Origin of the sequence: Brevibacillus sp. HB1.3, from assembly GCF_013186635.1 — a bacterium.
Lineage (GTDB): Bacteria > Bacillota > Bacilli > Brevibacillales > Brevibacillaceae > Brevibacillus > Brevibacillus brevis_D.
Genome location: NZ_JABMIT010000001.1, coordinates 288358 through 749730 on the forward strand (window position 1 = coordinate 288358; position 461373 = coordinate 749730).

Below are 461373 nucleotides of genomic sequence, written 5' to 3' on the forward strand. Positions count from 1 at the left end.
GTTTTTTTGATAAAAGAATCACCAAAAAAATTTTCCAAATGGATCATTTCGTATGTAACTTTTTCCGAGTCATCTTCGTCTTAACAATTGGAGCCAGGAAGTCTCATAAATGACATAGAAATGATTCCCACCTGATAGCATTTGTGGTAGACTGGTAGCGTCATGCTAGAGGGTTTTCCAGATTAACGGTAATTATGGGAGGAAAAACATGGAGAAAAGTAAAAAAGCACTACCAATAGTGCTGGCATCAGCGCTGGCAGCTACACCTTTTGTTGCAGTACCGCAAGCATATGCTATTGAAAAATTGGATGTATCAGCTGACAACGATGGTGCTGGTAAAGAAAGTGAGTATGATATTAAATTCACGCTTGAAGAAGACCTGGATAGCGGAGATACTATCACGGTTGAGTTCGACGATGATTTCGATGTGGATAAAAAAATCAGTAAGAAAGATATTTCCGGTATAGATGTCAAGAGGGTAGAAGTGGATGGCAATGAAGTGATCATCACGGTGGATGAGGATTTTGATGAAGGAGATAAAATCTCATTTACCATTAAAAACGGGATCACAAATCCTGATGACAAGGGTACATATGATGTAAGCGTAGAAACCGAAAATGAGAGCTCTGACAAAGACAAAGTTGAGATCAAAAAAAGCGGCTCAAGCAGCAACAATAGCAAGTCCAAAAACGATTACAGCGTAACGCTGAGCAGCAAAGCAGCAGGCGATAAAGTAAGCCTCAAGCTCGGCAAAATTTCTCTGAAGGGTAGCGATGAGCTGGAGACGAACTCCACCATTACTGTCACTTTCCCAGAGAAAGGCATGCTGCCTTCGAGCATTGATGAAGACGATGTAAAGGTAAACGGTACGAAAGCAAAATCCGTCAGTGTTAGCGGTAGCTCGGTAGATATAAAGATTCCGAGTGGAGCAGACTCAGATGATTACATTACGTTGGAATTTGACAAAGCTGCTGGCATTGAGAATCCAAGTTCCGGTGACAAATATGTTATCAAAGTGAAATACGATGGTACGACATATGAGTCAGATACATTCGAAATCACGAAAAACGGTTCCAGCTCAAACGCTTCCGACAGCTTTACGGTGAATCTGTCTGATCCAGGAGTAGGTGCTCGCACTAGCTACACGTTTGATGCTGACTTCGGCAGCAAAGAGTTGAAAGAAGATGGCGAACTGATTCTTGAGTTCCCGTCGTCTGATATGGTACCGGGCATTTTGACAGCATCCGACTTCTTGATCAACGGGAAAGCAGCGAGGAAAGCAACTGCAATCGGGAACAGAGTCGCCTTGGTTGCACCAACTGGCTTCAAAGCGACTAGCAAAGTGAAGGTTGAAGTTACTTACGGAGCGTGGATTTCGAATCCAAAAACGGCTGGCAGCTACACGTTGAAGGCTACTGTTTCCGGAAGAACTTTGGAATCCAAATCCTTCAGCATAGGTGGCTCTTCGGTGACCCCGACGCCAACTAACCCTACTAACCCAACAACTCCAGTACCTGTACCAAATACTGGTATTAACAACAGCACCGCAACTATCGCATTGACACAAAATGCACTTGGCAAGCAGACAGGTGTGAATGTAGCAATCAAAGGATTGGGTGTTGGTCTGCAAAAGCAGCGTGATTTCATCGAGATCGTATTCCCAGTGGGCTACAAGGTACCGGCTTATATCGCGCCGGCTAACATCTCTGTGAATGGTGTAGGTGCGAATTTCGTCGCAGTTCGTGGACAAAACGTTCTGATTTATCCGTCTCAGGATATTCCTGCGGCAACTGTCGCTAATATTGCGATCAATCCGGCAGCGAACATCGTAAACCCTGCTGTGAAAAACACATATAGCATCAGCGTATTTACTTCCGAAGAAAGAGGTTTGTTGTTTGCGCGTGCTGTCGGCGTAGGGATGCCTTCCCCGGCTCAACCAAAGCCTGCAACGCCAACACCACAACAACCATCGACTGCTATTCCAGCGAACTCGGCTTCCTTTAAAGTAAATACAGCAAGCTTCACCCTGCACGGCAAAACGTATCCTCTCGCTGTAGCTCCTTACATTGAAGGAAATACGACCATGGTTCCAGCCCAATTCTTTAAAGAAGCTTTGGCACTGACTACGCAATGGAACAATACAAGTGTTGCGGTTATCAGTGGAACCAAAGTCGTGAAGTTTACAGTTGGGTCGAAAACAGCAAAAGTAGGGAAAACAGACATTCAACTGCCAACACCTGTTGTCCTCAAAAACGGTATGCCAATGATTCCAATCCGTACCGTTACGGATAATCTTGGTTACAAAGTCGGCTGGGCTGCTCCAAGCGTATACGTATACAAATAAAAACACGCTGGGATAAACGAAAAACCCCTTTCCGCTTTTCGGTCGGAAAGGGGTTTTTCATTGTTTTATCACTCGTTTATTGAAAATAAAAAAACGTGGGAACGATGAGTGAGAGTATTAGAATGCCGATCAGGATTTTGGCAAAGAGCGATTGGTGTCTCATTCTAATCAAACCTCCTTTCAAGGTAGAGGAAATTATCAGGTGATTCTGTAAGTGGCTGTGCTAGAATGAAGAAAAGGATATCATTGGCTTTCTTTTTTTGCCCATGCTGAAATTGTACCGAATTGCAGCCAATGAGACAACCACTTACAAAAGGATGATGATTCATGAGCGCACCGAAAAAAATTGCCCATATTGGCATTGCGGTAAAAAGCTTGGATAAGACGCTTCCCTTTTATACCGAGCAATTGGGATTGGAGTTGGTTGGAACCGAAATTGTAGAGAGTGAACAAGTCCGAGTGGCATTTTTAAAGATCGGCGAAAGTCATATTGAATTACTAGAGCCGTTGAGTGATGAGAGTCCGATAGCAAAATTTATGGAAAAGCGCGGAGAAGGCATCCACCACATTGCTTTTGATGTAGATGACGTTACGGCTCGTTTAGCCACATTAAAAGAGCAAGGTGTACCCCTTATTCACGAGATCCCCAAAACCGGGGCACATGATGCGTTGATTGGATTTTTGCATCCAAAGGCAGCCAACGGCGTTTTGTATGAGCTGTGCCAATATCCGAAAGAATCATAGGCGTTTACGTAGTAGAAAAAAATTTTTTGCGGTATACTGGAACTTGTGAATATGTACCAAAATCGGGCAGTACAATCAGGAGGTAACGAGTGTGAGTACGATCAACCAAGAGCGTTTGTTAAATGAATTTTTGGAGCTCGTCCAGATTGACAGTGAAACGAAGAATGAAGCAGAGATCAACAAGGTGCTCAAAGAAAAACTGATTGAGATGGGTTTTACCGTAGAAGAGGATGACGCAGCAGCGAAAACGGGACATGGTGCAAACAATCTGATCGCAACGTTGGAGGGAACTGGAAAAGGCCCAACTATCCTGTTTAGCAGCCATATGGATACGGTCGTACCAGGAAACGGAATCAAGCCTCAAATTCGCGATGGCTACATTTATTCTGATGGAACGACGATCCTCGGTGCAGATGACAAAGCAGGAATCGCGGCGATCTTTGAAGGCATTCGCAGCATGAAAGAGCAAAACCTGCCACATCCAACGATCCAAGTCGTATTGACTGTGGGAGAAGAGTCCGGACTTGTAGGCTCCCGTGCAATGGATTCCAGCCTGCTGAAGGCAGAAATGGGCTTCATTCTCGATTCGGAAGGTCCAGTTGGAAAAATTACAGTAGCTGGTGCTGGTCAATACCGCATCGTAACCAAAATCCACGGCAAAGCAGCGCACGCAGGTGTGAATCCAGAGGATGGCATCAGTGCTATAACGGTCGCTAGTAAAGCAATTTCCCGTATGCCTCTGGGCCGAATCGATGCAGACACAACAGCAAACATCGGTCGCTTTGAAGGTGGAAAAGCGTACAATATCGTAACGGATTATGTGGAAATTTGGTCCGAGGCTCGCAGCTTGGTAATGGACAAGTTGGAAGCGCAAGTGAAGAAAATGACGACAGCATTTGAAGAAGTGGCTGCTGAGATGGGTGCGACTTGCGAAAATGAGGTTATTTTTATGTACCATGGCTACAAATTCAACGAAGAAACGCCAGTTGTACAAAAAGCGATTGCAGCAGTTAAACGTGTAGACCGCAATCCTGAGCTGGTTGCAAGCGGTGGCGGAAGCGACGGTAACGTATTTAACGGTTACAACGTGCCAAGCGTAAACTTCGCCATTGGCTATGAAGAAATCCATACCAAAAACGAGCGCATGCCAATCGCTGAATTGAACAAAGCGGCTGAGCTGGTGCTTGCTGTTATTGCAGAAGTACAAGAGTAACCAAAAGAGGTCGGAATCTCCTTGTGAGGGGTTCCGGCCTTTTTGTTCGTTCGTTTACTTGTTTGCATGATTGAGACAACCACTGTTCATCATAGACTGAATAGAAAGCTCGGGGACGAGGCAGGAATGAAAGGGGGAGGCTGAGTGCTCCGTTTGGTGGTAGGGACGGTCCAAGAAGTTCTGGAAAAGAAAAAAGGGATGCAGATACTCGAAGTCCAGACAGAATCGGTTGCCGGATTCAAAATGGAGAGAGTGTTGTCTTTTTTGCAGGAGGATTATAAAAGTGGCGATTTACTTTTGATCAATACAACCGCTGTTCGCCTTGAATTGGGGACAGGCGGGTATCACTTTGTCGTAGGAAAGGTCACACAATCAGAGGAAACGGATGTCCTGCCGAATGAGTGGGGACATGTCATGAAAATGCGCTATTCGCCATGGCAGCTAGCGGTTGATTCGGTAGAAGAACAGGCTAGTCCGTACCACCATTTGTTTGTGCAAGAAGACTTATCCCTGGAAGGTACCCCTGTTTTGATCAGTGAGCTGCACAGTCTTCTACCTGTTGCTGTCCTTGCCTTGCGTAAAAAAAGTCCAAATGCCCGTATCGTATATGTGATGCCGGACGGCGCATCTTTGCCGATTGCCTTGAGCCAGCACGTCCATCGATTAAAAGCAATCGGGGGCTTGGATGCGACAGTGACGACAGGTCATGCGTGGGGCGGAGATCGCGAGTCATTGACGATTCATAGTGGCTTATTGGCAGCATGCCAAGTAGAGCATGCCGATATCATTATTTGTATGCTGGGACCTGGGGTAGCAGGTACGGGTACATCTTATGGCTTCTCGGGAATTCAGTTAGCTGAGGTCATTCATGCCGTATCTACTCTTGGAGGAACACCCTTTTTTATTCCCAGAATCAGCTTTGAGGACCAACGTCCCAGACATTACGGTGTCAGTCACCATACCATATCGATTTTAAACAGATTTGCTCTCTGCCCTGCTCTGGTTACAATCCCGATTTTCGGGGATGAAAGAGATGAAATCCTTTCGCTGCAAATGAAAACAATAGAAGCTGGGGGGAAGCACATTTTCATAAAGGGAAAAGTCCCAGACCTGTCAGAACTGGCATCGCTGGAAAAGGGGTATGGCTTGTCCTTTTCTACAATGGGGCGAAATTGGCAAGAGGACCCTGCGCCTTTTCAAACGGCATGGATTGCAGCCGATTTTGTAGGAAACAGTCTGGGCTATACCGTCCAAATCGTTAACGACGTCCCGCATTTGCCCGTCTCAGCAAATACTCTTGAAGGGTTGCGTCTTTATTTGACCAGGAACGAAGCGCAGCCTTGATCTCCCAAGCCTTCCCTACCATACGCAATTGCTTTTCGCTAACATATCTTTTCATTCATGATCTCCTCCGATACAATAAGGTGGACAAGCTCTATGCTCCCAACTTATGGAGGGAATCGACGATTTAGAACGACTTCACGAAAAAGGATGATGACGACCGTGAGTAAATATGATCACTTATATGAAAAAACCATTTCAAGTCAACCGATTTATGACGGCAGAATTATCAAGGTGAAGGTAGATGAGGTGCTTCTGCCAAACGGCAACACAGCCAAGCGAGAAATCGTGAATCATCAAGGAGCGGTTGCCGTATTGCCGATAACAGATGATAACAAAATGGTTGTGGTTCGACAGTTCCGCAAGCCATTGGAGCGTACGATTATAGAAATCCCAGCGGGAAAACTGGAGCCAGGGGAAGAGCCGCTCGCATGTGCAATGCGCGAGCTGGAGGAAGAGACAGGCTACGTTGCGAGTGAGTACACACCGCTTAGCTCTTTTTACACATCGCCAGGCTTCGCAGATGAAATATTACATGTTTTTGTGGCTACAGGTTTGAAAAAAGGAGAAAGCAAGCCGGACGAGGATGAGTTCGTTGATGTGCTGGAAGTAACACTGGAAGAAGCGCATGCTCTGCATCAAAGTGGGGAAATTCGCGATGCCAAGACAGTAGTGGCATTGTTTGCATGGGAAAACAAAATGCTGCGTGAGCGTGGCTAATACCATGCTTACTTCGTATTTTTGTGACATGCATATTCACATTGGTGGTACGTGGACGGGTAAACCTGTGAAAATAACGGCTTCTCGCCAAATGACTCTCACCAAAATTTTAGAGGAGGCCTCAGAAAAAAAGGGAATGGATGTAATCGGGATTATCGATGCACATTCGCCGGAGGTTCAGGATGAGCTGGTAGATCTGTTGGAAAAGGGGTCAGCAACTGAACAGGATGATGGAGGAATTTCCTACAAAGATACGTTGTTAATCTTGGGGTGCGAAGTAGAAATCAAAGAGCCAGGACGAGGTGCAGCTCATTTTCTTGTTTATTTGCCGAAGCTGCAAGAAATGAAGCAATTTACCGCGTGGTTGTCTGAACGCTGCAAAAATGTGCAATTAAGCTCTCAGCGTATTTACACATCACTGAAGGAATTGCAAGCCTGTGTCCACCAATTGCAGGGCCTTATGATCCCGGCCCATATTTTTACGCCGCATAAAGGGATGTACGGGAGCTGTACAGATTCGATGGCCGAAGTGCTTGATCCTTCGCTCGTTTATGCGGTTGAGCTGGGATTGAGCGCGAATACCACTATGGCGGACCGCATATCCGAGCTCCATGACAAAACCTTTCTCACAAACTCAGATGCCCATTCTCTGGCAAAGATAGGCCGGGAATATCAAGCGATGTATATGCAAGAGCGTTCCTTCGCAGAGTGGGTGAAAGCGATTAAGCGCATCGGTGGAAGAGGGGTTCATGTGAATTATGGTCTGCATCCCGAGCTTGGAAAGTATCATCAAACGGCTTGCCAAGGGTGCCAGTCCTTACTCGCGGCGGATGCCTCAGGCAAATGTCCGGAATGCGGCTTCCAACGAATTGTGCGAGGGGTTGCAGCGCGCATTGATCAGCTGGCGGATGTAGAGGCTTGCCAGCATCCGACGTTCCGTCCTCCTTATATCGAGCAAATCCCGTTGGAATTCATTCCGGGGGTTGGTCCGAAATTATTGGATAAGCTGTATCGGTCGTTTGGTACACAGATGAACGTGCTGCATCGTGCGACCGAAGAAGAGCTCACCCATGTGGTCGGAGAGAAAATCGCTTCACTTATCGTACAAGCACGAGAGGGAAAGCTCTCCATTCAAAAGGGCGGCGCTGGTACTTACGGAAAGATCGTCCCGATGTAGGTTGTCATAGGGTGGAACTCGTCCGCATAAGCTGTACAGTAATCAGCCAAGCGGGAGGCGACGAAGTGTGCGTTCACGAGTCGGACAAACTATCCAATCCTATGCGAGAGAGCATCAGTCACTCTACTGGTTCACGATCGTCCTGTTTACAATGGGCATTATTTTCGGAGCCGTCCTCGTCAATTCATTGCCATTATCACAGAAGCAGGAGCTGTACGGTTTTCTGCAATATTTTTTCAACAGTCTTGGCAGTGATGGCATCCCTGAGACGAGTGCCCATTTTCAGCAGGCGTTTGGTCATTATGCCAAAACCATAGCGATCATGTGGGTGCTGGGATTATCTATTATTGGGTTGCCAATGATTTTGCTGATGCTCTTCTTAAAAGGAGTCGTAGTTGGTTTCACTGTTGGTTTTTTGGTGAGTCAGCTCCAATGGCAAGGTGTAACATTTGCCATGGTGGGTGTTCTCCCGCAAAATTTATTAGTCGTCCCTGCCCTTTTTATTGTAGGCGTCAGCGGAATTTCGTTCTCGCTTCGACTCATAAGGACGAGAGTGCTAAGTAAAAGGGATGTCATCATGCCGCATTTTATGGGCTATACTGTTCTTGTTCTTAGCATGCTGGCGGTATTGACGATTGCAGCCTTGTTTGAAACCTTCATTTCGCCTAGGTTGATGCAGCTCGTACTTAATTAAGAATAATTCTCAGGTAAGAACTTATGCATTTGACTTATTCGATGCCCCTCTACTATAATAGGAACAGGTTTCATGCGAGCGGGGAGGGGCATTAATGTTGGAAGAAAAATTAGAGAAAATTAAGCAGCAGTTGCATTCACAGAACTACAAGCTGACACCACAGCGTGAAGCCACTGTTCGCGTGTTGTTGGAGAATGAAGAAGATCATTTGAGTGCGGAAGATGTTTACTTGCTGGTGAAGGATAAAGCACCGGAAATCGGGCTTGCAACCGTATACAGGACATTAGAGCTGTTGAGCGAACTGAAGATCCTTCATAAAATGAATTTTGGCGATGGCGTAGCTCGTTACGATCTTCGTGATGATAATGCTGCCTATCACCATCATCACCTTATTTGCCTTAATTGCGGTACGGTGGATGAAATTTTTGAAGATCTGCTTGTCACAGCAGAAGAAAAAGTCAAGAATGTTTACAACTTTTATATTACCGACCACCGATTGACCTTCTACGGGATCTGCAATCGTTGTGTAGATAAAGTGAACGTGGAGGACTTCAAATAAGTCGACTTCTCTGGGAACGGAGAAGTTTTTCTTTTTTCCTTGGGAGCTTTTGTAATGGCAGACCTATTCCTGTGGAATCCTAAGAGAGGATCGATTCGAATGCAGCAGGGGACAAGTGCATATAAATGAAAGAAAGTCTGTAAGGAGGCTTACGGATGAAGGTCTCTTATCGCCGCGTGATGGAGGGGCTTCGTTTCTTGCTTCTATTCATTACCTGTACCTTGCTCTCTTATGGCATCATAACGTTGCTGGCGGACAAATTTCTCCCGGCAAACCCTTATCATGAACCGCATGGTAACGCGGTGAAGGTAGTAAAAGTGATCAATACCTCTCAGACACAGGATTTTGACGGATATGTCGCACGACTACAGCTCTTTTTTTTAACGGGAGAGTAATGCAGGTTTGATAGAGTTTTTTATCTGGAGAAGCAGGAGTTTCTTTTTCTTTGTGGAAAGCAATACAAGATACTTATCAGCTAGAAGGGGACAGCTTCATGGACAGTCTGATTGATCAGTTTATTCATTTCCTGACTGTGGAGAAAGGGTTATCGAGAAATACCCTGGAATCCTATCAACGGGATATGGTGGCCTTTACCTCGTATTTACAAGAGCAAGGTGTCACGCGCGTAGAGGATTCTACTCGGACGCACATCGTTGGGTACTTACTTGTTTTACGGGAAAAAGGACGTGCTACAGCAACGCTTTCTCGCAACATGGCATCGATACGGGCGTTTTATCAGTTTCTCGTTCGGGATAAATACATAGATAAAGATCCATCCATCCATCTGGAAACACCGAAAATCGAGAAACGCTTGCCGAAAGTGCTCTCTGTTGAGGAAGTGGAACGTCTTTTGGAAAGTCCTCCTGTCAATCATCCTGCCGGGCTGCGGGACAAGGCGATGCTTGAGCTCCTATATGCGACAGGCATTCGTGTCTCGGAGTTAGTCAATCTGGATAGTGCTGATGTGAATCTGGATATGGGCTTTGTCAAATGCTTGGGAAAAGGATCAAAAGAACGAATCATTCCGTTAGGCTCAGTTGCCATTCAAATGGTTCGCCACTATTTACAGGCAGGGCGACCCAAGCTGGTAAAAGGAACTGGCGATAATGCATTATTTCTGAATCACTTGGGCAAACAAATTACACGGCAAGGTTTTTGGAAAATTATTAAGCGATATGCCCAAAAATCAAACATCCGTGCTGAGATTACACCCCATACGCTTCGCCACTCTTTTGCCACTCATTTATTGGAAAATGGAGCCGATTTGCGCTCTGTTCAAGAGATGCTTGGGCATGCTGATATTTCAACCACCCAGATTTACACACATGTAACCAGAACGCGGATTAAGGACATCTATGCCAAGACACATCCGCGAGCATGAGTATGAAAAAACGATCGACTCCGCCTGATTGTCGGGCGGAGAAAAATTTTCTGAATCAGGTCAGACGTCTGACGACTTGATGATAGAAAATGAATGACTGGTAAACAGGAGGCGTTAAGATGCAGTATTCTCGAGTTTTTCTGATCGTCATGGACAGCGTAGGGATTGGCGAACAACCTGATGCGCCTAAGTTCAATGATGCAGGAGCGAATACCTTAGGTCATATTGCGGAACGAGTTGCAGGATTTTCATTGCCCAACCTGCAAAAATTGGGATTGGGAAATATAGCACCACTCCAAAACGTTGAACCAGTAGCAGCTCCTATGGCCCATTATGGGAAAATGCAGGAAATCTCCATGGGGAAAGATACGACGACGGGTCATTGGGAAATCATGGGTCTGCATGTGTCTACTCCGTTTAACACGTATCCAGATGGATTTCCCCAAGAGTTGATCTCAGAATTTGAGCAGCGTATCGGTCGTAAGGTGCTCGGGAACAAAGTCGCTTCTGGAACAGACATTCTCGACGAGCTTGGCGAAGAGCATATGAATACCGGTGCAGTGATTGTCTATACATCTGCGGATAGTGTATTCCAGGTGGCAGCACACGAAGAGATCGTCCCGCTTGAAGAGCTGTACCATATTTGCGAGGTAGCCCGTGAGTTGACGCTTCGTGATGAATTCGCCGTTACTCGTGTCATCGCGCGTCCATTTGTTGGGCAGCCAGGCAATTTTAGCCGTACAGCAAATCGTCATGATTATTCCGTGAAGCCATTTGCTCCGACAGTCATGAATCGTCTGCAAGATGCTGGTCTTGCTTCTATTGCCATTGGCAAAATCAGCGACATCTACGCAGAAGAGGGTGTTACCCAATCTATCCGTACCAAAGATAATATGGATGGTGTAGATCAAATTCTGGGCACGATGAAACAATCGTTTACGGGCCTTTCCTTTGTCAATCTCGTGGACTTCGATGCGAAGTTCGGTCATCGCCGTGATCCAGAAGGGTATGGTCAGGCATTAATGGAGTTCGACGCTCGTATTCCAGAGCTTTTGGAAGCGCTACAAGAAAATGATTTGCTGGTAATCACGGCAGACCATGGTAACGATCCTGTACATCATGGCAGCGACCATACCAGAGAATACGTTCCGTTGCTTGCTTATCACAAGGGGATTCAAGCTGGACAACATTTGGGTATCCGCGAGACATTTGCGGACTTGGGTGCGACCATCGCAGACAATTTTGGAGTAACAGCTCCCGTGATTGGGAAGAGCTTCCTGAATCGTTTATAAAGGTAAAGTAAAAATAAATATTTATATAATAGAAGAAACACAAAAAAGGAGAGAGTTAAATTGGCAAATTTCCATGACGCAGTAGCATATATCGAACCGAAATTGACAGAAAAACCAACCATTGGTCTCGTACTCGGATCAGGTCTTGGTGTATTGGCAGATGAAATCGAAAATCCGGTGATCATTCCTTATCATGAAATCCCTGGCTTCACTGTGTCCACGGTTGTCGGTCACAAAGGACAACTCGTGATTGGTAAGCTGCAAGGCAAACAAGTTGTTGCAATGCAAGGTCGTTTCCACTTTTATGAGGGGCATGGACTGGACGCCGTTGTTTTCCCAATCCGTGTCATGAAGCTGCTCGGTGTAGAAACCATTATGGTGACCAATGCGGCTGGCGGAATTAACGAAGGCTACAATCCAGGCGACCTCATGCTGATTTCCGATCACATCAACATGACGTTCCGCAATCCGTTGATCGGTGCAAATGATGAACAACTGGGAGCGCGTTTCCCGGATATGTCTGAGGCTTATTCCAAACAGCTCCGCAAGCTCGCTCATGAAGTTGCGTCTGAGCAAGGCATCCAGCTTCGTGAAGGTGTATACGCAGGTCTGCTAGGTCCTTCCTACGAAACTCCTGCGGAAATCCGTATGCTTCGTATGTTGGGCGGGGATGCTGTTGGGATGTCAACTGTACCAGAAGTAATCGTGGCACGACACATGGGTGTGAAGGTGCTCGGTATTTCGTGCATTAGCAACATGGCAGCAGGTATTTTGGAACAGCCTCTATCCCATGATGAAGTTATGGAAACAACAGAGAAGGTAAAATCTCAATTCCTGGCTCTGGTCAACGGTATCGTAGCCAAAATGTAAGTAACGGATTCGGAGGGATTAACAATGCGTATGGTCGATATGATCGCCAAAAAACGTGATGGCGGAGAACTGACAACAGAAGAGATTCAGTTTCTGGTGACAGGCTATACCGATGGAAGTATTCCTGACTACCAAATGTCCGCATGGGCAATGGCAGTCTTTTTCCGTGGCATGACGGCGAGAGAAACGGGAGATCTAACCTTGGCAATGGCAGGGTCAGGCGAACAGCTTGACCTGTCTTCTCTGCAAGGAATTAAGGTGGACAAGCATAGTACTGGCGGAGTAGGGGACAAAACTACTCTTGTTGTTGCGCCACTGGTAGCGGCAGCGGGTATTCCTGTGGCAAAAATGTCTGGAAGAGGCCTTGGATACTCAGGAGGCACCATCGACAAGCTGGAGTCCTTCGCAGGTTTTGAAGTAGAACGCACACGCGAGCAATTTTTGCAGCAGGTGCGTGATATTGGCGTGTCCGTAATCGGACAGTCTGGCAATCTGACACCTGCGGATAAGAAGCTGTATGCTCTACGTGACGTGACAGCTACTGTGGAGGCTGTGCCGTTGATTGCAAGCTCCATTATGTCCAAGAAGATTGCGGCTGGAGCAGATGCCATCCTGCTTGATGTAAAAGTAGGGAAGGGCGCTTTCATGAAAAGCATTGAAGAGGCAGAAACGTTAGCAAATGCGATGGTTGCGATCGGCAGCCAAGTAGGACGTAAAACCGTGGCGGTTATCAGCGATATGAACCAGCCGCTTGGCTTTGCTGTGGGCAACGCACTAGAAGTGAAAGAAGCGGTGGAGACCCTTGCAGGTAGAGGTCCACGCGATTTGACTGAGCTGGTGTTGTCTATTGGTTCCCGCATGCTTGTAATGGGGGGCCTTGTTGGTGATGTGGAAGAAGGACGCAAGAAGCTCGAAGACCTGATGGCTTCCGGAAAGGCAGTAGATAAACTGGCGGAAATGGTAGAAGCTCAAGGCGGCAATAAGCAGGACGTCTATGATTTGTCTCGTCTGCCGCAAGCAAAGATCATTCATACCGTTACAGCCGAACAGGACGGCTTTGTAAGTGCGATTGATGCGGAAGCGATCGGTCATGCTTCTGTTGTCCTGGGTGCTGGCAGATTGACAAAAGAAATGCCAATTGACTTGGCAGTAGGTCTTGTTCTGCACAAAAAACGTGGGGATCAAGTGAAGGCTGGAGAAGTTTTGGTCACTATCCATGCCAACGAAGACCAGCTTCTGCAAAATGCGTTGAAAGAAATGGAAGGTGCCTTCCAGATTTCGACGGCAATCGACGGAGAGCAACCGTTGATCTATAAAATTATCGAAGCATAGATTGTAGGATATTAGTTGATCGATCAAATAAAACAAGGCGTGCACAGCACATGAGCACGCCTTGTTTTATGAGTAAAAATACAGTTTCTCGAAAAAATATTGTTGATTAAATCTAGTTTTTCATATTCAATAGTAAGATGTAAGTCGTTTTTTTATTATATAAAAAATATTTTACTGTTCGGATTGACTTTATAAAGTTTTATTATTCTACTTGTCAAATTTCGTTGACACCGCTATCATTTCCGATTACTTTTATTGTATTAGACTGTTTGTAAAAGATTGTTGCGAAATTCGTAAAAAAATGATGGAGGTTCCCAGAAAATCGTATTTATGAAAAAGCTGGACCATGTCGACAGACAGATTCTGCAAATCCTCCATGAAGATGGGCGTATCCCATATACAGAAATCGCCCATCAACTAGGCGTGAGTGAAGGAACGATTCGATCACGTATCACTCGCCTTTTACAAGACGGAGTCTTCCAATTCGTAATACAACCCGATCCAGAGAAATTAGGATTACATGTGCAGGCTATCATCGGGTTAACCACCAAGCTAGGTTTGCAGAAAGAAGTGGCAGAAAAATTAAGCAAATTTTCTGCAGTACGCTTTGTAGGCGCTTATAGCGGTAAGCACGACTTGATTATCCAAGCGTGTTTCCATAGTAATGATGAGCTGATCACCTTTGTCAATGAACGACTCTCTCAAATTGAAGGAATTGCAGCTGCGGACGTTTCACTGGAACTGAAGCAGTACAAAGACACCTTCTCTTTCGTTCAAGACGACGAGGTGACCCTGCAATGAAAGGGGTTGATGCCTTCCAGCCGAAGTCAAGCAGCTTCGCATAGTTTTCGTTTTTTTTTCGTCCTTTATTTTCAGAAAAAAGACAAAAAAGAAAAACGTACTGGGGGTTATTGCGTTGAAAAAGAATGTGTTTGCACTTGTGAGCTCAATTGCTGTATTAGGAACCGCCCTGGCAGGGTGCGGAGGAGGACAACAAACTGCCACTCCACCGGCAGGAGGTACACCAGCACCTTCACAGCCTGCAACACCAGCTGCTGAGAAGAAGCCACAAGTTTTAAAGATGAACCTGCACTCGGAGCCACCTACAACTGATCCAGGGCTCGCAGAGGACACGACTTCAGGCGCGATTATCTTGGCAACCTTTGATGGCTTGACCCGCATTGGAACCGATGACAAGCCGCATGAAGCTGCTGCTGAGAGCTATACCGTCTCTGATGATAAGCTCACTTACACATTTAAAATCAGAGAAGCGAAATGGAGCAATGGTGATCCTGTAACAGCACATGACTTTGAGTATGCTTGGAAGCGTGCTCTCGATCCAAAAACAGCTTCCAACTACGCATATCAGCTGTACTACGTGAAGAATGGCGAAAAAGCAAATAAGGGCGAAGCAAAGCTTGATGAAGTAGGCGTGAAGGCACTTGACGATAAGACGCTGGAAGTTAAGCTGGAGAATCCGACTCCATACTTCCTGGAATTACTCGCATTCCGTACCTACTTCCCAGTTAACAAAAAAGTACTTGATGCAAATCCGAAGTGGGCAGGCGAAGCAAGCTCGCACGTCGGGAACGGTCCTTTCAAAATCGAATCTTGGGAGCACAAGAGCAAGATGGTGCTCGTGAAGAACGAAAATTACTGGGATAAAGACAATGTAAAGCTCGAAAAAATCGAATTCTCTATGGTAGAAGACGAAAATACAGAGCTCTCCATGTTCGAAAATGGCGAAATCGATTGGGCTGGCGCACCGATGAGTGCTTTGCCAACAGATGCGATTTCAGCATTGAAAGAGCAAGGCAAGATTCAAACCAATCCAATCGCGGGTACGTATTGGTACAAGTTCAATACCGAAAAGCCGCCATTTAATAATATTAAAGTAAGAAAAGCATTTGCCTACTCGATCGATCGACAAGCCTTGATCGACAACATTCTCCAAACGGGCCAAATCCCGGCAACAGGCGCTGTACCTCCATCCATGGTACTGAATCCAAATGGCTATTTCAAAGATAAGGATCTAGAAAATGCGAAAAAGCTATTGGAAGAGGGACTGAAAGAGGTTGGCATGAGCAAGTTGCCAGCGATTACCTTATCCTACAATACATCTGAGGCTCACAAGAAGATTGCTGAGGCCATCCAAGACCAATGGAAGAAAAATCTCGGCGTAGATGTGAAACTCGAGAATAAAGAATGGAAAGTTTACCTGGAAGATATGCATGAGGGTAACTTCCAGATTGGACGGATGGGCTGGCTGGGTGACTTCAATGACCCAATCAACTTCCTGGAACTCTTCAAGGATAAAATGGGTGGAAACAACGATACACGTTGGGAAAATGCAAAATATAAAGAGTTGTTGAACCAATCCGCTAAGGAATCCGACCTCGAGAAACGTAAGAAAATTTTGGCAGATGCGGAGCAAATCCTGATGGATGAAATGCCAATCATGCCAATTTACTGGTACACACAATCTTGGGTACAGAAACCAGAGGTCAAAGGTGTTCACCAAACGGGCCTGGGTGACGTGGATTGGAAAGGCGCGTACATCGAGTAATTTCATAATGAAGGAAACGGGATTTGCAGCAGAGGGTATATGGTTGCACATATGCTCTCTGCTATGCAAGCCCTTCCCATAAATACCAGCTGGCATGATTGCCAGCAAAGAGAAAATAGAGAGAGAAGCTTTACTGCAAGAGATCTAAGGGTTATTTACACAGCCGATTTTTACACTGTGTCGGCAGCGTTCCGCAGTGTAAAGATGGGACGTGAAAGCAATCAAAAATCTACCAAGGGGGTAAGTTAGTTGATCCGTTATCTCGGTAAGCGCATCATTTTTATGCTCATCTCGCTCTTCTTAATTGTAACGGCCACCTTCTTCATCATGAAAGCAGTACCAGGTGGTCCATTTACATCCGAGAAGCAGGTCCCGCCGGAAATTAAGGCAGCACTAGAGGCAAAGTACAAGCTGAACCTGCCGTTGCATGAACAATACTTTGAATATTTGAAAGGTGTAGTAACTTGGGATCTCGGTCCGTCGTTTACGGAGAAATCTTCGAATGTTAACGACATGATTAATCGTGGTTTCCCTGTTTCTGCTCACTTGGGAGCACAAGCTTTATTGCTCGCTATCTTTGGTGGTATTACGTTAGGGGTTATCGCAGCACTAAACCATAATAGATGGCAAGACTATTCTGCAATGGTTATCGCTGTTTTGGGATTATCGGTACCAAGCTTTATTTTGGCGTCCTTTTACCAATACATTTTCGCTATTCAATTGGGCTGGTTTCCAATCGCGAAATGGGAAGGATTTGAGTACACCATCCTTCCTTCATTGGCACTCGCCGCATCACCGATGGCATTTATCGCGCGTTTGACGCGTTCCAATATGATTGAAGTTATGGGTCAAGATTACATCAAAACTGCAAAAGCAAAAGGATTGCACACTGTTGCTATTACAGTAAAACACGCAATTCGTAATGCGCTCTTGCCAGTTGTTACTTACCTGGGTCCACTGATTGCTGGTATTTTGACAGGTGCATTCGTTATTGAACGTATTTTCGGTGTTCCTGGTCTTGGTCGCGAATTCGTATTGTCCATTACAAACCGCGACTATACGGTAATCATGGGTACGACCGTGTTCTACTCTATTATCCTGGTTGTGATGATTCTGATTGTTGACATCGCATACACCTTGGTAGACCCACGGATCAAACTTTCGGACGCAGGAAAGGAGTAATGACACGTGCAAAACTTGACAAAAGAACATTTTGAGCCAATTTCCGTTGACCTCCGTCAAGCAGAATCAATCAAGCGCCCTAGTCTCTCTTTCTGGTCTGACGTTTGGCGCCGTATGAGAATGAATAAAGTTGCAATGGCTTCCATGATCTTCATTATTGCCTTGATCGTATGTGCCATTGTGGTTCCATGGCTTACTCCACAAGATTATTTTACGACCGATTTGGCTGGGAAGAACAAAAAGCCATCTGCTGAACACTGGTTTGGTTCAGATGACTTGGGTCGTGACGTATTTGAGCGAATCTGGTACGGTGCACGTATCTCTCTGCAAGTAGGTCTTGCCGCAGCGTTTATCGATCTGATCATTGGTGTGATCTGGGGCGGTATCGCAGGTTTCTATGGTGGCAGAGTAGATGAAATGATGATGCGTATCGCGGATATCCTGTTTGCGATTCCTTACCTGCTGGTTGTTATCTTATTGATGGTTGTGTTAGAGCCTGGTGTCGGAACGATTATTATTGCCTTAACGATAACGGGATGGATCGGAATGGCCCGGATTGTGCGTGGTCAGATCCTTCAATTGAAAAACCAAGAGTTTGTACTGGCAGCGCGCTCCCTTGGTGCTGACGCTAACCGTCTGATCTTCAAACACTTGATTCCTAATGCTTTGGGTCCAATCATCGTAACATTGAGCTTGACTGTACCTTCCGCGATTTTCGCAGAATCCTTCTTGTCCTTTATCGGGTTAGGGGTTTCGGCTCCGATTGCATCGTGGGGAACGATGTCCAATGAGGGCTTGCCGGCCATGAAGTACTATCCATGGCGTTTGACATTCCCGGCGATCTTTATTTCATTGACCATCTTGGCATTTAACTTGTTCGGTGACGGTCTGCGTGATGCAGTAGACCCACGCCTGCGTAAATAGGAGGGATAGTCGTTATGGAACGCATTCTTGATGTAAAAGACCTGCACGTATCCTTCCATACGTATGCAGGTGAAGTAAAAGCAGTCCGCGGTGTGAATTTTCACGTCAACCGCGGAGAGGCTGTAGCGATTGTAGGGGAGTCCGGTTGCGGTAAATCCGTAACCGCTCAAACCCTCATGAAGCTGATTCCTATGCCTCCAGGTGAAATTAAAAAGGGACAAATTCTCTTCAATGGCGAGGATATCGTCAAGAAGTCGAAAAAAGAGATGGAATCGATCCGCGGTAAAGACATCGGGATGATTTTCCAAGATCCAATGACTTCCTTGAACCCAACGATGACCATCGGTAGCCAAATTACCGAGGGTTTGATCAAGCACCAAAACATGTCGAAAGCTGCAGCACGTGACCGTGCCATTGAGCTGTTGACCATGGTTGGTATTCCGCAACCTGAGAAACGTGTGGAGCAATATCCACACGAGTTCTCTGGCGGTATGCGTCAACGTGCGATGATCGCGATTGCTCTCGCTTGTTCACCGAAGCTGTTGATCGCCGATGAACCGACGACAGCTTTGGACGTAACGATTCAGGCGCAAATTTTGGACCTGATGAAAGAATTGCAAAAGAAAACAGGCACTTCCATTATCTTGATCACGCATGACCTTGGTGTTGTTGCCGAGATGTGTGACCGCGTAATCGTTATGTACGCAGGAAAAGTGATCGAGACTGGAACTGTTGACGATATTTTCTACAATCCGCAACACCCTTACACCAAAGGCTTGCTTCGCTCGGTACCACGGCTTGACTTGAACCGTGACGAGCCACTGACACCGATCTTTGGTACGCCGCCAGACCTTCTGCGTCCGCCAGTTGGCTGTGGATTCACTGCGCGTTGCGAATCAGCGATGCGTGTGTGCCAAGAGATCGATCCTGAGCTGAACGACATCAGCACTACTCAGCGAGCAGCTTGTTGGCTTCAACATCCGCTTGCTCAGAACCGTGCGTAGAAGGAGGGATATCAGTGGATAAACGTGAAAATTTGATTGAAGTACGCAATCTAAAAAAGTTCTTTTCCATTGGCGATAATACGCTGAAAGCTGTGAATGATATCTCGTTTGAGATCAAACGTGGAGAAACACTGGGCGTAGTAGGAGAGTCAGGCTGTGGAAAGTCCACTGCTGGTCGTACCATCTTGAGACTGTATGATGCGACTGAAGGGGACGTCCTGTTTGAAGGCAAGAGCATCATGAATTTGAACCAGCAGGAAATGAAGGCGATGCGCCGCAATATGCAAATGATTTTCCAAGACCCTTACGCTTCGTTGAATCCGCGTATGACAGTCGGGGATATCATTGGCGAGGCGCTGGATATTCATGGCTTGGCATCTGGTCAAAAGCGCAAAGAGCGCATTCAGGAGCTCCTTTCCTTGGTGAGCTTGAATCCTGAGCATATGAACCGCTTCCCACACGAATTTTCAGGTGGTCAGCGCCAACGTATCGGAATTGCCCGTGCATTGGCAGTAGAGCCAAAATTCATCGTGTGTGACGAGCCAATCTCTGCTTTGGACGTATCCGTACAAGCACAGGTTGTAAACCTGCTCGAACAGCTGCAAGAAAAAATGGGCTTGACCTACATGTTTATTGCTCATGACTTGTCCATGGTAAAATACATTTCCGACCGTGTAGCGGTTATGTACCTGGGGAAAATGGTTGAGTTGGCAGAAAGTGATGCTTTGTATGAAAAACCGCTCCATCCGTATACGCAAGCGCTGTTGTCTGCGATTCCGATCCCGGATCCAGAAGTTGAGCGTAACCGTGAGCGCATTGTATTGCAAGGCGATGTACCTAGCCCAATGAACCCACCAAGCGGTTGCCATTTCCGTACTCGTTGCCCGAAAGCAATGCCGGAATGCGCTGCATCCGTACCAGTGTGGAAAGAAGTAGAGCCAGGACATTTCGCGGCCTGTCACTTGTATAACTAAATCAATTACAAATAGCGAGTTCCGAGGCTACTCGTGCAGCCCGGAACTCGTTTCCCTTCATAAAGGGAGGTTTTACCTCTGAAAAAAATGGGTATTGTACCCAGAGGCAGTTTTTTCAGGGGTATTTTTTCGGAGTTCTTGCACTGGAAAATCGTAGCAGTGATAAAGGGGGCAAGTAGCATGAGCAAATTTTTGTCGCCACGATGGAAAAAGAAGGAGGGAATATCGAATCTCTTAAAAAAAGTGAACCTGACTAGCCAAGTAGCAACGGAAAAGCTAAAAGGCTCACTTGCCACAAAGATGATTGTGTTTGGTCTAATTCTTGTACTTATTATTATCGGTTCTTTGCAATACATAGCCCTTTCCTTCTCGAAATCAACATTGTTTAGCATAACCTCTAACCAAGCGAAAATGCTGGCTGATCAGCATGCAAATAGCATGGAAGATGACTTAAAAGCGATTGTGAACTCCACCAAATCGGCAGCATCCAAACGTGTGATGATGACAGAGCTGCAACCGCTTATCATGGAGCAATTTACTCTATTGCGTCAGGCGCATAAAGAAGTATCCCGAATCTATTTGATCGACACAACTACAGGGAAATCCCTATATTCCTTGACCGGAACAAATGAGATTGACTTTAAGCAAAAGCAATACTTCCAAAGAGCGCTAACTACGAAATCCTTGGTCGTTTCTGATGAAGAAATCGTTGAAGGTAGCAACAAGAGTTTTCTTTATATTGCGACACCCATTGGGGAAAAGTCCGATGATACAAGCCGGTTGTTCGTTGTTGGCTTTACGATTGACCAAATGATTCAAAAGATTCCTGAGATCTCTTTCATGGAGAATGGCTACGCATTTGTCGTTCGCCAAGATGGTTTGGTTGTGGCCCATCAAAATCCGAACAACAACAACAAGCTCGTGCTGGCTGGGGACAAAGACTATGAAGAGATGCTGGCCCTGATGAAGCAGGAGACAAGTAACAGCTTATTATACTCGGACCATGGAATTGATTCATTTGCAGCTTTTGCACCGATTCCCATGTTGAAATGGAATGTCGTTTTGTCTACGGGAACTGACGAGGTGTATGGTGAAGTAGACGGAATGTGGCTGTACTTCGTACTCTTCAGCTTGCCGATCATCGGACTCTCGGTTTGGGCGATCTGGTGGTTTGCAAAACGGATTCGACTGTCTCTGTTCGCAATCGCGCAGGATATGGATCAAATCGGCGCGGGACATTTTAATATCAACGTAAAAGTAAACGGCAATGACGAGCTGGCTATGGTTGGCCGCAAAATGAATGACATGGCGGCTGAACTTCGTAAGCTGATTGCCCTTGTACAAGGACAAGCCACTCAACTGAACGTAGCGACAGATGAGCTGACTCTATTTGCGCAAGAAAACAAGGGTGCCATTAACGTCATCACGGATAATATTTCAACGATTGCCCAACGCGTCTCTACACAGACGAATGAAGTGCAAGCAACGGCGAATACCGTCTCAGAAATATCGGAAGGCGTTGAACAGGTGGCTGTGGCTGCTGAATCTACATCGGTTGCCACGACTCGTACGTTTGAGAGAGCGCAAGGCGGTATGGAGTTAGTCGAGAACGTAATCAATACGGTAAGACGTGCCACTAGTGAGGTAGAACGTACTGCTGGGCAAATGCACAGTCTTCGAGAGCGAGCTCGTGAAATTACAAGCATCGTTGAAATGATTACGAGTATTGCATCGCAGACGAATTTGTTGGCGCTGAATGCAGCCATTGAGGCTGCACGTGCTGGAGATGCTGGACGAGGCTTCTCAGTTGTAGCCAGTGAGGTTCGCAAGCTCGCAGAGGATAGTAGCTCCTTCTCTGAGCGTATCGCTGCCATTGCCCATTCGATCAATGATGAGGCAATGGATATGAGCAAGCATATGGACGAGATCGTCACCATGGTGAGTGGAGGCTTGCAATCTGTAGAGTCTGTGGGTACCGCTTTCCATAATATCGTGGCAGAGATTCAATCGGCTGCCGAGCAAAGCGAATCGATGACGGCGACCTCGGAAGAGATGGCGGCTGGTAATCAGGTAGTGACGAACTCCATGCAACGTCTTGCCACCATGTCGGATGAAATTAGTGAATCCATTTCAGGTGTGGTAGAGACAGTGGATGAACAATTGAATTCGATTGCACGCATTAATGAAAACGTAGAGCAATTGAAAAAAATGGCGGATGAGTTAACCCAAAATGTGAGCCGATTCGTCATTTAAGAAAGTGTCCCTTCTGCTAGTAGCGGAAGGGATTTTTTCGCTTTCAAGAAGATAATCTTGCCGTTTTTGTGTGAATATTTTCCTTTCATGATGGTGAGAATAAAACCATGAATGGAGGGAAGAGACTGCTATGAAACGGAATGGATACCTCGCTCTATGCTTCGTTATGTGCTTAACCATCTTTTCTCCGATGGCGATTGCCAAAGAAAAGGCTGGACAGCAAAAGAGTGACAATCATTTTGCCCCACAAGCTTCATCCGCAGTGATGATCGAAGCGGACACGGGAACAGTCTTATATGAAAAGAACGCCAATGAAAAAATGCCACCCGCCAGTATCACCAAAGTAATGACCATGCTTTTGATCATGGAAGCGGTGGAGCGGGGAGAGCTTAAGCTTACCGATAAGGTTCGAACAAGTGAAAGAGCAGCATCGATGGGCGGGTCGCAAATCTTTCTACAGCCCGGTGAAGAAATGACGGTAGAGGACATGTTGAAAGGGATTGCGATTGCCTCAGGGAATGATGCCTCTGTAGCGATGGCTGAGCACTTGGCTGGAACAGAAGAGAGTTTTGTCACGCGAATGAATGAACGGGCACAGCAGCTCGGCATGAAAAATACGCATTTTGTCAACTCGAATGGACTTCCTGCCACGAATCACTACTCATCGGCAGCAGACATTGCGATTATGTCACGCGAGCTCTTGAAGCACGAAGGAATCACGAAGTTTACTGGTACGTACCAAGACTACTTGCGAAAAGATTCAGAAAGCCCCTTCTGGCTTGTGAATACAAACAAGCTGGTGCGCTTTTATGAAGGGGTGGACGGTTTGAAAACAGGGTACACAGGCGAAGCGAAATACTGTTTAACAGCGACAGCCAAACGTAACAACATGCGTGTCATTGCAGTCGTTTTGGGTGAGCCTGATGTAAAAACACGCAACAATGAAGTATCGACCATGTTCAATTACGCATTTACGCACTTTCAGGTGACGCCGATGTACAAAAAGGGAGAACCTGTGCGCACACTCGTAGTTGATAAGGGTCAGAAATCACAAATCAATGCGGTGACACCCCATGCAGTTAGTTTGTTGATGAAAAAAGGAGAATCGGCTGATACCTTCCAGAAGGAAATTGTCATTAAGGAAGCGGTTCACGCACCGATAGCAAAGAACCAAGTAATCGGCCACATTTTCATCCGTACGAAAGATGGAAAGGAAGTAAATCGAATCGATCTGTTCCCGGAAGATCAGGTAGATAAAGCCAACATGTGGGAGATTCTCAAGCGAACCACCAAGAGCATTTTGATTAGCTACTAGCAGACAGCATGAGCGCGAAAAGAATCGAGTTGCCCCGAATGGAATGGCGCGGCTGCTCGATTTTTTTGTTCTTTTGTCGGCTGGCAGGAATTGGTTTCGCCGAGGAAGAAAGAGAGTTTCTATCAAGGGAGAAGGAGTGTGGCAGCTATGAGTTTACGAGTTGCGATGGAGACACGGCAGGACGTGCTCGTGATCCGTTTGCAGGGTGAGCTTGATCATCATACGGCAGAGGAGTTGCGCAAGAAGGCGGATGATCTTTTGCGTACCTCTACTATCCGTCATATTGTGCTGAGTTTGGCTGACTTGACGTTTATGGACAGCTCGGGTATCGGGGTTATTTTGGGAAGATACAAGCAGATTTCTGCCCGATCTGGAGAAATGTATGTCTGCTCGATCAATCCTACAATCTATCGAATATTTGAGATGTCCGGGTTATTCAAGGTGATCAAGTTTCGCGAAAATGAAGCGGATGCTTTGCATGTTCTGGGGGTGGCGTAATGATGGTACAGCGTAACTTTATGTCAGTGTCGTTTGCAGCATTGAGCCAAAATGAAGCATTCGCACGTGTAGCAGTTGCAGCCTTCATTTCGCAACTCGATATTACGATGGACGAGCTGGAAGAAATCAAAACCGTTATATCCGAGGCTGTTACGAATGCCATTATCCATGGTTATGACGAAAATCCAGAGGGTGTGGTACAGATCTCTGTGCGAATTCAAGAGGATAGCATTGATCTGATTGTGGAAGACAATGGACGTGGAATTGAGGATGTGGAGCAGGCCATGCAGCCACTCTATACGACGAAACCGGAGCTAGAGCGCTCTGGAATGGGCTTTACGATTATGGAGAATTTCATGGATTCTTTGGAAGTGGCAACGGTTGTGGGTAAGGGAACAACTGTCCGCCTCACCAAACGCCTGGCGTTTGCCAAAGCCTTGCAAAATTAGGGGTAGTGCCAATGGGTGCCGATATCAAAAACGCGAGTCAACCATTTCTGACCAATGACCAAGTAAAAGAGCTAATCGCCAAGAGCCAAGCTGGCGACACTGAGGCACGCGAGCTTCTCGTCAACAGCAATATTCGGCTGGTCTGGTCCGTCGTCCAGCGCTTTATCAACCGTGGATACGAAGCGGATGATTTGTTTCAGATCGGTTGTATTGGCCTATTGAAGGCCGTAGACAAGTTTGATCTCTCCTATGATGTTCGATTCTCAACCTATGCTGTGCCGATGATTATCGGGGAAATTCAACGCTTCTTACGCGATGACGGTACAGTCAAGGTCAGTCGATCACTCAAAGAAACAGCCAATAAGGTACGACGAACAAAGGATGAGCTGTACAAGCAATTCGGTCGCGCACCCACGATTGCTGAGGTTGCGGACGCGGTGGGGATTACACCAGAAGAAGTCGTGTTTGCGCAAGAAGCAAATCGGGCACCTTCTTCCATCCATGAAACGGTTTTTGAAAATGATGGGGACCCCATTACACTGATCGATCAGATTGCAGATGAAGGCGTCAACAAATGGTTTGAAAAGATTGCGCTCAAGGATGCGATCAGTAGATTGAGCGAGCGGGAACAACTCATTGTCTACCTGCGCTACTACAAAGATCAGACGCAGTCGGAAGTAGCGGAGAGGCTGGGAATCTCGCAAGTGCAGGTATCGCGCCTCGAGAAGCGCATTTTGCAAACGATCAAAGACCAAATTGAGCACTAACAGATCCAAACACTCCGGTCACTACGTGGCTGGGGTGTTTTGTTTTCATTAAACAGAAGGTGACCGCTTGCAGTCAGCAAATAAACGGTCATTTCCGTTTATCTGCATGGGTTTTGTGGCTCGGCACATACTAGCGAGTAATCAGGTATGTGATGGAAGGGGAAGGTACCATGAAAGACGCGTTGTTTCTGCGCCTGAGAAAGCGATTGGCGGTAAAGCCACAAGCCATGATTACGCTTGGGGACATTTGCCAGCTTTACTGGGATGGAGAGCGCGAGGAAGCGTTAAAGCGGATGCCCATTTACCAGGCAAAGCCAACAGATGGCAATTTGATCATCATCGATATCATGCAGGTGATTAAAAGGCTGCGTTCAGTCTATCCCGACGTGGAACTGGACGTCCAGGGTGCTCCCCAAATCATTGTGGAGGTGCTTAGTCCACGAAAGAAAGCGAACCCGATTTTGGTGGGGATGGTGTGGCTTCTGCTGTTCATTGGTTCAGGATTGGCGATCATGAATTTCCATACTGATGTCAGCATGATGCAGGTTCACGAACGAATCTACTATTTGATCACAGGTGAAAAAAGCCATCAGCCCTTGTGGATGCAAATTCCATACTCCATCGGAATCGGCTTGGGGATGATTCTGTTTTTCAATCATATCTTCCAGAAAAAAATCAATGAAGAACCTAGTCCGCTAGAAGTGGAATTGTTTATGTATCAGCAAAGCCTGGATCAATACTACATACAAAATGAAAACAAGGAAAACCAACGGACGAAAAAATGAGCGTCATCAAGTGTTTGTTGCTTATTTTGATCGGGCTGGGTGGAGGGCTTGCAGTAGGGAGCGGGCTGGTTGCGTTTATTACCGTTCTGGATATCATTCCAAGGTTGACACAATTAACGAATGCTCAACGATATATCCGCTCGCTGGAATGGGCCTTGGTGGCAGGAGCGCTTTTTTTTACGTTTATTGATTTTTTTCATTGGGGAGCTCATTTGCCAGTGATTGTTTCTTCGATTTACGGGATATTTGCAGGGATATTTGTGGGGACACTCGCCGCAGGACTAACGGAGGTACTGAATGTCTTCCCGATATTAGCGAAGCGAATCCACATGGATGGCAGTCTTCTTTTTCTGTTGATGGCCGTTGTTTTGGGAAAAGTGACGGGTTCCTTACTACAATGGCTGCTCCATCTGTGAAATGGTAAATACCACTATTCATAGGCATCTTTAGAAAAAGGAAGGATATAGGAAGAAAGCTTACAAAGGGAGTGAAAGGGCATGGCAACCAAAACAAAATCCAAAAATCCCGGATCGATGCAGATGACCAAGCAACTGTATCAACAACAGGCTTCGAAGTTCCAGCCCAAACGAAACGTTCTGCTGAACTCGTTTCGTGCTTTCTGGGTAGGAGGGACCATATGTTTGTTGGGTCAGGCCATTCAAAATATGTATATTACCTTCTTCGGATTTACGGAGAAAACGGCAAGCAATCCGACCGTTGCGACGCTCATCTTTCTATCTGTTTTGCTGACAGGATTAGGTGTGTATGACAATATCGGGCAGTATGCTGGAGCAGGATCAGCCGTGCCTGTTACAGGCTTTGCCAACTCGATCGCTTCTGCTGCCATCGAACATCGGAGCGAAGGATTGGTGCTCGGCGTTGGCGGAAATATGTTTAAGCTCGCTGGTTCGGTCATTGTCTTTGGGGTTGTTGCTGCTTTCATTGCGGGAATCATAAAGAGCCTGATCAACATGCTTTTCTAAGGGAGGGCTGTCGGTGTCCAATAATCGACCAGTGAAACGAGTCAATCGGCAAACCTGGCACTTCGATCAAAATGTTCGTCTGCAAAGCTCGGCAGTTGCTGTAGGACCAAAGGAAGGCGAAGGACCGCTGGCGCACTTGTTTGATAAAATTCACGACGATATGTATGCAGGCCAACAGACGTGGGAAGACGCCGAACGCCAGATGATGGAGGATGCAGTCAATACCTTGTTGCAAAAGGCGGGCATCACAGGCAAGGATGTGGATATCATTCTCGCTGGCGACCTGTTGAATCAAAACATCACGACCAACTTTACAGCAGAGAAGTTGGCGATGCCTCTACTCGGCATGTACGGAGCGTGCTCAACCTCGATGCTCACACTGGCAAATGCGGCGGCTCTGGTAAACGCAGGCTATGCAAATAAGGCGATCGCTGCTTGCAGTAGCCACAATGCCACAGCGGAGAGGCAGTATCGTTATCCCACGGAATACGGTGGACAGAAGCCCCCGAGTGCCCAGTGGACGGTGACAGGAGCAGGTGCAGGATTGGTAGGAATCGGGGGAAATGGTCCACGCATTACATATGCGACGATGGGAAAAGTAGTGGACATGGGGATTAAAGATCCGTTCGATATGGGGACGGCCATGGCTCCAGCTGCAGCATCGACGATCCAGACTCATTTTGAAGATACGGGGCGCTCCCCACAATCCTATGACTTAATTGTGACTGGCGACTTGGCTGCTGTCGGGTACCCGATTCTAAAGGAGCTCATGTTAACCGAAGGATATGATATGGATCAAGTCTACAATGATTGTGGGTTGATGATTTACTCCCCTGATCAGGATGTATTTTCAGGTGGGAGCGGTTGCGCAAGCAGTGCCGTGGTCACGTATAGCTACATTATTGATCAGCTAAACCGTGGCTTACTGAAAAATGTATTGGTATGCGCCACGGGAGCACTTTTAAGCCCGGTAAGCACTCAGCAGGGAAATTCGATACCGTGCATCGCACATGCGGTTGCGCTTGAAGGAGGCAGCTAATGGAATACCTGATTGCTTTTGTCGTAGGGGGATTGGTTTGTGTAGTGGGTCAACTCCTTCTTGATGTTGGCAAGTTAACGCCTGCTCATGTCATGAGTACGCTGGTCGTGGCAGGAGTCTTTCTTGATTTTATCGGCGTGTATGACAAATTTATCGATTTCGCAGGCGCAGGTGCGACTGTACCGATCACGAGCTTTGGTCACTCTTTGTATCATGGAGCCATAAGCGAGGCCGAACAACATGGATTGATCGGTGTAGCAACGGGGATTTTTGAGGTCACGAGTGCGGGTATATCGGCTGCGATCGCATTCGGATTTTTTGCTTCTCTCATTTTTAAACCCAAAGGGTAAGTCTAGGCAGTAAAAGGCGGTGACCCAGCATGGACACAGTACGCCGGAAAGTCATATTGGTGACAGACGGAGATCATATTGCCCAAAAGGTTATCGAGAATGTCGCCAAACAATTTGGTGGTCGATGTATTTCACTGTCCGCCGGGAATCCGACTCCACTGCGAGGGAATCAGATGGTCGAACTGATTAAGATGACACCTTATGATCCTGTTATCGTCATGTTCGATGACAATGGAGATTACGGCAAGGGGAGAGGGGAACAAGCACTCGAATACGTGGTGAAGCATCCTGATATCGAAGTAATTGGTGCGATTGCAGTAGCCTCGAACACACAATGGGTCAAAGGTGCGACGGTTGCTTATTCCGTAAATAACCAAGGACAAATTGTAGATGAAGCGGTGGACAAGGACGGGTACGCAGACGAGCAGCTTCAGCATCATATTTATGGAGATACCGTAGACATTTTGAATTCGCTGCATGTACCCAATGTTATCGGGATTGGAGATATAGGCAAAATGGAGGGGAGGGACAGTTTGCAAAACGGTTGTCCCATCACAAAGAGAGCGGTGCAATGGATAATGGAAAGGAGCGGCGCTCATGGCACAGGTCACTGAAAAACGTCATCCCATCTCGCCTTATCTGGAAGAGAATCAGAAGTATTTGAACGACAGACTTGGTGTCGGCAAGAGTTTTGATATTGGGGTCCATGATTTTTATGTGGGCCGTACACGCATGTTGTTGTATTACATAAACGGCTTCGCGGAAAGCCTATTGATTTCGCAGATCATGCGTGAGCTGAATGATGTACGTGAGCGGGATATGGCTGACAACGCTTTCGACCATTTGTTTCACAAATTCATCCCTTTCTACCAACTGAGTAAGGTAGATACGACAGACGAGTTTATGGATAAATTGCTCGTCGGTCAAGTAGGACTGATCATTGACCGATCCTCCCATGCCATTATCATCGATGCCAAAATCCTGCCGAATCGCACACCACAGGAGCCAGATACGGAGAGGATCGTACGGGGAGCGCATGACGGTTTTACAGAAGTACTCGTAACTAATACGTCTCTTACCCGCCGAAGAATACGTGACGAACGGCTTCGATTCGAAATCATGCAGATTGGGGAGCGTACCAAGACAGATGTTGCGGTTGCCTACTTGCATGATGTAGCGAATGAAGAGCTGGTCCATACGTTGAAGGAGCGTCTACAAAACATCCAGATTGACGGGATTCCGATGGCAGAAAAAACCGTCGAAGAATTTATCATCGGAAAAACGTTGAATCCTTTCCCGTTAGTACGATATACAGAACGTCCCGATGTGGCGGCAGTACATCTACTGGAAGGTCACGTACTGATTTATGTGGATACTTCGCCAAGTGTCATGATCACACCCGCCACCTATTTTCATCATGTCCAGCATGCGGAGGAATATCGGCAAACACCGGTAATCGGTGCTTACCTGCGCTGGGTTCGTTTTCTGGGAATCTTTGCATCGGTTTTTATATTACCGATCTGGTTGCTTTTGGTCATGCACCCTTCCATGATTCCGGAGCAGCTTCATTTCTTAGGGATCAAAAAGATGGGCAGCATTCCTATTTTGGCACAATTCGTGATCGCTGAGCTCGGTCTGGACTTGATGCGGATGGCCGCCATTCATACGCCTGCGCCGCTCTCGATTGCCGTAGGTTTATTGGCCGCGATTCTGGTCGGGGACGTGGCGATCAAGGTAGGACTACTTGCACCCGAGGTTATTTTGTATTTGGCAGTGGCGGCAATCGGGATGTACTCGACTCCCAGCTATGAGATGAGCTTGGCAAATCGACTTATTCGCTTGTTTTTGATACTTATGGTGGGCTTTTTCTCTACGCCTGGACTGATGATCGGGATTACGCTCATCCTGATTTTCTTGGCTTCCACTCGTTCGCTCAATACACCTTACTTGTGGCCATTCATTCCATTCAACTACAAAGGGATGAAAGATATTGTGGTACGGCTGGCTGTGCCAAGCAAAAACAACAGGCCGAGTATCGTTCGCTCGCAAAATTCCTCTCGGCAATAATATTCTGAAAACGGATGGCATCACCCATTGTCAAACGCACAACCTTGTAGTAAATTGTAGGGAAGCCTTACGAACAATAGTTTCTGTATGGCAACTGACGCTCCTTGTTGGTTGCCTTTCTTTATAAAAAGTTGTCTATATACATCATCGGTGCGAACGAATTGGGGAGGAAACGGAACATGTACTTACACGGGACAAGTCGAGTGAATGAACAAGGAAACCTGGAAATCGGTGGCTGTGATTCGACACAGCTAGCTGCTACTTATGGAACACCTTTATATGTGTATGACGAACAACAAATTCGCACCAAGTGCCGGGAGTTTGTCGATGCGTTTCACAATACGGGTTTTTCGTTCCAGGTTGCTTACGCGAGCAAAGCATTTTGCACGATGGCGATGTGCAAGCTGGTTGAAGAGGAAGGTTTGTCACTCGATGTAGTATCTGGCGGCGAATTGTATACAGCCCTGCAAGCTGGATTCCCCGTAGAGCGCATCCATTTTCATGGCAACAACAAATCTTATGATGAGTTAATCATGGCGCTTGATGCCAAAATTGGCTGTTTCGTTGTGGACAACTTTTATGAGCTGCACATGTTGGCACAATTGGCCGAGGAGCGAAACGAAAAAGTCGCCATTCTCTTGCGTGTCACGCCGGGTGTAGAAGCTCATACCCATGAGTACATTTCTACAGGGCAGATTGACTCCAAGTTTGGCTTTGATGTGCAAAACGGCCAGGCTCTTGAGGCGATTCAATTCTCTCACGAAAGCAATCATCTTCATTTATTGGGAGTTCATAGCCATATTGGTTCACAAATATTTGAAACAGAAGGCTTCCTCGTCGCTGTCAAACGGTTGACAGAGCTGTTGGGCGAAGCAAAAGAAAAGCTTGGATTCCTCCCAGAAGTACTGAATGTAGGAGGCGGCTTCGGTATTCGGTATGTAGAAGGCGATACACCGCAGCCAGCGGAAACGTATATCAAAGCCATTACAGATATCGTTCGCGAGGAACTCACGGCGCTTGCGATTCCTCTACCTGAGATTTGGATCGAGCCAGGTCGCAGTATTATAGGCGATGCAGGGACAACCTTGTACCGAATTGGGTCACATAAGAACATTCCCAATGTCCGGAAGTATATTGCGGTCGATGGTGGGATGACAGACAATCTGCGACCAGCTTTGTACGATGCAGAATACGAAGCAGCGATTGCGAACAAAATGAATGCACCTGCCACTGAAGTTGTATCCATTGCAGGGAAGTGCTGTGAGTCAGGTGATATGCTCATCTGGGATGTGAAGCTCCCAGAAGCGCAAGCAGGCGATATTCTCGCCGTCCCAAGTACAGGTGCATACGGTTATTCGATGGCGAATAACTACAACCGGATCGCTCGTCCGGCAGTTATATTTGTAAAGGACGGAGAAGCAGAAGTAGTCGTAAGACGCGAAACGTACGCAGAAGTAGTCGGTCATGATGTTTTGCCAAAACGCGCACAGCTTCTGCGCTGAATTTCATAAAAAATGCACAAACCTTCCTGATTGTTTGGGAAGGTTTTGTATTTCCTTCATCTCCTATTCATGATTGCTTAATGTTTTCTCGGCATAATGGAAGGGTGAGGGGGAGCGATTCATCATGTTGTCGACTCTTATGAAGCGGTTTCGACGAATACCCTATATTTCATTGGACAAACGCCAATGGATGAAGGCGATGATTCGGCAAGAAGTGGAGAGAGAGAAAAAAGTCGTCATGTTTTATATAGATATCGTCAAGCTGACAGAGGTAGAGAATCGCTACGGAGATACGAGTGCCAAGAGAGTTCTCCATATATTCGAAAGCATTTTGCCAGCTGTAGCTCGCCAAGCATTTGAAATCAAAGGGAGAATCATCGCGATTCAAAAGCTGTGGGGAGACGATTTTGCCATCTACACTTCCTTTTCGAAAATGATGACTGAGGAAGACTGTCAAATGCTATCGATTCATTTTCAGGAGCTGGCTGAACGACAGTTAAATCGACAAGTGAGCTTCGTCAATCGCGAGGAGCTTCGTGTCCATATCGGCTATTCGGAAATCATCGGAGAAGATATCGTGAAAGAGATGTATACCTCTGTCAAACATGCCGTACATATGGCCAAGTATGGGATTACCTCCGAAAAATATGCGCACATTAGACAATTTCACAAGCTGCTTGCAGAAGAAAACGTTCAGATGCACTTCATGCCGATCATTCATTTGCCAAATGGCGAAGCTTTGGGATGGGAAGCACTGGCGCGAGGCCCAGTCAACAGTCTCTTTGCAACTCCTGCTGCCTTGTTCAATTATGCACAAGAGACGGATACTGTGTTTCGTTTGGAGCATATATGTCGCAAACGGGCATTGGAGCATATCCGCTACCTGAAGCCTCATGAAAAACTGTTCATCAATTTGGACCCACGTGCGATTGACGATCCATTTTTGTTACGTGGCAAAGTGCAGTTGCTTTTGGCTGAATATGAGCTGACACCACAAAACATTGTGTTTGAAATTACAGAGCGCCACGCAATTACGAATTACGCTGCCTTTCGGAAAATCATCGAGGAATATCGCAAGCAGGGCTATATGATTGCCGTAGATGATGCGGGAGCAGGGTACTCCAGCTTGGAATCAATTACAGAAATCTACCCAGACTTTATTAAGCTCGACATGTCCTTGATCCGCAATATCGATGTCGATCCGATTAAGCAGGCGTTGTTGGAAACGTTTGTATCCTTTGCTGACAAGGTGAACTGCAAAATCATAGCAGAAGGGATCGAGACAGAACGTGAGCTGGAAACGCTCATGGACGTCGGTGTCATCTACGGACAGGGTTACTATTTAGGCAAGCCGGATAAAGGGATGGCGCAGCTATGTGGAAAGGCAATGAACTTTCTGCGGTTTACGATGGAAAAGCGGATTGAGCAGGAGGCAGCGTCAATACTGCCCACTCCGGCTATGACGGAAATTTCGACGAAGACAATCAGTGTTGAAAAGCATGTGAAAGTAAGACGCATCCATGAGATTTTCGAACAAAATCAGCGAATTGAAAGCGTGGTTGTACTGGAGAACGGCATACCGGTTGGGCTTGTGATGCGGTTTTCTCTGTATAAAATTCTGGGTGGTCAATACGGAATTGCACTGTATTATGAAAGACCCGTTTCTCAAATTATGAATACCAATCCGCTAAAGGCTACGAAAGATGACAAGTTGGATGAGGTAGCGAAGCGGGCGATGGCCAGAGATGCGTATCATTTGTATGATGTGGTCATTATTATTGATGAAAATGGAGAGTACATCGGTATCGTTACCGTGCAAAAGCTGTTGGACAAAATGGCTTCCATCAAACTCGAGATGGCGAGCTCAGCCAATCCGCTGACAGGATTGCCGGGGAACGTACAGATTGAAAGGGAATTGAACCACCGGCTAAAACGGAATGATCATCAGGTGGTCATCTACTGTGATCTCGACCGTTTCAAATGGTTTAATGACCGCTACGGGTTTGAAGTGGGAGATCAAATCATTGTTCGAACCGCGAACTTGTTGCGGGAAGCCTCGAAATGGTACGGAAGTGGGTCTGACTTCATCGGTCATATTGGCGGAGATGATTTTATCTTGATTACGACAGCGCAATGTGCCAATGATGTTGCTTTGTTTATCATGGATGCTTTTACGCCATACTTTTCGGACATTTATGAAAAGCGCAGAATGGGGGATGGTCAGGAGCTCTCGATGTCGATGGCAGGTGTCGTCCTTTACGTGGGGAAGTACACCAGTGCAGAACAAATTGCAGAGAAGGCAGCATATGTGAAAATGGTGGCAAAAGCGAAGACGGGGACTGTATTTATTACCGACTGTGAGTTGCCTGGCGAAGAGCAGATCCGCATCGAGGGATAAATTGGACGTCAATCGTTCTGCATGGTAGAATGGGTACGTTAACTTTACAAGGTATGGAGGTCAACATATGAAAAAGGCGCTCATCACCATGGAAAATGGTAACCAAATCGAGCTGGAGCTGTTCGATCAAGAAGCTCCGGGTACAGTTGCAAACTTTGAGAAATTGGCTAACGAAGGCTTCTACAACGGTCTGTCCTTCCACCGCGTTATCCCTGGCTTCGTAGCACAAGGCGGATGCCCTTACGGAACAGGTACAGGTGGTCCTGGCTACACCATCAAATGTGAAACAAAAGGAAACCCACATAAGCATCTGCGCGGTTACCTGTCCATGGCACACGCAGGAAAAGACACAGGCGGAAGCCAATTCTTCATCTGCTACGATTCTTTCCCTCATCTCGATGGCGTACATACCGTATTTGGTCGCGTCGCTTCCGGTTTGGAACACGTTGATGCAATCAAACAAGGCGATAAAATGGGTACAGTTAAAGTAGGCGAATAAAAGTTTCGCGAAATGAACACCGATGAGGGAAACCTTGTCGGTGTTTTTTCGTCAGGATGCATGGTAGGGCAGTTTTGAATGGGGTTGTAAGCCTATCTATCTGCTGGTATGCTAGAAGATAGACGATTTTTATCTGGGGTTGTTCAAAAAGATGACTTTTTGAACGCGCATGATTGGAGGAAGCAATGGATCTTTTTCACTTTGATTGGAAAACGGTACCGTTTCGCTTAATTGCGTTCGTTATCGCTTTCACTTTGCATGAATGGGCGCATGCCTTTGTTGCTTGGAAGCTGGGTGACAATACGGCGAAATCGGAGGGCCGCTTAACATTAAATCCAATCCCGCATATTGATCCATTTGGTTTGATTCTCATACTGTTTGGTCCATTTGGTTGGGCGAAGCCAGTGCCGATCAATCCACTTCATTTTCGTGGGAACAAGCGATTAGGGATTGTTTACGTTTCGGTGGCAGGTCCGATTATCAACTTGATACTATCGATCTTATTCTGTGTCGGGTACATTCTTGTACGCTATTCTGGAATGTTGGTAGGAATGAATGAAAAAGCAGCCTTCGCCATTCAGGTAACGCTTGAATTTAGTATCATTATCAATGCAGCACTTTTCGTCTTTAACCTTTTGCCGATCCCACCATTGGATGGCTACAAAATTTTACGCTTCTTGTCTCCTCGCAGTTGGGATTCGAAGTACTATAATTATGAGGTATACGGACCGTGGATCTTGCTCTTACTGATTTTCATTCCAGGTGTCAGCTCGACTATTTTTGGGATTCCGCTTGCTATTGTTAGCACCTGGATTCAACAGATTGCAGTGAACATCCTAAGCGTGTTCATCTAACGGAAACGAGGGACGACTTTTGGCTTACAGCATCAAACTTGATTCCTTTGAGGGACCACTCGATCTGTTGCTCCATCTGATCGACAAGGCTGAGGTGGACATCTACGACATACCAGTAGCGGAAATTACGGAGCAATACCTCGCGACGATTGACAAGATGCAAGAGCTCCAACTGGATGTGGCCAGTGAGTTCGTAGTCATGGCGGCTACGCTCCTCTCTATTAAAAGCAAGATGCTGTTACCGAAAAAGGAGGAGCATGTCTTTCAGCAGTTCCTCGATATGGATGTAGACGAGATAGACCCGCGTGAAGAACTGGTAGCGCGTCTGTTGGAGTACAAGCGCTATAAGATGCTTGCCGAGAACCTGAGAGAAATGGAAATCGGTCGTAATCAAGTCTTTACGCGTCCCGCAGAGAATTTATCACCTTATGTACGTGAAGAGGATCATACCGTAACGAATGTGACCCTCTATGATTTGATCAACGCGCTGGAAAAGCTGGTAAAGAAAACGAAAGAAAAAGAACCGATGACCACGGTGTCGCGCGACGAAATCTCCATCAAGGATCGGATGACGGAGATACGACAAGCGGTACGCAACGGTGGGATGGTTCGTTTTTCTGAGTTGTTTACGCAAGGGGCGACGCGTACAGAGATTGTGACGACCTTTCTCGCCTTGCTTGAGCTCATGAAGGCCAAGCACATTACCTGTGTACAAAATCAATTGTTTCAAGACATCATCATATGTGAAAACGGAACGGAAGGAGCCCATACTGATGGACTATGACAAGCTGAAAGGCGTAATCGAGGGCTTGCTGTTCATCTCGGGTGATGAAGGAATCGATGCCAAAGAAATCAGTGAAATCACTGAGGTGTCGGAAGAAGAGGTCGTCGATTTGATCGAAGACATGAAAGCTGACTTCCGCCGGGCAGGACGCGGTATTCAAATCGTGGAAGTGGCAAAAGCGTATCAGCTGACCACGCTGCCCGAGCACGTACCCTATTTTGAACGGCTAGCAACATCGCCAGGTCAGTCTACGCTATCCCAAGCAGCATTGGAGACTCTCGCCATTGTTGCGTACAAGCAGCCACTGACCCGTTCGGAGATTGAAGAAATCCGTGGCGTTAAATGCGAAAAAGCATTGAACACCCTCTTATCCAAACAACTCATTCGCGAAGCGGGGAGAGCAGAGGGGATCGGACGCCCCATTTTGTACGCGACCACCAAAGAATTTTTGGAGCATTTTGGTCTACGGGAACTGGGGGATTTGCCAGAACCGCCTGTCAATCTTGATATTGAAGAAGCGCGTCTAGAAGCATCAGCGTTATTCGGAAAAGCAGAAGAAGCGACAAACGACTAGTTACAGCCCGGACAGTTTTTCGTACTATCATACGACTCGTCCCCATATACTATGGTACAAACCTGTGTATCGTGGTATAACGACGGCTTTTCTCTTGCCTTATAGGCAAGGTTGAGCCCAAGTTTTCAAATGGGGAGGACGTTTATGAACATACGAAAATATCTGTCCGGCGTACTCGTCGTTTTTCTTTTTATACAGATGGCTCTTACGCCGGCAGCAGTGGTAAAGGCTGCTGCAGCTCCACCTGGCTTGTCAGCAGAAGGGGCAGCACTAATCGATGTCGAGAGTGGACGGATTCTTTATTCCAAAAACGGTACGAAAAAAATGAGGATTGCGAGTCTGACCAAAACGATGACAGCAATCGTAGCAATCGAGATGGGCAAATTGGATGCACAGGTAACGGTACCACCACAAGCAGTAGGGGTGGAAGGCTCATCGATCTACTTGAAAAATGGGGAGAAGCTCACGCTGGAAGAACTGCTATACGGTTTGATGCTGCGATCCGGCAATGACGCGGCCGTCACCATCGCAACGCACATCGGAGGGTCAGTCCCCGGATTCACTTACTTGATGAATGAAAAGGCGGCCATGATTGGGATGGAGCATACGAATTTCACCAATCCGCATGGTTTAGATGACAGTAACCAGCATTACTCTACTCCGGAAGACATGGCAAAGCTGTCCGCCTACGCCTTACATAATCCAGTATTTCGTCAAATCGTCTCCACGAAAGTCAAGGATATTTCATGGGAAGGTGAACAGTGGGACCGGCGCCTACTGAACAAAAACAAGATGCTTCACCTCTACAGCGGTGCTGATGGTGTGAAAACGGGATACACAAAACTCGCAAAGCGCTGTCTGGCTTCCTCTGCCACACGCAATGGAAGGCAGTTGGCGACGATTACGCTAAATGCTTCTGATGACTGGAACGACTCGGCCAAGCTGATGGACTGGGGTTTTGCGAATTATCCGCTACAAGAACTGGTCAAAAATGGGCAGGAGGTAAAGCCTGACACGCCAGTCACACTTGAAGCAGGAACTCATCTTGTCACAACAAACGCTTTTCAGTATCCACTACAAACGGCAGAGATAGAGGCGATTCACAAGCGTGTCGTTATGGGAGAATCAACGGTAACATCAAAAATGAATGGTCAACTGGCAGGATTTCTTCAACTTTATTTAAAGGAAAAGAGGATTGGGCAGGTTCCGTTGCTAGTTCGTGTGGATACGCCGACGTTAGCAGCTCCGCAAGCTTCACTCTCAATGTGGGAGCAGTTTTGGGGAATAGTGTCAGGGGGGCTGTGGAGTGCTTAATGTCATCTGGCTCGGGCTCATTGTCATTAGCATTGTCGTTGCGGCCGTGACAGGGCGGATGGAAGCGATCAACGCAGCAGCGTTTGAGGGAGCCAAGACGGGCGTAACGGTTTGTCTCGGACTTCTCAGTGTTCTCGCCTTTTGGATGGGAATGATGCGGATTGCTGAAAAGTCAGGACTGCTTGAGCTATTGGCGCGGGTGTTGTCCCCGATCATCCAAGTCCTTTTTCCCGATGTACCAAAAGGGCATCCTGCCATGGGCTATATCCTCTCAAATATGAGCGCAAACCTGCTCGGGCTTGGTAATGCAGCAACTCCAATGGGCCTAAAAGCAATGGAAGAGCTCCAAAAGCTGAATCCAGATAAGCAAAACGCTTCGCCTGCCATGTGTACGCTGCTGGCGATTAATACGGCAAGTATTACGATTATTCCTACGACGATGATCGCGATCCGCATGCAGTATGGCTCCGTGAACCCCGTAGAAATCGTAGGTACTACGCTGTTATCTTCCTTTGCTGCCACCATTGTCGCTCTGTTGATTGATCGGATGTATCGTTATCGGCATATACGAAGACACAGATAGGGGGAGTCCTTATGTACCAATGGGTATCCCTGCTCTCTCTTTGGGCCATTCCCGTTACGATTGCTTTTATCTTGTTGTATGGGTGGCAAAAACAAGTCCCCGTCTACGAGACGTTCGTAGATGGAGCAAAAGGAGGCTTAACCACTACGATTCGCATACTTCCCCACCTGATCGCCATGATGGTCGCGGTGAGTATGTTTCGGGAGTCAGGTGCATTGGATCTACTGCTTCGCGCCCTTAAGCCGCTTCTTGACCTGCTGCATTTTCCAGAAGAACTGGTCCCGTTGGCGCTGCTCCGTCCGTTGACGGGAACAGGCTCACTTGCGATTGCAACAGATCTGATCGCGCAGTACGGTCCCGATTCTTTTTTGGGTAGACTGGCCGCTACTATGCAAGGGAGTACAGATACGACACTGTACGTCTTAACCGTTTATTTTGGCGCAGTTGGTATTCGAAATTCTGCGTATGCACTAAAGGTTGGCTTGTGGTCGGACCTGGCAGGTGTCATATTTTCACTGCTCATTGTCTCCTACATTTTCGCTTAAAAGAGCTCAAATAGAGTAGGTATGGAAAACTTCCTCATGGTTATGGGGAAGTTTTTCCCTTTTTCTTGTCCACACTAGTAAGAATGGGTATGATGTTGTAGAGGTGAACCAACGATGGAACGTTTACAGAAAGTATTGGCGCATGCTGGAGTCGCCTCTCGTCGCCATTGTGAAGAATTGATTGCGCAAGGCAAGGTGCAGGTAAATGGCCAAGTCGTACGAGAGCAGGGAATAAAAGTCGATCCGCTTAAGGACAAAATTGTGGTGAACGGACAGCAGGTTAAGCTGGAGCAACATGTCTATCTCTTGCTGTACAAGCCAACTGGTGTCATTACGAGCGTCACAGACCCGCAAGGCAGAAGGGTAGTGATCGATCTGTTGAAGGGAATTCAAGAACGGGTTTATCCAGTAGGTCGCTTAGATTACGATACTTCCGGCTTGTTGCTCTTGACGAACGACGGGGAGCTTGCCAATAGGCTGGCCCATCCAAGCTATGAAATCGATAAAGTGTATCGGGCATGGGTAAAGGGAATCCCCAGTCCGGAAAAAGTGCGCAAGCTAGCAACCGGCATTCGTTTGGAGGACGGCATGACTTCTCCCGGTCAGTCAAAATTGCTAAAGGCAGAGTCTAGCAGCCAGAGGGCATTGGTAGAACTGACCATACATGAAGGACGAAACCGCCAAGTTCGCAGAATGTGTGAGGCGATCGGTCATCCGGTGTTGACATTGGAGCGAATCCGTTTAGGGTTTCTCACATTAGATGGACTGAAGCCGGGCGAATTTCGCAAGCTCACTCATGAGGAAGTGGAGAGCTTGAAGCGGGGATTGGTTCAAAAGAAACGCAGCCCGCGTTCGAAACATTGATTCGTTCAAAATCTGTTCATAAGTTGTGCGCTGTCGGAAAAACTAGGAACGCTATAATAGAATGGGAAAAGGTTGCAATTTATTAGCAGTAGATGGGAGTAGGCGTCATGAACAAAAGCAATCGTACATATGTCAGGATCGCGGTATTGGGTGTTTTGCTTGTAGCGCTGGTCTTTGCACTTTATTCCAGCTTTGTGAAGGACCCCGGTGCTGTGAAAGTAGGAAGCGATGCTCCGAATTTTAGTTTGGAACAATTGAATGGGCCAGAGCTGACTCTGGAAAGTTTGAAAGGAAAGGGCGTTATCCTGAATTTCTGGGGCACATGGTGTGAACCCTGTAAGAAAGAAATGCCAGCATTGCAAAAACAATACACGAAATTCAAAGACAAGGGATTGGTTGTACTTGGCGTCAATATCGGAGAATCGCCAGTTGCCGTAGACCCATTTGTAAAGCAGTTCGAGATTGACTTCCCTATTTTGCTCGATCGCCAATCGGAAATTACAAAGCTGTATCGAATCGGTCCGATTCCGACGACCTTTTTCATCGATCCAGATGGAGAAGTGAAGGAAGTTTTCATCGGGCAGTTAGATGAAGCGATGATTGAGTCGAAAATAACAAAAATCTTGCCGTAAGTGAGGAGCAATGATGGATCAGCGAAAATGCGAATGCGGTCATACCAACCCGGTTGGGACGCTGCTCTGTGAGTCTTGCGGGAAGCCTTTGAATGTGGAAGTCCACGAGCAGACATCGTTTCCTGACATGCGTTATGAAGGAATGGCAAGACGTTCTCAAACGAATAACACGAAGGTAATCGATCGAGTCTGGAACTTTTTTTCTTCGGTCAAAATTGCAATCGGTATCATTATTGTCCTTTTGGTGGCGTCCGCAGTCGGAACCATCTTTCCGCAGCAAATGTACATACCGGTACCCGTACCGACAGAAGCAGATGTTGCCCGCTTTTATACAGAAACATATGGAACGATCGGAACGATTTTTTACGGCCTTGGATTTCACAATATGTACTCGTCCTGGTGGTTTGTGACGCTTCTGGTTATGCTCGGTACCTCTTTAGTTATCTGTAGTCTGGACCGCGTAGTACCGCTGTATAAGGCGTTAAACAAGCCGAGATTGAACCAGCACAAGTCCTTTTTGAAAGGGCAAAAGCTGTTTGCAGAGGGTGAGCTTGCTCCAGAAGCTAATCAGGAAGCGATACTGGACGCCTCTGCTCTGGCATTGAAAGAAAAAGGATACCGCATTTTCCGCACAGAACGAGCGATTATGGCTGAAAAAGGCCGTTTTAGCCGTTGGGGTCCTTACATTAATCACATTGGATTGATTTTGTTTTTGGTCGGTACCTTAATGCGAAGCCTGCCTGGCTTTTACTTGGACGAGTACGTCTGGGTGCGTGAGGGACAAACAATGGCGATTCCGAATACCCCTTATTACATAAAAAACGAGAACTACACGACAGAGTATTGGTCGGAAGAAGAAATGCCGGAGCAACTGGAGCTTAAGGGCGGAGCCATCGTGAAGAGCTACCAGACAGATGCCATTTTGTATAAAAATAAAAGCGCTGACGTTCCAGGGAAAAAGCCGGATTTGGTAGAAGTGCAGAAGGGGCCGATCGTCGTGAATCATCCGATGGAACAGGACAGCCTCTACATTTATCAGAGCGGCGTGCAAGAGATGCAGCTTGGAGCGCTCAATTTTACCGTGGTCGATTTGAAAAACAATAAAAAAGAGGTCGGCCTTATCAAAATTGATCTGTACAATCCGCAGCCCGAGCAAACCATTGCAGATGGGTTCACGGTACGGATTTTGGATTACTTCCCTGATTTTATAATGGGGAAAGATGGGAAGCCCGCGACGAAAACCAATTTGCCAAAAAATCCGATGGTCGCATTGGAACTCATTGGAGACAATGGAAATTATAATGAAAAATTGGTTTATCTAGAAGGAACCATTCTTACGCAGAAAAATGATCCTCGTTACGGACTCGACATCAAAATGCCTGATTTGGTCGATATTGCAGGGCTGAATGTTCGGGTGGACAAAGCATTGCCACTGATTTATTTCGGTTCGTTCATTTTCCTTGTGGGTGTTGCAATCGGTGTGTTCTGGCAACATCGCCGGGTTTGGGTACAAACGCAAGAGGGAAGTATCTTGGTAGCGGCTCATACGAATAAAAACTGGTTCGGTCTTCGTAGGGAAGTAGACGGGCTGGTTAAACAAGCGGAGCTCCCTGTCACGATAGAAGATAAAACGAAGGCCAAGGCCTAATGCTTCAAAGGGGGTACTAACAACGTGCAGCTCATTCAACTGAGTGACTGGTTATTGGATATCGCGTTTCTGCTCTACGTGATCTCGTCTATCTTCTTCGCTGTAGCCGTGACGGGTAAAAACTGGGCAGGACGTGATCCTAAACAACATGAAGGGCGCTATGGACGGATTGCGTATTGGTTAGCCGTTATCGGTTTTGTGGCGCAAACAGGGTATGTGGCTGCTCGCTGGATTGCCGGCGGCCATAGCCCGACAAGTAACATGTTTGAGTTTATGGCATTCTTGGATTACTGTATCATCTTGGCCTACTTAATTATTTACCGGATTTACAAGCTGACCTCGATTGGTGCGTTTGTTCTTCCGCTTGGGGTGATCATGCTCGCGTACTCGTACGTGTTCCCGAAGCAAATCACCCCATTGATTCCGTCTTTGCAGAGCTACTGGCTGCATATTCACGTGACTACTGCTGCACTGGGTGAAGGTATTTTGGCGGTTGGTTTTGCAGCGGGTCTCATGTATTTGATCCGTACCGTTCCGCAGCATATTTCCACCAAAAGCACGAAATGGCTGGAGATCGTGCTGGCTGTGGTTCTGATGCTCGTTGGATTCATTTTGATGGATTCTACGTTTGCGCGGATGGATCAAAAGACGGTATTTGAGATGAAGAAAGAAGAAATGAATGCAGTGGGACAGAAGGTAAAACCAAAAGTGGAGTACATCCTGCCTGCAATTGTTGCGCCTGCTGATTCAACCATCATCAAGGAAGGTCCAATATCACCACTCTTTGAGGCACCTACCTGGATGGAAGGAAAAGACGCCGCACGCAAATTGAACACGATGCTGTGGTCAGTCCTGACAGGGGCAATTCTGTATGGCGGCTTGCGTTTGATTTTCCGAAAACGATTAGGGGCTGCTATCAAGCCCTCAGTTGAGGGCGTCGATCCTGAGCTTCTGGACGAAATCAGTTATCGAGCAATCAGTATCGGATATCCGGTGTTTACTCTCGGGGCCCTTATCTTTGCGATGATTTGGGCAGAAGAGGCATGGGGCCGATTCTGGGGGTGGGACCCGAAGGAAGTATGGGCATTAGTTGTCTGGCTCTTCTACAGTGCCTACTTGCACTTGCGTCTATCCAGAGGATGGATCGGAGCAAAATCAGCATGGATGTCCGTCATCGGCTTTGTCATTATTTTGATTACACTGGTCGTGGTCAATTTGGTCATTGCTGGTCTGCACTCTTACGCTGGGGTGTAGACATTCCTCGAAAAGCTGGTTTTACCACCAGCTTTTTGGACTATCTTCTAACAGTTTTACGATATTATGAGAGCAAGAGGTGTTCCAGATGGAAAAAATGGCACGTATTCTCGTTGTAGATGATGAAGAGCGCATTCGCAGACTACTGAAAATGTACTTGGAAAGAGAAAACTTCCTGATTGATGAAGCAGATAATGGAGAGCAAGCAGTCGAAATGGCTGTGGGAAGTGACTATGATATCATTTTGCTCGACTTAATGCTGCCAGGTATGGACGGGATCGAGGTATGCCAGCGTGTTCGTGAATTCAAGGCAACCCCTATTATTATGTTGACGGCAAAAGGAGAAGAAACGAACCGCGTTCACGGGTTTGAGGCAGGGGTAGACGATTATGTTGTGAAACCGTTCAGCCCACGTGAGGTCATGTACCGGGTAAAAGCGATTCTTCGTCGTTCTTCGGCAACAGCTTATTTGAAGACAGAGACTTTCAACAGTCATTCTGTTCTTGTTTTCCCGGAATTGACCATTGACCACGATGCGCACAAAGTCATCGCAAGTGGCCAAGAGGTGAGCCTGACTCCAAAAGAGTATGAGCTGCTGCACTACCTGGCATTGTCACCGGATAAAGTGTTTACGCGTGAAGAACTGTTGAAAGATGTGTGGCACTATGAATTCTTTGGCGATTTGCGTACGGTGGACACGCATATCAAGCGTCTCCGCGAAAAATTGAACCGTGTTTCTCCACAAGCAGCCAATATGATCGCCACGGTTTGGGGCGTCGGATACAAGCTAGAGGTGCCTAAGTAAAGTGGACGTTATTTTTCGTAGTGTAGTCGGAAAGCTATGGATGACGATTATTGCTTTATTTGCTCTCGTCTTGACGATCTTCAGTTTGTTGCTCGTTCAATCCTTTGACAGCTTTTATAGCAATCGGCAGTCCAAGAATTTGCATGATCTGGCAGACGGTATCGCAGTCGGTTTGGCGCAAAGTCCAGATATGACAGCCGCTATGGAGATGGCTTCCAGGTTTGGCTTGGTCCATCATACGGGCATGATCATTCTAGATGAAAAAGGAAAGCAAGTCGGTATGAGCGAAGGGGCTGGGCTTCCTCGTATTCCAGTAGATCTTTTGCTCCAAAATCCTGCATTGGGTTTGACTGATGCGCTGGCAGGCAAGCATCCTGCAACCAAAACCATATATATTGATATGAATAAATCCGTTGACCGCACAAGTAACAAGCATGAACTTCTTGCAGTTGCTGTTCCTTTAGAAATGGCAGCAGGGAAAACGGGCGCAGTGGTCATGTATCAGGCGATTGAAGATTTTGATGATACGGTTAGGGAAGTCAGATTTTTAATCTTTGTGGTTGGCGTCATCGGATTTGTCTCTACCACAGTATTCGCCTTTTTCCTCTCATCGCGTATCGCGACTCCATTACGACAGATGAAAGAAACGGCGCATCGCATTGCGGAAGGGGACTTTCATGCTGAAATCCCAATCAGGACCCAAGACGAGACTGGTGAACTGGCGGCTTCGTTTAACACGATGGCAAGCAAGCTTAATCAGTTAGTCGATGCACTGTCCAAAGAGAAGGAGCAGCTGGCGAGCGTTCTTAGAAGCATGGTAGATGGTGTTGTGATGATAGATGCGAACGGTAAGCTGGCCGTAACGAATCCGCCAGCGGAACGATTTTTGCGAGATTGGGATTTCGAGCATTCGGATGAGCCTGTGCCGCTGTTCCCGTTCTATCAGCAGGTTTTGCAAACCGGACAGGAAGTGACAGAGGATATCCCTGTTCAAGGGCGGATATGGTCTGTTGTCATGGTACCTTTGAACGATAAGGATCAAATCCGTGGAGCGGTTGCAGTTCTTCGAGACATCACGCAGGAGCGTAAGCTGGATAAGATGCGTAATGATTTCGTGGCGAACGTATCCCATGAGTTACGAACACCTCTGTCCATGCTGCAAGGGTACAGTGAAGCGATTGTGGATGATATCGTAGCGACACCGGAAGAGCATAAGGAATTGGCTAAGATTATCTATGACGAGTCAGCGCGCATGACCAAGCTGGTGAATGAATTGCTTAGCCTGGCACGGATGGAAGCAGGGCATGTTGAATTGTTCCAGGAGACGATGGAACTGCGCCCGTATTTGGAGCGTATTCAACGTAAATTCACCAATCTGGCGAGAGAACGCGAAATCCATCTCTTCCTTGAAATATCGACGACGCATACCCATGTGCTCATTGATCCTGATCGCATGGAGCAAGTGCTAACGAACTTGATCGATAATGCGCTGCGACATACGCCAAGTGGGGGAAGCGTCACCATTCGGGCTCGCGGGGATAAAACATTGCTGGTTGAGATCAGCGATACAGGCAGTGGCATTCCGCAAGAAGATTTGCCGTTTGTTTTTGAGCGATTCTATAAAGCTGACAAGGCTCGTACACGTGGACGACTTGGAGGGACTGGTCTTGGACTAGCCATTGCAAAAAACCTAGTCGAGGCACATGGGGGCACCATAAGTGTGCAAAGTAAACTGGGTGAGGGAACGACTTTTACAATCGCCTTGATGCTGCATAAAAACAAATAGGAGTGTAGAGAGAAATGATCAAAACGATCTTATTTGATGTTGACGGGGTTATGTTGAGTGAAGAGCGATACTTTGATGCTTCTGCATTGACAGTGTGGGAATTTTTGTACAGTCCGCAGTATGTAGGGCTTGCAGGCGAGGAATTCACACCTTCTCCAGAAGAAGCGCAAATCAGACGAGTGCGCGAGCAAGTTTTTGCTCATGATGAAGTGCTAAACTTTATCAAGTCACGTGGAATCAACTCTAACTGGGACATGGTTTTCCTCGCGTTTTCCTATCAGTTGATTCGTTTGATTGAAGTGGTTAAAACGCAAGTTCCAGAAGCAACGAGCCTTCTTGTCGAACAAATTGATCGACCGCAACTGGCAAAAGTGAAAGAGTGGGCTGCCACGTATGCGCCTGATTTCCAAGTAGACTACGCAGCGTTCACCGCTGATTTTGCCAAAGGTTCTGCACAAAAAGCAGAAATGCTGCTCTACTTGAATCAGATTGCAAAAGAGCGTTGCAGTATTGCAACAGAAATGTTCTCTCGCAATAGTGATCTATGGCAGTTGATTCAAAAGACGTTTCAAGAATGGTATCTCGGTGACGAACGTGTGGCGGCATCGATTGGGCGTGAGACCATGCAGCCAGGCAAGAAGGGCTTCTTGGCAGACGAGATTCCGATTGTACCACCTGCAGAAATGGTCGAGTTGTTCCGCACGTTAAAAGAAAAAGGATACACACTGGGAATTGGAACAGGGCGTCCTACCATTGAGACGCATGTTCCCCTCAGTGAGATGAACATACTGGAATGGTTTGACCCGAACCGTGTCGTAACTGCCTCTCACGTACTCGATGCGGAAGAAGCATTTCCTAGCTTTGCGCCGATGTCCAAGCCACACCCTTATTGCTATGTAAAAGGGTTGCTCGGACTCGATGCACCGATTAGCGATGCTGTCCATTTTTCACTACCAATCGAAAATGGAGAAGAGGTGCTGATCGTAGGCGATTCACTCGCTGATTATCTAGCGGCTCGCTCAATCGGTTGCAAGTTTGCAGCGACATTGACTGGATTGTCTGGTCAAGATGCGCGCAGCAAGTTTGAAGAGGAAAAAGCAGATTTTATTCTCGATGATGTGCGCGATATCCTTTCCATTCTGTAGATAAAAAAACTCCGCCGTATGTAGAAACGGCGGAGTTTTTTTTATTCCCAACTAATCGATTGCAAGCATTTGAAGCGAAAGGCATGAATCAAAAAGGATTCAATCATGTTAAGACGGACGATTACTTCGAAGGAACCATCCTCTCGTGAATAAAACAGGACATCTGTATAGTCTTTGTTCCCTTCAAAATAACGACGAACCTCTTTGACACGAGCTCGCATGGACTCAGATTTTACGACAATATGGTAGGTAGCATCTTGCTGTGAAATTTGTTCCTTGATCTCGATTTCCTCTTGATTATAGGTGTAATGGAACAAGAGTGATTCCTCCTCACCAAATAAAATAGCGTAGATAAACGTAGACATGAGCAATCAAGATAGACAGGATCATTAACGGGAAGGCGATCTTCATAAAGCTGAAAAAGCCGATGTGATGTCCTTCCTTTGCAGCCAAGCCAGCCACAATCACGTTGGCACTAGCCCCAATCAAAGTACCGTTACCACCTAAACACGCCCCGAGTGCAAGGCTCCACCAAAGCGGCTCCAAATTGGTGATCCCGAGGGAGCCCATTTCCTTGATCATCGGAATCATGGTGGCAACGAATGGGATGTTGTCAACGAAGGCAGAGGCGATTGCGCTCAACCAGAGAATTAACAGGGAGGTTTTCATTGAATCTCCACCTGTCAGTTTCATCGCTTCATTGGCGAGTTTTGCAATCACACCAGTTTCAACTAAACCGGAGACAAGAACAAATAGACCAATGAAGAAAAAGATCGTATTCCATTCCACTTTGCTTATCGCATCTTCTAGATAGTGTTCTCCTGTTAGCAGAAGTAAGAGAAAAGCACCTGTCAGAGCGATCGTGGCCGATTCTAAATGAAGCGCTCCGTGCAGCATGAAGCCTAGAATCGTCAGCGCCATGACGGTTAAGGATTTTTTCAGTAAACGGCTGTCGGTAATCTCATCACGCTCATTTAACTGCATGATTTTTGCACTCAACTCAGGGGATGTTACTAACTGCTTACGGTATATCAGGACCAAGCAAACGACGGTGACAGCCAAAATCACGACGATAATTGGGCTCAAATTTACGAGAAACTTCATAAAATCAAGCTCCGGTACAGAACTGCCAATCATGATATTCGGCGGATCACCGATCAACGTAGCGGTTCCTCCGGCATTGGAGGCGATAATTTCACTGATTAAAAAAGGAATCGGATTAAGCTGGAGCTGGCGAGCGATGCTAAACGTCACAGGTACGATGAGAAGTACAGTAGTAACGTTGTCCAAAAAGGCGGAAGCAACGGCCGTGATCAAGCTTAGGTAGACGAGGATACGAATCGGTTTGCCCTTTGCGACCTTTGCTGCACGGATGGCTACATACTTGAAAACACCGGTCTGCGCGGTAATGGCTACCAAGATCATCATCCCAATCAGTAGGCCGAGCGTGTTGAAGTCGATATGGTGAATTGCTTGTTCCTGTGTAACGATACCGAACAAGACCATGAGAATTCCGCCGGACATGGCGACAATGGTTCGATGTAACTTTTCGCTAATAATAAATGCATAGGTAACTAAAAAGATACCAATAGCGAATAATGCCTGGTTCGTCATAAGAAGCTCCTTCCTTGGTGTACAGAATTATCTTGTCCCATTATAGCTCTAACCAAAATCAGGGTAAAGAAAAAGACCCGGCAGAAGGCCAGGTCTATTCTCTATGGAAGGAACCTACAGCTCGATTTGTGTAACGCTTTTCACTTCTGCCAGCTCGCCCATCGTATCGAGAAGCTCTGGCGTCAATGGTTTGTCGACAGAGAGCATCATGATCGCGTCTCCACCGATATCACGGCGTCCTACCTGCATCGTTGCGATGTTCACGCTGTTTTCACCCAAGATAGAACCGACACGTCCGATCACACCTGGACGGTCATTATGGTGAATGTAGAGCAGATAGCCCTCAGGCGCTACGTCAATCGCAAAGTCGTCAATTTTCACAATACGTGCACCGTAACCATTGAGTCGCGTTCCAGCCACTGTGCGTGTCTCTTGCGTCGTTTTTAAGCTAACAGTCAGTAAGTTCGTAAAGCCCTTGTTCTGTGCTGTCTTCTGCTCCGTTACGGTGATGTCACGCACCTTTGCTAGAATCGGGGCGTTCACATAGTTGACTTCCTCGCCTAGACGGAAGGACAGTACACCTTTGAGGACTGTGCGCGTCAGAGGGGACGTGTCTACATCCGTCAATTCACCACTATATTTAATGGAAATTTCCGAAATGGAACCTACTGTCACTTGGGCAAGGAAATGGCCCAGCTTTTCACCCAACGTAAAGTACGGTTGGACTTTTTCCATCACGTGCGCAGGAATTGAAGGCAAATTCACGGCGTTTTTGAATGGCTCGTTACGAAGAACCTTCAGGATTTCTTCCGATACGTCTACGGCCACGTTTTCCTGTGCTTCAATGGTCGAAGCTCCCAGATGTGGTGTCGTTACCACTTGAGGCAGACCGACGAGAGGGTTGTCTACAGGTGGTTCTTCTTCGAAAACGTCCAGAGCTGCCCCCGCGACTTTTCCAGCGGTAATCGCCTCATAGAGAGCCTTCTCGTCAATGATTCCCCCGCGAGCGCAGTTGATCAAGCGAACGCCATCCTTCATTTTCGCGAATTCACGCGTGCTGATGATATGACGGGTTTCTTTTGTCAGCGGAGTATGGACGGTAATGAAATCTGCTTGTCGGCAAATTTCATCCACAGTTGCGTTCGTTACACCCATTTTTTGCGCACGTTCCTCGGTCATGAAAGGATCGAAGCCCATGACGGTCATGCCAAATGCTTTCGCACGCTTCGCAACCTCAGAACCGATACGACCCATACCAATGACTCCGAGTACTTTGTTGTTCAACTCAACCCCTTGGAAGCTTTTGCGATCCCATGTACCGTCTACTAGCTTCTTGTGAGCTTGAGGGATGTTACGAGCGACAGCCATCAGCATGGCAAACGAATGCTCTGCGGTAGAGATGGTGTTGCCGTCCGGAGCGTTGATGACCGGAATACCTGCTTGGGTGGCAGCGTTGATATCAATGTTATCGACCCCAACACCTGCGCGACCGACAGCCTTTAGCCTTTTTCCGGCAGAAAGGACTTCTGCTGTTACTTGGGTTTGGCTGCGTACGAGGAGTGCATCGTAGTCGCCAATCACATCGAACAGTTCGGCAGGGGAGAGGTTTGTTTGACGAACAACTTCTACATCAGAAGCGTCCAAGAGCTGTTGAATTCCAAATTCGCTAAGTGGGTCAGTAATGAGTACTTTATACATGTGCGATGAGCACCTCCTGAGCAGCTTTTACACCAGCACCCAGTTCAACTGGAGCACCGATTTGGTGAAGCGACAATTCAATCGCAGAAATGACTTGCAGGACATCCAATGGCTCACAATAGCCCATGTGCCCGATGCGGAAGATCTTGCCTTTCAGGTGCTGCTGGCCTCCAGCAATCGTGATATTGAATTGCTGCGTTAACATTTTGCGGAGAGCTTCTGCATGAAAGACACCCTCAGGATCGCAAGAAGTAACGGTCGTCGATGCGTACTGATCTTCTGCCATCAGTTTTATGTTTAATGCCCTCATCGCTGCGCGAGTCATGTCTCTCATTAGTTCATGGCGCTTTACGATAGCTGGTAAGCCTTCTTCCTCCATGATATCCAATACCTCGGCGAGACCGAAAATGAGGGATACAGCAGGCGTATACGGTGTTGTTTGCTCGGCCAAGCTCTTGCGGTATGCTTTCAAGTCCAAATAGAAGGCGAGCGATTTGTTTTGCTCAATCACTTGCCATGCGCGTTCACTCGCAGCGAGGAAGGCAAGGCCTGTTGGCAGCATGAAAGCTTTTTGCGAGCCAGTTACTACGATATCGACACCCCAAGCGTCCATTTCGCATGGAACCGCACCAAGGTTACTTACCGCATCCACAATGAAGAGGGCGTCCGAATGCGTGCGGATTGCTTTCGCCAAGTCGGCAATCGGATTTTCTACCCCAGTGGATGTTTCACAGTACGTAGCGAATACGGCTTTTATTTGTGGCTTTTTTTGCAGGAATGTTTCAATCAGCTCAGGTGTAACCGCCTTGCCCCAAGGCACTTCCACGCGATGGGCGATGATACCGTAACGCTCGCAAATTTTTGCAAAGCGCTCACCAAATGCACCGCTGACGAGGACGGCAGCTTCATCGCCTGGTTGAAGCGTGTTTACGACGCCCATCTCCAGTGCACTCGTTCCGCTACCTGCCAAGATGTATACGTCCTGCTTGGTGCCAAAGTAAGGCTTCAGTCTTTCAGCAGTACGGGCGAAAAGAGCGGAAAATTTGCCGCTGCGGTGTCCAATCATCGGTTGGTTCATCGCCGTTTGGACACGTGGTGGAATAGGGGTAGGGCCAGGGATTCTCAAAATCATTTTGTCTGCAAACATGGTTCTCTCCTCCTAAATAAGTGCATATCAAAAAAACCTCCCGTTCTCACACTGCTCCTATTACAGAACAGTGAGGGACGAGAGGCTTTGCTTCGCGGTGCCACCCTCATTCGCTCCTTTTTTCTCAAAAAAGAGCCTTGGTAGGTACATGACCTAAAAGAGATAACGGTTCTACCGTTTGCGTCTACTTGGATGGTGAATCCATTTTCAACGCAGCAGCTCTGAAGTGCTTAACCGTGGGAGAAATCGCCGATTCGCAGCAACCATCGGCTCTCTGGGGATTTCTCGATCACAGCGTTTCTTCGTCATCGCTGTTGTTTTATAAGGTGTTTCGTAAGATTTGTACTTACGATATCACGTCAAAATAACACCGTCAAGAAGAAAAACGAGAAAAAATGAACATTAATTATTTTATATCGGTTATCGTTCGTGAATAATACTCTATTTCATCCTTTAAACACTATGAAAACGACCAAAACACGAACGTTAAGATGTTGACATCACAAAAAATGGAAAAAACACATTTTAATGTTCGGATTTTGCTGTTGCTATTATCTTATCGAAAAATGACAAAAGAAAGAACGGGAAGTTGTCGATCATTCGTTCAGTGGAGGAGAGGGAGGCATAAGTGAGGCATAATGAAAAACCTCTTACATACCGAAGTACGTAAGAGGTTTCTTCCATTAGTAGATGGAATACTATTCCACTTTAATAGAGTCGGTCGGGCATCCTTCAGCAGCATCACGAACATCGTCATGCAGGATATCCGGGATTTCAACGCTGTTAGCATTGTCATCCAACTTGTTGAACGCAAGGCCCTCATCGTCGTAATCAAAGACGTCAGGAGCCGTGGCGCCACAAGCACCGCAAGCAATACAAGTATCTTTATCTACCCATGTAGTCATCGTGGTTTCACCTCCCATACCGAAGTGGTACGTCCACTATCATAGATCATTGTATGCTCTTGGTGACAAGATTTCAAGATTGAATCAGTCTAAAAATGTACGACTACTTATAAAGAGGGATTTCAGGTGCCCTTAGCACGGAGTAGAGCTGTGTATTCAAGCGTTTAAAATCTCCCGCAGATACTGCATCTGTTGCGTTCAAAATCTTCACGGCAGCGGCTAGATCCTTGATTCCGAGTGCCTGAACTTCGTTGGATGCAATGAGCAAATCAAGTCTTGCAGTCAAGTCTTCAGGACTATAGCTGCTCCATTGATTGCTTTTTGACATGGCAACAGCTGCGAGATAGGTGCGGTAATGGAACGGATACTGCTTCCACTGTGCGGTGTTAACGGTTCCAGGTAATTGCTTCGGCATGGCTTGCTTCACTACATAAGCTGATTCCCAAGAAGCAATGGAGTGATACACCATTTCCTGTGCGGTTAGCCAGTTATTTTGGAAAAGCGTCAGGCTAGCTCCAATGGAAGCAGGCGTAGCTTTATTTTGATCGGAACGAATCTGCTCCATACTATCCAAATACGCCCGTACACTGTTCGTAAAGGTGGCGTGAGCTTGTCTCAGCATGGGGGACGTCGGCAAGGGAACGTTTTTCTCCAGCTCTTTCCTTGTCTGGTCAGCTAAATTGCTGAGCTGCTTCAAGCCTTCGGTCCGTTCACTTTCGTTCATTTGATTCCATTTATCCATCGTATCAAAATGTGCTTGCTTCAGATCAAGCAGCGGTGCATAAACGGCATAGTAAAATCGGATAAAGTCCTGTTCGTTGTACAGCTTTTGCTCACGCAGCAGTTTTTCTTTTTCGGCTTCCTTTTTCTCAGCTTCGAGTACGGCGGCTTGTTCCGACTCCAATTGTGTCTTCATATAATGGGCCCCGAAAAAAAATCCACCAACTGTGCAAGCAAGTGTTATGATGATCATGTACGCCATCATAAATTCAGTTCTTTTCAATCGTTTTGTCATACTATCCTCCAAATACAATGATGCAGTTTACTTCGCTTCTTTAGAGCTTTGAAAAATATAGAATGATGTAAGGAGTACCAATGAACAGTCGGAACAGTGCGGCAGAGGAGCAGGACCTCTTATGTGCGGTCGCCTTGAATGCCATGTTGCCTCTGGCCAATGAACGAACGCTGCAATCAGCCTACTACATACTGCGTGGCAGAAAAGCCAATCAGACACTGCAAGATGTGCATTTGTATACCCTTTATCCGTATTATCGGATGTTTTCCCGTTTTCCAAGAGAGGATTGGGAGAAAATAGTTTCAACTTTATTTCAGGCGGGCTGGATTTTACCTGTTGATGCAGTTGGAACGAACGCAAAGCCGACCTTTACCTTTTCTGATACAGGATTGCAGCATGCCAAACATATGTACCAAAAATATCGGTTTGATGTATGGTTCGCACCTTTTACCCAGTCTGATTTAGCGGAGCGAATCGAACCATTTTGGAATAGACTTCATCTTATGGTGCAGACGATCTCACAAATGCATTATGGTGATCTCGGTTTCATTCCTGTCGTTTCGGACAAGCCAGCACAGCGTTGGGTAAAAAACCAATTATCTGATGGGACATTGCGAAATGCTTGGAAACAGCAATTGTCTGACGAGCTATATCGATTATGGGAGCCCTTGGATGAAGGTGTGCAGGAGCTTTTGTTTTGTCAACTGTCAGGAGTAGGACAAGTTGGCAAGACCATGGGGCAAGTAGCAGAGATTCGCCAAACGAGTCGTAGCTATCTCATTCTGCAATTTCGATACGGGCTAGCCGCGTCGATTCAGACGTTGCTTGCAGAGAGCAATCATTATCCTCTTTTATCAAAACTGGTTACAGAATCCCACAAGCTTGATCCACGTCTCACCGAAAGTGCTGCCCGAACGTACGCAATGCTTCAGACTGGCTGTGACAAAAAGGAAATAGCGAAGAGACGACAAATGAAAGAAAGTACAATAGAAGATCATTTGGTAGAGATTGCCTTGCGCTGTCCGGAATGGGATATGACAACGTATTTACCGAATGAGCTGGCAAAAGAGATCATGGAAACGAGTCAGCGACTCGATACAAGCAGACTCCGGCTCATCAAGGATCAATTGGAAGCAACAGTAACGTATTTGCAGATCCGATTGGCATTGGCACGAGCGACGAGGGGGGCAAAATGAATAAACAGCTCATGTACGACAGATTAAAGCTGCATTTTGGATATGACTCGTTCCGCCCCGGTCAGGAGCCGATTATTGAACGTTTGCTACATGGACGAAGTGTTCTCGGGCTATTAGCAACAGGTGGTGGGAAATCAGTGACGTATCAGCTGCCAGCAATGCTTTTGCCGGGTCTGACCGTCGTGGTTTCCCCATTGATCTCCTTGATGGTCGATCAGGTGCAGCAGCTTCGAGCCCGAAAAAAAATTCCGGCTACCTATTTGAACAGCATGCAAGATCCGACAGAGTCCCGCGAAATTTTGAAAGGGATCTCGGAAGGTGCGTATAAGCTGTTGTATATTTCTCCAGAAAAGCTTCAACAGACCTATGTCCAACAAGTGTTAAAGCGAGCGAGGGTGTCCCTGATCGCAATTGATGAAGCGCATTGCATCTCGCAATGGGGACATGACTTTCGCACAGATTACTTGCGATTGCCTGAAGTCGTGAAACAATTGGGAGCACCTCCTGTTCTGGCTGTGACGGCGACTGCGACGGCGTCTGTTCGCGAGGAAATTTGCAACTTATTTTCCATTAAAAAGGAAGATGTTGTGTTGCAGTCCCTCAATCGGGCAAATATCGCCTATGATCTGGTTGAAGTTGGGGAGGAAACAGACAGGCGTTCGTATGTATTTGATCAGATCGATCGTTTACAGGGACCAGGGATCGTTTACTGCAGCACGCGACAAGCAGTCGATGTGTTAGCAGCCTCTTATCAACTCGACGGGAAAAAACGTGTTCACGGTTACCACGGGGGCATGAACAGCATGGAACGAATGCTGATCCAATCCCAATTTCTCGCAGGAGAGCTGGATGTTATTATTGCAACCAATGCATTTGGTATGGGAATCGACAAGCCAGATATTCGCTACGTTATCCATTATCAAATGCCAGCCAGTTTGGAGGCATACGCACAAGAAATCGGGCGGATCGGCCGTGACGGCAAGCCCGGGTATGCGCTGCTTTTATTTTCATGGGACGATTTGCAGATTCATCAGCACATGCTGGAGAAGGAGTACCCGACACAAGCGCAAGTTCAAAAATACGAGCAGTTGTGCAATACAGGAGTACCTTTGACGAACGAAGCCTTGGCGATGATGGATATATCCGAAGAGATGGGCGCACTCCTTGCCTTTTATACGGAAAGAGTGCTGGGCTTATACGAAGCTGCTGCTGCGGGAGAGTCGTATCCAAAGGCTCCTATCATTTGGCAGGAAACGGAAAAGAGAAAAAGCTTTAAGCAAAAAAAGCTGGCAGAAATGGTATCTTACGTAAGAGGGGACAACTGTTTGCGTGCGAGCATCAATACGTATTTCAAAGAGATGGATCATCAATTCGATCTGTACTGCTGTAAGAATTGCGGCCTAACTATGGATGCGTATTTCCAAACGAATGACCATGCAATCGCAAAGAATGAACAAATCAAATGGAATTTGCGGCAGGCGTTAGACACTCTTTTGCCGAACAAATAAAGGAGAGAAACATCGAGTGAGGGAAGATCGGCTAGAGGTGGATGAAGCCACTCTTCGGCTGAATCTATGGTTGACACAAGGAATCGTGATGGGAGTGGCTGCTGCCGGTAGCTTTTTAGTGCTGGGCTGGGATGCTACTCTGTCCTTGTTTACTTTGCCAGGCTGGAATGCCCTACTGTGGGCCGTGTTTGTAGCCGCAGGTATTATCATCGCGAGTATAGTGATGGATCGTTACTTGCCAAAGCGATGGCAGGATGATGACCGTATCAATGAAAAAGTTTTTGGCTCTATGTTACCATCCACCACGATTCTCGTCTGTATGGTAGTAGGGGTGGGAGAGGAATGGCTATTCCGTGGAGTCATTCAATCCCTTACCGGGAACTTTTGGAGCAGTCTTATTTTTACACTGATCCACGTCCGTTATTTGAAAAAACCGCTCATGATCATAAGTGTATTTGGTACAAGCTTGGTCTTGGGGCTCTTGTTTTCCCATTATCAGTCCCTTTGGCCCTCGATTGTGGCTCATATCCTTATTGACGTCATGTTAGCATTTTATCTACAAAAAACAATCAAGAAAAAGGGGGAGGAAGAGTGAATCTTGAGCATAATCCATTACCACCCCGACGCTCCCGTCATACTCGCCCTAAAGCGTCGTTCTCGTTTAAAAAGTGGATTCAACCGGGATTGTACTTGTTTGGATTCGTCTTTTTCGGGTTGATTGGTTTTGAGTTGTACAGGGCCAATATCCCACATGAGTCAGCAGCTTCTGGTAGTGTTGAAGTGAAACATGTTGAAGGGAAGGGAGTTAGCAAAAGCATTACCACCTCGCATGGGAGCAAGGCAGGAGAAAAGGAGCCTGCATCCGTCGTTCTTACTCCTACGCTTGATTCCAATGCAAGTGTGACCACCCCTCCTGACAAAGCGAAAACGATCGAATCAAAGCCGGTTGAACCGATGGTGAAGCCGACAACAAGCGTACAGACAGCTGTTGTAAGCCCAGTTCCAGCCAAAACTTCGACTGGTACAACTGTAAGCAGGACAAACCAGATCACGAGTACTTCTCCTAGCACAGTAGCTGCACCGGGAAAACCAGCTTCAACACCACCTGTAACAAAATCAAAGATCGTCAAGCATGTGGTGAAGAAGGGCGAAACGTTGTTTATGCTGTCCCGAAAGTACTATGGAAATAACTCGAACGTAAGACGAATCGCAAAATACAACGGGCTTCATTCAGAAGCAGGGCTCGTCGAAGGAAGAGTTGTTTTGGTTCCACTCGTTCAGTAATGAGATCGTGCTCCACTGGTCATGCTATCGGGAAAAGGATAAGTAGGTGGATGCAAGTGGAGTATGATACAGTCATTGTCGGCGGCGGGATTGCAGGGCTTCAAACTGCCATTCAACTTGCAAGATGCCTTCGACGCGTTGCAGTCATTGACATGCCAGGTGGTCGATCAACAATCGCCAAAGCCTACCGAAATATCCTCGGATTTTCGGAAGGGGTTAGTGGCGATTTTTTGCGTCATGCGGGCAAGGAGCAAGCACAAAAATACGGAGCAATCTTGATAACAGATGAGGTAACCAAGCTTTCAACCGACCCAAGCGGCTTATTTTCGATAGGTACAAAAAGTGGCATACATACGCTTACTTCGCGAACGCTGGTTTTGGCAACCGGCATACGTGATCCGTTCCCAGCCATCCCTGGCTTCTCCGATTGTGTAGGGATATCGATTTTCTTGTGTCCCGACTGTGACGGCTATGAAACAGTTGACAAAGCCACGGCAATCATTGGATCGGGCCCACACGCTGTTTCGATGGCAGACGAACTTATTTATTATACAAACAGGTTAACAGTTATTAACCATGCAGAAGTGCAGGTGGATAGGCAGGTTGTCTCTGAACTGAGCAAGCGAGGGATTATGTATCGGGGGGAAAAAGTATGTGCTCTTCATCATACGACGGGGCAATTGCAAGAAATCGAGCTCTCTTCAGGTGAACAGTTGTCTGTAGAAAGAGCATTTCTTGCTTTTCCTGGTGCTCATGCATTGACAGAGCTTTTACGTGGTTTTTCCGTGCAAATTCATGAAAAAGGCCACATCCAAACGAACCCGCGAACAAAAGAAACGGATCATCCCAACATCTGGGCTGTTGGCGATATCAATGAGCATTCTCAGCAAGTGTCGATTGCCATGGGAGATGGGACACAGGCGGCCATTTGGATTCAAAAGCGGCTGCGTGAATGGGAGATGTAGAAAAACGCCTGATTCTGGGCGTTTTTTCATGTACAAACCTCTATGAACGAGAAGGAACCCGAACTAGCAGAACCAAATATAAATACAGAAGAAGAACAATAAAGGGAACTTTTCCTGGGAAAGCGCAGGAAGTGAGTGGATTCGACATCGGCAGGCGTATGCTGCGTAGGTGTCATGGTAGCTTTGTTCCAGTAACTAAATGTGATATGATAGGACTACCCCGTATTTTCCAGTCCATCAAAAAATGGATGAATGCCAACAGGTATTCGCCGGAGAATGTGGAGAACTCTTACAGGCTTACCATCATATTTTGTAGTACGACTGGATGGCGAGGAGGGACAGTCATGCGTGTTGAACGCCTTGGTCAAGATAAAATACGAATCTTTTTAACTTTTGACGACCTCTCAGAGCGCGGGATAGAAAAAGAAGACATGTGGCGTGACATTCCTAAAGTTCATGAACTGTTCAACGACATGATGGAACAGGCTTATCACGAATTAGGGTTTGAGGTATCTGGGCCTGTTGCAGTTGAAGTGTTCGCCTTGCCAGCTCAGGGAATGGTCGTAATCGTAACGCGTGGCAAGACGGGCTCAAAGGACGGAAAAGAGGAAGAATTCGAAGACGAGGATGTATACGAGCTAGAGGTAACATTGGAAGAAAGCGATTTGATCATGTATGCCTTCCGGGACTTTGAGCATATGGTTGAAGCCGCCCACCGCATTAACGCCCTTTTGACCAATGGCGGAGCTGCCTACTTCTACCAGGGGAAATATCATCTGGTGCTGGAGGAAGTCGACTTGGATCAGGAGCGTTATCACAAGCTAATTGCGATCCTCTCTGAGTACGGAGAAGCGACGCCGATAACGATTTATGTGTTGGAAGAATACGGGAAAGTGATCGTTGCCGACGATGCTGTAAAAGAAATATGCAGGCATTTCACGTAATCAAAAAGAAATGTCTGGGAATATAAAACAGCACCTAGTCAACCAACTAGGTGCTGTTGCTGTCTGTATCGATTATGCTAGGCCGTCAAAAAAATCAGCCTCTTTACCTTGAAGGGTATAGTTCGGAAGGCTGTGCCAAGCCAAGATGTAATGATTGTTTGGCGGAACAGAATCGTGCTCGCCTTTTGTTACACCTGGAAACACGCGCTCGACTGATAAGTGCTGTGTTTTGTGTGCCCGCAAGGCATCAGCTACTTTCGGCATATATTCAGGTGCGTGAATGATCGTCGTAATGCTCTCGATTGGATCTGTAAAGGGTGGCTTCATCGTACCAAATCCTTCGTCGGATGAGCGAGTCGCATAATAAAGCTTTCGCACACCCGTTTCTGGGCCTAAAGAAAGGACAGCCTGGGTGGTAGCATGACTAATCGCCAAATGGTCAGGATGTCCGGAGATGCCATGCGGTGCAAACGTGACGACGATTTCCGGTTGGATCCGGTGAATAGCCTGGTGGATACGAGTAACGAGCTCATCTACGGGCACTGTGTTTAGGAACTTATCCTGATATTCCCAGACGTCTACCTGATCGAATCCAAGTATGGCACAAGCGTCGCGAAGCTCCTGCTCGCGAAATCGGGGGAGTTCTTCCGGTGTGCACAACGGTGGTTCGCCAGCTTTTCCTGCTTGCCCTTTTGTTGCACATAATAGATGTGTGCTGGCCATTTTGGTCTCACTATATTTGGAAATGGAAATCCCACAAGCAAACGTTTCGTCATCGGGATGGGCAAAGATAAACAAAATAGACTTTTTTTTCATAAAAACACCTCCATGAATAAACTTCCACATTACCTTTTCCATTATGGCATAAATTCACTAATCCTGTAATGAAAGAAACAAGTTTGGGGACAATAGAAGCATGGCTGGACGTGCATTTGAAGCTACTGCTACAAAACGGCGTCTGTAAAAGCGATTTCAAAATGGATGGTAAATAATTGAATGATTATGCAAAACAAGGCACGAAAACGTTTTCGAAATGGAAAAAAAACATTTTTAAGCTTCTCATAAATGATACAAGCGTGTATACTAAAGGCGGCATTGACCGAAAACATTTTTGAGGTGGTAAGTAATGGGTAATCAAGACGTGGTAACCGAAAGCACCGAAGGGAAAGAAAAGCAAGAATCATTGAACTTGCTCCATTCAACTCAAACGGTGATCAAGGAAGCACTGGAGAAACTAGGTTACCAAGAATCGATGTTTGAACTCTTGAAGGAACCGCTACGCGTTTTGACTGTACGTATTCCGGTTCGCATGGATAATGGCGAAGTAAAGGTATTTACGGGCTATCGTGCACAGCACAACGATGCAGTAGGTCCGACCAAGGGGGGCATTCGTTTCCACCCGGAAGTTACTGAGGATGAAGTTAAAGCACTTTCTATCTGGATGAGCCTCAAAGCAGGTATCGTCGATCTGCCATATGGCGGTGGTAAAGGCGGTATCATTTGCGACCCGCGTGAAATGTCCTTCCGCGAACTGGAAAGACTGAGCCGCGGTTACGTTCGCGCAATCAGCCAGCTTGTGGGCCCTACTAAAGATATTCCGGCTCCGGATGTCTTTACGAACTCACAGATCATGGCGTGGATGATGGACGAATATAGCCGTATCCGTGAATTTGACTCGCCTGGTTTCATTACGGGTAAACCAATTGCGCTGGGTGGTTCCCATGGCCGCGAAACAGCTACTGCAAAAGGTGTAACCATTTGCATCCGTGAAGCAGCGAAGCGTCGTAACATCGATGTAAAAGGTGCTCGCGTAGTTGTACAAGGCTTTGGTAACGCTGGTAGTTACTTGGCAAAATTCATGCATGATGCAGGCGCTAAAGTCGTAGGTATCTCTGATGCATACGGTGCGCTGCATGATCCAAACGGTTTGGATATCGACTACTTGTTGGATCGTCGTGATTCCTTTGGTACAGTGACAAAACTGTTCAACAACACGATTACCAACAAAGAGCTTCTTGAACTGGAATGCGACATTTTGGTTCCGGCAGCGATCGAAAACCAAATCACAGCTGCAAACGCTCACAACATCAAGGCGTCAATCGTAGTAGAAGCGGCAAATGGCCCAACTACTTTGGAAGCAACTAAGATTTTGACTGAGCGTGGAATTCTTCTGGTTCCAGACGTACTTGCTAGTGCTGGTGGTGTGACTGTTTCCTACTTCGAGTGGGTACAAAACAACCAAGGCTACTACTGGTCTGAGGAAGAAGTAGAAGAGAAGTTGGAAAAAGTAATGGTTCGTTCGTTTGAAAATGTATACTCCATGTCTCAAACTCGTCGCATTGACATGCGTCTGTCTGCTTACATGGTTGGTGCCCGCAAGATGGCTGAGGCTTCTCGCTTCCGCGGTTGGGTATAATTTTTCAAACAACCCTCCATATATTGAGAAAACATGGCTCCGCCGTTTTGGCGGGGCCTTTTTTATTGGTTGCTTGAGATGTGACTGTAGTGGAGAGAAGAATATTTCCAGGCTAGGCTCCAGGCTCCGTCCTGCTGAGGGTTGAGACTGTCCGCTCCGAAGGGATTCGCGGGGAAACGCAAAAGTGGTAGCCGCTACGTCGCGAAGGCACGGTTGCGTTTCTTTTGCCCGCGAATCCCTTCGGAGCTCGGTAGGACTCCACAAGTCGCTACGCCTGGAAATATTCTTCTCTATCGTAACTGATCACATTCTTCAATCTTTTAAGTCATTTAAAACTCGTTAAACATGGAAAGCTCGTAGAGGAAACAGGAGAAAACAGCGAAGATCTTTGGTACACCGACCCAGACGTAATGCAAAAAGCGAAACATGCTCTTAAGCGTCCACCTCTGAAACACATCCCGAAGGGACTACTTTGGACGCGGTTTCGCTTTTTGCATGGAGGCGGGCAGTCAATCTCACAGCGGGTGGCCCTAGAATCTGAGCGTTTTCTCCTGTTTCCTCTCCACCACAACAGCACCGTTCAAGTTATATTTTTAAGAAAAAAAAGCCTCCTGAAAAACTAGGAGGCTTACGTCATATGATTTACTGGTCGAACAACAGCTGCAGCTCTTTGAAAGTCCGTGTTTTTTGCAGCGTTACAATTAACTTGAGACGAGCCTTTTGCCCATTTAAGCCATTGGAGAAGATAATGCCCATCTCTTTTAGCTTACGGCCTCCACCTTCATAGTCATAGATATCCTGCACCTGACCATTGTAGCAGCGGGAGACGAGGACAATCGGTACGCCTTTGTCCAGTAACTGCTGCAGGGTAGGGATGATTGCGGGTGGAAGATTTCCCAATCCAAACGCCTCTACGACGAGTCCATCAATTTGCTGCTCCAATAAAAACTGTAGCCAAGAAGGCTCCATGCCAGCAACTGCCTTGATCAACGGGACATTCGCATCAGCATGAGTAATGGCATAATGCTCGCGATCCAATGGGGCGTGGTGGTATTGCACGCTTTTTTTCGCAATGGTTCCAATCGGTCCGTATTGTGGCGACTGGAAGGTAGCGACATTGCTCGTGTGTGTTTTCGTTACGTGACGTGCCGCGTGAATTTCGTCATTAAAAACAACGATAACCCCTTTGTTCAAACTGTCGGAATCTGCGGCTGCACGAACGGAAGAAATGAGATTGACTGGACCGTCAGCTCCGAGCTCATTACTGCTGCGCATGGCTCCGGTTACGACAATCGGGACGTTGACCGACAAAGTCAGATCCAGGAAGTATGCGGTCTCCTCCAATGTATCAGTCCCATGGGTAATGACAATGCCATCATAATGATCTTGTTCAAAGGCTTCCTCAATATCGAGACGCAGCTGATTCATGATCGCAGGAGTCATATGAGGGCTAGGTAGGTTGAGTACATTTTTCATGGTGACATCCGCGTGTTTTTCTAAAAAAGGAAGGATTTTGTTGACTGCTTGATCATCCAATGGCTTTACGCCTTCTGAGTCATCGACAGACATGGCAATTGTACCGCCTGTGTTCACTACCAAAATTTTTTTTGTCATGATCTCTCTCCTGTAGCGGGTTTTCATCAACCATTATTCATGGTACGATGAATGATAGTCTTGTGTAAAGGAGTAATAAAAGATGATTGCTTTGATCGGCGCGGCAGTTGCCCCCGGTATCGCCATCTTAAGTTACTTTTACCTGCGTGACAGTCTCGAACCGGAGCCGATTTCAATGGTCATCCGGTCGTTTATCTTTGGTATGCTGCTGGTTGTACCGATTATGGTACTACAGTACATCATGCAGAATGAATGGAACTGGCGGGATGGCATTGTCGCGGAAGTTTTCCAATCCGCTGTCGTGGAAGAATTTTTTAAATGGATGGTCATCTATTTTACGGTTTATAAACATTTCGAATTTGATGAGCCATACGATGGAATTGTTTATGCGGTTGCGGTGTCACTTGGTTTTGCTACGTTGGAGAATTTGTTTTACCTCATTATCAATGGAACAGATATCGCCATCTGGCGTGCCTTTCTACCCGTATCCAGCCATGCGCTGTTTGCGGTGTGGATGGGCTATTATCTCGGACGGGCTAAGTTTTCCAAGGACGCCAAACATGAACGGCTTTTTTTATGGATGTCGATTACCTTGCCGATCGGCTTGCATGCTTTGTACAACTTGATTTTTTTGGCGGTCCAAAACTGGTTGGTAGTGATTGTGCCATTCATGCTTGTGTTGTGGTGGCAGGGCTTAAAAAAGGTACAAAGAGCACACGATTTCGGTTCTAAAAATCTCTCTTCACGTCCACAATAGACGGTAAGGAGGAGACGTGCGTGCTAAAAACCGATCGAGCAAAAGTGACAATTCAATGCAATGTATGTGGAGAAAAGTTTACACTGCGTGGTCATCGAGAACCTGGAGGGCAAATAGAAACAGGGTTCAAGCAGTGCCTGTGTGATAACGACAAGCATTTTCGGATTGATGAGTCCTGATCTTTTCCATCCCAACTAAAAAAGCGTGACGAATCCAAGTGGGCCGATGCAAATAGCATCGGTCTTTTTCTATATCCAGATTTACATGCATAATCCACTCTTCCTCCACCAACACTATGCAAAGATTTCAATACATGCCAAGGAGGATTCAGCCGTGCGTACAATCTGGATCGCAGGTGTGTTGGTGATGTTGGTGGCAGCGGGCTTGAGTGGATACAAGGCTGTCTGGAAGGAAAAGAATGTAGCTGCCGTACAAGAGGAGCAGTTGGCTGCACCTGCAGCAAAGGATAAGACGGTTAAAACCAAGGCCAGCTTCCATCCTTCACGAGTCTCTGACAATGATTTAAAAATCATGGCGAATGCTGTTTACGGGGAGTCAAGAGGAGAGCCGTTTGAAGGGCAAGTTGCTGTCGCTGCCGTTATATTGAACCGAGTCAAGAGCCCTACGTTTCCTGATACGCCCTCGGCTGTGATTTTCGAACCACGTGCTTTTACAGCAGTTGCTGATGGTCAAATATGGCTTACACCGAATGAAAGTGCGACGAAAGCAGTGAAGAATGCACTAAACGGCTGGGATCCGACGGGAGGCTGCACGTACTACTTTAATCCGGATACAGCAACATCCGGTTGGATTTGGACCAGGCCGCAGGTGAAAAAGATCGGGAAGCATATCTTTTGCAGATAAAGGATGCATAATCAAAGGAGGAGTGGCAAGGGATGGTATATGGAGCAACAGCACGCGTGTTATTTCCCGTTGCCCTAGTTGCCTTAATAGGCGCTGGCGTGTGGGGATATCAGGAGCATAATGAGAAGAACTCAGTCTTGATTAAAGCGGAAAACTCATACCAACGGGCTTTCCATGATCTCACTTATCATGTGGACAAGCTGCACGATGAGCTTGGCAAATCGCTGGTGGTCAACTCGCGTAGACAAATGACTCCTATCTTGACGAGTGTTTGGCGCCTTTCCTATGCGGCACAAGCGGATGTCGGACAACTGCCATTGACCTTGATGGCATTTAACAAAACAGAAGAAATGCTGTCGAGGGTTGCGGATTTTTCCTATCGTGTCGCTGTGCGTGACCTCGACAAGCAGCCATTGAGTCAGAATGAATACAAGACATTGAAGAGCCTTCACACCCAGGCAAAGGAAATCCAGGATGAGCTGCGCAAGGTACAAACCGTCGCGATGGACAAACAATTGAGATGGATGGATGTCGAGACGGCTTTGGCCTCCAATAAAAACAAAGAGGACAATTCCATCATTGACGGATTCCAAACCATTGAGAAAAAAGTGCAGGAATACCCTGATTTAGACTGGGGCGTCGGAATACAGAGTCTCGATAAGAAAAAGCAGCAGCGAATCAAAGGGATCGATGGCAAACCAGCTACAAAAGAGGAAGCAGAGAAGAGTGCACTATCGTTTCTCGGGTTGAAGCCAGGAGATGCGAAAGTAGAAGTAAACGATAATGGCAAGGGGCAGGAATATTCGGCGTATAGCGTACATGTCACGCCAAATGGGCACAAGACTGGCATTAACCTCGATGTTACCAAACGCGGTGGAAAAGTCGTTTGGATGATGAACGAGCGTGGAATTGGCGAGGAAAAGCTGGACATGAAGCAGGCGGAAGAAAAAGGTAGAGTGTTCTTGCAGAACCATGGATTTGACAATATGCAGGTCTCTGAGATTGACAGCTACGACCGCAACGCACTCTTTACGTTCGTGCCAGTTCAGGATGGCGTCAGAATTTATCCGGACGGGGTGGTCGTTGAGATTGCGTTGGACAACGGAGAGGTTACTGCCTATAATTCGACGGAGTATCTGTTTAATCACAAAAAGAGAATTCTCTCCAAGCCCCGCCTCTCGAAAGAAGAAGCAAGGAAAAAAGTCAATCCGAGTGTAAAAGTGACGGATCAGCGACTTGCCCTAATCGAAGGGAAAAACGATGGAAAAGAAGTGCTGGCGTGGGAAATGACAGGCAGCTTTGAAGGGAATTCGTACATGGTCTACATCAATGCCTTGAATGGAGAAGAAGAAGAAGTTGTGAAAATGGAAACGGGATCGGGACAGAACGAAGGACAATAGTGTTAAAAAAATAGGGGGAAAGCTAGTTTTTTAGCGGCTTTCCCTATTTGCTGATTCGAAACAAAAGGGTATATAATGGAAAGGGTGATAGGAAGGGGAGGAACAATTACTTTATGATGCTTCCACGAATAGGACAAATAATAAGACTAAACTTCACGAGTTCCTCAGAAGAAACGGAGCTGCAAACCTTCAAAAGCCGTGTGGCTGATTTGAAGGAGGATGTAGCTTCTATCGAGTTGCCGACCAGCGAAAACACTGGACGAACTGGGGTGTTTCAACCAGGGACAGAATGCTTGGTTTGGTATGTTGGTGAGGATGGCTCACGCTATGAATTCCGCTCTACGATTGTCGGCAGACAAAACAATCACATTCCTGTTCTGCTTCTGCAACTGCCGGCTAAAGAGGAGATTGTGCGCACACAGCGACGAAACTACTTGAGAATTGACACCACAGTAGACATCGCAGTCAAACTGGATGATCCGATTCGCCGTTATCATTTTCTAGCACGAACGTTAGATATCAGTGGTGGTGGGCTGTCTTTTAGCTGTGAGGAAAGCTATCATTTAAAGGAAAAAGATAACTTGCACGTCTGGATTTCCCTTCCAAGTAAAAATGGACAGGTTCAACATGCTTTTGTTGTGATGGAAATTGTCAGACAAAAACCGGCGGAAGAAAAAGGTTTGCACCAATGGATTTCGGGTAAGTTCACCCAGATCAGTGAGCAAGATCGTGCAAAAGTGGTTAGAGCGTGTTACGAGAGACAGCTAGAGCTTCGCAAAAAAGGCGTTGTGGATTGACGCTTCATCAGAGGAAGTGACCCTATTGACCAGTCAGTACAACGATCGTTTTCGCAGCTTTTCCAAACGGGTAGAAAAAGGCATCATGATTGGAATTGTCGTATGTGCGATTATACTGACAATAGGTGAAGTCCTCATTCAGTACGTACCCGCAAGATTAGTATTAATCGAAACAGAACGCTTGGAAGGCGTGTCCAGAGAGCCCTAAAGGTTTGCGCATGCTTCCATACTATGGTACTATTATAGATAACATAGAAAACGGTCTTGTATCGTTTTTCATCACACAAAGAATGGGAAAGGGCTTCGACAGAAGCTTTTCTTGTTTTATTCCCATCCGAACTAACGTACATAGCAGGTGAGAAGTAATGAACATTGCCATTGATGGACCAGCGGGAGCAGGCAAAAGCACTGTCGCCCAAAAAGTAGCGGGTCAACTGGAATACGTGTACATTGACACGGGTGCCATGTATCGTGCCCTGGCTTGGGCAGTCCACCATCATCAGCTCCCTATCAGCGATGAGTCTACAGTTTCCGAACTTTTGCAAAAAAACAAGGTTCAACTAGTTCGGGAAAACGGACAGCAACATGTATACTGGAATGAAATCGATGTCACGAGCTGGATACGTTCCACAGAAGTGAGCCAGTACGCTTCCATTGTAGCGAGCTACGGTTCTGTACGTGAACAATTGCTTGTGCTCCAGCGACGATTGGCGACGCAAGGCAATGTCGTCATGGACGGCAGAGATATCGGTACTCATGTTTTGCCAGACGCTGACGTGAAGATATTTCTGACGGCCTCCATTCAAGAGCGTGCAGAACGCCGCTGGAAGGAACTACTCGCAAAAGGTACCCAGACAGACTTGGCTGAGCTGGAAAAAGAAATCGAAGAGCGAGATCGACGGGACATGCAGAGAGAAGTCGCGCCGTTGCGTCAGGCGGAAGATGCCGTTTTGGTAGACACAACAGGAATGACCATTGATCAGGTGGTCGATCGCATCTTGCAAATCTGCGAGCGAACGGGAGAGTCAACCCATTGAGTTACTATCGTTTATTCAGAGGTTTTTTTCGCATCATTTTTTCGCTTGTCTTTCGTTGGCAAGTGATCGGGCGTGAACATATACCTAAGGAAGGCCCAGTGATCCTTTGTGCCAACCACATTTCTTTATGGGATCCACCTCTTCTCGGGAGTGGCATCGAACGTCAGGTTCTTTTCATGGCCAAAGAAGAGCTGTTCAAAATTCCGGTCTTATCCTTTCTCATTACCAAATTCGGTGCATTTCCGGTTAAACGGGGTGCAGGAGATCGTGCGGCCATTCGCACGACTCTCAAATTGCTGGAAGATGGAAAAATCTTTGGAATCTTTCCTGAGGGAACCCGCAGCAAAACAGGGGAACCAGGGGAAGCGATGCCAGGTGTGGCGATGTTTGCTCTCAAGTCAGAAGCTGCGGTCATTCCGGTAGCCATTATTGGGCCATATCGACCGTTTCGTTCCATCAAGATCGTTTACGGTAAACCGATCGATCTGACTCAACTGCGCGAGGCCAAATCAAGCGCTGATACGTTGAAGGAAACAAGCGATCTGATTATGGAGCACATCAAGCAATTACGAAACCAGCATCTCTCTTAGCAAACGGTATAGAATTGCTAAAGGGACGAATACTAAAACTGCTGGAACTTACTGGCTTCATCAGTACTAACTGCCAGCCATCAGGCGACAGTTAAAAATATACATGCTCCCGCTTCGTGTAGTGAGGTTGTACACAACCTGTACATAGACGTTTGGGACTGGATGGTATTAAGGAGGTCTTTTGAATGATGGAAGAAACGAACGTAAGCTTGACGGATGCAACGACCATTTCCGTAGGAGATGTGGTAAAGGCAACCGTAACAAAAGTTGAGGACAAACAAGCGCTTGTAGATCTAGGTTACAAGTACGATGGTCTGATTCCTATCAGCGAACTGTCTCCACTGCATGTTGAAAAGGTATCTGATGTAGTTGCGGTTGGTGATACTTTCGAAGTGAAAGTCATCAAGCTAAACGATGAGAAAGAAGAGCTCGTTGTTTCCAAGAAAGCAGTAGCAATGGAATCCTCTTGGTCTGATCTTGAGCAAAAAATGCAAGCGGGTGAAATCATTGAAGCGACTGTGAAAGAAGTAGTGAAGGGCGGCCTTGTTGTTGATGTAGGCGTTCGCGGCTTCATTCCAGCTTCCATGGTAGAGCGTCATTTTGTTGAAGATTTCTCCGACTACAAAGGCAAAACATTGGCTTTGAAAGTAGTAGAAATGGATAAGGAAAAGAACAAAGTCATCCTGTCCCACAAAGCGGTATTGGAAGACGAAGTAAAAGTGCAAAAGCAATCCATTATGGATAAAATCCAAGTGGGTCAAGTATTGGAAGGAACGGTTCAGCGCATGACCGATTTCGGCGTATTCGTGGATATCGGTGGTGTAGATGGATTGGTTCACGTATCTGAGCTTGCTTGGAACCGTGTAGATAAGCCGTCCGATGTCGTGAAAGAAGGCGACAAGGTAAAAGTGAAGGTCCTCAAAATTGACCGTGAAAACGAGCGCATTGGCCTTAGCATCAAGGAAACGCAAGCAGGTCCATGGGCGAGTGTTGCAGAAGATTTCAAAGCGGGCTCTATTTTGAATGGAACGGTAAAACGTCTGGTGTCCTTCGGTGCATTTATTGAGCTGGCACCTGGAATCGAAGGCCTCGTACACATCTCTCAGATTGCAAATCGTCGGGTGAATACACCTAGTGAGGTGTTGAAAGAGGGTCAAGAGGTACAGGTGAAGGTTTTGGATGTTGTTCCACAAGAACAACGCATTAGCCTCAGTATCCGTGCAGTAGAAGAAGACCGTGTGGAGCAGGCAGAACGTGCAAGCAAGCGTGAACAGCAACAATTCACGCAAGAAAACAACCAACCAATGGGCGTGACATTGGGTGAGTTGTTCGGTGATCTGAAAGACAAGTTCAAGTAAGATAAAAAGGAAGATTCATGGGGATACGCTCTGGCGTATCCCTTTTTTCTGAGAGCGAAAGTCTAGGAGGGGTACAATGGATCGTCGTTCGATTAGAAAATTGGACCATATTCGAAATGCTCTTATCACCGGGGAAAATGGTGCAAATAGTTTTGATGATGTCAGCTTCGTTCCGAACAGCTTGCCGAACGCAGCGCTTGCAGAAACCTCACTGGACACCAAGATCGCATCCTTGAGACTCCCCTCACCGATCATGATTAATGCGATGACGGGTGGAGCTAGTGGGACTACCCAGATCAATCAAAAACTGGCGATCATTGCGAGGGAACGAAATCTGGCGATGGCTGTTGGCTCACAAATGGCCGCTTTGCGTGATCCAGATGTTACGGATAGCTATCGGATTGTCAGGAGGGAACATCCACAGGGAATCTTATTTGCAAATGTGGGGGCAGAGGCGACTGTGGAGCAGGCAATAGCAGCGGTGGAGATGATGGAAGCGAACGGACTACAAATCCATCTGAATGTCATGCAAGAGCTGTTAATGCCAGAGGGGGATCGGGATTTTCGCGGCTATCTCGAGCGGATTCAGGCGATCAGGGAGAGTCTGGATGTGCCGGTTATCGTCAAAGAAGTCGGCTTTGGAATGGCAAAGGAATCAATCGAGAAGCTCATAGAAATCGGGATCAGAACAATCGATGTGGGTGGAAGAGGCGGAACAAATTTTGCTGAAGTCGAAAATATGCGAAACGATCAGCCAAATGCCATGTTCGAGGATTGGGGATTCACGACAGTGGAGAGCTTGCTGGAAGCGAATGCTGTCGGTCATCCTGGAATGTCATACATAGCAACAGGTGGAATTCGTCATGGACTTGATGTAGTCAAAGCCGCTACTTTAGGTGCGTCCGCTGTCGGGATGGCAGGGGCAATGCTACGTCTGGTTCAACGCGAATCCCTGGAAGATTGCTTGTCTACCGTCGACAGATGGCATCATCAAATTCGTGTAGCGATGACGGCACTAGGACTAAAGGGTCTGGCTGACGCTGTTTGTACTCCTGTTATGATCACGGGAAAAACAGCAGAGAGAGCGAGACTTCGTCATGTGCAATTAGAGAGACTGGCGCAACGTTAGGTAGTGGACGAGCATTCGATTCATGAAATTTCCTTGGTTGAGGCATACTTTTGGGGAGACGACCATCATTTTGAGGAGATGAACATGAACGAGGGAACCGTTGCGATCCTTATCCAGTGGTCTTTGCTGTGTCTTGTCTGGATGGGAAGCTTTGACTTGCAGCTGCGAAACATGAAGATGGAACGCAGACGAGTGCTCACAGTGATCAGCGCATTTTTAATTTGTACGTTTGTTAGCTGGAAAATCTATTTTGCCCCTATTCAAGTTAGTCTAAGTGGGACTGTATTGCCACTGATCGCAAGCATTGTCCTTTACACCAAGCTCATGTCTAAAATACGCAGATTGTACTTGCTGAGTGCGCTGGCAACGGCCCTTTTGCTATTTTGGTTGCGCTGGCTGTTTTTTACCGATCCGATCTTGCTGTTCTGGGATGAGCGGATCATCGTACCTGCTGTTGGAGTCAGTACCATTTTTTTGATGAGCAGAACACATCTGGGACAGTTGTTTCAGCTGATGCTCTCCTTGCCTCTCGCAGATGCGATACATTCGCTATATTTTTGGAAATTGTCGGGTTCTTGCCAGTGGGGATCCGAGTATGCGCAAGATTTGCTGTGGAGTAGCCTATCTCTATGGGTTCTCGTCAGCATAGTCTGGTCTGCGATTCGTCGTATCCTTGGTAGAACAGAAACAGAGTCTTCCCATTCCGATACGGGTAGGTGACGCTAGGGTGTTGAAGGGATTGCTAGCATATGATTATGTGTTTCCGTTAGTTCTGGGTTTCCTATTCGGCATTTTGTGCCGGATTCATCTTTTGCGAACAGATTATCGACAATATCCAACCTATCCCCACGGAAAAATTATTCACGTTTCACTTGGGGTGATCGCATCCGCGCTCGGAGCGTTAGCGATTCCTGCTCTGCTCAAGGAGAATTACACGGCAGTCACATTTTTGACGTTGGCTGCTCAACAATTCCGTGATGTCAGGAACATGGAACGCAATACGCTTAATGAGATCGATAAACTGGAGCTGGTGCCCCGTGGTGGCCCCTATATCGAAGGAATTGCAATGGTGTTTGAAGGGCGCAATTACATGGTCATGTTTACCTCTTTGGTGACAACGACGGCTACCATTCTCTTTCATTGGTGGGGAGGTGTCATTGCAGGTGTCATCGCCTTGTTGATTTCTCGCAAGCTGCGCTCTGGGAAAACTCTATCGCTGATTGCAGAGATCGAGCCGGGGGAAGTGAGAATGGAAGGAAGAGACTTGTATGTGAACGACATTTACATCATGAACGTCGGGTTGGCAGATGCTCAAGAGATCATACGTGAGCATGGCGTTGGTTTTATTCTGACACCGCGGGATGCCAATGCCAAGGTCACGCTTGCCCACCCTGGACAGCGACAAGCGATTTTGCACGATGCCGCAACGCAACTCGGCGTATATACCGATACGGGAGAGCCTTCGCTGACACCCTTGGTAAAACGTGATATAAAGTCGGGGAGAATGGGTGTATTTTTATTGCCGCAAGAAAAAGATGTGGAACGTGCAACGTCCGTCATTCGTGCAGTCCCGATTCTCGAAAGCGTCTTCCGAATGCCAACGAAGACTAGAATGGTGAAAAAGGAGCTGTAGGCCATGACAGGAGTCATCTTGGCGGTGATTACGACGAACAAAGACAGGGTAGCGGGTGGTGTGCCGATTTTTATCGAGTCTACTACGGAGCTTATGCAACAAACAGCTTTCACGCTGGAAAAGATACTAGACGGGATGGTGCATGAAGTGAGCGCCGATACCCTAATCATTGTTCGGCATAAGTAGTGTATGGTATGATTAGCTAGTCAAAACGTAAATGAGAGAGAGTGTTGTTGATTATGGGATTACCAGTGGTAGCCATTGTGGGGAGACCCAACGTGGGGAAATCCACGATTTTTAACAGATTGATTGGCGAACGAGTCGCGATCGTGGAGGATATGCCGGGAGTAACCCGTGACCGCCTGTACGGGAAAGGTGAATGGTTAACTCATACTTTCCATGTGATTGATACCGGTGGAATTGAGTTTGGCGAGACCGACGAGATTCTTACACAAATGCGTTACCAGGCAGAGCTTGCGATTGACGAAGCAGATGTCATCATTATGATTGCAGATAGCCGTACAGGTGTGACAGATGCGGACGTTGAACTGTCACGGATGCTAAATCGGACGGGAAAACCTGTCGTACTCGCAGTGAACAAAGCGGATAATCCGGAAATGCGCGCGGATATTTACGATTTTTATTCCCTGGGCTTAGGCGAACCATTCCCTGTCTCGGGTAGCCATGGTCTTGGTTTGGGCGATATGCTGGAAGACGTGGTTCAGCATTTCCCAGCAGAGGATGACGAAGAGAAGAGAGACGATGTTATTCGTGTATCCATCATCGGTCGTCCAAACGTCGGGAAGTCTTCCTTGACGAATGCGATTCTCGGTGAAGAGCGAGTCATTGTCAGTGAGGTTGCTGGAACGACCCGTGATGCGATCGACACGCCATTTGAGCGTGATGACCAAAGCTACATTCTTGTAGACACGGCAGGTATGCGCAAGCGTGGAAAAGTGTATGAAACAACGGAAAAATACAGTGTAATGCGTGCGATGCGTTCCATCGAGGATTCCGATGTCGTTCTTGTTGTCATTAACGGGGAAGAGGGCATTATCGAGCAAGACAAGAAAATCGCAGGTTATGCACATGAGGCTGGCCGTGGTGTCATTATTATCGTGAACAAATGGGACGCGATTGAAAAAGACGACAAAACGATGCAACGCTTCACAGAATTGATTCGCGAAGAGTTTAAATACCTGGATTATGCTCCGATCCTGTATGTGTCTGCAAAATCGAAGCAACGTGTCCATACGATTCTACCGAAGGTCAATGAAGTAGCTCAAGCACATGCGATGCGCATTCCTACCGCGGTTCTCAATGATTTGGTAACAGATGCGACGATCCGTACGCCTCCACCATCTGATCGCGGCAAACGCTTGAAGATCAACTATGCGACACAAGCAACGGTGAAACCGCCGACGTTCATTCTGTTTGTGAACGATCCGGAACTCATGCACTTCTCCTATGAACGTTACATAGAGAATAAGATCCGTGAAGCATTTGTGTTTGAAGGCACACCAGTTAGAATCTGGACACGGAAAAAAACGTAGGGAGAGAAAAACGCCATGGTGTTATTATCCTGGGTGCTTAGCTATTTAATCGGTTCTATTAGCTTTAGCTATCTTATCGCCAAAAAAGTCGCAGGAATTGACATTCGTTCTCATGGCAGCGGAAATGCCGGTGCAACCAATACCCTCAGGGTGTTAGGAAAAGGGCCCGGCATTGCCGTTCTCCTTCTTGATGCATTAAAAGGAATAGCTGCAATGGGACTGACTCACCTGATGACGGGGGATCCGGCAGCATACGCAGTGGCAGGATTGTTTGTTATCGCGGGTCACAATTGGCCAATCTTTTTTGGATTTCGCGGAGGGAAAGGCATTGCGACCACGCTAGGTGTCGTATTAGGGTTTTCTCCCTTGGCATTTTTGATTGCTGCCGTGATGGCTGTCGCAGTCATTGCGATCACTCGCTTTGTTTCATTAGGGTCATTGGTTATCGTAACGGTTATTCCATTTACCCTTTACTTGTTGGACAAACCTATTTCCTTTATTTGGGCGAGCTTGGCGATCGCAATCTTTGCTTACATTCGTCATTATAATAATATCCGCAATCTTCTTTCAGGTAACGAGCGAAAACTAGGAGACAAGTCCAACCGGAAGCTGGGATAATGTACGAACGGACATGAGAAAAGTGGAGGGGGACGTATTGATTCAAAATGTTACGGTGATTGGTGCCGGAAGCTGGGGAACGGCACTTGCTACAGTCTTGGCGGACAACGGTCATCAGGTCACGCTTTGGGTACGGGATACCAGGCTGGCAGAGGAAATAAACAGCAAGCATGTGAATGAGAAATACCTGCCGGGAGAAAAGCTTTCAGCTAACATAGTGGCGACGACCAACATTCAAGAGGCTGTAGAAGGGAAGCGCATTGTTCTTCTCGTTGTTCCTTCCCATGCCATGCGCCAAATTTGTCAGCAAGTGGCTCCGCACCTGGAACCGGATGTCCTTTTGATTCATGCGACAAAAGGCTTTGAATTGCAAAGCTTGAAGCGAATGTCAGAAGTCATTACGGAAGAGGTGCCGAAAGAGATTGCGTCCAGATTGGCAGTGTTGTCAGGACCAAGCCATGCCGAGGAAGTAGTCAAACGGCAACCAACGACAGTTGTGATGGCGTCTGAATCGGAAGAAAGCATGCTGCGTTCTCAGGATTTGCTAATGAATACGAATTTTCGTGTGTATACCAACCCGGACCTGATTGGCGCTGAGATCGCTGGAGCGTTGAAGAACATCATTGCACTTGGTGCAGGGATGTCGGATGGTTTAGGGTATGGAGATAACGCGAAGGCAGCCCTGTTAACCCGTGGTTTGGCGGAAATTAGCCGTCTGGGCATCAAGCTCGGTGCTAAACCGCTTACGTTTTCAGGTTTGGCTGGTGTTGGCGATTTGATTGCCACATGTACGAGTAAACACAGCCGAAACTGGCGTGCAGGCTATATGCTCGGACAAGGAAAAAAACTCGATGACGTACTGACACAGATGGGGATGGTTGTCGAAGGCGTTCGCACGACAAATGCAGCCTTTTCCTTATCGCAACGCGAGCAGGTTGAAATGCCAATCACCACGGTTCTGTATGGCATGCTGTTTGAAGGAAAAGAAGCTCGTCAAGGTGTGGAAGAACTGATGGGGCGCGGAAAAACCTTTGAAATGGCGTACCTCAATCCCGATGCCGAATAAGTCATGAATGAAGTATCACCGATTTAGGCTTCTGCACATACCATAGGGTGAAAGCCCATGTGCAGGAGGAGATTTCACATGAATAATATATCGAAACGACTTTTTGAGCGCTTGCAAGGGAAAGCAACGGAAAATGTCGATGAAGAAAAGCTTCGCTCACTAGCCGGTCAGGTCAAGCGCAGTGATTTTGAAGACGAGACCAAGCTGCGTCAAATCATTCGCACGCTCGCTACCCTTAGTGGCAAGCAATTAACTCCTGAAAAGGAAGATAAGGTCATTGAGATGTTTCGCAATCAGGAAATCAATCTGGGTGACATGTCGACCTTGACCAAGCTGCTCAAATAAGAGAAATGGGCGATTATGCCCGTTACCTGCAACAAAAACCGTCATACAGTAAGACTAGGAACAATCATGGCTCTACAGGGACATGGCTGACCTACAGATTGCAAGAAAAAAAGAGGGATCTTATCCCTCTTTTTTTCGTTCCTTGGTGTTGCCGCTTACCTGTGTAATCAGGTTCTGGACCAAAGGGGATTGCAGGAGCCCCAGTAATTGCCCGATATCTATATTGGCCAAAAGGTTGCCTAAGCCTGATTCCTGCGGGGGTGTTGTTTCTGCAGCCTTTTGTGGCTCTGGAGCAGCTTTGCGTTTGCCAGCAGTAGCAGGCTTTTCGGCAACAACTTCAGGCTCAGGTGTGCGTTTTCCGAGGTTCTCAATCATCTCCATCGCCCCGTACAACGAATCCATCGTGTCTTCTACCTGCCGAATCGTGCTACCGATCCCTTTGATATTATGGCGCATTTTCGAAACAGAGGTGCGCAAATCAACCGCGGGCAGAATTTTTTTCGGTGAAATAGAAAGGGAGACATTTTCGACTTGGTCGCTTAATTTTTTGCTGGGTATCGGCGCGTATGGATTCCGCCATTTTCGATTACTTACTTTATTACTCAACGTTTCATCCCTCCAATGGGCGAATTCATCAGGATAGTCTATGCGAATGTCTAGTATTAGGTTCGCAAGCGTCAGACGATGAGGGGGAAATATGGTATAATAAAGCAAAAAATGCAAAGGATGCTGCAGTCCCGATGTATATTGATCCTATGACAAAGATGAACATTTCCTTAATCGCCATTGGGCTCATGTTCGTCTGCAATTTACTTATGATCTTTGCCAGGAAAATAACCAATGGGTTCTTGCGGTTCCTTGTAAAGACAATCGCATTCTTACTATTACTCGTCGTGCTTGTCATGATTTTGATTGTGATTTTTGTCTAGGGAGGATAAACGATGTCAACAATCACACTACTTACTCGTGCAGGCAGTCACGAAGTCTCAATCGAGTTGAATCAATCCATTGTTGATCTTGCGAAAAAGAACAACATTGTGTGGGGCCATGCATGCCAAAGAGGGGTATGTGCACAATGCCGTACACATGTTTTGGAAGGGGCAGAGTACTTAAACGAAGTGACACCAGAAGAAAAACTGCGATTGCGAAAGGCTGAACGAGCAGACGGCTACAGATTAGGCTGCCAGACGAAGGTTGTTTCATCAGGAACAGTCAAGGTAGCTCATCGGCCGTACTAGTAAAGGAAGTGACGGAATGGGGAAAGTAACCTTTCTCCCGAGCAAGAAGAGTGTGAAGGCGCGGACAGGGCAAACCTTGGTTGGTGTAGCTTCGTCAGCTCGCGTCGTCATCCCGCAGAGATGCGGAGGACACGCATCTTGTCTGATGTGCCGCGTGGTCGTTGAGAATGGCCTGCTGTGCCCGCCAACGGCATTGGAAAAGCGAAAGCTGCCTGAGAAGGATCTGGCGAATGGGATTCGTTTGGCCTGTCAGGCAAAAACGACAGAAAAGGATTGTACGGTCAGAATTCCAGAAAGCAAGCTGAAATCAGTGGTAGCAGCTGCACTCGAGCGACAACGCAAAGAAAATGAAGATGGAATGTAAGAGGTGTATACATAAGATGTGGCAATCGTGGCGAAAATCGTTCAAGCTTGTGATCAGTTTGACGATTCTGACTACCCTTTTATCTGGATGCTTGTATCCGGATGAGCGCAGAGCAGAGAATCAAATTCCTAGTACCTTTTTTGTAGATGCAACGCAAAAAGCGGTTGAGCAATTCCAGAAAGATACAGCAGTGTTGCCAATCGAAACGAAATCCCTTGATACTCCTATTTTTGAAAAATACGAGATTGATTTCCGCAAGATGATTCCGAAATACATGCCAGATGTACCAGGGAATGCATTTGAAAAAGGCGGCGTATACAAGTATGTACTGATTGATGTGGAAACAAAACCCACAGTGAAGCTCATTCATTTGACCGCTGTTAGCACAGTGGGGGATGTACAAAGCGAAGTAGACCGTTACAAGAATCATTTCGAAAAGCTGCCTATACTCGCTGACTTGGGGAATGGATACTATTCCATTGATCATGACCGGCTAGGTTTAAAAGCGTGGCAAGTACCGTCAACAATGGGGACTTACTTATTGCCACTGATCATGAACGCTGAAGGACAAGTTGGAATTGATTACGCTGCGGATATCGCGCAATTGCTTCGGGATACAAAAGTAACCGTGCCGGAAAAAACAGACCCGAGGTACGTTCTGGCGCGCAATTCCATGTTCGTACCCGCGAAATCATTTCCATATGAAATGGTCGATGGTGATCCGAAGCTTCTCAAATTAAATTAACTTCCTGAAAAACGACTCGCATCAGGGTCGTTTTTTTTTGTTCTAGTTAACGCAAAAATACATATATTTGTACTGTCCACAAAACTAGTACGAGATTCCCTACGAAAATACTGGCGGTCAGGGATAATTCGGAAAATCGGTCATAGTGTAAAAATAGACAAATAGAAGGAGGTCATCGATGGTGGAACGAGTCGACATCTTTAAAGACATTGCCGAGCGGACGGGCGGAGACATCTACCTCGGAGTGGTAGGCCCTGTTCGTACGGGAAAGTCGACCTTTATCAAGCGGTTTATGGAGCAAGTTGTCATCCCGAATATCAACTCTGAAGCGGAGCGGATACGAGCGACAGATGAGTTGCCGCAGAGCGCTTCAGGACGAACAATCATGACAACAGAACCCAAATTTGTTCCGAATCAGGCCGTTAACGTACATGTGACAGAAGGACTCAGCATCAATGTCCGCCTCGTTGACTGCGTTGGCTATACGGTAGAAGGGGCAAAGGGCTTTGAAGACGATAATGGCCCAAGAATGGTAAATACACCTTGGTATGAAGAGCCTGTACCATTTGAGGAAGCGGCCGAGGTCGGAACACGCAAGGTTATCCAGGAACACTCGACCATCGGGATTGTAGTGACAACGGATGGCAGCATCGCGGAAATACCGCGTGTAGGATACATCGATGCAGAGGAGCGGGTTGTAAACGAGCTGAAGGAAGTCGGAAAACCGTTTGTGATCGTTGTGAACTCGACGCGTCCGCGCTCTGATGAAGCACAAAACCTTCGGGTACAACTCCAAGAAAAATACGATGTACCAGTCGTTGCCTTGTCGGTTGATCATATGACCGAGCAGGAAATCTTGCTCCTCATGAGAGAAGTCTTGTTCGAATTCCCAGTTCATGAAGTAAATGTCAATCTGCCGAGCTGGGTAATGGTACTGGAAAACGGGCACTGGCTGCGTCAGAACTACGAGGAAGCTGTACGTGAGACCGTGCAGGACATCCGCCGGTTACGCGATGTGGACCGTGTCGTCGGCTTCTTCAATGACTATGACTTCGTAGAGAGAGCCTCTCTTGCTGGAATGCACATGGGGCAAGGGATCGCAGAGATTGACCTCTACGCGCCAGATGAACTGTATGACCGCATCTTGATGGAAATTGTCGGAGTAGAGATAAATGGCAAAGATCATTTGCTGAAAATTATGCAGGAGTTCGCACATGCCAAGCGCGAGTTTGATCAGGTAGCAGAAGCATTGCACATGGTCCGAAGTACGGGCTACGGTATAGCAGCCCCGTCGTTGCATGAAATGACCTTGGACGAACCTGAACTAATCCGCCAGGGACCGCGCTTTGGTGTCAGACTTAAAGCAACAGCGCCATCTATTCACATGATTCGGGTGGATGTCGAGTCTGAATTTGCTCCAATTATCGGTACAGAGAAGCAGAGTGAAGAGCTTGTCCGCTATCTGATGCAAGACTTTGACAAAGACCCGCTTTCCATCTGGAACTCCGATATTTTTGGACGCTCTCTCCATTCCATCGTAAGAGAGGGTATTCAGGCGAAAATTACCATGATGCCAGACAACGCCAGATACAAATTACAGGAGACATTGGGTCGAATCATCAACGAGGGATCGGGTGGCCTGATAGCGATCATACTCTAATAAATAGTTCCAAAGTCCTATAAACAACAAATAGAGGGAAGGCATCTGACATGACGAGATGCCTTTTTTTCTTGTATTTCGTTCAATTTCGACAGGAGGGGCTTGAATTTAAGAAATCGGTGTATTACTATAAGCTTGTCAGATCGGTAAAAACAACCATTCGTGTATAAAACGCTTCGTTTCGGTTAAGAAAAATAATAGCTAGGACTTGGTGTTCTTTGAGGGGAGGTGAATATAATGAACAAAACAGAACTGATTGCAAAAGTGGCTGAAACCACAGAACTCACCAAGAAAGATGCAACAAAAGCAGTTGATGCAGTTCTTGACGCAATTGCAGATGCATTGAAAACTGGTGATAAAGTCCAACTGATCGGCTTTGGTAACTTCGAAGTTCGTGAACGTGCGGCTCGTAAAGGTCGTAACCCACAAACTGGTGAAGAGATCGAAATCGCTTCCAGCAAAGTACCTGCGTTTAAACCAGGTAAACAACTCAAAGACTCCATCAAGTAGTTGTTTCTTTTGAGAACGAAGCACTTACATAAAAAAATCCACATTGAAAAATGTGGATTTTTTTCTATCTACATACAGTTTGCCTATGAGAATTCTGGGATATCTTTTTGTCTTTTTTTAAACGATATGGTAAGATTGGCTTTGATCGCGAGCAGGCACTAAGTCTGGCACTGATTTGGAGCAGGCAGACCTTAGTGATGAGAAACAAGGCGTATGCCGTTACGTAGGAGGTACAATGATGAACGTCGACTTAGATAAAATACAGCAAGCTGTTCGCATGATCCTAGAGGCAGTGGGGGATGATCCTGATCGTGAGGGAGTGCTGGATACCCCTAAGCGAGTTGCGAAAATGTACGCCGAAGTATTTGAGGGCATGCATATAGACGAAGAGCAGTATTTCGAGACTGTCTTTAGCGAAGATCATGAGGAAATGGTGTTAGTAAAGGACATTCCGTTTTACTCTATGTGTGAGCATCACTTGGTTCCCTTCTTCGGAAAAGCGCATGTCGCTTACGTACCACGTGGAGGCCGAGTAGTAGGACTGAGCAAGCTCGCGCGTGCCGTCGATACCGTGGCGAAACGTCCGCAGTTGCAGGAAAGAATTACAGCGACAGTGGCTGATTCGATTATGCGCAAGCTGGATCCGCACGGCGTAGTTGTGGTAGTAGAGGCAGAGCATATGTGCATGACAATGCGTGGCGTGAAAAAGCCAGGCTCAAAAACGATCACCTCTGCTGTTCGCGGTATGTTTGAGAAAGATGCGGCTGCGCGTGCAGAAGTCATTAGTTTGATGCGCTAATCAGAATGCAAAAATAAGGAAATTATATTGACTTTATAGGTAAAATATTGTATAGTACGGATGTACAGTCGGGATGTGGCGCAGCCCGGTAGCGCGCACCCTTGGGGTGGGTGAGGTCCAGGGTTCGAATCCCTGCATTCCGACCATCTGCATATAACAATCAGAAGCCTTGAACAGAGGCTTCTTTTTTTGTGTGAAATTGCTACTCTCCCAAGTAGTACCAATTTGCTATTGGCTTCCTGATCTTTCTTTTTTATAATGATAGGTAGACAAGCTAGGGAAGGGTTGTTCAATGCTATGAAGGTGCCTGTATCACTTCAACCATATTTGCAAACATTACCGCAAAACTATGATGCCTCTTCGCTTTCGTATGGAGACGAGGGGCTCTTCTCGGACATCTTACAGTCCCAGTTAGCAACAACCGGCCAGCGGGTAATCAGTTCGCAGGAGATTTTGGCCAAGCTAGATGGATCCAGAAGCTGGAAGATTCCTACACAAATTCAAAATGAGCAGTCCTTGTCTTTTGCCAAAGGGCCATCTGTTCCTACTCCGGAAATCTTAGACAAGATTGATCAGACAGCGAAAGCGATCGGAGTGAACGTTGATCTGGTGAGAGAGGTCGTCAGGGCTGAATCCAATTTCAATCCGAATGTAGAATCTCACGCAGGGGCAAAGGGCTTGATGCAGCTGATGGACAATACGGCAAAAGCCATGCAAGTCCGCAATGTATACGACCCTGATGAAAACCTTGAAGGTGGAACAAAATATTTAAAATCGCTTTTGGATCGTTATGATGGAGATGTGAAAGTAGCACTTGCTGCTTACAACGCTGGCCCAGGTCGGATGAGTCGTCTGGGAATCAGCAGTGATGACGAGCTAGAAGCGAAGTTTGACCAATTGCCGCAAGAGACACAGCGCTATGTAGACAAGATCATGAGCCGTCTGGAGTCAGAAGGGGCATCATACTAGACGTACGCGCATACCGTATTGGTCAGGAGGAAACACATTGGCACAATCATCGGGATTTAATCAGGATTATTTCGTAGTCAAAGCGAAGGAAAATGGCGTTCATGTGATTGGATTAACAAGAGGCACTGATACGCGTTTTCATCATACAGAGAAGCTCGATAAAGGCGAAGTCATGATTTTTCAATTTACGGAGCACACCTCTGCAATTAAAGTGCGAGGAAAAGCAGTCATTTACTCGCAGCATGGCGTCGTGGATACGACCGAATAAAGAACAAGTCGTTTTGCTAAGAAGCAGGCATAGCCTGCTTTTTTTGTTTGTACAATGGAGGAGAGGAGGGATGTCTATGCCGCGCCAATTGTTGATGGCGATTGCTGTTTCCACTTTCTTGGCTCTGATGCTGTCGCTCGTTCCCACAAATCAGTGGATGCAAGCGGATATACCGACATTTCAGTCAGCACGTGCCATTCACTTAAGCGAGCAAAATGCCCTTGATTTGTTTACAAGGATGTCGACACATTATAATATTAAGCGTATAAAATGGGAAAACCCATCGATCTATGTCGATTTTGTGGTGAAACCTGACGAAAAAGTAGAGTTAAACACCGTCTATCAAGATTTTTACCGTTTGACATACGACTTGTATACCTATGCAGACAATGTCGGGCCCGTGTACTATCGCTTGTTGGAGGAGACGGATCCACCAAAAGAATCGAGATTATTGATTGCCATACAATCGACAACTGGAAATCTTGCAGGACAAGACAAACCTTTGACCGATCCTTCAGATATCCAGACCTTTGTAAGCAGTACATTTCCTATTCGAATCGAGCCGTATTTTTATGAGCGAATTAGTCCCTGATGGAAGAAGTATGGTATGATAGTAGAGACGGCCTTTTGACCGGACGGCAGAGGAAGACCGAAGAGTAAGGAACAGTACGGAACAGGCAGACATCTTTAGGTTGTGCAGCTTGTGGAGGAGGACGCATGAGCAAAGAACTTTCCCCGAATGTAGAAGAGGTTCGGTCCATTATCGAACAAATCTACAAGAGAATCACCCATTCCTATGTAGAACATTATGTTGACGTTCCTTCCATGGCGGAAAATCGTCTAGAGCTGTTGTACCTTTTTTTGCTGGAACAAGGCATGCCGAAGGAAAAGGCTTCGGTTTTATGTACAGCAACTGGGCTAGTCCAATTGGGATTGGACACCCATGAGCTCGTGAAAAATGAGTACGACTCCTCACAGAGCGCGGAGCGAAACCGACAGCTGACTGTACTTGCAGGTGATTATTACAGCAGTCGTTATTACCACCTTCTGGCTTCTACGGGTGAAATCCAAGCCATTCAAGTGTTGTCGGCAGCTATTCAGCGAGTGAACGAAGCGAAAATGAGACTCTACATCGCTGGGCGGGATAGCAAGACTTTATCAGATGAAGAGTACTGGGAACTGCGAAATACGATTGATACAGGCTTATACGTGGCTGTTGTAGAGGAGTATGCCGATTCAGCTGATCGTCGTCGTTTCTGGAGTGATCTGATGAAGCAAACAGCCAAGGTAGAGAGTGTGATCGGTGAGTGGGAGCAGCTCAAATGGCAAGAACAAGTCCCTTTTGGTTTTGCCCGTTTTTTGCTGCAAAAACCCGGGGCTACACTCGCGCAAGTTTTGTCAGGCGTTGAGGGGAAAGCCCTCGAATTAATCGGTTTATGTGAGCAAATGGTGCGTACGTTGCATCCTGCAGAGACGCGGAACATGCTTGCATCCATTACGGCACGGTACTCCCATCGGATCAGTCGCTTGAAGAAGGTAATTGAGGAGATGTAGCCAAGTGAACCAGACACAGATGAATGAGAAAGCAGAGTACGTTCACTCCGTTTTCGAGAGCATTGCAAACGATTACGACAAAATGAATCATGTAATCAGCTTTGGCAGTCATATTGCTTGGCGTAATTACACGATGAAGCAGATGAATATCCAGTCAGGGCATACGGCTTTGGATGTTGCTTGTGGTACAGCAGACTGGACGATTGCATTGGCTAAGGCTGTTGGAAAAGAAGGCAGTGTTGTTGGCCTTGATTTTAGCCAGAATATGCTGGATGTAGGAGCATATAAAGTGGCGAACGCAGGTGTTGGCAACAATGTAAAGCTAGTGAACGCAGATGCAATGAATCTGCCTTACGAGGATGATACATTCGACTTCGTGACAATCGGATTTGCCCTGCGCAATGTGCCGGATGTCCAGCAGGTTTTGAATGAAATGGCGCGTGTAGTGAAGCCAGGCGGCAAAGTCGTTTCTCTGGAAGTGTCCAAGCCACCATTCATTCCGTACCGGAAGCTATTTTACTTATATTTCTACAAAATCTTGCCATTGATCGCGAAGCTGACAGTCAACAAATACGAAGAGTATGCATGGCTGCCACAATCCCTGACCAATTTCCCGGACAGTCGCGAGCTGGCAAGCATGTTTCAGAAAGCAGGCTTGGACCCGGTTCAGGTCAAATTGTTTATGGGCGGCGTATCAGCCTTGCATATTGGCACAAAGCCATAATATGAGGAGTAAACCGGTATTTCTTCACTAGATAGGAAGTGTCATAGATGGGTCTACGTAAATTAAAAATCATCTTGGAAATGATTAAATTCGAGCACTCCCTTTTTGCCCTGCCTTTTGCTTTTATGGGAGCTGTTTTGGGAAGCATTGTGGTAGAGCATGCATGGCCTACTTGGTCGGAAATTTTTTGGGTGACGGTAGCGATGGTGGGCGCTCGCAGTGCTGCGATGTCATTAAATCGTGTCATCGACCGGGTAATTGATGCGAAAAATCCTCGGACCGTCACACGAGCGATTCCTGCTGGCCTCATTTCGATTTTGGAAGTCATTTTGTTTATCGTGGTGTCCTTTGCGGTGTTGTTCATTGCTGCATTCCAGTTAAATGATTTGGCTGTGAAATTGTTGCCGCTCGCTGTGTTCGTTCTGGTGCTTTATTCTTATACCAAACGCTTTACTTGGCTTTGCCACTTTGTTCTCGGGGTTGCCATCGGCTTTGGTCCGCTAGGGGGCTGGGTAGCAACAACGGGTCAAGTAGATGGCATCGGCCTTCTATTGTTTGCATCCGTTATGTTCTGGACAGCAGGATTTGATATCATTTATGCATGTCAGGACGCTGATTTTGACCGGAAAGAAGGACTTTTTTCCATGCCGAGCCGCTTCGGAATTGCCAATGCACTTCTGATCGCCCGCATATGCCACGTTCTTACTTTCGTTGGTCTGATGTCGTTGTATGTAGTTGCAGACTTGTCGATTTGGTTCCTGGTAGGTGTGCTCATTTCTGGTGCGATTTTGATCTATGAACACACGCTGGTGAAGCCAACCGACCTGTCCAAGCTGGATATGGCATTCTTTAATATGAACGGCATCTTGAGTGTCGTGATGTTTACCTTTACGATGATCGATTTGGTGATTGCATGAACAACCAAAAGTGGGCTGTCGGGATAACAGGTGCAAGTGGTGCTATCTATGGTGTTCGAGTCGTCCAGGAGCTTTTGCGTGCTGGACATATCGTTCATTTGATGATTACAGAAGCAGGCTGGCAAGTATTTCGTGATGAACTGGATTGGCACACGGATGACAGAGAAGCTCTTTTGCAGGAGAAGCTGCAACAAGACTTTTCGGGTGAGCTACATTATTGGGGACTGCGAGATTTTAATTGTCCCGCAGCCAGTGGTTCCTATCGCTGTGACGGTATGATCGTAGTACCGTGCTCGATGGGGACTGTTTCTGGCATCGCACATGGCGCATCCGGCAATTTGCTGGAGCGCGTTGCTGATGTCATGATCAAGGAAGGTCGGCGATTGGTCATTGTTCCGAGAGAGACGCCGCTCAATGCGATTCAGCTCGAGAACATGCTCAAATTAAGCCGTCTGGGAGTCAAGATTCTGCCTGCCATGCCAGGCTACTATCAGAAACCGCAAACCATGGATGATCTGATCAATTTTGTGGTAGGGAAAACTTTGGATGCAATTGATGTACCACATTCGCTATTCCGGCGTTGGGGGGAATAAACGCGTGCAAAAGTCTTTGCGTGTTGGACAAATTTTGTATACCAATGTATTGCCGGTTTACTTCTATTTTGATCAGGCTAAATTCGAAGACCGAATCGAATTCATCCGCCAAGTTCCTGCCCAGTTAAACATGGCAATGGCAAAAGGCGAGATTGATTTGGGACCGATTTCTTCGTTTAGCTATGCAGAGCATGCCTCCGAATACGTGGCATTGGCAGATCTGTCTGTCAGTGCCAAAGGGAGAGTAGGCTCCCTTTTCTTGTTCAGCAAAAAGCCGATTGAACAGGTAAACGGTGCCAAAATAGCCTTGACCAACACATCGGCTACCACAGTGAATCTCTTAAAGATCATTCTCCATAAGTTTTACGAATATGAGATTTCCTACGTTACACAGGAACCTATTTTGCATGAAATGCTGGAGGATGCTGATGCAGCGCTCTTGATCGGGGATGACGCCATTTCCGCTGAGCGAACGGCAAAAGATCTTCATGTTTACGACTTAGGAGAGCTGTGGCATCAATTTACGGGCTATTCTATGACCTTTGCCATTTGGGCTCTTCGTCGAGCAGTTATTGCTGAACATCATGACTTGATCGCGGACGTCCATGCCTCTTTTTTAGAGAGCAAAAGGAAAACAAGGGCAAATACAGCCCCATTGATTGACTACGTTCACACGCATTTCGGTGGAGAAAAAGAGCAATGGATCCACTATTTCCAAGGATTACAGCACGATTTCGGTGACGTTCAGCGGATTGGACTGGAGTACTATTACCGATGCGCAGCGGAGCTGGGACTTCTATCGGCACCTGCAACCGTCGATCTGTGGCAAGCTGGCGGCCGACAGACCAATACTACGTTGACGAGATAGGTGGAACGGATGAATCTAGTCGATATTTACTTCAAGATGAAAAAAGATGTCCAATACATAGAAGATGAACTGGAGAAAGCAATTGATACGCCGGTTCGAGAGCTGTATCTATCCTCGACTCACTTGCTCAAGGCAGGAGGAAAGCGGATTCGACCCGTTTTTGTTTTGCTTGGCGGTAAGTGGGGCAATTACGACGTCAAAAAATTAAAGCATGTAGCCGTTCCTCTCGAACTGATCCACATGGCTTCCCTAGTGCATGATGATGTAATTGATGATGCGGATAAGCGCCGCGGGAAAGATACGGTTCGAATGAAGTGGGATAACAAAGTAGCCATGTACGCCGGCGACTATATTTTTGCACGGGCATTGGCCATTGCCTCCCAGCTCCCGATCCCGCAATTGCACCAAATTCTTTCGAATGCAATCGTAGAGGTTTGTAAGGGAGAGATCCAGCAAGTAAAGGATTTGAATAACTGGGACCAAAACTTCCGTACCTATTTGCGTAGAATTAAACGAAAAACGGCGCTTTTAATTGCGATTAGCTGTCAATTAGGAGCAGTGGCAAGCGGCGCGTCAGCTGATATGATCCGCAAAATGTACTGGTATGGCTACAATGTGGGGATGGCTTTTCAAATTACCGACGACATTCTGGACTTTACAGGGACGGAGAAGCAATTAGGGAAGCCGGCTGGAAGCGACTTGGTGCATGGAAACATTACGTTGCCTGCGCTTTATTCGGCTCATCATGGAAAAGCACGTGCGCAATTCCAGGAATGGATCGCGAAAAATACGTTTTGGGATCATACGGATGAAGCTGTTCGTATGGTGCGAGAAGATGAGGGGATTGCCTTTTCGCAGCGCCTCGCCGAACGCTATATCGCCCGTGCACATGCCATTCTCGCCGATTTGCCGAATAACCAAGCTAAAACATCTTTGACAGGTATCGCCAATTATATCATCGATCGCAAATTTTAATGATATTTTGACCGTCTTCCTGTTGCTTGACCACGCTAGTTTTGATAAAATTTTCAATGGTGTCTTATGCACCAATACATAGCTCTAATGGAGGCTTACTTACAATGGAAAAAACATTCCTTATGGTAAAACCAGATGGCGTACAACGCAACCTGATCGGGGAAATCGTATCCCGTTTTGAGAAAAAAGGCTACCAACTCGTAGGTGCTAAGCTGATGACAGTAAGCCGCGAATTGGCTGAAGAGCATTATGCAGAGCACAAAGAGCGTCCTTTCTTCGGTGAACTGGTTGACTTCATCACTTCCGGTCCAGTATTCGCAATGGTATGGCAAGGTAACAACGTAATCACAACTGCTCGCGCTATGATGGGCAAAACAAACCCAGTTGATGCTGCTTCCGGTACGATCCGTGGCGATTTCGCTACTTCCGTTGGCATGAACATCATCCACGGTTCTGACTCTCCTGAGAGCGCTGAGCGTGAAATCGGCCTGTGGTTCTCCGCTGAAGAAGTTCTCTCCTTCGAGAAAACCATCCAACGCTGGATCTAAGACTGTTCGAGAAAGCCCCATTATTGGGGTTTTCTTTTTTTTGTCAAAATCTTTGTCAAAACAGATAGGATTATGACGAAATATAGCGAATGAAAATAGGGAGTTTGCAAAGGGGGTACGATTCAGCATGGAAGATAAGGACTTTCTCCAATTTATAGCTAGTGTGAAAAAAATGACTGGAATTGATCTTGCCCTCTACAAGGAAGCACAGATGAAGCGCCGTCTAACCTCGTTGAGACAAAAGCGGGGGTACACCACATTTGCCCAGTATTTCGATGCCATCGCGAAAGACAAGGAGCTTTTCTACGAGTTCCTTGATCGGATGACCATCAACGTATCGGAATTTTTCCGTAATCCAGGCAGGTGGGAAGTTCTCGAGAATAAAATTTTGCCACGCTTGGCAAAGCAATCCCCGCGGGTGAAATGCTGGAGTGCGGCATGCTCGACAGGGGAGGAGCCGTACACACTTTCACTCATTTTGTTACGTCAGAAGTTGGATGCGACTGTGCTCGCTTCCGATATTGACGAGGGAGCCCTGGCAAAAGCGAAGCAAGGGGTATACACGGACCGTTCCCTGCAAGATTGTCCGAAAGACCTCGTAACAAAGTATTTTGAAAAAGATACACTCAGCTATCGCATCACGGACGAAGTGAAGAGAAAAGTGACGTTCAAAAAACATAATTTATTGGCGGACTCATTTGATTCTCAATTTGATTTAATTATTTGCCGGAACGTGATGATTTACTTTACCGAAGAAGCAAAGCATGAGCTGTATCATAAGTTTAGCCGGGCCCTAAAACCTGGTGGGGTACTCTTTGTAGGTAGCACAGAACAAATTTTTCAGCCGCAACAATACCAACTGGAGACAGAGGATACGTTCTTCTATCGAAAAATGGGTTGATTCAGGTTGGCCTTGGTATATCTCTGCTGTTTTTTCCCTAGACTAGGAATACCTACTTTGCAAGAGGAGGCAGCAGATGGACAAACACAAGGTCATCGAGGCATACCGTCGAGGACTGATCACGTTGCAAGAGTGTGGTCAGATATTAGGGGCGGAGAGGACACAGCTAGATGATTTGATACGCGTGGATCACACTCGCAAACCGCTGAGCCCCAATCCTTTTTTCAACGTGTAGGAAAATATAAACGCTTCACTTATATTTTCCGGAACGCATGGAAACTTTCCGCTAAAACGCGGTCGCTCCTCCATGAGCTATCAACGATAGAGGTTTCCTTAACGTGTAGGAAAATATAAACGCTTCGTTCATTCGCGATAGCGTAAAGAGAGCGCTTCTCCTTATTCGGAGGGGCGTTTTCCTGTAAGACCAAAAGGTTTTTCGTAAACGTTTGTCACTTTTGTATTTCCACGGCGTACTAGGTATGATATTATAGCGCTTAAAAGTGATAAAGGACAGCACCCCGAAAAGAGTGCCTTTAGGGGATACAGGCTGCCAGGAGGATGGAGGAAGGATAGAGATGCGTTACTTGACAGCAGGGGAATCCCACGGGCCGCAATTAACAGCTATCATTGAGGGCGTACCTAGCAACCTGCCGATTTCCATTGAGGAAATTAATGAGCAGTTGGCACGTCGTCAGAAAGGCCATGGCCGCGGCAGAAGAATGCAGATTGAAAAGGATCAGGTGAAAATTCTTTCTGGTGTCCGTCATGGATATACAACCGGAGCTCCTATCACACTGGTCGTTGAAAATAAGGATTGGACGCATTGGCAAGGCATCATGAGTGCTGAGCCTGTAGAGGAAGGCTCTGAAGAAAAGCGTCGTGTATCCCGTCCACGTCCTGGACATGCTGATTTAAACGGGGCGATTAAGTATCATCAACGCGATATGCGCAATATTCTGGAACGTTCCAGCGCTCGTGAGACTACTGTCCGCGTAGCTGTTGGTGCAGTCGCTCGCCAATTGCTGGCTCAATTTGGTATCCGCATTGGCGGACAGGTACTCCAGATTAATGAGATCGTGGCGCAGCGACAAGAAGTAAGTCTGGATGAGCTGATTGCTCGCACCGAAGAATCGCCAGTGCGCTGCTTGGATAAAGAAGCAGAGCCGTTGATGATGGCAGCGATTGACAAAGCAAAAGAAGACGGGGATTCCCTCGGTGGTACCGTAGAAGTGATCGTTGAAGGCGTGCCGATTGGCTTGGGTAGCCATGTGCAATGGGACCGCAAGCTGGATGGGCGTCTTGCACAAGCGATAATGAGCATTCAGGCTTTCAAAGGTGTCGAAATCGGAATCGGATTCGAGGCAGCCGGTCTGAAAGGCTCGCAAGTTCATGACGAGATTGTTTGGAACGAAGAAACTGGCTACAGCCGTAAAACGAATCGTGCAGGAGGACTCGAAGGCGGAATGACGACAGGAATGCCTGTAGTTGTTCGCGGTGTCATGAAGCCGATCCCTACCTTGTACAAGCCACTGATGAGTGTGGATATTGATTCGAGAGAGCCATTCTCAGCGAGCATTGAGCGTTCTGACAGCTGTGCTGTTCCAGCGGCAAGTGTGGTTGCGGAGGCAGTGGTAGCATGGGAAATCGCGAGTGCCATGTGCGAAAAATTCCCTTCTGACTCTCTCGACGACATGGAAGAAAACGTACGTCAATACCGTGCGTACACGGAGAAATTCTAATGAGCGTGGAGAAGCTGACTGTTGAGCTGGGCGAGCGCTCCTACGAAATAGTGATTGGCGAGGGTCTTTTGGATCAGGCAGCAGCGTTGCTAGTAGAGGCAGGGATTGTTTCTACTAGTAAGCTGATGATTGTCACAGATGAGAATGTAGCCGTTCATTATTTAGAGCCTTTGCTGGGTGTCTTGCAGCAGCATGGGTATCAGGCCCACTCAGCTGTCATTGCTGCTGGAGAACAATCGAAGAGCCTGACTGTCTACGAGCGTTTGATGACAGAGGCAATTGATGCAGGACTGGACAGGAAGTCTGCTGTATTGGCTCTCGGTGGTGGAGTCGTCGGTGACTTGGCTGGATTTGTGGCTGCTACGTACATGCGCGGCATTGATTTCGTTCAAATGCCGACTACCTTGCTTGCACATGATAGCTCGGTTGGCGGAAAAGTAGCGATCAATCATCCACTCGGAAAAAATCTCATCGGGGCTTTCCATCAGCCAAAAGTTGTTATTTATGACACGAAAGCCTTGCATAGCTTGCCGAAGCGGGAAGTCGCAGCAGGCTTTGCAGAAGTTGTGAAGCATGGACTAATTGCCGACGCTGCCTTTGTCGATTGGCTGGAAGACAACGCTGATAAGCTATGGCAGCTCGATTCAGAATTATTAGGGAAAGCCATTGAAAAAGGTTGCGCTGTCAAAGCGGCGATTGTTTCTCAAGACGAGACAGAGCAAGGGCAGCGTGCATTGCTTAATTTGGGTCATACGTTTGGACATGCGTTTGAAGCACTGTCTGCTTACTCCAGCCTGAATCATGGGGAGGCTATCTCCATTGGGATGTGTTTGGCTGCAAAGGTAGCCGAACGGATTGGTTTTGCCGAGACAGGTGTATACCATCGCACAAAACGGATGCTGGAATTGTTCCACCTGCCAACGGCGTGGCCGGGCAATCTCTCGCCAGAAGCTGTGCTGGAAGCCATGAAACGAGACAAAAAGACAGTAGGCGGAAAGCTGGCCTTGGTGTTGCCTAGGGCAATCGGGCAGGTTGACGTCGTCAAAAATATAGAAGAAGAACTCATACTGGGAGTTATGAGAGAAGAAGTGGAGGGATAAGGATGGGAATGAGAGGAATCAGAGGCGCGATCACGGTGGAAGCCGATACACGCGAAGAGATTGTCTCCTCTACCAAATGGTTGCTGGAGGAAATGGTAAGCCGCAACGGAGTAAACCCCGAAGACATTGGCAGCATTATTATTACGACGACAGAGGACCTCTGTGCGACCTTCCCCGCTCAAGCGGCCCGCCTGCTTGAAGGAGAAGCTTGGCAATACGTCCCACTCATGTGTGCAAGAGAAATCCCGGTGCCAGGTGGCTTGCCGCTTTGTATTCGAGTCATGATGCATGTGAATACGGACAAGACAGCAAAAGACATTCATCACGTCTTTTTGCGTGATGCAGTCAAGCTACGCCCGGATTTGACAAATCGCGGTTGACAATCAGAGCGCTCTCTTTTACCATAAGTGAAACGAGAGCGCCTCGTTTTTCCGGTAATAAGCAAAAGCCGGCTGAGAGCAGAGAATGAGTTGAGCAGAGTTGAGATGAGTTAGGTTGAGGAGAGAAGAGAAGGCTGGGTACATAGTGACACCCAATCCAGGTCTCTTTGTCTGGATTTTTTTGTATACAAAATTTTCTCCCCCTACCTCTCGCTCTAGAAGCGGGTGTAGAAAAGGTGGATGTCTTATTCCCTTTTCTCCCCACTAATTGAGGAGATGAGAGTCCATGTATTTCCCTTCCCTTGCCGAGGTCAAGACCCTTTCGGCGTCGTATTCCCTTATCCCTGTAAGCATGAAGCTGTTGGCAGATCAAGAGACTCCGATTCGTTTGTATCAGAAGATTCGCAAAAGTGATTCCTTTTTGCTTGAGAGCGTAGAGGGTGGTGCTCGCTGGGCGCGTTTTTCGTTCATTGGCATGAATCCTTTTCAAATCGTGGAAGCAAAAGGTGAAGAAATCACGGTTTCCTATCGCACTGGTGAAAAGCATGTCCACACAGGAAATCCCGTCTCCTTTTTACGCGAAGAAACCGATCGCTACAAAAGCCCAAAGCTGCCCGGGTTGCCTCGTCTCAGTGGTGGTGCGGTAGGCTTTTTTGGCTACAATACGCTGCGCTACTTCGAAAATTTGCCAGCACATCGCAAGGAAGCTGTACGCGTACCGGATATGCGCTTTCTGTTTGTCGATGAGATGATCGCCTTTGATCATTTGAAGCAGGAAATTCAACTGATTGTGAATCTCCATGTTGAGCCAGGAGACACTGCGGATACAATTGGCGAAAAATACAAGCAAGTCTGCGAACGAATCGAGGAGCTGGCTACTAAGGTTATGGCTCCGCTTGAAATGGATCAACGCATTCAAGTAGCAGCAGACACACCAGCGCCATTGACAGTACAGCCAAATATGACGCGGGAGCAATACGAACAGCTAGTCGTGCAGGCGAAAGAATACATCGCAGCCGGCGACATTTTTCAAGTCGTGCTATCCCAACGTTTTTCCGTAAAGACGGATGTCGATCCTTTTGCGGTGTATCGATTACTGCGTACATTGAATCCTTCCCCGTACATGTACTATCTCGAATACGAGGGCGAGACAGTCGTCGGGACATCACCAGAACTACTCGTGCGTGTAGAAGATGAAAAAGTAGAGATGCGTCCGATTGCAGGAACGCGGAAAAGAGGGGCAACCCCACAAGAAGATGCTGCGTTGGCGGCTGATCTTTTGGCAGATAAAAAGGAGAGAGCCGAGCACTACATGCTGCTGGACCTGGGGCGCAACGATGTAGGAAAAGTCTCTACTTACGGAAGCGTGAAAGTGGAAGAAGCGTTGGTTATTGAAAACTACTCCCATGTGATGCATATGGTTTCGCATGTGACCGGAAAGCTTCGTGAGGGACTGCACGCTTTCGATGCATTGCTGAGTGCTTTTCCGGCTGGTACGGTATCCGGCTCTCCCAAGCTGCGGGCGATGGAAATTATTGCAGAGCTCGAGCCTGACGCACGTCATCTGTATGCGGGAGCAATTGGCTACATTTCATTTGACGGTTCACTCGATAGCTGCATCACGATTCGAACGTTGTTCTTTCAGGACGGTTACGCACATGTGCAGGCAGGTGCAGGAATCGTAGCGGACTCGGTCCCCGCGAGTGAGTACCAAGAGACAGTGAACAAAGCAGCAGCGATGCTCTCTGCGTTGGAAAAAGCGGAACAGCTGTTTGTCAGAAAGGTGGAGTTGTCATGCTAACATACGCGCTGGAACAAATTCTGCTTGGAAAGCACTTAACACGGACGGTTGCAGAAGAGGCAATGGGCGAGATTATGGATGGAAAGGCAACTCCAGCTCAGATTGGTGCATTTTTAGCAAGCATTCGCTTGAAGGGAGAGCAGGTGGAAGAGATTATTGGTTTTGCCAAAGCCATGAGAGCGCGCGCGATGAATTTTCCCATCGAGCTGCCAGGTCTGGTAGACACCTGCGGAACAGGCGGGGACGGAAGTCATACCTTTAACATTTCGACGGCGAGTGCAGTAGTCGCAGCAGCTGACGGTGTACGCATCGCCAAGCACGGAAATCGTGCGGTTTCCAGCAAAAGCGGAAGTGCTGATGTGTTGGAAGCGTTGGGCGTCCCCGTTAATTTATCTCCCAAGGACGCCGCAGATTGCCTGCGTGCGACCAATCTCTGCTTTCTGTTCGCTCCTTTGTACCACCAAGCGATGAAGCATGCGGCTGGCCCGCGAAAAGAATTGGCGATTCGCACGGTGTTTAATTTACTTGGACCATTGACGAATCCCGCAGGAGCCAGCCATCAGCTGATGGGCGTCTATGATGCCAAGCTGCTTCCGAATGTAGCCGCAGTCTTACACGAGCTCGATGTGAAAAGAGCGCTCGTTGTAGCAGGCTCGGATGGACTGGATGAATTGACTGTCACGGGAACGAGTCATATTGCCGAGTTGCGGGATGGGCGTATTTTGACATATGAAATCGAGCCAGAGCAGTTCGGTCTGCGCAGACATGAGAAGGATGCTTTGCGCGGCGGTGATGCCAATGAGAATGCCAAGATCATTCACGACGTGTTTTCCGGAGCACGTGGGGCAGCACGCGACATCGTTTTGCTGAACGCGGGTGCGATCCTCTACCTCGCAGATCGGGTTAGCTCGATTGAAACTGGGGTAATACGCGCAGCAGAACTGATCGACGGCGGACTGGTCATGCGCAAGCTGGAGCACGTTCGTCACATCGCAGGAGGTATGATTCATGCTTCGTAAAATCGTGGAAAAGAAACGCGAGGAGATCGCACGTCTTTATACAGAAACAACGGTTTCAGCATTGCTTTTGGCAACGAAGGAAGTACAACGTCCACGCGGATTTCGTCAAGCATTGGAGACAAGTGCACGGCCTGTAAGCGTGATTGCCGAAGTGAAAAAAGCATCCCCGTCCAAGGGGTTAATCCGACCTGATTTCCAAGCTGTGACGATCGCGAAGGCTTATCAGGCCGCCCAAGCAGAATGTTTGTCTGTTTTGACAGACGAGTCCTTTTTTCAAGGGAGTTTAAGCTATCTACGGCAAATTCACGAGGTAGTTGATCGCCCGTTACTCAGAAAAGACTTTCTTCTGGATGAAATTCAAGTCGTGGAAGCAAGAGCGGCTGGCGCTGATTGTGTGTTGCTCATTGCTGCGATTCTCGATCGGGAAACGCTTCGCCACCTGAACCAAACTGCCGAGGAGCTAGGCATGGATGTACTGGTTGAGGTGCATGACAAACGCGAATGCGAGCTTGTTTTTCAAGCAATGGAACCGAAATTGCTCGGGATCAACAATCGAAACTTAAATACGTTTCAAACGGACCTAGCCGTTACACATGAGTTGATTGCAGAACTGCCTACGTCACTAACGATCGTGAGCGAAAGTGGGATTTCGACACCGGCGGATATTGAAAATGTACAAAGTGCAGGTGCCCGGGCTGTGCTGGTTGGAGAGCATTTCATGCGCCAAGCAGACGTAGAGCGCGCAGTTATTGATCTCGTGGGAGAAGCGGTACCGGGGGTGAGTGTATGACTCGCTTGAAAATATGTGGGATCAAGCGGACGGAAACACTTGCACTGTTAAAAGAGCTGGAAGTCGATTACGTAGGCCTTGTTTTTGCCCCAAGTAAGCGACAAGTTGATGCCCAGACTGCTGGGCAATTGCTCGCAGCCGTTCCAGGCCATCCTCCTGCTGTTGGCGTGTTCGTTAATCCGACGATGGAAGAGCTGGAGGAAGTACTAAGCGAGGCACGGTTATCCGTGATCCAGTTGCACGGACAGGAGTCGCCCCAATTTTGCCAGCAAGTTCGGGAACGGTTCGCTCTTCCGGTGTGGAAGGCGTTGGTCGTGGGCGGAGAAGCGGATGCTGCTTCAGCAATTCAATCCTATCAAGGTATTGTCAGTGCCTTTTTATTTGATACGTATGACCCTGGTCAAGCAGGTGGTACAGGCAAAAAGTTTTCGTGGGAGCAAATTCCTGCATTGCAAGAAGCGTGTGAGGCAGCAGATTGCATAATCGCTGGCGGGATTCATGCGGAGAATGTCGGAGAATTAATGGGACAGTATCAAGCAGGGGTAGTCGATGTGTCCAGTGGAGTAGAGACGGATGGCGTAAAAGACGCTCAAAAAATAAAAACATTGGTAGAGAGGGTGAAGGCGCATGAACAACATTCAAACAACTACGCGAGTCGTGCCTGACGAAAACGGACGATTTGGTGCCTTCGGAGGCAAGTTTATTCCGGAAACCTTGATGAATGCGGTGACAGAGCTCGAGATTGCTTTTGAAGAAGCGCGTCGTGACCCTGCATTTGTTCAGGAATTGAATGGATTGCTCAGCGAGTATGCTGGACGCCCAACCCCGCTCACCTATGCAGAGCGTTTGACGAAAGCGGTCGGCGGTGCCCAGATCTATTTGAAAAGAGAAGATCTCAACCATACGGGCGCACATAAATTGAACAATGCTTTGGGCCAAGCATTGCTTGCCAAACGGATGGGCAAAAAATCAATTATTGCCGAAACGGGTGCTGGTCAGCACGGAGTGGCAAGTGCAACCGTGGCAGCAAAGCTTGGACTCTCGTGCAAGGTGTTCATGGGGGAAGAAGATATTCGTCGCCAGTCCTTGAATGTTTTTCGGATGAAGCTACTTGGTGCCGAAGTCATCCCAGCGGTATCTGGCTCTCGTACACTGAAGGATGCGACAAATGAAGCGATTCGCCATTGGGTTTCTCATGTTGAAGAAACGTTTTATGTCATCGGATCTGTTGTTGGCCCACATCCGTACCCGTACATCGTACGCGAATTCCAAAAAATTATCGGAGAAGAGACACGCAGTCAAGTCCTGCAAATGCTCAAACGGCTTCCAGACGAGGTCGTTGCTTGCGTAGGTGGCGGCAGTAATGCGATTGGTATGTTTTATCCGTTCATTCAGGATGAGTCTGTCGCGCTCAGAGGGGTAGAGGCCGCCGGAAAAGGAATCGATACGGAAAAGCATGCGGCAACACTAACACTCGGACGCCCGGGAGTCATCCATGGTTCCTTAACTTACTTATTGCAAGATGAAAGCGGTCAGGTGCAAGAAGCGCATTCGATTTCGGCTGGCTTGGATTATCCAGGAGTAGGACCTGAGCACGCCTATCTCAAAGACAGTGGAAGAGTGACCTATACATCGGTAACAGATGCGGAAGCACTCGAGGCGGTACAAGTACTTTGCCAAACGGAAGGCATCATTCCAGCGTTGGAGAGCGCACATGCGATAGCAGAAGCGATAAAACGTGCGAAAGAGATGTCTTCAGACAAAATATTAGTAATCTGTTTGTCTGGTCGAGGCGATAAGGACGTACTGACTATTCAAGAAGCGCTGACTGCAGAAGGGGGAGAGTAATCATGGCGACAGCTCTTAACAGAATCGATCAATTATTCGCGGATCGTGATCGCAAACGATTCATCCCATTTCTAACCGTAGGCGATCCAACGATAGAAGCAACCTTTCATCTCGTAAAAGCGATGGTCGAAGCAGGAGCAGATCTCATCGAGCTCGGCGTCCCTTACTCCGATCCATTGGCAGACGGCCCAACGATTCAACGGGCTTCAGAGCGCGCCCTGAAAAATGGCGTGACGATCGGGGATGCTTTGCAATTGGTGAAAAAGCTACGCGAATCAGGTATGGAGGCTTCCATCGTCCTGTTCACGTACTTCAATCCGGTTTTGCAATATGGCATTGAGCGCTTTTTTGCCGATCTTGCTGCTTATGGGGCGGACGGTGTTGTCATTCCTGATTTGCCGATTGAGGAAAGCGGTCCTGCAGTAACCGCAGCAAAACAGAATGGCGTTCATGTCATTTCACTCGTGGCACCAACTTCCAGTTCCAGAATCAATACGATTGGCGCGCAAGCAACCGGATTTCTTTATTGTGTATCGTCGCTCGGTGTGACGGGTGCCCGGGTGGACCTGCGAGAGGATTTGGCTGATTTTCTGGAACGAGTAAAGGCCAGCACATCGGTTCCTACTGCGGTAGGCTTCGGAATATCCACGCCGGATCAAGTACGCGCAGTAGCACCCCATGCGGATGGTGTCATTGTGGGAAGCGCCATTGTACAGCAAATCGAGGAGCATGCTGAACAGCTGAAAGACCTCAAACAAATGCCAGTAGCTGTAGAAAAAATAAAAACCTTTGTACATCAGTTAGCCAGTGCGCTACAATAGTGGGAAAAATGTGACTGGAGTGAACGTGGATGCAACCGAAACAACGCATACTCAATGCCCCGGTATATCAACCTGGCAAGCCCATTGATGACGTGAAACGTGAATTTGGTTTAACCGAAGTCATCAAACTGGCGTCCAACGAAAATCCTTTTGGTTCCTCACCAAAGGCGAAAGCTGCCATTTCGGAACAGTTGGACAATTTGGCCCTTTATCCTGACGGTGCAAGCCTGAATCTACGCTGGGATCTTGCTGACTTCCTCGGGGTCAAACCAAGCCAATTGTTTTTCGGCAACGGGTCTGATGAAATTCTGTTGATGATCTCTCGTGCTTTTTTGAGCGAAGGAACAAATGCAGTCATGGCGACGCAAACGTTCTCGCAATACCGCTCAAATGGGATTATTGAAGGTGCAGACTTGATTGAGGTGCCGTTGAAAGATGGCGTTCACGATCTCGAAGCGATGGCGGCTGCCATCAACGAACAAACGAAGGTCGTATGGGTATGTAACCCGAACAATCCGTCAGGCACGATTGTAACAACATCCGAGTTGGAAGCTTTCATGAAAAAGACTCCAAAAGATGTGCTCGTCGTTTTGGATGAGGCTTACTACGAGTATGTGGTTGATCCAGAATATCCACAAACAGTACCGATGCTCGCTGAGTATCCAAACCTGATTATTTTGCGTACGTTCTCCAAAATTTACGGTCTGGCTGCTCTTCGTATCGGCTACGGGATCGCGTCAGAAGAGCTCATTTCCTCTCTGGAACATGTGCGCGAGCCGTTCAATACAGGCACACTTGGCCAAGTAGCAGCACGTGCGGCGTTACAAGACCAGGAATTTGTGAAAGCATGCCGCGATCGTAACCGTGAAGGCATGAAGCAGTTTACCGATTCCTTTGACGAGTGGGGGCTTTCCTACTATCCATCTCAGACCAACTTTATCTTGGTTGATTTGAAAATGGATTCCGATGAGGTATTCAAAAAGCTGCTCTCGCAAGGCATCATCGTTCGCTCTGGTAATGCGCTAGGCTTCCCGGGTTTTCAACGTATTACCATCGGGACCAAAGAGCAAAATGATAAGATTCTTTCCGTCTTAAAAGAAATCGTGACTGGAGCATTGAAATAAAAGGACAAAGATGCCGGGCATGCCTCGGCATCTTTGTCTAAGAGAGATAAAGGAAGGATAGAGAGTGGAGATGAAAAAAACCACTATTACTGTAATCGGCGTCGGGCTAATTGGCGGTTCCATTGCGCTGTCGATGCGACGCGATCCAAATATTCGGGTAGTCGGCTACGATTTACGTCAGGATTGTTTGGATAAAGCACTGACTCTAGGTGTCATTCATGCTGGCACAACTGATTTGCAGACCGCAGTTCGAGAAGCGAATGTCATTTTCCTCGCATCACCTGTAGAGCAAATCGTTGCAACCATTCGCTCGTTAGTGGAAATGGAGCTGCAGCTCGGTGTGATCATTACGGATGTTGGTAGTACAAAAGCAGGCATTGTTAGACAAGCGGTGGATCTCATTCCCGATCATGTTACGTTTATTGGTGGACATCCGATGGCGGGCTCGCACAAATCCGGCGTGGAAGCTGCTTCTGACCGTCTGATGGAAAACGCCTACTATGTTTTGACACCAGCGCCGGGAACATCTATAGAAAAAGTAAAGCAATTGTCTGAACTACTTACACTCACTCGAGCAAAAGTCGTGCAAATGGACGCGGCTTCACATGATCAGGTCGTAGGTGCGGTTAGTCATTTCCCGCACATCCTCGCTTCTGCTCTGGTCAATCTGGTGGCAGGGTACGACGAGGAAAATGCTTGGCATACCACGCTTGCTGCTGGTGGCTTCCGTGACATTACACGCATTGCTTCGAGCAACCCCCAGATGTGGCGTGATATTTTGTTGCAAAACCGTGACCCGATCCTCAAAATCGCAAAAGATTGGGCAAACGCATTGGAAGATGTCGTTCACCTCGTAGAACAGGGCGATCCAGAAGGAATCGAGCACTTCTTCAAAACGGCACGAGAATTCCGCGACAGCTTGCCTGAGCGCAAAACGGGTGCATTACCTCCTTTGAACGATTTGTATATCGATATCCCGGACCACCCTGGCGAAATCGGACGGATTACGACGTTATTGGGAGCAAGAAATATTAACATCACGAACCTTCAAATCAGAGAGACACGAGAAGACATTTTTGGGGTGCTACGCATTACGTTCCATTCGCAACAAGAGTTGGAAAAGGGAGAGGAAGTTCTTCGCTTTTTCGATTACAATGTATACAAGCGCACATAAGTTTTTTATGCAAAGGCACTTTACAACGAAGACGCTTCACAGTGCGACTGGTGATCTGGGAGAGCGTGAGAGAGAAAAGGAGTGGAAGTAATGCTTCGCGTACAACAAGCCAAACAAATCAAAGGTACCGTTCGCGTGCCAGGAGATAAGTCCATTTCCCATCGTGCAGTTATGTTTGGAGCTCTAGCAGAAGGAACGACAACCATTGAAGGCTTTTTGCCGGGTGCCGACTGCTTGAGCACGATTAGCTGCTTTCGCCGGATGGGGATCGAGATTGAGCAACAAGGAGATGCCGTAACCGTACAAGGAAAAGGCTGGTACGGCTTGCAGGAGCCATCTCAACATTTGGATGTAGGGAACTCCGGTACGACCATTCGCTTAATGGCAGGGATCATGGCGACACAGCCTTTCCATGTGGTGATGGAAGGCGATGAGTCTATTGCCAAAAGACCTATGCGTCGTGTAATCGGACCGCTCCGTCAAATGGGCGCCAAAATCGATGGAAGAAAAGACGGTGAATACACACCGTTATCCATTCGAGGTGGGGAGCTTCAAGGGATCGCGTATCAGTCGCCAGTTGCAAGTGCTCAAGTGAAGTCAGCGATTATGCTGGCAGGGTTGCAGGCAAAAGGCGTGACGAGTGTAACAGAGCCGCATTTATCCCGCGATCATACGGAGCGTATGCTGCAAGCGTTTGGTGTACAAGTCGTGCGTGATGGCTTGACTGTTTCAGTAGAGGGCGGACAAAAACTAAAAGGCCGTGCCATTTCTGTTCCGGGTGACATTTCTTCCGCTGCCTTTTTGATTGCAGCAGTAATGGTCGTACCAGGCAGCTCTCTTCTCATTGAAAATGTCGGAATCAACCCAAGCCGCACGGGCATCATTGATGTTGTCAAGGCGATGGGGGGAAGCCTAGAGCTTTTGAATGAGCGAATCGTAAATGAAGAGCCGGTTGCAGACCTCCTCGTGACGCATTCGGAGCTGCACGGGATTGAAATTGCCGGAGATATTATTCCACGTCTGATTGACGAAATTCCGGTAATTGCGGTCATGGCAACGCAAGCCAAAGGACAAACCGTGATCCGTGATGCCGAAGAGCTGAAAGTAAAGGAGACAGACCGTATTGCCACGGTGGTTAGTCAACTGTCCAAATTCGGTGCTAAGGTGACACCTACCGATGACGGAATGATCATCGAAGGAAAGACAGATTTGACTGCGGCTGTCATCGATAGCATGGGGGATCACCGAATTGGCATGGCGATGGCGATCGCAGGTCTCGTTGCCGAGGGTGAGACGAAAATCGAAAACGATGAGGCAATTGATGTATCGTTCCCTGGCTTCCATGACTTGCTTGTGAAAATCAGCCAATAACGAAAGGATGAAAGAGAAGTCTGTTCCTTTAAAGGGTAGCAGGCTTCTTTTTGGTGCAAAGACAAAGCGTTCCGAATTTTAGCAAAAATGATTTGACAAGCGCTTACATTCCGTTTATTATAAAACTACAGTATGGTTTCTCTCCACTCCTATCCAATATAAGAAAGCACGTGTGTGCTACCGTCGTTTGAATGCGCTTACATCAACGACGGTCTTTTTTTGTTTAAAAAGCGGATTGGCTCGAATGAGTACTTTTTCCCCTTTTTTGTGCATATGCTCGTACAAGGGTAGTGTGTGCAAGATAGGTGGGAGGGGGACGGGCTATGCTGGAGCAAGGGATGGTCATACGCGGGGGAACGATTGTCACAGCACGAGGAATGAAAGAAGCAGATATTTGGATCCGTGATGGGAAAATTGTACGAATAGCTAAAGATACCTTGACGAAAAACCCCTTCAACGATTTATATGAAGAAATAGATGCTACTGGTATGTATCTTTTGCCCGGTTTTGTCGCACTCCTGACACATTCGTTGTATAAAATCAAAGATGTTGATGTCTATATAGAAGCCATGCGAAATCTCATCAGCATGGGATGTACAAGCCTGGTGGACGTCTTCCGGCCAGAGCGTTGGATGAGCAGATCGCAGATTCACTATCAACAAACCCAGCATTTCAACAGTTTGCTGGATTATGTTTGGCATGTGGAAATCGATGTCGCCGATCTTTACGGTGATCGCTTAGCCGAGTGGATGAACCACGGCTATTCTTCGTTTCATGTCACGATTCGAAATCCAGAAGAAATTTCCACAATAAAATGGGAAACGCTTTTGCAACTTCAAACGTCTAAACAAACGATCCTGCACATGCAGGTACAAAATGACCCGTTTCTAAAAAAAGAACAACGGGAACTTATTCGGCAGATTTGGATGGAGGCCACTCGTTATTGGCGGTTACGTACTGTCATGACAGATTCTCAAGCGGCCTTTCATTTTGAAGAAAATGACCCATACCTGCATATTTTTCGTTTGCCGGCTGAAGTGACAGATCAAGGTCTACGTCTCTTACATCGTCAATGGTTTGGGAGTTGCCAAGTAGCCTCTCCGATACACGATGTACGGATTGATACACGAAAGAGCTGGTGTACGTCAGAAGAATTGCTTTGCTTGCTAGTCAGGCTCGCTTCGACAAATGTTGCAAAAGCAATTGGACTGTATCCGCGAAAAGGAAGCTTGACAACTGGCGCAGACGCTGATATCGTTTTCCTGAAAAAGGAAAACTGGTTGACAAAGAATGATCTTTCCACTATTCTCAATTTTAGTGAAATGCATCTTCCAACATCTGTTATGTCGAACGGTAAATGGATGTATCGAAATATGCGATTTATCCCTTTGATTGGTATGGGTAAGTGCTTACTCGACACGAAGCCCTACTCTTATGTCATATAACCCCGGTTTGGGGGTTTTTTCGTGAATGGTTTTCAGTAGACAAACGTGAAAAAGAATCGTAAGGTCGCGCAACTTTTTACATCCCCAGCAGTCTAATTATGCAAAAGGCCGCTGAGGGATCGGAATCGCAAGGAGGTAATCTCTGATCATGACCGATTCCCAGCTTATCCGAGAGATTAAAGAAGGTAATCTGGAATGCTATGCTGAACTGATTCGTCGATATGAAAAAAAGATCCTCTCATTTGTTACTCATCTTTTGCGTCAGGCACATTTAGAGCATATAGCGGAGGATATATGTCAGGAGACGTTTTACAAGGCGTATAAGAGCATTCATTCTTTCCGAGATGTAGAAGCTACATTCTCCACCTGGCTCTATACGATTGCACGCAACTCCGTACTAAGTGAATTGCGCAAAAGCCGCAATTCTGACGTGTATCTGGATGATACGTTGCAAGTGCCTATGGCATCTCCCAAGACACTGCCTGAGCAAGTTTTGCTCCGGAATGAACGGGAGAGCATGGTAAGACTGGCGATCAACAGCTTGCCAGAGAAGCAGCGCTCAGCACTGATATTACGCGAGTACGAACAAATGGATTACACAGAAATCGCTACGATTCTGGATTTAACCGTGAGCTCTGTGAAGTCGCTACTGTTTCGAGCGCGGCAAAGTATTCGTGGACAGTTGGAAAACTACATCCTGGACCCTCATTTGGATGAAGCTGAAGGGATGAATCGATGATGAGATGTGAAGAAGTTCAGGAAATTCTGCCTGAATACGCCGAAAATCTGTTGCCTGAGGTGACCCAACGCCGGGTTGATCACCATATGGCGGCATGCTATGCCTGTCGTTCCGACTATGAGCTTTGGTCGGACAGTGGTGAGTGGATGGAAATGGATAAAGAAGAATACCATTCCGTAACTCCATCCCGTTCCATTGTAGACGCTGTGATGGCCCGTATTTTATCGGAAGAGCGATGGGCGATCCCGATTGGCAGAAAAATTTTCAGCGTGACAGCGAGAATGCGACGCATGGCTGCGAGTGTAGCTGTCTTGTTGCTGATGGTCTTTTCGTTCACTTTATATGTGAATTCAAGTACCACGGAGCAAGCGAATTCGCTCGTGATTAACGGAGAAGTTATGGAAATTAACACGCCAAAGGCTCAAGTCATTTCTTCTTCTATGCAAACAGATGACGGTACGTATGTGGTAGAAGCCCAGCCATATACAGCGCAAGGAGATACACTGGAACATGCTACTGCTTCGATCGTACCACTCGATGGGAAGCCGACTTCTACTGATCTAGCCAAACCGAATTACAGCATTGTACTTAGTATTTTTGGAATCCTTATTACTGTTCTTACAATGAGCTGGCTAACACGAGCATAATGGTATATGATCAAGAGTAAAAGAAAAGACCGTCTTCGGACGGTCTTTTGTGGCTATTTTATTAGAGTGGTTGTTCAGCAAGCGCGTAGAGCAACAAGGCCACGCAAAATACATATGAGGTGAAAGAAATGCCGAAAAAGTGGCTGTATGTCATAGACGAAGCGATCAAGCGGATCGAAAACGACGAAGTAGAGCTGGGCTTGACCGCTCTGCAAAAGGTTCAGGAGCATGGAAAAGATTTGCCGGATGTCATGATGTATTTGGCAAAGGTCTGGTATCGACTTGGTCATTTGGAAGAGGCGAGTCAATTGCTGACAGATGTCATGGCCAAAAATCCGCAAATGGATACCTCTTTGCGCAGAGAATGTCAGATGCTGCTAGCGGAGATTGCATTGGATTCCAGTGATTTTGAGACGGCGCAACATCTTCTTTATGAATGCAAAGAATCTGGGTTCGAAAGTATCCAGCTTGACTTGTTGTTAGCGGATCTGTACTCACTCCAAGACTTAGATGAAGTAGCGGTCAAGTACTTGGAGCAAGCGAGACTGAAGGAGCCAGACAACCAGGATATTATGGCAGCACTGGGTAACTTGTATTTCCGTATTGGAGAAGATGAGAAAGCAATGAAGCTCCTGGAACAAGCAGGGGATGAAAGTCTGTCTATGCTTTTGACGAAGGGGCGTTCGTACGCACAAAGCGGTCAATTCGAACAGGCTTACCAAGTATTCCGTCAGGCGCTGGTCATGGATCGTTCGCCAGAGGTACTCTACGGCTGTGCACTGATGGCGTTCCACGTAGGACGACTGGATGAAGCAGCAGAATTGGTCAATAGTTTGCAAGCCGTTGATGAGGAGTATGTGGCTGCATATCCATTAGCTGCAGACGTGAATCTTTCGATGGGGAAAACAGAAGCAGCGATTGAGGCGTTGAAGCAATATGTATCGTTGTCAGGTTTCGATCTGGACCAGATCCGCAGGCTAATTGCCCTTTTGAGTCAAGCCGGACGCTATGAGGAAGCGAAGGAATACCAACAACTTCACGACCTGTGGGACAATGAATCCGACGAGGAGCAATAAAAAATCGACAAACAGGAAGTCACTTCGGTGGCTTCCTGTTTATTTTTCCGCATTTTGGCAAGAATGAGAGACAAGTAAGCCATCGTAAAGAAGGGATGCACAGATGAACTTGGCTGAGATCTTGGTTTACACCGATATCCGGCAGCTCCATCAGATTGCCAACCATTACGGATGCGAATGCAACCCTCATTCCAAAAACGAATTGATTACGTCACTGTTGTCTAGCTTGAGGCACAGGCTGACAATCTCTCAAGAAGTTGAGCAGCTGAGCAGTGCAGAAACCCATTTTTTGCTCCAATTATTCCTGGACAAGCGTACGGTCCTGTCGCTTGAGGATTTGTTGGCGAAGGCTGGAGTGGCACTGGAGTGTGAAAAGGAAAAAAAGCAGGAGGAAGGACGAAAGTATGTCGCGGCTGCAATGAAGCGAGGATGGATTTTTCCGGCGAAAAGTAAGACGGTAGGGCAGTACCAAATTCCGCTGGATATCCGTGAGCCTTACTTGCAAGCTTGGCTGACAAAGTGGCGTGAGTCAAACGCACTGCTTCATCCGGGTCCACAAGCATACAGGGATGAAGGAACAGCACTATGCGATGATATCATGCAATTTTTACAATTTCTCCAGCAGGAGCCAGTACCGCTAACCTCAGAAGGTGGCATGTACAAGCGTCATCAGCAGCAGCTTTTTCAATTTTTGTACGTAAAAGAAGAGCCGCTATTGCCGCAAAAATGGCGTTTTGGGTACGGGCTGCATTTTGATTTATACCCTGACCGCTTTTCCTTGCTCTACGATTTCTGCTACTATCATCGTTGGATCGTTGAAGTGGACGGTAAGGTAGCAGTCACGGAAGCAGGGAGGGAGCGACTGGAGCAACCGTATAACGATCAATTGTATCATGATGTCATTCGCTTCTGGATGAGGCTTTACAAGCGGGCTGTCCCCAATTTGCCAATGCTGGTTCAGCTCATTCCGTTGATCGCGTCGGCAGGATGGGTAAGTCAGCAATCTCTGATGGACACGCTGCTCCATTGGTTGAAAGAGTTTTACTACGATTCACCTACAGACATCTTGGTGAATCGGGTATGCAAAATGATGGTGCATCTAGGATTGTTACGCGTCGGACAAGACGAACAGGAGCAGTGGTTATACACCGCAACGTATGCGAGCCAGACTTGGCTTCGAAAATACAATGGTTTTACCGAAACGACTATTTTATTGAAGTGAGGGATGGGTATGGAGTGGCCGAATTTCTATTCCAACGCGTACGGAACGAACAATCAAATGGTTTCCGGTTTGCTATCTGAAATGGTGATCGACGAGCAGATGCGCCAATATCGTAAGCGCACGCTAGTCCAGGAGATTGATGAGGCGCTTGCATCGAAAAACAAAGAGCTGTTTTTGCGCTTAACAGGCGAATTGAAAGAAATCATGGCTTACGAGCAAGCCTAAATACATAATCGTATGCGTTATTGCTAGTCTCCAACCATTCATGGTACGCTTGTTTCCAGAAATGAACAAGGAAATGAGGAGACGGCTCTATGCAGTGGAACTTGAACGACTTTCAAAACTGGGAGGAGTTGCGATCCTTTGTGGATACCGCGCTGCTCCCTCTTTATTTGTACAGTTCGGACAGAAAAGTAGAAGAGCATGTTGTACGCATGAACTACTTATTAAATGTAGCTGCCGGGATTGAGCAACGGCTGAAGGGACGTGTGCTACTATTTCCGTTAAGTTATCACATAGGAGAAGAACAGCTGGAACAACGAACACCGGCGGAATTTCCTTATAAAGTACTGCTTTATTTCCGCGGAGAAAAGATTCAAGTAAAGGAGAGGGCAGAAGAGGGCGTGTTGACGTTATTAGTAGGAGATGAAGACTTGGAATCTTCTTTGCGCTTTGAAGTGACCGTGGATGTGCTGTATAAAGAGGTCATTAAGTTGTGGCAAACAGAACAGAGATAATCGATTTGACTAAAAAAAGAGAAGCGATAGAGAAAGCGTTTTCCGGCAATACTACAGAAAAATGGGTGGGGCAAGGTCTTAAATTTGACAATCTGGCAACAATATCCTGTCACACATCGTTTGGGCAAAGACATGTCCACTGGACATTCTTGACATCTTTATAGGCGTTAGCTATGATTGGGATTGACCTAGTGTATATGTATAAAAATGCCATCGTAGCGCTATTTTACAGGATAAGGAGGGAAAAAGATATGGGAGACAAACGCGAAATTTCCAGGCGTACATTTTTGAACTACGCCCTGATGGGAACTGGCGGATTCCTTGCTGCGGGAATGATCACCCCAATGATTCGTTTTGCGGTAGACCCCCTTCTGCAAGGACATGCAGGTGGAGATAAAGTAGCTGTCGGCAGTCCGGATGAGTTTAGTGCCGTGCCAAAACGCGTTGAATTCAAGGTCCATACCAAGGACGGTTGGTATGAATCAGAATCAACACTTACTGCATGGGTTACCAAGAACGAAAAGGGTGAGATTCTTGCTCTGTCCCCGATCTGTAAGCACTTAGGGTGTACGGTTAGCTGGGGAACTGGCGCAGGACAACCGAATGAGTACTTCTGTCCTTGCCACATGGGTCGTTATACGATCAATGGCGAGCACATTTTGGGAACGCCACCTACGGCCTCTCTTGATGAGTATGAGACAGAAGTCAAAGATGGGAAATTGTATTTAGGTAAAGTAAAAGCAAATCCTCGTCCGGGGGTGAACGGCTAAAATGATGCAAAAAATGTATGATTGGGTCGACGAGCGCTTAAACATCACTCCGATGTGGCGTGACCTGGCTGACCACGAAGTACCTGAGCACGTGAACCCGGCACATCATTTTTCAGCTTTTGTTTACTGCTTTGGTGGACTTACGTTCTTTATTACCGTTATTCAAATCTTGTCTGGTATGTTCTTGACGATGTACTATGTACCAGACGTTATCAATGCTTACGAATCTGTTAAGTACCTCCAGAACGAAGTAGCGTTCGGGGTAATCGTACGCGGTATGCATCACTGGGGTGCCAGTTTGGTAATCGTGATGATGTTCCTACATACTCTGCGTGTATTCTTTACAGGTGCATACAAAAAGCCTCGTGAATTGAACTGGGTAGTCGGTGTACTGATTTTCTTCGTTATGCTGGGTCTCGGTTTCACAGGTTACCTCTTGCCTTGGGATAACACTGCATACTTTGCGACCAAAGTAGGTGTGCAGATCGCTGACTCTGTACCTTTAATTGGTCCATATGTGAAAACATTGCTCACAGGCGGAGACATTTTAGGGGCGCAAACCCTTACCCGTTTCTTCGCGATTCACGTGTTCTTCCTCCCAGGCGCACTGCTTGGTCTGTTGGGAGCTCACTTTGTTATGATCCGTTCGCAAGGTATCTCGGGTCCACTATAATCGGTCTTCGAAAAAAGGAGGAAATAGCATGGCAAAACAAGATAAAGATGCTACCTTCGTCGGAGATTCCCGAGTATCGGCGAAGCGTATTCCAAACATTTCTCCAGCCTACTCCGACTTTCCAGGTAAAAATGAGCCGTTCTGGCCAAACTTCCTGTTGAAAGAGTGGATGGTGGCAGCTGTTTGCTTGGTTGGTTTCCTTGTGTTAACGGTTTCACATCCGTCACCGTTAACTGACAAAGCAAACCCGAATGATACTTCTTTCATTCCGTTGCCAGACTGGTACTTCTTGTTCCTGTATCAAATGCTGAAATATCCTTGGGCTGCTGGGGACTGGGTCGTACTCGGTATCGTTGTCATTCCAGGTATCGCATTTGGTGCACTGATGTTGGCGCCTTGGCTGGATACCAGCAAAGAGCGTCGTCCTAGCAAGCGTCCAGTTGCTACAGGCTTGATGCTGACTGCACTCGTTGGTGTTTTCTACCTGACTTGGGCGGCAAACCATGAATATCATCTGGCTCACCCAGATAAAGGTAAAGGAACTGGTGGCAAAGAGGGGTCGAGTGCAACAGCACCTGCACCAGCTGACACCAGCTTTAAAGCAGATGCGCTTTGGAAAGCGCAAACAAGCTGTATGGGGTGCCACGGTAAAAACATGGAGGGTGGCATGGGTCCAAACCTCCAAAAAATCGGCGCAACTTTGGATGCAGCCAAGATTACTGATATCATCAAGAATGGTAGAGGCGCAATGCCAGGCGGTATGATCAAAGATGATGCAGAAATCGCAAAGCTAGCTGATTACTTGGCTGGCTTGAAATAAGCTAATAGGGGAAAAGCTGGCTGGTAATGCGGTCAGCTTTTTCGTTAGCGGCGTACACAGCGGGAGACGATTATAGATGATCTGGATATGGGAGTGGTTTCGGCAATCTTTGGGCAAAAGGTGGTTTCTTTGGACGCTGTTCGTCGTCAACTTTTTAGGAACCATATATGGATTTATCTGGTATGGTAACCAATTGGCTGTGACACCAGCATATTTAATTCCTTTTGTCCCGGACAGCCCGACAGGTAGCGGACTTTTTTCGCTTGTACTCCTTACCTATTTGTTGGGTCGCCACATTCCTGTACTGGAAGCTTTGGCTGGCATCACCAATTTTAAGTATGGTGTCTGGGCCGTCTGCATTATCGTGGCTGGATGGCTGATGGGCAATGAAGTGCGCGTGACAGACTTGATGCTGATTGTTTCCCACACCGGCATGGCTGTGGAATCTGTATTGTATGCGCGTTTTTACAAGCTAAGTCTTCTGCCGGTAGGAATCGCTGCGCTGTGGACACTGAATAATGATTTTCTCGATTACGTCATGGACATCCATCCGTGGCTGCCGAGTGTGCTGGATCCGTATGAGGGCTTCGTTGGTTTGTTTACGGTTCTTCTCAGTCTGATCTCGATCTCGGTGATCTGGTGGGTAAATATGAAGTATACGACAAATAAGGTCTAATCTTGTCCTCCTTTCCATAGGCTGTACTAGGGAAGGAGGTTATTTGCGTTGAAGAAAAACATCCGGTTTTTATTATTCTTTCTCATGATCGGGTTGTTCTTGTCGTGGCCCATTCATAATTTGTACTCGCAGCTGAATCAGCCGATAGAAGAAAAGCAGTTAGCAGCCTTGGATCAAATTGCGCATGAGTTACTGACGTATGCAAAAAAGGGAGATCTTGAAGGGGCAGAGCAGCGCATCGTCCAGCTAGCAGACCGATTCCCGAACCAGCATTTACCCAATCCAATACGAATTGAGAGTCTGAATGCAGTGACCCAGTCCATACTGGCAGCCAAGCAAAGCTTTGCTTCTGCAAATGCAAGTGAACAACAATTGCTGTGGCATGCCACACGGGTCCGTATCGCCATAGACGCACTTACCCATGATCACCAGCCGATGTGGCGTAGCTACTATCCTTCTCTTGTCACACAGGTCCAAAACCTGCAGCTATCGGCTGTTGAGCGGAATTTCGGTCAGTTTCGCGAACAGTTTGATGAGAACTATCGACTATTTTTGGCCATTAAGCCGGGGATGAGTATTCAGCTTCCAGAGGGGCAAATGTCCTCGATTACGGTTGCGTACGATATCATATCCAAAGAGATGCGAAACAGCCAAGTAGATTGGCAGCTGGTTCGAGAGGCGTTGCGAGAATTGAACAGTTCCTTTCAAGTGGCGTTTGTGGGAGAAGAGAAGAGTACGTTTGCTCGTTTAATGATGCGGCCAGATTCCCCCATACTTATTCTCGCTTCTATCTCGATAGCTTTGATCATGGCCTTGTCTTACGTGGCATGGAAGAAATATGACGGAGAAATCCGTTCGATCTAAAAGGTGAAAAAACCCTTGCCTGTACGAAAAGGCAAGGGTTTTTTCTGTGCTGCTTCATGCTAATCGTGAAGCGGTTTCTTGTTTTCATCAAGGGTGAAGCCTTCTCCGAGAACTTCATGCACGTCGTTTACGATGACAAAAGCATGCGGATCAATTTCTTGCACAATGGTTTTAAAACGCATGACTTCGTTTCGGCTGACAACGACATAGATGACTTTCTTTTCTTCGCCAGAGTAGGCGCCTTTACCGGCTAAAAGTGTTACACCACGACCTACATCGAGAATGTGCTTGGAGATGCTATCTGCTTCGTTGGAGATGATCGTCAATGCTTTTCCTGCATAAGCGCCATCTTGGAAAAAGTCGATGACACGTGCTGCGATAAAGACGACGACAAGGGTATACATGGCACTTTCTAGATTCAAATAGACGAGGGACGCCCCAATGACCAAAATGTCTCCGAAAAACAACGTTCTTCCCATACTGATACCCATGTATTTCTGAAGCAGTCTGGCAATGATGTCCACACCGCCGGTCGTTCCTCCGTAACGGAAAATAATCCCTAACCCGACACCAACAGCTACCCCGGCATACAGGGAGGCAAGCAGGCGATCTTTCATCGGCAATGGAAGCACTCCATCAAATAAGGATAAAAAGACGGAAAGAGAAACCGTTCCCAAAATCGTGTAGAAAAACGAAGTTCGTCCAAGAATTTTCCAGCCCAAGAAAAATAACGGTACGTTCAGGACAAAGAAGACGATTCCCTGATCTACAACCGGAACTAGCAGCTTGATCAAAATACTGATACCAGTGATACCGCCCTCAGCTAGATGATTGGGAATGTTGAACGCGTTAATACCAAATCCCATAATGGCAGAACCGATGATAATGGCAATGATACTGTCAAGACGAATTTTCATATATCCTCCTGTTCGCCGGATCAGGAAACAGGCTTCCCCCCGGACTTGATGTGCAGGTAATACTTGTGTTACCTGAGGGCTATCCGAAAGCCATTATAAATGAACGCTCGTTTGATTGTCCATATGCTGGAAAGACGAAGTATTGTGATTTGGCAAACGAAGCCTTTTTTAGTACGATAGGTGAAAGAGAGAAGAATGTGAAAAAGGAGTGGGCGGATGGAACGGCAAAAGACAATGCAAGAGATGCAGCAAGAAGTTGATCAATACATATCGCAATTTAAAGAAGGATATTTTTCTCCGCTTTCGATGCTGGCTAGAATGACCGAAGAAGTAGGTGAATTAGCCAGAGAAATCAACCACTTTTATGGAGAAAAACCAAAGAAAAAGGACGAAGGCGAAAAAACAGTAGAAGAAGAGCTGGGTGACGTACTCTTCATCGTGATTTGTTTCGCAAACTCACTCGGAATTGATTTGCAGGAAGCATTTGATCGTATTATGCACAAGTTTAATACCCGCGATAAAGATCGCTGGACAAGAATAGAGGAGAACGAGCAGCATGACTAAACAAATTCGTGTAGCAGTTGCTGGCGCAAATGGTCGAATGGGGCAAGAAGTAGTGAAAATGCTCGCGCAGGATACGGCGCTCGTTTTTACAGGCAATCTGGATACGCGTGTGGGCGAAGAAGAAATTAATCAACAATTGGACGAAATGAAGCCGGATGTTTTGGTAGACTTTACGACACCGCATACGGTGTATCGTCATATGGAGCTCTGTCTGGCTCGTGGTGTGCGACCGGTTGTTGGAACAACGGGGCTGACAACAGAGCAGCTGCAAGAGATGACGGAGCGCTATAAAGAAGCAGGACTGGGTGCCATCATTGCTCCGAATTTTGCAATCGGGGCGATTCTATGTATGAAGTTTTCCGCAATGGCAGCAAAATATATGCCACATGTGGAAATTATCGAACTGCATCATGACCGAAAGCTGGATGCACCAAGCGGAACTGCTTTAAAGACCGCGGAGATGATTGCAGCTGTTCGGGAAGAGCTCAAGCAAGGGCATCCGGAAGAGGTAGAAACAATTCCAGGGGCACGTGGAGCAGATTACGAAGGCTTCCGAATTCATAGTGTCCGCCTGCCAGGCATGGTCGCCCATCAAGAGGTTTTGTTTGGGGCAACAGGCCAAACGCTGTCCATTCGCCATGATTCGATTAACCGGGAATCTTTCATGCCTGGCGTGAATATGGCCATTAAAGCTGTAATGAATATGAACGGATTGATTTACGGATTGGAACATCTGATTGATTAAACGTTTGTTTAACATACACACTTACCCAGCCATAAGGGAGAGGTTTTCTTGAAAATTGCATTGATTGCCCATGATCGAATGAAAGAACAGATTGTGCAACTAGCGATGGCCTATGAATCCATTTTGGCAAAACATGAACTGTATGCCACAGGAACAACTGGGTCCCGAATCATGGAAGCTACGTCGCTTTCCCTAACCCGATTTCTGTCAGGGCCATTAGGGGGCGATCAACAAATCGGTGCGATGATCGCCCGCAATGAGATGGATTTGATTATCTTTTTGCGTGATCCGCTTACCTCTCAACCACATGAACCTGATATTATCGCACTGCTTCGACTGTGTGATGTGCACAAGATACCGTTTGCCACCAATCTAGGTTCGGCAGAAATTATGCTGAAGGCCTTGGAGCTGGGACAACTGGACTGGCGCGAAGTGGTGCATGAGGAGAATGAAGCATGAGTTCACTCGATATTTTGGCAATCGGCGCTCATCCTGACGATGTCGAGATCGGCGCGGCAGGCAGTCTGATTTTGGCAGCGAAAGAGGGAAAGCGAGTGGGGATTCTCGACTTGACCTACGCGGAACTGTCTTCGAATGGAACGGTGGAGAGAAGGCAACAGGAAGCGGCTGCCGCTGACCAAGTGATGGGAGTGGCTGCCCGCTATAATTTTGGACTGCCTGATCGTGGCCTGGAAGCAGTCAGAGAAAGTGCGATTGAACGCGTCGTTAAGCTGATTCGTGAAACACGCCCAGCCATTGTGCTTGCGCCTTATTACGCGGATCGTCATCCAGATCACGAAAGTGTAAGTCGTATCGTTCGCGAGGCGGTGTTTAATGCAGGCATCCGCAAGTATTTGCCGGAGCCTTCTTTGCCTGCCTATCGACCATCGCAATTCCTTTACTATTTTATAAATTCCACTGTCACACCGCAGGTTGTCGTGGATATCACTGGCGTTTATTCACAAAAAATGGAGGCGCTGCGTTGCTACCGCAGTCAGTTTGAGCTAGAAGAAGGCAGTGTTCAAACACCTCTTACCAATGGTTATCTGGAGTCTGTCGAGTATCGAGAACGACTATTTGGTCAGCAGGCTGGTGTAGCCTACGCAGAAGGATTTGTCAGTGCAGCTCCGTATGTATTAAAGAGCTTGTGAGAAGGAGTGACACTGTATGAAGATCGGGATTACATGCTATCCGTCATTGGGCGGATCGGGCGTAGTAGCTACGGAGCTTGGCAAGCTATTGGCTGAGCGAGGACATCAAGTCCATTTCATTACTGGTGGAATGCCATTTCGCTTAGGTGCTTTTCACCCGAACATTTTCTATCATGAAGTAGAAGTGAACAATTATGATGTTTTTAAATACCCACCCTATGATTTGACCTTGGCGAACCGAATGGCGCAAGTGGCGAAAAATGAAAGTCTGGACTTATTACATGTGCATTATGCTGTGCCACATGCGCTGTGTGCGTTCCTTGCCAAGCAAATGGTAGGGGATCATTTGAAAATTGTGACGACCCTGCACGGGACGGATATTACTGTGCTGGGGTATGACTCGAATCTGAGTGATATGATCCGCTTTGGTATTGAGCGAAGCGATTTGGTAACAGCGGTGTCCAATGATTTGATCAGACAGACGAAAGAACTGCTGCATACGGAAAAAGAAATTGTCCCAGTCTACAACTTCGTAGACAAGCGACGTTACTACCCGAAAGAGGTTGCGAAGCTGAAAAAGGTATTTGCGCCGAATGGTGAAAAAATCCTTATGCACATTTCGAATTTCCGTCCGGTTAAACGAGTGCCGGATGTGATTGAAATATTTTCGCGCGTACGTGAAGAAGTGCCTTCTAGACTGATCCTTATTGGTGAAGGTCCCGAAATGGGCCTGGTCCGCAAGATGATCGCTGAGCTCGGTCTGAACGACGATGTATGCTTCCTCGGCAAGCAGGAAGACGTTGCCGAGGTATTGTCGATGGCAGACATCATGCTGCTTCCTTCAGAAAAGGAAAGCTTCGGTCTCGTTGCACTAGAAGCAATGGCTTGCGGTGTGCCTGTCGTTGCAACAGTGGCAGGAGGTTTGCCTGAAGTCGTGCTGGATGGTGTGAACGGCTTCTTGCGTCCAATTGGCGACGTGGAAGGTATGGCGAAAGAAACGATACGTCTCTTGCAAAATGAAGAGCTATACCGCGAATTTTCCGCGAATAGTATTGAGCGATCCTGCAAAACGTTTTGTCATGAAACGATTGCCTCGCAGTATGAGGCACTTTACGCTAACTTGCTGGAAAGCAAATCCGAAGAAAACCTAAGCTTTTGAACGTAAGATGGTGCTTTTGGCTAGCTGATGCACTTTGGATATTAAAATGAACAATCCATACAGAACTCTCATGAAAAACGCCTCCTTGTGTAGATCAGGCGGAGCAAACCAGAAAGGGGGGATTGGATTGGCGATAGAATTGGCAAAGCGTGTTCTCGACAGATTGGAGGAACACGGCTTTGAAGCTTACTACGTGGGTGGTTGCGTCCGCGATTGGCTTTTACAACGACCTGTTCATGATATAGATATATGTACGAATGCCCATCCCGGCGACGTCATCCGATTGTTTCCCGATCATGTCCCGACTGGTCTGAAACACGGTACTGTATCTGTAAAAGTCGAGGGGCAGTTATTTGAAGTAACCACGTTTCGGACGGAAGGAAAATATGAAGATTACCGTCGACCTGCTGAGGTTCAGTTCGTTTCAGAACTTCGGCTCGATCTGGAGCGACGTGATTTTACGATGAACGCAATGGCGATGGATCGTCATCAAGTATTACACGACCCGTTCGGTGGACAAGAGGACATGGAGCATCGACTGGTTCGGGCTGTAGGCATTCCACTAGAGAGATTTCAGGAGGATGCCCTTCGACTTTTACGAGGTGTGCGATTTGCTTCCCAGCTAGGTTTTACTATAGAAGACCAAACCATGCTTGCAATGAAACAGACGGCACCTTTGTTAGCGCATATTGCGGTGGAGCGCATCAGGGAAGAGCTGAATAAAACGCTCGACAGTAAAGCTCCAGAGGTTGGTTGTCAGTTGTTGAATGAAACGAGGCTCATGGCGTATGCCCCGGAGGTAGAAAAACTGTTCATCCTCTCAAGTGAGCATGCTTGGCGGCTCCGTCATCTGCAAACCGTGACGCAAAAATGGTCGTTGCTCCTGTTTGCTGCGAATTATTCACCTGTGCAAGCGCGTGAAGTATGCCGATTCCTCAAAATGTCCAAACGCGAAACAGAAGCAATTTGTTGCTTGGTTGAACTTCTTGCGCGATTGCAGCCGAAATGGGATGTCCCTCAAGCGATCGAGTGGGGACCATTGCTGCTTGAAGTCGGGTGGGACACGTGCAACGAGTTCTACCTTTTATTGCAAGCGTGTTGGTGGGAGGAGAGGCAATCGTTTTCGATGCAGGCACTCCTCGATCAATACGAAAACATGCCTGTCAAAACCATCAAGGATTTGGCAATCACGGGGCTTGACCTGCAAGTAGCCGTTCAGAAAAAGCCAGGCGAGTGGATTGTCCGCGTCTTGGAATCGTTGCTTAGACAAACGGCTTTGCACGGTTTACCAAATACACCAGAAGCACTTGTCGAAGTTGCAAAGAAAGAGGTTGCACAAGATGAACATTAAGCAAGTCATCCTTCAAGCATTCCGTGATCAGCCAGGCAGTTTCATCTCTGGTGAAGAATTAAGTCAAACATGCGGCTGCTCTAGGACGGCCGTTTGGAAACATATCGAAGAGCTCCGCCGGGATGGTTACGAGGTAGAGGCGGTTCGCAAATCGGGGTATCGCCTGCTGGTTGCCCCTGATCGCTTGTCCGCAGCAGAAATTATGGCTGGACTGGAAACGAATCGGATCGGTCAAAATGTCATCGCTTACGATGAAGTGGTATCTACACAGCCGCTCGCACACGAGGCTGCTGCAAAAGGGGCAGTAGAAGGTACGATTGTGCTCGCCGAGCGGCAAACAGGTGGGAAAGGCAGACTCGGTCGCCCATGGCATTCTCCGAAAGGAACGGGGATCTGGATGAGCTTGATCATCCGACCTTCGATTCCGTTACCGAAAACACCTCAAATGACGTTGCTAACGGCGGTTGCTGTAGCGAAAACAATCCGGGAAGAGACTGGGTTGCCTGTCAAAATCAAATGGCCGAACGATATTTTTATCGGTGACAAAAAAGTATGCGGGATTTTGACAGAGCTCAATGCTGAATCTGATCGGGTCAATTATTTAGTAATCGGAATAGGGCTCAATGCCAACAGCGTCGAGTCTGATTTTCCATCTGAACTGGCACAGATTGTGACTTCGCTTCGAATTGAATCTGGTGAGCCACTCAAGCGTGTTACGTTTATCCAGCGGCTCTGCCGAATTTTTGAAGAAGAGTACGACCACTATTTGCAAGTTGGCTTTGAGCGTGTCAAACAAGAGTGGGAGAACCATTCATACACCATTGGCAGATGGGTGACCCTCCAAACGATTTCACAACAGCTGGAAGGTCGTGCCGTTGGTTTGGATGAAGAAGGCGTACTCATGGTCGAGGATCAGGCTGGACAGATTCACAAAGTTTATTCGGCTGATGTCAATTATCGTGCAAATGATTGAAGCATTTGTTATACTCCAATTTGGAGGCTGTATCACTTCGTGAACGGTACTCCCGGAGTATTTTTGTATCTATCGTGTAATCTTAAATCAATACGTGCAAGGACAAAAATCTGCTCAGAGCCTGTGTGGACCGAGACAGAAGGAATCCGCTAACGCAAAATGTCTTTTTGACATGGACAACCTTCTCCCGATTGACGCGAGAAGGTTTTTTTATTCCTCACACGATCCACGGGCTTGATGCGAAAGAGGAGCAATGAAAAATGGCACAAAACGACAAACCGATCACGACTTCGAGTATCCGCAAGAAAAAAGAAACGCGAACCCCGATTACCATGGTGACCGCCTATGATTATCCGTCAGCCAAATTAGTGGATGAAGCTGGCGCTGATATGATTTTGGTCGGTGATTCATTGGGAATGGTCGTACTCGGTTATGACTCCACGATCCCTGTTACGATGGAGGACATGCTACACCATACGAAAGCAGTAACGAGAGGGGCCAAGCGTGCATTTGTCGTGACAGATCTGCCTTTCCTCAGCTATCACGGAACAGTTGAGGAAGCGGTGAAAAACGCGGGCAGACTAATGCAAGAAGGGCTGGCCAAGGCAGTCAAAATGGAAGGGGGCCGTGAACTCGCCCCAATCATTACACGCTGTGTACAAGCAGGCATCCCTGTCGTTGGACATATTGGGCTTACTCCGCAATCTGTACATCAATTAGGCGGTTACAAAGTACAAGGAAGAGATCTGGAGGCAGCCAAAAAATTGTTGGACGAAGCCCTTGCGATTCAAGAAGCGGGTGCATTCGCTATTGTTCTGGAATGTGTTCCGGAAGAGGTCGCAGGCATGATTGCAGATAAGCTAGACATCCCTGTGATCGGAATTGGAGCGGGTGCAACTTGTGATGGGCAAGTGCTGGTGTTCCATGATATGGTCGGCTATGCATCGGATATCACACCAAAATTCGTGAAGCGCTACGCAAACATTGGGGAAACAATCCGTGAAGCAGTGGAGACTTATAACAAAGAAGTGGAAGCAAGAAGCTTCCCAGGACAAGAGCATGTCTTCCATGCCTCTGAAGAAACCATCAAGGAATTGTACGGGGAAGGAGTAAAACAGTCATGATGCAAACAATGATGCAGCAAGTCTCCACCATTGCAGAGATGCGTGTTCATTTAAAAGAAGCTCGTCGGCAAGGCAAAACGATCGGAATGGTACCAACTATGGGCTTTCTGCATGAAGGACATCTCAGCTTGGTGAAAGCTGCCCGTGAAGTATGCGATTTGGTTGTGATGAGCATTTTCGTAAACCCGCTGCAATTCGGACCGAATGAAGACTTTGATCGTTATCCGCGTGATATCGAACGAGATAGCAAAATGGCGGAAGAAGCAGGAGTGGACTTCCTGTTTACCCCGGAAGTGAGCGAGATGTATCCGACGCCGATGCTGACCAATATTTCAGTGGCAAACGTGACGACTCCATTGTGTGGAGCTTCTCGTCCGGGTCATTTTGATGGCGTATCGACCGTCGTCAATAAATTGTTTCAAATTGTCCAGCCCGATTACGCCTTTTTTGGACAAAAGGATGCCCAGCAGGTAGCTGTTGTGACGCAAATGGTTCACGACTTGTCGATGCCAGTGCAAATCGTTCCATGCCCGATTGTACGTGAAGCGGATGGGCTTGCCCTGAGCTCTCGGAATGTCTACTTGTCAGCGGATGAGCGAGCACAAGCACTCGTGCTATCACAGAGCCTGAGGCAAGCAGAGGAATGGCTGAGCGAGGGCGTTGCTCTTTCTACAATCAAGGATCGTATTACGCAAATGATTTCCGAAAAGCCGTTGGCTGACATTGATTATGTGGAAATTTTGAGCTATCCAGCGCTTACACCAATGGAACAGGAAACGGCAGGTCAGACGATCATCATCGCGCTCGCTGTTCGTTTTGGCAAAACACGTCTGATCGACAATACGATTACATCAATCAAGTAGTAATGAGGGAGGAATTGGTAGTGTTTCGCACCATGATGAAAGCAAAAATCCATCGCGCAACGGTAACTGAGGCAAACTTGAACTATGTAGGAAGTATTACCATCGACAAAAATTTGTTGGATGCACTGGATATTTTGCCAAATGAAAAAGTACAAATCGTCAATAACAACAACGGAGCGCGTCTGGAAACCTACGTCATCGAAGGTGCTCCAGGCAGTGGCGTCATTTGCTTGAACGGAGCAGCTGCACGTCTCGTACAAGAGGGCGATATCGTGATTATTATTGCCTATGCGATGATGACGGATGAAGAGGCAAGAACCTACAAGCCACGTGTCGCCATCATGGATGAAAAAAATCAGATCAAAGAATTGATTGCGGAAGAAGTACACGCGACGATTCTGTAAGCGATCTGTCGACTCCTGCATAGAGCCACCTGCCTTGTGAGACAATGAAAGTACTCATGCCTCATAGGGGGTGGCTTTTCTTGTGAAAATCGAGGACTGGTTTCATACGCTTCGGAACAAAGCGCAGACGATTGAAGAGAAATGGCAGGGGGCTTCTGAACAAGAACGTCTTCAGCTCGCGGAACAATTGTTTCAATTGCGCCAAGTAAGTGATACAGTCGTAGACCTGTGGCTACAATTCGAAGAAAAATTATCGAATGCGATTCGCAACATCAAGGAAATGGAAGATCAGCTTCCGGCAGAAGAGAAAAAGGCGCATCAGCCGAAGGTGAAAACAGAATCACCAAAGGCCATTGAAACAAACACATACGAGCCGATTTTTCGTCGTGGGGAAGGCTTTTATCATTTGCGTATGTTCCACGACGCGAAAAAGTGTTTTGCAGAATTGGTTCAAAAATCGCCAGACTGGGAAAGTGGGCGCCTATATTATGCCTACAGTCTCCTTTTGTGTGAGGAGAAGGAGTTAGCTTTTCGGGAATTCCGTCTTCTCGGCAGGACAGCAGGCTCCCCTACCATTGTGGCCATCAGTTTTAATGCCATCGGGTGTATACTTGCGGAAGAGGAGCAATGGCTAGAGGCAGCACAAGCTTTTAAAACGTCTCTCGAGATCAAGCCAGAACAGGAAGAAGCCAAATACAACCTCGCGCTATGCTATTTAAGAGATGGCGATGCACAGGAAGCTTTGGACGAATTGGAACCGTATCTAGAAAAAAACGAGCACGATTGGGAAGCGCAGATGCTATGGCTACGTGCTGCCAAATTACTGCATATGATGGACCAGACGGTGGAATGGAGCCCGCCGAAAGGCTTGCAACTGCCGACACGCGATTTGGACAGCGATACTCTTCAGGAAATGGCCTCTTTATACGAAACAGTGGGCAATTACCATCGGGCACAGATTTGCTATCACTTTTTGACGGAGCGTTCCCCAAAAGATGGGTGGACGTGGCATGGCTTGGCCTGGAATACTTGGCTGATTGCCGGTACGAAGCGCGCATTGACGCTCGTCAAAAAAGCGATCAGTCTTGCACCCGAAAATGACGACTTTCTTTTTAGTTATGGCTGGATGCTGTTGTTTGACGGAAGGGTAGACGAAGCGATCAAAGCGTTTCGGATCATGCTGGAGAAAAACCGAGACAATCGCCTCGGACAATCCGGGATGATTTCCGCATACGAAAAGCTGGGGGATACACAAGAAGCAAAAAGGATGGCAAAGTATTTCCTGGAAGACGCTGAGCCATATGTACGTTCGTTAGGGTATTTTCATCTGGGAAGAATCGCGGTTGTGGAAGAAAATTGGCGCCTGGCTGAACAATATTTTCAACGGGCATTGCCATTCGCAGAACAGTTATGGGAAATCCCCATCTATCTGCAATTGTGTGCAAGCAAGCTCGGTCAATTAGAAATGCAGACTGAGCTGGTACAGCCGTAAATGTACAGGAGAGCAGGAATATTTCCCATCGTTGCCGAATGTGAATGAGTGCGGATTGAATGTTTCCGCCCAGGTTACGAGGTGACAACGTTTGAATCGATTACTAGTTGTAGATTTTGAGACGACGGGAAGCCATCCACGCCAAGGGGACAGCATCATTCAGATTGGTGCCGTCGCAATCGATGACGGGCAGATTACCGAGAGTTTTTCCACCCTGATTCATCCGGGCCAGGATATTCCCCCTTTTATTACCCAATTAACAGGGATTACCAATGAAATGGTTGCAGATGCTCCTTCCTTGGAAGAAGTGTTTCCAGATTTCTTGCGTTTATTGGACGGGCGAGCTTTTGTTGCACATAATGCAAGCTTTGATCTCCAATTTTTACAAGAAGCCCTGTTGAGCCAGGGCTATTATGCGTTTGACGGTTATGTGCTTGATACGGTGGAGCTATCCCGCGTTCTTTTGCCGATGCAAAATAGCTACAGACTCGGAGAACTGGCGTCTGAGCTGGAAATTGAGCACGATAATCCTCATCAAGCAGATAGTGATGCACTTGCCACGGCTCAGCTGTTTCTCCACTTGCTGGATATTTTAAAGAAATTGCCACTTGTAACAATCCAGCGGCTGCAGATGCTCGTCTCTTCGTTTCGCTCAGATATCGAGGTTCTTTTGCGGCAGATTGAGATGGAGAAGCTCATAGAGCTGCCAGAGCTGGATGGAACACCAACCGAAGCGGAATCCTCCGATATGTGGGATATTTATCGCCAATTGGCCTTACGGAAACGCGAAGAAAAATTAACAGCGTCCCTGAAGCATCCTCCTATCGATGTGACAGTGACCAAAGCGTTTGCCGAGCAGCTCGAGGATGTTTTGGGCGAAAACGGGCACATGCAGGCGAAAATGTCGGGGTATCAACGTAGGGATGCTCAGGAAGCGATGATGCATGCCGTCTATGAGGCAATGGAGGATGGCGCCCATTTATTGGTTGAGGCGGGCACAGGTACGGGAAAATCATTAGCCTATCTCTTGCCGGGGATCATTTGGGCCCATCACAATCAGCAGCAGCTGGTGGTTAGTACCAATACCATTCAATTGCAGGAACAGCTATTTCATAAGGAAATCGCTACCTTGCAGGAGTCGTTGCCGTTTTCGTTTACTGCTTCGACGCTAAAAGGCAGAGGAAACTACTTATGCTTGCGTAAATTTGAACAAGCTGTGGACGAGCCTGTAGAAGGAAGCAGCCAAGAAATGCGCTTGGTAAAAGGACAGATGCTGACGTGGCTCACGCAAACCGTTACTGGTGACGTGGAAGAGCTGAGCATGCCTCCAAGTGGCCAACTGCTGTGGCAACAGGTAAAAAGTGATACGGGCTCTTGCCTGAATCGCGCTTGTCCATGGTTTAGTCGTTGCTATTATTTTCAGGCGAAGGAACGGGCTCGCGATGTCGATGTCCTCATCGTTAATCACGCCCTTTTCATCAGCGATCTGCAAGCGGAAAACAGGATCCTACCTGCGTATGAAGTTGCCATCGTAGATGAGGCCCATCATTTGGAGGATGCTGCGACACAGCATTTAGGTAAGCAGTTTTCAACCACGCAGCTTCTTTTCTTGCTAGATCGTGCATCGGTTGAAGAAAGTGGGTCAATTGCACGCTTTGCAGAAGAGCTGCAAAGCTGGATGCCTGCTGTACAAGAAGAGGTAGCGGCAAAACTTTTGGAGCTGAGAAAGCAGTCCGCGACCTTGCGAGAGAAAGCGCAACAATGGACACAGCTCTTGTATGCATGGGCATCAGATCGTGCGGAGGAGACGACGGACGCTGGTCGTGAGACGGTACGTTATCGGATCGAATCGTTTGTAGGCAAACACGAGAAGATACGCAAAGTAACCAAAAAGCTGATTGAAGGGATGACTGCATATGCAGCGGGCATCGAGCAGCTTTTGCGAACGACTCCGCAAGAGGAAAAACCACCTTTTGCTGTACGTAGTCTACTGACTGATTTATTTGGTCTCATCAAAGACTGGCAGAATACGGTGGAGCTGCTTCACTTCTTTTTACTTGAGCAGGATGCCGAGTATGTGTATTGGATGGAGGTAGAGTCCCGTACAGCTCGCAAGCAGGTGCATTTGTCCGCAGCACTCTTGAAGGTTGCCGACTCACTGGCAGAACCACTGTTCGCGCAAAAGCGGAGTCTGATTTTGACATCAGCCACTCTGACGGTAAAAAACAGCTTTTCCTACATCAAAAGCCAGTTTGGTCTCGACCAACTGCCCGAGGAACGGGTGCGCACCTTGTCATTGCCATCGCCGTTTCATTATGAAGAGCAGGGACTGCTGTTGATCCCATCTGATTTCCCCGCACCAGGTAAAGAGAGTGACCACACGTATTTGGAGGCGGTCATACAAGGGTGCGTGGATGTCGTACTGGCTTCGAAAGGAAGGACGCTGATCCTGTTTACCTCCCATTCGATGCTTCGCCTTGTTTATCAAGCGATGAAGGAACGACTAGCGGAGGCTCCAGAACCGTATACGTTATTCGGTCACGGGATTGATAGCAACAACCGGAGCAAGCTGGTGCGACTGTTCCGAAGCATGGAGAGAAGTGTTCTGCTTGGGACGAGCAGCTTCTGGGAAGGTGTCGATATCCAGGGGGAATGGCTGAGCAGTTTGGTCATTGTTCGACTTCCGTTTGCTCCGCCGAATCACCCTGTCTATCAAGGAAGGGCAGAGCTTTTGAAGGCAGAAGGAAAAAATGCCTTTATGTCGTTGTCTCTTCCACAAGCTGTTCTGCAATTTAAGCAAGGGGTGGGGCGATTAATTCGCCATCACTTGGATCGAGGGGTCGTGATCGTTCTCGACACGCGTGTGGTTGAGGCGAGATATGGACGCTCATTCCTTCAATCTTTGCCGCCATTTCAAATCGAAAGCGGTCCATGGCCAACACTGCGAGAGCGCATAGAGCCATTCCTTAGTATGCAATCCCTGTCAGATTCATAAAATGAAGCAATAGTCTCATAGGGATTTAGGTGATAAAATAAATGTTATGGAAAATACCGTGGCGTTGGTGGATGGTAGTTCTTAGTGCGATTTTCCTTTGCGCATGCTCGATTGATAGCCATTTGTATTTGCGAGAAGCAGCAGTGAAGATAGATGACCCGTTTGAAACGGAGACAGAACAGGAATTTTCGGGTCTCATTGTCACCTACTTGGCACTTCCACATGGTGAGAGTACGCTTTTGAGAATGCCAGGCGGCAAAACGATGCTGATCGATACGGGTACGGCAGAAGATTGGCCCGTTCTTTCGGCGCGCTTGGCAGAGCTCAAGATCACACGGCTCGACTATGTAGTGTTGACGAACGACCAGCCTGAGCATATGGGAGGCTACGCTTCATTGAGCCAACAACTGCTTGTAGATGCCGTCATTTTGCCCAAGCTGATCGCTCCATCCATTCGCCATGTCGTGCTGCTTTGCTCCAACCAAAAGCAGATGGAAGCAGAGCAAGGACAAGTACTCACTCTTGACCAAGAAATCTCCATGGAAGTGTTGCTCCCGGATGAACCGTTATTTTTATCGCCCCAGAATAATTCTCTCGTATTTCGATTGACGCATGGCCAACTGCGATTTTTATTTATGAGTGCCGTGAATGAAAAAGCAGAAGAGCGACTGTTGGAACGGCAAAATGACAGATTGAAGGCGGAAGTGCTAAAGGTAGCTGGTCAGGGGAGCAATCAAGGTTCTTCGCAACCGTTTCTGACGCAGGTCGATCCTCAGGTCGCCATTATTCAGACAGGCCGATCGCGGGATCAAATGAAAGACGGTCAAACGGAAGTCATGGAGCGCCTGGGTGAGTCATGGGCGGAGACATACGTTACCAGCCACGACGGTTCCATTACCATTTTATCGAATGGAAAAGAATATCGGATTTTGAAGCAAAAGAATTAGGGGGGAAGACCGAACGTGGCAAAACACGAAAAGATTTCGGAAGCGGTCGTCCGTCGTTTGCCGATTTATCTGCGTTACCTCAGTTATTTGCAGCAGGTTGAGGTGACCACCGTTTCCTCCCAACAGATGGGTAAGAATCTCGATGTGAATCCTGCCCAAATCAGAAAAGATCTTGCAGCTTTTGGTGATTTTGGAAAAAAGGGAATCGGCTATGATGTCGATTATCTGGTGGAAAAAATACGTGAAATTCTAAAGCTAACAGATGAAATCCGTGTCGCTTTGGTCGGAGCTGGGCATTTAGGCCATGCCATTAGTAACTACAACGCTTATTTGAAAGATAACATGCGGATTGCGGCCATCTTTGACAATAATCCAGAGAAGCAGGGGAAAAAAGTCGCAGGTATACCGATTCAGCCTTTATCAGAGCTGGAAGAGACAATCGTAAACAAGCAAATCAAGCTGGCGATTATTACGGTACCGGCACCTGCAGCGCAATCCGTATGTGATCAGTTGACTCAAGCGGGTATCAAGGGGATCTTGAATTTTGCCCCTACGACGATTCGCGCAGGAAAAGATGTTCGCATTCACTATGCGGACGTGACGTCCAACCTGCAAAGCCTGGCCTACTACTTGACATAAGAATGGAGTGTATACTATGAAAAAGACGATCCTCATTCACGCAACAGTCATTACCGTTAACGATACGAATGAAGTCATTCACGATGGTGCCGTAGCATTCGAAGGTAACAAGATTACGTATGTGGGCCCAACTCCTGAGGACCTATCAGAAGCAGGATACGATGAGGTTATCGATCAAAAAGGAGACTACATACTGCCTGGTTTAATCAACACGCATGGACATGCTGGTATGTCCCTCCTACGCGGTTATGCAGATGATTTGCCGCTGCAACAATGGCTGGAAGACAAAATGTGGCCATTGGAGGCGCAATTCACGGGAGATACAGTAAAATGGGGTACTCAGCTGTCGCTTATTGAAATGATTCGTACGGGAACCACTACATTTGTGGATATGTATGATCATATGGATGTTGTGGCAAAGGAAGTCGATGCAGCTGGAATGCGTGCCCGCCTTTGCCGAGGGATGATCGGTCTGTGCTCCGAAGAAGAGCGTCAAACAAAGCTGAAAGACGCGACTCTTTTTGCAAAAGAATGGCATAATCAGGCAGACGGACGTATTACCGTCATGATGGCACCGCATGCGCCGTACACCTGCTCGCCAGAATTTATTACCCAAATTATCGAAAAAGCCGATGAGTTGTCCTTGCCGCTTCATATCCATATGTCTGAAACCGCTTGGGAAGTCGGTCAAAACGAGAAGGACTACGGACTGCGTCCAGTCGCTCATTTGGAAAAGCTGGGCATGTTCAATCGCCCAACACTCGTCGCGCACGCTGTTCACCTAACGGATGAAGAAATCGACATTTTGGCAAAATACAACGTGAGAGTTTCTCATAATGTAGTGAGCAACCTGAAGCTGGCAAGCGGTGTTGCGCCTGTTCCAAAAATGTTGGCAAAAGGCGTAAGCGTATCACTGGGTACTGACAGCTCCGCAAGCAACAACAATTTGAATTTGTTTGAGGAATTGAAGCTCGCTGCGATCCTACACAAAGGTGTAAATAACGATCCGGTAGCGGTTCCAGCAGAGGAAGCACTTCGCATGGCTACTCGTTATGGCGCAGAAGGGGTGTTCCAAGAAGAAACACTCGGAAGCATTGAAGTAGGCAAGCAAGCTGACTTGATCGTGATGGATAGCCATCAAGCCCATTTCCACCCAGCACACCAACCGATTTCACATGTGGTGTACGCGGCAAATGGACGAGATGTGAAAGATACGATTGTAGCGGGTAAATTCTTAATGCGTAATCATAAGTTGTTGACCATCGATGAGGAGCGCGCAATTTACGAAGCGAACCGCGTATTCCAAACGTTAAAACGGTAAAAGGCTCCTGTCAGGTGGGGGACAGGAGTAAGGCAGTGCAGGTGTAGGTAGGGGAATTGGATACTACGACGTTCCGTTGTTCATTTTTGCCACAGCTTTTGTCAGGAGATGATGGCGAAAATGAAGAGTGGGTGTGTGCGACCATTGACGCAAGGGAGACGACAATCCTGCCCAGGAGACGCGGTATTCCTGTAACAGAAACCCAAGTATGTCAGGAGATGTGGTTTGTTGCGAAGATGTCACGCGCTCACCTCCTCGGGGTGTATGTGTAGTATGACCGCCCAACCTTAAGCTATGATTAGCAACTTTTCCGTGTCGTTCTAAAACCTTCCCGTATAGCATAGGCTAAAGACAAAAATGGGACAGGGGGGACGACATGTACATCCGGCCCAAAATGCTGTGGTGGCTCATCCCAATCCTACTCGGTCTATTTCTCCTCGGGATTGTATTAGGGACAGTAAGTCGATTTGCCAATACAGAAAGCACAGATACTGTGTCTGCCGTCAGACAAACAACAGGGACGAAGCAGACGAAGACGGTAGCGGAGCTTTTGGAGCAGATCACGAAGGACGAGGAACGCTCATTCCTCGTATACATGCAGAATCAGACCTTGCATGGGCGATATCAAAATGAGCAATTTCAGCTCGCAGGAGAAATCGGTGGCCACCAGCTTGAAATAGCCAGAAAAGATGGGCAGCCAGTATCGGTGCGAATGGATGGCCAGATACAGGATCATGCCGCACTGCCGTATGCGATGTTCACCCCGTATGAGCACGCAGTATTGCTCAAGGGAGTTTTGCAATCGGTCAGTCCTGAACGCCTTGAAGATACTGCAGGGCAAGGATGGAGTGGATACCGGATAGCGGTCCCACCTGAGGAAGTCTCTTCGTTATTATCGATGTGGTTAGGTCCAGCCTTCCCTCTTCAGGATTTGACTCCGAATATAACGAACGGAATGAAAGTCAATTACCAACTATGGTACGATTCAACTACGGGGCAGCTTCGCCAACTGGAGCTGGATTTGCAAATACAAACGGCAGTTGGAGTGAAGAGAGACCAGCTTCGATTCCGATTGTAATGTCAGCCACGTAAAGGAGTTACTTTGCTGTGTTAGTACGAATTATCCTATCAATTGTAGCCGTCATTTTACTTACGGGAGCTGGGTTCGCCTATCATCTGACGGCTTCTGTAGCAGGAGAGCGCAATCAATTTGAGGAAACCGTTCGTCAGTGGGTCCAGGATCGCACGACAATCACGGAGATTGAAACCATTGATGAATATCGAGGCAAGGAGAGCTACGCTGTCGTCATTGGGAAAAATAAGGCGGGGACACAAGTTGTCGCTTGGATGACCGATCAAAAAGTAAGCTTCGATCGAATGGATCTTGCTGTTCCAAAAAAGAATGTAGAAGAGGCGGTTTACAAGTCCTTCCCGCAATCGGAGATCACTCATTTGGTTCCTGGTCTCGAAAATGATAAGAAATTTTGGGAAGTCACTGTCAAAGACAAAGACGGTCGTTTTCACTACATTCACTATGATCTATTCACTGGCGCTCTGTTAACCTCATACGTGCTCTCGCCAAGCTAAGACGCTGGCATCACGACAGGCCTTTTCCTTATGGGAGAAGGCCTGTTTGGCATTCCATCCAACATCTGTATAAGAAAATGATATACTCGTGTGATATACTGGGGACGTTGCAGAGAGAGAAAACGAGAACGATATTTATGGGGGGAGTAGCCGTGCAGATGAAAAAGAGCGCAATTGGATTATCTTTGGTGGCAACCTTGGCACTCCTGTTCGGAGGATGGTTCTTGTATCAAAAGATGGAGATTGAGGAGCCAATCCGTGCAGAAATAGGACAAATGCAGTCCGCAACATTGGGCCATTTGGAAATCAACAAAGATAAAATTCAAATAGATGTAACTGTTACAAAACCAGACGCATTTCCAGCAGAATATCGGAATCTGCTAACGGAAACAAAAAAGATCGCAGGGGAAAAAGAAGTGGTCATTGACATCGACAATCAGTCGACAACGATGCACGATATTTGGCAGAGTGGTCAATTTGTGTTTACCGAAGCAGTGGAGTTGCATGAATATAGCCGCATTCCAGCCCTTATGGAACAATGGAAAAAGGGGAATCAACTCGACCAAGCATCTGCATCGATGGATGACGAGAACATTTATGTTTATATGAAAAAAGGAACGGAGGATTTTTACACCATCATCCCCCGATCCAATGAAAAAGAGGTGACGGCACGTGCGTAAGGAAATACTGATCGGCGTCGTACCTGCACTGTTGATTTTTCTTATTTTTCTAGGTGTAAACATTACGCCATTCCTGGTGTTCGGAGCCGTACTGGGAGCGATCTACTTTTTGGTCATCCGCCAGCAAAATGGCCAGGGTGGAAATGTCGCCCTCGGTGGGAAAAGAAAAGCAAACAAGCATGAGCTGCCGAAATCGGATGTGCAGTTTGCCGATATTGGTGGACAGGAACGTGCCAAAAAAGAACTGAAGGAATCGCTTGATTTCCTCGTGTATAAGGACAAAATTGTGCAGTACGGGATTCGCCCGATTAAAGGTGTTCTTTTGACAGGTCCTCCTGGTACGGGTAAGACACTGATGGCGAAAGCGGCAGCAAACTATACAAATTCTGCTTTTGTGGCGGCATCGGGTTCGCAGTTCGTAGAGATGTACGTCGGTGTCGGTGCACAACGCGTCCGTGAATTGTTTCAGGAAGCGAAGGCATTAGCAGAGAAAAATGGGCAAGACAGCGCGATTATTTTTATCGATGAGATCGATGTCGTCGGTGGAAAAAGGGACGGTCAGCAGCAGCGTGAATACGATCAAACCTTGAATCAACTGTTGACGGAGATGGATGGTGTAGCTACGACTGACAAACCGCGGATTTTAGTCATGGCAGCTACGAACCGGAAGGACATGCTCGACGCAGCGCTGTTGCGTCCTGGTCGTTTTGACCGTCATATTAGCGTTGATCTTCCGGACAAGCCAGCACGCGAGCAGATTTTGACCATTCATACGGCCAATAAACCGCTAGGCGAGGACGTCACACTGGAAAAAGTGGCTCAGGAGACATTCGGATTTTCTGGCGCACAGCTGGAGAGTGTAGCCAATGAAGCAGCTATTTACGCCATGCGTGACCGCCAGGACAAGATCACAGCGAAGCATTTTGGCTATGCAGTAGACAAGGTTATGCTCGGAGAGAAGGTAGATCGTCAAGCATCTGAGGAAGAGAAGAAACGCGTTGCTCTCCATGAATTGGGACATGCCATTGTCAGTGAGAGCGTGCGCCCAGGCTCTGTTTCGCAGGTCACGCTCAGTCCACGAGGCAAAGCACTGGGATACGTCCGACAAAATCCAATGGAAGACCGCTATCTGTATACCAAGGAAGCGATGGAAAAGCAAATTATGGTTAGCCTTGGAGGAGCCGTAGCGGAGGAAATCTACTACGGTGGGCGCAGTACTGGTTCGAAGAATGACTTCGAGCAGGCGCTGGGAATGGCACAGGAAATTGTACAAAGCGGTATGTCCGAGTTGGGGATTGTACATTTGCAATACGTGGATAAGAATCGGATCCATGACGAAGTTGAGCGTCTGCTGGAAGGATTGCTCGCAGAAACTCGCAATCTTTTGAGACAGTTTGATTCCGTATTCCAAACGGGCCTGCATACATTGTTGGAAGCGGAAGTTTTGCAAGGCGATGAGTTCAGGGCCCTATTGTCACAAACGAAGGAAGAAATTGCAGTATAAGTGAAGATAATGAACCTGCTAGCCAAGGAAAGAGTCGGCGAAGCAGGTTTTTTTATGTTTGCTGGCTGTAAAAAGAAAATAAACCATTAGACTGGGAACGGCATTAAGCTACCGTATTTACATTCATTCAACTTCACGACTCCTTTATTTCTAGTGCCAGAGCAGCCGTCGCTGCCTTTTGCCTTTAAAATCATGGGATTTCTATAAAAATAAAAGTATTTTCCTCTTCATTCGCTTCATCCTCCTTCAATCATCCATGTAAAATAATATTTTATTTATATATGCTTATACGAAAGCCAAAGCTTTTTTAACGGCAAAAAATAAATAAAGGAGATTTTTTCGTGAACTCAAACACTGCTCATATAAGAAAAGGCGGAGCAAATGTGTCGTCTTCCAAACGTCTTCCGTGGGTCGGGCTGCTGGCCTTAGCCATGGCGGGATTCATCTGCATTCTTACGGAAGGCCTACCTGCTGGATTACTGCCACAAATTGCACAGGATCTTGGGGTCACAGAAGCGCTTGCCGGACAATTGGTCACTCTTTATGCGGTTGGATCTCTTTTGGCCGCCATTCCTTTGACAACGGCTACCCGCGAGTGGAGGCGCCGCCCGCTTCTGCTGCTGTGCATCATCGGCTTTCTTGTTTTTAACACCATCACCGCGTTATCTTCCGTTTATGTGCTGACGCTTGTCGCGCGTTTCTTCGCAGGTGTCTCGGCAGGTGTTCTGTGGGGGATGACGGCCGGTTATGCGCGGCGCATGGTGCCTGATTCGCTGAAAGGAAGAGCGATGGCAGTAGCCATGCTTGGCACCCCTTTGGCATTGGCGCTTGGCGTTCCCCTAGGCACTTTTTTCGGTACTTATACAGGCTGGCGTCTCATTTTCGGAGCTGTATCATTACTGGCTGCAGCCCTTATTGGCTGGGTGCTCTGGAAAGTGCCGGATTATGCCGGCGAGCCTGCCGGTGATCAGCTCCCTTTTCACAAGGTTTTCCTGATTCCTGGTGTACGGCCGATTCTGTTCGTCGTTTTGGCATGGGTACTAGCTCATAATATTTTGTACACTTATATTGCACCGTATCTTGCGGAAACCGCGTTTGCTCAGCGAGTGGATTTGGTTCTTCTTATTTTTGGAATAACCTCGGTTGTCGGCATTTGGGTGATAGGTATGCTGATTGACCGTTATCTAAGAATGCTGGTTTTAATCAGCATCATGGGATTTGCTTTGGCTTCTGCAGCCTTGGGAATCGGAATGAATCAACCTGCAATCATCATTCTTGGTGTTACAGCGTGGGGGCTTACGTTTGGCGGGGCAGCCACTTTACTGCAAACAGCAATAGCACAAGCTGGGGGAAACAGCGCAGACATAGCCCAATCGATGCTGGTTACCGCGTGGAATGTGGCAATCGGCGGAGGGGGCATTATTGGTGGGTTTCTTCTCGAGCTGCTTGGAGCCGGATTCCTTCCGGGCTCATTAATTATCCTGCTGCTTCCCTCCTTGCTTGCGGCTTGGTTAGCTAAAAAGCATGGCTTTCCTTCCTAAAGGAATCCGCAAGTATGTGTAACATAAGCAAAAAAATGAATCCGCTGCAAGGCGGATTCATTTTTTTGGATTATAAAATTAAATCTTAGGCGAGCAAATTCGGTTCTCCAATGAGATTTTTATAAGCGATCGGTGAAGACATTACGATCAGAGTCGTATAGGTTCCGTATTGATCGCACCGGTTTTCAAACTCTTCCAGCTCCTGGGTTGTTTCCGTAAGGACCTTCAATAAATAATTATGCTCTCCGCTTATCCGATAACATTCCGTGACCTCCGGTGAAGAACGACAAAAATCAAGGAAAGGATAGCAATTCCGGGTCCGAACAAGCATATAGGCTGTGCATTGCTTACCCACTTTTTGCGAAGAAATGACGGTTCGGTATTCCTCGATAACACCCTTTTCTTCCATGCGTTTTACACGTTCAGTTACGGCTGGCTGAGACAGTCCCACCAGCTTTCCTAAATCTGTCATTGATAATCTCGCGTGGTTCTGCAAATGGAGTAGGATGTTTTTATCGATTTCGTCCAAGAAAATCGCCCTCCTTTAATTTTAAAGTTATTTCTTTTGAATGCCTTTATAATCACCGAAAATCTCTTTATCTAACTTGTTTGTTTTATGTAAGGAAGCAGAAATTATCACTATAATAAACTCACTTGCTATTAATAATCAAGTAAATTACACCAGGAGAGGATGAAAAACATGAGAAATATAAATCTGGAATGGGTGCATAAAAGCGTCAATGAGGTAATTGACCGCACACTTGAGGAAAAAAGGATCGTGGGTACCGTCGTCCAAATTGCATTAGGCGGAAACCTCGTTTACAGCAGGCCTGCTGGTTGGGCCGATCGCGAGCAGAAACGGCCGATGCAGGAAAATGCTTTGTTTAGATATGCTTCGGTAACCAAGCCGGTCGTGTCAACGGCAGCCTTAGTATTAATTTCGCAAGGAAGAATGCAGTTAAACGATCTGGTGGAAAAATGGTTGCCCGCCTTTCGTCCCAAACTGCCAAACGGACAGTATGTTCCCATGACCGTTCACCATCTGATGACGCATACCGCAGGCTTAACTTACCGTTTCTTTCAGGAAGAAAAGGGAACATATGAGCTTGCCGGGGTATCGGACGGCATGGATCTGACAGGAATTACACTTGAAGAGAATCTACAAAGACTCGCTTCTGTCCCGCTTCTATATGAGCCAGGGAAAATGTGGAGGTATTCCATAGCAACAGACGTGCTTGGAGCGGTTATTGAAAAGGTTACTGGAATGCCACTAAGTGAAGCTGTACGGATGCTTGTAACTTATCCGCTTTCCATGATGGACACGGATTTCAAGGCCGTGGACACGGACAGATTGACAACGGCTTACGCGGACAGTGCCGGAGAGCCCCGGCGCTTGCACGATTTTGATACCGTTCCATTCGTGGAGGGGACGGCAGGATTCCTCCTTTCACCCAACAGGTTTACCGATAAGACAGCTTATCCTTCCGGGGGAGCCGGCATGATTGGCAGCGCAGAAGACTTTCTTAAACTGCTGGAAGCTTTGCGGCAGGGAGGAAATCCGATTCTGCCGGAGGCTCTTGTTACGGAAATGACAACCAATCAAATTGGTAACCTTGTAATGCCCTATTGGCCGGGGCGAGGCTTTGGACTTGGTTTCACGCTGCTTAAAGACCCAGCGGCTGCCAATACACCGGAATCGCCGGGAACTTGGCGGATGGGCGGCACCTATGGTCACTCTTGGTTTGTTGATCCGAGAGAGGAGCTTAGTGTCGTAGCGTTCACCAATACAGCGCTTGAAGGAATGTCAGGCAGGTTTACAACAGATCTGTGCGAATCTGTCTACAGGGGGATTCGAGGAGTTAAGTAAAGAGAAAGAACGTTGTCTTGAACAAATATTCGGAGTATGCAGACCCTAGATGGATATCAGATTACACTTACTAAGTTAATTTGAGATGAGAATTTACCATGCAGTACAATCCGTCGTTAAACTTAACGGAGAACCAGTTCAATAAACCAGCCGTAGTCTAGGACTTTATTTTTCCGGTCCAAGGCTGCGGCTGGTTTTATATTGAAGCCAGTCTAATACTTATTTTTCGAAGTCTAACGGTTTTACAATTCAGACTTCCACGTAGGTTCAACAATTCCAGTCAAAAACTATATTTTCTTCGGACACTGGCCATTTGGGCAAATCAGGATGAAACAATTTTGTAGACACGGTGCCAAATAAGTAAATGGATGAATATCCTACAAAGGTGATACGGGAATGAAATCAGGAGGCAAGGAGACCCTATGGCCAATGTGAACCGGCGAAAAGCAAACAAAAGTCTGAGCAAAACCTTTAGGCAGACCATGCACGAGTTACCGCTCTCATATACATCATCACCCGATCGGGAGTGGATGGAAGACCTCGAATTAAATCTGCTTGAAAGTCATTTGGAGAGCAGTCACAGAATACCTCCCATCTCTGCTGCCACACCGAAAGAGCAACAAAACCCGATTCCCAAAGTACCCAAGCAGGACCTATCCTCCAAACAGGACTCGTTTTCCAGACAGGATTCAACTTCCAGACAAGATTCAACTTCCAGACAGGATTCAGTTTCCAGACGGGATTCAGTTTCCAGACAGGATTCAACTCTCAGACGGGATTCAGCTTCCAGACAGGATTTAGCTTCCAGACAGGATTTACCTTCCAAACCGGATACGTCTTCCAAACCGGATACGTCTTCCAAACAGAACGTATCCTCCAAACAAAACGCATCCTCCAAACAAAGCTCAACTACCAATCCGAACTTTTATTCGAAGGTCATCAAAGACCGAAATGATGATCGTGTCCAATCATTTGTCTATACAGACGACTTGACAGATCAATCCGTGACAACAGAAAAAATTGCGAACCGGGCCATCGACGCGTCAAAAATTAAGCAAGGCGCCGTGGATAATTCGATTTTGAAGGATTATGCCGTGGACAGCAGTAAACTCGCGGACAAGAGCGTAACTTCCACCAAACTCGCCCCGCATGCGGTACAGAGGGATCATCTGGGGCAGGGAATCGTAAGCGGCGAGCATTTGTTGGATTATTCGATTTCCGCGCAAAAATTGATCAACCATAGCATTACTTCCGAGAAGTTAGCTGATAAAACCATCGACTCGATGAAATTTGCCGATCACTCGATCCAAAGCAAGCATATTCAAGAGCAAGCGATCACGAATGAGTTGATTCAGGATCAATCGATTACCTCGGAAAAAATAAAGATGGGGACCATTCAAACAAGTAATCTCGCCAATTATGTGATCAACACAGTGAAGATTGAGGATGGAGCTGTCACAGGCGATAAATTACGCGATGGAGCTGTAACTTCGACGAAGATAGACGAAGATACAATTGAGTCTCAACATATTCGTGAAGGCTCCATTTACCATCATCATCTCACGGAAGAGCTAATCGATGGCAGCAACATTATCGCTGGCAGCATCACAGATCATCACATTGCATTTCAGGCCATTTATAGCCAGCATTTACATCCAGAAGCGGTGACCAGCGATAAAGTGGGGCCGTATGCGATATTGACTGAGCATTTGGACAACAACAGTGTCACGGCAGAAAAGCTCGCCAAAGAATCAATTGGCAGCACACATTTACAAGCTGGCAGTGTCCTATCGAGTCACTTGCAAGACGGGATGCTGACGGCTAAAAAAATTGGGGATCAACAAATTACCTCAGCCAAGATAGCTGATAAGGCGATCACTGCCGACAAATTGGCGAACAGGTGTGTAGGAGAGCAACACTTACTCGATGAGAGCGTGAGTTCACGACATCTGATTGACGGAACCATTCGTTCAGAAAAGCTGGCAAGAAGATCTGTGGAAGAACAGCATTTGACTGACAGAATTATTGGGGGCAATCATTTACGCGAGTACATCATCCAGACCCAGCATCTGCATGACCACTTGGTGACCACCTCAAAATTGGCGCCTGAATCTGTTTCCACAGACAAAATCTCGGATCTTAGCATTACGACAAGCAAGCTTGGTGATGCTGTCATCACAGCGCCCAAAATAGCCAAAGATGCGATCAAGACCCGACATTTGGGCAGATCAGCCGTGACGGCGGAAAAGATTGCGGAAAAAGCAATTTCATCTACACATCTCAACAGTCACATCATTCAAGCGGACCATCTCCAGGGTAACTCCATTTCCAAGGAAAAATTACAGGACGGCAGTGTTACCCGAGAGAAAATAGCCGATCAGAGCATTGATGCGAGCAAGCTAGATAGCCATTCCGTTCATGGTGCTCATGTCATAAAAGGCAGCCTGGATGGAACACATATTAAGGAAGGAACGCTGAAAGGAAGTCATCTGATTAGCAAGAGCATAACAGAACAGCATCTGCAAAACCGGATCATTACGCAGGAAAAACTGGCAGAGGACTCCGTGACCGGTTCTAAAATTGCGTCCAAAGCTGTCACTACGCATCACATTGCCAATCAGTCCATTGATGCGGAGAAATTATCCTTTCCGGTAATTGAGACGCATAATCATATAGGAGTAACCTTGCAACAATACGGTTTCGTCCCCTTCAGACTTTCTGCCACAAGCAAGTTTACAGATGTGATTGTTCGATTGCCACAACCTTATGCGGATACGCATTATTGTATGGTGGCGATGACAAATCAACCGGGCATCTATACATCGCTCAAATACACGAAAAGGACTGCAGCGCTCATCACCGTATTTCGCAATCAGGAGGGGCAGGAAGCGACTGGTGTGATTCACTGGATCGGGATTGGAGTAAAAGGAGTAGATGTCCACGAAATATTGGATTGGTCAACAGAGAGGGGACAATTGGAGGCAGAAGAGGTCGAGGAAGATCACGACTTTGATGAGCAAGACATGGATGACGAAGATACGAATGATGAAGATACGAATGATGAAGAAGTGGAAGATGAGGACATGGTCGACGAAGATACGTATGAGGAAGACGTGGAAGACGAAGATACAGATGAGGAAGACATGGAAGATGAGGACATGGTCGACGAAGATACGTATGAGGAAGATACAGATGAGGAAGACAGGGATGATGCCTACACGGACGAGGATGACATGGACGATTACGACACGGATGAAGATGAAGAAGACACGGATGATAGTGACTTCGAGCAAGATTATGAAAGTAGTGAAGAATACGATAGCGAGGACGATAAATAATTCGGTAGGAAACAACAATGGGGCGAGTGGATGATTCAGAAGCAGGGAGGCCGATGTTGAGATCAGGTCTCCCAAATGCATATCGAGTTTACATAATTATTTTATCGTTAACATTATACAGGGAGACTTTCATTGAATTTGCAGGCCCCCAATAGTATAATTGTTTGGTATACTTAGTCTGTATTTGCGTGGCATGGTAAATGGAGGGAATCATTCAATGTTGACGACGATTGCCCGAATCGGGCAGCATGTTGGACAAGAAGTACGCCTGGGATGCTGGTTATACAACAAACGCAGCAGCGGCAAGATTCAATTTTTGCAGCTCCGCGACGGATCCGGCTTCATTCAAGGTGTAGTAGTAAAAGCGGAAGTAGCGGAAGAAGTGTGGGAGAATGCATCGCAGCTCACACAAGAAAGCTCACTTTACATAACTGGTTCAGTTCGTGCGGATGACCGCGCACCAAGCGGTTACGAACTGACAGTAACAGGTGTGGAAATTATTCAGATCGCCCAGGAATATCCGATTTCCTTGAAGGAGCACGGTGTTGACTTCCTGATGGACCATCGCCACCTGTGGCTGCGTTCTCCACGTCAGCGTGCAGTTATGGCTGTGCGCTCCGAGGTGATTCGCGCCATGTATGAGTTCTTCCACGAGAACGGGTTCGTAAAAGTAGACCCGCCAATTTTGACACCGACCTCTGCGGAAGGTACTACCAACCTGTTCCATACCAAATATTTTGATGAGGATGCGTATCTCTCGCAGTCCGGTCAGCTTTATATGGAAGCAGCCGCTATGGCGTTAGGTCGCGTTTACTCTTTCGGCCCAACTTTCCGTGCCGAGAAATCCAAGACACGTCGTCACTTGATCGAGTTCTGGATGATCGAGCCGGAGATGACTTTCGTAGATCACGAAGAAAATCTGCGTATTCAGGAAGCGTTCGTTTCTCATGTGGTACAATCCGTATTGAAAAACTGTGAGCGCGAACTGAAAACGTTGGAGCGCGATACAACAAAACTGCAAAATGTAACGGGATCGTTCCCACGCATCTCTTATGATGATGCGATTAAACTCTTGCAGGAAAAAGGTAGCGAGATTAAATGGGGAGACGACTTCGGTGCACCGGATGAGACGATGATTGCGGATCATTTCGACAAGCCTGTTTTCATCACCCATTATCCTACCGAAATCAAGGCTTTCTACATGAAGCCACACCCTGAACGTCCAGAAGTGGTTCTGTGCGCGGATATGATCGCACCAGAGGGCTACGGTGAAATCATCGGGGGTAGCCAGCGGATTGATGATCCAGAACTCTTGGAGAAACGTTTTGCTGAGCATGAGCTTTCGGAAGAGGCATATCGCTGGTATTTGGACCTGCGCAAATACGGTACAGTTCCTCACTCCGGCTTCGGTTTGGGTCTGGAGCGTACCATTGCATGGATTTGCGGACTGGATCATGTGCGTGAAACCATTCCATTCCCACGCATGCTGAATCGTCTCTATCCATAGAGAGTTCCTTTATCGATGAACGAATTACACCCTGTTGCGCGAGGGCAGCAGGGTGTTCCTATTGTTTGACAGCGCGTTTTACGCACTCCCTTGTTATCCCAACCCAGAGGTGAATATGCGTTATGGACTCCCATATATTGCAATTGTTGCAAGAAGGAGCAACATCCGTCTCCAACCTTCTTTTGAAAATGTATAAGCGTATGTCATTGACTGATGACGAGATGATGCTACTGATTCATCTGCTGTCCTTTCAGCAGGAAGGGAATCGATTCCCGACCTTAACAGAGCTGGAGGAACGCATGTCCATGACGAGCAGGAGATTGATTCAATCTCTTCAAAAACTATTAAAAGAAGATTGGATTACGATAGATGAGTTTATCGATCCACAAACTGGCATGCGTCATGAGCAATATAATTTGACTCCGTTGTACAAAAAGCTGTACCAGACCTGGCGGGAGCAACAAGCAGACCCGAGAAGTATGGACCCTTTTATGGAAGTAGCTGTTTCTCTGGATGCTGAACCTGTTGCCATTTACGCTCGTTTTGAGCAGGCATTTGGCCGCCCGCTAGCGCCGTTTGAATTGGAGAACATCCATATGTGGACCGAACAGGACGGCTATCAGGAAGAATTGATTTTGACCGCTTTGCGTGAGGCTGCAACCGTCGGCAAGCTCCACATCCGCTATATTGACCGGATCTTGCTCGAATGGCAAAAGCAACAGATAACAACTGTAGAACAAGCGCGTCTTTACAGCTTGAACTTCCGCAGACAAGCAAATATGAGAGACCACGGGCAACCGCTTTGATTTCATCCAAATCAAGCGGTTTTTTCTATGTCACCGTACACGTACCCATTTTCCTTGTCTGTCATAACATATTACGTAGATGCAAGCTTCAGGAGGCGATAACTTGTGGAAAAACGAAAAAAATGGGATCTGTCTCATTGGGTAACACCAGGTGTGTTTTCAGGAAGCTATGTCGTAGATGAGGCCGTTCAACGTATTTCAATCGTAAAAGCCAATGAAAAACAAGAAGAGGTAGGAACGGAAAACGTCCAGGAGTTGGTCGTAAATACAACATCAGAGCAGCCGAAGGAACTGCTCTTGGAGCCTACCTTCGAAATTATTATGAGAGAGACCGACGAGGCCGTCGTGGAACAGGTTCACCAGCTTGAGCAAGAAGTGATGGAACTGAAAGAGGCGCTTGCTTCATGGGAAGAAAGATGGGAGAAGCTTGAAGAAAACCATGCCAAACAATTGCAGTACTTGTATCAAGTGGTTCTTTCACTGAAAAAGGAGTGGGAGATCGAGCGAAATGAACATCGCGATTATTAGTCCGGGTCCCTTTTCTGTACCACCGGTCAAAGGAAGCTCGGTCGAGCACGATATTGACGAGGTCACAAAGATGATCGAGCCCATGCATAACGTGACGATCTACACTCGTCAATGTGCGACCTACCCAACCTCATCCGTGGAAGAAAATCGGCGGTTCATTCGTATCCCGTATCAAGGGCCAAAGCCATATTTGCGCCGGATTATTCATCATATCAAGAAAAACAAGCCAGATGTCATTCTTGTGGAAAACAGACCGATCTATGTTCTCACATTAAAACGCCATTTTCCCAAGATCCCAGTCTTTGTGAATATGCACTCTCATGTATACGGGTCACAGCCGATCATCAGCAAGGAAAATATGAGGCGTGCCGTTCGACTGGCAACAGGTTTTATTACGAACAGTGAATTTTTACGTCAACATTTTATTCGGACGTGCAAGATTCCTGCCGATAAAATCCATGCGGTTCATCTCGGAGTCGATGTCACACCTTATCAGGTTGCAAAAATAGCAGTCAAAAAAATACGTCAAGAGCTCGGATTGAAGCCAGATGATCGCATCTTGTTTTATGCCGGAAGACTCATGCGCGGCAAAGGGGTACATGTACTGATCAAAGCCTTTCGCCAGGTGAGCAAACAAGACCCGAAAGCCAAACTCGTGATTGTGGGGGGGACGGGATACGGTAGCAATCGCCTAAATCCGTATGTTCGAGAGCTCAAACGACTTGCGAAGCCCTTGGGGGAAAAGGTGCGCTTCGTTAATTTCGTCCCATCCGCCAAAATGCCGCTTTACTACCAAATTGGGGATGTCGTAGCCACACCGTCTGTCTGGAAAGAAGCGTTTTGCCGTGTCAATTTAGAGGCAATGGCTGCCGGAAAGCCTGTCATTTCCACTCCACGTGGCGGCATTCGTGAAGTCGTTGCCCATGAGAAAAGTGGCTTTATCATCCCGCCAAAAGATTGGGAAAAAGGATTGCCTGCTGTGTGGGAGCTGTTGTGGAGTTCACCAGCCGTCCGGAATGAAATGGGCAAACAGGCTCTGCAACGAGCAAAGTTTTTTTCTTGGTATGCAACTGCGCAAGGTTATCTGAAGATATTTGAATCAGTCGTTCCAACACGAACAGAAGAGAAACAGCAGCTTTTAAAAACAGGCTAATTGGAGTGGAAATGAAGTAGGTGGTTGCCTTTTCTTGCACCAATGTGGACGTCTGCCCTGTCCAGCTATCCAGATACGCATACCTTATAAGTATCGCAGAGCACAACTGGGGAGTGATACTTGTGAAAGGGTTAATCTTGTGTGCTGGACGTGGGACGCGACTGCACCCCTTTTCCTATTCGCAGCCGAAAACCCTCCTCCCTGTGGCCAATCACCCGGTCTTACACTATTGCATTCGCAAACTGCGTGAAGTGGGCATTCAAGACATTGGCATCGTGATACATCCTTCTCAATCACAAATTCCTCCCATGGTGGGCGATGGTAGTCAATTCGGGGCTACCATTACGTTTATCAAGCAGGAGGTACCATTGGGAATTGCCCATGCTGTCCAGCTAGCGCAACCGTTTTTGCAAGACGAACCGTTTATCTTGCTACTAGGTGATAATTTATTGATGGATTCGCTTCACGGGCTTACAAAAGCGTTTACGAAGGGAAAATCTGACGGTGTCGTGATGCTAAGTAAAGTGGAGAGACCACAGGATTATGGGATCGCAGAAGTACAAAAAGGACGACTAATCTCTGTAGAGGAGAAGCCACGTCAGCCAAAGAGCAACCTGGCAGTGATTGGTGCATACCTGTTTACGCCACCTATTTTCGAGTCGATTGCTACCCTACAACCATCTCCCCGAGGCGAACTAGAAATAACGGATGCGATTCAATCGATGATAAATGGCGGATTCAAATTGGCTCACTCCGTCACCACCGGGAAATATTCGGATGTGGGAACCATCGATCGCTGGCTGGAGGCCAACCAGTGGATGCTTACGAGGGAGCTAGGCAATCAACATCAAATTGGCAAGGGAACGGTTGTGAAAAATTCGAAGATTACGGGTCCCGTACGAATCGGTGATGATTGTGTGATTGAAAATTGCCAAATCGGACCGTACGTCTCGATCCAAAATGGCGTAAGCTTGAGAAATTGCTCGTATATCGAAAACAGTATTTTGCTGGAAAACAGCTCGCTGCAGGACATTGCTTGGAAAATAACAAACAGTGTTTTCGGACGCTCATCGATGATGACGGGTCAATCTTCTAACAGTACAGGAGTCTTCATTGTCAGCGACAAATCGTCCATTTGCATTCCGGCAGTCAAGAGGGAGGACGTATGAATCCGACCTTTACTGTAGTCATTCCGACATACAATCGCGCCAAGTTTATTCGCAAAGCCATCAAAAGCGTCTTGAATCAAACCTCAAAGGATTGGAAGCTGTTGATCATTGACGATGCGTCAACCGATCGCACCAGAAGCAAAATTGAAAAATATATGTACCACCCAAACATTATGTATCATCGAATGGAACAAAATTCTGGGATCGGCAAAGTCATGAATAAGGCATTGTCAATGGTGGATACCCCTTATCTCGTTCAACTCGATTCTGATGACTGGTTACCGAAACGAACGCTGGCTGTACTTAAAAAGTACATTCACAAAAGCAGGAAAAGCACGGCTCTCTTCTACGGGAACATGAACATCTGGAAAGTTCGGCATGGAAAATATACCAAGTCGATTAAGGTGAAGCACAAAACATTTCATAATAAATACCAGTTTCTGAAGTACAATCGCTGGATGGTTTCTCCACGTTGCTATCGCGTAGAAGCCCTACATCAAGTGGGTGGTTGGGATACCTCGGATCGGTACGAGGGAAGGATTATGGAGGATCGGCGAATCATTTTGCGATTAATTGAAAAGTATCGGGTGAGGTACATCAATCAAATCCTTTACAACCGGACGAAGCATAAAGGTCAGCTCACGGATGGCAAGATGAAGTTCCGCCGAAATTATTTAAGAAAAAAAACATTCAAATATTATCTGAATAGGTGGGGCAAAAAGTACAAGGCCATCTATGGTTACAAGGACGGTTATTTAGTCATTAGAAGGCTCAAGAAAGTGAGGCGTCGGAGGCGATGAAGAAAGCTCTTGTCACCGGCTGTGCAGGTTTTATTGGGTCTCATTTGACGCAGCGATTGTTGAACGATGGCGTAACAGTCATCGGGATAGACGGATTCATCGATAACTACGATGTAGCTGCGAAATTACGTAATCTGGCCGAAATAGGAAAGCATCCTGCCTTCACCTTCCACTCGACAACGCTTCAGACGGGGCGCTGGGACATTTGGCTCGAGAACGTCGATGTTGTTTTTCACCTCGCTGCCTTGCCGGGCGTGAGAAACAGCTGGGGAAAGTCCTTTGCTGATTATGTGAGCCATAATATTTTGGCCACACAAGAATTGCTGGAGGCTTGCTTGCAAAGACCGAAGCCACCTGTCATCGTGGTCTCGTCCTCCTCTTCGGTTTACGGGACGATGCAAGGGATCGTAACGAATGAAAATGCGCCGCTTCGACCAGTTTCCCCCTATGGGGTGACCAAGGAAGCGATGGAGCAAATCTGCTTGGTTTATGTGAAAGCTTATGGACTACCGGTTACCATGCTTCGTTACTTTACGGTATACGGTCCCAGACAGCGTCCAGATATGGCTTTCCATCGTTTCTTTCGCCAAATGATGAAAGGCGAGCAGGTCATCGTCTATGGTGATGGTCAGCAATCACGAGACTTTACGTATGTGACAGACGCGGTAGAGGCGAATCTGCTCGCTGCACAGCATGCTGTTCCTGGTGACATTTTTAATGTGGGGGGAGATCGGGAAATCAAGCTCATCGATGTACTATCCATCATGGGCACGTTAATGAATCTGACCCCTCGCATCACGTATCAAAATGGGCCCGCAGGTGACTCTCTACGAACCTGTGCGGACATCCAATTTGCCCAACAACGCTTGGGATACAAACCAAAAGTGACGCTAGAAGAGGGCCTTCGCCATCAATTAGCAGAGATTCGTTCGCAATCGAAGGGGTAACACCCGTCATAAAGGAGGCCAGTTGCATGCATCGGGTCCTCGTTTATCGCAGAAAGTTTCTTCCCAAGAGTGAAACATTTATTTACGAGCAATTGCTTGGACATCAAGTGGTCAAACCCGTCGTGTTGACCCGACAGCGAGCCTTTAATCGAAAACAATTTCCTTATTCGCCGGTCTATGTGCGCAAGCATATGGCCGGCCTCTCCACTTGGCTGCGGCGAAAAAATTTTAAATGCCTGCATGCCCGTTTTGGCCCTGCCGGGTTGGAATTGCTTCCTTATGCACAAAAAAGCAAGCTTCCCCTGATCACTTCCTTTCACGGCTTTGATGCGACTAAGCGCGTAAAAGAAAATCCAGTGTACAGACGGTCCCTTATGCGTCTCTTTCGAAAGGGCCAGGCGTTTACAGTCGTCAGCAATCACATGAGAAAGCGCTTGATTCGTCTCGGCTGTCCTCCGTCCAAAATTACCCTTATCCGCTCAGGAATTGATTTGCGCAAATTTCCCATGCTGCCGCCACAGCCCGTGGATAATGGGGAGTACCGATTGTTAAGCGTAGGGAGACTGACTGAAAAAAAGGGGATGGATACGCTAATTAAGGCGTTTACCCACGTGCATAAAAAATATCCCAAGGCGAAGCTAATCATCGTCGGTGATGGAGAAGAAAAAAAGAAGCTCAAACGACTGATTAAGAAAAACAGGCTAGGCACACAAGTCGTGCTCAAAGGAGCTTTGCCACATCGTGAAGTCCAGCGCGAACTGGCCAAGTGCCATTTGTTCATCATCGCTTGCAAGACAGCGCGAAATGGCAACCAAGAGGGGATTCCCAATGTCATCATGGAAGCGATGGCAAGCGGACGCCCTGTCATTTCCACCTATCACGCGGGGATTCCGGAGCTGGTTGAAAACAAAGTGACGGGGTATCTGGTTCCGGAGAAATCACCGACTGCGCTCGGGAAAATGATAAACCGTGTACTAACAGAAAGTCACGAGTGGACACAAATCACGACGGAGGCTCGACTGAAAGTAGAAAAAAACCATGACATCCATAAGCAACGGATGAAGCTAGAAGAGCTCTATTTGCGTGTGTCGAAAAAATGATGAGGTGAAGGAATGAAAGTTGCCGTTATTGGGACCGGTTATGTAGGTTTGACAACTGCTGTTTCCCTTGCCATGAACGGTCATCAGGTGACGGGTATTGACCTCGATGCATCCAAAGTAGAAAAATTGCGCCAAGGGATCTCGCCCATTTACGAGCCGGGCTTGGATGAGGCATTGAAAAAAGTATTGGATGATGGCGCGCTTGCTTTTTATACGGATCTGACGGAAGCGAAGGATGCAGAGATTTTTTTCATTTGTGTAGGGACACCTGAAGCAGTAGACGGCACAGCCGATTTAACGTATTTACTCGGGGCTGTTTCTGACGTGGAAAAGGTCCATTCGCTCACCCCCCAAGAACGCATCGTGGTAATCAAGAGTACCGTACCAGTCGGAACTGGCGAGAAAGTAGCGGGGATGCTGGCTGGCTGTCAAGGGGTATCTGTTGCATCCAACCCGGAGTTTTTACGGGAAGGGAGCGCATTAATAGACGCACTGGAGCCTTCGCGAATCGTCATTGGTGTAGATAAACCTCAGGCAGCGGCCCGCATGGAGGAACTGTACAACGGTGTGAACGCACCGCGAGTAATCACCAGCAGAGCAAACGCAGAGCTGATCAAATACGCTTCCAATGCATTTTTAGCCACGAGAATTTCCTTCATGAATGAGTTAGCACGGTTAAGCACTGCGCTCGGGACGGATATCGTGACGATCGCGCGAGGAATGGGACTGGACAGTCGAATCGGTCCGCAATTTTTACGAGCAGGAGTAGGCTATGGTGGCTCCTGTTTTCCGAAGGATACGATTGCGCTATTGCAGCTCGCAGCAGAGCACAATATTCACTTAAGTATTTTGGATAAAGTGCGAGAGGTGAATGCGACGCAGCCTGCCTGGTTTTTGGAGCAGCTGTGCTTGCAACTCCCTGATCTGAAAGGCAAACAAATTGCCGTTCTGGGGTTGACGTTTAAGCCGGATACGGATGACATCCGTGAAGCGCCATCGCTCAAATTGATAGAAGCACTTCTACAAAAAGGTGCTTCCGTGAAGGCGTTCGATCCGATTGGAGTATCTGGTGTCAGTAAGCAGTTTCCACAGATCACGTATACGCAATCCGCAGCAGAAGCATGTGAGGGAGCACACGCCGCCTTATTGGTCACAGAATGGGAACAGTGTGTCCAACTGGATTGGAAACAGGTTTATCAAAGCATGGCGCAGCCGCTCTTGGTAGACGGACGAAATGCCTGGCCGAACCAGGAGGTAAAGGAAGCAGGCTTTCACTATATCGGTGTAGGGAGAAGCTGACTTTTCCATTTCGGGAAAGCTCGGCTTTTTTCTATGGAAAACATGAAAGCGTCTGATTGATTTGAACCTGTTGGCATAATACGATAGGATACACATATGGATGATTTGACCATTTCATCTTACATGAATAACGAGGGAGTGATCACGGTGAATAAAAGCAAAACACTGCCGAAACGCAGTGACGTCCCCGCTGAATACAAATGGCGTCTTGAGGACATGTATCCCACGGATAATGATTGGGAAGCGGACGTTCAAAAAGTAAAACAGCTCACAGAAAAAATCGCAGCAATGAAAGGCTCTCTGGCTACTTCCGGTAAACAGCTGCTGGCCGTGTTGACTCTGCAAGATGAATTGTTGAAGACGCTTGACCAAGTGTACGTCTATGCACGTATGCGTCGAGACGAAGACAATGCGAATAGCAAGTATCAAGGGTTGACTGACAGAGCGACTAGCCTGAGCACGCAAGTATACGGCTCCATTTCGTACATACAGCCGGAAATTTTGGCGATTCCGACGGAAGACTTGCAGACGTGGATCAAAGAAGTAGAGGGTCTTGAGCACTATCGCATTTTGTTGGATGAGATTACTCGCTTTAAGCCACATACGCTATCCGCCGAGGAAGAAGCATTACTGGCAAACATGAGTGAGCTTGCGTCCTCTCCTTCCAAAATTTTTGGGATGCTCAACAACGCTGACATGAAATTTCCGATGATCACGGATGAAAACGGCGAGGAAGTCGAGCTGACCAAGGGACGCTATACGCAGTTCATGGAAAGCAAGGACCGACGCGTGCGCAAAGAAGCATTCGAGGCATTGTACAGTACGTATGGCAAGTTCCGCAATACGATCGCAGCCTCGCTGACATCTGCCATCAAAGGGGATGTTTTCTACGCACGTACGAGAAAGTATCCGTCTGCCCTGTACGCAGCCTTGTTTGCCGATAATGTGGAGCTCCCTGTGTACGATAACCTGATTGCAACGATCCACGAGCATCTTCCGCTCATGCACCGCTACATTGCTTTGCGCAAAAAATTATTGGGCGTAGATGAATTGCACATGTACGATTTGTATGTGCCGATTGTACCTGAGACGGACATGAAAATTCCGTATGATCAGGCTGTCTCAACGATTAAAGAAGCACTTCATCCGCTAGGTGAGGAGTACGGTCGCATTTTGGATGAGGGCTTTTCCAACGGTTGGATCGATGTGCATGAAAACGAAGGAAAGACAAGCGGAGCCTACTCATGGGGCGCCTATACATCACATCCGTTTGTCCTCATGAACTATCAGGACAACGTCAACAACATGTTTACGCTGGCGCACGAGATGGGGCATGCTTTGCATAGCTACTATTCCAATCACGCACAGCCTTACACGTATGCCGATTACAAGATTTTCGTAGCAGAAGTAGCTTCCACATTGAACGAAGCACTTCTGATGAATCATTTGCTCGAGACGACGACAGACAAGAAACAGCGGATGTACTTGATTAATCATTATCTGGAGCAGTTCCGTGGAACGGTATTCCGTCAAACCATGTTTGCCGAGTTTGAGAAAATGGTGCATGCAAAAGAAGAGCAGGGAGAGCCGCTGACGGCCGAATCTCTCAGTACGATTTACCGTGAGCTCAATGTTGCCTATCATGGTCCAGATATGGTCATAGACAGCGAAGTTGATCTGGAATGGGCGCGGATACCTCATTTTTATCGCGGATTCTATGTATATAAGTACGCGACTGGCTTCTCGGCCGCGACGTCTCTTTCCAAGCAGATTTTGGAGGAAGGTCAGCCAGCCGTGGATCGTTACTTGCAGTTCCTCAAGGGCGGCAGTTCAGATTATCCGCTCAATCTGCTCAAGGGCGCAGGCGTAGACATGACGTCGCCAACGCCGATTGCGGAAGCATTGAGTGTCTTCAAGGAATTGCTCGAAGAACTGGAACAGCTAGTCGAACAATAATAGGGATCAAATCCAAAAGGCAGTTCAAGTCTATGACTTGGCTGCTTTTTTTGTAAATTTTTCCTCAGTAGCCCCAATAAAAGGTAACTTTCCTAGTTTTGTTGCGTATCTATTTATGCGCTGTTCGGTATTGCTATCCGTCTTGGGACGGAGATAAATTTCCACCCGCTGACTGTTTTGCAGCAGAGGTAAAAACTGGCACAATTACGCCATGAGGAATGATTGTGAAAATTTGGAGGAATTCTAGTGAAAAAACGGGCATCCATTATTCTGGCTTCGGTCATGTTGGTCGCTGCTGGTTGTTCAGCACCAGCACCAGAGGCACCGCAGCAGACAGAGGCAAAGGCGAAGGTAGTAGAAGTTGTAAAGGTTCAAAAGGCAACAAAGCCAGTAATGCTTGCAGTCACAGGGATGGTGGAAGCCAAGCGGGACGCGGTACTGTCATTTGGTACAGGCGGAACGATCTCAGCGATCTCCGCGACCAAAGGAGCAAAAATCGCCCAAGGACAGCTGTTGGCCACATTGGATACACGTTACACCCAAAAAGAAATTGCAGCAGCACAGGGGCAGGTAGAGGAAGCAGCAGCGCGGAAAATCAAGACGTTAAAGGGCGCGACAGCAGAAGCACTTGAGCAGAAGCGCTTGCAGGTAAAAAGTGCGCAAGACAGTCTGGATAAAGCAAAGCAGGACCTCGCAACAAGTGAAAAGCTGTTTGCTGGCGGAGCCATTTCGCAAAACGAAATAAACGCGAGTAAACGGGCCGTTACGCAAGCAGAGATTACCCTGCGTGACGCTCAATTGTCTCTGAATGAGCTGCAAAAAGGAGCGGAGCCAGAAGATGTCATGGTCGCCAATGCATCGATTAAAGCTGCTGCTGGCGGTGTAGACCGCGCGAAGAAGAGCTTGGATGATGCGAAAATTCAGGCGCCATTTGCGGGAACAGTCGTGGATGTAAAGCTGCAAATCGGAGAGCAAGCTTCTCCAGGTCAAGAAATTATTCGTATTGTTGACCTGTCCGACGTAAAGGTAACCTTGGATGTCTCCAATGAATTGATCGGCCAATTCCGTGAGAAAACGAAGGTGCAGGCTTTGACAGACGATGGTAAGAAAAGTGAAGGAACTATTGCATTTATCTCTCCAGTTGTGAACAAGGATACAGGGAAGTACCGCGTCGAGATCACGATTCCGAATGCAGATGGTTACTGGCGTGGAGGAATGGCCGCAACAATTGAGGTGCAGCGCCAAGTGAATGGCTTCCTCGTGCCGCTGGAAAGTGTCGGCGTGAGTCAAACCGACCATTACGTGATGGCAGTAGAGAATGGACTGACAGTAAAAAAACCAGTGAAGACCGGTCAATTGGTCGGAGACTCCATCGAAATCGTATCTGGAGTGAAAGAAGGCGACCAACTCCTGCGCAGTGGAATTACATTCTACGTCGAAGGGCAAAAAGTAGAGGCGAAGGGAGAATAGTTGCATGAACAAAGTGATTCTCTTTTTGCTGAAAAGACAGCTAATCGTCTACTTGTTTACATTTTTGCTCGTCATTGCAGGTTTGGGTTCCTTATTCAGTTTTAATGTCGAATTGGTTCCAAAGACGAATTTCCCTGATATTAACGTAAGAATTTCCGGTGGTGCACTTCCACCAGAAGAGATGGAAGAAAAAGTAACGAAGAAAGTAGAGCAAGAACTAAAGTCGATTAATGATATTAAAAAATACTCTTCTTCAACAAGTGCAGGTCACGTTAGAATCAATATTTCTGCAAATGAAGGAAAAGGCGAGCAGGTTAAGCAAGATGTACAAAATGCCGTTAACCGTCTCCGAAATGGTTTTCCGAAAGCCGTTAACACAGTAGATATCTTTCAGAGCAATATGGGTAGCGATCAAATGATTGATTTTGCCATCGTGGGAGCAGAGCCGAAGACCATGCTGAATTTGGCAAAAACGTCAATCAAGGACCGCATTGAAGAAGTCGAGGGCGTCAAGGAAGTAATTGTAGATGAGAAGAGCTTTGAGAATAAAATTACCATATCCTTTTTGCCACAGCGATTGAATGCCTATCAAACAACGCCAGCGGCTATCATTTCACAGCTTCAGGATACAAACTGGAAGCAAGGGATTGGTACACTGGAAAACACGGGCTTTGATACAGTTGTCATGATTGACAATACTTATCAGACCCCGCAGGAAATAGAGGCACTGCCAATTGATACACCGAAAGGAACCGTTTCTCTGAACCAATTGGCACAAATTGAAGATTTGCGTGGAAAAGTGAAAGACTACGTCGCCCTGACAAACGGTTCCGTGTTTATTCAACTCAGCGTGACGCGGGCAGACGGCTATGACTTGATCACGACACAAAAGAGTGTAGAAGAAGTCGTTCGCAAAATAAACACAGAAGCAAACGGCAAATACAACATCAAAGTTATGTTCGAAGGAGCTTCCTTTGTCGAGCATGCGGTGAGCAACCTCAGCCGGGATGTCATGATTGGTGGGGCGCTTGCGATCATCATCTTGTTCGTCTTCCTTCGCAACTGGAGGGTCACACTCGTCATCGCTACGACGCTGCCGCTCTCTGCGTTCATGACGTTCATCGCGATGAAACTCGCAGGCTACAACATTGATATGATCAGCTTGCTGTCGCTGAGCTTGTCAGTTGGCTTGATCGTCGATGCCGCTATCGTCGTTTTGGAAAGTATCTATCACTACCGGGAAAAGGGCGAAGAGCTGAAGCAGGCTATTATGAAAGGTACAAGAGAAGTTTTGACACCTGTGTTCACCTCGCAGCTCACGATCATCATCGTCTTTTTGCCACTTGTCTTTGCGGATTTTGAAGATTGGCTGAAACCGGTTTTGGCCACAATTGCCTTTACGGTATCCGCTGCCATTATTTCATCGACGATCGCTGCTTATTTCTTCGTTCCCGTGTTTTCCAATCGCTTCTTGCAGAAGGATAAGCATGTTTCGTTAGAAGGAGAAGGCAAGGAACACTTTATCATTCGCGTATTCAGCGGTATTTTACAAGTAGCGATTAGACATCGGGTAAAAACGGTTTTACTTGCAGTTGCATTGCTGGTTGGTTCCGCTTTCCTCACACCTTTTATGAAAATGGGTCAAGGAATTAACGCCAACGAAAATATTATTTTTGTCAATATGAAGATGCCAATCGGTTCAAAGTTGGAAACAGCTCAAAAAGCAGCCGTCACCGCGGAAACATCGCTGCGGGAGATCCCGGAGATAAAGGATGTATTCTTCTTTACTTCTAAGGAAGAAGCAACATTGTTCATTTCCTTAATTCCGAAGGGGGACAGAACACGTGATAAGGATGCTTTGAACGAGGATATTAACAAGCGCCTGAATGCGACCCCAGGAATCGACTCCGTCTCCATGTCATTCGGACAACAAGGCGGAAGCGGCCCGATCCAACTGGATGTTTACGGGGATGACATGGAAGTCATGCGGAAGGTCGCAACCGATCTGGAAGTGATGCTGGGCACGATCAACGGGCTCACCAACATTCGCAACGATTTTAAAGAAGGAAAAGAAAAAGTTACGTTGCTGCCAAAACAAGAAGCGCTTACCAGATTGAATGTAGATCACCGTTCACTTTTGCAACAACTGAGCGTGTTAATCGGTAGCCAACAAATTACGTCCATCACGCAAGATGGAATCGAAGTAGACGTCGTTGCCAAGATGCCAGACAACTGGCTGAAGCACCCGGATCAACTCAAAACGATTATGGTGACTTCGAAAGACGGGGCAGCAGTGCCTTTGGCAGATCTGGTGGTTATGGAGTACAGTAAGTCGCCGATTACGATTGAGCGTAAAGAAGGCGAACGCATCGTGACGGTTTCTGCCGAGATGCTGGGAAGTGAATTAGGGGCAGTAGGCCGTGAGATTAATGAGAAATTGCCAAACGTGCCTGTACCAGCAGGTTATAAAGTGGAAATCGCCGGTAAGTTGAAAGAGCAAAGCACGAACATAAGCCAAGGGATCTTCGTATTCTTAGGAGTTCTGGCTTTGATTTACGTCATCATGGTTGCCCAGTTCGGGCGGATGTCTCAGCCGTTTATCATCATGCTGACCATTCCAATGGCCTTGGTCGGTGTTGTGCTTGGCTTCGTCCTTACACAGCGGACATTCGGTGAAATGGCGATGATTGGGATTATCATGCTTGTCGGTATCGTCGTTTCCAACGCGATCCTCTTGATCGACAGGATCAACCTGCTGCGCAAACGTGGAATGGAAACCGCAGAAGCGATTATCCAAGGAACGAAGGAACGTATTCGTCCCGTGATCATGACGAAGCTGACGGCGATTCTCGGGATGCTGCCGATGGGTCTTGCCATGGCAGAAGGTTCAGATTTGGAAGCGCCACTTGCAACAGCCGTTATCTCCGGCTTGATTTTTCACACGGTCGTAACACTGGTGCTCGTTCCTGTCCTGTACTCCCTGTTTGAGGGGGCGAAGGCAAAAAGACTGGCAAGAAAAGCAGCTCGTCAAGCGAAGCGCGAAGCAAAACGAGAGGCAAAACAAAACAAAGACAAGAACGTACCTCCGACAGAGGTATAGTGATTCGCAAGAGAAGGGGAGCATACGCTGTACCCCTTCTCTTTTGCTTTTCCTTCATCTGAAAGTTCTGTAGAATAAAGAGATCAAGATACATACATGAGTGAACCATGAAAGGAGCATGCATATGGATCTATTTTTGCAAGGAAAAACGGCTCTGGTACTCGCCTCGTCAAAAGGATTGGGGAAGGCAACAGCGCTGTGCCTCGCCCAAGAAGGAGCGAATGTCACAATATGCGGTAGAGATGAAGCTGCTCTGGAAATCGTTCGTGCAGAGATCGAACAGGCTACTGGAAAATCACCTCTTGCCGTAACAGTGGATGTGACGAAGGAAGAAGATATCAAGCGAGTTGTCGAAGAAACGGTCAAGCATTTTGGCAGCGTCGATATACTAATTAACAATTCAGGTGGGCCTGCAACAGGCAGATTCGATCAGCTCACCGACGAGCAGTGGATGCAAGCCTTCCAGCTAAATTTGCTCAGCTATGTACGAGCCATTCGTGCTGTTTTGCCGCATATGCGAGCGAATCAGTTTGGCAGAATCATCAACTTCGCCTCCTCGTCCTTTAAACAGCCGATTGAGAATTTGATTCTGTCCAATACGTTTCGTACAGGGGTATTGGGCCTTTCCAAGACGCTTTCGTCAGAACTCGGACCAGATGGGATTCTGATTAACACCATTGGGCCTGGCAGAATTGCGACGGATCGGGTGGCACAATTGGATGGGCTTACCGCAGAGGCGAAGAGCATCAGTGCTGATGAAGTTAGGGAAAATTGGGAGAAGCAAATTCCATTGGGCAGATACGGTCAGCCTGACGAGTTTGCTCGTATGGTAACGTTCTTGGCTTCGCCTGCAAACAGCTACGTGACAGGTCAATCCTTCCTCGTCGACGGTGGCTTGATCCGCGCGATCTAATAAAAGAGAGGGGAATTCCTTTGAGTAAAGAGAGCTCATTTGATATTGTGTCCAAGGTAGAGTTGGCCGAAGTGAACAATGCGATTCAGACCGCATTAAAAGAAATAGAAAATCGCTTTGACTTCAAAGGGAGCAAGAGCAGCATCTCCTTGGAAAAGGAAGAGCTTGTCCTCGTCTCCGATGACGACTTCAAGCTCAGTCAGGTAAAGGACATTTTGCTTGGGAAGCTCGTCAAACGGGATGTCCCGATCAAAAACCTCGACTACGGCAAAATAGAACCGGCAGCGGGTGGTTCTGTCCGTCAGCGTGTCAAGCTGGTGCAGGGGATCGACAAAGACAATGCGAAAAAGATCAACAGCATCATCAAAGATACAGGACTCAAAGTGAAAACACAGATTCAAGACGATCAAATTCGCGTGACGGGAAAAAGCAAAGATGAGTTACAGCAAATTATCAATGCGATTCGCAAGGCTGATCTGCCTTTGGAAGTACAATTTATTAACTACCGATAACTACTAGAAAAGTTTTTGCTTCTAACTCTCTTCATTCTCGCATATGCATGTACAAATAAGTGACAAGCACTTGCGAAAGGGAGAGTAGAGACATGAAGGTCTTTATTATCAGTATGCGCAATCTCATTTTGGGCGGAATCGTTTTCCTTGTAGTACTGGTGGCGGGCATCGTACTTCTGGTCAAAGACCCTCTGAGCGTCTCGGACTCTTATCGACCATCGGATCCAGCTGCCGCTGTTACAGCGAGCGCTCCCATGAACCAGCCAGCAGGGGCAGAAAAGCCGGCGGTGAATATGGAGGTCAAGGTGGATGGGACAACGGCAGAGGTATCCTTGCTAACACAGAACTTCACGTTCGTCCAGGATAATGGCGAATTAGCCGAGGCCCCAGTCTTTGGAGAGGGACACGCACATCTATACCTGAACGGCGAACCAAAAGGGATGATTTATCAACCAGAGTTTTTGCTGAAAAAGTTGCCAAAGGGAGAGCATGAAATTCGCGTAGAGCTCAACTACAGCAACCATCTGCCATACAAGATAGAGACTACGAAAAAGATCGTTGTGAAGTAAAGCAGATCGCGTTCCAGAAAAGGGACGCTTTTCTTTTTGGGAGGAAGGAAAAGAAGGACCGTAATGGAAAAAGAAGGGATTGTGGCGGAAAAGAAGAATCCTACAGAATAGTCTGAATGTTTTGGGGGTGCTTGTATGATTCATATGACCACAATCGGCAACATGTTAGACGACACAGCCAGTAAGTATCAGGAAAAGGAAGCGCTGGTTTATCACGAACGAGGGCTTCGCTATACGTTTGGAGAATTTCAAGCGATATGCAATCAAGCAGCGCGAGGATTTATGTCTCTTGGGATTCAAAAAGGGGAAAATATCGCGATTTGGGCAACCAATGTGCCTGAATGGGTGATATCACAATTTGCCACAGCGAAAATGGGCGGCGTACTGGTAACGGTCAATACGAGCTACCGGGTACATGAACTGGAATATTTGCTGCGTCAATCAGAGTCGACGACGCTTCTCTTAATGGATTCCTATCGCGATGCGAATTATCTCGCCATGATTCAAGAGATTTGCCCGGAATTGCAGACCTGTGAACCTGGAGCGCTTCAATCCAAAAGGCTTCCGCATTTAAAAAATGTGATCTATCTAGGGGATGAGCAACAACCCGGAATGTTTTTGTGGAGTGATTTGCTCGAACGTGCTGCATGGGTCACGGAAGAAGAGCGGATGGCGCGCCAGGCGACGCTCTCACCAGATGATGTCATCAATATGCAGTACACATCCGGGACGACTGGCTTTCCAAAGGGAGTCATGCTGTCGCATGTCAATATCGTCAACAATGCCATCAAGGTAGCGGAATGTCAGCGGCTCGGGTTAGCAGATAAGGTGTGCATACCGGTTCCGTTTTTCCACTGCTTTGGCTGTGTGATGGGGACCTTAGCATGTGTGGCGACAGGTGCGACGATGGTTCCTGTCATCGCCTTTGATCCTGGTGTGGTACTTGCGGTTGTGGAGGCTGAGCGCTGCACAGCATTATACGGTGTACCCACGATGTTTATTGCCGAATTGAACCACCCGACGTTTGCTGAGCGTGACCTGAGCTCCCTGCGAACAGGCATCATGGCTGGCTCTTTATGTCCGATTGAGGTCATGAAGAAGGTCGTCGATCAAATGGGAATCCGTGACATTACGATAGCGTACGGACAAACCGAAGCTTCTCCTGTCATCACACAAACCGTCCCAGAGGACTCTCTCGAGCGAAAAGTATCGACTGTCGGTCGTCTGCACGCAGAGGTGGAAGCAAAAATCATCGATCCCGCGACAGGTGACATTTTGCCGCCAGGTGTACAAGGTGAGCTGTGCACGCGTGGATATTTGGTCATGAAGGGCTATTACAATATGCCAGAAGAGACAGTCAAGGCAATCGATCACGAAGGCTGGCTACATACCGGAGACTTGGCTACCGTAGATGAGGAAGGCTACTATCGGATTACCGGCAGGCTCAAAGACATGATCATTCGCGGAGGAGAAAATATTTATCCCCGTGAGGTAGAAGAATTCCTCTATACGCATCCAAAAGTGTTGGACGTCCAGATCGTAGGGGTACCTGATGCCAAATACGGCGAGCAGGTGTTGGCGTGCATTCGGGTAAAGCCTCATGAAACGTTGTCGGAGGATGAGGTGCGGGACTATTGCGAAGGGAAGATCGCTCATTACAAAATTCCTCGCTACATACAGTTTGTAGACGAATACCCGATGACCGCTTCCGGTAAAATACAAAAGTTCAAGCTGCGGGAGCAAGCACTAGAGCTGTTTGGGCAAAGCAATCCAAACCAGACGGGAACTGCATAGGATGAGGTTCAAGCGCTAGGGAGATGCTCCCGGCGCTTTTTTTAGATAGTTCTTTACTTTCGAGCAACTCTTGACTAAGATAAGTGGAAATCAAAATAGGAGAGGTGCAGCCTAGCATGGAAGTTAGATTTTTGGGACCAGACGATGCAGATGAGTTGGTAAAGATTAGACTGGAAGGGCTGCAAACAGACCCAGACGCATTCGGCTCTACCTATGAAGAGGCAATGCAGGTATCGATGGAAGAGTGGCGGCAAAGACTTTCTCAAGGGGAGTCAGGTGAGAGCGGCTATTTTGGTGCATTTGTGGGGGGAGAGCTGGCGGGTATCATCGGTTTTTTCCGCCACAGAGGGCTGAAAGCGAGACACAAAGCTTCAATCGTCTCCATGTACGTTCGTGAAGCGTATCGCGGAACTGGTGTCGCACAAGCTCTTATGCAGGCAGAGCTAGCCTACTTGAAGGAGCGGGGAGATATCGATACGGTACAGCTCGCTGTCGTCACGACCAATCCGGCTGCCATTCGTCTCTATGAGAAAATGGGCTTTCTTCCATATGGTTTAGAAAAGCGCGCATTGAAAAATGGCGATCAATACTTTGATGAAAGCCACATGTATATTCTCCTTTAGAAAACATGATAAAAGCGAAGGCACACATTCGTGGATGCCTTCGCTTTTTCTATTCGCAATGCGATGGATGGAAACTTAACGACTTGCCTCGTATGCAGCGATCTTATCTTCGTACTGCAACGTAATTCCAATATCATCGAGACCATTCAGGAGGCAGTAACGACGATAGGAGTCTACCTCGAAAGGGTAGGAGAGGCCTTCATTGTCACGAACGACTTGTTCTTGCAAATCGATGGTCAGCTGATAGTTCGGCTTGCTTTCGGCACGGTTGAACAGCTCATCGACTTGCTCTTCGCTCAACTTGATTGGCAGGATGCCGTTTTTGAAGCAGTTATTGTAAAAAATGTCCGCAAAGGATGGAGCAATCACACAGCGGAAACCATAATCAAGGAGTGCCCATGGCGCATGCTCACGAGAGGAGCCGCAGCCAAAATTGTTTCGGGCAAGAAGGACAGTAGACTCCTTGTACGCAGGCGTATTCAGAATGAACGAATCGATTGGCGCACCATCGACAGTAAAGCGCCATTCGTAGAAAAGGAATTGACCAAAACCGCTGCGCTCAATGCGCTTCAAGAACTGCTTAGGGATAATGGCGTCCGTATCTACGTTTACACGATCGAGTGGGGCTACCACTCCGGTGTGGATGACAAATGGATTCATTGGAAGACCTCCTTGCTAGCGTTCTCGCTTTTCCATTCACGAACATCGACGAAGTGACCTGCGATTGCTGCTGCTGCTGCCATTTCCGGGCTGACCAGATGTGTCCGTCCGCCGCGTCCTTGACGTCCTTCGAAGTTCCGGTTAGAGGTAGAAGCACAACGCTCACCCTCGGACAGGATATCCGGATTCATCGCCAGACACATGGAGCAACCAGATTCGCGCCAATCAAAGCCAGCTTCTTGGAATATGAGGTGCAAGCCTTCTTGCTCAGCGAGCTGCTTAACTGCCTGTGATCCAGGAACGACCATCGCGTGTACGGAAGGGGAGACCTTGCGTCCTTTTGCCACTTCGGCTGCTTTGCGCAAGTCCTCGATCCGACCGTTTGTACAGGAGCCGATAAAGACACGATCGATTTTGATTTCGCTCATCGGAGTGCCAGGTGCAAGGTCCATGTACGCCAAAGCATCCTGTGCCGCTTTGCGCTGTGCGACAGTCTCGAATGACTCAGGGCTTGGAACGGTGCTCGTAATGTTTGTCCCCATACCTGGGCTCGTTCCCCACGTCACTTGCGGAGCGATCTCGGCTGCCTCGATTTCTACACAGGCATCAAACACAGCACCTTCGTCCGTGCACAGCTTTTTCCAAGCCTCGACAGCTGTAAGGAAATCTTCCCCTTGTGGAACGTAGCGCTTGCCTTTTAGGTAGTCAAACGTAGTCTGGTCAGGAGCAATTAAACCGGCACGAGCGCCACCTTCAATCGTCATATTGCATACAGTCATGCGTTCTTCCATGGTCAGGTTACGGATCGCAGCGCCTGTGTATTCTACGACGTAGCCAGTTGCAAAGTCAGTTCCGTATTTTGCGATAATCGCCAAAATTAAATCTTTTGCACTGACACCGAATGGGAGGTCGCCGTTTACGCGTACTTCCATTGTTTTTGGTTTGGATTGCTGCAAGCATTGTGTCGCGAGTACATGCTCCACTTCACTGGTACCAATACCGAAGGCAAGGGCACCGAATGCTCCGTGAGTGGAGGTGTGGCTGTCACCGCAGACGATTGTTTTGCCTGGATGTGTGAGGCCGAGCTCAGGGCCAATGACGTGGACGATCCCTTGATCCGGGCTGTTCAAATCCGCGAGTGTGATCCCGAACTCCTCACAGTTCGCCGTCAAGGTTTCCATTTGTTGACGAGAAATCGGGTCTTTGACATTAAAACGGTCAGCAGTCGGTACGTTATGGTCCATCGTTGCGAAGGTAAGCTCTGGACGGCGTACTTTGCGGCCAGCCAAGCGAAGTCCTTCAAAAGCTTGCGGTGAAGTCACCTCGTGAACCAGGTGCAAGTCGATATACAAAAGGCTCGGCTTTCCTGCCTCTTCGTGAATAGCGTGATTGTCCCAAATCTTTTCAAACATCGTACGGGCTGTCATCATGTTTTCCTCCTTCGTTCAAAAACTCTTAACAAGGTTGTAACATGGCAAAGAGAATAGTTCAAAGATATAATAATTATAAGAAGGATAGTTTTTGCCTATCGGGAGGTCTATATGGAGTTACGACAAATTCGTTATGTACTCGCTGTTGCGGAAGAACGCAGTTTCTCCCGGGCAGCCAATCGATTACATTTGGCCCAACCGTCGTTGAGTCAACAAATTGCGAAGCTGGAGAAAATACTCGGTGTCAGCTTGTTCCATCGCTTGCCGCAGCACGTAGAACTGACTGATGCAGGCCAGCGCTTTATACAGGTGGCGCAAACGCTTGTCGACATGTCAGAGGGACTAGAGCGGGAAATGAGAGCTTATGCGGTAGGAGAAAGCGGCAAATTGCTTGTAGGAAGCTTGCCGATCACAGGGGCATACGTGCTGCCAAGGGTGTTGCCTACGTTTACAAAACAATTTCCCGGCGTCGAGCTGCAATTGATGGAGGAAACGTCGAGTCATTTGGAGCAGCTGCTTGTACGGGGGAAAATTGATGTCAGCCTATTAACCATGCCTATCAGTGATCCGTCTCTGGAAATCATTCCTGCGATCAACGAAGAAATCTTTTTGGCGGTACCAGCCAATCATCCGCTCGCGAAACGAAAAGAAGTCGATCTCGCGGAGGTAGCCGATCAACCTTTTATCCTGTTAAAAGAAGGACAAGGCTTCCGCACGATTTCACTTCGGCTCTGTGAGCAGGCGGGATTCCGACCGCGAATCGTGTTTGAGAGCTCGAACATCCAGACGGCTCAGTCACTTGTTGCAGCAGGCATGGGGTTGTCGTTTGCACCGAAGATGATTACACTCGCACCCGGAACGATCGAACCCCCAACTTATGTGCGGATAAAAACAAAACCTTCGCGCACACTCGTTGTGGCGTATCGGAAGGACAAACCTTTGTCACGCCCGGCTGAAGCGTTTGTGCAATGCCTTCTCGAGCAGGGTGGAAAAATTTAAAGGCAAACAAGAAAACCCAGTCGCCGCATTCATTTGCGAACACTGGGTTTTTCATCTTGGAGCTTTGTATCTTGAACAAGTTCGGAAAAGACGACGAGCCTGCGAGCGTGCTCCTGTGTTTTCTTGTTAAATTTTCCGGAGCAGGTAATCAAATTCAGATGGGAGCGCTCTGCATTCCCAAAAATCTGATCGATGGGAGCTTCGGCCGTCTGGAAGCTTTCTACTCTGCGAACTTGGAAGGTAAGCGTTTTTCCTTTTGCTTCACGCACGGTAATTTTGTCACCGGGCTTTAGTTTTTTCAGATGGTAAAAAACAGCTGGACCCGTATAATGATCAAAATGACCGGCGATCACTGCATTCCCCTTCATTCCGGGCTTCGTCCATGGAGACAAAATACCCACGCGATCAAAAGCCTTTGGGACATCCATTTGCCCATTCGGTAAAACGCCGACAGGTTCTACACGAGCTTGCAGGTTCAGTTTCGGAATATGTAGAAGTGTTGGCATGATTCCGTCTGGAAGAGGAGGGGCAGGAAGGAACGTCGGTTGAGGTGGCAGCGAAGGACCATAAACGCTAACCGTTTGTTTGATATAGATGGGCCCTGCTGGTTTTTGCATGGTACTTTCGATTTTAGGAGCTTCGACAGGTTGTTGAGTTGTATGGCCGCAACCAATTGTAACCAAACTAATGGATAGAAGGGACCCAAGAAGTTTTTTCATAAGTTGCAAAGAAAAGGGGGAAGATCCCCCTTTAATTGCTTGCTCCACCCATACCAGTTTTCGGCAGCGCCTTGATATGCGCTTTGCCTTTATGTGCTTTGGTTTTCATATGGTGAGCTTTGGTCTTCATATGATGCGCTTTTGTTTGTACCTTGTGGTGTTTTTTGTGACCGTCATGTGTTGCGGCAGACACAGGGATTGCAGTAGTTACCAAGCATGCAACCATCAACAAAGCAGCGAATTTCTTCATGAGTAGCACCTACCTTGAAATTTTTTGGGGTTACAAGAGATAGGATTTCCGTTTGCTCGTTTGTTAGTGATGGCAATTGTTTCTCCTAAACGTCCCAAACAGCCCGCGCCTGTGGTACACTATTTCCAAATCATTCTGGGAGGAAGATAACATGAGAGAAATTAAGACAGAAGCTGAGTTCGAACAAGTAATCGCAGCAACCAAGCCAGTCATCGTCAAATTCTTCACGGATTGGTGCCCAGATTGTCATCGCATTGATCCATTCATGCCTGCCGTGGAGGAAAAATACAAAGAACAGCTGGATATGATCGAAGTCAACCGTGATACTCTCCCGGACCTGTCCGAAAAGTACGATGTCTTCGGGATTCCGAGCTTTATTGCGTTCCACAATGGAAAAGAACTGGTTCGCTTCGTCAGCAAGCTCGGAAAAAGTCGTGAGGAGATCGAGCATTTCCTGGATCGTGCTATTCAAGTCAGTAAAGGAATCGAGCAAGCGTAATTGCATGAACATAGAACAGGGAGATAGACAGAAATGTTATACATGAAAAAAGAAGGGGAATGGCTCGTGGCTCACCTCCGAGACAAAGATGATGCCATCCCGATTGGGAACCTGCTGCGCGAAGAGTGGAAGCTGCCTCGCAAGCAGGTCCATCTTTTATTCCAACACAAAGAAGTACTTCTGGATGGGGAACCTGTCGCTCAGCATGTTGTAGGCAATGCAGGGCAGGAAATTCGTCTGCGGATGTGCAAGCCTGAGCCATTAGGGCTTGATCCAGCCAGTGAAGCGCCGGAGATCTTGTACGAGGATGATCATTTGCTCATCGTGAATAAGCCGGTTGGTCTTCTGTTACATCCGACCGAACGCTACCACCATGTGACGTTGGATCATCTCGTGTCGGGGCACTTTTTCCGTACAGGTTTGGAAGCCAAGGTCCGCCATGTCCATCGACTGGATCAGGATACGTCAGGTGTCGTTCTATACGCGAAGCATCCATGGGCCTCTGCTCTGTTAGATGAAATGCTGCGTGAGCGCACAATCAAGCGTACCTATGTGGCGTATGTTTCCGGACAAATGCCCAAAGAGCGCGGGAAAATCAATGAACCCATCGGAAAAGATCGGAATCATGGGACGCGCAGAAGGGTCACACCTAACGGCGATCCAGCGATTACCCATTACCAGGTGAAGGAACGCTTTCAAACAGCTACGAAAGTAGAATGTCAATTGGAGACGGGGAGAACCCATCAAATTCGCGTTCACTTCAGTCATATTGGGCACCCGCTTTTAGGGGATGAACTGTATGGTGGCAAGCGCGAACTCATTAAGCGACAAGCGCTGCACGCAGCCGTACTCAAATTTGAGCATCCATTCGGGGGAGAAGTCATCGAAGTCACAGCCCCGTTGCCACTCGATCTGTTTCACTTGGAAAAGAAGCTGAGATAATCGCCATTTGACGACGGACTGAATAAACTGCCAAGGAGGAAACGAGAGAGGGTGGTCTTTTGAAACGACCCATAATCGGCATCTTGACTTGGCGGGAAGGCAAACGCTTTGCAGAGCCAACCTATTTTCGGCGACTGCTCAAGGCTGGACAAGAACTGGGCTGTACCGCTTTCCTATTTTCACCAAACGATGTCCTTGGAGCCGGCAAGCAGGTAAGAGGGTATGTCCCGGGGAGCAATGGCGGCTGGCAAGCAAGAATATTTGATCGTCCAGACGCTGTATTCGACCGATACCGCTATACACCAACACAAGCGTTTAAGAACTATGTGGCCTTTCGGCGGACGAGTAATTTTTTGTATGCAAACAATCGTTTGGCAAACAAATGGCGGGTACATGAGGTGCTGCATCGGGACCCGAGAATGCATCGGTGGCTTCCGGAGACCCACTTGTACAACCGACAAAGCCTGGTGAACATGCTAGGCAAGCATCCATTGCTCTACGTAAAGCCACTCAATGGAACAGGGGGACGAAACATCCTGTCGATTGAAAAGCGTGGCGACGAACTTCGACTGCTCGGCCGTAACAAGCAAAGGGCGAAAGTATCCACAGTAGTAAGAGACAAAGCCGCCGCCCAGAGATGGGTAGATCGTTGGACGAGACAGGAGAAATACATTGTTCAGCAAGGGCTTCGATTGCAGTTGGTTCCTTCGCGGGCAGTAGACATGCGCCTCTTGATTCAAAAGAATGGGCAGGGTGAATGGAGCATTACAGGTCATGGGATTCGCGTGGGTCCAGAACGCAGTGCCACCTCTAATCTGCATGGCGGCGGTAAAGCTATCCCTGTATCGGAATTTCTCCGACCGAGGTTTGGGGAGGAACGTACTGCGCAGATCGTGCATGATTGCGAGCAGCTCGCTTTTCAAACAGCGGAAACACTCGAGGATCATTTTGGACGGATGGTTGAACTTGGACTGGACATTGGCATCGATGTAGAGGGTCGCGCCTGGCTGATCGAAGTGAATCCCAAGCCAGCGCGGGAAATTTTCCGGGAGATGGGGGCAACGGGGCAGTACAAGAATGCCATTACCCGCCCGCTTGAATACGCCATCTACCTTGCGAAAACACAAGGACGCGAAGGTCGCGAGCCACTTTTGAAGAGAAAGGTCGCACGAGGATAGCGTGAAAGCAGAACAGCGGCAGTAGGGACAACATCTGAAGTCCTCGTCTGCCGCTGTATTGCTAGGTGGAGATAGAAAGTGGTAATTGCAATTTGCTCGGGATATCAGGAGCGAATTCGGGTGTATGGATAACAGAAAACGAGTATCCTTTCTTGACGAACGTCAGCTCTTGAGCATCCGAGTGGAAAAGGACGTTGCTTTTTTCAAAGCGCCTCCGCACTTTTTCCAGGAACGTTTGGTCAGGTGTGCCAAAAGTGACGTGCATTTTCGGTGGTAGCGCTTTCATGGCAATGGGAATCCAAGGCCTGTTTTTCCATGTGGCTACAATATGTGCCGTTCCGCCGATAACGAAGTTAAAAATATCGCCATCCTCGTATGTTTTCATGCTGAGATTCGATTTTAGCCATTGCGTAAAAACAGGTACACTTTCCACAGGACAGCCCACTTCCCGTAAATACAGAATGTGCAGGGGAGTGGATGGCTCGACGACCTCCTCTGACACATACTCGTGGGCAATAATCTCAAGAAGATTCCCGTCACCATCACGGAAGTACAGGTTCAGCCGTCCTTTTTCCTCATCAATGTCATGCCCATCCTCCCATCGAACAATCAAAAGACCAGATTCTTTGATCTTTTTCGCTGATGCATGAAACAGGGAATAAGGTACTTGAAAAGCAAGATGGGCGGGGGATATCGGTTCATACACTTCTACAAAGGTTAAATGAAAATCGGGCGTGACTTGAAATGTAATCTGTTTGTCTGATTGAGATGAAATCGGAAAGCCGAGACGGTCTGCGTAAACCTGATGTACCCCTTGGATGGACACAGTTTGTAAGGTTAATTTTGAAAAGTGCGTGATCATCTGGCATCACCTTTTCCTATACAAAGATAACATAATATAAATTATGTATACTCATTCATTTCATACTGTTTCTAGACAATCTTCTCAAATATCTTGAGAGAGGCGAACCATATCTACCACTTGAATCCCGTTTTCGTAAATTTCTTCCTCATAATGCCGCAAGAAAAAGTCCCGATCAATCCAACTCATCCGAAATCCACATTTTTGATAAAGCGCGAGCTGATCCACACTAGAATTTCCTGTGCCGACCTCGATCGTTTTATAACCGAGAGATTTGGCTACTTCAATGGAATGAAGAACGAGCTTTTTGCCAATGCCCTTGCCATGATGGGCCTCATCAACGGCAACATTTACAAGCTCAATCGTATCCGGTCTGGTTGGTATTAAGACGTAGACACCAACGATGCTCTCCTCCAAAACAGCGACGTAGCATTGGCCTCTTTGTAAATAATCTTTCACCAATCTGACAGAGGGGTCAGCCAAAAAAAGTAAATCCATTGGTGGTTGTTCCTGTGCTGCAAGCTTGCGAATTTCCATCCGTGTTTCTCCTCCGATTCAAGTGGTTACCGGCTTTGGCAATGAAGCTGTTTCGTAGTTGACAACCAGGCTATTTTCGTACGTAAAGATATGCTGACAAGGTTCATCCTCTTCCAACATGTAAGGTAAAAACTTGGGAAGGTTTTCTGGGACGCCAGCATTGTCGGGGTCCAAGATCCACGCTAGCTCTTTCCAGTCAAGTATGCCTTCTTCCACGACCAGTGGAGTTTGATAGCGCTCATAGCCTTCTGGAAGATGAGCGAGAAATGCATACATACCGCCCGTTTCAACTCCATCGACTAGCCAAGAGACAATTCCTTTGTAGCAAGCGGTTTCTAACAAAATGCCCGTCTCTTCCCGAACCTCGCGAAGGACACTGTCCAGTGGAGTCTCTCCGTGCTCTAGCTTACCGCCTACGCCATTCCATAGCCCCATTAACGGTGATTTGTTGCGATTTAGCATGAGTATTCCATTTCTATGTTTGAGAAAGCATATGGTATAGCGATACATGTTATCACTTTCCTTTTTGTTACAGTCAACTTCTTTAACGACCATTGTATCAAACGTGTGGATTCAGCAGTTATTTTTATTTGGTTTTTCGAGAGAAGTTTCGTACTATTTCGTTATAATAACAAAAAAGAGTGGAAGGAAGAATAGGGGGCTCGTTCAAGATGGGAAACAATGAAAAGGTGGAAGGGTTAACAATCGAGGAGTGGAAAACGAAATATCCGCTTCTTCCTAGCATGATAGAGACCGATGAAGTTTTTTGGACGAACCCTGGTTATGACGAGATCGCAAAAGCGGCTCTCTTGGTTACGCCTGAGGAGGTTCAGGATGCTGAAGAACGTTTGCGGCGTTTTGGTTCGTTCATTCAATTGGCTTTTCCCGAGACGAGCGCTGCTGGTGGATTGATTGAGTCCCCACTCGTTCCGATAAAAGAGATGCAAAAGCACCTAGAGTCTCGCTTTGCGTCAGATATGCAGGGGAATCTCTGGTTAAAATGCGACAGCCATTTACCTATTGCAGGTTCGATCAAAGCCAGGGGTGGTATCTACGAGGTGCTGGCACATGCAGAAGAATTGGCCCAAAAGCATCAGATGCTGCAACCGGACAATGATTATGCTATTTTGGCCACAGATGCGTTCCGTGAACTGTTTTCCCGTTATTCCATTGCAGTAGGCTCGACAGGAAATCTCGGTTTGAGCATCGGAATTATTAGTGCGAAGCTCGGTTTTCAAGTCACCGTACATATGTCAGCGGACGCTAAAGCATGGAAAAAGGAATTGCTGCGGGCAAAAGGGGTCCAGGTAGTCGAATATGCATCGGATTATGGGAAAGCGGTGGAAGAGGGCAGAAAGCAGGCGGAGGCCGACCCGAATTGTTATTTCATCGATGATGAGAACTCCAAGCGTCTATTCCTCGGCTATGCAGTAGCAGCCGGACGATTAAAGAGACAGGTAGAGGAGCAGCAGATTACAGTAGATAGCGATCACCCGCTGTTTGTTTACCTACCGTGTGGGGTGGGGGGAGGTCCTGGCGGCGTGGCGTACGGATTGAAGCTTATCTACGGAGACAATGTTCATTGCTTTTTTGCGGAACCTACCCATTCTCCCTGCATGCTACTAGGCTTAATGACAGGACTGCATGACAAAGTTTCCGTTCAAGACTTTGGAATCGATAACAAGACAGAGGCAGATGGTCTGGCTGTTGGCCGTCCTTCGCGATTCGTAGGGAAAACCATGGAAAATCTGCTCAGTGGTGTATATACAGTCGCTGACGAAGAGCTATACGCCTTGTTGCGTGCCTTGCGTGATCTTGAATCGATTCGATTGGAGCCGTCTGCGTTGGCGGGAATGCCAGGACCTGTTCGATTGTTTCAGCAGGAGGCAGGGCGTCATTATTTGGTAAAGCAAGGTCTAACGGAAAAAATGAATAAGGCGACCCATATTGTATGGGCGACGGGCGGGAGTATGGTGCCGGAGTCTATTCAGGAAGAATATTATGCAAAAGCTCTGGATGAGAATGGGAAAAAATAAGCATCGAAATGATACAGAAAGCCCGGATCACTTCCCGGGCTTTTCATCATCCGTTTAAGCAATCTTCTGCGTCTTGAAAATAATAAACGTCGGTCTTCTTACTTCTGAAATCTGATGCGGCTGCAAGAGAAGACCTTCTGGCGTGCAGGTTGGCTCGATGATCTCCTGTAGGGTAAGCCCCGCTTGGATTAACGTATTGACGGCAGTGGACATGGAGCGGTGGTAAAAAAGCGCCTTTCTGCCGTTCATCATGTACATTTCACGTTCTCCATCTTCCAGGTAGTTGTCCAAGGGCCAAAAATGCTTCTGTCCTTCTTCGTCGCGGACCCAGCCCTCGACCTTTTTGCGAGCGGTAATATGCGGATGGAGTGTGGAGTAAACGAAATGTCCTCCGTTGCGCAAGGCGCGGCTTATTTTGTTGATCACGTGCTCATAGTCACGAACATAGTCCATGACGAGAGAGCTTGTAATGAGATCGTAGTCATGAGTGGCAAGCTCAATGTCCTCCAGGGAGCCATGTAGATATTGAATGTTCTCATGACTGTTATTCGTTCGGGCATATTCCAGCATGTTGTGGGAAAGATCAACACCGATTACTTCACTTGCTCCTTGCTCTACGCAGTATCTGGCAAACTGTCCGCCACCACAACCGAGGTCGAGTACACGCAAACCTTTTAGGGAGGGGAGACATCCGCGAAAGGCAGGCTGTTCGATCACATCGTTCTCCGATTGACCGGACAGACGCAGCTTTTGATAGTCCTGATAAAAATCCAGTTGATCATACAGATTTTGTTTCATCCTATTCTCCCCGTTTCCATTTTTTCTCGGATTCCTATTATGGATAAAAAAGGATCATGATGTCAATTATTTGTTTAAAACGATTGAAAATGAGAGCAGGAGTTTGCTTTATTTACGAGAATTAATGATAGACAACCCATTTTTGTGATTCCGTCCGCTTTGCTGTGACGGTTTTTTTCTGTAAGAAGATTTGGTTTCGGTATTTTTTGGCGAGACTGAAATCGAAGGAGGGATATACGTGGACCAAATACTTCAACTGATCAAAGATTACTGGCCGATTGCGCTAGCTATCATAATCATCATCATGGCTGCCCAATGGGTGGTGCGAAGTATCATTCGAATTATTTCGCTTGCAGCTATTATTGGTGTTGTGCTCGTGTTGTTTTTCCAATTCAGTCCTGAAGAAGTGATCCAAATAGGGCGCCAAGCAGCCGTAGCGACGCAGGAAGTCGTCGATAAGACGATTACCCCGGTATTGGACAAAGAGCTTAAGGATGCGGATATTTCCTTCAAGGAAGATGGCACCTATGAAGTAAAGACAGCGAATATTCGTATCGTAGGTAAAAAAGGCGAATCCAAAGCAACAGTTTATTACAAGGATGAGGAATGGGAAGTAAATATCGGTCAATTGAGCAAGCTGTTCCAGGATCGACTCGGGAAAGCGGAGCAAGAAAGCAAGACGATGTAGAAAGGGAAAAACGCATGGGGCCAAATAGGTCTCATGCGTTTTTTGCTGGATAGGCGAGGACTTCCTTTACCCATGTATCTAGCAGATGCTGATATTCTTTGCTCGTTTTGATTCCGGGGGCTGAGGCAAATTGTTTTTCGAGTGGGAGCGTGCGCAGTTTTTTAGCGAATTTCCCTTCGATATCATCTTCATATTCGAATAGCAGATAGACGACATCTTCCAAGGAGCGATAGCTCGTAACACTATACTCGATTTCATTCATTATCGTTTGAAAATGACCGTGACTATACTGGCAGAGGATGAAAGTGAAATCTAGGTTGTTTACGATTTCCAAAAATCTGTTCAAATACGCTGGTTCCACCATGATGCACTCTAGCCTATGGTGTGGATCATCAGAGTGACTGATGTGGAAATCTGGAATAATTTCGATAAAGTCTTGCTGTCGTTCGGGACTGGCTTTGTCATAGTAATCATCGTTGAATTTGCGAATGATTTTCTTCAGGTGCTTGAAAGGGATTGCTGTGCCAATAAAAAGTCCGTAATATCGGTTCATTCTGTGCTTCCTTTACGCTTTCGTCATATCCGGAGCTACTCGCAGTCGAGTTGCTTGCTCATAAGCGTAGGCCAGGCGAAGAAGAGTAGGTTCCTGGAATGCCAAGCCAGTAAGCATGATGCCAAATGGTTTGCCTGCGGAAGTATAGCCAGCCGGAACCGTAATCGAAGGGTAACCAGCTTTGGCTGGGATCGCATAACCCGTACTGCCAGGGTACAGGAGGGCGTCGAGTTCGTGCTCCTTCATGACAGCATCAAGACCTTGTTTTTGTGACATTTCCAAATCGAACAGGAGATTTGCCAAATATTCCGGCTCTGTCAGTGTGCCACTGGTTTTCTCGGATTCTTCCAGCAGCTCTTGCCCGTAAAGCAGGGCTTGTTCCTCATGTGCCCGATTAAAAGCAATGACATCCTGTAAGGAGCGGATCGGGTAGGAGGCTGGTAACGTTTTTAAGTATGCATTTACCCCAACCTTGAATTCATGCACGAGAACATCTATGTTCCATTCGGCATTTTCTGTCGGGATGTTGACCGCATCTATGATAGTTGCGCCAGCCTCTTTAAGCTTTTCAATAGCTGCTTCATACAAGGCGATTTCTTCGGCTTCACACTCAGCCAAAAATCTGGAGCGTACAACGCCGATGCGTGCATCCCGCAATCCATCTGAATCGAGGAAGGGGAGGTAATCGGTATGCGCGAGACCCTCGCTTTTTCCAGTCACCGGATCCTTTTCATCTATGCCAGTAAGCGCGCCAAGCAAAATAGCTGCATCTGTCACGGTTCTTGCTATCGGTCCGGCTGTGTCTTGGCTATGGGAAATCGGGATGATACCCGAACGGCTGATTAAGCCAACAGTAGGTTTGATTCCCACGAGCGAATTTTGTTCTGCTGGATGGAGAATCGACCCAGAAGTCTCCGTACCGACTGCCACAACTGCAAAACCTGCGGCAATCCCAGCAGCCGACCCCGAGCTAGACCCGCCGACATCGAGTACACCAGGACCGTATGGGTTCAACACTTGTCCACCGCGCGAGCTGTAGCCATCTGGCATGTCATTGGAGATAAAGTTAGCCCATTCCGTCAGATTGGTTTTCCCTAAAATAACCGCGCCCGCCTCTCGGAGCTTGGTAACGACGAATGCATCCGCAGTGGCAAACGAATCAGCTAAAGCTAGAGCTCCAGCCGTCGTGTGCATCTTGTCAGATGTCGCAATGTTATCCTTGATCAATACAGGAATTCCGTGAAGCGGCCCACGACTGCCTGACACCGCTCGTTCTCGATCCAGTGACTCTGCGATCGCTAGTGCATCTGGATTTAGCTCACAAATGGCATTGATTCGGATGCCTTGTTTGTTGTAGGTGGCAATCCGCTGTAAAAAGGAGAGAGTCAATTCCCGCGAAGTCGTGGTTCCAGCTGTCATTGCAGTTTGCCATTCGAGAATGCTCGTTTCATAAATCACTGACATAATGTATCCCCTTTTGCGAATGATTTGATTTTTATTATAGTACCAAATTCAGGGAAAGGGAATGAGAGGGGAGTGTGAGCCTTTTGCCTATAAAAAACAAGCTGACTCTGCGAGAGAATCAGCTTGTTTGTGTTTGTACCAAATTATGCGTTTGATCCAGCAGCTTCCAGCTTCGCTTTTTCTTCCGCTTCTACATAACGGTTGCGAGGGTGTTCGCGGCATTCATCGGAGCAAGAACGCTTGAATTTTGTCTCACATTCTGTGCAGCAGAAGTGCTGCTTGTTGCAGAATGGGTTGGCGCAGTTTACATAGCGGTCTTCGACAGTACCGCAGTAATGGCAACGGCCAATGACGACGTCTTCTTCGGTATGATTGATCGGAACGGAGATGCGCTCGTCAAACACGTAGCATTTTCCATCCCACAGGCGCCCTTGGACTTCTGGATCTTTACCATACGTGACAATTCCGCCCTCAAGATGGTACACATTTTCAAAACCTTGTTGCAGCAAGATACCTGTCAGCTTTTCGCAACGAATACCGCCTGTGCAGTAGGTCAGGACTTTTTTATCCTTAAACTGGCTCATGTTGTCACGAATCCACTCAGGGAACTCACGGGATGAATCCACTTCAGGGCGAATCGCACCACGGAAATGTCCCAAATCGTATTCGTAATAGTTGCGACCATCGAGGATTACGACATCCTCTTCCTGCATCATTTCGTACCATTCTTTTGGGTTCAGATAGGTGCCAACTAGTTCATTCGGATTGACATCTTCCTCCAAACGCCAGGTTACGAGCTCCTGTTTCGGACGCACAAACATTTTTTTGAATGCATGCTCTTCCGACTCATCTATTTTAAACCACATATCACTAAAACGTGGATCTTTTCGCACATATTCCATGTAGGCGTCTGTTTGTTCAATCGTTCCGGATACGGTTCCATTAATGCCCTCTGGAGCTACGATAATCCGCCCTTTCAGCCCGTTATCCTTGCAAAATTGCAAGTGCTCGGCTGCGTACTCCTCATAATTTTCAATAGGAGTATACTTGTAATACAACAAAATGCGATATGGTTTTTGTACTTGCAAGGTACAATTCCACCTTTCTTTTTCAATTGTGATTTTAGATGCATCGGTGATTATACCACATTCCATTGTTAGATGCGCTAAAAAAGTAAGGGGTTTGTGAGGTTTTTATGAAATCGGTGCTTCTTGCTGGATGAGGTTGCTTCTTGTACACTATGAATGGTAATCAGCCGACAGGCTATATGAGGAGAGACTACTACATGAACATGACAAATGAGCGCCCGGTTACACAGGTGAAAATTAAAAAGCTCCACCAAGACGCCGTGATCCCAGCGTACGCGAGAGCAATGGACGCGGGCTTTGATCTGGTCGCGGTAGAGGATACATTGATTGCCCCAGGACAATCTGCAAAGGTTCCAACAGGCTTGGCGTTCGCGCTTCCAGAAGGATTTGAATTGCAAGTGCGCCCTCGCTCCGGGATCAGTGCAAAAACAAAGCTGCGCTTGTCCAATGCACCAGGGACTGTTGATGCTGGTTATCGCGGTGAAGTATGCGTCCTGATCGATAACATTCGGATCGCATCCGGAAAAAGTGGCAAGGTATGTCTGGGTGCTGGCGAAAACGAAGTAACCGTTGAACAAGAAGTCGATGCACATAGCTACTTGATCAAAAAAGGGGATCGGATTGCACAAGGCGTGATTGCAATCGTTCCAGTCGCGAAGTTCGAAGTAGTCGATGAGCTGGATGAGACGGAAAGAGGAGCGGGTGGCTTCGGCAGTAGCGGTATCAAGAGCTAGTTCTTTTTCTATTTGAGTGAAAATACAAGACCCCTGATCATCAGCCGTGTACATGGACGTGAGCTGATAGGTCAGGGGTCATTGTTTTAATCAAAACCTCATCCTTTGGAGGATAAAAACCGGTCAATTCTCGAAAGGTCGTCAGCTGTAAGCGAACGCCCATCTGCTTTGACGAATACGCAAGGTCCATAGACCCAGTCTAGAAAACCATCTGACGTGATGGGGAAATTATTTGCTTCTACTCCGCGAGCATCTTCATTCACAACGAGGGAGATTCCCTCCAGATGGTCATCTTCCACTACCTCATAGTCTCCGCCCACCAGCTCCTGTAGTTCATCCGTCCCAGCGATTTCTCGAACAACTGCATTTTCGTGCGGAAGCTTTACGTATACTGTAGTCAAGCGCAATCACTCCTTCTGACACCCATCATAACGTATAAGCAATGAATTGGGCGATAGGGGAGGGGATGCCGGTTGGCGTGTTGGTTATCCTAATGGTTGAGAATTGAAGGAACGTCCATAATGATTCTTTCAGCCTGAGGGGACATGCTGATGATATTTGTGACCGGAAAATTGTATTGGCCAGAAACATTTCCAGTGCCACCCCTCTATCCCACTCTTACTGAGGATGTGAAGTGTGATGTCCTCATCATTGGTGGCGGAGAGGCAGGAGCGCTCGTTTCCTATTATTTGAAGCAGCATGATATGGATGTCATCCTCGTGGATAAACGGCGGGTGAGTGGGGGCAGCAGCAGCGCTAATACCGGTTTGCTGCAAATATGCAACGATAAAACGCTGACAGCCTGTATCCATTCGTTCGGTGAGCAAAAAGGAGTTCGTTTTTACGAACTGACGCGGCAGGCTGTTGATGAATTGGAAAAAATCTCGGGGCAGCTAAACCAATCTCCCGATTACATAAGGCGTGACAGCTTGTATTATGCAAGTAAACCAGCTGATGCAGAGAGCTTGCGGACAGAGTACCAGTTATTGAAGAAGTACGGCTTTCCAGTCACGTATTTGGAGCGTTCAGAGATAGAGCAGCGATTCTCCTTTTCGAAGGCAGGGGCCATTTTTTCCAAGGGAGATGCGGAACTCAATCCGTACAAATTTACCAACGGTGTGATCGCCCACTCTGTGAAAAAAGGGATGCGGGTATACGAAAACACGGAAGTTGTGCATCAAAAAGTGCAGGATGGAGGACTTTTGGTCTATACAAAAAGTGGGTACACAATCAAGTGCATGCGTGCCGTGTTTGCGACAGGCTATGAAGCGCAAGCCATGAAACGCAATGCCAACGCGGTGATTTCCAGCTCGTTTTCCATCGTGACCAATCCAGTCGAAGAACTTAAGGGTTGGCCGAATGCCTGTTTAATCTGGGAAACCGCCCGTCCCTATTTGTATATCCGTACTTGTTTGGAGGGCAGAATCATTGTCGGAGGACTTGATGAGCCGTTGAACGACCTACAAAAGAAGGATACTTCTAGTCTGAAGAAGCGGGATCAATTGCTCGCAAAGATTCAAGAGTTATTTCCACAGATTCCCATGCGGGCCGAATATTATTGGGGGGCGACTTTTGTTGAAACGCATGACGGACTCCCGCTGTTTGGGGAGCAGGAGGGCTATCCGCATTGCTTGTTCACGCTAGGCTACGGAGGGAACGGAACCGTCTATTCCACGATCGGCGCGCAAATCATCAGTGATCTGATTACAAAAGGAAGTCACACGGACGCCGATCTTTTTGCTTTTGACCGGAGGAAATATGCCAGTGCCACAGTCTGATCGAAACAAGCTTTCCCATTTGAGCGGGAAGGCTTGTTTTTTTAAAAAAATGAGAACGGGCGGGCCCAAATTGACTGGATAGGCGATTAACATTTGAACGTGGCCTACCTGCCTAGCATAGGGTAGATGGAAATATCGTTGACAGGAACAGAAAGGCAGGTATAATCTTCAATAACAGAGTATTCCGAGTAAATTACTATAGATTAAAAGAGGAGTGAAGGTGAGCTGTATGAAAACCACGAAAGGCAAGGTCCAGACGATCCTGCAACGCGTAGGAATCGTTGCTATGGCTGTTGCTATGGCTGGCTGCTCGGCTGCTGCACCAGCAGAAACTGGTAAGGGAGCAGGGGGCAGCAACTCTACGGTAGAGCTGCTCAATGTTTCCTACGATCCGACGCGAGAGTTTTACCAAGATATCAACAAGGAGTTTGCCTCAGAGTGGCAACAAAAGACAGGTCAAACAGTGACGATCAAGCAATCACATGGCGGTTCAGGCAAGCAATCCCGCTCCGTCATCGATGGTTTGGAAGCAGATGTGGTGACCCTTGCCCTCGCTTACGATATTGACGCGATTGCCGAACACGGTCTGATTCCTGCTGATTGGCAAAAGAAGCGCTCGGAAAACAGCTCGCCTTACACCTCCACGATTGTGTTTCTGGTACGTAAAGGCAATCCGAAGCAAATCAAAGATTGGGATGATTTGATCAAGCCTGGTATCTCCGTGATTACTCCGAACCCGAAAACGTCTGGCGGAGCCAGATGGAATTACTTGGCTGCCTGGGGTTATGCCTTAAAGACAAATGGGGGAGATGAAGCGAAGGCACAAGAATTCGTCGCACAACTGTTTAAAAATGTACCCGTCCTCGATTCCGGGGCGCGCGGTTCGACCACTACTTTTGTCGAGCGTGGCATGGGGGATGTGCTGATTGCATGGGAAAACGAAGCGTATCTCGCGGTCAATGAACTTGGGAAAGACAAGTTTGAGATTGTAAATCCGTCCGTGAGCATTTTGGCTGAACCGCCTGTCACCCTCGTTGACAAATACGCTGACAAGCACAAGACAAGAGAAGTAGCGGAAGCGTACCTCCAGTTCCTGTATACCAAAAAAGGCCAAGAGCTCGCAGCCAAGCATTACTACCGCCCTCGTTCACAGGAAGTACTCAAAGCACATAAACCCGCATTCCCTGACATCCAATTGTTTACCATCGATGAGTTGTTTGGCGGCTGGACGAAAGCACAAAAGACTCATTTTGCAGATCAAGGCGTCTTCGATCAACTTTATAAACCATAGACCTACACTTTCCTCAGAGGAGTTACCTTCATGAGAAAATCACTCCGCAACAGAGGGTTTCTGCCAGGCTTTGGCATGACCATGGGCTATACCATCATCTACCTGAGTCTTCTGGTGCTAATCCCTCTGTCTGTCTTGTTTTTAAAAGCTTCGACGATGAGCTGGGAGCAATTCATCGGGACGATTATGGATACGAGGGTCCTTGCCTCTATTCGTGTGAGTATTATGACTTCTTTTTTCGCGGCTTGTCTCAATGCGGTGTTCGGTGTCTTGGTGGCATGGGTGTTGGTTCGCTATCAGTTTGCGGGGAAGCGGATCATTGACGGCATTGTTGACCTGCCTTTTGCTTTACCTACCGCAGTAGGCGGGATTGCCCTGACTTCTATTTACGCTGAAAATGGCTGGATCGGGCAGTACCTGGCGGAGTGGGGGATCAAGGTAGCGTACACCCCCATCGGTATATGGGTCGCACTAACATTCATCGGTCTTCCTTTTGTCGTCAGAACCGTCCAGCCTGTTTTGCAGGATTGGGATTTGCAAATGGAGGAAGCGGCGGCTACGTTGGGCGCTACCCGATGGAATACATTTTGGCGAGTGGTTTTGCCGCATCTGTTACCAGCAATCATTACGGGTTTTGCGCTTGCCTTCGCCAGAGCCTTGGGGGAGTATGGCTCCGTCGTTTTCATCTCCGGGAACATGCCGTTGAAAACAGAGATTGTGCCCCTTTTGATTATGACCAAGCTGGAGCAGTTTGAGTATGCAGGCGCTACGGCAATTGCAACCGTCATGCTTGTTATTTCCTTCGTCATGCTTTTGGTCATCAACTACTTGCAATGGAAAATTAATAAATTCGATGCGGCCCGTTAGGAGGTATGACGTATGAAGCATTTGACGGAGCCAGCTTATATTCGATGGACACTGATTATCGTGGCCATGCTCTTTCTCGGTTTGTTTTTGATCATGCCACTAGTGGCTGTTTTTACAGAAGCATTTCGGCAAGGGGCGGAGGTGTTCGTTGCCGCTATTACTGAGGAGGAAACGCTATCCGCTGTTAGGCTCACCTTGCTAGTGGCAGCCATTAGCGTACCGCTGAATGTGACGTTCGGGATCGCTGCTGCATGGGCAATCGCCAAGTTTTCGTTCCCGGGTAAAAATGTGTTGCTCACGTTGATAGACTTGCCATTTGCCGTATCTCCAGTCATTGCGGGCCTAATCTTTGTCCTCTTGTTTGGAAGTCAAGGTGTGGCGGCACCCTTGCTTGCGGCGTGGGATTTCAAAATTATTTTCGCGGTTCCGGGTATCGTGCTTGCGACGACCTTTGTTACCTTTCCGTTCGTCGCTCGTGAACTGATTCCGGTCATGGAAGCACAGGGGAGAGACGAGGAGGAAGCGGCAGTCTCGCTCGGAGCAAGCGGCTGGAAAACATTTTTACGGGTCACGCTGCCAAATGTAAAATGGGGGCTCTTGTACGGGGTTATTTTGTGCAATGCCCGCGCTATGGGTGAATTCGGGGCAGTATCCGTCGTTTCTGGTCATATCCGCGGCATGACCAATACGCTCCCGTTGCATGTGGAGATTCTCTACAACGAATACCAATTCGCTGCTGCCTTTGCGGTAGCCACCTTGCTTGCTGCCTTAGCCTTAGTGACGCTTATTCTGAAAAGCCTGATCGAGTGGAAGACCGAGCGGCAGGTAAAGCTGGATGAGGAACAACACTACGACGTGACAGGAGAGAGAGCTGGATGAGTATCGAGGTAGTGAACATAACCAAGTCTTATAAGAGCTTTACAGCGCTGAAAAATGTAAATTTGCATATCCCGGAAGGCGAACTCGTAGCGCTTCTCGGACCTTCCGGATCGGGAAAGACGACGCTTTTGCGTCTCATCGCTGGACTGGAGCAACCGCAGGAGGGGAGGATTCTCTTTCACGGAGAGGATAATACGAACCGCGACGTGCGCGAGCGGCAGGTTGGGTTTGTTTTTCAGCATTACGCCTTGTTCCGGCATATGAACATCTTTGACAACATTGCGTTTGGATTGTCCGTTCGCTCCCGCAAAACACGACCGAGCAAGGAAGAAATCAGTGAAAAAGTTCATTCGCTGTTAAAACTCGTGCAGCTAGAAGGTCTCGCGCATCGCTATCCCTCACAGCTATCTGGTGGGCAGCGCCAGCGTGTTGCATTGGCGAGGGCGTTGGCAGTGGAACCAAAATTTTTGCTGCTGGATGAACCGTTTGGCGCTTTGGATACGAAAGTGAGGCAGGAGCTGCGTCGCTGGCTCCGTCATCTGCACGGGAAGCTTGGGCTAACGATTCTATTCGTTACACACGATCAGGAGGAAGCGATGGAATTGGCGGATCAGGTAGTTGTGATGAATGCAGGGCGAGTGGAGCAGGTAGGTTCGCCCGAAGAAATTTATCATCATCCGGCGAATCCGTTTGTGTACAGCTTTCTTGGGCGGGTCAATCTGTTTCACGGACGAATCCAAAATGGCAAAATCAAGCTCGGTGAGGCAGAGTTCGAGACAGATTGGAAGGACAAAGCGGTGGAGGCTCCCGCTGTCGGGTACATGCGGCCACACGATGTAGAGATCTCAGTGCGCCCGCCAGAGGGGAAGTCTGCCAGATCGGTTCAGGCTGAGATTAACCATATTTCGCTTTTGGGGCCGATCGTTCGCCTTGACCTAAAGCGTTTGGACACGGGGGAGGTATTTGAGGCAGAGATGAGCAGGCAGCGCTTTATGGAGCTAAACGTAGAAGAGGAGAGCATTGTATACGTGACGTTGCACAATGTATCAATTTACGTGGATTCACAACCTGTGCAGACACATCGCCCTGCCCGCGTTCCGTTGCAGGCTAGTGTTTGATCTGATTTCTCGCAAATAAACCGGTCTGCATATGCCGCAGGCCGGTTTTTGATGGAGTCACTCGTTATTCGCCGCGTTGCTTGGAGCGTGTCTGTTCTTTGCTAATTGTGTTCGATCTGCGGGTTTGTGAAGGGTTTTCTTTCTTTCCCATCTCATTTTTGACACCATTTTGCTTGGACATATCGTAAGCCTCCTTCCCACTGGATTGCCATGGTAGTTTTCCCTGCCAGAGTCCATTTCATGAATCCAGTATTTTTTGCTAGGCGCGAAATCGTTTACCTTTTGCAAAATGAGGTCATCTCTGGTAAGATAAGTGTTTGAACGATTCAAAAAAGGCAGGTATTGCGACGATGATAAGCACTCAGAACGTGACGCTGCGCTACGGGAAGCGCGCACTGTTTGAAGATGTATCCATTAAGTTTACCCCAGGTAACTGTTACGGCCTCATCGGTGCGAACGGTGCAGGGAAGTCTACCTTCGTGAAGATCCTCTCCGGAGAGATCGATCCGACGAGCGGTCACGTTTCGGTGACACCGGGCGAGCGTATCGCTGTATTAAAGCAGAACCACTTTGAATTCGACGAGTACGAAGTGTTAAAAACGGTAATTATGGGCCACAAGCGCCTATTCGAGATCATGGAAGAGAAGACCGCTCTTTACATGAAAGAAGATTTCTCTGAGGAAGACGGCAATCGCGCGTCCCAATTGGAGGGAGAATTCGAAGAGCTAAACGGCTGGATGGCCGAAGCAGATGCAGCTAGCTTGCTGATCGGTCTCGGTATCCCGACAGACCTGCACGACAAGCAGATGAAGGATCTTGCAAGTACGGAGAAGGTACGTGTTCTGTTGGCGCAAGCGCTGTTTGGTAATCCACACATCCTGCTTTTGGATGAGCCGACGAACCATTTGGACATCGAGTCGATTCGTTGGTTGGAAAACTTCCTGGCGGATTATGAAAACACCGTCATCGTTGTATCCCATGACCGTCACTTCCTGAACAAGGTATGTACGCACATTGCGGATATTGACTTTGGCAAAATTCAAATGTACGTAGGTAACTACGACTTCTGGTACGAATCCAGCCAATTGGCGCTGAAAATGGTTCGTGATCAGAATAAGAAGAAAGAAGAAAAAATGAAGGAACTGCAAGAGTTTATTGCGCGTTTCTCTGCGAATGCTTCCAAGTCCAAGCAGGCGACTTCGCGTAAAAAGCTGTTGGAGAAAATTACGTTGGAAGACATTCGTCCTTCCAGCCGTAAGTATCCGTTCATCAACTTCAAGCCAGAGCGTGAAGCGGGTAAAAACCTCGTAGCTATCGAAGGCTTGAGCAAGACGATTGAAGGCGAAAAACTGTTTGAAAACCTTCACCTCACCATCAACAAAGGGGACAAAGTTGCATTTGTCGGACCAAACGAGCTGGCGAAAACAACCTTCTTCCAAATCTTGATGGGCGAAGTTCAGCCTGATAGCGGTTCTTTCGAATGGGGCGTTACGACTTCCCAAGCGTATTTCCCAAAAGACAATGCGGAGTACTTTAACTCCGATTTGAGCCTGGTTGACTGGCTGCGCCAATACTCCAAAGATCAAGATGAGACGTTCATTCGTGGATTCCTCGGTCGCATGCTGTTCTCTGGAGATGAAGCGCTGAAAAAGGCAAACGTATTGTCCGGGGGAGAAAAAGTTCGTTGCATGCTGTCCAAGATGATGCTGGCGAGTGCCAACGTATTGATCATGGACGAACCGACGAACCACTTGGATTTGGAATCCATTACTGCATTGAACAACGGCTTGATTGAGTTCGACGGTACACTTCTCTTTGTATCTCATGACCACCAGTTCGTTCAAACCATTGCGAACCGGATCATTGAGTTCACGCCGAAGGGTGTCATTGATAAAATGATGACATATGACGAGTACCTGGAGAGCGATGAAATCAAACGCCTGCGTGACGAGCATTACGCGTAAGCTACCTACGCACATATAAAAAGCCCTTGGCTTCGCACTAATTGAAGTGCTAAAGTCAGGGGCTTTTTTTCATGAAACGGGGTCTTCCACGAACTCGACTTTATTTAGGAACGCTTCCTTGCTCGAGAAAATAACGCGCTCTTTTCGCGGGGAAGTAAAGAATACCACGATATACTGGTCATCGATGTATTCTACCGTACCTCGTTTCTTTGGTCTTTGTATGGTCTTCACTGGTTTATTCAACCACTCGGTCATCTGTTGTTCCTCCTACCTGCTTTCCCATTCATTATACCAAGATTAAAGACGATTTTCCTGACCCAATCTATACAGAATCGCTTCATTTGAGGAAATTTCTACTAGGAACAGGACGAGTTGAATACCATTTGGGAAGAGGCACATGCATAAGGTAAGGATGAGTTTTCGTCTATCACGGCCAAGATGAGGAGGTCCTTCGAGCATGAACGTAAAAGCGAGGAAGCTTACGATCAACGAAGAACGACTGCAAAAACGAATCGAGCAATTGGCGCAAATTGGGAAAATAGGCGAAACGGGTGTATGTCGACTCGCTTTGTCTGCTGAAGACCGGGCAGGCGTAGAGCTGGTGCGTAGCTGGATGGAAGAAGCAGGCCTTCAGACGCGGATCGATGACTTCGGAAATTTGATTGGCCGGATGGCGGGGAAGGATGAGCAAGCCCCGATCCTGATGATTGGCTCGCATATCGATTCGCAGCCGTACGGGGGTCAGTACGATGGCGTGATCGGCGTATTGGGGGGACTGGAGGTCGTCCAGACGTTGAATGAACAAGGAATCATGCCTGCACAGCCTATTGAGGTCGTTGCGTTTTGTGACGAGGAAGGATGTCGTTTTCAAAAAGGACTGTTTGGTTCCAAAGGCATTCTTGGTATGCTGGAACCGGCGGACTTGGAGAGGACGGATAAAAACGGGGTCACACGCAGGCAGGCACTGATTGATTTTGGCTGCGACCCTGATCGCCTGGAAGCGTCTATTTATCCAAAAGGCAGAATCGGTGCTTATCTGGAACTGCATATTGAGCAGGGGCCGATTCTCGATGACGCGAGGGAAGCGATTGGGATCGTGTCGGCGATATCAGGGCCATTGTGGTGGACGGTCGAGCTGACTGGCTTTGCCGGGCACGCTGGTTCCGTACCGATGTCGATGAGAAAGGATGCCCTAGTCGGAGCGGCAAAAGTAATTTTGGCAGTGAACGAGCTGGCAAAGCTCGATCCACAAGCGCCAACAGTCGGTACGGTCGGTCACTTGGAGGTTTTCCCGGATTCGCGCAATATCATTCCCGAGCGGGTGCGTTTTTCGATTGATTTGCGGGATATCGATTTGAAGCGTCGCGATGAGCGCGAACAAGTGTTGCGCGAGGCGATTGAGCTAGCTGCTGTAGAAGGTGGGTTGCACTATACCATTACGGAAGATACAAATAGTGAGCCGCGTTATTGTGCCGACTGGATCAAGGCAATCATGCATGAGGAGAGCAGCAAGCTCGGTGCCTCTGTGCGCGAGCTGATGAGTGGTCCTTTCCATGACGCATTGGCGCTCTCCTACGTTTGTGATTACGGGATGATTTTTGTCCGCTGCAAGGACGGTATCAGTCATAATCCGCAAGAATACGCAGCCTATGAAGACGTAGCACTCGGAACAGAGCTGCTCTACAAAACCGTTTTGCGGATGTGCATCAACCAATAATGGTGAGAGTCGCCCGTCTAAGCGGATAGGCGACTTTTTTCATACAGTCTATGACGAGACTTTACAGACTGTTTTTGATATATTTTAGTCTGAGAGGTTGTTATCACGTCTGAGGAAGGAAGAATGGAATGAAAATGCGTGTTTCCGCTGTGCAGTACCATCTGCATACCATACATAGCTTTGAAGACTTCGCCAATCAAGTTGAGCACTACGTGAAAAACGCGCAAGAGTATGACACAGAATTTCTCCTTTTCCCGGAACTGTTTACGACTCAACTCATGTCAATCGGAGACGAACAAGGCAACGCGCTGCCGATTACAGCATTGCCATCATTCACGGACCGATATGTCGAGCTGTTTCGTTCCCTCGCTGCCAAATATGAGATGCATCTGATTGGTGGAACGCACATCATCGAGGAAAACGGCAAGCTTTACAATACGGCTTTTCTGTTCTACCCGGATGGACGTGTAGGCCAGCAGAAAAAAATCCATATCACGCCATGGGAAGTAAAAGGCTGGAACATGGGGGCTGGCGATTCGCTGCAAATCTTTGAGACCGACAAAGGGAAGGTAGCGATGATTATTTGCTACGACATCGAGTTCCCTGAGTGGGTGCGCATCGCCAAAGCACGGGGTGCAGACGTCATTTTCTGCCCATCCTGCACAGATGATCGTCACGCGTTCCACCGCGTACGTTATACCAGTCATGCCCGGACAATTGAAAACCAAGTGTATGTCGTGCTGACTGGAACAGTAGGCTCGTTGCCGACCGTTGATTTCATGCGAGCGAACTTTGGACAAGCGGCGATCTTGACACCAAACGATGTTCCATTCCCTCCGCGAGGCATTCTTGCTGAAGGGGAAATCAACCACGACATGATGGTTACCGCTGACCTGGATATCCAATTGTTATACGACGTGAGGGAAAAAGGTTCTGTCACAACGTGGCGCGACCGCCGCACCGATTTGTATACAGACTGGAAGTAAGCATTCCATCGTGATCTGGACAGCAGGAGGATGCATATGTACAGAAAAGAGCTGTATGTATTTGAAGGGAACAAGCCACGGAAAGCCGTCTTACGCAACTACAATCGCGCAGACTTCTTCGAATTGATCCAAATACAGGCGGAGAGCTTTCCCCCGCCGTTCCCGTCAGAGCTATGGTGGAACCAGGAGCAGCTGACGAACCATATTACGCTCTTCCCGGAAGGTGCCATTTGTGTGGAAGTTGACGGCGTTTTGGCAGGTTCGATGACAGGGTTGCTCGTGAAGTTTGATCCGGCTCACCCCGAACATAAGTGGGAAGATGTCACGGATAGCGGTTATATCCGTAACCATGATTCTGAGGGGGACACGCTGTACATCGTAGATATTTGCATCCGCCCGAGCTTTCGCAAGCTGGGATTGGGTCAACAGATGATGCAAGCAATGTATGAGCTGGTGGTGCAAAAAGGACTGCGCAGATTGCTCGGCGGAGGTCGCATGCCAGGATATGGACATTATGCAGACCAATGGACACCTGAGCAGTACTTGGAGCATGTTCTGACAGGGGAAGTAAGAGACCCGGTGATTACATTTCTCATGCACTGTGGTCGCACGCCTGTTCAGGTCGTGGCGAATTATTTGGAAGATGAGGAATCTCGCAACTACGCGACACTCATGGAATGGAAAAATCCATTTCAACAGCATCGGTAGGGGTTTATCCGACACAATCGATTCGAAAGGGGATTTGACTGATGGAATTCGTACGTATTCAACATATTGACAATCCGCTGTTTGCGAAGATGCACCGTTTGATGCAAGAGGTGTTCCCACCTGAGGAAGTATTGGCGTACGATCTGTGGAAAGAACCGCTCGAAGATCCAGGCATTCGCGTATTTGTAGCTGTACACGAAGGAGAAGTTGTGGGCGCTACCGAATACCGTTTTTACACAGACATGAACGTAGCCATGACAGACTTCACGATCATTGGTCGCGAAGGACTCGGAGTGGGACGCTTCCTCGCCAGAGAGCGTCAAAAGGACCTGCTCGCTTTGGCTGCTGAAAACGGCAAGGAGCTGTACGGGATGTTTGCAGAAATCTACGACCCGTACCGCGTGGCAGAACACAGCTTTGGCAGAATCAAGCCAATGGACCCATTTGTACGCCGTGAAGTGCTCTCGCATCTGGGCTACAAACGTACGAACTTTACGTATGTGCATCCGTCCTGGCAAAATGACGGCGAAGCAGTATCCGGACTTGACCTGGGCTTCATGCCGACTAACGAGGAGCAAACAACCCTCGAAGCGGATCTGATCGTCACGTTCTTGAAGCAATATTACGCCGTGCTTCCACAAAAGCCACAAGCATGGCTCGACATGGTGAAAGACTTGGAGAGCAAAGAAACGGTGGAGTTACTCCCTATCTAATTGAAAGACAACAAGAACCAACTCTCCTGTGGAGCGATGTTCGCGTCTCCATGGGAGTTTTTCGTAGTGCGCAAGTCAGATTATTATGAAAAAACAGAGGTGAAACAGGTGAACGCTCAAAATCTAGCATCGATCTTCCTTTACATAGCCGTCATCTTTCACTTGCTGGGCATGAGTGGCTGGACTTCTGCAAAGCTGGCACAACCAATCGAGCTAGCCATCCTCGCACTAATGCTCCTGTCCATTTTCATTTTACGGAAAAAGAAACGAAAAAAGCGTCGGGCAAGAAGGCCAGCACCGGAAGTAGCAGTCATGCTTGAGCATGCCGAGGAAGGAGAACCAGGCAAATGATCCATGACATCCACATGCAGGCGATTCTGGACGCTTCTCATGACGGGATCATTGCGGTCGATCGGGATTCCATAATAATCGGAGTTAATAAAAACGCAATGGAAATACTGGGCCTGCCAAGTAATATTATTGGACAAAAAATTACCCGATATATCCCTAATTCAGATATGTTGAGGATTTTGGCAACGGGAAAAAAAGAAATAGGTGACATTGCCACGATCCTGAATCGACAAATTATCATCAACCGTTTGCCTATTGTCGTAGAGGGTGAAATCGTGGGGGCGGTTTCCACTTTTAAAGAGATTACCGACATTCAAAAAATGGAGATGCGCATTCGCAAGCAGAGCATGGAGAGCGGCTTGGAAGCCAAATTCCGCCTGGAGGATATCGTTGGAGAATCTGCTGCGATCCGGGAAGCGAAGGATTGGGCGGAAACATTTGCACGGACAGATGCGACCGTTCTTATACAGGGGGAGACTGGGACTGGCAAGGAGTTGTTCGCCCAAGGGATTCATTTGAGCAGCCAGCGTGCAACTGGGCCGTTCATCCCGGTTAACTGTGCGGCTCTCCCCGGCAATTTATTGGAGAGCGAGTTGTTTGGATATGAGGAGGGCGCTTTTACTGGCGCGCGAAAAGGTGGAAAGCCCGGGCTGTTTGAATTGGCCCACGGAGGCACCCTGTTTCTCGATGAAATCGGAGAGATGTCGATTCCGATCCAAGCGCTGCTCTTGCGTATCTTGCAGGAGAAAAAAGTGCGCAGAATCAGCGGAGAGCGTATCGTCCCTGTCGATGTGAGAATCATTGCGGCAACGAATCGAGATTTGGAACGACTGGTTGAGGAAAAGCAGTTTCGCTCAGACCTGTACTTCCGATTGAATGTGTTGACGCTTGAGTTACCTGCTTTGCGAGAGCGAATGGAAGATATTCCTCTATTAATGACATCGATTATGGAAGAAATCAAGGAACGGGAAAATAAAAGGCATTTGAAAGTAGAAGAGACCGTTTTCCACGTTCTCAAACAATACGACTGGCCAGGCAATGTACGAGAGCTGCGCAACGTGGTGGAAAGAATGGTCTTGCTTTGCAAGGATGACGCGCTTGGCAAGAGGGACACAGCTTTTTTTGCCAAGAAGCTGTATCAGCGACAAGCTTACCGAGATCAAGAAGAGGGAGAAGCAGAAGCGATCCGAAAGGTTTTGGCCAAGACGAAGGGAAACAAAGGGGAGGCGGCGAAAATTTTGGGAATGGATCGGTCCACCCTATGGAGAAAAATGAAGCGCTACGAAAGGTCGTAAAAATTGATGCAATTGCAACATCGTGGATGCATATTTGCAACAGAGAGCCACCGTTAGTCAGGTAATTTACAGAAAATTAAAAACATATTCATTTGGCATGGTAGTTGCTTATTTATGGAGGACACAACACATACGACTTTTACGAAGAGGCGAGGGGAGAGCATGACACCACAACCGATTATACGTGTAGAAAATGTCTCGTTTGCCTATCAGGTTAACCAAGATCAACTAATTCCTGTCCTGCAAAACGTCTCCCTGGAGGTGTTTCCAGGAGAGTATGTCGCCATCATTGGTCATAATGGGTCCGGTAAGTCAACGCTGTCCAAGCATCTCAATGGAATTTTGACTCCAACGGAAGGCGATGTCATCGTTAACGGAATCAACACGCGTGAAAAACAGCGGATTCATGAAGTGAGGAGCCGTGTCGGGATGGTTTTTCAGCATCCGGACAATCAGATTGTCGCGACGATTGTAGAGGACGATGTGGCCTTCGGATTGGAGAACATCGGAACATCGGCGGAAGAGATGAAAACACGAGTGGATTTTGCCCTAGAGGCAGTCGGAATGAGTGCCTTTCGCCATCGACCGCCTCATCATTTGTCTGGCGGACAAAAGCAGCGGATCGCCATTGCGGGGATATTGGCGATGAAGCCCCAAGTCCTTGTCATGGATGAAGCGACGAGTATGCTAGACAGCTACGGTAGACAGGATATTTTGGCAGTTGTTCGCAAGCTGCACCGCGAAGGAATGACGATTGTCACAGTGACCCATCACATGTCAGAGGTAGCAGAAGCGGATCGCGTCATCGTGATGGAGGGAGGCAAGATTGTATTGCAGGGCACTCCGCGAGAAGTATTTTCCCATCAGGAAAGACTTCGCGAGCTGCATCTGGATGTTCCGGACGCGAGCCGGATTGCTCATCTCGTTCATTCCGAATATAGCGAATTTAGACCTGATCTCATCCACAATGAGGAAGTTGTCGCGGAGGTTAATCGTCTGTACGTCAGACAAGCGGAGGCGAGTGGTTCATGACGCAACCGATCGTAAACGTAGAAAATCTATCTCATGTCTATATGCAAGGAACGCCTCTCGAACATCGTGCTCTCGATCAGGTAACCATCCAGGTTGCAGAGGGCGAATGCTTGGCCATTATCGGTCATACCGGCTCGGGAAAATCGACGTTAATCCAGCATTTTAACGGCCTGATTCGCCCTCAGTCCGGTACGGTCATCATTAATGGAATGGATGTCTCTCAACCGAAGATCGATATACGTACGTTGCGCAGACAAGTAGGGCTCGTTTTTCAAAACCCGGAGGATCAACTGTTCGAAAAGCTGGTCGGTGATGATGTAGCCTATGGCCCTTTTCGGATGGGGCTTCCCTTAGAGGAGGTGCGGCGACGCGTTCAGTGGGCGATGGACTTGGTTGGTCTCTCGTTTCAGGAGATGAAAGACAGACCGACTTTTGCCTTGAGTGGCGGACAGAAGCGCAAGGTGGCATTGGCTGGCGTCCTCTCCTTGCAACCCAAGGTTCTCGTGCTTGACGAGCCAACAGCAGGGCTAGACCCGCGCTCTCGTCTTGAGCTATTGGAACGCATCCGCCGTCTCAATCGGGAAGAAAAGCTTACGGTTATTTTCGTCTCACACAATATGGAAGAGGTCGCAAAGCTCGCTGATCGCGTTTACGTCATGGCAAACGGCCATTCAGTCTGCGAGGGGACACCACGAGAAATTTTTGGCAATCAGGAATTACTGCGACAGCATCATATCGGCACACCGGAATCCGTTGATATTTTATACAGGCTCCGTGAGCAGGGCTACAGCATCGATCCAAGCGCTTTTTTACCTGAAGAGACGGCAATGGAAATTTTGAAACTGATGAACCGCTAAGGAGGGGGTCCACATGTCAGCAGAATTTGAATTGACGCGCAATATTACCATCGGTCAATATTTACCCACTGCTTCTGTCGTTCATCGTCTCGATCCTCGTTTCAAGCTGGGGGCTTTCGTCATCCTCATCCTAGCGATTGCCATCTGTGATACATACGTGGGCAACCTGTTTGCTTTAGCTATTTGTATCTGGATGTTTCAAATCTCGAAAATCCCCCTGCATTACGGCATATCCGGGATCAAGCCCGCCATCCCCTTTATCATTATTTTGGCAATCATGCAGTTGCTTTTCTACGGGGAGGTTGTCAATGGCGGAACCGTTTATTTGAAATACGGCTTCATCACGATCACGAGTGAGAGTGTGCGCCTCGTCATCGTGTCAGCTATGCGCTTTGTAGAGGTCATATTCTTATCGAGTGTCCTCACGCTGAGCACTTCTACGACGGAACTCACGCACGGAATGGAACGACTGCTAGGGCCCTTGGAAAAAGTAAAGTTTCCGGTTCACGCGTTTGCATTGATCATCACGATTGCTGTGCGATTTGTACCTACCTTCGCGATGGAAATGGAAAAAATGATGAAAGCACAAGCGTCCCGTGGTGCAGATTTCGGGACAGGAGAATGGTGGCGGATCATCCAGCGAACAAAAGACATGTTTCCCATCATCATCCCGTTGTTTAATGTGGCGCTTTCCAGAGCAGAAGATTTGATTTTGGCAATGGAAGCCAGATGCTACACACCAGGTGCCGCACGGACTAGATACACCCAATACAAGGCAGTAGGCAAGGATTACGTCGCGCTGATCGCAAGCGTTGTCATTTCTGCCATCATGCTCGCCATACCTTGGTAAGGGAGACTAGCGGGAACTCGCCCGAGTAGGGCATTCCACATAAAACGCGTAAAAGGAGGAGTATGCATGGAAAAAGGCTTGACCGTTCGCAAGATTGTCATTGCAGGCGTTCTGGGCGCGATCGCGATTTTGCTCGGGGTGACACGTCTCGGCTACATTCCGGTTCCGACAGCAGCGGGCAATGCCACTATTATGCACATCCCGGCAGTTATCGGGGGCATAATGGAGGGCTGGGGCGTTGGTATGATCATTGGCCTTATATTTGGAGTCTCTTCTTTCTTAAATGCCACCGTTCCGCTTTTTAAAGACCCTCTCGTCGCAATCCTACCACGCTTGTTCATTGGTGTGACTGCTTACTTGACTTACGTTGGTTTGAAAAACGTCAATCAGTATGTAGCGATTGGTGCCGCTGGCTTTATTGGGGCAATGACCAACACGATCCTGGTACTGGGCATGGCCGTCATTCGAGGCTATATGACCCTCGGTGTAGCGACCACGGTCGCGATCACGAGTGGTTTGCCAGAAGCAATTGTGTCTGTCATTGTTACGGTGGCAGTTGTTGCAGCTTGGAAAAAATTGGGCTCAGCAGGCAGACAAAAATCAAAAATTTCAGGAGACTTATAATGAGTGGAACGATTGTTGACGTACCTGGCGTTCTCGTCGGGCATGCACAAAACGAAGAAACATTAACGGGATGTAGTGTGATTATGTTGGAAAAGCCATCTGTCTGCGGTGTGGATGTCCGGGGTTCTGCCCCGGGCACCCGAGAGACGGACCTCTTGGACCCTGTCAATCTGGTGAGTGTCGTCCATGCGATTTGCCTTTCCGGTGGTAGTGCATACGGTTTGGATGCTGCCACAGGTGTCATGCAGTATTTGGAAGAACAAGGCATCGGACTGGATGTTGGCTTTGGCGTCGTTCCTATCGTTCCAGCAGCAGTTTTGTTCGATCTGGCTGTAGGCGACTATCGGGTTCGTCCGGATCGTCAAATGGGCTATGAGGCAGTACAGGCAGCGAGCAGTGAGACAGTAGCACAAGGAAACGTCGGCGCTGGTACAGGTGCGTCAGTAGGAAAGCTGAATGGATTTGGGAATGCGATGAAGAGCGGGTTGGGCACAGCTTCCGTGATTCTACCCAATGGACTCGTCGTTGGGGCTATCGTCGCTGTCAATGCGGTCGGTCATGTCGTAGATCCCCAGTCAGGGACGATCATAGCTGGACCGAGGGATGAACAGGGAACGATTCAGGATAGCATGGAGTTAATGCGCCAGCGAGCTTTTGCCCCGATCCCTCCAGGTACAAACACGACGATAGCCGTAGTCGCGAGCAATGCCCGCTTGTCCAAAGCAGAAGCAAACAAAGTAGCGCAAATGGCTCACGACGGGCTTGCCCGTACGATCCGGCCGATTCACACTCTGTACGATGGCGATACGATCTTTGCGGTAGCAACAGGCGAAGTCGAGACGAGTGTAGACTTGGTGGGCGCGTTATCCGCAGATGTGCTGGCTGAAGCCGTCATCCAAGCCGTTAAGTACGCAGAGGAGGCAGGGGGACTGCCTTCTTATCGCAGTTACTTCCAGAAATAGGTGTACCATAATTGGGATGCAGAGGAGAGGATTGGCGGATGAATCAGGTGATATCCTTTGTTGACGAGCAGGAGGTTGTGCGCCTAACACAGGAGCTCGTTAGAATTCCGAGTGTGTTTCGCCCCGATCAGGCAGGAGCGAATGAAGAGCGGGTCGCGCTATTTGTCGCCGATTATCTTCGCAATATGGGGTTGCAGGTAATCTATGAAGAGGTTGTTCCGGGCAGGCCGAATGTCATCGCTTTCTACGATTCGGGTAGACCAGGCAAAACGCTTTTGTTCGAAGCCCATACAGATGTCGTAACAGAAGGGGACCGGGGTGCTTGGAGCTACGACCCTTTTGGCGGGACAATATCTGGTGGGCGTATCTACGGGCGTGGCTCCTGTGACACAAAAGGAAATCTGGCTGCCGCGATATGTGCCGTCAAAGCTATCCAACGATCCAAACAGTCTTTTACAGGCAAAATCCTCCTGTGCATCCCTTGCGATGAGGAGGGCATGATGATTGGGATCAAAGATTTCATCCGGCGAGGCTGGGCCAACAACGTCGATGCTGCGATCATCTGCGAACCGGAAGAAAATCAGCTCTGCATCACGCAAAAAGGGGCGATGCGAGCGATTCTTCGTACGTTTGGCAAAATGGCGCATGGAGCTATGCCATTGACAGGAATCAATCCGAACACAAGGATGGCACGCGCTATAGTCGCATTAGAGGGGCTGGAGCGTAAGGAAATGGCTCGTCTGGGAGAGCACCCGATGTTGGGGTGGCCGAGTATTACTCCGACAATTTTGCAGGCACCGGTCAAAGGAGACGCTCAAATCAACGTCGTACCAGATCAATGCATGACTACACTTGACATTCGCACGGTACCCGGGCAGGACCACCAAGGGCTGTACAAAGAAATCAGTGCCATATTAGAAGGATTAAGTAAAGAAGATGACAAGTTCAAAGCCACCTTGGAAGTCATCGAAGAGCGTCCTTGGACGTTGACTGGCATGAAGGAAGAAGTCGTGACTGCTGTCGCAAGCGCCTATCGGGAAATCACGAAAAAAGAACCCGTATACAATGGCGTTCCAGGTGCGACAGATGGAACCTTCCTGCACAAGGCAGGCATTCCGATTTTGACAACAGGCGCAGGCGATCGCCACATCCCTCATCATGCAGACGAGTACCTAGCGATTGACCAATTGGTAGAATCTACCCAGCTTTTTGCCTTGTCTGCCTTGACGTTTTTGACGCAGCCAGTACGCGGTTGATCGCCTACAAAAGAACTCTGCTTACGCTACGGCAGAGTCTTTTTTTTTCTCGCAAAAGAAGTTTTCTTAGTAAAAACTTGCAGAATCTATCTAATTTTTTTTACAATAGGCTTGTTACATAAGTGAAAAGGAGGCGTGTGCCCATGAATATGCGCTGGAATTTGGACGTCTTGTATTCCTCATTTGATGCACCAGAGTGGAAACAAGATTGGGAGAAGTTCGTACAGGAAACAGAAGAGATAAAAAGCTGGGCAGCGCAAAACTTGCAATCTTCAGAAGATGCAGTAGCGAAGATGGAGAAATACATCACGATGATGACCTCCGTCCTGCAAACGCAATTCCGCTTGTATGCCTACGGAGAGCTGACTGCCAGTGTCGATGCCAAGAATGAGGCAGCATTGCTCGCGATTGAAAAAGTGCAGAATCAGGCTGTTGAATTGGTTGAACCAGGCGTACAATTCCAAAAATGGTTAGGATCGTTGAGCAACCTGGACGAGTTAATTTCCCAATCGGAATTGTTAGAAACACATCGTTTCATGTTGACAGAAATGTCAGACAAGAGCAAATACATGCTGAGCGAAAAAGAAGAAATCGTCTTGGCAAAAATGAAGAATACAGGATCAAATGCATGGACAAAGCTCCATGAAATGCTGACCTCCACATTGCTGGTAGACATTACAGTCGATGGGGAGCACAAACAGCTTCCATTGCCAGTGGTGCGAAACATGGCGAACGAAAAAGATTCGCAGCTTCGCAAAACCGCATACGAGGCGGAGCTTGCTGCTTACAAAAAAATCGTTGATGCTGCTGCTGCCAGCTTGAACGGAATTAAGGGCGAGGTTATTACCGTAGCAAAGCTCAGAGGCTATGAATCACCACTGGATAAGACGTTGCAAGACTCCCGCATGGATCGCGAGACACTCGAAGCAATGCTTCAGGCTATGCGTGAGAGCCTGCCATCCTTCCATCAATACTTCCGTACAAAGGCGAAGCTGCTCGGTCATGAGAGCGCTCAGTTGCCGTTTTATGATTTGTTTGCGCCAGTGGGCGAGGCCGACATGCGTTTCTCCTATGAGGAATCCCGCGATTTCATCGTGAAGCATTTTGGTAGCTTTAGCGAAAAGCTCGCCAACTATGCAGCACGAGCTTATGACAATCATTGGATAGATGCAGAGATTCGTGAAGGCAAGCGTGGAGGGGCATTCTGTTACAACTTGCACATCGTAGGGGAGAGCAGAATTATGTCCAACTACACAGGCAGCTACAGCGATGTGAGCACAATGGCACATGAATTGGGACATGGCTATCACGGAGAATGTCTTGTAAACGAAGCATTCTTGAATAGCGACTACCCAATGCCAATCGCTGAAACCGCGTCCATTTTGTGCGAAACCATCATTGCCAATGCAGCGCTTGAACAAGCGACCTCCGAGGAAGCATTTGCGATTTTGGAAAATGATATCAGCGGAGCAAGTCAGGTGATCGTTGATATTTATAGCCGTTACTTGTTCGAGACGGCTGTATTTGAGCGCAGAACAGAAGGTGCCTTGTCTGTTTCCACTCTGAACGAACTGATGCTGCAAGCGCAGAAGGATGCGTACGGAGATGGTTTGGATCCGGCAGCCCTGCACCCGTACATGTGGGTATGCAAACCGCACTATTATAGCGCGGATTACAATTTCTACAACTTCCCGTATGCCTTTGGACTCCTGTTCGCGAAAGGCTTGTACGCAGAGTATCTCAAGCGCGGGGAAGCTTTTGTTGAGCAGTACGACAAGCTCTTGTCCGTAACGGGCAAAATGAGCATTGCGGATGTAGCAGCCATCATGGATGTTGATGTACGCTCCGTTGATTTCTGGCGGAATTCCCTCACTTTGGTTGCAAAAGATATCGAAAAATTCGTTGAGCTCGCGTCTGCTCGCCTGAACTAAATAGGAAGAACGTCCGCTATGCCATTAGCGGGCGTTTTTTATTTATGCTGCAAAGCGTTTTTGTGCGCATAGGGAACAGAGGGGAAGGAGAAAGTAAGAAAAAACAGATGAGGTGATTACGTGGTAAATGGATTGCAGTTACTCGACCTATTACGGGAAACGGAGAACAAAATGCTGCATTTACATAGAGCCATCGACAGAGTAAGCAGCGAGCCGGATTTCAAGGAGTCTGTCAGTGTTCTTACCGTAGTCGTTCGTGATTATCAACTTCAGCTCGACAAAATGAAGCAAGCGTTGGGCAAAATTGAAATCGGAGGGCAACAGCAACAACAGCAGCAACAGCAGGGACATAATACCGAAATACATTAAGCATAGAACGACAAACGGCCCTCGGACTGCGCTGAAAAGGCAGACAGGGCTGTTTGTTTGCTTATCCGTGCAGGAAAGCTTACTGGAAATTAGCGTAACGCTTCACACCGTAAAACGGGTAGAGCTTATGCATGTATTCGACTTTGCCATAACGAACATCTTCGCCATTCGCGTGCACGATTGCTCCATTACCCAGATAGATCGCTACGTGGGACACGCGTCCTTTTCCAAGGGCATCGTAGAACAAAAGGTCACCCGGCTGTGCTTGATCCAGTGATACTTCTTGACCGCCACGGAATTGATCTTCAGAAGTGCGCGGAAGTGTAACCCCAAGCTGTTCAAAAACGTATGAAGTAAAGCCACTACAATCAAAGCCATTCGGAGTCGTTCCACCTAAAACGTATGGTGTTTTGAGCAATGGCTCAAAAATTTCCTTCAAACGACCCAGATCTTCTGCATTTACCTCGGCAGGCAGCGAAACGGTAGAAGTGAGGTTTGGACTGAGGAATTCTGTAGCAACGTATGCTTCACGATCTTCGAATTCGATTTTCGTCCATTCACTACCCGTTTCTACGACTTCTACAATGGAACCGGATCGTAGCTTGCCTAACACTTTTGCGTCAGTCGAAGGCTTTTTACGCACATTCAGCACGTCACCAGTGACACGGGCTTTTTCACCAGCGGTTAGTTCTTTAGACTCAGTGGTAGCGTTATCATTCTGATCGACAGTTACATCGGAAGGAATGTCTGTCGCAATGGAGCCAGAAGTGTTTGCACCATGAATTGACAAAGTTTGTCCAATTGACAATCGATCATCATTCAGTTGGTTCCATTGAATAATTTGATCCACCGTGACCTGATGTTCGCGAGCGATCTTGCTCAACGTATCACCTGCTGATACCACATATGCCGATGAGGAAGCATGGGCAGCAGTAGGCAGCAGAGTGAAGAGGGCGAGGAAGGTGAGTAGCCTCGAAGTCTTTTTCATGTCATCGTCTCCACCAATCTACTAAAATCTGCATATCTAGATAAAATTCTATCGGATTTTGCTTGGTAAATCTATGAAAAAATTAATCTTTCTATTATTTTTAAAAAACTATTGCGTCACGAGATAGGATTGTGCTATATTACAGAAGTCGCCGCAAGATGGTGGACAAAAACCACATGGAGCTGTGGTGAAGTTGGAGTTCACGCCGGTCTGTCACACCGGAGGTCGCGGGTTCGAGTCCCGTCAGCTCCGCCATTCTTTTACTTGAATGTGCGAATTGAATAGTTTTTCGTAACGTGCCGGTATAGCTCAATTGGTAGAGCACCTGACTTGTAATCAGGGGGTTGTGGGTTCAAGTCCTATTGCCGGCACCATTTTTATGCGGTCGTGGCGGAATTGGCAGACGCGCTAGATTCAGGTTCTAGTGGTGGCAACACCGTGGAGGTTCAAGTCCTCTCGACCGCACCATATAGCAAACAACAGGTTCGTAAATTAGCGGATGAAGCTAATTACGAGCCTTTTTATTTTTTCTAGCAGGTTGAATCCTCCTCCATTTTCCATTACAATCACATTGTGATAATGAATCTCATTTTCACTATCGCTTGATGATTGATAAACAAATGAGAAAGACAGTGGAGGGGTAGTTGTGGGAGAACAGTTGGAGCTGTTTGATGTAACCATTATCGGCGGTGGCCCTGCGGGGTTGTACGCTGCCTTTTATAGCGGAATGCGCGATATGAAGACGAAACTCATTGAAGCGAAAGAAGAGCTCGGTGGACGAATGTTGATCTATCCAGAAAAAATGATCTGGGATGTAGGCGGTGTACCACCACAGTTATGTGAAAAGCTGATTGCCAATCTGGTGCAACAAGCGAAGACATTTGATCCTACCATCGTCTTAGGTGAGGCAATCATTGGGCTAGAGCCACAAGAAGATGGAACGTACATACTCGTTGCAAAATCAGGGAGACGGCATTGGACCCGCACGATCATATTGGCTTTAGGCCGAGGTATTTTGAAAATGGCAAAGCTGGAGATCGAAGGAGCAGAGCGCTACGAGGTGACAAATCTTCATTATACCGTGCAGGAACTGGAGCCGTTCCGTGGCAAGCACGTCCTTATCTCAGGTGGCGGGGACTCCGCGGTCGATTGGGCAAATGAACTGGTGCAGATTGCAGCGTCCGTAACGGTTGTGCATCGCCGAGATGTATTTGGTGGACATGAACGGAATGTGAAGCGCATGAAAGAGTCATCTGCGATCGTACGCACCCCATATGCGGTCACGCAATTGCAAAGCTCTGACAAAGAAACAATCGATAAAGTGACGATACGTCATCTAGAGACAGACGAGACGGAGCAGATCAATGTCGATGCCATCATCGTTAATCACGGATTGAAGGCTGATTTCACCGGGATTAAAGAGTGGGGCTTGGACATGGATGAATGGAACGTATTTGTCAGCCCTCGTCTGGCAACGAATCTACCAGGGATTTTTGCAGCGGGCGATTTTGCGAGTTTTGACAGCAAGATTACGCTGATCGCGGGGGCATTCACCGATGCGGCTGTGGCCGTAAACAGTGCCAAATTGCACATTGACCCGGTAGCAGATCGGATGGCGTACGTTTCTTCTCATAACCAGCGCTTTAAAGAAAAGAACAAAGCCCTTGGGGTTATCGATGAGGACGACGAGTAGAATTGATGTAGGACAAAAAGCCCAACATTTGCAGGTTGATTGTCGCTTTTCCCATACGTTACATTGTAAGAGGCAAGGTAGAAAAACTAGGTCAGACGATATAAATAGGGAACTTCGCACTAGATAATCGATCAACAAATGTGGGAGAGGAAGTAGAAATGAAGAAAGTTCGGCATTGGCTGATCACGATGGCTACAGTGGCCCTTGTGTTCTCGCTCAGTATGAACTTCGCGCCTGAGCATGCAATGGCATTACAAGTAGACCAGGTATCTCTTTCTATCGAGTTGCAGGATCAGTTACAGGAAAAGTATGTGGAGAAGATGGGCCTCAAGGAAGACGAGGTTCTCGGCTTTTATTACTCATCGATGAAAAACAGCACAGATGAGCGTAAACATAACATCAAGCAAGCATTGAGCAAGATTCATAATGAAAAAATCAAGCCGCAACAGGTGTTTTCTTTCAACGAGATAGTGGGAAATTCGAATTTGCCTGACGGTGGTTGGCAAAAGGCTGGAGTCATTCAGAACGGGCAGCTCGCTGATGACTATGGAGGCGGGATATGCCAGGTTTCCAGCACGCTTTACAATGCAGTTGCTGAAGCGGGAATGATCACGGTGGAACGGCATAACCATAGCAAATCGGTGAGATACGTGCCAGCGGGTCAAGATGCCACAGTCGCGTATGGCTATATGGATTTTAAATTTGTCAACTTGTATGACTTCCCTGTGAAAATCAAAGCAAAATCATACGATGACGAACATGTTGTGATTGCGATCATACGTGCGTAGCTTCGAAGGAATAAAGGGGGCATCCTATGGATGAACCCTGTTTTTTTTTCGGTATTTTGACAGGGAAAAAATGGTTATTGATTTGGTTTTGAGTCATGCATTCCTGACCATACTGTTTTAGAAGGAGGTGCCGTGATGTTCGTTCAGGTGACAGGTGATTCACACAAGCAAGAGGTTCTCGTCATGGGAGAACGGTTAGATCGCCAGCAGGATGGTTGTTATCTTTTGCCTGGGAGACTTGTCCACGCATTGAAGCCACATGATTTGCCAGTAGGAATCCCATTCAAGCTCGCGGGTGCGCTGCCCTCTGGCTACGGGTTTTATCGGGAAGACTCTGTTATTTTCCGGCGGACGAATGATACTCCCTCCCTGTGGATTGATGTTACTTCTACATATATAGTTGCTGAATGGGATGGCATGTTCTCGGTGGAAGCAACGGTTGAAGCCAGAAAGCATGTCGTGGAAAAACAACAGCAGTTTGCCTTTGTTCTCTCCGAAGCGACAGAGCAGCATGTGATTTTCCATTACGAATTTTCCTGGACCTCCGAGCAAGAGATGGATCTGGAGGGTGCGTTGGAATCTATTTGTGATACGGTGATTGAAGTAGAAGCACGAGGAAATGCCCGTCTTTGGCCTGGCTATGGAAACTGCATGGAAGAGGACGAACAAGACAAGCTGTAATACGCCATGCAGCCATGATATAGTGAAAAAAAGACAGCCACCAAAGGAGAGGACAAAATGGAGCCAGTCAAAAATATTTACTGTATCGGTCGCAACTATCGATTGCATGCTGCGGAGTTGGGGAATGATGTGCCAACCAAGCCAATGATCTTTGACAAGCCAACACATGCGCTTGCAATGGCAAATGGTGAGGCCATTGAGCTTCCTTCATCTCGTGGAGAGCTCCATTATGAGGCGGAGCTTGTGATTCACATCGCGAGGCCGTACGAGGCTGGCGTTACTCTTGACGAGATGATTGACAAAATAGCACTTGGGATCGACTTTACTTTGCGGGATGTTCAGAGCGAGCTGAAGAAAGCAGGGCATCCATGGTTGTTGGCAAAAGGGTTTAAAAATTCAGCGATTTTGACTTCTTTTCATCCTTTCCCAGGCATTCATGCGCTACACCAAACAGATTTCTCCTTGCTGAAAAATGGAGAGCAAGTGCAACGCGGCAATCTGCGTGATGTGATTTTTGATTTGGAAACGATTATTTCCTATATTTCCGAACATCTAGGACTGGATCAAGGGGATATCATTTACACGGGTACACCAGCGGGGGTAGGACCTGTTACGGATGGAGACGTCCTCACTCTCAAGTGGGGAGAAGAGACGTGGGGGCAGTTTACGGCGAAAATGAAATAGGGACAAATGGAGAACCATCTTCTGACAGAAACAAGCAGAAGATGGTTTTTGTTTGGGGTCCGGGCCAGCAATAAAGCGGGTTTTTGCGACGAAAATCATCTTTGATACCGTTTTGTAACCTTTATGGTCCTATAGAACTAAGAAGTAGCAACCGCCTACGTTACACCTTGTTTTCTGACTAGTCCCATGCTACCAATTCCATCATTGGAAAATTTTACGGTCTTATCCTCCTGTTTCCTCCTGCGCTATTCTGTCCATGTACCCAAGACGGGTGCCACAACATGACAAGGAGGAAAAGAAAGTGACGAAACGAGATTGGGTAATGAGGTCAACAGTAGCAGTCCTGCTGAGTACGTCCCTGTTAATGGGTGGTCAAGTTGGAGTAGTGGCCGCTAAGACGCAAGATTCAAAACAATCAGAGGTTGCAAATATTGCTACTTCTTTGATCGGGAAGGATTACGAGTACAAAGCAAAGGGACCGAAGCAATTCGGATCAGCAGAGCTGGCTACGTATGCGTACAAACAAGTAGGGATTTCCATCGGGAGCACAATCTCTAGCCTGTACAAGACTGGGACGAAAGTATCCGAAAAAAGCGTAACGCCAGGAGACTTGGTGTTCTTCGCCTCTAGCGGAAGCGGCAGCCCAACTTTTATGGGAATATACATAGGCAGTGATCAATTCGTTTATTCTTCGAAAGGGGAAGACGAGGTAGTTGTCAAAACATATTCGGAGTACAGTGACAAATTTGTAGGGGCTCGTCGTGTTATTGAGAGCAATTCCTCAGAGAATACGCCAAGCAAGCCAGAAAAGCCGACAAGCACTGTTGCCGATCAAGTCATTAAAAATGGCGAAAAGTATATGGGCACCAATTACAAATACGGCTCCAGTAGCAGTACGACCAAAACATTCGATTGCTCTTCCTTTACACAGCGCGTGTTTAAAGAAGCGGGCATTACATTGCCGCGCGACTCCCGCCAGCAATCTACTGTAGGAAAATCTGTTTCCAAAAGCAACCTGCAAAAAGGTGATCTGATCTTCATGAAGGCATCGGTAAACAGTACTTCTGATCGGATTACACACGTAGCTATTTATGCAGGGGATGGGAAAATCCTGCACACGTACGGCAGTCCTGGTGTGACTTATTCCAAGTACGACGGAACGAACTGGGAAAAGCGCACCGTGAAAATCAAGCGCGTCATTTAAGCATCCGATCTATTTCAGCTCTCGTGCATTTGCATGGGAGCTTTTGTATTATATATGACGCTTGTTCGCACAGATCGTTTCGCGTCAATTTTTGCCAATAGGGAACAAGAAAAGTGTTGTAATATTCAGAAATATACATATAATAAAAACTGAGAGGTGATTCAGGTGTCAGAAAATAGTCTACCTACCCCTGTTTTAACCAAGAAAGGACAGGAAACTCGCAAAAAAATACTGGATGCCGCAGAGCATGTGTTTGGCGAGCTGGGTTATTATGATGCATCTATCGTCTTGATTACGCAGCATGCACAGGTGTCCCAAGGAACGTTTTACAATTATTTCGAGTCGAAGAAAGCGATTTATGATGAATTGATCAGGCAGCTGAGTAGAGAGCTGCGTTCCACGATCAAAGAAGCGATCATGGGAGCAACCACGCAGGAAGAGAATTTGCGCCTAGGATTTCTGGCCTTTTTTCGTTGGATCAAACATCATCGCAACATGTACAGCATTATTCAACAGGCCGCGCTCGTCGACCAAGAGCTGTATCGCTGGTATTACGCCAAACTGGCAGCGGGGTACGTACGAAGTTTGAAGAACGCCATGAACGAAGGTGCGTTTCGAGAGATGGATCATGAGACGTTGGCTTATTGTCTCATGTCGATCGGACAATTCATCGGGATGCGTTGGGTTTACTGGGAAAATGAAGACGTACCGGAAGAGGTGGTAGAAACAGCCATGTCGATGATTATGAAAGGGATTGCTGCCAAGCCGTAACCGATCCATTTTAGAGGCAAAGGAGTAGAGTTCATGCACGGAATTGCTTATTGGATTGAAAAGCGAGCCCGAATCACTCCGACGCGGATCGCAGTGATTGCAAACGAGCAATCACTCACGTATCAGCAAACGAATGAGCAGATCCAACGTGTTGCCAATTATTTACGACATGAGCTACAGGTCAAAAAGGGGGATCGGATCGGCATTTTGTCCCAAAACAGTTTGGAGTATGTGCTTCTGCTGTTTGCCATCGCCAAACTCGGTGCGATAGCCGTCCCCTTTAATATCCGCTTGACCCCTGCAGAATTAGACTATCAGTTTGAGGATAGTGGTATTCGCGTGTTATGTGCCCAGCCAGAGTTCGCTGCTACCATTCAGTTGATCAAGGCGAAGGCAAGTGTTGCGCACATGATATGGCTGGAACCGGGAGAACTTCCTTGGAGCCAGGATGGCCCGAGTGAGTCATCCCAGCACAGTAGGACCGACGCAGATGATGGCAGTGGAGATGATCCATACATCATTTGCTATACATCAGGAACGACAGGAAAGCCTAAGGGAGCAGTGCTCACCCAAGAAAATATGTTTTGGAACTCCATACACAATGTAGCCGCGCTTGATCTCACCTCAGAAGACTGCTCGATTGTCTTATTGCCACTCTTTCATATCGGGGGAATCGGATTGTTCGCCTTCCCTACATGGCTTGCTGGCGGACGCGTCGTTGTAGCCGGGAAGTTCGACCCTGATAAAGCGATTCAACTAATCGAAACGCACCGAGTCACCATCGTGATGGGTGTGCCCGCCATCCATGAAGCCATTCGTCAAAGCCCTTTATTTGCAACCACATCATTCGATTCCGTCCGTTGGTTTTACAACGGCGGCGCTCCATGCCCCATGGAACTCATCCAGCATTTTCAGGAGCGAGGCCTCCCTTTTGGACAAGGATACGGCCTAACAGAAACATCCCCCACAGTGTTTATGATTGCGAAGGAAGATGCGAGAAGAAAAGCCGGATCAATCGGAAAGCCCGTCATGTTTTGTGAAGTCCGCCTGATCTCGGATGACGGAAAAGACGTGGGTCAGGGCGAAATCGGAGAATTGCTTGTCAAAGGCCCGAATGTGATGAAGGAATACTGGAACAGACCAGAAGAAACAGCCAGGACCATCCGCGATGGGTGGCTGTACACAGGGGATTTGGCACGTTTTGATGAAGAAGGGTTCGCCTATATCGTAGGAAGACGCAAAGACATGATTATCTCAGGCGGGGAGAACATTTATCCGCTGGAGCTGGAACAGGTCATCGGCGAGCTGGATGGTGTTCTAGAAGCCGCAGTCGTCGGTGTACCCGATGAAAAATGGGGAGAGGTCGCGAAGGCGTTTATCGTGCCCAAATCAGGTGCAGTCATCACGGAAGCACACATCAAAGAACACTGTGAGCAAAGACTGGCGAAGTATAAAATCCCGAAGTCATTCGTGTTTTTAACTGAGCTGCCACGCAATGCGACAGGGAAAATTGTCAAGCAAGCATTGACCAGATTGAAAACAGATTCCATTACACAATGAGGTGATTACATGGCGAGATTTGCAATAGGGGAGCAAGCATCTTTTAGCAGAACGATTACGGAGACTGATATCGTTCTATTTGCGGGAATGAGTGGGGATTATAATCCGGTGCACATTGACCAACAGTATGCAAAAGACACGCGATTTGGCCAGCGTATCTCACATGGACTGTTGACGGCGAGCATGTTGTCCAGATTGCTCGGGATGCAGCTGCCTGGCATCGGTTCCATTTACAAAGAGCAGACCATTTCGTTTACGGCTCCGGTATTGATCGGAGACACGATCACCGCGACCGCCACTGTGCTGGAGTATCAGGAAGAGCGGGGCATCATCCGATTGCTTACGGAATGCACGAATCAGCATGGAAAAGTAGTTCTGACTGGAACAGCGACGATGCTCGTACCGAGGGAAGGAGCGAAAGTATGAATCATCTTGAAGCGAATACGATCCACGAGCAGACCATCGGAGTGGAAGCGACGTCCGTATTTTTTCCTGAAGGCGTAGAAACAGCTGAATGTTTGGCTGAAAAGACAGGAATCCCCACGCAAGTCATTATCGAAAAATTCGGTCTTTACCAAAAGCATGTCGCAGATGACACCCTTCATGCATCAGACCTCGCTGTGCTTGCTGCCCAACAGTTGACCGGCTCGGTGATCGATCCATCTGAGATTGACGTGATTATCTACTTTGGCAGCCCGCACAAAGATTACTATGTATGGTCCAGCGCACCGAAGATTACATACGAACTAAAAGCGACAAACGCATACGGTTTCGAGATGATGAACGTCAGCTCGTGTTTTCCAATCGCCTTGAAAGTTGCCAAAGATATGCTGACGGCAGACGCATCCATTGAAAACATCTTGCTGGTTGCTGGCTGTAAAGAATCACAAATCGTCGATTACGACAATCCTCGCTCACGCTTCATGTTTAATTTTGCAGATGGGGGGACAGCGGCTCTCGTAAAACGTGGAGCTACTAAGAGCAGAATTCTCCACAGCTGTGTCATCACCGATGGTTCTTTTCATGATGATATAAGGGTACCCGCAGGCGGTTCAAAGCACCAACCTAGTCATGAAACGGTGGAAAACAGACTTCATTACATCGATGTGCCGAATCCGAGTGATATGAAAGAACGACTTGATCCCATCTCAATACCAAACTTTGTTCATGTGGTAGAGCAGGCATTGGCAAAAAGTAATCGTTCGTTGCGTGATTTGAAGCTGCTGCTTCCTTTGCACACAAAGCGTTCGATGTTCTTGGAGCTATTGGAACGTTTGCAACTGAGCGAGGAGCAGGCCGTTTATCTCGATCATTACGGGCATTTGTCTGCACTCGATCCGTGTATTGGACTGCATGTCGCACAGCAAGAGGGACGTCTTGCCCCAGGGGATATTGTTGTAGCTGTCAGTGCTGGTACTGGATATACGTGGGCTGCAACTGTACTGGAATGGTTAGCAGAATCGCAATGAACATGATGACTTTCGAGGAGGAACGGGCGTGAAAAGAAGAGGATGGAAAATGCTGCTCCCGCTAGCGATGTCTGTCGTGCTGGTTGTTGGTTGCAGCCAAAATGAAAGCGCTTCATCTGGTGGCGGCAATACGATCAAGGTAGGCGTACTCGCTTCGCTCACAGGCCCATTGGAGAGCTACGGCAAGCAGACGGCAAGAGGTTTTGAGCTCGGGCTCGATTATGCAACAGAAGGCAAGCGAGAGATCGGTGGCAAAAAGATCGAGTTTGTCGTGGAGGATACGGAGACGAAGCCGGATGTCGCCGTTCAAAAAGCAACGAAGCTCCTGGAAACTGACAAGGTAGATTTTCTCGTAGGCTCCTCGAGTTCAGGCGATACGCTAGCTGTCCTTCCTCTGGCAGAGGAGTACAAAAAAGTCATGGTCGTAGAACCAGCAGTAGCAGATAGTATCACCGGGAAAAACTGGAACAAATACATTTTTCGCACAGGTCGAAATTCTTCGCAGGACGCAGTAGCAGGCGCGGCGGCGATTGCTTCCAAAGGAACAAAAATCGCGACAATGGCTCAAGACAGCGCCTACGGTCGTGAAGGGATCGAAGCCTTTAAGACCGCCGCTGAAAAATTAGGGGCTGTCATTATCGAAGAGCAATACGTGGACACGAGCACGACTGATTTTACAGCCAACATTCAAAAAATCATGAGCGCCAAACCCGAGTATGTGTTCATCACGTGGGCAGGCTCGAACTCCCCGTGGAAACAGCTGCAAGATATGCAGGTTCAGAAAAAAGGCATCAAGGTGTCTACGGGAGCGCCTGATATTGCTGCATTGAAAACGATGGAGGCAATGATCGGGATGGAAGGCTTCTCAGTGTATTACCATTCGCTCCCCAAAACGAAAATGAACGATTGGCTCATCGATGAACACAAGAAGCGTTTTCAAGGCGAGATTCCAGATTTATTTACGGCAGGCGGGATGACGGCAGCCGTAGCGATTGTGGAAGCACTGAAAAAGACGAACGCCGATACAGATTCGGAGAAGTTGATTGCTGCGATGGAAGGCATGACCTTTGATTCGCCGAAGGGTCAGATGCAGTTCCGGGTGGAGGACCATCAGGCACTGCAAACATTATACGCAATCAAGCTAGAGAAAAAAGACGGAGTCGATCATCCGGTCCCTGTGCTTGTTCGGGAGATGACGATGGAAGAGACAGCGCCACCTGTCCGGAACCAGAAGTAGAGGAGGTGTGTGATGAGTTACTTGTTGGAAACGGTTGACGTAAGCGTAGCATTCGGGGAGCAAACAGTCATAAACAAGGTATCGCTACGCATACCGAAGCAGCGATTTACTTCGATCATCGGACCGAATGGAGCTGGAAAGACGACGCTGTTTAACTTGCTAAGCGGACAGCTTACTCCCTCGCAAGGAATAATCAAGTACAAGGGACAAGAGATTACACACTTGCCCCCAGCAGCACGAGCGAGAATGGGGATTGGCAGGTCGTTTCAATTGACAAACTTATTTCCCAAGCTAACGGTACGGGAAAATATTCGATTAGCCGTGCAGGCTTCACAGGGAGTTCGGTTTCGTCTATGGATTTCCCAGGCAGATCAGATGCGACAGGCTGAGGAAGTTGAACGATTGCTGCATCTGGTAATGCTGGAGAAAAAGGCGGATGTGCTGGCAAGCCTACTGGCGCATGGGGAGAAACGAAAGCTGGAGCTGGCCATGCTACTTGGACTGTGTCCGGATGTTCTTTTACTCGACGAACCGACGGCGGGGATTTCGTTGGAGGAAGTCCCGGCTGTATTGAGGGTGATCGAATCCATAAAGGAAAGCAATTCGTGCACGATCATCCTCATCGAACACAAGATGGACATGGTCAAATCACTCTCCGATCACATGGTCGTTCTGTTTCATGGAGAGCTATTGGCTGAGGGGACACCGACTGACATGATGCGAAATGAACAGGTGCAATCTGCCTACTTGGGAGGGTTGTATAAGCATGATGCTGCAACTTGATCAGATTGAAACGTACCTCGACCAGTTTCACATCTTGCAGGGTGTCTCGCTCTCCGTGCAAGCAGGTAGTATTACTGTCCTGTTTGGTCGAAACGGCGCTGGCAAAACAACGACGCTTCGTTCCATCATGGGGCTTGCACCGATCTGTCATGGGCAAATTCGCTATCGAGGAGAAGAAATCGGACATTTGCCGACCTATTCCATCGCACGTAAAGGGATTGGGTATGTGCCCGAGAATCAAGGGATTTTTCATGATTTTACGGTAGAAGAGACGTTCCGGCTCGCCATGCAAAAAAATGACGACGAACAAAAAGAAAAGCTCGCGTGGATGCTCGATCTTTTTCCAGATCTGCATCACTACTGGAAAAAGAAAAGTGGGCACTTAAGCGGTGGTCAAAAGCAAATGCTTGCGATTGCACGAGCTTACGTGAACAGCAACGGACTCTTGTTAATAGACGAGCCGAGCAAGGGGCTTGCACCCATCATGGTTGAAAAGCTCATGCTCCACATCGAATCGATGAAAGAGAAAACGACCGTGTTATTAGTTGAACAAAACTTTATGATGGCGAGCATGATTGGCGAGCAGTACTACTTGATGGATGAAGGGAAAATTGTCCGCAGTGGCGCGATGCAGGAGTTGAAGGATGATGCAGATACGCGACAAAAATATTTGGGTATTGCTTGAGCGTATGACAGGGAGGGGGAGGATGAAATGGATGTCGCGATAAATTTGCTTGTAAATGGACTGGCGACAGGCACACTCATTTTCTTGCTCGCTTCCGGGCTCACGTTGATCTTTGGCTTAATGAGTGTGTTGAACTTTGCCCACGGTGGATTGTTTGCCTGGGGAGCCTTTGCTGGTGTATGGCTTTTCGGATTAACAGATAGCTTTTTTCTGGCCATCGTAGGTGCTGCTGTCATCGGGATGCTGCTCGGTTTCGTGCTAGAGCGCGTACTGATCCGTCCCGTGTACGGTGATCATATTCAGCAACTGCTCGTGACATTGGGCGGAATGCTCGTGATCAGTGAATTGCTCAAGGTATTTTGGAGTCCCAATCCCATTCGGGCAGGCTTACCAGATTATTTGCAAGGGAGCATCGAGCTTGGCGACATTATACTAATTACGTATCGCTTGTTTGTCATCGTAGTGGGAATAGCTGTGTACGTCGGGTTGCACCTGCTATTGACGAGAACGAGACTAGGCTTGATCGTCCGAGCGGGCGTCATCGATAAGGAAATGGTGCAGGCACTCGGCATCAATATTAAACAAGTGTTTACTTTCGTCTTTTTGCTGGGGGCAGGCATGGCTGCGCTGGGAGGAAGTCTGCTAGCCCCGTATTCGGGGGTTATTTTTGCGGAAATGGGTATGCAGTATGCGATTCTGGCATTCATCGTCGTCATTGTCGGTGGGATGGGAAGCGTTCAAGGCTCTATGATTGCGGCGCTTTTAGTAGGGGTGCTTGGCTCGTTTATGGCTTACTTCGTTCCAGAGCTTTCACTGGCAGTGAACATGCTGCTGATGCTGGCAGTGCTGCTTATCAAACCATCCGGCCTGTTTGGAGCGAAGGGGTGATCATGCGTTGACTACATCCGGATTGCTGAACCATCGTTTTATCCTCTTTGTGTTTTTGTCTTTGGCGGTTTTACCATTTCTTTCAGACTCGCGAAGCCTGTACATCTTGTTCACCCAAATCTTTATCTTTGCGATTTTTGCGATGAGCTTTGATTTGTTGCTCGGCTATACGGGGATCGTCTCATTCGGACATGGTATGTTTTTCGGAATAGGTGCGTACTCTGTGTCTTTATTTCTGAAAAACTTTGACGCGTCAGTCGGCTATTTCTTACTTGGGGTACTCGTAGCCATCGTGCTATCTGGGATTCTCAGCTATGTGATCGGGATGCTATCCTTGCGCTTGAAAAGCCATTTTTATGCGATGCTGACCTTGGCGATTTCCCAGCTGCTATTCGTACTGGCAGAGAAATGGCGCTCGCTGACGATGGGTGGGGATGGCTTCACCTTCCCGGTACCTGAGTTGTTTCGGGATCGTTTGTCCTTTTACTATGTATGCCTGCTGTTAATGGTCATGCTGTTCGTCATCTTGCGGGCGTTTACGCGCTCACCACTCGGCAAGGTACTGAAAGCCATCGGTCAAAATGAACAACGCGCGGAAGCGTTAGGCTATCAAATTCTTCATTATAAGGTAATCGTCAGCATTGTCGCTGGAGTGGTTGCAGCGATTAGTGGGGGCTTGTACGCGGTCATGCTGCGATTCGTAAACACCCAAGTGTTTTCAATTGAAACGACACTGGATGCACTCTTGATGAGCATGATCGGTGGGCTGGGAACGCTATTTGGCTCTATTTTGGGGTCGGGGATCGTAGAGCTGGCGCATCACGGACTGACTGAGCTGGCGAAGCTTCACCCGATATTCGAGAGATGGGTCATATTCCTTGGCTTGCTCTATATTTTGGTCGTTCTCTGCTTTCCGAGCGGAATTGTCGGCAGCTTTCAAGAGTGGAGGGAAAAAAGAAAACAGCGTTCCGTGCAGGGTACGACGATCATAGAGCCTGTAGAGTGATAGGGATAAAAAGAAAGGAGGTCAACCGATGGAAAAGGTTGGCCTTTTTTTGTCCCATTTTTGTCGAAAGAAAAAGGTGAAAATTATAGTGATGTCGAATTATAATTCATCAATCTTTGAAAAGGTGGAGATGTGCTATGGAATTAAAGATGCCAGTGAACTATAATTTCGCAGCCCAGGTGGATGAATGGTCGAAAAAACATCCAGAGAGACGTGCGGTTTGGGAGTTAGATGAGCAAGGCCAGGAACACATCCTTACGTACGAGGATTTGCGCCAATATTCAAATAAAATCGCAAATGGACTAGGGTCCATTGGAATCGGGCATGGAGACCGGGTACTCGTCCTCGTTTCCCGAGGAACATTGGCTTACGGTCTCTATTTGGCACTGCTGAAGCTAGGGGCAGTGATTTTGCCAGGGTCTGAGATGCTGCGTTCCAAAGATATCGAGTACCGGATCAATCATGCAAAAGTAAAGGCAGTGATCAGCTTCGCGGGAGCAATGAGTGAGGTTGATCTGACGAGAGGCAACTGTTCGACCCTGCAACACTACATCACGACGGGCGAAGAGAAAGAAGGGTGGATTTCGCTTGAGGGGTTACTCCAGGGGCAGAACACAGAATTTGAGGTAGTAAACACGAAGTCAGATGAGCTGGCCTTCCTGTCTTATACTTCAGGGACGACTGGGGGGCCAAAAGGGGTTATGCACGTTCACGGTTGGCCTTTTGCGCATTTGGCTGTAGCTGCTACACAGTGGCTAGACGTTCGCGAAGGTGATGTGGTCTGGGCAACGGCTGGTCCTGGTTGGGCCAAGTGGATCTGGAGTCCGTTTGTCTCTACGTTAGGACTGGGAGCGACCGCGTTCGTCTATAAAGGAAAGTTTTCTGCGGAAAATTATTTGACGATTCTGCAAAATTACCCGGTGTCTGTTTTATGTGCGACGCCAACCGAGTACAGAATCATGGCAAAGGTAACGGATTTAGAACAATACAAGCTGTCCGCCCTGCGCTCCGCATGTTCGGCTGGTGAACCACTCAATCGGGAAGTGATCGACACATTCCGCCGCGTCTTCCAGTTGACCGTACGAGATGGATACGGACAGACAGAGAACACTTTACTGGTGGGTACCTTTGTCGGCATGGAGCCAAGGCCAGGTTCAATGGGCAAGCCATCGCCAGTTGTAAGGATCGCCATTATTGACGAAGAAGGAGCGGAGCTGCCAGTAGGCAAAGTAGGCGATATTGCCATTGATCGCCATATGGTGGCGCTGTTCAAAGGCTATCTGGATGATCCCGGGCGCACTGCCAGAGCGTTTCGCGGCGACTGGTACGTGACGGGTGATCAAGGCCGCATGGACGAAGAGGGCTATATCTGGTTCGAAGGACGTTCTGATGACATTATCATCTCAGGCGGATATACGATTGGTCCGTTTGAGGTCGAGGATGCGCTGGTGAAGCATGCGGCGGTAGCGGAATGTGCGGCGGTTGCCAGTCCTGATCCAGAGCGTGGTCATGTGGTAAAAGCCTTTGTCATCCTGAAAAAAGGGAATGAGCCTTCCGAAGAGATGATCGTGGAATTGCAAAACCATGTCAAGCAATTAACTGCGCCGTATAAATACCCGCGCAAAATCGAGTTTGTACAAGAACTGCCGAAAACGACCTCCGGTAAAATCAGACGGATCGAACTGCGGCAGCAGGAGGCACAGCAAAATCAGCATTTATAGGGAATCGTTTGGCTTACGAAATTGTAAGATTGCTGTAAGTGGATTCGATGGGACGAAATGCGTGCATCCCCTACAATGTGAGTAGAAGCAAGGCAAGGGGGAATGCAGCATGAACCACCTTCCAATCCCATTAGGAAGAAACACCGACTTGTATGAAGCGGCGAGCATGCCCAAGATTAAGAAACTCGGTGTTCGTTGGAAAAAACGACTGCGTATCAGTTTTCTCGTGATCATGATGGCAGCCATCTTGGCGCCGCTCGTGCTTGCGTGGACAGGGAATATATGGATAGACGAAAATAAGCTGGCTGCTGTTCAGCAATCCAACAGTTATGTAAAGCTGGACGAAATGCCTGATTATGTGTGGAAGGCATTCGTTGCAATAGAGGATCATCGGTTTATGCAGCATCCAGGAGTGGACCCGATTGGATTGAGTCGAGCGATCTGGGTCGATGTCAAGGAAGGTGCCTACGTGCAGGGCGGAAGTACAATCACCATGCAGTTGGCGCGGAATCTGTTTCTGACGAACGACAAAACGATGACTAGAAAAGTAAAGGAAGTCGCGATCGCGTTACAACTAGAGCAGCGATACAGCAAAAAAGAACTGCTCGAAATGTACCTCAACGTCATTTATTTCGGGCACGGAAAATACGGAATTGGCGAGGCTGTTCCCTTTTACTTCGGAAAAAAAGCTAATGAAACAGGAAATCGAGCAGTAACGTTAGGAGAAGCGGCCATGCTGGCTTCTTTGCCGAAAGGACCAGAGCGTTACTCACCGGTAAAGAACTGGGACAGAGCCAAACAACGGCAGGAGGTTGTACTGAATCGGATGAACGAACTGGCAGTGATCGATCAAAGTGAAAGTACATTGGCAAAGCATGAGCAGATATCCATTGTTCCTACTGCCAAACGCGCTGCGAAATAAACGAATGTGATGGAATCCCCTGTCTGGATGGCAGGGGATTTTTGCTATGGATCAGAAGAAGTATGCATTTCACATGGCCAGTTTCCAGATGATGGAACAGTGGCGGGGATGCAGAGCGCTTCTTATGTCGTTCGGTTCACAGCCTTGCCCAAAGCATCTTCCAATACATGCGCATACTGCATAGTCGTTTCGATTTTGGAGTGCCCGAGCTGTGCTTGGAGCTGATGGGGGTCAGGGTTCAAGCGGAGAAACTGGGTAGCAAAGCTGTGACGAAGCTTATGGACAGACAAATCGGGAATGCCGAATGCTTTCGCATACTTTTTGACCAGCTTTTGGACAGAACGCACTTCAATGCGATGCCCATTCGGATTGGCAGGGGAAACAGCGAGAAAAACAGCGTCCTCTTGCGGTTCGGGATTGTATTTGTCACGCAGCTGCAAGTATTTGGCCAAGTACTCTTTGCCCCAGTCACTGAAAAAAGGAGCGTCTTCTTTCTTTCCTTTGCGAATCAATTTCAACTGGTTTTTTTCCATAATAATGTCGGATAGATCGAGACTGACGATCTCTGACACGCGGAAGCCACCGGAGAGAATCATCGCGATCAAGGCGGTGTCCCGGTCGCGGTTTTGCATGTGATACTGCTTCTTTTTTTCCGTATCGCAATGAGCCAAATATCCGTTGTAGACAAAATCAACGAACTGATAGATTTCGTCGTCTATCAAGATTTTTGCCCGAATGGCGTGGGCGCGTGCGAGGGGAGTCAGCTCCGTGATCTCCAGCTCGATTTTGGCGAGTACATTCCGCGTCAAATACGATTCCCCATTCTCATCCTCAGCGAGGGCGGACAAGTAATGAAAAAGTGATTTCAGGCTCGATATTTTTCTGCTGATCGTGCGGTCACTGTACTCTTTCTTCGCGCTTTTGGTAGGGTTCGAGAGCAAGACGGATCGCTCATACAGATGCGACTCCTGCAAGTATAATATGTAGCTTTCTACCGTTTCCTTCTTCAAATCATTCAAATCGCTTAATGGAATGTCCTTCATATCTGTTGCGGTACTCAATCCTTCTGTCATCATCCAGCGAAAGAAAAAAGAGAAATCGCGTAGGTATCCAAGCAAGGTGGAGGGTGAGTTCTTTTTGGATTTTTTATGCTCAATAAACTTTTCGACATACCACGGGTAGGAGCCCACTGTTTGTAAAAGCTGCAAGGCATCGCGCTGTTTGGTAACGGACATGCTTTCACCACCAACATCTATTTGTAATCGTATACGAACATATATTCTATCAAAAACCAAACGTTCTGGGAATTGCAAATTGAACAAGAAACCGTCATGATTGGGAGTGTGGATCGATGTTGGACAAGAACGGAGTGGATTTATAGTGGCAACATGGGACTTATCTCAGACGAGACATCATGTGCTGATTTGTAACGGTGGAAGCTGTATGCGCAAGGGTGGAGAAGAGGTTACGGTGGCGATACGCGAAGCGATTACCGAAGCAGGCTTGGATGACTATGTACATACAACCCGCACGCGTTGCAACGGACGCTGTGAGGACGCATGTGTGATGATCGTGTACCCCGAAGGAATCTGGTATGAAAACGTGACACCAGAAGATGCACAGCTGTTGGTGGAAGAGCATTTTCAAAACGGCAGACCAGTAGAGTCCTTGATGACGCATCGCTTCGAATCGAACGGTTTTGTGCGTACGATAGACACCAAGCCCGGTATCTTAAAATCACAAAAGGCAAAAAAATGAGGAAAAGGCCACGATCTGCTTATGAAGCGAGAGAGTGGTTTTTTCATTTTCAGGAGTCTACGATTTACGACAAAAGGAGAAAGTAGGAGAGATGGTAATATCAAAAGGAAAATGATTGAAAGCGTTAACAATATGTCTTTGTGATGTGGACGTTTTAAGTAAATGGTGGTAAAATGTCTGTAGATTAAGTTGATTTTATGCGAATTTTATCAAAATGATATGTCCATACAGTGTGAACAATTGTTTTTGTGGAAGTTACTAATCGATGGCTGAATAATGGAGGGATTCTCGTTGGCGAGCAAAACACTTGAACATTTTTTACATGAAAATCTGGCAGATTTGAAGAGCAAGGGACTGTACAACGTCATTGATCCACTGCAAAGCGCAAATGGTCCTGTCATTACGATTGCAGGAAAAGAACTGATCAATCTCTCCTCCAATAACTATCTGGGCCTGGCTACTGATCAACGTCTTGTGGACGCTGCGATTGCAGCAGCAAGCAAATATGGCGTAGGGGCAGGAGCTGTTCGTACGATTAATGGAACCTTGGACCTGCATGTGAAGCTGGAAGAAAAGCTCGCTGCCTTCAAGCATACGGAAGCTGCAATCGCTTACCAATCTGGCTTTAACTGCAACATGGCTGCGATCTCTGCTGTCATGGACAAGGACGATGCGATTCTTTCTGACGAATTGAACCACGCTTCCATTATTGATGGATGCCGCCTGTCACGTGCACAAATTATCCGGGTGAACCACTCCGATATCGATGACCTGCGTGCGAAAGCGAAGGAAGCAAAAGAATCCGGCAAATATAAAAAACTGATGGTCATTACTGACGGCGTATTTTCGATGGATGGCGATGTTGCCAAGCTGCCGGAAATCGTAGAGGTAGCCGAAGAATTTGACTTGATTACGTATGTAGACGATGCTCACGGCTCTGGTGTTCTCGGTAAAGGGGCAGGAACGGTTAAGCATTTTGGCCTGTCTGATAAAATCGATTTCCAAATCGGCACGCTTTCCAAAGCAATTGGGGTAGTCGGCGGTTATGTAGCGGGACGCCAAGAGCTCATCGACTGGCTCAAAGTACGCAGCAGACCTTTCCTGTTCTCGACTTCGCTGACGCCAGCGGATGTGGCTGCTTCCATTGCAGCTATCGATATTTTGATGAACAGCACTGAGCTGCACGACAAGCTGTGGGATAACGGACATTACCTGAAAAAAGGCTTGAAAGAACTCGGCTTCAATATCGGGGAGAGCGAAACGCCTATCACTCCTTGCATTATCGGAGACGAACAGCAGACTCAAGAATTCAGCAAGCGACTGTATGAAGAGGGCGTGTACGCGAAAGCGATCGTGTTCCCGACAGTACCAAAAGGAACCGGCCGTGTACGGAATATGCCAACAGCGGCGCATAGCAAGGAAATGCTGGATCGTGCCCTTAGCATCTACGAAAAAGTTGGGAAAGAAATGGGGATCCTGAAATGAAAAAAATTCTGGTAACCGGGGCGTTAGGACAAATTGGTTCCGAGCTCATCATGAAACTACGCGATATTTACGGAGCGGATCAAGTCATCGCTACAGATATCCGGAAAAACGAAGACGATCCTGTAGTGCAATCGGGTCCATTCGAAGTTCTTGATGTCACAGACGGAAACCGGATGTTTGAGCTGGCGAAGAAACATGGCGTGGATACGATCATGCATTTGGCTGCCCTGTTGTCTGCAACAGCAGAAGCAAAGCCACTCTTGGCATGGAACCTGAACATGGGTGGGCTGGTAAACGCGCTGGAAGCAGCACGTGAGTTGAACTGCCAGTTCTTTACACCAAGCTCGATTGGGGCATTTGGTCCGACTACACCGAAGGACAACACACCGCAGGATACGATTCAACGCCCTACGACCATGTATGGTGTCAATAAAGTTTCCGGTGAGCTGCTCTGCGATTACTATTATCAAAAATTTGGGGTAGATACGCGCGGCGTGCGCTTCCCAGGTTTAATCTCGTATGTAGCGCCTCCGGGTGGTGGTACGACTGACTACGCAGTAGATATTTACTACAAGGCGATCCAGCATGGAGCGTATACGTCCTACATCGGCAAAGGCACGTACATGGATATGATGTATATGCCTGATGCGTTGAATGCGATTGTTTCCCTGATGGAAGCAGATGCCTCCAAGCTCATCCACCGCAACGCGTTCAACGTGACTGCGATGAGCATTGAGCCAGAAGATGTAGCAGCAGCGATCCGTAAACACATTCCTGAGTTTACGCTCTCTTATGAAGTCGACCCTGTGCGTCAGGCGATTGCCGATAGCTGGCCGAACTCCATTGATGCTACGGCTGCCTTGCAAGAGTGGGGCTTCAAAGCCGAGTACGACTTGGACAAAATGACCGAGGACATGCTCGCAAAACTGCGGGGAAAGCTGCTCCAGCAAGTCGGATAAACGAATAGAGAAAAGGAAATTGTGCCACTTCTTCTTGTGCCGTGATGCGAGAGAGGTGGCCATTTTTTGTTTGTCCGTTCACATGCACATTATCAGACTTTTGAATGCCTTTCCTGTTCTCCGGGCACATTATGAAAAGAGAGGGGGAAAATCATGGATTTACGAAAAAACTTGCAGGACAACCATTCGAATCACGACGAAGAAGGACAAGTCATCCCCAATATACAGGACACGAAAGACAGTAGTGATGAGGAACGACCAATAGAAAGCTGGGGCTGGTCGAATAATACCGAGACGGTTCGAGAGAGCTGACACCATGTAACAAACAAAACCTTCCGGAATCCGGGAGGTTTTTCTTGTACACACAAAGGGAAAACCGTCCAAACAAGGACGGTTGTTGAGGCTTACAGAAGCATTTGTTGTTGAGGCTGATAGGCGTTAATCATCGTGTTCATTGTGTGATCGGCAAGCTGTGGAGCTTGGTAGTAGCCTTTGGCATTCAGATATTGCCAGGTTTCATAAGCCATTTGCTGGCAAGCATTTGCCCCATTTACATGATATTGCCGGATACCTGGATCTACGCACTCAGCCGCCCAGAGCATGCCGATTGCCGAACCCGCTTTATGCCAGTTCAGCATCAGGGTAGCAATCGTCATATCTGACAAGCGGGTTGGATGTGGGTTGGGTGCAGCCATCTGCGGGTTATTAAGACCTACTGCTGTAGGTTGTGCTACACGCAATTGGATAGGCGCGGGTGCAATGTTAAAGCCTTTTCCCTGCAAGAGGCTAATCCCTTGCTGGTAGGCGTTCATGATCATTTGCTGATGTCTGTTAATGATACCTGTTAATTGCGGGTCTTGTGCCATCTCGGCAAGTACTCCATGCATTTCAATCGCGGCGTGTTTGGAGCGGAGAGCTTCTTGTGTTTCCAAAAACTCATGGGCAGCAAATCGTTGCATAATAGCCTCCTGTAATCGAATTGGGTTACTGTCAACCTTTGATAGTGTTTGTATAGAATCAATGGATATTCAGGAAAAAATGGGGAAAGGTTTGTCGCTGACTTGTTCGTGTGTAATGGCGAGCCCTTCGTGGGCATTAGGCAAAGGGATGCTAACTCACGTATTCCGCTGAGTACGAATTGAAGCCTGCATGTACCGAAAGTAACGTATTTGCATAGCCAACCAAACGATTGACGGTCTCATCGACTACTGCGTAGACGAGCGGATGCAGAGGAGGGTCATGCAGTTTTGGGTCATCGAAAATCACGGTGGTGTTGATGAACACATCCCGATTTCCAAACAAGTCGTAATGAATGAATACTTTCCCGCAAGCCCCTTCTGTCTGCGGATCTCGATATCCCGGTAAAAACAGATACCACTCCTCAGCTGTTGCAGAACGGAAATTTTTTGTGAATGTGAGACCTTGGATAGCTTCTTCTGTTTTTCTTTTTAATTCAGGGCTCATTAAAATATCCGGCAAGAACCTTTCCTCCTTCTGCTCCTTTTCAGTATGAAGAAAGGAGGGCATTCCCATGCAGAACACAAACCTAGCACAACAAAAAGAAGCGCCTCTGCCACGGCTATAGCCGGACGCGGGCGCTTCTTTTCATGATTCTTACAGTTTTTCACGTGCATGTTTAAGGGTGATCGAATTGGCAATGGCTGTCCACATATCCGTTGATTCAGAGCCAACGTACCAGTACGCCAGGCCACCCACTTGCCATTGCAGACTAGCTTGAGCCTTGAGCCCAATCGAACGGCTTTCTTCCAGCCAAATTGTGTGTGTGACGCCTTGCTTTTGATACGTCGAACGGTATTGGCCAACTTTATCGTCCCATACTGTTTTTGCTCTGTATTGTGAGAGCAACTGGTATGACTCAGGGATGCTAATATCTGTTGACTTCAATGTTCCATTCGATTGGTACCAGTCGCGCGTGTAAAGAGGCATTCCGACGATGAGCTTTTGGGTTGGAACCTCGTCAAGCAAATCGGTAATGACTTTCGTAAACCAAGGCAAGGATGCAACGGAGCCTGCTTGTGACCCACCTACCCAATGCTCTTCATAGGCCATGACTACCAAATAATCCGCATACTTTGCTAATTTGGCAAAATCGAAAGGATCGCTCCAGTCTGAATCACCATCAGGCGGAATATCTACAGATAGGACAGTGCCTTTTGCGTGAAGAGCAGTCGCGAGCTCCTGAATAAACAAGGTGAAGTTGTTGCGATCCGCAGGGGAGAACCCTTCAAAATCGATGTTAATCCCATTTAGGTGGTATTGATCAATGAACGAAGAAAGCTTTTGCACGGCTGCTTTTCGTTTATTGGGATCGGACAGCATGGCGTGAGTAGCATCAGGATCAAATTTATTCCCGAAAAGCGGCCACACCTGCTTGCCATTTGCATGTGCCCATTGGACAAGGGAAGTATCCGTAGAGTCGCTAATCGTTCCGTCTTTTTGCAGGAAGTACCAACGAGGAGATAGTGTATTGACTCCGCTATTCTTGACTTGTGCGATGAACTCCTCTGTTGTGGATTGGTATTGCCATCCGAGAGAGACAAGCGACTTTGCTGTAACGTTTTGCTTCTTCAGATTCTCCTGAATTCGATACAAAATAACAGCGGTTTCTTCTCTCGATAGTGCTTGAGTCGGGCGGAAGTAACCATTGTAGCCAACCAACCAATTTTTCTGCATGGCGTGGCTGACTGAGGGGCGTGCCCAGCTCGAAATCGCATTGGCATCCTTCACAGACAACTGGTAAGAAGACGAAATGCTTTGTTCCAGTGCGCGTACGAGAAACGTAGCGGCCTCTTCGCGAGAGATCGTCTGGTTCGGAGCAAAAGAAGTAGGACCGATGCCATTCGCGATGCGAAGTCCAGCAGCAGCTTGTACGTACCCGTATGCCCAAGAGTTTTTCGGAACATCCGAGTAGGCTGCGACGTTGCTGACCACCGGTTTCATACCGAGCGTTCGTGTGAGCATCGCGACAAACTCAGCACGCGTCACCGGGCGAGTTGGGTGAAAGTACCCGTTTTCATCGCCGGAGATGACACCTGCCGCCTGTAGCGAACGGATTTGCTCTATCGCATAACTGTTTGCGATATCTTTTAAATTTTTCGTCGAGGCTGTGGATGCTGGGACTCCTATGGCAAAAGAGAGACCGTACACCAGAAAAGCCAAGGAGACTAACCAGATATGTATCTTTTGTTTTTTCATCATACATCCAGTATAAGGAGGGAGAACCATTCTTTCATTGGTCAGATTTTGGTAGAGACCTTGCAGGGGTGTCCGAACTCTTTTTCTGGGAATGCGATATGATATGATGGAGGAATAAGAATAGAGAGAATGAAGCGAGGCGGAGAGAAATGGAAGACGTACTGATTGTAGGCGGTGGACCTTGTGGACTGGCAGCGGCCATTGCCTGCAAGCGAGCTGGACTTGATCCCATCATTATTGAAAAAGGGTCGCTTGTCCATTCGATTTATCGCTACCCGACCTACATGATTTTTCATAGCACACCAGATTTACTGGAAATCGGGGGTGTACCTTTTGCAACGGCGAACGACAAACCGACTCGACAAGAGGCACTCAATTACTATCGACTGGTAGCAGCGCGAGAAAAATTGCGCGTGAACGTATATGAAACGGTGACGGAAGCGAAGAAAACACCAGAAGGCTTCCAGATTACGACTACAGACCGTTTCGCCAAAACAAATACGTATGAAGCGAAAAACTTGGTGATCGCCACAGGTTACTTTGACAATCCAAATCGGTTGCAGGTCCCAGGCGAAGAGCTGCCAAAGGTTTCGTCCTTTTATAAGGAAGCACATCCGTATACAGGGATGAAAGTAGCGGTAGTGGGGGGGGAACAACTCTGCCGTAGACGCAGCGATGGAGCTGGAACGGGCAGGTGCAGAGGTAACGGTGATTTGCCGCCGAACGGGGCTATCTGACAAGGTCAAGGCATGGACAAGACCTGTTTTTGAGAGTCTGATCAAAAAAGGACGCATTCACATGCTGTTTGGTGCAACCGTCGAGAGCATTGAGGAACGTTCTATCAGGGTGAGGATGGGCGAGGAAGTCATTACGCTTGCCAATGACCATGTATTTTCCTTGATTGGATACCGTCCGGATCGTACCTTCCTTCATTCGTTAGGGGTTATGATTGACGAGGAAACGGGAATCCCAGCGCATCATCCTGAGACAATGGAGACGAACATCCCAGGACTCTATATCGCGGGAGTCATTGCGGCGGGCCGTCACGCGAACGCCATTTTTATCGAAAATGGAAGGTTTCATGGTGAAGGTATCGCCCGCCACATTGCCTCTCACGAAGAGCAGTAGCCGCTATTGATTAGAACTGCCACTCCAATTGTCGGCCTCCAATGAGGTGGTAGTGCAGATGGAAGACGGTTTGTTGCCCATGCTTGCCAATGTTGGTTACGATACGGAAGCCATCCTCGTTCACGCCCATTGTCTCTGCCACTTTTTGCAGCGACAGATGGAGGTGACCGATCAGCTCCTTGTCCTCAGGCTCGATAGCCAGAACGGATTGAATATGCTTTTTCGGAATCATCAGGACGTGAACAGGGGCGACAGGATTAATGTCGTGAAAGGCCAATACATGCTCGTCCTCATACACTTTTTTAGAAGGAATGTCTCCGTTTACGATTTTGCAAAATAAGCAGTCCATAGGGCTATACATCCTTTCTATAATGATAGATCGTAAAGCCTACTTCGTCATGCAAGTAGGCTTTCCCTGTTTTTACTCCGGAAAAGTCCGTTCAAAAAACTGAAGAACCTCACGCCAAGAGTGCTCGGATGCGTAGGCGTATTTTTGGGCGTACCACCTTTGAGCTTGGGAAACCAAATCCACCGAGTGTAATATGGACGGGAACAATTGACACAGTCATTATAGTAGAATGAAAAAAGTTCGACGGAACGAAAAGTGACGGTATGGTTAACTTGACTTCTTGCATTTGGTGTAACTATAATCATTACAACGAAAGGGTGACAACGTATGAAAATCAGCAGCCGTTTCTCCATTGCGGTTCACATTTTATCACTGCTTTCCATTAATTCGAATTCGCATTGCACTTCTGAATGGATCGCAGGTAGTGTGAATACAAATCCAGTTGTGATCCGACGTGTACTGGGGCTGTTGAAGAAGGCTGGGCTCGTGAACGTACGTGCGGGAGCTGGCGGCGCTTCTCTCGCCAAGGAATTGGATCAAATCACGCTTCTTGAAATTTACCGTGCAGTCGATGTCGTGGAAGAAGGGCAGCTTTTTCACATCCATGAGCAACCGAACCCCGATTGTCCAGTGGGTGCGAATATACAGTTTGTGCTGGAGTTGATTTTGACCCGTGCGCAGCATGCCATGGAGGAGATTTTGGGCGGAGTGAAAATGTCCGAGCTCGTAGATAACCTTCGTCAAAAAATAACCGAAAAAGCGCAGTAAGAACAAAATGCCCTTGCATAAGCGAGGGCATTTTTGCTAGGAAGGAGTGCCCGCATCCATTTTCCAGATGTTTCACGAATTCGGGTCAAAGGGGGTGGGATGTTTCTTTTTCATGATGAAGCAGCCAGCGTTTGCGTGAAAGTCCCCCTCCGTAACCTCCCAAATCACCATTGGAGTTGATGACCCGGTGGCAAGGAATGACAATCGCTAACTGATTCGCACCATTTGCTTGCGCGACTGCACGAAAGGCGCTTGGTTTCCCAATAGCTGCTGCAACATCGGAATAGGATGAAGTATGCCCCGGAGGAATTGTTTGCAAATGCTCCCAGACCATTCTTTGAAAAGGCGATCCGCACAAAAACAAAGGCGTTGCAAATTGTGTTCGCCCTCCGTCAAAATACTCCTCTAACTCACGTTCAATCGAACGGATAGGTGCTGTAGAACCAGGGATAATCGCTGACTTCGTTCTTTGTCTAAGACGTTCAACTTCTCGTTCCAAGCCACGGCGGTCAATGAATTCAAGGAGATAGAGAGCTTCTTCATCCGCAATGGCGATCATGGGACCGAGTCGCGTATCCAGCCATGATGCCTTTAAGATAGGATGATCACCAAGAAGAGTAGGTGCTGCCCCCATAATTCGTGAAAATGCGTCTCGAAAACCACTGCTAGACTCGTAACCGGTGGATAGCTGGGCATCGATGACGGCTTTTCCTTCTCTGATTTCTTTCAGCGCAATCCCCATACGTCGCGCCCTTGCATATTCGACGAACGTCATGCCAAAACGCTTTTTGAATTGGCGTCGCGCTGTTGCAGCATCCACGGATAATCTTTGAAAGTCATTTTCGGTCCAGCGCTGCTCGGGGTTTTCTTCTACAGCGTTTACTAGCTGACGGACGAGCTCGGAAACATGATTGGGATGTGAAAGTGGACGGCAGCGCTGGCACGGCCGGAATGAGGCCAAAAGTGCTTGTTTGGCATGATCAAAAAACTCACAATTGATAAACTTAGGTTTTCTTGCTGGACACGTCGGGCGACAAAATACGCCAGTTGTTTTGACTCCAACAAAAAAGACACCTTCATATTCTGAATTTTTATCCAGTAACGCCTGATAATACTCGGACTTCATCTCGGCCGTTATCATTCGGTTCCCCCTCCAACGTTATGTTTTCATTTTATCGCTCACCCAAAATAGCTGCAGCCGAAAATCTTACATTGATTTTTTCTCATACCTTCACGTAGGAAGCAACAAGGGGGAAGGGTAGGTTGGATTTAAGGTGGAATTAGCCTGAAAATATAGATATAATAAACGTATTCAGAAATATGCGATAAACCGACAACGGCGTCGGTTGCGTATGAAAATGATGAGCAGTTGGCACGTCCGTTCACTGGTGATCGGGAGGTGGAGTATTGCGTCAGCATTATCGAGTCATCATCATAGACGACGACCCCATAACGCGTATGGACCTGGTCGAGATGTTGCAAGAGCAGGGATATAACGTCGTAGCTGAAGGAAAAAACGGCAAAGAGGCCGTTCGATTGACGCAAATGTGGAACCCGCATCTCATTATTATGGATGTGAAAATGCCAATTATGGACGGTTTGACAGCGACTGGGATTATCCGAGAGCAGTCGGACGCAGCGATCCTTCTCTTGACTGCTTACAGTCAAAAGGAAATGGTCATGCAAGCCAAAGCGAAGGGGATATGTGCCTATCTGGTCAAACCCGTCATGGAAGAAGAACTGCTACCCGCAGTGGAGTTCGTGCTTACAAGCAAACAATGAACGCAAAAAAGTGAATCGATAGGAAGAGCAACGGCGCTTGGACCAAGGCGAGCATTTCGTCTTTTGTTTCGAAGCGCTTTTTTCGTTCCATGAAATAGAGTTTACGGAAAGCTGAAAAGAAAGTGAGTGAAGCTAGAGATGAAATTGGCTTGCGTTGTACGTAAACAGCATTACCAGTTTACTTCGGTTCGTGACGTATTGGCAAAAGCGAGTGAAGAAAAGTCTGGCGATCACATGAGTAAACTAGCAGCCAATTCCGCACTGGAGCGGATGGCGGCCAAAGTCGTATTAAGCGAAATGCAACTTCGTGATCTATATGAAAATCCAGTCATACCGTACGAAAAGGACGAAGTGACACGGATCATTTATGATGATATTAATCTCTCTATTTACGATGAAATTAAAAATTGGACAGTAGGGGAGCTACGGGAGTACATCTTGTCGTTTTCCACAGGAATGCCTGAGCTGACACGAATTAGCCGTGGGCTGACCAGCGAGATGATTTCCGCTACGGCCAAGCTGATGTCCAGCATTGACTTGGTCATGGCTTCCCAAAAAATGAAGCATCAAGCTTACTGCAACACACTGATCGGCGAGCCGGGAAGACTGGCGTTCCGCTGTCAGCCGAATCACCCAATCGATGATCCCGATGGTATTTTGGCTTCGATGAAGGAAGGCTTGTCCTATGGATCTGGCGACGCTGTCATTGGAATTAACCCGAATAACGACTCCGTTGAAAGCGTTACCAAGCTCTTGAAAATGACACATGATTTCATGCAAAAGTGGGAAATCCCTACACAAAACTGCGTACTGGCCCATATCACGACACAGATGCAGGCTCTTCGCGGCGGAGCGCCCATTTCCCTGATGTTCCAAAGTCTGGCAGGTTCACAACGCGCGAATGATGCGTTTGGCGTAAATAAAGAGATTTTGGATGAGGCAATGGAATTGATGCTCCGAAAAGGCACAGCGTCGGGACCAAACGTCATGTATTTTGAGACAGGGCAAGGCTCCGAAGTGTCGCTGGACTCTCATGAAGGCGTCGATATGCAGACGCTGGAAGCGCGTACGTACGGTTTTTGCCGTCACTGGAAGCCATTCATGGTCAATAACGTCTCTGGCTTTATCGGACCAGAAACACTGTATGATGGCAGACAGATGATTCGTGCTGATCTGGAGGATTTGTTCATGGGCAAGCTGCATGGTTTGCCGATGGGAATCGCTCCGACTTATACGAACCACATGTATGCGGATCAGAATGACCAGGAGATTGCAGGGATGCTGACTACCTTGGCAGGGGCGAATTTTTATATGGGCGTACCAGGTGGGGACGATGTCATGCTCAGTTATCAAGACACCAGCTACCACGATGACGCCAGCTACCGCGAGCTCTTGGGACTGCGACCTCTCCGGGAATTTGAGAAATGGATGGAAAAAATGGGCCTTATGGAAAATGGTCGTTTGACAGATCGCGCAGGCGATTTAACCATTTTTGACTAACGAGTGGGGAGGGAAGCATGGTGAAACAGATCAATATGGAAGACTTGGTCCAGCGCGTAATCGATGAGCTGTCCAAAAAAGGCCAAGGAGTGATTCATTTTCCTGAGCAAAAGCAATGCGGGGTCAAGAATCCAAACAATCCAGAAGCATTGGAGCAAGCGATGAAACGAACGCCGGCTCGCATCGGAATCGGGCGGGCGGGCACCCGGATGAAGACGGGAAGCTACCTTCAATTTCGGATTGATCAGGCCGCAGCACGCGATGCGGTTATGAAAACGATCAGTCCAGAGCTAATCGAGAGTCTGCAACTGCCTGTCCTTCATTCAAGAGCGACAAGCATGGAGGAGTATTTAATGAACCTCGACTCCGGACGGATGCTATCGGATGAGTCCGCGCGTTGGCTGGAGCAGCATGGGGATAAAAACAAAGACGTGCAAATTGTCATCTCGGACGGACTGAGCACCTCAGCGTGTGAGGCGACGATCCCAGACTTGCTGCCTGCGTTAATCCAAGGTCTTTCCATGAGAAACGTCAGTGTAGGAAAGCCAGTGTTCATTAACAAAGGTCGCGTTTGGATTCAGGATCAGGTCGCATCCATCGTCAATTGCAAGGTTGTCATTTCCTTGATCGGAGAAAGACCGGGACTTGCGACGGCAGAAAGTCTCAGTGCTTACATGATTTACAAACCGGATGCCAATACGGTAGAATCAGATCGTACGGTTATTTCTAATATTCATAAGGGTGGCACGCTACCGATTGAGGCAGGTGCTTACCTTGCAGAACTTTTGGAGGAAATTTTGAAGTACCAGGCGAGTGGTGTTAAATTATCACAGCTTCGGGCGATTAACGGGTAGATTCCCACTGGCGCTTCCTCCTGTCTTGCACTAGAATACATAGAAGATAACCAATTTCTATGAGGAGTTGCTACGCATGACGGAGCCAAACCAAAACGAAAAAAATACCACCGAACAAAAGCCTGGGAAAATCAGCCTGCAAGAGGCAATGAAGCGCAAAATGGCAGAAAAGAAACAAGCGCAAGCACAGGCTAATAACCCAATGAATCAAAAGGCACAAAATCAATCCATGAAAAGCCAGCTCACCAAAAAACCAAACAATCAACGCAGACGTATGGGCGTATAGCTTCAAATGAAGCAAAGCAAAAAAGGAATGTGCAGCAACTTTAGGCTGCAGGTTCCTTTTTTGTATGATCATTCATACGGGAATGATCTTCAAATCTTTAAAAGGTATCGATGAACCAACTAAGCTGGCGAGAAGAAAAAGCACAGGGCTCGCAGACCTTGACAACGTCTACCCAGTCGGAACTTCAAAAAGGGGACCCGCTTGTCGAACACTTCTCCCCTGAGAAACTTCCGCCCGTAGGGTGGCTTTGGCTCGACGGTCCCCTTTTTGAAGTGGAGACGTCCAGTGAATCCCCCAGCTGGCGTGTCAGAGTCGAAGAGACCTGTGCTTTTTCTTCTCCACCACTATGTTGACTCAAAAAAACGGAGGCTTTCATGAAGGTAGAACGGCTACTCGCTATTGTCATCATGTTGTTGAACAAGCGCCGTGTGAGCGCCCGTGAACTATCCGAGCACTTCGAAGTATCCTTGCGTACGGTCTATCGGGATTTGGAAACCATTAACGCAGCCGGAATTCCAATCGTAGCGTACCCTGGGGCAAGCGGCGGATACGAGATCATGGAGAATTTTACGATCGATCGACAATACTTATCCTTGGACGAGCTAGTCGCAGTTATTGCTGCGCTAAAAGGGGTTCATTCCTCCACAGACGACAAGCAAATCGGACAGCTTCTGGAAAAAATAAAAGCGTTACTCACCACTGCACCATCCTCTCTTCAAGGAAGTGCACATCCTGTTGTTTACGACTTTAATCCGTGGGGCAGTACACCGGCAATCGCCGAAAAAGTAAACAAGCTGCGGGAAGCCATCGAGAAAAGACTTCGTGTGCGGATCATTTATACGAAAATACAAGGCGATGCGACAGAGCGCACCATTGAGCCTGTCACACTGATTATCAAAGGTTATGTGTGGTACGTGTACGGCTTTTGTTTACAGCGCCAAGAAGATCGGCTGTTTCGCCTATCGCGGATTGCAGACTTGTCCGTGCTGACAGAGGAGTTTTCCCCTCGGCCCTATCAAATAGATAAACTGGAATGGCTCGAAGAATGGGACACAGCAGAGCGTATTTCTCTTGTCCTCGAGTTTGCGCAGCGTGTGCATGTAAGGGTACGGGATATGTTTGCGCCAGAAGCGATAGAGACCATGCAGGATGGCTCATTGCTGGTACGAACGAAGATGACAGACGATGAATGGTTAAACGGCATGCTGCTTAGCTTTGGCGATGCCTTGTGTGTACATGAGCCTTCCCATGTAAGACAGCGAATGGGGGATACGGTAAAAAGAATGACGAAACTTTATGAATAAACATTGGAACGTTGACAGATAGTTGTCAGGGTATGGTCGTTATACTAAGTCATGTAAACAAACTCTGACAGGAGCGTGGTTAATGATGAACCCAACAATTGTCAAACTGGATGAAATGCGTGTAGCGGGCTTGCAAATTCGGACAACCAATGAGGCGGAAGGCGGACCGAATGGGAAAATTGGGGGACTGTGGCAGCGCTATTATCAAGAAGAGCATCCCATCAAAACTCCCCATCAAAAAGAACCGGGTGTGGTTCTGGGGGTGTATTCCGATTACGACAGTGACGAGACAGGCGAGTACGCCTTGTTAGTAGGAACTGTTGTAGAAAAAAACGGTGAGCTCCCTGCTGAGCTCACAGTCAAGACCTTGCCGGCTTCTACTTACGCTGTATTTACGACTCGTGTCGGCCCGACGGTAGAAGTTGTGATGGAAGCGTGGGCGAAGGTGTGGGAGTGGTCCCATCAACCGGGGAACAAGCGGACATTTACCGGAGATTTCGAACGATATGACGGAGTGCGCTGCGCTGATCCTAACAACGCGCAAGTGGATTTGTACATCGCAATCGCAGAAGAATAATAGTGCAGCATCTCATACATGCAGTCGTAGTCGATCAGGCTACGACTGTTTTGCTTTTTTCCATGATTTCTTCACAAGTTTCGTTTACTCTAGAGAGAGTGTGGCAGAGGGGAGTCAAATAGAAGGATGGATTGGATAACCAATATAGAAGCCCTGGCAGAGTGGATTCGATCTTTGGGTATGCTGGGGATTGTCGGTAGTATTTTATTGAACATCGTGATCAGTGTGGCAGGTGTATTGCCGTCCATTTTTTTATCAGGTGCGAACGCAGTCGTGTTTGGCTTGTACGGAGGATTCTTGATTTCCTTAACGGGAGAGGTGGTTGGTGCTTGCATAGCCTTCTTCCTTTACCGCTACACGATCAATAAAGCAGATCGAAGCGAAAAGCTGAAATCATTCAAATGGGTACATACCATCAATGGAACGACGAGTTTTCGCAAATGCCTTGCCATCGTTTTGCTCCGGATCAATCCGCTGATGCCTTCGGGTGTAATCAATTTAGGAGCGGCTATGACGAATATCACCTTCGGGCAATTTTTGGTGGCGACCTTGCTAGGAAAAGTGCCGTCGATGGTTTTTGAAACATTCGTCGGTCATGATCTGATTACTTTTGGTGAAAACAAGTTTCGCTTGCTCTTTGCCTTGCTGGCAGGCGCTCTCGTCTTTTTGCTTTTCTGGAAAAAAGGAAAGGCTCAAACACAAGAGAATTAGGGAGGATTCACATGTCTACCATTTTGCTAGTCGATGATGAGCCGCAAATTTTAGAAATATTGTCCTCCTATCTGCAAAAGGAAGGTTATCATGTTCTGACGGCCCAAACAGGCAAGGAAGCAGTCGAAATGGCCACGACGATTTCATTGACCTGCATCATTTTGGATCTGATGCTTCCTGATCTGAGCGGGGAAGAAGTCTGCGTCCAAATTCGCAAAGAGTCACGTGTCCCGATTTTGATGCTAACGGCGAAAAGTGGTGAGGCGGATCGGATTCGCGGGCTTACGATTGGCGCTGATGATTATTTGATCAAGCCCTTTAGCCCGAGAGAACTTGTCGCGCGTGTTCGAGCCGTCATGCGTCGTGCGGGTAGTTATTCAACACTCTCCGATTTTGTTGAAGTGGGCGATTTGACCATATCGATGAATGAGAAGAGAGTGACGAAAAATGGAGTGGCTTTGGAGGTTACGCCGAATGAATACCGCTTGCTCACAACGCTTGTCCGTTATCCGGGGAGAACGTGGGGTAGGGAGGAGCTCGTGCGTGAGGTCATGGGCTTTGATTTCGAGGGATACGACCGAACCATTGATACGCATATCAAAAATCTTCGGCAAAAGATAGAGGTAGACCCGAAGCAACCGGAGTATATCAAGACAGTGTATGGATTGGGCTATCGCTTTGACGATCCCATGAAGAAGTGAGGCCACGATGAAGCATATTTGGGTAAAGCTCGCCTTTGTGATCATGACTGTTGGCGCATGCGCCGTTCTTTTTTCCTCATTGTTGTCCGTAAAGGAAATGGATGTTCATTTTTCCATGTATGCCGATGAGGTGAGAAATCAGCATAACCAAGAAATATCGCGAGTCGCACTCGAGGCGTATCAGGACAATCAAGGCTGGGGAGCGGAAGCCGATCATAAGCTGGAAGCGGTTTCCGAGGTCTTGGGATTACATATCACACTTCTCGATCAACAGCAACAAGTGAAAAACGAGTGGGGCAAGCGGCCAGTCCATACGAGCAATTACAGTGTAGACAGGATTCCTCTTGTCAGTAAGGGTGTCATGATTGGGCAACTGGTGATTAGCCACGATGATCGGAGTGCCTATATGACCTTGGAAAGTCATTTCCAATGGGCCCATAAAAACACGACGTTGTGGACGATGGCTGTGCTGCTGATCCTGGTCATTATCATCAGCATACCACTCGCTCGGACCATGGTGCGTCCAGTCGTACAAGTGAGCACCGCAGCGCAACGAGTCGCGAGAGGCAATCTGTCCATACGCGTACCGGAGCCTCGTGGCAAGGATGAGATTACGTCATTGGTCGCTGCTTTTAACAACCTGGTCCAAAGTCTAGAGCATCAGGAGGAGCTGCGCAAGCGACTAACCTCCGATATTGCCCATGAATTGCGAACACCACTGAACACCTTGCTGGCGCAAGTAGAGGGGATGATCGACGGCATATGGGAAGCAACTCCCAAAAATCTCGAAAGCACGAGATCTGAGGTACTGCGTTTGAGCAGTCTCGTCCGCGATTTAGATCAGGTGATCCAGGTGGAGTCGGGCTCCTTACAAATGCGCAGTGAAGAGGTGGAGCTGCGTGAGGTTGTCAAAGAAGTCACAGAGTCGATGTGTGCTACGTTTACCCGAGCGCAAGTGAATTTTCACTTCAAAGGGGATCATGCTGTCTGGATCACAGGGGACAGGCAGCGACTGGCCCAAATCGTGGCGAATTTGTTGACGAATGCCTGCAAGCATACGCCAGCGGGTGGAAAAGTCATCGTCACGGTAGACAAACCGAGTACAATGGTCCGGTTGCAAGTGAAGGACAGCGGCACGGGCATCGACCAAAAGGACCTCCCGTACGTATTTGAGCGTTTTTATCGGGGAGATCGCTCGCGAGCAAGGGAACGCGGTGGAGCAGGATTGGGGTTGACGATTGTGAAAGGGATCGTGGAGGCACACAAGGGAAACATCTCGTTGGACAGCAGTGTGGGGGAGGGAACGACCATCACGATTTTGTTTCCGCCACGAGCTCATGAAAGCGAAAAGTAAATCGGAACCGTATCGTTCAGGCTGCCCATCGTTTATGATAGAAAGAGAATTTGAATATACGATACAAAGAGGGAGAGCACATGTTTGATTGGACTACCATGGGAGCATTTTTAGCTGTTGTGATCGGCCTCTTTTTAATTCCGGGACCCGCTGTCCTGTTAACTGCGACGCGTACCGTTCAGGGAGGACGTAAAGCAGGGATCATGGCAGGGCTTGGCATTGCTACAGGCGACTTCATTCATACGATTTTTGCTGCGGTCGGTTTATCTGCGATTTTGATGACATCTGCATGGGCATTCCATCTCGTGAAATTTGTGGGAGCGGCTTACTTGGTCTATTTAGGGGTTCGGGCCATGCTTGAAAAACCGGTTGACCCAGAGCTGCCAAAAGTAACACCGTTGCCACCGCTGCAATCGTATGGGCAAGCGATCCTCGCAGAAGTTCTGAATCCGAAGACCGCGTTGTTTTTTCTCGCGTTTCTGCCACAATTCGTACATCCGGAGCGTGGGGGAGCCATTTACCAATTCCTTGTCTTGGGACTGATTTTCGCCATCTTGGGGTTCTTTTACACCGCGTTGATTGCGATCAGCATCAGACCACTGGGGCATTTGGTGAAGCGAATTTCCTGGCTTGGACGATGGAGTGGCAAGATCGTAGGCTCTGTTTACATCTTATTGGGATTAAAAGTAGCGCTGCAAGAAAGATAGAGGAATGAGTCGGGAGGACAGTCTTCCCGGCTTTTTTTATTGCTTGATGATTGGTGTAAGGTACTTTTTGGTGCCTATGATACTTGAAAGTACGTACTTCCTATCAAGTGAGGCATGAGACATAATAGCATTCAGAACCAAACATATTCGCCAATCATGATAAGTAAGGGCCCTGCTTTGTGAACGGCAAGAAAATAAAGGGAGGATACAACTTAGATGAGCACGATTACATCCAATGTGAAGCAGCAAGCAACTGGTGCGAAAAAATCCACTCTTGCTTTACTTGCTCTCGCAATCAGTGCATTTGGTATCGGGACTACTGAATTCGTTATCGTCGGTTTGTTGTCTACTGTCGCACAGGATTTGAAAGTAACCATCACTCTAGCAGGACTACTGATTTCTGGATATGCACTAGGAGTAGCTATTGGTGCACCGATTATTACAGCACTCACAAGTCGAATTCCACGCAAAGCGCTACTCATGCTTTTGATGATTGTCTTTGTTGTCGGAAACAGTGCGGCAGCCTTGTCGAGTAGCTTTGCGATACTAATCATTGCTCGTTTCTTTACCGCATTTTCTCATGGTGTATTTTTCTCGATCGGTTCGACGATTGCCGCCGATCTAGTGCCAGAAAACAAGCGTGCCAGCGCGATTGCGACGATGTTTACCGGTTTGACCGTTGCAACCGTTACAGGCGTACCTTTGGGAACGTATATTGGACAAATGTTTGGATGGAGAGCGACTTTTTGGGGAGTGGCCATTCTTGGCGTGATTGCACTTATCTCGACAGCGATTCTGGTACCAAGCCATTTAAAAAATGCCAAGCCAGCTTCTATTAAAGACCAAGTGAAAATTATTACAAACCTGCCGCTGTTGCTTGTTTTTGCCATTACGGCTCTTGGCTACGGCGGTACCTTTGTCACCTTTACGTTCTTAGGTCCGATTCTGGAAGAAATCACAGGTTATCAGGCGAGCGCCGTCAGTCTGATTCTACTCGTCTATGGGATTGCGGTAGCGATTGGAAATACGGTCGGAGGAAAAGCAGCCGACAAGAATCCGATAAAAGCACTGCGCTGGATGTTCATCGTCCAAGCAATCATTCTAATCATCTTAACATTTACCGCTCCGTTCAAATGGGTGGGAACCCTTACGATTATGCTAATGGGCCTCTTGGCCTTTATGAACGTACCGGGCTTACAAGTGTATGTCGTGCAGTTGGCTGAAAAATACGTGCCAAGTGCTGTTGATGTAGCATCTGCCATTAACATTGCAGCATTCAATCTCGGCATTGCGATTGGAGCCCTCGTTGGAGGAATGATCGTCGATACAATTGGCCTGATTCATACGCCATGGGTCGGCGGAGTGATGGTGTTAGGTGCAGCATTACTCACGGTAATCAGCAGCAAGCTGGAAAAAACTCGTCGTTAATCGAAAAAAGACGCGGATGCGGATCAAAGCATGTGTCCGCTGGTGGTTTCCAAATTCATCACAGAAGGAGAGAGCATCGATGAGCAAATTTGACGGTCACTATGGTTTTCAGCGAATGTTCCAAGAAGGAAAGATGACGTTAGGATTTCACATTCCGCTGGAGGCATACGAATGGGAAGCGCCGACAATGGAGCGCCAGGTTGAACTCGTCAGAGCAGCAGAAGACTATGGCTTTACTGGAATCTGGCTGCGCGATGTGATTTTGCAGGACCCTGCTTTTGGTGACCCTGCAACTGGGCAAATTTATGACATGATGATTTATTTAACCTATTTGGCTGCGCAAACCAAAAAAATCGCTTTTGGTACCTCGAGCATCGTGCTTCCACTGCGGCATCCGTTGCGAGTGGCAAAAGAGACAGCGACCATCGAAAATTTATTTCCCCAACGTTTGATGATGGGGATTTCTTCTGGGGACAGACGGGCTGATTTTCATGGGTTGAATGTGCCGCATGAACAGCGTGCGGAGCTGTTTCGCGATGGCTACGACTACTTGCAGAAGGTTATGACAGAGGATTTCCCGAAAATCAACTCTCCATACGGTATGATTAATGGAGCGAATCTTGTGCCTAAATCGACTTCGCCCATTCCTACCTTTATCACGGGGTACAGTCAACAAACGATGGACTGGTTTGCGCAAAACGGAGATGGCTGGATTTATTACCCACGTGATCCATTCAATCAAGCACATGCCATCCAAGAATGGAGAGAGCTTGTCCAGAAATATCATCCAGGTGTATTCAAACCGTTTATTCAGCCTCTTCACTTGGATCTTGCGGAAGACCCGTATGAGTCAGTCACGCCGATTCGATTAGGGTACCGAGTCGGTAGAAAAATGCTTTTAGAACTGCTGGCCGTGTATCAAGAGGTCGGTGTCAATCATTTGTTCTTCGCCCTGTTCCCTAGCCAGCGTCCCATTGACGAGGTCATCGATGAGCTTGGACAAGAAGTATTGCCTTATTTCCCGGCCCATATCGACGCACCGGAGCGGGTTTGACTACATCTTCGCATGAGGAGGGGAGGATATGGGACGATACAATATCCCTGTAGAGGCAACACTGGAAGTTATTGGAGGAAAGTGGAAAGTAGTGATCCTCTGCTTGTTGGCAAAAGGGGCAAAGCGAACAAGCGAATTGAAACGCGCAATGCCTGCCATCACGCAAAAAATGTTAACGCAGCAACTGCGAGAATTGGAAACGGACAACATCATTACCCGCAATGTGTATCAGCAGGTTCCCCCGCGCGTCGAGTATGACCTGACGGAGTACGGCAAGACCCTGTCGAAGGTTCTGGATGTCATGTGTGAATGGGGAGAGAGTCACATCGAAAACCAATTGCGAAAAATAGTCGAATGAAAAGGGGAAGTTCGATGAGAGGAATTGGCATTAAGCAATACGGTGGTATCCAGCAATTAACTGAAATTAAATGGCCAACAAAACCAATCGGGCCGGACGATGTGCTCATTTCCATAAAAGCGAGCGGGGTAAATCCCGTGGATTGGAAGGTGCGGGAAGGACTGTTACAAGCAGATTTTCCTTTTGAACTGCCACTTATTTTAGGGTGGGATGCCGCGGGCACGGTAACGGCTGTCGGTACAAATGTGCAGGATTTTCAAATCGGAGACGATGTCTTCTTCCGTCCAGAGCTGGAAAGGGAAGGGACATACGCAGATGAAATTGTTGTTCCGGCGAATATCATAGCTCCGATGCCACGTGGTTTGTCGTATGCGGAAGCGGCTTCGCTACCACTGGTCGGACTAACGGTTTGGCAGGCATTGGTAGAGGTAGGAAAGGTGCAAGCGGGAGAAAAAGTCCTGGTGTTGGGAGGAAGCGGCGGGATCGGTTCCATGGCGATTCAGCTAGCAAAAGCGCTAGGTGCCTATGTGGCTACGACAACCAGCTCCCAAAACAGCGATTATGTACGTGAGCTGGGAGCAGATGAAGTCATCGAATATGATCAAGGACCACTTCATACCTCTACAAAATTTTCATTCATGTTGGACACGCTGGGTGGAGAAGCGTATGGTGATGCTCTAAAATTGATGAAGCAGCAAGGAAGAGTGGCAACCATTATCAGCGAGCGTGATGCCAAGAAACCTTCGTTCGCTGAAGTGGCTGAGAAAGAACGAGAGCTGGATGTTGCTTTTGTGTTTACGCGTCCAGATAGGGTAAATCTGAATCATATCCGTGCGCTAGTGGAAGCCAAGAACGTAAAGCCTACCTTGACGAAGGTATATCCATTGACGCTTGAAGGGGTTCGAGATGCGCATCTCTTTAGTCAAACGGGTAGGGTGCGTGGGAAGATTGTGCTCGTCCATTCATGATGGGGAAATGTGATTTATAATTGATGTTTTCACTGCTTATATTTAAGTATGTCACCTGATTAGAAGGAAAAGTGACAAATATCATCTGAAACCTGTTATGACAAACCGTTGTCATAACAGGTTTTTTGAACTTTTTATAATGTCAGGTTTGATTAGCTGTTTAGGGGAAGTGTCATAATATTAAATCAAGGATTTTTTCCATCTATGCTGTTTTGACACTGAGTGGTTTTGGGCAATTCTGTATAAGCTAAAGAGATCATTACGAGTGATCAAGTGGGGGAATGTCTCATGGATTGGTATGACCGATTAAATGAATACTTTCCAGAATATGAAATGAAAAAGGAAGGACAAATTCAGGCGCTTATCAGGGAAACAGACATTTACCACAAAGTCGATACAGACAAATTTCTTTTGCTGTACGCGGAGTTTCCGACGTTTATCTTCATCGATTACCTCCTAATCAATCCTGCCACGCGTGGACAAGGTATCGGTACCAAGGTCATCCAGACACTCAAAAAGAGAGGGAAAGACATCATTCTGGAGGTAGAACCTATCGATCGAAATGATGAAGATTCCATCAAGAGAGTCCATTTTTATCAAAAGAACGGGTTTGTGAAAGCGGACCGCATTCAATACAGCTGGGAAGAAGAAAATGGCGAGACATATGAAATGAAAATCTATTACTGGAGTCCGCACGATGATTTACCACAGGAAGTCGTACTCGGGAATATGTCCAAGGCCTGTCAGGAGATCCACAACTTCCGCGCCCACCAATACTACGGACGAAATATTGCCAATCCGGATGAAGTGCTGCATTGGAAACACTAATGACGCGTTCAAGTTAGTCCAACACCCCTGTAAAAGAAGGGGTGTTGGTATTCGATCAATCAGAGCAATACTTATTTTTTGAAAACCTATTCTGGGTGCGCCAGCAAAACAGGAGTCGCCACGTATAAAAAATGGTAAGGCCTTAGTGGGAGAAGAAATTCGCAAACATGGATGTAGTTTTATTGAATGTCGCATCCAATTGCTAATCAATAGATCACAGCTCTAACCGTATGTAATTAAGGCGGGGATTAAAGGGATCAGTGTAAATTGCTTACCTGATTACAAGTGTTTTCATAAAAAAGCCAGCGTGACGGTGTAGATCGCCTTCACTGGTAACCGCCCGCTCTTCATCGCTTTCGAACCACGGCCCCCTGCAGAACAAAAGTAATCCCTAAGATTCCTACGATGGCAAGCAGGCGAATGAAACCGTTGGAGACAAACAAATTGACACAGATCAGCCCGATGATGATCAGAATAAGCAAGATCACCGTTTTCCCCGACATGTACGTGTTCCCCTTTCCCCAGATAAAATGAGTGGTCTCGTCAAATCGGAATATGCGGGTTGTTCCATGGGGGATGTAATTTGACTTTTTGTTTATCAGAATCTTCTGTTCAAATTCTAAGTACTTACTATTGTAGCGAATACAATCGTGGAAGAAAAGGCGGGATCACGTGAAAAACTCCCTTCTGTCATCGCCAGGTGTTCACCTGTACGCTTGAGCGGGAGTTTTCCATGTGATCAGGCTACACCAGCTTACTTCGTAGCTAGCTGAGGCTCCGTTGTTTGCTGCTTCAACGGCTGTCCGACCAATTGTGCTCGTTTGGATCGAATCACGATGGCAGTAATCAACAGCGCGATACCATTGATGATAAATACGTAGCGAATCGGGATGAGTCCTCCGAGAAAACCGCCAATGATTGGCCCCATCATCGTCGCGAGCTGCGTCGAGGATTGGTTCAAGCTAAACGCCCTGCCACGGAATTCTGGGTCCGTGACCTTTACAATCATGGCGTTGATCGACGGATAAACAGCGGCAAAAAACAGTCCGTACGCGAATCGCAAAATGCCAAATCCATACAGATTGGTGAAGAAAAATTGCAGTAAATTTCCGATGGCTCCACCCATTAAACCGATGAACAAGATTTTGGAATAACCGACATTTGACCCGAGTTTTCCCCATTGTGGAGCAGCAATGACCGTCGCGATGCCGACTGCCGCAAAAATGATGCCGGAGCTAAGGGATGCGTCTTGCTGCGAAGCGCCCAATTGCATGACATACACGGTTAATAAAGGTTCAAGAAGCATTACGGAAATCGTGACCATCAGACTCATACCCAGTATGGCCATCAACGGGCGGTTTGCCATCGCAGCGCGCAAATCTTCTCGTACACTCGAGCGACTGCCGGAGCGGTTCAAGTTCGTTTCCTTCACGAAGAAAGTAGCGATCAGCGCTGCTACCAGCACGACAAATCCTGAAAAAATAAAAGCTTCTGCGTTTCCCCATACGTGACTGACGACACCGCCAACCAATGGGCCGATGATTCCTCCTGTTGCTCCCGAAGTCGCCATAATCCCGAGTGCGTACCCGACGCTTTTTTCTGGTGTATTCGTCGCTACCAGTGCAATGGCGGCAGGTACGTAGCCGGCAAGCAAGCCCTGGAAGATCCGTAACACAAGAAACAAATAAGGGTCTGTAATCAAATACGTCAAAAAGTACAACAAAGCGAGGCTAAATCCAGAGCGGATCAACATTGGCTTTCGTCCATATTTGTCTGCGAGAGAGCCCCAAAATGGCGAGATGAGTGCACTTGCTAAAAACGTGATGCCAAACGAGATGCCGGACCAGGCTTCCAGATGCTCATTGACCCCCAGTGAAGTATGGAGGAAGATGGGCAGGAAAGGGATGGAGATGGAGTAGGCGGTGCTACAAAAAAATACCCCAATCCATAACACGATCAAATTACGTTTCCATGAAAATTCCATCTTCTGTCACAACCTTTGCAGTTAAAAAGCAGGAACATTGTTATTGATCATTCTAGCATTGCAATTTACTGCTGACCAATTCGGAAATATGATCGGACTATTGCAAAAATGAAATAAGAGGAAACCTTGACTTCATTCGGACAAAAGAAAACCCCCTAACGACAAGAGAGGAAGCTCTTGTACTCATTAGGGGATTTTCATGTAAACAGCAGGTTAATGTCCGGCAGGTGTGCTTATACCCACACGATCAATCAATCGCTTGCTTTCATCATTAAGTCCGGTGATGACGACTAATTTGTCCAGCTGTCTGTATTTCTCTACGACTTTCGAGATAGCCGTGACAGCTGACAAATCCCAGACGTGGGAACGAGAAAAGTCAATGATAATCTGCTGGGGATCATCCTGAAAGGAAAACTGGTCGACGAAGTGTGTCATGGTACCGAAGAACAGTTGACCCGAGACGGTGTACACTTTTTCGCCCATATCGCTCTCGTAGGAGGTGGCATGCAAGCGGGCCATCCTCCAGCCAAATATGACCGCACTTAGGATCACACCAGAAATGACCCCTTTTGCCAAATCGTGCGTAGCGACGACGATGATCACTGTAGTTATCATGACAACGGCATCCCCAACAGGAATTTTCCGCAGGTCCCATATGGACTGCCAGTTAAACGTCCCAATCGATACCATGACCATGACACCGACGAGGGCAGCCATCGGGATTTGTTTGACGACATCTCCAAGGACCAGGATCAGGAACAAGAGAAAAATCCCTGCAACCAAGGTAGACAGACGGCCACGTCCCCCTGATTTCACATTGATAACAGACTGTCCGATCATGGCACAACCAGCCATCCCGCCAAAGAATCCGGTGATGATGTTGGCGATCCCTTGGCCTTTCACTTCCGTATTTTTGTTACTGCGCGTATCTGTCATCTCATCGAGAATGGCAGCCGTCATCAATGATTCCAGAATCCCAACCAAAGCAAGTGGAAAGGAGTAGGGCAGTATGATCATGAGTGTTTCCCAGTTCAACGGGACACTAGGAATGTGGAACATCGGCAACTGACGTGTGATTTCACCCATGTCGCCAACGGTCCGTACATCAAGACCTGCCCAGATGGAAATGACGGTCATGACGATGATTGCTACGAGAGCTGAAGGGACTGCTTTGGTGAGACGCGGCAACAAATAGATGATCGCGAGCGTTCCAGCCAGCATGACATACATAACCCAGGACGCCCCAATGAAATGGGGTAGCTGAGCCATAAAGATGAGAATAGCCAACGCATTGACGAAACCAAGTACGACGGTATGGGGGACAAAGGTCATCAGCCTGCCGATTTTACAGGCACCCAGTACCAGTTGCAAAATACCGGTCAGAACAGTGGCCGCAAATAAATACTCGATGCCATGCTCCTTGACCAGAGTAATCATTAATAACGCCATCGCACCTGTAGCTGCGGAAATCATGCCCGGTCTTCCCCCGACAAATGCAATGGTGACTGCAATACAAAAGGAAGCGTACAACCCAACCATTGGATCGACACCGGCAATAATAGAAAAAGCGATGGCTTCCGGAATCAGGGCAAGTGCAACCGTAATACCTGCTAGCATGTCAGCACGCACGTTAGAAAGCCATTCCATTTTTAGTTGTTGAAGGTTCAATACTGTTCCGCCATCCTTTTTTGAAGGAAACGGTAAAAAGGACAAAAAGATATACGACTTTCCGATCGAAAGTGCAGGGGGGCCTGGGACACGATAAACAGATTTGTTGAATCCGATCAATTCTGTCCAGGAGGTCAATGCTATCGTTTTAACAGGGGGCAGTGCCTATGGATTGGATGCAGCAAGTGGAGCCATGCGTTATATGGAAGAACAGGGCCAAGGCTACAATGTCGGGGAGGGCATCGTCCCTATCATTCCAGCTACGGATATTTTTGATTTATCGATCGGCGGTGCCAAGCACAAAAGAGATTTTAATTTCGGTGGTAGTGTGGATGCAGCACTCATCGAACTAACAAACGGATCTGACGATGCTACTTACCATGTTTTTGGAAGTTATAAATCAGAATACAATACTATTACAGAGGTTCAGAGAACAAGGGATGAAACCATTGGAGATACAGTTTGCATTTCAGGAAGTCAAATGAAAAGAGTGAAGTGTGGAACGTTGAAATCAACTAATTGGAGGGGGAATAAGAAAGGAAATGAGCACATTGAAAAAAGCTTTGATATTAATCATTGCAGCATTACTTATAACTGGATGTGCAACTAATCACAAGGATGTTGAAAAGAAAGCATTAACAGGATACGTAACTGAAAAAGATTTTGAAAAAAAAGGTCTCTTAGTTATAGAAAATGATAAAACCAAGACGAGCGATGAGAACTTCTATGCTGCAGAGTGGTATTTCCCAAAAGAAGAAGCCGTATTCCTCAATAGCAAGGGGAATAACATCTCGTATGATGAAATCGAAGTGGGTCACACAGTATCTACATGGTCAACAACACCATCAGCACAATCTTATCCCAGTGGCGCAGAACTCAGTAAACTTGTAATTAATGAAGAAAGCAACAATCCTATTAATCAAATGGATGAAAAAAGTGCGATTCAACACGCAATCCATTACTTAAAGAGCACACATAATGATGGAATCATTATTAAAAGTGCAAGTGGACAGAAAGATCATTGGCTGATAAAAGCAACCGACTATGATCATAAAACAGATACTATTTTACAAATCAATGCACAAACTGGAGAAGTAAAAGAGCTTTAAAATTAGTACCCTACTGCACCTAACGTATCCGAGATTTAACTAAATGAACTGCTAAACGGGCACGATGAGCGTATCGGATATTATTATGAGTTAGAAAGGATTTGACACAATAGATGGTTTAGATTATTTCACCAGAACTGAGATGATAAACGCTATTTACAAGTATCATGGCGGAAAGTCATAGGGCATGTCAGTTTCAAAGTGGGTTAAAAAGTTACATAAACCGAGGTCACACTCATACTGTGTCAACAGACTCGTTTAATAGTTTTTCTACTTACAAGTATGAAATTGGTAGAAATCGCACACTTGCAGTCTGCTCCTTATCATTTCTTATAGATGGGGGATATTTACCATGAAAAAAAGGATGTTTTGGAGTGTAGTTAGTGTACTTTGTATTATTTTAGTTTGGAACCTTTACACTATATTTTATGGAACATCTGGAGACAAGGCATTGGCTATTAACTATGCAACAGAGTATGTAAGTGAGAGGTATAATTTACCAATTGAGAGCTTAAGGACAGATGAGCCTACTTACAATTTCTCACATGGGACATATATGACAAAAGTCAGAAATACAAAAGCCCTAGAATCATATCTAATCAATGTTAAAATAACTTCCAAAGGTGATATGCAGAGAATTGAAGAATATTCTAAGAATCCGGTAAGGGAATATCGTTAATGAGCACACGAGATGTACCTAGTGTAAGCAACAGTAAAGAATGGGTTCAAAACATCATGAATTGTGTAAAAGATATCTATTTATAGCACACAATCTCAGTATCAAGATTTGCACTAAGTGAAATTCAGGTTCGAGCCTCTCATTCCTTGATGGAGAAGGAGGCTCGAACCGTTTTTTTCTCCCAATGTGCTCGGCAAAGAAAAAAATTCCAATAAAGCATCGATATAAAAGATAAATCCATATATAATGAAAATGATTTTCAAAATCAAATACTTGATACGATGTTGTTCTTGAGAGAGAGGAGTTGCTGCTTCCATGCTTCGCAGATTTTTTTCTTACTATCGGCCTTATCGTGGATTATTCATCCTCGACTTCACGTGTGCAGTATTCGTTGCTTTGTTGGAGTTGGGATTTCCGCTTGCAGTGAATATGGTTGTCGATCAACTACTTCCGAGCAAGGATTGGAACATGATCGTGTGGGCGTGCATTGGACTTTTGGCTTTGTATGGTCTGAACGCCGGGATGAACTATGTCGTCACGTATTGGGGACATATGCTTGGAATTAATATCGAGACGGATATGCGCAAGAAGCTGTACGACCATATTCAAAAGCTCTCTTTCCGCTTTTTCGATAATACCAAGACGGGGCATTTGCTATCTCGCCTAACGAATGACTTGATGGAGATCGGGGAGGTGGCTCACCACGGTCCGGAAGATTTGTTTATCGCCGTGATGACGCTGATCGGTGCTTTTCTCCTGATGTTTAATATTAACGAAGAAATGGCGCTGCTTACGTTTTTGGTGATTCCACTCTTGATATTCTTCGTTGTTCACTTCAACCGTAAAATGACGAAAGCGTTCCACCGTCTGTACGGTGACATGGCAGATTTCAACGCACGTGTTGAAGACAACGTAGGTGGAATGCGTGTCGTACAAGCGTTTGCCAACGAGCAATTTGAAAACAAAAGATTCGCAGAGAACAACCAGCGTTTTCGGATTACAAAGCTGTTGTCCTACAAAATCATGGCCCAAAATATTTCCGTCAGTTACGTGCTGATGCGTTTAGTCAATTTGTTTGTCCTCATTTGCGGCAGCTGGTTTGTGATTCAAGGTGAATTGACCTACGGTGAATTTATCGCTTTCTTGCTGTTAACGAATGTATTTTTCCGTCCGTTGGAAAAAATTAATGCGATTATCGAGAGCTATCCAAAAGGGATTGCCGGATTTAAGCGCTACATCGAAATCATGGACACAGCACCAGATATTGCGGATGCTCCGGATGCGATCCAGGTAGAGTCGTTGAAGGGCGATATCTCGTACAAGAATGTTTCGTTTAGCTATGACCAAGAGTCTTCGGTTTTGCAAAACATTGATTTAAACATCCGGGCGGGCGAGACTATTGCGTTTGTAGGTCCTTCTGGAGCAGGAAAAACCACGTTGTGCAGCCTCTTGCCGAGATTTTATGAGATCGACGGGGGTAGCATCTCCATCGATGGAATGGATATTCGTGAAATCACGTTGGCATCATTGCGCAGCCAAATCGGGATCGTTCAGCAAGATGTGTTCCTCTTTTCAGGGACGATTCGTGAAAATATTGTATATGGAAAACTGAATGCTTCGGAGGAAGAGATCTGGGAAGCAGCACGTCTGGCTAAGTTGGAAGAGTTTATCCGTTCTCAGCCTGCTGGTCTGGAGACGATCATTGGTGAACGCGGCGTCAAATTGTCTGGTGGTCAAAAACAGAGACTGGCGATTGCGCGCATGTTCTTGAAAAACCCGCCAATCCTGATTTTGGATGAAGCTACCTCTGCACTCGATACCGAAACGGAGGCGGCGATCCAGCAGTCCTTGCAGGAATTGTCCAAAGGCCGTACGACATTGGTGATCGCCCACAGACTGGCTACCATTAAAAATGCAGATCGCATCATCGTTGTAACGGAACAAGGCATCACAGAGCAAGGAAGTCATGATCAGCTCTTGGCTCGCGAAGGCATCTATAGCAGACTGTATCAAGCACAGTTCGGCACGTACCTCGACCAGTCAAACAGCGTTTTTTCTTGATCATGAAAAGAGAGGGAGTTCGTGATGCTAGAATGGGATGACGATTTTATTGCACAACGGTTTCACATTACTTCAAAATCAAGACCCAATGCCTTATTTTCAATGAAGGCAAGAGATTTGGTAGAACCGACATATATGAATGAGCTAGTTCAAATCTATGCTCCGCTGATCAAGGCACACAAGCTGACTGCTGCAGGTACTTACATCAGCAGTTGGCTCACGAGCCCTTCGCTCGGTCTTTCGTACATGAGCTCTGTCTGGAATCGTGCACTTATCATGACGCTGGATCATATGACATTTGAATTGTTTTATGAGGATGACTATCCGCAATTCGCCTTTGTGATCCCGGCATATGAGATCGTAGAAGCGCCAACCAGCGAAGCAGAGCGCGCAATCTGGCTGAAGGAATGCTATCGTGCGTATTTCCAAGACTTCCTGCACCCGTTGCTCACGACGCTTGCAAAGGTAACAGGAAACCCCGAAGCGATGCTTTGGGGACAGTTCCCAACCAGGTTCAATTACTATATGGATACTTTTGTGGCGTTGGTAGAACAGGATAGCATCCAGGAGCAAGTGAAGGCTGATTACGATGTCCTCTGTAATCAGTTGGAAGGCGAGAGCTTTGGATTGCAAAAAAATCCATTTCGCGTGAAAGTACGCTGGATTGAGGATATGCGTGATCCGCAAGGGAAAGTTCGGATCAAGAATCAATGCTGCTTGTACTATAAGACGGGGGAGCAAAAGTATTGCTACACCTGTCCGCGGATAAAAGAAGAAGAGCGCGCTCTGATGAGAATTCGTGCGTAGCTGACCCTCCCTTTGTGGAGGGTTTGCTTACAAAATCAAACCCAAGGCTAGGGTCCATAACGGGATCAGGCCTTGGGTTTTTCACACTTACTCTTTCTTTGTTTGGTTTTCGGAAAAATGCTCTTGAACAGCTTCCAAAAAACGCAACCATGCCTCGGGCAGCTTGGGCTCTTCTGTAGGGCGGCGCATAGTGGAATTGCCGTCGTTTTGTTTCTCTCGCTCCATTCTCCACCTATCCTTTCGTATCTAGCCAATCGTGGCGAAGCGTGAACAAGTCTCGTAGCTCTTCCGTTGATAGCTCGGTGATCCAGCTTTCGCCCGTCCCGACAATTTGCTGGCTCAACGATAGCTTTCTCTCCATCATTTCATCGATGCGTTCCTCAATTGTCCCGAGTGAAATGAATTTGTAGACCTGAACATTGCGCTGCTGTCCTATGCGATGAGCACGGTCAGTGGCCTGATTTTCTACCGCAGGATTCCACCAGCGATCTACGTGAATGACGTGGTTGGCTTCCGTCAGGTTCAAGCCAGTTCCACCCGCGCGCAACGAAAGAATGAAGATGGCACCGCGTTCATCGTCCGGAAGTGTCGGGTCTTGAAAACGAGCAATCATCTCATCGCGTTTTTCTTTTTTCGTGGCTCCATTTAGGAAGTAGACAGGTCCATAGCCTTCTCGCGTCAGCACCCGTTGAAGCATATTGCCCATTTGGATGTATTGGGTAAAAATCAGGCAGCGCTCTTTCTTTTGGCGAATATCCTCCACCAATTCCAGCAGTCTTTCCAATTTGTGCGAGCGACTGGCTTCATCTGTTGTCGCGATTTCATTCAAAATGAGCGCAGGATGGTCACACAATTGTTTGAGACGTGTCAGTGTTGTCAGAATCAGACCGCGACGTTCCATAGGGGAGGCTTTTTCCATTCGATCAAACATATCTTGAATCGCTGTCTCATAAAGTGCGCCTTGTTCCGTAGTCAGCGGTACGTATTCCTTGCTCTCATTCTTGTCCGGCAAGTCGAGCTGAATGTTCGGATCGGTTTTCACGCGACGGAGCAGGAAAGGCTGAATGAGTCGTTGCACTTGATTGATGAGCTGCTGGTCTTGGTCGCGTTCGATGGGATGGACAAAGCGCTGGGTAAATTCTCCGAGACTTCCCAAGTAGCCGGGATTCAAGAAATCAAAGATGGACCAGAGCTCACTCAGACGATTTTCGATCGGAGTGCCTGTGAGAGCGATCCGATGCCATGCTTTCAAATCGCGCACAGCAGATGCTTGCTTTGTATAGGCGTTTTTAATATTTTGCGCCTCGTCAAGACAAATCGTATCCCATGTAACCATTCCTAGCTCCTGCTCATCCAAATGGGACAGGGCGTAGGAGGTAATGACCAGATCAGCTCCCTTGATCGCTGGCAAAAACGCCTCCTTCTTTTGGCGATCATTGCCATAGTGAATCATCACGTGAAGAGAGGGGGCGAAGCGCTTCAGCTCTTTTTGCCAGTTGCCTATGACGGAGGTCGGGCAGATTAAGAGAGAAGGAGTATTGGCTGGACCATGTTGTTTGACATGAAGCAAATACGTAATAAATTGAACCGTTTTTCCCAATCCCATGTCATCAGCCAGACAAGCTCCCAACCCAAAGCGGCGTAAAAAGAACAGCCACGAACTGCCCTCTAGCTGATAATGGCGCAACGTCCCATGAAAAGTAGATGGCTGTTCCATGATCGGGATGCGCTTTGTTTCTTGCAATTGGTTCAACAGCTCTCGCAAATGCTGGTTAAGCTGAACTTCAACCGTTAGAGAAGTGTCGAAATCGAACTCGTCATCGGGTAGCTCCTCAACCTCCACAGTAGGGGCGAGGTGCATTCTCATGACATCGCGAAGGGACATGCCGTTTTTCGCTTGGTTTTTCTTGAGGGCTTCTTGCAGCTGCAAGAATAGATCGGGAGTCAATTGCACCCAATGCCCGCGAATTTTCAACAGACGCTGCTTTTGTTTAATGAGTTCCTCAAATTCCTCTTCGCTGAGCTCTACAGGTCCCAAGGCGAGCTTCCATTCAAAATCCATGAGCTGGGAGACACCCAGGAACGACTGTCTGCTAGCCCCAACAGAGGTTGTAATCTTGGCTTTTAGCTTCGGTTTTACCCGACGCACTTGTTCCCACCATGCTGGCAAAAAGACGTGAATACCAGCTTGCACTAACTGCAAACTGCTCGATGTCAAAAAGATCCATGCTTGCTCGTTTGTCAGTCGGGTGAGAAAACGGCTTTGATTCTCCTGGGTGTCTTTTTGCCAAGGGAGAATCTCTTTGCATTTGGCTAGGTCCGTGAGAAAACGATTCCAGTGCTCACGCCAGTCAGCAGGGATGCGAGCGGTAGCTACTCCCTCAGCCGTCAACTGGTTTGGCTCAATAAGAAATAACTGATCTGGCTCTTCACGATTCTGTAAATACACGTGAAGTTGCCAGTCATTGGGATGCTCCTCGGCCTCGATGATTTGCAAGCATGTGCGAAACGGTGTCGTATCTGGCAGCCAGCCTATAGATTGTAACCATTCCTGTTCCTGAAGGTGTGGAGAAAGCTCGGCGCCCATGACGTACAGAGCCGGGTAATGCGTCAATAGCTGCTCCCACTTTTGTGCTATCGCTCCAGTGCCTTGCAAGGATTCCTCCACGACAAGCGATAGCCACCTATGGCCGTACTCCGGAAAATCAACAGGAGTATGCAGGGCTCTCCAGCCGATTTGTCCTTTTTTCCAGGAAGAAAAATCAGGGGCGAGGGAGCCTTGTGCGAGCGTATCACGGATCATTCCCGCTACATGCGTAAATTGTTCAAATGGCGTGCTGGATGAATAGGTCCGATGCAAAAGCCACTGGGGGGAGACGAAAAAGGAGAGGGCCTTGGCAGGACTAAGCAAGACGCCTTGCTCGTTTTTGTCCAGGAAGCTTCCGTAATAAGATGACTCATCCCACGCAAACAGTGTTCCTGCCAATTCTTCTGGATCGACCACTGCTCCTTGTGTGTCTTTGCCAGTAATCAAGAATTGTCCGTCTGCCAAAAGCTCTCCATCTAGAACCAATGTAGTGACGGTATTCATAAGTTGAAATTTCCTCTCCTTAGCTCTTCTTGAAAAGCACGTAACCGATTATGTTTGGCAGATAATTGTTCCACGTATCGTTCCCAGCGAGCATCTTGGTTGGCTCTGTTGTAAATCGTCCTTACTTTTTTCATGAGCTTGATCGCTTCTTTGTAGGCTGTTCGATTACGTTCCGCTATGAGTCTGTTCACCTCACGCAAATAAAAAGGGAAGAGCAGAGTCGGTTCGGTTTCCTCGATTTCTTTTACCTGCACGATCGAGATGTCTGCCATGGGCACTTGAAACGACATTTGCAAATCAATCCATTGCTGAAACTGTCGTTCTTCATATAAATAGGCGGCATATTCGTGATAACTACTCGGTAAGAACTGCTTCAGCTTGGCGCCACACTCGGCTGATCGTCCCACTCGTTGCATCGCTTCCTGCCAAATGGCGATAACGAGACGGTATTGCTGTGCCTCGGCTTGACCGATTAAGGACGTCAAAGAAGCAGTCCAATCGAGAAATCGTTGCCATTCGTCATTGCGAGCGAATGATTTCATATAGGACAGATAGAAGGAGAGGTTCAAACGGCTCATTCTTTTCCAGATTTGCAGAGCAGCTTCGTCTTCCTTTTCCATCACATGAAAGTGGGCACGGAGCAGCAGTCCTTTTTCCTTTTCGGCGGCAGAACTGTTTTCATCGTTAATTAGCTGATCCAGCACATGGATTTCCTCTTGCATCCACTCTGGGTTCTTCAAGAGCATCCACCATAACATTTGATAGGCGAATATCCAGTAGAGTGAGGTGGCCTCGTTTTCTTTCAATTCCTTTGTGAGTTGAAGAGTATCGACGATGGCATCCTGATGGTGAGTCAAGAGAGCTGGGATATCCGCGAAGTACAATGTCCCTTCTAATTGATCCAATAACCGCTCGGCGGTCTGAACCAAATCCAGGAACCAGTATGATTGGCGGTACGTTTTGACGTATTGTGTAAGCTTCATGAGATGAAACAGATTGGCATGAATGACAAAGAGCTGTGCCCGATCCTTCGGCCACGAGGCAGCAACACTCAGCACATTTTGATAGCTCGATAATAACTCAGAGGAAGCTCGATACGATTCCATGGCCGCAAACAGGTTGCGTGTCCAGCTCTCAAAAAATGCCCACCATTCTTTGACGGAGCTGTTCGCGGTAAGCGGCGAGGAAATAGACGCTGCATCCTGCTGAGCAGGAGCGGTATGGCTGTATTTATAAGTAGGAATTAGTAAATGAGGAGAAAAAGTAGCTCGCCTTGGTTGTTGGGAGCGCGTCAAAAATGTACGAGGATTCTCGAACACACTGTACATCTGAAAAAAAGTGGCAGCAATGTGCTTGCAAATGCGCGAATAAGGGCAGGTACACGTACTGTTTTGAACCGTTTCCAAATCGAGGCGAACATGATACACCTCGGAACCTTGAACATCACTCGTCAAATACTGGCCTTGTTCTACGCGTGTATTGAAGACGACGCCATCTGAAAAGTACGTATAGCCCCGTTCAATAATGTGTCCTTCGACGGCAATTAGGATTTGCTCGCCTACCTGTATCGCTTGTTCCCGAGTCAACTCTCTTTGCAACATGTAGTCAGATCCTCCGAACGAAGTGTCATCCCTCCATTATAACCCAAAATGCGGAGAATGGAAAAAGATGCGTGTGTTCGAATCAATGCTTAATTTTTCCGGGGACTGGGTGTATACTGTACACGTCGAATAAAAAGCAACTAAACGCAATGTGTTTGATTGTTTTTGGTTGTGTTTGTACAACGGGAGAGAGAAGGGGCACACATGCTATCGATTTCGATTCTGCTCGTATTATCGTCAGGTCTTGCGCACGCAGTCTGGAACCTGTTCACGAAAAAAAGTGAGAACAAAATGGCGTTTCTTTGGTTGATTACCTTGCCAACAACCGTAATCCTCTTGCCTGTTCTCCTTTGGGAATTGATGCGCGTACAACTGACATGGTCTTTGGTTCTTTTTCTGTCTATGTCCTTTTTCTTTCAAGGATGCTATACCTTATTGATTTCAAAGGCGTATACGTACGGGGATATCTCACAGGTTTACCCCATCATGAGGGGAACGGGTACGCTTCTCATTCCGCTTTTTAGCGCCATTTTCTTTCAAGAGTATTTATCGGTACCAGGATGGCTGGGGGTCATTTGCATCGTGATCGGAGTCTTCGCCATTAGCGGGATGATAGGGCCAAATCGTCAGGCACAACCAGTGAATCCGCTCGCCCTGCGATACGCTGTTGCTGTTGGACTATGCATTACAGGTTACACGTTAACCGACAAGCAAATCGTCCAGCAATTATCTCCATTCGCTTTATTGGAAATAACGAACTTTGCCTGTCTGATTGTCGCTGGGGGCTTCGTTTGGAAGAAGGGACTCATCCGCCGTGAGTGGCAAAAAAACTGGCAAACGATTGTACTCGGTGCCATCCTGTCACCAGGTTCGTATTTATTGTTTTTGTTTGCCATGACATTGGCACCGCTGGCAGCTATTGCGCCCATTCGTGAGGTAAGTACGGTTTTTGGTACGCTCCTCGGGGTCTTCTTGTTAAAGGAACGACAACGCATATGGCGTCTGTCTATGTCGTTGATGATCACGATTGGCATTATTTCCATTGCGGTTTGGGGCTAAAGGATGATACAGAGTCGGTTGGGAGAATTCCTGGCTGGCTATTTTTTTTACTACCTGGGAAAGATGAAGGGGTAAGAAAATAACGGCTAAGGATGATCAAAATGGATGCAAAAGCAATTGCTCCGATCACTCATAAGCGGAAGAAAAAAAGAAGGATCGCAGTAAGAACTCTCGGAATCATCATTGGAGCCTTGTTGGTGGCAGTCGGACTGGAAATCTTTCTGGTTCCAAACAACATCATTGACGGTGGTGTTACCGGCGTTTCCATTATGATCTCAAAGTTGACGGGAGGTCCACTCGGCTTATTTTTATTCCTGCTGAACCTGCCCTTTTTACTTATTGGCTACAAGCAAATTGGCAAGACCTTTGCCGTCTCTACGCTATTCGGTGTCGTCGTGATGTCGGTGGGGACGAGCTACCTCCATCATGTTCCTAGCTTGACGGACGATTTGCTTCTCTCTGCTGTTTTTGGTGGGATCATCATCGGAATCGGTGTGGGACTTGTCATTCGCGCGGGCGGTTCCTTGGATGGAACGGAAATTGTTGCGATCCTGATGACGAGGAAAAGTCCGTTTTCGGTCGGCGAAATGGTCATGTTTTTTAACATTTTTATTCTAGGCAGTGCCGGCTTCATTTTTGGGTGGGACCGAGCTATGTACTCGTTAATTGCTTACTATATCGCTTATAAAATGATCGACATTACAATGGTCGGACTCGAACAATCCAGATCAGTGTGGATCATCAGTGATTATCCAGCGGAAATTGGCGATGCGTTAACGGCGAGACTGGGGCGAGGAATTACCTATTTGAATGGGGAAGGTGGCTACTCCGGAGACGTCAAAAAAGTCATCTTCTGTGTCATCACCCGATTGGAAGAAGCGAAGCTGAAATCCATCGTGGAGGAAATCGATTCCTCTGCATTTTTGGCAATCGGTCATATTCACGATGTTTCGGGTGGACGGTTTAAGAAAAAGAATATTCACTAAAACCTTACGTACAAAATACCCCTGAGCCAGTAGGTAAAACGACCTGATTGCACAGGGGTAAAAATGTATTGACGAAAATAACAGAATTCATTTAATATTGTGTCATGCCAAAATACAAAATAACGTTCCGTATTTTGGGACAATCGAATGGTGATGAAAATGGAAAAAACAGAAAAAACGGCAAACCGAAGTGTGTTAAAAACGCTAGAGTTTCTCGAATATTTTATCCAAAACAGTGAGTTAAGCCTGGCTGAGCTTGTCGAGTTGTCAGATATGCCGAAGAGTACGGTGTTTCGAATTCTTCAGACGCTGGAAATGCGCGGCTTTGTCTCCAAAACGACCACTCATAATCCGCCTAAATACCAATTGGGATTGAAGCTGCTGGAGTTTGGGAACATTGTTGCCCAACGGCTGGAGATCAGAAAAATCGCGCTGCCTTATATGCTACAGCTACGAGATACGGTGGATGAGGCAGTCAACCTGATTATTCGTGATCAAGACGAAGGGGTTTACATCGAAAAAGTCGATACCCGTCAGTATGTTCGTGTATATACGCAGGTAGGTAGAAAATCACCGTTGTACGCAGGGGCATGCCCGCGCATTTTACTCTCATTTCTGCCGGATCATGAGATCGAAGAATTGTTGAACCGGGTAGACATGAAGAAAATCTCACCAGACACAAATACAGACAAAGATCTGCTATGGCAATGGATTCACGATGCACGTGAAAACGGCTATACAGTAAGCTACGGTGAATTGGAGCCGGATTCGGCAGCAATTGCTGTACCTATTCGAGATTTTACGGGACAAGTCATAGCTGGCTTGAGCTTGGCTGGAGCTACATCACGCTTTCAGCCAGATCGATTGGAATATTTGGTACAGGAGACAAAAGCGGTAGCGAATCAAATCATGAGCAAGCTGGGCTATTCAGATGCAAAGGCGGGACTTTGATGCTGGAAATCAAAAATCTTCAGACGAGATTCCGAACCGATAATGGAGAAATTACCGTTTTGGATGGCGTTAGTTTTCAAATCAACAAAGGTGAAACGATTGGAGTCGTAGGGGAGTCAGGTTGTGGGAAAAGTGTCACTTCACTAACCATCATGGGACTTCTGCCGAGAACCGCGCGAATCACTGGTGGAGAGATCCTGTACAACGGTGAAAACCTGGTTGCCTTTTCCAAGGATCAGATGAGGAAGGTACGGGGAAAAGAGATCGCGATGATTTTTCAAGAACCGATGACCTCACTCAATCCGGTTTATACCATCGGGGCGCAGATCATGGAGCTCGTCTTGAATCATACAAGTATGAACAAAAAACAAGCCAAAGAGCACGCGATCCAAATGCTGAAGCTGGTCGGGATTCCGAGAGCGGAAGAAATCGTTGATGAGTATCCGCATCAGCTATCTGGCGGGATGAGGCAGCGTGTGATGATCGCGATGGCGATGTCCTGTAGTCCATCTCTATTGGTTGCAGATGAGCCAACGACCGCGCTAGACGTGACCATTCAGGCACAGATTCTTGACCTGATGAGAGAGCTACAGCAGAAGAGCGAGATGACCATTATGCTGATCACGCACGATCTTGGTGTGGTAGCAGAGATGTGTGATCGGGTGGTCGTCATGTATGCAGGGCAAGTCGTCGAGGAAGCCGAGGTAGAAAAGCTATTTGCTACTCCAAAGCATCCGTACACGGTCGGTTTGTTGGGCTCGATCCCGGATATGGACACAGAACAGGAGTACTTGTTTACGATTGGCGGGACCGTTCCCAGTCCAGGTCAGATGCCCCGAGGATGCCGTTTTGCTGAACGATGCCAGAAGGCTTTTGACAAATGCTACGAGCAAGCTCCACCGTTATTCAATCTGAATGATGGTACAAAAAGCAGATGCTGGCTGTATGAGTAAGCGTAAAGGATGTGAATCTTTTGGAAAAATCAGAATCTACTCCCTTGCTTGAGGTGAGAGGGTTAAAAAAATACTTTCCGATTCGCAGTGGATTCATGAAGAAGGTAACGAATCACGTCAAAGCTGTTGACGATCTCTCTTTTACGGTTGCAACGGGGGAGACGCTCGGAATTGTAGGTGAATCCGGTTGCGGGAAGTCAACAACAGGCAGAGCCATTCTACGATTGCTCGAACCTACGGGTGGCGAAGTGATTTTTCAAGGAGAGAATTTAGCAGCCCTTTCCCCAAATGAGATGAGGATGAAGCGAAAGGATTTGCAAATCATTTTCCAAGACCCGTTCGCCTCCCTCAATCCGCGAATGACAGTTGGGGAGATCATTGAAGAGCCGATGATCATATTCGAACTGTATGAAACGTCAAAAGAACGCAAGGAAAAAGTAGCGGAATTGATGCAGGTTGTTGGTTTGAAACCAGAAAATTCCGAACGTTTTCCTCATGAGTTTAGTGGTGGTCAGCGACAGCGGATCGGTATTGCACGTGCGCTAGCGCTTAATCCCAAGCTGATTGTGGCCGATGAGCCAGTATCTGCGCTCGATGTTTCGATTCAATCCCAGGTATTGAACCTGATGAGAGATTTGCAAAAGCAATACGGACTCACTTACATATTCATCTCTCACAACTTGAGTGTCGTGAAGCATTTTTGCGACAGGATCGGCGTGATGTATTTGGGACGGATGGTTGAGCTGGCACCCAAAAATGCGCTATATGAAGAGCCGCTGCATCCTTATACGCGCTCATTACTGTCCGCCGTTCCGATTGCCAAGCCAAAAACGAAGCGAGAGCGCATCATCTTGACTGGAGATGTACCGAGTCCTGCGAACCCTCCGAGTGGCTGCACGTTCCATACGCGTTGTCCGGATTGTATGGAAATTTGCAAAACGGACAAGCCCGAATTTCAATCGATGGGCGATGGTCGATATGTTGCCTGTCATTTGTATAACCAATAGGAACAAATGACGGCTATCATATTTTTTCAACATGAATTCCAGAACGAAAAGAAAAAAGGGGGACTTGTTTTGAAAAAGAAGGTAGGTATCACCGCTTGCTCCGCATTACTCATGCTAGCTGCAGCTTTGGGCGGATGTTCGAGTAAGCCGGCAGACACGAGCACACAGGCAAATCCGCAATCGAAGACAGAAGCGAAAGCACCGGCAAAAAATGAACTTACACTTGGTGTGAATGGAGATCCGCACTCTTGGGATCCGATTGATACGTTTTTACTTGATTGGAGTACGGTAGCAACCTCTGTATTTGAAGGCTTAGTCGAGCGTACCACTGATTTGAAAATCCAGCCAGGACTCGCTGAATCGTGGGAGTTCAAGGATGATAAGACACTTCAGTTTAAACTTCGTAAAGGAGTGACATTCCACAACGGCGAGCCATTCAACGCGGAAGCAGTGAAATTTACATTTGATCGCCTGCTTGGTGAAGAAGGGAAAAAAGGACCACAGCAAGCGAACTATGCATCGATTGACCGTGTCGAGGTGGTAGACGAGTTTACAGTCAACATGATTCTCAAGGAAAAAGATCCTGTACTCCTTACAAAGCTGGCAGGTTATGGCGGCGTGATCGTTCCACCTAAGTATTACAAGGAAAAAGGGGACGAGTACTTTAACACGCATCCAGTAGGTACGGGCCCTTTCAAAATGGATAGCTATGAAAAAGATAACAAGGTCGTACTTGTGAAAAACGAAAGCTATTGGAAGCAAGGTCAACCGAAGCTGGAAAAAGTAACATTCCGTTTTATTCCAGAAGCGACTACACGTCTAGCTGAAATGCAAACAGGTGCCATCGACATTATGAAAAAAGTCGAGATTAGCCAAACAGAATCCATCAAGGGCATGTCTGATCTTGAACTGATGCAAGTCGGGTCGCCAACCGTTTATTCGATTCGATTCAATACATCGATGAAGCCAGTCGACAATGTAAAAGTCCGTGAAGCGATTGCTTACGCGATTGATGCAGACTTGATTATCGAAACACTGCTCGGCGGATATGGTAAGCGCGTCAACTCCTTCCAAAGCGATATGTCTTTCGGTTATGATCCTAGCCTGCCATTACGTAAATATGATCCGGAAAAAGCAAAACAACTGCTTGCAGAAGCAGGTGTAAAGGAAGGAACTGAGCTTGATCTCTTCCTCCCTGGTACAGATGCTACGTTTAAAGAGGTAGCACAAGCGATCGAAATGCAATTAGGTCAAGTCGGTCTCAAGGTGAAGCTCAATCTGGTGGACGCTTCCACCTTTACTTCTGACCTCATCCCGAAAGGAAAAGCAGGGCATATGTACCGGAATGGCTGGGGTGGATGGACGCTCGACTTTGATAATACTGCCTATCTGATGTATCACAAAGGCGAGTTCTGGAACCCTGATTTCTATGACGAAAAAGTAGAGGAGCTCTTAAAAGCAGAACGCTCCACGTTTGACCAGGAAAAGCGTATGGCAGCATTTAAAGAGATGAATCAACGTCTGTATGAGCTAGTCCCAGATGTACCGCTCTATCAAACGATCAACCTGTGGGCTGTAAACAAACGAGTAAAAGGCTTCCAACCTCCGACAGATGAACGTATCGATTTGCGCGAAGCATCGGTTGAATAAGGAAAGTTTTAAACAGGGGAGTAGAAGATGTCTCTTCTATTCCCTTCATTTTTGATAAAGGAGGAGCGGGATGGCAGCCTTTTTAATTAGACGTCTACTACATAGTGTTTTTGTCGTTCTTGCTATTACTCTTGTCATTTTTGTCCTGGTGCGAATGACTGGTGACCCAGTCTCGATCATGTTTCAAGCAGGAGAGCCTACCAAAGAGGCAATCACTGAGCTTCGAAAAAACCTCGGTCTGGACGAGCCCGTTTATGTACAGTTCGGGCTTTATTTAAAAGATATGTTTACTGGTAACTTTGGCACCTCTTTCCGGACGGGTGAGAGCGTGATCGACATGATGAAGGAGAAGATGGGAGCAACTTTGCTGCTTGCCTTCGGGGGAATGTTTGTCGCTCTGCTGATTGCGATTCCAGTAGGTATTATCTCCGCTGTTTACAGAGGCAGCGTAGCTGACTTTTTCGGACGTATTTTTTCATTGCTAGGAATCTCTTTTCCTAACTTTTGGTTAGGGATTATGTTAATCATCATATTTGCTGTTAAGCTGGGCTGGTTTCCTGCTTCTGGTTATGAAGGTCTGGAGTATTTGGTTCTGCCTTCCGTTGCACTCGGACTCATCTTGTCAGGAATTTTGGCTCGATTAGTACGCTCTTCCATGCTGGAGGTAATGAATCAGCAATATATCAATACGGCCCGTTCCAAAGGGATCAAGGAATGGCTTGTCATCATTAAGCATGGCTTGCGAAACGCATTAATCCCAACGGTAACCTTTATTGGATTGCAATTTGGAACGTTGTTGGGCGGTACCGTGATTATTGAACAAGTTTTTTCATGGCCAGGTATCGGGCGTATGCTGATTGATGCGATATCGCAACGTGACTTTCCCGTGATTCAAGGCTCTGTCATTATCTTGTCTTTTTTGATGATCTTCGTGAATTTGTTGGTTGATATCAGTTATGGCTTTATTGATCCACGTATTAGGCAGGGAGGAGGAAAAAGCGAATGACGACAGCGACGGTTCCAAACAATCAGACCAATCCACCAATCAAAAAACGTGGAAAATGGAGCAAGATGGGCAGAAGATTCGCCCGAAATCCGTGGGCAATGACGGGGATGTTCTTGCTTATGCTTGCCGTCGTATCTGCACTTTTTGCACCGGTAATTGCGCCATCCACTCCTGATAAAGCTGATTTGCGTGCACGGTTGGTTGCTCCCTCGTGGATGGACGATACGGGGAAATCCGAGCATTTGCTAGGTACGGATCAGGTAGGACGTGACTTACTGAGCCGAATCATTTACGGAGCGCAAATATCCTTATTGGTTGGTGTCGTATCCGTACTGATTTCCTTAGTTATCGGGGTAATACTGGGTCTCATCGCAGGCTTTTACGGGCGCTGGGTAGATGATCTGCTAATGCGCTTGGCAGATGTACAGCTGGCATTCCCTTTCATTTTGTTTGCCATTATTGTCATGACGGTCTTTGGGGCAGGTCTCTGGAAGCTCATCCTTGTTCTGGGGATCAGTAACTGGGTAGGCTTTGCACGTTTGGTTCGAGGACAGGTCATGAGTGTAAAAGAAATGGAATACGTCCAGGCTGCCAAAGCAATCGGGGCTACGAATTTTCGGATCATCAGAAAACATGTCCTGCCAAACGTTTCTTCTTCAATCATCGTATTGGCAACGTTAAATGTAGCCACCAACATTTTGTTGGAAGCATCGTTGACGTTTATTGGATTGGGTGTAGACCCTTCGATTCCTACATGGGGCGGTATGCTGGCAGACGGTCGCAACTATCTGGAGACGGCATGGTGGGTTGCTACTTTCCCTGGCATCGCCATTATGATTACGGTGTTTGGAATTAACCTGCTGGGCGATTGGCTGCGTGATGAGCTAGATCCAAATCTGCGCGTGTAAGGGGGCTAACCAATGAGAGGGCTAGGTGATATTTTTACAACGAAAGGGTTAGTTGCGGACCGAAACAATGACGGTGTAGTTGATTCGTTGTCTGTTTCCTTCTGTTTTCAAACGGGAATCGTCGTAGAAGGATTCATTGATTTTTGTGCCCGATTAGGCCTTGAAACAAGTGAGCTGGATCTGCCCTCCATTCGTATGGAAGATTCACCGATGGTTGCTAGCAACACGAAAAGCGATGAGTGGCTTTGCACAGTATGTATCGAGCCATCCTACGACGTGGATGATGCGTCATGTACTCTCGATCGAGGGAACAATCGAGTTGCTTTCGTTGGTGGAAGCGAAGAGAGCCTTAGCCGATTACTGCGCTGGATGGCGGCATACTGGACAGATACAGCACCTGCAACGGCTTCACTCGGTGACATTGAGAGGATTCGTTGCTCTTTACATGAAGTTCAACTGTATGTTTGTACGGATGCTTCACCTGTCTGTCAAATTGCGATACCTCAGTATGCACTGATGAGCTCGCATGAGGGAAGTCCTATCGTAGAGAGACCAAAACCACTTGATAGTTTGACAGAGCTTTGGACAACGGCAGGGTTCTATCAAGCAGGGCGAACGGATTTAACGAGTCGGACAGATGTATTTTTTACAGGGCTCCATACTGCAGAGGCAGTTATGTCTGCCGCCCGCTTTGCAGCTCGGATTGGTCTAGCCTCGACCGGGATACATTTCCCGCTCACAGGAGAAGCAAATCGGATTGCGGAGCTCACTTTTTCCTTACACATGAATGGTGAAGCACCTCTAGCAAGTGGAGTGGTCGAGGTAATCCCAGCCCCTAAAGAAAAGACAACAAGGGTCATCCAGCTTTCAGGGGGAGGACAAGCGATTGTTGCGGCGCTTGATTATTTCGGGGCGGCCACTCCGCACCGACTCGGGGGGACTTTTGGTGCATGGGAAGAATCAGACGAGCAAAAAGGGAAGGAATTCCCCTTATTTTTAGAGAAATCCTGGAAAGACCAAGGCGAACGAAATGAGATAGAACAGTTGTTTCATGAGCAGCTGATCGCGATTGTTAGTCAAAAGGAGACGGCTGGACGCTTATCTTCTCCGCTCGCGGTCACCGCGTTTTTGTCAGAACCAAAAGAGATTCGACGTGCGTTGGAGCGATGCTGGAAGAACGCAATCACGGAGCTGCTTCCGGATAACGATAGTACGGTACAGATTCATTCTGCTTTTAAACCAGGTTTGTGCTGGATAAAAGAAACGATCTTGCCGTCTCTTGTGCGTACAGGGGAACGAGTAGAACGAATTTTGATCTCTTTCCAACGAGAGGAGAGAGAAGGTGGGATGGAGCTTTCTCATCGCTGGCTTCAAGAATTATACCCGGTTGATCAGTTGTTGGAAAAAGAATTGGGCTTGCCTCTGTCGCAAGTATCATTCGAGATGGATGAGAACCTACCGACTACTTACCGAGTCGAGGCTTGGGGAATCGGGCTTGCGCACTTAGGTACATGGAATTTAGATGTACCTGTATCCGCAGTGAAGTATGCCGACGAGCAAAGTCAAGCTTATCCAACTACGTCAGGACTCTTCTTCTCCTACGGAACAACAAAAGAACAATTCTTGGTTCCGACTGATCGAGAGAGGTTCTGGCAATTCTATACACAGCAGTTTTTACCTGAGTTGACGGAAGAATTGTTATGTAAACAAAATGAACCGTATCAAGGAAACAGTCCGCTCTTTCATTCGATAGAGGTAAACGTCACGATGAGTGAACAGGAAGAACGGCTAGACATCGACGAAGAAACAATATCGTCGTTAGAAGCGTTGCATGAAGATATTTATTTTTATACGCTAGACTACTATGCGTATTTGGGTGAAAGAAAAACGGGAGTGGCGTGGAATTCTCCAGGGGCGGTGCGACCATTTATAAAGGTCAAACCAGCAAGCTCTCCAGTGGCAACCATTCGCGTAAAAGAATATAAAGAAGAACAAGCTTTCTCTATCAAAACGACTCATTTATACTTCGAGGCAGAGCAATCTGCTCCTGTAAAAGCACGCATCCTGAGAACGAACGAAAAAAGTACCAGCATCGAAGAACGGAAGCTTCCTTCTCTACACCGAAACCATCATCCATATATGGGCGAATGGGCAGAGCTGGCTACACATCCGTCTGTACATATCTGGGAAGTAGAGAAATCGTTTGAAGGACGGCCGATTTTTGCAGTGGAAGTAACAGCACCCCAGACATCCACTTACGTATCAACTCACAAGCTATCTCTGTATAAACCAACCATTTTGCTCGAAACCGGACATCATCCAAACGAGGTTTCCAGTATGCCTGCTGCACGTGAGCTAGTAGCAGAGCTCATAACCGAAAAAAAGGATTGGCTTACTCGTTTCAATCTGGTCGTGATTCCATTTGCCAATCCAGATGGGGTCGCCCTTCATCAAGAGCTCGTCAAAGATCATCCATTTTGGAAGCATCATGCTGCCCGTTATAATGCCGTGGGATTAGAGTATACCAATCACCGTTTTCAGCCGAGTGTTTTTGGCGAATCGCGGGTAGTTCCCCACCTGTTTTATCGCTGGTTGCCGGATGTGATTATTGATGATCACGGAATTCCTTCGCATGAATGGACACAACCATTCGCAGGGTACAATAGTCCGCCGAGATTCCCTGTATCTTATTGGATGCCGATCTCCCTCTTTTACGGAATTGGTCGCGAGATGGACCGATCTGACTATCCTCATCATGCTGTCGCTCTTGATACGATTCAAAAGGCAGCCGAGGAAGGGCTGAGACATCATACGCGTCTGTGGAACAAAAATAAACGTTTTATCGAGCGCTACATTCGGTATGGACATAACTGGGAGCCTGCCATTTTTCCATTGCCTACTGATCAAGATTTCTTGTTTTATCGTTGGCCTACAAAGCCGAACAGAACCTCTCCTTCCTTACTCTCTCGTTTTCCTGAATGGGTGACGCTTGATTTAATAACGGAAGCGGCTGATGAGACGGTCGCGGGAGGAGCATTGCGAGATTGCATCGAAACACATAAGATTTTCAATCGTGCTGTCATGGAGTGTGTGGCATCCAGCCCACGGAGTGTTTCGCGACAGGATGGACAAAACCATATTCGACTCTCACGAATGAGACCGATGCGGATCGGAGGAGACAATGATGAAGACCATTTTAGTAACAGGGTTTGATCCTTTTGGTGGAGAAATGGTTAACCCTGCTTGGGAATCGGTAAAAGAACTGGGAAAAATCGAGTCTGATTTGTATAAAGTTGAGCTGCGCCAAATTCCTACCGTTTTTGAAAAATCTATCGAACAGCTGTACGCAGCGATAGAAGAAACGAAGCCGGATATCGTGTTATGTATCGGTCAAGCAGGTGGACGAGGAGATATTGCGGTTGAGCGTGTAGCGATTAACGTCAATGACGCTCGAATCCCGGATAATGAAGGAAATCAGCCGATTGATACACCGATCAGGGAAAACGGTCCTACTGGCTACTGGTCTACATTGCCCATCAAAGCGATTGTCCATGAGTTAAAACAACAAGGAATTCCGGCTTCCATATCGCAGACGGCGGGTACATACGTGTGCAACCATCTTTTTTATGGATTGATGTATTACCTTGCTGAGAAAAAAGCTTCCGTGCGCGGAGGGTTCATCCATATCCCTTATTTGCCTGAACAGGCAGCAAGGCAAGCAGATCAGCCAAGCATGTCGTTGGAAACAATTGTAAAAGGCTTGCGGTTGGCAATCGAGACGACCATATCTCATGACCGGGATATTGTCATGGAAGGCGGACAAATTAGCTGAGCAGGAGGAGAAACCCTCCTCCCTTCCATATCATGTGGCAGTGCCGATATTTGAAAATGGAGGGAAAAACGTTGCCTAGATATGAATTCTCTCCTCTTGGGGACTCTGGTGTCATGGTCAAACTAGGAGAGGTTATCGATCAACAGACCCATGAGAAGGTCATCCTATTTTCTGAATACCTGCAGGAGCATCCTTTCCCCGGGATGATCGAATCTGTACCTGGCTTTACGACTGTTACAGTCTATTACGATCCGATTACTCTTTTCGATCCACTTGATGATATTTTGCCATACGATCGTGCCGTTGCTATTCTTGAGCAAATGTCACAGCAAATCTCCAGCACTCACTCTAAAGAGTACAGACTGGTAGAAATCCCGGTTTGTTATGGTGGGAGCTTTGGTCCAGATCTGGAGGTAGTCGCCAAACAAAATGGTCTTAGTATAGAGGAAGTGATTTCGATCCATTCGACAACAGAGTACCTGGTGTACATGATCGGATTTGCTCCTGGCTTTCCGTATCTCGGTGGAATGGATGAGCGACTGGCCACGCCGCGACGTTCCACGCCACGACTATCTATTCCGATGGGGAGTGTAGGGATCGGAGGATTGCAAACAGGTATTTATTCGATAGAGAGCCCAGGCGGATGGCAAATTATCGGAAGAACACCACTGCGCTTATTTCAGGCAGGTGATAGTTCGCCAAGTCTCTTGTGCGCTGGTGATAAAGTTCGCTTCCGTCCTATCTCCGAGCGGGAATACGATTACGGAGAGAAGGTGTATTAAGTGAGTATAGAGGTGATTACGCCAGGACTTTGCATGACCGTACAAGATACAGGCAGATTTGGCTTTCAGCAGGTTGGGGTTAGCGTCAGTGGGGGGATGGACAAGCAAGCAGTACAGATTGCGAACATGTTAGTTGGCAATCAACAAACGGATGCGGTTCTGGAGCTGACGATGAGAGGTCCAAGCTTATTGTTTCATAAGGACATGCTCATAGCCATTTGTGGTGGTGACTTCAAAGCCACGATCAATGACAGATCCGTCTTGCCCAATCGAGCAGTCTGGATCAGGAGTGGAAGCATCTTAAAGTTTGGCCTGGCCAAGGAAGGCTGTCGCGCTTATCTCGCAGTCGCAGGCGGATGGGATGTGCCTCTTGTGATGGGAAGTCGCAGTACCAATCTCCGTGGAGGCTTCGGAGGCTTTGCGGGTAGAATGCTTGCGGCAGGAGATAAGCTCGTTCAAAGCCCTCCAGGTTCATTCAGCCGATTTCTCGCGAACCAATTGGAAAAAAAGGCAGGGGCAGCCCCCTTCTACCAAGCGAATTGGTTTATTCCTTCAAGTACGTTTGTAAAAAATGAAGAAACGGTTGTACGGGTGATACAAGGCGAGCAATTCGCAGATTTTTCGGAAGAAAGTCGTCAAAGCTTTTTCGAACAAACCTATCAAGTGTCTCCTCAATCAGACAGGATGGGGTATCGTTTAACAGGACCTGCGCTCGAACTTACGCAGTCAATGGAACTGATCTCGGCTGCGGTTACCATTGGTACGATACAGGTTCCGCCAAACGGTCAACCGATTATCCTGATGGCAGACAGACAAACCATTGGCGGTTATCCGAAGATAGGCTATGTGCCAACGATAGATTTGCCGATCGTCGCCCAGTTGCGGCCAGGCGAAAAGATCCACTTTCAAGAAATATCTCTGCGCGATGCTCAAAAGGAGCTTATCGAGAGGGCTTCATGGATGAAGGCGATCAAGCTTGGGATAGAAGTAACCGTGGGATGGAGGTAAAAAGATGAAAACAGTAGATCTAAACTGTGATATGGGAGAGAGCTTTGGCGCCTATCAATTGGGCAACGATCAAGAAATTTTGTCCTATATCACCTCTGCAAATGTGGCATGTGGTTTCCACGCTGGCGATCCTGCGACGATGAGAAAAACAGTGCAAATGGCTTTGGAGGCAGGTGTGGCAATCGGTGCCCATCCCGGATTCGCTGATTTGGTCGGCTTCGGTCGCCGCAACATGGAGATTTCCCCTGAAGAGGCATACGATCTAGTCGTGTACCAAATCGGCGCCCTGCAAGCGTTTGTTCGGGCAGAAGGGGGCGTCATGCATCATGTGAAGCCACATGGGGCCTTGTACAATATGGCAGCCACAAGACCTGCTCTGGCTGAGTCTATCGCGTTGGCTATCTACAAAGTAAATCCGGAACTAGTGTTGTATGGCTTGGCCGGAAGTGAGTTAACGCGTGCTGGGGAAAAAATCGGTCTGATCACGGCGCACGAAGTCTTTGCTGACCGTACGTATCAACAGGATGGTACGCTGACACCGCGCAGTCAGCCGAATGCGATGATTTCGGACCAACAGCAATCCCTCCAGCAAGTCATTCGCATGGTAAGCGACGGACGTGTCCCGACCCAGCAAGGTGTTGATATCCCGATTCAGGCCGATTCCATTTGTATTCACGGCGACGGCGCTCATGCGTTGGCGTTCGCGCAGAGCATCCGTGAAGCTTTGTCAGGAGCTGGCATTACAATCGCAGCACGTATTGCTCGATAGATCTCTATCGGGCTTTTTCTGTTTCCGCACAAGGAGGCTGGTATCGTACGGTACCTCGCTTTTTCCCCCAGAGGAGGAAGAGCAAGAACAGCAGCGGGATATAGCCATAAATAAAAACGATGCTTACTTTCCCATAAAAATCGAGTGTCATGAGCAAGGGAGCTGTACCTTCGAGCAGATAGGAACCGATTGCCAAAGATAGTAAGAGAAGCAAAAGGGCGCGGATTTGACTGAGACCAAATATCTGTTTCATTCCGTGGGTAACCCCCCATAGATTGAGGCAGATGTTGGGTAAAATCACGAACAGCCACAGAGAGATCACAATGAACTCCAATCGCTGCAAAATAGGAATTTCGACGATTTTGAGCATGGTCAAGGTCGGCCAAATAATCTTATCCAGTTCACCATGGGTGAACATGAGGAATGTTACGATAGCGACGGCTACATACAGGAGTGTGCTGAAAAGGACGCCAGCGTGTGCCCATTTTTGCGAGTGAGCTCCTTGCTTGATAAACGGGTAGTAGATGACCAGTAATTCAAAGCCCATATAATTGATCACAGCGTCTTTGGCAGACGCAAATAAGGCGGTAAAGTTATGTGAAAACATCGGGAACAAGTTATTCGGGTGAGCGTATTCGAAAGGGAATAAAAACAAGGGAAGCATCAAAAGCGCCGGAATCACCACACCGAAAAAGCAGACGCCGGTAACTGTACGAAAACCACCAGCGACAATATACAAAATGAGGAGCAAAATAATCAGCGTCGTACTCCACGTATACATGAGTGGGAAAATAAACTGCTTCACAATACTGACGTAAGAACGCAAGATGAGAAAAGCAGCCATCCAGACGTAGATTAATACGACAAAGCTCATCAACTTGCCTAGCCATTTTCCAAAGACCAGCTCGTGAAGGGAGAACAGGTCATGGCTGCCCGCATTCAGCATGAAATAGAGCATCCAAATAATGAGATGGATGCTTGCCCCAGCAAGTAGAAGGGAGATCCAGGCATCGTATCCGGCATGGGTTACGATTGTCCGTTGAAACCCTAGTATCCCTACCCCCACAATATTGGCATGCACGAGAAAAAATACGAAAAAAGGTGAAACCATCGCGCTTTCCCGAATGGAAGTACTCACCTGATCCCTCCTGGTTCTTCATTACTCACCCGTTTGCTCCAGCTTGATCGAGGCCGTCACTGCGATTTTTATTTGTGGATAAATCTTTTTGAAGTGGGAGTAGTTCCATGACGTGCTTCGACTACGAACGAAATCACCAAATCCAACCGGATCAACCTCAAGCTTCTGTAAATGCTTCACAAAGCTCGTCGCCTCCTTTTGCAGGTACGAGGAAAGCTCTTTTTCCATTTGATGTAGAACTTGTGGATCGGATAATTGCAGCCACTTCGAATAATCTTTGATTTGCCCATTTACCGTGAGCTTAATCATGATGCTGGGGATAGGCTTAGTCGTATTGAGATCGAAGACGGCATGGGAATGCAGATTTTTCAAGAGTCCGGATTCTTTTCGATTATTGATCGTTACCTCAAACGGAATTTGACCACTCTTGGCTTTTTCGACCATGATTTTTAACAAAAAGCTTTCTTTTGAATTGATGCGATGCACGAATTTGTCATCTCGGAAAAGCGCGACACCATCCAGCTTCACTCTGTCATTATGCATCACGAAATAGGGAAGATAAGGATCGCGACCCTCGCCGTATAAATGAAACAAGAAAATGTGCAGGTTGGTCTTGGGCATATTCAGCGTTTTGATATTTTGAGCGACGCTATCGGAGATGAAAAAAGGAACTTGCATATGACGCATGCCTTTCAAAATCGTCAATGCTTTTGGTTCCGCGACTGCGAGTTGAAGACGAAAACCGATAGCGGGATCGCGACAAAGCGTATGTACAAGCGTTTCCACTCCGTTTTCAGCATATTTCCTCCCAACAATGACGGAGCGCAACTGTCCAAGCTCCACTTGTGAGGGGGTGATGGCGTTAAAATCAGGGAGGATCGTAAACAAATTCGAGCTTTTTGTTTCCAACAGCTCGACCTGAGTCTTTTCCTTTCCGTATATGTGAGTGATGGCTGCCCCTTTCATTTTTTGGTCTTCGAGATCGAGACCGAGTGAATGAATTAATTGCACTTCGCTGACAATTCGAGTCGAAGAGCAGCCAGCCAAGATCACGATCAATAGCACGAGTATCCATTTCCTCTTTGCAACCATGTTTCTTCGATGGCTCCTTCATCTATTCATCCATATCTCTTTTTTGAGTCGCCTTGTCAGGATCGTATCTCCACTGCGAGATGACACGCATAACAGCAGACCTTCTGGCCGTTCTGCTATAAGAAGAGCGAATGAAGCTGTCCGCAAAGCTACGTCTTCGAAAAGGGTAAAGCGGAGCCAGATAAGGTGTTCCTAACGATTTGAGTTGAAGCAGATGAGTCAGCATGAACATTAAACCGATAGCGATTCCAAGCCCGCCCCAAATTCCAGCCAAAATAATGAGCGGGAAGCGCAAGAACCGGATCGTGTTTGACATTTTGTAGATGGGGGTGGTAAAAGAGGCAAGCGCCGACAGAGCTACGATGATCAGCAAGATATTACTGGTCAAGGCTGCTTCTACCGATGCTTGTCCAATGACGATTCCACCAACAATTCCGAGAGTCTGTCCGACTTTTGTCGGGAGCCTTGCACCTGCTTCTCGCAAGAATTCGATCGTTAGCTCCAAGAAAAGTACTTCCAAGACGGGAGGAAAAGGGACGTACTTCCTCGATAAAATGATCGGAGCCAGCATGTCTTGCGGAATCATTTCCAGATGGAAAGTGAGAACCGCCGTATAGGCAGGCGTCATCAAGATCGAAAAAAGCACCCCGAAAATGCGAATCAACCGAAACAAGGACGATAAGATCCACGGTAAATAATAATCCTCAGGAGAAATGAAGAAATCAAAGATCGTGGTTGGACCGGTAATGACATACGGAGATGCATCGGAAATAATCACGATCTGCCCGAGAGTTAACGCATAAATGACCCCGGTCAATCCTTTCTGTAGACAGAAACAGCGGGAAAGGGGTATTCGAATTGTCACTCATGATCTGGTCGAGCTGTGACGAATCAAAAATAATATCGAAGTCGATCGTCTGTAGTCTTTGCTGAACGGTTTCAATGTGCTGAGGATTTGTAATACCAGACAAATAAACAACGGCGATGCGTGTATGAGAGAGCGTACCTAACGTCAACTCTCGAATGATTAGTTTTGGTGTGCTGATTTGTTGACGGATGAGATGCAGGTTGATATCGATATTTTCAACAAAGCCGACTTTTGGTCCAACAACACTAAACTCGTTTTCCGTATCGTTGTCCGTTCGCAAACCTTCAGTCGGATTGGACAGATTGATCAGGGCAAAAAAATGCAAATTGTCTTTTGGCTGTATAGCAGCGTAGCCCGTCATGATCTTCGAGACGACCGTCTGTATGTCATCTGTATAAATAATATCCTCCACATGGACGAAGCGGGAAAAATGACGCAGTTCCGTGAGCGATTCATTTGTTTCTATGCGTTCTTGATAGGGACGCAAGAGATTTTTTTGCAGCAGCTCTGTTTTTATCAAGGTTTGATAGTACGAAATGACAAAAGGACTTTCCTCGTTCAGTAGGGGGAAATGCTTAAAATCGTTCGAGTCTTGTGCGATGGAAAGAAACTCATTCCATTCCGTTATCATATCGGTTTCGCTCCAGAAGCTGTTGATCATTTGTGTTTTACTATGTCCGGTTTGCAGTGGAATTATTATCTAGGATATAGAATGATTTCCTAGAGGGCGGGGAACAATCAAACAAAGAACGAAGCGTGAACAGAAATGGAAATTGAGGGGTTCATATGCTGGAAGTTAACTGTGATACATCATCGCTGAAGGCGGAATTGCTGCAAGAGCTGAGGGGAATATCCGCTACGTTGGATGAGAGCATTCATGCGTTAAAAAACGAAAACGAATGTGTGCTTGGGACGTTTGATCAAATACGGACGAAGTTTAGCCGACTCGAAACAGTAGCAGCCTCCTTTTATCTACAATGCTATCTCTCACCCTATACAGGAAAATATCTGGATTTATCCAAGGCTGTTCAGCACTTGGCCAAACGGCGCCAAGGAGCATTGATTGTCGTTGAGCGTGAGGACCCGCTTGATCTGCTGCTGCAAGCAGGCATACCGATTGAGGCCACGATGAGCCATTCCTTGCTGGAATCGATCTTTTATCCTGGCAGCCCTCTGCATGATGGGGCCGTCCTGATTCGGCAAAATCATATCGTGTCCGCTGCCAATGTATTGCCATTATCTCAGGTTGTGGTAGGGGAAAAAAAGCTGGGAACCAGACATCGTGCTGCGTTGGGTCTGAGTGAAAAAAGCGATGCGTTGATCGTTGTTGTCTCCGAGGAAACGGGGAAAGCGTCCTTTGCCATGCAGGGACACTTGTATCCGATTATTTCCCCTTCATGAAAGGGCTTTGCGAAAAGTGGTTGTATGCGAGAAAAAAGAGGCTGGATTTGTCATGGTGATGATGAAATCCAGCCTCTCGCTATGTCATTCTCGTGTTAGATTCAAGCCCAGTTTCCGTTGCGGAATAGCGGTTCACGCTTGCCGTCAGCTGTTTCTCCATCAATGTTCATCTCGGCGGAGCCGATCATGAAATCGACGTGGGTGAGGCTGATATTGATACCGCAGCTAGCCAGCTCCTCATTGCTCATGTCAGCACCACCTTCAATATTCACACTATAAGCGTTCCCGATCGCCAAGTGGTTGGACGCATTTTCATCAAAGAGCGTGTTATAGAAAATGATATTTGATTGCGAGATAGGGGACAGGTGAGGAACCAACGCCACTTCCCCCAAATAATGCGAGCCTTCATCTGTCTCAATTAATTGCTTCAGGGACTCTTCACCCTTTTCAGCAGTTGCCGAGACAATCCTTCCTTTTTCAAAAGTCAGCGTAAAGTTCTCGATCAAATTCCCATGATAGCTCAAGGGCTTGGTGCTGCGAACGGTTCCATTGACGCCTTCTTTTAATGGCGCAGTGAATACTTCTTCTGTCGGCATATTGGCCATGAAGGAGACGCCGTCTTTATTTACGCCACCGCCACCAATCCAAATGTGGTTTTTAGGCAGCTCAATCGTCAAATTGGTGCCAGGAGCTTCGTAATGAAGATAGCGATATTGTTTGGAATTGAGTTGATCCACCTTGCTGTTCAATGTCGTATGATGGTCATGCCAAGCTTGGACAGGGTCATCCATATCTGCGCGAGTGGCGCGGAAGATGGCATCCCACAGGGCTGGCTCCTGTTCCTCTTGTGGCAAATGCGGGAAGACCATGGCTGCCCATGCAGGTGATGGGACAGCTAACACGCACCAGCTCACTTTATCGGACATGGTATAGCTGCGGAACTTATGGAGAGCTTGACCAGCTGTTTTGTTAGCCGTAGAAATGCGGTCAAGATTTACTCCCTTCAGCAAATCAGGATTCGCCGCAGAAATGTAGAGAAACGCCGCGCCATTTTCCGCCATTTCCTCTAATCCCTGTACCTTCCATTGCGGGTATTCACGAAACGCCTCATCAGGAGCCAAATCATATTTCATTCTTGTGAGTTCATCGTCGGTCCAATCAATATGAACGTGCTTGGCACCCGCTTCGTACGCTTTTTTGGCTACCTTTCTTACAAAGGGAGCAGTAGATAGCGGAGCAGATACGACTAACGTTTGCAAAGGCTGTACGTTGACGCCGACTTTTACTGCGAGATCAGCGTAACGGTCAAACAAGATTTCAAAAGACATGGTTCATTTCCTCCTTTTAAGAACAAAAGGCTTACTTGCATTCTATCTATTTAACCTTACCCTCCGAAATCACCTGCTTATCATTTGAAAGAATTTCCTAGGAAAGCGCAGAAAAAGACAGATTACGGCCTATTTCGAGCCAGTTATCCACTTGTTTATTTTGATAAATTGTAGGAAAATTCAAATGAAAAGGCAATTTTATTACATAAAAAATTTTTATTGGCAGAATAAAGGAGGCAGTCAGTGTGAAGACAAGACAGACACGTGATCAAGTCGCAGTCGAGTATACGTGGAACCTGAACGATCTGTTTGAGAGTCAGGAAGCGTGGGAGCAAGAATTAGCAGAAATTATACAGGATCTGCCTGTCGTCACTGCATTCAAAGGTCAGCTGCATAAGTGTGGAGAGACATTGTTGGCATGCTTGGAGGCAAATGAGGCGCTCAATGTTCGGGCGAGTGTCGCAGCGACGTATGCCAGACTGCGGTCGTCTGAAGACGGGACGAACCCACAAAACCAAGCGAACTCTGCACGGGTAGGGGATGTCGTATCCCAGTTAAACGCTGCGCTTTCTTTTATTCCTTCGGAGATTTTGGCGTTGCCTGAAGGAAAAATCGAGAGCTTCTTGAAGGAAGAACCAGGACTCGAAACATTCCGCAAAAGCTTGAAAGATTTGCTGGAAACAAAGCCGTACCGATTGTCGGCTGAGACCGAGGAAGCGTTTGCGGCGATGGGCGAGGTTTTCGGTGCCCCATACAACATTTACTTGCGCGGAAAGCTGTCCGACATGTCATTTGCACCCGTCCATGATGGCGAGGGAAATGAGCGTCCAGTATCCTTCGCGCTGTTTGAGACCGATTATGAGATGTCTTCCGATACGACGCTACGCCGTGCTTCGTACGAATCCTTTTCGAAGACACTCGCTTCCTACCAAAACTCCTTCGCTGCGGTATACGCGTCAGAGGTGAAAAGACAAACCGTCATGTCTCGTCTACGTGGCTATGAAACCGTAACAGACATGCTGCTTAAGCCACAGCAAGTTACACTGGATATGTATCACAACATCCTGGATATCATTGGGAATGAACTGGCTCCGCACATGCGACGCTATGCGAAGCTGAAAGCAAAAGAGCTCGGCCTTGAGAAGCTGGCCTTTTGTGATTTGAAGGCACCGCTTGACCCGGAATTCAGCCCGCCAGTTACGATTGAAGAAGCTGGGCAAAAGATACTGGCATCCTTGCAAGTGATGGGGCCTGAATATACCGCCATTATGGAAAAAGCACTAAATGAACGCTGGATTGACTACGTAGACAACGTGGGCAAATCGACAGGTGCGTTCTGCTCAACGACATACAGTAAGCACTCTTACATTCTCATTACGTGGTCGGGAAATATGCGCAGTGCTTTCACTCTGGCTCATGAGCTGGGGCATTGCGGACATTTTATGCTGGCGACAAGAGAGCAAAGCTTTACGAACTCTCGTCCATCGCTGTACTTTATCGAAGCGCCTTCCACACTCAACGAGCTCTTGCTCGCGCAGCACATCGTGGAGCAATCCGACGATCCACGTCTGAAGCGCTGGGTCATTTTGCAATTGATGAATACGTATTACCACAACTTTGTCACACATTTGCTAGAAGCGAGAATGCAACGAAAAGTGTACGAAGCAGCGCAAAATGACGTACCATTGACAGCTAAACAGCTCTCCGAATGGAAAGGGCAAGTGCTCGCAGACTTCTGGGGGGATGCCGTTGATCTGGACGATGCAGCTAGTCTTACATGGATGCGCCAGCCGCACTATTACATGGGGCTGTATCCGTACACGTATGCAGCTGGTTTGACCGCTTCTACCGCAATGGCAGCGAGCATCAAGCAAGAGGGACAGCCTGCCGTTGATCGTTGGATCGAGGTGCTCAAAGCAGGAGGGACGCTGACGCCGCTTGCGCTGATGAAAAAAGCTGGCGTGGATATGTCAGATCCGCAGCCAATCCGCGAGGCGGTTGCCTACGTCGGCAGTCTGGTTGACGAGCTGGAAAGACTGTTTTAACCTGAAATAAGAAGAAAAGGCTTGTGATCGCAAGGAGTCACAAGCCTTTTGATTTGATCAAGCAAGAAGGAGTCGTCATCATGACCGAATTTACGCAGCGCGCACTAAAAATCATTGCCGGGATTCCAGTTGGCCATGTCATGACGTACGGTCAAATTGCAGCGTTGGCCGGGAGTCCGAGAGCTGCCAGACAAATCGTTCGCATCCTGCATTCCATGTCCAAAAAGCACCAGCTTCCTTGGCATCGAGTCATCAACGCCCAAGGAAAGATCGGATTGCAAGATTTGGATTCGTTCACGCTGCAAAAAATGGCCTTGGAAAGCGAAGGGATAGTCGTGTCAGCAGCAGGAGAAATAGCGTTGGAGCGCTATCAGTTTCGCCCACAGGTAGTAGATGAGCCGGGATTCTAATAGCCGACCTCTACCGAAGCGATGACGATATAGGCAAGGTCGTTCTTGTCCTCTTTTTCAGCGATCACGACCCCGCTGCTTGTCAGCATGCCGCCATCGACGATTTCGAAGGAGACTTCCCCGTAAGGCAGTGCTTGGCGAACCGTTTCCAAGTCGAGCTTGTCCTTGTCAGCTGGAACGGCAAGTCTCACATGTACTTTCATGTTATGGATATCGTTTCCTGGCAGGACAGAACGCAATCCAGGCATCGAATTATGATGGATAGCATTTTGAACAGCGCGGACTGCGGCTTTGGTGACGTTTTGACCATGCATGTCAATGCCCATTCCAATTTCAATAAACATTACTTTTTCCATTGGTTTGTTCACTCCTGTTTTATTCTATTTTTCTACCATCCTTATCTTACCACGAAAAGGAATGGTTTTTTCTCTCATCTGTATTGTGTTTATCGTCAAGACATGTCATCATAACATGTTAGCATCTATGCTTGACGATTCTTTACATTATTGGAGGCAGGTCACAATTGGAACGTTATCCTTTTGACTACGATCCGTCCCAGCCGTTCATCTCTCAGGTGAGTGATTGGGTAGCGGACGTTTTTTATGAAGTATTGCCTGAGGCTGGATTCGAGGTGCGTGATGAGCAAATCTACATGGCCTTTCAGCTTGAACGGGCTTTTATAGAAAAGCAAACGATTTTTGCAGAGGCGGGAGTAGGAACGGGGAAAACATTGGCTTACCTGCTGTACGCGATCTGCTATGCACGATATACCAGAAAGCCCGCCATCATTGCCTGTGCGAATGAGTCGCTGATTGAGCAGCTCGTAAAACCGGAAGGCGATATTGCCAAACTGGCTCGCCATCTCAACCTGACGATTGACGCGAGACTCGGAAAATCTCCGGACCAATATGTCTGCTTGCGCAAGCTGGATGAGGCGAGATTCCAGCCTGAGACAGGTGAGGCTTTCCAGCATATTTATCAAGAGCTGCCATCGTTTGTCCATACACATGAGGCCTTGCAGTCGTTTTATCCGTACGGGGATCGCAGCACTTATCCTGACCTGGATGACCAAGAATGGGCGCAGATGAACTGGGATACTTTTCAGGATTGCTTTGTGTGCGACAGACAGCACCGCTGTGGGCAGACCCTTTCCAGAAATCATTATCGTCAGTCAGCCGATTTGATCATTTGCTCCCATGACTTTTATATGGAGCATGTGTGGACCTATGAGATCCGCAAACGCGGAGGTCAGCTACCGTTGTTGCCGCCGCATAGCTCGGTTATTTTTGACGAGGGTCATCTGTTGGAGCCTGCTGCCCAAAAAGCATTGACGTACAAGCTGAATCACTCCGTCTTCGAAGAAACGATTACGCGTGTCTTGAAGGGTGAGATCAGGGAAGAGCTCGCTATTGCCATTGAAGAAGCCATTGCCCAGAGCGAGGAGATGTTCTCCCGATTGAACGAAGAGAGCAAGGCTGTGTTGGGCTCCAACCGCAAAGAAATCCATTTTCATCCAGAACTCCTTGCAACCATCCACCGTTTTACGAGTCTCGTCAGTTGGATTGAGGAAGAGCTGGCGCTCGAGGGTGGACTGTATACGTTGGACGAGTTCCAGCTGCGAATTGTCGAGGAGCATCTGGAAATGATGCAGCTGGCACTGGGACTTTTCCAAGACCCGGATCACGTCATTTCCTGGATGAGTGAAGAGATTACAGGACCGACCTTGGTCGTCATGCCAAAAAAGGTGCAGGAAGTACTGGAAGAGCGTGTATTCTCACAAAAGATGCCGATTGTCTTTTCGTCGGCGACTCTATCTGTTGATGGATCATTCAACTATGTGGCGGACAGCTTGGGAATTGAGCAATATCTGTCGTTCTCGGTTGCATCTCCATACGAGTACGACAAGCAAATGGAAGTATACGTACCAACACTATCTGCGACCGACACCTTTGCGGAAAAAATGAGACAGGCTACTCAATTGCTGCAAAAATCAGCGGGTAGTGCGCTGTTGTTGTTTTCCTCCATGGAGGAATTACAGCAATTCAAGGCCGCTATCAAAAACGAGCCTACCTGTACGGATCTGCGATTCTTGTTCGAAGGAGATGCGGAAATCAGCCATCTGATCTCTCAGTTCCAAAACGACGAGAAAAGCAGCCTCTGTGCGGTGAGCCTGTGGGAAGGGCTTGATGTACCGGGGCCTTCGTTGTCCAATGTGATCATTTGGTCACTGCCATTCCCGCCGAATGATCCGGTGTTTACAGCAAAACGAAAAAGTGCAGCAAATCCTTTAGACGACGTAGATATGCCTTACATGCTGCTGAGACTGCGTCAAGGCATCGGGCGTTTGATCCGCACGAGAGAGGATAGCGGTCTGGTATCGATCTTGAGTCTGGAATTGAGCCAAAATGACAAGCTGAGACAGCACGTACAGGATGTATTTCCAAGTGGCGTAGAGTGGAAAACGTCTTTAGACGGTGTATTGGCGTAATGAAAAAGCAGGAAGCCATGAAGGCTCCTGCTTTTTTCTGTGGCTATTCTGGCATGTTGCCGACAGAAGGGTCGACGACGAAATCTGGCTTGAAGCCTTCATATTTTACTTCGGATACCATTCCTTGCGCAGCATGGCCCAAATCGTGGCAGTGGAACATCCAGTCTCCTGGATTGTCAGCTTCAAAGGCAACGACGTAAGATTCACCCGGCAAAATGTTCAGCGTATCTTTAACCAGAGGGGAGCCTGAGATAGGCTGACCATTTTTGCTTACTACTTGAAAGAAATGTCCGTGCAAATGCATCGGGTGGATATCTTTCGGGGATTTGTTCACCAGTGTGACTTTGACCAGATTTCCTTTTTTGACGTTGAGCGGAGGGACATTTGGGAACGTTTTACCATTGATGGTAAAGGCCATTTTTCCATCTGCCGTTTCCGTGTTCAGATCCATTTGATACGAGATGTCATATTTCTGCTCTAGTGTAAAGCTGCTTTTTGCCGCCTCGCCGTATTTGGTAATGTCTATCGTCGGCATATCGCCAGCTTCGGATTTGGCTGCTTTTGATTCCGAACCTTCGTAGACGATGGGTACGACAAGGGACTTGGCGCCTGGGTTTGTGCTGCGCTCCTCTAGTAACCATTTGCCAGGATTGTTTGCGACAAATTCGAGATCATATCGTTCTCCTGGCCCGATATTGAGGAGCTGGCCGCCTACTAGTGGCGGGTTATTAATCGGTTGCCCGTCTGTTGCTACGATTTTAAATTCATGACCTTGCAGGTTCAGCTTGTGGTTCAAGTATCCAGCATTGATCAGGCGGATTCTGACCTTCTCACCTTCTTTAACAGATAGCGGCTGGATTGCCGGGCCTGTTTTTCCATTCATGGAAAAGATCGTATACATCAGAGGCATCATCTCAGCGTCACTCATGGGCATCTCCATACTGGCCATATTGTGACCACCAGTGGACGAGCTATCGGAAGAAGGGGCACTGGTGCCATGGCTCATACCACTTCCGTGCATTTCCGCCATGCTATCGTCCTGCATCCATTCATCCAAAACGAGGGTAAAGTCCTTATCAACAGACTCTGGCGTAACCGGTTCCACCACAAGTGAACCGTACAACCCTTTGTCTACCTGCTTGGCGCTGTTTTGATGCGAGTGGTACCAGTATGTCCCGGCAACGTCCACTTTGAATTTGTAGGTGAAGCTTTCGTTTGGTCGTACGGCATTTTGGGTAACCCCAGGGATTCCATCCATGTTGTTCGGGACGGGTAAGCCATGCCAGTGAATGGTGACCGGCTCGGGCAATTCGTTTTTCAACGTCACGCTGATGGTTTCCCCTTGTTTGACACGAAGCTGTGGACCTGGAACGGTTCCATTGTACGTCCATGCGTTTTTCATGGTCTTGTCATCGAGGTGGAGCATCTTTTCTTTTGCCGTGAGGGTAAATGTTGTGCCTGTAAGTACCTCCATCGACGAGTCGCTGGATGCGGCCATCTGTTGGGGTTGAGCCTGTGAGGATGTTTCGGGTGAAGAATTCATGCTGTGTCCATTATGATCCATGGTGGTATTGTCAGTGGCAGTTGAGCATGCGGATAACAGCAAAACGCCACCTATAACCAGTGGATAAGCCCATGGGCGTATTGTCCGTTTGTTCATGTGCACTTTTTCCTCCTTTTCGCTGTTGGAGAAAGCGTACCAAACGATTGTGTAGAAAACATGAAGACAGGATGTATGACACTTCTGTTACGCATTGAACAAAAATGGGAAAGTAAGCGTGAACAAATGCTATAATGGAGTATCGTACATAGAAGTAATCAGTAGAATCGGACAGGGATGGTGTTCACGTGTGGGTAACGTAGATTTTGCGAGCTTGCCTTGGAATGTTTTTTGGGTTGGAGTCGCTTATTTTTTGGTCACAGGAGTCTTTTTCTGTCTTGGATTTATGCGATTGCTCTCCGAACGGGTGAAAAGTGGCATCGCATGCATGGTGATTGCGGTTGTCAGCGGTGGTCTTTTCTTGAATTATTTGTTTACTCATCATATTTAAATTGGGATAATCAAGCGAAAATCCTCGTCGGTGCTGGTAATCGATGGGGATTTTATTTTTGTCTTGTGTTTCCCGTTTCGATTGGCGAAAATGGTAGTGATAGGGGAATGGCCGTGGTTGATGTCGCTTTCCTTCGGGGGATACCGATTCCAAAGCAACCATTCGGTACAATTTGGAAGAGATGATACATACAAGCTTTTGGATTTGACATGTCATCAAGCAGGAACTTATTGGCTCAAAGGTTTATCAACGAATGACAATCAGGAATGTCAATACAACTCGCAAAATTTATGAACGGATGCAGGCTGTTGATCCGTAAATCTTTTGTGACAAGTAAACACGTTGCATTTTGCATCTGACAGTGGTGGTCTGCGATGATCAACAATCGTGAAGCTGATGGGGGAAAGTATACCAGCAGCTTCTTTTTTTGTTCCGCGTTTTTACCGGGAAAAAATAGGGTCAGAATGTAAACAGTTTGTAACGAGTTATCCCCCGAAACCGTCATATAATCAGGTTACACACAACTACGCAGCAAGAGTCTAACGTAAGACAAGGACCGGGTAATTTCCTTGTGAGACCATCCACTATAAGGAAGGTGTGATGCATATATAAGGGAGTAAGTGAACCAAGAACAACGAGATAGTGAGTAGTTCATCACATCCTGAATACGGGCAACGATGATGGGAAGAATTCATTTTCCATAAAGATAATGAACGAGACCAACCCCCGCTTTCGCACGATTCCAGAAACAGGGGTTTTTGCATTCATAGAGCACGCAATTCCCGATGTGTAATGACTGCCCCCAACAACAAAGGACAATAACAGAACGGAAGGTAAAAGGGGAGAATGAAATGTTTTGCATGGCGAGCACGAAGAATCACCATAAAAATATGAAAAGGACGATGGGTACGAAAAGAAACAATAATCAGAACGAATTAATCACTCGCCAACATGCAACGATGGGAGGCCACCAGCATGCCTGAACCGATCAAAGGCTCCAGCAGTCGATACATGGCTGGGATCGACGGGCTTCGTGCGCTGGCGGTACTCGCAGTCATTATTTATCACTTGAATTACGACTGGGCACCCGGGGGATTGCTGGGTGTCGGTATTTTCTTCGTTTTATCGGGATATTTAATTACAGACTTATTAATTGCAGAATGGAATCGAAATGGCAGACTCGACATGAAAAACTTTTGGTTGCGCCGTGCCAGAAGACTGCTCCCAGCGCTGTTCCTCATGTTGTTTGTGGTGGTGACAGGGGTAGCCATCTTTTCCCCAGCCCAGTTGGAAACCATTCGAGGAGATGTAGGAGCAGCCGTTCTGTACATGAGCAACTGGTGGCTGGTCTTTCATGACGTATCTTATTTTGAAAAATTCGGTCCGCCCTCACCATTAGGCCATCTGTGGTCATTGGCGGTCGAAGAACAGTTCTATGTCATTTGGCCGCTTGTACTCGCGCTGGGACTCCGCTTCCTGAAGCGCAGGGGGCCAATCATGATCATTACTTTGGTGATGGCTGCACTATCCGCCATCCTCATGGCTGTATGGTATGAGCCAGGTCTTGATCCGAGTCGTGTATATTACGGAACGGACACACGCGTATTCGGATTGTTGATCGGTGCCGCACTCGCCATGATGTGGCCGAGTCGCTTGCTTACGGCGAACATTTCGCAAAAAGCGCGAATTACGCTTGATCTAAGCGGTCTCTTGAGCTTAGGGATTCTTTTGTACAGCATTTGGAACACGAATCAATATGATGACTATTTGTACGAAGGCGGGCTCGTCCTTCTGTCTGTCGTCAGTGCCGTGCTGGTCGCCGTACTCGCACATCCGGCAAGCAGCTTGGCGAAATGGATGGGCTGCAAGCCACTGCGCTGGATTGGCGTTCGATCTTACGGTATTTATTTGTGGCATTACCCTGTTATTGTTTGGACGAATCCGTTTTTGGCGGAATGGGAGTGGATGGCGATACCTGGAGCGGTTTTGCAGCTCCTCGCAAGCATTTTGTTGGCATCTCTGTCATGGAAATATCTCGAAGAGCCTATTCGCTACGGTGCATTAGGAAAAATTTGGAAGCGTTCCGGTAAGGCAGGGCAGAAAACAAAACGGTTAAACCGTGTTTTGGCCACTGGTTGCGCGATTGCTCTTTGTGTTACGTATTATGGGATCGCTTCGCTCACGTCAGATGCGACCGCTGGAAATGTGACGCAGCCAACTCAAACGGTCACCGAGACAAAGGTTCCCGACAAGCCCCACGGTCCTGAGGTGCCAATCGTAGAGAAGAAGCCGGAAACGGTTCAAAAACCAGCTACTCCACCCACAAAACCGAAAAATGAGCAGAAGCCAAATAACAACGGACAAAAGCAGAAGCCTGCCGAGAAGCAGAAAGATTCGAATGCTTCCAAACAGCCTGACCAAAAACAGGAACCGATAAAAGCGATAGGCTCTGGTAAAGGGATTACTGTGATCGGTGACTCGGTCATGCTTGATGTGGCTCCTTACCTGGAGAAACTATTGCCAGGGATCGTCGTGGATGCCAAAATCGGAAGGCAAATGGCGCAAGCTCCTGAGGTGATTGCGCAGCTCAAGGCTAAAGGTCAATTGGGAAATCGCGTCGTGATTGAATTGGGCTCGAACGGCGCCTTTAGTAAAGGGCAACTCGACAAGCTGCTGCAATCACTGAATGGCGTAGAGCAAATCATTCTCGTCAATTCTCGCGTACCTAAACCGTGGGAAAGCGTCGTGAATAAGATGCTGGCGGAAACGGCCGCAGCTCAATCACATGTCGTTCTTGTGGATTGGTATACGGCAAGTGAAGGGCAAAGCTCTTACTTTTACAAAGACGGTGTTCACCCGAATAAGGAAGGCTCACAAAAATACGCGGCACTCGTGGCGAGTGCAATCGCGCCGACGGAGCCAGAGAAGAAGCCGGAAGTGAAAGAGGAAGAGAAAGCGAAAGAGTCGGCAGTAGAAGAGACAGGGCAGATGGAAGGGGCACTGGAAGCAACCGAGGAGACCCCTATGGTAGAAATGGTACAATAAAGGGAAGACCAGTGAACCAACTTGTTCGCTGGTCTTTTTTATGTGACAGGGCGTACAAAAAAACATCATTTCCATCAAACAATAGCAGATCAGCTCATGGACTTTTTTCTCACTCTCCTGTACGATAGCTAACGGAAGAATAATGCATCGGGTGAAAGAAGGAACAATCATGATTCGGTCGTACTTGCTATTGCTTTTTTGTGTGACGTTGTGGGGCAGTAATTTTGTGTTCGGAAGCATGCTGGTTAAAGAGTTTCCTCCGCTGTTTTTGGCAGATGTACGCTTGCTTTTCACATCAATGTTTCTCATCATCTACGCGTGGCTGGCCAAAAAATTCGTGAAAATCACAGCTCGTGAGCTAGGACTTCTTGTATTGCTAGGCTTGATCGGGACGCTGGCGAATCAAACGGCGTATTTCAACGGGCTCTTGACGACAGACGCGACAACGGCATCGTTGATTCTTTCCTTGTCACCGATTGTCACCGCAGTGCTGGCCTCTTTGTTTTTGAAGGAGCAGTTTACCTTGCGTATGAAGATTGGGTCTGGCCTGGCGCTTATGGGAACATTCTTCGTTGTCGGTATTGGTGCTGGACTCTCCGTTACCAAGGGAGTCTTGCTCATTGTGATTGCCATGGTCGCATTCTCGTCTTCCATGATCATCATTCGCAAACTGACGCAAACCATCCAGCCGTTTATTGCCACTGTTTACTCGACGACGGTTGGCACGTTGTTTTTGACTCCTGCCGCGCTGTTGACAATCGAGCCCGGGACGCAGATCAGCCATGAAGTGTGGGCATGGGCGATGCTCATTTTGACCGCGATCCTCATGCAAGGAATATGTGGAATCGTCTGGAATCAGCAATTAAAGGTGGTAGGGACGGGCAAAGCAGCTATTTTTCTTAACCTGCAGCCCTTTGTAGCGATGCTGGTCGGGTTTTTACTGCTTGGCTCGCAGGTGACGTCGATTCAAGTCGGAGGCTCCTTGTTGATCGTCGTGGGTGTGATTGTTGCCAGTGTTCAAAAGAAACAAGCTGTTCAGCCATCGAAATCGGTATAGAGCTTACTTGCTCATAAGAAAAGGACCTGATGGGAAGGTCCTTTTTTTGCATGGAAGGAAAACGAATGGACGCTATACGAATTTATACATTAGGATATCATCTGCGTATTCATTCTCAGCCAGCTTGAATTCTTTCACTTTTCTTCCTTCTTCCACAAATCCAAAGCTTTTGTATAAAGCGATGGCTCTCAGATTGTTGGAGAACACCCCTAAGCTCACTTTTTCAATGAGCGGATGCTGCTTCGCCCAAGCTAACAACTCCTTCAATAAAGCCTTGCCAATGCCCTTATTTCTGTGAGCTTTCTGGATCATCATTGTGATCAAACCTGTATGAGACAAACGCTTCCGAGCCGGAGATACGAACAACGACTATGCCAGCCAATTCCCCTTCACAAAACACATCACGCTGCATAGATAAAAGGGATGCAGCATCCTCGATACGAGCGAAGCGAATGGTCACTTGGTCGTCATTATGTCTAGTCAATGATTTCATCCTTCCTACCATGTTGATGCCTACGCCTAGTTTATCCAATACGACCTATATTTTGAAAGCTTTTCGTAATTGCGCCGACATCTCATCCAACGATTCTTGCGCTTGTTTGATAGTCGTATGGAATCCGATGAAGGAATGGATCAAGCCTTGTTCATTCCGATAGACGACATCGACACCGCTATCGCGTAGCTTGTCAGCATACGCTTTTCCGCCATCTCGCAAAGGGTCGTATTCGGCTGTAATGACCATGGCAGGAGGCAGGGCAGTGAGATCGGCACCATGGATCGGATCAAGATAGGGATTTTGCAGATCGACAGGCGGTAGATAATGAGAGAGGAACCAATTCAGCAATTCCACATCCATCAAATAGCCACGCGCATTTTCCTGCATGGATGGGTAGGGAGTGGTGTCCACAATTCCTACGGCGGGATAGATTAATAATTGAAATACGATAGGCGGCCCCTGTCGTTCTTTCGCCATGAGACTCACGACTGTGGCAAAATTCCCTCCGGCACTATCTCCTCCAACCGCTATCCGCGATGGATCAATGCCAAATTGATCAGCGTGAGCTGAAATATAAAGAAGTGAATCATAGGCATCTTCCAATCCAGCAGGAAAAGGATGTTCAGGTGCGAGCCGATAATCAATAGAAATGATCACACATTTTGCGTTATTTGCGAAGTTGCGACATACCGAGTCTGCTGTTTCGAGATTGCCAATCACAAAGCCGCCCCCATGATAGTACACGAGTGCAGGGAAGGGGGCATGTCCTTCTGGAGTGTATATGCGAATTGGAATGGAACGACCTTCTAAGGGAAGCGAGAGATTCTCTACCTTTTTTACCTGTTCACGTTCCGCGCCTGAATCTCGATTTAGATCAGTCGCCATTCGCATCATCTGTGGTGTCAATTGGTTAAAGTCAACATCATGACGCGAGCGGTTGAAGACGTCTAATATTTGTTGAATCTGTGGATGAACGGGCATGTGTATGACCCCCTAATCGCATATTTGGATAGCTTGCATGCATGACCAGCAATGATCCACAAAAGAAGTTTTCTGGAAATCAAAAGCTTGCGCCTTTCTCAAGGAGCAACAATTAAGTGGTTTGTGGCGAGGGGAGTATACGATAAATTTTCCGTGGGCGCCCCCGGTTTGTTGGTGTCTCTTCCCCAATGAGTTCGATAATGCTGTGCTCTGCCAAGTCACTTAAGATTCTTCGCGCATTGCGAGGTGTCATTCCCATCCATTCCGCGATCATCGAAGCGCTGATATATTTTTGCCCCAGCGCCTTTTGGACGGAAATGATTTTGTTAAACGTCGTAATGCTGACACCAGCTTTTTTCAGATTTTCGCTGATTTCTTTGTCCTGTGTCCAATATTCGTAGCTGATACTGTTCGGCTGACGCAGCGGACCTTCAATCGAACCGTCATGGTCAACGAGGATCACGGCATCCTGATGGTTTTTGGCGTGACCGAGAGCAAGCTGTGCATTGCGCTCCGCAGACAATGCTGTGACACCGAAGCCGATTCCCATATTCGCGTGCGAATGGGTGAGCAGCTTGATTTTTTCCAAAAGGATCGTGGGGTGAAAATCTGGATTGTCTTCATATGATCCGCGGGTGGAAAAAATAATGAACTTGGAATTGCCAACCGCGACGAAGCTACCGGAAATCGACTCTGTGTAATCAAGTACGAGCTCTTGCAACTTCAAATCGAGGCGCCGTAGCTCGTATGCGTTTGCAGGTTCATTCACGAGCTTTTCCATGTCGGATACCTCAATCAATTGAACAGCAATTTGGGAGCGTTTGAAGTGGAGCGTTTCACCCTCTTGCAGAATTTGCTTGAAAATCTCTCGAAATATAAAGCGGGTGAAGCCCATTCGGTATACTCTGATTCCTTGGCGTTTTAATTCTTCGGTGACGTACAGCGTTCCCGTGACACAAGCGTCTACCTTGCCTTCCTGGATCAGCCGGGTGTGATAGGCTACTAATTCAGCTCTCTTCCGGAATTCTTTATACGGCTTTAGGTATGGATTCTCACAGTGCAGGCCCAATTCCTCCAAAGTCTCACGAAAATGCGCTTCCGAAATGGTGTCGAAGCTTACACGATCTAAAGAAAGGCCATCGCGGTATACCAATTCGAGCAACACTTTGGTCAGGACACTAGAATTGACTTGCGGATAAAAGGCTTTTTTCTTGCCAATATGGGCTTTTGCCATCGAATAGGGGGCGACTCCAGAGAAGAACCAGATATCTGTTTCCATATCATTTTCGGCTACATAGGCAGGTACTTGTTCCACTCCTTGATAAACAAAGGAGGTGAGCAGGATGTGATCGGAAAACTCACGACCTACAGCTAGCATTGCATCTACTGAATCTTTTGGACCGACTATGCCAACTTTTATCATCAAAATATCCTCCAAAAAAGTTAAACTACGGGATAAACCATTCGTCAGGAAGGAGATCCATCCTTTCTTCGGCATCTTAGTATGCCAGTCTTTCTTATATAGATAAGAGATAACCCATCAGATGGGTATGCGAGCTGTCGCGACCACGAAGCTTTAAATAGGGATGTTTTAGGGAAAATTTCCGTATTAATTGTTTTATATTTGACAACTTTCAGCAAATTCCTTTATGAATCGATGTAAAAAATAAAAAAATCAGAATTGACATTAAATAATTACGGCACTATATTGTTGAATTAAGGAATGTTTTAGGTCAATTTCCGTTAAAGAGCAAAAAGTTGTCTTTTGATCACGAAGTAGTCAAGAAAGCGAATTCGACATCGAATATGGCGTTCACCTCCGAAGTTCGGTTCTCGCCATCTTCTCGGTGCTGAAAAGTCAACTTTTTGAACTCGAACAAAAGGAGGGTACGTTGAATTTTCTTAATCTTTTTGCAAGTCTGGACTAGGGGGCGTATAGATGTCGCGTTATTTACTCAAAAGAATTTTGATGATGGTACTCACCTTGTGGATTATTGTAACGTTGACTTTTAGCTTGATGCATATGATCCCTGGTGATCCATTCGCGTCGGAGTCAGATCAGTTGCCTGAGCAAATATTGCTCAATCTGCGTGCCAAATACAATTTGGATGAACCACTGCCGATGCAGTATTTGCTTTATCTAAAAAGTTTGGTCATGCTCGATTTAGGACCTTCTATTAAGTCGGAGACACGCGGTGTCAATGACATGATCAAAGATGGCTTCGGAGCATCTGCAATGATTGGTTTGCAGGCGATAGCGGTTGCCCTTTTTTTCGGACTTTTATTCGGAACAATTGCGGCATTAAACCGAAATACCTGGATTGATTATGCGGCAATGGTCATGGCTGTATTAGGAATTGCTGTACCCAGCTTTATCATGGCGCCATTGCTCATTAATTACTTGGCAATTAAATGGCCGTTATTCCCAGTAGCTACGCTTGCCAGCTGGAAACACTCGGTTCTGCCTTCACTCGCACTTGCTTTTGGACCTTTAGCGATCATTACACGCTATATGCGTACGAGCATGATCGACGTGATGAACCAGAATTATATCCGGACCGCTGAGGCAAAAGGAATTCCGACTTTTCTGATAGTGATCAAGCACGGAATCCGCAACGCGATTTTGCCGATCGTCACGTTTATGGGACCGCTTATCGCGGGGTTGTTAACCGGAACGTTCGTCGTCGAAAAGATTTTTGCGGTACCAGGGATCGGCAAGTACTTCGTTGATGGCATTTTCAATCGAGATTATCCCGTTATTTTGGGAACGACAGTCTTCTACAGTGCCATCTTGGTGCTCATTATCTTCTTGATTGATCTGGCTTATATATTCATCGATCCACGAATCAAACTATCGAGCAGGGGGAGGTAGCCAATGGCGGTAGATCAATCAGTAAATGAGTTGTTTCGACCTAGAGCTCAAAAAGCAGATGGACAGATCGCCCAGATGCGACCGAGCCTTACTCATTTTCAACAAGTAGCGAGAAAGCTCGTTAGAAACAAGCTGGCCATGGTGGGGTTGACCCTGATTGTTATGCTGATAGCCATGGCGATCATTGGCCCACATCTTGTTCCATACAGCTATTCCGATCAGAGTCTCTTGAATGCGAATCAGGAAATTTCGAGCGAGCATTGGTTCGGAACAGATGAGCTGGGGCGCGACATGTTTTCACGAACATGGTACGGAGCGCGGATTTCACTGATTATCGGAATATCGGCAGCGTTAATTGACTTGGTCATCGGAGTGACCGTCGGCGGTATTGCCGGATACATGGCCGGTCGAGGCAAAAAAGGAGACCGAATTGATACCATCATCATGCGATTGATCGAGGTCTTGTACGGATTGCCATACTTGCTCGTGGTGATTATGCTGATGGTTGTCATGGAGCCTGGAATTGTTACCATTATCATCGCATTGTCCGCAACCGGTTGGGTAGGGATGGCTCGTCTCGTTCGGGGACAAATCCTGCAATTGAAAAACCAGGAGTTCATCATGGCTGCGCAGGTGCTGGGTGCCAAATTCCCTCGCATTTTATTGCGACACCTGATTCCGAATACCATCGGAGTCATTATCGTGAACTTGACCTTTACGATTCCGTCGGCGATATTTGCAGAATCTTTCCTCAGCTTTCTGGGATTGGGTGTGCAAGCGCCAATCGCTAGCTGGGGCACGATGACTAACGATGCACTCGGCGTCATTTTGACTGGGGATTGGTGGAGACTTTTCTTCCCGGCCTTGATGATTTCTTTGACGATGTTTGCCTTCAATGTTTTCGGTGATGGCTTGCAGGATGCATTGGACCCAAGAATTCGCGAGTAACCTCGCCACGAAGATAGGAGGATCAGACATGGCGGATCATTTGCTACAAGTAGAAAACCTCCGCGTACATTTCAAAACGTACGGTGGAGAGGTACAGGCTGTACGGGGAGTTACCTTTCATGTTGATCGTGGAGAGACACTTGCGGTTGTGGGAGAGAGTGGTTGTGGAAAGAGTGTAACCGCCCAAGCAATCATGGGCTTGATCCCGAACCCGCCGGGAAGAATCGTGGATGGTCAGATTCGTTTTGACGGAAAAGTCATCACGGGGATGAGTAAGAAGGAATTGCTATCGGTTCGTGGAGCTGAGATCGGGATGGTCTTTCAGGACCCGATGACGGCACTGAATCCGACGATGAGGGTCGGCGCCCAAATCGTCGAGGGATTTGTTCGTACCCAGCAGGTCAGCAAAGAAGAGGCACGTAAAAAGGCAATGGAGATGCTGCGATTGGTCGGTATCCCCGATCCGGAAAAACGGGTGGATCAATACCCGCATGAGTTTTCCGGGGGAATGCGGCAACGTGTCGTCATCGCGATTGCGCTCGCCAATAATCCAAAGCTCGTCATTGCAGATGAACCGACGACAGCATTGGATGTAACGATTCAAGCACAAATCCTGGACTTGCTTAAAGAATTACAGGAAAAGCAGCAGCTCTCCATCGTGATGATTACACATGACTTGGGTGTCGTAGCCGAAATCGCGCACCGGGCCGTGGTTATGTACGCAGGAATTGTGGTGGAAACAGGCAAGGTAGAGGATATTTTCGCAAATCCAAAGCATCCGTACACATGGGGCTTGATGCGCTCCCTGCCGCGGATCGATGGCTTGGAAAAGGAACGACTGGTACCGATTGAGGGAACGCCGCCGGATTTATTCCACCCGCCAAAAGGGTGTCCGTTCGCTCCACGTTGTCAGTTTGCGATGGAAATATGTGAGCAGCAAATGCCGGACGCTTCCACATTCACCGAGGGTCACCAAGCTGCATGCTGGCTACATGATCCACGGGCACCGAAGCTGGAAGAACTGGTGGCAGCAGGGAGGCAGACGTAGATGAGCCAAGCGTTGGTTGAAGTCAAAAATCTAAAAAAGCATTTTGAGATCGGCAATGGGATTACGCTAAAGGCAGTCGACGGCGTGACCTTCACCATTCATCGCGGTGAGACGCTCGGATTAGTAGGCGAGAGCGGCTGCGGCAAGTCGACGTTGGGTAGAACGATGATTCGCCTCTATGAAAATACAGATGGAGAAGTTTTGTTCAAAGGAAAAAATGCACATCGCTTAAAAGGAAAAGAGGCAGAGCAGTTCCACCGCGACGTCCAAATGATTTTTCAAGACCCGCAAGCAAGTCTGAATCCGCGCATGACTGTCATGGACATTATTGCGGAGGGTCTGGATATTCATCGTTTGTCCCGTGGTGCAAGAGCGGATCGGGTCAAAGAATTGCTAGAGCTGGTTGGGTTGTCCAAGGAACATGCGAACCGATTCCCTCATGAATTCAGTGGAGGCCAAAGGCAGCGGATCGGGATTGCCCGAGCACTGGCGGTCGAGCCGGAATTTATCATCGCGGATGAACCGATTTCGGCGCTTGATGTGTCGATTCAAGCGCAGGTCGTCAATCTATTGGAAGACTTGCAGCAGGACAGGGGTCTGACTTACTTGTTTATCGCCCACGATCTGTCCATGGTGAAGCATATTTCCACTCGAATCGGAGTCATGTACCTCGGCAAAATGGTAGAAATGGCAAACAGCTTCGAGCTGTACGCAAAGCCACTTCATCCATATACACAAGCGTTACTGTCCTCCATTCCGATTCCTGATCCAACAATCAAGCGGGAGCGCATCATCTTGCAGGGCGATTTGCCGAGTCCTGCCAACGCTCCAAGCGGTTGTGTTTTCCGAACAAGATGCCCAAAGGCCATGGAGCAATGCGCGGCACAGGTTCCTGAATGGCAGGAAGCCGCACCGAACCATTGGGTCGCTTGTCATCTCTATCAGTAGTTCGATTTTCTATCTTAATATATAGGGGGAAACAACGTGAAGAAATTAGCTGCTTTTGCCCTGTCGCTCTCACTCGTCATTCCGGCTCTGGCTGGTTGCGGTGGTAGTGGCGAGTCAGCATCGACTGGAGGTACCACTACCCCAGGCGCCGCTGCCAAACAAGAAATTGTGTTCAATGCCAAGTCCGAGCCGCCAGATTTGAACCCACTCACGTCAACCGATACGACGTCCTTCTGGATCATGGATCACTTGGGGGAAGGTCTGTATACCAAGGATAAGGATGGCAATCCGATCTTGGGACAAGCCAAGGAAGTGAAGCTGTCAGATGACAAGCTAACCTACACGTTCATTTTGCGCGATGATGTGAAATGGACAAACGGCGAGCCAGTGACAGCCGAGGATTTTGCTTTCACGTATATGAAGCATCTTGATCCAGCAACTGCTTCTACTACGGCTTACTTGCTCTATTACATTAAAGGAGCAGAGGCATACAACAAGGGTACAGGAAAAGCAGAAGATGTAGGTATCAAGGCAGTGGATGCAAAAACGCTCGAAATCAAGCTGGTCGCACCTACCTCGTACTTTGACAAAATGCTCGCTACCCGTTACTGGCACCCAATCAACAAGAAGCAAGCAGAGGCGAATCCAAAATGGGCAGCAAATGCGGACAGCTACATCTCCAACGGTGCTTACAAGCTTGTTTCCTGGAAGCATGACTCTGAGCTCGTGGTAGAAAAGAACGAGCATTATTGGAACAAAGCGGACGTAAAAATGGAGAAGATCACCTGGAAAATGGTGAACGACGCCACGACTGCTTATCAGATGTACAAGAGTGGCGAGCTCGACTTCAACAAAGAGATGCCGTCTGACATCCTCGCGCAGGAAAAATCGAGCCCAGACTTTAAATCCGTTCCTTACTACGGTACGTACATGTACATGTTTAACGTAACGAAAGAACCGTTTACGAATAAAAAGGTTCGGAAAGCTTTCGCCATGTCGCTTGACCGTAAAGCGCTGTCCGAAATGGTAAGCCAAGGTGGAGAGACGCCAGCTTACTCCATGGTTCCGCGTGGAGCGATGCAACCAAACGGAAAAGACTTCCGCGAAGAGGGTGGAGACTACTTCAAAGAAGATTACGAAGCGGCGAAGAAGCTGCTGGCTGAAGGTATGCAAGAAGAAGGCTGGTCCACACTGCCAGAAGTTACACTCATGTACAACACCGATGAAAGCCACAAGAAAATAGCGCAAGCGATCCAAGAAATGCTCAAGAAAAACTTGGGCGTAGAAGTGAAAATGACAAACCAAGAGTGGAAAGTATATCTGGATACAACCAAGCAAAAGAACTATCAAATGGGCCGTATGGGCTGGGTAGGCCAAATCAATGATCCTTCATTTAACCTTGACTACTATTTGGGTGAAAGCCCGAACAACCGTACGGGTTGGGTGAACAAAGAGTATGATCAGTTGAATATGGCGGCAAAAGTTGAGCAAGACCCGAACAAGCGTATGGAATTGCTTCATCAGGCAGAAGCCGTTTTGATGGATGAAATGCCGTTCATGCCAGTCTACCACTACCAGCAAAACTATTTGGTGAAACCGAATCTGGAGGGTCTCACTTTCCCAGTCAACGCGTTCCCAAGCGCTCGCTGGGCAACGAAAAAATAGAAAAAAAGAGGAGCAATCTCCTCTTTTTTCTCTTTACATAATCCAGCGAACATCAAGCAAAACAGGAAAGGATGATTTCTCGTGATTTTGGACTATCTGCAAGTGAAATCCGCGTATCAATTGAAGGTGGTACCGCAGCGTAGAGAGATTACCTTTTTAACGAAGCTGACAGGTATCGCGCAGTTGTGGCGCTGGAATGAAGAGTCCAACCGCTCGGAGCAAGTGACCTTTATGCCTGATCGAGTCGTAGAAGTTGACCATTCCCCGTGTGGGACGAAAACGATTGTCGGTATGGACAACAAGGGAGACGAGCGGCAGCAGTTCTTTTTGCTAACGGAAAATGGTGCAGTTGTGAAGCCGCTGACGGACGCTCCTGATTATTTTCACTATTTGGGTGGCTGGTCACCTTGTGGGCAAAAGATCGCGTGGTCCAGCAATCGTCGCAATCCGCGCAGCTTTGATATTTTTGTACAGGATGTCGAGAGTGGCGCGTATGAAGAAGTCTTCCGTTACGATGGACGTACCGATCCAATCGGCTGGCTACCAGATGGGAGAGGACTCATTTTCAGCGTGCAGGAGACGAACATTGACAATTGCCTGTATTTGCTGGATTTACAAACGAAGGAAGCACAAAAGCTCTCGATCTGCAACAAACATGCGCGCTATCATTCCTCGGTACTGTCTAAAGACGGCCAAACGGGATATCTCGTAACCGACCGCGATGAAAATACGAAAGCGTTGTGCCGCTTTTCACTCCGTACAGGAGAGCTGGATAAACTGGTGCACGACCCGAAATGGGACATTGAGGCGACCCAATTATCCCCAGATGAGAAGTTTCTTGCCTTCACGATCAATGAAGGAGGCTACTCCGTTCTTGCCCTCTATTCGTTGACAGAACAAAGCTGGAAGCGGGTAGAGGAAGCACCACGTGGCGTGATCTCTTCCTTGGCGTGGGTGAATGATGATCAGCTCGCCTATACGTTGAAAAGTCCTACACTTCCAGGTGATATCTGGACGTACACCCTTTCGGAGCAAACCAGCAGGCGTGTGACAAACATTGGTCAATCTGATGCTCTGGAGGATAAACTCATCGAGCCGGAATTGTGCACGTTTCATTCTTTTGATGGCTTGGAAGTGCCGTATTTCCTTTATGCCAAAGAAACATCCGAACATACAGAGAAAAAACCAGTCGTCGTCTACGTTCATGGCGGGCCAGAGAGCCAAATTCGACCGGAGTATCATCCCGTTTTTCAATTTTTGGCGAACGAAGGCTTTACGGTGGTTGCACCGAATGTTCGCGGCAGCATGGGCTACGGTCGGGATTATGTCCAGCTCGATGATCGCCGCAAGCGGATGGATTCTGTAGCAGATTTGGCTTGGCTGGTCAAAGATTTAAGCAACCGTCCAAGCGTTGACCCGAATGCGATCGGCATCATGGGCCGTAGTTACGGAGGCTTCATGACACTGGCTGCCCTTACGCATTACCCTGACCTGTGGGCCGCGGGTGTTGATATTGTGGGGATTTCCCACTTCAAAACCTTTCTGGAGAACACCGGGGAATGGAGAAGGAGATTGCGTGAGGTGGAGTATGGGTTCCTCGGCGAAGACGATGACTTTTTTGAAGAAATTGCTCCTTTGAATCATTCGCAGAAGATCACGGCCCCGCTTCTCGTATTCCATGGGCGCAATGATACGCGTGTTCCTGTCAGTGAAGCAGAACAACTCGTAGCAGACATGAGAGGCAGGGGGCAAGAAGTCGATTTGCACATCTTTGAGGATGAAGGTCACTTTACCGAAAAGCTGGACAATCACATCACGTTGAATCAAAAGATTTCCCAGTTCTTTTTGGAGCAACTCGCATCCACCAATAAAATCGAGGAGTGATAAGCATGACGCAAGCAAAAAGAGGCATCACGGCTGAAGATTTGTATCAAATGCGGTACGCGAGTGATCCGCAGCTATCACCAGACGGAAAAACGCTTGCCTATGTAGAAAATCAAATCGATGAGTCCCACGCTTATCAAAATCACTTGTATTTACGAAAATTGGATGCAGATGATCCACTGCCCTTGACGTCTGGCTCCCGCGATACCTACCCGCGTTGGTCGCCTGATGGTTCAAAGATCAGCTTTGTCTCGAATCGATCTGGAAAACCACAGATTTGGCTGATCGATGCAAACGGAGGAGAGGCTAGGCAGCTCACGCGTTGCAAAAACGGCGTCAGCAATCCGACTTGGTCACCTGACGGCAAATACATTGTCTTCTCGTCGATCCTGGATGAAGGGGAAACATTCGCAGACCTGGAAGGAGCCCGTGAGAAAGAAAAGGCCAAAGCCATTCATGTCGGGAGAATGAAGTACAAATCCGATGATCTTGGGTTCATTTACGAGAAAAACAAACAGCTGGCTATCGTTCGTGTAGAAACAGGCGAGGTTACTCCACTCAGCGATGGCCCGTACAATCATACAATTGGCTCCTGGTCGCCGGATGGAAAATGGCTCGCCATTACGGCGAACCGTGCAGAAGACCCTGATTTTCAGCACGGTGTTGACGTTTTTATCATTCCTTCTGAAGGGGGAGAATGGAAAAAGCTGACCAACAGCAAAGGGATTTTTGCCTATCCAACGTGGTCACCTGACAGTAAGAAGCTAGCGTATATCGGAAGTGAATCGGACACGCATTTGTACGCAGCACAGAAGCGCATCTGGGTATATGATTTTGAAAAGGGCGACTATTCTTGCATCACGGCTGATTGGGACGTTCAGGTTGGCGATTCGACCATCGGAGACATGCGTTCGCCAGGTCACCCGAATCCAGGCGCAATATGGACAGCAGACGGAAGAGGCATGTATTTCATCGCCAGCGAACGTGGAAATTCTGGCATTTATCACGTAACGCTGGATGGTCAAGTCACGACTGTTGTAACGGGCAATCGGAATATTTACGGCTTTTCGCTGCATGAAAGCGAACAAACGGTAGTTGCTGCCATCAGTGATCCGTTTACACCCGGCGACCTGTATCAAGTAAGTTTAAAGGACGGAGAAGAAAAACGTCTAACAGCGTTGAACGAAGAGCTATTTGCGGGCATGGAGCTCCCAGTTCCAGAAGAAATAGAGTTTGTCGCAAAGGATGGCTGGAAGCTGCACGGTTGGATGCTCAAGCCTGTCGGTTTTGAAGAAGGAAAAAAATACCCGATGGTTCTGCAAATTCATGGCGGGCCTCACTCCATGTATGGAAATACGTTTTTCCACGAGTTCCAGCTGCTCGCTGCAAATGGCTACGCCGTACTCTATACGAATCCGAGAGGGAGCTTTGGCTACGGAGAGCATTTTGTTCAGGCATGTTGCGGTGACTATGGAGGGAATGATTACCGCGATTTGATGACAGCCGTGCAATTTGCATGCGATCATTTCGATTTTGTCGATGAGGACCGCTTGGGTGTCGCAGGCGGTAGCTACGGTGGCTTCATGACGAACTGGATCGTCGGTAAAACCAATCGATTCAAAGCGGGCGTAACCGATCGGAGTATTTGCAACTGGGTTAGCTTTTACGGTGTCAGTGATATCGGTTATTTCTTCACCGCGGAGGAGATTCAGGCAAATCCATTCACGAATCCAGAAAAAATGTGGCAGCATTCACCGATTCGCTTGGTAGAGAACATCGAGACGCCTCTGCTGATCATGCATGGCGAACATGACTACCGGTGCCCAATCGAGCAGGCCGAGCAGCTCTATGTAACATTGAAGCATCAAGGCAAGGCTCCGGTATCGTTTGTTCGTTTCCCAGGTGCCAGTCATGAGCTTTCCCGCAGTGGTGATCCAGAGCAACGCGTGTTGAGACTGCAATATACGACAGATTGGTTTGACAGCTATTTGGTTGCACACCAAAAAGAGAAAGTCGAATAAGCAGGTATGCCAATAGGAGGTGCCCGATTGTGAACAAAGAACAAGTGCTAGGTATCGTGCAAGAAAATTTGCCGCATGCAATCGAGAAGCTGAAGCAATATTTGCGTTTTCCTACCGTATCCGCACAGCATAAGGCCATCCCAGAGACGGTTGAATACGTGGTCAAAATGATTCATGAGGTTGGCGGTGAGACAAAGGTACTCGACAATCTTGGCGGCAATCCAGTCGTGTATGCGTTTTTTGCAGCAGGCAATGAGGGAGACGCCAGCAAAACGCTCCTCTTTTACGATCACTACGATGTTCAACCACCTGAACCGTTTCATGAGTGGAACACGGAGCCGTTTGACCCGACGATCATCGATGGAAAGCTGTATGCGCGTGGCGCTGCCGACAATAAAGGTGACCTCGTTGCCCGTCTGACGGCGATTCAGATTTTGCAGCAGCAGGCAGGCGGTTTGCCTTGCAACATCAAATTCCTGATCGAAGGAGAAGAAGAGATTGGCAGCCCGAATCTCGAGCCATATCTTCGAGCGTACAAGGAGCTTTTCCAGGCGGATGCCTGCATTTGGGAATTTGGTGGAAAAGACGAAAATGAGCGAATCAGCATGGTTGCCGGGATCAAAGGAATGGCGTACCTAGAGCTGACCTGCGTTGGAGCAGAGATCGACATGCACTCCTCTGTCGGTGCGTATGTAGACAATGCAGCCTGGCGCCTCGTACAGGCATTGGCGACGTTGAAAAATCAGCAAAACGAGATTTTGGTCGAAGGCTTCTTCGACGGGATCGAGGAACCGACAGCGGATGAAAAGAAAGTTGTTTCCGAATTGCCGTTCAGTGAAGAGGCGACAGCAGAGCTATACGGTTTGAAACGCCCACTCATTACCACAGCAAACCATGTGGACCCACGAGAAGCCATGGTTTTTCACCCGACCATGACCATTTGCGGTCTGGATAGCGGCTATACAGGAGAGGGCGCGAAGACAGTACTGCCGAAAAGCGCGAAGGCCAAGCTGGATTGCCGCCTTGTCCCAGGACAAGATCCACAGCACATCATGAATTGCATCGAGAATCATTTGGAGAAGCATGGTTTTACGGATATTACCGTCACCATGATCAACGGACAAAAAGCGTATCGCTCCGATTTCCATCATCCATTTGTTACTCACGTACTGGATACCGCTCGCGTCATTTACGATCATGAGCCAGTGCTTTCGCCAAACGCCGCAGGCACAGGTCCGATGTATATTTTCGGTGAACAGCTGAAGCTTCCGGTTGTCAGTACAGGGGTTGGCTGGGTTGGCTGCAAAGTACATGCGCCGAACGAATCCATCCGCTTGAAAGACTTCGAGGAAGGAATTGCCCATATGGTTGTCATGCTCTCTGGATTTGCCAAAGCACTGTCTAAGTAGCAACCAAATAGCGAAAAGGGGACCTTTCGTGTAAAAAGGTCTCCTTTTCAATTTGGAACCCTCCTCGCAGCACTTACAGAGTGGACTTTGCTTTTGCAAACCATGTACAATCGTAAAGGAAAGTGTACATATATCTACAGGAGGCGAAATGCGTGAACAGCGATACACATCCATTCGAAATCGCAACCTTTGCAGGCGGATGCTTTTGGTGCATGGTCAGTCCGTTTGACAAGATGCCAGGCATTCAAAAAGTCGTCTCCGGCTATACAGGCGGTCATGTCGAAAACCCAACCTATGAAGAGGTATGCTCTGATACGACGGGGCACTATGAAGCGGTCCAAATCACCTATGATCCGTCGCTCATCTCCTATGAGGAATTGCTGCAAATGTTTTGGAGACAAATCGATCCGACTGACGCTGGTGGTCAATTCGGTGACCGGGGTCAATCGTATGCGCCAGCGATCTTCTATCATAATGAAGAGCAAGAAAGGCTTGCGCAAAAATCCAAGCAAGAGCTGGATGCGAGTGGTCGTTTCCAAAAGCCCATTGCAACGCTAATTTTGCCAGCTAAGCCGTTCTATGCGGCGGAGGATTATCACCAGGAGTACTATAAGAAAAATCCGGTCCGCTACCAATACTATCGGGCGGCATCAGGCAGAGCGAAATTCACCAAGGAAGCATGGCGCGACCGTGCGAAGCAGGAAGAATTGAAAAAAATCTTGACCCCGCTTCAGTACGAGGTGACGCAAAATAACGGGACAGAACGTCCGTTTACGAATGAATTCTGGGACCACAAGGAAGAGGGCATCTACGTAGACATCGTCTCCAACGAGCCTTTGTTCAGTTCCTTGGACAAGTTCGATTCCGGCTGCGGGTGGCCATCCTTTACCAAGCCCATGCAAGAGGAAAACGTAACTGAGCATGTGGATTTGACACATAATATGATTCGGACAGAGGTTCGCAGCAAAGAGGCAGATTCTCATCTCGGCCACGTTTTCGAGGACGGTCCTGGAGAAAATGGATTGCGCTACTGCATCAATTCAGCCGCATTGCGCTTCATTCCGAAGGATCGCTTGGAGGAAGAAGGCTTCGGAGAGTTTAAGCGATTATTCGAAAAAGAATAGAGTGTGGACCGCCACTCTCTGGGAAACTTGGGAGAAGGGCGGTCTTTTTGCTACACATACAACGAGGGAAACATACGAGCATGCAGGGAGGGTCCAATGTACACACAGACATCCTTACACAGACGAATTGGACTGTTACTCGCAGCAATCATGGTCTTAGCAGGCTGTTCTTTCGGTCAGGAGCCGCCGCACAATAATCAAATCGCACCGACACCCCAAAACGTTGCCGAGGGCGGGACGTTAATCATTGTACGTATGTCGGATGCCGCAAATCTCGATCCCCATTTCATTTTGACGATCAATGAGGCGAGTGTGATCCAAGGAAAAGTGTATGAAGGGCTGGTCAAACGAGATCGGAACATGAACATTCAGCCACAGCTGGCAACGGCATGGAAGCAAATCGACGATCTTACTTGGGAGTTTACGCTCCGACAAGGCGTTGTTTTTCACGATGGGACTCCCTTTCAAGCACAGGCGGTCAAGCAAACATTTGATCGTGTATTAGATCCGGCCGTGGCTTCTCCTCGAGCAGCCATGTTCGATAAAATAAAGCAGGTAAGAGTCATCAATCCGTACAAAGTGCAAATCATTCTTCACAAACCATTTGCACCATTGCTCTCTATTTTGGGCAGTCATGAGGGAAGCATCATCAGTCCAACAGCAATTGATAAATATGGGCGGGAATTATCGCAGCATCCGGTTGGTACTGGCCCTTATCGGTTTCAATCATGGGAGCATGGCAGTCAAATCACGTTGAGTAAAAATCAGTCCTACTGGGGCGAAGCCGCTACGCTTGATCATGTCGTCTTCAAGGTTGTTCCGGATGATGCGGCTCGCATCGCGATGGTGGAGAATGGTGAAGCACATATTGCAGAGTCCATCCCTGTCATGGAGCTGGATCGAGTTCAAGCATCCAACCAGATGCGTGTGTACCGCAGCGATGCACTCGGGACGGAGTTTATCGGATTTAATGTAGCACGTCCACCACTGAATGATATCCGTGTGAGGAAGGCCATCAGTATGGCGATCGAGACGGGAGCCATCATTAAAGGGGTGTATAACAATGTGGGAACAAAGGCGAACTCACCGATTGGCCCGCAAGTGTTCGGTTACAGCCCAACTGTGAAAAGCTACCCGTACGACATCAATCAAGCGCGTCGGTTGCTCGCAGAGGCGGGCTATCCAGATGGTTTTCCTATTCATATGATTACCTACAACAGACGGGATCGAATCTTGGTTGCCCAAGTGATACGGTCGCAATTAAAAGGAATCGGCGTCGACGCGGAGCTAAAAGTCGTCAGCTACGATGACTTCGTCCGAACTATTGAGCAAACGAAGGAGCATGAGATTTTTATCAGTGGCTGGGGAAATGCAACCGGGGATGCCGACTATAATCAGTACAATTTGTTTCATACATCAGGTGGCGGGGCGGGCAACAGTTTTCAATACAGCAACCCCGAGCTGGATCGTCTCATCGAGGCTGGCCGTGTCGAAACAGATCCTGGGAAAAGACTCGCTATCTACGCAAAAGCACAAGAAGTGGAGCTGCAAGATGCTTTGGTTGTTCCGATTCGCAATCTGGAGAATTTGGCTGTGATTAGTAACCATATTCAGGGCTTTTCCATCAGTCCAGCGGGTTACCTGAATCTCGATCAGGTCGTGATTTCTCAATAAAACATGTAACGAAAAGCCTGTCGATTATGTCATAATAGGTACGTACTTTTTTACCGACATAATTGGATCCGCTCCAAAACGAAAGGAACGTTACAATGAGAAGTTTTCGACACCGACTTTTGCATCCGCTTGTACTCGTAACGGCATTGACATTTGTGTTGTCTGGATGTAACAGTACAGCTGCACCACAAGAACCACAGACACCACCATCCACGGAGTCGCCAACTCCTCCAAAGAAAGAAGCAGAGAAGCCAAAGGAGGAGACCACGTCTCCACCTGCTGAAACACCAAAGCAAGAACAACCGGAGCAACCCCAGAAAGCGAAGCCAGCGGAAACGAAGCCAGCAGAAAAGCCGTCAGCTGGTCAGTCGCCTGAGCTGTCTTTCCCAGACATCGAGGTTGTGGGTGAGCCAGAGAGTGTTGCTGTACTGGTGAACAAACAACGCAAGCTTCCGGAGAACTATCAGCCAAATGATTTAGTGTTTCCAAATGTTCCTTACTTGCTCCCGGAAAAGAGCGAGAAACGCCAAATGCGCAAAGAAGCGGCAGGTGCGCTTGAACAGTTATTTGCGGCAGCCCAGGCTGACGGTGTCCAGTTGGCTGGCGTATCTGCCTATCGCTCCCACGCCTACCAGAAAGCGCTGTTTAATCGCTATGTAAAAAAAGACGGCGTGGAGAAGGCACGGACTTACAGTGCCGTTCCTGGTACGAGTGAGCACGAGACGGGACTCGCGATTGACGTCTCTGGTAAGGATGGTAAATGTGCGGCAACGAGCTGCTTTGCCGGAACCAAGGAAGCGAAGTGGCTGGATGAAAACGTCGAGAAGTTTGGTTTTATCATTCGCTACCCAGAGGGAAAAGACGCGATTACGGGGTATATTTATGAGCCGTGGCATTTGCGGTATGTAGGTGGCGAGATCGCGCAAGAAATCAAAGAAAAAGGAATTACGCTCGAAGAATATTCAGGTGCCGTACCTGTTTCCACACCATCGAATTAAAGAAGCAACGCCGATCTCGTACCGAAGAGAATCGGCGTTTTTGCTTTGTACTTATGCTATAATGTTCTCGGGTGAAGATAATGGTCGAAAAATCAATCAGAGAACGTATTATTGAAACATCCATGCGCTTGTTTGAAGCAAATGGCTACCACAAAGTGACTGTGGATCAAATTGTGAAAGAAAGCGGCACGTCAAAGGGAGGATTTTATCACAACTTCAAATCAAAAGATGAACTCCTCTACATCATTCATGATCAATTTATTACGTATGTGCTGGAAAAAGCGGAGGAAGCTTACGAGAAGTGGGATACCCCGACAGAACGTCTGCAAGCCATCGTAAAATCCTTCGTCATGATGATTGATCTATACCGCTCGCAGGTTACGATCTTTTATCAGGAAAGCTTGTTTTTAGCTCCAGAGTACTACACGGATATTGAAACGAAACGGGATCGCTATAAACAAATCATGTTCACCGTCATTTCGGACGGGATCGAATCAGGAGAATTCCGCCCGGAGCTGCCAGTGCCGATTGTGTCCATGGCTATTTTTGGCATGGTGAACTGGATTTACAAATGGTATCAAAAGTCAGGGACGTACTCGATCGAGCAAATCGCGGATATTTATGCAGATATGGTTCTTCATTCTGTTTTGAAATCAGAGTCGATGGAAAACCCGGCCTTTCAACGTTTTTTCCTGCAATCTCAAGAAAATCCCTTCCATCCATTGTAGGGGTCTAACAAGGATCATGCGGCTACACTCAAGCTTTTCGATAGGAGACAGGGGCATAGTCGCTTGATGGTCCCTTATAAAATCCTTCGATCAGACCAACTAGTTGGTCTGTACTAGTATTCTGACATTTGCTATAATATCGACAAGACCAACTGGTCGGTCTTGCGCAATCATCATAGTCGGTTCGTGAGGTTGTTCCAGTCAGATTCGGAATAGGGGAGGAATAGTCGTGCTTACCATTTACGAATTACGAGAACTTGTGAAGCTATTGGAGCAGACAGACATAGAATCTTTTGAGGTAAATGCCGAAGATTCTTCGTTGCGTATCAAACGAAGAAATGGGAATCCAGTCACAGTTGTGCATCAGCCCCCCGTACAAACCAAAAGTGCGCCAATCGTGACGGCGGCACCCGCTGTCCTTTTGCCTAAAAAAGAAACGATTGAGCGCCCGGTCACAACAAGCCCAGTGGAAACACCTCAGAAATCGGCAGAAGTGACAGAAAACTTGTACAAAATCACTTCACCTATGGTTGGAACCTTTTATGCTGCACCTGCCGTTGACGCAGCACCATACGTATCCGTAAATGATCGTGTAGAGCCAACAACCATTGTCTGTATTGTCGAAGCCATGAAGCTGTTTAACGAGATTGAAGCAGAAGTAAAAGGAGAGATTGTCCAAGTCTTGGTGGAAAACGGTCAGTTGGTCGAGCATGGACAGCCGTTGTTCCTGGTGAAGCAAGCGTAATGGTGTAGCTTTTAAGGGGAGGACTAGAAGAGTGAGCAAACATACATGGTTCAAGGAATTCTCGGTTCCCACGTACGACCAATGGCGGGAAGCAGCAGAGAAATCGCTAAAGGGCGCATCTTTTGATGCAAAGCTACTGACGCAGTCGCACGAGGGAATTGTTCGCCAACCCATCTATCGGTACGAAGATGTCAAAACATTGCCGCATCTGGAAGCGCTGCCAGGAGAGGCACCTTTTCATAGAGGAAATCAGCGGCCTGGCGAGCATAAGGAACACAAATGGCAGGTCTGTCAGGAAATCAGCGCAACAAGTGCCAAAACATTTAATCAGGCAGCCGTAGACGACTTAGCGCGCGGACAAACGATGCTGCATCTGATAGTGGATCAAGCGACTTTGGCTGGACTTGACCCTGACGAAGCATTGCCAGATACGATTGGTCAAAAAGGCGTATCTATTTTTTGCCAGGAGGATATCGAGCAGGCATTTCAAGGGGTGAAGCTTTCAGAGGTCCCCCTTTACGTGAACACGGGGGCGCTTGGCTTGCCGGTTCTTTCGCTCATTTTGGCACATGTTGAAGCGACAGGCCAACATGTTTCCGAACTTCGCGGATGCATCGGGCAAGACCCTGTAGCGGTACTGCTCACAGAGGGCAAGCTCCCTTGTTCCTTGCAGACAGCTTATAACACGATGGCAAGCGTAACGAAATGGGCAAAAGATCAAGCGCCTGCGCTGAAAACGATCTTGGTTCAAAGTAATCCTTATCAGGACGGCGGCGGAAACGCAGTAACCGAACTGGCTTTTTCACTTGCCACAGGGGTGGACTATTTGCAAGCGATGCTTGAGCGAGGGTTATCCATAGAAGATAGTGCAGCACGGATGCAGTTCTCGTATTCGATCGGCTCAGACGTTTTCATGGAAATCGCGAAGCTGCGTGCGGCAAGAATGCTCTGGTCAAACATCGTGGCGGCCTACGGCGGATCAACGGAAGCGCAAAAAATGACAATTCACGCCAGAACCTCGGCTTGGACGAAGACGATTTACGATCCGTATGTCAACATGCTGCGTTCCACGACAGAAGCGTTCTCTGCCGTTATTGGCGGAGCAGACAGTCTGCATGTATCCGCATTTGACGAAGCCATCCGCCCTGCTAATGAGTTTTCGAGAAGGATCGCCAGAAATACGCAAATCATTTTGCAAGAAGAAGCGCATCTGGCAAAAGTGATCGACCCTGCGGGAGGTTCTTGGTACGTAGAATGGCTCACAGACGCTTTAGCGAAAAAGGCATGGGAGCTGTTCCAGCAGGTAGAAGCGCAGGGTGGTATGCTGAGCGCATTAGAGGCAGGCTTCCCACAAGACTTGATCGCCCAGAGCGCGGATCAAAAAGCAGCGAGTATCGATACGCGTAAAAAGCGTTTGGTTGGAACCAACATGTACGCTAATACGGCTGAGCAGCCACTGCAGGCCGAGAGTCATTTGAGCATGCACGAAGAACGAGCGGAGGAAGCACGATCCCATCGGCTGCAACAGAACGCGACTCTCGTCTCCGCAGCGCTCGATGGGTTGGGGGAACATAACGATGAGCTCGTGGCACATGCAGTAAAAGCAGTGATTTATGGAGCGACTGTGGGCGATATCGCTAAAGCCATGAGACGTGAAGATTCCGTGGAGACAATCATTCAGCCACTTCGTATTCACCGGGCATCCGAACGCTTTGAAGCCTTGCGGATGCAGGCAGATGATTTCTTGAAAACAACAGGCAAAAGACCGACCGTGTTCTTGGCGACGATGGGTCGTGTGGCAAAGCATAAGGCCCGGGCAGACTTCGCAGCAGAGTTTTTTGCGGTTGGCGGCTTTGAGATTTTGCGCAATCAAGCATTCTCAACCACGGTAGAGGCGGCTGAAGCTGCGGTGGCATCGGGTGCGATGGTCACGGTCATTTGCTCGGACGATGCGAGTTATCCGGAGCAGGTTCCACCCTTAGCTCATGCAATCAAGCAACGTGTACCTCAGATGACGGTTCTGTTGGCTGGCTGGCCTGAGGCGGAGCAGCTGGCTACTTATAAGGCGGCCGGTGTAGATGATTGCATCCACATGCGTTCCAATTGCTACGAGATGCTGCGAGAACTTCAGGAGCGGATAGGAGTGGGCTCATGATGAAGCGACCTGATTTTTCACAAATGACTTATCAGTCCAAACGTGATGTGTCTGATTTGTTTCCCCAACTGGGTGCGAATCCAGAAGGAATGGAGCAAATGTGGCAGACGCTAGAGCAGATCCCTGTAAAACCACTGTACACAATGGCAGATGTGGAGGGGATGGATCACCTCGGCTACATGCCTGGTTTGCCACCATATACGCGCGGACCGTATCCGACGATGTACGTGACTCAGCCATGGACGGTTCGCCAATATGCCGGCTTTTCTACGGCGGAAGAGAGTAACGCTTTTTACCGACGGAATTTGGCTGCGGGACAAAAAGGGCTATCGATTGCCTTCGACCTCGCGACGCATCGCGGCTATGACTCCGATCATCCCCGGGTAGTTGGTGATGTCGGGAAAGCAGGCGTGGCAGTAGACTCCATTCTCGATATGAAAATCTTGTTCGACGGCATCCCCCTCGATAAAATGTCCGTCTCCATGACGATGAACGGAGCGGTTTTGCCGATTATGGCGTTCTATATCGTGGCAGCAGAAGAGCAAGGGGTATCGCAGGCGGAGCTTACCGGAACGATCCAAAATGACATTTTGAAGGAATACATGGTTCGGAATACTTACATTTATCCGCCAGAAGCGTCGATGAAGATCATTTCCGATATTTTTGCTTACACCTCCAAGCACATGCCCAAATTCAACAGCATCAGTATTTCAGGCTACCACCTCCAAGAAGCGGGTGCGACTGCGGATATTGAGTTGGCCTACACGCTGGCAGATGGCTTGGAATACGTTCGTACGGGTCTTGCAGCAGGTATCGACATCGATGCGTTTGCGCCTCGGCTGTCATTTTTCTGGGCGATTGGCATGAACTACTTCATGGAAGTGGCAAAAATGCGTGCAGGCCGCTTGATTTGGGCCAATCTGATCAAACAGTTCCATCCGAAAAACGAAAAGTCGATGGCGCTGCGGACACACTCACAAACGTCCGGGTGGAGTTTGACAGAGCAGGACCCGTATAACAACGTAGTGCGGACGTGCATCGAAGCCATGGCCGCTGCTCTGGGTCATACCCAATCTCTGCATACAAACGCACTGGATGAAGCAATCGCGCTGCCGACCGATTTTTCGGCTCGGATCGCGCGGAATACGCAGTTGTTTTTGCAGGACGAAACGGAGATAACCAAGGTCGTTGATCCGTGGGCAGGCTCTTATTACGTCGAGTCCTTGACAGCGCAGCTCGTGGAAAAAGCGTGGGCGCACATCGAGGAGATCGAAGCACTTGGCGGTATGGCAAAAGCAATTGAGACGGGATTGCCGAAAATGAAGATCGAGGAAGCGGCTGCACGCCGTCAGGCACATATCGATTCAGCGAAGGAAGCCATTATTGGCGTGAACAAATACCGTCTGGACAAAGAAGATCCGCTGGAAATTCTCGAAGTTGACAACACAGCGGTTCGGGAAGCGCAAATCAGACGTTTGCAGGAGCTGCGCAGTAACCGGGATGAGGCGAGAGTCCAAGCAACTCTACAGGCCATTACGGAGTGCGCGAAAACGGGCGAAGGCAATCTGTTGGAGCTGGCCATTGAAGCGGCGCGAGCAAGAGCTTCTTTGGGAGAAATATCGGATGCCTATGAAAAGGTCGTGGGTAGACACAAGGCAGTCATTCGCTCCATTAGCGGCGTGTACAGTTCCGAATACGCAGATGCCGATGAGGTAGCGGCGGTGCGTAAGATGGCAGATGAATTCGAGCAGTGGGAAGGCAGACGTCCCCGAATTATGATCGCGAAAATGGGTCAAGACGGGCATGACAGGGGCGCGAAGGTGATTGCCACCGCTTTTGCCGATTTGGGCTTTGATGTCGATATCGGTCCGTTGTTCCAGACACCTGAGGAAACAGCGAAGCAGGCGATAGAAAATGACGTACACGTGATTGGCTTCAGCTCGCTTGCGGCAGGACATAAAACATTGCTGCCACAACTGGTGGAAGAGCTCAAAAAGCTGGGACGCGAGGATATTGTCGTCGTCATTGGTGGTGTGATACCAGCGCAGGATTACGCCTTTTTGCGTGAGCATGGTGCCGCAGCTATCTTTGGGCCTGGGACAGTCATTCCTGTGGCAGCCCAGCACGTTCTGCAAGAGATCGTGTATCGCCTGGAGGCTGCTGGACAATGAACGGGGGCAGGGCTGACAAGAATTTCTTGAACGTTTCTTCCAAGGCACGTCTCCCACGCTTATCAGTGGATCAATATGTCACAGGCGTACGGGAAAGTAACCGAACGGTTTTGGCGCAGGCAATCACGTTGGTTGAGAGCAATGCTCCCGCTCATATGGAAATGGCCCAAGAGGTGATCAAAAAACTGCTTCCTCATACAGGTCACTCCATACGCATAGGGATATCCGGTGTGCCAGGTGCGGGAAAGAGCACGTTCATTGAAGCATTCGGCAGTATGCTTTGTGAAAAAGGTCATCGTGTCGCTGTTTTGGCCGTTGATCCGAGCAGTACGGTTACTCGTGGGAGCATTCTCGGCGACAAGACGCGGATGGAGCTCTTGTCACGTAATTCACAGGCGTTCATCCGACCGTCTGCCACGGGCGGCACGCTAGGCGGAGTCAATCGGAAAACGCGGGAAACGATGCTGATCTGTGAGGCAGCAGGCTATGATGTGATTTTGGTCGAGACGGTCGGGGTCGGACAGAGTGAGACGACAGTCAGATCTATGGTCGATTTCTTTTTACTCCTGATGCTGACAGGGGCTGGCGATGAACTACAAGGAATCAAAAAAGGCATTATGGAAATTGCAGATGCACTTCTGATCAATAAAGCCGATGGGGAAAACCGGACGCGTGCCTTGATCGCCAAAGGGGAATACAACCGTGTTCTGCATTACTTGCAGCCGGCAACTACTGGCTGGGAAACGAAAGCATACATGTGTTCTTCGCTGACAGGGGAAGGCATTGAAGATATTTGGGAGGTCATCGGTCAATTTCGTGAAAGCACCATCCAGTCAGGCGGTTTTGAGGCAAGACGCAAAGCGCAGCTACTCGATTGGATGCACAGTATGGCTCAGGACTACTTGCGCGCGACCTTTTTCGGCAACCAGCAAGTAGCCGAGCTGCTTCCCGCGATTGAAGGAGCCGTTGCGAGTGGCGAGATTTCACCGACGAGCGCCGTACAGCAATTAGTGGCGATCTATGAGAATGCGATCATGAAAAAGGAATAGAGAGATGGTGGCCCTTATGAGCAACAATATGCACGAAAAAATTGATGAATTGATGGAACGCAAATATAAAATCCAGCTTGGTGGTGGAGATGCTCGTATCGATGCCCAGCATAACCGCGGCAAGTTGACTGCACGCGAGCGAATCGAGCTCCTGCTCGACCCAGACACGTTTATGGAGCTGAACCCGTTTGTTGAGCACCGTGCTACGCATTTTGGTCTCGACCAGATGGAGGCCCCAGGCGAGGGCGTCGTGACGGGCTACGGAAAAATCAACGGTCGCCCTGTCTATTTGTTCGCGCAGGATTTCACGGTGTTTGGCGGTGCGCTGGGTGAGATGCACGCGATGAAAATCGCCAAGGTGATGGATTTGGCAGCGAAAAATGGCGCACCCTTTATCGGTCTGAACGATTCTGGCGGCGCACGTATTCAAGAAGGGGTAAGCTCACTAGATGGCTATGGCACGATTTTTTACCGCAATGCCATTTACTCCGGTGTGATTCCGCAAATCTCTGTCATCCTCGGTCCGTGTGCGGGAGGAGCCGTTTACTCTCCGGCGATTACAGATTTCGTGTTCATGGTAGAGAAGACGAGCCAAATGTTTATCACAGGTCCAAAAGTGATTGAAACCGTTACAGGTGAAAAAATATCCGCTGAGGACCTAGGCGGAGCCAAAGTCCATTCGACTGTGAGCGGCAATGCCCATTTTACAGGAGAAACCGAACAGGAAGTACTGGAAGGAGTGCGCAGGCTGCTCAGCTTCCTTCCGCAAAACAATCGTGATCGCGCACCTGTGATAAAAGCAGAGGAGAATAACGGTTGGCAAGAGGAGCTCTTGGAGCTGGTACCTGCTGAAAGCACGAAAGTATACGATGTGCGTAAGGTCATCGAAAAAATCGTGGATCACGGTGATTTCATGGAAGTACAGCCGAACTTTGCCCGCAATATCGTGATCGGTCTGGCGCGTATCGATGGACACAGTGTCGGCATTATCGCCAACCAGCCGAAGGTCATGGCAGGCGGACTGGACATTCATTCATCGGATAAGCTGGCACGTTTCATTCGTTTTTGTGACTGCTTCAACATTCCGCTCTTGACCTTTGAAGATGTCTCTGGCTTTTTCCCGGGAATCAATCAGGAGCATGGAGGGATTATCCGTCACGGCGCGAAAATCTTGTATGCATACTCAGAAGCAACGGTTCCCAAAATCACCGTGATTCTTCGCAAAGCTTACGGCGGCGCTTATGTGGCGCTCAACTCCAAATCCATTGGAGCAGATGTCGTGTATGCATGGCCGAATGCAGAGATTGCCGTCATGGGTCCCGAGGGGGCAGCCAACGTCATTTTTGCAAAGGAAATCGAACAAAGTGAGGACCCGGCTGCGACTCGCGCAGAAAAAATTGCCCTCTACAGAGAGAAGTTCGCCAATCCATATGTCGCGGCAAGTCTCGGCATGGTGGATGATGTCATCGACCCACGCGAAACCCGTCAAAAGGTCGCGCAAGCCTTGGAAATGCTCAGAAATAAGCAGGAAGATCGTCCGTACAAAAAGCACGGAAACATCCCACTTTAGAAAGGAGCTCTGGTCGTGCTATGAAGCTGCATGAACTGCGTGAATTCATCAAGCTGGTGAATCAGTCTTCCATTGAGGAGCTGGAATGGGAGAAGGGGAAGACCCGCATCGTGATCAAAAAAAGTGCTCCACTCGAAGGCGTGGCTGTCCATGCGCCTGTACAGGTAGGCGAAGTGGAGCATGGCTATCAGGAGGCAGCCGCTACTGCTGAGTCAGTTGATGTCGCTGCTGAGGCTGAGGCACCTAAGGAAGTGACACAGCAAATCATGTCTTTAGGAGTAGGACTGTTCTATGCGGAAGTAACAGTAGGGCAAACCGTTCAAGCTGGTGAAAAGGTTGGACGCTGCACGGCTGATGCTCTTCAGCTATCTGCCGATATTACGACTCCCGTTAGCGGCATCATCACGGAAATTCTCGTCGCGGATGGTCAGTTTGTCGATTACGGAAAAGCTTTACTCGTTGTCAAAACTCAGTAGGAAGGAGTGCGCACATGTTTACGAAAGTATTGATTGCCAATCGCGGCGAAATCGCTGTCCGCATTATCCGCGCTTGTCGGGAACTAGGGATACGCACAGTCGCTGTTTTTTCTGAGGCGGATCGGGAAGCATTGCACGTAGAATTGGCGGATGAAGCGTATTGTATCGGACCTACGGCGTCCAAGGACAGTTATTTGAACATGGCACGGATTATGACGGTCGCACTTTACACAAAGGCAGATGCTATCCATCCGGGCTATGGCTTCTTGGCGGAAAACGCTTCGTTTGCCCAGCTTTGCCAGGATTGCTCGATAACCTTTATCGGTCCCGATCCCGAAGCGATCACCAAAATGGGGGATAAATCCGTAGCAAAAGCAACGATGAGTCAAGCGAATGTGCCATTAGTTCCGGGCACAGACGGTTTAATTGATGACATCGATGAGGCATTACAGGTGGCGGAGAAAATCGGCTATCCTGTCATTGTTAAAGCAACGGCTGGCGGCGGAGGCAGGGGAATGCGTGTCGCTTTTGACGCCGATGAGTTGTCTAAGGCGATTCGTCAGGCCCAGAAAGAAGCGGAGACGGCATTCGGCAACGCTGGCGTGTACTTGGAAAAATATGTAGAAGAGCCGCGGCATGTAGAGATTCAAATCATGGGGGATAAGCATGGAAACGCTGTGTACTTGGGAGAGCGGGATTGCTCCATTCAGCGTCGTCATCAAAAGCTGGTAGAAGAAGCGCCATCTCCTGCACTGGACCAAACGCTGCGCGAGCAAATGGGGCAAGCTGCGGTGGCGGCAGCCAAGGCGGTTTCGTACCACGGAGCGGGTACTGTTGAATTTTTGCTAGACAAGCACGGCAAATTTTACTTCATGGAAATGAATACACGGATTCAGGTAGAGCATCCCGTGACAGAGATGATTACAGGGATTGACTTGATCAAAGAACAAATTTCTGTGGCAGTAGGCAATCCGTTATCCTTCTCCCAAGACGACGTGAAAATCAACGGATGGGCAATCGAGTGCCGAATCAACGCGGAGAATCCTGCGAAAAACTTTATGCCATCACCAGGGAAGGTCGTCAATTACTTGCCACCAGGCGGTTACGGTGTGCGCGTGGACAGTGCGGTTTATCCTGGCTACGAAATCTCTCCTTTCTATGATTCGATGGTCGCCAAGCTGATCGTTTGGGGAACAGATCGCAACGAAGCGTTGGCTCGTATGAAGCGGGCGCTTGGTGAGTTTGTCATCGAAGGCGTGCATACGACGGTTCCCTTCCATGAGAAGCTACTGGAGCACCCTGACTTTGTCGCAGGGAATTTCGCTACGAATTTTCTGGAAAAAAATACGCTGGATTTGTAACGAGCATGAAAGAACTGTAACAGAGAGGGATTTCTGTCACAGTTCTTTTTTCATTTATAGCAGTATTCATTTATACTACTAAAAAGAAAGGAGGTAACACCTTGATTGATGAGCTTCGAAAAATCGGATTGTCAGACCTGGAAGCCAGATGTTATTTGGTGCTTCACGAGGAACCGAAAATATCTGGATATGAAGTGGCCAAGAAAGTTTCCGTCTCGCGGACGAATGTATACGCAGCCCTTCGAGCATTGACGGAAAAGGGCATGTGCCGCATGATCGAATCGGAGCCTGTTCTCTATGATGCGGTACCGATCGAGCAGCTGATTCGTTTGTTACAATCGGAATTTGATCAAACAACCCGTGTCCTTCAAGAACAGTTGAAATCTACCCCCCGAGCGTCTCCTTCCTTTTATAATTGGCAAGGTGACAAAGCGATTGAAACAGCCATAAAACGAATCATCTCAAATGCAAACAAAAGCATTGTTGTCGATATTTGGTCCGAAGATGTTCATTGGGTAGAGGAACCATTGGTAGAAGCAGAAAAACAAGGGGTTGCTGTCACGCTCATATCCATTGGTGAATGCCATGCAAAGCTAAAAAATGTTGTCGTACATAAAAGGAGTGCGGAATGGCATCAAGTGCAATCCAGAAAGTTCTCTATTCTTTGCGATGCGCATTCGGCATTGCTGGGCAGTTTTGGGCGTGGGATCAAACCCACTATACTGGAGACGGACCACCCGTCTCTCATTGAGTTGCTGCAAAACGCCTTCCACCATGACATCATCATGGGTCAGATCGAGAAGGATTTCAGCCAAGTGCTGGAAGAGAAATATGGGAGTGACTATGTACGCATTATCACTCCTTACAGGGAATACTTATAACGGGTAACGTTTATTCTCATCCTAAGTTTGCAAAAAAAGAAGTCAGTGGCTTCCAGTTCGAAGACGACTCTCGTTATCAGACAGCCAATCCTTAGAGGGTTGGCTGTTTGCTTTGGAGGAGCCTCTATTCTATTCTTTCAACTCGTCAAGAAAGCTTCTTACAGCCTGATAATATCCATCAGGGTCTGTTGATCGAATCCGATCACGCGCCAATCTGTGAATTTGAAAATGTTCGTGCCTTATTCATATGACCATGCAGCAGAAGCAAAACTCCTTGACTGTCCCCTCCAAAATCGAGGTAAGATAGTTTTATGTTACCTGATTGGAAAAATTTTCTCGTTATCGTTCCTTTTTGTTCTGGCTGAAGCATACAGCAATTCCTCCTAATTGATAAACAGCATCATGTCCAACTCGACTTCTCCTTCACGTTAACAGTTAATCGTGACAGGAATTGTCATAATAAAAAATTGGAGGGTTATGCCATGCCAAAATCAAAGACTGCTGGAAATGATGATGACTGTCAACTGGAAGTGCAAGTTTAAGGACTGGTAAATATTTATTGCAATGAGGAGGTAGCCATGGCATTACCCAAAAAAGGTACGAGGGGTATAACGGTAGGAGAACACCGATATCGTTGGGTCATTACCCCAGCAGCGAAGGGTCTGCTCGCGTTGACCATCCAACACAATGAAGGGATAGGTCAGTTGATTCGCGTGTATGTAAAATCAGATGTGAATGACTTTTGGGCGGAGTACCCACTTGTGCAGCATTTGGATATGAGAGTAATAAAGCCAGCTGACGTCGCAGCTATCATTGAAGAGGCGATCAAGCTGGGGTGGCAGCCTGACAAAAAAGGGACGCCTTTGAGCTTTGACTTTATCGGAAGCATGCTCGTCAAAAAAGGGGATACATAGCAATACCGGAACGGGAATTTTCTAAATAAGCAAAGGAGAAGAAGTCGGATGGAATGGACAAACGTCAGTAAGACAAAGGATCTAGAGATCGTGCGAGCAGCAGTGGATCAATTAGATATCAACGAACGGGATCAACGCGGGCGAACACCGCTGATGCTTTTTATCATAAACCGAATGAAGCCAGAAGCGACAAAACGATTGCAGACCTGCTGCTCGAAACGAAAGGCGCGGTACGTCGGGAATCGGAGGAACAAAAACGCTGGAGAATGCTCGCCATGCAATTAAAAGAGAAACTTGCAGATGAATGGGATAGGGGTTGATCATCATGTGTCGATATGGGATGTATGGTCCATACAAACAAATATACGCGTGTTTCACGTGCCGAAAAGTGTTCAAGCAAACCTCCAAGTATGAGTTGACAGAGGAAGAATGGAACAAGATCAAGCATAGCTGTCCGCAATGTGGTGAGGGAATGAAGGAGATGGGGCATGATTTCAAGGCTCCAAAGCAAACGGATGTAAAGCAGTGGAAAAAGGTTGAAATCCTCTATCAACATGGGTTTGCCTATCATTCCTGCGGCTGCGATGGTCCTGGCTACCGACCGGCCGAATTACATCAAGTGAACGAATTTCTCGAAATGAATAAGCGGTTCAAATCAGAGGGAGAGAAATTGCTGCATAGACTCACGATAAGAATGTAAAAACGAAGCAGGGGGCGGGGGAGGGTGGCAACCTTCTTTTTGAGCATGATTTACTTGTCGTTTATCAGCTTGGGTCTTCCCGATTCGGTACTGGGGGCAGCTTGGCCGGTCATGCAAGCAGAATATGGGGCGGCATTTGGTATGGCTGGTGTGATCAACATTGTGATTGCGTCTGGAACGATCGTATCTAGCTTGATGAGCGGTGCATTACTAAAACGGCTGGGGACAGGACAGATCACACTGATTAGCTGTTTGATCACGGCCGCAGCCTTACTCGGATTTTCTTTTGCCCCATCAATGATATGGTTGATGGTATTGGCATTGCCGCTGGGACTAGGAGCTGGCTGTGTAGATACCGCATTGAATCATTATGTCGCCACGCATTATCAAGCCCATCATATGAGCTGGCTGCATTGCTTCTGGGGTGTGGGTGCTACGCTTGGCCCCATTATTATGTCTGGCTTTATACGCGATCATGATTTATGGCGGAATGGCTACTTGACCATTTCTCTTATACAATTTGCGTTAGTCATACTTCTAGCGTTCACACTTCCTTTGTGGAAACGGATCGAAAACATACAGAAGCATGCTATAAAAGAGTCACAGGTCCAGCCGTCTCGTGGGCAGAGCGGACAGCCGTTACGGACAAAGGGCGTTAAGCTTACTTTGCTCACTTTTCTCTTCTATTGTGGGGCTGAAGCATCGGTAGGATTATGGGGGAGCAGCTTTTTGGTAAATGAAAAAGAGCTACCTTCGTCTGTTGCGGCGATGTGGGTAGCCATGTATTACGGTGGCATTACCGTGGGGCGATTTATCACGGGCTTTGTTACTTTTAAAGTGAGCAACCGCGTCCTGATTCGCAGTGGACTTCTCGTATCATTCGCCGGGGCAGCGCTGTTGATGTTTCCATTACCGACCTTTTGCTCGCTAATCGGTTTCCTCTTGCTCGGGTTGGGCTTCGCGCCGATTTACCCCTGTATGCTGCATGATACCCCAGAACGCTTTGGAAAAGAGCAAACGAAAAAGCTGATGGGCTATCAGATGGCGGTTGCGTACACGGGTGCCACATTTTTGCCTCCGTTGCTCGGGTGGCTTGCTACACAGACGACCATTTCTATTTTACCGTTTTTTACGGCCTTCTACATTGCATTCATGCTATATGGTTCTGAGAGAGTCAATCGAATCACAAAGCGACAGGCTGCCCAATCAGAAACGTTCTAGCATGTGGTATCGCTATTTAGACGACAGCATGTTTTGCAATGCTTTTCCGTATAAAGGCAGGGGCATCTGGTCGCCGCTGATGTAAAAAAAGATCGACATGCCATTCTCTAAAGCAAGAATCGTCCATGCCATTTCATCCGCGGATAGAGTAGAGTCACTCTCTTTTGGTATCATGGTCTGTATGGCACTGGAAAGATGCTGTACCGACTCGACGATCATGTTCGACCATCGCTTTCGAACAGACTCTTCGCGCATGGCATACAGCAAAAATTCCAGGTTTAGCATGGTCCACGTGCGATTTTGTTGCTGAACGGACATAAAATAGGCGTCCATGGCTTCTATAAAATGCGATAATGATGGCTGGTGATCAATTACGTGATGGATATTCGACACATGTAATTGCATCTGGCCTTCCAAAATAGCGAGAAAGAGATCTTCTTTGGACTGAAAATGAGCATAAACAGCGCCTTTGGTAAATCCAGCATGGTCTGCGATTTTATCAACGGAAGCCCCGTGGAAGCCTAACCGAGCAAAGATCTCAATGGCTGCGTCAATGAGCAATTGCCGTGTTTCCTGTTTACGCTCTGCTTGGGTTAATCTGCGTCTGTTCATTGGTCCACACTCCTTCTCTTGACAATCATACCATATAGAATTAACATTCCATATAGTATTTAAATCCTTACTGGTATGTAAGATACAAATGGCAGTTTTGTAGGATTTAACCGTCTACTATGTCATGCTATTTTGGAGTACGATAGATATATAGATCATCTAGTAAGAGGGGACAGTGTACGAATGCAGAGGGAAGAAAGCGTTGCAACGCGGAATCGGCCTATGTCCAATATTTTGGCGCAAACGGTTAAGACGGGAATTATCAAATCGAACCTGATTCCGATGTTTGCCGGATTAACATTGGCACTATATACGTATCACTTCAGTCTAATGGATAAGCTGCCAGAAATCTTATTTGCTACAATCGGCTCTATTTTAATCATGGCAGCAGCGGGTGCTTTTAATAACGTGTATGATCGCGATATCGATTCTGTCATGGAGCGGACGAAAAACAGACCTACGGTGACAGGCGATATATCGACAAAGACGGTTTTATGGCTTGCCTCTCTGATGACGATTTTTGGCTTGGCGGCTCTCGTCTTGGCATCACCATTGGCTGCTATTATGGGTTTTCTCGGACTATTTTTTTATGTCGTGCCTTATACGATGTGGACGAAAAGAAGAACGATTTACAATACGGAGGTAGGGAGTATTTCTGGTGCAATGCCGCCGCTCATCGGTTGGGCCGCCATTCACCCAGATGTAACGCATCCTGCTATCCTTGGTCTTTTTATCATCATGGTCATTTGGCAAATGCCTCACTTCTATGCGATCGCGATTCGCAAGCATGATGAGTACAAGGCTGCTGGGGTTCCAATGCTGCCCGTGGTCAAAGGTGCAAGACGTACCTACATTCAAACAAATGTGTATTTAGTCATTTTAATTGCAAGCAGTTTTCTATTTTGGTCATTAAGCGCTGGTCTTACGTTTATGGCTCTGCTCCTGAATGTTTTATGGCTGGTTCTGAGTGTTTTTGGATACCGGAAAATGGATTCACAGAAATGGTCGAAAACGATGTTTATTTATTCGCTGATCCATATGACCGTGCTGTTCTCGACGGTGATAATTTACTCGCTGATGGGGATTATCTTCAAACTGTAAATCCGTGATCATCCAAGCTGCCTTCACTTTGAGGGCGGCTTCTTTTTTGTCAGAAAACCTTGCCGCATAGCGGTTTCTTCTCATGTTCAACCAAAAATGGGCGCATGATCTTTGCACGAATACCCAACGTCACTTCATAAATCTAGAGTAGTTCCATGAAGTGGCGGAGGTGAAAACGAATGGATGAGTTCAAAAAAGAGCTGAAAAAATTGAAGGCTTCTGAAATAAAAGGAGATCGAATGCAGCGTTGGGACAAAGAAAAAATGAATGACGCGACGCTAGTTCGAGGTAGGTGTGGCGGATGTGGCAGATGTGGTGGTTGCAGCAGATGTAGTTGTGGTCGTTGCGGTCGTTGCTCTTGCTCCTGTAGCTGTTCCTGCTCTTGCTCCTGCTCTTGCTCTTGCTCCTGCACTTGCAGTTGCTCTTGCTTCTTCCCATGCTTTATCGTGATTGACGATTTCTAATCCATACGTAAATGAAGCTCCTGCCCCAAATTGTGACTTGGCAGGAGCTTTGTTTTTCCGACTGGAATGTGAGACAAAGAGTGATACATAAAATAGTTGTGACATGTCTTGTCGCAAATTGGTTTATTTCACAACGTTAGGGGGAGGAGAATGGAGAAGCTGAATCCTTCGATGCGCATAAAAGTGAAGCGGGATACAGTGTATATACCCGATTCAGACGGAAGTGTGTATTTTCGTAATAACATCGGAACTTTCCGCATGAAGGGCGAGATGATCGATCGATGGGTAGATCAGTTATTTCCCATGTTTAATGGTGTGCATACGTTGGAGCAATTGACCGACGATTTGCCCGAAGAATATCAGCAACAAGTTTTTCAAGTGGCCGGGACACTTTTAGAAAATGGATTCCTTCAAGATGTGAGCCTGGAGGAACCACATGAATTATCACCAGAGGTCATGTCGAGGTATGCAGCGCAGATTGAATATTTGGATCAGTTAGGCGGATCAGGAGGGTATCGGTTTCAAAAATATCGAACGGAAAAAGTATTGGTGATAGGGGCCGGCTCCTTTCTCCTTTCTACCATCCATGCATTGCTGGAATCGGGATGCGTTCAATTCCATTACGCGCTGACGAATGAAACTGCGACCAATCGTGAGCGGCTAGAGGCGATTATCGAACACTCGCGTAGGAAGGACCCACACGTGAAGCTGGATGAACGCAAGCTGACGTCGTGGGAGGGAACCGACTGGTCAACGACCATCGAGCCTTTCACTGGTATTTTGTTCACGTCAGCAAACGTAAACAAGGGCGAAGTGAATATGATCCAGCTCGCTTGCAGAGAGCGGGAGAAGGTATTTGTTCCGGCGTTATTTGTCCAGCAAAAAGGAATGGTAGGGCCGCTGATTCATCCACAGTCAGAGGCTTGCTTTGAATCGGCTTTGCGTCGTTTACATCGGCAGGCTTTGTGTGCGGACCCCGAACAACATCCGTATTCAATGACCGCAGCAGCTATGCTGGCGAACATCGCTGTTTTTGAATGGTTTAAATACGTTTCAGGTGTCAATGAAGCAGAGGACCCAAACAAAATTTATTTGTTAAATCTGGAGACGATGGAAGGAAGCTGGCAGTCCTACATGCCTCACCCCATGCAAAAAGAAGAGATGAGCATGGAGGTATTGGATGAGAGAGAGCTTGAATTGCGGATATCCAAAGAGGTAGAACAGAAAGAACAGAAAGAAAGTCTATTGTCTCTGTTTCCGTCATGGACCTCCCCAGATAACGGGATTTTTCACAGCTGGGACGAGGGAGAGCTTACGCAGCTACCACTGACACAGTGTAGGGTGACAGCAGTCGACCCTGTGGCGGATGGTCCCGCGGAGCTATTGTCAACAGTTGTATGCGCAGGATATACCCATGACGAGGCGCGTAGAGAAGCAGGATTGGTTGGGGCCGAGATGTATGTGGGAAGAATGGTGAACCACCTAATCACTCAAAATTCAGCTTATCAAGCCGATCTAAAGAGCAATATCGGAATTGGAGCAGGAGAAACGGCAGCAGAAGGTTTATGTCGGGCGTTACAGCATTGTTTGACACTTACCTATGTGTCAGAAATGAAAGGACGACAACCAACGGCTAGGCCTGTGCATGTTGACTCGATTGTGGATGAACAGTCCCAGTTTTATGTACGGTCTTTCGCTACATTAGGTGAGAAACTGAGGGTTGCAAAAGGTCATGAGGTATGCGGGTTTCCGGTTTATTGGGTGGAAACGAGCACAGGATGGTACGGGAGTATTGGCTTGTTAGAGCGAGAAGCATTGCGAAAAGCACTGATGTATGCCTTGCATCAGATTCAAACGCCAACCAATCAAGTGTCCAAGTATGTACTGACTGCGCAATCTGTCGGCTTGACGGGTGAAGCCATCGAACTTGCACGCAGTAGCGTTCAGGAAGAATCGGAAAAAGAGGTCTGGAAACAAGCTGTCGAGGTATTGGCTCTTCATCAACTTTCTCCTCGAATCATGAATGCCGCGATAGAGCCTTTCCTGGAAGAAGACCTTGGTGGCGTATTTGCCTTGCTGCTCTCGAGGAGGTGCTCCGATGAGTGCTGACATTCTTGTCATTGGAGACGGAGTACTGGCAGAGTTGGTTTCAGAACATTTAAAGAACGACTATCGCGTCTGGAACAGTGAAGACATGGCGTCTGCGACTAGTGGAGCAAATTTGGCTCTCCTGTTGCACGATACGTATCATCCTGCTTTGCATGTACAGGCAGAAAAACATTTTCGCCAAGCAAATATCCCGTGGCTGCGCGGCTTTGTTTCATTCGGGGAGGCCATTGTAGGTCCGTTGGTTCGTCCAGATCAAACAGGGTGCTCCCAGTGTGCAGATATGCGGCGATTGATGGCGGGACGTGATCGCAAAGAGATGTGGAAGGTACAAAATATGCTGAGGGAGAAAGGCGGCATACCCCGTGATCCATGGTCATCTCGCTCAGGGTTGTTACAAGTGGCATACCATGTCAGTGCGGAGGTTGAACGTATAGTTGAGGGCAAGCAAGCCCAGTTATCTGAGCATATCCAGTTTATTGATTTGCAAACATTGACCAGCACGCGCCACTTCTTCTTGCCCAATCCTGTATGTCCGGTATGCAGTCGGCTGCCTGAGGATTCTGAAGAGCGGGCAAGAATACGCTTGAAGCCTATTGTAAAGCAAAGTCCGGACAGCTACCGGACAAAATCCATAGCCTCTTTGAAAAAAGCTCTCTCCACCGAATATTTGGATTCCCGTACTGGGTTTTTGAATGGAAAAGTACGAGATCTTGTCTCGGTGTTCGCTGATGTAAGTGTCAATCTGCCGCTATTTTCACATGACGAGGGTACGGCTGGCAGGTCTGTTTCATACGCGGATAGTGAGATAACGGCGATTTTGGAAGGAATGGAAAGATATTGCGGGCTTATGCCGCGTGGCAAGAGGACGATGGTGCGTGACTGCTATCAAAACCTTGCGCCGCATGCCCTTGATCCGACAACAGCGGGGACCCATTCAGAAGAGCAGTATGCTTTGCCAAATTTTCCGTTTCAGCCATTTGATCCGAAGCGAGAGATGAACTGGGTATGGGGTTATTCCTTTAAAGAAGAGCGACCGATTCTTGTACCTGAGCTCATGGCCTACTACAGTATGGGATTCGGGGAGGGTGTTGTATTTGAGACCTCCAATGGCTGTGCGTTAGGTGGCAGTTTGGAGGAGGCGATCTTCTACGGCATCCTCGAAGTGGTGGAGCGAGATGCTTTCTTGTTGACCTGGTATGCCCAATTGCCATTGCCACGCCTCGATCCTGCTACGGTCAATGATCGGGAATTGCTTCTTCTCATTGATCGAATGCAGACCGTTACCAATTACGATTTGTACTTGTTCGATGCGACTATGGAAAATGGAATTCCCTCTGTATGGACGATTGCGAGAAACCGCGGAGCGGAAGGCCTGCATCTCGTTTGTGCAGCAGGTGCGCATCCAGACCCTATCCGCGCTGTGAAAAGCTCCATTTACGAAACGGCAGCCATGCTCATGACTTTGACAGACAAGTACGAAGCGAATCGAGACAAATACTTGCGTATGCTTCAAGATTCGTCCCTCGTGAAAAAGATGGACGATCATGCTATGCTTTACAGCTTGCCAGAAGCAGCGGAGCGCTTATCCTTTCTCATGGATGCTTCACGTCCGATGGTCTCTTTCGCTGAACGCTTTCCTAGAAGAAATCAAAATCATGATCTAACAGACGATTTGCGGGAGTTGCTCAGTGTGTTCCAAAAGTTAGATCTCGATGTTATTGTGGTTGATCAAACGACACCAGAGGTAGGGCGCCACGGCTTATCTTGCGTGCGAGTATTGATTCCTGGCATGCTCCCGATGACTTTTGGCCATCATCTTACGCGAGTAACGGGATTGAAACGAGTATTGGAGGTCCCTGTGAAGCTGGGGTATGTGAAGCAACCGCTGCGTGTAGACGAGTTGAATCCTTTTCCGCATCCGTTTCCATAACATGCATCTGGGAGTGAGCCGGATGAATCTCGAAAATTTCTTGTACCGCCTTCATTTTGATACAGAAAACGCCAGACCAAGTGATCTCGAAGTGGATTGGGGGGATGCGCCACTACCATACAAGCTGTACAGGGGGCAACCTGTCATTTTACTACCTGAAGATGTGTCTCTATCGCTCATAGATCAAACGGTTTCACAAGAGATGACTATTCCACAATTGGGTGCATGGTTATGGTATAGCTACGGACTGATACAAATCAGCCAATCGTTGTTGGTAACCACGACTTCGGCAGATGCAGAATCTGAGTCGTTTTTGCCGCTTGTAATGAAGCGAAGGCCGGTTCCGTCTGGGGGAGGGCTCTATCCAAGTGAGCTGTACGTATATTTGAAGCTGTCGAGTATTCCTCCAGGTCTATACCACTACGATGTGGCTCATCACAGACTCGTACAATTGCGAGAAGGGAATTTTGATCACGTCCTTAACCGAGCACTTGGTGGTAGTTGTCCAGTACATGCATGCTTTGGAGTTGCGTTCGTCTCCATCTATTTTTGGAAAAACTTTTTTAAGTATGATGAGTTTTCCTATCGATTGCAGGGCCTCGATGCTGGTGTACTGCTTGGACAATTGCAGGAAATGGCAAACCAGCTCGGTGTTACGACTGCGGTACACTACCAGTTCTTGGATAAAGTGATGAATGCACTGCTAGGATTGTCTGCCGATCAAGAGAGTGTCTACGCGGTAGTCCCTTTATCACTCCAAACAGAAGGGGGGAGGCATTCGCACTCGCTGGCACAATGGCGAGAAAAGGAGGAGTTGGCAAGCGAGCTAACCAGAGAACTACCTGAGCAAAAGCATGTGCAAGTGATACGCTCAAAAAGAATGAGACAATATCCTGCACTCCTGCAAATGAATGAAGCTGCTATGCAGGCATCTACCCGTGCATTTCGACGATATTCGGATCAGGCGGAAAGCAAACGGCCTCGTCGGTCCGATGAGCGAATCCTTCTCCCGCGTTTGCAGAAACCAAGTTATGATCTGGCGGAATATTGCAGGGAGCGTTTTTCACCGGAAATGGACTTTATCAGGAGGAAAACAGACCAGAATCAGGTAGCACGTATCATGGAAATGACGATGAGTGCGCTATCGTATGGCAATGATTTGGGGGAAAATCAAGAAGCAGCGTGGAGAAGGCTTTCTCTCTTTGTCAGCATTCATCAGGTAGAAGGGATGAAAGATGGGGCATACGCTTACGAACCACTGGAGCACGCTCTTTATCCAATTGTCTATGGAGATTTACGAGCACGTCTACAAGAGGGAATGACCCTGGACAACGTGAATCTGTATCAAGTGCCGCTCTGCTTTCATGTAGTGGGAAAACGTGATCATCTGATTAATCAGCTAGGCTTTAGAGGGTATCGCATCCAACAGATGGAGGCAGGAATCGTCGTGCATCACTTGCTTTTAGCAGCGTTCACGTGTGGAATGGGCGGACACCCGTTACTCGGATTTGACGTGGAAAATTGCGATGATCTTTACAACCTAGCGTCCGAAGAGAAAACCTGCTTGATTCAAATTCCAGTGGGGCACTATCGCCCCCGCGCCAGATTTCAGACCGGACTTCATGGATAAAAAAGTGGAAGACCCGAGTCGCGATGACCCGGGTCTTGTTCTGGAAGTAAGGAGGGTATCGAGCTCATCTCGTTGTAAGGTAAGTGTCTCTTTATCCACCTTCAACCATCGAACGGTCAATCCACGATCAGCAGCAACAGTCAGCCACAGGCCTACATTGGGAATTGCTCCCGGACTTTTTCGATGGGGAAATGTACAGATGCGACTTCTAATCGCCAATCATTGGAGCGCATAAAACTTCCAGGAGGGTATTCAAAGACGCATTCTGATTGCAGCGTGAAACCGAGCTTATGGCAAATGGCATTGGAGGCAGGGTTGTCCACAGAGGGATAGGCTTGAATAAACTTGTGTCTTCGTTCTTGTTTGATGCGGGTAATCAGTAAAGCTAAAGCTGCAGAGGCGATTCCTTTCCCTTGAAAGGGTGGGAGGACGCTCCAGCCTACTTCGTATACGTTTTCTCCTTGCCAAATGCGGTCCCAATAGCCGATGCTTCCGACGGGGGTGTGATCTGCGAGCAGTACGATGCTGAACATCTTGCTCGTTTGCTGTTCGTCCTTATTGAGGTATCGCTCGTGTCGAGTAAGGAGCTGCTCTCCCGTCTCCGGGCCACCGAGATGCTCCATCATGACTGGTGCATTCAAAAGGCGTAGCAAAGAAAGATCGTCATCCGCCCAAGGTTGAATGCGGACAAGCTCAGTGTTTAGCGGTGTGGACATTCTCTCCCTCCTTATCCACTAGATGGAAAATCATGCTATAATGGTGGTGCCCGAGTGATTCTTATTATCGGAGTATGGAAAGAGTAGCTGAGGTGTAGGAATAGACCCTTTCTGAAAAACATCTGGAGTGTAAATCCAACGTAAATATCGCCACGGACAATATAGGAAAGAGAAAGGGGTACTTGTTCCATGAATGAAAAAAGCATTCTTACACAACGGCTCGAATTGATTCCATTTACACATAGAATAGCAACGAATATTTTGCAAGAAAATTACGAAGAGTTGTTGGACATGGGGCTTACATTAGGTGAAGGCTGGCCAGATGAGGATGCGATGGAAACGATCCCCAAAATCATCGAAGCACTCGAGCGCACAGGGGGACCGACAGGATTTGAATCGTGGATGATCCTTACCAAAGATGGTATGAAGATCATCGGGGATGTAGGATTCAAAGGAGTCCCGAATGCACAGGGAGAAGTGGACATCGGCTATGGAATTATTGAAGCCGAGCGAAAAAAAGGCTACGCGTATGAGGCGGCAGAAGGTTTAGCGAATTGGGCGTTATTGCAGCCAGATGTGAAAAAGATTACGGCCAAATGCCTGCTAGATAACATAGATTCCGCGAAAATATTAGTCAAAATGGGCTTTGCAGAAATGAAGAGGGACGACACGATGATTTACTGGTCTAGGCAGAAAGAATAGTACGCCGGAAGAGTTTCACACGAAAAAAGGACGAACACATGGCCGTCCTTTTTTTCATGGAGAATATCAGTTGCTGGAATTTTCTATGGGAACGTAGTAGATATGTTTCGTGCCGTCTTTATACGTTACCTCGAGTACACCTGATTGAAGGGACGGGCCCTTTGCTTTTACTTTTTTCTTTGTGGAAAACTCCCCAGACTTCGAGTCGACTCGCAACGTAATAATCGAATTGAACACCTGAAGCGTTGCGCGTTTGATTTCTTTATTCGAGACTTTTCCTGTCACATTGAGTTCGTAATACGATTTAGGGAGCACACTTGATTCAGCCTGGAGCTCAATTTCATCTGGATTGAGGGCCAACCTTGGAAGAAATTTCGTCTCCATCTTTACGATTTCCTCTTTGCGTTCCTTATCTTCAGGTCCAACGAGGATGTGTACGTAAGAATTTAACTGAAAATAGTCTGGCGTTAGATCATTGGGCAGTTCGTCTGTTCGGAAATATTCATCTTGCTCAATTGTTCTTCCAGGTTTCAAGGTTTTCTCCTTGACGACCGGGGTACAGGCTGGTTCGTCTTCACGGTAAGGAAGCTCCCAAGTGTCTTCGGAGGCATACGCTTCGATTCGTGTTGTTACGTCATAGCATTGAGCGGCCGTGTATGTGATGGGCTTCCGCGAAATATTCGTGACAATCGTATTTACGTGGTACATTGGTGAGTCGTATTTTGGATTGTCGGTTTCGGTAACGGTCACTTGAAACCGAAGTCCTTCTTTCTTGAATGGTTTGTCAATGAAAAACATACCGTTTGCTTTTGCTTGTGCCGCGTTTACGTTCACGGCGCCAGCCGTCATAACCAGTAAAAGACATACGAGTGAATGGATAATCTTGCGAAACACACAGTTCACCTCCTCACGATTCGTTTTTGAAAAATGTGCATGGAGGCACCTTCTTAATATTCCATATATTACCTCTCTTTGCAATGTTTTTTGTTCCGGAATATTTTATATGAAAATTTTCAAAGGAAAGGTAACCTCAGACTTCCTTCTTTCGTATTGAAAGGAAGGAAAAGATGATCGCTTTTCATTGAACTATGCAACGCGTGTCTCTATACTGGAGAGATAAGCATTGGTAAATAATTGTGAGGGATAGCATGCAGAACTGGATGACCCAAATTATTGAACAATATAGTTACTTTGGCATCTTACTGATGATGGCACTGGAAAACATCTTCCCACCCATACCTTCAGAGGTGATCTTGACGTTCGGTGGATTTATGACGACGCAATCATCCTTAACGGTTTTTGGCGTAATCTTGTCAGCTACAATCGGTTCGGTGATTGGGGCAATCATTCTCTATGGAATCGGTTATTATCTGGACGTCAAAAAAATAGAGAAGATCGTAGAGCGATGGGGACATCTTCTGCGCATTAAAACGGCAGATATCCATAAGGCGAATAAATGGTTTGATCGATACGGGTACTGGACGGTCTTTTTTTGCCGCATGGTCCCATTAATCAGAAGCCTGATTTCCATTCCAGCTGGTATGACCAAAATGAATTTCCCGCTGTTCTTGTTGTTTACAACACTTGGTACGTTTATTTGGAACATCATCCTCGTGATGGCTGGTCACTTATTGGGGGAATCATGGGAAGACATTCTGTACTATTTTGATCTCTATTCCAATATCGTTTATGTTGTACTCGCCTTTGCGGGGATCGTGTTTCTCATCTTGTTCCTCCGCAAACGAAAAGTGGATGCCTAAAACCGAAAAACCATCTTTCCTTCAAGGAAAGGTGGTTTTTCCATTTGGAACCAAGAGGTAAAGATTTTATAAAAAGTCGTAATCTTCTTACAAATACAAAGCGCCGTAATTGCGCTAAGGTGAGGGGAGGGGGAGTAGGTGACATGGGCACCGCCCTCATTCTTGAGGCTGGGAGAGATGCAATTTGATCGATTTGCTACTCGTAAACGGCGTAGTCATTACCATGGACCAAGAACGTCGGGTACTACAGGACGGGGCAATCGCCATTGACAAAGGAAGAATTTTGGAGGTAGGTGACACTCTACTTCTAAAAGACAAGTATCCCGCGCAAAAGGTAGTCGACTGCACACATCATTGTATACTGCCAGGCTTCATTGACGCACATGGTAATGGCGGACATTCGTTGTTCAAAACGATTGCAACGGACAATATCAACGACTGGATGCCAATCATGACCAACACTTACAAGCACTACGTGACAGACGATTTCTGGTACTACGAGGGAAAGCTGTCAGCACTGGAGCGGCTTAAAGCCGGGATTACGACAGGTGTTAGCGTCTTAGGCTCGATGCCTCGCTCAGATGATCCGATCTTTGCCTTGAATCACGCCAAAGCGTACAACGAGGTTGGTGTCCGCGAAATCGTAGCGACAGGTCCATGCAACCCACCGTGGCCGCATCCCTTTAGCCGCTGGGTCGATGGACAAAAAGTTACGAAGGAAGTCACTTATGAGCAGGTTCTCGCTGGAGCAGAAGCAGTGATCGAAGCCCTTAATCACGCGAATAACGATAAAACCAGAGCATACATAACGCCATTTGTCATCGTGACCTCTGTCAATCCGTCCTATCCGACACCAGCTGACCAATTGTTTGGCTTAACCGATTTCGACCGGTACCAAGCACGGAAAATCAGGGAGATTGCGAAAAGGTACGACACGCGCATCCACTCCGATGCTTTTGGAGGCATGATTCACCTCGCGATCCAAGACAAAGAGTACGCGCTGCTCGGTCCAGACGTACACTTACAGCATTGTCGGGGGATTTCGTTTGACGAGGCGAAAATTTTGGCCGAAACAGGAACGAATGTGAGCGCTTCTCCTGGTTTTGGTCAAATCAACGCACGTACCCCGATTACGGAATTGCTGGAGATGGGAGCGACTGTTGCAATCACGACAGACGGTACTTCACCGATGACTCCTTTTGACATGTTTCAGGCCATGCGCAGAATGCAGCTGCTGCAACAAGCTGCGCTACGTGATTACTATTACCTCCCGCCGGGCAAGCTGCTGGAAATGGTAACAATTGATGCGGCGCGCTGTGTCGGCTGGGATGACGAGCTGGGGTCTCTTGAGGCTGGTAAAAAAGCGGACATCATTACCGTAAATATGCATCAGGCCCACTTGAATCCAGAGAACATGCACGTCCATCGTGTCGTCTATCAGGCAGTCGGTGGAGATGTGAACCACGTCATTGTCGACGGTGAGCTGATTATGGACGAGCGCCGTGTTTTGACTGTGGATGAAAAGCAAATCCTCAAGGAAGCGAATGAAGAGGCGAATCGCACAATTGAGCGGGCAGGTCTGGAAATCTACATGCAGCCAAGCAAGTATTTCTGGGGGCATGCGCGAGCTTATTTGGATGAGAGAAGGTTTGACCCGACGAAGCTAGGGTAAGTAATTGAATGAGGTCTAATTCTCGTATTTATAGAAGCGATACTGGGTGTACTCTCAGTAACGCTTCTTCCAGTTTTACTAAGGAATAGACCAGGGTTTGTGACGCCTTGTGGAGAAGTGGTATTTTGAACGGTAAGATGAAAAACTCCAGCCTAATTATTCGAGGTGAGCTTTATGAAAAGGAAGATCGCTATTTCTCTGATTTCAACAGTGATTGCATCTATTGCTGTTATCACATTTTTATTTTTTCAAACCAGTAACGACTATTATAAGTTTTCGGAAGGCGCCTCTCCCGAACAAATCGAAGCATTAAAGAAAAATAACATCGACTTTCTTATAAAACCAGACAGTTCCATATGGGTCAACCGATTGGATGAAATGGACGTAGTACAATGCTGCACCTAAAGTGTCGCCCTTGCATTGAATAGGAGAAGGTGCCCGCCGCCTTCCCTTTTTTATTATGATTATAGTTGACAAAAACGATAGGATTAATCATTATTTATTCATAATCCCCATCGACTAAGTTGGAATAAAAAGAGGTGCAGTCATGTATCTGACTATTGATAATGTTACGAAACATTTCGTGAATGAGCAGAAACAAAAAGTAAAGGTGCTGGATGATATCAATCTGGAAGTGGAAAAGGGCAGCTTCGTTTCCATTGTCGGCCCCTCTGGCTGTGGAAAATCGACGCTGCTCTACTTGATAGCGGGATTGGATCAACCGGACAACGGTGACATCCACGTTGCTGGCAACAAAGTGAATAAGCCCGGACCTGACAGAGTTGTTGTTTTTCAAGAAGCGGGATTATTTCCATGGCTGACCGTTTTGGAAAATGTTACATATGGGCTCAAGTTGAAGAAAATGTCAGCAGCGAAAGCCAACGAAAAGGCGCTGGAAGTGCTCAAGATGGTCCATTTAAGCAAGTATGTTCATTCCTATCCCCATCAGCTCTCAGGCGGGATGAAGCAACGCGTAGCCATCGCTCGGGCACTTGTCATGGAACCCGACATTTTGCTGATGGATGAACCGTTCTCGGCGCTGGATGAACAGACGCGGATGGTTCTTCATAAGGAGCTGCTTGAGATTTGGCGGACGACCAAGGTCACGATTTTTTTCGTCACCCATAATATCCGGGAGGCCGTTTTGCTTGCGGAGAGGATCGTCGTTTTTGCCACACGCCCCGGAAAAATTAAGGAAATCATTGCGGTTCCTGCCATGCGCGATGGGGTCATGCCGGACAGTGTGACAGTAAGCACCGAGCAGAAGGTGCTGTCGATTCTACAAGAAGAGATAGAAAAGGTGCTGAAGGAGGAAATGGGCAATGACTACAGCTTTAAGACGGGTCATCTTCATCGCTATGATAGCGGCGATATGGGAAGTCACATCTAAATTATCGGGGCTGCCATCGTTCATGTTTCCCAGCTTGACCCAGGTTTTCGAAACACTCGTAAATGGCTTGATAAGCGTGCAAATTACCGCCGCGATTGGAAAAAGCATGGGACGAATCCTGTTGGGCTTTCTCATTGCCATTATCATCGGACTGATATTGGGTTACTTCATTTGGAGGTACAAACTCGTAGAAGATACGCTTGGCTTTGTCGTGACTGCGCTTCAATCTATCCCGAGCATTGTCTGGTTCCCGCTTGCGATTATCTGGTTTGGCTTAAATGACTTCTCCATCTTGTTCATCGTGACGATCGGGGCGACCTGGACCATGACGGTAAACGCGACCAGCGGTTTCAAAAATGTCCCGCCGCTATATCAACGGGTAGCCAAGACTTACGGTTCGACTGGCTTTCACTTTGTACGAACAGTCATTCTTCCTGCATCCGTACCACAGATCATCTCTGGGCTTCGAATCGCTTGGGCGTTTTCCTGGCGGGCACTCATGGCTGGTGAGTTGCTCGGGGGTGGCGGTGGTCTTGGGCAATTACTCGAGATGGGCCGTTCACTTGGACAAATGGATTTGGTGATATCTGTCATGATCATTATTGCGATCATCGGTACCATCGTCGATAATGTTGTCTTTTCACGCATCGAACGCAACGTTCAGATGAAGTGGGGAGTCCATTCATAAAAGAAAAATGGCTAAGGAGTGTGTCGTCACATGCTAAAAAAAGTGTTCAGTACTGTTGTCGCATCTCTTTTATTGATGGGGATTGCGAGTGGGTGCTCTACAGGCGGAGCCAAATCCTCTGAGAAGGAAGTCAAGATCGGTTATTTCCCAAATCTTACGCATAGCGCAACGATCATTGCATTGGAGAAAGGCTATTTCAAGGAAGCTTTCGGTGCGGATGTAAAGATTCAAACAAAAACCGTCGCCAATGGCGGATTGTTTATGGAAGCAATGGCAACAAAAGCAATTGATGTAGGCACAGTCGGACCTGGACCGCTGTTGAACTTTTATGTCAAGCATCCCGGGTATCGTTTGATTTCAGGTGCGGTCAATGGCGGAGCTGTGCTCGTCATGAATGGTTCAACCAATATTACCGAACTAAAGGATTTAAAAGGCAAAAGAATCACGATTCCGGTAATCGGCAGCACTCAGGATGTCATGCTCAGAAAAGCACTGAATGAAGTTGGCCTGAAACCGACGACGAATGGTGGAGATGTGGAACTATATGCGGCAGCTCCGGCAGATACGGCAGCCTTATTCGTACAAAAGTCTGTTGACGGTGCAGCAACGCAGGAGCCGTGGGGATATGTGCTGGAAAATCAGGCTGGGGGAAAACTGCTTTTGGACTGGGATCAATTCGCTTGGGGGAAAGAATCAACCAATACGGTGGTAGCAGCCAGCGATGAATTTTTGAAACGAGAAGGCTTGGCAACTGCCTACCTGCAAGCACATAAAAAGGCAGTCAAATTCATTCAGGAAAATCCCGAAGAAAGCCAAGACTTGATCATCAAGCATTTGAAAAATCTGACTGGCAAAGAGTTGAGCAAAAAAGAAGTGCAGGCAGCTTTTTCCCGTTTGGAAGTGACAACAGCGGTTAATGAAAAGGTCATTCAGGAAATGGCCGATATCAGCCAGGAGGCCGGCTATATTTCCAGTAACAAAATCGATGGCTTGATCGACTTGAAATACTTGGAAGCAGCGAAATAAATCAGGTGAGAAGGCGGAATATTCAGCAGGAGGAACGAGGGGTGAAAAGGAATTAGATGGGAAAGGAGGTCATGCCACGATGAGACCACATGAACAAGGAAATAATCAACCAAGCGACTCATTGGAGACACAGATTCATACCGATTTCCAAAAAGAAATGACGTACGGCGATTATTTACAGCTCGATCAAATCTTGTCGAGTCAACGTCTTCAATCAACCCATCATGATGAAATGCTGTTTATTATCATTCATCAGGTGAGTGAGCTATGGATGAAACAAATTTTGCACGAACTGTCAGCAGCAAATGAATGCATCTGCAACCACGATCTGGAGCCTGCTTTCAAAATGTTCGCGCGAGTCTCGCGTATCCAGCAGCAATTGATTAAATCGTGGGATGTCCTTTCTACATTGACGCCAGCAGACTACCTCCAGTTCCGTGACAAGCTGGGTCATTCGTCCGGATTTCAATCCTATCAAAACCGACTGATCGAATTTACGCTAGGATATAAGAACCAGCATGTCCTTGCGGTGTATGCGCATCAACCAGAGCTTCACGCCCAGATGAGTGTGGCCTTACAGCAGCCCAGCATTTATGATGCGGCGATCAGGGAGATGGCTGTTCGGGGCTTGCCGATTGATCCGGAATGCTTGAATCGCGATTGGTCACAACCTTATCAACCCAATCAGAGTGTAGAGCAAGCCTGGCTGACCGTGTATCGAAATGTGAACCAGTATTGGGATTTGTACGAGTTGGCAGAAAAGCTGGTGGATATCGCCAGTCAGCAACAGCAATGGCGTTTTAACCATATGACGACAGTCGAACGTATCATAGGCCAAAAGCCGGGAACAGGTGGGTCATCAGGCGTCATGTACTTACGCAGAGCGCTCGATCACCGTTTTTTCCCGGAGCTTTGGAGCTTGCGGACACAGTTGTAAAAAACTCTTCAAAAAACAGCGAGAAAAGCGTCTTGGGGACCCAGGGCGCTTTTTGGCATGTAGTACTCAATTCACATCTTTTCACATATCTTTCCTAATAATGGGTACAAATACCCTTCTTTTCCTGACAAACATATGTTTTCATTTTTTATAGTATACCTTATTTTTCAAGTACAACCAGAAATGGAGTGGGCATTTGGATGGAAACAATGAAGCCACCAATGGAAGTGTTATATGCGAAACAGCTGAATGCACTGCGATCCCAGGATACAGGGACAAAACCTCCCAATTGGCTGATGTCGCCGAGAGCGGTGCGCGACTTTATTTTAGGAACGGATGAACCCCTTTCTTATGAGGGCGAAAGTATACCGATTACGAAGAAGTTCTATGGAGACGATGTGCTTATTGAGCGTGCAATCGTTACATTGGCAGGCAATCGCGGCTTAATGCTCGTCGGAGAACCAGGAACGGCAAAAACGATGCTCTCTGAGCTGCTGTCTGCGGCTATCTCTGGTACGAGCACGAATACGATCCAAGGCACCGCGGGAACGACAGAGGATATGATCAAATACTCCTGGAACTACGCTATGCTGCTGGACAAAGGTCCTTCGTTGCAAGCGCTGGTTCCTTCTCCTTTATACAACGGAATGAGCAAGGGAATCATTACCCGTTTTGAGGAGATTACCCGTTGCCCGTTTGAGGTTCAAGACGTGTTGATTAGTATTTTGAGCGACAAGGTGATGAACATTCCCGAGCTGTCAGACGGCATCCTGTTTGCCAAGCCCGGATTTAATATCATCGCAACAGCGAACCTGCGGGACAAAGGCGTCAATGAAATGAGTAGCGCCCTCAAACGACGTTTTAACTTCGAGACAATCGCGCCGATTAATCATGTGAAAATGGAAGCCCAAATTATCGAATCCCAAGCAAAAGTGATTCTGGAGCAAAGTGGCGTAAACATCGAAATCGATCGCGATGTGGTTGAGATATTGGCGACGACCTTCATGGAGCTGCGGATGGGCGAGACAAAGGAAGGGTTCAAAATCGATTCCCCTCAATCCGTGATGAGTACAGCCGAAGCCGTATCCGTCTATGTTCAAAGTGCAATGACGTCCCATTACTATGATGGCAGGTCAATTTCCATGGATCGACTGGTACAGAACATGCTAGGAGCCGTCGTCAAGGAAAACCAAAAGGACGCAAATATCCTGAAAACCTACTTTACCAAAGTGGTCAAAGAACGGGCAAAGGAAGAGGGTCTATGGGGAACGTATTACAACGAGAAGAAATGGATCAAATAAAAGATCAGGACCGCTTCATAAAATCATTCGTCGAAGATGAGGTCTACAACCTTAGCAAACAGGTCGTCTATTTCCCGGTTCGTCATCATAGTCCTGCATGCGCGTTTCATTTGAAAAAAACGATCGAAGAGTATCAACCGGAAATCATTTTGATTGAAGGCCCGGACCATAGCAATCATATCATTCCGATCTTAACGGATGAACGGACGAAGCCCCCTGTGAGCATTTATTATGCGTACGCCTCAGGGGAGCAAAAATACGTCTGTTACTTTCCGTTTCTTCTGTATTCGCCGGAGTATGTGGCCTTGGTCGAAGCAAAACGTCGGCAGATTCCTGCTGCTTTCATTGATCTAAGCTACGGAAGCCGCCTGGAAAGCTTGGAAGACGGTCATGATTTGAAAAAGAAGAATGAAAAGCTGTCCTATCACGATGAGCGCATGCTGGCAGGCTCGCAGTTTATTCAGCGATTGTGCCAGACGATGAAATGCAGGAACTTCGATGAGCTGTGGGAAAAGGTTTTTGAGATTGATGGGATTCGCAAACAGACGAAGGATTTCGTCAAGGATGTCTTTGCTTACTGCTACCTGTCACGCAAATGCTATGATGACGCTACTTTGGAAGCGGAAGGCGATTTGATTCGCGAGGCGCATATGCGTCAAAAAATTGCAGAAGCAAAGAAACAACATGCGAGAATTCTCGTGGTGACCGGGGGCTTTCATACATACGGACTCATCGAGGAGCGCAAGACTTCCTACAAGATACAAAAGGTGCAGGAAGAAAAAATATATCCGATGGTGTACACGTACCAGGAAGCAGATCAGTTGAATGGATACGCAAGCGGGATGCCGTACGTCCATTATTACGAGAGTGTGTGGAAGGCGTTGGAGAAAAAGGAGCGTGCTCCCTTCTCGAAAAGCGCGTTGATATACCTCCCGCAACTGCTCAAAAGGCTGCGTGACAAAGGAGAAACGACATCGACTGCGGATGCGATCGAAGCGTACAGCCTCATGAATGGCTTGGCTGTCATGCGGGAAAAGGCTGAGGGCGGTGCCTATGAGTTGCTCGATTCCGTTCTCTCTGCTTTTACAAAAGGCGAGCGCTCAATTGCAACCTCTCAGCCGATCGAGACATTGCGAGAGCTGTTGACCGGAGATGGAATCGGTGAAGTTGCTCCTAATTCACTGGATGTGCCCATCGTTCGCGATTGCAAAGACAGATGTAAATCGTTAAAGCTCGCGATCACGACGACAGCCCGCAATCAAAAGGTGCTAGAGCTGTATGCCAAGAAGTCGCATCGTGAAGCTAGCCAGTTTTTTCACTGCATGCAGTTCTTGGGCACAGAATTTTGCACCAAAGAAGCCGGACCTGACTGGATGAACAATCGAAATGTCAATCTCGTCCGAGAGACATGGCGCTACAGCTATTCCTCCTTCGTAGAAGCCCGTCTGATCGAGAGCTCGGTCTACGGTGGGACGGTGAAGGAGGCAGCTGCCCATAAGCTAGCCGATATGGTAAAAGAACTGCCGCAGCACCAGAGCCATGAGCTGGCAAAATGGCTTTTGATGGCGGTCGTTATGGGGTTGGAAGAGCTGTCGGAAAGGCTCTTTGAATCTGTAGTAGAGTCCGTTAGGCAGGATGGACATTTTCTCTCGCTTTGCAAGACGTTGAAGACACTCACCATTCTTTTGGAGCAAAAACGGTTGTTCGGCCTAAGCGAAACAGAACGGCTGGAGAACTTGGTGGAAGAAGTATATTACCAGGCTGTGACCAAAATCGTCGAGCAGGGAAACCCGAACCCCAACGAACTGGATGAGCTGGCCGATCAGCTCAAATTCCTCTACATGCTGAGTGAGAAGAGACAGGCGGATGATTCCCGAGAGATTTTCAGTGATCAACTGCGGGAATTGCTGCGTAACGACAAGCTCCCCGCGAAACTGGAGGGGGTAGTGGTCGCGATCTTGTGCAATCTTGAGGTGATCGAACGCGCAGAAATCTCCAGACGTGCCCGTGCCTATATGTTCGGCTCGCCTGAGCAAATGCTGCATACCGCCGCGTATTTACATGGCGTTTTTATCGTGGCTCGTGACTATCTCTTTCATCAAGAGGAAATCATGCGCGATCTGCATCAGATGATTACATCCTTGGCCTACGACGACTTTTTGCAGGTAGTGCCTGAGCTACGATTGGCGTTTACATATTTTAGCCCAATGGAAATTAGTATGCTCTCGGAAAAAGTGGCAGCTCTCTTCCAAACGACGGTGGAACAAGTCACGAATCCAGTCATCGATGAGCGTGCCTTGCGTGATGCCCGCATGCTCGATCAAGCGATCAAGGAGGAGTTTGCCAAATGGAACCTGATTTGAGCCGCGAAGCCTTGAACCGCTGGCGGTTGTTATTGGGCTCGCATGCCGAGGAATCATTGGAAGGCAGCGGGGTCTATCAATCATCCGAGTTTTCCTATCAGGAATTGGACTCGATTCTTGAATTTTTATACAACCGTGAATACGGAGAAGAGCAAGGCTATCGAAAAGAAGGCGGCCGAGGAGAATCGGCATTGACGGTTCCCTCCTGGCTGAACAAAATCCGCAAGCTGTTTCCCAAGAAGACGGTAGAAATCCTCGAGCGGCAAGCTCTGGATCGCTATAACATGACAGAGCTGTTGACTGACAAAAAAGTGTTGGAAAGCATGGAGCCCAACATGACCCTCTTAAAAAACATCCTCCAATTTAAAGGCAGGATGAAAGGAGAGGTCGTAAAAAGTGCAAAGGAAATTGTACGAAAGGTCGTAGACGATATACGGCGTCAGCTTGAAAATGAAGTGCAGACCAGCATCGTCGGCAAGCGTAATCGCCACAAACGCGGTTATACGAAGTCGATGAAAAATCTGGATGTCCATAAAACGATTCGCAAAAATTTGAAGAACTACGATCGCAAAAAAAGTCGTTTTATCATCGATGAGCTGTATTTCCACAGCAATATCCAGCATCACAACAAATGGAACATCGTCATTGTCGTGGACGAGAGCGGTAGTATGATGGACTCTGTGATTTACAGCTCCGTTATGGCAAGTATTTTTTACAAGCTCGCTGCCTTGAAGACGAATTTGGTTATTTTTGATACGAAGGTCGTTGATTTGAGCGATAGACTGGATGATCCGGTCGATGTGCTGATGAGTGTGCAGCTTGGTGGGGGGACTCATATTGCACAGGCGCTCAAATACGGAAGAACACTGCTCGAAAATCCATCGAAGACGATATTTATCCTCGTCAGCGATTTGGAGGAAGGCTACCCGATCAAGGAAATGTATCGCCAAAGCAAGGAGATTATCGACGCAGGCTGCAAGTTTTTAGTGTTGACGGCTTTGGATTTCAATGGCAACGCTACGTACAACCAGCATGCTGCCAGGGTATTGAGCGATATGGGAGCAAACGTTGCCGCGATCACGCCTGATGAGCTCGCGCAGTGGATTGGTAAAGTGATCAAATAGAGAGAAGGAGGAGTAAGGAATGGTATTACGAAAGACAGATCTGAATCCGGTTACGAAGAAATTTGTGGAGGAGTTTATCAGTGCAAGTGATCGAAACAAGCATTTGTACGATGAAATCGCTGATTACGTTGCAGGTGACACAGACGAATGCCCAGCAATCGCAGAGGACCCGCGGTTTTACAGCTACACGGTTCGATCCGAATTTGACAAGCTGAAAAAACGTGGCGAGGAGCTGGCCTTCTATCGAGCAGCTGTGCTGATCTACAAGGCTAGCAACCGTTTTTATGAGAAGAAAAATGTGATGGATGAGTGCTTCCTGGATCAGATCGAACTTCAGGGTATGAAGGACATCAGTGATGCTGATATCCGAGAAAAAGATCAGAAAGCATTGGAGGCCATGAGAAAAACGGTCGAGCATTTCGGTCATACGTTGTTTGCCGAATTTTTGTCAAAAGCCGCGGAGGATTATCGCGCAAGTATCAGCCGTGATTACTCCTCGACATTTGATCGGGCCGAATTTTTGCTATTCATTTCGTATGCGTACTCGATTTCTCCGAGCTTATTGGAAGAAGCAAAAGAAAAGCTGATGCCGATCTATTATCACCTGATTACAGGTGATACACGCGAATATATAAAAGAGCTACATACCATTGCCAAAGAAGTCGTGTCCATGCAGTTTTCGAGTAACAATTTACTGACCAACGAGTCGTTGTACCCTTCATATGTCAAAGAGAAAAAAGCTGCATTGCGAGAAAAGTATTATCCAGAAGAGCAGGTCAAGGAAGGCTCTCTTTTGAATCAGAAGCATTTGAATCGGTATATGGAGCTGGTCATCAGCTTGCTGTATTACCGCATTCACGTCAAAGGCGGGATCAGTGCGTTCCTGAACAAGGAAGAGGAAATCGATCAGGAGCTGCACGATACTTTGCAAATTCTTTTCGGCGTGTGCCCGCTTGATATCCTGTCCCAAGATAAGAGACTGGTTGACCTCGTGCACATGGATGAGCCTTACGATCTACTGCTGGGCCTGCGCGAGCATTTGCTATCCCCGCCGACCAATTGGGAACAAGTGAAGCAATTGGTGTTGGAAGACGTAACGAGATCAAGACGAGCGCTTGAGCTTGCTTCGATCCCGATGGTCAAGGGATTTTTACACAATACGCTGGCGGCAGAAGGCGTGGATCTTTCCGATTTCCAGCCATCTTTGGAAGGGATTATTCAAGACGCGTTGCGACGTGCGAAGGGCTCGACAAAGCTGGCAAGCTATTTGGATGAAAAAGCTGCCCTAGAGGATGTGCTCGAGCATGTGCATCTGGAGGACGTACAACTCGTAAGACAGCAAATGATCCTGCTGAGCTTCTTGCCTGTGGATCATCCGTTTATTGCACGTCTGATTCCGTTCATGTGCCAATACAAAGACAAGTCCAATCGCAGAGTAGGTCATATGTGCTTCACTCATGCGTTCCAGGATCGATTGACCGCCTTCATTGATCATTACCGGAAGGACGAAGCGGTTGATATCCAGACACTGTTCTATCAGATTTTGTCGATCAAGGAGTCGCACTATTATTACACAGACGTCAAAGAAGAGGTGTATCGTTCGTTAGTCGTAGCGAATCCGGAAATGACTCTGGCTCAATTTGACAAGCTGGAAACGGAGCTTCGCGTGTTTGTGACGCAAACCCTATTAGCGGCAAAGGAGACGCTGTCAGAGGAATTGCGCAACCAAGTGATTCTACTCGGATTGGGTGACAGCTCGAAGAAAGTGAGCGGCCTCGCTGGTGCAGCGTTTCTTCAGGCCAAAGACAAGGAGCTTTATTTGCACGTCTATCAAACAGAGAAAAAAGCAAAGGTCAAGGAAATGGCGCTGGATGCGATCCGCTCCCTGGACAATAACAAGGAGATTTTCCAGGAGCTACTGACAAATGAAAAAAGCAGCAAATTTAAAACGCTGCTGCAAACATTTATCGACGCCGAGGAGCAGGGGCCAGATGCGAGCTTGACTCATTTAGGCAACCTGACCGACAAGCGAAAACTCACAAGGATCAAATGGATGCCACTGGAGCGTATGCCAGCCCTTCGCGACCAAGATGGCAACGAGCTGGGGCAAGAAGTAATGGAGTACATGCTAACCGCCTCAATGGAATTCCCGACTGCGCCAAACCAGTTGGTACTTGACTTGAAACCGTCTCTGCAAGCGGCATCTGTTGCTGACTTTACCACAGAAGTTTTGCGCACTTGGCTCGATAATGGGGCAGTCGCCAAAGAAAAATGGGTCATGCCGCTCTGCGTTGCTTTTGGAGATCGACGTATTGTCGATACGATTGGTCAGTGGATTAAAGAGTGGACAGATCACTCCCGCGGGGCTTTGGCTGCGGATGGCGTGCGTGCCCTGTCGTTCTCGAATGATTTGACGGCCCTGCGTCTAATCGACCAGATTAAGCGTACGATCAAAAACAGGCAAGTCAAATCGGCAGCAGAAGAGGCGCTGTCCATGGCGGCTGCGAATCAGAACATTTCCGCGATGGAACTGGAAGACCGACTGGTCACGACGCTTGGCTTCGATGCTTCCGGCAAGCAAGTGTTTGACTACGGCGACCGCACCTTCACGGTTAAAGTTAGCAACGAGCTGGAGCTGGAGGTCACGAACGACAGCACAGGAAAAGCGGTCAAAAATCTGCCTGCACCGTCAGCGAAAGACGATCAGGAGAAGGCAGAACAGGCGCGATTGACTTTTGCTCAGTTGAAAAAAGACCTGAAAAATATGGTGAAAGTACAATCTCTTCGTCTGGAGGAGTCTTTGTCCAAATCGCGTTATTGGTCAACGGCAGCATGGAAACGTCTCTTTGTGGAAAACGTGTTGATGCAAAAATTCGCAATCGGGCTCATCTGGGGTGTATACGAGGACGGAAAGCTCGTAGATACGTTCCGCTATATGGACGATGGGACATTTAACACCGTGGACGAGGATGAATATGAATTGGCAGATGAACAGCTCATTGGGTTGATTCACCCACTGGAGCTGGACGAAGAGATGTTAAACGGCTGGCGTACGCAGCTAGAAGATTACGAAATTACTCAACCGTTCGAGCAGTTGAGTCGTGAAGCGTTCCTGCCTACGGAAGAAGAAATAAAAGCAAATGAAATGCTCCGTCTGCCTGTTGAATCATATTCACCAACCGCTTTTGCGAAAATGATGGAGAAATTCGGCTGGGTCAAAGGAACGCCGCTCGATGCCGGTTATTATTATGAGTTCTACAAACTGTATGACGGTATGGTGGCTGAGTTGAAGATCAGCGGGGCGAGCATTTCGTATTGGGAAGGAATGGAGGATGTGAAGCTGGAGACGTTGGCTTTCTTCCCGAATAAAGATGCCGAGTACAAGCATTTTTACTTCAAACCAGTGGATCGGCTGAAGCTCACGGATATTCCAACACGCATTTTCAGCGAAACTGTCTATGATGTCATGCGTGCAGCAGGAAAATAACGATGGCAGATTTCACATCAGAATTTCATCGGTTTATCGCGCTGTGCAACGAAGAGTATCTCATCAAATACGCGAATAAAGGGATTTACAACCGTTCCATCAAGGAAATGGAAAAAGGAATGTCCGTTTCCTACGAGTTCGGGGACGATTACGTCGAGTGTGCGCTGTCAGATGACAGCGTATGCCGACTTCATGCAGATATTGAGCGTTTTTCCTGCTCATGTCCATCTGACAAGATATGCAAGCATGTCATCATTGCCATCGTCTACTATGCACAAAACCATTTGCAAGCAGGAGCAGAGACCGAGGAAGAGCAGATGACCTACAAGCCTGACTTTAGCTGGCTCTTGCAATTGCAGCCGTCTCACATTAGTAAGGCTTTTACCCCAGCGCAGCTGGAAGAAGTGCTGTTTCGCCTCGACTATTTCGAGGAGATGGAAGTCGTTGAAACATCCTTTTTAACGATGACATTGCACACCCAAGATATTTCCGTATCATTTGACAGTGAATCGGAGATCGGGAAGAGCATGTGCACCTGCAAGGCGAAAGGCAATTGCTTGCACAAGCTGGAGGTCATTTTGCGCTATCGGGCCATGCACCAGCTACAGGATCGTGAGCAGCTACAAGCATCTGTAACCGATGTCAGCTATGAAACGGATGTCGTAACGGAAGCCAAAGCCCTGATCGCAGAGATTCTTGGCATTGGCTTGGCAAAGCTATCCCAGACGATTTGTACACGGCTGGAGCTGCTTGCTATCGCTGCACATAACGGCAATCTTCCACGTGTGGAAAAGGACATTCGCGGCATTCATGGGGAGCTGAACTTATTTTTTCAGCGCCATGTCAAGTTTTCGACGGAAGCGCTGCTCGACCGACTTTCCCGGGTGTATCTCAGTCTGCTCGCTCTAGAGAAGACCGATCACACCGAAGCGAAAAAGCAGCTACTCGGCAACTTCAAAAGTAAGTACCATATGGTTCCTCAGTTAAGTCTGTATGCTTTGGGAGCAAATCCATGGGAGACGCGGTCAGGGTACAAGGGGATTACGTATTACTTTTACTCGCTTTCTGATCAACGCATCTACACGTATACAGAAGCGCGCCCCGTGTATTATGAAGGCATATCCTTTTCCTTTAAGGACAGCTATAAAAGCAAGGTACCCTGGGGCGGGTTGATCTCGATGGAGGAGCTCTCTCATTCACAGGTCATCCTGACACAGGCGAAGACGAATCGGGAGCAGCGCTTGTCTTCCAGTGAAGAGACGCAGCTAACCATCGTTCCCAGAGACAATATCGAAGAGCTCGATCTCGGCAAGGTGGTCGTTCGCGACTGGTCAAATGGATGGAAGGACGCGGCAGGCGATATGTTTGAGACTGCGTTGGACTCGGTTTTTCTTTTGAAAGCGAACAAGTTCAACCAAGTCGATTTCGATCAGAAGACGCAGCAGTTGATTCTGACGATCGAAGACGAGCAAAGTCATTCCCTTCAATTGAGCATCTCCTATCAGGGGGAATTCGCCCGCAATATACGTCATCTCGAACAAAATAAACGGCTGCTAGAGTTGCGCGATGTGTATTTGCTTGTGCAAGAAATAGGAGATGGGCTTTATCCGATCAGTATCATGCAGGGAAAATCGCTGACGAGCTTTAAGTTAGACCTATAACGGTGAGGGAGTGGACGTAAAATCATGGAGGAGTTATATTCCTTTACCGAAAAGCTGACTGATTGGCAGGAACGCTTGTTACTCAAAGGAATCCATAAACTTGACAGGCAAGATTTGCAAGAGCTGAAAAAACTGCAAGAGCTCGCGATCGAATACGATATGAGCTTTCTCGGTTCATTGATCGAAGACCTACATGTAGAAGGCAATCGCTATTTGCAGGAAGTAAAAACGGATGCAGAATTGCTAACGCAGCAGTATTTGTATGTGGTGCAGTACATCAATATGATGAAAAAGCCTTTGACTCGATCATTGTAATAGAGTCCAGTGAAGAAAGAGAGATTCTTAAGGAGTCTCTCTTTTTTGTTTATTTATCAAGTTGTAAAGAAACTGAAAATAAAGGTAAACAAAGTGAAAATATAATAACTGAATATTGTCTAAAATAAAACGTGTTTGAATGCTAAAACATTTGCAACAAGAATTGGGGGAACACAGATGAAAAAGAAGAGTTTTTATTACACGCTGATCGCCATGACAATCGCGGTATCTGCGGCTATGGCTGGGTGTTCGTCAGGGCAGGATGCGGCGACTAGCGCCGGACAAGCAGGGGGTACTACGGAAGCTGGCAAAACAGGAGGAACCCTCGTCATCGCGCGTCTGTCCGATGCGAACAACCTCGACCCGCATTTCCTGTCCCAAATCCCTTCAGCAGCAATCATTCATCACAAAGTATACGAAGGCCTTGTCCGCATGGATAAAGAAAGCAAATACGTCCCATCCCTGGCAAGTGAGTGGAAGCAGCTCGATGACTTGACGTGGGAGTTCAAGCTACGTCAAGGCATGACGTTCCATGATGGCGCACCTTTCAATGCGGAAGCGGTTAAAGCAACGATCGCTCGCGTTCAAGACCCTGCTGTTGGCTCCAGTCGGATTAACATGTTTGAAGCAATCAAAGAAGTAAAAGTAGTAGATGAGTACACGGTACAATTTATTTTGAATTACCCGTACGCACCGATCTTGTCTGTTTTGGCAAGTGCAGAGGGAAGCATCATCAGCCCGAAAGCCATTGAACAATATGGAAAAGAATTGAGCAAGCATCCAACCGGGACGGGCCCGTACAAATTTGAAAAATGGACGCCGGGTCAAGAAGTGGTTCTCGTAAGAAACGATAGCTACTATGGCGGTAAACCAAATTTGGATAAAGTCGTTTTCAAAACCGTACCGGAAGACACAACTCGCCTTGCCATGGTTGAGACAGGAGAAGTTCAAGTGGCAGAAAACCTGCCTGTGACGGACATCGATCGCGTACAAAACTCCCCATCCATGCAATTGGGGCGTTACCCTGGTTTCTCTGTCGATCACATCGGATTGAATACAAAGAAAAAGCCGTTTGATGATGTGCGTGTCCGCCAAGCCATTGCCCACGCAATCGACAAGAAAACCATTATTGAAGGTGTTTACAACAATGTGGGAACACCAGCACACTCCTCGATTACACCAGCGATGGTTGGATACAGCCCGAATGTAAAAGACATTCCGTATGACGTCGAGAAAGCGAAGCAATTGCTCGCAGAGGCTGGATATCCAAACGGCTTCAAAGCAAAAATCGCGTTGAATGATAACAAAGCACGAATTAGCGTTGCCGAGGTTTTGCAGCAACAGCTCAAGCCAATCGGGATTGACCTGCAACTGGATGTGATGGAATTCGGGGCTTATATTGATGCAGCATCCAAAGGGGAGACAGACCTGTTCATGAGTGGATGGGGAAATGCTACGGGCGATGCCGATTACAACCAATCGAACCTGTATCACTCGAAAGCACATGGAGCACCTGGTAACCATTCCTTCTACAACAATCCGGAAGTAGACAAGCTGATTGACGAAGGACGCCGAGAAACAGACGCAGAAAAACGGAAGCAACTCTATGAAAAAGCACAACAAATCGAAATGAACGAAGCACCGCTTATTCCGTTCCGATTCTCCGAGACCTTGGCGGCGATTCAAAAGAATGTACAGGGTGTATGGATTAGCCCGGCAGGCCATATCGAGATTGACGAAGTAACGATTCAATAGGACGAGGCGCCGCTGACATGCTTGTGTCAGTGGCGTTTTTTGTTGAAAAGTAGAACGGCATCCCCTAAGATAGATTATATTTTGTTGACCAGCGTGTAGCGGAGGTGGAACGGCTTGAAGCAAGGAAAAACAAATGCAATGCGGATATTGGATAATGAAAAAATCGCATACACCATGCTGACATATGCAACGGATGATGGAAAAATAGACGGAATCGCTGTCGCCCAAAAGATCGGTCGCGAAGAGAACGTTGTCTATAAAACATTGATTTCGCAAGGGACGAGCAAATCGTATTATGTGTTTGTCATTCCCGTTGAAGCGGAGCTTGATCTCAAAAAAGCCGCGAAAGCAGTCGGCGAAAAGAAGATCGAGATGATTCCCGTGAAAGAGATCACCAAAGTATCTGGCTATATTCGTGGTGGATGTTCGCCAGTTGGGATGAAGAAATTGTTTCCGACGGTGATCGATCAACGAGCACAATCGTTAGAGTCGATCATCGTCAGTGGGGGAAACATTGGCGTTCAGATCGAGATGGCAGTAGAGGGCTTGTTACAAGCAACGAAAGGTTCCTTGGCAGATGTATCTGCCATCTAAAGCAAAAAGGCCGCGGCATTAGCTGAGGCCTTTTGTTGTTTATGAAAAAAGTCCCGTCCAAACGTGGATAGGGGTGTCGCATGAGCAGCAATTCAATTCACCAGCAAGATAAGGAAGGTGGGCAAGCAGTGTTTTATCCTCAATCGCAAGTGCATTTTGGTATAATCTCTGAAGCCCGCTGTCGTTTGTCGTGTCCGGTCTTTTGGTGATGATTGAAAGTCGGTTCGCTTTCTCATGAAAAACGGGGTCTTCTTCGTAACCGTACAAGACATCCTCGTCCTCATCTGGCCATATATAGATAGACTGATTGCACGTCGGACACACGGTTACATATTCGTCTCCCGCCGAAAAGGTGAGCAGCATGTTGGCAATGTCCTTGTCACCACGAAACGCAGCGTCCGCAGCTAGTATGTAGCGCTTCTCTGCATCATGCTCTCCCGTCCGTGCGAGGTGAAGGATGGATTCTGTTTGCTCTGTCAGTGATAGAATGGCACGGCGGTATTCACGATCGATTTCTCTGATGGTCTCTTGATCCAATAATGGTGGCTGATCGCGTAAAAACTCCACTGGCACATCCCCATGAGGCGCATTTTCGCTACTGGCTTCGAAAATGCCGCAGGTTATGAAGATGTCCAACAAAATATCGGGGCTCTCTGTTTTTCGTGCGATCTCTACTAAATAGGGGACAGCAGCATATGTACATGGATAAATCGTATTTTGATGATACAGAAGCTCCCAATACAACTCTTCTTTTTCCTCGGAAAAATAGTCGTGCCTAATATGCTGGATGAGCGCAGGGATGCGATCAGAAAAACCATAAGGGCCTTGTAGCTTACCCCATACAGGACTTGCGAAATCTAGCATAAGGACATCACCTCACTTGCTGAATGTGACACTATTCCCATATCATAGTAAACCTTTCCACATTCCGCTATATTTGAATCGCAAAATGTGGAGACGTCAAATAACGGGTACGATCACCTTCATGTATACTTAGGGATAAGCGAAACGAATTGGTAAGCAATTAAAGGAGATCCATACGTAATGAAATCAGACCGAATAAAATTCCCGGCGGGATTTTGGGCGGGATTACAACAAATAGGAATTGCCCCACACGACCTAGCTCGCAAAGCGCGCCTTCCGCTCACCATTCTTACAGAACCAGCCGTAGTCACCACCGCTCAATATTTCAGAATCTGGCAAGCGTATTCCGATCTCGTTGGTGATGTTGCTACGGGAATCATCAAGCTATCTACCAGCTTTGAAACGGCACTCTATCCACCGACTGTTTTAGCGACCTACCATGCTCGTGACTATCGCGACGCGCTTAATCGAATGGCCCGGTACAAACAACTGTGCCCTCCAGAAAGATTGCGTATAACAGAGGAGGGCGAGCGCTGTACAATCGAATTGGAATGGATGCACAGCGAGCAGCCCGGACCACCAGTCCTGGTTGGAACCACGCTCGCCTTTCTTCTAGAACTTGGACGACGGGGCACGGGCAAGCGTTTAACTGCTCAGTCCGTGGAATTTTCTCACGCGATGGGGGATGTAACTGCACTTGAGGCTTATTTCGGTTGCCCGATACGGATTGGTGCCACTGATAACCGATTAACCCTCCATCGACGCGATCTGGACCGACCCTTTCTTTCGTATAACAAAGAATTGTTGGAGATATTAACACCTGTATTGGACCGATCATTAGATGAACAGGGCAGTCATTCCATTGCTGAGAAGGTCAAGTGGATCTTGAAGAGAAGTCTAATCGGAGGTCTCCTTGATATTCGGGCAGTTGCGAGCGAGCTGGGCATGAGCGATCGTACCTTGCAGCGCCGTCTTGCGGATGAGTGCACATCGTTCAAGCAACTGTTGACACAGGCTCGGCATGAACAGGCACGAGAGTACTTGGCCGACCCCAAGCTCGATATAAAAGAAGTGGCTTTTTTACTTGGATATGAAGATCAGAACTCATTCTACCGGGCCTTTCGCCTTTGGGAAGGCGATACACCTTCAAACTGGCGTTCCGAATACTTTCGGGCCAATCCACCCGTCATAGAATTCTTAACCTGACCCGTTCCAAGCAGGGCTACCGTTTTTCTGGTGTCCATATTTGGCGGGTTCAGCAAGAAGATTGGCGTAGTACGCTAGTTACCGAACGATCCAGACAAAGTAAGATAATCTCTATCCGGAGCACAAGGATGTTCCAAGATGAACTTCTAGTCAGCTTGCCGTGAATGACTACAAAGGAGACAAGTGTTATGGATATGGGATTAGGGAACAAAACTGCTTTGGTAACAGGATCGACGAGAGGGATTGGGAAAGCAATTGCCATTGAGCTCGCCAGAGAAGGCGTCAATGTTCTTGTAAATGGACGGAATGATGAAGAGGTAGAACGAATCGTAAATGAATTAAAGGCGGAATTCCCGGCTACTTCACCTCAGAATGCTACGGCCGATATTGTGGATCGGGAGCAAAGAGAAGCTTTATTTGAGAAATATCCCAACGTTGATATTCTCGTTAACAATATGGGGATCTATGAAATCATGTCCTATGATGACATTGACGATGAGGTATGGGAAAAATATTTCCGAACAAATGTCCTTGCCGCGAATGGATTATCTAAATTTTACTTGCCTAACATGTTGAAGAACAATTTTGGACGAATCATCTTTATCGCAAGTGAAGAAGCGATCATGCCTTCAGGGCAAATGCCTCAGTATTGCATGACGAAATCGATGTTATTATCCCTGTCAAAAAGCCTATCGAAACAAACGAGAGGAACAGAGGTTACATCCAATACAATCATGCCAGGACCAACGCTTTCCGAAAATGTCTATCAAATCATCGATAGCTTGTTTCCTGATGATCTGGCATTTTCGGAAAAAGAGAATCAATTTATGGCAGCAAACCTCCCGCAATCTGAATTACAGCGGTTTATCAAGCCTTTTGAAATTGGCAGGCTGGTAGCATTTGTATCCAGCCCTTATGCCACCGCATTTAAAGGCTCACCAATCCGTATGGACGGGGGCATGGTGCCAACTATTTTTTAAAATACCGAGATAGACGCGACCAGGCGCCAGAGGGTCAGCATATGGAAATTTCCTGTAACTGAATGAAGATACACAAAAGTCCTGATGCATCTGTTCATCAGGACTTTTTTTCGTTAACTATACTTACTCAGCACATCAAAAAACTCTTTCAGAAAATGATAAAAAAGCTTTTCAGAAGGGGGAAGCTCACGGTTGTTCGGGATGATAATGCCCACTGTTCGCGTCACCAATGGCTCACTTATCGGGATTTTTACTGTCTCACGAGGAACGTTATCCGTTAACGTAAGCTCTGGCAACAAAGTGACGCCTAAGCCGGCCGCTACCAACCCTTTAATCGCATCGATATCTTCACCTTCAAAAGCAACTTTAGGAGAAAAGCCCATTTGTGAGCAAGCATTGACAGCGATATTGCGCAGGATGAACCCGGGTGGAAACAACACAAAAGTATCTTCCTGCAACTGACTGAGACGCAAGCTTGGTTGTTTGGACAGCGGATGCTTCGCGGGCAGCAACGCGACGATATTTTCAGCGAAGAAGATGTAGCTGCGCACATTTTTCTCATGAGTGGGAACTGGTCCAAGGAAAGCCAAGTCGATTTCACCATGGATGACCGAGTCGATCAGCCCCTGATAAGAGCCTTGCTTCAATTGAAAGCCGATGTCCGGATACCGCGCGCGAAAACCGGAGATGACCGTCGGAAGGGGATTGGCGGCAAGGCTACTCGTAAAACCAACACGAATCGTACCTCGAGACGGGTCAAGGAACTCCTCGATCTTTTCTTTCGCTTTCTCGATTTCGTTCATCGCCATTTCGACGTGCTGCAAAAAGATTTTTCCGACTGCTGTCAGCTTGATATTGCGACCTTCGCGGAGGAACAGTGACACACCAAGCTCCTCCTCCAGATTGGCGATTTGCCGACTGAGGGCAGATTGAGCGACGTGCAAATGATGGGAGGCTTCGGTGAAGTGCTCCCGTTTGGCAACCTCGATAAAGTATTGAATCTGTCGTAGCTCCATGAATACCCCCACCTTACCCATTCATCTCGATTTGAGATAGATTTTGCATAAATTATATATTGTTTGTATCGTTTCACTCAATCTAAAATGGAACATACCAGAGAGAGCAAGGAGAGTGGAGATACATGACGATACAAGGAATGCCTGCTAAGCAAGGCCTGTACGATCCGATTTTCGAACATGACGCTTGCGGAATTGGTTTTATTGCCAATTTGAAATCGAAATCGACGCATGATATGGTCCGAAAGGGTCTGAAAATTCTGTGCCAACTGGAACACCGCGGCGGTCAAGGCAGTGATCCGGAAACGGGAGACGGTGCAGGCATCTTAACGCAAATTCCACACACCTTTTTCAAAAAGACCTGTAAAGAGCTGAATATCACGCTGCCCGCGCCAGGCAAATACGGTGTAGGTATGCTGTTTCTTCCGATGGACGAAGCGAAACGGCAAAAGTATGAAGAGCAGCTGGAGGAGATTGTCGCAGCGGAGGGACAAAAATTGCTCGGCTGGAGAACCGTTCCTGTCGACGCGACGAAAATCGGCAAAACGGCTGTAGTGAGTCAGCCTTGTGTCCGCCAAGTATTCATCGGAGCCAGCTCGAATATACAGGACCAAATGACATTTGAACGGAAGCTGTACGTCATTCGCAAGCAGGTGGAACGGGCAACAGGTGCTGTTTTTTACGCCGCTTCCATGTCTTCGCGTACGATTGTTTATAAAGGATTGCTCACACCAGGACAACTGGATGCTTTTTACCTAGATTTGCAAGATAATTCTTACACTTCCACCTTCTCCGTCGTTCACTCCCGTTTCAGTACGAACACATTCCCTACATGGGAGAGGGCGCACCCGAATCGTTATTTGATTCACAATGGGGAAATCAACACCTTGCAAGGAAACATGAACTGGATGATGGCTCGTGAGAAAATGTTCAAGTCCGATGCGTTTGGTGCTGATTTGGCAAAAGTGGTGCCAGTCATTGATATGGCGGGTAGTGATTCGGCGATTTTGGATAACTGCGTGGAGTTTTTCTCGCTGGCAGGTCGCTCCTTGCCGCATGTCGCGATGATGATGATTCCTGAACCGTGGGATCAGGATGAGCAAATCGACGAAAACAAGAAAGCTTTTTACGAGTATCACAGCTGCCTCATGGAGCCGTGGGATGGGCCAACAGCTATTTCTTTTACGGATGGAAGAATCATCGGCGCGATTCTCGACCGAAATGGCCTGCGACCGGCGAGATACTATGTGACGTCCGATGATACCATCATTTTCTCATCGGAGGTTGGCGTTCTCGAAGTACCAGATGAAACGATTGTTCAGAAAGGTCGGCTGAGTCCGGGACGGATGTTGCTGGTCGATCTCGAGGAAGGCAGAATCGTTTCTGACCAGGAAATCAAGCAAAAAATCGCAAGCGAACAGCCATACCGGGAGTGGGTGAAAAACAACCTACATGCTATCGAGGATTTCCCGGCAGCAGGTTGCATGGAGGAGTTGCAAGGAGACAGCTTGCTTGCCCACCAAAAAGCCTTTGGCTATACACAGGAGGAAGTCGACAAGGTACTTGCCCCGATGGTGGCAGAACAAAAAGATCCCATTGGTTCGATGGGCGTAGACACACCACTCGCGGTACTGTCTGATCGCGCACCGCTCTTGTACCACTATTTCAAACAGTCTTTCGCCCAAGTCACAAATCCGCCGATTGATGCGCTGCGGGAGGCTTGCGTAACATCGACCCACACTGTGCTTGGCGCGGAAGGAAACCTGCTTGCACCGGATGCGAGCAATTGTCGCAGAATTCGTCTGTCCAATCCGTTGATCTCCAATCAAGAGCTGGCGAAGCTTCGCGCGAACCCATACCAAGAGTTCAAGGCAAAAACATTGTCGATACTCTTCCGGGCCCAAGGGGGCGAACACGGGCTAGAGCTGGCACTTGATCAAATGTTCGCTGCGGCGGATGAAGCGATTGCTGCTGGCTACACCTTGCTGATTTTATCTGATCGCGGAATGAATCAAGAGTTGGCCGCGATCCCTGCCTTGCTGGCTGGAAGTGGACTTCACCATCATCTCGTCCGCGCAGGGACACGTACCAAAGCGAGCATCATCATAGAATCTGGTGAACCGCGTGATGTGCACCAATTTGCCATGCTGATAGGGTACGGTGCCGATGCGATCAACCCATACGTCGCCATCTCAACAGTAAGCAATCTGGTTGTAACGGCAAAGCTGAAGGAGGTTACGAGCGACGAAGCAGTCGAAGTGTACCTTCAAACAGCCGTAGAAGGTGTTGTAAAAGTCATGTCCAAGATGGGCATTTCGACCATTCAGAGCTACCGTGGCGCACAAATTTTTGAAGCGGTGGGCATTCATTCTGCCGTCATCGATCGCTATTTTAGCCGTACCCCTTCTCAGATATCGGGGATTGGACTGGATGTAATTGAGCAAGAGACTTTGATTCGCCATGCAAAAGCATTTTTGCCTAAGCATTCCGAGGAAGTATTGGAGGCAGGCAGTGATTTTCAGTTCCGCCGTGACGGTGAGTTTCACTTGTTCAACCCAAAGACGGTTCATGCCCTGCAAAAAGCTTGTCGGGAAGGTAGCTATGAGCAGTACAAAATCTATGCAGAGCAAGCAACAGCCCAGCAATTCGTAGCCCTGCGGCATTTGCTCGATTTCAAGTCCAATCGGCAGCCGATTCCGCTGAGTGAGGTAGAATCTGTTGATTCCATTGTTCATCGTTTTAAAACCGGGGCGATGTCATACGGCTCTCTCAGCAAGGAAGCACATGAGACCTTAGCGATCGCCATGAACCGCTTGGGTGCGAAAAGCAACAGCGGGGAAGGCGGCGAGGATTCGGCGCGTTACATCATGGATGAAAACGGAGATTTGCGACGCAGTGCCATCAAGCAGGTCGCATCCGGACGCTTTGGCGTATCTAGTCATTACTTGGTCAATGCCTCTGAGATCCAGATTAAAATGGCACAGGGGGCAAAGCCGGGCGAAGGCGGTCAATTGCCAGGAAGCAAGGTCTACCCATGGATTGCCGAAGTACGCGGATCGACACCAGGGGTTGGACTCATTTCGCCGCCTCCTCATCACGATATTTACTCGATTGAGGATTTGGCACAGCTGATTTTCGACTTGAAAAATGCGAATCCCCGAGCACGAATCAGCGTGAAGCTCGTATCCAAGGCGGGAGTCGGAACGATTGCGGCTGGTGTGGCGAAAGGTCTTGCGGATGTCATTGTGGTCAGTGGACACGATGGAGGCACAGGCGCTTCTCCCAAATCAAGCATCAAGCACGCAGGATTGCCATGGGAACTCGGTCTTGCTGAGACACATCAGACGCTCTTGCTGAACCAGTTGCGCGACCGTGTGGTTCTGGAAACCGATGGCAAACTAATGACGGGACGCGATGTTGTCATTGCAGCTTTACTCGGAGCAGAGGAATTCGGCTTCGCTACAGCTCCACTTGTTTCGATAGGGTGTGTCATGGCTCGTGTATGCCACCTCGATACATGTCCAGTGGGTGTGGCGACACAAAATCCCGAGCTTCGCAAACGGTTTAAAGGCGATCCGCAGCACGCCGTGAATTTCATGCGTCTCGTTGCCCGCGAAGTTCGTGAGATCATGGCGGAGCTGGGCTATCACTCCATCGAGTCGATGATTGGTCAGAGCCATGTCCTGAAGATGGGCGACAAGGCAAAAGAACATTGGAAAGCCAAGCACATTGATTTGTCTGCGCTCTTGTTCCAACCGGATGTCTCTGAGGATGTGGGCCGCTACCATCAGCGCAACCAAGATCACAAGCTGGAAGAAACGCTGGATCGTCAAAAACTGCTCAAGCTGTGCAAGCCAGCATTGAATAAACAGCAGCAGGTAGAGGCAAAGCTCGCCATCACCAATACGAATCGCGTGGTCGGTACGATCTTGGGCAGTGAGGTAACCAAACGCTTTGGCGAGCACGGTCTGCCGGAGGATACCATCCGCCTGCATTTTACTGGTTCGGCAGGTCAAAGCTTCGGGGCATTTGTTCCACGAGGAATCACGCTTCATCTCGAAGGAGATGCAAATGACTACGTAGGAAAAGGGTTATCGGGCGGCAAAATAACGGTCGCACCATCGAAAAACAGCAAATTCGCTCCCGAGCACAACATGATTATCGGAAACGTTGCGTTCTACGGCGCGACCTCTGGGGAGGCGTATATAAACGGCATGGCTGGTGAGCGATTCTGCGTTCGCAACAGCGGAGTGACGGCAGTCGTTGAGGGAGTAGGCGACCATGGCTGCGAGTACATGACTGGAGGACGCGTCGTCGTTCTCGGCCCCGTCGGCAAAAACTTTGCCGCAGGCATGTCAGGTGGTACGGCCTACGTTCTGGTGGAAGACAAAGAGAAATTTGCTGCGATGTGCAATCAGGAGATGGTACTCCTGGAGTCATTGGAAGATCAACGGGAAATCGCACGAGTCAAACGCTTGCTGGAAAACCACGTAAACCACACAGGCAGCCGTCATGCACAAGCTTTGCTCGATGAGTGGGAACGAACCGTCCAACAGTTTGTCAAAGTCATTCCAAAAGATTACAAGCAAATCGTCTCCACGATGGAGGAGTTGGAGAAATCCGGTATGAAGCGCCAAGAGGCGATATTGGCAGCTTTTGAAATGAGCCAGAAGAAAGGCGATGCCAAAGCACCGAAAAAGAAAGCCACCGAGCAATCCTATGTTTCAGTGGGGAAATAAGGAGTTGGCCGATGACTTATTTTGTGAGTCGTCGGCCTTTCCTCGTTTTCATTCAAACAGATTGGGAAAAATGACAGAATTTGATATGATAAGAAAAGATTAGATTCTATAAACGATTGTATGGCAGGTGATGGGATGTTTTTCCAAAATCACGAATCGCAATCAAGTTATCGGCAAACCCCTGAAAATTCTTCGCTATCCCCAACCCCAAAAAGCGCTGCACCCCATGTCTTACAGCTCGCCAAAAAAATCGGAAATAAAGCCATGATCCAATTACATCAAAAGCAAAGAAATAACCAACCGGTCATACAAGGCAAATTTAAGGATATTGAACCAACCGATTACACAAAAGATGAGTATGCTAACAATCCAAAAAACGAAGGTCAATTTACTGCTGTTCGAGCAGATAAAGACCTCCCTACCTTTTGGGGCGTGTTGAAAGATACATATGGAGAGGACAACGTAAATAAAAACTTCTTTTCCAAGACAGAAGTATTAGGAGATACATGTGATCGTCCTCATTCCGTTACTGCTATCGTAACAAAAGGCACATCGAGAAAGGATCGTAAAGGCGATTCTGTTGTGAGTGCGATTGGCAATCTGGGTACAGAAGAGCGATTGATCCGGGATGGAAAAAATGATGCAGCTAAAACCGCATACGATGGGGGGCACTTGGTCGGTTATCAGATTGTACGAGGAATCGAAGCGAACCAAGCGTGGAATATAGCCCCGCAGGATGTGAAAAACAACGAGCATTCTTATAATAATACGATTGAAAAAATGCTACGTGGAGCGGCAAGAGGTACGGAGTATACGTACTCTGTTGAGGTGAAATACGATCAATGGAACTTTCGTGTGGATCAAGAACAATTGGTTAAGCTAGGTGCTTTGAAGCAGGTCGATTCAACGAAGCCATGGGAAATTCAGCTACCAGTCAGGATTCCGTTTAAATGGGATGCAAAGGCGGAAATGAGCAAGAAAGATGAAGAGAAATGGAAATTTGCCAGTCCGACAGAGGGGGAATCTTCTCTCGAACAGTTTTCGCAAACAATGGATGAAGGGAATTTGGATTTTACGAGAAAAAGCCACACAGCAAGATTTAATCTCGCATTTTCCGATAAGGACGGAAATGAGGAGCTCTATGATAGTGATTCCGACAACTTCGATGCGAAGAAAGTGAAAGGGATTCGCTATTCCATGCATCAATCATTACCGACAGACTTTTTGAAAAATCAAAAACCGGTAGAATGGAAGGGAGACGAAGTGAATGCAGTAGCTCATTTTGGTGAGGTGAAAAAGGGGCAAGCTTCGTCCACCAATGTTTTGGAAATCATACCAGCCAAACTGAAACGAAACAAAATTCTTATCGATGAGATTGAAGAAATTGGTGATGTAGAAAAGCCAGAAAAAATGAGATTAATTCCAGAAGGCATTTCCCTGTTAGACGAACGAGACGAGAAAAAATGTCTATTTATTTATCAATTAAATGAAAACAAAATTCGAAATGAATACGAGATACTTAAGGAAATAGAGGCGGATTATTACCCATATTTTGATGTACAACAAGAAGAAGAGGAAAGCTTTGAGAAAGAAAAAGAGAACTTCGATACCATAGCAAGTGAGTTCGCCATGTTGGTGGAAGAATTAGACAATAAGAAAGAGGATGAGATAGAGAGTGCTCAACAAAACATGGCCCAGTATAACAAAATACTAGAGGCACAGACCCTAACCCTAACACGGATAAAAAACCACCGAATCGGAAGGAATTTATACAAGGACACAGTAAATGAGTTCTATCCTCTATATAAAGAGAAAATATTTCGTAGCTTACAAGTAGTGTATTCGATAACTGGGTATGATTTTGGCATGGAATATTATCATAATGACAAAAAAACAGACAGTAAAATCAAAACGAACAGCAATGGGAAAAGAACATTGGAGGCAAGGGAAGATAAGCGCAAAAAAAGAAAAGCTGATAAGGAACAACAAGAAAAAATGAAAAAGATGACCGAAGAAGCGAGAGGCAAGTATTTGCGAAAATCAGTAGAAGATTATTTAAATAAGAAGTAAGGGGGAGAAAAAGAATGGGTATGTGTGGAAATTACATGATAGCAAATGACGAGATGATCGATTCATGGATTGCAGGGACGATCGATTTATATGAGGTAGAGCTGAAAGAAGAGGATATGCTGGATATAGATAAAACCTGGCAAGCCATTCCCTATACGTTGTGCGGAGAATTAATGGATGGAGAGCCTCCATTTTGCTATGTGGTACCTTTATTAACGGACCAAGCAGTTGAATTCGGGGAGTTTGGCGCATTCTATTTACATAGTGAACAGGTAAAAGCAGCGTATGAGGCCATTGCCAATATGTCCGAGTCAGCTCTAAAAGAGAAGTACCATTTTCCTACCTTGGTGGAAAAGGATGTGTACCCACTTCACGAGGGAGATGAAGCGGAAGGATTTTTTGCGTACATGTTGCATCATTTTCAATCGATTCAAGCATTCTTCAAGCGAGCAGCAGAGCAAGAAAAAGGCCTTATCTTCTACATCAGCTAATGGAACGTGGTGCAGGTTTGCTCCTGCACCACGTCTTGTCAAACATAGAAGAAGCTTGATTTATTCTGTTCGGTCTCTATTGGCATCATTATTCGTAGCACCAAACGTGTCATTGGCGTCAGCCGACACATTTTCCCCCATTTTGTTGCCAACTGCACCCCCGGCAACTGCACCTGCAATGGTACCAAGCGGACCTAGAATAGAACCTACAGCAGCACCTACTGCCGCACCGCCAACTGTTCCTACAGCTTCACCAGCTCCACTGCCTGCCATGTTCGCTTCGTCGTTGCCAACAGCATCGTTGTGATTGCGTTCGTTGTTCGTAGCCAAGATTGTCACTCCCTCGATTAGTGTTGGGAAGCTCTGCTATATCAAACGTGCAGCCCCAAGGCATAGTGTGTCCCAAACCTATCTTTTCATTCCAAAAAAAACCTTTAAGCAGGAGGGACCGAGATCATGATTCAATCCATCGTGCATATCGCGCTCGTGGTCAAAGATTATGATGAAGCCATTGAGTTTTATACCAAGAAGCTCCATTTTACGTTAGTGGAAGATACGTATCAGCCAGAACAGGATAAGCGGTGGGTTGTCGTATCTCCGCCAGGTTCTGTTGGCACTACGATCTTGCTTGCAAAAGCATCCAAACCTGAGCAAGAGCCATTTATCGGGAATCAGGCTGGCGGGAGAGTTTTTCTCTTTTTAAACACAGATGACTTTTGGCGAGATTATCATGAGATGGTCGCAAGAGGAATCCAATTTGTGAGAGAGCCATCAGAACAGCCGTACGGAATGGTGGCGGTGTTTCAGGATCTATATGGCAACCTGTGGGATTTGCTAGAGCTGAATGAAGATCATCCGATTGCTAAACGAATGAAGTAGCGTGTCACCCAACTAGACAAAAAACAGGTCTTACCCCCAGCGATGCGGATGGAAAGACCTGTTTTTCATTTTGTATTACACGATATAGGACAGTCCCATGATCAAAATGATTGCTACCACAGATAGAATGGTCTCCATCACTGTCCATGTTTTAAGCGTATCTTGCACAGACATATTGAAGTATTCCTTGATCAGCCAGAAGCCGGAATCATTTACGTGAGACAGGATCAGGGAGCCAGAACCAGTTGCCAGTACCAAAAGCTCTGGGCTTGTTCCAGGGATTTGCAGCGCGATAGGACCTACGATACCGGCTGCCGTCATCATGGAGACGGTCGCAGAGCCAGTTGCCACACGGATCAGGGCCGCGATCAGCCAGCCCAGGAAAATAGGGGAGATCGCAGATGCCGTAGCAAGCTGGGCAATATAGTCACCCACACCGCTGTTCAGTAGCACTTTGTTAAATGCGCCACCTGCGCCGATGACGAGCAAGATTGTCGCGGTTGGAGCCAAGCAATCGTTTGTGAATTTGAGAATATCGTCTTTGGTAAAACCACGGTTGAACCCGAGTGTCCAGAAGGAAACAATTACGGCAATCAACAGGGACGTAATCGGGCTTCCGATAAAATCTGCCCATTGGCGAATCGTATGTTCTTTTGGCAGAGTCACATCCGCAACCGTTGCAGACAACATCAACAGCACAGGGAGCAAGACGGTGAAGACGGTGATCCCAAAGCTAGGCAAATCACGCTCGGACTTTGGCTCCGCCAACTGAGAAGCGAGCTCTGGAGAGATGCTGGCCTTGACTCTTTTGCTAATCCAGCTACCGTAGATCGGTCCTGCAATGATCGCGGAAGGCAGTGCGACAATGAGGGAGAGCAGAATCGTTTTACCGACATCTGCGTGGAACAGATCGACAGCGGCCATAGCAGCAGGGTGAGGCGGCACAATCCCGTGAACGATAGAAAGGCCGGCTACGAGCGGAATTCCGATTTTGACAAGGGAGACCCCTGTTTGTCTGGCAATCGTAAACACGAGCGGAATCAAAAGTACAAAACCAACCTGGAAGAATACCGGAACCCCTACGATAAACGCCACGAACATCATGGCCCAGTGTACGTTTTTCTCACCGAAGCGGTTGATGAGCGTACGGGCAATGCGTTCGGCACCGCCAGATTCGGCCATCATTTTGCCAAGCATAGTTCCCAAGGCTAGCACGATCGCGATAAAACCGAGAGTGCCACCCATCCCATCCTTGATGGAATCCACAACTTTTACAAGCGGCATGCCGGATGCGATTCCCACAAAACCTGCGGCCAATAGCAGTGCGATAAACGGGTTCAGTTTGAAGCGGGTAATCAGAACGAGCAGGAAGACGATGGACAGCAGTGTAATGACGAGTGGCATGATGAACCCTCCCTAGTTGTTGTCTCTAGTTGTTCAACCTCTTTTGGAATTCGGCTATCAGCTTGTACTCTTCCAGCAGGTTGTAATAAACACGCTCGTATATATAGAAAAGCTCCAAATAGACACTGGATCGTTCCAAATCAGGCTCATGGCGATGCGAAATATGAATCATTTTTTTCACATCTTGCAAATGATCCATCGCTCCCAATGCATGCATCGCCAGAAGAGCGGCACCAAAGCTCGAGCTTTCATGACTCTCAGGGATCAGCACTTCATACCCGAACATATCGGACATAATCTGCCGCCATTCCCGCGAGCGGGCGAATCCACCCGATGCTCGGATTTCCTTGGCTCCACCTGCCAGATCGCGCAGGGCGATACCGATGCTGTAGACGCTAAACAAGATTCCTTCGAGAACAGCTCGGATAAAATGCTCGCGCTTATGATGCAGGCCGATACCGAAGAAGGAGCCTCTTGCTTGTGCGTTCCAGTACGGAGCTCGTTCGCCCGACAAGAAGGGGAGAAAGAGCAACCCGTCTGCACCAGCTCGAACATGCTCAGCAGCTTGGATCATGACATCGTAAGGATCAACGCCGAGCTGTTTGGCTTTTTCCACTTCAGGCCAACTGAATTCGTCACGGAACCAGCGAAGCATGATCCCACCGTTGTTCGAGGGTCCACCAATCACCCAATGGTTTTCTGTCAGCAGGTAGCAGAAAGTCCGCCCTTTAGGATCCGTGATCGGCTCTGGAACAATCGTTCTTACTGCGCCACTCGTACCAATGGTAATGGCTACCTGTCCGTGGTCAATGGCTCCGATGCCGAGGTTTGCCAAAACCCCATCGCTCGCACCGACAACGAAAGGTGTATCAGGATCGATCCCGATCTCTTCCGCATAACGAATCTTCATTCCTCGCAGGATATGAGTAGTTGGTACAGGTTCACTGAGATGTTGCTTGGAAATGCCTGCGACTCGCAGTGCCTCCTCGTCCCAGTCGAGCTTTCTCAGATTAAACAGTCCCGTAGCAGAAGCAATGGAATAATCGACGATATACTCACCAAAAAGCCGATAAATGACATACTCCTTGATCGAAATAAACTTGGCTGCCCGCCGAAACGTATCTGGCAAGTTCTCCCGTAGCCACATGATTTTGGGTAGTGGAGACATGGGATGGATGGGCGTGCCGGTCGCTAAGTAAATCTGATGACCGACACCGTCGGCTTTTAGTCGATCTGCCTGTACCACGCTCCGATTATCAGCCCAGATAATGCTATTCGTCAGGGGATTGCCACTCGGATCGACAGCGATCAGACTGTGCATGGCAGTAGAGAAGCCAATACCACCGATCTCGCTTTTGGCAATGCCTGCATGCTCCAGTGCTTGCTTTAAAGCCTGAATGACAGCAGCAAAAATCGTCTCCGGCTCTTGCTCAGCCCAAGACGGCTGGGGAACGAGTAGCTGATAATCGATATTACCCGTACCGCGGATGGCGCCGGAAGGAGTGAAAACAATTGCTTTGGTACTGGTCGTCCCGATATCAAGCCCGATAAAGTAGGTTTGCGTCATAGAAGTCACCCCTAATTGAATACGCTTTCAACGTGTTGTCATGGAGATAACGCGATTATATCGAAATTTTTTTCATTTGTTAAGCATAAAGAAAAAAATTATTTCATAATTGAACACTTTACACGTTGCTTGTATGATTTGCATTTTTCATCTGCAAGTTGCAAGAGTGGGCAACCAAAAGAAAAAACGCCTGATTTACAGGCGTTTGAGTGAGATAGCTTCGCGAATGTGCTGGATATTAGCGATCGTATCATCCTGCCTCCGTAAAGATACGGCTACATAGAGCAGATCAATAAGGCTGAGCTGAGCAAGCCTGGACGATAGGGCTTCTGTACGAAATACCGTTTCGCGTGAAGTCGTATACAAGCACATGTCTGCCAGACGCACAAGCGGAGATTTGCCATAGCTCGTGATGCCGATTGTTTTTGCTCCGGCTTCCTTGGCAACCTGCAGGGCTGCCAAAATATCTTTATTGGAACCAGAATGGGAAATGCCTACAACGACAGCACCTTTGGTAAGCAGCGAGGCGGACATCACTTGATAGTGAGCATCTGAATGATAGAGACAAGGAATGCCTGTCCGCATAAATTTGTGGTACGCATCCTGCGCGATGACGGCTGAGCCTCCCGAGCCATAAAACTCGATCCGGCTTGCGTTCTCCAAACAGGAGACGATTTTCATTAACTCATCTTTATTGATAATTTGCTGCGTATCCCGAATCGTCTCGATATTTGCTGTGAAAATTTTTTCAGCAATCGCACTGACGTCATCGTCGTCGAGATTGATTTCTTGATGAATCGTTTGCTTCGGATTCGTGACTTCACTCGCCAAGGCGATTTTGAATGCTTGGTAACCGCGAAATCCAAGCCTGCGGCACAGACGAAATACGGTAGCATCTGCACACTGGCATTGATCGGCTAGCTCCGTGATAGAGAAGTGAATAATTTCACTGGCATGCTCCAAAATATAGTCGGCGATCTGTTGTTCTTTCCCGCTTAATTGTGTATAGATGGCGCGTAATTGTGTGAGCACACGAGGAGCATGCGGGGTGGAAGCGTTCATCAATAGGTACCTCCTAACGTTCCATTGTGAATCTGTACTGATAGTATAAGGAAAATCAGACTCCTTTTCATAGGTTCGAAAAAATTTTCTTCATTTTTGATGAAAGATGAAAATTTTTGTCTTATAATACGTGGTAACGGATATGATCCAAAAAGGAGTGACGTACACGATATGAAACTTGCGATCCTCGGATTAGGAAAAATGGGGTACAATCTCACGCTTAATTTGCTCTCGCATCAGCATGAGGTCGTAGCCTATGATGTAGATTCTACGCGTGCAGAAGAGTTGAGTCATGAAGGCGCGATTCCAGCATTTTCGGTGGAGGACGCTATGGCAAAGTTGCCGACACCTCGCGTAGTATGGCTGATGGTACCGGCAGGAGAGATTGTGGATCAATTGGTCGATCAGCTCTCTACCTTGCTAGCTGCAGGAGATATCGTCATTGACGGTGGCAACTCCCATTACAAGCAATCGCTAGATCGCTATGCACGCTTGAAAGAGAAAGGCATTCACTTCATGGATGCAGGAACGAGCGGAGGCATGGAGGGAGCGCGCCACGGAGCATGTATGATGATTGGTGGAGATCAGGAAGCATTCACTCATATCGAGCCAATGATTCGCGACATTAACGTCGAAAACGGATATTTGTATGCTGGGGAAGCGGGCAGCGGCCACTTCTTGAAAATGATTCATAACGGAATCGAATACGGCATGATGCAGGCGATTGGGGAAGGTTTTGAGGTCCTTGCGAAAAGCCAGTATAACTACGATTTTGCCGAGGTCGCACGCGTGTGGGCAAACGGTTCCGTCATTCGCGGCTGGCTGATGGACTTGACAGAGCGAGCTTTTCGAAAAGACGCCAAGCTTGATGAAATCCGTGGGGTCATGCATTCTTCCGGGGAAGGAAAATGGACGCTGGAAACTGCGCTGGACCTACAGGCAGCTACACCCGTGATTGCGATGTCCTTACTGATGCGTTACCGTTCGTTGGACGAGGATACGTTCCACGGAAAAGTGGTCGCAGCCTTGCGCAATGAATTTGGCGGACATGCTGTAGAAAAGAAATAAGAAAGGGGATGACCGTAAAGGTGCTTCGGTGGTTGAAGCTCCGGGGTCATCCTTTTTTTGTATATGGAAGAAGAAGGAATTTTCAGTTGGAAAGCAAAGTATCGTGTATCACCCAGAAGTTTGTCTGGACAAAAAGTGCTTAATTATTCAGTAGCTTCTAAAACGATGGGAGGATGGAAAGATGAGCGTTGAAGAGGTTGTTTTGTACAAAAATGAGAAAGGAATCGTGACCCTGACGCTAAACAGACCAGAGGCATTGAATGCATTGAACCGAGATGTGCTTAATCAGCTTTCGGCCATCTTGGACCGGATCAAAAACGATCCCAGTGTGAAAGCGGTCGTCCTTACAGGGATGGGAGAAAAAGCATTTTCGGCCGGAGCCGACATCTCGTACCTGCATCAGGCGACACCGATGGAAGTAAGGGATTTTGCTCAGTTGGCCGTGTCGGTGACCAGTCAAATCGAATCGTTGGGAAAAGTAGTCGTTGCTGCGATTAACGGCTATGCGTTAGGCGGGGGCCTTGAAATCGCTGAATCGTGCACGCTGCGTATTGCGGTTCATCATGCCAAAATGGGACATCCGGAGGTACGAATTGGAGCAGTAGCCGGCTTTGGTGGAACAACTAGACTTCCTAGGCTAATTGGAAAAGGCCGTGCCGCGGAGTTGCTTCTTACAGGAGCAGCGATAGATGCGGATGAAGCATACCGAATAGGACTGGTAAATCGGGTCGTTTCTCGTGAGCGGCTACTGGCTGAAACAGAGGAGGTTCTCCAAGAAATTTTGTCTCAGTCTCCGCTGGCAGTGAAACTAACGTGGGACGCGATTCATCGCGGAAGCAACCTGACCGTAGAGGAGTCCGCACTTCTTGGCGCAGACTACTTCGGACTCGTGGCATCCACCGAAGACTTTCGGGAAGGAACGAAAGCTTTCTTGGACAAAACACCACCGCGTTTTACAGGGAGATAATCATACGCGCCGTAATACCTCACACAATTCAACCAACCGCCTAACTCCGTACATCTGATGGCGATTGCGATCGTGAATGCTTTTGATTGCATCTGCTGTCACTTTTTTGGCCTGCTCCATCCTTTGATTTTCGACGGCTTGTACAATTTCTTTCATGTTTGTTAAAAAATACACCGTATTGCGCAATGTGCGGATAAGCAAAATCTTCCGTATATCCATGGGAGTGAATAGGCGGTAGCCATTCTCAGGATCTCGTGGCAGTACGAGCAAGCCTTCTTTTTCCCAATGGCGAATCGCAGACGTGGTGACTCCTGCGTAAGCAGCAACTTCACCAATCGTCATGCGGTTTCGCCACTTTTTGTTTAAGGGCAAGGAGACGTCGAGATTTTCCAATAGTTCGAGTGTTTGGTCTGCTGCGACCTTCTCTTGTTGAAGGTTGGCCTGTTCTTTATTCACGAGCCAAAAGGCAGTATCCATATCCGCTTTTTGAATCGACCGAAGGACTTCACAGGTGATGGCGACCCCGAAGCCGGGGAACATGGCGCGTAGGCAACGAAAATAGGCAAGATGGATCTCTGTATACAGTCGATAACCATTGTCTGCACGATCAGGAGCAGGAACGACTCCCCATGATTCATAATGACGCAAAGCACTCGTGCTAATATGTAGCTCGCGAGCGATCTCAATCGGCTTGTAATAAGGCATCTGACGCACCTCCCGCTGGTTTGTTATCGCGGATTTCACTATACCAAGAACAGCATTTTGAAGCAAATAATCCCTATGATAAAATAGGTAATATTTCTTAATGAAATCATCCGATGAGAAGACAAAAGGAGGAAGGTTTGTGAAGGGTGAGTCAGGAAAAGTCTGGAGATTCATGATTTCTGGATCATTCAGGCTGCTGTATAGCAGCGTGGCAATATTATTCATCATGTTTATGGGCTTTACCCTATCTGCTAGTGCTCTTACGATGCCATCGATACAAAATGCGACTGTCGCTGCGATTGTATCACCCATTCAGCTAGAATTACCGCAAAGTAATATGTACAGAGAAGGTGAGGTTCTTACTTTTGCGGTATCGTACCCAGAGAATGTAACAGTCTCTGGGACTCCAACTTTGCCATTGCTGATCGGTTCGACTCCTGTGAGTGCCCATTTTGTAAATGGTTCAGGCAGCAGCAAGTTGTCGTTTGCGTACACGATTGCCGATGATCTGGAAGATTACGATGGAATCTCAATCGGAGCATCTCTTGAATTAAACGGTGGTTCCATAACGGATTCGTCGAACAATGCTGTTCCGATTACATTCGGAACGGTTTCGGGAACAGGGATCAATGTTGACTCCAGAATCCCAGCTCTCCTTACTGTGGAGGTGCCTCCACCTGGAATATACGGTATTGGAGATAATCTCTCTTTTAAACTGAAATACAGTGAACCTGTGAATGTAAGCCTCATGAATAAGGTCCATCTTGATTTGATTGTCGGAGCGGAATCCAAGCAAGCCTTGTACGAATCGGGTTCAGGAAGCGACACACTGGTCTTTACATATGTTGTGCAACCAGGTGACAGGGATATGAATGGGATCACCCTTCAGCCTGTGATTGTGCTAAATGGCGGTACCATTCAAGATTATGCGGGCCACTCATCTAGTTTGATGTTATTGAATATAGGGAACACAACGGGACTCCTCGTAAATACTGCTTCTCTACAAATTACAGGTGTCGGGGTTCCTAGCGCCGGGTTGTACGGAAATCAACAGAGTCTGGACTTTGTGGTGAAGACAAATGGACCTGTAACGGTAAACACGGGAACTGGAACACCCGTGATCCAACTCATGATTGGTTCAGATGTTAAGGAGGCACAGTATCTCTCAGGCTCTGGCACATCCGAATTGATTTTCCGTTACGTCTTGCGCAATGGAGACGAAGACAAAAACGGTATCGCTGTTCATTTCAATCAGATTTTACTGAATGGAGGTACGATTCAAGATACAGCAGGCAATGCACTGGAGCTCGTTTTGCAAGGAATCGGGGATACATCCGGGATCCTTGTTGATGCGAATCCACCTGCTATTCCCGGCCTGAATCCGCTACCTTTCATCCACAAAACCAACCAGATTACGATAAGCGGATCGGCTGAGCCAAAGAGTACGGTAACCGTCATCGTCGATAATAAGGCTGCAAGTACTGTGACAGTAAATGACAATGGAGGTTGGAGTACGATTGTTACACTTGCAAACGGTACGCATCAAATCAAGGCTCGTGCCACTGACGGTGCGGGGAACAATAGTACAGATAGCATAACCTATACCATCACAGTAGATGGCGATGCCCCAAAACAGCCAATTATTACGGTGAGCCATGACAAATGGACCAACCAAGACGTAGATGTAGAGTTGACCGGAGAAGTTGGAGCAAAAGTCGAGTATAGGCTGAATGAGGGAGGGTGGGTACCGTATACAACCCCTTTCACGATAACCGATGAAGGTATCACAACCATTCGGGCAAAGCAAACCGATGCAGCCAATAACAGCAGTGAGGAAAAAATGACTGAGGTTCGCATTGACAAAACAAATCCAGTGATTACGTTAAAAGGCGATACGAGCATGAGAATATACAGGGGAACAGCCTTTCAAGACCCCGGGGCTACGGTGAACGACTTGGTCCCTGGCTTGTCAGCCGATGTCTCCGGAAATGTCGATTCGAATCGAGTGGGCACCTATACCCTTCAGTACGATGCCATCGATCCGGCTGGAAACAGAGCAATTCAGGTCATACGTACCGTTCATGTTGTTGAACGACCAGTGACACCACCACCGCCTGCTTATTTTCCAGTCACGGATATCAATCTGGACGAGGAAAAGCTGATTCTCGAAGAGGGAAAAGAAGTCACGCTAAAGGCGACGATCACCCCATCCTATGCAACGAATCAGGAAGTGAAATGGAAGAGCAGTAACCCTAAGGTAGCCGAAGTAGATGATAAGGGGCACATAACCGCGAAAAGTGAAGGAAAGACCACCATTACCGTAACGTCTGTAGATGGAAATAAAGAGGCGATAACGGAAGTGACGGTAAAAGAAGAAGCAGACGATTCCTTCCAATTGGAAATCATCGATAAGAAATACTGGGTAAGACCGTACTCCAGCGTTCGCTACAAGGTGTATGCTGTTAAAGATGGCAAACGTACAGATATTACAGAGGATAAAGAAATAACGTACGACAGCGATAACGATTTGGTTGAAGTCAAACCTGGACGCATAAAAGCGGGGAAAACAGAGGGAGAATCTGTGATTACCGTTCGTTATCGCGGAAAAGAGCTGGAGATTCCCGTCACGATTTCCAACCTGTATATCCGTTCACTTACAGCCAATATTCAAAAGGCTGTCTTAGAGGTCGATGAAGAAAGGGAACTGGAAGTGACCGCCCTCTTGAGCAACAAAGAGAGCGATGAGGTGACGAAATTCGTCCAATGGTCTTCAAGGAATCCTCAGGTTGCAGACGTAACGAAGGACGGTGTACTGCTTGCCAAAAAGCCTGGAACGGCTGTCCTTACAGGGAAATACGCAAACAAAGAAGTAAGGTTAACTATCTTGGTCATGGAAGAAAAAGCACCAGATTGGTTAGAACCAAATCGCGGCTCGTTTTATCTAGCACCAGAAGAAAGCAAGTCTGTCACCGTACATGCTGTGTATGGAAAGGGTTTTAAAGAAGAAGTGACCTCAGATGCCGAGTGGACATCCGAAGACCCAGAAATAGCAACGGTAGATAATAAGGGGAACATCACCGCCTTGGCTGAGGGGAATACGATTGTCACGACCAGGTATCAAGGGAAAAACATTCAGATCAAGGTTGGCGTTCGTAAATAAAGGGTGAACAGAGCCAGTTATACCTATGAGGGGTTATAACTGGCTCTCACTTTTTGGAAGGTCGTAATACTTTTACCCTGTTCAGCAGGGGATGGAAAGGTGAAAATTGTCAGTAGATATTCATTCTTCATTTCCAGAGGTGAGACAACGTATGGCCATTGTTCAGCTACGATCAGAGAACCCGGATTTTTCTTACATGATCAAGAAAAATCCGAATTCCGGAATGAGTTTACGATCCATTCGAAAAGGCATCGCTTACGGATGGTTTTCCAATACGGATACATACAACGTTTACTTTAAAGATGCAGAAAATGAGGTTTCCTACAAACAATCTGAAAAGGAGCATTTTGAATATTTGAATGTCTCCCGATACAATACTCCGTTGTTTCCGTTAAATGCAATCAATGAATTTTTTTCCGCAGCGATGAAGCAACACAACGAGCAGGATGCAGAAGGGTATGAGCATGTTTTTATCATCAACATGATTCATATCGAACGACTGCTGTATCTGACTTTTTTTGAGAAGCACCTGAAGGATTTCACCTTTGAGCTCAAGCATCACGCCGATAAAAGCTACGCGTTGACCATCACAACCAGAACGAGTCTGCATCAGCTTCTCCACGTCGTAAGTGTGCTCTGTCTATTCTTGAGTATGTTTGGAAAAGAGTACATCGATATATCCGATAACATCCTGGATAAATACATCAAAAGCATCCATGTCATGGACGCACCTTTTTACATACGTAGCCTGTTCGCACGAAACTTCCTGACAACCAGAGAGCGCTATCGCAAGTACAAGACCGAGATTGAGAAGACAAGCCGCTACCCCATTCAATTGGAGTATGGCAGCACCGGTTTACAGAGAAGGAACTACATCGCGAGTAAGCTTCCTTTTACCAAATCGATCGTAGATATCGGTTGCGGAGAAGGCTTTTATGCGATCCCGTTCGCTTCCAAGCTGCCGCAGTATTACTATGCCATCGATATCGATGAACAATCGGTGGAATTAGTCAGACGCAGGGCCTGGGAAAAAGAAATTTCGAATCTCATTTTGTTCCCCTCGCTTGATCAGTTTTTACAGGATTACAACGGTGAGCAGGTAGATGTCATTATGACTGAGGTCATTGAGCATATGAGCAAAGAGGAAGCGAGAGCGCTCATCCAGCAAATCTGCAGTCGATTGGATTTTGACCATCTGATCATAACAACACCCAACTCAGATTTTAATCAGTTCTATGAGCTGGAAGGCTATCGCCACGACGATCATAAATGGGAAATGGGACAAGAAGAGTTCCAGGCATGGATGACCGAGATCATGGAAGAAGCCGGGGTGCAGGGGCAATTTGTGTCCATTGGTGACGGCGTGAACGAGATTCACACCACTCAAGGCGTCATTGTCCAGAGAAAGGGGGCGTAACGATGCTGTTACAGACTCAGGTTCACACGATTTTTATGCTCGTTGGTCCCACCGAATGCGGGAAAACGACTTTTGCCAAGGAAGTACTCATGCCGAGGCTTTCATTTGAAGATGAACAAAAAAACGTAAAAGCAAATGTCCAATACATTTCCTCGGACAGCATTCGCCAGGAACTACTGGGCTATGATTACGACAAGTATGATCAGGTGATGCTGGAGGCCAGCGAGCAGGCGTTTCAGCTCCTGTATGAAAAGCTGCGCTTAGTGACCTCGTTTCCGATCAACGCCGAATTCGTGGTTGTGGATACAACAGGGCTAGCAGAAGACTTCCGCTCGAAAGTCCGTGACATTGCAGCAGAGAACAATTACCGATTGGAAGTGATTCTCTTTGATTATCGCAATCGGGAAGATTACTATGCATCCGAACGGTCGAAAAAACTGATTACCAACCATATTCTCCGGTTAAAGCAAGAGGTGCTCCGGGCATTATCCAAAGAAGGGTACCACAACATTCACCGGATACGGCACAAAGATTTTTACACACTAGCAGATGAGGTGGCAAATCCGCGTTATGAGGTCGTGATCGAAAATAAGAATGCCTATCTGGCTACGATCCTTCCCAAAGATCAAACCTATATCATCATCGGAGACATTCACGAATGCGTCCACGAATTAAAAGGTCTCCTGCAAACCTACGGATTCAAGGTCGATGACAATCGTCTCATCTCGACGGACAAGGTGCAGCATACCAAAATCATCGTAGCAGGGGACTGGATCGACAAAGGAGCGCAAACGAGGGAGATCATCGAGTTTCTATACACGAATCAAGAGCATTTCTTGTTCGTTCTCGGGAACCACGAAAATTTTGTCTACAAGTATCTACGAAAGGAACTAAAAGGGGTTGATCCACAGCTACTGGATACGTATTTTGATTCCACACACGTTTTGGAAAAAGACGCCGAATTAACAAAGAAGTTCAATCACCTGTATACGCTGGCTCAGCCGTTTTATCGATCGAACGCATTAACTGGGCCGTCCTATTATGTCACACATGCTCCCTGCAAAAGGAAATATATCGGAAAGCTTGATGCGAATTCGATGCGGCGCCAACGCAATTATCGGATAGACCGAACAGTATCATTGGAAGAGCAGCTCGCATTTTTGACAGTTGAAGCGGTCAGTAACCATCCGTACCATATTTTTGGGCATATCGCGGCACAAAAAACGTTTCGCCTGAAAAACAAGCTCCATCTCGATACTGGATGTGTGCACGGAAATGCTTTAACGTCAGTCGTGATCGCACACAAGCCGTTTTTCAAATCGTTTCAGTCTGAGCATCGGGTGATGACTGAGGAGCTGCCGATCTTGTTCCATGCAGAAAAACAAGTATCTATGGGAGACTTGGAAGAGGAAGAACTCCGTCGACTGCGTTATTGCTCGCAAAATAAGGTCAATTTTATTTCTGGAACGATGCCTCCAGCGGATAAGGATACGGCGACGCAGGAATTGGAGTCGTTGAAGGCGGGGCTGGATTATTTCGCGAATCGAGGCGTTCATCAAGTCGTGTTGCAGCCCAAATACATGGGCTCGCGATGCAATCTCTATCTCCATCTTGATCGCGACAAATGCTTTGCAATCAGCAGAAACGGTTATGCCATCAATCAGGTTGATTTGACACCGGTTTATGACAAGCTGCATGCAAGGTTCCGCGCATACATGGAGCAAAATGAGATCGCGATGCTCATCCTGGATGGCGAATTGTTGCCGTGGAGTGCAATAGGGAAGGGCTTGATCGAAAAACAATTCAAACCGATCGAATCCGCGTTGCGGAGTGAATTTGCATTTTTGCAGGAGAACGGCTTTGAAGAGGCGTTGCACCAACTTATTCACAACTATGACGAGAGCGGATTCGAAAAAGACCAGTTCCACCTATCCAAGAGTGCACTTACGGAAAAATTCGGTTCAAACTTGTATCAAAACTATAAGTATGTGCGAGAAATCAAAGAGAGCTACGTTCCTGTAGACCAGCATTTGGAGGCTTATCACATTTACCAAAAACAGTTGGAGCTCTATGCAGGAGAAGGGGAGCTGGCCTACAAGCCTTTTACGATTCTAAAGACTGTCTATTTGAATGGGGACGAGCAATTGCCCGATTGGAAAACATCCGATATGTATCGCTTCGTCAATGACGATCATTTCCTCACCCTCGATTTGTCCGAGCCGAATGTGTATGAAGAAGCAGCTCGTTACTTTTCCACGATTACACTGGAAAACAAAATGGAAGGCATCGTGATCAAGCCAGAGTTCATCAATCAGAAGGTCGTTCCTGCCATGAAGGTACGCAATCCAGAGTATTTGTCGATTATTTATGGTTACGACTACCGATTCCCACACAAGTACCGCAAGCTTTTCAATCAGAAAAACATTTCGCAAAAGCTCAAGACTTCGATGCAAGAGCACAAGCTGGGTGAGCGGATGCTTGGTTTTACATTTGACGACATTTCTCCAGAAAATACGGAGTATCAAAAAGTAGTCGCAACGATGCTCTTTGAAGTGGCGAAGGAAAAAGAGATCGATCCACGCTTGTAAATGAAAAACGAGAAGCTGCTGTCTGAGCAAGCTTCTCGTTTTTGGTTTGCAGAACTATTTGTTGGAGGATGGAGCAGCATCCCATGCTTCGATATTATCGACGCCTTCAATACTGTCCTTGTAGAACACAGGATTTTTTCCTGCTTTTTTCTGTTCCAGATAATCATGTAGCGCAGCATAGGCGACTTTTGACAACATGGCAATTGCAATCAGGTTGACAATGACCATCAAGCCCATGAACAAATCGGCCAAATCCCATACGAGCTGTACCTTTGCCACTGATCCGAACAACACCATAGCGAGTACACTCAAACGATACAGCATTAGCCATGCTTTGCTTGTTTTCAAAAACTCGATGTTGGTCTCGCCGTAGTAGTAGTTACCAATCAATGTACTGAAGGCGAACAGGAATACCATAATGGCAAGGACGCCGGACGCCCAAGAACCAATATGAATGCTCAGTGCTGCTTGGGACAGCTCAATGCCACTCAGTCCTTGTTGCGTGTACGCACCGGACAGCAAAATGATAAAAGCTGTGCTTGTACAGATCACGAGGGTATCGAACAGAACACCGAATGCTTGAATCAGACCTTGCTTCACTGGATGGCTTGTTGTAGCTGTAGCCGCCGCATTCGGCGCACTACCCATACCAGCTTCGTTCGAGAACAATCCTCGCTTGATGCCGTGCATGAGCGCTGCACCGAGAGAACCACCTGCGATTTGTTCGAAGCCGAACGCGTTTTTCACAATCAACGTGATCAGTGCAGGCATCTCGGTGATGTTCATCAACACAATAAACAGGGCCAGCCCGATGTACAATACAGCCAATACAATGACGATGTACTCAGACATTTTGGCAATGCGCTTCACACCGCCGAAGATGATAGCCGCAAATGCAACCGTCATGATGATACCCAGTATCAAACGATCTGTCCCAAACGAATTTTCAAAAGCAATCGTGATCGTGTTGGATTGCACCGCGTTAAATACGAGACCAAACGAAAGGGTGATGAGGACAGCAAACAGGGCGCCCATCCAACGTTTGTTCAGCCCTTTTTCCATGTAATAAGCTGGACCGCCACGAAAACCGCTCTTATCCTTGATTTTATAAATCTGAGCGAGCGTACTCTCAACAAAGCTGGATGCCGAACCGATAATGGCAATGACCCACATCCAGAATACGGCGCCAGGACCACCTAGAGCAATGGCGATGGCAATTCCCGTAATGTTCCCTGTGCCGACACGTGCGGCCATACTAATAGCGAAAGCTTGAAAAGGGGAAATGCCACCATCGTCTTTCGCTCTTCCTTCTTTAATGGAACGGATCATTTCCGGCAGCATACGTACTTGTAAAAATTTACCCCGGTAGGTAAAGAACAAGCCTAACGCGATTAGCATGATAATGATAATATAGGACCACAAGAAATCGTTTATGGAAGCTGTTACATCGAGTAGGAATTGTTGCATCGTGTCACCTCGGATTTTGTTATGAATGTTTCCTTAGTATTCTCTAAAAAATCGTTACATCCCATTCCTGAGCAATATGTTTTAACAAAGAAACGCCCGCTACACTGTTTCCGCAACCGTCAATGGAAGGTCCAAAAATACCGATTCCACAGCCATCTTGAAACGGTGAATGTTGTTTGCGATTAGGAGGAACCAACGTCATGATTCCGCCAGAGACGCCACTTTTTGCTGGCAAGCCAACATTCGCGGCGAATTTGCCCGATGCATCGTACATGCCGCAAGTGAGCATCAGTGCTTTGGCTAAACGGACGACATCTTTCGGGAGAACTTGTTCGTTGCGAAGAGGATGGAAGCCGTCGAGTGCCAACAGGAGACCAATCAAGGCGATTTGCTCGGTGGTTACTTCAATCGAGCATTGCGTTAGATAAACCTCCAAAGCCTCTTCTACTTCGCAGGCCAGATAGCCTGTATCCTTTAAATAATGGGCGAGTGCCCTGTTTCTGTGAGAGTTTTCCCATTCGGAAAGAAACACTTCCTCGTTAACCATTGGCGTTACACCTGTGATTTTACTGAAAAATGCATACAAGTAACGCAGCTTATGATCCGGTGTTTGACCAGGGAGGAGTGAGGATGTCGTAATTGCTCCCGCATTGATCATCGGATTAAAAGGCTTACCTGGCTTGTTCATTTCCAGTCGGATAATGGAGTTGAATGCATCACCAGTCGGTTCTACATCTACTCGATCCAACACGTAAGGGATGCCATGGTAGCAGCAAACAGCAATAAAGCTGATTACTTTGGAAATACTTTGCATCGTAAAAGGAGCTTCCCAGTCACCCGCAGTGTGCATTTTTCCAGTAGGTTCAATGATACAAATACCTAACTGATTGGGATCTGTTCTGTACAAAGCAGGTATATAACTGGCACATTTTCCTTCAGATGCCTTGGAACGATATTGTTCCACCCATTGTTCTAATTCATCCACGAGTAAAACCTGTTGAATCAACGCCTTTCCCCCCAAAAATCGAATACACTGCTCTTACGCGAAGTGGAAGAGAAAGCGCTTCCACGCTTCACGAAAATACATATAATGATCACTTTACAACCACCCTACAAAATAAAACAAAAACTCACAGATTGATTCATGTGAGTTTCAGATTTTTTTTTACTTGTCCTATATACGGATCCTCGGTAAAAATAGATAGGGGCATCAAGAAACAACGTGGGAAGTGAAAGGCGTGCGTGTTCAGACACAAGTAAAACGAGATTGGTATATATTGGTTCTCATGCTTATTACGGTGCCATTGGCAGGGGAGTTGAAATTTTATCCCGTCAATGAGACATTTCGAATTAGCTTTGGAGCTCCTACCTTTTTCTTCTTTTTATTACTGTTTCAACGAATTCCATCTGTTCTCGCCGGCTTTTTGACGGGGATTACGGTCGTATGCTTCCGGATTGTGATTGACCTCATCGCCGGGAATCATTCAGCATGGGAGGCTTCTCTCCAAGCGCATTATTCTAGCTTTTTCTTTTATTTCGCTTATTGTGTCTTGTTTTATGTAACAGGAGTACGCCATATTCACAACAGGACGATATTGGTTGGATTAATGGGAATGCTCATTGAGGTATTGGCTGACCTCATTGAGTTTCTCTCGCAACATGTACTGCTGAATAACGTCCTCACATGGGGAGCGGTACAAGAAATGCTCGTGATCGCTCTGTCCCACAGCTTTATCGTGATTAGTTTTCTCAACATGATGAAACTGTACGAAGCACAGTCGCGAGAGCAACAGACAAGAAAACAGAACGAACACATCCTGATGTTGATTTCCACCTTATATGAGGAATCCATTCATCTGAAAAAAACGCTGCAAAATGCCGAGAGTATTAGTATGAAGTCTTTCGAGCTTTACCAAGGCTTGCAGGAGCTTCATAAGGAACAGGTGGCCACGAATGTAGAAAGCTTTGCCAAGAAAGCTTTGGTTGTCGCAGGCGAGGTTCACGAGATTAAAAAGGATAATCAACGCATTTTTGCAGGACTGCACAAGCTGATATCGGATGAAAGCATCACGGATTACATGGACATCCATCAGCTCGTGGACATTATCAGGCGAAGCAATATGAAGTATGCAACTTTGTTGGAGAAAGACATACAAATCACCGCTTCCATTACGGGGACACATCCGCTCTATCATGTATTTATGATGCTTTCCCTGATCAATAATCTGGTGGCAAATGCAGTGGAGGCCATCCAGCAAACAGGAGCCATTTCCATTGAAATTGATCGGACAGGCGATCTTGTGGAAATCAAAATCAACGATGACGGGCCGGGAGTACCTCCACGGAGAAAGGCTTTGTTGTTCAAACCTGGCTTTACTACGAAATACGATCAAACCGGCAACCCCTCTACAGGGATCGGACTGTCTTATGTACAACAATTGGTGGAACAATGGCAAGGTGAAATCTCCCTACAGGATGGAGTGGATGGGAAGGGGACAACATTTCTCATGCGACTACCAATTGATCCGATAACGAAGAAAGAGTGAGAAGATGCTGTTTTATTTAGTAGATGACGACGATGCCGTTCGCCTCATGCTGACGGAAATTATAGAAGACGAGAACCTGGGCGAAGTCGTAGGGGAAGCATCTGACGGCTCGATGGTAGACGGTCATACGTTAACCGCGCGCAATGTAGATATTTTGCTGATTGACTTGTTCATGCCCAACCGGGATGGAATTGAGACGATACGCCAAGTGAAGCCGACATTCTCAGGAAAGATCGTCATGATCTCTCAGGCAGAAACGAAAGATTTGATTGCCCAAGCTTACGCCCTTGGAAGTGAATACTACATTATCAAACCTGTAAACAAAATCGAAGTCGTAACGATCCTCCAAAAAGTGATCGAGAAAATTCGCCTCGAGCGTTCGATACGGGACATTCACAAATCGCTGAATGCCGTCATGCAAGTGGACCATCCGCCTTCTGGACAAACTCGTCCGTCACAGGGCAAACCACTTCGCGAGGCGGGTCAATTTCTCTTAACAGAGTTGGGCATCGCGGGAGACAATGGTAGCAATGATTTGCTAGATATTTTGGACTTCTTGCATGGATACGAACAGACACATACGTTTAAAAATGGATTTCCTGCCCTAAAAGAAATCTTTGTGGCGGTAGCACAGGACAGGCTCGGAGTCGCTGTGGACGATCAACAAGTCGCCAAGGTTGTCAAAGCTTCTGAGCAGAGAGTCCGCCGAGCGATTTATCAGTCGCTGAATCATTTGGCGTCTCTTGGGCTTGCGGACCTCTCGAATTGGAAATTCGAGAATTACGCTTCGCAGTTTTTTGATTTTACGTATGTGTGGAAGAAGATGGCGGAGTTAAAGAGCAATGCTGCATCGCCCGGTTCAGATATTCGGATCAATATGAAAAAGTTTATTCAAGTGCTGTATGCAGAGGCGAAGCGCATTCAGTCAGAGGCGTAATTGTTCTGTGTCTGACTTGTAGAGGGAAGTCCTGATCATGATGATTAGGGCTTTTTCTTTTGTAGGGGAATGCATTTGATTTTTCATTGACTAAACGTTCATTCAATAATAAACTGGGATCATATACCAAATCTACAATTCACGGAGGGATCACCGATGGATTTGTACTATGAGGTTTCAGGGGAAGGAAGACCAGTCATTCTATTGCACAGTGGCGGTGCTGATTTACGAGATTGGACATTTGTCGCGCCGATTTTGGCGAAGCATTATCAGGTCATCACTTTCGACGGACGAGGATGCGGGAAATCTCCGTCTCCAACAGAGACAGCGAACTACGTCGAAGATTTGCTTTCCGTCATGGATCACTTCCAGCTGGATGAAGCCACGCTCGTAGGACATTCGATAGGCGGACGAATTGCAACAGATTTTGCGCTGACTTATCCGCAAAGAGTGAGCAAGCTCGTGCTGATTGCTCCTAGTTTGACAGGGTATACACCGAGTCAGCCGTTCACGGAATGGATGCAGAAAATCCAAGAAGCACCGGATGTTGACCGTATGGTAGAGCTTTCCTTATCGGCCTGCCCGTATCGCGTCGTAATGGCAAGTCCACAGAAGGACTTCATGGTTGAGATGGCGAAGCATAATCTAGCAAAAATGTTAAAGTGGGCGACGTGGGAGTCCGTATGGCCGCAGCCGCCTGCGATAGAGCGGCTCAAAGAATTAGCCAATCAAACATGCTTGATAATCGGTATGGAAGATGCCCTGGATGCGAAACGAATGGCTGAATATTTTAAAGAAGTTTTACCAGAGAGAAGATTTATCGAGATTGCGGGTGCCGATCATAAGCCAACGCTGACGCATCCTGAAGAAATCGCTCGGGCTATCACTGAATTTTTGGAGGATTGACTGAACCGTGCCCCGGACCCCAGCTGAAAATGAGCGCATTCGCCAAGCTGCAAAAGACAAAATCCATGCAGCCGCGATGACGCTCTTCATTAAAAAAGGCTACCACGCGACCTCAATCGACGATGTAGCCAAGCAGGCCCAGATATCGAAGGGACTGCTTTACAATTATTACAAAGGAAAAGAAGAGCTTCTCGCCGCGATGGTCCAAGTACGGATCGAGGAAGTAAAAGAAGTGATGGAGGCTGCGACTCAGCTTGCAACGCCCCACGAACAGCTACGCCATATTGTCGACGGTGCGCTTGATAACGTCTACCAGCGACCGGATGTCTATCGTTTTTACTTGAATTTGCAGACGCAGCCCGAGGATGATCGCGTACTCGCTTCTTACAGAGAGCAATTAAATGAGGAGTCACTCAGGCAGTTTGAAGTCCAATGCCGGATTTTCAAACAGTTAGGCGTAAAGCAGCCCAGATTGAGATCGCTCTATTTTTCATCGGCGCTCCAAGGCGCAATGTTGATGATGACGACTTATTCGGAAGGGTTTCCGGTTGAAGAGATGAAGGAGCAGCTGATACGGGAGTATTGTAGCCCTCCGGTAGAATGTTAGAGGTTATGATCAATAATGAAGAGGCTATCCCATTCGTAAATGTTACTGGTGGGGTAGCCTCCGCTATTTCAATGTATCGAAATATTTAAAATTGACAGAAATAAACAAAACCAATATATTGGTTTTATGGACACGAATCTAATCAAACAAATCGAACGCCCCACATTACGCGAACAAGTATATCAAGGCTTGAAGAAAGCGATCATCATGCTGGAGCTAAAGCCAGGACAACGAGTCAACGACAACGAACTGGCGGCTTTATTTGGCGTGAGTCGAACACCTGTGAGAGAAGCGCTCAAACGGTTGGAGGACGAAGGTCTTATTGAATCCGTCCCTGGCTCTCACACACGGGTAACACCCTTATTGGAAAAGGAGGCGAAGCACGCTTTTCCTGTTGTTGCGGCCTTGCACGGGTTGGCAGCACGATTGGCGATGCCATTTGAATTAGAGGTCATCCGTAGTCTGGAGCAGTGGAATGAAAAGCTGCAAGGCGCACTCGAACAGCAAGATGTGATCAAAGCGATTGAAGCAGATGATGGCTTTCACGACGTGATCCTCGAGGCAGCGGGGAATCGTGAAATCTATCTGGCACTTGAGCGAGTTGTACCGAAAATTCGACGTTTGGAATTTGCTCGGTTCGGTTCCTTGGAAGGGGTGGAATCAGTAGAACAGCACCATAGAATCATCGAAGCGATTCGGGACAACAACAGTCAGCTTGCCTCTTCTTTGATGGAAGAAAACTGGATCAACCTCGGCAGATTGCTTACGGACCATTCCAATGATAAATAGGGGGTAATGGCATGAGTACCGTTGAAATGAAGGGGGAAGTACATGATTCGCGTGTTCTGCAATGGGCACGATCCATTATCGAAGAGAGTCCGTCCCACCGTCTGATTCAGCAAGAAATCGTGAATGCTGTCAACCGCAATGCGATATGGCGAGGCGAGGAATGTTTGAATTTACTCGCACCAGAAGCACCTACCACGCCTATCGTACGTCAACTGCTCGCTGCTGAGGTAGGGACCCGTGCTGCGGAAGGACATATCGGGAGCACGCAGAGATGGTTCGCTGGAACGAAATATATCGATGAGATCGAAGCGTTATGTGTGGAGCTGTTGAAAAAAGTATTCCACGCCAATTATGCTGACCATCGATTGGTAGCAAGCATGATCGGAAACATGACGGTCTACGCGGCATTCACGCAACCGGGCGATACGATTATGACGATCGCGCAACCGTTTGGAGGGCATTCCAGCAATCGGGTGGACGGGCCTGCTGGCATTCGCGGTTTGCAAATTGTCGATGTGCCCATGGACCCCGTAGAGCTGACCGTTGATCTGGATGAATTCGCTAAAGTCGCACGACAAGTTAGACCAAAGCTCGTTACCTTGGGCGCGTCGATGACTTTATTTCCATTCCCGTTGAAGGAAATGGCAGAGATTGTGAAAGAATGGGGCGGTCGCATTTATTTTGATGGAGCACATCAACTGGGTTTGATCGGTGGCGGTCAATTTCAGGACCCGTTGCGAGAAGGGGCTTGTGTGATGACTGGCTCTGCTGGGAAAACGTTTAGCGGTCCGCAAAGCGGCATCATCGTCTGGAATGACCCGGAACTATCGGTACCGATTACAGATGCCATTTTCCCAGCCCTTGCTGCGACACATCAAGTCAACCGGGTAGCGGCATTGGCAGCGGCGGCGGCAGAGTTTTTGGCGTTTGGCAAGGAATACATGGCGCAAATTGTGACGAATGCACAAGCACTGGGAAAAGCATTCGATGAACGGGGGATTCGGGTGCTTTGCGCGCACAAAGGCTATACACGCACACACCAAGTCATTCTGGACGTAAAAGAGTTTGACGGTGGGTACGAGGTAGGGAAGCGTTTGGCAGAAGCGAACATCATTACGAACAAAAATTTGATTCCAGGCGACGGACCAGAGGATTGGGACTTTCCAAGCGGCTTGCGTATCGGGACGACAGAAGTCACTCGGTTTGGCATGAAGGAAAAAGAGATGGACACGATTGCTGACCTGATTGTAAGCATGTTGTCAGGCAGGGAGAAGCCCGAGGCTGTCCAGGCGAAGGTGATCGAGTTGCGCAGATCGTTTAGCAAGATGCACTACTGCTTCCCAAACTAGAGTAGGTAGGAATAACACCGTATGCTGGAGTTCGGAACTTGGCATACGGTGCTTTTTTGGACACTCATTCTTGACAATCTCATTTCATTTCGTAAATAATCGATTGATACCATCAAAGAATGGGAGTCTAAACGGATGAGTACAGACCATACAAACTCGGATGTTACCATTGATCAGACAACGAAAGAGCTGGCTCTCGTATTCGGTCAGTTAAAGCGGATCGGACATGTTTTCAGTCCTTCGAAAGACCTCCGTCAGAGCGAATTGAATTTGCTTGTTCACTTGACCTACGTAAGTCCACCAGGCTCGAACGGCATCAGAGTTTCCGAGCTAGGCAAGCAGTTGAAAATAACGTCAGCAGCTGTGACGCACGTCATTCAATCACTCGAACAGCTTGGGCTTATTACCCGCACTGTGGGACCTAAGGATCGACGCTCCATTCTCGTAGCCCCAACGAAAGAGGGCTTTGATTTTGTGGCAGCGAGAGAGCAAGAGCTGTTTACTCGTTTTCAGCAGCTGCATGAGCATCTTGGTACGGATGATGCACAGGCACTCATACGGATATTAACGAAATCAATCAGATTCCTGCATACCTATCAGCATAGCGATGAATCACAACCATAGTTCGATGATGGACTATGGTTTTTTTTTGTTTTGATAAGAACCTTGCTCCAGCTCTTTACGGAGCGAGTTCGGAGAGGGACTCCATTGCAGCTGTTGCTCCGCGCGTAATCCAGATATCCTCTGATTGATGCTCGCCCCCCAAGCGGCTGGTCCTAATGCTTTGGCCGCATCCTCATAGCTCCAGGATCCGACTTTTTCTATTCCTGCTATTTTGGCAATCGAAATCATGAGCTCTTTCGTCGTGATCATTTCCTTGGAAGTTGCATTGAATAATGAGCCTGGCTGTGCGCGTAAAAAAGCGCATTCGTAAAGCCTTGCCAGATCATCAACATCGATAGTAGACCATGCCGTCTGCCCATCATCGATGTAGCTGGCTGATTGAGAGAGCTTCGTTCTTTGAATCGTTGCTTGGACGAGTCCACCGCCACGACCGTACACAAGTGTAGGACGTTCGAATAGTGCGCTTGGCAGCCCCTAACACTTCCTGCTCCTGGTTCGCTTTCCATTGGAGAAATGGCAAAGGGTTGAGAGGGGAGTTCTCATCCACGACATTGTCGTACGTATCGTTATAGATCAGCGTTCCACTCGTATAAATAAATGGCTTCCCTGTGCCTTCCAGACCTTCGAGCATTGCCGTAACCGCCGCTACATCCAGTTGTTCCATATCGGGTGTGTGCGAGATCGCCGTATGGATGACCCCATCGAATTTTTTAACCCTTTCTGTTAACAGGGTGGTATCCGCAAGATCGCCAACAATAGGGGTGAACCCTTGTGAGAGCAACAGCTCCGCTTTTTCTTCCGATCGCACGAGTCCGGCAACCTGATACCCTTGGGACTGAAAATGCTCGGCGACTACGGATCCGACATAACCTGTTATTCCTGTTAGGAAAACATTCATGACAAGACCTCCTTTATACATAATTAATTTAGTAAGTAAATTATATAATAAATTATTTAGTAACTATCCCGTGATGTCAACAACATTTATAATTAACTGAATATTGACAAAACAATAATTGGGTGTTATTTTCACATTAGGAAAACGTTTACCCGTTACATAGAAAGTGAGTGAAGAACCATTACTGTAACCATTAAAGACATCGCACAACTCGCCAACGTTTCCATCGCGACTGTATCGCGCGTGCTAAACAATTCCAAGCCAGTCCGTCCAGAGCTGCGGGAAAGAGTTTTGAAAATCGTGCAAGAGACGGGCTTTCAGCCGAATGCGATTGCCAGGAGCTTGGTCAGCAAGGAAACCCGCATCATCGGGGTAATGATTCCCGATATCTCCAACAATTTTTACTCCAATCTCATTTACGGAATTGACAGCGTCATTAGCGAGTACGACTACAGCATGTTTTTGGCGATATCCGATGAAGTGGTGGACAAAGAGCTGAAGTACTTGCGACTTTTCAAAGAAAAACAAATCGATGGTGTCATTATCGCGAGTATTCACTTTCTAGAGGGCAATATCCAGACATTGCAAGAGATTCAGGTTCCTCTTGTTGTTACCGGACACGATTTGCCCGGCTATCAGATTCCGACTGTCAACGTCAACAATGTGCAAGCCTCTTATGATGCTACGGCCTATCTCATCTCGCAAGGCCATACAAAAATCGCGTGTATATCTGGCCCGCTGTGGGACCCGCCGTGCGGTCTGGATCGCATGGGCGGTTACCGAAAAGCTATGCGGGCACATGATTTGCCCATCCATGAAGGATTCGTTGTGGAAGGGGAATTCACAGCCAAGAGCGGATACGAAGCCATGCGCCGTATTTGTGAGGAAAAAATTCGTCCGACAGCTGTTTTTGTCGCTACAGACCTGATGGCGGTTGGCGTCCTCAATTACTTGTACGACTATGGCATTCGTGTACCTGAAGACATCTCCGTCATGGGCTTCGACAATTTGGAGCTCGCCTCCCTTTCCCGTCCCATGCTCACAACCGTGCACAATGACCCGTTCATGTACGGAAAAGCCGCAGCAGAGCAGCTACTCAGACAAATCCGCAATGAACCTGTAGAGAGAATGAGCACCGTGCCACACCATCTCGTGATTCGCCAAACTGTAAGCGCTTTACTGGAGTGATTCAACAAGACTGACCATATAGAAGAAGCAAACGAGTTTACGCATTCAAAAGGGGTGAAGAGATATGAAGCTTGGCGTATTTACCGTTCTTTTTAGCGAGAAGTCGTTCGAGGAAATGCTGGATCATGTGCAGGCAGCAGGTTTAGAGGCGGTGGAAATCGGCACAGGCTGCTATCCGGGCAATGCGCACTGCAATCTGGATGAGCTCTTGGAAAGTCCGGAAAAAAGACGAGCGTACAAAAAGGCAGTAGAGGATCGGGGCTTGATAATCAGCGCGCTGAGTTGTCACGGCAACGCGTTGACACCAGAGAAAAGCTTTGCGCAGCAATCCCACGATACGTTTGTGAAAACGGTACAGCTAGCCGAGCTGCTGGAGGTGCCTGTGGTCAATTGCTTTTCTGGCACGGCAGGCGACCACGAAGGAGCGAAGTACCCGAGCTGGCCCGTTGCTCCTTGGCCCAATGAGTATCGCGACGTGCTCCATTGGCAATGGAACGAGAAGCTCATCCCGTACTGGCGCGAATGGACTGCTTATGCGACTGAGCATCATGTCAAGGTTGCGTTAGAACTGCATGGCGGCTTTCTCGTCCACACACCAGGGACATTGCTAAAGCTACGGGAACAGGTAGGCGAAGGGATTGGGGCAAACTTCGATCCAAGTCACATGTGGTGGCAAGGGATTGATCCGGTAGCTGCGATCAAAATCTTGGGCAAAGAAAAAGCCATTTATCATTTCCATGCCAAAGACACGTATATGGACCAGGAAAAAGTGAACATGTACGGGCTGACGGATATGAATTCCTACGCCAATCTACATGAACGTGCGTGGTATTTCCGAACCGTAGGCTATGGGCATTCACAGCAGACGTGGGCGGATATGATGAGTGCACTGCGTATGAATGGATATGATTACGTGGTGAGCATCGAGCACGAGGATGCCATCATGTCGATTGAGGAAGGTTTTCAGCGCGCTGTTCAAAACCTGCAGCAAGTCATCTTGCGAGAACCAGTCCAGAATCTATGGTGGGTGTAGGAGGGGAGAAAATGACGAATCAACGCAAATGGAAAATCGGAATCATCGGTGCAGGGGGGATTACAGAAGCACACCTGGAGGCGATCAAGGAAGAACCGCGAGCAGAGGTGGTTGCCATTGCCGATATTTCCGCAGAAACGGCTTCCTATCGTGCGAAACGGCATGACATTCCGCAAGTTTTCACCGATTACGAGACGATGCTACAAGAGTCTGATACAGACGCGATCATTGTTTGTGTCCCGAATTACTTGCATGCAGAAGCAACCAAACGTGCACTTGCAGTAGGCAAACACTTGCTGTGCGAAAAGCCGATGGCGATGAATGCCCAGGAAGCAGAAGAAATGATCGAAGCCGCGAAAATAGCAGACAAAATCCTCATGGTCGCACAAAACAACCGATTCCGAAGCGATTCCCTGCAAGTCAAAACATGGCTGAAGGAAGGAAAGCTGGGGAACATTTATCACGCCAAAACCGGATGGATCAGACGAAATGGAATTCCAGGATGGGGAAGCTGGTTTACGCAAAAAGAATCGGCAGGCGGCGGTCCGTTGATTGATATCGGCGTACATATGCTCGATTTGACCCTGTGGCTCTTGGATCATCCAAAGCCTGTATCTGTCCTCGGGCAAACGTACGCGCAATTCGGGCCTCACAAACGCGGCTTGTCAGAGTGGGGAAGAATCGATGATAACGGGAAGTTTGACGTGGAGGATATGGCAGTGGCGATGATCACCTTTGAGAACGGATTGTCACTTACGCTCGACGCAAGCTGGGCTTCTCACATCGAAGAGGAAAACGTTTTCCTTCAACTATATGGACAAGAGGGCGGGGCATCCCTTCGTTTATTGGAGAATCAGTTCACGCTTTATCACGAGTGGAACGGCGTAACTGCCTCGACAGAATTAACACCAAAGCCTCAAAAAGAACGCGTACTCTTATTCCGTAATTTCATCGACGCCATCGAAGGGAAGGCAGACGTTCTTTGCACACCGGAACAAGCCTTGTACATCAACAAATTGATCGAAGCCATCTACACATCCGCACAAAAAGGAGAAGCAGTCCGTTTCTAACATGAGATAGGGGGTTACTTGATGAAAGTTGCAAAAAGACTTACATCCGTTGGACTTACCTTTTTAATGGCCTTCTCATTGGCAGCATGTTCTTCCACACCTCAGCAAGCTTCTACAGATACAACCCCATCACAGCCTTCAACACCATCCGCACCCAAAACAGAGCCAGCACAGCCCACAGCCGAAAAAATCAAGCTTGTCTATGCACGCGGAAAAGACGCGACGGATTCCACCAAAAAGCTCGTAGAAGCTTTCCAAAAAGCCCATCAAAATATTGAAGTAGAAATCCGTGAAATGCCTGCCGATTCAGGGCAGAGTCATGATCAATACGTTACCATGTTCAGTGCGCAATCGTCCGAGATCGACGTGTTTGACCTCGATGTCATCTGGCCAGCTGAATTCGCCCAAGCGGGTTATCTTCTGCCGCTCGACCGCCTAATGGAGCAAGATGGAATCGAGACTGGAAAATATATCAAAGGGGCCATGGATGCCGGGAACTTTGGCGGACAGCAATGGACCATGCCCAAGTTTATCGACGCGGGACTTTTGTTCTACCGCAAAGATCTCGTATCGGAAGCACCAAAGACGTGGGATGACCTGATTGCCCAAGCAAAAGCAACGAAGGGCAAGGGCGGTACGAAGTTCGGCTATTTAATGCAAGCCAAGCAATATGAAGGATTGGTTTGCAACTTTGTCGAGTTCAGTGCATCGTACGGTGGAAAAATTTTGGATGAACAAGGAAAATTGGCAGTCAACAATCCGGCTACGATCAAAGGATTGAAAAAAATGATCGAAGTCGTCAAATCTGATTTCGTCCCAACCAATATCACCACATTCATGGAGCCGGAATCCCATACGGCCTTCCTTGAGGGGCAGGCAGCGTTTATCCGCAACTGGCCGTATCAGTTCGCGTTGGCGCAGGATCAGGCCCAGTCCAAAATCGTCGATCAAGTCGCGATCGCTCCACTGCCAGCAGGCGATGCTGGCTCCGCAGCAGCACTCGGCGGTTGGATGGGGGGAATCAACAAGTTCTCGAAGCATCCGAAAGAAGCATGGGAATTCCTCAAATTCATGACAGGTCCAGAGGGTCAAAAAATTTCCGCAGTAGAAGGTGGGCTCGCACCAACCTACCTGCCAGCCTACGAGGAAGCCGATGTTCAAAAAGCCAGTCCGTTGTTCGCCAACAAAGATTTCGTCGATGGCGTAAGCGCTGCTGTCTCTCGTCCAACGACTCCGATCTATCCAAAAATTTCGGAAGTGATCCAGATCGAGGTGTCCAAAGCGCTCGCAGGGCAGCAAACAGCCGAGCAAGCGGTGCAAAACATGGAAACACAGATGAACGACTTAATGAAAAAATAGGCAACGACATGTGGGGCTTCCAAGGGGGTCTAATCGGCTTCCTTGGAAGTTGCCCAACGATCTCTGGCAAGCACAAGCAAGCTTCTAGCGGGAAGGAAGGTGGTGAACGGATGAATCGATCAACGAAAAGGACTCTCTCAGAAAAACAGATGGGGTATTTACTGATTTTTCCTGCACTGCTCATCATACTTGTTATCGCGATTTGGCCTGTCATGCGATCCTTTTGGATCAGTCTGCACGACATCCGGTTGAACGACCCGACGAAATCAGAGATTCACTCTTCATACGGATTAGATATGGAGCGCTATGTCAGCACGTTACCTAATCTGCTCCGGTATGTAAAGAGGGAGGCGGACTCCGCAGAAGGGTCATCAAAGGAAAAATTGAACGCGCTTCAAGCGCAAATCGAGCAATTGAACACTTCCCTCAACCAAACAGGCGAGATCGCGAGCCGATATCAAATGATCGACCAGCTATTGCTGGATTTTAAACCAGTCCCGACCGAGCTTAAATATGTAAGCCTCTCGAACGAACAAACAGGATCTATCAAAACCAGCTTGGCAAAAGTCAGAGAAGTGCTTTTGCAAATGAGTGAACAAAAGCAGCTTTCGAAGCCAGAAGGTGCTCTTGGCGTGATCCAAGGCATGGAAGCTTCGATCATCGAGCCCAACTTTGTTGGCTTTGCCTACTACAAGAAGTTTTTAACGGACGCCCGGATGTGGGGAGCTCTGTACAATACGGCGTTTTTTACCATTATCTCCGTTGTCATTGAATTGGTTCTCGGCATATTGATTGCCTTGTTGATCAATCGACCTTTTCGCGGAAGGAGTCTTGTACGAGCAACGGTGTTAATTCCGTGGGCGATTCCGACTGTCATCTCCGCGATGATGTGGAAGTTTTTGTACGACGGGCAAAATGGTATCGTCGCCTATCTTTTTGAGCAGGCAGGCTTGATCTCTGATATGGGGATGCTTCTAACGACCAAGGCTGGAGCCATGTTTTCCGTCATTTTGGCGGATGTGTGGAAGACAACTCCATTCATGGCCTTGCTCATATTCGCAGGCCTGCAAACCATCCCGCAAAGCTTGTATGAAGCAGCTTCTGTCGACGGTGCCACCCGCACTCAGCAATTTTTTCGAATTACGCTTCCCATGCTGAAATCAACCATTCTGGTAGCGCTATTGTTCCGTACACTTGATGCGTTCCGTGTTTTTGACCTGATTTACACGCTGACAGGTGGGGCCCCCGGGAATTCGACCGAGACCATTTCCATTTACGCGTACAAAACGATGTTTGCTCAAATGAGCTTTGGGGAAGGCTCGGCGCTTGCCGTCATTGTCTTTTTATGTGTGGCGTTGATCTCCATCGGCTATGTGAAAATATTGGGAGCTGATCTGCTGAGTGATGGCAGTGGCAAATAAGGAGGTGATTGGATGCGTAAACATACGGGTCCCTTGTTTTACATGGGTCTACTGCTCTTCGTTTTTCTTGTGATGTTCCCGTTTTTATGGATTCTCCTAGCAGCATTGAAGCCACCAGCGGAGCTGTTTGGAGAGAGTGCCTTTCATTTTATCATCCAAAATCCTTCGTTTGACAATTTTGTCCGCGTCTTCACGGAAAGACCGTTTGCCCGTTACTTGTGGAATTCAACTGTCGTGGCGACGTTAACCACGCTCTACTCCATAACAATTGCTTCCTTTGCTGCCTATGCAATTGCCTGGCTGTCCTTTCGGGGAAAAACGATTATTTTGGGTGTGATACTGGCTGTGTCTATGTTTCCACAGATCGCTACCATTTCTCCTATTTTTATGTTCATGCAATCGATGGGCTTAACGAATAGCTACACTGGCCTGATCATTCCTTATACAACCTTCGCGCTGCCGCTCGCAATCTGGAATCTGACCATCTTTTTCCGCAAAATACCGAGTGACTTGGGCGAGGCAGCCAAAGTAGACGGTGCGAGTATTTGGCAAACGATGACGAAAGTGTTTTTCCCACTCGCCATGCCTGGGGTTTTTACGACCGCCATCCTCGTTTTTATAGCAGCGTGGAATGAATTTTTGTTCGCCTTGACGTTGAATACGCAGGAAGCGATGAAGACTGTGCCTGTGGGAATCGTGATGTTTCAAGGAATGTTTACAATCCCGTGGGGAGAAATATCGGCTGCCTCCATCATTGTGACGATCCCGCTAGTAGTGATGGTGCTGATTTTCCAGAGGCGGATTATCTCAGGATTGACGTCCGGGGCAGTAAAAGAATGAAAGGGAGTCATTCGATCATTTGTCCCGCAAATGTGATTGTGATACGGTGGAAGCAGCACTCAGAAAGAGAGTTGACGGACGCATGAATAATCTCACAAAATTTCAGATTAACAGACCTGCACAAGAAGTGTTCGAAGCATTCGTGGACCCTGAGAAAATCGGCAACTTCTGGTTCTCTTCCAGCTCGGCAATGTGGGAAGAAGGGAAGAGCATTACGTTATTCTACGATATTTACAACGCAGAAGTAGGGATTACCGTTCACGAAATCGAAGTGAATAAACGAATCGTTTTCCAGTGGGCGGGAGAAGAAAATACCGTAACGATTATGTTAAACGCGTTGGATGCAGCCACGACGATCATTGAAGTGAACGAAGAAGGCTTTCAAGAAAATGATCCTGCGCTCCTGCAAAAAATGATCGACAATAAAGAAGGCTGGGTGTACGTCTTAAGCTGTTTGAAGGGGTATCTGGAGCATGGGATCAACACATTAAGAGAAGGGCTTGTGAGATAGCCCCCGGATGTATAGCGAGACCAAACGCTGAAATAACGAGAAAGCCCGAAACCAACGTGTATCGGGCTCTTCCTTTTGCACTATTTAATGCCAAGGCTGCGTTTTTTACGCACGAGCGTGGAGATGTTCACTTGCAGCTTATCCGCACACTGCTGCATGGTGTCTGTCTCCTTCAAGAGGCGTTGGATATACGCTCGTTCAAACCGTTCGACCGCTTCTTTTAGCGGCAACAGCTCATCCATTTTGGCGAGTTGGAGAGGTAGGGCGGTCTGTTGCGTATTGCGAATGGACGCTGGTAACTGATCAAAGGTAATTCGCCCATTTTCACACATGTGGAAAGAACGTTCCACCACATTTTTCAGCTCGCGTATATTCCCGGGCCAGTCATAATCCATTAGCGCCTCCAACGCATCTGTTTCGATACGCATCTCTTGCTGATACTTCCATTCGAGCTTTTTCAAATAGTAGAAAATAAGAGCCGGAATATCCTCGCGGCGTTCACGCAAGGGTGGTATGGTGAGGGTTAGTACGTTTAGCCGGTAGAACAAATCCTGCCGAAAACGCTTTTGTTCGACCATCGCTTCCAAATCACTATTGGTAGCAGCGATGATACGCATGTTAACCTGACGTGATGTTTTCCCCCCGAGTCTGCGAATCCGCCCATCCTGCAATACATTTAAGAGTTTTACCTGTAAAGGAAAAGGGAGGTCTCCAATCTCATCGAGAAAAATGGTTCCCCGATCCGCCAGCTCGAACAATCCTTCCTTCGACTGACTTGCCCCCGTAAAGGCGCCTTTTTCGTAGCCAAATAATTCTGACTCGAGCAAATGCTCGGGAATGGCCCCACAGTTAATCTTGATAAATTCGCCAGTTCGTCCACTTTGAGCGTGAATGTAGTTCGCCATGACATCTTTACCGACACCAGACTCGCCTAGCAAAAGGATGGGAGAGTCGTTCGTCGCAAAGCGCTTGGAGAGTGAAGCAATTCGATGCATGAGCCCACTGCGATAAATAATCTGCTCGTCAAAGTCACCATCGGTTTGGATATTCTCCAACGCCCTTTGATACGCCGAACTGATTTGACGTGTTTCCGCAAGCTCCTTCTGAAGCTGATTCAGCTCAGTGACGTCGCGCACATTTCCCACTACAAACAATAATTCCTTGTTTGGATCGAGCAGCGGGGTAGCTGTATTGATCGCTTGCCGACCGTTCGCATAATCGATGACAACACTATGGGTTTGTTTCGTCAAAATCGTACGTACAGCAGAAGAGTCAGGAACAAGATGCATTTCTTTTTGCTCCATGAAGCTGAAATTATTTAAAATGTCGGCGGGAACTCCCGTGATGTTCAAGTACGCCTCATTGTAAAGCAGAACGTAGCCGTTACGGTCACAGATCGCCAATCCGTCGTGGGACGTACTGAAGATGGTCGTCAGCAATTTTGCAAGTTCATGATTGTCACTGGCCTGAAAATACTTGGTTTGATACATCGAAGTCCTCCTCAGCAGCTTGTAAACGGAATAATCAGAATTAATCATCGATGCGCAAGTGTGCATATGCAAAAATGATCATTTTCGAATAGTGTTGTTGTGAAATCGCTTTCAATTGTTTGGCATGCTACTTGCTCTTCTATAGGGACGAAAGCAAATGCAAGTCGAATCACATAATCGAAAGACACCGTGGTGTTTTTCATCGAAAAAGCGAGGGATGTTTCCATGTCTTCATTATATCAGGTATTGAGTCCAGCGGGTGAGCTGGTAAGCGATCTCAAGGGGCAATTAGACGAGGCGACGATGATCAAGATGTATGAAAATATGGTGTTGGTTCGGCAGTTTGACCGCAAGTCGATTAACCTGCAACGACAAGGAAGAATGGGGACGTATGCTCCTTTTGAAGGGCAGGAAGCTTCGCAAGTAGGCAGCGCGATGGCATTAACACCAGGAGATTGGCTTTTCCCAACCTACCGAGACCATGCGGCAGCGATTGTCCATGGTCAATCCATGGCAAGGGTGTTCCTCTATTGGATGGGACACATGGAAGGGAGTATCAGTCCGAAACATTTGAATATCATGCCGCCATGTGTACCGATTGCGACTCAAATGGTTCATGCGGTAGGGACTGCTTGGGCGAGCAAGCTGCAAAACGAACAGCATGTTAGCATTGCCTACTTTGGTGACGGAGCAAGCTCAGAGGGCGATTTTCATGAGGCATTGAATTTTGCAGGCGTATTTCAGACGCCGACCATTTTCTTCTGCCAAAACAACGGCTTTGCGATCAGCGTCCCGTTTTCACAGCAGTCTGCATCGAAAACGATTGCGCAGCGTTCGGCCGCTTATGATATCCCTGGGGTTCGGATAGACGGCAATGATATCTTCGCTGTTTGGCTGACCATGAAAGAAGCCATGCAACGTGCGATGGAAGGGAAGGGACCGACGTTGATTGAAGCGGTGACATTCCGCTATGGCGCACACACAACAGCAGATGATCCGAAGAAATACCGGGATCAAGAGAGTTTGTCCGAGGAATGGCGTCAAGAGCGCGACCCACTCCAACGTCTGCGTGTGTATCTGGAGAATCAAGGGCTGTGGAATGAGACGAAGGAAGATGAGCTGATGGCACGCGTGAATGAACAAATCGATGCAGCTCTTGTGGAAGCAGAGAGCTATCCGAAGTCCAAGCCAGAAGACATGTTCAAGCACGTCTACGCTGAACCATCGTGGATGGCAACGGAACAGGAGAGCGAGCTCGTCAAGCCATCGAAGCAGGAGGGAATCCCAGCATGAAACGCAAACTGACGATGATTCAAGCGATCACGGAGGCCATGGATCAAAAATTGGCAGATGATTCACGCATCATGCTGCTCGGCGAGGATATTGGCGTGAATGGTGGCGTGTTCCGGGCGACGGAAGATTTGGTGCACAAATACGGCCCGGATCGTGTAGTGGACACACCGCTAGCCGAAGCAGGAATCATCGGGGCGGCGATCGGTCTTGCCATGAACGGGAAAATTCCCGTGGTCGAGATTCAATTCCTTGCCTTTATTTACCCAGGCTTTGAGCAAATTGTTTCTCATGCTGCTCGTATGCGCTATCGTACTCGCGGACAGTACCATGTCCCGATGGTCATACGCACGCCGTACGGCGCAGGGATTCGCGGTCCGGAGCTGCATTCGGAGAGTGTCGAAACGTTTTTTGCTCATGTCCCGGGCTTAAAGGTTGTGGCACCAAGCACACCTTATGATGCAAAAGGCTTGCTGATTGCAGCAATGGAAGATCCTGATCCGGTCATTTTTTTGGAGCCGACCAAACTCTATCGCGCATTTAAACAAGAGGTTCCGGAAGAAATGTACCGCGTGCCCATCGGAAAAGCGAAGGTCGTCCAGGAAGGCTCGGATGTATCTATTTTTGCTTGGGGAGCGATGCTTCGTGTCGCTGAGGATGCGGCGAAACAGATCGAGCGCGAAAACGGCTTGAGCTGCGAAGTCATTGATCTGCGCACGCTATATCCGTTGGATCGAGATACCATCATAGCCTCGGTCAAAAAGACTGGACGCGCAGTTGTCGTACATGAAGCCCATAAGACTGCTGGGTTAGGTGCAGAGATCATTTCCATAATCAATGATGAAGCATTGATTTACATGAAGGCTCCCGTGAAACGGATTACCGGATTTGACGTGCCCGTCCCGCAATTTAGCATCGAGGATGACTATTTGCCAACGGCTGAACGCGTGAAGGACGGAATTATGGAAACGGCTACGTTTTAAGAGAAGGAGCGAGTCATATGGTTGAGTTCAAGCTTCCGGATGTGGGAGAAGGTATGCATGAAGGAGAAATCGTAAAAGTACTGGTTCGCACAGGCGAATCCGTTCAACAGGATCAGCCACTACTGGAGGTGCAGACAGACAAGGTGAATGCCGAGTTGTCTGCGCCAGTGACTGGCATCGTTCGTGACATTTTCATAGCAGAAGGAGAAACAGTAGAGGTCGGCACTACCCTTCTCGTGATCGATGCAGGTACGGAAGGGGAAGTAAAGACAGAGACAAAGCATCCAGAAAAGGTCGCAAACCCGGATAAGACAGTCAATTTTACTCCAGCTCGTGCTGATCACCGCCGCTCATTGGCCACGCCTTATGTTCGGCAGTTGGCACGGGAAATGAAGCTGGATATCGAGTTGGTCACAGGTACAGGAGCAGCGGGACGTGTGACGGAAGAGGATTTACGCCAATTCGCCAATCGATTGCAAAAATCAGCACCAGCCAAGTTTCCTACGACGGCTCCTGGCAATGAGCGTCTGTTGGAGGCAAGTACAGTGTCGATTGAGACTGAACCGGTTGTTCAGCCGAAAACAGGAACCGCTACTCGTGTAGCCACCTCGTCGCAGGGAGATATCGAACGGCTACCGCTAAAAGGCATTCGGAAAAAGATTGCCGAGCATATGGTGAAATCAGTCACAATCATCCCGCATGTGACATCTGTTGATGAGCTGGAGATGGATCAGCTGCGTGCTTTGCGCGAAACGTTAAGGCCACATGCGGAAAAACGGAATATCAAGCTGACCTTCCTCCCGTTCTTTATCAAAGCGTTGGTCATTGCACTGAAGGAATTCCCGACGCTAAACGCATCGATTGACGAACGAACGAATGAAATCCTGCTTAAGCGCTTTTACCATATCGGCATGGCAACGGATACGCCTGAGGGCTTGATTGTACCAGTCATCAAGGATGCAGACCATAAATCGATTTTTCAACTCGCTGAAGAAATCGATCAACTGGCACGCTTGGCTCGAGAAGGAAAATTGACCATGGAGCACATTACAGGTGGCACTTTTACGATCAGCAATGTAGGGCCAATCGGGGGACTGCAAGCAACGCCAATCATTAATCACCCGGAAGTAGCGATTATCAGTTTGCACAAAATGGAGAAGCGCTGGGTCGTGCGTGAGGATGAAGGCGTTATTCGCTGGATGATGAACCTGTCACTTTCGTTTGATCATCGCCTGATCGATGGCGTAACGGCAGTACGTTTTACCAACCGGATCAAGGAGCTGCTGGAAGATCCGAATCTATTGTTTGCGGAGATGGTATAGATGGTAGTCGGCGAAGTAGCAGTCGAAACAGATGTGGTTGTCATCGGTGGTGGGCCAGGAGGTTATGCAGCCGCTATTCGTCTCGGACAGCTGGGGAAATCGGTTGTTCTGATTGAAAAGGAGGTTCTGGGTGGAGTCTGCTTAAATCGCGGATGCATCCCGTCAAAAGCCTTGATTCATACAGCAGGCGAATACCACAAGCTAAATAGACTGAATAAGCTTGGAATCCAACTTCCGACAGGGAAAACGACGTTCCATATGCCGAGCTGGCAGACGTGGAAGACTTCTGTCGTTGCTCAATTGAACAAAGGGGTCGATTATCTCTGTCAGGCCAATGGGGTTACAATCGTGAAGGGGATGGCCACATTTCTCTCGAGTGATCGGATTGGCGTAGAGACGGGTGGCGATTTTGAAACGTACAAATGTAAACAAGCGATTATTGCGACAGGATCACGTCCGTTCATTCCATCGTTTTTGAAAACAGATGGAGAATATATTCTAGATTCTACTGATATGCTGGCATTGGATGACGTACCGGAAACACTGGCCATAATCGGCGGCGGCTATATTGGAATGGAGCTCGGGATGGCGTTCGCCAAGCTTGGATCGCAGGTGACCATCATTGAAGCAGCGGAGCGCATTTTGCCGCAAACAGCCGCCCATCTCTCTCAAGAAGTGCTCAAGCAGGCAAAACAGCTCGGGATGACGGTCAAGATCGCGACAAAAGTAGAGAAGTCTGAGGTAGCGAACGGAAGAGTCACACTCGTATGCACTTCGGAAAAGAACGGTTCCGAAAGTATCACTGCACATAAAACCCTCGTCACTATAGGGCGAGTGCCGAACACAGGGGAACTCGGTCTTGCGCAGGCGGGGGTAGAAATGGACGAGCGCGGCTATATTCCTGTGACATCGACGGGTAGTACGAACAAGGCGCATATTTATGCCATCGGCGATGTAACGCCTGGACCTGCGTTAGCCCATCGTGCGGCGAAGCAAGGGATTGTGGCGGCCGAGGTGATCGCAGGGCTACCTAGCAGCGTAGATTCCCCTTTTGTACCTTATGTGATTTTTACTGAGCCGCAAATAGCTGGTGTTGGGATGACACGAGATGAGGCAGAGCTTCAAGGGTACAAGGTCAAGGTAGCGGCGTTCCCTTATCGGGCGAATGGCAGAGCACTCGCCATAGATGAAGGAGAAGGTTTTGCTGAAGTGATCGTGGATCAAGAAAGTCATTTATTGTTGGGAATGCACATTGTAGGTGCTGATGCATCGAACCTGATTGGGGAGGGCGTACTGGCACTTGAGCTTGCTGCGCGTGTAGAAGATGTGGCGTTAACCATGCATCCGCATCCCACTTTAAGTGAGGTATGGCTGGAGGCTGCCGAAGCGGTGTTAGGCCATGCTATTCATATCGTAAACAAATCAAAAGTAGCTGTGAATAAATAGAATGATCGTAAAACCTTAAAGATATGTGACGGATCTTCATGACAATGATCTGCCTCGGAGCCTATCAAGATTGGCATTTGCATGAATGTGCTACGCTTGAATTAATCTCGTGCAAAGGATGTGTGGTCATTATGAAATTGAATCACGTCAATCTTACCGTTACGGATGTTCCAGCTGCTGCGGATTTCTTGGAGAAATATTTTGGCCTGAAAAAGTTAGATACATCGGAGGATGCTCGTGGCGATAATTTTGGGATCTTATTTGACGATAACGGCCTGGTGTTTACCTTGATGAAGGGTGCCGAAGTCCAATATCCTAAGACATTTCATATCGGCTTCATCCAAGAGAGCGAAGAGAAGGTAAATGAAATCAATCAACGATTAAAAGAAGATGGTTACAAAGTTGCATCGCCAGTAAGATCGCATGGTTGGACGTTTTATGTGAAAGCTCCTGGAGGATTTACCGTTGAGGTACTTGCGTAACGCGTATACACATATTCGAAAGCCCTCATTTTCTCATGAGAAAAAGAAGGCTTTCTTTTTTCTGGTTTAAACATCCTGTAAATCAGAAGGGTGGGCGATAAAGTTGCAACGCCCACCGTTGGCTTCGATAGAAAAAGAATATTTTATACTTTCAGGCTCTCTTTCATCCCATAATGGAATCCCAGGTGATAAGCACGGTCCAACAGCTGCTCGATATGCGCTGGATTTTGCGCCAAGGTGTCATAAAGGAACTCAACTCTCGAATCTTCGATTCCGACGTAACTGGAGATTCCGACATTAAGGTGGTGCGCCATCATTTGGTCATAGCTTCTTTTTTGAAAATGATCTTCAGGAGCAGCTGCGAGACCGATCCATAACGCATGTTTATGAGGCAGCTTGCTTGAGCCATAGGCAAACCCGTTGTTCCAGACGCGATCGATATATCCTTTCAACATGGCGGGCATGCTGAACCACCAGATTGGAAAAATAAAGGCTAACGCGTCGTGTTTTCTCATGCGCTCCATTTCAATCTCGACCTCTTCGGAATATTTCTTATCTCCATTGTTCCAATCTGGTTCATCTTCCTCCCATAAAACAGGGTGAAAACCACTGCGATGCAAATCCAATACTTCAACCTCATGTCCTGCATCTTTTAGTCCCTGAACGAAACGTTCTGCAACGGAAAAGGTCAAGGAATTGGTTCGTGGATGAGTAACAACTGTCAGTACTTTCATCTTCATACACCCTCTATCTTTGTAGTCATTTGTATGTCAGATGGGCGTCCATCTTCTAAGGTGCTGGTATATCCGAATCATGCACCATATAATGGAATGTGAAAAGTACGCACTTTTTTGTGCTTTCGATACCAAAAAGTAACATAGGAACAAAAAGGTTCCTGAAAAATCGTAAGTAATGAGGGAGGATAGCCAATCGATGAGACCAAAGCTCAAGCATACATACCAAATTCCTTCTGAAGCAACGCTAGATGTTTTAGGGGGCAAATGGAAAACCTTGATTTTATGTCAGTTATACTACGGCCCAAAAAGAACGAGCGAATTGAAAAAACAAATGCCGGACATTAGCCAAAAAATCCTGACACAGCAGCTTCGCGAGCTAGAAGAGGACGGAATTGTCATCAGGACTGTGTACAGCCAAGTACCGCCAAAGGTCGAGTATGAATTGAGTGAATTGGGTGAAACGCTCAAACCAATCATGGATCTCATGTGTGAATGGGGCGAACGATACCTTCGGGGGGAAATACCAGGGAAAGAGTCTTAAATACCAATCGGTCGGAGGAGGAACATTCACGTGCATTCACCCTTGTTTCCACTTGCAGACCCTGCAATAACGCGGTTAGATACAGAGCTTTTGAATAGATTTGACAGAAAGATCAGAAAAGAGAAGGTCGTCAGCTGCCTCATCATTCAAGACGGTTATCTGACTTACGAATATCATAAAAACAAGAAGCAAGCGCAAAAACTTCAAAAGATCAATTCTTGCACCAAAAGCTTTATCTCAGCGCTCATCGGGATTGCATTGGATCAAGGACTGATTGCTGGTTTAGATACACCTATCACTTCTTACTTTCCCTATTTAGAGCAAAAGTCTGTCGATCCCGTTAAACGATCCATTACCTTGTTTCATTTGCTCACGATGACACCCGGCTTTGATTGGCCAGAGTTCGGCGAGTGGCAATCATTTCCTCGGATGCTTTACAGTCCGGATTGGGTGCGATTTGTGCTGGATCGACCGTTGCTTGACCAACCGGGAGAGAAGATGAATTACAATTCTGGTTGTTCGCATTTATTGTCTGCCATCCTGCAAAAGGCAACAGGAATGAGCACATATGATTTTGCCAAAAAGTATCTCTTTCAGCCTTTGAACATCGGAGATTCGTATTGGTATTCGGACGGACAGGGGATTCATAACGGGGGAGATGGATTACGTCTTACTTCGCGTGATATGGCAAAGCTAGGATTACTCTATCTGCAAGGCGGTCAATGGCAAGACAAGCAAATCGTTCCAGCAGCATGGGTTCAAGAATCGATTCAGCCAAAATTTCGGACATACGAAAGGATTGGGTCTTACGGCTTGCATTGGTGGAATGACAGAATCGATCCAAGCGATGACTGGACAGAGGACAACTTCTACTATTTTGCCCTTGGCTTTGGAGGGCAGTACATACTGATTGTTCCTTCGCAAAAGATGATTGTTGTGTGTAGCAGTGAGCTGTACGACCAGTCTTTGCGGCCGCTTGCTTTATTCAGACAGTACATACTTGCAGTGGAATAGAACGAAAACCAGTTCAGGACACGAGGAGGTCCTTAGAACTGGTTTCTTTTTACATGAAACATTTTACATGGATGGTTCGTCTGTATGGACAAGAGTTTTACTGGCCCGGAATTGCAGGCGATACAGCATCCAAACTCCCATGATGAGAATGGCAAGCAGGAGGAAGATGTTGCTGTACACAGATGCTGCCGGATTTGCCAGCGGATTGAGCTTCATCGTTGCCGTTTGATTGTCTAGCGCTTTTCCAATCAAGCTCATAGCAACGGCACCTGAGATGAAGTTCAGCATCGAGAATAGTCCCATGCCGACGCCTGTCTGTTCCTTCACGAGTGTTCTCGAAAGTGTATTGGACAAGGCAATTTGCATAAAGGTTTGGCCTACATTGCTCAATATGAGAATGACAGCAATGGCGATTGGCGAGATGCCGACAAAGGTAGAGAGCAGGCTGAAGCATACGAGCATCAAGAAAGCAGCTAGGGAGACAACAAAGAAGTTCCCGCGTTCATCTGCGAGCAGACCGCCTTTGCGTCCCAAGAGTGCAGAGGCAATTGCGGCAGGGAAAAGTACAAAGCCAATGGTTCCGGCAGACAACTGATTGAGTGCGCTCAAAAATTGCGGGGTCATGAACATGACACTAAAGCTCAGCGCTGTTGATAGAAACGCGATGAACAAGCCCACTGAAAAGCTTCTGTTGCGGAATAACGAAGGTTGAATAAAGGGATGTTTCGCAGTCCGAATCCGCACGGTGAACATGGTCAGCAGCACAACTCCCCCTGCGAGTAACAGTCCGCTGCTCTCAGTAATCGACAGGAGAAACAAGGTAACCGTTGAGGCCAGTAGTCCTCCTCCGAGAAAGTCTATCGATCCAGGCGCTCCCTTTTCATCGTCCAAATATTTGCGGAAGAATGGGAGAGTAAAGAGCGGAAGCAAGGAAATAAGAAACAGCATGCGCCAGCTTCCAAAGCTAGCCATTAGGCCCGCCACCACAGGACCAAACGCATTTCCCAAAGCGAGTCCGACAGCAGACGTACCAAGTGCTCGTCCTCGTTGTTCAGGAGCGAAATAACGAATCGGAATAATCATGGCGGTCGCTGGCAGAACCGATGCACCAGAGGCTTGCATGATACGTCCAAGAATGATCATCCAATATTCGCTGGCGAGCATCCCTGCAATGGAACCGACTGCGAAAATAAGGAGACCGTATGTCAGTAAGTCCTTGAGCCTATATTGATCAGCGAGCTTGCCAAAAACAACCGAGCCGATGGCATAGACGACCATGTATCCTGTCATAATCCAACTAACCTGCGAAGGCATCAGATGAAATTCCTGTGCAATTTCCGGTAAAGCTACATTAAACATGGTTCCATTCATGACAGAAAAAATCAAGGTGACGACAAGGACTCGAAGGAGCTTGGTACTATTCTCCATGGCAAAATCGGGCTGATTCATGTGTATTCCTCCTTTTCCAGGGTAGTTCTCAAAAGGCAATCAGACCACTCGAATTTGCATATAGCGTAAGATTCGCTACAATAATGAGAATACTGACGAAATTAGTGTGTTCCCTCATAGTGAGCTTCCTCACTAAACAACTATAAAATAGTGAGTAACCTCTGTAAAAGAGGGTATTCGGTTTTCGCACAATTGTCAAGGAGGTCTATCATGTTTCCCAATCAAATGAGTCCACCAGCGATTGATATCATTCACATCCTGATTCGTGCCACCTATTCTATTCAGCGAGAATTCGAGACCAAATTGGCTGCGCTTGATATTCCCTACCATATCTCTGGGCCAAGGCTACGTTTGCTTTCTATCGTTTCAGAAGCAGGAAAAATTCGCATGAACGAGCTCGCCGCAAAATTGGGTGTAAAGCCGCGCACTGTCACCGATTTTATTGATGCCTTGGAGCGTGACAAGCTACTGGTGCGGATCCCTGATCCGACTGATCGCCGTGCCACCTTGATCGAGCTAACGGAATTAGCCCAATCCAGCATTGATCAAGTTTTGGCGCTGCAAACTGATATTGCTGAGAGTATACTCGAGGATTTGCCAAGTGAGCAGCGGAAGCAATTCTACGCTTTGCTTTTACAGTTGATTGAAAACAAGGATTTGTCGATCCCGTCCAAGGATGCATTCAAATAAAGCATCAAGCAGGATATAAGTGGATAAGGAAGCTCCTGTGTACCCATAATACCTTTGACAGACAACAAAGAATTCGGGGTGTTTAGAATGAAAAAATGGAAACTGTTATTGCTCATGCTGATTACCACGATGGGGTTAAGTGCATGTGGCGGTGCTGCTGCACCGGATGTACTGGAACAAGTAGAGATTGTACCGAAACCTACATATACAGTAGGGAGTGAAGTCATATTGAAAGCAAGTCACCAACCGGGGATGCAAGGGGCGAAAGCGAAAATTGTGGGGGCTTACGACACAACCGCCTATTCAGTGACCTATACGCCTACAACGGGTGAGCCTCCTGTGAAGGCGTATAAATGGATTATTCAAGAAGAAATCAAGAACCATATCAAGCAACCGTATAATCCGGGAACGGAAGTCGTCTTGAAGGCGGATCATGTGAAAGGGATGCTCGATGCATCAGGCAAGCTTGAAACGGCAAATACAACGACTGTCTATATGATCGATTACACTCCCACGACAGGGGGAGGAGAAGTTAAGAACTACAAATGGGTAACGGAAGATGAGATATCACCAGTCAAATGATCGATGTCATCCTCTTATGAAAAAAGGCAGCCGTGGCTTTTTCAGCGCCAAAGCTGCCTTTCTGCTTTTCCATTGATACGAGCTGTTTGATGTTACATGCGACGAGACTTCCACTCAGCGAGCATTTGATTGAGAGATCGTAACAGATTGTATCTGTTATGATTAATACTTTCTTGTGAGAATTCGAGAATGCTCTCCGTCTACAGTGATTTCCCAGCCTCTTGGGATTTCATAAGCAAAGGCTGGCGAAGGGTGCTTGACCGCTTCAATGCTGGATTCAGTAGGGATACTGGTGATATTTACGATTTGTTTTTCATAGAGACTTACATTTACCACGACCCAGCCATATGGTACAGGCACCCCGGTACCCACCCATTTATTCTCCAGCTCTTGAGGTTGGTACCGTTTTTTATTCTCATTTCTGATATCGATATAAGCCTGTCTCTTGCTGTTATAACCTCGACCGATTTCTACCCAACCAGAAGGGATGTTAAAGCTCAAGCTTCTTTCCACTTGCCCATAATTAGCGCCAACAATATATTTCGCTACTTCATATCCAAGCTGTGTTCCACGATGTGGCTCTTTTTCAATCGAAATCCACCCATTCGGAAAGAACGTATCGTATGCCACTACTAACGTATCACCGTACTTCCAGTTTCCGTCAAAGATGTATTTTTGTGGACGTGCGTTAGCGTCTTTTCCCTTTCCTACCGCATCTGCTGCTTGAGTCGGGACGAACAGGAATGATGATGCCAAGACGAGAATACCCAAGCCTCCTACTACTTTTTTCATAGTTTAACTCCTCCATATAATTGCAATAAGTAAAAATAATTTCAATAATGAGAATTCTGGGTTAATTTGAAACTTCCTGCTCTTTATGGAAAAAACTTCTTGTCGAAAAATTGTCGAGCGAGAGGATTGTTCCCAGGAACACGTGTTTTCAATAGAAGCTACAGTAAAAAAACGGAAATATTCCTTGTTGAAAGGTGCAAATGATTATGATATGATGCTGTTAACTTAATGACTGGAGCTGAAGAGTATAATGGATAATTTTCTTGCTTAAAAAATAAAACAAACAGCGATATTTTTCGCGTGTTTTATTCTTTATGTGCAAGAAAGTTACTTATATCTCTTCACTCGAACAATATATCCTTATCTAACTTCATTTTTTTGAGTTGGATTTGCTGTATTTATTTGAGCTACAAGAGAGTAACTTTCTTGTAGCTTTTCTATTTTTTTGCGTACAGGGGGATGATTGTATGTCATTAATCAGTGTAAATAACTTGACGTTTGCCTATGAAGGCAGTTTTGATAACATTTTTGAAAATGTGAGCTTCCAAATCGATACGGATTGGAAATTGGGCTTTACGGGAAGAAACGGGAGGGGGAAGACAACTTTTCTCAACCTGTTGCTTGGTAAGTATGAATACAGTGGAAAGATTAGTGCTCAAGTCAGCTTTGAATACTTTCCTTTCCAAGTCGAGAACAAAGAATATCTTACCCTTGATATCGTTCAAGACATTGTCCCGGACTACCAGTTATGGGAATTAATGCGCGAGTTCTCCCTCTTAAAGGTTTCAGACGATGTTCTATATCGTCCATTTGAATCTTTGTCTAACGGGGAGCAAACGAAAGTGATGCTAGCCGCCTTATTTCTAAAGGAAAACAGTTTTTTGTTAATTGATGAGCCAACCAATCATCTCGACATGCATGCAAGGGAACTTGTCAGTGATTATCTCCATTCCAAAAGCGGCTATATTCTGGTGTCCCACGACCGCGCATTTCTAGACAACTGTGTCGACCATATCCTGTCCATCAACAAGACGAACATCGAGGTGCAAAAAGGGAGTTTCTCCGATTGGTGGGAAAATAAACAGAGACAGGATAACTATGAGCTCGCTGAGAATGAGAAGCTCAAAAAAGACATTAAACGCTTGTCGGACGCAGCCAAACGCACAAGTAACTGGTCGGACGCTGTGGAAAAGACGAAAAATGGAACATTGAATTCCGGTTCCAAATTAGACAAAGGGTATGTTGGCCACAAGGCTGCGAAAATGATGAAACGCTCCAAATCAATGGAGCAAAGACAGCAATCCGCTATTGATGAAAAATCGAAGCTACTGAAAAACATTGAAAACCAGGAAAGCTTAAAGATTGCACAGCTTGCTTATCATAAAAATCAACTGGCCGAACTGGAGAAGGTCTCGATTTCTTACGGAGAGAAGCTAGTTTGTGCAGATGTCAGCTTTACGATTGAGCAAGGAGAGCGTATTGCGCTGTCAGGAAAGAATGGTTCAGGAAAATCCAGCATTCTCAAGCTCATTTGCGGGGAGAACATTCAATATACGGGGACGTTCAGAAAGGGAAGTCAACTGAAAATCTCGTATGTTTCTCAAGACACTTCCCATTTAAAAGGCAATCTCACTGACTTTGCCCGAGACAATGAGATTGAGGAGAGTCTGTTTAAATCGATTTTGCGCAAGCTGGACTTTTCCCGCGTGCAATTTGAGAAGGATATCTCTGCTTTTAGTGGCGGGCAGAAGAAGAAAGTACTCATTGCGAAAAGTCTTTGCGAGAAAGCACATCTTCATATCTGGGATGAGCCATTAAACTTTATTGACGTCATTTCTCGCATGCAAATTGAAGAGCTGCTCCTTGAACACTCGCCAACGATTCTTTTTGTGGAGCATGACAGGGAGTTTTGCAATAACATCGCTACAAAGATCGTTGAATTGTAGTTGGAAGGTGGGGAAAACCGTTTAGGTTTCCTCACCTTTTTAATTCGTTCGTAAAGCAGGGTACACGAAAGCCTTTAACGTAACGCCTGTAAAGGAACATCCGGAAGCCTTTGGATGACCGCCACCACCGTAATGCTGGGCGATCACAGACAGATCTACGTCTTCTCGAATCGTTCGAAAGCTGATTCTGCCTTTCCCGGGATCGAGCATCGCGACGAAATCAATCATTTCCGCATTTTTACATAAGAAATTGCCTGTCGTGGAGTGATATTGTTCGAGGAAAACCACGCCCACTTGATACGTTTTTGGCTCGTCTAAATCAATTTCTACCGGAATTAGCTTCATTTGCTTCAGCTTTTTATGCTCAAATTCATCGATACGCTTTTCTTCTGTATAGATGAGGATCGATTCTACTTCGTCAAATACGAACTGATCCTGATGAGTACCTTCACCACGCAAGCGTCCCAGCACATTCTGAATAAACCTGTCTCGTTCGACCATATAGAATAAAATGTTCAGTTGATTGGCTTGTACCGTACCGGTTGCATCCCAGTCCCACGTATCGAAGGCACGAACCAGCTCCACATAGTCAGAGAGAACGCCTGTAGGAGTCAGATATCCCTGGCTTACCAGATAATCATAATAAAGGCTCGTTGCCGAAGTCTTTTTCCCTGATTCTTCGGTAATAACCTTTGCCCATTCGTACGTGGAAGCCAACGGTAGGGCAGTTGGGTGATGATCGATCAAGACAAATACATGTCCCTGATCGACCTTTTTCTGAATGAGCGATCCGACCTCGTTATTGACACTTACATCGGTAATCACGACATACACATCGGGGGTAAGCTCTTCTTCGAGAAACTTTTGAACTTCTTGATTGACCGTGTAAGGAGTCACACCGCGGTAATCGACTTCTTGATTGGAAAAAGCAATTTGACTCAGGATTGCACAAGATACGCCGTCCAGGTCCTTATCACTAAAATGAATGATTTTTTGATGAGTCATGAAGTATCTCCTTATAAAATGAGTCCGTCGTCCAAATGGTACTGCCTTCTCTCATCTTTCCCATTCATGATGGCTTGCTTGCACGAAGACAACAATTGGTGATTATTTGCAAGGTTAATTTTATTGTAATATAATGCTTTGGTCAAAAGCACTCCACATCTCGTTCAACAACACGGGCGTTTTCGCGTATAACAGTGGAGAGAATATGTAAAAGGTGGTCCTCAACATGAAAAAGTCAGCATTGATCCCAGCTGCACTCCTGCTAGCAGTCCTTACTGCCTGCGGCAACACGCAGCCTACAGAGCAACCAACAAATCAAAATCAATCGACAACTGGCACCCAACAGCCAGCGGGTGAAGCAACTACGCAAAAACCTGAAGAAGCGAAAAAAGAAGTGCAACAGGTGATCGCTTCTCCACAAGAAATCGTAGTGTACAAGCAAGGGGAAAAAACATCCCTGAAGCCGGAAGATGACAAGTTCAAGGAAATTCTTGCGCTCATGAACAAACGTTTTGAAACACCTGCGGACCAAATGCGTTTTGACGAGAGCACCCAAGCGGTGGAGAAGGACAAGAAAGAGGCTTTGGCAGTTGAATTCAACTACGCTGAAGTAACCACAAATACTTTGCCAGCGACTGTTCATTCAGATAACAAAACAGAAGTAAAGGCGAAGACACTGTTCTTCGTATTGAGCGGAGACAACAAAAACCATATGTTTGATTCAGAAGATGGCAAAGCTTATGGAACGGCACCGTTGCACTTGAGTGAATCCACTGAACTGACCGAGCTGTTGAATAAGTAAGCGAACTCCCCAGACTGTCGAGCAACCGGCAGTCTTTTTGCTATCCATACTACCTGATCAAAGAAATCCCTCTTGATCTTTGGTCAATCCATCAAGAGGGAAGACATGACAAGCTATTTCCTTTTTTGATCCGGTTCCGACTGCACGACACTTAACTTCGTATCTCCATTAGTCTCTACTAAGTGCTTCAACATAGACAGCTTATTGTTCCAAAACTGCTCGTAAAAGGAAAGCCACTGCTTTACTTCGGTCAGGGGGCCGGGGTGCAAACGATAGATTTTCTCACGACCAACCTTATGTCCCGTAACCAAATCTGCGTCAGCAAGTATATGAAGATGCTTGACCACAGCCGTTCGACTTATGGGGAAATGAGAAGTAATGGCTGAGATCGGCAATTCTTTTTCAGCTAACAAGCGAAGCACCTCTCGACGAGTAGGGTCAGCGATCGCTTGAAATACATCAACCTTTTCTGCTGTGGCAGACATTTAGCCTTCCACAACCTTTTTCAGGCGCTCGTGAACAATCCCAACCCATCCTTGATTCATCTTCTCACGAATCATTGCGCTCTTCGCGTTTGCTTTTTCGATGATCTCATCTGCTGCTTTCCATCCACCATGAATGAGGGTAAACTCCGTTTTATCTCCCAAGTCTTTTAAAAGAAAAGAGACAACCCAACCGTCTGTATCCCAAGCAAAAGAAAGGCGATGTGGTGCTTCTACTTCCAGCACTTTGCATGGAGAAGGGCCAAAAGGGGATTGGATATGAAACTCATGACCAACTACAGGCTGAAAGTCATTTGGCATAAACCAAGCTGAGATGGCTTCCGCAGTGGATACCTTCTCCCATACCTTTTGAATAGGGGCGTCGAAAACGATGGTTTGCTTAATATCTTCTACGGCTTGTTGACTGTTCTGTTCCACGATAAAATCTCTCCGTTTCGTAGTGAAAAATATAACACCTTTTGGTTTTGCTTTTATGATGATATAACACCTTTTGGTTTTATGTAAATGGTATTTTCCCCCTAACTCATGAAAGATATTCGGCGAGGAGTGCGCGAAAAATGTGCGAATGTGCTCCTATCTTGGATGAAAAGGGTATAATAAATTGGCAAAATGTATCATGCGTACATTTACCTCCATGCAAATAACGCCAATCGATAAAAGGAGATACAATGACTGACAAAAAACTAACAATCGAACCGGGATGGAACTTCGATAACAGCTATACAACGCTGCCAAAATCGTTTTTTTCCAGGCTCAATCCACCGCCTGTACGTTCGCCAAAGCTTGCCATTCTCAATGAACGTTTGGCAAAATCACTAGGGCTGAATGTCGAAGCTCTGCAAAGCGAAGAAGTCATAGCCATGCTCGCGGGTAACAAAACCCCGGAAGGCGCAATGCCTCTCGCTCAAGCATATGCGGGGCATCAGTTTGGCCATTTTACCATGCTAGGCGACGGTCGTGCCCTCCTGCTTGGTGAGCAGATTACGCCTACAGGTGAGCGCTTCGATATCCAACTAAAAGGTTCAGGCAGAACACCTTATTCACGCGGCGGCGATGGTAGAGCAGCCCTTGGCCCGATGCTGCGCGAATACATCATTAGCGAGGCTATGCATGGACTCGGCATTCCTACGACTCGCAGCCTTGCCGTAGTGACAACCGGCGAGTCTATCTATCGCGAATCCGAGCTGCCTGGTGCCATTTTGACGCGTGTCGCAGCCAGTCATATCAGAGTAGGCACGTTCCAATTCGCGGCAAGATTTTGTTCCATTGAAGATCTTCGCGCGTTAGCTGATTACACATTGCAAAGACATTTTCCAGAGATCGAGGCAGAAGAAAACCGCTATCTCCTCCTATTAAAGGGGGTCATCCAGCGTCAGGCAGCGTTGATTGCCAAGTGGCAACTTGTGGGCTTTATCCACGGGGTCATGAATACCGACAACATGGCGATCAGTGGCGAAACCATTGATTACGGCCCTTGCGCTTTCATGGACACCTATGATCCTGCAACGGTATTTAGCTCTATTGATGTTCAGGGCCGCTATGCTTACGGAAATCAGCCATACATTGCTGTGTGGAATCTTTCTCGTTTTGCGGAAAGCTTATTGCCGTTGCTGCATGAAAATGAAGCGCAGGCAGTGAAAATAGCCGAAGATGCGCTTGCCGAATTTAGCAAGCTGTATCATAGCAATTGGCTTAAAGGAATGCGGGCAAAGCTCGGTTTGTTTAACGAAGAGGAGCAAGACGAAGCATTGATCGAGGGTTTGCTCAACATGATGAAGGAGCACCGTGCAGATTATACGAATACGTTCCGTGCTCTCACGCTTAATCAACCAGAAGAGACTGGGCTGTTTGGCACGAGCGAATTCACGGAATGGCATGAGCAGTGGAAAGCACGACTAACGAGACAGCCAGAAGACACCGAAGTGGTACAACAGGGAATGAAAAAGAACAACCCGGCAGTCATTCCGCGGAACCATCGGGTAGAAGCAGCATTGGAAGCAGCATGGAAAGAGGGCGACTACACGGTGATGGAACGGCTCCTGACAGTCCTTTCTGATCCCTATGCGTACACTGCTGAACAGGTAGAATACACGACTTTACCTGCGGAATCAGCACGTCCTTATCAAACGTTTTGCGGTACGTAATAGAAACGGAATCAGAGTCCAGCGATCTTTCATGGGTTGGACTCTTTTTTTACACGTCCGATTAGCGCTAAAATATGGAAAGCTAAGAATAAGGAGAAATCGTTTTATGGATAAAAAGGCAAAGCAAATCTTGATGAAAACATTTTGGAGCAGCAACGGCTGGAAGAGTCGCCCATATGATTTTTCGGGAGCAGATTTTGAATACGCAAAAAGCAAAGGTCTCATGTTTGACCCGCTGACGATCAGTCACCAGGAATGCATAGATAAAATCATTGCTTTGCATGAAAAAGTGACAAAAGAGCAAGTCGCCACAGCGTTTTTGCACAGTCTCTCGACGCGAAAGGTGTACCTGCGCAGCGCCTTGTCTAGTTGGTCCTTGACGGAGCATTTGACGGCTCATACGTTTGAAAGTAATGCAGGGAAGTATACAAATCCAGAAAACGGTACCTATTTTGCCATGTACGGGGACTGCCATAAATGCGACCGTTACTATATCGCTGGGCGAGAGCTATATACCGATGAAGATTTGAATGTCCTGAATTTTGAAAGAATCAAGTGGGGCGGCATTCGCCTGAACTATCTACCGTACCTCATGCTTGATCTAGAGCTAGTAAGCAAAGAAGACAATCTTACAGTACAGGAAGAAGATGTAGCGATCCTTCGTCAGGTGCTAGCCATCATCGCCAGCAGTGAACCAACGGATGCCGCTCGTCAACTGGAGAAGCGCCTCCAGGGTGTCTTTCCATCTAGCAAGAACGAACGGGATGTCTTCATGGAAATTCTTGCATCCGCTGGGATCTTGGCTCCAAGTAAGGACAGACCAGGGCGTGGCGGGAAGAACGACTTTTTCGCCGTCGTGAATTGGCGGGGGGAAGATAGCTACTCCGAGCAAGCTGTCCAGAATTTCTTTGGTCCGTGGCTGTAAAGAACGGAAAATCTAGGAACAAAGAAGGGTGCCATCCATACGCGAAGTGTGTATAATATTGGAAAAGCATGTCGAAAAATTTGTTTTCATTGAAAGGAGGTGAGATATAAGTGAAAAAGAAATTAATCGTCCTGTCAGGCATTGCGGGCAGTGGCAAAAGCAAGTGGGCGCAAGAAATTGCCAAAAAGGAACGGGCAATCATTGTGTCTACGGATGAAATTCGCCAGAACTTATTCGGTGATGAGCGGAAACAAAAAAAGTCAGCGCAAGTATTTTTTGAGGTTTATTCAAAAATCGCAACGGAGCTGGCCAATGGAAGGAACGTCATTTTAGACGCAACCAATATAGACAGAGAGAAGAGAATGAAGGTCCTGGCCAAATTTCCCGATGTCCAAAAGGAATGCTATTACGTCGATGTTCCCTATTCCGTTTGCCAAGAGCGCAATCGATCCCGAAAGAGAACCGTAGACGAATACATCTTGGCGAAGATGCGGAAGAACTTCCATTTTCCGATCAAAAATGAAGGCTGGGATCACATTCATCTCTTGCACGAGCCAGTTCCATATGCCATTGAAAAAGAAGAGTTCGTTCAGTTGCTTCAAAACGAACCCTCCTATGAAGAGCTGTTCGATAGGCTGAATGCCATTCCGATCTTCAAAGAGATGTATCAATTTAATCAGGAAAATCCTTATCATCAGTACCCTTTGTGCAAGCATACCTATCATGTTTTCGATTATGTAAACGCCTTTTACACGGAAGATGACAAATTTCTCATGCAAGTGGTCGCCTTGTTTCACGATACAGGAAAGCCATTTTGCAAAACCTACAAGCCGATGAAAGGCCATTACTCCTACTTCGGACATGAGCATGTATCTGCGCAAATTGCTTGCCATTTCTTAAAAGAATTAGGATTCGACGATGATTTTATTTTCGAAGTCGTCAACCTGATTCAAATGCACATGAAGATTAACTACGGCACGCAGCAAGATATTTCCGAGATTTATCATTTGCTGGGCGAAGAGTACCTGTGGAAGCTGTACTTCTTCAAGGAAGGAGATGCTTATGCCAAATAAGGAGGTGAATAACGATGTTGAAAAAATATCCGAGAACCTTTCATTTACCCTGGTCGAGAAGTAGAACCGACGATGATAAAATCTTGCGAACGGTTTGTCATTTCGAGGAAAAAGAAGTAGTCGTGACAGAAAAGCTGGATGGAGAAAATACCACACTGTACCGAAACCATATCCATGCACGGTCACTGGATAGCAAAGATCACGCATCTAGACATTGGGTAAAGATGCTGCACGGGACGATTTCGTTTCATATCCCGGAAGGCTGGAGAATATGTGGGGAAAATGTATATGCGCTGCACTCCATCTTTTACGAAGAATTAACGAGCTATTTCTACGTGTTCTCGATCTGGAATGAAAACAATGAATGCTTATCGTGGGATGAAACGGTAGAATGGGCTGAACTACTTGGCTTGGAAACAGCACCTGTCTTATACAGAGGGATTTGGAAGGAAGAGACCATAAAAAGTTGCTACACCAAACAATCTGTCTTCGGCGGGGAACAAGAGGGGTACGTGGTACGAGTAACGGAGAGGTTTCCGTACGAAGATTTTAAACACTCTGCCGCCAAGTTTGTGCGCAAGAATCATGTGCAAACCGACCAGCATTGGTTATCGAAGCCAGTCGTTCCAAATGGGATAGCACAAACCTATTAAAAACTTTTGAATAGAAGGGAATGAGAACGATGTAATTTGCTAAATGGTATTGACCGTCTACTAGAGTATCCAAATTTCATTTTGGCTATTGTTAAGACAGTCATGACATGGGAGGCAAGAGGGATGAGCAAAGAAATGAACGATGAAATGAACGATGAAATGATGTCAGCGGGCTGGGATGCTATTGACCAGGAGATGAGAAAGATTTATGGAGAGCAGGAGCCTAAGCATTATGGCACGCTTATCTCGTATGCGCTGGGTGGAAACGATCCATTGGATGGAATAAGCGCCTATATATCTGACGAGCCTAACCCGCATTGGCATTTTGTCACGTATGGATTTACCGAGTTGTATGAAAAAGAGTCCGAGAATGAAGAGGAAAGTGGTTTTGGCTTTGAATTGACGTTTCGATTAGCGCGAAAGGACGACGAGGAAGAACCGCCTGCTTGGGCGTTGAATCTGCTTCAAAATATGGGGCGTTACGTATTCAACACGGGGAATGTGTTTCAAGCAGGTGATCATTTGGATGCAAACGGCCCGATATGCTTGGGTGCCGATACCCAACTGACTGCGCTCGCTTTTGTGACAGACCCACAGCTTGCCGAAATAGATACGCCGAATGGGCGGGTGCAATTCTTGCAAATGGTTGGGATCACAGGTGATGAACTCGATGCGATGATGGCTTGGAATACTCGTGGTGTACTTCAATCTGGCTTGCCGTATATGCCTTTCTACATAACCGATCTCGAGCGGGATTCTCTCCTTCGCCATTCTACGGTAACTGATGCTGTTCAAAAAGGAATGGAACAAGAAGGCTCCAGCACGGCTTATTTGTTCGTCAGCCAGCTTGGATGGGAGCCAGGAAAAAATGGCTTCTTGAAAAAAACGCCTTCGACTTTGAGGCTGGGAGCTAAGCAAGCGGAAGTCATCGGAAAAATTCTCCGCGGACGTATGCGCAAAGGGGAAAGCCTGAGCCTTGTGGGCCCTGATGTCCGCGTTGTATTTGAGGCAGGAGAGAAGCCTGCGTGTATTCCAGGAGAGGACGTCATTCGATTTGTTCTCGATGATGCGACAACGCTTGCGCTTACCAAGCAGTTGCTTCCAAAGGAAAGCAGCTTTGAGATTCCTTCCCTGAAAGGAATTGCCATTCATATTGTGAAAACCAATATTACCGATAGCGAGGGCAATGTCGTCAAAGTCATCGGCTAAGGTGTTTGGGCAAGGAGGAGAGTCAGTCAATGAATCAGGCAGCAGAAGCATTTCTAAACGAAGTATGGACTTCCATCCTAGAAATTTACCAAAAAGAGAACCAACGGATCAACGGGATCAAAGACTGGAGCCTACTGCAGGTAGGGGTCAAAGACTACCTGAGAGTGGCGTGGAGAAAAGGAAAGCTCAATTGGCCCAATGGTAAAATCCACATCGATGTCCATGAACCATTCAGCTGGAGTGACGACTCGTACAAATACGATGCGGGCTCTTATATCGAGGAGCTTACAGAGGAAATCCTCATGCAAGAGTTTTTTCCCGCACTGTGTGATCGAATGGAATCCTTGTTCCATTCCACCGACTATGATTCTCACTTTTTTAATTACCGCTTCGAGCTCGTCTTCGAATTCGAGTGGAAACAATCGGTGCAATGCCATTCTCGCCATCTCATAAACGAGCGAAAACGCGAGAGTCTAAAACAAGTATTGGATCAATTTATCGAGACAAAAATTAAAGCGGAGCTTCCTGTACGTCCGAAAGAAAGAGACGATTTCTTCTTCGCCCATTGTCTCGTCAATCCCGACTTGATAGAACAAAAGCAGGAAATTATCGAACCGCTCATCCAGCGCCTTAGCGAAAAGCTGCGCGCTAATAAAGAACGCAGTGATTCGTGGACATACCACTCTGCCTTGGCTTTAAAAGGCTGGGCAGATGAGCGTTTTTTAGTCAAATTTTTCGATCGTACCGGGCATTATGGATTGGACTGGGTTTTGAAACCCGAGCAGGAGCGTCAGGAACCAAAAGCAGAGGAGCTGGACTTTTTCCTATACGTCGCTCTCGCAATTGGGAACAAGGAACCTGACACCCGCAAGAAATTTTTGGACCTCGCAGTTCAGCTTGGCTCCAAGCGGGCTGCGGACTATGTAAAACGTGGCAGCGGTCGCTTTGAAAGCGGGTATAAAAGCAGTTTGATTCAAGCAAAAGCCAATGACGTTTTGCAAGTGATCGACATCCGTATTGTGACTGAGGAAGAAGCTGCCTATGGTGAAGCCATCGATTTTATCAACGGTCTTTTGTGTGAAGGCTTTCCGAAAGGGTACAAGCTCAAGCTGAAGAGTAGCGAAAAGCACTACCTCCCAGTAAAAAAGCTGGCGAAGTCAGGTCTACACCAGTTTTTTGCCAATGCTTCTTCGTATCCTGCCTTATATCCGAAAATCGCCGAATATGCTGAGCTTGCGATGGAGGAGTTCGCATGGTACGGGGATGTAGAGCCTAGTGAGAAATCCGTCATGCCTGGCACCTATGCGGTATTAGCTCTCGGATTGTCTAGCAGCGATTATTTTCCACTCTTTCGGCGTTATATGGAGCTTGTCGACACGGAGCATCAGTCTGCTCAGGACGATTTTGCCCTAGCTTTTATGGAGGCGCATGGTGTAACCGTAGAGAATATCCCCGTACTCGTCTCCCTGGTGCTTGGCAGTAGCGACTCGGCGAAGCCTTTGAAAAATGTCACAATTAATCGTGCCGAACTGGTGGATGCACTCATAGAGGAGCTTGCAGTGATGGAGGATTACCAGCGGGAAAACGTTATTTATCGCCTTTTCGGCGGGAACAAAAAGCTCGCACAGGCAGCAAAAAAGGAATCTTCCCCCATCAGAGACAAGCTTGCCCAATTGCTAGCCTTGGTTGAATAGCTTTATTGACAATATTTAGAAGACCATGCTAAATTGAAGGCAACTACTTGGAACGGAGGGTGAATCATTTGCGCCATTGTTTATTTATTGGAAAAGCCAATTCCATAATAAATAAACAAGAAGCCAAATTCACCCGCATATCTATAGCTTGAATTCCTGTATGATCTATTTTTCATATAACGATTTCTAATACGAGAGCAAGATGCTTCTGTTTATTGGACAGGAGCATCTTTTTTTGTTGTCAAAAAGGGGTGATACAGATGAACAAAGGGTAAATGACGAGAAACGTAAAAACGAAATGGGGAATCCACATGGTTGAATTGCACAAATTTACAAAAGATGAGATGCTTCAACCCATTCAAAACTTGTCTGGGGGACAGAAAGCGAAATTGCTCTTGTTAAAAATGATTGTGGATCAGTGCGAAACCTTGATACTGGATGAACCGACCCGAAACTTTAGCCCTTTGACGACTCCTGTACTCTGCCGCGCGTTAACGGCTTTTGACGGGGTGATTATCAGTATTTCGCATGATCGGCGGTATTTACATGAAGTCGCCACAACTGTTTATGAACTGACTTCTGACGGTCTCACGAAAATAAAATAAGGGATCGTAGCGGAATCCTTGCTACATGGTTGACATTGCTATTTGAATTCAATATACTGACTTTAATTTCATATGAAACATACGTTGAAAGAGCCCAGTAGCAGCTTATTCCCTGTCCTAGAAAGCCGGGGGTTGATGGAACCCGGTACACAATAAGCGAGCGAAATACACTCTGGAGTATCTCGGGTAATGCCGAGCGGAATCGCGAACGATAACTCGCTACGAGTGGCATGAATGGCCTGCGCAAGCGCTTGGGTCCATTGGTGCAAGATGGGTGGTAACACGGTTATTCAATCGTCCCTATGTCTACAATAGACAAGGGGCGATTTTTTGTTTTTTACCATAGGAGATTGAAGGAGTGTATGGCAGTGAATATTATCGACGAACTCGAATGGCGCGAAGCCGTCAATCAGCAAACAGATGCAGAAGGGCTGCGAGAATTAACGAATGAAAAAGCAGTCTCGTTATATTGTGGTGTCGATCCAACAGGTGACAGCATGCATATCGGTCACTTGATTCCTTTCATGGTACTGAAACGCTTCCAGCTTGCTGGTCATCGCCCGGTCATTTTGATCGGTGGTGCAACAGGTACGATTGGCGATCCGAGCGGCCGTCAATCCGAGCGTTCTTTGCAAACACTGGAACAAATTCAGGAGAACGTCGACAAACTCACCGCACAGATGAAAAAGCTGTTCATTACAGAAGGCGACAACCAAATCCGTTTGGTGAACAACTACAGCTGGACGCACAAAATCAATGTTATTGAATTTTTGCGGGATTACGGGAAAAACTTCAGCATCAATACGATGCTTGCCAAGGATGTTGTGTCGAGCAGACTGGAAAGCGGTATTTCGTTTACGGAGTTTTCCTATCAAATTCTGCAATCGCTGGATTACCTGCATCTGTACAAACATGAAGATGTTCAGCTGCAAATCGGCGGTTCCGACCAATGGGGCAACATCACGAGCGGTCTCGATCTGATCCGCAAAAAAGAAGGATCAGAAGCCAAAGCATTCGGTCTCACGATTCCTCTGATGCTGAAAGCAGATGGTACGAAATTCGGGAAGACAGCAGGAGGAGCCATCTGGCTCGATCCAAACAAAACAACACCATTCGAATTCTACCAATTCTGGGCAAATACCGATGACCGCGATGTTGTGAAATACTTGAAATACTTTACGTTCCTCTCCAAAGAGCAAATTGAAGAGCTGGCAGAAAAAGTACAGTCTGAGCCACATAAACGCGAGGCACAAAAAGCACTGGCTGAGGAAATGACGAGATTTGTCCACGGAGAGGAATTGCTGGAGCAGGCGAAGCGGATTACCGCAGCATTGTTTACTGGAGATATTAAATCCCTGTCTGCAGATGAGATTGAGCAAGGCTTCAAAGAAATGCCGACATTCGAATCTACTCTCGAAACGAAGAACATTGTCGACTGGCTCGTTGAAATCGGCATTGAGCCATCCAAACGTCAAGCACGTGAGGATATTACAAAAGGTGCTATCTCCATGAATGGCGAGCGCGTAACCGATTTGGAACTGGAAGTAACACCAAGTCTTGCTATCGGCGGCCGCTTCATCATTATCCGCAAAGGCAAGAAAAACTACAGCTTGGTAAAATTGTCTCAATAGATAAAGGAATAAGAAGCTTCCCTGGAAAAAATGAAGGGAAGCTTCTTTTTGTATTTGTTTTCCTTTTATTTCGGGAATGCAATGCTATCCAATTTGTTTGCAGCAATGACAGCAAATGCATTCGGCTCCAGATCGAACCAAAAGATAAGATCGCCATCCGCTTTCTTTTGTGACGGCTTCATCCCGTTCACATAGACTTCCGAAGCTTTTGTCGCCATGGAAAGACCAGAAATCTTGTGCTCGCCACGATTGTGCAGAACGATTGAGCCGTTTGGTGCATATTCCATTCTGACTTGAGAGAGGGCGAGCCAATAATCCATGATTTCACGTACAGTTGTTAAATGCAATGTGCCTTGATCGCGCAGAGTTTCCAATCGCTTCAGCAAGCGGTCAAAATCGGGATGGATGATCCAGTTTCCTTGGGCATCTCGAATGATAAATTTCCCGCCCTGCTTTTTGGATGGAAATCTCGCCAAGTAGGTATGGTTGATAAAAACCCCACGATTTTGAATGAGCTGCTGGAGATTTTTCTCCCGATACAGGTTTACTGAATACTCTGGAATGGTGGCTGCAGACCATGAATAAAACGGGCCAGTCACTGTCGGATGCGACCAATAGAGAGGAGTGCGCAGGGAGTCGCCTTTTTGGGATTGGTACAGATCCAGACCATTATTGGGATTGGCGATATCTTCTGAGCTGTAGTGCCAAAAATAGGATGTGCCGTATTTTTTCCACTGATGCGCCAAGTAATTGGCAGTTTGGATGTCAAGTGCGTTAAAGGCAAAGCTAGACTTCAAATACCCATGGTCAATCCATGTGCGGCTTTGGAAGTGATCTTTCATTACTTGCAACGCATCTTCCGTTGTCTTTTGATAGTGCCTGATATCGTATGGATAGAGGGTATGTAGAGTAATTTCATCGCCGTTTCGATTCAGATCATCCAGAAACTGCAAAAATTCAGGGCTTTGCGCAATGGCGACATTGACAGGGGATTTCGGTTGAAAATACGGATTCGAGTAAAATACGCTTTTCGTAACCGGAATCCGGTGTTTGACAAAACCGCCTGTCGCTTGTGCCGACGATGAAATCTTCTCGGAACCGAAATAAACAGCCCGATTTGTTTGCAGCGTCTGCTCATCAGCATGCTCTGTCCATACATGTGTCGCCAAAAAACCTGAAGGCTGACTCATAAATCGCGGCATGAGCTTCGGCTGGTACCCAACTACCAGCGAGAAGGAATTCGTCCGTACATCGTTTGCGCGATATTCGGAAGCGTGCCGGACTTTTCCGACCTGATTCGTGGAGGTTTGCTGTACGTATCTGTGATCGTTCATGTGATCCAGATTCACGATGAGCTGTTTTTGCGTTGTATTCAATTCAAGTGAAGACACGTTGGGGGCATGGTACAAAAAAGCTGCTTGCTTCCCTTGACCAAATTTCGCACCTTGGTGATCCAGCCAGTAAGAAGCTTGGAATTTTTGTGTGTCCACTTTCCGATTCTTGCGATAAACCTCTGTTACATTTGGCTTGAATTGCAGGGCGAAACTTTCACGAAAAACCTTTGCCTCTCGCTTGTAGGTAGTTTTTACGGTAACATCGATGGCTGGGCTATTTTTATGCAAGGCATATTGGGTTGAAATCACTGCAATCGGGGTCTGACCAGTGACGATGACTGTGTTACCAGTGGCAGTCTCCCGGTGTTCCACCTTTACATTATCCCATTTACGAACCCAGTGGCTGGCCCGTTTGATAAAAATGTTCCGGTCGATCACTTTCGTCGTTGGTGGAGAGAAATACAAATCATTTCCACGGACGGCAGTCACTTTCGCCTGATGAACAAGCGGAGCATTCATTCTGCCCCCAAATGATTCGGATCGAATTTCGATGGCTGCGCCCGGTTGAAATGGTGGGCTTTGATCCAACGTTATTTGGTTGGATCCTTTCGGAAGAGAAGGCGTCATCGCATTATAAATGGTACCATATTCGGCTTGGTATTGAATGGAAGAGAGGATTTCGTTTTTTGCCAAATCGGTAATGCGGACATTGCCTTTCTCATCCCAGCTAAATACGTAATACAGGTTTTGAATGGTGGCTTCCTTCGCTTGCGTAGGTATTGGAAAAGAAAGTACGAAGAAAAGCAATAATAGAAAGTGAACGGTGAACAACCTATTTTCCAGCATGATTTTCTCCTTTTGTATGATGATATAGGTTAGACGAATATGCGCGGAAAAAGCCACACGGAACCCGATCTTGATTTTGACCTTCTCAAACAGTGAGGAAAGAGATATAATTATAATTAATTAAATTAATTAACTAATAACAAGGAGTGTAACATGTACCCGTTCTTTTCCACAGTCGCATTCACACATCGTGTATACAATAACCAATTGCAAGAGGAGTTACTTCCATACGGTATATCCGTCACACAATGGGCGTTGATCCGTTATCTCAAAGATAACGGTCCTGCTACCTTTAGCGATGTCGCCGATTATTGGCAAGTAGAGAAGCCGGCTATTACACCCATTGCGCAAAAATTAGCTGCGCGTGAAATGATTTCGATTTTATCAGGTGCAGACAAACGGCAAAAAATTATGTGCCTGTCAGAGAAAGGGGAAGCGCTCCATAAAACAATTATGGAAGCGACTGATCCATTCTTGGAAGAACTAATGGAAGGCATCTCACAAGAAGAAAGAGACGCAGCAGCCACAGTACTGGAAAAACTAATCATAAATCTAAAGAGAAGAGGGTAAGCAGTGAATCAGGATAGGCTTTGGACAAAAGAGTTCGTCATTGTTTCTTTCATCAATTTCCTTTTGACACTGATGTATTTCTTACTAATGGTTACGATTGCTTCATACGCCAAAACAGAATTTCACGCTTCAACCAGTTTAGCTGGATTGGTTTCCAGTATCTTTATCATTGGTGCTTTGATTGGCCGATTACTTACGGGAAGAGCCATTAGTTATATGGGTACGAAAAAAACGCTATGGATTGGGTTGGGATTTTTTGCTGTCACCACATTGCTTTACTTTTTTGCTGTCCATATCAGCTTTTTACTGGTAAATCGCTTGCTGCAAGGGATTGCTGTTGGTATTGCCAGTACTGCAACTGGTACCATTATTGCTCAAATCTTGCCAGCGTCTCGCAAGGGTGAGGGGATAGGCTATTACAGCTTAAGTGCGATTTTAGCAACTGCCATTGGTCCTTTTCTCGGCATGATCTTGTTGCGGCTTGAAAATGGTTTCACCTGGATATTTACGATGAATGTCGTGTTTTCCCTGATTTGCTTGCTGTTTTATGCCATGGCAAAAATCAATGTTCCGCTTCCTTCCGCGAATGTGAAAGAAGAAGAAACAGGTTCACTGCTTTCGAAATTCATCGAGCCGAAAGCCTTGCCAATTTCATTTATTGCCTTACTAATCGGCTTCAGCTATTCGGGTGTCTTGTCATTTCTATCGTTTTATGCGGAAGAAATTAATCTCTCCTCAACTGCGAGTTATTTCTTTTTGGTGTATGCGATTGTCATTATCCTTTCGCGACCATTTTCAGGAAAGCTCATGGACGCAAGAGGGGCGAACATCGTGACATACCCCAGCCTGGTGATCTTTGCTGTCGGGATGCTTCTATTTAGTCAAGCCGCGACTTCCATAATACTGCTGCTATCTGCTGCATTGATTGGATTAGGCTTCGGAAACTTTAACTCCATTGCCCAAACGGTAGCTGTGAAGGTGACAGCTCCGCATCGCTTTGGATTAGCAACCTCTACTTACTACATTATGTATGATCTAGGATTAGGAGTCGGGCCCTATTTACTCGGATTTATCGTACCGCATACAGGATATCGTACGATTTTCGGCGGGATGGTTACCTTTATTCTTTTCAGTATCCCGCTTTATTACTGGTTACACGGCAAACGAGATCGGGAATTGATGCGTGCTACCTAACTCAAAAGGCTCACACTTTCGAATGAAGCCAGAAAGTGTGAGCTTTTTTTGGAGGAATGAAGATTGGATTAGGTAAAAAGTTGGTTATTTTACAAAAAATAACCATTTTTTAACTGATTTCCAAAATGCTCTCTGTTATAATGAATAACAGTTTCTCAAACAGGTGCATATGAATACGTTACTCTGCAGGATTTTAAGGAGGTGTGAAAGCCAAGTGACTTTTGTCCTGAAAACAGCTTTGAGGAAACAGGGAATTTTTCCCATTGTGAACATATGTAAAATGGTGGAAAATTTGTAGGTAAAAATTGGTTCATGACCATAGTAACACGGATATGGGTAATATTTACAAAATAGACACAAAAACCCACATACTTTGTTACATTTGGCTATTATATTAAATGGTGTTGATGAGGAATTTCCAGTGTGATCCATTGTTCACTGAGACTTCATCTTCAGATTTAGCAGCACATTTCTTTTCAGTTGCGTTCACTTGTTTGGCCATCGCATTGTATTGGCACAGGATAGACTAAGGTTTGCCAATTATCGGAGGGGACATATGTTAGCAAATCAGGCGAATCTCATTGACTTGGAGTGGGAAAAAGAACAGGTAGCCGTATTTAATGATACAAAGGCCGAGTATCCACGGGATAAGTCGATCCATCAGTTGTTCGAGGAACAGGTAGAAGCTGTGCCACACCGAGTTGCCATCGTTTATGAAAATGAGCGTTTAACCTACCAGGAGCTCAACAGGAAGGCCAACCAATTAGCAAGGGCACTGATCGAAAAAGGGATTACAACCAACAGCATTGTTGGTGTGATGATGGAGAAATCCATTGAAAATGTGACAGCTATTCTGGCCATCCTTAAGGCTGGAGGAGCGTATGTTCCCATCGATATCGAATATCCCCAAGATCGGATTCAATATATCCTACAAGACAGTCAAACCAAAATCGTCATCACCCAGAAAAACGTCAGCCAGCTTGTTTATGACGTCGGATACCGTGGTCCTGTAGTCGTGCTCGAGGAAGAACAGTTGGATAGTCGCTCGGATTCCAATCTTCACTTGCCAAGCAAGCCTACTGATCTGGCGTATGTCATCTATACGTCAGGCACAACCGGCAAGCCGAAAGGAACCATGCTGGAGCATAAAGGGATCGCCAATTTGCAATCATTCTTTCAAAATACATTTGGTATATCACCTGCAGACAGGATTGGACAGTTTGCCAGCATGTCTTTTGACGCATCGGTGTGGGAAATGTTCATGGCCTTATTAACCGGTGCCAGCCTCTATATCCTTTCCAAACAGACGATTCATGATTTCATCCGTTTTGAAAACTATCTGAATGACAATGAATTGACCATCATCACGCTGCCACCCACTTATTTGACTCACCTCACCCCAGATCATATAACTACCCTTCGCATCATGATTACGGCAGGTTCAGCTGCTAACTTTCCTTTAGTGAATAAATGGAAAAACAAAGTCAGGTACGTGAATGCATACGGACCTACGGAAACAAGTATTTGCGCGACGATTTGGGAGGCACCTTCCAATGTGCTCCTTAACCAAACGATCCCAATCGGCAAACCGATTCAAAATGCATCCGCTTATATTGTCAATGAAGAGCTACAATTGCAGCCAATTGGCAGTGAAGGCGAATTATGCATAGGTGGAGTAGGCTTGGCCAGAGGATACTGGAATCGCCCAGACTTGACCGCCGAAAAATTTGTGGATAATCCGTTCGTACCAGGAGAGAAGATGTACAGGACAGGAGACCTGGCCAAATGGTTGCCGAATGGAGAAATTGAGTTTCTCGGCAGAATCGACCATCAGGTGAAAATCAGAGGTCATCGGATCGAGTTGGGAGAAATCGAGTCCGTTTTGCTAAAGCATGAACAAATAAAAGAGGCAGTAGTAATCGCTAGAGAAGACCAACACGCTCAACCTTATTTGTGCGCTTATTATATTTCGCAACTGGAAGTAAGTCCTACGCAGATCAGAGAATATGCCGCTCAAAAGCTTCCAGCTTACATGCTTCCTTCTTATTTCGTGAAGCTGGATAAAATGCCGCTCACGCCGAATGACAAAATTGATCGAAAAGCATTGCCAGAACCTGATGTTACTGCTGAGACAAATCTTGCGTACGAACCTCCTAGAAATCAGACAGAATCGATTCTCGCAACCGTATGGCAAGAGGTATTGGGAATCGAGAAAATTGGAATTCACGATAATTTTTACTCACTCGGTGGGGATTCCATTCAAGCGATCCAGGTCGCTGCTCGTTTGCATGCCTATCAACGAAAGCTAGACACGAAAGATTTGCTGAATTACCCGACAATTTCGCAGGTTGCTCTCTATGTCAAAAGTACGACGAGGAGAAGCGAGCAGGGAATTATCGAAGGCCCCGTTACCTTAACACCCATTCAACAATGGTTCTTTGAAAAGAACTTTACGAATATGTTCCATTGGAACCAATCGTATGTATTGTATCGTGAACAGGGATTTGATCCTGAAGCGATCCGAAAGGCCTTGGATAAAATCCTCTCGCATCATGACGCGCTACGCATGGTCTATCGGAACGAGAATGGGAGAATCGTTCAACAGAATCGTGGATTGGGTGGCGAATTATACCAGTTTCTTCTATATGATCTGATCTCGCATTCGGATGTCCAGCAAGCAATCGAAGAAGAGACGAAACGCTTGCATGGCAACATGAATTTACAAGAGGGACAGTTAGTAAAGGCAGCCTTGTTTCATACGCTCCAAGGCGATCATTTGTTTTTGGCCATCCATCATTTAGTCATGGATGGAATTTCCTGGCGGATTCTGTTTGAGGATCTAGCAACTGCATACAGTCAGGTACTAGCAGGAAAAGATATCGTTCTCCCAGAAAAAACGGATTCTTTTAAAAATTGGGCAGGTTGGCTGAACGAGTATGCGAATAGTGATGAGTTGTTGAGAGAAATCCCGTATTGGGAGAATCTCGAATCAGGAGCTAGGAATGCTGTTCTTCCGAAAGACTATGAATCGGTGGGAAGCAAACAGAAGAGTATCCGAAACATACAGGTCGGATTGCTAGCAGAGGAAACCGAACAATTGTTGAAGCAGGCAAATTCTGCTTATCAAACTGAAATCAATGATTTGCTACTGGCAGCGTTGGGGCTGGCCGTTGCAGAGTGGAGCAGGCTTGACCAAATCGTAATTAATCTGGAAGGGCACGGGCGTGAGGATGTGATCGAACACGCTAACGTGACAAGAACTATTGGATGGTTTACGTCCCAATATCCAGTTTTACTAGATTTGAGTCAAATCAATCACTTACCTGACCATATCAAATGCACGAAAGAAAACCTAAGGAAGATCCCCAATAAAGGCATTGGCTATGAAACTTTAAAATATATGACAGAACCGGAAAAACGACGTGCCTTGTCCTTTTCCTTGCAACCCGAAGTAACGTTTAACTACTTGGGTCAGTTTGACTCAGGCCTGAGCAGTGAAATGTTCACCCGTTCTCCTTATAGTGCTGGCAACTCGCTCGGTGCGGATGGGAAGAACAATCTGAGTCCGGATTCGGAGATTTACACCGCCTTGAATATTACAGGAAGAATGGAAGGTGGGGAGCTTCTCATCACGTTTACTTACAGCGAAGAGCAGTTTAGAGAAGAGTCCATCCATCAATTGAGTAAGGGCTATCAAAAACATCTCCGGTCGATCATTACGCATTGCTCGCAGAAAAAAGGTGTCGAACGGACTCCTAGTGACTTTAGTCTAAAAGGACTTCAAATGGAAGAAATGGACGACATCTTCGAAGTACTTGCCAATACGCTTAACTAGAGAAGCACTTGCTAAAATTTCAAGGGGTAAAATTCGCCTTTTATTTACATTTTATTACAAATATGACGAATAATGTCGATATCGAGGTGCCGGAATGAGTGTTTTTAGCAAAGAACAAGTACAAGATATGTATTTATTGACGCCCATGCAAGAGGGAATGTTATTTCACGCCTTACTAAACGAAGAACATAACTCTCATCTTGTGCAAATGTCCGTTTCGATCGAGGGCAATCTTGATGTTGGTTTGTATACCAATAGCTTGCATGTGCTGGTAGAGAGATTTGATGTGTTTCGCACGCTGTTTCTCTATGAAAAATTAAAGCAGCCTTTGCAGGTTGTCTTGAAGGAACGGCCCATTCCCATCTTATTTTGCGATCTAACTGCATACGACGAGCAAGAAAAACAGCAGCGCTACACGCAGTACAAAAGGAATGACCAAGAGAAAACCTTTCATCTGGCGAAAGATTCGTTGATGAGAGTAGCTATTTTCCAAATGACCGAGAGCGAATATGAAATCATCTGGAGTTTTCATCACATACTCATGGACGGTTGGTGCTTTAGCATTATTTTTGATGACTTGCTTTCCGTCTATTTATCCTTAAAGAACGGGACTCCGATTTCTCTTGATCCAGTGCAGCCTTACAGCCAATTTATTCGTTGGCTGGAAAAGCAAGATAAAGAGGCTGCTCTCGCATATTGGAGAGACTATCTGGAACAGTTTGAACAGCAAACTTCTTTGCCGAAATTTGGGAAGTCTTCTAGCAATACCTTTCTACCTGCGCAATATCGTTTTGTGCTAGACCGAATGGTGACGCAGCAGCTTTCTGCGATCGCAAGTCAAAATCAGGTGACTTTGTCGACCGTGATTCAAACCTTATGGGGGATTCTCCTCCAATCCTATAACTCTGCGAATGATGTAGTATTCGGTACTGTTGTATCCGGGCGACCAACTGAAATCGTCGGAATCGACAAAATGGTTGGATTGTTTATCAATACCATTCCATTCCGGATGCAAGCGAAAAACGATCAAACCTTTGCGGACTTGATACAGGATGTGCACCAAAGAACACTGCAATCCCAGCAATTTGAGCATGTGCCTTTGTACGATATTCAAAACGATTCGGTATTGAAGCAAGATTTGATCGATCACCTGATGGTCATTGAAAACTATCCATTAGTCGAGGCCTTGCAGAAAAAGGCGGCGACAAAGCAAGTAGGCTTTACGATTTCCGATGTCGAGATGTTTGAGCCTACCAATTATGACATGACTGTCATGGTAATGCCCAAAGAAGAGATTGCCATGCGGTTTGATTATAATGCGGCTGTTTTTGATGAAGCTTTTATCCAAAAAATGGCTGGACACCTCAAGCAGATTGCGGCTTGCGTGGCAAACAATCCGAAGGTCACCCTTCAACAGGTTACCTTGCTGACAGAAACTGAAAAACAACAGCTAATGGATAGAAACCTTGATACTTCCGCAGCTTATCCAACGAAAACCATGCACGAGCTCTTTATGGAACAGGTGGAAAGGACACCTGATCACGTTGCTGTCGTATTCGGGGAACAGCATCTGACGTATCGGGAGCTAGATGAGAAGTCCAATCAGCTCGCCAGATTTTTGAGAGGAAAAGGAATTGCAGCAGACAGTCTAGTTGGTACGATGATGGATCGATCCATCGAGATGATTGTCGGGATTCTTGGGGTTTTGAAAGCCGGTGGTGCATTTGTACCAATTGATCCAGAGCTGCCAGAAGAACGAATTGCCTACATGCTCCAGCATAGTGGAATTCAATTGGTAGTGACCCAGCAGCATCTACTAGAGAAGGTCTCGGCCACTACTGAAACAATAGATATCAGCGCACCAGCCATTTGGGAAGAGAGCAGTGCGTCTGTCGAAACGATCAATCATCCAGATGACTTGTTTTATATCATCTACACTTCAGGAACGACAGGCAAGCCTAAAGGCGTCATGCTTGAGCATAAAAACATGGCAAATCTGATGCACTTTACGTTTGCCAAGACCAACATCGATTTTCATGAAAAAGTTTTGCAGTATACCACATGCAGCTTTGATGTTTGCTATCAGGAGATTTTCTCTACGCTGCTTTCCGGGGGACAGCTCTATCTCATTACGAATGAGATGAGACGTCATGTAGAAAAACTGTTTGCGTTTATCCAGGAAAAACAGATCAGCATTTTGTCCCTCCCAGTATCCTTCTTGAAATTTATCTTTAACGAAAAAGATTATGCACAAAGCTTCCCGCGTTGCGTCAAGCACATTATCACAGCTGGAGAACAGCTCGTCGTCACGCATGAGCTACAAAAATATCTGCGGAACCATCACGTATTTTTACACAATCATTACGGGCCGTCGGAGACACATGTGGTAACCACCTACACGATGGACCCAAGCATGGATATACCAGAGCTGCCTCCAATCGGAAAACCGATCAGCAACACAGGCATTTACATCCTGGATGAAAAGCTGCAGATGAAACCAGAGGGCATTGTAGGGGAGTTATATATATCTGGTGCGAACGTGGGAAGAGGGTATTTGCACAATCCGGAGCTGACTGCGGAGAAGTTTCTCGAGAACCCGTATCAATCAGGAGAAAGAATGTATCGAACGGGAGACCTCGCTCGTTGGATGCCGGATGGCAATATCGAGTTTTTAGGGCGAATCGACCATCAGGTAAAAATCAGGGGTCATCGCATCGAGCTGGGAGAGATCGAATCACACCTGCTCAACCACACCTTGATTAAGGAAGCCGTGGTCATTGATAGAACGGATGAGACAGGCGGAAAGTATTTGTGCGCCTATGTCGTTTTGACAGAGGAAGTCAGCAACGAGGAGCTGCGTGTGTACTTATCACGAACGCTGCCGGAGTATATGATCCCTTCCTTCTTTATGAAGCTGGAGCGGATTCCGGTCACACCTAACGGAAAAACAGACAGGAGAGCCTTGCCCATCCCTGAGGGGAATGCATTTACGGGAGCGAATTATCTCGCCCCGACCACCGAGCTGGAACAGAAAATGGCAGCGATTTGGGAAAGTGTACTCGGCGTGTCCCCGATTGGTATTCAGGATAATTTTTTCACGCTGGGCGGCCATTCGCTCAAGGCGATTCATCTCATTTCCCGGATGCAAAAAGACTGCCAGACAGATGTTCCACTTCGCGTCTTGTTTGATAGACCAACTATTCAAGAAATCGCCAAGTATGTAGAAGGTGGAGAGGAAGGAACGTATCTTGCTATTCCGCGGGTCCTCATGCAAGAGTATTATCCCGTATCCTCTGCGCAAAAACGCATGCTGATTTTAAACCAGCTTGATCCAGCTAGTACGGTATACAATCTGCCCGTTGTGACGGTACTAGCTGGGGAATTGAACGTGCCGCAGATGGAGAATGCCATTTCCGGTCTTGTAAGTCGTCATGAATCGCTGCGAACCTCCTTTCATACCATCAACGGCGAGCTGGTTCAACGCATCCATTCGGAATGCAAACTGCCAATCGCCTACATGGAAGCGACAGAGGATCGTTTGAATCAAGTCATCACGGATTTCATGCGTCCGTTTGATTTGGAAAAGGCGCCATTAAGTCGGGTTGGCCTGGTCAAACTGGGAGAGCGGCGCCATGTCATGATCATCGATATGCACCATATCATCTCGGATGGCGTGTCATCGCAAATCATCCTGAATGATCTTGCGCAGCTCTATCAAGACAAAGCATTGCCAGAGCAGCGCATTCAATATAAAGACTTCGCAGTTTGGGAAAAAGGTTTGGCACAGACAGACGAGTACAGAAAGCAGGAAGCGTATTGGACCCAGCGATTCGCTGATGAAATTCCTGTCTTGAACCTGCCATTGGACTACTCTCGACCGTCTGTTCAAAGCTCTGAGGGCGAACGTTATCTATTCCGTTCAGAAAAACAACTGTTGGATGGTTTGCAACGAGTGGCGGCCGAAACTGGTACTACGCTTTACATGGTGCTCATGGCAGCTTACCATGTTTTGCTCGCGAAATATTCCGGGCAAGAAGACATGGTAGTCGGAACCGTGACAGCTGGAAGAACGCACCCTGACACGGAAAGCATCACGGGTATGTTCGTCAACACGCTCGCAATGAGAAATCAGCCGGTTGCGACTAAAAGCTTTAAGCAATTTTTGCAAGAAGTGAAGGAAAATACACTCGCTGCTTTTGAGCATGGAGAGTACCCGTTTGAGGAACTCGTCGAAAAGCTGGCGGTCAATCGAAATCGAAGCCGCAATCCATTGTTTGACACCTTGTTCATTTTACAAAACATGGATGCCGATCCGATCAAGATCGAGGGCATGACAGTGACGCCTTACGTGCCAGAGGGCAAGATGGCGAAATTCGAATTGTCGCTCGAAGCAACTCAAAACCATGCAGGCCTCCTATTCTGCTTCGAATTTTGCACCAAGCTGTTCAAGCAGGAGACCATCGAACGCATGTCGCGTCATTACATCCAAATCTTGCAAGAGGTCACTCGGAACGCGGACTTGGCTCTCTATGAGATAGAGATGCTCACCGAGAAAGAAAAGCAGGAACTACTTGTCCATTTCAATGACACATCTAAGCCTGTTCAGCTGGAAAGCACACTTCCCCAGCTATTTGAAGAACAAGTAGGGAAAACCCCTGATCAAATCGCACTGGTTTGCGGGGACAAAAAGTTGACCTATCAGGAGCTCAATAAGAAAGCCAATCAGCTTGCTCGTACATTACGGAAAAAGGGAGTAAAGGCTGACCAGCGAGTAGGGATTATGGCCAATCGTTCCTTGGAAATGGTCATTGGTATCCTTGCCATTCTCAAGGCTGGCGGAGCATATGTGCCGATTGATCCAGAATATCCAAATGATCGCATTGCTTATATGCTGGAAGATTGCGAGGCCCGTCTGGTGCTTACCCAAGAGCATCTCGGTGCAAAGATTGCTACTGGAGTGGAATGCCTGTATCTCGAGGATAAGAGTAACTATTCTCGTATCACCACAAACCTTGACCCAATTCATACGGCTACCAATCTGGCTTATATCATTTACACATCGGGTACCACAGGCCGGCCTAAAGGGGTCATGGGGGAGCATCGAGGTATTGTCAATAGTGTGACGTGGAACAAACAAGAGTTGGCCTTATCTGTTCATGACAGAGGTTTGTTGGCCCTATCTTTTGCCTTTGATGCTTTTGCCCTTACCTTCTTTGCGTTGATTGTATCCGGTTCAACGGTTGTCTTAACGAAGGATGAAGAAGCAAAAGATCCATTCGCGCTCAAAAACCTAATCTCATCATGGAGTTGCAGCTACACGGTGTGCGTGCCAAGTATGTTCCAAGCGATTTTGGAATGCAGCACCACCGAAGAGATCAGCCCACTGAAAATGGTCATGCTCGGGGGAGAAAAGCTATCGCCAAAGCTGGTTGAGATGTGCAAAGAGATGAATCCGCAGATGATTACGGTCAATGCGTATGGCCCGACAGAAAGTAGCGTTATCGCCACCTATCTGTGCGATGCGCTCCCGGATACTCCGATCACCATTGGGCGGCCAATTGCAAATACAAGCATATACATCGTGGATCGTTCGCACCAGCTGCTACCAATCGGTGTAGTGGGAGAAATATGCATTGGCGGACTCGGTTTGGCACGCGGATATTGGAACAAACCAGAGCTTACCGAAGAGAAGTTTGTTTCCAATCCATTTGCGCCTGGTGAACGCATGTACAAGACGGGTGACCTTGGCAGGTGGCTCCCGGACGGTACGATTGAATTCGCTGGACGCCTGGATGAACAAGTAAAAGTGAGAGGATACCGGATTGAGATCGGGGAGATAGAATCGGTTCTTTTCAGCTATGAAATGACAAATGAAGCGATTGTCGTTGCTTATCAAGATGGAAGCGGGGACGTGTATCTGGCTGCCTATTTCACTGGTAAAGAAAACATCTCGGAAGTGGCGCTGCGAACACATCTATCTCAAGAACTGCCAGCGTATATGGTTCCAACCTATCTAGTTCAACTGGACACTTTCCCGCTCACGCCAAATGGCAAGATTGATCGCAAAGCGCTGCCGAAGCCAGAAGGAAAACCTACAACAGGTGTGGAGTATGCCGCGCCTGCCAATGAAGTAGAGGCAACACTGGCAAAGATTTGGGAAAACGTCCTTGGCATCTCCGGCATCGGCGTGATGGATAACTTTTTTGAGCTGGGCGGACATTCTTTGAAAGCGATGACGGTAGTGGCACATGTGCATCGGGAGTTTCAAATTGATATTTCTCTGAAGCATTTCTTTGGTTCTCCAACTGTTCGTGCCTTGTCCCGATTGATTGAAAACAGCGAAGCTGCATCAGATTCATCCATTCAACCAGCAGAGCAGAGAGATTACTACCCGGTATCATCAGCCCAGCAGCGAATGTATCTGCTCTATCAACTTGAAGGGGCCGGCATTAGCTACAATATGCCTGGCATGATCATGCTGGAAGGCGAGCTGGTTCGCGAGCAATTGGCATATGCGCTGCAAGCATTGGTGGATAGACACGACATCTGGAGAACGTCATTTGAGATGGTAGGGGGTGAGCTGGTCCAAAAAATTCATAGCCATGTGAAAGTGGAAATGGAGTATCAAACAGCGGAGGCGCATCCGATCGATGAAATCTTCTACTCGTTTGTCCGTCCATTTGATCTTTCTGTTCCGCCACTGATCCGCATGGGCTTGGTGAAAATTTCGGATGAGCGTCATTTTCTCCTTTATGACATGCATCATATCGCCGCAGATGCTGCATCGGTCACGATCATGTTCAATGAGCTAGCTGAATTGTACCAGGGAAGAAATTTGCCAGAGGTGCGCATTCAATACAAGGATTTTTCTGTCTGGCAGCAGGGCTTGTTTCAGTCAGATGCCTTCAAGCAACAAGAAGAGTATTGGCTTCGTACGTTTGCAGGAGACATTTCAGCCGTAGATTTACAGACAGATTACCCGCGACCAGCCGTAAAAAGCTTCGAAGGTAGTCACATCGCGATTTCAACTGGCCACCTACTGCGGGATGCCCTGCTAGAGCTGGCGACAGAAACCAAAACGACGCTGTTCATGGTCTTGCTGGCAGCCTACAATGTGCTGCTCTCGAAGTATTCCGGGCAGGATGACATCGTGGTGGGAACGCCGATTTCTGGCAGGTCAAGATCTGAGCTTGCGCCCGTTGTGGGAATGTTCGTCAACACACTGGCGATCAGAAACAAACCGACATCGGAAAAGACCTTCAAGGAGTTTCTGATGGAAGTCAAGCAGAATGCCTTGGATGCCTATGATCATCAGGATTACCCGTTTGAAAGTCTTGTTGAAAAGCTTGGCATTCAGCGTGACCCGGGACGTAATCCACTGTTTGACACCATGTTTATCCTGCAAACCGATGAACTGGACCCAAAAACGCTGGATCAACTGGTCTATCGCCCTTATGAATCCGGCAGTGCTCTTGCGATAGCGAAATTCGATCTGTCGTTCCATATGACGGAGCGTGAAACAGATCTGTTTTTGCGATTGGAATACAGCACCAAGCTGTTCAAAAAAGATACGGTAGACAGGATGTCCCGCCACTTCTTGCAAATCTTGAAAAGCATTGCGGCCCATCCTGATCGGATGCTGAAAGAGATCGAAATGCTGACGGAAGAAGAGAAGCAGCTGTTACTGGTGGAGTTCAATCGTACGGACAGAGAATACGCCAAAGACAAAACCCTTCAACAGCTCTTTGAAGAGCTGGCGGCAAAAATGCCTGATCAAACAGCGCTTGTATTCCAAGGGCAGCGAATGTCGTACCAAGAGTTGAATGAAAGAGCGAATCAGCTCGCATCCGTTTTGCGTGAGAAAGGTGTTGAGCCATCGCAAATCGTCGCCATGTTACTGGAACGGTCATTAGAGATGGTCATTGCCATTCTTGCTATTTTGAAAGCGGGCGGCGCCTTTTTGCCCATCGATCCTGAGTATCCGGAAGAAAGAATCCGCTACATGATGGAGGACAGTCAGGCGAAACTCGTGCTTACTCATTTTCACTTGATTCCTAAGGTGACCAGTCATGCAGAGATCATCGATTTGGGCGACTTTAGGAACTATTCCCAACAGACAGACAATCTGCTTTGCATCAACAAGCCTTCCGATTTAGCCTATATCATTTACACGTCCGGTACGACCGGCAAGCCGAAGGGAGTCATGATCGAGCATCGTGCGATCATCAACTGCTTGCAGTGGAGAAGAGATGAATATGGATTCCGACCGGAAGACAAGGCATTGCAAGTGTTCTCTTTTGCTTTCGATGGCTTTGTAGCCAGCTTGTTCGCGCCGCTTCTCGGAGGTGCTGCGTGCGTGTTGCCGAGAGAGGAAGAAGCCAAAGACCCGATCGCGTTGAAAAAGCTAATCGCATCCACTGGGGTCACACATTACTATGGTGTGCCAAGTCTGTTCCAAGCAATTCTGGATTGCTCGAATGTGGCAGACTTCCCTGAGCTTCGCTGCGTGTCACTGGGAGGCGAGAAGTTACCTGCACAGCTTGTTCAAAAAACGAAAGAAAAGCATCCGAAAATCGGGATTAACAATGAATACGGTCCGACTGAAAATAGCGTGGTCTCTACTATCTCCCGTTCTCTTGAACCCGGTCAAGACATCACGATTGGCCGGCCGATTGCCAACGTAAAGGTCTACATCGTAGATGCACAACATCGCTTGCAACCGGTTGGTGTGGTGGGTGAGCTATGCATTGGAGGACCTGGGCTTGCAAGAGGCTACCTAAACAAACCGGAGCTCACAGATGAAAAGTTTGTTGTGAATCCGTTTGAACCAAAAGAGCGCATGTATAAAACAGGTGACTTGGTGAAATGGCGGACGGATGGCACGATCGAATACGTCGGTCGGGCTGACGAACAGGTCAAAGTGCGCGGGTATCGAATCGAGATCGGGGAGATCGAGAGCACCATACTCGGCTATGAGAACATCGATCAAGCGGTGGTGGTTGCTCGAGATGATGGCTCTGCTGCCGGCCAGTATCTTTGCGCCTATCTCGTAGCAGCATCAGAAGTGCCCATAGCCGAGTTGAGAAGGCATCTTGCCAAGGAACTGCCTGCTTATATGGTTCCATCCTTCTTTATCCAATTGGATAAGATGCCGCTGACACCTAATGACAAGATTGACCGAAAAGCACTACCGAAGCCAAGCCAGGATGACAATTCAGGAAGAGAATATGAGGCACCCAGAAACGAGCTGGAAAAATTGCTGGCAACCATCTGGACAGACGTATTGGGTATCAAGCAAGTCGGAATAAAAGACAATTTCTTTGAATTGGGTGGAGATTCCATCAAAGCGATTCAAGTTTCGACTCGCCTCTACGCATCAGGCTGGACGCTTGCAATGAAAGAACTGTTCGAACATCCGTCGATCGAGGAAGTCGCTATCCATGTAACACCGAACAACAGAGAGAGTGATCAGGGAGTCGTAGAGGGCGAGATTGGCTTGACACCCATCCAGGAGTGGTTCTTCGAACGGAATTTCACGGATCGTCACCATTGGAATCAAGCTGTCATGCTCTATCGTGAAGAAGGCTTTGATGCAGCCCTTGTTCAGCAAGCCTTCCATAAAATTGTCGAGCACCATGATGCGCTACGAATGATATACAAACAGGAAAATGGGATCATGAAGCAAATCAATCAAGGGCTTACCGATGACCGATTCCGTTTCCATTCTTTTGATGTGAGGGAACATGCAAATAGCGCAGCTCAAATCCTGGAATTGTCTGATCTCATCCAAAGCAGTATCGATTTGGAACAGGGACCGCTGGTTCATCTGGCTCTCTTCTCAACCAAAGAAGGCGACCATTTACTGATTGCCATACACCATCTGGTCGTGGATGGCGTGTCCTGGCGAATCTTGTTTGAAGATTTTTCATCCGCTTATTCACAGGCTCTCCAAAATCAGGACATCGTTTTACCAAAGAAAACAGATTCCTATAAAGACTGGGCGGCTCAACTGCAAAGCTACGCACAGAGTGACGAGCTGTTACGGGAAGTAGCGTATTGGCACAACCTGGAGAGCACCACTACGCCAGGCGCATTGCCAACTGATTTTGTCGCAGCCGATCGGAAACAAAAGCACACGCACACTGTAAAGGTCGAATTGACAGCACTAGAGACAGAAAACCTTTTGCGTCACGTGCATCATGCCTATCACACAGAAATAAATGATCTGCTGCTGACAGCTTTGGGGTTAACGGTAAAAGAATGGGCGAATACCAGCTGCCCTGTCGTCAACCTAGAAGGTCACGGACGTGAGGACATTCAGAATGAAATGAATGTCACAAGAACGGTTGGCTGGTTCACATCCCAGTTCCCTGTCGTACTTGATATGGAAAAATCAGAGGACTTGGCTTACCAAATCAAGCAGATCAAAGAAAACCTGCGCCGTATTCCGAAAAAAGGAATTGGCTACGAGATTTTACGTACGATGACGTCCAGCAAGACGCAACTACCCTTGTCATTTGCCTTGCAGCCGGAAATCAGCTTTAACTATCTCGGGCAATTTGACTCAGATGTGAAATCGGGCGGATATACCTTCTCACCGCTCGGGACAGGACAGCTGTTCAGTCCAGAATCAGAGAGAGTATTCCTCTTGGACATTTCCGGCTTGATCGAGGATGGAAAGCTCCAGATCAGCTTTGGATACAGCAGTCTCCAGTACAAAGAAGAAACCATGACAAACTTAGCGTACAGTTACCGGAATCACTTACTGCGTATCATCGAGCATTGCATGGCAAAAGAAGGAGGGGAGTTGACTCCGAGCGATCTGGGCGATGACGACCTTTCCATGGAAGAACTGGAGAACATACTGGAACTGATTTAATGCTTTTCCTCCAATAAAAGCTGTGCTAGCGGAGTTTTTATTGGAGGAACCCTCTTTGAATCTTTCAATAATAAAGTTGAGGTGCAGAATGAATAAGCAGGAAAATATCGCAAAAATTTATCCGTTAACCCCATTGCAAGAGGGTATGTTGTTTCATGCTGTCAAAGATACAGACAGCAGTGCCTACTGCCTTCAGATGTCCGCAAAACTCCAAGGTGATTTTCAGCTGTCCATTTTTGAAAAGAGCATGAACAAGCTCGTAGAAAACTATGAAGTTTTGCGCACTGTATTTGTTTATCAAAACCTGCAACGGCCTCGACAGGTTGTTTTTAAAGAGAGAAAAGTTACCGTTCATTTCGAAAACATTGCTCATTTGCCAATAGATGATCAGAACGATTACATAAAAACGTATACCAACCAGCATCATACGTTTGAGCTGACGAAAGATGTCTTGATGAAAGCAGCCATTTTCCAAACGGAGGCGAACCAGTATCAGTTCGTTTGGGCGTTCCACCATATCATCGTCGACGGTTGGTCTTTGGGTGTATTGCTTCATAAGCTGCTCGCATACTATGCCGCCATTCGTAAGGGTGAGGCTGTTCCGCGGGAAGCAACCAAACCATACAGCGAATATATCAAATGGCTGGATAAGCAAAACAAAGAAGAAGCACTTACTTACTGGCAGAACTACCTAGAAGGCTATGACCATCAGGCTGATTTCCCGAAAAAGAAGAATGTAGCGGAAGATGGCCATTATGTACATGTGGAGAATCTTTTCACCATCGCACCTGAAAAGACTCAGCAGCTGATGCAGATTGCCAACCGGAATCAGGCTACGATGAGTAGCGTGTTTCAATCGCTTTGGGGTATTTTGGCGAGTAAGTACAAAAATTCGGACGATGTGGTATTCGGTTCTGTTGTGTCAGGTCGTCCGCCAGGGATTCAGGGAATTGAGAGCATGGTTGGATTGTTCATTAACACGATCCCAACCCGCGTGCAAACGAACAGAAAACAAACCTTTAGTGGGTTGGTAAAAACAGTTCAAAAGCAAGCCTTGGCTTCTGCTTCTTATGATTTCGCTCCATTGTACGAAATTCAGAGCAAGACGGTACTGAAACAAGAGTTAATCGATCATTTGGTGACGTATGAAAACTATCCGGAACAAGCTTCGAATGATCGAGAGGATTCCTTAGGCTTTCAATTCAACGTGGAAAATGGGGAAGAACAGACTTCCTATGATTTTAACGTTGTGGTAGCGGTCGCACCTTCGAATGAGATGTATGTGAAGTTGAGCTATAATGCAGCGGTCTATGAAGAGTCATTCATGAACCGAGTAGAAGGTCACTTGAAAACGATCATCGAGCAGGTCATTCACAATCCGAACGTACTGCTTGAAGACATCGGAATCATCACGGATGAGGAAAAACAGCAATTGCTGGTAGCTTATAACGACACAACTGCTGATTATCCACGCGACAAAATGATTTTCGAGCTGATCGCGGAGAAAGCAAGACAGACGCCATCGAAAGCTGCGGTTATTTGCGGGGAGGATCGCCTGACTTACCAGGAGCTCCAGGAGCGTTCGAACCAGTTGGCCAGAGCTCTGCGTGGGAAAGGAATTACCCAAGGTAGTATCGTCTCCATTATGGCGGAGCATTCACTCGAGCTCATCGTGGCTATTATGGCCGTTCTAAAATCAGGCGGCGCCTATTTGCCTATTGATCCCGAGTATCCGATAGAGAGAATTCTGTATTTATTAGATGACAGTCAGACGACGATTCTTTTGACTCAGTCCCATCTTCAAGAAAAAGTCGAGTTTGAAGGTGACATCCTCTACCTAGACAATCCTTCCTTGTTTGAAGGCGATAGTACGGATCTTGACAATTCATGCACACCGGACGATTTGGCATACATGATCTATACTTCCGGGTCCACAGGGAATCCAAAAGGCGCGATGATTACCCACCAAGGGTTGGTCAATTACATCTGGTGGGCCAACAAGGAGTACGTCCAGGGTGAAGCTGTAGACTTTCCGCTATACTCTTCCATTTCGTTTGATTTGACTGTCACCTCGATCTTCACGCCGCTTCTGTCGGGCAATACGATCTATGTCTACAGGGGAGCAGACAAGGTACAGGTCATTTTAGACATCATCCAAGATAATCAAGTGGGAATTATCAAGCTGACGCCAACACATTTGAAGCTGATAGAAGAAATAGAGGGAACAAACAGCAGCATCCGACGGTTTATCGTCGGTGGTGAGAACTTGCCAACCAAATTGGCGAAGAGAATCTATGAGAACTTTGGGCAGAATGTCAAGATTTTCAATGAGTATGGACCTACCGAAACGGTTGTCGGCTGCATGATTTATTTGTACGAACCGAAGAAACCGATCCAAGAATCTGTACCAATCGGCGTACCGGCAGACAATGTTCAGCTCTATCTGCTTGATTCCTCCATGCAGCCGACACCCGTTGGTTCCGTCGGTGAAATGTACATCGCCGGAGATGGCGTCGCTAAAGGGTATTTCAACAGACCGGAGCTGACAGAGGAAAAGTTCATCGATAATCCGTTCCGTCCGGGGACCAAAATGTATCGAACTGGCGATCTGGCGAAATGGCTGCCCGACGGCAATATGGAATACGTGGGAAGAATCGACCATCAAGTCAAAATTCGTGGGCATCGGATTGAGATGGGCGAAATTGAGACGCGTTTGGCACAGCATGAGTGGATCAAGGAAGCCGTCGTCATTGCTGAAAAGGATGACAGTGGTCAAAATGTGCTCTATGCCTACATGGTTTCCGAGCAGGAGTTGACCGTATCTGAACTGAGAGAGCATCTGGGAAGTACACTTCCTTCCTACATGATCCCGTCCTTTTTTGTCCGTTTGGAGGAAATTCCGCTAACAGCCAATGGAAAAGTAGAGCGGAAGAAACTGCCGAAGCCTGACGGTGCCGTTGTTACAGGAACAGCGTACGTCGCTCCTCAGAATGAAACGGAAACAAAATTGGCTGAGATTTGGCAGCAGGTCCTCGGGGTTAGCCGTGTAGGCGTTCACGATCATTTCTTTGATCTGGGTGGACATTCACTGAAGGCTATGACTGTCATATTTCAAGTCTCCAAAGCGTTGGAAGTGGATTTGCCAGTAAAGGCACTGTTCGAGAATCCAACCGTTTCCGAGCTTGCTGCTTTTGTCTCGAAATCGGGGAAAAGCAAGTACACAGCCATTCAACCGGTTGAGGTCAAAGAATTTTATCCCGTATCTTCAGCTCAAAAAAGAATGTACATCCTTCAGCAATTTGAAGGAAGTGGCATCAGCTATAACATTTCAGGTGCAATGCTTCTGGAAGGAAAGCTGGATTACGATCGTTTTGCGAACGCGGTCAAACGACTGGCGGAGCGCCACGAAGCCTTGCGCACTTCCTTCCACCGTATCGATGGTGAACCTGTACAGAAAGTGCATGATGACGTAGAAGTACCAATCCTGATGCTGAAGTCTGCGGAAGACAAGGCGGAGCAGATCATGCGCGATTTCGTCCGTCCTTTTGACCTCGGAATTGCTCCGTTGATTCGAACAGGCTTGGTCCAGTTGGGCGAAGACCGTCATTTGTTCATGCTCGACATGCACCATATCATCTCGGACGGTGTTTCTTCCCAAATTTTGCTGAGTGAATTTGCTAAGTTGTACCAAGGGGAAGCCTTGCAGCCTCTTTCTCTCCAATACAAGGATTTCGCAGCCTGGCAAAATGAGCTGTTTCAGACGGATGTGTACAAGAAGCAGGAGCTCCATTGGTTGAATACGTTTGCTGATGATATTCCTTTGCTCGATTTGCCAACGGATTATCCGCGTCCAACCGTTCAAAGCTTTTCAGGGGATATGGTCCTTTTTGACACAGGGAAAGAATTGGCGGAGCGCTTGCGCAAGGTAGCAACAGATACAGGAACAACCCTGTATATGGTCTTGTTCGCCGCTTACCATGTTCTCCTGTCCAAGTATTCCGGCCAAGAGGACATCATTGTAGGTACGCCTGTCGCTGGTCGTTCCCATGCCGATGTGGAAAACATCATGGGGATCTTTGTGAATACCTTGGCGATGAGAAATCAGCCTGTGAGCAACAAAACCTTTACACAATTTTTGCAAGAAGTGAAACAAAATGGGCTAGCAGCCTATGACAATCAGGATTATCCATTTGAAGAGCTGGTGGAAAAACTGGCGATTCAACGTGACATTAGCCGAAATCCTTTGTTTGACACCATGTTTTCTCTGGAAAATTCCAATCAGCAGTCGTTGGAAATCGAGCAGCTTACAGCAGCTCCCTATGAGGTATTTAACAAAATTTCAAAGTTCGATCTTGCTTTGAATGCGAGTGAATCACAATCCGACATTCACTTCCAATTCGCATTTGGAACGAAGCTGTTCAAGAAAGAAACCATCCAAAAAATGGCCCATCATTATCTGGAAATCTTGCGTGCCATTTGTGTACAGCCGAATGCCAAGCTAGCAGAAATCGACATGATGACAGAAGCAGAAAAACGTGCACTTCTCCTGAACGTCAACGATACTTTTGTCGAACGTTCCGCTGATCAGGTGTTGCACCAATTATTTGAAGAGCAGGTAGTGCTAACGCCAGATCAAGTAGCTGTAGCCTATGAGGGATACACCTTGACCTATCGCCAGTTGAACGCCCGTGCCAATCAAGTCGCTCGTTTGCTGCGGAGCAAAGGAACGCAACCAGATACGTTGATCGGCATTATGGTAGACCGTTCCATCGGGATGGTTGTGAGCATGTTGGCTGTGTTAAAAGCGGGTGGTGCGTATACGCCAATGGATCCTACTTATCCGCCAGAAAGAATCCAATACATGCTCAGCGACAGCAAAGCTCCCATTCTACTGACACAGCGTCATTTGAAAGAGACCGTGGAGTATACAGGAGAAATCATCGATGTAGACGATCAAGCGATTTATACAGGGGATGACACCAATCTGGACAATGTTTCTGGCAGGGATGACTTGGCTTATGTCATCTATACATCTGGATCGACCGGAAATCCCAAAGGGGTAATGATCGCGCACCAGGCGATTTGCAATCACATGCTTTGGATGAAGAATGCCTTCCCACTGCATACCGAGGATGCTGTCTTGCAAAAAACGCCGTTTTCCTTCGATGCTTCCGTATGGGAATTTTATTTGCCACTGATCACGGGGGGACGCTTGGTACTGGCAAAGCCAGACGGACATCGCGATATTGCATACATGACTCGAATGATCAGAGAAGAGAAGATCACAACTTTACAGATGGTTCCTTCCTTGCTGGATCTGATCATGACTGAACCGGAATGGAGCTCTTGCACGAGCTTGCAACGTGTGTTCTGCGGTGGAGAAGCATTGACACCTGCCCTTGTTTCACGCTTTTACCAGACGCAAACGGCACAGTTGATTAATCTCTATGGCCCTACTGAATCCACGATTGATGCGACATACTGGATTTGCCCGCGTTTGCCGGAGTATGGCGTGATTCCCATTGGCAAACCGATTGATAACGTCCGTTTGTATGTCGTAAATGAAAGCAACCAGCTCCAGCCTGTAGGGGTTGCAGGAGAACTGTGCATTGCTGGCGATGGTTTGGCTCGCGGCTACTGGAATCGTGAAGAACTGACAGCAGCCAGCTTCATTGACAATCCGTTTGAACTGGGGAGCAGGATGTACCGTACGGGAGATATGGTAAGGTACCTAGCCTGCGGCAATGTGGAATATCTCGGACGCATCGACCATCAGGTTAAAATCCGAGGCCACCGGATCGAGCTGGGTGAGATTGAAGCAAGGCTTTTGCAGCATGAATGGATCAAAACGGCCATCGTCCTTGCCCGTCCAGATGAAAAAGGGCAAAACAACTTGTACGCCTATATCGTTTCCGATCAGGAAATCAAGACAACTGATTTGAGAGCTTACTTGGCTTCCCATTTGCCATCTTATATGGTTCCTTCTTATTTTGTTTATTTGGAGAAGCTTCCTCTCACGGCAAATGGCAAGGTAGATCGCAAAGCATTGCCTCAACCTGAGGGAGCATCCACATCTGAAATTGTGTATGTAGCGCCGCGCAATGAAGTGGAAGCTACGCTTGTAGACATTTGGCAAAGTGTCCTTGGCGTGAACCCAATTGGGGTACACGATCATTTCTTTGAGTTGGGCGGACACTCCTTGAAAGCGATGAACGTCATTTCTTTGATCCATCGTACCCTTCAAGTAGATGTGCCGTTGAAAACACTGTTTGAATCACCAACGATCGCTGACCTGTCGGCATACATCGCTACTGCCGGCAAAGGCAAGTATACGACGATTGAACCCGTCCAAAAGCAGGAGTATTACTCCGTGTCTTCTGCACAAAAGAGAATGTTTATTCTCCGGCAAATGGAAGGTGCAGGCATTAGCTACAACATGCCGGGGATCCTGTACATCGATGGCAAGCTGAATACAGAGCGTTTGCAGCAAGCGCTCAAGAGTCTGGTGAGACGCCATGAATCTCTGCGTACCTCATTCCACTCCATGAAAGGAGAGACTGTTCAGCGCGTACATGAAGATGTCGAGCTGGAAATCTCGCTGATGGAGTCAACAGAGGCAGAGCTTCAACAAATCGTCGAGCAATTTATTCAACCGTTTGATTTGGAAAAAGCTCCTCTGATGCGCGCTGGACTGGTCAAACTGGCTCCGGAACGCCATCTTTTCATGTTGGATTTGCACCATATTGTCGTGGATGGTGTATCGATTGGCATTCTTGTGCAAGAGCTTGCGCAGCTTTATCACGGCGAAGAGCTGCCAGAACTGAGCATTCAGTACAAGGACTTTGCCCATTGGCAGAATCAATGGTACGAGACGGATGAGTTTACTGCTCAGGAAGCCTATTGGATCGATACCTTTACGGGAGAAGTTCCTGTATTAAATCTTGCAACGGATTATCCGAGACCTTCTGTAAAAAGCTTTGAGGGTGAGCGATTTGTTTTCGGCTCCGGTGCCCTTTTGAAAAAGGAATTGAATCGACTTGCCCATAGTACAGGAGCTACGCTCTACATGGTTTTGCTGGCGGCTTACAATGTACTTCTCTCCAAATACTCTGGACAAGAGGACATTGTTGTTGGCGCACCTACTGCCGGCAGGTCCCATGCTGAAACGGATTCGATCATCGGTATGTTTGTCAATACACTGGCATTGCGAAACGAGCCTGTGGGGACGAAAACCTTCCTTAGCTTTTTGGCAGAAGTGAAAAACAATACGCTGAAAGCCTTTGAGAATCAGGATTATCCATTAGATGAGCTGATCGATAAGCTGAACATTCAACGGGATCTGAGTCGGAATCCTTTGTTTGACACCGTATTTATCTTGCAAAATATGGATCAGAAGCCGTTCGAAATGGAGCAACTGACGTTTACACCTTATCTAGCAGAAGTGAATCAGGCCAAGTTTGATCTGTCATTAGAGGCGTACGAAGAAGATGAGGAGATCGTCTTTAGCGTTGATTATTGCACCAAATTGTTTACACGAAAAACGATTGAAAACATAGCGGCACATTTCATCCAAATCCTTCATGCCGTGATTGAGCAACAAGCTATTCCGTTGTCCGAAATCACGATGCTTTCGGCGGAAGAAAAGCATCGTTTGTTAGTAGAATTCAACCAAACGCATACGGAATATCCGCAGAACAAGACACTACATGAGCTGTTTGAGGAGCAAGTGGAAAAAACTCCACTGGTTGCTGCCATTGAAATTGGCGGTAAGCAGATGTCCTATCGCGAATTAAATGAGCGAGCAAACCAGCTTGCCGTTACCTTGCGTGAACGGGGAGTAAAGGCTAACCAATTCGTAGGAATCATGGCAAACCGCTCTATGGAAATGGTTGTGGGAATCATGGCCATTTTGAAAGCAGGTGGAGCCTATGTGCCGATTGATCCCGAATATCCAGAAGATCGTGTGGCCTACATGCTGGAGGATTGCGAAGCCCGTCTGGTGCTTACCCTAAAGCATCTTGGAGCTAAGCTCGCTTCTAGTGTGAGGGTGGAATGCTTGTATCTGGAGGAGGAGCACAATTATTCTCCTGACCGTTCGAATCTAGAGCCGATTCAAACCGCTTCTGATTTGGCTTATCTTATCTATACTTCGGGGACAACAGGCAAGCCAAAAGGAGTAATGATCGAGCATCGCGGAATTGTCAACAGCGTGTTGTGGAAAAAAGAGGAGTATCAGTTTAGCGTCCATGATAGAAATTTGGTGCCCTTATCGTTTGCATTTGATGCCTTTGTTCTTTCCTTCTTTACGCCGATCCTTTCTGGTTCAACTGTCATTTTGGTCGAGGATGAAGAAGCCAAAGACCCTGTAGCTCTTAGAAAGCTCATTACAGCCGCGGGATGCACGCAAATGACATGCGTGCCAAGTTTATTCCAAGCGATATTGGAATGCGATTCTGCTGCGGATATCAGCTCCATGCAAACCGTCACACTAGGGGGCGAAAAAGTATCGGCTCAGCTCGTTGAGAAGAGCAATCAGCAGAATCCGCAACTGGTCATCGTCAATGAATACGGCCCGACAGAAAGCAGTGTTGTCGCCACGTGGCAGCGAATTTCGCAACTGGATGCTGCGATAACGATCGGACGTCCCATCGCCAACACCAGCATCTATATCGTAGACAAATTTCATCAGCTACAGCCAATCGGAGTAGTCGGGGAAATTTGCATCGGTGGCCACGGTTTGGCACGTGGATATTGGAACAAGCCGGAACTCACAGCAGAGAAGTTTGTTTCCCATCCTTATTTGGAAGGCGAGCGCATGTACAAGACGGGTGATCTAGGAAAGTGGCTCCCTGACGGTACGATTGAATTTATTGGTCGCTTGGATGAACAGGTAAAAGTAAGGGGATATCGGATTGAAATAGGCGAGATAGAGTCAGTTATGCTCTCCTTTGAAAAGCTGACTTCGGCTGTGGTGATTGTCCACGAGGATCAGCAGGGCCAATCGTCCCTTGCTGCTTATTACACGGCGGAAGAAAAGCTTGAAGTCTCGAATCTGTGGTCGTATCTATCGAATAGCTTGCCGTCTTACATGGTTCCTGCGTACTTGGTCCAGCTCGATTTTCTCCCACTTACGCCGAATGGAAAGATCGATAGGAAAGCTTTGCCGAAACCAGAAGGCAGACCTGTAACAGGAGCAGAATATGTGGCGCCAGCAAGTCCTGTGGAAAGCAGGCTCGTAGAGATTTGGGAACATGTGCTTGGGGTAACCGACATCGGCGTTCTCGACAACTTCTTCCAGCTAGGTGGGCATTCCTTGAAAGCCATGTCGCTCGCTGCACAGATTCATCGAGAGTATCAAGTCGAACTTCCACTCAAAGTGCTCTTTGCGACACCTACCATTCAGGCATTGGCAGCGTATATCGAAACAAGTGGAAAAGACACGTATGTACCGATTCATCCTGCACCGTGGCAAGAATATTATCCCGTTTCCTCTGCACAAAAAAGGATGTTTGTCCTGCGCCAGTTTGAAGGCACCAGTACAGTCTATAACATGCCAAGTGTGATGTTTATTGAAGGCGACCTAGATCACGGACGCTTTGAAACCGCGATACAGGGGCTGATCAAGCGACATGAATCGTTGCGGACATCCTTCCACACAGTGAATGGTGAGCCTGTTCAGCGTGTACATGAGGCAGTCGAACTGAATGTGCGCTATGAGGATTTGACCGAAGACCAAGTCGAGCAAACCATCGAATCATTTGTGCAAGCATTTGATCTAGAGAAGGCTCCGTTGTTGAGGGTTGGACTCTTCAGATTAGCAGAGAAGCGACATCTTTTCCTGATGGATATGCATCACATCATTTCAGATGGTGTCTCTGTTGGAATCATCATGGAGGAATTCTCGAAGTTGTACAGAAACCAATTATTGCCAGAGCTGTCTGTTCAATACAAAGATTTTGCTGTCTGGCAGACGGATCTGTTCCAAACCGATATCTATACACAGCATGAGAACTATTGGTTGAAGTCCTTCGCGGGTGACATTCCGGTACTAAATCTGCCTACCGATTATTCTCGCCCACTGATTCAAAGCTTTGAGGGAGATTACATTTCGTTCCACACAGATAAAACGTTGATGGACGATTTAAACAAGCTTGCCCATGAGAACCAAACCACGCTGTTTATGGTTTTGCTGGCGGCTTACAATGTACTCCTTTCTAAATACAGTGGTCAAGAAGACATCGTAGTGGGTACGCCGATTGCTGGTAGATCTCATGCGGATATAGAAAAAGTCTTAGGGATGTTTGTCAATACGTTGGCCTTGCGAAACTACCCTGACGGAACGAAATCGTTCCAGGCATTTTTGGAAGATGTCAAACAGAATACGCTGCAAGCATACGCCCACCAGGATTATCCGTTTGAAGCGCTGGTCGAAAAGTTGGAAATCCAGCGGGATCTCAGCAGAAACCCACTGTTTGACACCATGTTTATTTTGCAAAATCTGGACAAAAAAGCTTATGAGCTGGATGGGCTGAAATTTGAGGCCTACTCCGGAGATGGGCAGCAAGGTAGCGCCAAATTCGATCTCACCCTGGAAGCGTATGAAGATGAGACAGGAATCCATTTTGGTCTTGTGTACTCCACGAAATTGTTCCAAAGAGACACGATGGAAAGAATGGCAGGTCATTTTCTTCAGGTGCTACGAGGAGTCATTGCAGACCAAACAGCGGTGTTGCGTGAAATCGACTTGCTCGGTGAGGAAGAAAAACATCTCGTAACGGTTGCATTCAACAACACGTTTGCCGCGTATCCACGCGAAAGCACGATACAGGAGCTGTTCGAGGAGCAAGTGGAAAGAACGCCTGAGCACGCTGCAGTTGTGATGAACGATCAGATGCTGACATATCGGGAGCTGAACCAAAAAGCGAACCAGATCGCAAGTGCTCTTCGCCGATTGGAAGTAGGAAGAGACAGCGTTGTAGGTATGCTGGCAGATCGCTCTCTCGAGATGATCACAGGCATTATGGGGATCATCAAAGCGGGAGGCGCCTACCTGGGGATTGATCCAGAGCATCCATCCGAGCGCATTTCTTACATGTTAGAAGATGGCGGCGTGAAGGTTGTCCTTGTTCAAAGACATCTGTTGCATCTCGTCGAAGAAGGTCTCATTCCAATCGTTTTGGAAGACGATAGCCTGGAGCAAGCAGACGCCAGCAATCTGACCAACCTCAATGACGCCAAGGACTTGGCCTATGTGATGTACACGTCGGGTTCAACAGGCAAACCAAAAGGAGTCATGGTCGAGCATCGCAATGTTACCCGATTGGTGAAACATACCAATTACGTTCAGGTACGCGAAGAAGATCGCATGATTCAAACGGGCGCTATTGGCTTCGACGCCATGACGTTTGAGATTTTCGGAGCTCTGTTGCATGGCGCTAGCTTGTTCCTGGTTAGCAAGGATGTTCTATTGGATGCGGAGAAGCTGGGTAGCTTCCTGCGAGAGAATCGAATTACCACGATGTGGTTAACCTCACCACTGTTTAACCAGCTCTCGCAAAATAACCCGGCGATGTTTGAAGGTTTGCGTGCGTTAATCGTCGGTGGCGAAGCATTGTCTCCGAGACACATCAACAAAGTGAACAGCGCCCATCCAGCTCTGGAAATTTGGAACGGGTACGGCCCGACCGAAAACACAACCTTCTCAACATGCTATTTGATTGAGAGGGAATTCGAAGACAATATTCCGATTGGGAAGCCGATCGCGAACTCCACAGCTTATATCGTGGATCGCTACAATCAGCCGCAGCCAATTGGGGTGCCGGGTGAATTGTGCGTAGGTGGAGACGGGGTAGCCAGAGGCTATTTGAACAAGCCGGAAATGACTGCCGAGAAGTTTGTTCCAAATCCGTTTGTTTTAGGTGAAAACATGTACCGTACAGGGGATTTGGCGAGATGGAAGGCGGATGGAACGATCGAGTATTTGGGTCGTATCGACCAACAGGTAAAGATCAGAGGCTATCGGATCGAGCTTGGGGAAATCGAGACCGTTCTGACCAATCTCGAAAAAGTAAAAGAAGCTGTCGTTACGGTATTAGATGATACAAACGGCCAAAAAGCTCTCTGCGCTTATTTTGTTCCAGAAGAGGAACTTGACGTAGTAGAGCTAAGAGAGGCAATAGCCAAAGAATTGCCTAGCTACATGGTGCCAGCCTTCTATGTCCAAATGGATAAACTGCCTTTGACTGCAAACGGGAAGGTCAATCGTAGAGCTTTGCCTGAACCATCTGGTGATCGGGTACAGGGCTCCACATATGTCGCCCCACAAAATGCAACCGAGCAGAAGCTGGCTGAAATATGGCAAGAGGTTCTGGGAATTCATCCGATAGGCATTCACGATAACTTCTTTGAACTGGGTGGACATTCTCTCAAGGCAATGAATGTAATCACGCAGGTGCACAAAGCATTTCAGGTCGAGCTGCCGTTAAAAGCCCTGTTTGAAACGCCTACGATCCATGAGCTGGCTGCTTATATCACTGTGAGTGATATTGAACAGTTCGAGACCATTCAACCAGTAGAGCAGGCTGACTTTTATCCGGTCTCGTTCGCACAAAAAAGAATGTATATCCTGCATGAGTTTGAAGGAAGCGGGATCAGCTACAACGTGCCAAATGTAATGATAATAGATGGACATCTGGATTACGAACGCTTTGAATACGCGATCCGAACCCTGGTAAAACGACATGAATCCTTGCGAACATCCTTCCATTCGAAAAACGGGGAACCCGTGCAACGGGTCCATGAGGATGTCACGATGCTCATCGGTATTTCCGAGGCGACAGAAGACCAAGTAGAGCAACGGATTCAGGAGTTGGTCCAGCCGTTTGATCTGGAAGTGGCTCCGTTATTCCGGGTTGACTTGATCAAACTGGGAGCAGAACGACACTTGTTCTTCATGGATATGCACCACATTATCTCCGATGGTGTATCGCTTGCAGTCATCGCCAAGGAGTTCGCGAGCTTGTACGAGGAAAATCAGCTCCCAGACTTGCGCATCCAGTACAAAGATTTTGCTGCTTGGCAAACGAAGCTGGCCCAGTCTGAGCGTTTCCAAAAACAGGAGGATTATTGGACGAACGTCTTTGCAGGGGAGCTCCCATTACTCAACCTGCCAAATGATTTCCCAAGACCTACTGTTCAAAGCTTCGAAGGCGATACGGTAGCGATCGGTACAGGAAATCACTTGCTTGCGGAGTTGCGACAACTCGCTGCCAATACGGGCTCCACCCTATTCATGGTGCTTTTGGCTGCCTATAATGTGCTGCTGTCCAAATACACAGGACAGGAAGAAATCGTTGTCGGTACACCGATTGCAGGTCGATCCCACGCGGATGTTGAACGAATCGTCGGCATGTTCGTCAACACGCTCGCCCTGAAAAATGTGGCAGGAGGCAACCTGACCTTCCGCGAGTTTTTGGGTGATGTGAAACAAAATGCGCTGCATGCGTTTGAACATCAGGATTATCCGTTTGAACATCTCGTAGATAAGCTGCAAGTACGGCGCGATCTAAGCCGAAATCCGCTGTTCGATACGATGTTCAGCCTGGGGCTTGTGGACTCATCTGTATTAGAAATTGCAGGACTCAACATGTCCGCTTACCCGGTAGATGGCAAGATCGCAAAATTCGATATCGCGCTGGATGCGATGGAACAACAAGATGAGCTTCTCGTGCAGTTCAACTATTGCACGAAGCTATTTGCCAAAGAATCGATCGATCGTATGGCGGCTCATTACATCCATCTTTTAGAGACGATCATTGCCAATCCAGATTGCACGCTGGCAGAGATCAGTGTCTTGTCAAAAGAAGAGATAGAGCAAATGCTGCATGATTTCAATGCAACAAAAGCTACTTATCCAACAGGAAAAACGTTCCAGGAGCTATTCGAAGAGCAGGTCGAAAAAACACCGAATCAGGTAGCTGTCATCTTTGAAGATGAACAGCTAACGTATCGGGAATTGAATGAAAAAGCGAACCAGCTCGCGCGTGTTTTGCGCCAAATGGGAGTCAAGCCAGAGAGCACGGTCGGAATCATGGTAGATCGCTCCTTGCACATGGTAGTAGGGACGCTCGGTATTTTGAAAGCCGGTGGGGCCTACGTCCCGATTGATCCAGATTATCCACTGGAGCGTCAGACATTCATTTTGGAAGATAGTGATGCAAAGTTATTCCTTACCTTGCAAAAGATGAATACACAGCTTGTATTCCCTTACGAAACTCTCTATCTGGATGCAGAGGGGCTGTATCAGGGAGAGGCGAGCAATCTGGAGCCTGTAGCACTGCCGGAACACGCAGCTTACATCATTTATACATCCGGTACGACTGGCAAGCCAAAAGGAGTCGTGATCGAGCACCGGAGCTATGCGAATGTCGCGTTTGCCTGGCAGGATGAGTATCATCTGGATACCTTCCCGGTTCGCTTGCTGCAAATGGCGAGCTTCGCCTTCGACGTCTCGACTGGCGACTTTGCCAGAGCATTGCTCACAGGAGGGCAACTGGTCATTTGCCCGAATGAGGTCAAAATGGACCCGGCTTCCTTGTACGAAATTATCAAGCGGTATGAAATCACGATTTTCGAAGCAACACCAGCTTTGATCATGCCATTGATGCATTACATTTACGAAAACAAGCTCGACATCAGTCAGATGAAGCTGCTGATCCTCGGAGCAGACAGTTGTCCAGCGGAAGACTTCAAGACCTTGCTGACCCGATTCAGTCATACGCTGCGCATTGTTAACAGTTATGGGGTAACAGAGGCGTGCATCGATTCCAGCTATTACGAAGAAACAGATGTCTCATCCATTCGCTCGGGAACGGTACCGATCGGCAAACCACTTCCGAACATGCAGATGTATGTGATGGATCAACAATTGAATCTTCAACCTGTTGGAGTCGTGGGTGAGTTGTGCATCGGTGGAGCAGGGGTCGCTCGCGGTTATTTGAACAGACCTGAACTGACAGTGGAGAAGTTCGTACCGAATCCTTTCGCACCAGGTGAGTTGTTGTATCGTACGGGTGATCTGGCGAAGTGGCGTGCGGACGGAAATATGGAGTTCCTGGGTCGCAACGATCATCAAGTGAAAATCAGGGGTGTCCGTATCGAGCTGGGCGAAATCGAGACACAGCTACGCAAGCTAGACGGAATCTTGGAAGCAGTCGTGGTCGCAAGAGAGGATCACAGACAAGAAAAGTACTTATGCGCGTACATGGTGGCAGACCATGAGATCGATACAGCTCAAGTACGTAAGGAATTGCTAAAAGAATTGCCTCAAGCGATGATACCATCGTATTTCGTAAAACTTGAAGCGCTGCCGCTTACCGCAAATGGGAAGATCGACAGACGTTCCTTGCCAGTGCCAGATGTATCTTTACTCAGAACGACAGAGTACGTGGCACCTCGTACGGAGTTGGAAGCGCAATTGGCCCGCGTCTGGGAGCAAGTACTGAATGTGGAGCAAGTAGGGGTTCTGGATGATTTCTTTGCAATTGGCGGTCATTCCCTGCGTGCGATGAGTGTGATTTCGAACATGCATAACGAATATCAAGTCGATATTCCGCTTCGTATTTTGTTCGAAAAACCGACGATTCAGCAATTGGCTGCACACATCGAAGAAACAGCAAAAGAATATGTCATTTCGATCCAACCAGCACCTGTGCAAGAGTATTACCCTGTTTCATCGGCTCAAAAGCGCATGTATATCCTCCATCAGTTCGAGGGAGTCGGCATCAGCTACAATATGCCTTCGACCATGCTGATCGAAGGAAAGTTGGAACCGGAACGATTAGAGACAGCGTTCAAGCAACTGATTGCGCGACATGAAAGTCTACGTACGTCCTTTGCCGTTGTAAATGGAGAACCTGTTCAGAAGATTCACGAGAAAGTTTCTTTTGAACTTTCGTATACAACGATTACAGAAGACCAGGCACAAGAGGTCCTTTCCTCTCTCGTTCAGCCATTCGATCTGGGAGTAGCGCCGTTGCTTCGCGTACGTCTTCTGCAAACCGGAGAAGATCGTCATGTGCTCTTTACCGACATGCATCACAGCATTTCCGACGGTGTATCCTCTGGCATTCTCCTGTCTGACTTAGTGCAGCTATACCAAGGGGATGTTTTGCCAGAGCTGCGAATTCAGTACAAGGACTTCTCGGTATGGCAACAGGAGCTTTCCCGATCCGATGCCTTCAACAAGCAAGAACAGTACTGGGCTCAAGTGTTTGCAGACGATATTCCCGTGCTAAACCTGCAAACGGATTTCACCCGACCAAGCGTTCAAAATTTCGCAGGCGATCAGTATTCCATCGGAACCGGTAAACAACTCATGGAAGGCTTGAACCAATTGGCTCGAGAAACGGGAACGACACTGTACATGGTGCTCCTCGCGACGTACAACGTATTGCTTTCCAAGTATTCCGGGCAAGAGGACATCATCGTCGGGACACCGATTACAGGCAGATCCCATGCTGATCTAGAACCAATCGTCGGTATGTTTGTCAATACATTGGCGATGAGAAACAAGCCGTATGCTGGGAAAACCTTCACTGAGCTGTTGCTGGAAGTCAAGCAAAATGCTCTGGACGCTTACGCTCATCAGGATTATCCGTTCGAAGAGCTGGTGGAAAAACTCGACATTCCGCGGGACTTAAGCAGAAACCCGCTCTTTGACACCATGTTTACTGTGCAAAACAACTCGGATGATTCTATCGACCTGCACGGCTTGACACTCGCTCCTTTCATGACTGATCAGGCTGGCAACCATTCCAAGTTTGATTTGACGGTAATTGCCACAGATGAGCGTGAAGAGATTCGCATTGGCGTGGAGTACAGCACAAGCTTGTTTACGAAAGCGACAATTGAACGGTTAAGCAACCACTTCATGGCGATTGCCCAAATCGTTGTGCAAAATCCGCATATCCGCTTGAGCGAAATTGACATGCTCAAGGCTGAGGAGAAAAAGCAAATTTTCGAGAGTTTCAATGATACAGCTGTCAGCTATGTACAAGACAAAACGCTGCATCAATTATTCGAAGAGCAAGTAGCAAGGACGCCAGATCAGGAAGCGCTTCTCTTTAACGGTCAGTCACTGACGTACAGCAAGCTCAATGAGCGAGCCAACAGACTGGCAAGAGTTTTGCGTACCAAGGGAGTCGGACCTGATCGTCTTGTAGCAGTCATGGCGGAGCGTTCACCAGAGATGATCATTGGCATCCTTGGTATTTTAAAGGCAGGCGGTGCTTATGTTCCAATCGATCCGGCGTATCCGCAAGAACGCATTCAGTACCTGCTTGCGGATAGCAACGCAGCATTGCTTCTCTGCCAGTCCCATTTGTCGGAGCTATTGTCTCGCGTGTCGAGCGGGCTTGACTGGCTTGAACTGAGCGCAGAGCATGATGTCGAGATAGATGGCTCCAATCTCTCGTCACTCAATCAACCGACCGATCTCGCCTATGTAATCTATACATCGGGAACGACCGGTAAGCCGAAGGGCGTCATGATTCCACATCGGGGAATCGTGAATTGCTTGCAGTGGAGAAGAGATGAATATGGTTTCGGAACGGGAGACAAGGCGTTACAGGTATTCTCTTTTGCCTTCGATGGTTTTGTCGCCAGCTTGTTCGCTCCACTTCTCGGAGGTGCTACTTGCGTCTTGCCGAGAGAGGAAGAAGCTAAAGATCCGGTAGCACTGAAAAAGCTGATTGCCTCAGCGGGAGTTACCCATTATTACGGTGTACCGAGTCTGTTCCAGGCGATTCTGGATTGCTCGACTTCTGCCGACTTTTCTCCTCTTCGTTGCGTAACATTGGGAGGCGAGAAACTACCTGCGCAGCTTGTGCAAAAAACGAAAGAAAAGCATCCAGCAATCGAGATCAACAATGAATACGGTCCGACCGAAAACAGCGTCGTCACCACCATCTCTCGTTCGATCGAAGTAGGTCAGGATATCACGATTGGACGTCCGCTAGCCAATGTCCAAGTGTACATCGTAGATACACAGCATCACTTGCAACCGATTGGCGTAGTGGGAGAGCTATGCATCGGAGGACCCGGACTTGCAAGAGGTTATTTGAATAAACCAGAGCTCACACAAGAAAAGTTCGTTCCGAATCCGTTTGTGCCAGGAGAGCTCATGTATAAAACGGGTGACTTGGTGAAATGGCGGGCAGATGGCACGATCAGCTACATCGGTCGGGCTGACGAACAGGTGAAGGTGAGAGGGTACCGCATCGAGATCGGGGAAATTGAGAGCACCATACTTGCTTACGATGGCATCGATCAAGCAGTGGTCGTTGTGCAAGAGGATGAGTTAACTGCTGGACAGTATCTTTGCGCTTATCTCGTCCCAGCAGCAGATGTATCCGTTTCTGAGCTGAGAAGGCATCTGGCGAAGGAACTGCCTGCATACATGGTTCCCAGCTATTTTGTCCAGTTAGATCAACTGCCACTTTCAGCCAATGGAAAAGTGGATCGCAAAGCGTTACCAAAGCCAAAGCCTTCGGATGCGACCACACGTGAGTTCGTGGCTCCAAGAACTGCGATCGAGCATCAATTGGCTGCCATTTGGCAGGAAGTTTTGGGGATAGACCCAATTGGCATCACTGACCATTTCTTTGAGCTGGGTGGACATTCACTGAAAGCAACACTGCTTGTTGCGAAGGTGTATGAGTACATGCAGATTGAACTCCCGTTAAACCTTATCTTCCAGCATCCAACGATTGAAAAGGTAGCGGATTTTATCACGCACAAGAACTTCGAGGGCAATTCTGTTGGTGCCATTCTCTTAAATGAAGAGACGGCGAGAAAGGTATTCTGCTTTACACCGATTGGCGCCCAAAGTGTTTATTATCAGAAGCTTGCTGATGAAATCAAGGGCGTTTCCTTGCATAGCTTTGATTTCATCCAAGAAGACAATCGACTGGAGCAATACATCGAAGCCATCGTGGCGATTGATCCAAAAGGACCCTATACGCTCTTGGGATATTCCTCGGGAGGCAATCTGGCTTTTGACGTCGCAAAAGAACTGGAGAATCAAGGATATGTCGTGACCGACCTCATCTTGTTCGATTCGTACTGGAAAGACAAGGTGATGGAGAGGACTCTGGCGGAAACAGAGAGTGATATTGCGCAGTTATTTGCCGAAATTGGAGAAAACACCGAGATGTTCAACATGACACAAGAAGACTTCAATTTGTACGCTGCCAATGAATTCGTCAAGCAAAGCTTCATTCGAAAAACGGTCAGCTACGTGATGTACCACAATCAACTGATCAATACGGGTGCAACGAACGCAACGATCCATCTCATTCAATCAGAGCTGGAATCGGGTGAGGATGATCTGGTTGCAGTCAAATGGAATGAAGCCGCTTGGACACAGGCTACGAAACGATTGATGACGTACGAAGGGTACGGAATCCACTCCAGAATGTTGGGAGGAACCTACGTGTCGATGAATGCCTCCATCCTTAGAGACATTCTACAGGAGCTGTTCATTCTGAAATAAGATCACGGCTTTGTGATGACTCCCCTTGGGAACATGTTTTTCAAGGGGAGTTCATTCAATACATCCTTGGAGAGGAGCCGCACATGATTTTTACAAAGCAAGCTCAGCACAAAAAGAAAGAGCCCGTGTTTGGCTGGGTACTCTCATATGTAAAGCCTTATCGAGGTTGGGTCATGATCTGTATCATTGCTGCACTCCTTGTGGCTGTCGCAGATATTTGGATGGGAATCCTGATCAAAACCATGGTCGAACATACGAACAACTTCGACAAGCTAGTCAGTATTGCTCTCATCATTTTTTGTCTGACCATCGTCGGTTTTCTCTCAAAATATTTCATCACATATTCGGCAGCTAGATTCAGTTCAAAAGCCATGAGAGATTTGAAAAACAGCATGGCTGCTCATCTTGAAAAAGTCCCCATGTCCACCATGGATAAATATCATTCCGGCGATCTCGTTTCACGCTTAACAACAGATGCCCAAATCTTGCAAAGCTTTTTGCAAAAGCATTTTTTCCAGCTTTTTTATTTGCCAGTTGTTTTTGTCGGAGCTCTAGGGCTGTTGTTGACAATCAATTGGAAGTTAATCATCTTCAGCATCGCAATCTTACCTGTCGCCATCGCGATCACAGGGTGGATGAGCAAACCGCTTCAAAAATATTCGGAGCAAATGCAAGATCATCTGGGTCAAACGAACGCTATCGCTCAGGATACGCTTTCCGGGATTCACATGGTCAAAGCTTTTCAATTGGAAGACGTTCTGTATCGCAAATACCATGCGGGTATGAAGCAGGTTTTGAAAAATGCGTTCCAGGCAGAGAAGAAACGTGCGTGGATGACAGCACCAGGGATATTATTGTTTACTTCCCCAATCCTGTTTTTTGTCGCTTATGGGGGGTACTTGATACAGGTAGGAGAATTGGATCTGGGCAGCTTGGTCATTTTCAGCTATTTGCTTCACTTTATTATCGAACCACTGTCACTCGCGCCCGTGTTATTTGCCCAAGTACAAGAGACATCAGGTGCGGCAAAGCGGTTGCAAGAAATTTTCTCACAGCCAGTCGAACAAAATGATCAACCACCGATTCCTGTTGATCCACAGGCGATTCCTGTACAGTTTGAGAATGTTACGTTTGCCTACGAGCAGGCAAAGATTCTTGATCATGTCAGTTTTACACTACATCCGAACAAGACTATTGCGTTAGTAGGGGCCAGCGGAAGTGGAAAGAGCACCATCATGAAATTGCTGTGCGGGTTTTATCAAATGGAACCGGGCAACGGAAAATTGAATGTTTTCGGGCATTCCATGGCGGATTGGAATATGACGGACATGCGGAGCTACCTTTCCTTGGTTTCTCAGGATACGACGCTATTCCCCGTGTCTATTGTGGAAAATATCTCGTATGGACGCATTCACGCGACACAAGACGAGATCATCGCAGCGGCAAAAGCGGCCAATGCCCATGACTTCATCATGGAGCTACCGCAGGGTTATCAAACAAAAGTGGGAGAACGAGGCTCTCGTTTATCCGGAGGACAGAAACAGCGCATCGCGATTGCCCGAGCGATTTTGAAGGACGCCCCGATTCTGCTGCTGGATGAACCAACGTCTGCCTTAGATACAGAATCCGAAGCTTTGGTACAGGAAGCGCTGGAAAATGTGATGAAAAATCGGACGGTTCTCGTCATTGCCCATCGACTGTCTACGATAAAAGACGCGGATGAAGTGCTTGTTTTGGAAGAAGGACAAATTGTTGAACGAGGTACACACTATGATTTGCTTGCCCAAGGCGGCGTTTACACCAGATTGTATCAAAAACAGTTTGCCACAGAGATGCATAGCTCGCTGGCAGCAGGAGGGGTATAGACATGTTCATCCAGAATTTGATGCGGGAACTACGTCAACTCCTGTCGTTAATGAAATCGAAAAAGCGAGCGTATATGCTGGGCCTTGTGGGTGACGGAATCGGTCAAGCTGCTGTATTGGTATCCTTGCCTTTCGTATTCAAGGATCTGACGGATTTTGCGAACACAAAAGACCCTGCGTTATTAACCAGAGCGATTGTCACTATGGCTGTGATGTTTCTTTTGCTGAGTATCCTGTCTCCATTTTTTAGCTACATATATCGTCGATGCGTTCGTGAGCTCATTGCCAACATTCGACTTCAAGTCTATCAACGTCTGAGCAAGCTCCCTTTTGATTATTATGAGCAGCACCATTCGGGAGATACGATGTCGAGACTGGGTAACGATGTTGTCCTCATGGAAAACGCATACGCAGAGCAATTGAAAACATTGAGCATCATCCTGCTGTCTCTGATTGGCTCGATCCTAGGAATGTTTGTGATGGATTGGAAAATTGCCGTCGTCCTGTTGCTCGTAAGCGCAATAACTCTTTATGTAAATACGCTGTTTGCAAAGTCAGTACGGCACATTGGAGATCGAATGCAGCAACAGATGGGGATGGGGACAGAAAGATTAAACGATTTTTTGTCTGGGTTGCCCATCATCAAAATGTTTCATTTACATAACGTTGTGACCGCCCGATACACGGAAGCAAACGAAGAAGTAGCTACGTCTGCCATCAAGCAAGGGCATAAGCACGGATTACTGGAAGGGACCAATTTTTTTATCCAATTCGTAAGCTTCGGGGGAATGCTTGTTTTTGGAATCATGATGGTTTCCAAACAAATAATCGGGTTGGGCGTGCTGGTCGCCCTCGTTCAACAACAGATGCTTGTGACACTGGCCTTTCTCCAGCTTGGCCAAGTCATCACAGCGTTACAGAGCTCGCTAGCAGGCGCTTCTCGGGTCGTCGATTTTCTGAATGAACCTCCCGAACCAGAAGAGTATCAGAATAGCACTGACAAACATAAACATTGTGAAAGCATGCTGAAGCTGGAGCAGGTCGTTTTCGGATACAACGATGCTACAAATGTGCTAGATGGTGTTACGTTGCGAGTCGACAAAGGCCAAATGGCTGGGCTAGTCGGAACGAGCGGAAGTGGAAAAAGCACCGTCATGAAGCTTCTATTAGGGTATTACCCACCTGCTAGCGGAACCCTTTATTTACTGGGCAAGCCCATGGGAGCTTATTCTCTTGCAGAAATTAGAAGTTTGATCTCATACGTGCCTCAGGATGCCTTTTTGTTCGAAGGAACCATCGAAGACAATATCCGCTACGGATGCCTGGATGCTTCGGAAGAGGATGTCATCAACGCAAGCAAAGCAGCGTATGCGCATGATTTTATTAGGGAATTGCCAGACGGCTACCAGACCAAAACAGGAGAACGCGGTGCCAAGCTATCAGGCGGACAGCGTCAACGAATTGCCATCGCCAGAGCCATCCTGAAAAATGCACCGATTCTACTACTGGATGAAGCAACCTCCGCTTTGGATGCAGAATCGGAATATTGGGTGCAGCAAGCATTAACCGCACTTATGAAAGATAAAACAGTCCTCGTCATCGCTCATCGCCTGTCGACTGTAGAGGATGCCGATGTGATTTACGTAATGGATCATGGAAAAGTCATCGAGCAAGGGAGCCATGTTGAGTTAATGCAGTACAACGGTACATATGCCAACTTGTACGAAGTGCAGCAGCGAAAGGATCGAGCAGAACAAATCGTAGTCTTGAAATGACAGAAAGGAGAGTGAGTGCTACATGATTGCCATTTATGCGTTGAAATGTCCTGCTGTCATGGAGAAAGAGTCGTTCAACCGATTTTTGCAAGCACTACCCGAAGAAAAACGGGAACGAGTCAACCGTTTCAGAAATCCGGCTGATTCCTATCGGGCATTGCTCGCGGACGTGCTCGTACGCTCTCTTATTTGTGAAGCCTACGAGATTTCCAATGACGAAATCGAGTATGACTACAATGCATATGGAAAACCTTTTTTGAAATCATTTCCCAACTTCTGCTTTAACGTCTCGCATTCTGGAGAATGGGTCGTCTGCGCCACGCATGACTCGCAGGTGGGGATTGATGTGGAGCAGATATGCCCAATTGAACTGGATATTGCCACTCATTATTTTGCACCGGCCGAAGTAGAAGATCTCTTGGCAAAACATCCGAATGAACGGATTTCGTATTTCTATGACCTTTGGACTTTAAAGGAGAGTTATATAAAAGCGAGAGGCATGGGGCTGTCCATTCCGTTGCAATCATTCGCCATAAGAAAAAACCTGGATCAAGCGATTACGATTTCGCAGAGTGATTCGCGCGATCCTTGGGCATTTCAACAGTATGAGATCGATCCAGGCTATAAATTGTCAGTATGCGCGACTACCAATCAGTTTGCTGCTCAAGTAGTCATAAAGGATTTACAAGATTTGCATCAAGCGATTTTTCATTGAAAGGTGTCGAGGTCATTACGTAATGAGGAAAGGGCGGGAAAAGAGATGAAATTGTTTTGTTTTCCATATGCAGGTGGACTTCCTAGTATTTATTACGCTTGGAAGAGGATAGTGTCGCCAGCGTTATTGGAAATTGATCCATTCGAGGTACGTACTTCACTTCATAGCGATAGCGTGGTTCTTGCCACCTCGTTTTATGAGGTCTTGGAGGATGTATACAAACGGATTATACCAGAGCTGGGGGAAGAACCTTTTGCTTTTTATGGCCACAGCATGGGTGGATTAATCGCGTATGAACTGACGAGAAAGCTGTTGCAGAATGGAAAGCCACTGCCCCAGCATTTGTTCTTGTCTGCATCCCGTGTGCCACACGCGTACCACAAACTGGTAAAAACATACAACCTGCCGCATGACGAGTTCATCGAATCGCTGCGTACACTCGGGGGCACACCCGATGAAGTTTTGGATAATCACGAGATCTTGGAGGTATTTTTGCCTATGATTCGCGCTGATTTCCAGGCCGTGCAGACGTATGAAATGAATCACGAGCTTCCTCAGCAAATCCCCGTCGACATGACGGTTTTGTTCGGGAAAGAAGATTCGATTGAAATCCAAGATATTGTGGCATGGCGAGACTATTGCGGGCGAGAATGCAAATTTTTCCCTATGCCTGGTGGGCATTTCTTTATTCATCAGCAAATGAATACGATCCTTGTGATCATTCAAGACACATTGAAGGTAGAACAAACAGTTGCAATCCGTGCACAATTCTAACGATTGTGTACGGCAACAATAAATCCTAAGATGAAGGTTGGTGTTTTTTTCATGACTCAGAAAGTACTATCTCGTTTGCTGGCGGCCGTTACATTATCAACGGCACTGGTCTACCCACAAGCAGCAAGCGCGGCGGCTCCAGCTCCGGTTTTGCATGATGAAAATCCAAGTGGTCATTTTGGTGACTGGTACACAGGTGCAGTTCCTCCCAATGCATCCAAAGACAAGCCCGTGATCCTGTTTGTCCAAGGTCTGCACTCCTCTTACAATACTTGGTATACAACAGACGGATATTATGATGCAGCCTATAACGCCGGGTATCGAACCGCATTTGTGCAACTGAAGGACGCGGATGGTACTGGTGGCAACATGTGGACAAACGGAGCCAAGCTCGCTGAAGTTATTAAAAAGGTTGCAGAATATTATGGTGTTTCCAAAATCAATATCATTGCACATTCCAAAGGTGGCATCGATACACAAGCAGCACTGGTCCACTATGGTGCGCATCCGTATGTCAACGTTGTTCACCAGCTTTCCACGCCAAACAAAGGTTCAGAATTGGCTGATATGGCGTACAGCAATTGGGCAGGATGGCTCGCCGACATTCTTGGCAAAAAAGACGATGCGGTGTATTCTCTGCAAACATCATATATGGCCAATTTCCGTGCACAGACTGACAGCCGTAGCGAAGTTAGTTCAACGAAGACATACATGGCAGCCGGAACAGGGGATGATGGCTGGTTTAGTGCGACCTGGTTTGGTCATGCGGTTCTTCCGGGTGAAGACGATGGAGCAGTTTCCGTTGAGTCTGCCTTTGGTTTGCCGTATGGAATCAAGAGCTTTACAAAGGACGTTTCCCACGGTCAAATAGCGAAAGCCTCACAAACATGGGATCTGGTCAAGCCGAAATTACAAAATGCATCCATGAAAGAACGTGCAAATAAAGTAAGCGAAGACAAATTGAAAGAAGCCACTGTGGAAGAGAGCTCCGTCATTCTCCGCGGCGGCGAAGTGGAAGACACCGCCTCCGAAACATTTTACCTGGAGAGCGGAATCGATAAGCTGAATCTTGATACGATGACCTCGTCAGAAGACACCATTGTAACCTTGATCAGTCCGTCCGGCAAAAAGTACGAGGCGGATCTTAGTAAAAAAAGCAAATCGGAGGATGAACCAGGAATATTCCAAGATGCTGTTCATCACTTCATTGAAGTAGAGGAGCCTGAAGCAGGTGAATGGACACTGGAAGTGGAGGGTTCTGACGACGCCTTTTTCATGGTTGGTTCCGTGGATGGTGGAGAAGAAGCAAAAGTAAAAGCTAGCAAAAAGGTATTCAAGAAAGGCGACAAAGCGAAGATTTCCGTCGACCTGGGCAAAAACGAAATTGATCAATCATCACTGGAAAAAGCAAACCTGACTCGTTCCATGAACGGCGAAAAAGCAAGCGTCTTGGATGAAGTGAAGTTTGCCGTAAAAGAAGATGAGATTACGGGCAATTTTACTGTGCCGACGAAGCCAGGCGTTTATAATCTCTCCTTTGACATAACCGGCATCAATGAGGATGGCGAACCATTTACACGCTCTATTAATTACAATTTTGCGGTAACA

Annotated in this window: 408 protein-coding genes, 4 tRNA genes, 4 pseudogenes and 2 other annotated features (1 of these 418 only partly in view); of the genes and pseudogenes, 344 read left to right on the plus strand and 72 right to left on the minus strand. The window is 47.4% G+C overall.

The window, feature by feature from the left end:
- Positions 1-208 precede the first annotated feature (208 nt).
- From HPY31_RS01500 to HPY31_RS01515, 4 genes are all read left to right on the plus strand, one after another.
- Positions 209-2344 (plus strand): copper amine oxidase N-terminal domain-containing protein, encoded by a 2136-nt coding sequence (locus HPY31_RS01500; RefSeq protein WP_172137873.1) that lies wholly within the window; start codon positions 209-211, stop codon positions 2342-2344.
- A gap of 327 nt (positions 2345-2671) precedes the next feature.
- On the plus strand, positions 2672-3088 hold the full coding sequence (mce, locus tag HPY31_RS01505) for a methylmalonyl-CoA epimerase (RefSeq protein ID WP_172137875.1): 417 nt from the start codon (positions 2672-2674) through the stop codon (positions 3086-3088).
- A 91-nt stretch (positions 3089-3179) separates the two neighbouring features.
- Positions 3180-4301: a M20/M25/M40 family metallo-hydrolase gene (locus HPY31_RS01510; RefSeq protein WP_016739956.1), complete on the plus strand. Its 1122-nt coding sequence runs from the start codon at positions 3180-3182 to the stop codon at positions 4299-4301.
- A 144-nt stretch (positions 4302-4445) separates the two neighbouring features.
- Positions 4446-5645, plus strand: a complete 1200-nt coding sequence (locus HPY31_RS01515) for a DUF3866 family protein (RefSeq protein WP_172137877.1) — start codon at positions 4446-4448, stop codon at positions 5643-5645.
- On the opposite strand, the pseudogene mciZ reads toward HPY31_RS01515, so the two are convergent.
- A pseudogene (mciZ, locus tag HPY31_RS29115) lies at positions 5644-5700 on the minus strand (Z-ring formation inhibitor MciZ); the annotation flags it as partial. The gene HPY31_RS01515 and the pseudogene mciZ sit on opposite strands and share 2 nt — an antisense overlap.
- Positions 5701-5792: 92 nt before the next feature.
- On the opposite strand from mciZ, the gene HPY31_RS01520 reads away from it, so the two are divergent.
- From HPY31_RS01520 to HPY31_RS01730, 43 genes are all read left to right on the plus strand, one after another.
- On the plus strand, positions 5793-6362 hold the full coding sequence (locus tag HPY31_RS01520) for an NUDIX domain-containing protein (RefSeq protein ID WP_305793567.1): 570 nt from the start codon (positions 5793-5795) through the stop codon (positions 6360-6362).
- A 4-nt stretch (positions 6363-6366) separates the two neighbouring features.
- Positions 6367-7539: an endonuclease Q family protein gene (locus HPY31_RS01525; protein WP_172137879.1), complete on the plus strand. Its 1173-nt coding sequence runs from the start codon at positions 6367-6369 to the stop codon at positions 7537-7539.
- 67 nt (positions 7540-7606) lie between these two features.
- Positions 7607-8233, plus strand: coding sequence for a stage II sporulation protein M (spoIIM, locus tag HPY31_RS01530; protein WP_016739960.1), 627 nt, complete (start codon positions 7607-7609; stop codon positions 8231-8233).
- Positions 8234-8327: 94 nt separating this feature from the next.
- A complete protein-coding gene (gene fur / locus HPY31_RS01535) occupies positions 8328-8792 on the plus strand; it encodes a ferric iron uptake transcriptional regulator (protein ID WP_007720739.1) in 465 nt (154 codons plus the stop codon).
- Between the two features lie 155 nt (positions 8793-8947).
- Positions 8948-9187 (plus strand): YqzK family protein, encoded by a 240-nt coding sequence (locus HPY31_RS01540; RefSeq protein ID WP_016739961.1) that lies wholly within the window; start codon positions 8948-8950, stop codon positions 9185-9187.
- 98 nt (positions 9188-9285) lie between these two features.
- Positions 9286-10173 (plus strand): site-specific tyrosine recombinase XerD, encoded by an 888-nt coding sequence (gene xerD, locus HPY31_RS01545; protein ID WP_172138890.1) that lies wholly within the window; start codon positions 9286-9288, stop codon positions 10171-10173.
- Positions 10174-10292: 119 nt separating this feature from the next.
- Complete coding sequence (gene deoB, locus HPY31_RS01550; RefSeq protein ID WP_172137881.1) at positions 10293-11465, plus strand: phosphopentomutase; 1173 nt, start codon at positions 10293-10295, stop codon at positions 11463-11465.
- 60 nt (positions 11466-11525) lie between these two features.
- A complete protein-coding gene (locus tag HPY31_RS01555; protein WP_016739964.1) occupies positions 11526-12335 on the plus strand; it encodes a purine-nucleoside phosphorylase in 810 nt (269 codons plus the stop codon).
- Between the two features lie 24 nt (positions 12336-12359).
- On the plus strand, positions 12360-13667 hold the full coding sequence (locus tag HPY31_RS01560) for a pyrimidine-nucleoside phosphorylase (protein ID WP_172137883.1): 1308 nt from the start codon (positions 12360-12362) through the stop codon (positions 13665-13667).
- Positions 13668-13997: 330 nt separating this feature from the next.
- Positions 13998-14468, plus strand: a complete 471-nt coding sequence (locus HPY31_RS01565) for an Lrp/AsnC family transcriptional regulator (RefSeq protein WP_012686077.1) — start codon at positions 13998-14000, stop codon at positions 14466-14468.
- A 115-nt stretch (positions 14469-14583) separates the two neighbouring features.
- The gene (locus HPY31_RS01570; RefSeq protein WP_172137885.1) at positions 14584-16233 is read left to right on the plus strand and encodes a peptide ABC transporter substrate-binding protein; all 1650 of its coding nucleotides are present in this window, start codon (positions 14584-14586) and stop codon (positions 16231-16233) included.
- A 249-nt stretch (positions 16234-16482) separates the two neighbouring features.
- Positions 16483-17415, plus strand: coding sequence for an ABC transporter permease (locus HPY31_RS01575; protein ID WP_016739967.1), 933 nt, complete (start codon positions 16483-16485; stop codon positions 17413-17415).
- A gap of 6 nt (positions 17416-17421) precedes the next feature.
- Positions 17422-18339, plus strand: a complete 918-nt coding sequence (locus HPY31_RS01580) for an ABC transporter permease (protein ID WP_016739968.1) — start codon at positions 17422-17424, stop codon at positions 18337-18339.
- A 14-nt stretch (positions 18340-18353) separates the two neighbouring features.
- Entirely contained in the window at positions 18354-19343 is a 990-nt protein-coding gene (locus HPY31_RS01585; protein WP_012686081.1) for an ABC transporter ATP-binding protein, read from the plus strand.
- 14 nt (positions 19344-19357) lie between these two features.
- On the plus strand, positions 19358-20317 hold the full coding sequence (locus tag HPY31_RS01590; protein WP_289677634.1) for an ABC transporter ATP-binding protein: 960 nt from the start codon (positions 19358-19360) through the stop codon (positions 20315-20317).
- A 180-nt stretch (positions 20318-20497) separates the two neighbouring features.
- Positions 20498-22570: a methyl-accepting chemotaxis protein gene (locus tag HPY31_RS01595; RefSeq protein WP_172137887.1), complete on the plus strand. Its 2073-nt coding sequence runs from the start codon at positions 20498-20500 to the stop codon at positions 22568-22570.
- 130 nt (positions 22571-22700) lie between these two features.
- Entirely contained in the window at positions 22701-23885 is a 1185-nt protein-coding gene (locus HPY31_RS01600) for a D-alanyl-D-alanine carboxypeptidase family protein (RefSeq protein ID WP_172137889.1), read from the plus strand.
- 147 nt (positions 23886-24032) lie between these two features.
- Positions 24033-24383 carry an anti-sigma F factor antagonist gene (gene spoIIAA, locus HPY31_RS01605; RefSeq protein ID WP_007724108.1) on the plus strand — a complete coding sequence of 117 codons (351 nt, stop codon included), beginning with the start codon at positions 24033-24035 and terminating at the stop codon, positions 24381-24383.
- The gene (spoIIAB, locus tag HPY31_RS01610; protein WP_007724107.1) at positions 24383-24832 is read left to right on the plus strand and encodes an anti-sigma F factor; all 450 of its coding nucleotides are present in this window, start codon (positions 24383-24385) and stop codon (positions 24830-24832) included. The genes spoIIAA and spoIIAB overlap by 1 nt, the downstream gene beginning before the upstream one ends.
- 11 nt (positions 24833-24843) lie before the next feature.
- The gene (gene sigF / locus HPY31_RS01615) at positions 24844-25599 is read left to right on the plus strand and encodes an RNA polymerase sporulation sigma factor SigF (protein WP_005827375.1); all 756 of its coding nucleotides are present in this window, start codon (positions 24844-24846) and stop codon (positions 25597-25599) included.
- A 170-nt stretch (positions 25600-25769) separates the two neighbouring features.
- A complete protein-coding gene (locus HPY31_RS01620) occupies positions 25770-26384 on the plus strand; it encodes a stage V sporulation protein AA (protein WP_087343636.1) in 615 nt (204 codons plus the stop codon).
- Positions 26381-26800 (plus strand): stage V sporulation protein AB, encoded by a 420-nt coding sequence (locus tag HPY31_RS01625; RefSeq protein WP_012686088.1) that lies wholly within the window; start codon positions 26381-26383, stop codon positions 26798-26800. The genes HPY31_RS01620 and HPY31_RS01625 overlap by 4 nt, the downstream gene beginning before the upstream one ends.
- A gap of 81 nt (positions 26801-26881) precedes the next feature.
- Entirely contained in the window at positions 26882-27367 is a 486-nt protein-coding gene (gene spoVAC, locus HPY31_RS01630) for a stage V sporulation protein AC (protein ID WP_172137891.1), read from the plus strand.
- A 13-nt stretch (positions 27368-27380) separates the two neighbouring features.
- Positions 27381-28406 carry a stage V sporulation protein AD gene (gene spoVAD / locus HPY31_RS01635; RefSeq protein ID WP_172137893.1) on the plus strand — a complete coding sequence of 342 codons (1026 nt, stop codon included), beginning with the start codon at positions 27381-27383 and terminating at the stop codon, positions 28404-28406.
- On the plus strand, positions 28406-28756 hold the full coding sequence (spoVAE, locus tag HPY31_RS01640) for a stage V sporulation protein AE (protein ID WP_007724093.1): 351 nt from the start codon (positions 28406-28408) through the stop codon (positions 28754-28756). Before spoVAD ends, spoVAE begins: the two co-directional genes overlap by 1 nt.
- 29 nt (positions 28757-28785) lie before the next feature.
- A complete protein-coding gene (spoVAEA, locus tag HPY31_RS01645) occupies positions 28786-29370 on the plus strand; it encodes a stage V sporulation protein SpoVABEA (protein WP_016739976.1) in 585 nt (194 codons plus the stop codon).
- On the plus strand, positions 29354-30823 hold the full coding sequence (locus HPY31_RS01650) for a spore germination protein (RefSeq protein WP_172137895.1): 1470 nt from the start codon (positions 29354-29356) through the stop codon (positions 30821-30823). Before spoVAEA ends, HPY31_RS01650 begins: the two co-directional genes overlap by 17 nt.
- A 179-nt stretch (positions 30824-31002) precedes the next feature.
- Complete coding sequence (gene lysA, locus HPY31_RS01655; protein WP_172137897.1) at positions 31003-32325, plus strand: diaminopimelate decarboxylase; 1323 nt, start codon at positions 31003-31005, stop codon at positions 32323-32325.
- Between the two features lie 124 nt (positions 32326-32449).
- Complete coding sequence (locus tag HPY31_RS01660; protein WP_172137899.1) at positions 32450-34723, plus strand: GGDEF domain-containing protein; 2274 nt, start codon at positions 32450-32452, stop codon at positions 34721-34723.
- A 67-nt stretch (positions 34724-34790) separates the two neighbouring features.
- Positions 34791-35222, plus strand: coding sequence for a peptidylprolyl isomerase (locus HPY31_RS01665; RefSeq protein WP_087343620.1), 432 nt, complete (start codon positions 34791-34793; stop codon positions 35220-35222).
- 185 nt (positions 35223-35407) lie between these two features.
- Positions 35408-36076: a site-2 protease family protein gene (locus tag HPY31_RS01670; RefSeq protein WP_172137901.1), complete on the plus strand. Its 669-nt coding sequence runs from the start codon at positions 35408-35410 to the stop codon at positions 36074-36076.
- A 19-nt stretch (positions 36077-36095) separates the two neighbouring features.
- Positions 36096-36860 carry a segregation/condensation protein A gene (locus HPY31_RS01675; RefSeq protein ID WP_172137903.1) on the plus strand — a complete coding sequence of 255 codons (765 nt, stop codon included), beginning with the start codon at positions 36096-36098 and terminating at the stop codon, positions 36858-36860.
- Complete coding sequence (gene scpB, locus HPY31_RS01680; protein ID WP_172137905.1) at positions 36850-37434, plus strand: SMC-Scp complex subunit ScpB; 585 nt, start codon at positions 36850-36852, stop codon at positions 37432-37434. Before HPY31_RS01675 ends, scpB begins: the two co-directional genes overlap by 11 nt.
- A 144-nt stretch (positions 37435-37578) precedes the next feature.
- Positions 37579-38748 (plus strand): D-alanyl-D-alanine carboxypeptidase family protein, encoded by a 1170-nt coding sequence (locus HPY31_RS01685; protein ID WP_172137907.1) that lies wholly within the window; start codon positions 37579-37581, stop codon positions 38746-38748.
- Positions 38741-39331: a nucleoside recognition domain-containing protein gene (locus HPY31_RS01690; RefSeq protein ID WP_012686100.1), complete on the plus strand. Its 591-nt coding sequence runs from the start codon at positions 38741-38743 to the stop codon at positions 39329-39331. The genes HPY31_RS01685 and HPY31_RS01690 overlap by 8 nt, the downstream gene beginning before the upstream one ends.
- Before the next feature lie 11 nt (positions 39332-39342).
- Complete coding sequence (locus tag HPY31_RS01695; RefSeq protein ID WP_016739984.1) at positions 39343-39876, plus strand: spore maturation protein; 534 nt, start codon at positions 39343-39345, stop codon at positions 39874-39876.
- 114 nt (positions 39877-39990) lie between these two features.
- Positions 39991-40740, plus strand: a complete 750-nt coding sequence (locus HPY31_RS01700; protein WP_012686101.1) for a pseudouridine synthase — start codon at positions 39991-39993, stop codon at positions 40738-40740.
- A 107-nt stretch (positions 40741-40847) separates the two neighbouring features.
- Complete coding sequence (resA, locus tag HPY31_RS01705; protein WP_172137909.1) at positions 40848-41372, plus strand: thiol-disulfide oxidoreductase ResA; 525 nt, start codon at positions 40848-40850, stop codon at positions 41370-41372.
- 13 nt (positions 41373-41385) lie between these two features.
- Complete coding sequence (gene resB / locus HPY31_RS01710; RefSeq protein ID WP_172138894.1) at positions 41386-43020, plus strand: cytochrome c biogenesis protein ResB; 1635 nt, start codon at positions 41386-41388, stop codon at positions 43018-43020.
- 24 nt (positions 43021-43044) lie between these two features.
- A complete protein-coding gene (gene ccsB / locus HPY31_RS01715) occupies positions 43045-44274 on the plus strand; it encodes a c-type cytochrome biogenesis protein CcsB (RefSeq protein WP_172137911.1) in 1230 nt (409 codons plus the stop codon).
- A gap of 88 nt (positions 44275-44362) precedes the next feature.
- Positions 44363-45079, plus strand: coding sequence for a response regulator transcription factor (locus HPY31_RS01720; protein ID WP_012686105.1), 717 nt, complete (start codon positions 44363-44365; stop codon positions 45077-45079).
- Position 45080: 1 nt separating this feature from the next.
- A complete protein-coding gene (locus HPY31_RS01725; RefSeq protein ID WP_016739987.1) occupies positions 45081-46865 on the plus strand; it encodes an ATP-binding protein in 1785 nt (594 codons plus the stop codon).
- Between the two features lie 14 nt (positions 46866-46879).
- Positions 46880-48010, plus strand: coding sequence for an HAD family hydrolase (locus HPY31_RS01730; RefSeq protein WP_172137913.1), 1131 nt, complete (start codon positions 46880-46882; stop codon positions 48008-48010).
- A gap of 41 nt (positions 48011-48051) precedes the next feature.
- On the opposite strand, the gene HPY31_RS01735 is transcribed toward HPY31_RS01730, so the two are convergent.
- The 6 genes from HPY31_RS01735 to HPY31_RS01760 form a co-directional block, all read right to left on the minus strand.
- A complete protein-coding gene (locus tag HPY31_RS01735; protein ID WP_253901641.1) occupies positions 48052-48327 on the minus strand; it encodes a hypothetical protein in 276 nt (91 codons plus the stop codon).
- A gap of 13 nt (positions 48328-48340) precedes the next feature.
- Positions 48341-49624: an ArsB/NhaD family transporter gene (locus HPY31_RS01740; protein WP_172137917.1), complete on the minus strand. Its 1284-nt coding sequence runs from the start codon at positions 49622-49624 to the stop codon at positions 48341-48343.
- A gap of 114 nt (positions 49625-49738) precedes the next feature.
- Positions 49739-51322 (minus strand): phosphoglycerate dehydrogenase, encoded by a 1584-nt coding sequence (gene serA / locus HPY31_RS01745; RefSeq protein ID WP_172137919.1) that lies wholly within the window; start codon positions 51320-51322, stop codon positions 49739-49741.
- On the minus strand, positions 51315-52469 hold the full coding sequence (locus tag HPY31_RS01750; protein ID WP_016739992.1) for a pyridoxal-phosphate-dependent aminotransferase family protein: 1155 nt from the start codon (positions 52467-52469) through the stop codon (positions 51315-51317). The genes serA and HPY31_RS01750 overlap by 8 nt, the downstream gene beginning before the upstream one ends.
- Before the next feature lie 70 nt (positions 52470-52539).
- Positions 52540-52787: a binding site (T-box leader), on the minus strand.
- A 380-nt stretch (positions 52788-53167) separates the two neighbouring features.
- The gene (locus HPY31_RS01755) at positions 53168-53374 is read right to left on the minus strand and encodes a ferredoxin (RefSeq protein WP_007724004.1); all 207 of its coding nucleotides are present in this window, start codon (positions 53372-53374) and stop codon (positions 53168-53170) included.
- A 103-nt stretch (positions 53375-53477) separates the two neighbouring features.
- Positions 53478-54389, minus strand: a complete 912-nt coding sequence (locus tag HPY31_RS01760) for a hypothetical protein (protein WP_172137921.1) — start codon at positions 54387-54389, stop codon at positions 53478-53480.
- Between the two features lie 80 nt (positions 54390-54469).
- On the opposite strand from HPY31_RS01760, the gene HPY31_RS01765 reads away from it, so the two are divergent.
- The 6 genes from HPY31_RS01765 (at position 54470) to HPY31_RS01790 (ending at position 60286) form a co-directional block, all read left to right on the plus strand.
- Positions 54470-55585, plus strand: a complete 1116-nt coding sequence (locus HPY31_RS01765) for a YpbB family protein (RefSeq protein WP_172137923.1) — start codon at positions 54470-54472, stop codon at positions 55583-55585.
- Positions 55582-57093 carry a RecQ family ATP-dependent DNA helicase gene (locus tag HPY31_RS01770; RefSeq protein ID WP_172137925.1) on the plus strand — a complete coding sequence of 504 codons (1512 nt, stop codon included), beginning with the start codon at positions 55582-55584 and terminating at the stop codon, positions 57091-57093. The genes HPY31_RS01765 and HPY31_RS01770 overlap by 4 nt, the downstream gene beginning before the upstream one ends.
- Positions 57094-57109: 16 nt before the next feature.
- Positions 57110-57688, plus strand: coding sequence for a CPBP family intramembrane glutamic endopeptidase (locus tag HPY31_RS01775; protein ID WP_172137927.1), 579 nt, complete (start codon positions 57110-57112; stop codon positions 57686-57688).
- Positions 57685-58377, plus strand: a complete 693-nt coding sequence (locus HPY31_RS29120; RefSeq protein WP_172137929.1) for a LysM peptidoglycan-binding domain-containing protein — start codon at positions 57685-57687, stop codon at positions 58375-58377. Before HPY31_RS01775 ends, HPY31_RS29120 begins: the two co-directional genes overlap by 4 nt.
- Positions 58378-58427: 50 nt before the next feature.
- Positions 58428-59342 carry an NAD(P)/FAD-dependent oxidoreductase gene (locus HPY31_RS01785; RefSeq protein ID WP_172137931.1) on the plus strand — a complete coding sequence of 305 codons (915 nt, stop codon included), beginning with the start codon at positions 58428-58430 and terminating at the stop codon, positions 59340-59342.
- Positions 59343-59686: 344 nt separating this feature from the next.
- Positions 59687-60286 (plus strand): genetic competence negative regulator, encoded by a 600-nt coding sequence (locus HPY31_RS01790; RefSeq protein ID WP_007723994.1) that lies wholly within the window; start codon positions 59687-59689, stop codon positions 60284-60286.
- Positions 60287-60358: 72 nt separating this feature from the next.
- Here HPY31_RS01790 and HPY31_RS01795 read toward each other — a convergent pair whose 3' ends face one another.
- The gene (locus HPY31_RS01795) at positions 60359-61102 is read right to left on the minus strand and encodes a PIG-L deacetylase family protein (protein ID WP_172137933.1); all 744 of its coding nucleotides are present in this window, start codon (positions 61100-61102) and stop codon (positions 60359-60361) included.
- 310 nt (positions 61103-61412) lie between these two features.
- Here HPY31_RS01795 and HPY31_RS01800 point away from each other — a divergent pair, with 310 nt between their 5' ends.
- Positions 61413-62702 (plus strand): Glu/Leu/Phe/Val family dehydrogenase, encoded by a 1290-nt coding sequence (locus HPY31_RS01800; protein WP_007723992.1) that lies wholly within the window; start codon positions 61413-61415, stop codon positions 62700-62702.
- A 642-nt stretch (positions 62703-63344) separates the two neighbouring features.
- Here HPY31_RS01800 and HPY31_RS01805 read toward each other — a convergent pair.
- Positions 63345-64316 carry an asparaginase gene (locus HPY31_RS01805; protein ID WP_172137935.1) on the minus strand — a complete coding sequence of 324 codons (972 nt, stop codon included), beginning with the start codon at positions 64314-64316 and terminating at the stop codon, positions 63345-63347.
- A gap of 82 nt (positions 64317-64398) precedes the next feature.
- Here HPY31_RS01805 and prsW point away from each other — a divergent pair, with 82 nt between their 5' ends.
- The 17 genes from prsW (at position 64399) to HPY31_RS01890 (ending at position 77463) form a co-directional block, all read left to right on the plus strand.
- The gene (gene prsW / locus HPY31_RS01810) at positions 64399-65073 is read left to right on the plus strand and encodes a glutamic-type intramembrane protease PrsW (protein WP_012686123.1); all 675 of its coding nucleotides are present in this window, start codon (positions 64399-64401) and stop codon (positions 65071-65073) included.
- Positions 65074-65093: 20 nt separating this feature from the next.
- Positions 65094-65252, plus strand: a complete 159-nt coding sequence (locus tag HPY31_RS01815; RefSeq protein WP_012686124.1) for a hypothetical protein — start codon at positions 65094-65096, stop codon at positions 65250-65252.
- A gap of 25 nt (positions 65253-65277) precedes the next feature.
- Positions 65278-65937 (plus strand): cell wall hydrolase, encoded by a 660-nt coding sequence (locus HPY31_RS01820; protein ID WP_172137937.1) that lies wholly within the window; start codon positions 65278-65280, stop codon positions 65935-65937.
- Positions 65938-65969: 32 nt separating this feature from the next.
- Entirely contained in the window at positions 65970-67337 is a 1368-nt protein-coding gene (gene ypeB / locus HPY31_RS01825; RefSeq protein ID WP_172137939.1) for a germination protein YpeB, read from the plus strand.
- A gap of 113 nt (positions 67338-67450) precedes the next feature.
- Complete coding sequence (locus HPY31_RS01830; RefSeq protein WP_172137941.1) at positions 67451-68134, plus strand: flagellar brake protein; 684 nt, start codon at positions 67451-67453, stop codon at positions 68132-68134.
- A gap of 16 nt (positions 68135-68150) precedes the next feature.
- The gene (locus HPY31_RS01835; protein ID WP_371811656.1) at positions 68151-68342 is read left to right on the plus strand and encodes a hypothetical protein; all 192 of its coding nucleotides are present in this window, start codon (positions 68151-68153) and stop codon (positions 68340-68342) included.
- A 157-nt stretch (positions 68343-68499) separates the two neighbouring features.
- Positions 68500-69171: a (d)CMP kinase gene (gene cmk, locus HPY31_RS01840; RefSeq protein WP_172137943.1), complete on the plus strand. Its 672-nt coding sequence runs from the start codon at positions 68500-68502 to the stop codon at positions 69169-69171.
- Positions 69168-69761, plus strand: a complete 594-nt coding sequence (locus HPY31_RS01845) for a lysophospholipid acyltransferase family protein (RefSeq protein WP_087348367.1) — start codon at positions 69168-69170, stop codon at positions 69759-69761. The genes cmk and HPY31_RS01845 overlap by 4 nt, the downstream gene beginning before the upstream one ends.
- Before the next feature lie 185 nt (positions 69762-69946).
- Positions 69947-71119, plus strand: coding sequence for a 30S ribosomal protein S1 (rpsA, locus tag HPY31_RS01850; RefSeq protein ID WP_016740007.1), 1173 nt, complete (start codon positions 69947-69949; stop codon positions 71117-71119).
- Positions 71120-71195: 76 nt separating this feature from the next.
- Positions 71196-72248, plus strand: coding sequence for a type 2 isopentenyl-diphosphate Delta-isomerase (gene fni / locus HPY31_RS01855; protein WP_172137945.1), 1053 nt, complete (start codon positions 71196-71198; stop codon positions 72246-72248).
- Between the two features lie 84 nt (positions 72249-72332).
- Entirely contained in the window at positions 72333-72968 is a 636-nt protein-coding gene (locus tag HPY31_RS01860; RefSeq protein ID WP_172137947.1) for a YphA family membrane protein, read from the plus strand.
- Between the two features lie 7 nt (positions 72969-72975).
- Positions 72976-73881 (plus strand): YIEGIA family protein, encoded by a 906-nt coding sequence (locus HPY31_RS01865; RefSeq protein WP_016740010.1) that lies wholly within the window; start codon positions 72976-72978, stop codon positions 73879-73881.
- Between the two features lie 3 nt (positions 73882-73884).
- Positions 73885-74067: a capping complex subunit for YIEGIA gene (locus tag HPY31_RS01870; protein ID WP_172137949.1), complete on the plus strand. Its 183-nt coding sequence runs from the start codon at positions 73885-73887 to the stop codon at positions 74065-74067.
- 53 nt (positions 74068-74120) lie between these two features.
- Positions 74121-75434 (plus strand): ribosome biogenesis GTPase Der, encoded by a 1314-nt coding sequence (gene der, locus HPY31_RS01875; protein WP_172138898.1) that lies wholly within the window; start codon positions 74121-74123, stop codon positions 75432-75434.
- A gap of 15 nt (positions 75435-75449) precedes the next feature.
- Positions 75450-76052: a glycerol-3-phosphate 1-O-acyltransferase PlsY gene (gene plsY, locus HPY31_RS01880; protein ID WP_016740013.1), complete on the plus strand. Its 603-nt coding sequence runs from the start codon at positions 75450-75452 to the stop codon at positions 76050-76052.
- Between the two features lie 13 nt (positions 76053-76065).
- On the plus strand, positions 76066-77118 hold the full coding sequence (locus tag HPY31_RS01885; protein ID WP_216675402.1) for an NAD(P)H-dependent glycerol-3-phosphate dehydrogenase: 1053 nt from the start codon (positions 76066-76068) through the stop codon (positions 77116-77118).
- 78 nt (positions 77119-77196) lie between these two features.
- The gene (locus HPY31_RS01890) at positions 77197-77463 is read left to right on the plus strand and encodes a stage VI sporulation protein F (RefSeq protein WP_172137951.1); all 267 of its coding nucleotides are present in this window, start codon (positions 77197-77199) and stop codon (positions 77461-77463) included.
- A gap of 120 nt (positions 77464-77583) precedes the next feature.
- On the opposite strand, the gene HPY31_RS01895 is transcribed toward HPY31_RS01890, so the two are convergent.
- Entirely contained in the window at positions 77584-78069 is a 486-nt protein-coding gene (locus tag HPY31_RS01895; RefSeq protein WP_172137953.1) for a hypothetical protein, read from the minus strand.
- Positions 78070-78203: 134 nt separating this feature from the next.
- Between HPY31_RS01895 and HPY31_RS01900 the strand changes: the two genes are divergently transcribed.
- The 44 genes from HPY31_RS01900 (at position 78204) to HPY31_RS02115 (ending at position 113932) form a co-directional block, all read left to right on the plus strand.
- Positions 78204-78392, plus strand: coding sequence for a DUF2768 family protein (locus HPY31_RS01900; RefSeq protein ID WP_012686139.1), 189 nt, complete (start codon positions 78204-78206; stop codon positions 78390-78392).
- A gap of 12 nt (positions 78393-78404) precedes the next feature.
- Positions 78405-78701, plus strand: a complete 297-nt coding sequence (locus HPY31_RS01905) for a 2Fe-2S iron-sulfur cluster-binding protein (RefSeq protein ID WP_172137955.1) — start codon at positions 78405-78407, stop codon at positions 78699-78701.
- A 16-nt stretch (positions 78702-78717) separates the two neighbouring features.
- Complete coding sequence (locus HPY31_RS01910; protein ID WP_012686141.1) at positions 78718-79065, plus strand: 2Fe-2S iron-sulfur cluster-binding protein; 348 nt, start codon at positions 78718-78720, stop codon at positions 79063-79065.
- Positions 79066-79081: 16 nt separating this feature from the next.
- Positions 79082-79810, plus strand: coding sequence for a hypothetical protein (locus HPY31_RS01915; protein WP_016740017.1), 729 nt, complete (start codon positions 79082-79084; stop codon positions 79808-79810).
- A 181-nt stretch (positions 79811-79991) separates the two neighbouring features.
- On the plus strand, positions 79992-81470 hold the full coding sequence (spoIVA, locus tag HPY31_RS01920; protein WP_026133991.1) for a stage IV sporulation protein A: 1479 nt from the start codon (positions 79992-79994) through the stop codon (positions 81468-81470).
- A gap of 237 nt (positions 81471-81707) precedes the next feature.
- Positions 81708-81980, plus strand: a complete 273-nt coding sequence (locus HPY31_RS01925) for an HU family DNA-binding protein (protein ID WP_005831316.1) — start codon at positions 81708-81710, stop codon at positions 81978-81980.
- A 235-nt stretch (positions 81981-82215) separates the two neighbouring features.
- Positions 82216-82779 (plus strand): GTP cyclohydrolase I FolE, encoded by a 564-nt coding sequence (gene folE / locus HPY31_RS01930; RefSeq protein WP_012686144.1) that lies wholly within the window; start codon positions 82216-82218, stop codon positions 82777-82779.
- 69 nt (positions 82780-82848) lie between these two features.
- Positions 82849-82925: transfer RNA gene (locus HPY31_RS01935), tRNA-Pro, on the plus strand.
- A gap of 112 nt (positions 82926-83037) precedes the next feature.
- Complete coding sequence (locus HPY31_RS01940; RefSeq protein ID WP_142496171.1) at positions 83038-83748, plus strand: lytic transglycosylase domain-containing protein; 711 nt, start codon at positions 83038-83040, stop codon at positions 83746-83748.
- Between the two features lie 37 nt (positions 83749-83785).
- Positions 83786-84016: a trp RNA-binding attenuation protein MtrB gene (gene mtrB / locus HPY31_RS01945; protein ID WP_012686146.1), complete on the plus strand. Its 231-nt coding sequence runs from the start codon at positions 83786-83788 to the stop codon at positions 84014-84016.
- A 76-nt stretch (positions 84017-84092) separates the two neighbouring features.
- Positions 84093-84608 carry a hypothetical protein gene (locus HPY31_RS01950; RefSeq protein ID WP_016740019.1) on the plus strand — a complete coding sequence of 172 codons (516 nt, stop codon included), beginning with the start codon at positions 84093-84095 and terminating at the stop codon, positions 84606-84608.
- Between the two features lie 125 nt (positions 84609-84733).
- Positions 84734-85570: a heptaprenyl diphosphate synthase component 1 gene (locus HPY31_RS01955; protein WP_172137957.1), complete on the plus strand. Its 837-nt coding sequence runs from the start codon at positions 84734-84736 to the stop codon at positions 85568-85570.
- A gap of 4 nt (positions 85571-85574) precedes the next feature.
- Positions 85575-86294, plus strand: coding sequence for a demethylmenaquinone methyltransferase (locus tag HPY31_RS01960; protein WP_041749390.1), 720 nt, complete (start codon positions 85575-85577; stop codon positions 86292-86294).
- Positions 86295-86341: 47 nt separating this feature from the next.
- The gene (locus HPY31_RS01965; protein ID WP_172137959.1) at positions 86342-87211 is read left to right on the plus strand and encodes a UbiA-like polyprenyltransferase; all 870 of its coding nucleotides are present in this window, start codon (positions 86342-86344) and stop codon (positions 87209-87211) included.
- On the plus strand, positions 87208-87804 hold the full coding sequence (locus tag HPY31_RS01970; RefSeq protein WP_012686150.1) for a UbiX family flavin prenyltransferase: 597 nt from the start codon (positions 87208-87210) through the stop codon (positions 87802-87804). Before HPY31_RS01965 ends, HPY31_RS01970 begins: the two co-directional genes overlap by 4 nt.
- Positions 87805-87808: 4 nt before the next feature.
- Positions 87809-88672 carry a menaquinone biosynthesis protein gene (locus HPY31_RS01975; RefSeq protein WP_016740023.1) on the plus strand — a complete coding sequence of 288 codons (864 nt, stop codon included), beginning with the start codon at positions 87809-87811 and terminating at the stop codon, positions 88670-88672.
- A 9-nt stretch (positions 88673-88681) separates the two neighbouring features.
- Complete coding sequence (locus HPY31_RS01980) at positions 88682-89647, plus strand: polyprenyl synthetase family protein (RefSeq protein ID WP_012686152.1); 966 nt, start codon at positions 88682-88684, stop codon at positions 89645-89647.
- Between the two features lie 104 nt (positions 89648-89751).
- Complete coding sequence (gene ndk, locus HPY31_RS01985; protein ID WP_007716560.1) at positions 89752-90195, plus strand: nucleoside-diphosphate kinase; 444 nt, start codon at positions 89752-89754, stop codon at positions 90193-90195.
- A gap of 127 nt (positions 90196-90322) precedes the next feature.
- On the plus strand, positions 90323-91096 hold the full coding sequence (locus HPY31_RS01990; RefSeq protein WP_012686153.1) for a CheR family methyltransferase: 774 nt from the start codon (positions 90323-90325) through the stop codon (positions 91094-91096).
- 76 nt (positions 91097-91172) lie between these two features.
- Positions 91173-91331, plus strand: a complete 159-nt coding sequence (locus HPY31_RS01995) for a hypothetical protein (protein ID WP_007716564.1) — start codon at positions 91173-91175, stop codon at positions 91329-91331.
- 340 nt (positions 91332-91671) lie between these two features.
- Positions 91672-92835 carry a chorismate synthase gene (gene aroC / locus HPY31_RS02000; protein WP_172137968.1) on the plus strand — a complete coding sequence of 388 codons (1164 nt, stop codon included), beginning with the start codon at positions 91672-91674 and terminating at the stop codon, positions 92833-92835.
- Positions 92835-93935, plus strand: a complete 1101-nt coding sequence (aroB, locus tag HPY31_RS02005; RefSeq protein ID WP_172137970.1) for a 3-dehydroquinate synthase — start codon at positions 92835-92837, stop codon at positions 93933-93935. The genes aroC and aroB overlap by 1 nt, the downstream gene beginning before the upstream one ends.
- 2 nt (positions 93936-93937) lie before the next feature.
- Positions 93938-94315: a chorismate mutase gene (gene aroH / locus HPY31_RS02010; protein ID WP_172137972.1), complete on the plus strand. Its 378-nt coding sequence runs from the start codon at positions 93938-93940 to the stop codon at positions 94313-94315.
- A 286-nt stretch (positions 94316-94601) separates the two neighbouring features.
- Positions 94602-96116, plus strand: coding sequence for an anthranilate synthase component I (gene trpE, locus HPY31_RS02015; protein ID WP_142496168.1), 1515 nt, complete (start codon positions 94602-94604; stop codon positions 96114-96116).
- Positions 96110-97135, plus strand: coding sequence for an anthranilate phosphoribosyltransferase (gene trpD / locus HPY31_RS02020; RefSeq protein WP_172137974.1), 1026 nt, complete (start codon positions 96110-96112; stop codon positions 97133-97135). Before trpE ends, trpD begins: the two co-directional genes overlap by 7 nt.
- A complete protein-coding gene (gene trpC, locus HPY31_RS02025; protein WP_172137976.1) occupies positions 97125-97925 on the plus strand; it encodes an indole-3-glycerol phosphate synthase TrpC in 801 nt (266 codons plus the stop codon). Before trpD ends, trpC begins: the two co-directional genes overlap by 11 nt.
- The gene (locus HPY31_RS02030) at positions 97922-98590 is read left to right on the plus strand and encodes a phosphoribosylanthranilate isomerase (RefSeq protein ID WP_172137978.1); all 669 of its coding nucleotides are present in this window, start codon (positions 97922-97924) and stop codon (positions 98588-98590) included. The genes trpC and HPY31_RS02030 overlap by 4 nt, the downstream gene beginning before the upstream one ends.
- Positions 98553-99773 (plus strand): tryptophan synthase subunit beta, encoded by a 1221-nt coding sequence (gene trpB / locus HPY31_RS02035; protein WP_172137980.1) that lies wholly within the window; start codon positions 98553-98555, stop codon positions 99771-99773. Before HPY31_RS02030 ends, trpB begins: the two co-directional genes overlap by 38 nt.
- A 2-nt stretch (positions 99774-99775) precedes the next feature.
- Complete coding sequence (gene trpA, locus HPY31_RS02040; protein ID WP_172137982.1) at positions 99776-100594, plus strand: tryptophan synthase subunit alpha; 819 nt, start codon at positions 99776-99778, stop codon at positions 100592-100594.
- A gap of 29 nt (positions 100595-100623) precedes the next feature.
- On the plus strand, positions 100624-101718 hold the full coding sequence (gene hisC, locus HPY31_RS02045; RefSeq protein ID WP_172137984.1) for a histidinol-phosphate transaminase: 1095 nt from the start codon (positions 100624-100626) through the stop codon (positions 101716-101718).
- 70 nt (positions 101719-101788) lie between these two features.
- Complete coding sequence (locus HPY31_RS02050; protein WP_172137986.1) at positions 101789-102892, plus strand: prephenate dehydrogenase; 1104 nt, start codon at positions 101789-101791, stop codon at positions 102890-102892.
- A gap of 90 nt (positions 102893-102982) precedes the next feature.
- Positions 102983-104263: a 3-phosphoshikimate 1-carboxyvinyltransferase gene (gene aroA / locus HPY31_RS02055; protein WP_172137988.1), complete on the plus strand. Its 1281-nt coding sequence runs from the start codon at positions 102983-102985 to the stop codon at positions 104261-104263.
- Positions 104264-104586: 323 nt separating this feature from the next.
- Complete coding sequence (locus tag HPY31_RS02060) at positions 104587-105708, plus strand: amidohydrolase family protein (RefSeq protein WP_172137997.1); 1122 nt, start codon at positions 104587-104589, stop codon at positions 105706-105708.
- 148 nt (positions 105709-105856) lie between these two features.
- Positions 105857-106447: an RNA polymerase sigma factor gene (locus tag HPY31_RS02065; RefSeq protein ID WP_007716581.1), complete on the plus strand. Its 591-nt coding sequence runs from the start codon at positions 105857-105859 to the stop codon at positions 106445-106447.
- The gene (locus HPY31_RS02070; protein WP_172137999.1) at positions 106444-107094 is read left to right on the plus strand and encodes a zf-HC2 domain-containing protein; all 651 of its coding nucleotides are present in this window, start codon (positions 106444-106446) and stop codon (positions 107092-107094) included. The genes HPY31_RS02065 and HPY31_RS02070 overlap by 4 nt, the downstream gene beginning before the upstream one ends.
- 128 nt (positions 107095-107222) lie before the next feature.
- Positions 107223-108170, plus strand: coding sequence for a tetratricopeptide repeat protein (locus tag HPY31_RS02075; RefSeq protein WP_172138001.1), 948 nt, complete (start codon positions 107223-107225; stop codon positions 108168-108170).
- Positions 108171-108273: 103 nt separating this feature from the next.
- The gene (locus HPY31_RS02080) at positions 108274-109392 is read left to right on the plus strand and encodes a hypothetical protein (RefSeq protein ID WP_172138003.1); all 1119 of its coding nucleotides are present in this window, start codon (positions 108274-108276) and stop codon (positions 109390-109392) included.
- A 9-nt stretch (positions 109393-109401) separates the two neighbouring features.
- Positions 109402-109617, plus strand: coding sequence for an IDEAL domain-containing protein (locus HPY31_RS02085; RefSeq protein ID WP_172138005.1), 216 nt, complete (start codon positions 109402-109404; stop codon positions 109615-109617).
- An 89-nt stretch (positions 109618-109706) separates the two neighbouring features.
- On the plus strand, positions 109707-110129 hold the full coding sequence (locus tag HPY31_RS02090; RefSeq protein ID WP_172138007.1) for a DUF2487 family protein: 423 nt from the start codon (positions 109707-109709) through the stop codon (positions 110127-110129).
- A 251-nt stretch (positions 110130-110380) separates the two neighbouring features.
- Positions 110381-110899 carry a Rieske (2Fe-2S) protein gene (locus HPY31_RS02095; protein WP_016740042.1) on the plus strand — a complete coding sequence of 173 codons (519 nt, stop codon included), beginning with the start codon at positions 110381-110383 and terminating at the stop codon, positions 110897-110899.
- 1 nt (position 110900) lies between these two features.
- The gene (gene qcrB / locus HPY31_RS02100) at positions 110901-111572 is read left to right on the plus strand and encodes a menaquinol-cytochrome c reductase cytochrome b subunit (protein ID WP_007716591.1); all 672 of its coding nucleotides are present in this window, start codon (positions 110901-110903) and stop codon (positions 111570-111572) included.
- Positions 111573-111600: 28 nt separating this feature from the next.
- Positions 111601-112392: a menaquinol-cytochrome c reductase cytochrome b/c subunit gene (locus HPY31_RS02105; protein WP_016740043.1), complete on the plus strand. Its 792-nt coding sequence runs from the start codon at positions 111601-111603 to the stop codon at positions 112390-112392.
- A 76-nt stretch (positions 112393-112468) separates the two neighbouring features.
- The gene (locus tag HPY31_RS02110) at positions 112469-113068 is read left to right on the plus strand and encodes a DUF1405 domain-containing protein (RefSeq protein ID WP_016740044.1); all 600 of its coding nucleotides are present in this window, start codon (positions 112469-112471) and stop codon (positions 113066-113068) included.
- Between the two features lie 48 nt (positions 113069-113116).
- Entirely contained in the window at positions 113117-113932 is an 816-nt protein-coding gene (locus HPY31_RS02115) for a sporulation protein YpjB (protein WP_172138009.1), read from the plus strand.
- Between the two features lie 59 nt (positions 113933-113991).
- Here HPY31_RS02115 and HPY31_RS02120 read toward each other — a convergent pair whose 3' ends face one another.
- A complete protein-coding gene (locus HPY31_RS02120; RefSeq protein WP_172138011.1) occupies positions 113992-114849 on the minus strand; it encodes a YitT family protein in 858 nt (285 codons plus the stop codon).
- A 216-nt stretch (positions 114850-115065) separates the two neighbouring features.
- On the opposite strand from HPY31_RS02120, the gene HPY31_RS02125 reads away from it, so the two are divergent.
- The 15 genes from HPY31_RS02125 to HPY31_RS02195 all read left to right on the plus strand — a co-directional run bounded on the left by HPY31_RS02125 (position 115066) and on the right by HPY31_RS02195 (position 130577).
- Positions 115066-115413 (plus strand): nucleotide pyrophosphohydrolase, encoded by a 348-nt coding sequence (locus tag HPY31_RS02125; RefSeq protein WP_016740047.1) that lies wholly within the window; start codon positions 115066-115068, stop codon positions 115411-115413.
- Entirely contained in the window at positions 115406-116158 is a 753-nt protein-coding gene (dapB, locus tag HPY31_RS02130) for a 4-hydroxy-tetrahydrodipicolinate reductase (RefSeq protein ID WP_172138013.1), read from the plus strand. The genes HPY31_RS02125 and dapB overlap by 8 nt, the downstream gene beginning before the upstream one ends.
- Positions 116159-116206: 48 nt before the next feature.
- Positions 116207-116617, plus strand: a complete 411-nt coding sequence (locus HPY31_RS02135; protein ID WP_106837498.1) for a methylglyoxal synthase — start codon at positions 116207-116209, stop codon at positions 116615-116617.
- A complete protein-coding gene (gene bshB1, locus HPY31_RS02140; protein WP_172138015.1) occupies positions 116614-117309 on the plus strand; it encodes a bacillithiol biosynthesis deacetylase BshB1 in 696 nt (231 codons plus the stop codon). Before HPY31_RS02135 ends, bshB1 begins: the two co-directional genes overlap by 4 nt.
- Before the next feature lie 16 nt (positions 117310-117325).
- Positions 117326-118468 carry an N-acetyl-alpha-D-glucosaminyl L-malate synthase BshA gene (gene bshA, locus HPY31_RS02145; protein ID WP_172138017.1) on the plus strand — a complete coding sequence of 381 codons (1143 nt, stop codon included), beginning with the start codon at positions 117326-117328 and terminating at the stop codon, positions 118466-118468.
- A 127-nt stretch (positions 118469-118595) separates the two neighbouring features.
- Positions 118596-119819, plus strand: coding sequence for a CCA tRNA nucleotidyltransferase (locus HPY31_RS02150; protein ID WP_172138019.1), 1224 nt, complete (start codon positions 118596-118598; stop codon positions 119817-119819).
- Positions 119809-120792, plus strand: coding sequence for a biotin--[acetyl-CoA-carboxylase] ligase (locus tag HPY31_RS02155; protein WP_172138021.1), 984 nt, complete (start codon positions 119809-119811; stop codon positions 120790-120792). Before HPY31_RS02150 ends, HPY31_RS02155 begins: the two co-directional genes overlap by 11 nt.
- Positions 120793-121052: 260 nt before the next feature.
- Positions 121053-121916: a 3-methyl-2-oxobutanoate hydroxymethyltransferase gene (gene panB / locus HPY31_RS02160; protein ID WP_172138023.1), complete on the plus strand. Its 864-nt coding sequence runs from the start codon at positions 121053-121055 to the stop codon at positions 121914-121916.
- Complete coding sequence (gene panC, locus HPY31_RS02165) at positions 121913-122779, plus strand: pantoate--beta-alanine ligase (RefSeq protein ID WP_216675403.1); 867 nt, start codon at positions 121913-121915, stop codon at positions 122777-122779. Before panB ends, panC begins: the two co-directional genes overlap by 4 nt.
- Positions 122780-122799: 20 nt before the next feature.
- Positions 122800-123183 (plus strand): aspartate 1-decarboxylase, encoded by a 384-nt coding sequence (gene panD, locus HPY31_RS02170; protein WP_007723146.1) that lies wholly within the window; start codon positions 122800-122802, stop codon positions 123181-123183.
- 82 nt (positions 123184-123265) lie between these two features.
- Complete coding sequence (locus HPY31_RS02175) at positions 123266-124675, plus strand: tetratricopeptide repeat protein (protein WP_172138025.1); 1410 nt, start codon at positions 123266-123268, stop codon at positions 124673-124675.
- A 91-nt stretch (positions 124676-124766) separates the two neighbouring features.
- Positions 124767-127670: an ATP-dependent DNA helicase DinG gene (dinG, locus tag HPY31_RS02180; protein WP_172138027.1), complete on the plus strand. Its 2904-nt coding sequence runs from the start codon at positions 124767-124769 to the stop codon at positions 127668-127670.
- Positions 127671-127711: 41 nt separating this feature from the next.
- On the plus strand, positions 127712-128617 hold the full coding sequence (locus HPY31_RS02185) for a ComEC/Rec2 family competence protein (RefSeq protein ID WP_172138029.1): 906 nt from the start codon (positions 127712-127714) through the stop codon (positions 128615-128617).
- A gap of 15 nt (positions 128618-128632) precedes the next feature.
- Positions 128633-129256, plus strand: a complete 624-nt coding sequence (locus HPY31_RS02190; protein ID WP_012686190.1) for a redox-sensing transcriptional repressor Rex — start codon at positions 128633-128635, stop codon at positions 129254-129256.
- Between the two features lie 16 nt (positions 129257-129272).
- The gene (locus HPY31_RS02195) at positions 129273-130577 is read left to right on the plus strand and encodes an amidohydrolase (RefSeq protein WP_172138031.1); all 1305 of its coding nucleotides are present in this window, start codon (positions 129273-129275) and stop codon (positions 130575-130577) included.
- A gap of 63 nt (positions 130578-130640) precedes the next feature.
- Here HPY31_RS02195 and HPY31_RS02200 read toward each other — a convergent pair whose 3' ends face one another.
- The gene (locus HPY31_RS02200; RefSeq protein WP_133257456.1) at positions 130641-130820 is read right to left on the minus strand and encodes a hypothetical protein; all 180 of its coding nucleotides are present in this window, start codon (positions 130818-130820) and stop codon (positions 130641-130643) included.
- 133 nt (positions 130821-130953) lie between these two features.
- Here HPY31_RS02200 and HPY31_RS02205 point away from each other — a divergent pair, with 133 nt between their 5' ends.
- The 5 genes from HPY31_RS02205 (at position 130954) to HPY31_RS02225 (ending at position 135889) form a co-directional block, all read left to right on the plus strand.
- A complete protein-coding gene (locus HPY31_RS02205; protein ID WP_172138033.1) occupies positions 130954-131655 on the plus strand; it encodes a hypothetical protein in 702 nt (233 codons plus the stop codon).
- Between the two features lie 29 nt (positions 131656-131684).
- Positions 131685-132164 carry a cell wall elongation regulator TseB-like domain-containing protein gene (locus tag HPY31_RS02210; protein WP_064199998.1) on the plus strand — a complete coding sequence of 160 codons (480 nt, stop codon included), beginning with the start codon at positions 131685-131687 and terminating at the stop codon, positions 132162-132164.
- 152 nt (positions 132165-132316) lie between these two features.
- Positions 132317-132844: a hypothetical protein gene (locus HPY31_RS02215; protein WP_172138035.1), complete on the plus strand. Its 528-nt coding sequence runs from the start codon at positions 132317-132319 to the stop codon at positions 132842-132844.
- On the plus strand, positions 132837-134348 hold the full coding sequence (locus HPY31_RS02220; RefSeq protein ID WP_172138037.1) for an AAA family ATPase: 1512 nt from the start codon (positions 132837-132839) through the stop codon (positions 134346-134348). Before HPY31_RS02215 ends, HPY31_RS02220 begins: the two co-directional genes overlap by 8 nt.
- Positions 134349-134689: 341 nt before the next feature.
- Positions 134690-135889 carry an MFS transporter gene (locus HPY31_RS02225; RefSeq protein ID WP_172138039.1) on the plus strand — a complete coding sequence of 400 codons (1200 nt, stop codon included), beginning with the start codon at positions 134690-134692 and terminating at the stop codon, positions 135887-135889.
- 85 nt (positions 135890-135974) lie between these two features.
- Here the strand turns inward: HPY31_RS02225 and HPY31_RS02230 are convergent, their stop codons facing one another.
- The gene (locus HPY31_RS02230; RefSeq protein WP_172138041.1) at positions 135975-136418 is read right to left on the minus strand and encodes an Lrp/AsnC family transcriptional regulator; all 444 of its coding nucleotides are present in this window, start codon (positions 136416-136418) and stop codon (positions 135975-135977) included.
- Between the two features lie 171 nt (positions 136419-136589).
- Between HPY31_RS02230 and HPY31_RS02235 the strand changes: the two genes are divergently transcribed.
- The 19 genes from HPY31_RS02235 to HPY31_RS02325 all read left to right on the plus strand — a co-directional run bounded on the left by HPY31_RS02235 (position 136590) and on the right by HPY31_RS02325 (position 161340).
- Complete coding sequence (locus HPY31_RS02235; protein ID WP_172138043.1) at positions 136590-137756, plus strand: serine hydrolase domain-containing protein; 1167 nt, start codon at positions 136590-136592, stop codon at positions 137754-137756.
- A 422-nt stretch (positions 137757-138178) separates the two neighbouring features.
- A complete protein-coding gene (locus tag HPY31_RS02240; protein WP_172138045.1) occupies positions 138179-141094 on the plus strand; it encodes a WIAG-tail domain in 2916 nt (971 codons plus the stop codon).
- A 217-nt stretch (positions 141095-141311) separates the two neighbouring features.
- Complete coding sequence (gene asnS / locus HPY31_RS02245) at positions 141312-142601, plus strand: asparagine--tRNA ligase (RefSeq protein WP_172138047.1); 1290 nt, start codon at positions 141312-141314, stop codon at positions 142599-142601.
- Positions 142602-142723: 122 nt separating this feature from the next.
- Complete coding sequence (locus HPY31_RS02250; RefSeq protein WP_172138049.1) at positions 142724-143407, plus strand: DnaD domain-containing protein; 684 nt, start codon at positions 142724-142726, stop codon at positions 143405-143407.
- Positions 143408-143512: 105 nt separating this feature from the next.
- Positions 143513-143935 carry a hypothetical protein gene (locus HPY31_RS02255; protein ID WP_172138051.1) on the plus strand — a complete coding sequence of 141 codons (423 nt, stop codon included), beginning with the start codon at positions 143513-143515 and terminating at the stop codon, positions 143933-143935.
- Positions 143916-145088, plus strand: coding sequence for a glycosyltransferase family 4 protein (locus HPY31_RS02260; RefSeq protein WP_172138053.1), 1173 nt, complete (start codon positions 143916-143918; stop codon positions 145086-145088). Before HPY31_RS02255 ends, HPY31_RS02260 begins: the two co-directional genes overlap by 20 nt.
- A 122-nt stretch (positions 145089-145210) precedes the next feature.
- Positions 145211-146257, plus strand: coding sequence for a glucose-1-phosphate thymidylyltransferase (locus tag HPY31_RS02265; RefSeq protein ID WP_172138055.1), 1047 nt, complete (start codon positions 145211-145213; stop codon positions 146255-146257).
- Complete coding sequence (locus HPY31_RS02270) at positions 146254-147057, plus strand: glycosyltransferase family 2 protein (RefSeq protein WP_172138057.1); 804 nt, start codon at positions 146254-146256, stop codon at positions 147055-147057. Before HPY31_RS02265 ends, HPY31_RS02270 begins: the two co-directional genes overlap by 4 nt.
- Entirely contained in the window at positions 147054-148004 is a 951-nt protein-coding gene (locus HPY31_RS02275; RefSeq protein WP_172138059.1) for an NAD-dependent epimerase/dehydratase family protein, read from the plus strand. Before HPY31_RS02270 ends, HPY31_RS02275 begins: the two co-directional genes overlap by 4 nt.
- A 26-nt stretch (positions 148005-148030) precedes the next feature.
- Entirely contained in the window at positions 148031-149104 is a 1074-nt protein-coding gene (locus HPY31_RS02280) for a glycosyltransferase (RefSeq protein WP_172138061.1), read from the plus strand.
- 12 nt (positions 149105-149116) lie between these two features.
- Positions 149117-150403: a UDP-glucose dehydrogenase family protein gene (locus HPY31_RS02285; RefSeq protein WP_172138063.1), complete on the plus strand. Its 1287-nt coding sequence runs from the start codon at positions 149117-149119 to the stop codon at positions 150401-150403.
- Positions 150404-150499: 96 nt separating this feature from the next.
- Positions 150500-152359, plus strand: a complete 1860-nt coding sequence (gene pepF, locus HPY31_RS02290; RefSeq protein WP_172138065.1) for an oligoendopeptidase F — start codon at positions 150500-150502, stop codon at positions 152357-152359.
- A gap of 246 nt (positions 152360-152605) precedes the next feature.
- On the plus strand, positions 152606-153829 hold the full coding sequence (locus tag HPY31_RS02295; RefSeq protein ID WP_172138067.1) for an efflux RND transporter periplasmic adaptor subunit: 1224 nt from the start codon (positions 152606-152608) through the stop codon (positions 153827-153829).
- Positions 153830-153833: 4 nt separating this feature from the next.
- Positions 153834-156929, plus strand: a complete 3096-nt coding sequence (locus HPY31_RS02300; RefSeq protein WP_172138069.1) for an efflux RND transporter permease subunit — start codon at positions 153834-153836, stop codon at positions 156927-156929.
- A 124-nt stretch (positions 156930-157053) separates the two neighbouring features.
- On the plus strand, positions 157054-157842 hold the full coding sequence (locus HPY31_RS02305) for an SDR family oxidoreductase (RefSeq protein ID WP_172138071.1): 789 nt from the start codon (positions 157054-157056) through the stop codon (positions 157840-157842).
- 20 nt (positions 157843-157862) lie between these two features.
- Positions 157863-158354 carry a YajQ family cyclic di-GMP-binding protein gene (locus HPY31_RS02310; protein WP_172138073.1) on the plus strand — a complete coding sequence of 164 codons (492 nt, stop codon included), beginning with the start codon at positions 157863-157865 and terminating at the stop codon, positions 158352-158354.
- 92 nt (positions 158355-158446) lie between these two features.
- Positions 158447-158923 carry a hypothetical protein gene (locus HPY31_RS02315; protein WP_012686211.1) on the plus strand — a complete coding sequence of 159 codons (477 nt, stop codon included), beginning with the start codon at positions 158447-158449 and terminating at the stop codon, positions 158921-158923.
- A gap of 135 nt (positions 158924-159058) precedes the next feature.
- A complete protein-coding gene (locus HPY31_RS02320; protein ID WP_172138075.1) occupies positions 159059-160717 on the plus strand; it encodes an AMP-binding protein in 1659 nt (552 codons plus the stop codon).
- A gap of 116 nt (positions 160718-160833) precedes the next feature.
- Positions 160834-161340, plus strand: coding sequence for a GNAT family N-acetyltransferase (locus HPY31_RS02325; RefSeq protein ID WP_172138077.1), 507 nt, complete (start codon positions 160834-160836; stop codon positions 161338-161340).
- A 75-nt stretch (positions 161341-161415) separates the two neighbouring features.
- On the opposite strand, the gene leuD is transcribed toward HPY31_RS02325, so the two are convergent.
- Positions 161416-162000: a 3-isopropylmalate dehydratase small subunit gene (leuD, locus tag HPY31_RS02330; RefSeq protein WP_064200017.1), complete on the minus strand. Its 585-nt coding sequence runs from the start codon at positions 161998-162000 to the stop codon at positions 161416-161418.
- The gene (leuC, locus tag HPY31_RS02335; RefSeq protein ID WP_172138904.1) at positions 161997-163427 is read right to left on the minus strand and encodes a 3-isopropylmalate dehydratase large subunit; all 1431 of its coding nucleotides are present in this window, start codon (positions 163425-163427) and stop codon (positions 161997-161999) included. The genes leuD and leuC overlap by 4 nt, the downstream gene beginning before the upstream one ends.
- A gap of 114 nt (positions 163428-163541) precedes the next feature.
- Between leuC and HPY31_RS02340 the strand changes: the two genes are divergently transcribed.
- Positions 163542-164429, plus strand: a complete 888-nt coding sequence (locus HPY31_RS02340; protein ID WP_172138079.1) for a LysR family transcriptional regulator — start codon at positions 163542-163544, stop codon at positions 164427-164429.
- A gap of 29 nt (positions 164430-164458) precedes the next feature.
- On the opposite strand, the gene HPY31_RS02345 is transcribed toward HPY31_RS02340, so the two are convergent.
- Together HPY31_RS02345 and HPY31_RS02350 are read right to left on the minus strand one after the other, a co-directional pair.
- Entirely contained in the window at positions 164459-165046 is a 588-nt protein-coding gene (locus HPY31_RS02345; protein WP_253901644.1) for a class F sortase, read from the minus strand.
- Positions 165047-165179: 133 nt separating this feature from the next.
- Positions 165180-165398, minus strand: coding sequence for a hypothetical protein (locus HPY31_RS02350; RefSeq protein WP_012686218.1), 219 nt, complete (start codon positions 165396-165398; stop codon positions 165180-165182).
- A 151-nt stretch (positions 165399-165549) separates the two neighbouring features.
- Here HPY31_RS02350 and HPY31_RS02355 point away from each other — a divergent pair, with 151 nt between their 5' ends.
- The 3 genes from HPY31_RS02355 to HPY31_RS02365 are packed head-to-tail and all read left to right on the plus strand — an operon-like array spanning position 165550 to position 168017.
- Positions 165550-165897, plus strand: coding sequence for a thioredoxin family protein (locus HPY31_RS02355; protein ID WP_012686219.1), 348 nt, complete (start codon positions 165550-165552; stop codon positions 165895-165897).
- 33 nt (positions 165898-165930) lie between these two features.
- Positions 165931-166839: an RluA family pseudouridine synthase gene (locus HPY31_RS02360; protein WP_172138083.1), complete on the plus strand. Its 909-nt coding sequence runs from the start codon at positions 165931-165933 to the stop codon at positions 166837-166839.
- 59 nt (positions 166840-166898) lie between these two features.
- Complete coding sequence (locus HPY31_RS02365) at positions 166899-168017, plus strand: YheC/YheD family endospore coat-associated protein (protein WP_172138085.1); 1119 nt, start codon at positions 166899-166901, stop codon at positions 168015-168017.
- A 61-nt stretch (positions 168018-168078) separates the two neighbouring features.
- Here the strand turns inward: HPY31_RS02365 and HPY31_RS02370 are convergent, their stop codons facing one another.
- The 3 genes from HPY31_RS02370 to HPY31_RS02380 all read right to left on the minus strand — a co-directional run bounded on the left by HPY31_RS02370 (position 168079) and on the right by HPY31_RS02380 (position 169926).
- Positions 168079-168879, minus strand: coding sequence for a VOC family protein (locus HPY31_RS02370; RefSeq protein ID WP_172138087.1), 801 nt, complete (start codon positions 168877-168879; stop codon positions 168079-168081).
- An 84-nt stretch (positions 168880-168963) separates the two neighbouring features.
- Positions 168964-169416: a GNAT family N-acetyltransferase gene (locus HPY31_RS02375; protein ID WP_064200024.1), complete on the minus strand. Its 453-nt coding sequence runs from the start codon at positions 169414-169416 to the stop codon at positions 168964-168966.
- A gap of 18 nt (positions 169417-169434) precedes the next feature.
- Complete coding sequence (locus HPY31_RS02380) at positions 169435-169926, minus strand: NUDIX hydrolase (RefSeq protein WP_172138089.1); 492 nt, start codon at positions 169924-169926, stop codon at positions 169435-169437.
- Between the two features lie 161 nt (positions 169927-170087).
- On the opposite strand from HPY31_RS02380, the gene HPY31_RS02385 reads away from it, so the two are divergent.
- A complete protein-coding gene (locus tag HPY31_RS02385; RefSeq protein WP_172138091.1) occupies positions 170088-171452 on the plus strand; it encodes a D-serine ammonia-lyase in 1365 nt (454 codons plus the stop codon).
- Between the two features lie 54 nt (positions 171453-171506).
- Here HPY31_RS02385 and HPY31_RS02390 read toward each other — a convergent pair whose 3' ends face one another.
- Complete coding sequence (locus tag HPY31_RS02390; protein ID WP_172138093.1) at positions 171507-172250, minus strand: class I SAM-dependent methyltransferase; 744 nt, start codon at positions 172248-172250, stop codon at positions 171507-171509.
- 238 nt (positions 172251-172488) lie between these two features.
- Here HPY31_RS02390 and HPY31_RS02395 point away from each other — a divergent pair, with 238 nt between their 5' ends.
- Positions 172489-172938 (plus strand): hypothetical protein, encoded by a 450-nt coding sequence (locus tag HPY31_RS02395; protein WP_172138095.1) that lies wholly within the window; start codon positions 172489-172491, stop codon positions 172936-172938.
- A gap of 31 nt (positions 172939-172969) precedes the next feature.
- On the opposite strand, the gene HPY31_RS02400 is transcribed toward HPY31_RS02395, so the two are convergent.
- The 3 genes from HPY31_RS02400 to trhO form a co-directional block, all read right to left on the minus strand.
- The gene (locus HPY31_RS02400) at positions 172970-173491 is read right to left on the minus strand and encodes a hypothetical protein (RefSeq protein ID WP_172138097.1); all 522 of its coding nucleotides are present in this window, start codon (positions 173489-173491) and stop codon (positions 172970-172972) included.
- Between the two features lie 12 nt (positions 173492-173503).
- Complete coding sequence (locus tag HPY31_RS02405) at positions 173504-174955, minus strand: amidase family protein (RefSeq protein ID WP_172138099.1); 1452 nt, start codon at positions 174953-174955, stop codon at positions 173504-173506.
- Between the two features lie 143 nt (positions 174956-175098).
- Positions 175099-176043: an oxygen-dependent tRNA uridine(34) hydroxylase TrhO gene (gene trhO / locus HPY31_RS02410; RefSeq protein WP_172138101.1), complete on the minus strand. Its 945-nt coding sequence runs from the start codon at positions 176041-176043 to the stop codon at positions 175099-175101.
- Between the two features lie 197 nt (positions 176044-176240).
- Between trhO and dut the strand changes: the two genes are divergently transcribed.
- Entirely contained in the window at positions 176241-176777 is a 537-nt protein-coding gene (dut, locus tag HPY31_RS02415; protein ID WP_172138103.1) for a dUTP diphosphatase, read from the plus strand.
- Between the two features lie 98 nt (positions 176778-176875).
- On the opposite strand, the gene HPY31_RS02420 is transcribed toward dut, so the two are convergent.
- A complete protein-coding gene (locus HPY31_RS02420; protein ID WP_016740093.1) occupies positions 176876-177178 on the minus strand; it encodes a DUF3846 domain-containing protein in 303 nt (100 codons plus the stop codon).
- Positions 177179-177328: 150 nt separating this feature from the next.
- On the opposite strand from HPY31_RS02420, the gene HPY31_RS02425 reads away from it, so the two are divergent.
- The 6 genes from HPY31_RS02425 to HPY31_RS02450 all read left to right on the plus strand — a co-directional run bounded on the left by HPY31_RS02425 (position 177329) and on the right by HPY31_RS02450 (position 184674).
- A complete protein-coding gene (locus tag HPY31_RS02425; protein ID WP_172138105.1) occupies positions 177329-178555 on the plus strand; it encodes an NAD(P)/FAD-dependent oxidoreductase in 1227 nt (408 codons plus the stop codon).
- A 229-nt stretch (positions 178556-178784) separates the two neighbouring features.
- The gene (locus HPY31_RS02430; RefSeq protein ID WP_172138107.1) at positions 178785-179846 is read left to right on the plus strand and encodes a sulfate ABC transporter substrate-binding protein; all 1062 of its coding nucleotides are present in this window, start codon (positions 178785-178787) and stop codon (positions 179844-179846) included.
- Positions 179847-179876: 30 nt separating this feature from the next.
- The gene (gene cysT, locus HPY31_RS02435; RefSeq protein ID WP_172138109.1) at positions 179877-180713 is read left to right on the plus strand and encodes a sulfate ABC transporter permease subunit CysT; all 837 of its coding nucleotides are present in this window, start codon (positions 179877-179879) and stop codon (positions 180711-180713) included.
- Positions 180714-180725: 12 nt separating this feature from the next.
- Positions 180726-181592, plus strand: a complete 867-nt coding sequence (gene cysW / locus HPY31_RS02440) for a sulfate ABC transporter permease subunit CysW (protein ID WP_012686235.1) — start codon at positions 180726-180728, stop codon at positions 181590-181592.
- Positions 181589-182710, plus strand: a complete 1122-nt coding sequence (locus HPY31_RS02445) for a sulfate/molybdate ABC transporter ATP-binding protein (RefSeq protein WP_172138111.1) — start codon at positions 181589-181591, stop codon at positions 182708-182710. The genes cysW and HPY31_RS02445 overlap by 4 nt, the downstream gene beginning before the upstream one ends.
- Before the next feature lie 350 nt (positions 182711-183060).
- Positions 183061-184674 carry an ABC-F family ATP-binding cassette domain-containing protein gene (locus tag HPY31_RS02450; protein ID WP_026133996.1) on the plus strand — a complete coding sequence of 538 codons (1614 nt, stop codon included), beginning with the start codon at positions 183061-183063 and terminating at the stop codon, positions 184672-184674.
- A 69-nt stretch (positions 184675-184743) separates the two neighbouring features.
- Here the strand turns inward: HPY31_RS02450 and HPY31_RS02455 are convergent, their stop codons facing one another.
- The gene (locus HPY31_RS02455) at positions 184744-184929 is read right to left on the minus strand and encodes a hypothetical protein (protein WP_012686240.1); all 186 of its coding nucleotides are present in this window, start codon (positions 184927-184929) and stop codon (positions 184744-184746) included.
- A gap of 202 nt (positions 184930-185131) precedes the next feature.
- Between HPY31_RS02455 and HPY31_RS02460 the strand changes: the two genes are divergently transcribed.
- The 14 genes from HPY31_RS02460 to HPY31_RS02525 all read left to right on the plus strand — a co-directional run bounded on the left by HPY31_RS02460 (position 185132) and on the right by HPY31_RS02525 (position 198325).
- Positions 185132-186391 carry a M20 family metallo-hydrolase gene (locus HPY31_RS02460; protein WP_172138113.1) on the plus strand — a complete coding sequence of 420 codons (1260 nt, stop codon included), beginning with the start codon at positions 185132-185134 and terminating at the stop codon, positions 186389-186391.
- Positions 186392-186519: 128 nt separating this feature from the next.
- Complete coding sequence (locus HPY31_RS02465) at positions 186520-187377, plus strand: carbon-nitrogen hydrolase family protein (RefSeq protein WP_012686242.1); 858 nt, start codon at positions 186520-186522, stop codon at positions 187375-187377.
- A 36-nt stretch (positions 187378-187413) separates the two neighbouring features.
- Positions 187414-188085, plus strand: coding sequence for a GNAT family N-acetyltransferase (locus HPY31_RS02470; protein WP_172138115.1), 672 nt, complete (start codon positions 187414-187416; stop codon positions 188083-188085).
- A 41-nt stretch (positions 188086-188126) separates the two neighbouring features.
- Positions 188127-188798: a GNAT family N-acetyltransferase gene (locus HPY31_RS02475; RefSeq protein WP_172138117.1), complete on the plus strand. Its 672-nt coding sequence runs from the start codon at positions 188127-188129 to the stop codon at positions 188796-188798.
- Positions 188799-189149 (plus strand): hypothetical protein, encoded by a 351-nt coding sequence (locus HPY31_RS28710; protein ID WP_253901645.1) that lies wholly within the window; start codon positions 188799-188801, stop codon positions 189147-189149.
- On the plus strand, positions 189146-190444 hold the full coding sequence (locus HPY31_RS02485; RefSeq protein WP_172138119.1) for a sigma-54 interaction domain-containing protein: 1299 nt from the start codon (positions 189146-189148) through the stop codon (positions 190442-190444). The genes HPY31_RS28710 and HPY31_RS02485 overlap by 4 nt, the downstream gene beginning before the upstream one ends.
- Before the next feature lie 162 nt (positions 190445-190606).
- A complete protein-coding gene (locus HPY31_RS02490) occupies positions 190607-191476 on the plus strand; it encodes an energy-coupling factor transporter ATPase (RefSeq protein ID WP_172138906.1) in 870 nt (289 codons plus the stop codon).
- Entirely contained in the window at positions 191473-192333 is an 861-nt protein-coding gene (locus HPY31_RS02495; RefSeq protein WP_172138121.1) for an energy-coupling factor transporter ATPase, read from the plus strand. Before HPY31_RS02490 ends, HPY31_RS02495 begins: the two co-directional genes overlap by 4 nt.
- Positions 192334-192346: 13 nt before the next feature.
- Entirely contained in the window at positions 192347-193183 is an 837-nt protein-coding gene (locus HPY31_RS02500) for an energy-coupling factor transporter transmembrane component T family protein (protein ID WP_172138123.1), read from the plus strand.
- A gap of 66 nt (positions 193184-193249) precedes the next feature.
- Positions 193250-193807: an ECF transporter S component gene (locus HPY31_RS02505; protein ID WP_016740391.1), complete on the plus strand. Its 558-nt coding sequence runs from the start codon at positions 193250-193252 to the stop codon at positions 193805-193807.
- The gene (locus tag HPY31_RS02510) at positions 193807-194769 is read left to right on the plus strand and encodes a P1 family peptidase (RefSeq protein WP_172138125.1); all 963 of its coding nucleotides are present in this window, start codon (positions 193807-193809) and stop codon (positions 194767-194769) included. Before HPY31_RS02505 ends, HPY31_RS02510 begins: the two co-directional genes overlap by 1 nt.
- A gap of 38 nt (positions 194770-194807) precedes the next feature.
- The gene (locus HPY31_RS02515; protein WP_172138127.1) at positions 194808-196025 is read left to right on the plus strand and encodes a M20 family metallopeptidase; all 1218 of its coding nucleotides are present in this window, start codon (positions 194808-194810) and stop codon (positions 196023-196025) included.
- Positions 196026-196168: 143 nt separating this feature from the next.
- Positions 196169-197956, plus strand: coding sequence for a M3 family oligoendopeptidase (locus HPY31_RS02520; RefSeq protein WP_172138129.1), 1788 nt, complete (start codon positions 196169-196171; stop codon positions 197954-197956).
- A gap of 120 nt (positions 197957-198076) precedes the next feature.
- Positions 198077-198325 carry a hypothetical protein gene (locus HPY31_RS02525; RefSeq protein ID WP_012686254.1) on the plus strand — a complete coding sequence of 83 codons (249 nt, stop codon included), beginning with the start codon at positions 198077-198079 and terminating at the stop codon, positions 198323-198325.
- Between the two features lie 79 nt (positions 198326-198404).
- Here HPY31_RS02525 and HPY31_RS02530 read toward each other — a convergent pair whose 3' ends face one another.
- The gene (locus tag HPY31_RS02530) at positions 198405-199313 is read right to left on the minus strand and encodes a C40 family peptidase (RefSeq protein ID WP_172138131.1); all 909 of its coding nucleotides are present in this window, start codon (positions 199311-199313) and stop codon (positions 198405-198407) included.
- A gap of 178 nt (positions 199314-199491) precedes the next feature.
- Between HPY31_RS02530 and HPY31_RS02535 the strand changes: the two genes are divergently transcribed.
- The 19 genes from HPY31_RS02535 to HPY31_RS02625 all read left to right on the plus strand — a co-directional run bounded on the left by HPY31_RS02535 (position 199492) and on the right by HPY31_RS02625 (position 215405).
- Positions 199492-199568 (plus strand) — tRNA-Asp (locus tag HPY31_RS02535).
- A gap of 43 nt (positions 199569-199611) precedes the next feature.
- Positions 199612-199687, plus strand: a tRNA-Thr gene (locus tag HPY31_RS02540).
- Positions 199688-199694: 7 nt separating this feature from the next.
- A tRNA-Leu gene (locus HPY31_RS02545) sits at positions 199695-199781 on the plus strand.
- Between the two features lie 178 nt (positions 199782-199959).
- Positions 199960-201006 (plus strand): NAD(P)/FAD-dependent oxidoreductase, encoded by a 1047-nt coding sequence (locus HPY31_RS02550; RefSeq protein WP_172138133.1) that lies wholly within the window; start codon positions 199960-199962, stop codon positions 201004-201006.
- A 158-nt stretch (positions 201007-201164) separates the two neighbouring features.
- Positions 201165-201794, plus strand: a complete 630-nt coding sequence (locus HPY31_RS02555; protein ID WP_172138135.1) for a VanW family protein — start codon at positions 201165-201167, stop codon at positions 201792-201794.
- Between the two features lie 135 nt (positions 201795-201929).
- Positions 201930-202475 (plus strand): hypothetical protein, encoded by a 546-nt coding sequence (locus HPY31_RS02560; RefSeq protein WP_172138137.1) that lies wholly within the window; start codon positions 201930-201932, stop codon positions 202473-202475.
- Between the two features lie 57 nt (positions 202476-202532).
- Entirely contained in the window at positions 202533-203159 is a 627-nt protein-coding gene (locus tag HPY31_RS02565) for a fumarylacetoacetate hydrolase family protein (protein WP_172138139.1), read from the plus strand.
- A 301-nt stretch (positions 203160-203460) separates the two neighbouring features.
- Positions 203461-204363: a C40 family peptidase gene (locus HPY31_RS02570; protein ID WP_172138141.1), complete on the plus strand. Its 903-nt coding sequence runs from the start codon at positions 203461-203463 to the stop codon at positions 204361-204363.
- 165 nt (positions 204364-204528) lie between these two features.
- A complete protein-coding gene (locus HPY31_RS02575) occupies positions 204529-205134 on the plus strand; it encodes a TetR/AcrR family transcriptional regulator (RefSeq protein ID WP_172138143.1) in 606 nt (201 codons plus the stop codon).
- A gap of 33 nt (positions 205135-205167) precedes the next feature.
- Complete coding sequence (locus HPY31_RS02580; RefSeq protein ID WP_172138145.1) at positions 205168-206694, plus strand: o-succinylbenzoate--CoA ligase; 1527 nt, start codon at positions 205168-205170, stop codon at positions 206692-206694.
- 9 nt (positions 206695-206703) lie between these two features.
- Positions 206704-207120, plus strand: a complete 417-nt coding sequence (locus tag HPY31_RS02585; RefSeq protein WP_172138147.1) for a MaoC family dehydratase — start codon at positions 206704-206706, stop codon at positions 207118-207120.
- On the plus strand, positions 207117-208163 hold the full coding sequence (locus HPY31_RS02590) for a 3-oxoacyl-ACP synthase (protein WP_172138149.1): 1047 nt from the start codon (positions 207117-207119) through the stop codon (positions 208161-208163). The genes HPY31_RS02585 and HPY31_RS02590 overlap by 4 nt, the downstream gene beginning before the upstream one ends.
- Before the next feature lie 67 nt (positions 208164-208230).
- A complete protein-coding gene (locus tag HPY31_RS02595) occupies positions 208231-209400 on the plus strand; it encodes a substrate-binding domain-containing protein (protein WP_371811670.1) in 1170 nt (389 codons plus the stop codon).
- A 12-nt stretch (positions 209401-209412) separates the two neighbouring features.
- Positions 209413-210183 carry an ABC transporter ATP-binding protein gene (locus HPY31_RS02600; protein ID WP_172138151.1) on the plus strand — a complete coding sequence of 257 codons (771 nt, stop codon included), beginning with the start codon at positions 209413-209415 and terminating at the stop codon, positions 210181-210183.
- Entirely contained in the window at positions 210167-210868 is a 702-nt protein-coding gene (locus HPY31_RS02605) for an ABC transporter ATP-binding protein (RefSeq protein ID WP_172138153.1), read from the plus strand. Before HPY31_RS02600 ends, HPY31_RS02605 begins: the two co-directional genes overlap by 17 nt.
- A 27-nt stretch (positions 210869-210895) precedes the next feature.
- The gene (locus HPY31_RS02610) at positions 210896-211756 is read left to right on the plus strand and encodes a branched-chain amino acid ABC transporter permease (protein WP_172138155.1); all 861 of its coding nucleotides are present in this window, start codon (positions 210896-210898) and stop codon (positions 211754-211756) included.
- A 7-nt stretch (positions 211757-211763) separates the two neighbouring features.
- Positions 211764-212762 carry a branched-chain amino acid ABC transporter permease gene (locus HPY31_RS02615; protein ID WP_172138157.1) on the plus strand — a complete coding sequence of 333 codons (999 nt, stop codon included), beginning with the start codon at positions 211764-211766 and terminating at the stop codon, positions 212760-212762.
- Between the two features lie 137 nt (positions 212763-212899).
- Positions 212900-214483 carry an AMP-binding protein gene (locus HPY31_RS02620; protein WP_172138159.1) on the plus strand — a complete coding sequence of 528 codons (1584 nt, stop codon included), beginning with the start codon at positions 212900-212902 and terminating at the stop codon, positions 214481-214483.
- Positions 214484-214592: 109 nt separating this feature from the next.
- Positions 214593-215405, plus strand: coding sequence for a transglycosylase domain-containing protein (locus HPY31_RS02625; RefSeq protein ID WP_172138161.1), 813 nt, complete (start codon positions 214593-214595; stop codon positions 215403-215405).
- Positions 215406-215527: 122 nt separating this feature from the next.
- On the opposite strand, the gene xerS is transcribed toward HPY31_RS02625, so the two are convergent.
- Positions 215528-216640, minus strand: coding sequence for a tyrosine recombinase XerS (xerS, locus tag HPY31_RS02630; RefSeq protein WP_172138171.1), 1113 nt, complete (start codon positions 216638-216640; stop codon positions 215528-215530).
- A 145-nt stretch (positions 216641-216785) separates the two neighbouring features.
- Between xerS and HPY31_RS02635 the strand changes: the two genes are divergently transcribed.
- The 4 genes from HPY31_RS02635 (at position 216786) to HPY31_RS02650 (ending at position 219919) form a co-directional block, all read left to right on the plus strand.
- Positions 216786-217163: a (2Fe-2S) ferredoxin domain-containing protein gene (locus tag HPY31_RS02635; RefSeq protein ID WP_172138173.1), complete on the plus strand. Its 378-nt coding sequence runs from the start codon at positions 216786-216788 to the stop codon at positions 217161-217163.
- A 291-nt stretch (positions 217164-217454) separates the two neighbouring features.
- Complete coding sequence (locus tag HPY31_RS02640) at positions 217455-218648, plus strand: glycine C-acetyltransferase (RefSeq protein WP_012686276.1); 1194 nt, start codon at positions 217455-217457, stop codon at positions 218646-218648.
- The gene (locus HPY31_RS02645; RefSeq protein ID WP_007724835.1) at positions 218645-219607 is read left to right on the plus strand and encodes an L-threonine 3-dehydrogenase; all 963 of its coding nucleotides are present in this window, start codon (positions 218645-218647) and stop codon (positions 219605-219607) included. The genes HPY31_RS02640 and HPY31_RS02645 overlap by 4 nt, the downstream gene beginning before the upstream one ends.
- Before the next feature lie 153 nt (positions 219608-219760).
- On the plus strand, positions 219761-219919 hold the full coding sequence (locus tag HPY31_RS02650) for a hypothetical protein (RefSeq protein ID WP_172138175.1): 159 nt from the start codon (positions 219761-219763) through the stop codon (positions 219917-219919).
- 92 nt (positions 219920-220011) lie between these two features.
- Here HPY31_RS02650 and HPY31_RS02655 read toward each other — a convergent pair whose 3' ends face one another.
- From HPY31_RS02655 to HPY31_RS02665, 3 genes are all read right to left on the minus strand, one after another.
- A complete protein-coding gene (locus HPY31_RS02655; RefSeq protein ID WP_172138177.1) occupies positions 220012-220566 on the minus strand; it encodes a spore coat protein in 555 nt (184 codons plus the stop codon).
- Positions 220567-220717: 151 nt separating this feature from the next.
- Positions 220718-221086, minus strand: coding sequence for a hypothetical protein (locus HPY31_RS02660; RefSeq protein WP_172138179.1), 369 nt, complete (start codon positions 221084-221086; stop codon positions 220718-220720).
- A gap of 135 nt (positions 221087-221221) precedes the next feature.
- Positions 221222-222826 (minus strand): S-layer homology domain-containing protein, encoded by a 1605-nt coding sequence (locus tag HPY31_RS02665; RefSeq protein WP_253901646.1) that lies wholly within the window; start codon positions 222824-222826, stop codon positions 221222-221224.
- A gap of 146 nt (positions 222827-222972) precedes the next feature.
- On the opposite strand from HPY31_RS02665, the pseudogene HPY31_RS02670 reads away from it, so the two are divergent.
- Positions 222973-223951, plus strand: a pseudogene (locus HPY31_RS02670) (YpdA family putative bacillithiol disulfide reductase).
- 10 nt (positions 223952-223961) lie between these two features.
- Here the strand turns inward: HPY31_RS02670 and HPY31_RS02675 are convergent.
- Complete coding sequence (locus tag HPY31_RS02675) at positions 223962-224300, minus strand: histidine triad nucleotide-binding protein (protein WP_007727375.1); 339 nt, start codon at positions 224298-224300, stop codon at positions 223962-223964.
- Positions 224301-224627: 327 nt separating this feature from the next.
- Between HPY31_RS02675 and HPY31_RS02680 the strand changes: the two genes are divergently transcribed.
- Positions 224628-225068 carry an Rrf2 family transcriptional regulator gene (locus HPY31_RS02680; RefSeq protein WP_172138183.1) on the plus strand — a complete coding sequence of 147 codons (441 nt, stop codon included), beginning with the start codon at positions 224628-224630 and terminating at the stop codon, positions 225066-225068.
- Between the two features lie 85 nt (positions 225069-225153).
- Here the strand turns inward: HPY31_RS02680 and HPY31_RS02685 are convergent, their stop codons facing one another.
- The gene (locus tag HPY31_RS02685; RefSeq protein ID WP_016740423.1) at positions 225154-226209 is read right to left on the minus strand and encodes a bifunctional transcriptional activator/DNA repair enzyme AdaA; all 1056 of its coding nucleotides are present in this window, start codon (positions 226207-226209) and stop codon (positions 225154-225156) included.
- 266 nt (positions 226210-226475) lie between these two features.
- On the opposite strand from HPY31_RS02685, the gene HPY31_RS02690 reads away from it, so the two are divergent.
- The 15 genes from HPY31_RS02690 (at position 226476) to HPY31_RS02760 (ending at position 239480) form a co-directional block, all read left to right on the plus strand.
- A complete protein-coding gene (locus tag HPY31_RS02690) occupies positions 226476-226850 on the plus strand; it encodes a response regulator (RefSeq protein WP_172138185.1) in 375 nt (124 codons plus the stop codon).
- Positions 226851-226988: 138 nt separating this feature from the next.
- Positions 226989-228350, plus strand: a complete 1362-nt coding sequence (locus tag HPY31_RS02695) for an ethanolamine ammonia-lyase subunit EutB (protein WP_172138910.1) — start codon at positions 226989-226991, stop codon at positions 228348-228350.
- Positions 228351-228370: 20 nt separating this feature from the next.
- Positions 228371-229204 carry an ethanolamine ammonia-lyase subunit EutC gene (eutC, locus tag HPY31_RS02700; RefSeq protein ID WP_026134035.1) on the plus strand — a complete coding sequence of 278 codons (834 nt, stop codon included), beginning with the start codon at positions 228371-228373 and terminating at the stop codon, positions 229202-229204.
- Between the two features lie 76 nt (positions 229205-229280).
- Positions 229281-229490: a hypothetical protein gene (locus tag HPY31_RS02705; protein WP_015890910.1), complete on the plus strand. Its 210-nt coding sequence runs from the start codon at positions 229281-229283 to the stop codon at positions 229488-229490.
- Positions 229491-229864: 374 nt separating this feature from the next.
- Positions 229865-230794, plus strand: a complete 930-nt coding sequence (locus tag HPY31_RS02710) for a helix-turn-helix transcriptional regulator (protein WP_172138187.1) — start codon at positions 229865-229867, stop codon at positions 230792-230794.
- Between the two features lie 82 nt (positions 230795-230876).
- A complete protein-coding gene (locus HPY31_RS02715; protein ID WP_172138189.1) occupies positions 230877-231371 on the plus strand; it encodes a GyrI-like domain-containing protein in 495 nt (164 codons plus the stop codon).
- Positions 231372-231497: 126 nt separating this feature from the next.
- Positions 231498-232082, plus strand: coding sequence for a TVP38/TMEM64 family protein (locus tag HPY31_RS02720; RefSeq protein WP_172138191.1), 585 nt, complete (start codon positions 231498-231500; stop codon positions 232080-232082).
- A gap of 11 nt (positions 232083-232093) precedes the next feature.
- On the plus strand, positions 232094-232783 hold the full coding sequence (locus HPY31_RS02725; protein WP_172138193.1) for a response regulator transcription factor: 690 nt from the start codon (positions 232094-232096) through the stop codon (positions 232781-232783).
- A 7-nt stretch (positions 232784-232790) separates the two neighbouring features.
- Entirely contained in the window at positions 232791-234137 is a 1347-nt protein-coding gene (locus tag HPY31_RS02730) for a sensor histidine kinase (protein WP_172138195.1), read from the plus strand.
- Positions 234138-234217: 80 nt separating this feature from the next.
- The gene (locus tag HPY31_RS02735) at positions 234218-234844 is read left to right on the plus strand and encodes a LysE family translocator (RefSeq protein ID WP_064199648.1); all 627 of its coding nucleotides are present in this window, start codon (positions 234218-234220) and stop codon (positions 234842-234844) included.
- A gap of 216 nt (positions 234845-235060) precedes the next feature.
- The gene (locus tag HPY31_RS02740) at positions 235061-236272 is read left to right on the plus strand and encodes an MFS transporter (protein WP_172138197.1); all 1212 of its coding nucleotides are present in this window, start codon (positions 235061-235063) and stop codon (positions 236270-236272) included.
- Positions 236273-236351: 79 nt separating this feature from the next.
- Positions 236352-237326 carry an LLM class oxidoreductase gene (locus tag HPY31_RS02745; protein ID WP_172138199.1) on the plus strand — a complete coding sequence of 325 codons (975 nt, stop codon included), beginning with the start codon at positions 236352-236354 and terminating at the stop codon, positions 237324-237326.
- A 28-nt stretch (positions 237327-237354) separates the two neighbouring features.
- A complete protein-coding gene (locus HPY31_RS02750) occupies positions 237355-237684 on the plus strand; it encodes a winged helix-turn-helix transcriptional regulator (RefSeq protein WP_137029205.1) in 330 nt (109 codons plus the stop codon).
- A gap of 14 nt (positions 237685-237698) precedes the next feature.
- Positions 237699-238652 carry an NADP-dependent oxidoreductase gene (locus HPY31_RS02755; RefSeq protein WP_172138201.1) on the plus strand — a complete coding sequence of 318 codons (954 nt, stop codon included), beginning with the start codon at positions 237699-237701 and terminating at the stop codon, positions 238650-238652.
- 288 nt (positions 238653-238940) lie between these two features.
- On the plus strand, positions 238941-239480 hold the full coding sequence (locus HPY31_RS02760) for a GNAT family N-acetyltransferase (RefSeq protein ID WP_172138203.1): 540 nt from the start codon (positions 238941-238943) through the stop codon (positions 239478-239480).
- A 347-nt stretch (positions 239481-239827) separates the two neighbouring features.
- Here the strand turns inward: HPY31_RS02760 and HPY31_RS02765 are convergent, their stop codons facing one another.
- The 3 genes from HPY31_RS02765 to HPY31_RS02775 all read right to left on the minus strand — a co-directional run bounded on the left by HPY31_RS02765 (position 239828) and on the right by HPY31_RS02775 (position 243111).
- Positions 239828-239983: a hypothetical protein gene (locus HPY31_RS02765; RefSeq protein ID WP_015890926.1), complete on the minus strand. Its 156-nt coding sequence runs from the start codon at positions 239981-239983 to the stop codon at positions 239828-239830.
- A 251-nt stretch (positions 239984-240234) separates the two neighbouring features.
- Complete coding sequence (locus HPY31_RS02770; protein ID WP_172138205.1) at positions 240235-241464, minus strand: MFS transporter; 1230 nt, start codon at positions 241462-241464, stop codon at positions 240235-240237.
- 213 nt (positions 241465-241677) lie between these two features.
- Positions 241678-243111, minus strand: a complete 1434-nt coding sequence (locus HPY31_RS02775; RefSeq protein ID WP_172138207.1) for a SulP family inorganic anion transporter — start codon at positions 243109-243111, stop codon at positions 241678-241680.
- A gap of 124 nt (positions 243112-243235) precedes the next feature.
- Here HPY31_RS02775 and HPY31_RS29125 point away from each other — a divergent pair, with 124 nt between their 5' ends.
- From HPY31_RS29125 to HPY31_RS02800, 5 genes are all read left to right on the plus strand, one after another.
- Positions 243236-243742 (plus strand): hypothetical protein, encoded by a 507-nt coding sequence (locus tag HPY31_RS29125; protein ID WP_371811661.1) that lies wholly within the window; start codon positions 243236-243238, stop codon positions 243740-243742.
- Positions 243675-244241, plus strand: coding sequence for a hypothetical protein (locus tag HPY31_RS02785; RefSeq protein WP_172138209.1), 567 nt, complete (start codon positions 243675-243677; stop codon positions 244239-244241). The genes HPY31_RS29125 and HPY31_RS02785 overlap by 68 nt, the downstream gene beginning before the upstream one ends.
- Positions 244242-244593: 352 nt before the next feature.
- Positions 244594-244920, plus strand: coding sequence for a YfjL-like protein (locus tag HPY31_RS02790; RefSeq protein ID WP_172138211.1), 327 nt, complete (start codon positions 244594-244596; stop codon positions 244918-244920).
- Between the two features lie 315 nt (positions 244921-245235).
- Positions 245236-246981 carry an ABC transporter ATP-binding protein gene (locus HPY31_RS02795; protein ID WP_172138213.1) on the plus strand — a complete coding sequence of 582 codons (1746 nt, stop codon included), beginning with the start codon at positions 245236-245238 and terminating at the stop codon, positions 246979-246981.
- Positions 246982-247116: 135 nt separating this feature from the next.
- Positions 247117-247788, plus strand: a complete 672-nt coding sequence (locus HPY31_RS02800) for an IucA/IucC family C-terminal-domain containing protein (RefSeq protein WP_253901647.1) — start codon at positions 247117-247119, stop codon at positions 247786-247788.
- 87 nt (positions 247789-247875) lie between these two features.
- Here HPY31_RS02800 and HPY31_RS02805 read toward each other — a convergent pair whose 3' ends face one another.
- Genes HPY31_RS02805 through HPY31_RS02815 form a run of 3 tightly spaced genes read right to left on the minus strand, consistent with a single transcriptional unit; the run spans position 247876 to position 252480 of the window.
- On the minus strand, positions 247876-248013 hold the full coding sequence (locus HPY31_RS02805) for a hypothetical protein (protein WP_172138215.1): 138 nt from the start codon (positions 248011-248013) through the stop codon (positions 247876-247878).
- A 7-nt stretch (positions 248014-248020) separates the two neighbouring features.
- A complete protein-coding gene (locus HPY31_RS02810; protein WP_172138217.1) occupies positions 248021-250879 on the minus strand; it encodes a DEAD/DEAH box helicase in 2859 nt (952 codons plus the stop codon).
- A complete protein-coding gene (locus HPY31_RS02815) occupies positions 250876-252480 on the minus strand; it encodes an SWIM zinc finger family protein (RefSeq protein ID WP_172138219.1) in 1605 nt (534 codons plus the stop codon). The genes HPY31_RS02810 and HPY31_RS02815 overlap by 4 nt, the downstream gene beginning before the upstream one ends.
- A 204-nt stretch (positions 252481-252684) precedes the next feature.
- Between HPY31_RS02815 and HPY31_RS02820 the strand changes: the two genes are divergently transcribed.
- The 13 genes from HPY31_RS02820 to HPY31_RS02880 all read left to right on the plus strand — a co-directional run bounded on the left by HPY31_RS02820 (position 252685) and on the right by HPY31_RS02880 (position 267391).
- The gene (locus tag HPY31_RS02820; RefSeq protein WP_172138221.1) at positions 252685-253539 is read left to right on the plus strand and encodes a DMT family transporter; all 855 of its coding nucleotides are present in this window, start codon (positions 252685-252687) and stop codon (positions 253537-253539) included.
- Between the two features lie 101 nt (positions 253540-253640).
- A complete protein-coding gene (locus tag HPY31_RS02825; protein WP_172138914.1) occupies positions 253641-254525 on the plus strand; it encodes a YitT family protein in 885 nt (294 codons plus the stop codon).
- A 159-nt stretch (positions 254526-254684) separates the two neighbouring features.
- Positions 254685-255476, plus strand: coding sequence for an IclR family transcriptional regulator (locus tag HPY31_RS02830; protein ID WP_253901648.1), 792 nt, complete (start codon positions 254685-254687; stop codon positions 255474-255476).
- A complete protein-coding gene (locus tag HPY31_RS02835; RefSeq protein WP_172138225.1) occupies positions 255476-256429 on the plus strand; it encodes an ABC transporter ATP-binding protein in 954 nt (317 codons plus the stop codon). Before HPY31_RS02830 ends, HPY31_RS02835 begins: the two co-directional genes overlap by 1 nt.
- Positions 256430-256449: 20 nt before the next feature.
- Positions 256450-257436, plus strand: a complete 987-nt coding sequence (locus HPY31_RS02840) for an ABC transporter ATP-binding protein (RefSeq protein ID WP_015890944.1) — start codon at positions 256450-256452, stop codon at positions 257434-257436.
- Between the two features lie 69 nt (positions 257437-257505).
- A complete protein-coding gene (locus tag HPY31_RS02845) occupies positions 257506-259086 on the plus strand; it encodes an ABC transporter substrate-binding protein (protein ID WP_172138227.1) in 1581 nt (526 codons plus the stop codon).
- Between the two features lie 70 nt (positions 259087-259156).
- The gene (gene nikB / locus HPY31_RS02850) at positions 259157-260092 is read left to right on the plus strand and encodes a nickel ABC transporter permease (protein ID WP_007721001.1); all 936 of its coding nucleotides are present in this window, start codon (positions 259157-259159) and stop codon (positions 260090-260092) included.
- Entirely contained in the window at positions 260089-261000 is a 912-nt protein-coding gene (locus HPY31_RS02855) for an ABC transporter permease (protein ID WP_172138229.1), read from the plus strand. Before nikB ends, HPY31_RS02855 begins: the two co-directional genes overlap by 4 nt.
- Positions 261001-261012: 12 nt before the next feature.
- Positions 261013-264213 carry a M14 family metallopeptidase gene (locus HPY31_RS02860; protein ID WP_172138231.1) on the plus strand — a complete coding sequence of 1067 codons (3201 nt, stop codon included), beginning with the start codon at positions 261013-261015 and terminating at the stop codon, positions 264211-264213.
- The gene (gene pcp, locus HPY31_RS02865; RefSeq protein WP_172138916.1) at positions 264185-264832 is read left to right on the plus strand and encodes a pyroglutamyl-peptidase I; all 648 of its coding nucleotides are present in this window, start codon (positions 264185-264187) and stop codon (positions 264830-264832) included. The genes HPY31_RS02860 and pcp overlap by 29 nt, the downstream gene beginning before the upstream one ends.
- A 32-nt stretch (positions 264833-264864) precedes the next feature.
- Positions 264865-265614, plus strand: coding sequence for a 5-oxoprolinase subunit PxpB (pxpB, locus tag HPY31_RS02870; protein ID WP_172138240.1), 750 nt, complete (start codon positions 264865-264867; stop codon positions 265612-265614).
- Complete coding sequence (locus HPY31_RS02875; RefSeq protein ID WP_172138242.1) at positions 265615-266622, plus strand: 5-oxoprolinase subunit C family protein; 1008 nt, start codon at positions 265615-265617, stop codon at positions 266620-266622.
- Between the two features lie 4 nt (positions 266623-266626).
- Positions 266627-267391, plus strand: coding sequence for a LamB/YcsF family protein (locus HPY31_RS02880; protein WP_172138244.1), 765 nt, complete (start codon positions 266627-266629; stop codon positions 267389-267391).
- A 4-nt stretch (positions 267392-267395) separates the two neighbouring features.
- Here the strand turns inward: HPY31_RS02880 and HPY31_RS02885 are convergent, their stop codons facing one another.
- The 3 genes and pseudogenes from HPY31_RS02885 to HPY31_RS29130 all read right to left on the minus strand — a co-directional run bounded on the left by HPY31_RS02885 (position 267396) and on the right by HPY31_RS29130 (position 271120).
- Entirely contained in the window at positions 267396-268529 is a 1134-nt protein-coding gene (locus HPY31_RS02885; protein ID WP_172138246.1) for a GerAB/ArcD/ProY family transporter, read from the minus strand.
- A gap of 21 nt (positions 268530-268550) precedes the next feature.
- The gene (locus HPY31_RS02890) at positions 268551-269621 is read right to left on the minus strand and encodes a Ger(x)C family spore germination protein (RefSeq protein ID WP_172138248.1); all 1071 of its coding nucleotides are present in this window, start codon (positions 269619-269621) and stop codon (positions 268551-268553) included.
- Between the two features lie 22 nt (positions 269622-269643).
- Positions 269644-271120: pseudogene (locus HPY31_RS29130) on the minus strand (spore germination protein).
- Positions 271121-271275: 155 nt separating this feature from the next.
- Here HPY31_RS29130 and cdaS point away from each other — a divergent pair.
- On the plus strand, positions 271276-271890 hold the full coding sequence (gene cdaS, locus HPY31_RS02900; RefSeq protein WP_172138250.1) for a sporulation-specific diadenylate cyclase CdaS: 615 nt from the start codon (positions 271276-271278) through the stop codon (positions 271888-271890).
- Positions 271891-271991: 101 nt separating this feature from the next.
- Here cdaS and HPY31_RS02905 read toward each other — a convergent pair whose 3' ends face one another.
- Complete coding sequence (locus HPY31_RS02905) at positions 271992-273218, minus strand: aminopeptidase (protein WP_172138252.1); 1227 nt, start codon at positions 273216-273218, stop codon at positions 271992-271994.
- A 245-nt stretch (positions 273219-273463) separates the two neighbouring features.
- Between HPY31_RS02905 and pepF (HPY31_RS02910) the strand changes: the two genes are divergently transcribed.
- Both pepF (HPY31_RS02910) and HPY31_RS02915 read left to right on the plus strand, forming a co-directional pair.
- Positions 273464-275263 (plus strand): oligoendopeptidase F, encoded by a 1800-nt coding sequence (pepF, locus tag HPY31_RS02910; protein ID WP_172138254.1) that lies wholly within the window; start codon positions 273464-273466, stop codon positions 275261-275263.
- An 80-nt stretch (positions 275264-275343) separates the two neighbouring features.
- Positions 275344-275673: an MGMT family protein gene (locus HPY31_RS02915; RefSeq protein WP_172138918.1), complete on the plus strand. Its 330-nt coding sequence runs from the start codon at positions 275344-275346 to the stop codon at positions 275671-275673.
- Here the strand turns inward: HPY31_RS02915 and HPY31_RS02920 are convergent.
- Positions 275670-276029 (minus strand): Lin0512 family protein, encoded by a 360-nt coding sequence (locus HPY31_RS02920; RefSeq protein ID WP_016740463.1) that lies wholly within the window; start codon positions 276027-276029, stop codon positions 275670-275672. The genes HPY31_RS02915 and HPY31_RS02920 overlap by 4 nt on opposite strands.
- A 167-nt stretch (positions 276030-276196) precedes the next feature.
- On the opposite strand from HPY31_RS02920, the gene HPY31_RS02925 reads away from it, so the two are divergent.
- Positions 276197-278161, plus strand: coding sequence for an ATP-dependent DNA helicase (locus HPY31_RS02925; protein ID WP_172138256.1), 1965 nt, complete (start codon positions 276197-276199; stop codon positions 278159-278161).
- A 43-nt stretch (positions 278162-278204) separates the two neighbouring features.
- Here the strand turns inward: HPY31_RS02925 and HPY31_RS02930 are convergent, their stop codons facing one another.
- A complete protein-coding gene (locus tag HPY31_RS02930; RefSeq protein ID WP_172138258.1) occupies positions 278205-279821 on the minus strand; it encodes a multicopper oxidase family protein in 1617 nt (538 codons plus the stop codon).
- Positions 279822-280011: 190 nt separating this feature from the next.
- Between HPY31_RS02930 and HPY31_RS02935 the strand changes: the two genes are divergently transcribed.
- The 3 genes from HPY31_RS02935 to HPY31_RS02945 all read left to right on the plus strand — a co-directional run bounded on the left by HPY31_RS02935 (position 280012) and on the right by HPY31_RS02945 (position 284314).
- The gene (locus tag HPY31_RS02935; RefSeq protein ID WP_016740466.1) at positions 280012-280212 is read left to right on the plus strand and encodes a hypothetical protein; all 201 of its coding nucleotides are present in this window, start codon (positions 280012-280014) and stop codon (positions 280210-280212) included.
- 975 nt (positions 280213-281187) lie between these two features.
- On the plus strand, positions 281188-283257 hold the full coding sequence (locus HPY31_RS02940) for an acyltransferase family protein (RefSeq protein WP_172138920.1): 2070 nt from the start codon (positions 281188-281190) through the stop codon (positions 283255-283257).
- 169 nt (positions 283258-283426) lie between these two features.
- Entirely contained in the window at positions 283427-284314 is an 888-nt protein-coding gene (locus HPY31_RS02945; protein ID WP_172138260.1) for a DMT family transporter, read from the plus strand.
- Between the two features lie 72 nt (positions 284315-284386).
- Here HPY31_RS02945 and HPY31_RS28725 read toward each other — a convergent pair whose 3' ends face one another.
- The 4 genes from HPY31_RS28725 to HPY31_RS02960 all read right to left on the minus strand — a co-directional run bounded on the left by HPY31_RS28725 (position 284387) and on the right by HPY31_RS02960 (position 287214).
- Positions 284387-284629, minus strand: a complete 243-nt coding sequence (locus HPY31_RS28725) for a GNAT family N-acetyltransferase (RefSeq protein ID WP_253901651.1) — start codon at positions 284627-284629, stop codon at positions 284387-284389.
- Entirely contained in the window at positions 284601-284807 is a 207-nt protein-coding gene (locus HPY31_RS28730; RefSeq protein WP_253901652.1) for a hypothetical protein, read from the minus strand. The genes HPY31_RS28725 and HPY31_RS28730 overlap by 29 nt, the downstream gene beginning before the upstream one ends.
- Before the next feature lie 45 nt (positions 284808-284852).
- Positions 284853-285791 (minus strand): alpha/beta hydrolase, encoded by a 939-nt coding sequence (locus HPY31_RS02955; RefSeq protein WP_172138262.1) that lies wholly within the window; start codon positions 285789-285791, stop codon positions 284853-284855.
- Between the two features lie 112 nt (positions 285792-285903).
- Positions 285904-287214 (minus strand): helix-turn-helix domain-containing protein, encoded by a 1311-nt coding sequence (locus tag HPY31_RS02960; RefSeq protein WP_015890970.1) that lies wholly within the window; start codon positions 287212-287214, stop codon positions 285904-285906.
- A gap of 516 nt (positions 287215-287730) precedes the next feature.
- Between HPY31_RS02960 and HPY31_RS02965 the strand changes: the two genes are divergently transcribed.
- The 20 genes from HPY31_RS02965 (at position 287731) to HPY31_RS03060 (ending at position 313518) form a co-directional block, all read left to right on the plus strand.
- On the plus strand, positions 287731-288663 hold the full coding sequence (locus tag HPY31_RS02965) for an ABC transporter permease (RefSeq protein WP_016740472.1): 933 nt from the start codon (positions 287731-287733) through the stop codon (positions 288661-288663).
- Positions 288664-288666: 3 nt separating this feature from the next.
- Complete coding sequence (locus HPY31_RS02970) at positions 288667-289611, plus strand: ABC transporter permease (protein WP_015890972.1); 945 nt, start codon at positions 288667-288669, stop codon at positions 289609-289611.
- Positions 289612-289639: 28 nt separating this feature from the next.
- Complete coding sequence (locus HPY31_RS02975) at positions 289640-290659, plus strand: ABC transporter ATP-binding protein (RefSeq protein WP_172138264.1); 1020 nt, start codon at positions 289640-289642, stop codon at positions 290657-290659.
- Complete coding sequence (locus HPY31_RS02980; RefSeq protein WP_026134041.1) at positions 290660-291607, plus strand: ABC transporter ATP-binding protein; 948 nt, start codon at positions 290660-290662, stop codon at positions 291605-291607.
- Positions 291608-291643: 36 nt separating this feature from the next.
- Positions 291644-293272, plus strand: coding sequence for a peptide ABC transporter substrate-binding protein (locus HPY31_RS02985; RefSeq protein WP_016740473.1), 1629 nt, complete (start codon positions 291644-291646; stop codon positions 293270-293272).
- An 81-nt stretch (positions 293273-293353) separates the two neighbouring features.
- Positions 293354-295156: a S9 family peptidase gene (locus HPY31_RS02990; protein WP_172138266.1), complete on the plus strand. Its 1803-nt coding sequence runs from the start codon at positions 293354-293356 to the stop codon at positions 295154-295156.
- A gap of 5 nt (positions 295157-295161) precedes the next feature.
- Positions 295162-297177, plus strand: a complete 2016-nt coding sequence (locus HPY31_RS02995; RefSeq protein ID WP_172138268.1) for a S9 family peptidase — start codon at positions 295162-295164, stop codon at positions 297175-297177.
- A gap of 29 nt (positions 297178-297206) precedes the next feature.
- The gene (locus tag HPY31_RS03000) at positions 297207-298586 is read left to right on the plus strand and encodes a M20/M25/M40 family metallo-hydrolase (RefSeq protein WP_172138270.1); all 1380 of its coding nucleotides are present in this window, start codon (positions 297207-297209) and stop codon (positions 298584-298586) included.
- Positions 298587-298738: 152 nt separating this feature from the next.
- Positions 298739-299710, plus strand: a complete 972-nt coding sequence (gene msrA / locus HPY31_RS03005; RefSeq protein WP_172138272.1) for a peptide-methionine (S)-S-oxide reductase MsrA — start codon at positions 298739-298741, stop codon at positions 299708-299710.
- 96 nt (positions 299711-299806) lie between these two features.
- Positions 299807-301384: a glutathione ABC transporter substrate-binding protein gene (locus HPY31_RS03010; RefSeq protein WP_172138274.1), complete on the plus strand. Its 1578-nt coding sequence runs from the start codon at positions 299807-299809 to the stop codon at positions 301382-301384.
- A gap of 95 nt (positions 301385-301479) precedes the next feature.
- Positions 301480-302382, plus strand: a complete 903-nt coding sequence (locus tag HPY31_RS03015) for a M15 family metallopeptidase (RefSeq protein WP_172138276.1) — start codon at positions 301480-301482, stop codon at positions 302380-302382.
- Between the two features lie 80 nt (positions 302383-302462).
- On the plus strand, positions 302463-303110 hold the full coding sequence (locus tag HPY31_RS03020; protein ID WP_041749409.1) for a TetR/AcrR family transcriptional regulator: 648 nt from the start codon (positions 302463-302465) through the stop codon (positions 303108-303110).
- Between the two features lie 229 nt (positions 303111-303339).
- Positions 303340-303855, plus strand: a complete 516-nt coding sequence (accB, locus tag HPY31_RS03025; RefSeq protein ID WP_172138278.1) for an acetyl-CoA carboxylase biotin carboxyl carrier protein — start codon at positions 303340-303342, stop codon at positions 303853-303855.
- 31 nt (positions 303856-303886) lie between these two features.
- On the plus strand, positions 303887-306010 hold the full coding sequence (locus HPY31_RS03030) for a methylmalonyl-CoA mutase family protein (protein ID WP_172138280.1): 2124 nt from the start codon (positions 303887-303889) through the stop codon (positions 306008-306010).
- Positions 306010-308181, plus strand: coding sequence for a methylmalonyl-CoA mutase (scpA, locus tag HPY31_RS03035; protein ID WP_015890985.1), 2172 nt, complete (start codon positions 306010-306012; stop codon positions 308179-308181). The genes HPY31_RS03030 and scpA overlap by 1 nt, the downstream gene beginning before the upstream one ends.
- On the plus strand, positions 308178-309230 hold the full coding sequence (gene meaB, locus HPY31_RS03040) for a methylmalonyl Co-A mutase-associated GTPase MeaB (protein WP_172138282.1): 1053 nt from the start codon (positions 308178-308180) through the stop codon (positions 309228-309230). The genes scpA and meaB overlap by 4 nt, the downstream gene beginning before the upstream one ends.
- Before the next feature lie 4 nt (positions 309231-309234).
- Complete coding sequence (locus HPY31_RS03045) at positions 309235-310800, plus strand: acyl-CoA carboxylase subunit beta (protein WP_172138284.1); 1566 nt, start codon at positions 309235-309237, stop codon at positions 310798-310800.
- Positions 310801-310820: 20 nt separating this feature from the next.
- On the plus strand, positions 310821-311276 hold the full coding sequence (locus HPY31_RS03050) for an acetyl-CoA carboxylase biotin carboxyl carrier protein (RefSeq protein ID WP_172138286.1): 456 nt from the start codon (positions 310821-310823) through the stop codon (positions 311274-311276).
- Between the two features lie 14 nt (positions 311277-311290).
- Entirely contained in the window at positions 311291-312637 is a 1347-nt protein-coding gene (accC, locus tag HPY31_RS03055) for an acetyl-CoA carboxylase biotin carboxylase subunit (RefSeq protein ID WP_172138288.1), read from the plus strand.
- Between the two features lie 101 nt (positions 312638-312738).
- Positions 312739-313518: a TrmB family transcriptional regulator gene (locus tag HPY31_RS03060; protein WP_172138290.1), complete on the plus strand. Its 780-nt coding sequence runs from the start codon at positions 312739-312741 to the stop codon at positions 313516-313518.
- Positions 313519-313720: 202 nt separating this feature from the next.
- Here HPY31_RS03060 and HPY31_RS03065 read toward each other — a convergent pair whose 3' ends face one another.
- Positions 313721-313888: a hypothetical protein gene (locus HPY31_RS03065; protein ID WP_371811663.1), complete on the minus strand. Its 168-nt coding sequence runs from the start codon at positions 313886-313888 to the stop codon at positions 313721-313723.
- A 208-nt stretch (positions 313889-314096) separates the two neighbouring features.
- Here HPY31_RS03065 and HPY31_RS03070 point away from each other — a divergent pair, with 208 nt between their 5' ends.
- From HPY31_RS03070 to HPY31_RS03085, 4 genes are read left to right on the plus strand one after another with little or no spacing between them, the layout of a single operon-like run.
- Positions 314097-314432, plus strand: a complete 336-nt coding sequence (locus HPY31_RS03070) for a hypothetical protein (protein WP_172138292.1) — start codon at positions 314097-314099, stop codon at positions 314430-314432.
- A 48-nt stretch (positions 314433-314480) separates the two neighbouring features.
- Positions 314481-314717 (plus strand): hypothetical protein, encoded by a 237-nt coding sequence (locus HPY31_RS28735; protein WP_253901653.1) that lies wholly within the window; start codon positions 314481-314483, stop codon positions 314715-314717.
- A gap of 40 nt (positions 314718-314757) precedes the next feature.
- The gene (locus HPY31_RS03080) at positions 314758-315132 is read left to right on the plus strand and encodes a hypothetical protein (protein ID WP_172138294.1); all 375 of its coding nucleotides are present in this window, start codon (positions 314758-314760) and stop codon (positions 315130-315132) included.
- Between the two features lie 24 nt (positions 315133-315156).
- Positions 315157-316353, plus strand: a complete 1197-nt coding sequence (locus tag HPY31_RS03085; RefSeq protein ID WP_172138296.1) for an MFS transporter — start codon at positions 315157-315159, stop codon at positions 316351-316353.
- Positions 316354-316365: 12 nt separating this feature from the next.
- On the opposite strand, the gene HPY31_RS03090 is transcribed toward HPY31_RS03085, so the two are convergent.
- Positions 316366-316965 (minus strand): TetR/AcrR family transcriptional regulator, encoded by a 600-nt coding sequence (locus HPY31_RS03090; RefSeq protein ID WP_172138298.1) that lies wholly within the window; start codon positions 316963-316965, stop codon positions 316366-316368.
- A gap of 183 nt (positions 316966-317148) precedes the next feature.
- Between HPY31_RS03090 and cyoE the strand changes: the two genes are divergently transcribed.
- The 5 genes from cyoE (at position 317149) to HPY31_RS03115 (ending at position 324199) form a co-directional block, all read left to right on the plus strand.
- Positions 317149-318066 (plus strand): heme o synthase, encoded by a 918-nt coding sequence (gene cyoE / locus HPY31_RS03095; RefSeq protein WP_015890997.1) that lies wholly within the window; start codon positions 317149-317151, stop codon positions 318064-318066.
- Positions 318067-318305: 239 nt separating this feature from the next.
- The gene (locus HPY31_RS28740; RefSeq protein ID WP_371811671.1) at positions 318306-318530 is read left to right on the plus strand and encodes a heterocycloanthracin/sonorensin family bacteriocin; all 225 of its coding nucleotides are present in this window, start codon (positions 318306-318308) and stop codon (positions 318528-318530) included.
- A 150-nt stretch (positions 318531-318680) separates the two neighbouring features.
- On the plus strand, positions 318681-320639 hold the full coding sequence (locus HPY31_RS03105; RefSeq protein WP_172138302.1) for a putative thiazole-containing bacteriocin maturation protein: 1959 nt from the start codon (positions 318681-318683) through the stop codon (positions 320637-320639).
- Positions 320629-322569, plus strand: a complete 1941-nt coding sequence (locus HPY31_RS03110; protein ID WP_172138304.1) for a TOMM precursor leader peptide-binding protein — start codon at positions 320629-320631, stop codon at positions 322567-322569. The genes HPY31_RS03105 and HPY31_RS03110 overlap by 11 nt, the downstream gene beginning before the upstream one ends.
- 22 nt (positions 322570-322591) lie before the next feature.
- Positions 322592-324199 (plus strand): SagB family peptide dehydrogenase, encoded by a 1608-nt coding sequence (locus tag HPY31_RS03115; RefSeq protein ID WP_172138306.1) that lies wholly within the window; start codon positions 322592-322594, stop codon positions 324197-324199.
- Between the two features lie 152 nt (positions 324200-324351).
- Here HPY31_RS03115 and HPY31_RS03120 read toward each other — a convergent pair whose 3' ends face one another.
- Positions 324352-324915 (minus strand): GNAT family N-acetyltransferase, encoded by a 564-nt coding sequence (locus HPY31_RS03120; RefSeq protein WP_172138308.1) that lies wholly within the window; start codon positions 324913-324915, stop codon positions 324352-324354.
- Positions 324916-325104: 189 nt separating this feature from the next.
- On the opposite strand from HPY31_RS03120, the gene HPY31_RS03125 reads away from it, so the two are divergent.
- Entirely contained in the window at positions 325105-325617 is a 513-nt protein-coding gene (locus tag HPY31_RS03125; RefSeq protein ID WP_172138310.1) for a GNAT family N-acetyltransferase, read from the plus strand.
- Positions 325618-325683: 66 nt separating this feature from the next.
- Here the strand turns inward: HPY31_RS03125 and HPY31_RS03130 are convergent, their stop codons facing one another.
- The gene (locus HPY31_RS03130) at positions 325684-326511 is read right to left on the minus strand and encodes a hypothetical protein (protein ID WP_172138312.1); all 828 of its coding nucleotides are present in this window, start codon (positions 326509-326511) and stop codon (positions 325684-325686) included.
- 254 nt (positions 326512-326765) lie between these two features.
- Between HPY31_RS03130 and HPY31_RS03135 the strand changes: the two genes are divergently transcribed.
- The 14 genes from HPY31_RS03135 (at position 326766) to ybaK (ending at position 345690) form a co-directional block, all read left to right on the plus strand.
- Positions 326766-327377: a DedA family protein gene (locus tag HPY31_RS03135; RefSeq protein WP_172138314.1), complete on the plus strand. Its 612-nt coding sequence runs from the start codon at positions 326766-326768 to the stop codon at positions 327375-327377.
- A gap of 184 nt (positions 327378-327561) precedes the next feature.
- The gene (locus HPY31_RS03140) at positions 327562-329049 is read left to right on the plus strand and encodes an amidohydrolase family protein (protein WP_172138315.1); all 1488 of its coding nucleotides are present in this window, start codon (positions 327562-327564) and stop codon (positions 329047-329049) included.
- Positions 329050-329596: 547 nt separating this feature from the next.
- Positions 329597-330439 carry an ABC transporter ATP-binding protein gene (locus HPY31_RS03145; protein WP_172138317.1) on the plus strand — a complete coding sequence of 281 codons (843 nt, stop codon included), beginning with the start codon at positions 329597-329599 and terminating at the stop codon, positions 330437-330439.
- Complete coding sequence (locus HPY31_RS03150; protein WP_172138319.1) at positions 330372-331127, plus strand: ABC transporter permease; 756 nt, start codon at positions 330372-330374, stop codon at positions 331125-331127. Before HPY31_RS03145 ends, HPY31_RS03150 begins: the two co-directional genes overlap by 68 nt.
- Before the next feature lie 30 nt (positions 331128-331157).
- Entirely contained in the window at positions 331158-332153 is a 996-nt protein-coding gene (locus HPY31_RS03155; protein WP_172138321.1) for an aliphatic sulfonate ABC transporter substrate-binding protein, read from the plus strand.
- 79 nt (positions 332154-332232) lie between these two features.
- The gene (gene kynA, locus HPY31_RS03160; protein WP_172138323.1) at positions 332233-333090 is read left to right on the plus strand and encodes a tryptophan 2,3-dioxygenase; all 858 of its coding nucleotides are present in this window, start codon (positions 332233-332235) and stop codon (positions 333088-333090) included.
- 200 nt (positions 333091-333290) lie between these two features.
- The gene (locus tag HPY31_RS03165; protein ID WP_172138325.1) at positions 333291-334391 is read left to right on the plus strand and encodes an ATP-binding protein; all 1101 of its coding nucleotides are present in this window, start codon (positions 333291-333293) and stop codon (positions 334389-334391) included.
- A complete protein-coding gene (locus tag HPY31_RS03170; RefSeq protein WP_172138327.1) occupies positions 334352-336754 on the plus strand; it encodes a DUF5682 family protein in 2403 nt (800 codons plus the stop codon). Before HPY31_RS03165 ends, HPY31_RS03170 begins: the two co-directional genes overlap by 40 nt.
- The gene (locus tag HPY31_RS03175) at positions 336739-337878 is read left to right on the plus strand and encodes a VWA domain-containing protein (RefSeq protein WP_016740514.1); all 1140 of its coding nucleotides are present in this window, start codon (positions 336739-336741) and stop codon (positions 337876-337878) included. Before HPY31_RS03170 ends, HPY31_RS03175 begins: the two co-directional genes overlap by 16 nt.
- Before the next feature lie 19 nt (positions 337879-337897).
- Positions 337898-341365, plus strand: coding sequence for a DUF4132 domain-containing protein (locus HPY31_RS03180; protein WP_172138329.1), 3468 nt, complete (start codon positions 337898-337900; stop codon positions 341363-341365).
- Positions 341366-341367: 2 nt separating this feature from the next.
- Positions 341368-343026 carry a hypothetical protein gene (locus HPY31_RS03185; protein WP_172138331.1) on the plus strand — a complete coding sequence of 553 codons (1659 nt, stop codon included), beginning with the start codon at positions 341368-341370 and terminating at the stop codon, positions 343024-343026.
- Positions 343027-343050: 24 nt separating this feature from the next.
- Positions 343051-343341 carry a hypothetical protein gene (locus HPY31_RS03190; protein ID WP_172138333.1) on the plus strand — a complete coding sequence of 97 codons (291 nt, stop codon included), beginning with the start codon at positions 343051-343053 and terminating at the stop codon, positions 343339-343341.
- Positions 343342-343518: 177 nt separating this feature from the next.
- The gene (locus tag HPY31_RS03195; RefSeq protein ID WP_172138335.1) at positions 343519-345096 is read left to right on the plus strand and encodes a glutathione ABC transporter substrate-binding protein; all 1578 of its coding nucleotides are present in this window, start codon (positions 343519-343521) and stop codon (positions 345094-345096) included.
- A 114-nt stretch (positions 345097-345210) separates the two neighbouring features.
- Positions 345211-345690, plus strand: a complete 480-nt coding sequence (ybaK, locus tag HPY31_RS03200) for a Cys-tRNA(Pro) deacylase (protein ID WP_172138337.1) — start codon at positions 345211-345213, stop codon at positions 345688-345690.
- A gap of 39 nt (positions 345691-345729) precedes the next feature.
- On the opposite strand, the gene HPY31_RS03205 is transcribed toward ybaK, so the two are convergent.
- Positions 345730-346554: a hypothetical protein gene (locus HPY31_RS03205; RefSeq protein ID WP_172138339.1), complete on the minus strand. Its 825-nt coding sequence runs from the start codon at positions 346552-346554 to the stop codon at positions 345730-345732.
- A gap of 180 nt (positions 346555-346734) precedes the next feature.
- Between HPY31_RS03205 and HPY31_RS03210 the strand changes: the two genes are divergently transcribed.
- Positions 346735-347760, plus strand: coding sequence for an AraC family transcriptional regulator (locus HPY31_RS03210; RefSeq protein ID WP_172138341.1), 1026 nt, complete (start codon positions 346735-346737; stop codon positions 347758-347760).
- Between the two features lie 188 nt (positions 347761-347948).
- Positions 347949-348740 carry an SDR family NAD(P)-dependent oxidoreductase gene (locus HPY31_RS03215; RefSeq protein WP_172138343.1) on the plus strand — a complete coding sequence of 264 codons (792 nt, stop codon included), beginning with the start codon at positions 347949-347951 and terminating at the stop codon, positions 348738-348740.
- A gap of 113 nt (positions 348741-348853) precedes the next feature.
- Here the strand turns inward: HPY31_RS03215 and gltC are convergent, their stop codons facing one another.
- Positions 348854-349756, minus strand: a complete 903-nt coding sequence (gltC, locus tag HPY31_RS03220; RefSeq protein ID WP_016740522.1) for a glutamate biosynthesis transcriptional regulator GltC — start codon at positions 349754-349756, stop codon at positions 348854-348856.
- A gap of 125 nt (positions 349757-349881) precedes the next feature.
- On the opposite strand from gltC, the gene gltB reads away from it, so the two are divergent.
- From gltB to HPY31_RS03235, 3 genes are all read left to right on the plus strand, one after another.
- Entirely contained in the window at positions 349882-354495 is a 4614-nt protein-coding gene (gltB, locus tag HPY31_RS03225) for a glutamate synthase large subunit (protein ID WP_172138345.1), read from the plus strand.
- A 738-nt stretch (positions 354496-355233) separates the two neighbouring features.
- On the plus strand, positions 355234-356565 hold the full coding sequence (locus HPY31_RS03230; RefSeq protein ID WP_253901655.1) for a hypothetical protein: 1332 nt from the start codon (positions 355234-355236) through the stop codon (positions 356563-356565).
- A gap of 14 nt (positions 356566-356579) precedes the next feature.
- Entirely contained in the window at positions 356580-357056 is a 477-nt protein-coding gene (locus HPY31_RS03235) for a YfbM family protein (RefSeq protein ID WP_172138347.1), read from the plus strand.
- 60 nt (positions 357057-357116) lie between these two features.
- On the opposite strand, the gene HPY31_RS03240 is transcribed toward HPY31_RS03235, so the two are convergent.
- A complete protein-coding gene (locus tag HPY31_RS03240) occupies positions 357117-357329 on the minus strand; it encodes a glycine zipper domain-containing protein (RefSeq protein ID WP_142496388.1) in 213 nt (70 codons plus the stop codon).
- Positions 357330-357512: 183 nt separating this feature from the next.
- On the opposite strand from HPY31_RS03240, the gene HPY31_RS03245 reads away from it, so the two are divergent.
- Positions 357513-357935 (plus strand): VOC family protein, encoded by a 423-nt coding sequence (locus HPY31_RS03245; protein WP_172138349.1) that lies wholly within the window; start codon positions 357513-357515, stop codon positions 357933-357935.
- 75 nt (positions 357936-358010) lie between these two features.
- Here the strand turns inward: HPY31_RS03245 and HPY31_RS03250 are convergent, their stop codons facing one another.
- The 3 genes from HPY31_RS03250 to HPY31_RS03260 form a co-directional block, all read right to left on the minus strand.
- Complete coding sequence (locus HPY31_RS03250) at positions 358011-359339, minus strand: GntP family permease (protein ID WP_172138351.1); 1329 nt, start codon at positions 359337-359339, stop codon at positions 358011-358013.
- 25 nt (positions 359340-359364) lie between these two features.
- A complete protein-coding gene (gntK, locus tag HPY31_RS03255; protein WP_172138353.1) occupies positions 359365-360906 on the minus strand; it encodes a gluconokinase in 1542 nt (513 codons plus the stop codon).
- Positions 360907-361101: 195 nt separating this feature from the next.
- On the minus strand, positions 361102-361968 hold the full coding sequence (locus tag HPY31_RS03260) for a MurR/RpiR family transcriptional regulator (protein WP_056494417.1): 867 nt from the start codon (positions 361966-361968) through the stop codon (positions 361102-361104).
- 171 nt (positions 361969-362139) lie between these two features.
- On the opposite strand from HPY31_RS03260, the gene gnd reads away from it, so the two are divergent.
- Positions 362140-363036 carry a phosphogluconate dehydrogenase (NAD(+)-dependent, decarboxylating) gene (gene gnd, locus HPY31_RS03265; protein WP_172138355.1) on the plus strand — a complete coding sequence of 299 codons (897 nt, stop codon included), beginning with the start codon at positions 362140-362142 and terminating at the stop codon, positions 363034-363036.
- Between the two features lie 181 nt (positions 363037-363217).
- A complete protein-coding gene (locus HPY31_RS03270) occupies positions 363218-364003 on the plus strand; it encodes an enoyl-CoA hydratase/isomerase family protein (protein WP_172138357.1) in 786 nt (261 codons plus the stop codon).
- Here the strand turns inward: HPY31_RS03270 and HPY31_RS03275 are convergent, their stop codons facing one another.
- A complete protein-coding gene (locus HPY31_RS03275) occupies positions 364004-364708 on the minus strand; it encodes a MerR family transcriptional regulator (protein WP_172138359.1) in 705 nt (234 codons plus the stop codon).
- A 139-nt stretch (positions 364709-364847) separates the two neighbouring features.
- Between HPY31_RS03275 and HPY31_RS03280 the strand changes: the two genes are divergently transcribed.
- The 3 genes from HPY31_RS03280 to HPY31_RS03290 all read left to right on the plus strand — a co-directional run bounded on the left by HPY31_RS03280 (position 364848) and on the right by HPY31_RS03290 (position 371873).
- A complete protein-coding gene (locus tag HPY31_RS03280; RefSeq protein WP_172138361.1) occupies positions 364848-367868 on the plus strand; it encodes an Ig-like domain-containing protein in 3021 nt (1006 codons plus the stop codon).
- Between the two features lie 151 nt (positions 367869-368019).
- The gene (locus tag HPY31_RS03285; RefSeq protein WP_172138363.1) at positions 368020-369285 is read left to right on the plus strand and encodes a class I SAM-dependent methyltransferase; all 1266 of its coding nucleotides are present in this window, start codon (positions 368020-368022) and stop codon (positions 369283-369285) included.
- 2 nt (positions 369286-369287) lie between these two features.
- Positions 369288-371873, plus strand: coding sequence for a metallophosphoesterase (locus HPY31_RS03290; RefSeq protein ID WP_172138365.1), 2586 nt, complete (start codon positions 369288-369290; stop codon positions 371871-371873).
- Positions 371874-371927: 54 nt separating this feature from the next.
- Here the strand turns inward: HPY31_RS03290 and HPY31_RS03295 are convergent, their stop codons facing one another.
- Together HPY31_RS03295 and HPY31_RS03300 are read right to left on the minus strand one after the other, a co-directional pair.
- Positions 371928-373340 carry an alanine/glycine:cation symporter family protein gene (locus tag HPY31_RS03295; protein ID WP_172138367.1) on the minus strand — a complete coding sequence of 471 codons (1413 nt, stop codon included), beginning with the start codon at positions 373338-373340 and terminating at the stop codon, positions 371928-371930.
- A 43-nt stretch (positions 373341-373383) separates the two neighbouring features.
- The gene (locus HPY31_RS03300) at positions 373384-374361 is read right to left on the minus strand and encodes a glutaminase (protein WP_016740537.1); all 978 of its coding nucleotides are present in this window, start codon (positions 374359-374361) and stop codon (positions 373384-373386) included.
- Between the two features lie 265 nt (positions 374362-374626).
- On the opposite strand from HPY31_RS03300, the gene HPY31_RS03305 reads away from it, so the two are divergent.
- From HPY31_RS03305 to HPY31_RS03335, 7 genes are all read left to right on the plus strand, one after another.
- Positions 374627-375886, plus strand: coding sequence for an ATP-binding protein (locus HPY31_RS03305; RefSeq protein ID WP_172138924.1), 1260 nt, complete (start codon positions 374627-374629; stop codon positions 375884-375886).
- A gap of 4 nt (positions 375887-375890) precedes the next feature.
- A complete protein-coding gene (locus HPY31_RS03310; protein ID WP_172138369.1) occupies positions 375891-376823 on the plus strand; it encodes a response regulator in 933 nt (310 codons plus the stop codon).
- A 156-nt stretch (positions 376824-376979) separates the two neighbouring features.
- The gene (locus HPY31_RS03315) at positions 376980-377729 is read left to right on the plus strand and encodes an alpha/beta fold hydrolase (RefSeq protein ID WP_172138371.1); all 750 of its coding nucleotides are present in this window, start codon (positions 376980-376982) and stop codon (positions 377727-377729) included.
- Positions 377730-377736: 7 nt separating this feature from the next.
- Positions 377737-378336, plus strand: coding sequence for a TetR/AcrR family transcriptional regulator (locus HPY31_RS03320; RefSeq protein WP_172138373.1), 600 nt, complete (start codon positions 377737-377739; stop codon positions 378334-378336).
- A gap of 126 nt (positions 378337-378462) precedes the next feature.
- Entirely contained in the window at positions 378463-379125 is a 663-nt protein-coding gene (locus HPY31_RS03325) for a GntR family transcriptional regulator (protein WP_172138375.1), read from the plus strand.
- An 11-nt stretch (positions 379126-379136) separates the two neighbouring features.
- Positions 379137-380474, plus strand: coding sequence for a serine hydroxymethyltransferase (locus HPY31_RS03330; RefSeq protein ID WP_172138377.1), 1338 nt, complete (start codon positions 379137-379139; stop codon positions 380472-380474).
- Between the two features lie 135 nt (positions 380475-380609).
- Positions 380610-381098: a MarR family winged helix-turn-helix transcriptional regulator gene (locus tag HPY31_RS03335; protein WP_087347387.1), complete on the plus strand. Its 489-nt coding sequence runs from the start codon at positions 380610-380612 to the stop codon at positions 381096-381098.
- Between the two features lie 12 nt (positions 381099-381110).
- Here HPY31_RS03335 and HPY31_RS28745 read toward each other — a convergent pair whose 3' ends face one another.
- On the minus strand, positions 381111-381536 hold the full coding sequence (locus tag HPY31_RS28745) for a Rossmann-fold NAD(P)-binding domain-containing protein (RefSeq protein ID WP_253901656.1): 426 nt from the start codon (positions 381534-381536) through the stop codon (positions 381111-381113).
- Positions 381457-381996: an NAD-dependent epimerase/dehydratase family protein gene (locus tag HPY31_RS28750; RefSeq protein ID WP_253901657.1), complete on the minus strand. Its 540-nt coding sequence runs from the start codon at positions 381994-381996 to the stop codon at positions 381457-381459. Before HPY31_RS28750 ends, HPY31_RS28745 begins: the two co-directional genes overlap by 80 nt.
- A 201-nt stretch (positions 381997-382197) precedes the next feature.
- On the opposite strand from HPY31_RS28750, the gene HPY31_RS03345 reads away from it, so the two are divergent.
- From HPY31_RS03345 to HPY31_RS03375, 7 genes are all read left to right on the plus strand, one after another.
- A complete protein-coding gene (locus tag HPY31_RS03345) occupies positions 382198-383184 on the plus strand; it encodes a substrate-binding domain-containing protein (RefSeq protein ID WP_172138926.1) in 987 nt (328 codons plus the stop codon).
- 64 nt (positions 383185-383248) lie between these two features.
- Positions 383249-384217, plus strand: coding sequence for a sugar phosphate isomerase/epimerase family protein (locus tag HPY31_RS03350; RefSeq protein ID WP_172138379.1), 969 nt, complete (start codon positions 383249-383251; stop codon positions 384215-384217).
- A gap of 11 nt (positions 384218-384228) precedes the next feature.
- A complete protein-coding gene (locus HPY31_RS03355; protein WP_172138381.1) occupies positions 384229-385287 on the plus strand; it encodes a Gfo/Idh/MocA family protein in 1059 nt (352 codons plus the stop codon).
- Between the two features lie 21 nt (positions 385288-385308).
- Entirely contained in the window at positions 385309-386646 is a 1338-nt protein-coding gene (locus tag HPY31_RS03360) for an ABC transporter substrate-binding protein (RefSeq protein ID WP_172138383.1), read from the plus strand.
- Between the two features lie 110 nt (positions 386647-386756).
- Positions 386757-388067 (plus strand): carbohydrate ABC transporter permease, encoded by a 1311-nt coding sequence (locus HPY31_RS03365; protein WP_172138385.1) that lies wholly within the window; start codon positions 386757-386759, stop codon positions 388065-388067.
- Positions 388068-388079: 12 nt separating this feature from the next.
- On the plus strand, positions 388080-388907 hold the full coding sequence (locus HPY31_RS03370) for a carbohydrate ABC transporter permease (protein WP_172138387.1): 828 nt from the start codon (positions 388080-388082) through the stop codon (positions 388905-388907).
- A 19-nt stretch (positions 388908-388926) separates the two neighbouring features.
- Positions 388927-389418, plus strand: coding sequence for an SRPBCC family protein (locus tag HPY31_RS03375; protein WP_172138389.1), 492 nt, complete (start codon positions 388927-388929; stop codon positions 389416-389418).
- Positions 389419-389498: 80 nt separating this feature from the next.
- On the opposite strand, the gene HPY31_RS03380 is transcribed toward HPY31_RS03375, so the two are convergent.
- Positions 389499-390908 (minus strand): sigma-54 interaction domain-containing protein, encoded by a 1410-nt coding sequence (locus HPY31_RS03380; protein ID WP_172138391.1) that lies wholly within the window; start codon positions 390906-390908, stop codon positions 389499-389501.
- 225 nt (positions 390909-391133) lie between these two features.
- On the opposite strand from HPY31_RS03380, the gene pdhA reads away from it, so the two are divergent.
- The 5 genes from pdhA (at position 391134) to HPY31_RS03405 (ending at position 396431) form a co-directional block, all read left to right on the plus strand.
- The gene (pdhA, locus tag HPY31_RS03385; RefSeq protein ID WP_172138393.1) at positions 391134-392201 is read left to right on the plus strand and encodes a pyruvate dehydrogenase (acetyl-transferring) E1 component subunit alpha; all 1068 of its coding nucleotides are present in this window, start codon (positions 391134-391136) and stop codon (positions 392199-392201) included.
- Positions 392198-393181: an alpha-ketoacid dehydrogenase subunit beta gene (locus tag HPY31_RS03390; protein WP_015891054.1), complete on the plus strand. Its 984-nt coding sequence runs from the start codon at positions 392198-392200 to the stop codon at positions 393179-393181. Before pdhA ends, HPY31_RS03390 begins: the two co-directional genes overlap by 4 nt.
- Before the next feature lie 17 nt (positions 393182-393198).
- Positions 393199-394503 carry a dihydrolipoamide acetyltransferase family protein gene (locus HPY31_RS03395; RefSeq protein WP_172138395.1) on the plus strand — a complete coding sequence of 435 codons (1305 nt, stop codon included), beginning with the start codon at positions 393199-393201 and terminating at the stop codon, positions 394501-394503.
- Positions 394504-395949 (plus strand): dihydrolipoyl dehydrogenase, encoded by a 1446-nt coding sequence (lpdA, locus tag HPY31_RS03400; protein ID WP_172138397.1) that lies wholly within the window; start codon positions 394504-394506, stop codon positions 395947-395949.
- Positions 395950-396080: 131 nt separating this feature from the next.
- A complete protein-coding gene (locus HPY31_RS03405) occupies positions 396081-396431 on the plus strand; it encodes a VOC family protein (RefSeq protein ID WP_172138399.1) in 351 nt (116 codons plus the stop codon).
- Between the two features lie 143 nt (positions 396432-396574).
- Here HPY31_RS03405 and HPY31_RS03410 read toward each other — a convergent pair whose 3' ends face one another.
- The gene (locus HPY31_RS03410) at positions 396575-397165 is read right to left on the minus strand and encodes an NAD(P)H oxidoreductase (protein WP_172138928.1); all 591 of its coding nucleotides are present in this window, start codon (positions 397163-397165) and stop codon (positions 396575-396577) included.
- A gap of 199 nt (positions 397166-397364) precedes the next feature.
- Here HPY31_RS03410 and HPY31_RS03415 point away from each other — a divergent pair, with 199 nt between their 5' ends.
- Both HPY31_RS03415 and HPY31_RS03420 read left to right on the plus strand, forming a co-directional pair.
- Positions 397365-397709: a winged helix-turn-helix transcriptional regulator gene (locus HPY31_RS03415; protein ID WP_007721669.1), complete on the plus strand. Its 345-nt coding sequence runs from the start codon at positions 397365-397367 to the stop codon at positions 397707-397709.
- Positions 397710-397739: 30 nt separating this feature from the next.
- A complete protein-coding gene (locus HPY31_RS03420; protein WP_371811664.1) occupies positions 397740-398723 on the plus strand; it encodes a serine hydrolase domain-containing protein in 984 nt (327 codons plus the stop codon).
- Between the two features lie 63 nt (positions 398724-398786).
- Here HPY31_RS03420 and HPY31_RS03425 read toward each other — a convergent pair whose 3' ends face one another.
- Entirely contained in the window at positions 398787-400172 is a 1386-nt protein-coding gene (locus HPY31_RS03425) for an MFS transporter (RefSeq protein ID WP_253901658.1), read from the minus strand.
- Positions 400173-400382: 210 nt separating this feature from the next.
- Here HPY31_RS03425 and HPY31_RS03430 point away from each other — a divergent pair, with 210 nt between their 5' ends.
- Together HPY31_RS03430 and HPY31_RS03435 are read left to right on the plus strand one after the other, a co-directional pair.
- Positions 400383-400862, plus strand: a complete 480-nt coding sequence (locus HPY31_RS03430; protein WP_172138401.1) for a MarR family winged helix-turn-helix transcriptional regulator — start codon at positions 400383-400385, stop codon at positions 400860-400862.
- A gap of 87 nt (positions 400863-400949) precedes the next feature.
- Positions 400950-401444: a YdhK family protein gene (locus tag HPY31_RS03435; protein ID WP_172138403.1), complete on the plus strand. Its 495-nt coding sequence runs from the start codon at positions 400950-400952 to the stop codon at positions 401442-401444.
- 162 nt (positions 401445-401606) lie between these two features.
- On the opposite strand, the gene HPY31_RS03440 is transcribed toward HPY31_RS03435, so the two are convergent.
- Positions 401607-402236: a hypothetical protein gene (locus HPY31_RS03440; protein ID WP_172138405.1), complete on the minus strand. Its 630-nt coding sequence runs from the start codon at positions 402234-402236 to the stop codon at positions 401607-401609.
- A 467-nt stretch (positions 402237-402703) separates the two neighbouring features.
- Here HPY31_RS03440 and HPY31_RS03445 point away from each other — a divergent pair, with 467 nt between their 5' ends.
- Positions 402704-404182 (plus strand): Lsa family ABC-F type ribosomal protection protein, encoded by a 1479-nt coding sequence (locus HPY31_RS03445; protein ID WP_172138407.1) that lies wholly within the window; start codon positions 402704-402706, stop codon positions 404180-404182.
- 39 nt (positions 404183-404221) lie between these two features.
- Here the strand turns inward: HPY31_RS03445 and HPY31_RS03450 are convergent, their stop codons facing one another.
- Positions 404222-405187, minus strand: a complete 966-nt coding sequence (locus tag HPY31_RS03450) for a DHH family phosphoesterase (protein ID WP_172138409.1) — start codon at positions 405185-405187, stop codon at positions 404222-404224.
- 226 nt (positions 405188-405413) lie between these two features.
- On the opposite strand from HPY31_RS03450, the gene HPY31_RS03455 reads away from it, so the two are divergent.
- Positions 405414-405989 (plus strand): hypothetical protein, encoded by a 576-nt coding sequence (locus HPY31_RS03455; protein ID WP_172138411.1) that lies wholly within the window; start codon positions 405414-405416, stop codon positions 405987-405989.
- A 113-nt stretch (positions 405990-406102) separates the two neighbouring features.
- Here the strand turns inward: HPY31_RS03455 and HPY31_RS03460 are convergent, their stop codons facing one another.
- Both HPY31_RS03460 and HPY31_RS03465 read right to left on the minus strand, forming a co-directional pair.
- Complete coding sequence (locus HPY31_RS03460) at positions 406103-406474, minus strand: ArsR/SmtB family transcription factor (RefSeq protein WP_172138413.1); 372 nt, start codon at positions 406472-406474, stop codon at positions 406103-406105.
- Positions 406475-406909, minus strand: a complete 435-nt coding sequence (locus tag HPY31_RS03465; protein ID WP_016740567.1) for an SRPBCC family protein — start codon at positions 406907-406909, stop codon at positions 406475-406477.
- Between the two features lie 251 nt (positions 406910-407160).
- Here HPY31_RS03465 and HPY31_RS03470 point away from each other — a divergent pair, with 251 nt between their 5' ends.
- The 8 genes from HPY31_RS03470 (at position 407161) to tyrS (ending at position 416426) form a co-directional block, all read left to right on the plus strand.
- Positions 407161-408636 (plus strand): protein adenylyltransferase SelO, encoded by a 1476-nt coding sequence (locus tag HPY31_RS03470; protein ID WP_172138415.1) that lies wholly within the window; start codon positions 407161-407163, stop codon positions 408634-408636.
- Between the two features lie 106 nt (positions 408637-408742).
- Positions 408743-409561, plus strand: coding sequence for a hypothetical protein (locus HPY31_RS03475; RefSeq protein ID WP_172138417.1), 819 nt, complete (start codon positions 408743-408745; stop codon positions 409559-409561).
- Between the two features lie 110 nt (positions 409562-409671).
- Positions 409672-410634 (plus strand): AAA family ATPase, encoded by a 963-nt coding sequence (locus HPY31_RS03480; RefSeq protein ID WP_172138419.1) that lies wholly within the window; start codon positions 409672-409674, stop codon positions 410632-410634.
- Between the two features lie 14 nt (positions 410635-410648).
- Positions 410649-411287, plus strand: a complete 639-nt coding sequence (locus HPY31_RS03485) for an RNA ligase family protein (protein WP_172138421.1) — start codon at positions 410649-410651, stop codon at positions 411285-411287.
- A gap of 147 nt (positions 411288-411434) precedes the next feature.
- A complete protein-coding gene (locus tag HPY31_RS03490; RefSeq protein ID WP_172138934.1) occupies positions 411435-412496 on the plus strand; it encodes a suppressor of fused domain protein in 1062 nt (353 codons plus the stop codon).
- Positions 412497-412525: 29 nt separating this feature from the next.
- Positions 412526-414190, plus strand: a complete 1665-nt coding sequence (locus tag HPY31_RS03495) for a DUF6138 family protein (protein WP_172138423.1) — start codon at positions 412526-412528, stop codon at positions 414188-414190.
- A 275-nt stretch (positions 414191-414465) separates the two neighbouring features.
- Positions 414466-414795 (plus strand): ATP-binding cassette domain-containing protein, encoded by a 330-nt coding sequence (locus HPY31_RS03500; RefSeq protein ID WP_253901659.1) that lies wholly within the window; start codon positions 414466-414468, stop codon positions 414793-414795.
- Positions 414796-414870: 75 nt separating this feature from the next.
- Positions 414871-415100 (plus strand) — a binding site (T-box leader).
- Between the two features lie 57 nt (positions 415101-415157).
- Complete coding sequence (tyrS, locus tag HPY31_RS03505; RefSeq protein WP_216675409.1) at positions 415158-416426, plus strand: tyrosine--tRNA ligase; 1269 nt, start codon at positions 415158-415160, stop codon at positions 416424-416426.
- 65 nt (positions 416427-416491) lie between these two features.
- Here tyrS and HPY31_RS03510 read toward each other — a convergent pair whose 3' ends face one another.
- Positions 416492-418606, minus strand: a complete 2115-nt coding sequence (locus HPY31_RS03510) for a hypothetical protein (protein ID WP_172138425.1) — start codon at positions 418604-418606, stop codon at positions 416492-416494.
- Positions 418607-418759: 153 nt separating this feature from the next.
- Here HPY31_RS03510 and HPY31_RS03515 point away from each other — a divergent pair, with 153 nt between their 5' ends.
- The 10 genes and pseudogenes from HPY31_RS03515 to HPY31_RS03560 form a co-directional block, all read left to right on the plus strand.
- Positions 418760-419176, plus strand: a complete 417-nt coding sequence (locus HPY31_RS03515) for a MarR family winged helix-turn-helix transcriptional regulator (protein ID WP_172138427.1) — start codon at positions 418760-418762, stop codon at positions 419174-419176.
- A 3-nt stretch (positions 419177-419179) separates the two neighbouring features.
- On the plus strand, positions 419180-420370 hold the full coding sequence (locus HPY31_RS03520) for an MFS transporter (protein WP_172138429.1): 1191 nt from the start codon (positions 419180-419182) through the stop codon (positions 420368-420370).
- A 556-nt stretch (positions 420371-420926) separates the two neighbouring features.
- A complete protein-coding gene (gene tycA, locus HPY31_RS03525; protein ID WP_172138431.1) occupies positions 420927-424205 on the plus strand; it encodes a tyrocidine non-ribosomal peptide synthetase TycA in 3279 nt (1092 codons plus the stop codon).
- A 94-nt stretch (positions 424206-424299) separates the two neighbouring features.
- Complete coding sequence (gene tycB / locus HPY31_RS03530) at positions 424300-435084, plus strand: tyrocidine non-ribosomal peptide synthetase TycB (RefSeq protein WP_172138433.1); 10785 nt, start codon at positions 424300-424302, stop codon at positions 435082-435084.
- Positions 435085-435172: 88 nt separating this feature from the next.
- Positions 435173-454636: a tyrocidine non-ribosomal peptide synthetase TycC gene (tycC, locus tag HPY31_RS03535; RefSeq protein ID WP_172138435.1), complete on the plus strand. Its 19464-nt coding sequence runs from the start codon at positions 435173-435175 to the stop codon at positions 454634-454636.
- 83 nt (positions 454637-454719) lie between these two features.
- The gene (locus HPY31_RS03540; protein ID WP_172138437.1) at positions 454720-456501 is read left to right on the plus strand and encodes an ABC transporter ATP-binding protein; all 1782 of its coding nucleotides are present in this window, start codon (positions 454720-454722) and stop codon (positions 456499-456501) included.
- Between the two features lie 2 nt (positions 456502-456503).
- Positions 456504-458302: pseudogene (locus HPY31_RS03545) on the plus strand (ABC transporter ATP-binding protein).
- Positions 458299-458991, plus strand: coding sequence for a 4'-phosphopantetheinyl transferase family protein (locus tag HPY31_RS03550; RefSeq protein WP_172138441.1), 693 nt, complete (start codon positions 458299-458301; stop codon positions 458989-458991). Before HPY31_RS03545 ends, HPY31_RS03550 begins: the two are co-directional and overlap by 4 nt.
- A gap of 45 nt (positions 458992-459036) precedes the next feature.
- Complete coding sequence (locus tag HPY31_RS03555) at positions 459037-459765, plus strand: thioesterase II family protein (protein ID WP_172138443.1); 729 nt, start codon at positions 459037-459039, stop codon at positions 459763-459765.
- 51 nt (positions 459766-459816) lie between these two features.
- Positions 459817-461373 carry the 5' portion of a lipase family protein gene (locus HPY31_RS03560; protein ID WP_172138445.1) on the plus strand. 27 nt of this gene lie beyond the right edge of the window, so 1557 of the gene's 1584 nt are visible here — the first part of the coding sequence; it begins with the start codon at positions 459817-459819; its stop codon lies off the right edge, out of view.

Coding starts and splice junctions, on each gene's coding strand:
- HPY31_RS01500 (WP_172137873.1), top strand. CDS start 209: ATGGAGAAAAGTAAAAAAGCACTACCAATAGTGCTGGCATCAGCGCTG.
- mce (WP_172137875.1), top strand. CDS start 2,672: ATGAGCGCACCGAAAAAAATTGCCCATATTGGCATTGCGGTAAAAAGC.
- HPY31_RS01520 (WP_305793567.1), top strand. CDS start 5,793: ATGATGACGACCGTGAGTAAATATGATCACTTATATGAAAAAACCATT.
- HPY31_RS01525 (WP_172137879.1), top strand. CDS start 6,367: ATGCTTACTTCGTATTTTTGTGACATGCATATTCACATTGGTGGTACG.
- fur (WP_007720739.1), top strand. CDS start 8,328: ATGTTGGAAGAAAAATTAGAGAAAATTAAGCAGCAGTTGCATTCACAG.
- HPY31_RS01540 (WP_016739961.1), top strand. CDS start 8,948: ATGAAGGTCTCTTATCGCCGCGTGATGGAGGGGCTTCGTTTCTTGCTT.
- xerD (WP_172138890.1), top strand. CDS start 9,286: ATGGACAGTCTGATTGATCAGTTTATTCATTTCCTGACTGTGGAGAAA.
- deoB (WP_172137881.1), top strand. CDS start 10,293: ATGCAGTATTCTCGAGTTTTTCTGATCGTCATGGACAGCGTAGGGATT.
- HPY31_RS01560 (WP_172137883.1), top strand. CDS start 12,360: ATGCGTATGGTCGATATGATCGCCAAAAAACGTGATGGCGGAGAACTG.
- HPY31_RS01565 (WP_012686077.1), top strand. CDS start 13,998: ATGAAAAAGCTGGACCATGTCGACAGACAGATTCTGCAAATCCTCCAT.
- HPY31_RS01585 (WP_012686081.1), top strand. CDS start 18,354: ATGGAACGCATTCTTGATGTAAAAGACCTGCACGTATCCTTCCATACG.
- HPY31_RS01595 (WP_172137887.1), top strand. CDS start 20,498: ATGAGCAAATTTTTGTCGCCACGATGGAAAAAGAAGGAGGGAATATCG.
- HPY31_RS01600 (WP_172137889.1), top strand. CDS start 22,701: ATGAAACGGAATGGATACCTCGCTCTATGCTTCGTTATGTGCTTAACC.
- spoIIAA (WP_007724108.1), top strand. CDS start 24,033: ATGAGTTTACGAGTTGCGATGGAGACACGGCAGGACGTGCTCGTGATC.
- spoIIAB (WP_007724107.1), top strand. CDS start 24,383: ATGATGGTACAGCGTAACTTTATGTCAGTGTCGTTTGCAGCATTGAGC.
- sigF (WP_005827375.1), top strand. CDS start 24,844: ATGGGTGCCGATATCAAAAACGCGAGTCAACCATTTCTGACCAATGAC.
- HPY31_RS01620 (WP_087343636.1), top strand. CDS start 25,770: ATGAAAGACGCGTTGTTTCTGCGCCTGAGAAAGCGATTGGCGGTAAAG.
- HPY31_RS01625 (WP_012686088.1), top strand. CDS start 26,381: ATGAGCGTCATCAAGTGTTTGTTGCTTATTTTGATCGGGCTGGGTGGA.
- spoVAC (WP_172137891.1), top strand. CDS start 26,882: ATGGCAACCAAAACAAAATCCAAAAATCCCGGATCGATGCAGATGACC.
- spoVAE (WP_007724093.1), top strand. CDS start 28,406: ATGGAATACCTGATTGCTTTTGTCGTAGGGGGATTGGTTTGTGTAGTG.
- spoVAEA (WP_016739976.1), top strand. CDS start 28,786: ATGGACACAGTACGCCGGAAAGTCATATTGGTGACAGACGGAGATCAT.
- HPY31_RS01650 (WP_172137895.1), top strand. CDS start 29,354: ATGGCACAGGTCACTGAAAAACGTCATCCCATCTCGCCTTATCTGGAA.
- lysA (WP_172137897.1), top strand. CDS start 31,003: ATGTACTTACACGGGACAAGTCGAGTGAATGAACAAGGAAACCTGGAA.
- HPY31_RS01660 (WP_172137899.1), top strand. CDS start 32,450: ATGTTGTCGACTCTTATGAAGCGGTTTCGACGAATACCCTATATTTCA.
- HPY31_RS01665 (WP_087343620.1), top strand. CDS start 34,791: ATGAAAAAGGCGCTCATCACCATGGAAAATGGTAACCAAATCGAGCTG.
- HPY31_RS01670 (WP_172137901.1), top strand. CDS start 35,408: ATGGATCTTTTTCACTTTGATTGGAAAACGGTACCGTTTCGCTTAATT.
- scpB (WP_172137905.1), top strand. CDS start 36,850: ATGGACTATGACAAGCTGAAAGGCGTAATCGAGGGCTTGCTGTTCATC.
- HPY31_RS01685 (WP_172137907.1), top strand. CDS start 37,579: ATGAACATACGAAAATATCTGTCCGGCGTACTCGTCGTTTTTCTTTTT.
- HPY31_RS01695 (WP_016739984.1), top strand. CDS start 39,343: ATGTACCAATGGGTATCCCTGCTCTCTCTTTGGGCCATTCCCGTTACG.
- HPY31_RS01700 (WP_012686101.1), top strand. CDS start 39,991: ATGGAACGTTTACAGAAAGTATTGGCGCATGCTGGAGTCGCCTCTCGT.
- resA (WP_172137909.1), top strand. CDS start 40,848: ATGAACAAAAGCAATCGTACATATGTCAGGATCGCGGTATTGGGTGTT.
- resB (WP_172138894.1), top strand. CDS start 41,386: ATGGATCAGCGAAAATGCGAATGCGGTCATACCAACCCGGTTGGGACG.
- HPY31_RS01720 (WP_012686105.1), top strand. CDS start 44,363: ATGGAAAAAATGGCACGTATTCTCGTTGTAGATGATGAAGAGCGCATT.
- HPY31_RS01730 (WP_172137913.1), top strand. CDS start 46,880: ATGATCAAAACGATCTTATTTGATGTTGACGGGGTTATGTTGAGTGAA.
- HPY31_RS01740 (WP_172137917.1), bottom strand. CDS start 49,624: ATGACGAACCAGGCATTATTCGCTATTGGTATCTTTTTAGTTACCTAT.
- serA (WP_172137919.1), bottom strand. CDS start 51,322: ATGTATAAAGTACTCATTACTGACCCACTTAGCGAATTTGGAATTCAA.
- HPY31_RS01750 (WP_016739992.1), bottom strand. CDS start 52,469: ATGTTTGCAGACAAAATGATTTTGAGAATCCCTGGCCCTACCCCTATT.
- HPY31_RS01755 (WP_007724004.1), bottom strand. CDS start 53,374: ATGACTACATGGGTAGATAAAGATACTTGTATTGCTTGCGGTGCTTGT.
- HPY31_RS01760 (WP_172137921.1), bottom strand. CDS start 54,389: ATGACAAAACGATTGAAAAGAACTGAATTTATGATGGCGTACATGATC.
- HPY31_RS01765 (WP_172137923.1), top strand. CDS start 54,470: ATGAACAGTCGGAACAGTGCGGCAGAGGAGCAGGACCTCTTATGTGCG.
- HPY31_RS01770 (WP_172137925.1), top strand. CDS start 55,582: ATGAATAAACAGCTCATGTACGACAGATTAAAGCTGCATTTTGGATAT.
- HPY31_RS01785 (WP_172137931.1), top strand. CDS start 58,428: ATGCAAGTGGAGTATGATACAGTCATTGTCGGCGGCGGGATTGCAGGG.
- HPY31_RS01790 (WP_007723994.1), top strand. CDS start 59,687: ATGCGTGTTGAACGCCTTGGTCAAGATAAAATACGAATCTTTTTAACT.
- HPY31_RS01795 (WP_172137933.1), bottom strand. CDS start 61,102: ATGAAAAAAAAGTCTATTTTGTTTATCTTTGCCCATCCCGATGACGAA.
- HPY31_RS01800 (WP_007723992.1), top strand. CDS start 61,413: ATGGGTAATCAAGACGTGGTAACCGAAAGCACCGAAGGGAAAGAAAAG.
- HPY31_RS01805 (WP_172137935.1), bottom strand. CDS start 64,316: ATGACAAAAAAAATTTTGGTAGTGAACACAGGCGGTACAATTGCCATG.
- prsW (WP_012686123.1), top strand. CDS start 64,399: ATGATTGCTTTGATCGGCGCGGCAGTTGCCCCCGGTATCGCCATCTTA.
- ypeB (WP_172137939.1), top strand. CDS start 65,970: ATGGTATATGGAGCAACAGCACGCGTGTTATTTCCCGTTGCCCTAGTT.
- HPY31_RS01830 (WP_172137941.1), top strand. CDS start 67,451: ATGATGCTTCCACGAATAGGACAAATAATAAGACTAAACTTCACGAGT.
- cmk (WP_172137943.1), top strand. CDS start 68,500: ATGAACATTGCCATTGATGGACCAGCGGGAGCAGGCAAAAGCACTGTC.
- rpsA (WP_016740007.1), top strand. CDS start 69,947: ATGATGGAAGAAACGAACGTAAGCTTGACGGATGCAACGACCATTTCC.
- fni (WP_172137945.1), top strand. CDS start 71,196: ATGGATCGTCGTTCGATTAGAAAATTGGACCATATTCGAAATGCTCTT.
- HPY31_RS01860 (WP_172137947.1), top strand. CDS start 72,333: ATGAACGAGGGAACCGTTGCGATCCTTATCCAGTGGTCTTTGCTGTGT.
- HPY31_RS01870 (WP_172137949.1), top strand. CDS start 73,885: ATGACAGGAGTCATCTTGGCGGTGATTACGACGAACAAAGACAGGGTA.
- der (WP_172138898.1), top strand. CDS start 74,121: ATGGGATTACCAGTGGTAGCCATTGTGGGGAGACCCAACGTGGGGAAA.
- plsY (WP_016740013.1), top strand. CDS start 75,450: ATGGTGTTATTATCCTGGGTGCTTAGCTATTTAATCGGTTCTATTAGC.
- HPY31_RS01885 (WP_216675402.1), top strand. CDS start 76,066: ATGAGAAAAGTGGAGGGGGACGTATTGATTCAAAATGTTACGGTGATT.
- HPY31_RS01890 (WP_172137951.1), top strand. CDS start 77,197: ATGAATAATATATCGAAACGACTTTTTGAGCGCTTGCAAGGGAAAGCA.
- HPY31_RS01900 (WP_012686139.1), top strand. CDS start 78,204: ATGTATATTGATCCTATGACAAAGATGAACATTTCCTTAATCGCCATT.
- HPY31_RS01905 (WP_172137955.1), top strand. CDS start 78,405: ATGTCAACAATCACACTACTTACTCGTGCAGGCAGTCACGAAGTCTCA.
- HPY31_RS01910 (WP_012686141.1), top strand. CDS start 78,718: ATGGGGAAAGTAACCTTTCTCCCGAGCAAGAAGAGTGTGAAGGCGCGG.
- HPY31_RS01915 (WP_016740017.1), top strand. CDS start 79,082: ATGTGGCAATCGTGGCGAAAATCGTTCAAGCTTGTGATCAGTTTGACG.
- HPY31_RS01925 (WP_005831316.1), top strand. CDS start 81,708: ATGAACAAAACAGAACTGATTGCAAAAGTGGCTGAAACCACAGAACTC.
- folE (WP_012686144.1), top strand. CDS start 82,216: ATGATGAACGTCGACTTAGATAAAATACAGCAAGCTGTTCGCATGATC.
- HPY31_RS01940 (WP_142496171.1), top strand. CDS start 83,038: ATGATAGGTAGACAAGCTAGGGAAGGGTTGTTCAATGCTATGAAGGTG.
- HPY31_RS01950 (WP_016740019.1), top strand. CDS start 84,093: ATGCCGCGCCAATTGTTGATGGCGATTGCTGTTTCCACTTTCTTGGCT.
- HPY31_RS01955 (WP_172137957.1), top strand. CDS start 84,734: ATGAGCAAAGAACTTTCCCCGAATGTAGAAGAGGTTCGGTCCATTATC.
- HPY31_RS01965 (WP_172137959.1), top strand. CDS start 86,342: ATGGGTCTACGTAAATTAAAAATCATCTTGGAAATGATTAAATTCGAG.
- HPY31_RS01970 (WP_012686150.1), top strand. CDS start 87,208: ATGAACAACCAAAAGTGGGCTGTCGGGATAACAGGTGCAAGTGGTGCT.
- HPY31_RS01980 (WP_012686152.1), top strand. CDS start 88,682: ATGAATCTAGTCGATATTTACTTCAAGATGAAAAAAGATGTCCAATAC.
- ndk (WP_007716560.1), top strand. CDS start 89,752: ATGGAAAAAACATTCCTTATGGTAAAACCAGATGGCGTACAACGCAAC.
- HPY31_RS01990 (WP_012686153.1), top strand. CDS start 90,323: ATGGAAGATAAGGACTTTCTCCAATTTATAGCTAGTGTGAAAAAAATG.
- HPY31_RS01995 (WP_007716564.1), top strand. CDS start 91,173: ATGGACAAACACAAGGTCATCGAGGCATACCGTCGAGGACTGATCACG.
- aroC (WP_172137968.1), top strand. CDS start 91,672: ATGCGTTACTTGACAGCAGGGGAATCCCACGGGCCGCAATTAACAGCT.
- aroB (WP_172137970.1), top strand. CDS start 92,835: ATGAGCGTGGAGAAGCTGACTGTTGAGCTGGGCGAGCGCTCCTACGAA.
- aroH (WP_172137972.1), top strand. CDS start 93,938: ATGGGAATGAGAGGAATCAGAGGCGCGATCACGGTGGAAGCCGATACA.
- trpE (WP_142496168.1), top strand. CDS start 94,602: ATGTATTTCCCTTCCCTTGCCGAGGTCAAGACCCTTTCGGCGTCGTAT.
- trpD (WP_172137974.1), top strand. CDS start 96,110: ATGCTAACATACGCGCTGGAACAAATTCTGCTTGGAAAGCACTTAACA.
- trpC (WP_172137976.1), top strand. CDS start 97,125: ATGCTTCGTAAAATCGTGGAAAAGAAACGCGAGGAGATCGCACGTCTT.
- HPY31_RS02030 (WP_172137978.1), top strand. CDS start 97,922: ATGACTCGCTTGAAAATATGTGGGATCAAGCGGACGGAAACACTTGCA.
- trpB (WP_172137980.1), top strand. CDS start 98,553: ATGAACAACATTCAAACAACTACGCGAGTCGTGCCTGACGAAAACGGA.
- trpA (WP_172137982.1), top strand. CDS start 99,776: ATGGCGACAGCTCTTAACAGAATCGATCAATTATTCGCGGATCGTGAT.
- hisC (WP_172137984.1), top strand. CDS start 100,624: ATGCAACCGAAACAACGCATACTCAATGCCCCGGTATATCAACCTGGC.
- HPY31_RS02050 (WP_172137986.1), top strand. CDS start 101,789: ATGAAAAAAACCACTATTACTGTAATCGGCGTCGGGCTAATTGGCGGT.
- aroA (WP_172137988.1), top strand. CDS start 102,983: ATGCTTCGCGTACAACAAGCCAAACAAATCAAAGGTACCGTTCGCGTG.
- HPY31_RS02060 (WP_172137997.1), top strand. CDS start 104,587: ATGCTGGAGCAAGGGATGGTCATACGCGGGGGAACGATTGTCACAGCA.
- HPY31_RS02065 (WP_007716581.1), top strand. CDS start 105,857: ATGACCGATTCCCAGCTTATCCGAGAGATTAAAGAAGGTAATCTGGAA.
- HPY31_RS02070 (WP_172137999.1), top strand. CDS start 106,444: ATGATGAGATGTGAAGAAGTTCAGGAAATTCTGCCTGAATACGCCGAA.
- HPY31_RS02075 (WP_172138001.1), top strand. CDS start 107,223: ATGCCGAAAAAGTGGCTGTATGTCATAGACGAAGCGATCAAGCGGATC.
- HPY31_RS02080 (WP_172138003.1), top strand. CDS start 108,274: ATGAACTTGGCTGAGATCTTGGTTTACACCGATATCCGGCAGCTCCAT.
- HPY31_RS02085 (WP_172138005.1), top strand. CDS start 109,402: ATGGAGTGGCCGAATTTCTATTCCAACGCGTACGGAACGAACAATCAA.
- HPY31_RS02090 (WP_172138007.1), top strand. CDS start 109,707: ATGCAGTGGAACTTGAACGACTTTCAAAACTGGGAGGAGTTGCGATCC.
- HPY31_RS02095 (WP_016740042.1), top strand. CDS start 110,381: ATGGGAGACAAACGCGAAATTTCCAGGCGTACATTTTTGAACTACGCC.
- qcrB (WP_007716591.1), top strand. CDS start 110,901: ATGATGCAAAAAATGTATGATTGGGTCGACGAGCGCTTAAACATCACT.
- HPY31_RS02105 (WP_016740043.1), top strand. CDS start 111,601: ATGGCAAAACAAGATAAAGATGCTACCTTCGTCGGAGATTCCCGAGTA.
- HPY31_RS02110 (WP_016740044.1), top strand. CDS start 112,469: ATGATCTGGATATGGGAGTGGTTTCGGCAATCTTTGGGCAAAAGGTGG.
- HPY31_RS02120 (WP_172138011.1), bottom strand. CDS start 114,849: ATGAAAATTCGTCTTGACAGTATCATTGCCATTATCATCGGTTCTGCC.
- HPY31_RS02125 (WP_016740047.1), top strand. CDS start 115,066: ATGGAACGGCAAAAGACAATGCAAGAGATGCAGCAAGAAGTTGATCAA.
- dapB (WP_172138013.1), top strand. CDS start 115,406: ATGACTAAACAAATTCGTGTAGCAGTTGCTGGCGCAAATGGTCGAATG.
- bshB1 (WP_172138015.1), top strand. CDS start 116,614: ATGAGTTCACTCGATATTTTGGCAATCGGCGCTCATCCTGACGATGTC.
- bshA (WP_172138017.1), top strand. CDS start 117,326: ATGAAGATCGGGATTACATGCTATCCGTCATTGGGCGGATCGGGCGTA.
- HPY31_RS02155 (WP_172138021.1), top strand. CDS start 119,809: ATGAACATTAAGCAAGTCATCCTTCAAGCATTCCGTGATCAGCCAGGC.
- panB (WP_172138023.1), top strand. CDS start 121,053: ATGGCACAAAACGACAAACCGATCACGACTTCGAGTATCCGCAAGAAA.
- panC (WP_216675403.1), top strand. CDS start 121,913: ATGATGCAAACAATGATGCAGCAAGTCTCCACCATTGCAGAGATGCGT.
- HPY31_RS02185 (WP_172138029.1), top strand. CDS start 127,712: ATGTTATGGAAAATACCGTGGCGTTGGTGGATGGTAGTTCTTAGTGCG.
- HPY31_RS02195 (WP_172138031.1), top strand. CDS start 129,273: ATGAAAAAGACGATCCTCATTCACGCAACAGTCATTACCGTTAACGAT.
- HPY31_RS02205 (WP_172138033.1), top strand. CDS start 130,954: ATGTACATCCGGCCCAAAATGCTGTGGTGGCTCATCCCAATCCTACTC.
- HPY31_RS02235 (WP_172138043.1), top strand. CDS start 136,590: ATGAGAAATATAAATCTGGAATGGGTGCATAAAAGCGTCAATGAGGTA.
- HPY31_RS02240 (WP_172138045.1), top strand. CDS start 138,179: ATGGCCAATGTGAACCGGCGAAAAGCAAACAAAAGTCTGAGCAAAACC.
- asnS (WP_172138047.1), top strand. CDS start 141,312: ATGTTGACGACGATTGCCCGAATCGGGCAGCATGTTGGACAAGAAGTA.
- HPY31_RS02250 (WP_172138049.1), top strand. CDS start 142,724: ATGGACTCCCATATATTGCAATTGTTGCAAGAAGGAGCAACATCCGTC.
- HPY31_RS02260 (WP_172138053.1), top strand. CDS start 143,916: ATGAACATCGCGATTATTAGTCCGGGTCCCTTTTCTGTACCACCGGTC.
- HPY31_RS02270 (WP_172138057.1), top strand. CDS start 146,254: ATGAATCCGACCTTTACTGTAGTCATTCCGACATACAATCGCGCCAAG.
- HPY31_RS02275 (WP_172138059.1), top strand. CDS start 147,054: ATGAAGAAAGCTCTTGTCACCGGCTGTGCAGGTTTTATTGGGTCTCAT.
- HPY31_RS02280 (WP_172138061.1), top strand. CDS start 148,031: ATGCATCGGGTCCTCGTTTATCGCAGAAAGTTTCTTCCCAAGAGTGAA.
- HPY31_RS02285 (WP_172138063.1), top strand. CDS start 149,117: ATGAAAGTTGCCGTTATTGGGACCGGTTATGTAGGTTTGACAACTGCT.
- pepF (WP_172138065.1), top strand. CDS start 150,500: ATGGATGATTTGACCATTTCATCTTACATGAATAACGAGGGAGTGATC.
- HPY31_RS02300 (WP_172138069.1), top strand. CDS start 153,834: ATGAACAAAGTGATTCTCTTTTTGCTGAAAAGACAGCTAATCGTCTAC.
- HPY31_RS02305 (WP_172138071.1), top strand. CDS start 157,054: ATGGATCTATTTTTGCAAGGAAAAACGGCTCTGGTACTCGCCTCGTCA.
- HPY31_RS02315 (WP_012686211.1), top strand. CDS start 158,447: ATGAAGGTCTTTATTATCAGTATGCGCAATCTCATTTTGGGCGGAATC.
- HPY31_RS02320 (WP_172138075.1), top strand. CDS start 159,059: ATGATTCATATGACCACAATCGGCAACATGTTAGACGACACAGCCAGT.
- HPY31_RS02325 (WP_172138077.1), top strand. CDS start 160,834: ATGGAAGTTAGATTTTTGGGACCAGACGATGCAGATGAGTTGGTAAAG.
- leuD (WP_064200017.1), bottom strand. CDS start 162,000: ATGAATCCATTTGTCATCCACACCGGAGTGGTAGCCCCACTCGATCGT.
- leuC (WP_172138904.1), bottom strand. CDS start 163,427: ATGACAGCCCGTACGATGTTTGAAAAGATTTGGGACAATCACGCTATT.
- HPY31_RS02340 (WP_172138079.1), top strand. CDS start 163,542: ATGGAGTTACGACAAATTCGTTATGTACTCGCTGTTGCGGAAGAACGC.
- HPY31_RS02345 (WP_253901644.1), bottom strand. CDS start 165,046: ATGCAAAAACCAGCAGGGCCCATCTATATCAAACAAACGGTTAGCGTT.
- HPY31_RS02350 (WP_012686218.1), bottom strand. CDS start 165,398: ATGAAGAAATTCGCTGCTTTGTTGATGGTTGCATGCTTGGTAACTACT.
- HPY31_RS02355 (WP_012686219.1), top strand. CDS start 165,550: ATGAGAGAAATTAAGACAGAAGCTGAGTTCGAACAAGTAATCGCAGCA.
- HPY31_RS02360 (WP_172138083.1), top strand. CDS start 165,931: ATGTTATACATGAAAAAAGAAGGGGAATGGCTCGTGGCTCACCTCCGA.
- HPY31_RS02370 (WP_172138087.1), bottom strand. CDS start 168,879: ATGATCACGCACTTTTCAAAATTAACCTTACAAACTGTGTCCATCCAA.
- HPY31_RS02375 (WP_064200024.1), bottom strand. CDS start 169,416: ATGGAAATTCGCAAGCTTGCAGCACAGGAACAACCACCAATGGATTTA.
- HPY31_RS02380 (WP_172138089.1), bottom strand. CDS start 169,926: ATGTATCGCTATACCATATGCTTTCTCAAACATAGAAATGGAATACTC.
- HPY31_RS02385 (WP_172138091.1), top strand. CDS start 170,088: ATGGGAAACAATGAAAAGGTGGAAGGGTTAACAATCGAGGAGTGGAAA.
- HPY31_RS02390 (WP_172138093.1), bottom strand. CDS start 172,250: ATGAAACAAAATCTGTATGATCAACTGGATTTTTATCAGGACTATCAA.
- HPY31_RS02400 (WP_172138097.1), bottom strand. CDS start 173,491: ATGAACCGATATTACGGACTTTTTATTGGCACAGCAATCCCTTTCAAG.
- HPY31_RS02405 (WP_172138099.1), bottom strand. CDS start 174,955: ATGTCAGTGATTTATGAAACGAGCATTCTCGAATGGCAAACTGCAATG.
- dut (WP_172138103.1), top strand. CDS start 176,241: ATGAACATGACAAATGAGCGCCCGGTTACACAGGTGAAAATTAAAAAG.
- HPY31_RS02425 (WP_172138105.1), top strand. CDS start 177,329: ATGATATTTGTGACCGGAAAATTGTATTGGCCAGAAACATTTCCAGTG.
- HPY31_RS02430 (WP_172138107.1), top strand. CDS start 178,785: ATGAAAACCACGAAAGGCAAGGTCCAGACGATCCTGCAACGCGTAGGA.
- cysT (WP_172138109.1), top strand. CDS start 179,877: ATGAGAAAATCACTCCGCAACAGAGGGTTTCTGCCAGGCTTTGGCATG.
- cysW (WP_012686235.1), top strand. CDS start 180,726: ATGAAGCATTTGACGGAGCCAGCTTATATTCGATGGACACTGATTATC.
- HPY31_RS02445 (WP_172138111.1), top strand. CDS start 181,589: ATGAGTATCGAGGTAGTGAACATAACCAAGTCTTATAAGAGCTTTACA.
- HPY31_RS02450 (WP_026133996.1), top strand. CDS start 183,061: ATGATAAGCACTCAGAACGTGACGCTGCGCTACGGGAAGCGCGCACTG.
- HPY31_RS02455 (WP_012686240.1), bottom strand. CDS start 184,929: ATGACCGAGTGGTTGAATAAACCAGTGAAGACCATACAAAGACCAAAG.
- HPY31_RS02460 (WP_172138113.1), top strand. CDS start 185,132: ATGAACGTAAAAGCGAGGAAGCTTACGATCAACGAAGAACGACTGCAA.
- HPY31_RS02465 (WP_012686242.1), top strand. CDS start 186,520: ATGAAAATGCGTGTTTCCGCTGTGCAGTACCATCTGCATACCATACAT.
- HPY31_RS02470 (WP_172138115.1), top strand. CDS start 187,414: ATGTACAGAAAAGAGCTGTATGTATTTGAAGGGAACAAGCCACGGAAA.
- HPY31_RS02475 (WP_172138117.1), top strand. CDS start 188,127: ATGGAATTCGTACGTATTCAACATATTGACAATCCGCTGTTTGCGAAG.
- HPY31_RS02485 (WP_172138119.1), top strand. CDS start 189,146: ATGATCCATGACATCCACATGCAGGCGATTCTGGACGCTTCTCATGAC.
- HPY31_RS02490 (WP_172138906.1), top strand. CDS start 190,607: ATGACACCACAACCGATTATACGTGTAGAAAATGTCTCGTTTGCCTAT.
- HPY31_RS02495 (WP_172138121.1), top strand. CDS start 191,473: ATGACGCAACCGATCGTAAACGTAGAAAATCTATCTCATGTCTATATG.
- HPY31_RS02500 (WP_172138123.1), top strand. CDS start 192,347: ATGTCAGCAGAATTTGAATTGACGCGCAATATTACCATCGGTCAATAT.
- HPY31_RS02505 (WP_016740391.1), top strand. CDS start 193,250: ATGGAAAAAGGCTTGACCGTTCGCAAGATTGTCATTGCAGGCGTTCTG.
- HPY31_RS02510 (WP_172138125.1), top strand. CDS start 193,807: ATGAGTGGAACGATTGTTGACGTACCTGGCGTTCTCGTCGGGCATGCA.
- HPY31_RS02515 (WP_172138127.1), top strand. CDS start 194,808: ATGAATCAGGTGATATCCTTTGTTGACGAGCAGGAGGTTGTGCGCCTA.
- HPY31_RS02520 (WP_172138129.1), top strand. CDS start 196,169: ATGAATATGCGCTGGAATTTGGACGTCTTGTATTCCTCATTTGATGCA.
- HPY31_RS02530 (WP_172138131.1), bottom strand. CDS start 199,313: ATGAAAAAGACTTCGAGGCTACTCACCTTCCTCGCCCTCTTCACTCTG.
- HPY31_RS02555 (WP_172138135.1), top strand. CDS start 201,165: ATGAAGAAAGTTCGGCATTGGCTGATCACGATGGCTACAGTGGCCCTT.
- HPY31_RS02560 (WP_172138137.1), top strand. CDS start 201,930: ATGTTCGTTCAGGTGACAGGTGATTCACACAAGCAAGAGGTTCTCGTC.
- HPY31_RS02565 (WP_172138139.1), top strand. CDS start 202,533: ATGGAGCCAGTCAAAAATATTTACTGTATCGGTCGCAACTATCGATTG.
- HPY31_RS02580 (WP_172138145.1), top strand. CDS start 205,168: ATGCACGGAATTGCTTATTGGATTGAAAAGCGAGCCCGAATCACTCCG.
- HPY31_RS02585 (WP_172138147.1), top strand. CDS start 206,704: ATGGCGAGATTTGCAATAGGGGAGCAAGCATCTTTTAGCAGAACGATT.
- HPY31_RS02590 (WP_172138149.1), top strand. CDS start 207,117: ATGAATCATCTTGAAGCGAATACGATCCACGAGCAGACCATCGGAGTG.
- HPY31_RS02595 (WP_371811670.1), top strand. CDS start 208,231: ATGTCTGTCGTGCTGGTTGTTGGTTGCAGCCAAAATGAAAGCGCTTCA.
- HPY31_RS02600 (WP_172138151.1), top strand. CDS start 209,413: ATGAGTTACTTGTTGGAAACGGTTGACGTAAGCGTAGCATTCGGGGAG.
- HPY31_RS02605 (WP_172138153.1), top strand. CDS start 210,167: ATGATGCTGCAACTTGATCAGATTGAAACGTACCTCGACCAGTTTCAC.
- HPY31_RS02610 (WP_172138155.1), top strand. CDS start 210,896: ATGGATGTCGCGATAAATTTGCTTGTAAATGGACTGGCGACAGGCACA.
- HPY31_RS02620 (WP_172138159.1), top strand. CDS start 212,900: ATGGAATTAAAGATGCCAGTGAACTATAATTTCGCAGCCCAGGTGGAT.
- HPY31_RS02625 (WP_172138161.1), top strand. CDS start 214,593: ATGAACCACCTTCCAATCCCATTAGGAAGAAACACCGACTTGTATGAA.
- xerS (WP_172138171.1), bottom strand. CDS start 216,640: ATGTCCGTTACCAAACAGCGCGATGCCTTGCAGCTTTTACAAACAGTG.
- HPY31_RS02645 (WP_007724835.1), top strand. CDS start 218,645: ATGAAAAAAATTCTGGTAACCGGGGCGTTAGGACAAATTGGTTCCGAG.
- HPY31_RS02650 (WP_172138175.1), top strand. CDS start 219,761: ATGGATTTACGAAAAAACTTGCAGGACAACCATTCGAATCACGACGAA.
- HPY31_RS02655 (WP_172138177.1), bottom strand. CDS start 220,566: ATGCAACGATTTGCTGCCCATGAGTTTTTGGAAACACAAGAAGCTCTC.
- HPY31_RS02665 (WP_253901646.1), bottom strand. CDS start 222,826: ATGATGAAAAAACAAAAGATACATATCTGGTTAGTCTCCTTGGCTTTT.
- HPY31_RS02675 (WP_007727375.1), bottom strand. CDS start 224,300: ATGGACTGCTTATTTTGCAAAATCGTAAACGGAGACATTCCTTCTAAA.
- HPY31_RS02680 (WP_172138183.1), top strand. CDS start 224,628: ATGAAAATCAGCAGCCGTTTCTCCATTGCGGTTCACATTTTATCACTG.
- HPY31_RS02685 (WP_016740423.1), bottom strand. CDS start 226,209: ATGATAACGGCCGAGATGAAGTCCGAGTATTATCAGGCGTTACTGGAT.
- HPY31_RS02695 (WP_172138910.1), top strand. CDS start 226,989: ATGAAATTGGCTTGCGTTGTACGTAAACAGCATTACCAGTTTACTTCG.
- HPY31_RS02705 (WP_015890910.1), top strand. CDS start 229,281: ATGACGGAGCCAAACCAAAACGAAAAAAATACCACCGAACAAAAGCCT.
- HPY31_RS02710 (WP_172138187.1), top strand. CDS start 229,865: ATGAAGGTAGAACGGCTACTCGCTATTGTCATCATGTTGTTGAACAAG.
- HPY31_RS02715 (WP_172138189.1), top strand. CDS start 230,877: ATGATGAACCCAACAATTGTCAAACTGGATGAAATGCGTGTAGCGGGC.
- HPY31_RS02720 (WP_172138191.1), top strand. CDS start 231,498: ATGGATTGGATAACCAATATAGAAGCCCTGGCAGAGTGGATTCGATCT.
- HPY31_RS02725 (WP_172138193.1), top strand. CDS start 232,094: ATGTCTACCATTTTGCTAGTCGATGATGAGCCGCAAATTTTAGAAATA.
- HPY31_RS02730 (WP_172138195.1), top strand. CDS start 232,791: ATGAAGCATATTTGGGTAAAGCTCGCCTTTGTGATCATGACTGTTGGC.
- HPY31_RS02735 (WP_064199648.1), top strand. CDS start 234,218: ATGTTTGATTGGACTACCATGGGAGCATTTTTAGCTGTTGTGATCGGC.
- HPY31_RS02740 (WP_172138197.1), top strand. CDS start 235,061: ATGAGCACGATTACATCCAATGTGAAGCAGCAAGCAACTGGTGCGAAA.
- HPY31_RS02745 (WP_172138199.1), top strand. CDS start 236,352: ATGAGCAAATTTGACGGTCACTATGGTTTTCAGCGAATGTTCCAAGAA.
- HPY31_RS02750 (WP_137029205.1), top strand. CDS start 237,355: ATGGGACGATACAATATCCCTGTAGAGGCAACACTGGAAGTTATTGGA.
- HPY31_RS02755 (WP_172138201.1), top strand. CDS start 237,699: ATGAGAGGAATTGGCATTAAGCAATACGGTGGTATCCAGCAATTAACT.
- HPY31_RS02760 (WP_172138203.1), top strand. CDS start 238,941: ATGGATTGGTATGACCGATTAAATGAATACTTTCCAGAATATGAAATG.
- HPY31_RS02765 (WP_015890926.1), bottom strand. CDS start 239,983: ATGTCGGGGAAAACGGTGATCTTGCTTATTCTGATCATCATCGGGCTG.
- HPY31_RS02770 (WP_172138205.1), bottom strand. CDS start 241,464: ATGGAATTTTCATGGAAACGTAATTTGATCGTGTTATGGATTGGGGTA.
- HPY31_RS02775 (WP_172138207.1), bottom strand. CDS start 243,111: ATGGAATGGCTTTCTAACGTGCGTGCTGACATGCTAGCAGGTATTACG.
- HPY31_RS02785 (WP_172138209.1), top strand. CDS start 243,675: ATGAGCACATTGAAAAAAGCTTTGATATTAATCATTGCAGCATTACTT.
- HPY31_RS02790 (WP_172138211.1), top strand. CDS start 244,594: ATGAAAAAAAGGATGTTTTGGAGTGTAGTTAGTGTACTTTGTATTATT.
- HPY31_RS02795 (WP_172138213.1), top strand. CDS start 245,236: ATGCTTCGCAGATTTTTTTCTTACTATCGGCCTTATCGTGGATTATTC.
- HPY31_RS02800 (WP_253901647.1), top strand. CDS start 247,117: ATGAATGAGCTAGTTCAAATCTATGCTCCGCTGATCAAGGCACACAAG.
- HPY31_RS02805 (WP_172138215.1), bottom strand. CDS start 248,013: ATGGAGCGAGAGAAACAAAACGACGGCAATTCCACTATGCGCCGCCCT.
- HPY31_RS02810 (WP_172138217.1), bottom strand. CDS start 250,879: ATGAATACCGTCACTACATTGGTTCTAGATGGAGAGCTTTTGGCAGAC.
- HPY31_RS02815 (WP_172138219.1), bottom strand. CDS start 252,480: ATGTTGCAAAGAGAGTTGACTCGGGAACAAGCGATACAGGTAGGCGAG.
- HPY31_RS02820 (WP_172138221.1), top strand. CDS start 252,685: ATGCTATCGATTTCGATTCTGCTCGTATTATCGTCAGGTCTTGCGCAC.
- HPY31_RS02825 (WP_172138914.1), top strand. CDS start 253,641: ATGGATGCAAAAGCAATTGCTCCGATCACTCATAAGCGGAAGAAAAAA.
- HPY31_RS02830 (WP_253901648.1), top strand. CDS start 254,685: ATGGAAAAAACAGAAAAAACGGCAAACCGAAGTGTGTTAAAAACGCTA.
- HPY31_RS02835 (WP_172138225.1), top strand. CDS start 255,476: ATGCTGGAAATCAAAAATCTTCAGACGAGATTCCGAACCGATAATGGA.
- nikB (WP_007721001.1), top strand. CDS start 259,157: ATGGCAGCCTTTTTAATTAGACGTCTACTACATAGTGTTTTTGTCGTT.
- HPY31_RS02855 (WP_172138229.1), top strand. CDS start 260,089: ATGACGACAGCGACGGTTCCAAACAATCAGACCAATCCACCAATCAAA.
- HPY31_RS02860 (WP_172138231.1), top strand. CDS start 261,013: ATGAGAGGGCTAGGTGATATTTTTACAACGAAAGGGTTAGTTGCGGAC.
- pcp (WP_172138916.1), top strand. CDS start 264,185: ATGAAGACCATTTTAGTAACAGGGTTTGATCCTTTTGGTGGAGAAATG.
- pxpB (WP_172138240.1), top strand. CDS start 264,865: ATGTGGCAGTGCCGATATTTGAAAATGGAGGGAAAAACGTTGCCTAGA.
- HPY31_RS02880 (WP_172138244.1), top strand. CDS start 266,627: ATGAAAACAGTAGATCTAAACTGTGATATGGGAGAGAGCTTTGGCGCC.
- HPY31_RS02890 (WP_172138248.1), bottom strand. CDS start 269,621: ATGGTTGCAAAGAGGAAATGGATACTCGTGCTATTGATCGTGATCTTG.
- cdaS (WP_172138250.1), top strand. CDS start 271,276: ATGCTGGAAGTTAACTGTGATACATCATCGCTGAAGGCGGAATTGCTG.
- HPY31_RS02905 (WP_172138252.1), bottom strand. CDS start 273,218: ATGTCTTTTGAAATCTTGTTTGACCGTTACGCTGATCTCGCAGTAAAA.
- HPY31_RS02915 (WP_172138918.1), top strand. CDS start 275,344: ATGACCGAATTTACGCAGCGCGCACTAAAAATCATTGCCGGGATTCCA.
- HPY31_RS02920 (WP_016740463.1), bottom strand. CDS start 276,029: ATGGAAAAAGTAATGTTTATTGAAATTGGAATGGGCATTGACATGCAT.
- HPY31_RS02930 (WP_172138258.1), bottom strand. CDS start 279,821: ATGAACAAACGGACAATACGCCCATGGGCTTATCCACTGGTTATAGGT.
- HPY31_RS02940 (WP_172138920.1), top strand. CDS start 281,188: ATGCCTGAACCGATCAAAGGCTCCAGCAGTCGATACATGGCTGGGATC.
- HPY31_RS02945 (WP_172138260.1), top strand. CDS start 283,427: ATGATTCGGTCGTACTTGCTATTGCTTTTTTGTGTGACGTTGTGGGGC.
- HPY31_RS28725 (WP_253901651.1), bottom strand. CDS start 284,629: ATGATGATCCAGAAAGCTCACAGAAATAAGGGCATTGGCAAGGCTTTA.
- HPY31_RS28730 (WP_253901652.1), bottom strand. CDS start 284,807: ATGAAATCATTGACTAGACATAATGACGACCAAGTGACCATTCGCTTC.
- HPY31_RS02955 (WP_172138262.1), bottom strand. CDS start 285,791: ATGCCCGTTCATCCACAGATTCAACAAATATTAGACGTCTTCAACCGC.
- HPY31_RS02960 (WP_015890970.1), bottom strand. CDS start 287,214: ATGATAAAAGTTGGCATAGTCGGTCCAAAAGATTCAGTAGATGCAATG.
- HPY31_RS02965 (WP_016740472.1), top strand. CDS start 287,731: ATGTCGCGTTATTTACTCAAAAGAATTTTGATGATGGTACTCACCTTG.
- HPY31_RS02970 (WP_015890972.1), top strand. CDS start 288,667: ATGGCGGTAGATCAATCAGTAAATGAGTTGTTTCGACCTAGAGCTCAA.
- HPY31_RS02975 (WP_172138264.1), top strand. CDS start 289,640: ATGGCGGATCATTTGCTACAAGTAGAAAACCTCCGCGTACATTTCAAA.
- HPY31_RS02980 (WP_026134041.1), top strand. CDS start 290,660: ATGAGCCAAGCGTTGGTTGAAGTCAAAAATCTAAAAAAGCATTTTGAG.
- HPY31_RS02995 (WP_172138268.1), top strand. CDS start 295,162: ATGACGCAAGCAAAAAGAGGCATCACGGCTGAAGATTTGTATCAAATG.
- HPY31_RS03010 (WP_172138274.1), top strand. CDS start 299,807: ATGTACACACAGACATCCTTACACAGACGAATTGGACTGTTACTCGCA.
- HPY31_RS03015 (WP_172138276.1), top strand. CDS start 301,480: ATGAGAAGTTTTCGACACCGACTTTTGCATCCGCTTGTACTCGTAACG.
- HPY31_RS03020 (WP_041749409.1), top strand. CDS start 302,463: ATGGTCGAAAAATCAATCAGAGAACGTATTATTGAAACATCCATGCGC.
- scpA (WP_015890985.1), top strand. CDS start 306,010: ATGAAGCGACCTGATTTTTCACAAATGACTTATCAGTCCAAACGTGAT.
- meaB (WP_172138282.1), top strand. CDS start 308,178: ATGAACGGGGGCAGGGCTGACAAGAATTTCTTGAACGTTTCTTCCAAG.
- HPY31_RS03045 (WP_172138284.1), top strand. CDS start 309,235: ATGGTGGCCCTTATGAGCAACAATATGCACGAAAAAATTGATGAATTG.
- HPY31_RS03050 (WP_172138286.1), top strand. CDS start 310,821: ATGAAGCTGCATGAACTGCGTGAATTCATCAAGCTGGTGAATCAGTCT.
- accC (WP_172138288.1), top strand. CDS start 311,291: ATGTTTACGAAAGTATTGATTGCCAATCGCGGCGAAATCGCTGTCCGC.
- HPY31_RS03065 (WP_371811663.1), bottom strand. CDS start 313,888: ATGCTTCAGCCAGAACAAAAAGGAACGATAACGAGAAAATTTTTCCAA.
- HPY31_RS03070 (WP_172138292.1), top strand. CDS start 314,097: ATGGCATTACCCAAAAAAGGTACGAGGGGTATAACGGTAGGAGAACAC.
- HPY31_RS28735 (WP_253901653.1), top strand. CDS start 314,481: ATGGAATGGACAAACGTCAGTAAGACAAAGGATCTAGAGATCGTGCGA.
- HPY31_RS03080 (WP_172138294.1), top strand. CDS start 314,758: ATGTGTCGATATGGGATGTATGGTCCATACAAACAAATATACGCGTGT.
- HPY31_RS03090 (WP_172138298.1), bottom strand. CDS start 316,965: ATGAACAGACGCAGATTAACCCAAGCAGAGCGTAAACAGGAAACACGG.
- cyoE (WP_015890997.1), top strand. CDS start 317,149: ATGCAGAGGGAAGAAAGCGTTGCAACGCGGAATCGGCCTATGTCCAAT.
- HPY31_RS28740 (WP_371811671.1), top strand. CDS start 318,306: ATGCAGCGTTGGGACAAAGAAAAAATGAATGACGCGACGCTAGTTCGA.
- HPY31_RS03105 (WP_172138302.1), top strand. CDS start 318,681: ATGGAGAAGCTGAATCCTTCGATGCGCATAAAAGTGAAGCGGGATACA.
- HPY31_RS03110 (WP_172138304.1), top strand. CDS start 320,629: ATGAGTGCTGACATTCTTGTCATTGGAGACGGAGTACTGGCAGAGTTG.
- HPY31_RS03115 (WP_172138306.1), top strand. CDS start 322,592: ATGAATCTCGAAAATTTCTTGTACCGCCTTCATTTTGATACAGAAAAC.
- HPY31_RS03120 (WP_172138308.1), bottom strand. CDS start 324,915: ATGTCCACACCGCTAAACACTGAGCTTGTCCGCATTCAACCTTGGGCG.
- HPY31_RS03125 (WP_172138310.1), top strand. CDS start 325,105: ATGAATGAAAAAAGCATTCTTACACAACGGCTCGAATTGATTCCATTT.
- HPY31_RS03135 (WP_172138314.1), top strand. CDS start 326,766: ATGCAGAACTGGATGACCCAAATTATTGAACAATATAGTTACTTTGGC.
- HPY31_RS03145 (WP_172138317.1), top strand. CDS start 329,597: ATGTATCTGACTATTGATAATGTTACGAAACATTTCGTGAATGAGCAG.
- HPY31_RS03150 (WP_172138319.1), top strand. CDS start 330,372: ATGACTACAGCTTTAAGACGGGTCATCTTCATCGCTATGATAGCGGCG.
- HPY31_RS03155 (WP_172138321.1), top strand. CDS start 331,158: ATGCTAAAAAAAGTGTTCAGTACTGTTGTCGCATCTCTTTTATTGATG.
- kynA (WP_172138323.1), top strand. CDS start 332,233: ATGAGACCACATGAACAAGGAAATAATCAACCAAGCGACTCATTGGAG.
- HPY31_RS03165 (WP_172138325.1), top strand. CDS start 333,291: ATGGAAACAATGAAGCCACCAATGGAAGTGTTATATGCGAAACAGCTG.
- HPY31_RS03170 (WP_172138327.1), top strand. CDS start 334,352: ATGGGGAACGTATTACAACGAGAAGAAATGGATCAAATAAAAGATCAG.
- HPY31_RS03175 (WP_016740514.1), top strand. CDS start 336,739: ATGGAACCTGATTTGAGCCGCGAAGCCTTGAACCGCTGGCGGTTGTTA.
- HPY31_RS03180 (WP_172138329.1), top strand. CDS start 337,898: ATGGTATTACGAAAGACAGATCTGAATCCGGTTACGAAGAAATTTGTG.
- HPY31_RS03185 (WP_172138331.1), top strand. CDS start 341,368: ATGGCAGATTTCACATCAGAATTTCATCGGTTTATCGCGCTGTGCAAC.
- HPY31_RS03190 (WP_172138333.1), top strand. CDS start 343,051: ATGGAGGAGTTATATTCCTTTACCGAAAAGCTGACTGATTGGCAGGAA.
- HPY31_RS03195 (WP_172138335.1), top strand. CDS start 343,519: ATGAAAAAGAAGAGTTTTTATTACACGCTGATCGCCATGACAATCGCG.
- HPY31_RS03205 (WP_172138339.1), bottom strand. CDS start 346,554: ATGCTAGATTTCGCAAGTCCTGTATGGGGTAAGCTACAAGGCCCTTAT.
- HPY31_RS03210 (WP_172138341.1), top strand. CDS start 346,735: ATGAAATCAGACCGAATAAAATTCCCGGCGGGATTTTGGGCGGGATTA.
- HPY31_RS03215 (WP_172138343.1), top strand. CDS start 347,949: ATGGATATGGGATTAGGGAACAAAACTGCTTTGGTAACAGGATCGACG.
- gltC (WP_016740522.1), bottom strand. CDS start 349,756: ATGGAGCTACGACAGATTCAATACTTTATCGAGGTTGCCAAACGGGAG.
- gltB (WP_172138345.1), top strand. CDS start 349,882: ATGACGATACAAGGAATGCCTGCTAAGCAAGGCCTGTACGATCCGATT.
- HPY31_RS03235 (WP_172138347.1), top strand. CDS start 356,580: ATGGGTATGTGTGGAAATTACATGATAGCAAATGACGAGATGATCGAT.
- HPY31_RS03240 (WP_142496388.1), bottom strand. CDS start 357,329: ATGGCAGGCAGTGGAGCTGGTGAAGCTGTAGGAACAGTTGGCGGTGCG.
- HPY31_RS03245 (WP_172138349.1), top strand. CDS start 357,513: ATGATTCAATCCATCGTGCATATCGCGCTCGTGGTCAAAGATTATGAT.
- HPY31_RS03250 (WP_172138351.1), bottom strand. CDS start 359,339: ATGCCACTCGTCATTACACTGCTGTCCATCGTCTTCCTGCTCGTTCTG.
- gntK (WP_172138353.1), bottom strand. CDS start 360,906: ATGACGCAAACCTACTTTATCGGGCTTGATATCGGGACGACCAGTACC.
- HPY31_RS03260 (WP_056494417.1), bottom strand. CDS start 361,968: ATGAACGCTTCCACCCCGCATGCTCCTCGTGTGCTCACACAATTACGC.
- gnd (WP_172138355.1), top strand. CDS start 362,140: ATGAAACTTGCGATCCTCGGATTAGGAAAAATGGGGTACAATCTCACG.
- HPY31_RS03270 (WP_172138357.1), top strand. CDS start 363,218: ATGAGCGTTGAAGAGGTTGTTTTGTACAAAAATGAGAAAGGAATCGTG.
- HPY31_RS03275 (WP_172138359.1), bottom strand. CDS start 364,708: ATGCCTTATTACAAGCCGATTGAGATCGCTCGCGAGCTACATATTAGC.
- HPY31_RS03285 (WP_172138363.1), top strand. CDS start 368,020: ATGGCCATTGTTCAGCTACGATCAGAGAACCCGGATTTTTCTTACATG.
- HPY31_RS03290 (WP_172138365.1), top strand. CDS start 369,288: ATGCTGTTACAGACTCAGGTTCACACGATTTTTATGCTCGTTGGTCCC.
- HPY31_RS03295 (WP_172138367.1), bottom strand. CDS start 373,340: ATGCAACAATTCCTACTCGATGTAACAGCTTCCATAAACGATTTCTTG.
- HPY31_RS03305 (WP_172138924.1), top strand. CDS start 374,627: ATGCTTATTACGGTGCCATTGGCAGGGGAGTTGAAATTTTATCCCGTC.
- HPY31_RS03310 (WP_172138369.1), top strand. CDS start 375,891: ATGCTGTTTTATTTAGTAGATGACGACGATGCCGTTCGCCTCATGCTG.
- HPY31_RS03315 (WP_172138371.1), top strand. CDS start 376,980: ATGGATTTGTACTATGAGGTTTCAGGGGAAGGAAGACCAGTCATTCTA.
- HPY31_RS03325 (WP_172138375.1), top strand. CDS start 378,463: ATGGACACGAATCTAATCAAACAAATCGAACGCCCCACATTACGCGAA.
- HPY31_RS03330 (WP_172138377.1), top strand. CDS start 379,137: ATGAGTACCGTTGAAATGAAGGGGGAAGTACATGATTCGCGTGTTCTG.
- HPY31_RS03335 (WP_087347387.1), top strand. CDS start 380,610: ATGAGTACAGACCATACAAACTCGGATGTTACCATTGATCAGACAACG.
- HPY31_RS28750 (WP_253901657.1), bottom strand. CDS start 381,996: ATGAATGTTTTCCTAACAGGAATAACAGGTTATGTCGGATCCGTAGTC.
- HPY31_RS03350 (WP_172138379.1), top strand. CDS start 383,249: ATGAAGCTTGGCGTATTTACCGTTCTTTTTAGCGAGAAGTCGTTCGAG.
- HPY31_RS03355 (WP_172138381.1), top strand. CDS start 384,229: ATGACGAATCAACGCAAATGGAAAATCGGAATCATCGGTGCAGGGGGG.
- HPY31_RS03360 (WP_172138383.1), top strand. CDS start 385,309: ATGAAAGTTGCAAAAAGACTTACATCCGTTGGACTTACCTTTTTAATG.
- HPY31_RS03365 (WP_172138385.1), top strand. CDS start 386,757: ATGAATCGATCAACGAAAAGGACTCTCTCAGAAAAACAGATGGGGTAT.
- HPY31_RS03370 (WP_172138387.1), top strand. CDS start 388,080: ATGCGTAAACATACGGGTCCCTTGTTTTACATGGGTCTACTGCTCTTC.
- HPY31_RS03380 (WP_172138391.1), bottom strand. CDS start 390,908: ATGTATCAAACCAAGTATTTTCAGGCCAGTGACAATCATGAACTTGCA.
- pdhA (WP_172138393.1), top strand. CDS start 391,134: ATGTCTTCATTATATCAGGTATTGAGTCCAGCGGGTGAGCTGGTAAGC.
- HPY31_RS03390 (WP_015891054.1), top strand. CDS start 392,198: ATGAAACGCAAACTGACGATGATTCAAGCGATCACGGAGGCCATGGAT.
- HPY31_RS03395 (WP_172138395.1), top strand. CDS start 393,199: ATGGTTGAGTTCAAGCTTCCGGATGTGGGAGAAGGTATGCATGAAGGA.
- lpdA (WP_172138397.1), top strand. CDS start 394,504: ATGGTAGTCGGCGAAGTAGCAGTCGAAACAGATGTGGTTGTCATCGGT.
- HPY31_RS03405 (WP_172138399.1), top strand. CDS start 396,081: ATGAAATTGAATCACGTCAATCTTACCGTTACGGATGTTCCAGCTGCT.
- HPY31_RS03410 (WP_172138928.1), bottom strand. CDS start 397,165: ATGAAAGTACTGACAGTTGTTACTCATCCACGAACCAATTCCTTGACC.
- HPY31_RS03415 (WP_007721669.1), top strand. CDS start 397,365: ATGAGACCAAAGCTCAAGCATACATACCAAATTCCTTCTGAAGCAACG.
- HPY31_RS03425 (WP_253901658.1), bottom strand. CDS start 400,172: ATGAATCAGCCCGATTTTGCCATGGAGAATAGTACCAAGCTCCTTCGA.
- HPY31_RS03430 (WP_172138401.1), top strand. CDS start 400,383: ATGTTTCCCAATCAAATGAGTCCACCAGCGATTGATATCATTCACATC.
- HPY31_RS03435 (WP_172138403.1), top strand. CDS start 400,950: ATGAAAAAATGGAAACTGTTATTGCTCATGCTGATTACCACGATGGGG.
- HPY31_RS03440 (WP_172138405.1), bottom strand. CDS start 402,236: ATGAAAAAAGTAGTAGGAGGCTTGGGTATTCTCGTCTTGGCATCATCA.
- HPY31_RS03445 (WP_172138407.1), top strand. CDS start 402,704: ATGTCATTAATCAGTGTAAATAACTTGACGTTTGCCTATGAAGGCAGT.
- HPY31_RS03450 (WP_172138409.1), bottom strand. CDS start 405,187: ATGACTCATCAAAAAATCATTCATTTTAGTGATAAGGACCTGGACGGC.
- HPY31_RS03455 (WP_172138411.1), top strand. CDS start 405,414: ATGAAAAAGTCAGCATTGATCCCAGCTGCACTCCTGCTAGCAGTCCTT.
- HPY31_RS03460 (WP_172138413.1), bottom strand. CDS start 406,474: ATGTCTGCCACAGCAGAAAAGGTTGATGTATTTCAAGCGATCGCTGAC.
- HPY31_RS03470 (WP_172138415.1), top strand. CDS start 407,161: ATGACTGACAAAAAACTAACAATCGAACCGGGATGGAACTTCGATAAC.
- HPY31_RS03475 (WP_172138417.1), top strand. CDS start 408,743: ATGGATAAAAAGGCAAAGCAAATCTTGATGAAAACATTTTGGAGCAGC.
- HPY31_RS03485 (WP_172138421.1), top strand. CDS start 410,649: ATGTTGAAAAAATATCCGAGAACCTTTCATTTACCCTGGTCGAGAAGT.
- HPY31_RS03490 (WP_172138934.1), top strand. CDS start 411,435: ATGAACGATGAAATGATGTCAGCGGGCTGGGATGCTATTGACCAGGAG.
- HPY31_RS03495 (WP_172138423.1), top strand. CDS start 412,526: ATGAATCAGGCAGCAGAAGCATTTCTAAACGAAGTATGGACTTCCATC.
- HPY31_RS03500 (WP_253901659.1), top strand. CDS start 414,466: ATGACGAGAAACGTAAAAACGAAATGGGGAATCCACATGGTTGAATTG.
- tyrS (WP_216675409.1), top strand. CDS start 415,158: ATGGCAGTGAATATTATCGACGAACTCGAATGGCGCGAAGCCGTCAAT.
- HPY31_RS03510 (WP_172138425.1), bottom strand. CDS start 418,606: ATGCTGGAAAATAGGTTGTTCACCGTTCACTTTCTATTATTGCTTTTC.
- HPY31_RS03515 (WP_172138427.1), top strand. CDS start 418,760: ATGTACCCGTTCTTTTCCACAGTCGCATTCACACATCGTGTATACAAT.
- tycA (WP_172138431.1), top strand. CDS start 420,927: ATGTTAGCAAATCAGGCGAATCTCATTGACTTGGAGTGGGAAAAAGAA.
- tycB (WP_172138433.1), top strand. CDS start 424,300: ATGAGTGTTTTTAGCAAAGAACAAGTACAAGATATGTATTTATTGACG.
- tycC (WP_172138435.1), top strand. CDS start 435,173: ATGAATAAGCAGGAAAATATCGCAAAAATTTATCCGTTAACCCCATTG.
- HPY31_RS03540 (WP_172138437.1), top strand. CDS start 454,720: ATGATTTTTACAAAGCAAGCTCAGCACAAAAAGAAAGAGCCCGTGTTT.
- HPY31_RS03550 (WP_172138441.1), top strand. CDS start 458,299: ATGATTGCCATTTATGCGTTGAAATGTCCTGCTGTCATGGAGAAAGAG.
- HPY31_RS03555 (WP_172138443.1), top strand. CDS start 459,037: ATGAAATTGTTTTGTTTTCCATATGCAGGTGGACTTCCTAGTATTTAT.